Annotated in this window: 401 protein-coding genes, 4 tRNA genes, 1 other RNA gene, 19 pseudogenes and 1 riboswitch (2 of these 426 only partly in view); of the genes and pseudogenes, 183 read left to right on the top strand and 242 right to left on the bottom strand. The window is 71.4% G+C overall.

Annotated elements, in window-relative coordinates:
- The 6 genes and pseudogenes from BLV72_RS09875 to ppdK form a co-directional block, all read left to right on the top strand.
- Positions 1 to 84 carry the end of a lipase family protein gene (locus tag BLV72_RS09875; protein ID WP_093470274.1) on the top strand. The gene continues 1,167 nt to the left of window position 1, outside the view, so the window shows 84 of its 1,251 coding nt (coding positions 1,168–1,251); its start codon lies off the left edge, out of view; it ends in the stop codon at positions 82 to 84.
- Positions 81 to 2,309: a VMAP-C domain-containing protein gene (locus BLV72_RS09870; RefSeq protein WP_093461640.1), complete on the top strand. Its 2,229-nt coding sequence runs from the start codon at positions 81 to 83 to the stop codon at positions 2,307 to 2,309. Before BLV72_RS09875 ends, BLV72_RS09870 begins: the two co-directional genes overlap by 4 nt.
- Positions 2,310 to 2,324: 15 nt before the next feature.
- Entirely contained in the window at positions 2,325 to 3,284 is a 960-nt protein-coding gene (locus tag BLV72_RS09865) for an AAA family ATPase (protein WP_093461639.1), read from the top strand.
- Positions 3,284 to 5,560: pseudogene (locus tag BLV72_RS51030) on the top strand (SAV_2336 N-terminal domain-related protein); the annotation flags it as partial. The gene BLV72_RS09865 and the pseudogene BLV72_RS51030, both read left to right, overlap by 1 nt.
- 704 nt (positions 5,561 to 6,264) lie before the next feature.
- Complete coding sequence (locus BLV72_RS09855; RefSeq protein WP_167746334.1) at positions 6,265 to 6,780, top strand: tetratricopeptide repeat protein; 516 nt, start codon at positions 6,265 to 6,267, stop codon at positions 6,778 to 6,780.
- Between the two features lie 637 nt (positions 6,781 to 7,417).
- The gene (ppdK, locus tag BLV72_RS09850; protein ID WP_093461634.1) at positions 7,418 to 10,144 is read left to right on the top strand and encodes a pyruvate, phosphate dikinase; all 2,727 of its coding nucleotides are present in this window, start codon (positions 7,418 to 7,420) and stop codon (positions 10,142 to 10,144) included.
- A 311-nt stretch (positions 10,145 to 10,455) separates the two neighbouring features.
- On the opposite strand, the gene BLV72_RS09840 is transcribed toward ppdK, so the two are convergent.
- Positions 10,456 to 11,055: a hypothetical protein gene (locus tag BLV72_RS09840; RefSeq protein ID WP_093461631.1), complete on the bottom strand. Its 600-nt coding sequence runs from the start codon at positions 11,053 to 11,055 to the stop codon at positions 10,456 to 10,458.
- Between the two features lie 101 nt (positions 11,056 to 11,156).
- Positions 11,157 to 12,353 carry a helix-turn-helix domain-containing protein gene (locus BLV72_RS09835; RefSeq protein WP_093461630.1) on the bottom strand — a complete coding sequence of 399 codons (1,197 nt, stop codon included), beginning with the start codon at positions 12,351 to 12,353 and terminating at the stop codon, positions 11,157 to 11,159.
- A gap of 553 nt (positions 12,354 to 12,906) precedes the next feature.
- Between BLV72_RS09835 and BLV72_RS09830 the strand changes: the two genes are divergently transcribed.
- The gene (locus tag BLV72_RS09830) at positions 12,907 to 14,010 is read left to right on the top strand and encodes an ArsR/SmtB family transcription factor (RefSeq protein WP_093461628.1); all 1,104 of its coding nucleotides are present in this window, start codon (positions 12,907 to 12,909) and stop codon (positions 14,008 to 14,010) included.
- 42 nt (positions 14,011 to 14,052) lie between these two features.
- Here BLV72_RS09830 and BLV72_RS09825 read toward each other — a convergent pair whose 3' ends face one another.
- On the bottom strand, positions 14,053 to 14,712 hold the full coding sequence (locus BLV72_RS09825) for a response regulator transcription factor (protein ID WP_093461627.1): 660 nt from the start codon (positions 14,710 to 14,712) through the stop codon (positions 14,053 to 14,055).
- Positions 14,709 to 15,947: a sensor histidine kinase gene (locus BLV72_RS09820; RefSeq protein ID WP_093461625.1), complete on the bottom strand. Its 1,239-nt coding sequence runs from the start codon at positions 15,945 to 15,947 to the stop codon at positions 14,709 to 14,711. Before BLV72_RS09820 ends, BLV72_RS09825 begins: the two co-directional genes overlap by 4 nt.
- A gap of 209 nt (positions 15,948 to 16,156) precedes the next feature.
- Here BLV72_RS09820 and BLV72_RS09815 point away from each other — a divergent pair, with 209 nt between their 5' ends.
- Complete coding sequence (locus BLV72_RS09815) at positions 16,157 to 16,741, top strand: DUF308 domain-containing protein (protein WP_093461624.1); 585 nt, start codon at positions 16,157 to 16,159, stop codon at positions 16,739 to 16,741.
- On the opposite strand, the gene BLV72_RS09810 is transcribed toward BLV72_RS09815, so the two are convergent.
- Both BLV72_RS09810 and BLV72_RS09805 read right to left on the bottom strand, forming a co-directional pair.
- A complete protein-coding gene (locus BLV72_RS09810) occupies positions 16,738 to 18,252 on the bottom strand; it encodes an APC family permease (RefSeq protein ID WP_093461622.1) in 1,515 nt (504 codons plus the stop codon). The genes BLV72_RS09815 and BLV72_RS09810 overlap by 4 nt on opposite strands.
- Positions 18,253 to 18,356: 104 nt before the next feature.
- Complete coding sequence (locus tag BLV72_RS09805) at positions 18,357 to 19,502, bottom strand: aminotransferase class V-fold PLP-dependent enzyme (RefSeq protein ID WP_093461621.1); 1,146 nt, start codon at positions 19,500 to 19,502, stop codon at positions 18,357 to 18,359.
- A 213-nt stretch (positions 19,503 to 19,715) separates the two neighbouring features.
- On the opposite strand from BLV72_RS09805, the gene BLV72_RS09800 reads away from it, so the two are divergent.
- Positions 19,716 to 20,417, top strand: coding sequence for a FadR/GntR family transcriptional regulator (locus tag BLV72_RS09800; protein WP_093461619.1), 702 nt, complete (start codon positions 19,716 to 19,718; stop codon positions 20,415 to 20,417).
- A 6-nt stretch (positions 20,418 to 20,423) separates the two neighbouring features.
- Here the strand turns inward: BLV72_RS09800 and BLV72_RS09795 are convergent, their stop codons facing one another.
- The 10 genes from BLV72_RS09795 to BLV72_RS09745 form a co-directional block, all read right to left on the bottom strand.
- Positions 20,424 to 21,287, bottom strand: coding sequence for a carbohydrate ABC transporter permease (locus BLV72_RS09795; RefSeq protein ID WP_093461618.1), 864 nt, complete (start codon positions 21,285 to 21,287; stop codon positions 20,424 to 20,426).
- Entirely contained in the window at positions 21,287 to 22,225 is a 939-nt protein-coding gene (locus tag BLV72_RS09790; RefSeq protein ID WP_093461616.1) for a carbohydrate ABC transporter permease, read from the bottom strand. Before BLV72_RS09790 ends, BLV72_RS09795 begins: the two co-directional genes overlap by 1 nt.
- A complete protein-coding gene (locus BLV72_RS09785) occupies positions 22,225 to 23,490 on the bottom strand; it encodes an ABC transporter substrate-binding protein (RefSeq protein ID WP_093461615.1) in 1,266 nt (421 codons plus the stop codon). Before BLV72_RS09785 ends, BLV72_RS09790 begins: the two co-directional genes overlap by 1 nt.
- Before the next feature lie 163 nt (positions 23,491 to 23,653).
- Entirely contained in the window at positions 23,654 to 24,853 is a 1,200-nt protein-coding gene (gene pcaDC / locus BLV72_RS09780; protein WP_093461613.1) for a bifunctional 3-oxoadipate enol-lactonase/4-carboxymuconolactone decarboxylase PcaDC, read from the bottom strand.
- Positions 24,854 to 25,154: 301 nt separating this feature from the next.
- Positions 25,155 to 26,435, bottom strand: a complete 1,281-nt coding sequence (gene pcaB / locus BLV72_RS09770; protein ID WP_208905600.1) for a 3-carboxy-cis,cis-muconate cycloisomerase — start codon at positions 26,433 to 26,435, stop codon at positions 25,155 to 25,157.
- A 25-nt stretch (positions 26,436 to 26,460) separates the two neighbouring features.
- Complete coding sequence (pcaG, locus tag BLV72_RS09765; protein ID WP_093461610.1) at positions 26,461 to 27,093, bottom strand: protocatechuate 3,4-dioxygenase subunit alpha; 633 nt, start codon at positions 27,091 to 27,093, stop codon at positions 26,461 to 26,463.
- A complete protein-coding gene (gene pcaH, locus BLV72_RS09760; protein WP_093461609.1) occupies positions 27,093 to 27,860 on the bottom strand; it encodes a protocatechuate 3,4-dioxygenase subunit beta in 768 nt (255 codons plus the stop codon). Before pcaH ends, pcaG begins: the two co-directional genes overlap by 1 nt.
- Before the next feature lie 65 nt (positions 27,861 to 27,925).
- A complete protein-coding gene (locus BLV72_RS09755; RefSeq protein ID WP_093461607.1) occupies positions 27,926 to 29,134 on the bottom strand; it encodes a thiolase family protein in 1,209 nt (402 codons plus the stop codon).
- Complete coding sequence (locus BLV72_RS09750) at positions 29,131 to 29,961, bottom strand: CoA-transferase subunit beta (RefSeq protein ID WP_093461606.1); 831 nt, start codon at positions 29,959 to 29,961, stop codon at positions 29,131 to 29,133. The genes BLV72_RS09755 and BLV72_RS09750 overlap by 4 nt, the downstream gene beginning before the upstream one ends.
- Positions 29,958 to 30,782 carry a CoA transferase subunit A gene (locus BLV72_RS09745; protein WP_093461604.1) on the bottom strand — a complete coding sequence of 275 codons (825 nt, stop codon included), beginning with the start codon at positions 30,780 to 30,782 and terminating at the stop codon, positions 29,958 to 29,960. The genes BLV72_RS09750 and BLV72_RS09745 overlap by 4 nt, the downstream gene beginning before the upstream one ends.
- Before the next feature lie 207 nt (positions 30,783 to 30,989).
- Here BLV72_RS09745 and BLV72_RS09740 point away from each other — a divergent pair, with 207 nt between their 5' ends.
- Positions 30,990 to 31,430 carry a MarR family winged helix-turn-helix transcriptional regulator gene (locus tag BLV72_RS09740; RefSeq protein WP_093461603.1) on the top strand — a complete coding sequence of 147 codons (441 nt, stop codon included), beginning with the start codon at positions 30,990 to 30,992 and terminating at the stop codon, positions 31,428 to 31,430.
- 301 nt (positions 31,431 to 31,731) lie between these two features.
- On the opposite strand, the gene BLV72_RS09735 is transcribed toward BLV72_RS09740, so the two are convergent.
- Both BLV72_RS09735 and BLV72_RS09730 read right to left on the bottom strand, forming a co-directional pair.
- Positions 31,732 to 32,559 carry a putative protein N(5)-glutamine methyltransferase gene (locus tag BLV72_RS09735; RefSeq protein WP_093461601.1) on the bottom strand — a complete coding sequence of 276 codons (828 nt, stop codon included), beginning with the start codon at positions 32,557 to 32,559 and terminating at the stop codon, positions 31,732 to 31,734.
- A 267-nt stretch (positions 32,560 to 32,826) separates the two neighbouring features.
- On the bottom strand, positions 32,827 to 33,759 hold the full coding sequence (locus BLV72_RS09730) for an oxidoreductase (protein WP_093461600.1): 933 nt from the start codon (positions 33,757 to 33,759) through the stop codon (positions 32,827 to 32,829).
- Positions 33,760 to 34,171: 412 nt separating this feature from the next.
- On the opposite strand from BLV72_RS09730, the gene BLV72_RS47850 reads away from it, so the two are divergent.
- A complete protein-coding gene (locus BLV72_RS47850) occupies positions 34,172 to 34,318 on the top strand; it encodes a hypothetical protein (RefSeq protein ID WP_167746333.1) in 147 nt (48 codons plus the stop codon).
- 18 nt (positions 34,319 to 34,336) lie between these two features.
- Here BLV72_RS47850 and BLV72_RS09725 read toward each other — a convergent pair whose 3' ends face one another.
- The 5 genes and pseudogenes from BLV72_RS09725 to BLV72_RS09705 all read right to left on the bottom strand — a co-directional run bounded on the left by BLV72_RS09725 (position 34,337) and on the right by BLV72_RS09705 (position 41,442).
- Positions 34,337 to 36,751, bottom strand: coding sequence for a beta-xylosidase/alpha-l-arabinosidase (locus tag BLV72_RS09725; RefSeq protein WP_093461598.1), 2,415 nt, complete (start codon positions 36,749 to 36,751; stop codon positions 34,337 to 34,339).
- 72 nt (positions 36,752 to 36,823) lie between these two features.
- Positions 36,824 to 37,672, bottom strand: coding sequence for a carbohydrate ABC transporter permease (locus tag BLV72_RS09720; protein ID WP_093470273.1), 849 nt, complete (start codon positions 37,670 to 37,672; stop codon positions 36,824 to 36,826).
- 110 nt (positions 37,673 to 37,782) lie between these two features.
- The gene (locus BLV72_RS09715) at positions 37,783 to 38,706 is read right to left on the bottom strand and encodes a carbohydrate ABC transporter permease (protein WP_093461597.1); all 924 of its coding nucleotides are present in this window, start codon (positions 38,704 to 38,706) and stop codon (positions 37,783 to 37,785) included.
- Entirely contained in the window at positions 38,706 to 40,034 is a 1,329-nt protein-coding gene (locus BLV72_RS09710; protein ID WP_208905599.1) for an extracellular solute-binding protein, read from the bottom strand. Before BLV72_RS09710 ends, BLV72_RS09715 begins: the two co-directional genes overlap by 1 nt.
- 362 nt (positions 40,035 to 40,396) lie before the next feature.
- Positions 40,397 to 41,442: pseudogene (locus BLV72_RS09705) on the bottom strand (LacI family DNA-binding transcriptional regulator).
- Between the two features lie 406 nt (positions 41,443 to 41,848).
- On the opposite strand from BLV72_RS09705, the gene BLV72_RS09700 reads away from it, so the two are divergent.
- The 3 genes from BLV72_RS09700 (at position 41,849) to BLV72_RS09690 (ending at position 45,014) form a co-directional block, all read left to right on the top strand.
- Positions 41,849 to 42,454, top strand: a complete 606-nt coding sequence (locus tag BLV72_RS09700; protein WP_093461595.1) for an RNA polymerase sigma factor — start codon at positions 41,849 to 41,851, stop codon at positions 42,452 to 42,454.
- Position 42,455: 1 nt separating this feature from the next.
- Entirely contained in the window at positions 42,456 to 43,664 is a 1,209-nt protein-coding gene (locus tag BLV72_RS09695; protein WP_093461594.1) for a CU044_5270 family protein, read from the top strand.
- Positions 43,665 to 43,742: 78 nt separating this feature from the next.
- A complete protein-coding gene (locus BLV72_RS09690) occupies positions 43,743 to 45,014 on the top strand; it encodes a hypothetical protein (protein ID WP_093461592.1) in 1,272 nt (423 codons plus the stop codon).
- Positions 45,015 to 45,040: 26 nt separating this feature from the next.
- Here BLV72_RS09690 and nirD read toward each other — a convergent pair whose 3' ends face one another.
- From nirD to BLV72_RS09635, 12 genes are all read right to left on the bottom strand, one after another.
- Complete coding sequence (nirD, locus tag BLV72_RS09685; protein WP_093461591.1) at positions 45,041 to 45,412, bottom strand: nitrite reductase small subunit NirD; 372 nt, start codon at positions 45,410 to 45,412, stop codon at positions 45,041 to 45,043.
- Positions 45,409 to 48,063, bottom strand: coding sequence for a nitrite reductase large subunit NirB (nirB, locus tag BLV72_RS09680; protein WP_093470271.1), 2,655 nt, complete (start codon positions 48,061 to 48,063; stop codon positions 45,409 to 45,411). The genes nirD and nirB overlap by 4 nt, the downstream gene beginning before the upstream one ends.
- Before the next feature lie 32 nt (positions 48,064 to 48,095).
- Positions 48,096 to 49,490, bottom strand: a complete 1,395-nt coding sequence (locus tag BLV72_RS09675) for an NAD(P)/FAD-dependent oxidoreductase (protein WP_093461590.1) — start codon at positions 49,488 to 49,490, stop codon at positions 48,096 to 48,098.
- Between the two features lie 81 nt (positions 49,491 to 49,571).
- Complete coding sequence (locus BLV72_RS09670) at positions 49,572 to 50,837, bottom strand: cytochrome P450 family protein (RefSeq protein WP_093461588.1); 1,266 nt, start codon at positions 50,835 to 50,837, stop codon at positions 49,572 to 49,574.
- A complete protein-coding gene (locus tag BLV72_RS09665) occupies positions 50,834 to 52,135 on the bottom strand; it encodes a cytochrome P450 (RefSeq protein WP_244320712.1) in 1,302 nt (433 codons plus the stop codon). The genes BLV72_RS09670 and BLV72_RS09665 overlap by 4 nt, the downstream gene beginning before the upstream one ends.
- Positions 52,132 to 52,875: a GTP-binding protein gene (locus BLV72_RS09660; RefSeq protein ID WP_342030658.1), complete on the bottom strand. Its 744-nt coding sequence runs from the start codon at positions 52,873 to 52,875 to the stop codon at positions 52,132 to 52,134. The genes BLV72_RS09665 and BLV72_RS09660 overlap by 4 nt, the downstream gene beginning before the upstream one ends.
- Complete coding sequence (locus BLV72_RS09655; protein ID WP_059148057.1) at positions 52,859 to 53,224, bottom strand: DUF742 domain-containing protein; 366 nt, start codon at positions 53,222 to 53,224, stop codon at positions 52,859 to 52,861. The genes BLV72_RS09660 and BLV72_RS09655 overlap by 17 nt, the downstream gene beginning before the upstream one ends.
- Positions 53,221 to 53,670 (bottom strand): roadblock/LC7 domain-containing protein, encoded by a 450-nt coding sequence (locus BLV72_RS09650; RefSeq protein WP_093461587.1) that lies wholly within the window; start codon positions 53,668 to 53,670, stop codon positions 53,221 to 53,223. The genes BLV72_RS09655 and BLV72_RS09650 overlap by 4 nt, the downstream gene beginning before the upstream one ends.
- Entirely contained in the window at positions 53,670 to 55,091 is a 1,422-nt protein-coding gene (locus tag BLV72_RS09645; protein WP_244320711.1) for an ATP-binding protein, read from the bottom strand. Before BLV72_RS09645 ends, BLV72_RS09650 begins: the two co-directional genes overlap by 1 nt.
- A gap of 102 nt (positions 55,092 to 55,193) precedes the next feature.
- A complete protein-coding gene (locus BLV72_RS49735; protein ID WP_167746575.1) occupies positions 55,194 to 55,988 on the bottom strand; it encodes a sensor histidine kinase in 795 nt (264 codons plus the stop codon).
- Positions 55,889 to 56,611, bottom strand: coding sequence for a hypothetical protein (locus tag BLV72_RS49730; protein ID WP_167746332.1), 723 nt, complete (start codon positions 56,609 to 56,611; stop codon positions 55,889 to 55,891). The genes BLV72_RS49735 and BLV72_RS49730 overlap by 100 nt, the downstream gene beginning before the upstream one ends.
- 4 nt (positions 56,612 to 56,615) lie before the next feature.
- Positions 56,616 to 57,293: a response regulator transcription factor gene (locus tag BLV72_RS09635; RefSeq protein WP_014060459.1), complete on the bottom strand. Its 678-nt coding sequence runs from the start codon at positions 57,291 to 57,293 to the stop codon at positions 56,616 to 56,618.
- 172 nt (positions 57,294 to 57,465) lie between these two features.
- On the opposite strand from BLV72_RS09635, the gene BLV72_RS09630 reads away from it, so the two are divergent.
- From BLV72_RS09630 to BLV72_RS09610, 5 genes and pseudogenes are all read left to right on the top strand, one after another.
- Positions 57,466 to 58,110 (top strand): hypothetical protein, encoded by a 645-nt coding sequence (locus BLV72_RS09630; RefSeq protein ID WP_093461585.1) that lies wholly within the window; start codon positions 57,466 to 57,468, stop codon positions 58,108 to 58,110.
- Between the two features lie 108 nt (positions 58,111 to 58,218).
- Positions 58,219 to 58,881: a maltokinase N-terminal cap-like domain-containing protein gene (locus tag BLV72_RS09625; RefSeq protein ID WP_093461584.1), complete on the top strand. Its 663-nt coding sequence runs from the start codon at positions 58,219 to 58,221 to the stop codon at positions 58,879 to 58,881.
- Positions 58,882 to 59,119: 238 nt separating this feature from the next.
- Positions 59,120 to 61,795 carry a fibronectin type III domain-containing protein gene (locus BLV72_RS09620; protein WP_093461582.1) on the top strand — a complete coding sequence of 892 codons (2,676 nt, stop codon included), beginning with the start codon at positions 59,120 to 59,122 and terminating at the stop codon, positions 61,793 to 61,795.
- Positions 61,796 to 61,854: 59 nt separating this feature from the next.
- Positions 61,855 to 61,974: pseudogene (locus tag BLV72_RS49725) on the top strand (VOC family protein); the annotation flags it as partial.
- A 160-nt stretch (positions 61,975 to 62,134) separates the two neighbouring features.
- Positions 62,135 to 62,839: a TIGR04222 domain-containing membrane protein gene (locus BLV72_RS09610; RefSeq protein WP_093461581.1), complete on the top strand. Its 705-nt coding sequence runs from the start codon at positions 62,135 to 62,137 to the stop codon at positions 62,837 to 62,839.
- A 7-nt stretch (positions 62,840 to 62,846) separates the two neighbouring features.
- Here the strand turns inward: BLV72_RS09610 and BLV72_RS09605 are convergent, their stop codons facing one another.
- Complete coding sequence (locus tag BLV72_RS09605) at positions 62,847 to 63,206, bottom strand: cupin domain-containing protein (RefSeq protein ID WP_093461579.1); 360 nt, start codon at positions 63,204 to 63,206, stop codon at positions 62,847 to 62,849.
- Between the two features lie 124 nt (positions 63,207 to 63,330).
- Between BLV72_RS09605 and cutA the strand changes: the two genes are divergently transcribed.
- Entirely contained in the window at positions 63,331 to 63,654 is a 324-nt protein-coding gene (gene cutA, locus BLV72_RS09600; protein WP_093461578.1) for a divalent-cation tolerance protein CutA, read from the top strand.
- 74 nt (positions 63,655 to 63,728) lie between these two features.
- Here the strand turns inward: cutA and BLV72_RS09595 are convergent, their stop codons facing one another.
- Both BLV72_RS09595 and BLV72_RS09590 read right to left on the bottom strand, forming a co-directional pair.
- The gene (locus BLV72_RS09595) at positions 63,729 to 64,424 is read right to left on the bottom strand and encodes a SanA/YdcF family protein (RefSeq protein ID WP_093461576.1); all 696 of its coding nucleotides are present in this window, start codon (positions 64,422 to 64,424) and stop codon (positions 63,729 to 63,731) included.
- Between the two features lie 72 nt (positions 64,425 to 64,496).
- Positions 64,497 to 65,144, bottom strand: a complete 648-nt coding sequence (locus BLV72_RS09590; protein ID WP_093461575.1) for a Uma2 family endonuclease — start codon at positions 65,142 to 65,144, stop codon at positions 64,497 to 64,499.
- A gap of 155 nt (positions 65,145 to 65,299) precedes the next feature.
- Here BLV72_RS09590 and BLV72_RS09585 point away from each other — a divergent pair, with 155 nt between their 5' ends.
- A complete protein-coding gene (locus BLV72_RS09585; RefSeq protein ID WP_093470269.1) occupies positions 65,300 to 66,286 on the top strand; it encodes an adenosine deaminase in 987 nt (328 codons plus the stop codon).
- 19 nt (positions 66,287 to 66,305) lie between these two features.
- On the opposite strand, the gene BLV72_RS09580 is transcribed toward BLV72_RS09585, so the two are convergent.
- Positions 66,306 to 68,498: a molybdopterin oxidoreductase family protein gene (locus tag BLV72_RS09580; RefSeq protein ID WP_093461573.1), complete on the bottom strand. Its 2,193-nt coding sequence runs from the start codon at positions 68,496 to 68,498 to the stop codon at positions 66,306 to 66,308.
- Between the two features lie 160 nt (positions 68,499 to 68,658).
- On the opposite strand from BLV72_RS09580, the gene BLV72_RS09575 reads away from it, so the two are divergent.
- The 5 genes from BLV72_RS09575 to BLV72_RS09555 all read left to right on the top strand — a co-directional run bounded on the left by BLV72_RS09575 (position 68,659) and on the right by BLV72_RS09555 (position 76,234).
- The gene (locus BLV72_RS09575; RefSeq protein ID WP_244320710.1) at positions 68,659 to 69,630 is read left to right on the top strand and encodes a sirohydrochlorin chelatase; all 972 of its coding nucleotides are present in this window, start codon (positions 68,659 to 68,661) and stop codon (positions 69,628 to 69,630) included.
- Positions 69,627 to 70,988, top strand: coding sequence for a deoxyguanosinetriphosphate triphosphohydrolase (locus BLV72_RS09570; RefSeq protein WP_093461570.1), 1,362 nt, complete (start codon positions 69,627 to 69,629; stop codon positions 70,986 to 70,988). Before BLV72_RS09575 ends, BLV72_RS09570 begins: the two co-directional genes overlap by 4 nt.
- A 276-nt stretch (positions 70,989 to 71,264) precedes the next feature.
- Complete coding sequence (locus tag BLV72_RS09565; RefSeq protein WP_093461568.1) at positions 71,265 to 72,560, top strand: NAD(P)/FAD-dependent oxidoreductase; 1,296 nt, start codon at positions 71,265 to 71,267, stop codon at positions 72,558 to 72,560.
- A gap of 75 nt (positions 72,561 to 72,635) precedes the next feature.
- Positions 72,636 to 74,621 carry a DNA primase gene (gene dnaG, locus BLV72_RS09560; protein ID WP_093461567.1) on the top strand — a complete coding sequence of 662 codons (1,986 nt, stop codon included), beginning with the start codon at positions 72,636 to 72,638 and terminating at the stop codon, positions 74,619 to 74,621.
- 359 nt (positions 74,622 to 74,980) lie between these two features.
- Positions 74,981 to 76,234: an RNA polymerase sigma factor gene (locus BLV72_RS09555; protein WP_107417388.1), complete on the top strand. Its 1,254-nt coding sequence runs from the start codon at positions 74,981 to 74,983 to the stop codon at positions 76,232 to 76,234.
- Positions 76,235 to 76,393: 159 nt separating this feature from the next.
- Here the strand turns inward: BLV72_RS09555 and BLV72_RS09550 are convergent, their stop codons facing one another.
- Positions 76,394 to 77,980 (bottom strand): FGGY family carbohydrate kinase, encoded by a 1,587-nt coding sequence (locus BLV72_RS09550; RefSeq protein ID WP_093461565.1) that lies wholly within the window; start codon positions 77,978 to 77,980, stop codon positions 76,394 to 76,396.
- A gap of 25 nt (positions 77,981 to 78,005) precedes the next feature.
- Positions 78,006 to 78,275 (bottom strand): hypothetical protein, encoded by a 270-nt coding sequence (locus BLV72_RS09545; RefSeq protein ID WP_014060441.1) that lies wholly within the window; start codon positions 78,273 to 78,275, stop codon positions 78,006 to 78,008.
- 247 nt (positions 78,276 to 78,522) lie between these two features.
- On the opposite strand from BLV72_RS09545, the gene BLV72_RS09540 reads away from it, so the two are divergent.
- The 3 genes from BLV72_RS09540 to BLV72_RS09530 all read left to right on the top strand — a co-directional run bounded on the left by BLV72_RS09540 (position 78,523) and on the right by BLV72_RS09530 (position 78,947).
- Positions 78,523 to 78,595: transfer RNA gene (locus BLV72_RS09540), tRNA-Asn, on the top strand.
- Between the two features lie 5 nt (positions 78,596 to 78,600).
- Positions 78,601 to 78,673, top strand: a tRNA-Asn gene (locus BLV72_RS09535).
- Between the two features lie 197 nt (positions 78,674 to 78,870).
- Positions 78,871 to 78,947 (top strand) — tRNA-Ile (locus tag BLV72_RS09530).
- A 606-nt stretch (positions 78,948 to 79,553) separates the two neighbouring features.
- Here BLV72_RS09530 and BLV72_RS09525 read toward each other — a convergent pair.
- The 4 genes from BLV72_RS09525 to BLV72_RS09510 all read right to left on the bottom strand — a co-directional run bounded on the left by BLV72_RS09525 (position 79,554) and on the right by BLV72_RS09510 (position 83,632).
- The gene (locus BLV72_RS09525) at positions 79,554 to 80,000 is read right to left on the bottom strand and encodes a PIN domain-containing protein (protein WP_093461564.1); all 447 of its coding nucleotides are present in this window, start codon (positions 79,998 to 80,000) and stop codon (positions 79,554 to 79,556) included.
- On the bottom strand, positions 79,997 to 80,248 hold the full coding sequence (locus BLV72_RS09520) for a type II toxin-antitoxin system Phd/YefM family antitoxin (protein ID WP_244320709.1): 252 nt from the start codon (positions 80,246 to 80,248) through the stop codon (positions 79,997 to 79,999). The genes BLV72_RS09525 and BLV72_RS09520 overlap by 4 nt, the downstream gene beginning before the upstream one ends.
- 162 nt (positions 80,249 to 80,410) lie before the next feature.
- Entirely contained in the window at positions 80,411 to 81,700 is a 1,290-nt protein-coding gene (locus BLV72_RS09515; RefSeq protein ID WP_093461562.1) for a hypothetical protein, read from the bottom strand.
- A gap of 1,026 nt (positions 81,701 to 82,726) precedes the next feature.
- Positions 82,727 to 83,632: an SRA domain-containing endonuclease gene (locus BLV72_RS09510; RefSeq protein WP_093461561.1), complete on the bottom strand. Its 906-nt coding sequence runs from the start codon at positions 83,630 to 83,632 to the stop codon at positions 82,727 to 82,729.
- A gap of 275 nt (positions 83,633 to 83,907) precedes the next feature.
- Between BLV72_RS09510 and BLV72_RS51965 the strand changes: the two genes are divergently transcribed.
- Entirely contained in the window at positions 83,908 to 84,114 is a 207-nt protein-coding gene (locus BLV72_RS51965; RefSeq protein WP_425288361.1) for a DUF6349 family protein, read from the top strand.
- A gap of 1,080 nt (positions 84,115 to 85,194) precedes the next feature.
- Here BLV72_RS51965 and BLV72_RS09500 read toward each other — a convergent pair.
- Both BLV72_RS09500 and BLV72_RS09495 read right to left on the bottom strand, forming a co-directional pair.
- Positions 85,195 to 85,518, bottom strand: a pseudogene (locus BLV72_RS09500) (plasmid stabilization protein); the annotation flags it as partial.
- A gap of 82 nt (positions 85,519 to 85,600) precedes the next feature.
- Positions 85,601 to 86,158 carry a hemerythrin domain-containing protein gene (locus BLV72_RS09495; RefSeq protein ID WP_093470267.1) on the bottom strand — a complete coding sequence of 186 codons (558 nt, stop codon included), beginning with the start codon at positions 86,156 to 86,158 and terminating at the stop codon, positions 85,601 to 85,603.
- A 292-nt stretch (positions 86,159 to 86,450) separates the two neighbouring features.
- On the opposite strand from BLV72_RS09495, the gene BLV72_RS09490 reads away from it, so the two are divergent.
- Together BLV72_RS09490 and BLV72_RS09485 are read left to right on the top strand one after the other, a co-directional pair.
- Positions 86,451 to 87,221, top strand: a complete 771-nt coding sequence (locus BLV72_RS09490; protein ID WP_093461559.1) for a VOC family protein — start codon at positions 86,451 to 86,453, stop codon at positions 87,219 to 87,221.
- 269 nt (positions 87,222 to 87,490) lie between these two features.
- Complete coding sequence (locus tag BLV72_RS09485; RefSeq protein WP_093461558.1) at positions 87,491 to 87,676, top strand: hypothetical protein; 186 nt, start codon at positions 87,491 to 87,493, stop codon at positions 87,674 to 87,676.
- Positions 87,677 to 87,898: 222 nt separating this feature from the next.
- Here the strand turns inward: BLV72_RS09485 and BLV72_RS09480 are convergent, their stop codons facing one another.
- The 5 genes from BLV72_RS09480 to BLV72_RS09460 form a co-directional block, all read right to left on the bottom strand.
- Complete coding sequence (locus BLV72_RS09480) at positions 87,899 to 88,369, bottom strand: hypothetical protein (RefSeq protein WP_244320708.1); 471 nt, start codon at positions 88,367 to 88,369, stop codon at positions 87,899 to 87,901.
- Between the two features lie 155 nt (positions 88,370 to 88,524).
- Entirely contained in the window at positions 88,525 to 88,809 is a 285-nt protein-coding gene (locus BLV72_RS09475) for a hypothetical protein (protein ID WP_093461556.1), read from the bottom strand.
- A gap of 354 nt (positions 88,810 to 89,163) precedes the next feature.
- On the bottom strand, positions 89,164 to 89,697 hold the full coding sequence (locus tag BLV72_RS09470) for a hypothetical protein (protein ID WP_093461555.1): 534 nt from the start codon (positions 89,695 to 89,697) through the stop codon (positions 89,164 to 89,166).
- Positions 89,698 to 89,980: 283 nt separating this feature from the next.
- Positions 89,981 to 90,736, bottom strand: coding sequence for a YqjF family protein (locus tag BLV72_RS09465; RefSeq protein WP_208905597.1), 756 nt, complete (start codon positions 90,734 to 90,736; stop codon positions 89,981 to 89,983).
- A gap of 42 nt (positions 90,737 to 90,778) precedes the next feature.
- Positions 90,779 to 91,450 carry a hemerythrin domain-containing protein gene (locus tag BLV72_RS09460; protein ID WP_093461553.1) on the bottom strand — a complete coding sequence of 224 codons (672 nt, stop codon included), beginning with the start codon at positions 91,448 to 91,450 and terminating at the stop codon, positions 90,779 to 90,781.
- Between the two features lie 166 nt (positions 91,451 to 91,616).
- Between BLV72_RS09460 and BLV72_RS09455 the strand changes: the two genes are divergently transcribed.
- From BLV72_RS09455 to ligD, 3 genes are all read left to right on the top strand, one after another.
- Complete coding sequence (locus BLV72_RS09455; RefSeq protein ID WP_093461552.1) at positions 91,617 to 92,264, top strand: HemK2/MTQ2 family protein methyltransferase; 648 nt, start codon at positions 91,617 to 91,619, stop codon at positions 92,262 to 92,264.
- A 171-nt stretch (positions 92,265 to 92,435) separates the two neighbouring features.
- A complete protein-coding gene (locus tag BLV72_RS09450; protein ID WP_093461550.1) occupies positions 92,436 to 92,852 on the top strand; it encodes a CBS domain-containing protein in 417 nt (138 codons plus the stop codon).
- Positions 92,853 to 92,949: 97 nt separating this feature from the next.
- Complete coding sequence (gene ligD, locus BLV72_RS09445; RefSeq protein WP_244320707.1) at positions 92,950 to 93,972, top strand: non-homologous end-joining DNA ligase; 1,023 nt, start codon at positions 92,950 to 92,952, stop codon at positions 93,970 to 93,972.
- A gap of 39 nt (positions 93,973 to 94,011) precedes the next feature.
- On the opposite strand, the pseudogene BLV72_RS09440 reads toward ligD, so the two are convergent.
- Positions 94,012 to 94,312 (bottom strand): annotated as a pseudogene (locus BLV72_RS09440) (SDR family oxidoreductase); the annotation flags it as partial.
- Between the two features lie 97 nt (positions 94,313 to 94,409).
- On the opposite strand from BLV72_RS09440, the gene BLV72_RS47835 reads away from it, so the two are divergent.
- Positions 94,410 to 94,574 carry a hypothetical protein gene (locus BLV72_RS47835; RefSeq protein ID WP_167746262.1) on the top strand — a complete coding sequence of 55 codons (165 nt, stop codon included), beginning with the start codon at positions 94,410 to 94,412 and terminating at the stop codon, positions 94,572 to 94,574.
- 416 nt (positions 94,575 to 94,990) lie between these two features.
- Here the strand turns inward: BLV72_RS47835 and BLV72_RS09435 are convergent, their stop codons facing one another.
- Both BLV72_RS09435 and BLV72_RS09430 read right to left on the bottom strand, forming a co-directional pair.
- Entirely contained in the window at positions 94,991 to 96,013 is a 1,023-nt protein-coding gene (locus tag BLV72_RS09435) for an alpha/beta fold hydrolase (protein WP_093461549.1), read from the bottom strand.
- Positions 96,014 to 96,042: 29 nt separating this feature from the next.
- Positions 96,043 to 96,483, bottom strand: coding sequence for a VOC family protein (locus tag BLV72_RS09430; RefSeq protein ID WP_093461547.1), 441 nt, complete (start codon positions 96,481 to 96,483; stop codon positions 96,043 to 96,045).
- A gap of 195 nt (positions 96,484 to 96,678) precedes the next feature.
- On the opposite strand from BLV72_RS09430, the gene BLV72_RS09425 reads away from it, so the two are divergent.
- Positions 96,679 to 97,122, top strand: a complete 444-nt coding sequence (locus tag BLV72_RS09425) for a phosphatase domain-containing protein (protein ID WP_093461546.1) — start codon at positions 96,679 to 96,681, stop codon at positions 97,120 to 97,122.
- Between the two features lie 43 nt (positions 97,123 to 97,165).
- On the opposite strand, the gene BLV72_RS09420 is transcribed toward BLV72_RS09425, so the two are convergent.
- Entirely contained in the window at positions 97,166 to 97,960 is a 795-nt protein-coding gene (locus tag BLV72_RS09420) for a polysaccharide lyase family 7 protein (protein ID WP_093461544.1), read from the bottom strand.
- A 399-nt stretch (positions 97,961 to 98,359) separates the two neighbouring features.
- Here BLV72_RS09420 and BLV72_RS09415 point away from each other — a divergent pair, with 399 nt between their 5' ends.
- Positions 98,360 to 99,133 (top strand): GNAT family N-acetyltransferase, encoded by a 774-nt coding sequence (locus tag BLV72_RS09415; protein ID WP_093461543.1) that lies wholly within the window; start codon positions 98,360 to 98,362, stop codon positions 99,131 to 99,133.
- A gap of 81 nt (positions 99,134 to 99,214) precedes the next feature.
- On the opposite strand, the gene BLV72_RS09410 is transcribed toward BLV72_RS09415, so the two are convergent.
- Positions 99,215 to 99,856: a CatB-related O-acetyltransferase gene (locus BLV72_RS09410; RefSeq protein ID WP_093461541.1), complete on the bottom strand. Its 642-nt coding sequence runs from the start codon at positions 99,854 to 99,856 to the stop codon at positions 99,215 to 99,217.
- Between the two features lie 296 nt (positions 99,857 to 100,152).
- On the opposite strand from BLV72_RS09410, the gene BLV72_RS09405 reads away from it, so the two are divergent.
- The 5 genes from BLV72_RS09405 (at position 100,153) to BLV72_RS09385 (ending at position 103,321) form a co-directional block, all read left to right on the top strand.
- On the top strand, positions 100,153 to 101,541 hold the full coding sequence (locus BLV72_RS09405) for an FG-GAP and VCBS repeat-containing protein (protein ID WP_093461540.1): 1,389 nt from the start codon (positions 100,153 to 100,155) through the stop codon (positions 101,539 to 101,541).
- Entirely contained in the window at positions 101,451 to 101,678 is a 228-nt protein-coding gene (locus BLV72_RS51960) for an FG-GAP repeat protein (protein ID WP_093461538.1), read from the top strand. Before BLV72_RS09405 ends, BLV72_RS51960 begins: the two co-directional genes overlap by 91 nt.
- 106 nt (positions 101,679 to 101,784) lie before the next feature.
- A complete protein-coding gene (gene trxA, locus BLV72_RS09395) occupies positions 101,785 to 102,198 on the top strand; it encodes a thioredoxin (RefSeq protein ID WP_093461537.1) in 414 nt (137 codons plus the stop codon).
- Positions 102,191 to 102,838 (top strand): histidine phosphatase family protein, encoded by a 648-nt coding sequence (locus tag BLV72_RS09390; protein ID WP_093461535.1) that lies wholly within the window; start codon positions 102,191 to 102,193, stop codon positions 102,836 to 102,838. The genes trxA and BLV72_RS09390 overlap by 8 nt, the downstream gene beginning before the upstream one ends.
- 57 nt (positions 102,839 to 102,895) lie before the next feature.
- Positions 102,896 to 103,321 (top strand): OsmC family peroxiredoxin, encoded by a 426-nt coding sequence (locus BLV72_RS09385; RefSeq protein ID WP_059147822.1) that lies wholly within the window; start codon positions 102,896 to 102,898, stop codon positions 103,319 to 103,321.
- On the opposite strand, the gene BLV72_RS09380 is transcribed toward BLV72_RS09385, so the two are convergent.
- Positions 103,296 to 103,919, bottom strand: coding sequence for a hypothetical protein (locus tag BLV72_RS09380; protein WP_093461534.1), 624 nt, complete (start codon positions 103,917 to 103,919; stop codon positions 103,296 to 103,298). The genes BLV72_RS09385 and BLV72_RS09380 overlap by 26 nt on opposite strands.
- A 122-nt stretch (positions 103,920 to 104,041) precedes the next feature.
- On the opposite strand from BLV72_RS09380, the gene BLV72_RS09375 reads away from it, so the two are divergent.
- From BLV72_RS09375 to BLV72_RS09365, 3 genes are all read left to right on the top strand, one after another.
- Positions 104,042 to 104,818 (top strand): IclR family transcriptional regulator, encoded by a 777-nt coding sequence (locus BLV72_RS09375; protein WP_093461532.1) that lies wholly within the window; start codon positions 104,042 to 104,044, stop codon positions 104,816 to 104,818.
- Positions 104,815 to 105,681, top strand: a complete 867-nt coding sequence (locus BLV72_RS09370; RefSeq protein WP_093461531.1) for an SMP-30/gluconolactonase/LRE family protein — start codon at positions 104,815 to 104,817, stop codon at positions 105,679 to 105,681. The genes BLV72_RS09375 and BLV72_RS09370 overlap by 4 nt, the downstream gene beginning before the upstream one ends.
- 130 nt (positions 105,682 to 105,811) lie before the next feature.
- Positions 105,812 to 106,555 carry an SCO2400 family protein gene (locus BLV72_RS09365; RefSeq protein ID WP_093461529.1) on the top strand — a complete coding sequence of 248 codons (744 nt, stop codon included), beginning with the start codon at positions 105,812 to 105,814 and terminating at the stop codon, positions 106,553 to 106,555.
- A 34-nt stretch (positions 106,556 to 106,589) separates the two neighbouring features.
- Here BLV72_RS09365 and BLV72_RS09360 read toward each other — a convergent pair whose 3' ends face one another.
- Complete coding sequence (locus tag BLV72_RS09360; protein WP_093461528.1) at positions 106,590 to 107,018, bottom strand: MarR family winged helix-turn-helix transcriptional regulator; 429 nt, start codon at positions 107,016 to 107,018, stop codon at positions 106,590 to 106,592.
- An 88-nt stretch (positions 107,019 to 107,106) separates the two neighbouring features.
- On the opposite strand from BLV72_RS09360, the gene BLV72_RS09355 reads away from it, so the two are divergent.
- A complete protein-coding gene (locus BLV72_RS09355; RefSeq protein ID WP_093461526.1) occupies positions 107,107 to 108,126 on the top strand; it encodes an NADP-dependent oxidoreductase in 1,020 nt (339 codons plus the stop codon).
- Positions 108,127 to 108,227: 101 nt separating this feature from the next.
- Here BLV72_RS09355 and BLV72_RS09350 read toward each other — a convergent pair whose 3' ends face one another.
- The gene (locus BLV72_RS09350) at positions 108,228 to 108,572 is read right to left on the bottom strand and encodes a hypothetical protein (RefSeq protein ID WP_208905595.1); all 345 of its coding nucleotides are present in this window, start codon (positions 108,570 to 108,572) and stop codon (positions 108,228 to 108,230) included.
- Positions 108,573 to 108,741: 169 nt separating this feature from the next.
- Between BLV72_RS09350 and BLV72_RS09345 the strand changes: the two genes are divergently transcribed.
- Positions 108,742 to 109,140 (top strand): hypothetical protein, encoded by a 399-nt coding sequence (locus tag BLV72_RS09345; RefSeq protein ID WP_059147830.1) that lies wholly within the window; start codon positions 108,742 to 108,744, stop codon positions 109,138 to 109,140.
- Positions 109,141 to 109,513: 373 nt separating this feature from the next.
- Positions 109,514 to 111,046: an arabinosylfuranosidase ArfA gene (arfA, locus tag BLV72_RS09340; RefSeq protein WP_093461525.1), complete on the top strand. Its 1,533-nt coding sequence runs from the start codon at positions 109,514 to 109,516 to the stop codon at positions 111,044 to 111,046.
- Positions 111,047 to 111,148: 102 nt separating this feature from the next.
- Here arfA and BLV72_RS09335 read toward each other — a convergent pair whose 3' ends face one another.
- Both BLV72_RS09335 and BLV72_RS09330 read right to left on the bottom strand, forming a co-directional pair.
- The gene (locus BLV72_RS09335; RefSeq protein ID WP_093461523.1) at positions 111,149 to 111,937 is read right to left on the bottom strand and encodes a GNAT family N-acetyltransferase; all 789 of its coding nucleotides are present in this window, start codon (positions 111,935 to 111,937) and stop codon (positions 111,149 to 111,151) included.
- A gap of 162 nt (positions 111,938 to 112,099) precedes the next feature.
- On the bottom strand, positions 112,100 to 112,891 hold the full coding sequence (locus tag BLV72_RS09330; RefSeq protein ID WP_093461522.1) for an intradiol ring-cleavage dioxygenase: 792 nt from the start codon (positions 112,889 to 112,891) through the stop codon (positions 112,100 to 112,102).
- 324 nt (positions 112,892 to 113,215) lie between these two features.
- On the opposite strand from BLV72_RS09330, the gene BLV72_RS09325 reads away from it, so the two are divergent.
- Entirely contained in the window at positions 113,216 to 114,349 is a 1,134-nt protein-coding gene (locus tag BLV72_RS09325; RefSeq protein WP_244320706.1) for a pectate lyase family protein, read from the top strand.
- 52 nt (positions 114,350 to 114,401) lie between these two features.
- Here the strand turns inward: BLV72_RS09325 and BLV72_RS09320 are convergent, their stop codons facing one another.
- Positions 114,402 to 116,120 (bottom strand): PHP domain-containing protein, encoded by a 1,719-nt coding sequence (locus BLV72_RS09320; protein ID WP_244320705.1) that lies wholly within the window; start codon positions 116,118 to 116,120, stop codon positions 114,402 to 114,404.
- A gap of 93 nt (positions 116,121 to 116,213) precedes the next feature.
- Between BLV72_RS09320 and BLV72_RS09315 the strand changes: the two genes are divergently transcribed.
- Positions 116,214 to 117,608 (top strand): jacalin-like lectin, encoded by a 1,395-nt coding sequence (locus BLV72_RS09315; protein ID WP_093461519.1) that lies wholly within the window; start codon positions 116,214 to 116,216, stop codon positions 117,606 to 117,608.
- Between the two features lie 18 nt (positions 117,609 to 117,626).
- Positions 117,627 to 118,430, top strand: coding sequence for an EI24 domain-containing protein (locus BLV72_RS09310; RefSeq protein WP_093461517.1), 804 nt, complete (start codon positions 117,627 to 117,629; stop codon positions 118,428 to 118,430).
- A 19-nt stretch (positions 118,431 to 118,449) separates the two neighbouring features.
- Here the strand turns inward: BLV72_RS09310 and BLV72_RS09305 are convergent, their stop codons facing one another.
- Entirely contained in the window at positions 118,450 to 119,331 is an 882-nt protein-coding gene (locus BLV72_RS09305) for an NAD(P)H-binding protein (RefSeq protein WP_093461516.1), read from the bottom strand.
- Positions 119,332 to 119,428: 97 nt separating this feature from the next.
- On the opposite strand from BLV72_RS09305, the gene BLV72_RS09300 reads away from it, so the two are divergent.
- On the top strand, positions 119,429 to 119,749 hold the full coding sequence (locus BLV72_RS09300) for an ArsR/SmtB family transcription factor (protein ID WP_093461514.1): 321 nt from the start codon (positions 119,429 to 119,431) through the stop codon (positions 119,747 to 119,749).
- A gap of 19 nt (positions 119,750 to 119,768) precedes the next feature.
- On the opposite strand, the gene BLV72_RS09295 is transcribed toward BLV72_RS09300, so the two are convergent.
- From BLV72_RS09295 to BLV72_RS09255, 9 genes and pseudogenes are all read right to left on the bottom strand, one after another.
- Entirely contained in the window at positions 119,769 to 121,043 is a 1,275-nt protein-coding gene (locus tag BLV72_RS09295; protein WP_093461513.1) for a pyroglutamyl-peptidase I, read from the bottom strand.
- A 154-nt stretch (positions 121,044 to 121,197) separates the two neighbouring features.
- Positions 121,198 to 122,391, bottom strand: a complete 1,194-nt coding sequence (locus BLV72_RS09290; protein WP_093461511.1) for an aldose epimerase family protein — start codon at positions 122,389 to 122,391, stop codon at positions 121,198 to 121,200.
- A 43-nt stretch (positions 122,392 to 122,434) separates the two neighbouring features.
- Complete coding sequence (gene mmsB / locus BLV72_RS09285; protein ID WP_093461510.1) at positions 122,435 to 123,667, bottom strand: multiple monosaccharide ABC transporter permease; 1,233 nt, start codon at positions 123,665 to 123,667, stop codon at positions 122,435 to 122,437.
- A complete protein-coding gene (gene mmsA / locus BLV72_RS09280; RefSeq protein ID WP_093461508.1) occupies positions 123,664 to 125,226 on the bottom strand; it encodes a multiple monosaccharide ABC transporter ATP-binding protein in 1,563 nt (520 codons plus the stop codon). Before mmsA ends, mmsB begins: the two co-directional genes overlap by 4 nt.
- Before the next feature lie 14 nt (positions 125,227 to 125,240).
- Positions 125,241 to 126,350 (bottom strand): multiple monosaccharide ABC transporter substrate-binding protein, encoded by a 1,110-nt coding sequence (gene chvE / locus BLV72_RS09275; protein WP_093461507.1) that lies wholly within the window; start codon positions 126,348 to 126,350, stop codon positions 125,241 to 125,243.
- Positions 126,351 to 126,383: 33 nt separating this feature from the next.
- Positions 126,384 to 127,373: a hypothetical protein gene (locus tag BLV72_RS09270; protein ID WP_093461505.1), complete on the bottom strand. Its 990-nt coding sequence runs from the start codon at positions 127,371 to 127,373 to the stop codon at positions 126,384 to 126,386.
- A 168-nt stretch (positions 127,374 to 127,541) separates the two neighbouring features.
- On the bottom strand, positions 127,542 to 128,573 hold the full coding sequence (locus tag BLV72_RS09265; protein ID WP_093461504.1) for a zinc-dependent alcohol dehydrogenase: 1,032 nt from the start codon (positions 128,571 to 128,573) through the stop codon (positions 127,542 to 127,544).
- Between the two features lie 151 nt (positions 128,574 to 128,724).
- Entirely contained in the window at positions 128,725 to 129,888 is a 1,164-nt protein-coding gene (locus BLV72_RS09260) for a mandelate racemase/muconate lactonizing enzyme family protein (protein WP_093461502.1), read from the bottom strand.
- Positions 129,889 to 130,099: 211 nt separating this feature from the next.
- Positions 130,100 to 131,069: pseudogene (locus BLV72_RS09255) on the bottom strand (transcriptional regulator).
- A 95-nt stretch (positions 131,070 to 131,164) separates the two neighbouring features.
- Here BLV72_RS09255 and BLV72_RS09250 point away from each other — a divergent pair.
- Positions 131,165 to 132,394: an MFS transporter gene (locus BLV72_RS09250; protein WP_093461501.1), complete on the top strand. Its 1,230-nt coding sequence runs from the start codon at positions 131,165 to 131,167 to the stop codon at positions 132,392 to 132,394.
- Positions 132,395 to 132,724: 330 nt separating this feature from the next.
- Positions 132,725 to 133,258 carry a DUF6299 family protein gene (locus BLV72_RS09245; RefSeq protein WP_093461499.1) on the top strand — a complete coding sequence of 178 codons (534 nt, stop codon included), beginning with the start codon at positions 132,725 to 132,727 and terminating at the stop codon, positions 133,256 to 133,258.
- 45 nt (positions 133,259 to 133,303) lie between these two features.
- On the opposite strand, the pseudogene BLV72_RS09240 reads toward BLV72_RS09245, so the two are convergent.
- A pseudogene (locus BLV72_RS09240) lies at positions 133,304 to 133,926 on the bottom strand (TetR/AcrR family transcriptional regulator).
- Between the two features lie 104 nt (positions 133,927 to 134,030).
- Here BLV72_RS09240 and BLV72_RS09235 point away from each other — a divergent pair.
- The gene (locus BLV72_RS09235; RefSeq protein ID WP_093461498.1) at positions 134,031 to 136,595 is read left to right on the top strand and encodes a glycoside hydrolase family 3 protein; all 2,565 of its coding nucleotides are present in this window, start codon (positions 134,031 to 134,033) and stop codon (positions 136,593 to 136,595) included.
- An 830-nt stretch (positions 136,596 to 137,425) separates the two neighbouring features.
- Here the strand turns inward: BLV72_RS09235 and BLV72_RS09230 are convergent.
- Entirely contained in the window at positions 137,426 to 138,424 is a 999-nt protein-coding gene (locus BLV72_RS09230) for an SGNH/GDSL hydrolase family protein (RefSeq protein ID WP_093461496.1), read from the bottom strand.
- A 325-nt stretch (positions 138,425 to 138,749) separates the two neighbouring features.
- Between BLV72_RS09230 and BLV72_RS09225 the strand changes: the two genes are divergently transcribed.
- Positions 138,750 to 139,244, top strand: coding sequence for a DUF3145 domain-containing protein (locus tag BLV72_RS09225; RefSeq protein ID WP_059147850.1), 495 nt, complete (start codon positions 138,750 to 138,752; stop codon positions 139,242 to 139,244).
- A gap of 81 nt (positions 139,245 to 139,325) precedes the next feature.
- Positions 139,326 to 140,219: an NAD(P)-dependent oxidoreductase gene (locus BLV72_RS09220; RefSeq protein ID WP_093461495.1), complete on the top strand. Its 894-nt coding sequence runs from the start codon at positions 139,326 to 139,328 to the stop codon at positions 140,217 to 140,219.
- 103 nt (positions 140,220 to 140,322) lie between these two features.
- Here the strand turns inward: BLV72_RS09220 and BLV72_RS09215 are convergent, their stop codons facing one another.
- From BLV72_RS09215 to BLV72_RS09195, 5 genes are all read right to left on the bottom strand, one after another.
- Positions 140,323 to 141,588, bottom strand: coding sequence for a beta-ketoacyl-[acyl-carrier-protein] synthase family protein (locus BLV72_RS09215; protein WP_093461494.1), 1,266 nt, complete (start codon positions 141,586 to 141,588; stop codon positions 140,323 to 140,325).
- A 76-nt stretch (positions 141,589 to 141,664) separates the two neighbouring features.
- Positions 141,665 to 141,913 carry an acyl carrier protein gene (locus BLV72_RS09210; protein WP_020871568.1) on the bottom strand — a complete coding sequence of 83 codons (249 nt, stop codon included), beginning with the start codon at positions 141,911 to 141,913 and terminating at the stop codon, positions 141,665 to 141,667.
- 82 nt (positions 141,914 to 141,995) lie between these two features.
- Complete coding sequence (locus BLV72_RS09205; protein WP_093461492.1) at positions 141,996 to 143,006, bottom strand: ketoacyl-ACP synthase III; 1,011 nt, start codon at positions 143,004 to 143,006, stop codon at positions 141,996 to 141,998.
- Positions 143,003 to 143,998 (bottom strand): ACP S-malonyltransferase, encoded by a 996-nt coding sequence (locus BLV72_RS09200; protein WP_093461491.1) that lies wholly within the window; start codon positions 143,996 to 143,998, stop codon positions 143,003 to 143,005. Before BLV72_RS09200 ends, BLV72_RS09205 begins: the two co-directional genes overlap by 4 nt.
- Positions 143,999 to 144,087: 89 nt before the next feature.
- Positions 144,088 to 145,272, bottom strand: a complete 1,185-nt coding sequence (locus BLV72_RS09195) for a PucR family transcriptional regulator (RefSeq protein ID WP_093461490.1) — start codon at positions 145,270 to 145,272, stop codon at positions 144,088 to 144,090.
- Positions 145,273 to 145,382: 110 nt separating this feature from the next.
- On the opposite strand from BLV72_RS09195, the gene BLV72_RS09190 reads away from it, so the two are divergent.
- Positions 145,383 to 146,051, top strand: coding sequence for a pirin family protein (locus BLV72_RS09190; protein ID WP_093461488.1), 669 nt, complete (start codon positions 145,383 to 145,385; stop codon positions 146,049 to 146,051).
- 20 nt (positions 146,052 to 146,071) lie between these two features.
- Here the strand turns inward: BLV72_RS09190 and BLV72_RS09185 are convergent, their stop codons facing one another.
- Positions 146,072 to 146,887, bottom strand: a complete 816-nt coding sequence (locus tag BLV72_RS09185; protein ID WP_093461487.1) for a serine hydrolase domain-containing protein — start codon at positions 146,885 to 146,887, stop codon at positions 146,072 to 146,074.
- A gap of 148 nt (positions 146,888 to 147,035) precedes the next feature.
- On the opposite strand from BLV72_RS09185, the gene BLV72_RS09180 reads away from it, so the two are divergent.
- Both BLV72_RS09180 and BLV72_RS09175 read left to right on the top strand, forming a co-directional pair.
- Positions 147,036 to 147,497 carry a MerR family transcriptional regulator gene (locus BLV72_RS09180; protein WP_093461485.1) on the top strand — a complete coding sequence of 154 codons (462 nt, stop codon included), beginning with the start codon at positions 147,036 to 147,038 and terminating at the stop codon, positions 147,495 to 147,497.
- The gene (locus BLV72_RS09175) at positions 147,494 to 148,537 is read left to right on the top strand and encodes an aldo/keto reductase (protein ID WP_093461484.1); all 1,044 of its coding nucleotides are present in this window, start codon (positions 147,494 to 147,496) and stop codon (positions 148,535 to 148,537) included. The genes BLV72_RS09180 and BLV72_RS09175 overlap by 4 nt, the downstream gene beginning before the upstream one ends.
- 128 nt (positions 148,538 to 148,665) lie before the next feature.
- Here BLV72_RS09175 and BLV72_RS49720 read toward each other — a convergent pair.
- The 7 genes and pseudogenes from BLV72_RS49720 to BLV72_RS09145 all read right to left on the bottom strand — a co-directional run.
- Positions 148,666 to 148,811 (bottom strand): annotated as a pseudogene (locus BLV72_RS49720) (bifunctional uroporphyrinogen-III C-methyltransferase/uroporphyrinogen-III synthase); the annotation flags it as partial.
- Positions 148,812 to 148,899: 88 nt separating this feature from the next.
- A complete protein-coding gene (locus BLV72_RS09170; RefSeq protein ID WP_093461482.1) occupies positions 148,900 to 150,111 on the bottom strand; it encodes an alpha/beta hydrolase in 1,212 nt (403 codons plus the stop codon).
- Between the two features lie 125 nt (positions 150,112 to 150,236).
- On the bottom strand, positions 150,237 to 150,914 hold the full coding sequence (locus BLV72_RS09165; protein WP_093461481.1) for a response regulator: 678 nt from the start codon (positions 150,912 to 150,914) through the stop codon (positions 150,237 to 150,239).
- Positions 150,911 to 152,287 (bottom strand): sensor histidine kinase, encoded by a 1,377-nt coding sequence (locus tag BLV72_RS09160; protein WP_093461479.1) that lies wholly within the window; start codon positions 152,285 to 152,287, stop codon positions 150,911 to 150,913. The genes BLV72_RS09165 and BLV72_RS09160 overlap by 4 nt, the downstream gene beginning before the upstream one ends.
- Positions 152,288 to 153,286: a DUF4429 domain-containing protein gene (locus tag BLV72_RS09155; RefSeq protein WP_093461478.1), complete on the bottom strand. Its 999-nt coding sequence runs from the start codon at positions 153,284 to 153,286 to the stop codon at positions 152,288 to 152,290.
- An 85-nt stretch (positions 153,287 to 153,371) separates the two neighbouring features.
- Entirely contained in the window at positions 153,372 to 154,577 is a 1,206-nt protein-coding gene (locus BLV72_RS09150; protein ID WP_093461476.1) for an alpha/beta hydrolase, read from the bottom strand.
- A gap of 100 nt (positions 154,578 to 154,677) precedes the next feature.
- The gene (locus BLV72_RS09145) at positions 154,678 to 155,343 is read right to left on the bottom strand and encodes a TetR family transcriptional regulator (protein WP_093461474.1); all 666 of its coding nucleotides are present in this window, start codon (positions 155,341 to 155,343) and stop codon (positions 154,678 to 154,680) included.
- Between the two features lie 127 nt (positions 155,344 to 155,470).
- On the opposite strand from BLV72_RS09145, the gene BLV72_RS09140 reads away from it, so the two are divergent.
- A complete protein-coding gene (locus BLV72_RS09140) occupies positions 155,471 to 157,072 on the top strand; it encodes an MFS transporter (protein ID WP_093461472.1) in 1,602 nt (533 codons plus the stop codon).
- Between the two features lie 126 nt (positions 157,073 to 157,198).
- Positions 157,199 to 157,597: a peptidase inhibitor family I36 protein gene (locus tag BLV72_RS09135; protein ID WP_093461471.1), complete on the top strand. Its 399-nt coding sequence runs from the start codon at positions 157,199 to 157,201 to the stop codon at positions 157,595 to 157,597.
- A gap of 958 nt (positions 157,598 to 158,555) precedes the next feature.
- On the opposite strand, the gene aceE (BLV72_RS09130) is transcribed toward BLV72_RS09135, so the two are convergent.
- On the bottom strand, positions 158,556 to 161,285 hold the full coding sequence (gene aceE, locus BLV72_RS09130) for a pyruvate dehydrogenase (acetyl-transferring), homodimeric type (RefSeq protein ID WP_093461469.1): 2,730 nt from the start codon (positions 161,283 to 161,285) through the stop codon (positions 158,556 to 158,558).
- 472 nt (positions 161,286 to 161,757) lie between these two features.
- Between aceE (BLV72_RS09130) and BLV72_RS09125 the strand changes: the two genes are divergently transcribed.
- The 6 genes from BLV72_RS09125 (at position 161,758) to BLV72_RS09100 (ending at position 166,349) form a co-directional block, all read left to right on the top strand.
- On the top strand, positions 161,758 to 162,198 hold the full coding sequence (locus BLV72_RS09125; protein ID WP_014060347.1) for a DUF3052 domain-containing protein: 441 nt from the start codon (positions 161,758 to 161,760) through the stop codon (positions 162,196 to 162,198).
- Positions 162,199 to 162,327: 129 nt separating this feature from the next.
- On the top strand, positions 162,328 to 162,786 hold the full coding sequence (locus BLV72_RS09120) for a peroxiredoxin (protein WP_093461468.1): 459 nt from the start codon (positions 162,328 to 162,330) through the stop codon (positions 162,784 to 162,786).
- A 100-nt stretch (positions 162,787 to 162,886) separates the two neighbouring features.
- Positions 162,887 to 163,462: a TerD family protein gene (locus tag BLV72_RS09115; RefSeq protein WP_009718272.1), complete on the top strand. Its 576-nt coding sequence runs from the start codon at positions 162,887 to 162,889 to the stop codon at positions 163,460 to 163,462.
- A 172-nt stretch (positions 163,463 to 163,634) separates the two neighbouring features.
- Positions 163,635 to 164,210 carry a TerD family protein gene (locus BLV72_RS09110; protein WP_059146703.1) on the top strand — a complete coding sequence of 192 codons (576 nt, stop codon included), beginning with the start codon at positions 163,635 to 163,637 and terminating at the stop codon, positions 164,208 to 164,210.
- Between the two features lie 52 nt (positions 164,211 to 164,262).
- Positions 164,263 to 165,456, top strand: a complete 1,194-nt coding sequence (locus BLV72_RS09105; RefSeq protein WP_093461466.1) for a DUF475 domain-containing protein — start codon at positions 164,263 to 164,265, stop codon at positions 165,454 to 165,456.
- Positions 165,457 to 165,620: 164 nt separating this feature from the next.
- On the top strand, positions 165,621 to 166,349 hold the full coding sequence (locus BLV72_RS09100; RefSeq protein ID WP_093470263.1) for a TerD family protein: 729 nt from the start codon (positions 165,621 to 165,623) through the stop codon (positions 166,347 to 166,349).
- 78 nt (positions 166,350 to 166,427) lie between these two features.
- On the opposite strand, the gene BLV72_RS09095 is transcribed toward BLV72_RS09100, so the two are convergent.
- Positions 166,428 to 167,621 carry a TerD family protein gene (locus tag BLV72_RS09095; RefSeq protein ID WP_093461465.1) on the bottom strand — a complete coding sequence of 398 codons (1,194 nt, stop codon included), beginning with the start codon at positions 167,619 to 167,621 and terminating at the stop codon, positions 166,428 to 166,430.
- A 234-nt stretch (positions 167,622 to 167,855) separates the two neighbouring features.
- Here BLV72_RS09095 and BLV72_RS09090 point away from each other — a divergent pair, with 234 nt between their 5' ends.
- The 4 genes from BLV72_RS09090 (at position 167,856) to BLV72_RS09075 (ending at position 173,899) form a co-directional block, all read left to right on the top strand.
- Positions 167,856 to 169,043 (top strand): HpcH/HpaI aldolase/citrate lyase family protein, encoded by a 1,188-nt coding sequence (locus BLV72_RS09090; protein ID WP_093461463.1) that lies wholly within the window; start codon positions 167,856 to 167,858, stop codon positions 169,041 to 169,043.
- Between the two features lie 61 nt (positions 169,044 to 169,104).
- Positions 169,105 to 172,245, top strand: coding sequence for a phosphoribosyltransferase (locus BLV72_RS09085; RefSeq protein ID WP_093461462.1), 3,141 nt, complete (start codon positions 169,105 to 169,107; stop codon positions 172,243 to 172,245).
- Complete coding sequence (locus BLV72_RS09080; RefSeq protein ID WP_093461460.1) at positions 172,242 to 173,102, top strand: HAD family hydrolase; 861 nt, start codon at positions 172,242 to 172,244, stop codon at positions 173,100 to 173,102. The genes BLV72_RS09085 and BLV72_RS09080 overlap by 4 nt, the downstream gene beginning before the upstream one ends.
- 134 nt (positions 173,103 to 173,236) lie before the next feature.
- A complete protein-coding gene (locus BLV72_RS09075; protein WP_093461459.1) occupies positions 173,237 to 173,899 on the top strand; it encodes an O-methyltransferase in 663 nt (220 codons plus the stop codon).
- A 42-nt stretch (positions 173,900 to 173,941) separates the two neighbouring features.
- On the opposite strand, the gene BLV72_RS09070 is transcribed toward BLV72_RS09075, so the two are convergent.
- The 3 genes from BLV72_RS09070 to BLV72_RS09060 all read right to left on the bottom strand — a co-directional run bounded on the left by BLV72_RS09070 (position 173,942) and on the right by BLV72_RS09060 (position 176,676).
- A complete protein-coding gene (locus BLV72_RS09070; protein WP_093461457.1) occupies positions 173,942 to 174,847 on the bottom strand; it encodes a DUF4383 domain-containing protein in 906 nt (301 codons plus the stop codon).
- A gap of 234 nt (positions 174,848 to 175,081) precedes the next feature.
- Complete coding sequence (locus BLV72_RS09065; protein WP_078641178.1) at positions 175,082 to 175,312, bottom strand: FmdB family zinc ribbon protein; 231 nt, start codon at positions 175,310 to 175,312, stop codon at positions 175,082 to 175,084.
- A gap of 65 nt (positions 175,313 to 175,377) precedes the next feature.
- Positions 175,378 to 176,676: a hypothetical protein gene (locus tag BLV72_RS09060; protein WP_208906010.1), complete on the bottom strand. Its 1,299-nt coding sequence runs from the start codon at positions 176,674 to 176,676 to the stop codon at positions 175,378 to 175,380.
- Between the two features lie 287 nt (positions 176,677 to 176,963).
- Here BLV72_RS09060 and BLV72_RS09055 point away from each other — a divergent pair.
- Both BLV72_RS09055 and BLV72_RS09050 read left to right on the top strand, forming a co-directional pair.
- Positions 176,964 to 177,035, top strand: a tRNA-Val gene (locus BLV72_RS09055).
- Positions 177,036 to 177,409: 374 nt separating this feature from the next.
- Positions 177,410 to 177,598, top strand: a pseudogene (locus tag BLV72_RS09050) (transcriptional regulator); the annotation flags it as partial.
- 112 nt (positions 177,599 to 177,710) lie between these two features.
- On the opposite strand, the gene BLV72_RS09045 reads toward BLV72_RS09050, so the two are convergent.
- The 3 genes from BLV72_RS09045 to BLV72_RS09035 form a co-directional block, all read right to left on the bottom strand.
- Positions 177,711 to 178,364: a hypothetical protein gene (locus BLV72_RS09045; RefSeq protein WP_093461454.1), complete on the bottom strand. Its 654-nt coding sequence runs from the start codon at positions 178,362 to 178,364 to the stop codon at positions 177,711 to 177,713.
- A 13-nt stretch (positions 178,365 to 178,377) separates the two neighbouring features.
- Positions 178,378 to 179,892: an alpha/beta hydrolase gene (locus tag BLV72_RS09040; protein WP_093461453.1), complete on the bottom strand. Its 1,515-nt coding sequence runs from the start codon at positions 179,890 to 179,892 to the stop codon at positions 178,378 to 178,380.
- A 158-nt stretch (positions 179,893 to 180,050) separates the two neighbouring features.
- Positions 180,051 to 180,326 carry a hypothetical protein gene (locus BLV72_RS09035; RefSeq protein WP_093461451.1) on the bottom strand — a complete coding sequence of 92 codons (276 nt, stop codon included), beginning with the start codon at positions 180,324 to 180,326 and terminating at the stop codon, positions 180,051 to 180,053.
- Between the two features lie 190 nt (positions 180,327 to 180,516).
- Between BLV72_RS09035 and BLV72_RS09030 the strand changes: the two genes are divergently transcribed.
- From BLV72_RS09030 to BLV72_RS09020, 3 genes and pseudogenes are all read left to right on the top strand, one after another.
- The gene (locus BLV72_RS09030) at positions 180,517 to 181,698 is read left to right on the top strand and encodes a sensor histidine kinase (RefSeq protein WP_093461450.1); all 1,182 of its coding nucleotides are present in this window, start codon (positions 180,517 to 180,519) and stop codon (positions 181,696 to 181,698) included.
- A complete protein-coding gene (locus tag BLV72_RS09025; protein ID WP_093461449.1) occupies positions 181,699 to 182,376 on the top strand; it encodes a response regulator in 678 nt (225 codons plus the stop codon).
- Positions 182,377 to 182,418: 42 nt separating this feature from the next.
- Positions 182,419 to 182,607 (top strand): annotated as a pseudogene (locus BLV72_RS09020) (VOC family protein); the annotation flags it as partial.
- Positions 182,608 to 182,671: 64 nt separating this feature from the next.
- On the opposite strand, the gene BLV72_RS09015 reads toward BLV72_RS09020, so the two are convergent.
- Positions 182,672 to 183,421 carry an SDR family oxidoreductase gene (locus BLV72_RS09015; RefSeq protein WP_093461448.1) on the bottom strand — a complete coding sequence of 250 codons (750 nt, stop codon included), beginning with the start codon at positions 183,419 to 183,421 and terminating at the stop codon, positions 182,672 to 182,674.
- A gap of 203 nt (positions 183,422 to 183,624) precedes the next feature.
- Here BLV72_RS09015 and BLV72_RS09010 point away from each other — a divergent pair, with 203 nt between their 5' ends.
- Both BLV72_RS09010 and BLV72_RS09005 read left to right on the top strand, forming a co-directional pair.
- Entirely contained in the window at positions 183,625 to 184,224 is a 600-nt protein-coding gene (locus tag BLV72_RS09010) for a TetR/AcrR family transcriptional regulator (RefSeq protein ID WP_093461446.1), read from the top strand.
- Between the two features lie 59 nt (positions 184,225 to 184,283).
- Positions 184,284 to 184,508, top strand: a complete 225-nt coding sequence (locus BLV72_RS09005) for a cold-shock protein (RefSeq protein WP_093461445.1) — start codon at positions 184,284 to 184,286, stop codon at positions 184,506 to 184,508.
- 117 nt (positions 184,509 to 184,625) lie between these two features.
- Here BLV72_RS09005 and BLV72_RS09000 read toward each other — a convergent pair whose 3' ends face one another.
- Entirely contained in the window at positions 184,626 to 185,183 is a 558-nt protein-coding gene (locus BLV72_RS09000) for a TetR/AcrR family transcriptional regulator (RefSeq protein WP_093461443.1), read from the bottom strand.
- A 112-nt stretch (positions 185,184 to 185,295) separates the two neighbouring features.
- Between BLV72_RS09000 and BLV72_RS08995 the strand changes: the two genes are divergently transcribed.
- On the top strand, positions 185,296 to 186,321 hold the full coding sequence (locus tag BLV72_RS08995; protein WP_208905594.1) for an NADP-dependent oxidoreductase: 1,026 nt from the start codon (positions 185,296 to 185,298) through the stop codon (positions 186,319 to 186,321).
- Positions 186,318 to 186,824: a nuclear transport factor 2 family protein gene (locus BLV72_RS08990; RefSeq protein WP_093461440.1), complete on the top strand. Its 507-nt coding sequence runs from the start codon at positions 186,318 to 186,320 to the stop codon at positions 186,822 to 186,824. Before BLV72_RS08995 ends, BLV72_RS08990 begins: the two co-directional genes overlap by 4 nt.
- A gap of 42 nt (positions 186,825 to 186,866) precedes the next feature.
- Here BLV72_RS08990 and BLV72_RS08985 read toward each other — a convergent pair whose 3' ends face one another.
- A complete protein-coding gene (locus tag BLV72_RS08985) occupies positions 186,867 to 187,787 on the bottom strand; it encodes an alpha/beta hydrolase (RefSeq protein WP_093461439.1) in 921 nt (306 codons plus the stop codon).
- 102 nt (positions 187,788 to 187,889) lie between these two features.
- Between BLV72_RS08985 and BLV72_RS08980 the strand changes: the two genes are divergently transcribed.
- From BLV72_RS08980 to BLV72_RS08970, 3 genes and pseudogenes are all read left to right on the top strand, one after another.
- A complete protein-coding gene (locus BLV72_RS08980) occupies positions 187,890 to 188,306 on the top strand; it encodes a MarR family winged helix-turn-helix transcriptional regulator (RefSeq protein ID WP_093461437.1) in 417 nt (138 codons plus the stop codon).
- A gap of 502 nt (positions 188,307 to 188,808) precedes the next feature.
- A pseudogene (locus BLV72_RS08975) lies at positions 188,809 to 189,030 on the top strand (HD domain-containing protein); the annotation flags it as partial.
- A gap of 78 nt (positions 189,031 to 189,108) precedes the next feature.
- Positions 189,109 to 189,594 carry a MarR family winged helix-turn-helix transcriptional regulator gene (locus BLV72_RS08970; protein ID WP_093461436.1) on the top strand — a complete coding sequence of 162 codons (486 nt, stop codon included), beginning with the start codon at positions 189,109 to 189,111 and terminating at the stop codon, positions 189,592 to 189,594.
- A 166-nt stretch (positions 189,595 to 189,760) separates the two neighbouring features.
- On the opposite strand, the gene BLV72_RS08965 is transcribed toward BLV72_RS08970, so the two are convergent.
- Positions 189,761 to 190,411, bottom strand: a complete 651-nt coding sequence (locus BLV72_RS08965) for an FMN-dependent NADH-azoreductase (RefSeq protein WP_093461434.1) — start codon at positions 190,409 to 190,411, stop codon at positions 189,761 to 189,763.
- Between the two features lie 161 nt (positions 190,412 to 190,572).
- Between BLV72_RS08965 and BLV72_RS08960 the strand changes: the two genes are divergently transcribed.
- Positions 190,573 to 191,241, top strand: coding sequence for a nitroreductase (locus tag BLV72_RS08960; RefSeq protein WP_093461433.1), 669 nt, complete (start codon positions 190,573 to 190,575; stop codon positions 191,239 to 191,241).
- 112 nt (positions 191,242 to 191,353) lie between these two features.
- On the opposite strand, the gene BLV72_RS08955 is transcribed toward BLV72_RS08960, so the two are convergent.
- A complete protein-coding gene (locus BLV72_RS08955; RefSeq protein WP_093470262.1) occupies positions 191,354 to 191,830 on the bottom strand; it encodes an RrF2 family transcriptional regulator in 477 nt (158 codons plus the stop codon).
- A 151-nt stretch (positions 191,831 to 191,981) separates the two neighbouring features.
- On the opposite strand from BLV72_RS08955, the gene BLV72_RS08950 reads away from it, so the two are divergent.
- Positions 191,982 to 192,710, top strand: a complete 729-nt coding sequence (locus BLV72_RS08950; RefSeq protein ID WP_093461431.1) for an SDR family oxidoreductase — start codon at positions 191,982 to 191,984, stop codon at positions 192,708 to 192,710.
- A 47-nt stretch (positions 192,711 to 192,757) separates the two neighbouring features.
- Here the strand turns inward: BLV72_RS08950 and BLV72_RS08945 are convergent, their stop codons facing one another.
- Both BLV72_RS08945 and BLV72_RS08940 read right to left on the bottom strand, forming a co-directional pair.
- Positions 192,758 to 194,164 (bottom strand): FAD-binding oxidoreductase, encoded by a 1,407-nt coding sequence (locus BLV72_RS08945; protein WP_093461430.1) that lies wholly within the window; start codon positions 194,162 to 194,164, stop codon positions 192,758 to 192,760.
- A gap of 122 nt (positions 194,165 to 194,286) precedes the next feature.
- The gene (locus BLV72_RS08940) at positions 194,287 to 195,090 is read right to left on the bottom strand and encodes an SDR family NAD(P)-dependent oxidoreductase (RefSeq protein ID WP_093461428.1); all 804 of its coding nucleotides are present in this window, start codon (positions 195,088 to 195,090) and stop codon (positions 194,287 to 194,289) included.
- A 127-nt stretch (positions 195,091 to 195,217) separates the two neighbouring features.
- Here BLV72_RS08940 and BLV72_RS08935 point away from each other — a divergent pair, with 127 nt between their 5' ends.
- Entirely contained in the window at positions 195,218 to 196,126 is a 909-nt protein-coding gene (locus BLV72_RS08935) for a LysR family transcriptional regulator (RefSeq protein ID WP_093461427.1), read from the top strand.
- 372 nt (positions 196,127 to 196,498) lie between these two features.
- Here BLV72_RS08935 and BLV72_RS08930 read toward each other — a convergent pair whose 3' ends face one another.
- Positions 196,499 to 197,107, bottom strand: a complete 609-nt coding sequence (locus BLV72_RS08930) for a TetR/AcrR family transcriptional regulator (protein WP_093461425.1) — start codon at positions 197,105 to 197,107, stop codon at positions 196,499 to 196,501.
- Between the two features lie 104 nt (positions 197,108 to 197,211).
- Between BLV72_RS08930 and BLV72_RS08925 the strand changes: the two genes are divergently transcribed.
- Positions 197,212 to 198,405: an MFS transporter gene (locus tag BLV72_RS08925; protein WP_093461424.1), complete on the top strand. Its 1,194-nt coding sequence runs from the start codon at positions 197,212 to 197,214 to the stop codon at positions 198,403 to 198,405.
- 45 nt (positions 198,406 to 198,450) lie between these two features.
- On the opposite strand, the gene BLV72_RS08920 is transcribed toward BLV72_RS08925, so the two are convergent.
- Positions 198,451 to 199,146, bottom strand: a complete 696-nt coding sequence (locus tag BLV72_RS08920) for a restriction endonuclease (protein WP_093461423.1) — start codon at positions 199,144 to 199,146, stop codon at positions 198,451 to 198,453.
- A gap of 318 nt (positions 199,147 to 199,464) precedes the next feature.
- Between BLV72_RS08920 and BLV72_RS08915 the strand changes: the two genes are divergently transcribed.
- Positions 199,465 to 200,127 carry an ATP-dependent Clp protease proteolytic subunit gene (locus BLV72_RS08915; protein WP_093461421.1) on the top strand — a complete coding sequence of 221 codons (663 nt, stop codon included), beginning with the start codon at positions 199,465 to 199,467 and terminating at the stop codon, positions 200,125 to 200,127.
- A gap of 1 nt (position 200,128) precedes the next feature.
- Entirely contained in the window at positions 200,129 to 200,734 is a 606-nt protein-coding gene (locus BLV72_RS08910; protein WP_059146678.1) for a ClpP family protease, read from the top strand.
- 48 nt (positions 200,735 to 200,782) lie between these two features.
- Here the strand turns inward: BLV72_RS08910 and BLV72_RS08905 are convergent, their stop codons facing one another.
- From BLV72_RS08905 to BLV72_RS08895, 3 genes are all read right to left on the bottom strand, one after another.
- Positions 200,783 to 201,355, bottom strand: a complete 573-nt coding sequence (locus BLV72_RS08905) for a helix-turn-helix domain-containing protein (protein WP_093461420.1) — start codon at positions 201,353 to 201,355, stop codon at positions 200,783 to 200,785.
- 241 nt (positions 201,356 to 201,596) lie between these two features.
- Positions 201,597 to 202,232 carry a histidine phosphatase family protein gene (locus BLV72_RS08900; protein WP_093461418.1) on the bottom strand — a complete coding sequence of 212 codons (636 nt, stop codon included), beginning with the start codon at positions 202,230 to 202,232 and terminating at the stop codon, positions 201,597 to 201,599.
- Between the two features lie 140 nt (positions 202,233 to 202,372).
- Complete coding sequence (locus BLV72_RS08895; protein WP_093461417.1) at positions 202,373 to 203,398, bottom strand: MASE1 domain-containing protein; 1,026 nt, start codon at positions 203,396 to 203,398, stop codon at positions 202,373 to 202,375.
- A gap of 322 nt (positions 203,399 to 203,720) precedes the next feature.
- Between BLV72_RS08895 and BLV72_RS08890 the strand changes: the two genes are divergently transcribed.
- A complete protein-coding gene (locus BLV72_RS08890; RefSeq protein WP_425288360.1) occupies positions 203,721 to 205,961 on the top strand; it encodes an RICIN domain-containing protein in 2,241 nt (746 codons plus the stop codon).
- 168 nt (positions 205,962 to 206,129) lie between these two features.
- Positions 206,130 to 206,912 carry an alpha/beta fold hydrolase gene (locus BLV72_RS08885; protein ID WP_093461415.1) on the top strand — a complete coding sequence of 261 codons (783 nt, stop codon included), beginning with the start codon at positions 206,130 to 206,132 and terminating at the stop codon, positions 206,910 to 206,912.
- On the opposite strand, the gene BLV72_RS08880 is transcribed toward BLV72_RS08885, so the two are convergent.
- From BLV72_RS08880 to BLV72_RS08855, 6 genes are all read right to left on the bottom strand, one after another.
- On the bottom strand, positions 206,896 to 207,594 hold the full coding sequence (locus tag BLV72_RS08880; RefSeq protein ID WP_093461414.1) for a lytic transglycosylase domain-containing protein: 699 nt from the start codon (positions 207,592 to 207,594) through the stop codon (positions 206,896 to 206,898). The genes BLV72_RS08885 and BLV72_RS08880 overlap by 17 nt on opposite strands.
- Positions 207,595 to 207,678: 84 nt before the next feature.
- A complete protein-coding gene (locus BLV72_RS08875) occupies positions 207,679 to 208,368 on the bottom strand; it encodes a DedA family protein (protein ID WP_093461412.1) in 690 nt (229 codons plus the stop codon).
- A 217-nt stretch (positions 208,369 to 208,585) separates the two neighbouring features.
- Positions 208,586 to 209,068, bottom strand: coding sequence for a DoxX family protein (locus tag BLV72_RS08870; RefSeq protein ID WP_093461411.1), 483 nt, complete (start codon positions 209,066 to 209,068; stop codon positions 208,586 to 208,588).
- A 139-nt stretch (positions 209,069 to 209,207) separates the two neighbouring features.
- Positions 209,208 to 211,181, bottom strand: coding sequence for an FAD/NAD(P)-binding protein (locus BLV72_RS08865; RefSeq protein ID WP_093461409.1), 1,974 nt, complete (start codon positions 211,179 to 211,181; stop codon positions 209,208 to 209,210).
- A gap of 148 nt (positions 211,182 to 211,329) precedes the next feature.
- Entirely contained in the window at positions 211,330 to 213,066 is a 1,737-nt protein-coding gene (locus tag BLV72_RS08860) for an alkaline phosphatase D family protein (RefSeq protein ID WP_093461408.1), read from the bottom strand.
- A gap of 106 nt (positions 213,067 to 213,172) precedes the next feature.
- Positions 213,173 to 213,841, bottom strand: coding sequence for an HNH endonuclease family protein (locus BLV72_RS08855; RefSeq protein ID WP_208905593.1), 669 nt, complete (start codon positions 213,839 to 213,841; stop codon positions 213,173 to 213,175).
- Positions 213,842 to 214,710: 869 nt separating this feature from the next.
- Between BLV72_RS08855 and BLV72_RS08850 the strand changes: the two genes are divergently transcribed.
- Positions 214,711 to 215,292, top strand: coding sequence for a TMEM165/GDT1 family protein (locus BLV72_RS08850; protein ID WP_093461405.1), 582 nt, complete (start codon positions 214,711 to 214,713; stop codon positions 215,290 to 215,292).
- A 263-nt stretch (positions 215,293 to 215,555) separates the two neighbouring features.
- Here the strand turns inward: BLV72_RS08850 and BLV72_RS08845 are convergent, their stop codons facing one another.
- Together BLV72_RS08845 and BLV72_RS08840 are read right to left on the bottom strand one after the other, a co-directional pair.
- Positions 215,556 to 216,206 carry an HAD-IA family hydrolase gene (locus BLV72_RS08845; RefSeq protein WP_093461403.1) on the bottom strand — a complete coding sequence of 217 codons (651 nt, stop codon included), beginning with the start codon at positions 216,204 to 216,206 and terminating at the stop codon, positions 215,556 to 215,558.
- A 140-nt stretch (positions 216,207 to 216,346) separates the two neighbouring features.
- Positions 216,347 to 217,357: a peptidoglycan-binding domain-containing protein gene (locus tag BLV72_RS08840; protein ID WP_093461402.1), complete on the bottom strand. Its 1,011-nt coding sequence runs from the start codon at positions 217,355 to 217,357 to the stop codon at positions 216,347 to 216,349.
- Between the two features lie 162 nt (positions 217,358 to 217,519).
- Between BLV72_RS08840 and BLV72_RS08835 the strand changes: the two genes are divergently transcribed.
- Positions 217,520 to 219,613, top strand: a complete 2,094-nt coding sequence (locus BLV72_RS08835; RefSeq protein ID WP_093461400.1) for an MDR family MFS transporter — start codon at positions 217,520 to 217,522, stop codon at positions 219,611 to 219,613.
- 19 nt (positions 219,614 to 219,632) lie between these two features.
- On the opposite strand, the gene BLV72_RS08830 is transcribed toward BLV72_RS08835, so the two are convergent.
- Positions 219,633 to 220,208 carry a GNAT family N-acetyltransferase gene (locus tag BLV72_RS08830; protein WP_208905592.1) on the bottom strand — a complete coding sequence of 192 codons (576 nt, stop codon included), beginning with the start codon at positions 220,206 to 220,208 and terminating at the stop codon, positions 219,633 to 219,635.
- Positions 220,209 to 220,333: 125 nt separating this feature from the next.
- On the opposite strand from BLV72_RS08830, the gene BLV72_RS08825 reads away from it, so the two are divergent.
- The 5 genes from BLV72_RS08825 (at position 220,334) to BLV72_RS08805 (ending at position 224,193) form a co-directional block, all read left to right on the top strand.
- Positions 220,334 to 221,044 (top strand): hypothetical protein, encoded by a 711-nt coding sequence (locus tag BLV72_RS08825; protein ID WP_093461397.1) that lies wholly within the window; start codon positions 220,334 to 220,336, stop codon positions 221,042 to 221,044.
- The gene (locus BLV72_RS08820; RefSeq protein WP_093461396.1) at positions 221,038 to 221,613 is read left to right on the top strand and encodes a hypothetical protein; all 576 of its coding nucleotides are present in this window, start codon (positions 221,038 to 221,040) and stop codon (positions 221,611 to 221,613) included. Before BLV72_RS08825 ends, BLV72_RS08820 begins: the two co-directional genes overlap by 7 nt.
- 140 nt (positions 221,614 to 221,753) lie before the next feature.
- On the top strand, positions 221,754 to 222,329 hold the full coding sequence (locus BLV72_RS08815; RefSeq protein ID WP_093470260.1) for a helix-turn-helix domain-containing protein: 576 nt from the start codon (positions 221,754 to 221,756) through the stop codon (positions 222,327 to 222,329).
- A 56-nt stretch (positions 222,330 to 222,385) separates the two neighbouring features.
- A complete protein-coding gene (locus tag BLV72_RS08810) occupies positions 222,386 to 222,928 on the top strand; it encodes a GNAT family N-acetyltransferase (RefSeq protein WP_093461394.1) in 543 nt (180 codons plus the stop codon).
- A gap of 119 nt (positions 222,929 to 223,047) precedes the next feature.
- Positions 223,048 to 224,193: a serine hydrolase domain-containing protein gene (locus BLV72_RS08805; RefSeq protein ID WP_093461393.1), complete on the top strand. Its 1,146-nt coding sequence runs from the start codon at positions 223,048 to 223,050 to the stop codon at positions 224,191 to 224,193.
- Between the two features lie 274 nt (positions 224,194 to 224,467).
- Here the strand turns inward: BLV72_RS08805 and thrS are convergent, their stop codons facing one another.
- The 7 genes from thrS to BLV72_RS08770 all read right to left on the bottom strand — a co-directional run bounded on the left by thrS (position 224,468) and on the right by BLV72_RS08770 (position 231,822).
- A complete protein-coding gene (gene thrS, locus BLV72_RS08800; RefSeq protein ID WP_342030657.1) occupies positions 224,468 to 226,066 on the bottom strand; it encodes a threonine--tRNA ligase in 1,599 nt (532 codons plus the stop codon).
- Positions 225,954 to 227,168: an NAD(P)/FAD-dependent oxidoreductase gene (locus BLV72_RS08795; protein ID WP_208905591.1), complete on the bottom strand. Its 1,215-nt coding sequence runs from the start codon at positions 227,166 to 227,168 to the stop codon at positions 225,954 to 225,956. The genes thrS and BLV72_RS08795 overlap by 113 nt, the downstream gene beginning before the upstream one ends.
- Entirely contained in the window at positions 227,165 to 227,362 is a 198-nt protein-coding gene (locus BLV72_RS08790) for a ferredoxin (RefSeq protein WP_093461390.1), read from the bottom strand. Before BLV72_RS08790 ends, BLV72_RS08795 begins: the two co-directional genes overlap by 4 nt.
- A gap of 23 nt (positions 227,363 to 227,385) precedes the next feature.
- Positions 227,386 to 228,630: a cytochrome P450 gene (locus BLV72_RS08785; protein WP_093461388.1), complete on the bottom strand. Its 1,245-nt coding sequence runs from the start codon at positions 228,628 to 228,630 to the stop codon at positions 227,386 to 227,388.
- A gap of 122 nt (positions 228,631 to 228,752) precedes the next feature.
- Positions 228,753 to 229,490, bottom strand: coding sequence for a sensor histidine kinase (locus BLV72_RS08780; protein WP_093461387.1), 738 nt, complete (start codon positions 229,488 to 229,490; stop codon positions 228,753 to 228,755).
- An 18-nt stretch (positions 229,491 to 229,508) separates the two neighbouring features.
- Positions 229,509 to 230,243, bottom strand: coding sequence for a response regulator transcription factor (locus BLV72_RS08775; RefSeq protein ID WP_093461385.1), 735 nt, complete (start codon positions 230,241 to 230,243; stop codon positions 229,509 to 229,511).
- 163 nt (positions 230,244 to 230,406) lie between these two features.
- Complete coding sequence (locus BLV72_RS08770; protein WP_167746331.1) at positions 230,407 to 231,822, bottom strand: acyltransferase; 1,416 nt, start codon at positions 231,820 to 231,822, stop codon at positions 230,407 to 230,409.
- A gap of 386 nt (positions 231,823 to 232,208) precedes the next feature.
- Between BLV72_RS08770 and BLV72_RS08765 the strand changes: the two genes are divergently transcribed.
- Entirely contained in the window at positions 232,209 to 233,543 is a 1,335-nt protein-coding gene (locus tag BLV72_RS08765; protein ID WP_244320703.1) for a phosphatase PAP2 family protein, read from the top strand.
- A gap of 189 nt (positions 233,544 to 233,732) precedes the next feature.
- Here the strand turns inward: BLV72_RS08765 and BLV72_RS08760 are convergent, their stop codons facing one another.
- Positions 233,733 to 234,308 carry a CGNR zinc finger domain-containing protein gene (locus BLV72_RS08760; protein ID WP_093461381.1) on the bottom strand — a complete coding sequence of 192 codons (576 nt, stop codon included), beginning with the start codon at positions 234,306 to 234,308 and terminating at the stop codon, positions 233,733 to 233,735.
- Between the two features lie 82 nt (positions 234,309 to 234,390).
- On the opposite strand from BLV72_RS08760, the gene BLV72_RS08755 reads away from it, so the two are divergent.
- Positions 234,391 to 235,566: an epoxide hydrolase family protein gene (locus tag BLV72_RS08755; protein WP_093461380.1), complete on the top strand. Its 1,176-nt coding sequence runs from the start codon at positions 234,391 to 234,393 to the stop codon at positions 235,564 to 235,566.
- Positions 235,567 to 235,587: 21 nt separating this feature from the next.
- Here the strand turns inward: BLV72_RS08755 and BLV72_RS08750 are convergent, their stop codons facing one another.
- A complete protein-coding gene (locus tag BLV72_RS08750; RefSeq protein ID WP_093461379.1) occupies positions 235,588 to 236,784 on the bottom strand; it encodes a helix-turn-helix domain-containing protein in 1,197 nt (398 codons plus the stop codon).
- Positions 236,785 to 237,097: 313 nt separating this feature from the next.
- On the opposite strand from BLV72_RS08750, the gene BLV72_RS08740 reads away from it, so the two are divergent.
- Positions 237,098 to 237,646, top strand: coding sequence for a GNAT family N-acetyltransferase (locus BLV72_RS08740; RefSeq protein WP_093461376.1), 549 nt, complete (start codon positions 237,098 to 237,100; stop codon positions 237,644 to 237,646).
- A 69-nt stretch (positions 237,647 to 237,715) separates the two neighbouring features.
- Here the strand turns inward: BLV72_RS08740 and BLV72_RS08735 are convergent, their stop codons facing one another.
- Together BLV72_RS08735 and BLV72_RS08730 are read right to left on the bottom strand one after the other, a co-directional pair.
- Positions 237,716 to 238,102 carry a hypothetical protein gene (locus BLV72_RS08735; protein ID WP_093461374.1) on the bottom strand — a complete coding sequence of 129 codons (387 nt, stop codon included), beginning with the start codon at positions 238,100 to 238,102 and terminating at the stop codon, positions 237,716 to 237,718.
- Between the two features lie 31 nt (positions 238,103 to 238,133).
- Positions 238,134 to 239,063: a helix-turn-helix transcriptional regulator gene (locus tag BLV72_RS08730; protein ID WP_093461373.1), complete on the bottom strand. Its 930-nt coding sequence runs from the start codon at positions 239,061 to 239,063 to the stop codon at positions 238,134 to 238,136.
- 174 nt (positions 239,064 to 239,237) lie between these two features.
- On the opposite strand from BLV72_RS08730, the gene BLV72_RS08725 reads away from it, so the two are divergent.
- Positions 239,238 to 239,930 carry an SDR family oxidoreductase gene (locus BLV72_RS08725; RefSeq protein ID WP_093461371.1) on the top strand — a complete coding sequence of 231 codons (693 nt, stop codon included), beginning with the start codon at positions 239,238 to 239,240 and terminating at the stop codon, positions 239,928 to 239,930.
- Positions 239,931 to 240,157: 227 nt separating this feature from the next.
- Here the strand turns inward: BLV72_RS08725 and BLV72_RS08720 are convergent, their stop codons facing one another.
- Together BLV72_RS08720 and BLV72_RS08715 are read right to left on the bottom strand one after the other, a co-directional pair.
- The gene (locus BLV72_RS08720; protein ID WP_059148511.1) at positions 240,158 to 240,484 is read right to left on the bottom strand and encodes an antibiotic biosynthesis monooxygenase family protein; all 327 of its coding nucleotides are present in this window, start codon (positions 240,482 to 240,484) and stop codon (positions 240,158 to 240,160) included.
- A 48-nt stretch (positions 240,485 to 240,532) separates the two neighbouring features.
- Positions 240,533 to 240,943 (bottom strand): DUF2000 domain-containing protein, encoded by a 411-nt coding sequence (locus tag BLV72_RS08715; protein ID WP_093461370.1) that lies wholly within the window; start codon positions 240,941 to 240,943, stop codon positions 240,533 to 240,535.
- 156 nt (positions 240,944 to 241,099) lie between these two features.
- Here BLV72_RS08715 and BLV72_RS08710 point away from each other — a divergent pair, with 156 nt between their 5' ends.
- The 3 genes from BLV72_RS08710 to BLV72_RS08700 all read left to right on the top strand — a co-directional run bounded on the left by BLV72_RS08710 (position 241,100) and on the right by BLV72_RS08700 (position 245,017).
- Positions 241,100 to 241,915, top strand: a complete 816-nt coding sequence (locus BLV72_RS08710) for a helix-turn-helix domain-containing protein (RefSeq protein WP_093470258.1) — start codon at positions 241,100 to 241,102, stop codon at positions 241,913 to 241,915.
- Between the two features lie 272 nt (positions 241,916 to 242,187).
- On the top strand, positions 242,188 to 244,287 hold the full coding sequence (locus BLV72_RS08705; RefSeq protein ID WP_093461368.1) for a bifunctional glycosyltransferase 87/phosphatase PAP2 family protein: 2,100 nt from the start codon (positions 242,188 to 242,190) through the stop codon (positions 244,285 to 244,287).
- A gap of 100 nt (positions 244,288 to 244,387) precedes the next feature.
- Positions 244,388 to 245,017: a superoxide dismutase family protein gene (locus BLV72_RS08700; RefSeq protein WP_093461367.1), complete on the top strand. Its 630-nt coding sequence runs from the start codon at positions 244,388 to 244,390 to the stop codon at positions 245,015 to 245,017.
- Positions 245,018 to 245,099: 82 nt separating this feature from the next.
- On the opposite strand, the gene BLV72_RS08695 is transcribed toward BLV72_RS08700, so the two are convergent.
- A complete protein-coding gene (locus BLV72_RS08695; RefSeq protein WP_244320702.1) occupies positions 245,100 to 245,747 on the bottom strand; it encodes an HD domain-containing protein in 648 nt (215 codons plus the stop codon).
- A gap of 10 nt (positions 245,748 to 245,757) precedes the next feature.
- Positions 245,758 to 246,990, bottom strand: coding sequence for a cytochrome P450 (locus BLV72_RS08690; RefSeq protein ID WP_093461365.1), 1,233 nt, complete (start codon positions 246,988 to 246,990; stop codon positions 245,758 to 245,760).
- Positions 246,991 to 247,251: 261 nt separating this feature from the next.
- Here BLV72_RS08690 and BLV72_RS08685 point away from each other — a divergent pair, with 261 nt between their 5' ends.
- Positions 247,252 to 248,421, top strand: coding sequence for a steroid 3-ketoacyl-CoA thiolase (locus BLV72_RS08685; RefSeq protein ID WP_093461364.1), 1,170 nt, complete (start codon positions 247,252 to 247,254; stop codon positions 248,419 to 248,421).
- Here BLV72_RS08685 and BLV72_RS08680 read toward each other — a convergent pair.
- The 8 genes from BLV72_RS08680 to BLV72_RS08645 form a co-directional block, all read right to left on the bottom strand.
- Entirely contained in the window at positions 248,409 to 249,296 is an 888-nt protein-coding gene (locus BLV72_RS08680; protein WP_244321386.1) for an ECF transporter S component, read from the bottom strand. The genes BLV72_RS08685 and BLV72_RS08680 overlap by 13 nt on opposite strands.
- A 218-nt stretch (positions 249,297 to 249,514) precedes the next feature.
- The gene (locus BLV72_RS08675; RefSeq protein ID WP_093461362.1) at positions 249,515 to 251,137 is read right to left on the bottom strand and encodes an ABC transporter ATP-binding protein; all 1,623 of its coding nucleotides are present in this window, start codon (positions 251,135 to 251,137) and stop codon (positions 249,515 to 249,517) included.
- Positions 251,134 to 252,411 (bottom strand): energy-coupling factor transporter transmembrane component T, encoded by a 1,278-nt coding sequence (locus BLV72_RS08670; protein WP_425288509.1) that lies wholly within the window; start codon positions 252,409 to 252,411, stop codon positions 251,134 to 251,136. Before BLV72_RS08670 ends, BLV72_RS08675 begins: the two co-directional genes overlap by 4 nt.
- 17 nt (positions 252,412 to 252,428) lie before the next feature.
- Positions 252,429 to 253,046, bottom strand: coding sequence for an SCO2322 family protein (locus BLV72_RS08665; protein ID WP_244321385.1), 618 nt, complete (start codon positions 253,044 to 253,046; stop codon positions 252,429 to 252,431).
- A gap of 122 nt (positions 253,047 to 253,168) precedes the next feature.
- On the bottom strand, positions 253,169 to 254,470 hold the full coding sequence (locus BLV72_RS08660; protein WP_093461361.1) for an SCO2321 family membrane protein: 1,302 nt from the start codon (positions 254,468 to 254,470) through the stop codon (positions 253,169 to 253,171).
- Positions 254,471 to 254,638: 168 nt separating this feature from the next.
- A riboswitch (cobalamin riboswitch) is annotated at positions 254,639 to 254,713 on the bottom strand.
- A gap of 56 nt (positions 254,714 to 254,769) precedes the next feature.
- A complete protein-coding gene (locus tag BLV72_RS08655) occupies positions 254,770 to 255,342 on the bottom strand; it encodes a GNAT family N-acetyltransferase (RefSeq protein ID WP_244320700.1) in 573 nt (190 codons plus the stop codon).
- A gap of 77 nt (positions 255,343 to 255,419) precedes the next feature.
- The gene (locus BLV72_RS08650) at positions 255,420 to 256,997 is read right to left on the bottom strand and encodes a cytochrome P450 (protein ID WP_093461360.1); all 1,578 of its coding nucleotides are present in this window, start codon (positions 256,995 to 256,997) and stop codon (positions 255,420 to 255,422) included.
- An 87-nt stretch (positions 256,998 to 257,084) separates the two neighbouring features.
- Positions 257,085 to 258,137 (bottom strand): Strvi_7410 family MBL fold metallo-hydrolase, encoded by a 1,053-nt coding sequence (locus tag BLV72_RS08645; protein WP_093461358.1) that lies wholly within the window; start codon positions 258,135 to 258,137, stop codon positions 257,085 to 257,087.
- 266 nt (positions 258,138 to 258,403) lie between these two features.
- Here BLV72_RS08645 and BLV72_RS08640 point away from each other — a divergent pair, with 266 nt between their 5' ends.
- The gene (locus BLV72_RS08640; protein WP_093461357.1) at positions 258,404 to 259,870 is read left to right on the top strand and encodes an aldehyde dehydrogenase; all 1,467 of its coding nucleotides are present in this window, start codon (positions 258,404 to 258,406) and stop codon (positions 259,868 to 259,870) included.
- Positions 259,870 to 260,103 carry a ferredoxin gene (locus BLV72_RS08635; protein ID WP_059148499.1) on the top strand — a complete coding sequence of 78 codons (234 nt, stop codon included), beginning with the start codon at positions 259,870 to 259,872 and terminating at the stop codon, positions 260,101 to 260,103. The genes BLV72_RS08640 and BLV72_RS08635 overlap by 1 nt, the downstream gene beginning before the upstream one ends.
- Positions 260,104 to 260,131: 28 nt before the next feature.
- Here BLV72_RS08635 and BLV72_RS08630 read toward each other — a convergent pair whose 3' ends face one another.
- Positions 260,132 to 260,752, bottom strand: a complete 621-nt coding sequence (locus BLV72_RS08630) for a response regulator transcription factor (protein WP_208905589.1) — start codon at positions 260,750 to 260,752, stop codon at positions 260,132 to 260,134.
- 246 nt (positions 260,753 to 260,998) lie between these two features.
- Entirely contained in the window at positions 260,999 to 261,613 is a 615-nt protein-coding gene (locus BLV72_RS08625; protein WP_093461356.1) for a TetR family transcriptional regulator, read from the bottom strand.
- 428 nt (positions 261,614 to 262,041) lie between these two features.
- On the opposite strand from BLV72_RS08625, the gene BLV72_RS08620 reads away from it, so the two are divergent.
- Genes BLV72_RS08620 through BLV72_RS08610 form a run of 3 tightly spaced genes read left to right on the top strand, consistent with a single transcriptional unit; the run spans position 262,042 to position 265,276 of the window.
- Positions 262,042 to 263,379 (top strand): glycosyltransferase family 4 protein, encoded by a 1,338-nt coding sequence (locus BLV72_RS08620; protein WP_093461355.1) that lies wholly within the window; start codon positions 262,042 to 262,044, stop codon positions 263,377 to 263,379.
- Positions 263,380 to 263,435: 56 nt separating this feature from the next.
- On the top strand, positions 263,436 to 264,179 hold the full coding sequence (locus BLV72_RS08615) for a class I SAM-dependent methyltransferase (RefSeq protein WP_093461354.1): 744 nt from the start codon (positions 263,436 to 263,438) through the stop codon (positions 264,177 to 264,179).
- Complete coding sequence (locus BLV72_RS08610) at positions 264,176 to 265,276, top strand: prenyltransferase/squalene oxidase repeat-containing protein (RefSeq protein ID WP_093461352.1); 1,101 nt, start codon at positions 264,176 to 264,178, stop codon at positions 265,274 to 265,276. Before BLV72_RS08615 ends, BLV72_RS08610 begins: the two co-directional genes overlap by 4 nt.
- Positions 265,277 to 265,544: 268 nt before the next feature.
- Here BLV72_RS08610 and BLV72_RS08605 read toward each other — a convergent pair whose 3' ends face one another.
- The 9 genes from BLV72_RS08605 to BLV72_RS08565 all read right to left on the bottom strand — a co-directional run bounded on the left by BLV72_RS08605 (position 265,545) and on the right by BLV72_RS08565 (position 272,458).
- Complete coding sequence (locus tag BLV72_RS08605) at positions 265,545 to 265,838, bottom strand: hypothetical protein (protein ID WP_043237004.1); 294 nt, start codon at positions 265,836 to 265,838, stop codon at positions 265,545 to 265,547.
- Positions 265,839 to 265,903: 65 nt separating this feature from the next.
- Complete coding sequence (locus tag BLV72_RS08600; protein WP_093461351.1) at positions 265,904 to 266,914, bottom strand: LLM class F420-dependent oxidoreductase; 1,011 nt, start codon at positions 266,912 to 266,914, stop codon at positions 265,904 to 265,906.
- A gap of 190 nt (positions 266,915 to 267,104) precedes the next feature.
- On the bottom strand, positions 267,105 to 267,950 hold the full coding sequence (locus BLV72_RS08595) for a DUF5336 domain-containing protein (protein WP_208905587.1): 846 nt from the start codon (positions 267,948 to 267,950) through the stop codon (positions 267,105 to 267,107).
- A gap of 162 nt (positions 267,951 to 268,112) precedes the next feature.
- Positions 268,113 to 269,051: an N-acetylmuramoyl-L-alanine amidase gene (locus tag BLV72_RS08590; protein ID WP_244320699.1), complete on the bottom strand. Its 939-nt coding sequence runs from the start codon at positions 269,049 to 269,051 to the stop codon at positions 268,113 to 268,115.
- 67 nt (positions 269,052 to 269,118) lie between these two features.
- Complete coding sequence (locus BLV72_RS08585; protein ID WP_244321384.1) at positions 269,119 to 269,715, bottom strand: class I SAM-dependent methyltransferase; 597 nt, start codon at positions 269,713 to 269,715, stop codon at positions 269,119 to 269,121.
- Between the two features lie 148 nt (positions 269,716 to 269,863).
- Positions 269,864 to 270,277 carry a DNA-binding protein gene (locus tag BLV72_RS08580; RefSeq protein ID WP_093461348.1) on the bottom strand — a complete coding sequence of 138 codons (414 nt, stop codon included), beginning with the start codon at positions 270,275 to 270,277 and terminating at the stop codon, positions 269,864 to 269,866.
- Positions 270,259 to 270,543, bottom strand: a complete 285-nt coding sequence (locus BLV72_RS08575; RefSeq protein ID WP_093461347.1) for a hypothetical protein — start codon at positions 270,541 to 270,543, stop codon at positions 270,259 to 270,261. Before BLV72_RS08575 ends, BLV72_RS08580 begins: the two co-directional genes overlap by 19 nt.
- 41 nt (positions 270,544 to 270,584) lie before the next feature.
- Positions 270,585 to 271,190, bottom strand: a complete 606-nt coding sequence (locus BLV72_RS08570; RefSeq protein WP_043240772.1) for a response regulator transcription factor — start codon at positions 271,188 to 271,190, stop codon at positions 270,585 to 270,587.
- Positions 271,191 to 271,249: 59 nt separating this feature from the next.
- Positions 271,250 to 272,458, bottom strand: a complete 1,209-nt coding sequence (locus BLV72_RS08565) for a sensor histidine kinase (RefSeq protein WP_093461345.1) — start codon at positions 272,456 to 272,458, stop codon at positions 271,250 to 271,252.
- 338 nt (positions 272,459 to 272,796) lie between these two features.
- On the opposite strand from BLV72_RS08565, the gene BLV72_RS08560 reads away from it, so the two are divergent.
- Genes BLV72_RS08560 through BLV72_RS08550 form a run of 3 tightly spaced genes read left to right on the top strand, consistent with a single transcriptional unit; the run spans position 272,797 to position 275,807 of the window.
- Positions 272,797 to 273,681 carry a MaoC/PaaZ C-terminal domain-containing protein gene (locus tag BLV72_RS08560; protein ID WP_093461344.1) on the top strand — a complete coding sequence of 295 codons (885 nt, stop codon included), beginning with the start codon at positions 272,797 to 272,799 and terminating at the stop codon, positions 273,679 to 273,681.
- Positions 273,682 to 273,738: 57 nt separating this feature from the next.
- A complete protein-coding gene (locus BLV72_RS08555) occupies positions 273,739 to 274,824 on the top strand; it encodes a Zn-dependent alcohol dehydrogenase (RefSeq protein WP_093461342.1) in 1,086 nt (361 codons plus the stop codon).
- Positions 274,809 to 275,807, top strand: coding sequence for a 3-oxoacyl-ACP reductase (locus tag BLV72_RS08550; protein ID WP_244320698.1), 999 nt, complete (start codon positions 274,809 to 274,811; stop codon positions 275,805 to 275,807). Before BLV72_RS08555 ends, BLV72_RS08550 begins: the two co-directional genes overlap by 16 nt.
- 287 nt (positions 275,808 to 276,094) lie before the next feature.
- Here BLV72_RS08550 and BLV72_RS47830 read toward each other — a convergent pair whose 3' ends face one another.
- Positions 276,095 to 276,256, bottom strand: a complete 162-nt coding sequence (locus BLV72_RS47830) for a hypothetical protein (RefSeq protein ID WP_167746329.1) — start codon at positions 276,254 to 276,256, stop codon at positions 276,095 to 276,097.
- Positions 276,257 to 276,393: 137 nt separating this feature from the next.
- Positions 276,394 to 278,538: a hypothetical protein gene (locus tag BLV72_RS51955; protein WP_208905585.1), complete on the bottom strand. Its 2,145-nt coding sequence runs from the start codon at positions 278,536 to 278,538 to the stop codon at positions 276,394 to 276,396.
- A 227-nt stretch (positions 278,539 to 278,765) separates the two neighbouring features.
- On the opposite strand from BLV72_RS51955, the gene BLV72_RS08540 reads away from it, so the two are divergent.
- A complete protein-coding gene (locus BLV72_RS08540) occupies positions 278,766 to 279,797 on the top strand; it encodes an ABC transporter substrate-binding protein (protein ID WP_093461341.1) in 1,032 nt (343 codons plus the stop codon).
- Between the two features lie 113 nt (positions 279,798 to 279,910).
- Positions 279,911 to 280,771, top strand: a complete 861-nt coding sequence (locus BLV72_RS08535) for a Nif3-like dinuclear metal center hexameric protein (RefSeq protein ID WP_093461339.1) — start codon at positions 279,911 to 279,913, stop codon at positions 280,769 to 280,771.
- Positions 280,772 to 280,798: 27 nt separating this feature from the next.
- On the opposite strand, the gene BLV72_RS49710 is transcribed toward BLV72_RS08535, so the two are convergent.
- A complete protein-coding gene (locus BLV72_RS49710) occupies positions 280,799 to 281,005 on the bottom strand; it encodes a hypothetical protein (protein WP_244320697.1) in 207 nt (68 codons plus the stop codon).
- On the opposite strand from BLV72_RS49710, the gene BLV72_RS08530 reads away from it, so the two are divergent.
- On the top strand, positions 280,934 to 281,617 hold the full coding sequence (locus BLV72_RS08530) for a zinc ribbon domain-containing protein (RefSeq protein ID WP_342030718.1): 684 nt from the start codon (positions 280,934 to 280,936) through the stop codon (positions 281,615 to 281,617). The two genes, BLV72_RS49710 and BLV72_RS08530, sit on opposite strands and share 72 nt — an antisense overlap.
- Positions 281,618 to 281,621: 4 nt before the next feature.
- The gene (locus BLV72_RS08525; protein ID WP_093461336.1) at positions 281,622 to 282,797 is read left to right on the top strand and encodes a bifunctional RNase H/acid phosphatase; all 1,176 of its coding nucleotides are present in this window, start codon (positions 281,622 to 281,624) and stop codon (positions 282,795 to 282,797) included.
- 47 nt (positions 282,798 to 282,844) lie between these two features.
- On the opposite strand, the gene eda is transcribed toward BLV72_RS08525, so the two are convergent.
- Together eda and yaaA are read right to left on the bottom strand one after the other, a co-directional pair.
- The gene (gene eda, locus BLV72_RS08520) at positions 282,845 to 283,504 is read right to left on the bottom strand and encodes a bifunctional 4-hydroxy-2-oxoglutarate aldolase/2-dehydro-3-deoxy-phosphogluconate aldolase (protein ID WP_093461335.1); all 660 of its coding nucleotides are present in this window, start codon (positions 283,502 to 283,504) and stop codon (positions 282,845 to 282,847) included.
- A gap of 152 nt (positions 283,505 to 283,656) precedes the next feature.
- On the bottom strand, positions 283,657 to 284,460 hold the full coding sequence (yaaA, locus tag BLV72_RS08515) for a peroxide stress protein YaaA (protein ID WP_093461333.1): 804 nt from the start codon (positions 284,458 to 284,460) through the stop codon (positions 283,657 to 283,659).
- A 235-nt stretch (positions 284,461 to 284,695) separates the two neighbouring features.
- On the opposite strand from yaaA, the gene BLV72_RS08510 reads away from it, so the two are divergent.
- Positions 284,696 to 285,271, top strand: coding sequence for a Uma2 family endonuclease (locus BLV72_RS08510; RefSeq protein WP_093470251.1), 576 nt, complete (start codon positions 284,696 to 284,698; stop codon positions 285,269 to 285,271).
- Positions 285,272 to 285,315: 44 nt separating this feature from the next.
- An RNA gene (gene rnpB / locus BLV72_RS08505) (RNase P RNA component class A) lies at positions 285,316 to 285,718 on the top strand.
- A 109-nt stretch (positions 285,719 to 285,827) separates the two neighbouring features.
- On the opposite strand, the gene BLV72_RS08500 is transcribed toward rnpB, so the two are convergent.
- Genes BLV72_RS08500 through BLV72_RS08485 form a run of 4 tightly spaced genes read right to left on the bottom strand, consistent with a single transcriptional unit; the run spans position 285,828 to position 287,797 of the window.
- Complete coding sequence (locus BLV72_RS08500; RefSeq protein WP_093461332.1) at positions 285,828 to 286,019, bottom strand: DUF397 domain-containing protein; 192 nt, start codon at positions 286,017 to 286,019, stop codon at positions 285,828 to 285,830.
- Positions 286,020 to 286,031: 12 nt separating this feature from the next.
- Positions 286,032 to 286,886 carry a helix-turn-helix domain-containing protein gene (locus BLV72_RS08495; protein ID WP_093461330.1) on the bottom strand — a complete coding sequence of 285 codons (855 nt, stop codon included), beginning with the start codon at positions 286,884 to 286,886 and terminating at the stop codon, positions 286,032 to 286,034.
- Positions 286,887 to 286,893: 7 nt separating this feature from the next.
- Positions 286,894 to 287,418: a DUF6879 family protein gene (locus BLV72_RS08490; protein ID WP_093461329.1), complete on the bottom strand. Its 525-nt coding sequence runs from the start codon at positions 287,416 to 287,418 to the stop codon at positions 286,894 to 286,896.
- Positions 287,390 to 287,797, bottom strand: a complete 408-nt coding sequence (locus tag BLV72_RS08485) for a hypothetical protein (RefSeq protein ID WP_093461328.1) — start codon at positions 287,795 to 287,797, stop codon at positions 287,390 to 287,392. The genes BLV72_RS08490 and BLV72_RS08485 overlap by 29 nt, the downstream gene beginning before the upstream one ends.
- A 176-nt stretch (positions 287,798 to 287,973) precedes the next feature.
- Between BLV72_RS08485 and BLV72_RS08480 the strand changes: the two genes are divergently transcribed.
- From BLV72_RS08480 to BLV72_RS08470, 3 genes are all read left to right on the top strand, one after another.
- Entirely contained in the window at positions 287,974 to 288,516 is a 543-nt protein-coding gene (locus tag BLV72_RS08480; RefSeq protein ID WP_093461326.1) for an ATP-binding protein, read from the top strand.
- Positions 288,517 to 288,693: 177 nt separating this feature from the next.
- Positions 288,694 to 288,879, top strand: coding sequence for a hypothetical protein (locus BLV72_RS08475; protein WP_143059766.1), 186 nt, complete (start codon positions 288,694 to 288,696; stop codon positions 288,877 to 288,879).
- A gap of 86 nt (positions 288,880 to 288,965) precedes the next feature.
- On the top strand, positions 288,966 to 289,850 hold the full coding sequence (locus BLV72_RS08470) for an aKG-HExxH-type peptide beta-hydroxylase (protein WP_093461323.1): 885 nt from the start codon (positions 288,966 to 288,968) through the stop codon (positions 289,848 to 289,850).
- On the opposite strand, the gene BLV72_RS08465 is transcribed toward BLV72_RS08470, so the two are convergent.
- On the bottom strand, positions 289,838 to 290,521 hold the full coding sequence (locus tag BLV72_RS08465) for a pentapeptide repeat-containing protein (RefSeq protein ID WP_093461322.1): 684 nt from the start codon (positions 290,519 to 290,521) through the stop codon (positions 289,838 to 289,840). The two genes, BLV72_RS08470 and BLV72_RS08465, sit on opposite strands and share 13 nt — an antisense overlap.
- A gap of 351 nt (positions 290,522 to 290,872) precedes the next feature.
- Entirely contained in the window at positions 290,873 to 293,386 is a 2,514-nt protein-coding gene (locus tag BLV72_RS08460) for an ATP-binding SpoIIE family protein phosphatase (protein ID WP_093461320.1), read from the bottom strand.
- A gap of 215 nt (positions 293,387 to 293,601) precedes the next feature.
- On the opposite strand from BLV72_RS08460, the gene BLV72_RS51950 reads away from it, so the two are divergent.
- Entirely contained in the window at positions 293,602 to 293,679 is a 78-nt protein-coding gene (locus BLV72_RS51950) for a 50S ribosomal protein bL37 (RefSeq protein ID WP_370443954.1), read from the top strand.
- Positions 293,680 to 293,806: 127 nt separating this feature from the next.
- On the opposite strand, the gene BLV72_RS08455 is transcribed toward BLV72_RS51950, so the two are convergent.
- From BLV72_RS08455 to BLV72_RS08445, 3 genes are all read right to left on the bottom strand, one after another.
- Complete coding sequence (locus tag BLV72_RS08455; RefSeq protein WP_280143007.1) at positions 293,807 to 295,069, bottom strand: serine hydrolase domain-containing protein; 1,263 nt, start codon at positions 295,067 to 295,069, stop codon at positions 293,807 to 293,809.
- Positions 295,070 to 295,186: 117 nt separating this feature from the next.
- Positions 295,187 to 296,257, bottom strand: coding sequence for a tartrate dehydrogenase (locus BLV72_RS08450; RefSeq protein ID WP_093461319.1), 1,071 nt, complete (start codon positions 296,255 to 296,257; stop codon positions 295,187 to 295,189).
- Positions 296,258 to 296,350: 93 nt separating this feature from the next.
- A complete protein-coding gene (locus tag BLV72_RS08445; RefSeq protein WP_093461317.1) occupies positions 296,351 to 297,226 on the bottom strand; it encodes a LysR family transcriptional regulator in 876 nt (291 codons plus the stop codon).
- 165 nt (positions 297,227 to 297,391) lie between these two features.
- On the opposite strand from BLV72_RS08445, the gene BLV72_RS08440 reads away from it, so the two are divergent.
- The gene (locus tag BLV72_RS08440) at positions 297,392 to 298,294 is read left to right on the top strand and encodes an alpha/beta fold hydrolase (protein ID WP_093470249.1); all 903 of its coding nucleotides are present in this window, start codon (positions 297,392 to 297,394) and stop codon (positions 298,292 to 298,294) included.
- Positions 298,295 to 298,376: 82 nt separating this feature from the next.
- Here BLV72_RS08440 and BLV72_RS08435 read toward each other — a convergent pair whose 3' ends face one another.
- The gene (locus tag BLV72_RS08435; protein WP_093461316.1) at positions 298,377 to 299,768 is read right to left on the bottom strand and encodes an MFS transporter; all 1,392 of its coding nucleotides are present in this window, start codon (positions 299,766 to 299,768) and stop codon (positions 298,377 to 298,379) included.
- Positions 299,769 to 299,901: 133 nt separating this feature from the next.
- Between BLV72_RS08435 and BLV72_RS08430 the strand changes: the two genes are divergently transcribed.
- A complete protein-coding gene (locus BLV72_RS08430) occupies positions 299,902 to 301,128 on the top strand; it encodes a CaiB/BaiF CoA transferase family protein (protein ID WP_093461314.1) in 1,227 nt (408 codons plus the stop codon).
- A complete protein-coding gene (locus BLV72_RS08425) occupies positions 301,125 to 302,090 on the top strand; it encodes a citryl-CoA lyase (RefSeq protein ID WP_093461313.1) in 966 nt (321 codons plus the stop codon). Before BLV72_RS08430 ends, BLV72_RS08425 begins: the two co-directional genes overlap by 4 nt.
- 3 nt (positions 302,091 to 302,093) lie before the next feature.
- Here the strand turns inward: BLV72_RS08425 and BLV72_RS08420 are convergent, their stop codons facing one another.
- The 7 genes and pseudogenes from BLV72_RS08420 to BLV72_RS08390 all read right to left on the bottom strand — a co-directional run bounded on the left by BLV72_RS08420 (position 302,094) and on the right by BLV72_RS08390 (position 310,430).
- Entirely contained in the window at positions 302,094 to 302,864 is a 771-nt protein-coding gene (locus BLV72_RS08420; protein ID WP_093461311.1) for an IclR family transcriptional regulator, read from the bottom strand.
- A gap of 83 nt (positions 302,865 to 302,947) precedes the next feature.
- Complete coding sequence (locus BLV72_RS08415) at positions 302,948 to 303,379, bottom strand: DUF2267 domain-containing protein (protein ID WP_093461309.1); 432 nt, start codon at positions 303,377 to 303,379, stop codon at positions 302,948 to 302,950.
- Positions 303,380 to 303,402: 23 nt separating this feature from the next.
- Positions 303,403 to 305,283 carry an FAD-dependent oxidoreductase gene (locus BLV72_RS08410; protein WP_093470248.1) on the bottom strand — a complete coding sequence of 627 codons (1,881 nt, stop codon included), beginning with the start codon at positions 305,281 to 305,283 and terminating at the stop codon, positions 303,403 to 303,405.
- Positions 305,284 to 305,338: 55 nt separating this feature from the next.
- Positions 305,339 to 305,473, bottom strand: a pseudogene (locus tag BLV72_RS08405) (Hsp70 family protein); the annotation flags it as partial.
- A 168-nt stretch (positions 305,474 to 305,641) separates the two neighbouring features.
- On the bottom strand, positions 305,642 to 308,095 hold the full coding sequence (locus tag BLV72_RS08400; protein WP_093461308.1) for a SpoIIE family protein phosphatase: 2,454 nt from the start codon (positions 308,093 to 308,095) through the stop codon (positions 305,642 to 305,644).
- A gap of 19 nt (positions 308,096 to 308,114) precedes the next feature.
- Entirely contained in the window at positions 308,115 to 309,317 is a 1,203-nt protein-coding gene (locus BLV72_RS08395) for a PP2C family protein-serine/threonine phosphatase (protein ID WP_093470247.1), read from the bottom strand.
- A 42-nt stretch (positions 309,318 to 309,359) separates the two neighbouring features.
- Positions 309,360 to 310,430 carry a DMT family transporter gene (locus BLV72_RS08390; protein ID WP_093461306.1) on the bottom strand — a complete coding sequence of 357 codons (1,071 nt, stop codon included), beginning with the start codon at positions 310,428 to 310,430 and terminating at the stop codon, positions 309,360 to 309,362.
- Positions 310,431 to 310,603: 173 nt separating this feature from the next.
- Between BLV72_RS08390 and BLV72_RS08385 the strand changes: the two genes are divergently transcribed.
- On the top strand, positions 310,604 to 311,224 hold the full coding sequence (locus tag BLV72_RS08385) for a TetR/AcrR family transcriptional regulator (RefSeq protein WP_014060195.1): 621 nt from the start codon (positions 310,604 to 310,606) through the stop codon (positions 311,222 to 311,224).
- Between the two features lie 65 nt (positions 311,225 to 311,289).
- Here the strand turns inward: BLV72_RS08385 and BLV72_RS08380 are convergent, their stop codons facing one another.
- The 3 genes from BLV72_RS08380 to BLV72_RS08370 form a co-directional block, all read right to left on the bottom strand.
- A complete protein-coding gene (locus BLV72_RS08380; protein ID WP_093470246.1) occupies positions 311,290 to 312,129 on the bottom strand; it encodes a glycosyltransferase family 2 protein in 840 nt (279 codons plus the stop codon).
- A 223-nt stretch (positions 312,130 to 312,352) separates the two neighbouring features.
- Positions 312,353 to 312,967, bottom strand: a complete 615-nt coding sequence (locus BLV72_RS08375) for a hypothetical protein (protein ID WP_093461305.1) — start codon at positions 312,965 to 312,967, stop codon at positions 312,353 to 312,355.
- A 251-nt stretch (positions 312,968 to 313,218) separates the two neighbouring features.
- Entirely contained in the window at positions 313,219 to 313,992 is a 774-nt protein-coding gene (locus BLV72_RS08370; RefSeq protein WP_093461303.1) for an SDR family oxidoreductase, read from the bottom strand.
- Between the two features lie 173 nt (positions 313,993 to 314,165).
- Here BLV72_RS08370 and BLV72_RS08365 point away from each other — a divergent pair, with 173 nt between their 5' ends.
- Positions 314,166 to 315,788 carry an alkaline phosphatase D family protein gene (locus tag BLV72_RS08365; RefSeq protein WP_093461302.1) on the top strand — a complete coding sequence of 541 codons (1,623 nt, stop codon included), beginning with the start codon at positions 314,166 to 314,168 and terminating at the stop codon, positions 315,786 to 315,788.
- A gap of 57 nt (positions 315,789 to 315,845) precedes the next feature.
- Here BLV72_RS08365 and BLV72_RS08360 read toward each other — a convergent pair whose 3' ends face one another.
- The gene (locus tag BLV72_RS08360; protein WP_093461300.1) at positions 315,846 to 316,859 is read right to left on the bottom strand and encodes a Gfo/Idh/MocA family protein; all 1,014 of its coding nucleotides are present in this window, start codon (positions 316,857 to 316,859) and stop codon (positions 315,846 to 315,848) included.
- Positions 316,860 to 316,949: 90 nt separating this feature from the next.
- On the opposite strand from BLV72_RS08360, the gene BLV72_RS08355 reads away from it, so the two are divergent.
- On the top strand, positions 316,950 to 318,290 hold the full coding sequence (locus BLV72_RS08355) for a multidrug effflux MFS transporter (protein ID WP_093461299.1): 1,341 nt from the start codon (positions 316,950 to 316,952) through the stop codon (positions 318,288 to 318,290).
- Complete coding sequence (locus BLV72_RS08350; RefSeq protein ID WP_425288359.1) at positions 318,251 to 319,354, top strand: serine hydrolase domain-containing protein; 1,104 nt, start codon at positions 318,251 to 318,253, stop codon at positions 319,352 to 319,354. Before BLV72_RS08355 ends, BLV72_RS08350 begins: the two co-directional genes overlap by 40 nt.
- 230 nt (positions 319,355 to 319,584) lie before the next feature.
- Here the strand turns inward: BLV72_RS08350 and BLV72_RS08345 are convergent.
- Both BLV72_RS08345 and BLV72_RS08340 read right to left on the bottom strand, forming a co-directional pair.
- Positions 319,585 to 320,604 (bottom strand): annotated as a pseudogene (locus BLV72_RS08345) (small ribosomal subunit Rsm22 family protein).
- A gap of 236 nt (positions 320,605 to 320,840) precedes the next feature.
- Positions 320,841 to 321,743, bottom strand: coding sequence for a glycerophosphodiester phosphodiesterase (locus tag BLV72_RS08340; RefSeq protein ID WP_093461296.1), 903 nt, complete (start codon positions 321,741 to 321,743; stop codon positions 320,841 to 320,843).
- Between the two features lie 169 nt (positions 321,744 to 321,912).
- On the opposite strand from BLV72_RS08340, the gene BLV72_RS08335 reads away from it, so the two are divergent.
- Complete coding sequence (locus BLV72_RS08335; protein WP_093461294.1) at positions 321,913 to 322,647, top strand: bifunctional DNA primase/polymerase; 735 nt, start codon at positions 321,913 to 321,915, stop codon at positions 322,645 to 322,647.
- A 114-nt stretch (positions 322,648 to 322,761) separates the two neighbouring features.
- On the opposite strand, the gene BLV72_RS08330 is transcribed toward BLV72_RS08335, so the two are convergent.
- From BLV72_RS08330 to BLV72_RS08300, 7 genes and pseudogenes are all read right to left on the bottom strand, one after another.
- Complete coding sequence (locus BLV72_RS08330; protein ID WP_483153922.1) at positions 322,762 to 323,685, bottom strand: SCO2278 family lipoprotein; 924 nt, start codon at positions 323,683 to 323,685, stop codon at positions 322,762 to 322,764.
- The gene (gene efeU / locus BLV72_RS08325) at positions 323,618 to 324,595 is read right to left on the bottom strand and encodes an iron uptake transporter permease EfeU (RefSeq protein WP_093461291.1); all 978 of its coding nucleotides are present in this window, start codon (positions 324,593 to 324,595) and stop codon (positions 323,618 to 323,620) included. Before efeU ends, BLV72_RS08330 begins: the two co-directional genes overlap by 68 nt.
- 73 nt (positions 324,596 to 324,668) lie before the next feature.
- Complete coding sequence (efeB, locus tag BLV72_RS08320) at positions 324,669 to 325,928, bottom strand: iron uptake transporter deferrochelatase/peroxidase subunit (RefSeq protein WP_093461290.1); 1,260 nt, start codon at positions 325,926 to 325,928, stop codon at positions 324,669 to 324,671.
- 11 nt (positions 325,929 to 325,939) lie between these two features.
- Entirely contained in the window at positions 325,940 to 327,073 is a 1,134-nt protein-coding gene (gene efeO, locus BLV72_RS08315) for an iron uptake system protein EfeO (protein WP_093461288.1), read from the bottom strand.
- 57 nt (positions 327,074 to 327,130) lie between these two features.
- Positions 327,131 to 327,784, bottom strand: a pseudogene (locus BLV72_RS08310) (ABC transporter ATP-binding protein); the annotation flags it as partial.
- Positions 327,785 to 327,987: 203 nt separating this feature from the next.
- Positions 327,988 to 328,170: a hypothetical protein gene (locus BLV72_RS08305; protein ID WP_093461287.1), complete on the bottom strand. Its 183-nt coding sequence runs from the start codon at positions 328,168 to 328,170 to the stop codon at positions 327,988 to 327,990.
- 85 nt (positions 328,171 to 328,255) lie between these two features.
- The gene (locus BLV72_RS08300; RefSeq protein WP_093461285.1) at positions 328,256 to 328,669 is read right to left on the bottom strand and encodes an ATP-binding protein; all 414 of its coding nucleotides are present in this window, start codon (positions 328,667 to 328,669) and stop codon (positions 328,256 to 328,258) included.
- A 187-nt stretch (positions 328,670 to 328,856) separates the two neighbouring features.
- On the opposite strand from BLV72_RS08300, the gene BLV72_RS08295 reads away from it, so the two are divergent.
- Together BLV72_RS08295 and BLV72_RS08290 are read left to right on the top strand one after the other, a co-directional pair.
- On the top strand, positions 328,857 to 330,086 hold the full coding sequence (locus tag BLV72_RS08295) for an NsdA family TPR-like regulatory protein (protein WP_483153939.1): 1,230 nt from the start codon (positions 328,857 to 328,859) through the stop codon (positions 330,084 to 330,086).
- A complete protein-coding gene (locus tag BLV72_RS08290) occupies positions 330,071 to 330,610 on the top strand; it encodes a GNAT family N-acetyltransferase (RefSeq protein ID WP_093461282.1) in 540 nt (179 codons plus the stop codon). The genes BLV72_RS08295 and BLV72_RS08290 overlap by 16 nt, the downstream gene beginning before the upstream one ends.
- Before the next feature lie 61 nt (positions 330,611 to 330,671).
- On the opposite strand, the gene BLV72_RS08285 is transcribed toward BLV72_RS08290, so the two are convergent.
- On the bottom strand, positions 330,672 to 331,316 hold the full coding sequence (locus BLV72_RS08285; RefSeq protein ID WP_093461281.1) for a biliverdin-producing heme oxygenase: 645 nt from the start codon (positions 331,314 to 331,316) through the stop codon (positions 330,672 to 330,674).
- Between the two features lie 150 nt (positions 331,317 to 331,466).
- A complete protein-coding gene (gene map / locus BLV72_RS08280; protein WP_093461279.1) occupies positions 331,467 to 332,324 on the bottom strand; it encodes a type I methionyl aminopeptidase in 858 nt (285 codons plus the stop codon).
- Between the two features lie 88 nt (positions 332,325 to 332,412).
- Between map and BLV72_RS08275 the strand changes: the two genes are divergently transcribed.
- Positions 332,413 to 332,637 (top strand): hypothetical protein, encoded by a 225-nt coding sequence (locus BLV72_RS08275; RefSeq protein WP_093461278.1) that lies wholly within the window; start codon positions 332,413 to 332,415, stop codon positions 332,635 to 332,637.
- A gap of 282 nt (positions 332,638 to 332,919) precedes the next feature.
- Here BLV72_RS08275 and BLV72_RS08270 read toward each other — a convergent pair whose 3' ends face one another.
- Positions 332,920 to 334,236 carry an MFS transporter gene (locus BLV72_RS08270; protein WP_167746570.1) on the bottom strand — a complete coding sequence of 439 codons (1,317 nt, stop codon included), beginning with the start codon at positions 334,234 to 334,236 and terminating at the stop codon, positions 332,920 to 332,922.
- Between the two features lie 333 nt (positions 334,237 to 334,569).
- Positions 334,570 to 335,178 carry a hypothetical protein gene (locus BLV72_RS08265; RefSeq protein WP_093461277.1) on the bottom strand — a complete coding sequence of 203 codons (609 nt, stop codon included), beginning with the start codon at positions 335,176 to 335,178 and terminating at the stop codon, positions 334,570 to 334,572.
- Positions 335,179 to 335,448: 270 nt separating this feature from the next.
- Here BLV72_RS08265 and BLV72_RS08260 point away from each other — a divergent pair, with 270 nt between their 5' ends.
- On the top strand, positions 335,449 to 336,576 hold the full coding sequence (locus BLV72_RS08260) for a sialidase family protein (protein ID WP_093461275.1): 1,128 nt from the start codon (positions 335,449 to 335,451) through the stop codon (positions 336,574 to 336,576).
- Between the two features lie 30 nt (positions 336,577 to 336,606).
- Here the strand turns inward: BLV72_RS08260 and BLV72_RS08255 are convergent, their stop codons facing one another.
- Complete coding sequence (locus BLV72_RS08255; protein ID WP_167746328.1) at positions 336,607 to 337,806, bottom strand: RNA-guided endonuclease InsQ/TnpB family protein; 1,200 nt, start codon at positions 337,804 to 337,806, stop codon at positions 336,607 to 336,609.
- A 209-nt stretch (positions 337,807 to 338,015) separates the two neighbouring features.
- Here BLV72_RS08255 and BLV72_RS08250 point away from each other — a divergent pair, with 209 nt between their 5' ends.
- The 5 genes from BLV72_RS08250 (at position 338,016) to BLV72_RS08230 (ending at position 342,366) form a co-directional block, all read left to right on the top strand.
- Positions 338,016 to 339,359, top strand: coding sequence for an ABC transporter substrate-binding protein (locus BLV72_RS08250; RefSeq protein ID WP_093470243.1), 1,344 nt, complete (start codon positions 338,016 to 338,018; stop codon positions 339,357 to 339,359).
- Positions 339,356 to 340,297, top strand: a complete 942-nt coding sequence (locus tag BLV72_RS08245; protein ID WP_059143140.1) for a carbohydrate ABC transporter permease — start codon at positions 339,356 to 339,358, stop codon at positions 340,295 to 340,297. Before BLV72_RS08250 ends, BLV72_RS08245 begins: the two co-directional genes overlap by 4 nt.
- Complete coding sequence (locus tag BLV72_RS08240) at positions 340,294 to 341,277, top strand: carbohydrate ABC transporter permease (protein WP_232546433.1); 984 nt, start codon at positions 340,294 to 340,296, stop codon at positions 341,275 to 341,277. The genes BLV72_RS08245 and BLV72_RS08240 overlap by 4 nt, the downstream gene beginning before the upstream one ends.
- Positions 341,278 to 341,324: 47 nt before the next feature.
- Positions 341,325 to 342,062, top strand: coding sequence for an NADPH-dependent F420 reductase (npdG, locus tag BLV72_RS08235; protein ID WP_093470241.1), 738 nt, complete (start codon positions 341,325 to 341,327; stop codon positions 342,060 to 342,062).
- 103 nt (positions 342,063 to 342,165) lie between these two features.
- Positions 342,166 to 342,366: a hypothetical protein gene (locus BLV72_RS08230; protein ID WP_059143141.1), complete on the top strand. Its 201-nt coding sequence runs from the start codon at positions 342,166 to 342,168 to the stop codon at positions 342,364 to 342,366.
- Between the two features lie 142 nt (positions 342,367 to 342,508).
- Here the strand turns inward: BLV72_RS08230 and BLV72_RS08225 are convergent, their stop codons facing one another.
- Positions 342,509 to 343,306, bottom strand: coding sequence for a site-2 protease family protein (locus tag BLV72_RS08225; protein WP_093461274.1), 798 nt, complete (start codon positions 343,304 to 343,306; stop codon positions 342,509 to 342,511).
- A gap of 219 nt (positions 343,307 to 343,525) precedes the next feature.
- On the opposite strand from BLV72_RS08225, the gene BLV72_RS08220 reads away from it, so the two are divergent.
- A complete protein-coding gene (locus BLV72_RS08220) occupies positions 343,526 to 346,930 on the top strand; it encodes an ATP-binding protein (protein ID WP_093461272.1) in 3,405 nt (1,134 codons plus the stop codon).
- Between the two features lie 93 nt (positions 346,931 to 347,023).
- Here the strand turns inward: BLV72_RS08220 and BLV72_RS08215 are convergent, their stop codons facing one another.
- The 3 genes from BLV72_RS08215 to panB all read right to left on the bottom strand — a co-directional run bounded on the left by BLV72_RS08215 (position 347,024) and on the right by panB (position 349,949).
- Entirely contained in the window at positions 347,024 to 347,848 is an 825-nt protein-coding gene (locus BLV72_RS08215) for an ABC transporter permease (protein WP_167746327.1), read from the bottom strand.
- Positions 347,845 to 348,855, bottom strand: coding sequence for an ATP-binding cassette domain-containing protein (locus BLV72_RS08210; protein WP_093461271.1), 1,011 nt, complete (start codon positions 348,853 to 348,855; stop codon positions 347,845 to 347,847). Before BLV72_RS08210 ends, BLV72_RS08215 begins: the two co-directional genes overlap by 4 nt.
- A gap of 233 nt (positions 348,856 to 349,088) precedes the next feature.
- The gene (gene panB, locus BLV72_RS08205; protein WP_093461270.1) at positions 349,089 to 349,949 is read right to left on the bottom strand and encodes a 3-methyl-2-oxobutanoate hydroxymethyltransferase; all 861 of its coding nucleotides are present in this window, start codon (positions 349,947 to 349,949) and stop codon (positions 349,089 to 349,091) included.
- A 222-nt stretch (positions 349,950 to 350,171) separates the two neighbouring features.
- Between panB and BLV72_RS08200 the strand changes: the two genes are divergently transcribed.
- The 5 genes from BLV72_RS08200 (at position 350,172) to BLV72_RS08180 (ending at position 356,623) form a co-directional block, all read left to right on the top strand.
- Positions 350,172 to 351,797 (top strand): MFS transporter, encoded by a 1,626-nt coding sequence (locus BLV72_RS08200; protein WP_093461268.1) that lies wholly within the window; start codon positions 350,172 to 350,174, stop codon positions 351,795 to 351,797.
- The gene (locus BLV72_RS08195; protein ID WP_093461267.1) at positions 351,794 to 352,402 is read left to right on the top strand and encodes a TetR/AcrR family transcriptional regulator; all 609 of its coding nucleotides are present in this window, start codon (positions 351,794 to 351,796) and stop codon (positions 352,400 to 352,402) included. Before BLV72_RS08200 ends, BLV72_RS08195 begins: the two co-directional genes overlap by 4 nt.
- Before the next feature lie 173 nt (positions 352,403 to 352,575).
- Positions 352,576 to 353,601, top strand: a complete 1,026-nt coding sequence (locus BLV72_RS08190) for an endonuclease/exonuclease/phosphatase family protein (RefSeq protein ID WP_093461265.1) — start codon at positions 352,576 to 352,578, stop codon at positions 353,599 to 353,601.
- A gap of 262 nt (positions 353,602 to 353,863) precedes the next feature.
- Positions 353,864 to 355,069 carry an MFS transporter gene (locus tag BLV72_RS08185; protein ID WP_093461264.1) on the top strand — a complete coding sequence of 402 codons (1,206 nt, stop codon included), beginning with the start codon at positions 353,864 to 353,866 and terminating at the stop codon, positions 355,067 to 355,069.
- 738 nt (positions 355,070 to 355,807) lie between these two features.
- A complete protein-coding gene (locus BLV72_RS08180; RefSeq protein ID WP_093461262.1) occupies positions 355,808 to 356,623 on the top strand; it encodes an alpha/beta fold hydrolase in 816 nt (271 codons plus the stop codon).
- Positions 356,624 to 356,674: 51 nt separating this feature from the next.
- On the opposite strand, the pseudogene BLV72_RS08175 reads toward BLV72_RS08180, so the two are convergent.
- Positions 356,675 to 358,428, bottom strand: a pseudogene (locus BLV72_RS08175) (NAD+ synthase).
- 199 nt (positions 358,429 to 358,627) lie between these two features.
- Positions 358,628 to 360,271: a multicopper oxidase family protein gene (locus BLV72_RS08170; protein WP_093461261.1), complete on the bottom strand. Its 1,644-nt coding sequence runs from the start codon at positions 360,269 to 360,271 to the stop codon at positions 358,628 to 358,630.
- A 506-nt stretch (positions 360,272 to 360,777) separates the two neighbouring features.
- On the opposite strand from BLV72_RS08170, the gene BLV72_RS08165 reads away from it, so the two are divergent.
- Both BLV72_RS08165 and BLV72_RS08160 read left to right on the top strand, forming a co-directional pair.
- Positions 360,778 to 362,139: a glutamine synthetase family protein gene (locus BLV72_RS08165; protein ID WP_078641050.1), complete on the top strand. Its 1,362-nt coding sequence runs from the start codon at positions 360,778 to 360,780 to the stop codon at positions 362,137 to 362,139.
- Between the two features lie 166 nt (positions 362,140 to 362,305).
- Positions 362,306 to 365,542, top strand: coding sequence for a bifunctional [glutamine synthetase] adenylyltransferase/[glutamine synthetase]-adenylyl-L-tyrosine phosphorylase (locus tag BLV72_RS08160; protein WP_093461259.1), 3,237 nt, complete (start codon positions 362,306 to 362,308; stop codon positions 365,540 to 365,542).
- Positions 365,543 to 365,733: 191 nt separating this feature from the next.
- Here the strand turns inward: BLV72_RS08160 and BLV72_RS08155 are convergent, their stop codons facing one another.
- The 11 genes and pseudogenes from BLV72_RS08155 to BLV72_RS08100 all read right to left on the bottom strand — a co-directional run bounded on the left by BLV72_RS08155 (position 365,734) and on the right by BLV72_RS08100 (position 377,118).
- Positions 365,734 to 366,930, bottom strand: a complete 1,197-nt coding sequence (locus BLV72_RS08155; protein WP_093461258.1) for a hypothetical protein — start codon at positions 366,928 to 366,930, stop codon at positions 365,734 to 365,736.
- Positions 366,927 to 368,030 carry a hypothetical protein gene (locus tag BLV72_RS08150; RefSeq protein ID WP_093461257.1) on the bottom strand — a complete coding sequence of 368 codons (1,104 nt, stop codon included), beginning with the start codon at positions 368,028 to 368,030 and terminating at the stop codon, positions 366,927 to 366,929. Before BLV72_RS08150 ends, BLV72_RS08155 begins: the two co-directional genes overlap by 4 nt.
- An 83-nt stretch (positions 368,031 to 368,113) precedes the next feature.
- Entirely contained in the window at positions 368,114 to 368,488 is a 375-nt protein-coding gene (locus BLV72_RS08145) for a hypothetical protein (RefSeq protein ID WP_093461255.1), read from the bottom strand.
- A 642-nt stretch (positions 368,489 to 369,130) separates the two neighbouring features.
- Positions 369,131 to 369,835, bottom strand: coding sequence for an MBL fold metallo-hydrolase (locus tag BLV72_RS08135; protein WP_093461254.1), 705 nt, complete (start codon positions 369,833 to 369,835; stop codon positions 369,131 to 369,133).
- A gap of 102 nt (positions 369,836 to 369,937) precedes the next feature.
- Positions 369,938 to 370,470 (bottom strand): annotated as a pseudogene (locus BLV72_RS08130) (aminoglycoside phosphotransferase family protein); the annotation flags it as partial.
- 18 nt (positions 370,471 to 370,488) lie between these two features.
- A complete protein-coding gene (locus BLV72_RS08125; RefSeq protein WP_093461253.1) occupies positions 370,489 to 371,148 on the bottom strand; it encodes a helix-turn-helix transcriptional regulator in 660 nt (219 codons plus the stop codon).
- Complete coding sequence (locus BLV72_RS08120; protein WP_244320694.1) at positions 371,145 to 372,425, bottom strand: threonine synthase; 1,281 nt, start codon at positions 372,423 to 372,425, stop codon at positions 371,145 to 371,147. Before BLV72_RS08120 ends, BLV72_RS08125 begins: the two co-directional genes overlap by 4 nt.
- Positions 372,373 to 373,281, bottom strand: coding sequence for an HAD family hydrolase (locus tag BLV72_RS08115; protein ID WP_244320693.1), 909 nt, complete (start codon positions 373,279 to 373,281; stop codon positions 372,373 to 372,375). The genes BLV72_RS08120 and BLV72_RS08115 overlap by 53 nt, the downstream gene beginning before the upstream one ends.
- Before the next feature lie 124 nt (positions 373,282 to 373,405).
- Complete coding sequence (locus BLV72_RS08110; protein WP_093461250.1) at positions 373,406 to 374,254, bottom strand: phosphatase PAP2 family protein; 849 nt, start codon at positions 374,252 to 374,254, stop codon at positions 373,406 to 373,408.
- Positions 374,255 to 374,379: 125 nt separating this feature from the next.
- A complete protein-coding gene (locus BLV72_RS08105; RefSeq protein ID WP_093461248.1) occupies positions 374,380 to 375,432 on the bottom strand; it encodes a LacI family DNA-binding transcriptional regulator in 1,053 nt (350 codons plus the stop codon).
- A gap of 25 nt (positions 375,433 to 375,457) precedes the next feature.
- Positions 375,458 to 377,118 (bottom strand): annotated as a pseudogene (locus tag BLV72_RS08100) (glycoside hydrolase family 13 protein).
- Positions 377,119 to 377,381: 263 nt separating this feature from the next.
- On the opposite strand from BLV72_RS08100, the gene BLV72_RS08095 reads away from it, so the two are divergent.
- Genes BLV72_RS08095 through BLV72_RS08080 form a run of 4 tightly spaced genes read left to right on the top strand, consistent with a single transcriptional unit; the run spans position 377,382 to position 381,599 of the window.
- A complete protein-coding gene (locus BLV72_RS08095; RefSeq protein ID WP_093461247.1) occupies positions 377,382 to 378,662 on the top strand; it encodes an extracellular solute-binding protein in 1,281 nt (426 codons plus the stop codon).
- An 11-nt stretch (positions 378,663 to 378,673) separates the two neighbouring features.
- Positions 378,674 to 379,687, top strand: a complete 1,014-nt coding sequence (locus tag BLV72_RS08090; RefSeq protein WP_093461245.1) for a carbohydrate ABC transporter permease — start codon at positions 378,674 to 378,676, stop codon at positions 379,685 to 379,687.
- A gap of 2 nt (positions 379,688 to 379,689) precedes the next feature.
- The gene (locus tag BLV72_RS08085) at positions 379,690 to 380,520 is read left to right on the top strand and encodes a sugar ABC transporter permease (protein ID WP_093461244.1); all 831 of its coding nucleotides are present in this window, start codon (positions 379,690 to 379,692) and stop codon (positions 380,518 to 380,520) included.
- Positions 380,517 to 381,599, top strand: coding sequence for a LacI family DNA-binding transcriptional regulator (locus tag BLV72_RS08080; RefSeq protein WP_093461242.1), 1,083 nt, complete (start codon positions 380,517 to 380,519; stop codon positions 381,597 to 381,599). The genes BLV72_RS08085 and BLV72_RS08080 overlap by 4 nt, the downstream gene beginning before the upstream one ends.
- Here the strand turns inward: BLV72_RS08080 and BLV72_RS08075 are convergent.
- A complete protein-coding gene (locus BLV72_RS08075) occupies positions 381,554 to 383,020 on the bottom strand; it encodes an AAA-type ATPase lid domain-containing protein (protein WP_244320692.1) in 1,467 nt (488 codons plus the stop codon). The genes BLV72_RS08080 and BLV72_RS08075 overlap by 46 nt on opposite strands.
- A gap of 190 nt (positions 383,021 to 383,210) precedes the next feature.
- Here BLV72_RS08075 and BLV72_RS08070 point away from each other — a divergent pair, with 190 nt between their 5' ends.
- The 4 genes from BLV72_RS08070 to pulA all read left to right on the top strand — a co-directional run bounded on the left by BLV72_RS08070 (position 383,211) and on the right by pulA (position 389,017).
- Positions 383,211 to 384,236: an NAD(P)-dependent alcohol dehydrogenase gene (locus BLV72_RS08070; protein WP_093461241.1), complete on the top strand. Its 1,026-nt coding sequence runs from the start codon at positions 383,211 to 383,213 to the stop codon at positions 384,234 to 384,236.
- Positions 384,237 to 384,324: 88 nt separating this feature from the next.
- The gene (locus tag BLV72_RS08065) at positions 384,325 to 384,657 is read left to right on the top strand and encodes a putative quinol monooxygenase (protein ID WP_093461240.1); all 333 of its coding nucleotides are present in this window, start codon (positions 384,325 to 384,327) and stop codon (positions 384,655 to 384,657) included.
- Between the two features lie 270 nt (positions 384,658 to 384,927).
- Positions 384,928 to 386,319, top strand: a complete 1,392-nt coding sequence (locus tag BLV72_RS08060) for an alpha-amylase (RefSeq protein ID WP_093461239.1) — start codon at positions 384,928 to 384,930, stop codon at positions 386,317 to 386,319.
- A gap of 40 nt (positions 386,320 to 386,359) precedes the next feature.
- On the top strand, positions 386,360 to 389,017 hold the full coding sequence (gene pulA / locus BLV72_RS08055) for a pullulanase-type alpha-1,6-glucosidase (protein ID WP_093461237.1): 2,658 nt from the start codon (positions 386,360 to 386,362) through the stop codon (positions 389,015 to 389,017).
- Positions 389,018 to 389,251: 234 nt separating this feature from the next.
- On the opposite strand, the pseudogene BLV72_RS08050 reads toward pulA, so the two are convergent.
- From BLV72_RS08050 to BLV72_RS08040, 3 genes and pseudogenes are all read right to left on the bottom strand, one after another.
- Positions 389,252 to 391,191 (bottom strand): annotated as a pseudogene (locus tag BLV72_RS08050) (hypothetical protein).
- 245 nt (positions 391,192 to 391,436) lie between these two features.
- The gene (locus BLV72_RS08045) at positions 391,437 to 394,568 is read right to left on the bottom strand and encodes an alpha-N-acetylglucosaminidase (protein WP_093461236.1); all 3,132 of its coding nucleotides are present in this window, start codon (positions 394,566 to 394,568) and stop codon (positions 391,437 to 391,439) included.
- A 115-nt stretch (positions 394,569 to 394,683) separates the two neighbouring features.
- Positions 394,684 to 395,329, bottom strand: a pseudogene (locus BLV72_RS08040) (LuxR C-terminal-related transcriptional regulator).
- A gap of 176 nt (positions 395,330 to 395,505) precedes the next feature.
- Between BLV72_RS08040 and BLV72_RS08035 the strand changes: the two are divergent.
- Positions 395,506 to 396,921: a PT domain-containing protein gene (locus BLV72_RS08035; RefSeq protein ID WP_093461234.1), complete on the top strand. Its 1,416-nt coding sequence runs from the start codon at positions 395,506 to 395,508 to the stop codon at positions 396,919 to 396,921.
- Between the two features lie 9 nt (positions 396,922 to 396,930).
- Here BLV72_RS08035 and BLV72_RS08030 read toward each other — a convergent pair whose 3' ends face one another.
- Both BLV72_RS08030 and BLV72_RS08025 read right to left on the bottom strand, forming a co-directional pair.
- Positions 396,931 to 397,332 (bottom strand): ARPP-2 domain-containing protein, encoded by a 402-nt coding sequence (locus BLV72_RS08030; protein WP_208905582.1) that lies wholly within the window; start codon positions 397,330 to 397,332, stop codon positions 396,931 to 396,933.
- A 42-nt stretch (positions 397,333 to 397,374) separates the two neighbouring features.
- Positions 397,375 to 398,649: a sensor histidine kinase gene (locus tag BLV72_RS08025; RefSeq protein ID WP_093461233.1), complete on the bottom strand. Its 1,275-nt coding sequence runs from the start codon at positions 398,647 to 398,649 to the stop codon at positions 397,375 to 397,377.
- Between the two features lie 238 nt (positions 398,650 to 398,887).
- Between BLV72_RS08025 and BLV72_RS08020 the strand changes: the two genes are divergently transcribed.
- Positions 398,888 to 401,083, top strand: a complete 2,196-nt coding sequence (locus BLV72_RS08020; RefSeq protein WP_093461231.1) for an MMPL family transporter — start codon at positions 398,888 to 398,890, stop codon at positions 401,081 to 401,083.
- 90 nt (positions 401,084 to 401,173) lie between these two features.
- Here BLV72_RS08020 and BLV72_RS08015 read toward each other — a convergent pair whose 3' ends face one another.
- Together BLV72_RS08015 and BLV72_RS51025 are read right to left on the bottom strand one after the other, a co-directional pair.
- A complete protein-coding gene (locus BLV72_RS08015) occupies positions 401,174 to 401,773 on the bottom strand; it encodes a winged helix-turn-helix domain-containing protein (protein WP_093461230.1) in 600 nt (199 codons plus the stop codon).
- A gap of 72 nt (positions 401,774 to 401,845) precedes the next feature.
- Complete coding sequence (locus BLV72_RS51025; protein WP_256649896.1) at positions 401,846 to 401,977, bottom strand: hypothetical protein; 132 nt, start codon at positions 401,975 to 401,977, stop codon at positions 401,846 to 401,848.
- Between the two features lie 202 nt (positions 401,978 to 402,179).
- Here BLV72_RS51025 and BLV72_RS08010 point away from each other — a divergent pair, with 202 nt between their 5' ends.
- Positions 402,180 to 402,551, top strand: a complete 372-nt coding sequence (locus BLV72_RS08010) for a 5-carboxymethyl-2-hydroxymuconate Delta-isomerase (protein WP_093461228.1) — start codon at positions 402,180 to 402,182, stop codon at positions 402,549 to 402,551.
- Between the two features lie 166 nt (positions 402,552 to 402,717).
- On the top strand, positions 402,718 to 403,161 hold the full coding sequence (locus BLV72_RS08005; RefSeq protein WP_093461227.1) for an SPW repeat protein: 444 nt from the start codon (positions 402,718 to 402,720) through the stop codon (positions 403,159 to 403,161).
- A 182-nt stretch (positions 403,162 to 403,343) separates the two neighbouring features.
- Here the strand turns inward: BLV72_RS08005 and BLV72_RS08000 are convergent, their stop codons facing one another.
- Entirely contained in the window at positions 403,344 to 404,057 is a 714-nt protein-coding gene (locus tag BLV72_RS08000) for a DUF2848 domain-containing protein (protein ID WP_093461225.1), read from the bottom strand.
- Positions 404,058 to 404,323: 266 nt separating this feature from the next.
- Between BLV72_RS08000 and BLV72_RS07995 the strand changes: the two genes are divergently transcribed.
- From BLV72_RS07995 to BLV72_RS07985, 3 genes are all read left to right on the top strand, one after another.
- Positions 404,324 to 405,676: an MFS transporter gene (locus BLV72_RS07995; RefSeq protein WP_093461224.1), complete on the top strand. Its 1,353-nt coding sequence runs from the start codon at positions 404,324 to 404,326 to the stop codon at positions 405,674 to 405,676.
- 190 nt (positions 405,677 to 405,866) lie between these two features.
- Positions 405,867 to 406,676: a carbon-nitrogen hydrolase family protein gene (locus tag BLV72_RS07990; protein WP_093461223.1), complete on the top strand. Its 810-nt coding sequence runs from the start codon at positions 405,867 to 405,869 to the stop codon at positions 406,674 to 406,676.
- Positions 406,673 to 407,053 (top strand): cupin domain-containing protein, encoded by a 381-nt coding sequence (locus BLV72_RS07985; protein WP_093461222.1) that lies wholly within the window; start codon positions 406,673 to 406,675, stop codon positions 407,051 to 407,053. Before BLV72_RS07990 ends, BLV72_RS07985 begins: the two co-directional genes overlap by 4 nt.
- 85 nt (positions 407,054 to 407,138) lie before the next feature.
- Here BLV72_RS07985 and BLV72_RS07980 read toward each other — a convergent pair whose 3' ends face one another.
- Together BLV72_RS07980 and BLV72_RS07975 are read right to left on the bottom strand one after the other, a co-directional pair.
- Positions 407,139 to 407,771 (bottom strand): GntR family transcriptional regulator, encoded by a 633-nt coding sequence (locus BLV72_RS07980; RefSeq protein WP_093461220.1) that lies wholly within the window; start codon positions 407,769 to 407,771, stop codon positions 407,139 to 407,141.
- 105 nt (positions 407,772 to 407,876) lie between these two features.
- A complete protein-coding gene (locus BLV72_RS07975; RefSeq protein WP_093461219.1) occupies positions 407,877 to 408,935 on the bottom strand; it encodes a medium chain dehydrogenase/reductase family protein in 1,059 nt (352 codons plus the stop codon).
- Between the two features lie 120 nt (positions 408,936 to 409,055).
- Here BLV72_RS07975 and BLV72_RS07970 point away from each other — a divergent pair, with 120 nt between their 5' ends.
- Entirely contained in the window at positions 409,056 to 409,766 is a 711-nt protein-coding gene (locus BLV72_RS07970; RefSeq protein WP_093461218.1) for a TetR/AcrR family transcriptional regulator, read from the top strand.
- 83 nt (positions 409,767 to 409,849) lie between these two features.
- A complete protein-coding gene (locus BLV72_RS07965; protein ID WP_059143215.1) occupies positions 409,850 to 410,359 on the top strand; it encodes an inorganic diphosphatase in 510 nt (169 codons plus the stop codon).
- A gap of 52 nt (positions 410,360 to 410,411) precedes the next feature.
- On the opposite strand, the gene BLV72_RS07960 is transcribed toward BLV72_RS07965, so the two are convergent.
- On the bottom strand, positions 410,412 to 412,205 hold the full coding sequence (locus tag BLV72_RS07960; protein ID WP_425288508.1) for an ABC transporter ATP-binding protein: 1,794 nt from the start codon (positions 412,203 to 412,205) through the stop codon (positions 410,412 to 410,414).
- Between the two features lie 433 nt (positions 412,206 to 412,638).
- Between BLV72_RS07960 and BLV72_RS07955 the strand changes: the two genes are divergently transcribed.
- Positions 412,639 to 413,277 carry a LysE family translocator gene (locus BLV72_RS07955; RefSeq protein WP_093461215.1) on the top strand — a complete coding sequence of 213 codons (639 nt, stop codon included), beginning with the start codon at positions 412,639 to 412,641 and terminating at the stop codon, positions 413,275 to 413,277.
- Between the two features lie 85 nt (positions 413,278 to 413,362).
- Here BLV72_RS07955 and BLV72_RS07950 read toward each other — a convergent pair whose 3' ends face one another.
- Positions 413,363 to 413,701 carry a nuclear transport factor 2 family protein gene (locus BLV72_RS07950; protein WP_093461214.1) on the bottom strand — a complete coding sequence of 113 codons (339 nt, stop codon included), beginning with the start codon at positions 413,699 to 413,701 and terminating at the stop codon, positions 413,363 to 413,365.
- A gap of 385 nt (positions 413,702 to 414,086) precedes the next feature.
- On the opposite strand from BLV72_RS07950, the gene BLV72_RS07945 reads away from it, so the two are divergent.
- The 3 genes from BLV72_RS07945 (at position 414,087) to BLV72_RS07935 (ending at position 417,748) form a co-directional block, all read left to right on the top strand.
- Positions 414,087 to 415,307 (top strand): Ig-like domain-containing protein, encoded by a 1,221-nt coding sequence (locus tag BLV72_RS07945; protein ID WP_093461213.1) that lies wholly within the window; start codon positions 414,087 to 414,089, stop codon positions 415,305 to 415,307.
- A gap of 131 nt (positions 415,308 to 415,438) precedes the next feature.
- A complete protein-coding gene (locus BLV72_RS47250; RefSeq protein WP_093461212.1) occupies positions 415,439 to 416,797 on the top strand; it encodes a hypothetical protein in 1,359 nt (452 codons plus the stop codon).
- A 360-nt stretch (positions 416,798 to 417,157) separates the two neighbouring features.
- Positions 417,158 to 417,748 (top strand): Ig-like domain-containing protein, encoded by a 591-nt coding sequence (locus tag BLV72_RS07935; protein ID WP_093461210.1) that lies wholly within the window; start codon positions 417,158 to 417,160, stop codon positions 417,746 to 417,748.
- A gap of 75 nt (positions 417,749 to 417,823) precedes the next feature.
- Here BLV72_RS07935 and glnA read toward each other — a convergent pair whose 3' ends face one another.
- The gene (gene glnA, locus BLV72_RS07930; RefSeq protein WP_093461209.1) at positions 417,824 to 419,233 is read right to left on the bottom strand and encodes a type I glutamate--ammonia ligase; all 1,410 of its coding nucleotides are present in this window, start codon (positions 419,231 to 419,233) and stop codon (positions 417,824 to 417,826) included.
- A 253-nt stretch (positions 419,234 to 419,486) separates the two neighbouring features.
- Between glnA and BLV72_RS07925 the strand changes: the two genes are divergently transcribed.
- The gene (locus BLV72_RS07925) at positions 419,487 to 419,954 is read left to right on the top strand and encodes an RDD family protein (protein ID WP_078641008.1); all 468 of its coding nucleotides are present in this window, start codon (positions 419,487 to 419,489) and stop codon (positions 419,952 to 419,954) included.
- A gap of 107 nt (positions 419,955 to 420,061) precedes the next feature.
- Here the strand turns inward: BLV72_RS07925 and BLV72_RS07920 are convergent, their stop codons facing one another.
- From BLV72_RS07920 to lipB, 4 genes are all read right to left on the bottom strand, one after another.
- Positions 420,062 to 420,742, bottom strand: coding sequence for a DUF4191 domain-containing protein (locus BLV72_RS07920; protein WP_078641007.1), 681 nt, complete (start codon positions 420,740 to 420,742; stop codon positions 420,062 to 420,064).
- Positions 420,743 to 420,752: 10 nt separating this feature from the next.
- Entirely contained in the window at positions 420,753 to 420,950 is a 198-nt protein-coding gene (locus tag BLV72_RS07915) for an SCO2195 family GlnR-regulated protein (protein WP_014060111.1), read from the bottom strand.
- A 245-nt stretch (positions 420,951 to 421,195) separates the two neighbouring features.
- Positions 421,196 to 422,146 carry a lipoyl synthase gene (gene lipA / locus BLV72_RS07910; RefSeq protein ID WP_093461207.1) on the bottom strand — a complete coding sequence of 317 codons (951 nt, stop codon included), beginning with the start codon at positions 422,144 to 422,146 and terminating at the stop codon, positions 421,196 to 421,198.
- Between the two features lie 291 nt (positions 422,147 to 422,437).
- Positions 422,438 to 423,262: a lipoyl(octanoyl) transferase LipB gene (gene lipB, locus BLV72_RS07905; protein ID WP_208905581.1), complete on the bottom strand. Its 825-nt coding sequence runs from the start codon at positions 423,260 to 423,262 to the stop codon at positions 422,438 to 422,440.
- 204 nt (positions 423,263 to 423,466) lie between these two features.
- On the opposite strand from lipB, the gene BLV72_RS07900 reads away from it, so the two are divergent.
- Positions 423,467 to 425,128 (top strand): NsdA family TPR-like regulatory protein, encoded by a 1,662-nt coding sequence (locus BLV72_RS07900; RefSeq protein WP_093461205.1) that lies wholly within the window; start codon positions 423,467 to 423,469, stop codon positions 425,126 to 425,128.
- A gap of 175 nt (positions 425,129 to 425,303) precedes the next feature.
- Here the strand turns inward: BLV72_RS07900 and BLV72_RS07895 are convergent, their stop codons facing one another.
- The 3 genes from BLV72_RS07895 to BLV72_RS07885 all read right to left on the bottom strand — a co-directional run bounded on the left by BLV72_RS07895 (position 425,304) and on the right by BLV72_RS07885 (position 428,965).
- Positions 425,304 to 426,065: an ArsR/SmtB family transcription factor gene (locus tag BLV72_RS07895; RefSeq protein ID WP_093461204.1), complete on the bottom strand. Its 762-nt coding sequence runs from the start codon at positions 426,063 to 426,065 to the stop codon at positions 425,304 to 425,306.
- 426 nt (positions 426,066 to 426,491) lie between these two features.
- Positions 426,492 to 427,838, bottom strand: coding sequence for an NAD(P)/FAD-dependent oxidoreductase (locus tag BLV72_RS07890; RefSeq protein ID WP_093461202.1), 1,347 nt, complete (start codon positions 427,836 to 427,838; stop codon positions 426,492 to 426,494).
- A gap of 227 nt (positions 427,839 to 428,065) precedes the next feature.
- Positions 428,066 to 428,965 (bottom strand): TIGR01777 family oxidoreductase, encoded by a 900-nt coding sequence (locus BLV72_RS07885; RefSeq protein WP_093461201.1) that lies wholly within the window; start codon positions 428,963 to 428,965, stop codon positions 428,066 to 428,068.
- A 149-nt stretch (positions 428,966 to 429,114) separates the two neighbouring features.
- On the opposite strand from BLV72_RS07885, the gene BLV72_RS07880 reads away from it, so the two are divergent.
- Entirely contained in the window at positions 429,115 to 429,645 is a 531-nt protein-coding gene (locus BLV72_RS07880; RefSeq protein ID WP_093461200.1) for a GNAT family N-acetyltransferase, read from the top strand.
- A gap of 25 nt (positions 429,646 to 429,670) precedes the next feature.
- Here the strand turns inward: BLV72_RS07880 and BLV72_RS07875 are convergent, their stop codons facing one another.
- Complete coding sequence (locus tag BLV72_RS07875; protein ID WP_093470236.1) at positions 429,671 to 430,189, bottom strand: DUF4240 domain-containing protein; 519 nt, start codon at positions 430,187 to 430,189, stop codon at positions 429,671 to 429,673.
- Positions 430,190 to 430,390: 201 nt separating this feature from the next.
- On the opposite strand from BLV72_RS07875, the gene BLV72_RS07870 reads away from it, so the two are divergent.
- Positions 430,391 to 431,317 carry an SDR family oxidoreductase gene (locus BLV72_RS07870; RefSeq protein WP_093461199.1) on the top strand — a complete coding sequence of 309 codons (927 nt, stop codon included), beginning with the start codon at positions 430,391 to 430,393 and terminating at the stop codon, positions 431,315 to 431,317.
- A gap of 63 nt (positions 431,318 to 431,380) precedes the next feature.
- Here the strand turns inward: BLV72_RS07870 and BLV72_RS07865 are convergent, their stop codons facing one another.
- The 6 genes from BLV72_RS07865 to BLV72_RS07840 form a co-directional block, all read right to left on the bottom strand.
- A complete protein-coding gene (locus BLV72_RS07865; protein ID WP_093461197.1) occupies positions 431,381 to 432,346 on the bottom strand; it encodes a helix-turn-helix transcriptional regulator in 966 nt (321 codons plus the stop codon).
- 312 nt (positions 432,347 to 432,658) lie between these two features.
- Positions 432,659 to 435,334 (bottom strand): pyruvate dehydrogenase (acetyl-transferring), homodimeric type, encoded by a 2,676-nt coding sequence (gene aceE, locus BLV72_RS07860; RefSeq protein ID WP_093461196.1) that lies wholly within the window; start codon positions 435,332 to 435,334, stop codon positions 432,659 to 432,661.
- A gap of 92 nt (positions 435,335 to 435,426) precedes the next feature.
- Positions 435,427 to 436,050, bottom strand: coding sequence for a GntR family transcriptional regulator (locus tag BLV72_RS07855; RefSeq protein WP_093461194.1), 624 nt, complete (start codon positions 436,048 to 436,050; stop codon positions 435,427 to 435,429).
- 125 nt (positions 436,051 to 436,175) lie between these two features.
- Positions 436,176 to 437,939: a 2-oxoglutarate dehydrogenase, E2 component, dihydrolipoamide succinyltransferase gene (sucB, locus tag BLV72_RS07850; protein WP_093461192.1), complete on the bottom strand. Its 1,764-nt coding sequence runs from the start codon at positions 437,937 to 437,939 to the stop codon at positions 436,176 to 436,178.
- A gap of 52 nt (positions 437,940 to 437,991) precedes the next feature.
- A complete protein-coding gene (gene lpdA, locus BLV72_RS07845) occupies positions 437,992 to 439,380 on the bottom strand; it encodes a dihydrolipoyl dehydrogenase (protein WP_014060097.1) in 1,389 nt (462 codons plus the stop codon).
- 398 nt (positions 439,381 to 439,778) lie between these two features.
- Positions 439,779 to 441,347 (bottom strand): leucyl aminopeptidase, encoded by a 1,569-nt coding sequence (locus tag BLV72_RS07840; protein WP_093461191.1) that lies wholly within the window; start codon positions 441,345 to 441,347, stop codon positions 439,779 to 439,781.
- Between the two features lie 197 nt (positions 441,348 to 441,544).
- Here BLV72_RS07840 and BLV72_RS07835 point away from each other — a divergent pair, with 197 nt between their 5' ends.
- Positions 441,545 to 442,516, top strand: coding sequence for an adenosylcobinamide-GDP ribazoletransferase (locus BLV72_RS07835; protein ID WP_244320691.1), 972 nt, complete (start codon positions 441,545 to 441,547; stop codon positions 442,514 to 442,516).
- Between the two features lie 153 nt (positions 442,517 to 442,669).
- Here the strand turns inward: BLV72_RS07835 and cobT are convergent, their stop codons facing one another.
- Both cobT and BLV72_RS07820 read right to left on the bottom strand, forming a co-directional pair.
- A complete protein-coding gene (gene cobT, locus BLV72_RS07830; RefSeq protein ID WP_208905580.1) occupies positions 442,670 to 443,800 on the bottom strand; it encodes a nicotinate-nucleotide--dimethylbenzimidazole phosphoribosyltransferase in 1,131 nt (376 codons plus the stop codon).
- A 617-nt stretch (positions 443,801 to 444,417) separates the two neighbouring features.
- Positions 444,418 to 445,617, bottom strand: coding sequence for a bifunctional adenosylcobinamide kinase/adenosylcobinamide-phosphate guanylyltransferase (locus BLV72_RS07820; protein ID WP_093461189.1), 1,200 nt, complete (start codon positions 445,615 to 445,617; stop codon positions 444,418 to 444,420).
- A gap of 140 nt (positions 445,618 to 445,757) precedes the next feature.
- Here BLV72_RS07820 and BLV72_RS07815 point away from each other — a divergent pair, with 140 nt between their 5' ends.
- Positions 445,758 to 445,961, top strand: coding sequence for a hypothetical protein (locus BLV72_RS07815; RefSeq protein ID WP_059143388.1), 204 nt, complete (start codon positions 445,758 to 445,760; stop codon positions 445,959 to 445,961).
- A 73-nt stretch (positions 445,962 to 446,034) separates the two neighbouring features.
- On the opposite strand, the gene BLV72_RS07810 is transcribed toward BLV72_RS07815, so the two are convergent.
- Positions 446,035 to 446,745, bottom strand: a complete 711-nt coding sequence (locus BLV72_RS07810; RefSeq protein WP_280143055.1) for a class I SAM-dependent methyltransferase — start codon at positions 446,743 to 446,745, stop codon at positions 446,035 to 446,037.
- Positions 446,746 to 446,828: 83 nt separating this feature from the next.
- Positions 446,829 to 447,425 carry a DUF3043 domain-containing protein gene (locus BLV72_RS07805; RefSeq protein WP_014060089.1) on the bottom strand — a complete coding sequence of 199 codons (597 nt, stop codon included), beginning with the start codon at positions 447,423 to 447,425 and terminating at the stop codon, positions 446,829 to 446,831.
- A 259-nt stretch (positions 447,426 to 447,684) separates the two neighbouring features.
- Between BLV72_RS07805 and BLV72_RS07800 the strand changes: the two genes are divergently transcribed.
- From BLV72_RS07800 to BLV72_RS07785, 4 genes are all read left to right on the top strand, one after another.
- A complete protein-coding gene (locus BLV72_RS07800) occupies positions 447,685 to 448,458 on the top strand; it encodes a PspA/IM30 family protein (RefSeq protein ID WP_093461188.1) in 774 nt (257 codons plus the stop codon).
- 39 nt (positions 448,459 to 448,497) lie between these two features.
- Positions 448,498 to 448,776: a PspA-associated protein PspAA gene (pspAA, locus tag BLV72_RS07795; protein ID WP_014060087.1), complete on the top strand. Its 279-nt coding sequence runs from the start codon at positions 448,498 to 448,500 to the stop codon at positions 448,774 to 448,776.
- Positions 448,777 to 448,878: 102 nt separating this feature from the next.
- A complete protein-coding gene (locus BLV72_RS07790) occupies positions 448,879 to 450,159 on the top strand; it encodes a sensor histidine kinase (RefSeq protein WP_093461187.1) in 1,281 nt (426 codons plus the stop codon).
- The gene (locus BLV72_RS07785; protein ID WP_093461186.1) at positions 450,156 to 450,833 is read left to right on the top strand and encodes a response regulator transcription factor; all 678 of its coding nucleotides are present in this window, start codon (positions 450,156 to 450,158) and stop codon (positions 450,831 to 450,833) included. Before BLV72_RS07790 ends, BLV72_RS07785 begins: the two co-directional genes overlap by 4 nt.
- A 775-nt stretch (positions 450,834 to 451,608) precedes the next feature.
- Here BLV72_RS07785 and nadA read toward each other — a convergent pair.
- A complete protein-coding gene (gene nadA / locus BLV72_RS07780) occupies positions 451,609 to 452,796 on the bottom strand; it encodes a quinolinate synthase NadA (RefSeq protein ID WP_093461185.1) in 1,188 nt (395 codons plus the stop codon).
- A 227-nt stretch (positions 452,797 to 453,023) separates the two neighbouring features.
- Between nadA and BLV72_RS07775 the strand changes: the two genes are divergently transcribed.
- Positions 453,024 to 453,377, top strand: coding sequence for a HesB/IscA family protein (locus tag BLV72_RS07775; protein WP_020871998.1), 354 nt, complete (start codon positions 453,024 to 453,026; stop codon positions 453,375 to 453,377).
- 94 nt (positions 453,378 to 453,471) lie between these two features.
- Here the strand turns inward: BLV72_RS07775 and BLV72_RS07770 are convergent, their stop codons facing one another.
- Positions 453,472 to 453,484, bottom strand: the end of a protein-coding gene (locus BLV72_RS07770; RefSeq protein ID WP_093461184.1) for a hypothetical protein. The gene runs 1,478 nt beyond the window's last position; the window shows 13 of its 1,491 coding nt (coding positions 1,479–1,491); its start codon lies beyond the right edge, outside the window — the gene reads right to left on this strand; the stop codon is at positions 453,472 to 453,474.

Here is a 453,484-nt window from a genome sequence, read left to right as displayed (position 1 = left end):
CGCCAGCCCTTCCCGCGCGCCCACACCTCGTACTTCGCCCACCAGCGGCTGTACGAACTGCTGGCCCCGGAGCTGCCGAAGTGACAGCGGAGGAGCACGACTGGAGCCGCACCCACGCGGTGATCGTGGCCGTCGAGCAGTACCGGGGCAGCGACAGCTGGACCCTCGACGGCCCGGTGAACGACGCGCTCGGGATGCGCGCGTGGCTGACCGGGCTGGGCGTGCCGCCGGAGAACATCCGCCTGCTGGCCTCGCCCACGGAAGAGAACAAGGCCGCTGTGGAAGCGGTGGAGCCCGGCTACCGTCCGGCGGACGGCCCCACCATCCGTGAGGTCTTCATGGACGAGCTGCGGTCCCTCGACGGGGACTGGCTGTGGATCTACTGGGCGGGGCACGGTGTGCAGGCCCCGGGAGGCCGCTGGAGCCTGCTGTATCCGGAGACGCGGGACCGGGACATGCGGGGTCTCGACGCGCTGAACCTGATGTCGCTGCTGCGCACCGAGCATCTGCCGAAGCGCGGTGTGGGCCGGGTCACCGTGGTCATCGACGCCTGCTGGCAGGCCCTTCCCCTCCGCACCCACACGATGGTCGCCAAACCGGACGAGCTCACCACGAAGCCGGAGATCAACCGTGCCCGCGACATCTACTGGATGCGCGCCTGCCGGCCCGGGGCGGTGTCCAAGAATCAGCAAGGCGCCGGTCTCTTCAGCTCCGTGCTGTTACGGCAGCTCCAGGCGGACTCCATCGGCGGCGCGGCGCCGGACCTCGACCGCGTATGGCAGGGAGTCCGGGACGAGTTCACGCGGCTGGGCGAGGTTGAGGGCCTGACGCAGTTCCCGACCGTACACATCAGCAGGGGAGACGGGGACGGTGAGGGCATCCCGCTCGGCCCGCCCCCACCGCCGTTGGACGAGCGGCAGCGGCGGGAGCGCGGCAAGCTGATCCACGCGGTCGGCGCGCTGCTGGGGTCGGAGCCCGGTCGCGCGGCGGACGTCGCCGTCCGGCTGTGCGAGCAGTTCACCACCGCCGAGCCCGCCACGACGCCTCCCTCGGCCGAGGAACTGGTCGACTGGGCGCTGGAGAACCCGCACGGCACCATCACCCTCCTCGCCGAGCTGAGCGCCCACGCCCCGGTCCGCACCGAGATCCGCAAGGCCTGTCATGTCCTGCAGGGTCAGTGGCTGACCCGCGCCGAGTACACGGAACTGGTCGCGCTGCTGGGGCGGCTGGACGAGCGGGGCCGGTACGACGTCGCCGAGGAGGCCCGCGCACTGTTCGGCCTCGTCGATCTGTCGTTCCACGATCCGGCCCTGCTCGCCGATGCGCTCGAGGAGGTGCTTCCCAAACCGGACCAGCTTCCCCAACTGCTCAGGGTCGTGGAGCGCTTCGCGGCCGTCGAGGACGGGGCGGTCGCGGCCGATCTGCGCGCCTGGTCGCTGCGGTGCGCCGAACGGCTGGGACTGAAGGGCCAGCTGAAGGAGCGGCGCGGCGAGGCGAAGGAGTACGCCGAGAGCGTCAAGGCCGCCGGTCTCGCCCAGGACCGGGGGGCACCTCCCAGCGATAGCTGGGGGAGCATCCAGATCCGGCTCCACCCTTCCCATGGCCCCGGACAGCGGCGTGCGTACGAGGTGTGGACGCGGCGCGGCGAGGACGTCCACTCCCTGGCCAAGGTGGACACCCCCGCCTCCCTGGAGGAAATACAACGCGGCATCGATGACCTCCTGAGCAGACATGCCCGCACGCGTGACACCCTCGTGGAGTTCTTTGTGGACCCCACCGACCTCGAACTGGCCGTGCACCGCTGGCAGCTCGACGCCGAGGGGCCCCTGGAGCGCTCGCTCGGCACGGACTACCCCGTCGTGGTGCGCTGCACCGAACTCCGGGACAACCAGCGGCACGTCTGGAAGCGGCGGTGGGAGAAGGTCGACTCGGCGGGGACCGAGGATCTGGAGTGGCTGCCCGATCACCTGGACACCTTCAAGCAGGTTCACGGCGTCCTCCAGGGACAGGAGGACGCGCCGGGCGTGGTGCTGACCACCCCCTTACGGGCCCGGTCGGACGTTTTCAACGCCTGCCTGTTCGACGGAGTGCCCGTCCTCATATGGCATGGCGAGGCGGAGGCCGCCGCCGCACGGGCCGAGTTGACGGCCCTGCTCGGCACCGAACGGCTGCGGTCCCTGCCCCAGCATCTGCGCAAACTCCGGTCGGCGAGCGAGGCCGACGAGAGCCACCACGGCCGCCATATGGCGCTGCTGTGGGACGATCCGCACCGCCCGCTCCCCGACCAACTCGACCTGTCCGCACCCTGAGGAGAGACGAAGAAGATGGCACAGGACTGGAGGCTCTTCCAGGGTGGCGACACCGAGCCCCATGCGGTGGAGACCTGGCCCACCGCCCCGCCGTGGCGGCGTTTCGGCGAGGATGCGCGGCGCCGGGACGAGGAGCGGCCGCTGCCGTATCTGATCTCCGACGAGGACCGCGACGTCGTCAACATGGCGCTGCATCTGCACCGCCCGCTGCTGGTCACCGGCCGCCCCGGCACCGGAAAGTCGACCCTGGCCCACGCCATCGCCCGCGAGCTCAAGCTGGGCGAGGTGCTGCACTGGCCGGTCAACAGCCGCTCCACGCTCACCGAGGGCCTCTACTCGTACGACGCGGTGGGCCGACTGCGTGAAGCCTCCCTCAAGCGGCGCGCCGACGAGACCGCCGCATCCGAACCGGACATCGGCGACTATCTGCGGCTCGGCCCACTCGGCACCGCGCTCCTCCCGGTGGACAAGCCACGGGTTCTGCTCGTGGACGAGCTCGACAAGGGCGATGTGGACCTGCCCAATGACCTCCTTACGGTCTTCGAGGAGGGTGAGTTCGAGATTCCGGAGCTGGCCCGCCTGGGGGAGGACAAGGCGATCCAGGTGCAGATCTCCGGGTCCCGGAAGAAGGTCGGTATCCCCGGCGGCTGGGTCAGCTGCCGCGTCTTCCCCGTCGTCGTCATCACCAGCAACGGCGAGCGGGAGTTCCCCCCGGCGTTTCTGCGCCGCTGCGTCCGGCTCGACCTCAAGCAGCCCGATGAGCGGCAGCTCCAGAGAATCGTCACCATGCATCTGGGCGAGGAGATCGGCGCCCGGGCCCAGGAGCTGATCGCCGACTTCGTGTCCCGGCGCAACGAGCGGGAGCTGGCCACCGATCAGCTCCTCAACGCGGTCCGGCTGCGGTCCTCCGGGGTGCGGGTCGACCAGGACGTCCTCGACAAGCTGTTCCGCTCACTGAACGAAGTCGACGCGTAATGATCGAGCGGCTGTGCGCCCTGCTGGAGGACGCGGGCGTCGAGCTCTCCGAGGAGGAGCTGCGCGACGTCCTGTGGTTCGCCGCGACCACGTCCCCGGCGCGGAGTGCGGAGGGGGAACCCACGCCGTCCCCGGGGTCCACCGGTCCCGCCTCCGGCGCGGCCGACCGGGAGGACGACGGGAAGGGCGACCAGCGGCAGCCCGCCGGGCCACCCACCGAAGGCGAACCCGAGCCCGGCGCCCTCGCCCCCGCCGGGCTTTACGCCCCCGGCGCCGTGCGCCCCGCCGCGGCCCGCCCGGCGCGCGCCATCGGCGTCCGGGGCGTCCGGGCGCTTCCCGCGGCGCGCGGGCTCTCCCGCGCGCTGCGGCCGCTGCGGCGGAGCGTGCCGTCCCGCACGTCCTTCTGCGTGGATGAGACCGCCACCGCCGAGTGGATCGCCGAAACCGGTCTGCCGGACGTGGTGCTGCGCCCCCGCCCGGAGCGCTGGCTGAGCGTCGCGCTCATCGTGGACGACGGCCCGTCGATGGTCCTGTGGCAGCAGCTCGCCGCCGAGGTGCGCGGACTGCTGGAGCGGCAGGGCGCCTTCCGCTCCGTACGGACCTACGGCCTGGACAGCGCCCAGGACGCCGCACCGGTGCTCAGGGCCCGCCCGTACGCCCCCGGCGCCCCGCGCCGCACCGCGCGCCAGCTCACCGACACCTCCGGCCGCACCGTGATGCTGGTCCTCTCCGACGGGGTGGGCCCGGGGTGGCGCAGCGGCGCGATTCCGCGGCTGCTGCGCCGCTGGGCCCGCCACTCGCCGGTGGCGGTCCTCCAGCCGCTGCCCGCGCGGATGTGGCCGGAGCGCGGAATGCCCACCCAGCGGCTGCTGGTCGACGCCGGCGGCCGCGAGGGCAGCCCGGGCCGCGCGCTGTCCGTGCGCCATCCGGTGCTGCCGCGCGGCCTGGTGTCGTACGACGGCAAGACACCCGTGCCCGTGCTGGAGCTGGCCGAGGGCGAGCTGGGCACCTGGGCGGCGCTCACCGGTACGGGCGGCAGCGGCGCGCCACTGCCGGTCATGCTGCTCGACGGCGCGGAGAAGCCGGTGGCCGCGCGGGCCACGGCCCATGTCCCCGAGCCGACGGCCGAGGAGCGGCTGCGCCGCTTCCGGGGCGCAGCCTCGCCCGAGGCCCAGCGCCTGGCCGGGGCGCTGGCCACCGTCCATCCGCTGACGCTGCCGGTGATGCGGCTGATCCACCAGGCGGGCGCGGACCGCGGGGAGCGGTTCCATCCGGCGCAGCTGGCCGAGGTGTTCCTGGGCGGGCTGCTGCGGAGGCGGGAGGGCGGCGCGGAGGAGTACGAGTTCCATCCGGGGGTCGCGGATCTGCTGCTGGACGCGGTCAGGACGTCGGACGCGCTGGAGACGGCGGCGCAGGTCACCGAGTTCCTGCTGCACCGCCAGGGCAGCGGCCCCGACTTCCGCGCCCGGCTCTCCGGCGACCACGGGGACTCCCGCGTCGCCGAGGAGGCCCGCCCGTTCGCGGCGGCGTCCCCGGAGCTGCTGTCGCGGCTTGGACTGCTGGAGGAGGACTCGGACGATCCGGCGCCGCCGCCTCAGGTGCCCGAACGGCAGCCGGTGCCACCGGCCACTGCCTTCCCGCCCCGCTCCTACACATCCGAGCAGGTCCAGCCGGCGGTGATGGCGGTGGTGCGGCGGATCGCGGAGGATGACGGGCTGCCGAAGTCGGTGCGTGACTACGTCGACAAGATGCTGGCCGAAGCCGACGAGCGCAACGAAGAAACCGGCTGGCGGGGGGTGCGGACCCTGCCCGACCTGGCCGAGCAGCTCGTCGACGCCGGATGGGCGGAGCACGTGGCCGAACTGCGGGAGATGGCGCGGGAGCAGATCGAGGGGCTCCGGTCCCGGGACGACCTCGAATCCCGCAACCTCCGTGGGCATCTGGCGATCACCCTGAACAAGCTCGGGGAGCACGACGAGGCGGAGCGCGAGCTGCGTGCGGTGGTCGCGATCTCGGGGAGGGTGCACGGCGCGGAGGACGCCTACACGCTCTTCGCCCGCGGCTACCTGGTCGACCTGCTGAGCGACGCCGGGCGCGCGGACGCGGCGGAGGAGGAGTGCCGCACGCTGATCGAGGCGTGGGAGCGGCGGGACGACGACTCCCGGTCGAATGTCGAGGCCAAGCACTTCAGGCGCGGGCGTCTGCTGCTGGACCTCGGGCGGGTGGAGGAGGCCGAGGAGGAACTCCGGGTCTCGCTGGCCATGGCGCGGGAACTGCACGGGCCCACGAACCACGAGACCGTCAACGCACGCGCCTGGCTGACCACCGCGCTACGGCGGCAGAACCGGCTCGACGAGGCGGAGGCCGAGATGCGGGCGGCGGCCGAGGACTGCGCCGCGGAAGCGGAGTCGGAGGTGGACCCGGCTCTGCTGACGGCGCTCTTCACGCTCGGCGACATCCTGAACCTCAGGCAGCGCCACGAAGAGGCGGAGTCGCTGTGGCACGACCTGGTCGACAGGACGTCCGCGGCCCTGAGCCCCACCCACTGGCGGGTGCGCCGGGCGCGCCGCAACCGCGTCGACCGCCTGCGCAGCCTGCGGCGGTACGCCGAGGCGGAGTCCGAGGCCGACGCGCTGGTGGCGGAGACGTTCGCCTCCGTCGGGGAGCGGCACCAGGAGTCGTTCACCGCCCTGCGGATACGAGCGCTGGTCCTGGACGATCGGGGGCGGCACGACGAGGCGCAGGCGGTCTACCGCGACCTGCTGGAACGGCAGACCGCCGTGCTGGGGGCGAGCATCCCAGCGCCCTCGCCACCCGGCACCATCTGGCGGTCAGCATGGGGATGGCCGGGCGGCACGAGGAGGCGCTGGAGGCCCACACCCAGGTGCTCCAGGACCGGATCCGCATCCTGGGACCGGACGCGCAGGCGACGCTGGTGGAGCGCTACAGCCGCGCAGGGGTCCTGTCGTACCTGGGACGCGTGGAGGAGGCCGAGCAGGAGTACCGCCTGACCATGGAGGGGGAGGCCCGGGTGCTGGGGCCGGACGACCCGAGTGCCCTGCTGACCCTGGTCCAACTGGCCGCTCTGCTGCGTGACCAGAAGCGCTATGAGGAGTCGGAATCCTTGTACCGCCGGGTGGTCGAGGGGCGCACGCGGTCCATGGGAGCCGAGGCCAGGAACACCCTGGCCGCCCGGCACAGCCTGGGCAATGTGCTCAACAAGATGGGCCGGTTCGCGGAGGCCGAGACGGAGATCCGGGAAACGCTCACGGCCCGGCAGCGCGTCCTGGGACCGGAGCGTGCCAACACCCTGTGGACCCGCTTCAACCTCGGCACCACGCTCAAGGGCCTCGGCCGCCTCGACGAGGCCGAGGCCGAGTGGCGGACCGTGCTGGAGATCGCCGAGCGCGTCCTGGGCGAGGAGCACAACTGCACCGTGAAGACCCGCGAGGCCCTGGCCGGGCTGCGGGGGTCGGAGGACGATCAGACGTCCTGATGGGAACGGTCAGGCGTCCTGACGGGGGATTTGGCCGCCGCCCCCGTTCGGGCGGTGAGCGGGGCTTCCCGTTCCCGCCGGGCGCGCCGTGGCGAAATATGGCGCGATCCGATCGCTCTGCCGGCCCTCAGCACGCGCCCGGCACCGCTCGCCAGTTCGGTCGGCGGGGGCCGTGCGCTGGCTGGGGGCTCGGCCACCCCTCTCGGCGTGTCGCTCGTTTGAGCAGCACCCCTCTCGTTGTATCCAAAAGGCGAGACAATGGGCTCTGACAAGGCGTGATTCTCGCCACTCTGATCGGGGCATCGCTCATATGAGCAGTGATCGAGGGGTGATCCGGCGGTCCCCCGCTGTGCTCACCTCTCCAATGCGTGGCACTCAGTGCCACCCACTTGATGTTCGACACCTCGAACCAACGGTTACGTATAGTGAAATTCCAAGCGTCCGTCACGGGCGGAGGGTGGGTGTGTGTTCGAGGCTTGAAGGCACTTCAAGCGAGCCTCGATCGGGCGCCGCACTTTCGAACACGTGGCAGGCGGGTGGTTACGGCCGTATGACGGTGGAGTGGACCTGCTCAGGGGCCTTTGATCTGGGTACGCTCCCCGCCGTCAGGGCAGCCGAGCCGAGGAGATCGAGTCCCGTGCCGGAAACACAAGATCAGCAGAAGTTCGTTTACGACTTCACCGAGGGCAACAAGGATCTCAAAGACCTGCTCGGCGGTAAGGGAGCCAATCTCGCCGAGATGACGAATCTCGGTCTCCCCGTGCCACCGGGCTTCACCATCACCACCGAGGCATGCAAGGTCTACCTCGACAGCGGTGAGGAACCCGCGGCCCTGCGCGACGAGGTGAGTGCGCACCTCGACGCCCTCGAAGCGAAGATGGGCAAGAAACTCGGCCAGGCGGACGACCCCCTCCTCGTATCCGTACGCTCCGGTGCCAAGTTCTCGATGCCCGGCATGATGGACACCGTCCTCAACATCGGCCTCTCGGACCAGTCCGTGGCCGGGCTCGCCGCGCAGGCGGGTGACGACCGGTTCGCCTGGGACTCCTACCGGCGCCTCATCCAGATGTTCGGCAAAACCGTGCTCGGCGTGGACGGCGACCTCTTCGAGGAGGCCATCGAGGACGCCAAGCAGGCCAAGGGCGTCACCGTGGACGTGGACCTCGACGCCGCGGACCTGAAGAAGCTGGTCGGCGAGTTCAAGAACATCGTCGCCAAGGAGACCGGCCGGGGCTTCCCGCAGGAGCCGCGCGAGCAGATGGACCTCGCCGTACGGGCCGTGTTCGACTCCTGGAACGGCGACCGCGCCAAGCTCTACCGCCGCCAGGAGCGCATTCCCCACGACCTCGGCACCGCGGTCAACATCTGCTCCATGGTCTTCGGCAACCTCGGCCCCGACTCGGGCACCGGTGTCGCCTTCACCCGCGACCCGGCCAGCGGCCACCAGGGCGTCTACGGCGACTACCTGCAGAACGCCCAGGGCGAGGACGTGGTCGCGGGCATCCGCAACACCGTCCCGCTGGCCGACCTCGAGCGGATCGACCAGCAGTCCTACGACCAGCTCATGCAGATCATGGAAACCCTCGAAACGCACTACAAGGACTTGTGCGACATCGAGTTCACCATCGAGCGCGGCAAGCTGTGGATGCTGCAGACCCGGGTCGGCAAGCGCACCGCCGGGGCCGCCTTCCGCATCGCCACCCAGCTCGTCGACCAGGGGCTGATCGACGAGGCCGAGGCGCTGCGCCGGGTCACCGGGGCGCAGCTCGCCCAGCTGATGTTCCCGCGCTTCGACGACGAGGTGGCCTCCGGCGACACCGTCCAGAAGATCGGGCGGGGCATCGCCGCGTCCCCGGGCGCCGCCGTCGGCAAGGCCGTCTTCGACTCGTACACCGCCGTCAAGTGGTCGCGCTCGGGCGAGAAGGTCATCCTGATCCGCCGGGAGACCAACCCCGACGACCTCGACGGCATGATCGCCGCGGAGGGCATCCTGACCTCGCGGGGCGGCAAGACCTCACACGCCGCCGTCGTCGCCCGCGGCATGGGCAAGACCTGTGTGTGCGGCGCCGAGGAGCTCGAAGTCGACACCAAGCGGCGCCGGATGACGGTGCCCGGCCGGGACGGCAAGGACGGCATCGTCATCGAGGAGGGCGACGTCGTCTCGATCGACGGCTCCTCCGGCAAGGTCTACCTCGGCGAGGTCCCGGTGGTGCCCTCGCCGGTCGTGGAGTACTTCGAGGGCCGCATGCACGCGGGCGCCGACGACGCGGACGAGCTGGTCGGCGCGGTGCACCGGATCATGGCGTACGCGGACCGGGTGCGCCGGCTGCGCGTACGGGCCAACGCGGACAACGCCGAGGACGCCGCCCGCGCCCGGCGGTTCGGCGCCCAGGGCATCGGGCTGTGCCGCACCGAGCACATGTTCCTCGGCGAGCGGCGCGAGATGGTCGAGCGGCTGATCCTCGCCCACACCGACGAGGAGCGGGACACGGCGCTCGCCGGGCTGCTGCCCCTGCAGCGGGACGACTTCGTGGAGCTCTTCGAGGCGATGGACGGGCTGCCCGTCACCGTCCGGCTGCTCGACCCGCCGCTGCACGAGTTCCTGCCCGACATCACCGAGCTGTCGGTGCGCGTCGCGCTCGCCGAGTCCCGCAAGGACCACAACGAGAACGACCTGCGGCTGCTGCAGGCCGTGCACCGGCTCCACGAGCAGAACCCGATGCTGGGCCTGCGCGGCGTACGGCTCGGCCTGGTCATCCCCGGCCTGTTCGCCATGCAGGTACGGGCCATCGCCGAGGCCGCCGCCGAGCGCTCCAACGCCAAGGCCGACCCGCGGGCCGAGATCATGATTCCGCTGGTCGGCACGGTCCAGGAGCTGGAGATCGTCCGCGAGGAGGCCGAGCGGGTCATCGCCGAGGTCGAGCAGGCCCGCGGCGTCGACCTCAAGCTCACCCTCGGCACCATGATCGAGCTGCCGCGCGCCGCGCTGACCGCCGCCCAGATCGCCGAGTCCGCCGACTTCTTCTCCTTCGGCACCAACGACCTGACCCAGACGGTCTGGGGCTTCTCCCGCGACGACGTCGAGGCCAGCTTCTTCACCGCCTACCTGGAGAAGGGCATCTTCGGCGTCAGCCCGTTCGAGACCATCGACAAGGACGGCGTCGGCGCCCTCGTCCGCGACGCCGCCCAGGCCGGCCGCGCCACCCGCCCCGACCTCAAGCTGGGCGTCTGCGGCGAGCACGGCGGCGACCCCGAGTCCGTCCACTTCTTCCACGAGGTGGGCCTGGACTACGTCTCCTGCTCCCCGTTCCGCATCCCCGTGGCCCGCCTGGAGGCCGGCCGAGCGGCGGCGAACGGCCGGTAGAGCCATCAGCCGATAAGGCCACCGGAGCCGGCGCCGGGAAACACCCACCCTCATCCCCGGCAGCGGCTCCGGATCGCAAAGGGGGCGGCACCTTGTGCGGAGGTGCCGCCCCCTCTTTTGCCTGTTGGCGGTGGTTCACATGGCTTCTGCTGACCGGGCTTGTCGCGTGGCTGTCTCGTAGGCGTGTAGCAGTCGCTCGCCGGTTTGGCATTCGGCGCCGGGTGTGCGGCAGGCCGGGCAGCCTGCGGCGTGTTCGATGGCGGCGCGCCAGGGTTCGTCGGAGAACGGGTTGGTGGTCTGCCCGGCGGCTGTCATCGGGTTCTGCCCTGGTCGAGGGCTCGGCGCATGGCGGCGGCTTGGGTTACCGCGTCGCGTGGGCAGTCCCGGGCGTGGGTGGGGCAGGCGTAGATGGTCGCGCCGGCGACGCTGCCGCTGTGTTCCATGGTTACCGGGACCGGTTCGTCGGTGGGTAACTGGCAGCGGTAGCAGAGTTGGCGGCCTTCTGGGACGGGGCCGAGTACGTCGGTGATGGCCTGGCGCAGGGCGGGGGCCAGGTGGTCGGGGTCGGTGAGATACCGGTCGCGGCCGAGCGGGATCCGCCAGTACGTTTGGTGCTCGGGCCCCCATGTGGCGGGCGGTACGCCCAGGAGGGTGCTTTCGTCGGCGAGTTCGGTGAGGACGCGGATCTGGCGCAGGCACCAGCTTCGGGCGGTGCCGGTGCCGATCAGCCAGTAGGACTTGCCGTAGGTGTCGTCCTGGATCACCGCGCCCGAGTCCCGCCGGAGCAGCTCCAGTGCGCGGTCCGCGGCGGCGGTGGGCGCGGAGACGGCGTCCCACCATCTGCCCACCGGTAACGGCTCGATGTCCTCGGTGTTCGGCGGTGTCCACGGCAGGGTTCTGGGCGTCGTCATGGTCGGCTCCGTGCACGGTCTGTGTTCTGACCGTCACATCGTGCCGAGCTAGCGGGCGTCACGTTGCACTGAACTGTGCAACGTGGCGGCGATTGTCCGCGCTACAGGCCGATCCAGTCGGCGAACTCGGCAAGCTCGCTGCCGCGCGACCGCTCACGTGACCGCAGGGCGATGACCGCCTCGCGGGTCGTGGGGTGGTAGCGCGTCTGCTGCGGTGCCGTCCGGCGCGCCTTCTGCAGGCAGCCGAGTGCCTGCGCCGAATCGCCGGTCCATACGTTGGCCCTGCTCAGGTCCAGCCAGTGATGCCCTGCCCGGGACCGGTCCCAGCGCTTGGGGAACCGTACGTCGTCCGCCAGTTGGACCGCCTGGTCGTACTCCTCCAGGTCGCAGGCGATGGCGATGGCATGGACCCCGACGTTCGTCAGACCCCAGCCCACGCCGTAGGCCGCGGTCTCGCCGGTCTGTTCCGCCAGTTCGCGGGCTTCGGTTACGCGGGCCTCGACCTGGTCGGCGTCCTTCATGCGGCCGGCGATCACGGCCGCCCGGAGCTGGAGGACACCAGCCATCGCGGCGAGACCCTCCGCACTCCGTGAATCTTGACCCTCCAGGTCCCGGAGGGTGCTGTCCACGATGCGCATGCCCAGGTCGTATCGGCTGGACGAGAGGGTGGTCTGCGCGCGCAGGTACCCGTACATGGCGGCAAGGCCCGGTTCGTCGGCGCGTGGCGCCGCCCAGTCCAGCCGTTGCAGGGCGACGGTGGCCAGGTCCACGTAGCCGAAGGACCAGGCCAGCGTGAAGACGCACCGGAACGCCCAGGCCAAGCATTCATGGGCCTGCCGCCGCTGCTCGCCGCTGGTGGTGTGTATGGCCTGCACGCATTCGTCGATGAGCGCTGGGAGGTCGACGGCCATGGGCAGGTACTCGGCCTGCCGCCGCTGCACCAGGACCTTCTCCATGTCGGCGCGGATGAGCGCGACCGGGCGGGCCGGGACCTGCCAGTCGAGGGGGATGTCCCAGTTCTCCATGCTGACCCGGATGGGCTGTATGACCTCGTCGAGCCGCTCGCGCCGAAGCTCCTGGGTGTACGGCTGGCCGAGGAGGTCCGAGGTGGTCACGCTGAGCGCGCGTGCGCAGGCCGCGATGAGTGAGGGCGAGGCGGGACGCTGGCCGCACTCGACCTTCGACAGCAGGGACTTCGAGACGTTGGCGCGCATGGCCAGGCCTTGCTGGGTCAGGCCGCGTTCGCGGCGGGTGCGAGCGATGCGTGCGCCGGTGTGTTCCTCGATGCTCTGCGGCATGGTGAACTCCGTTCTGGCCTCGACACTCAGAACGGTACCCGCGACCCGCTCCGCCGGTATCGCCGATCGGCCCCCATTTCGGTGAGGGCCGTCGCGCCTCCTTGACGCGACGGAGACGGCGCGGGCGGGGGCCGCCCGTCACCAGCGTCCCCGCAGAGCGCAGCGTCCCGTACGGCGCGGCGTCAGCGCGAGCGCGGAACTTAAAGGGGGCGGCACCTGTGCGGAGGTGCCGCCCCCTCTCACTCCCCCCACGGGAGCTGTTGCCGCGCGCATCGGCTACGTGCGGCAACACAAGTGCCCAGTCGCCGTAACGTACTCGTCACCCCCCACGGGAACGAGCAAACTGGCTCTGAGCACCGCCTGTTGAATTCCGGACGGCCCCTGGGAGTGTTTACCGGCGGCCCCCGGTTTTCCTGGGGAACAGTTTTCCTCTTCCGGCGCCCGCGCTGCTCCCCGTTTCACATCTGGCCAAAAGGGCGTGGTGACTGACCGTGCCAGCGTGCATACTCATCGGTGATCGGGGGGCGGTCGTAATGTCACGTGTGGGGGTCTGGTGCTCCGTGTTCATTTCAGTGAACTCGATCTGGCCCGGCTGCGGATGGCGGTCCGACCGGACGCGCTCTGGGAAACCGTTTTAAGTTTCCATCGCCTGCGGGAGAACCGGGCGGAGTCCGTATACGGGAAATGGCGTTCGGAGGCGCGAAACCGACTCAACGGCGAAGCGCGGCTGCTCGCGCCGCTCATTCCCTCGCGCGGCTATTTCCCGGACTTCCTAACCCCCGCCGAAGGGGTAATCGGTTGCGACGCCGCGATGTCCGCGCTGCGCGCCACCCCGGGGGAGCGACTGAACGCGGAGCTCGCCGGGCTGCCGGCGGCCCGGGCGCTTCCGGGGTGGATACGGGATCTGGGAGAGGGTGAACGAAAGCCGCTGGACCGGCTGATCGGCACGTTACGCGCTTACCACCAGGCCGCCGTCGCGCCCTACTGGCCGCATATACAGGCCCGGATCGAGGCCGACCGGGTGGCCCGGGGCCGGGCCCTGCTGGACGGGGGCGCCGATGGGTTGCTGGCCTCGCTGCCGGCGACGATGCGGTGGCGGGCGCCCGTGCTGGAGGTCGACTATCCGGTGGACCGCGATCTGCGGCTGCGCGGGCGGGGGTTGCTGCTGCTGCCGTCGTTCTTCTGCCGGGGGACGCCGGTGACGTTCCGGAACCCGGATCTGACGCCCGTACTGGTCTACCCCGTCGAACACGCCCCGTGCGGCCTTCCGCTCCGTCCGGGGCAGCGGCCCGCCCTCGCGCCCGGGGCCGGGGCCGGGGCGGCATCCGCGTCCGGGGTCGGGCCCGCCCGGACGCTCGGCAAGCTGGTCGGGCAGACCCGTTCGGCGGTGCTGCTGGAGGTCGGCGGCGGCTGTACGACCAGTGAACTCGCCCGCCGGGTCGGCGTATCGCTGGCCTCGGCCAGTCAGCACGCCAGTGTGCTGCGCGAGGCGGGCCTGGTGCACACCCTGCGCCAGGGCAGCGCCGTCCTGCACACGCTGACGCCGCTGGGCGCGGCGCTGCTGCGCGGCGGGGCGCCCGGAGAGCGCGTCTTCGGCTCACCGGCGCAGCTCCCGCCGGTCGCCGCGAGCGGGCGGGGGCCGTCCGGGCGCGGATGAGGCGTTTCGGCCCGGCCGTACCGTGGGTTCCGCTCGGTGGGCTCAGGGGTACAGGCCGGCCCGGAAGGTGAACGAGACGAGTTGCGCCCGATCGCGTGCGCCGACCTTCGTCATGGCCCGCACCGCATGCGTCTTCACGGTGAACGGCGACACGGACATCTGGGCCGCGATCTCGTCGTTGCCGAGACCGCTTGCGACGAGAACGACCACGTCCCGCTCCCTGGGGGTCAGAGCGTCGAAGCGTCGCAGCAGTTCCCGGTCGATCACCGGGGGCGGGCTGTCGGTCATATGACCGATGAGCGCGGCCGTCGCGGCGGCCGACAGCGCACCGCCACCGCGGACGACCTCACTGATTCCGGCGACGAGTTCGGCAGGGCTGACGGTCTTGCTCAGGAAGCCGTTGGCGCCCGCGCGAAGGGCGGCGAGAACGATGTCGTCCTGGTCGAAAGTGGTCAGCACGATCACCCGCAGCTCTTCGGGCGGGTGCTCCTTGCGGATCCGGCGGGTGGCTTCGACACCGTCGATGCCGGGCATCCGGATGTCCATCAAGACCAGGTCGACGGGGTGGTCCCGGAGGAAGGGGAGGACCTGGAGTCCATCGGAGAGATCACCCGCGACCACCAGACTCGGATCGAGCGCCAGCATCGTTCGGATGCCGGCCCTCATGTCGTCCTGGTCGTCGACGATCAGAATGCGCGTCATGAGACGACGGCTCCCAGGGGGCTGAACTCCGCGTGGACCCGGAATCGTCCGTCGTCACTGTCGATCGTCAGCCGTCCGCTGGAGGACTCGACGCGCTCGCGCATCCCGATGAGTCCGAGTCCGCTGCCGGAGCCGGAGCCGCTGCCGGAGCCGGAGCCGGAGCCGGAGCCGGAGGCCGAGCCGGAGCCCGAGCCGCGGAGTGAATGGGCGACACGGTTCTCCACGGTGACGCAGATCCTGCCCTCGCGCTCGCGCACCTCCACCGTTGCCGTCCCCTCCCCATGCCGGTAGGCATTGGTCAGTGCTTCCTGAACGACCCGGTAGACCGTCACGCCGACGCTGGGCTCCACGAAACCGGCGGGGATGTCGATGGAGGGCTGGACGTCGAGGCCGATGCTCTCGAAAGAGGCGATCAGCCCTTCCAGGCCGCTCAGCGACGGAGTCGGCCGGAGCGCCTCGCCGTCGGAGCTGTCGTCCCCGACGCGCAGGAGCGCGAGGATCCGCTGCGTCTCGACGACGACGGTGCGAGCGCTGGACCTGGCCGAGACGAGGGCCTGCCGGGACGATTCGGCGTCCTCGGGCAGCCCGATTTCCGCGGCACCGAGGTGCAGGCTCAGCATCGCCACTTGGTGGCCGATGACGTCGTGGAGGTCTCGGGCGATGCGGAGTCGTTCTTCGGTCACTCGTCGGGTGGCTTCGATCTCGCGGGTGGCGATGGCGCTCTCGGCCCGCTCCTCCAAGATCCACCAGTGGTCCCGATGGATGCGGAGCGCGGCCCCTGTCGCACCTCCCGCTATGGCCGAGAAGAGGGCGGCGGCTCCCACGATCGCGCCGCCCCGAAATCCTCCCAAGGTCATGAAGGCCCCCAGGAAGAACGCCGCCACGATGCCGGTCCCGGCCAGCGGCTGCTTTCCCCTGAGCGTGACCGAGAACAGCACGAGCACGGCCATCATCCACACCGACAGGGGGTCGTGGCCCACCGCTGTGACGGCGAAGGACGCCGCGCTCGTCACGACCAGTCCTGCCCACGGCTGCCACCAGGAGAGGGCGACACCGCCACCGGCGAGGAGGACCGAGAGGGCCGTCGGCCCGTCCGAGCCCCTCAGGACCACTGCCACGATCTGACCGGTGAACACCAGCGCGGCCACCGCATAGGCGGCTCGGTGCAGCGCCTCGGGGCGGCGGACCCACAGCGGTGCCGCGGGCCCGTCCGGACTGTTCTGCGCCTTGACCATGCCCCGATTCTCGTTCACGTCTGCCGCGGCGGTGTACTTCGAATGATGTAGACGGCGAACCTGATTCCGCCGGTGGAGACGGCGGAACTCATTCGATCGAAGCGGATCGCAGAACTACTTCGATCGAAGTACATCGCGCCTGCCGAGACCGCTGAGACTCCTCATCGAGGCGACCGTCTCACATCATCACGATCACAACGGGACACCCGATGACTCACACCACCGTAACTCCGGCCACGACCACGACCACGACGGCGCTCTCCGGGCTCCGCTCGCTCTACCTGATCCGAATCGCCTTCTCCCTGGTCTGGGTGGCACTCGTCCTCGCGACCTCCGCCTCGCTCGTGTCGAAGGACAGGCCCACAGTGATCGCGGCCGTGCTGCTCGTCGTCTACCCCCTGTGGGACGTGATCGCCACGCTCCTCGAGCGGCGGATGGCCGCCACCGGCGCCACGAACCGCGTCAGTACGATCAACATGGCCGTCGGCCTCGCCACCACCGCCGGAATGGTCATCGCCGTCTTCTCCACCGTCGGGACGGCCCTTCTCGTGTTCGGCATCTGGGCCCTGCTTTCCGGAGCGATCCAGCTCGTCGTGGCGATCCGGCGCCGGCGCACCGTCGGCGCCCAGTGGCCCATGGTCATCAGCGGCGGACAGTCCGTCCTCGCCGGTGCCGCCACCGCCGCCATGTCCGCCTCGGCGACGAGCGGCCTGTCCACCGTCGCGGGATACTCGGCCTTCGGTGCCTTCTGGTTCCTCGTCTCCGTCGTCGCCCTCAGCGTCCGCCGCGGCTAGGTCTTTCGGCCCTCGGCCATGGCGTGGTCCTCCGCCGTCCCCGGTGTGGCCCCAGTGGCGAGTTCGCCCGTGGCCACCTTGCTGTGCCGACGGCCCCAGCACAGGTAGATCAGCAGTCCGGCCGCCATCCAGCCCAGGAACCGGGCCCAGGTGATCAGGGGCAGATTGCCCACCAGCAGCAGGCACAGCAGCACCGCGACGGCGGGGACGACCGGCACCCACGGGGTGCGGAAGCCGCGCCGCAGGTCGGGGCGGGAGCGGCGCAGGTAGACCACGCCGACGCAGACGACGATGAAGGAGGTCAGCATGCCGATGTTGCCCAGCTCGGCGAGGTCCCCGATGGGCAGCACCGCCGTCATGAACGCGACCAGCAGCCCGAGGGTCCAGGTGATCCGGCGCGGGCTGCGGGTGACCGGGTGGACGTGGGAGAACCACTCGGGCAGCAGCCGGTCGCGGCTCATCGCGAGGAACACCCGGCTCTGCCCCAGCAGCATGATCATCACGACCGTGGTCAGCCCGCAGATCGCGCCGATGCCCACGATCCGCACCGCCCAGTCCGCGCCCGCCGCCTTCAGCGCGCCGGTGATGGGGGCGGCGTTGTCCAGCTTGGAGTAGTGCTGCATCCCGGTCACGGTCAGGGCGACGGCGACGTAGAGCACGGCGCAGACGGCGACGGTGGACAGCAGTGCGATGGGCAGGGTGCGCTGCGGGCGCTTGGCCTCCTCGGCGTTGCTGGCCATGATGTCGAAGCCGGAGTACGCGCCGAAGATGATCGCGCCACCGGTCAGGATCCCGGCCATGCCGAACGTGGCGTCCGCGCCGAGACCGGCCCAGCCCAGCAGCGGCTGCTCCCACATGTCGCCGTCGCCGCCCACCGGTTGGGACGCCGGGATGAACGGCGACCAGTTGGCCGCGTCGATATGCGTCACCCCGATCGCGAGGAAGATGACGATGGCCACGAGCTTGACCATCGTCATCGCCGTGTTGATCCGGGAGGTGGTGCGCACCCCGGAGGCCAGGATGGCGGTGAGCACCAGGATGACCAGCACGGCCGGGATGTTGACGGCGGCGTCCGGGCCGGAGACGGAGGCCGGGAGGTGGATATCGAAGGTCGCCAGGAAGTCGGTGACGTACTGCGACCAGCCACTGGCCACCGCGCCCGCGCCCATCGTCATGTCGAGGATGAGGTCCCAGCCGATGAGCCAGGCCACCAGCTCCCCGAGCGAGACATAGGCGAAGGTGTAGGCGCTGCCCGCCACCGGGACGGTGCTGGCGAACTCCATGTAGCACAGCGCCACCAGGGCCGTGGCCACCGCACCGATGGTGTAGGAGATCGCGATGCTGGGCCCGGCGTAGTTCGCGGCCGCGGTGCCGGTGAGCACGAAGATGCCCGCGCCGATGGTGACGCCGATGCCCATGAGGGTGAGCTGCAGCGGGCCCAGGGCGCGGGCCAGCCGCGTTTCGGGGCTCGCGGCGTCCTCGATGGTGGCTTCGATGGATTTGTTGCGCATGGCGGTGGTCACTCCTTCGCTGGGCCCTTGCGCGCGGCGGACGACGACGCCCTGAGCGGGACGGTTACGTCCCGAGCAGGACGCCTACGCCGTGAGCGGGACGACTACGCCCTGAGCACCTCGGGGAGGCGCTCGGCCAGTCGCTCGTAGTCGGAGACGGTGTTGTAGAGATGGGCCGAGAGCCGTAGAAAGCCCCGCCCGTCCCAGGAGGTGATCGCGGTCTCGCAGCCGGTATCGGCCGCGATCGCGCGCTGCAGCACATGGGAGGCCTCGTGGTCGGCGGCGAGCCCGGCGGGCAGCGGGACCAGCCGCATCGCCGGGGCCTCACTGCCCCCGACGGCGGTCAGGTCCGCGCCCAGGGCGTCGGCCAGCAGCCCCTGGGCCACCTCGGCCAGCTTGGACATCCGCTCGCGAGCGGCGTCCCAGCCGTACGTCTCCTCGATGAACTCCAGCGAGCGCGGCGCCGCGAGCCAGGCGGTGAGGTCCAAGGTGCCCTGGACGTCGAAGCGTTGCGGGAACGGGTCCGGGGTGCCCCAGGAGTCGGTGAGCGGCCACAGGTCCTGGGCGTCGGGGCCGCGCGCGACCAGCGCCGCCGTACCGCGCGGCGCACAGCACCACTTGTGCAGATTGCCGACCCAGAAGTCGGCCGCCCCGGCCAGGCCGACCGGATCGGCCAGCATGCCGGGCGCGTGTGCGCCGTCGACCAGGACCTTCGCCCCGACGGCGTGGGCGAGCCGGGCGATCTCCGCCACGGGGAAGAGCCGGGCGGTGGGCGAGGTGATCTGGTCGACGACCACCAGGGCGGTGGTCTCGCTCAGCGCCCCCTCGACGAGGGCCGCGATCTCCTCGGCGGTCGCCTCCAGCGGGATGCGCAGCGTCCGCACCCGGGCCCCGGCCCGCTCGGCGGCCCGTGCGGTGCCCATCGCCACCGCGCCGTAGGTGTGGTCGGTCAGCAGCACCTCGGCGCCGGGCGGCAGCGCCAGGGAGCCCAGTACGGTGCTCACTCCGGCGCTGGCGTTGGCCACGAGAGCGGTGTGCTCCGCCGGTACCCGCAGAAACCGCGCCACGGCGGCCCGCGCCCGGCCCACCCGCTCGGGCAGCTCGCGGAACCACGCGTCCGGGTTGGTCTCCATCTCCTCGCGCAGCGCCCGCTGGGCGTCCTGAACGGTGCGCGGCACGGCGCCGAACGAGCCGTGGTTGAGATGGACGACCGAGGGATCGAGCGTCCAGTGCGACGGGGCGGCGGTCATGGGTCCCTTCCTGGTTCACTGAGGGAGGTGCGTGAGTGGTTCGCCGAGTTGTCCGATGACTTCATCGAGCTCCCGGGAACCGTAGAGGGATCACGCCGGTCTGAACAGGCCCTTGACGTAAAATGGGCGTAACGAAGCCGGCCGATAGCATGGAGTCATCTAATGACTTGAGTTCGGGCGGCCAGGAACGGGTGGGCAGGAAGGGGTGGCCGGATGGCCGCGACCGATGAGGCGGCGGACGGGCTGCGCGCCATGATCGCCAAGGGTGAGCTGGCGCCCGGCCGGCAGCTCCCCGCCGAGCCCGAGCTCTGCGCGCGGCTCGGCGTCTCGCGCGGCTCGCTGCGCGAGGCCGTACGCTCGCTGGCCGCCCTCGGGATGCTGGAGTCCCGCCACGGCGCCGGCACCTTCGTATCGGCGCTGCGCCCCGGGCAGATGCTGGCCGGGTTCGCCGCCACCGTGGACGTCCTGCCGCTCGATGGGCTGCTGGAGCTGTTCGACGTCCGCCGCCCCCTGGAGGCCCAGGCCGCCGCGCTGGCCGCAGCCCGGGCCGACGAGCAGGTGCTCGCCCGGCTGCGCGAGGTGCAGAAGCGGCTGGCCACCTCCGAGGACGAGGCGGAACGGCATGCGCTGGACCGGGAGTTCCACGCCACCCTGTGCCAGGCCAGTGGCAATGAGGCGCTGGCCGCCCTCGCCGATGTGCTGCGCGCGCGGGGCAGTCACTACAGCATCTACGGCGCCCCCGAGGCAGAGACCATCCGGCTGGCCAGCGACCTCGGCCATGAGGCGCTGATCAACGCCGTGGCCGCCCGCGATCCGGCGGCCGCCGCCGCGGCCGCCACCTCGCATCTGTCCCAGACCGAGGTCTGGCTGCGGCGGTACGGCCCGGCCCCGGACGGCGGCCCGGCCGCCGGATGAGCCGCCTCAGTCGTCGATACCGCTGCGCTCGACGCCCGCGACGATATGCCGCTGGAGCACGAGGAAGACCACCAGCAGCGGCACGATCGACACCGCCGCCGCCACGAACAGCTCATGGATGTTGACGGTCTGGGCGGTGGTGAACGTCGACAGCGCCACCTGCACCGTCCACGCGTCCCGGTCCTGGCCGATGACCAGCGGCCACAGGAAGGAGTTCCAGGCGCCGATGAAGACGATCGTGCCGACCGCCGCGAAGACCGGCCGGGAGTTCGGCACCACGACCCGCCAGTACGTACGCCAGTAGCCGAGCCCGTCCACCCGCGCCGCGTCCTCCAGCTCCCGGGGAAACCCGAGGAAGTACTGGCGGAAGATGAACGCCGCGACCGCGCTGAACAGCGTCGGCACCACCAGACCGCGCAGGGTGGACACCCAGCCGAGCGAGCTGACCAGCACAAAGCTGGGCACGAAGGTGACCGCCGCCGGGACCATCAAGGTGCCCAGGATCCAGTAGAAGACCACATTGGCGTAGGCGTACGGGATGCGGGCCAGGCCGTATCCGGCGAGCGAGGCCAGCAGCAGGGTGCCCACGGTGGTGAGGACCGCGATCAGCGAGGAGTTGAGCAGCGCGTGCGCCATCGGCACATTGGGGTCGTCGAACAACTCCCGGATGTTGGACCAGTGCAGCTCGCTCGGGAAGAACCGCCACTCCGGCGAGGTGATGTCCGCCTCGCTCGACAGACCGTTGCGCACCAGGAGATAGAAGGGGATCAGGAAGAGCAGCGCGAGCGCGAGCAGCAGCACCAGCCGCACGGCGCGCCCCACGCCGACGAGGGCGTCCCGGACATCGCGCGTGTTCTCACGGATTCGCATCAGTCCTCCTTCCGGCCCAGGCCGAACCAGCGGGCCTGCACCACCGTCACCACGGCGATGATCAGCGCCAGGATCACCGCGCCCGCACTGCCCAGGCCCAGGTTCTGCCCCTGGCCCAGCGCCGTGTAGTAGAGGTAGACCAGCGGCGGACGGGCGTACGGCGGGTAGCCGCGCGAGTCCGACAGCAGGTTGTAGAACTCGTCGAACGCCTGGAACGCGTTGATCACCAGCAGCAGTACCACCGCGACCGAGGTCGCCCGCAGCTGCGGAAAGGTGATGTACCGGAACACCTGCCACCCCGGCCGCGCCCCGTCCACGGCCGCCGCCTCGTAGAGCCGAGGCGAGATGCGCTGCAGCCCGGCCAGGAACAGCACCATGTAGAACCCCGCCTGCAGCCACAGCCGTACGGTCACGATGACCAGCCAGTACCAGGGCGGCTCTGTGGTCGACAGCCAGGCGATCTGATCGGCGCCGAACCAGTCCAGCACGGTGTTGGCCAGTCCGAAGCGCACCCCGTTGAAGATCGACATCTTCCAGATCAGCGCCGCCACCACATACGAGCACGCCACCGGCAGGAAGAACACCGACCGGAAGAACGCCTGCGCCCAGCGCAGCCGGTTGACCATCAGCGCGAGCGCCAGCGAGAGCACATAGGTCGCCGGGACGATGAACGCCGTGAAGACCAGGAAGGTCACCAGGCTGCCGGTGAACGCGTCGTCGCCCAGCATCGCCGTGTAGTTGTCGAAGCCGACGAAGTCCGTGGGCGAGACGGTGTTGTGGGCGTCGAAGAAGCTGAGATACACGCTCCAGGCGAGCGGGACATAGGTGAAGAGGGTCAGCCCCAGGACGAAGGGGCCGACGAATATCCAGAACCACAGATGGCGGTTCTGCGGGCCCAGCAGCTTGCGTGTCGGTGTGGTGGTCAGCGGCCCCCGCATCAGTTCTTCTTCTGCACGCGCCGCAGCTCGGCCTCGGCCTTGCGGACCACCGACCGCAGCTCGCCGTCCGGGTCGGCGCCGCCCTTGATGATCCGGCTGAGCGCGTCCTGGTAGGCCGTCCTGCTCGCCGAGGTCCACAGCAGCGGCTCGGCATGGCCGTGGTCGGTGGCGTAGCGCACCGCCTCACCGGCCGCGCCCTGCCGCAGCTTGGCCGCCTTCGTGGCCAGCGAGATCCGGGCGGGGATGTGGAAGCCGTAGCGGAGGGCGAAGTCCTCCTGGTAGTCGGTCCGCTCCACCCACAGCCACTTCACATACGCCTTCGCCACCGCCTTGTGCCGGGACCGGGCGCTGACCGCCGCCCCGTACGCGCCGACCGGCACCGCGGGCGCGCCGTGCGCCCCGTCCTGGGGGAACGGCAGCACCCCGAAGTCGTCCCCCAGCGCCTTCTTCACCTGCGGCAGTGCCCATAGCCCGGACCACTGCATGGCGGTGAGCCCCTGGGTGAACGCGGCCGGGTCCGACCAGTCGGAGGGCGCCCCGAGCAGCAGCGACTTCTCGGCGTAGAGCTGACGCAGCTTGCCGAGCGTCCGGGCGGCGGCCGGGTCGTCGAAGCCGACCTTGCCGCCCTCGGTGACCAGCGTGAGCCCGGCGGCGTTGAGCGGGGTGCCGCCGAGGACGCCGGGGCCGCCGTCATTGCCCAGAAAGAGCCCCTTGACGTCCCCGGTGGTGAGCTTCTTCGCCGCGTCGATCAGCGCGTCGAGGGAGCGCGGCGGCTCCACCCCGGCGTCCTCCAGCATGCTCTTGCGGTAGTAGAGCAACTGGGTGTCGATGACCTGCGGAATGGCCCAGATCTTGCCCTGATACGTCTTCGGGGCGAGCACGGCCGGGTTGAAGTCGTCCTTGGCCTCGCTCAGGAGATCGGTGAGGTCGACCACCTGACCGCCCTGGATCTGGTCCAGCGTCGGGCCGTTGACCTCGAAGACATCCGGGCCGGACTTCGTGAGCAGCGCGGCTGCGGTCTGCTGGTCGTAGGCGCCCGGCCGCCACTGCACCTGGACGTTGGCCTGGTCGAACGCGTCGGCGTAGCGCCTGACGGCCTGTTCGGTGCCGGGCTCGCCGTACTGGTGGTACCACTGCTCGATCACGGGCTGGCCGGCGTGGTCGTCGCCGTCCCGCCCGGTGTTCGACCCACAGGCGGAGGCAAGCGCCCCCGTCAGGGCCAGCCCTCCGCCCGCACCCAGCAGCCTTCGGCGGCTCATGGACATTGGCGTGCGCCCCCTCGTCTCCCGGTCTCCGTTCCCGGTCTCCGTACGACCCAACGATCAACGATGGAGGCGGATTACGACAGAGGTATTGCCGGGGGATGTCACTTTTCGGTACCGGAATGTGACGCTGAGTCGACGTGGGGGTGGGGCAGGTCGCGGCGTGCTAGTCGTCGGAGTCGGAGTCGGCGTCGATCTCGTCGAAGACGCGCTGGGCGGTGGCGAAGGCCGAGTTGGCCGCCGGGACACCGCAGTAGATCGCGGACTGCAGCAGCACCTCGCCGATCTCCTCCCGGGTCAGGCCGTTGGTGAGCGCGGCCCGGATGTGCATGGCCAGCTCGGCGTCATGGCCGTGGGCGATCAGTGCGGTGAGGGTGATACAGCTCCGGGTGCGCCGGTCCAGACCGTCGCCGGTCCAGATCTCGCCCCATGCGTAGCGGGTGATGAAGTCCTGGAAGCGGGCGGTGAACGGGGTCGTCCGGGCCACCGCACGATCCACATGCGCGTCCCCGAGGACGGCCCGGCGCACCGCCATCCCGGCGGCGTGGCGGGGGGTGTCGTCAACGGGTTGCGGTGGCGCCGCGCTGGAGAGGTGGGCGAGCAGCGCGGCCGTGACCGCCTCCGGGCGCTCGACCCCCGCCAGATGGGCCGCCCCGGCGATCTCCAGCAGACTCGCGCCGGGTACCGCGTCCGCGATCCGGCGGGCGTGTGCGGGCGGGGTCGCGGGGTCGTCGCGACCGGCCACGACGAGGGTGGGCGCCGTGATCCGCTCCAGGTCGGCCGTCATGTCGTACGCGGCGAGAACGTCGCAGCAGGCGGCGTAGCCCGCACGGTCCGTGGCGCGCAGATCCTCGATCAGCGCGGAGCCGACGGGGGATTGGGCGAAGCGGTGCGAGAACCACGTGCCCGGGCGGCTCGCCACCATCGCCTCCGTCCCCTCGGCCCGCACCAGCGCGGCCCGCTCACGCCAGACGGCGGGGTCCCCGAAACGGGCCGAGGAGCAGACGACGGCGAGGCAGCCGACCCGGTCGGGGTGGTGGGCGGCGAGGTACAGCCCGACCGCGCCCCCGATCGAGATGCCCGCGTACGCGAACCGCTCCCACCCCTGATCGTCGGCGAGACGGAGGACGAGGTCGGCGAGCTGGTCGATGGTGGCCGAGCCATCGGCCGAGCCGTCGGAGGGCAGCAGCGCGGCGGGGGAGCGGCCGTGGCCGGGCAGATCCCAGCGCAGGACGCGGTGTTCACGGGCGAGCGCGGGGAGCTGGGGCTCCCAGACGGCGAGGGAGGTGCCGATGGAGGGGCCGAGGATGAGGGGTGGGGCGGGGGCGGGGCCGGTGAGGTCGTGGTGCGGACGGGTGTCGGTCACGGGGTGCTCCGGTGGGTGGGCGGGTGTTGTGCGGGTGCGGGTGCGGGTGCGGGTGCGGGTGCGGGTGCGGGTGCGGGTGCGTGGGCGGTTGCGGCGGGCTGTTCTCCGCCGCCCCGCCCCTTCCCGAAACCGTGGGCTGCGCCCCCAGCCCCCGCTTCGGGGGCTCCGCCCCGAACCCCCGCTCCTCAATCGCCGGAGGGGCTGGATGTGCACCCAGGTTGCGGGCAGCCCGGAGTGGGGGCTGGGGCGCAGGCCCCAGTTCCGGGAAGGGGCGGGGTGGGGGACTTGCCGCCCGGGGGCGTTACGCATCGCGCCCCAGCGCCCGGTCGACCAGCGCCGCTGCCGCACCCACATACGTGCCCGGGTCCATCAGCTCACGCAGCCGGTCCGCCGGCAGCGCACCCGCCAGCGCCTCCGCCAACTCTCCACCCCCCTCCGCGACCCGCCGCGACGCCTCCGTCAGCAGTTCCTTCGCACGGGCGCGGCCGACCACCTCCGCCAGCTCCGTCGCGATCCGCTCACTCACGATCAAGCCGCCCGTCAGCCGCAGATGTTCGGTCATCCGGTCGGGAAACACCTTCAGACCGGACGTCAGCTCCACCGCGTCCCGGGCGGAGCCCCCCGCGAGCCGCAACAGCTCCCGTAGCGGCTGCCACTCGGCGTGCCAGGCGCCGCCCGGCCGTTCGTCCTCCGCGGCCAGCGCGCCCAGCAGGGTCGCGGCGAGCCCCGGGGCCTGACGGGCGGCGGCGGCCATCAGCGTGGCGCGCACGGGGTTCGACTTATGTGGCATCGCGGACGATCCGCCACCCGCCCCCTCGGCCACCTCGCCGATCTCCGTCCGCGAGAGCACCAGCACATCCGCCGCCACCTTCCCCAGCGCCCCCACGGTGAAGGCGAGCGCCGAGCCCAGGTCGGCGACGGGGGTGCGCAGGGTGTGCCACGGCAGAGCGGGCTCGGCCAGCCCGGTCGCCTCGGCGAACCGCGCCAGCAGCCCGGCCCCCTCCTCGAAGGCGGCCAACGTGCCTGCCGCGCCGCCCAGTTGGGCGGGCGGCCGCAACGCCGCGAGCCGGTCACGGGCGTCCAGGACGAGCGCCCGCCAGCCCGCCGCCTTCAGCCCGAAGGTGGTGGGCACGGCGTGCTGGGTGAGAGTGCGGCCGGGCATCGGGGTGTCGCGATGCGCGGCGGCGAGCCGGGCCAGCTCCGCCGCCGTACGGTCCAGATCGGCCACGATCAGCGGCAGCGCACGCGAGGCCACCAGCATCATGGCCGTGTCCACGATGTCCTGGCTGGTCGCGCCCCGGTGGACATACGGCGCGGCCTCGCCGTCCGTATGGGCCACCGCCGCCGTGAGATCGGCGACCAGCGGAATGACCGGGTTGCCCCCGGAGCGGGCGCGCAGCGCCAGATCGCGTACGTCGTACAGCTCGACGCGGGCCGCGCCCGCCACCGCCTCCGCCGCCCCGGCCGGTGCCACCACCCGCGCCAGCGCGGCCTCCGCGTCCAGCATGGCCTGCACAAACGCGGTGTCGCCCGTGGCGGCCTCCACCGCCGACCCGGCCCGCACCGGGGACAGCAGCCCCACGTCGTGGCCGTCCGAAGGACGAGAACTACCGGAACTCAAGGAAGACCGTCTCCCCTTCGCCCTGCAAGCGGATGTCGAAGCGATACGTCCCCGGCGGGGACCCCGCCGTCGCCACCAGCGTCTCGCGGCGCGCCGGATCCAGCGAGGCGAGCAGCGGGTCGGCGGCGTTGGCCTCCGCGTTCCCGGGGAAGTACACCCGGGTGAAGAGATGGTGCAGCAGCCCCCGGGCGTGGACGCACACGCTGATGTACGGGGCGGCGGGCGCGGCCGGGCCGCCCGGAGGCAGCGTACGGGCCGCCCAGTGGCCGTCCGCGTCGGTGGCGATCCGGCCGAAACCGGTGAAGTCCACGCCGTTGCGCCCGAGGAAGCCGCCGGTCACCGGGTCGCGCCGCATGGACCCGCCCGCGCCCTTGAGCGAGCCGTCCGGGCCCGCCTGCCACAGCTCGATCAGCGCGTCCGGGACGGGCGCTCCCTCGCCGTCGTAGACGTGGCCGTGGAGCGTGAGGGCGCCGGGGTGGCCCGCGGGGGCCATCTCGCCGCCGTCGGGGAAGGGCAGGGCGTAGCCGTAGAAGGGGCCCACGGTGTGGGACGGGGTCGGAGCGAGCTTCTGCGCGGGTGCGGGCGCGAGCCCCTGCTCGGGTACGAGCCTCTCGGCCATCAGCGGCCCTCCTCGATCCAGGTGGCGGACGGCCCGTCCAGCACGATGTCCCAGCGGTAGCCCAGCGACCATTCCGGCTGTGACAGCGCGTGGTCGTACGCCGCGACCAGCCGCTCCCGCGCCGACGGGTCCGTCACCGACTGCAGGATCGGGTCGTAGCCGAACAGCGGATCGCCGGGGAAGTACATCTGGGTGACCAGGCGCTGGGTGAACGCCGAGCCGAAGACGGAGAAGTGCAGATGCGCGGGGCGCCACGCGTTCTCGTGGTTGCGCCACGGATAGGCGCCCGGCTTGATGGTGGTGAAGCGGTAGGAACCGTCGTCGCCGGTCAGCGTCCGCCCCACACCGGTGAAGTTGGGGTCGAGCGGCGCGGGGTGCTGGTCGCGCAGATGGGCGTAGCGGCCCGACGCGTTGGCCTGCCACAGCTCGATGAGCTGTCCCCGGACGGGGCGGCCCCGGCTGTCCAGGAGCCGTCCGGAGACGGTGATGCGCTCGCCGAGCGGTTCGCCCCGGTGCTGTGCCGTGAGGTCGTTGTCGATCGCGGTGATGTCGGTGTGGCCGAAGACGGGGGTGTGCAGCTCCACGGTCTCCGGGTCGCCGTGGACCGCGACCAGCGGCTGTTCGGGGTGGCGCAGCACACTGCTGCGGTACGGGGGGAAGTCGCGCGGTGGATGGTCGGCGGCGGGAGCCCCTGCGGCGCGCGCCGTGTCGTACGACTCCCGTATGTGGGCGAGTTCGCGGTCGATGTCGGACTGGGTGAGAGCCATGTCTGCCGTCAGCCTTACCTTTCAGCCGTTCCAGCCATTGCCGGCCGTGCCGTGCCGTTCCGGGATTACCTCTCCAGGACGAGGGCCAGGCCCTGTCCGACGCCGATGCACAAGGTGGCCAGGCCCGTTCCCGAGCCGCGGGCGGCGAGCTGATGGGCGACGGCCCCGGTGAGCCGGGCCCCGGAGGCGCCGAGCGGGTGGCCGATGGCGATGGCGCCGCCGCGCGGGTTGACGATCGCGGGGTCGAAGCCGGGGTCCTCGGCGGACCATTCGGCGAGGCAGCCAAGCACCTGCGCGGCGAACGCCTCGTTGAGTTCGAGCGTGACCAGATCGGCGAAGGAGCGGCCCGCCTTGGCCAGGGCGCGGCGTACGGCCTCGACCGGGCCGAGCCCGAAGTACTGCGGCTCGATACCGGTGACGGCGGAGGCGCCGATCCGGGCCAGGGGCTCGCGCCCGGTGGCCTTCAGCCCCTCCTCGTCGACGAGGAGCAGCGCGGACGCGCCGTCGTTGAGGGGCGAGGAGTTGCCCGCGGTGACGGTGCCGTCGGGCTTGCGGAAGGCGGGCTTGAGCTTGGCCAGGGCCTCGGTCGAGGTGGTGTCGCGGATGGACTCGTCGCGGACGAGCTCGGTGTCCGGATACGGCAGCACCTCGGCGTCGTACGCCCCGTCCTGCCACGCCCGCGCCGCCTTCTCATGGCTGCCGAACGCGAACGCGTCCTGCGCCTCGCGGGTGATGCCGTGCTTGTCGGCGATCAGCTCGGCGCCCTCGCCGAGGGCGACGGTCCACTCCGGCGGCATATCCGGGTTGGTCATCCGCCAGCCGAGGGTCGTGGAGTACATCTGCTGATGCCCGGCGGGGAAGGCGCGCTCGGGCTTGGGCAGCACCCAGGGGGCGCGGCTCATCGACTCCACCCCGCCCGCGAGGGCGATATGCGCGTCGCCGACCGCGATCGCGCGGGCGGCCTGCAGCACGGCTTCCAGGCCCGAGGCGCAGAGCCGGTTGACGGTCGCGCCGGGGACGGTGACGGGCAGCCCGGCCAGCAGCACGGCCATACGGGCGACATCGCGGTTGTCCTCGCCCGCGCCGTTGGCGTTGCCGAAGTAGACGTCGTCGATGCGTGCCGGGTCGAGGTCGGGGGTGCGGGCGAGCAGGCCGCGCACCACATGGGCGGCCAGATCGTCGGGGCGCACTCCGGCCAGCGCGCCGCCGTATTTGCCGACGGGGGTGCGGACGGCGTCGACGATATAGACGTCACGCAGGGGAGCGGGGGTCATCGGGTCTCCTTCCCGGGCTTCCCGGCGGCTGCTGGCTTCCCGGCTGCTGCGGGCTTCCCGGCGGCCTTGAGGGCGCGCAGCGCCGCCAGCTCATCGGGGGTGGGCGGCTCGGTGGTGCCCACGGTGTCGGCGACGGTCAGCTCCCAGCCGGTGGCGGCCCGCACCTGCTCCGGGGTGACGCCCGGATGCAGTTCGGTGAGCACCAGCTCGGCGGTGGCCGGGTCGGGCCGGAGCACTCCGAGGTCGGTGATCACGGCGACGGGGCCGGCGCCCGGCATGCCGAGCTTCTTACGGTCGCCGGGGCCGCTGCCGTGGCCCAGGGTCGTCACGAAGTCCAGCCTCTGCACGAAGTTGCGCGTGGAGTGGCGCAGCACCATCAGCACCTTGCCGCAGTTGGAGGCGATCTCGGGGGCGCCGCCCGCGCCGGGGAGGCGACCCTCGGGCTTGTCCGGGCCGCGGTCGACGACGGTGGTGTTGATGTTGGCGTAGCGGTCGACCTGGGCGGCGCCGAGGAAGCCGACGTCGATCCGGCCGCCCTGCAGCCAGTAGTTGAACATCTCCGGCACCGAGATCACCGCGTCGGCGGTGTCGGCGAGTTCACCGTCGCCGATGGACAGCGGGAGCCGGGTGGGCTTGGAGCCGATGGTGCCGGATTCGTAGACGAGGACGAGGCCGGGGTTGACGGTGGCACGGGCGAGGTTGGCGGCGGTGCTGGGGAGACCGATGCCGACGAAGCAGGTGGTGGCGTCGGCGAGCGCGCGGGCGGCGTTGACCTCCATCAGCTCGTCGCTGGTGAACCCGGGCGTGCCGGCGGGGGTCGAGGTCATGAGGTGAGAGCTCCCTCGGTGGTGCGCACGTGTCCGTCGATCCACTCGGTGAACGCCTCGCGGTCGCGGGCGATCGGATCCCATGCCTGGTAGAAGGCGTTGTCGCGGGTCGAATAGCCGGCGGCGTAGGAGGGGTGGGCACCGCCGGGGACGACCGAGACCGCGTCGATCACCCAGGTCGGCAGGACGATCCCGCCGGGGCGTGGCGTCAGCTCCTCGACGATCTCCTCCACGGTCACCAGCACCCGGTCCGCCGCGAGCACCGCCTCCTTCTGCACCCCGGTCAGCCCCCAGAGCTGCACATTGCCGGCGCGGTCGGCCTGCTGGGCGTGGATGACGGTGACGTCGGGGTTGAGCGCCGCGACGGCGGCCAGCTCCTCCCCGGTGAAGGGGCAGACGACGGTGGAGACGGTGTCCGTACGGGTCGGGATGTCGCTTCCGCGATAGCCGCGCAACACGGCGAACGGCAGCTTGGAGGCGCCCGCCACATAGCGGTTCGCCATGCCCGCGTGGCTGTGCTCGTCCAGCTCCAGCGGCCGCGGCCAGCCGTTCTCGACGGCGTCGCGGAGGCGGTGCAGCGAGCCGACGCCGGGGTTGCCACCCCAGGAGAACACCAGCTTGCGGACGAGTCCGGCGCCGATGAGCTGGTCGTAGATGACGTCCGGAGTCATCCGGACGAGGGTCAGGTCGGTGATGCCCTGGCGGATGACCTCGTGCGCGGCGGCGTACGGGATCAGGTGGGTGAAGCCCTCCATCGCGAGGGTGTCCCCATCGTGGACGAGGTCCGCCACGGCGTCCTGCAGGCTTCGGATGTCGGCCATCGTCACTCCGCTTCAGTCCGCGGTCAGGGTGCTCAGATACTCAGTGTGCTGACTAATGTGGTGCCGGTTCCGCACGCTGCCATCGGCTGGTGCGCTCGTCAAGAGAGTCTAGGTCGAATGTCGGCCTCTCGACATGGGGTCTTCCACAGGGCAGAATCGCTCAGTGCACGGACTAATGGCGTAGTGGGAAGGCCGGGAGGGCACGGCATGGGTGGCGCGGTGGATCTGAACACGCACCCCGGGCATCTGGCCCGCCGCTTCCAGCAGGCGCACTCCCTGCTGTGGGGCGCGATGGTCTCCGAGGAGATCACCTCGCCGCAGTTCGCGGTGGTCAACGCGCTGACGGAGAGGCCGGAGATCGACCAGCGGACGTTGAGCGAACACGTCCACCTCGACCGCTCCACCATCGCCGACCTGGTCGCCCGCCTGGCCCGCCGCGGCCTCCTGGAGCGGGTCCGCGACCCGGACGACGGCCGCCGCAATGTCCTGCGCCTGACGGAGGAGGGGGCCAGGGTCCACCAGAAGCTGGTCACGCGGACGGCCCGGATGAACCGGGTCTTCCTGTCCCCGCTGGACGAGACGGAGCGCGAGACGCTGCTGCGGCTGATCGCCCGGGTCACGGACGCGGCGGAGGAGCTGCGCGCGTAAGGCGCCCTTGGGCGCCGATGGCCCGGGTGCCGCTCCGGCCGCGCACCTCGCCCGCCACGACCTGAGCGACCCCCAAGGGGATCCGAGCGGCCCCTGTCCACGCCGTGCGCATGGGCCCCTATGCTGTGTCCGGCCTCCCCTCCCCACCCCCTCCCGAAGCCGGGGCTCCGCCCCAGACCCCCGCCGGGGCTCCGCCCCAGACCCCCGCCGGGGCTCCGCCCCAGACCCCCGCCGGGGCTCCGCCCCTGGGCCCCGCTCCTCAAACGTCGGAGGGGCTGGGGTTGGCTCCCCGCCTCAGGCGTCAAGGTGCGTCGGGCATCCCCTGAGGCGCCGACGGCCTCGTCCCGATCACCACCGTCGCCTCCCGCTCCTCGCACTCGGCCAGCCGCGTCTCCAGCCCGTCATCAGCGGCGACGGCGAGGGCCGAGGCCGCCTGTCGCCCGCTCGTCTCGAACAGCAGTGAGCCGCCCGGGGCCAGCCATCGGCCCGCCTCGGCGGTCACCCGGCGCAGGACATCGAGCCCGTCCACGCCACCGTCCAGCGCCAGCCGTGCCTCGTGCACCCGGGCCTCCGGCGGCAGCAGCCCGACCTCCTCGGTCGGCACATACGGGACGTTGGCCAGCAGGACGTCCACCCGGCCGCGCAGCCCGGCGGGCAGCGGCTCGTAGAGATCGCCCTCGTACACCGTGCCGCCCACGGGCTCGACGTTGCGCCGCGCGCAGGCCACCGCGACGGGGTCGATATCGGCCGCGTGCAGCTCCACCTCGCCGAGGGATGAGGCCAGCGCGGCGCCCAGCGCGCCCGAACCGCAGCACAGATCGACCACCACGGCCCCGGGCCGGGCCGGCGCCACGGCCTGATCGACCAGGAACTCGGTGCGCCGGCGCGGCACGAAGACCCCGGCGTCGACGGATATCCGGAGCCCCCGGAACTCCGCCCAGCCGAGCACATGCTCCAGCGGCAGCCCGGCGGCGCGCCGCTCCACCATGGCGAGGAGCCCGGCCGGGGTACGAGCCGTGGCGAGGATCAACCGCGCCTCGTCCTCGGCGAACACGCACCCGGCGGCGCGGAGCCTGGAGACGACGGCGGGGAAGGTGATGAGCGAAGGTGATGCTGATGAAGCCGACATGGGAGCCTGGAAAGCCTTTCGGGAGGTCTCAGGGCGCTCCCGGCGGTCAGCTATGCCGCGTACGTCGCGGCGACCACTCGGCCGTCAAGGGCGAGCACCCAGCCTGAACTGGCGTTGATGGGTCTCACCTCCTCGGTGCGTACGGGCGACGGCCACATTACTCGATCCGCCGGGGCCGTGACGGCTCACCAGCCGACCGTCCGCCGTGCCTGACCGATCAGACCCTGGGCGTCGGCGAGATCGGCTGTCCGCAGCCGCCGCCGTGCGTCAGTGCGCGAGCGCTTCGTACCGCACCCCTGTCAGCCGCTCGGACGCGGCCCACAGCCCCCGGGCCGCCGTGTCGCTGCGTGTCCACTTGGCGCGGGCCGAGCGCACGGGGGAGCCGTGCCAGATGCCCTGGAGTGGGGGGCCGAAGAAGTCGTCCTGGTGGACGTCCGGGGCGGTGGCCGCGTACAGGGTGGGGAGGGCGCCTTGGCCCGGGGACTGGGCGAAGTAGCGGTTGCCGATTTCCATGAAGCGCTTGGTCGCCCGGCGGCCCTCCATCGTCGGGGCGGCGGTCTGGAGGTTGGTCGAGGCGTAGCCGGGGTGTGCGGCGGCCGCCACCAGGCGGGCGTTCGTCGCGCGCAGGCGGCGGGACAGCTCGTGGATGAAGAGGAGATTGGCGGACTTGGAGCGGGAGTAGGCGGTCCAACGGCGGTATCCGCGCTCCATGTTCAGGTCGCGCGGGTCGACCGTCCCCAGCATGTGCATAAAGCTCGACACGCTGACCACCCGCGCCCCCGGGCCCGCCTCCAGCAGCTTCGGCAGCAGCAGCCCGGTCAGCGCGAAGTGTCCCAGGTGGTTGACGCCGAACTGCATCTCGAAGCCGTCGGCGGTGCTGCGGCGCGGGAGGGCCATCACGCCCGCGTTGTTGATGAGAAGGTCGAGCCGGTCGCCCGGGTGCTCGGCCGCGAAGGCGCGTACGGACGTCAGGTCCGCGAGGTCCAGCGGCGCGACCCGGACATACGCGCCCGGCGCCTGCGCCCGGATCCGCTGCGCGGCCTCGGCCCCGCGCGCCTCGCTGCGGCAGGCGAGCACCACCTGTGCGCCGCGCCGTGCCAACTCCCGGGCGGTGACGAAGCCGAGGCCGCTGTTGGCGCCGGTCACCACGGCGGTGCGGCCGGTCTGATCGGGGATGTCGCTCGCGGTCCAGCCCTTCATCACGCGCTCCTTCGCGGTGTGCCCTACGCGCCGGTAGCCCCCTGTGTCCGGCGACAGCCTAAGGGTGGAGTGGTGAAGGTGCGAGGCGTGTGGATCGGGATCGTGCTCGGCGGCCGATCCCATCCGGCCCGCGGAGGGCGAGGGCGGGCGCGGCGAGAGGCCGCCGCGCCCGCCCTCGCCCTGGTCAGGCAGTGCGCTTCTCGAGGCGGGTGCCCTCGCGAAGGGTGATCGCGGCCCGCCGCCGCGCGGCGGACGACCAGCCGGGAGCGGGTCTTTCGACACCCTCGGCCTCGACGAGACCGAGGCGGCGCTCTACCTCCAGCTGCTGGCCCTGCCCGCGCCGACCGACCGGAACATCCGCACCTGGAACGGGTGGAAGACCGCCCGGCACCAGACGGCGCCGTACCAGCCCATGGAGGCGTGGAAGGCGGAGCTGATCGGGGTGCGGCGCTCCTGCAACCGGCGGCTGGAGAACCCCCTTCCGCTGCCCACCCGCACCCTGCCCGAGCTGTTCGCCCACGCCTGGGCGCTGGTGGAGAAGGGTGAGGGGCCGGTCTGAACCGGCCCCGCCCCGCTGCTACTTCACCCGTGTCTCGCACACCATCCGCCGCCGGTGGTCCACCGTGCGCTCGGGCCCGGTCAACGTCAGCGGGACCGTATGCCGTACGCCGGAGTCGGCGCTGGAGGAGGCCAGCCGCAGCTCCAGTGCGCCCGGTTCCACCACCCTCGTGCCATCGGCCCGCAGCGGATACGAGGCGAGGTCGGCGTGGAAGGTGAAGTGGACCTCGGCCGACTCGCCCGGCCGCAGCGGCACCCGTGCGTAGCCGATCAGCCGGGACACCGGCCGGGCGATCCGGGCCACCGGGTCGTGGAGATAGAGCTGCACGACCTCCGTCCCGGCCCGGTCACCCGTGTTGCGCACGGTCAGCCGGACCGAGGTCTCCCCGTCGGTCGGCACCTCGGCCGCGTCGGCCTCCGGGCGCTCCCAGGCGAACGAGGTGTAGGACAGCCCGTGGCCGAACGGGAACAGCGGGGTCGGGTCGATCGAGCTGGAGTCGCCCCGCAGCCCGAGCGGCGGCTGTGCGTACGTCCAGGGCTGGCCGCCGGACGCGTACGGGACGCTCACCGGCAGCCGGCCCGAGGGGTTGACGCGGCCGCTCAGCACCCCGGCCACGGCCGGGCCGCCCTCCTCACCGGGGAAGAACGCCTGCACGGTGGCGGCCAGCAGCCTCGACCAGCGGCCGAGAGCGTACGGCCGCCCGGTGAACAGCACCAGCACCACCGGGGTGCCGGTGGCCACCAGGGTGTCCAGCAACGCCCCCTGGTCGCCGGGGAGTTCGAGGTCGGCGGCGTCGCAGCCCTCGCCCGAGGTGCCCCGGCCGAAGAGGCCCGAGCGGTCGCCCAGCACCGCGACACACACATCCGCGTCCGCCGCGGTCCTGGCCGCCTGCGCCAACCGGCTCTCGGCGGTGAGCGCCGCCGCACCGGCCGAGGTCGCCGCCCCCGGATCCCCGGTGGACCCGTCCGGGCCGGGCGCGGCGCACCCCTCGGCGTGGGTGATCCGCGCACCGGGCAGCTCGGCGCGGAGCGCGGCGAGCAGCGTCGGCACCTCGATGCCCAGGGGCAGTTCGGGGTGTTCCACCCCCACATGGCGGGGGAAGGTGTAGCAGCCGAGCATGGCGGCCGGGTCGTCGGCGAGCGGGCCGACCACCGCGATCCGGGCGTCCGGCGCGAGCGGCAGCACATCGCCGTCGTCGGCGAGCAACACCACCGACTCCTCGGCCAGCTCGCGCGCCACGGCCCGCATCCCGGGCGGATCGAGGTCGAGGCCGACGCGTCCTGCGGATTCCACTGATTCCGCGGCCTCGGCGGGCTCCGCCGGCGCCGACGGCATCGGTGACCAGTCCGCGTCCAGCAGCCCCAGCTCGCACTTCTGCCGCAGCACCCGCAGCGCCGCCCGGTCGACCAGCGCCTCGTCCACCTCCCCGGCCCGCACCGCGTTCCGCAGCGGGGTGCCGAAGCAGCGCACCGCGGGCAGCTCCACATCCACCCCCGCCGCCAGAGCGAGCCCGGCCGCGTCGCCCCGGGTGGCGGCGACCCGGTGGGCCAGCTCCAGGAAGGACACCCCGAAGTAGTCGGCGACGACCGTGCCGGTGAAGCCCCAGGTGTCGCGGAGCAGTTCGGTCAGCAGCCAGGGGTTGGCGGCCGAGGGCACCCCGTCGATGTCGTTGTAGGAGTGCATGACCGACCGCGCGCCCCCGTCCCGCACCGCCAGCTCGAAGGGCGGCAGGATGACGTCGGCGAGTTCGCGCGGGCCGATGGAGACCGGTGCGTGGTTGCGGCCGCCCCGGGAGGCGGAGTAGCCCGCGAAATGCTTGAGGGTGGCGACGATCCCGGCGGACTCCAGGCCGCGGACATACGCGGTGCCGATGGTCGCGACCAGATAGGGGTCCTCGCCGATGGACTCCTCCGTACGGCCCCAGCGCGCGTCCCGCACCACGTCCAGCACCGGGGCCAGCCCCTGGTGAATACCGGCCGATCGCAGCGAACCGCCGATCAGCTCGGCGGCCCGCCCCACCAGCGCCGGGTCGAAGGAGGCGCCCCAGGCGAGCGGGGTGGGGAAGACGGTGGCGCGCCAGGCGAAGAAGCCGGTCAGACACTCCTCATGGGCCAGCGCGGGGATCCCGAAGCGGTTCCCGGCGGCGATCCGGGTCTGGAGGCGGGCCAGCGCGGCGGCACCCTCGGCCGGTTCGACGGGGGTGGTGCCGAAGGGGCGGGTGAGCTGGCCGACGCCATGGGGGAGGAGGCCGTCGAGGTCCACGGCCTCGGACACCTCGTGCTGGAGCGGGGCGACGTCCTCACCCTCCTCGGCCTCGGATCCCGGCCATACGCCGGCGAGTTGGGCGAGCTTCTCCTCCAGCGTCATCGAGGAGAGCAGGGCCGCCGCGCGGTCCTCGGCGGAGAGGGAGGTGTCCTGCCAGGGCTGAGGCATGAAGCTCCTTGTCGAGGTGGGGGAACGGCTTGCCTGCCGCCGGAGGCGGCTTGTGCGCGCGCCGGGGTCGGCCTATTTGCCGCCCATGCCCATCAGTCCGTTGATGAGCTGGCGGCGGGCGAAGAGATAGACGAGGAAGATCGGGAGGATGGAGAGCACCACGGCGGTGAGCAGCGCCGGGGTGTCCACCCGGAACTCGCCCACGTAGTCGTACAGCCCCAGGGTCAGCAGCCGGTTGCTCTTGGACTGGGTGAGCAGCAGCGGGAAGAGGAAGCCGTTCCAGGCGTGCAGGGCCGACATCACCCCGACCGTGGAGATCCCGGACCGCGACAGCGGCACCACGAGCTGGAGCAGCACCCGGGTCGGGCTCGCCCCGTCCAGCGCCATCGACTCGTACAGCTCCTCGTCGATGTCGCGCATCGTGCCGACCAGGATCAGCACGCTGACCGGGAGGGAGAAGGCGGCCGTCGGCAGGATCACCGCGAGCAGGGTGTCGTACAGATGGAGCTTGGTGATGACCAGATAGACCGGGATCACCACCGCCTGGGAGGGGATCGCCAGCCCCAGCAGGAAGATCTGGAAGATCCGGCGGGAGGCGCGGCTCCGGGCGCGCACGATGGTGTAGCCGACGGTCACCGACAGCGTGATCACGATCGCCGCGCATACGGCCGTGACCAGGGCGGTGTTGAGGAGGTAGGTGAGGAAGTCGGAGCGCAGCACCCGCCGGTAGTTGGCGAGCGTGGGATGGTCGGGGAGGGCCAGCGGACCGTCGTCGATATAGCCGTCGCGGGTCTGGAAGGTGGCGGCCACCAGGACGTACAGCGGCAGTCCGACGATGCCGAGCCAGATCAGGGAGCCGAGCCCGGCGGGGTAGTTGGGGGTCCGGGAGCCGCGCCCGAGAAGGCGCGGGCGGCGGGGCAGACCCCGGCGGCGGAAGCGGGGGCCAGGGGCCGCCGGGGTCTTGTTCGGCGTACGGACGCCGTCCGGGGGGTGGTTCGGCGAGCGGTTCGGGGGGCCGGGCAGGACGTCGGTCACATCCCCTCCCGGGTGCTGCGCATCGCGGCGAAGCCGGTGAGCCGCACCAGCAGCAGCGAGACGGTAGTGGCGACGACGACGAGGATGGTGGCGACCGCGCTGGCGTAGCCGAGGTCGAACGCCTGGAAGCCGTTCTTGTACATCAGATACGGCACGATCGTGGTGTCCGTGCCCGGCCCGCCCTTGGTGAGGATCAGGACGGTGTCGAAGAAGGTCAGCGCGCCCACCACCATGATCACCGAGGAGGTGACGATGGTGTTGCGCAGTTGGGGCAGGGTGATCGAGAAGAACTGCCGTACGGTGCCGGCGCCGTCGATCGCCGCCGCGTCGTAGAGCGAGCGTGGGATGGCCCGGGCGCCGCCCTGGTAGATCAGTGTGTGCAGCGGGATGAACTGCCAGGCGGTGACGAAGAGGATCGCCCCGAAGGCGCCCTTGGAGCTGCCGAGCAGATCGCCGTCCGCGAAGCCCAGGGCGGGCCCGATGTCGGCGATCAGGCCGAAGTTGGGGTCCAGCAGCGACTTCCAGACCAGCGCGAGCGCGACGGAGGAGCCCAGCAGCGGCAGGAAGAAGATCGCCGACAGCACGGCCCGGTTGCGCTGCCGCCCGGCCGCCCATACGCCCAGCAGCAGGGCGAGCGGGGTCTGGAAGAACCAGGTCAACACGGTCAGCACCAGGCTGAGCCAGATGGCCTGATGGGTTTCCGGGTCGTCCCGCAGCCGGGACCAATTGCTCATCCCGGTCCAGCTCGGGGTGCCGATGCCGTCCCAGTCGGTGAAGGCGAGGGCGCCGACCAGGATCATCGGCGCCACCGCGAAGAAGACGAAGAACAGCGCCCCGGGCAGCGCCCAGACGACGCCGGGCCGGCCGACCCCCGGCCGGCCGACGCTCCGGCGCCGCTCGCGCGTCGCGGCGTCCGCCATCACATGCCCTTCAGGGCGTCGACGAACCCGGCCGGGCTGAGCTGCCCGTTGAACAGCTTCTGCACGGCGGTGTGCAGCGGCGGGGTGTACTTGGCGGGGAGCGCCTGGTCCCAGGAGAGCGTGAAGTCGGGGGCCTGCTTGACCATGTCGTACTGGAACCGCGCGTAGTCGGGGTTCTCGTGCTTCCCGAGCAGGGAGGTGGCGTCGGACGTGGCGGGCACGTCCCCGTTGGCGATGAGGTCGCCGGAGTACTCCTGCTGGGCCGCGAACTTCACGAATGCGAGCGCGGCCTTCTGCTTGTCGCCCTTGACCTTGGCGTTGATCGACCAGTAGTTGGTCGGATTGCCGACGACGCTCTTGGGGTCACCGCTGCCGCCGGGGACCGCCGGGAAGGTGGTCCAGCCCAGCCCCGACTTGGCGAACGCCGGCTGGTTGGCCTTCTGGTTGGCGTACTCCCAACTGCCCATCAGATGCATGGCCGCCTTGCCCTTGGCGAAGAGCGTGGAGGCCCCGTCGGCGGTGTAGTTGACCGACTTGTAGTTCTTGCCGAACGCGCCCCGGTCCACCAGGTCCTTGATCGTCTGCGCGGCCTTGAGCACCGCCGGGTCGTCCCACGCCGCCATGGACTGGCTCTGGATCTTCTGGAAGACCCCGGCCCCGCCGTAGCGGTCCACCAGGTACTCCACCCACATCAGCTCGGTCCAGGGATCGGTGCCGGCCAGTGCGAACGGGGTGACGCCCTTGCCCTTGAAGGTGTCGATGAGCTTCAGCAGATCGCCCCAGGACTTCGGGGGCTTCGCCCCGGCGTCCTCGAAGACGTCCTTGTTGTAGAAGAGGATCACCGGCTGCATCCCGCGCATGGGGATGCCGTAGTGCTTCCCGTCGACCGCGCCCGCGTCGAGGATCGTGGGGATGAACGCCTTCTTCAGCTCCGGGTCCTTGGCCATGGCCGGGTCGAGGTCGAGCAGCATGTCCTTCTTGACGAAGTCGCTGATGCTGCCGCCGCCCCAGTTGAAGAAGACATCCGGTGCGTTGGGCGTGCCCATGGAGGTGCGCATCTTGTCCGAGTAGCCCTCGCCGGGCACCTGGGTGAGCTTCGCCTTGATGTCGGAGGTCTTGTTGAACCGCTTGATGACCTCGCGCTGCACCTTGGTCGAGGCGTCCTGGTAGACCCAGACGTCGAAGGAGCCGTCATCCGAACCCCCGGGCCCGCCGCTCCCGCAGCCGGCGAGCGCCGTCCCGGCCAGCAGCAGGGCTGCGGCGAGGGTGGACGCGCGGAGGGTGGACGCACGAAGGGTGGACCTTGACCTTGACCGAGGTATGCGCATCGTGTGCCTTCCGGAAGTAGCCCGATAATTCTCGGAAGCGGTTGCGTGGAAGGTATGGGGGTGCTGATGCGGTGTCAAGGGTTCTGGCCGCGGGCGGGTTTGTTCCCCGCCCCGCCCCTCCTCGAAGAGGGGGCAAGCCCCCTCGTCCCGGCCAGCAGCACGGCCACGCCCGCCCGGCCGGTGGCTGAACTCCCGAACGCCCTTCGGGCGTGTCGTGAATCGCCGGACGGGCTGGATTTTCCAGCCCGTCAGGGGGCACCTCCCAGCGGTAGCTGGGGGAGCTTGAGGACCGGGGTCCGGGGCGGAGCCCCGGCGGGGTCCGGGGGCGCAGTCCCCGGTTCGGGAAGGGGCGGGGTGGGGAATCAGCCCGCGGCGGCGGGCGGGGCCGTGCTGGAGCGGACAACCAACTGCGTAGCCAACTCCACCCTCGGCGACTCGATCTCCTCCCCCGCGCCTGCCGCAACACCGTGCGCGCAGCCAACTTCCCCATATCCGCCAGTGGTTGACGTACCGTCGTCAACGGCGGCGCCGACCACCGCACCTCGGGCAAGTCGTCGAAGCCGACAATGCTCACATCCTCCGGAACCCGCAGCCCCCGGCGCCGCAGAGCCTCGATCGCGCCCAGAGCCATCTGGTCGCTGGAGGCGAACACGGCGGTCGGCGGGGCGCCGGCGTCCATGAGCTGATCGCAACCGTGGAAACCGGACTCGTGGTAGAAGTCGCCCTGCACCACCAGCGCCGGATCGAACGGCACGCCCGCCGCCTCCAGCGCCGCGCGGTGGCCGTCCAGCCGGGCACGGCTGCACAGCAGCCGCGGCGGACCGGCGATCAGGCCGATCCGGCGGTGGCCGAGGCTCAGCAGATGTTCGGTGGCGGCCATGCCGCCCGCCCAGTTGGTCGCCCCCACGGTGGGCGCGTCCAGCGCCGGGGAGCCGGCCGGGTCGACGACCACGATCGGCACGTTCAGCCGCCGCAGCTCCTCGTGGACCACCGGCTCCAGCACGGACGTCACCAGGATCACCCCGTCCGATGCGCGGGCCCGCAGGTTCTTCAGCCACTGCCGGGCCGAGCCCGCGCGACCGTGGATCGCCGAGACCACCGTGCCCACGCCGTCCTGGTGGGCGACCTCCTCCACGCCGCGGATGATCTCCACCGCCCAGGGGCTGTCCAGGTCGTTGAAGACCAGGTCCATCAGGGCGGCGCGGTCGCCGGGCACGCGCTGGCGGCGGCGGTAGCCGTGGACCCGCAACAGGTCCTCGACCCGGGCCCGGGTCTCGGGCGAGACATCCGAACGGCCGTTGACCACCCGGGAGACCGTGGGCACCGACACCCCGGCCTCCTGCGCGATGGCCGTGATCGTCACCTTGGGCCGGGCGCCGCCCTCGGTGCCCCTGCTCTCCGTAGCCATTCCGCCTCCTCGCTTGACGGGAGCCACCCCCGCCTCTCACTTTCCGGGGCGCACCCTCGGAACCTTGCAGAAGTCTTCCGGAAAACCGGATCGGACGTGAAGAGACGAGAGAGGGACGTCCCCATAAGCTCCTGAGCTTACGCAGCGCCGTGGGGCCGGCCTCCGCCGCCGTCACGCCACCGCGCCGGACGGCTTCACGCTTGGCCGTTGGCGCCGCTCGGCTGGCTGGGCGCCGTCGTCTGCTCGGCCGGTGGCCCCGTACGACCGGCTGAGCCCCCCGCACACGTGGCCGGAGACCCCGCTCCAGCGTGTAGCCACCTCGCCGCCCAAACTTTCCTCTCCCCGGGTGTAAGAAAGCGCGGCCCTCGACCACTGCATGGTGAGAGAGCCGAGATGAGGAGACGGCGTGACCGACGCCCAACGCTTTCGGGACCTTTACGAGGAGTGCCACCCCCGTGTGCTGGCCTACGCGGCCAGCCTGGTGGGTCGGCAGGTCGGTGAGGACATCACCAGCGAGACCTTCACGGTCGCCTGGCGGCGGATGCGGGACATCCCCACGCCGCCGTTGCCGTGGCTGCTCGGCGTGGCCCGCAATCTGACCCGCGAGCTGCGGCGCCGCGACGGCAGGCAGTACGACCTGGCCGCCCAGGAGGCCCAGCGCATCATCACCTCCGGCGCCCAGGTCGAGGACGTGGCCGCGGGGGTGACCGAGCGCGCGGTGGCGCTGCAGGCGCTGGCGGGGCTGTCCGCAGCCGACCGCGAGCTGTTGACGCTGGTCGCCTGGCACGGGCTCGGCCCGAGACAGGCCGCGCGCGTCCTCGGCTGTTCCAGCGCCACGTTCGCGGTGCGGCTGCACCGGGCCAGACGGCGGCTGGAGCGGGCCGTGGACGCGCTCGGACCCTCCCCTGAACCCGATCCCGGCCCCGGCCCCGGCCCCGACCCGGTCCCCGTCCCCGACCTTGACCCTCGCCCTCGCGCCCCGCGCGCGAACGTGACAGTGAAGGAGACCTGAGATGGCACGCAAGCGGCACGATGTGATGAAGACCCTGGCGGACGCGCGGCCCCCGGAGCTCGATCCGAGCCACCTGGCCGGTTCCGCCCGCTCCCGCCGTGACCTGGAGACCATCCTGGCCGGCCGGGCCGAGGCGCCGGAACTCCGCCGGTCCCCGCGGATGTTCACCTGGCGCTGGGCGCTGCCCGTCGCGGCGACGGCGGCCGCCGCCGGGGTGCTCGTCGCCACCCTGCCCCGGGGCGGCTCGGACGCCGAGGGCTCCCGGACGTCCGCCGGCCCCGGCCCCACGGCGGACGGCGCCCGGCACATCCCCGCCGACGGCCGTCTGGCGCTGCAACATGTCGCCGACCGGCTGGACGGGACGGCGGCGGACGAGGGCACCTACTGGCAGGTGACCACGCGGTCGGGCTGGATCGGCGTCGTCGACGCGTCCGGGGAGACCTTCGCGGTGTCCTCCTCCGAGAAGCAGCAGCGGTCCTTCGGGGTACGGCCCGGCACGGAAAGCCTCAACGTCATGGGGCTCGACGCCACCACCAAGCCCCGCGGCGAGCGCGATGCGGCGCGCTGGCGGGCCGCCGGCTCGCCGAAGGACCTGACGCTGGCCGACACCGGACGGGGCGGCGGCAGGCTCGGTCTGCGGATCGAGACCGGGGCCGGGAAGCGGCCGATGGTGGACCGCATCAACTCGGGCGATCGGATCGCCGCCCTCGGCGCGCGCAATGTGACGTACGAGGACCTACGGAAACTCCCGGGCGACAGCGCGAAGCTGAAGGAGGTGCTGGCGGACCTGTACCGGGAGGACGGCGGGAGGGAGGTCCGCGGCCGCACCGAGTGGATGTGGCGGCAGGCGGCCGGGCTGATCGGCCTGCCGGTGAAGGCCGAGGTACGGGCCGCCGCGTACCGCGTCATCGCGGGGCTGCCGGGCATCCGCGCGCTCGGCGAGGTGACCGATCCGCTGGGCCGCGAAGGGGTCGGCTTCGCCCTGCCCGCGTCCGACCGGCCCGGCTACGGGACCGGACGGTCCGAGCTGATCGTGGACCCGTCGACCGGAGCCCTGCTGTCCGAGCAGGAGGTGCTGACCGAGCCGGACGCGAAGGCCGCCGAGGCGGGACTCACCTCGGGCACGGTGGTCAACTACTCCGCCACCGTCAGGTCGGAGTGGACCGACCGGCAGCTGAAGGCCCCGGAAGCCCCGGAAACTTCGGAATGACCGGCCGGGGCGGGCTGTAAGAACGGCCGGGCGGCGGCCATTTCCTTCTGAGAGCCCCACCCGAGCAGAAGGAAGGTCATGGACAGAACCACAGGACGGCCCGGAACCCGCGGGATCTGGCTGCGCAACGCCGTCACGGTGTGCGCGGTCGCACTCGGCACCCTCGGTACCTTCGGCGCCCTCGCCGCCCCGGCGAACGCCGCCCCTGCGAACACCGAGAACGCCGCGAACGCCGCGACCGGCGGCACGTCCGGCCCGGCGGCCCGCGCCGCCACCCCGTGGACGCTGCGGACGCCGCTGAGCGAGACCGTCTCCACGGAGTTCTGGGACGTCGCCGCGACCGGCGCCAAGGACGCCTGGGCGGTGGGCCGCAAGACCGACGGCGCCGACGGGCCCACCCCCGCGATCAAGCACTGGAACGGCACCACCTGGACGGACGTGCCCGACGCCGGGACCGGAGACAAGCCCGGGCAGCTCGAGAAGGTCAGCGCCGCCGCACCCGACGACGTCTGGGCGGCCGGCGTCCAGTCCGGCGAGACCACCTCATCGGTCGTGGTGCGGCACTGGGACGGCGCGAAGTGGGCCGACACCGCCCACGCCACGCCCCAGGAGGGGTGGATGAGCTTCGTCGGCGACATCGCCGCGTTCGGCGAGAAGTCGGCCTGGCTGACGAGCTTCGACTGGGACCGGGACAGCGGCGCTTCCACGTCCCGCCTGGAGCGCTGGACCGGCTCCGGGTGGCAGGAGGTGTCACTTCCCGCCGCCCCCGGCGGCGGTGAGGTGCGGCCGTGGGACATCACCGGCACCCGTCCTGACGATGTGTGGGTCACCGCCGAGGCCGTGACCGGCGATGTGTCCGACCCGCTGCTCTACCACTGGAACGGCCGCGGCTGGACGGTCCGCGAGGTGCCGACCCCGGCCGAGCACCCGACCGGCTGGGTCGCCAACCACGCCGTGGCCACCGGCCGCGGTTCGGTCTACGTGGTCGGCAAGACCAACGACGCGGAGGTGCCCGAGGCCACCATGGCCACCCAGTGGACCGGGAGCCGCTGGCAGTCGCTGCCCGCGCTGCCCGTCGACGAGGCCAACGCCGCCGGCGCGGACGGCGCCGGGAAGCTGTGGATCGCCGGCTGGTCCGCCGGCGGCCGCCACTCCGTGCTGTCCCGCTGGACCGGCACAAAATGGGCGACCGAGGAGCTGCCCGCCGACGTCACCGAGCACAGCGAGATGTCCACGGTGTCCGGCATCGCCGCGGTCCCCGGGACGAACGGAGTGTTCGCCGCGGGGACGGCGGGCTGCCAGAGCGACCCGGTGATGTGCGGGGTGGTGGTCTCCCGCGACGTGGGCTGACCCTTCGCGGGGCGTGCGCCGCCGCCTCACGCGACGCGCGCCGCCGCGTCCCCCGTGCGCGTGACATACGCCTGGACGGCGACCGTCTCGTCGTCCAGGCATCGTCCCGTCTCCAGGTCGAAGCGCTGCTTCAGCAGCGGGGAGGCGACGAACGGCCGGCCGCCCGCCGAGCCCAGCAAGCCCCGGGAGAGGACGTACGCCCCGGTGAACGGGTCGCGGTTGGCGATCGCGTACGTGCGTCCCGATCGGTCCAGAAAGATCGCCACCTGGGTGCCGTCCGGCAGTAGGGCGGCCACGCCGCGCCCGGGGGTGAGGTCGGTCAGCTCGCAGACGGCGAACCACCGCTGGTCGACGAGGAGTTCCACGCGGACGGCGGTCCGCTCGGGTGCCATGGTCATCGGCTGGCAGTCCCTTCGAGAGTACGGACGGGGAGGGTGGGGCCGGACAGGATGGTCAGGTCCGGCTTGACCTGGTCGCGTTCGGGCACGAACTTCACCGTCGGGTCCGGCGCGTCGGGCGCGTTGACGAAGGAGACGAAGCGCCGCAGCCGTTCCGGATCGCCCAGGGTCTCGGCCCATTCGTCGCGGTAGCCGGTGACGTGGTCGGCCATCATCGCCTCCAGCTCGGCGCAGAGCCCCAGCGAGTCCTCGACCACCACATCGCGCACATGGTCCAGGCCGCCCTCGATCCGCTCCAGCCAGGCCGAGGTGCGCTCCAGGCGGTCCGCGGTGCGGATGTAGAACATCAGGAAGCGGTCGATGAGCCGGATCAGCTCCTCGTCGTCCAGGTCCTGGGCGAGCAGATCGGCGTGGCGCGGATCGGCTCCGCCGTTGCCGCCCACGTAGAGGTTCCAGCCGGTGGAGGTGGCGATCACGCCGAAGTCCTTGCCGCGCGCCTCGGCGCATTCGCGGGCACACCCCGAGACGGCCGACTTCAGCTTGTGCGGTGAGCGCAGCCCCCGGTAGCGCAGCTCCAGGTCGATGGCCATCCGGACCGAGTCCTGCACGCCGTAGCGGCACCAGGTCTGTCCCACACACGACTTCACGGTGCGCAGCGCCTTGCCGTACGCGTGGCCCGACTCGAATCCGGCGTCCACCAGCCGCGCCCAGATCAGCGGGAGCTGGTCCACCCGGGCGCCGAAGAGGTCGATCCGCTGACCGCCGGTGATCTTCGTATAGAGCCCGAAGTCCCGGGCCACCTCGCCGATCACGATCAGCTTCTCCGGGGTGATCTCCCCGCCGGGGATCCGGGGCACGATCGAATACGACCCGTTGCGCTGCAGATTGGCCAGGAAGTGGTCGTTGGTGTCCTGCAGCGCGGCCTGCTCGCCGTCCAGGACGTAGCCGCTCGCGCCCAGGGTCGGAGCCAGTGAGGCGATGATCGAGCCGACGGCGGGCTTGCACACCTCACAGCCGTCGCCCTGCCGGGCCTCGGCCCGGCCGTGGCTGTCCAGGAGCTGGGCGTAGGTGGTGATGCGCAGGGTGCGGACGATCTCGTACAGCTCGGCGCGGGTGTACGCGAAGCAGCCGCACAGCCCCTTGTCGACGCTGACACCGCTCGCCTCCAGCTCGTCGTTGACGAGCGAGGTGAGCGCCTTGACGCAACTTCCGCAGCCGGTACCCGCCTTGGTGCACTTCTTCACCTCCGGGACGGTGGTGCAGTGGTGGTCGGTGACGGCCGAGCGGATCGCGCCCTTGGTGACGTTGTGGCAGTTGCAGACGACCGCCTCGTCCGGCAACGCCGACGGCCCGAGGGCGGCGGGCGCGCCAAGCCCCGCCGGGAGCACGAGCTGTTCGGGGGCGACGGGCGGCACCGAGCCGGTGAGCGGGCGCAGCATGCCGTACGCGTCGGCGTCGCCGACCAGCACCCCACCGAGGAGGGCGCCGTCGGCGCCGACCACGAGCTTCTTGTAGACGCCCGTGCGGGAGTCGGAGTAGACGACGTCAAGGCAGCCGTCGGCGGTGCCGTGGGCATCGCCGAAGCTGGCGACGTCGACGCCGAGGAGCTTGAGCTTGGTGGAGGTGTCGGCACCGCTGAAGCGCTTGGTGGCTTGGGCGGTGGCTTGGGTGGTGGCTTGCGCGGCGATGGTGCCGGCCGCGACCTCGGCCATCTCATAGCCGGGCGCGACCAGCCCGTACACCCGGCCGTCGGCGGCCAGCGCACATTCGCCGATCGCGTACACCGCCGGATCGCTGGTGCGGCACCGCTCGTCCACCACGATCCCGCCGCGCTCGCCGACCTCCAGACCGCAGTCGCGGGCCAGCTGATCGCGGGGACGTACGCCCGCCGAGAAGATGACGAGGTCGGTGTCGATGGACGAACCGTCGGACAGCGCCATGGAGGTGACCGCGCCGTTGTCGTCCGCCGCGATCTCCTTGCCGCCGACGCCGGTGTGCACGATCAGGCCCATGTCCTCGACGGTGCGGCGCAGCGCCGCGCCACCGCCCTCGTCCACCTGGATGGCCATCAGCCGCGGGTTGAACTCCACGATGTGCGTGGCCAGCCCGAGCCCCTTCAGCGCCCCCGCCGCCTCCAGGCCCAGCAGCCCCCCGCCCACGACGACGCCGGTGGTGCGGTGCTCGGCGTACTCCTCGATCGCGAGCAGATCCTCGACGGTGCGGTAGACGAAGCAGCCGTCGCTGTCCTTGCCGGGCACGGGCGGGACGAACGGATACGAGCCGGTGGCCAGCACGAGCGTGTCGTACGCCACGGTCAGCCCGGAGCGGGCGGTCACGGTGCGGGCGGCGCGGTCGATGGACTCAGCCGGATCGCCGAGATGCAGCTCGATGCCGTGCCGGGCCATGAAACCGTCCTCGACGAGGGAGAGTTCGTCGGGGGTGCGGCCGGAGAAGTACGAGGTCAACTGGACGCGGTCGTAGGCGGGCCGGGGCTCCTCGCAGAACACGACGATGCGGGCGGGCGTCTCGGTGACGTTCCGTTCGACGAGCGCTTCGAGGAACCGCTGGCCGACCATGCCGTGGCCGACCAGCACGATGGTGGGGGCGGCGGCGGGCTCGGTCTTCGGCGCGCTCGCCATCGTCGTCGTCATCGGTGCGCTCGTGGTGATCGGTGCGCTCATCGTCAGGAGCCTCCATCGTTGGTCAGCAGGTGGAGCAGGGGGGTGGCCGGGAGCGGCTCGTCGCCCTCCCAGGCACGGGCGAGCGCGCCGACGGTGCCGAGATCGCCGAGAAGGATGCCGCCGAGGAGACGGTCGCCGCGGACCACGACTTTGCGGTACGTGTCGCGGGTGGCGTCGGTGAGGTGGATGACGTCGTCGCCGGGGGCGGGGGTGGGGTTGCCGAAGGCAGCGAGGTCGAGGGGGCCGGACGTTGAGGTGAGCGTCAGGCGGGTGAGGGCACGGGTGCCCCTGTAGCGGGCCGAGGTTTCGCTGCCGGGTGCGGCCCGGTGGCCGGGTTGTGCCCACCCGTCCCTCCCCCAGCTACCGCTGGGAGGTGCCCCCTCCGCGGGACGACTGCCCACAACCCGGCCTGTCCTGGGGGAGAGTAGGCGCGCCAGGACGTCCGCCTGTTCCTGCGCCGCGCCCGCCAAGCCGTACACGACGCCGTCGTGCTCCGCGCAGTCGCCGATCGCGAAGACTCGCGGGTCGCTCGTCCGCAGCTCGTCGTCGACGACGATGCCGCGTGCCACCTCCAGCCCCGCCGCCCGCGCCAGCCCGACCCGTGGCCGGACTCCGCACGCGAGCACGACCAGATCGGCCGCCAGGGCGTATCCGTCGGCCAGTTCGACGGCGCGGACTGCCCGCGCTGCCCGCCCGTCGGTGCGCAGGCCCCGGGCCCGGCACTCGGTGTGGACCTCCACGCCCAGCGCCGTCATATGCCGTCGCAGCAGCCGTGACGCGCCCGGGTCCAGCTGGCGTTCCATCAGGTGTTCGCCCTGGTGGGCCAGGACCACCTGGGCACCGCGCTGGGCCAGCGCGCGGGCGGCGGAGACGCCGAGGAGTCCGCCGCCGATGACGACGGCCCGCGTCCCGGGCCGTACGGCCGCGCCGAGGGCCAGGCAGTCGTCCATGGTGCGGAAGGCGTGGACGCCGTCCGGGAGGGCGTGGAGGTCGTCGCGGCCGTCCGGCCCGAACAGGCCGCGCAGCGGCGGCAGCACCGGGTTGGAGCCGGTGGCCAGCACCAGCGCGTCGTACGGCACGCGGCGGCCGTCGTCGCACAGCACCTCCGCCGTGGGGCGGTCGACGCGGACCACCCGCACCCCGCTGAGCCGCCGCACCCCGGCCCCGGCGGCGGGGACGGGGAGGGCGATGACCTCCGGGGCGTACCGCCCGGCGAGGACCTCGGCGAGCAGCACCCGGTTGTACGCGGGGTGCGGCTCCTCGCCGATGACCGTGACGTTGAGGGAGCCCTCGCCCCCAGCCGCGACGAGCTGCTGCGCCAGCCTCGTGCCCGCCATCCCGCCGCCGACGATCACCACCCGCCGCCGCTGCGGGCTCCGCTCCCTGTTCGACTCCATGCCAGGAAGCGTGCGGGCTGCCTGTTACCCGGCCGCATCCCCGCCGTTTCCCGGAGGCAACGCTGCCCTCAGCGCACCGGCTCAGGCGCTGTGAGCCGCCCCGAGCCGGATGGGGAGCCGCTGTGGGCTGTTGCCGACGAAGCTGGGGTGCGGGACCAGCTCCTCGTCCGGGACGGCCAGATCGAGGTCGGGGAAGCGGGTGAAGAGCGCCTCGAGGGCGATCACGGCCTCCATCCGGGCCAGCGGGGCGCCCAGGCAGAAGTGGGCGCCGTGGCCGAAGGACAGATGGCGGGCGCCCCGGGTGACGTCGAAGCGGCCCGCGTCCGGGCCGTACGCCCGCTCGTCGCGCCCGGCGGCGGTGTACGAGACGAGCACGGGCGCGCCCTTGGGGATGACCGCGTCCCCGACCGGGAGGTCCCTGGTGGGGTAGCGGAACGGGAAGTAGCTCACCGGGCCGTCGTACCGCAGCGTCTCCTCGACCACATCGCCCCAGGTCGCGGCACCGTTGCGAACAAGATCCAACTGGTCGCGGTGGTTGCACAGCGCCCGTACCGCGTTGGTGATCAGGTTGAGCGTGGTCTCGTGGCCGGCGATGATCGTCAGCATCAGCGTGCCGATCAGCTCCTCCTCGGCGAGCCGGTCCCCGTCCTCCTCCCGGGCCGCGATCAGCGCGCTGGTCAGATCGTCGCCGGGGTCCTTCGCCCGGGCCGCCGCCACCTGGCCGAGGATCGCGACCATCTCGCGGTTGGCGTCCGGGACCCGCTCCGGGGCGGTGTGGGTGGAGACGATCTCGTTGGACAGCTCGTGCAGCCGGTCCTGGTACTGGTCGTCGACGCCCAGGAGCCGGCAGATCACGCTCATCGGCAGCGGCAGCGCGAAGTGGCGGCGCAGGTCGGCCACCCCGTCCGGATCCGCGGCGGCGGCCCCGGCCAGCCGGTCCAGCAGCGTGCCGGTCAGCTCATGGACCACCGGGTGCAGCGCCTCCACCCGGCGCGGGGTGAACGCCCGGGTCACCAGGGACCGCAGCCGCTTGTGGTCCTCGCCGTCCGCGGTGATCATGCCCCGGACGGTGGCGAAGGTCCGCATCGGCCAGCCGGGCGGGAGCTCGTCCCGCTGCAGGGCGGCGAAGTGGCAGGCGTTCTTGGCCACGTCGGGATGGGTGACGAAGTCCTTCAGCTCCTCGTGCCGGGTGATGGCGTACCCCGGTACGTCACCGGGCAGCAGGACCGGGACCGCGGCCCCGCGGGCGCGCAGCTCGTCGTTGACCGCGTGCTGGCGTGCCCCGGTGGGGTCCAGACGGTGCGGTGCGAGGTCGGCGTGCGACACGGGGCATCGGCCATCGGTCATCTGCGGTCTCCTGCGGGGGAGTCGGGGGCCGGGGAGGCGGGGGTCGGAGCCGGGGAGTGCGAGGTCGAAGGAGTCGTGGCGTCGGCGGCGAGTTGCGGCGCCGAGAACCGCACCGGCAGCTTGGCCAGCCCCTTGGACCACGGCGAGGTGATCCACGGAAGCTGCTCCTCCGGCACCGCGATCTCCATATCGGGCAGCCGGTGGCGCAGGGTGTCCACGGCGGTACGGGTGATCAGCCGGGCCGGGTCCCGGGCCGGGCAGGTGTGCGGGCCCGCGCCGAAGGCGAGGTAGGAGCGGTTGCCGACCACCGGCCGCCCGTCCTCGGGCAGCACCTCCGGATCGGCGTTGGCGCCTGCGAGGCCCAGGATGAGCATGTCCCCGGCGCGGATGTCCTGGCCGCCGAAGCGCAGATCGCGGGTGGCGTAGCGGCCGGGGAAGTTCTGGGTGGGCGGCTGGCGCCACAGCACCAGGTCCAGGGCGTCGTCCACGGTGAGATGGCCGTGGGTCAGCGAGGAGCGGAACGCGGGGTCGGTGAGCAGGATCTGGATCGTGGAGGCGATCCAGTTCACCGTGGTGTTGTTCCCCGCGACGATGATCACCACGAGGTTGTGCAGCACCTCCTCGTCGCTGAGCCCGACGGGGTGCTCCAGCAGCCAGGACGTCAGATCCGCGCCCGGCCGCCGCTTCTTCCCGGCGATCAGCTCCAGCAGGATCTGGCCCATCCGCTTGTTGGCGCCGGTGGCGGCCACGGTCGGGGCGACGATCGTGGTGAGCGTCTCGACCAGCCGCGCCCCGTTCTCCTCGTCGAGCCCCAGCAGTTCGGTGACGACCTGCAGCGGCAGGAGACGCGCGTAGCTCTCCACCAGATCCGCCGCGTGCCGGTCGGCGAACCCGGCGACCAGCCGCTCCGCGGTGGCCCGCACCGTACGGATCAGCTCATGGCCGTTGACCCGCCCCAGCGCGTCGGCCACCGCCGAGCGCATCCGGCGGTGCGCCGCGCCGTCGGCGAACAGCAGCGCCGGGCGCCAGCCCACCAGCGGCATCAGCGGGGAGTCGGCGGCCACCCGGCCCTCGCGCAGCGGGCTCCAGCGGCGCGGGTCATGGGAGAAGTACTGCTCGTCGCGGGTGAGATGGAGCAGCTCGCGGTGGCCGATGACCAGCCATGCCTCGACCCGGGGCGCGATCTCCACCGGGACCACCGGACCGTGGTCGCGCCGCATCCGCTCGTACAGGTCGGTCAGCGGACCGTCGAGCGCGGCTCCGTACAGCGGCACCCGGGCGGGGGCCGGGGCGGTCATGACGCCTCCGTGAGTGTCTCGATCAGATGCGAGACGAGCGAGATCAGCGCCTTGACCGAGGACTGGTGCTCCCGGGCGTCACAGATCACCAGCGGGGTGTGCGGGAGCAGATCGAGCGCGGAGCGCAGATCGTCCTCGCTGTGCGGCTTGCTGTCCGGAAAGGCGTTGACCGCGACGGAGAACGGCACATCCAGGTCCTCCAGATGCCCGATGGCGTCGAAGGACGCCTCCAGATCGCGGGTGTCGACCAGCGCGAGCGCGCCCAGCGCGCCGCGCGCCAGGTCCTTCCAGGCGGGGAGGAACCGCTGCTGGCCGGGGGTGCCGAAGAGATACAGCACCAGCTCGCCGCCGAGGGTGATCCGCCCGAAGTCCAGCGCGACGGTGGTCGTGGTCTTCGACGGCCGCACCTTGGTGTCGAGCCGAGCCCCGGCCTGGCTCATCGTCGCCTCGGTGGAGAGCGGCTTGATCTCCGACACCGTGCCGATCAGCGTGGTCTTGCCGACGCCCATCGGGCCGACCACCAGGATCTTGGCGGCCCCGGCCACGCTGGACTGCACGTACATGACGGGGGTGTCGTCCATGTCGTCCATGTCGTCCGTATCGCCCGTCTCGTCCGTATCGCCTGTCTCGTTGGTGTGGTCTGTGCGGGTCGTGCGGTCCGCGTCGCCCTGGCGGGCCGTGGGGTCCGTCTGCGTTGTGCCGTCCGTACCGGCCATCGAGATCTCAGAGCTTGCTCTCAAGCCCATCGAGCACCTTCCTCAGCAAGTCCAAATCGGCACGTTTTCGCTTGACCACCCGGATCGGCGGACGCGCCACGATGTGCCCCCAGTCGATGAGGTCCGCGAGCAGCACCTGCACCACGGCCGGCGGCTGACCGAGATGAGCGGCGACCTCCGCCACCGACAGCAGCCCCTGGCAGTGGTCGGCGATCCGCCGGTACTCGGGCTGCAGATGCGGCGGCAGCGCGCTCCCGGACGCCATGACGAGCGTTTCCAGCGGCAGAGCATCCCGTGAGGAACCGGCGCGCCCCCGTGTGATCACATAGGGGCGCACCGCGGCCGTCGTGCGTTCCTCGCCGGGCGAGCTCATGACGCCGGGCGGCCCATCGGGTCCCGCGGCTGACTGCTCAGATGGGCACCGATCTTCGCGACCAGTAATTGCATCTGCTGGGCCACCAGGCCGACATCCGTCTCGGTGTCGGTGGCCACCCCCAGCGAGGCGCCCTGACCTGCCGAGGTGAACAGCACGAACCCGCTGTCGGATTCGATCATGAGCTGCCGCACCCCCGCCTCGTCGCCGAACAGCAGCGAGACGGTGGACTGGCTGGTCACCGTCAGCGCGGCACAGGCGGCGGCCAGCGACTCGGCCTCGTCCACACCGAGCCGGGACACCTCGCCGGACAGCCCCTCGGCGGAGTCGTGGCCCATGCGCAGACCGTCCTCCGAGACGACGACGGCATGCCGCACCCCGGGGATCCCCGTCAGCGGACGCAGCATCCATCCCACATCGGGCAACTTGGATATGGTTCCGGCCACTACCGGCCTCCTTCTCGGTCTCGGTCTTCTCGGTCCGGACTCTTTTCCTCCGTCAGCGGTACGGCCGCGTCCTCCGCCTCCGCCTCCACCCGCCCGCGGCGGGTGCCGGAGACGACGCTGGTGATGGAGGCGCGGGCGGCCTCCGGCGTCCAGGAGGCGCTGGTGTGCGGGGTGGGCGCGGCGCGGGCGGGGGCGCCGGATGCGGTGGCCATATCGGCCGTGTCGGCCGGGGCGGTCCCGGAGGCCGGGCGGCGGCGGTTGCGGCGCCGGGGCAGCCCGGTGCCGAGCGGCGCGGGGGCCTCGGGGGAGTCGGGGGCGTCGTCCGCGGACAGGCCGTTGAGCGAGCCGCCCCCGGCCGGGTCGGCGGCGGCCGGGCCGAGGCCGGTGCCGCCCGCGTCGTGGCTCACCGTGCCGACGGTCACGGGCTCCACGACCACCGGCCTTTGGTCCGCGGCCCGGACCGCGCTCGTCGGCTCGGTCAGCAGCCGGTGCGGTACGAAGACCACCACCCGCGTCCCGCCGTACGCCGACGCCGTCGACAGCTCCACCCCGAAGCCCAGCTCCCGCGACCAGCGCCCGACACAGGCGAGCCCCAGCCGCGGCACGGCGCCCAGCTGAGCCAGGTCCAGACCGTCCCGCAGCTGTCCCACGGCCTTTTCCAGGACGTCCGGCGGCATGCCGAGCCCGGCGTCGTCGATCTCGATGACCGCGCCCGCCGCGACCTCCCGGACGGCGACCGCGACCTGGGTGCGGGAGGGGGAGAAGACCGTGGCGTTCTCCAGGAGTTCGGCCACCGCGTGCATCAGGCCCTCCACGGCGGGTGCCACCGCGTAGAGGGTCTGCCCGCCGTGGACGTCCACCCGGCCGAACTCCACGATGCGCGACTGCGCGCCCCGCACACAGTCGAAGAGCGACACCGGCCGGGTCTCCCGCCGCGCGGGCCAGATGCCGCACATCACCAGCAGCGTCTGGGCCTTACGGGTCATCTGGGCGGCCGCGTGGTCCGCCTTCATCACCTCGCCCATCAGCCGCGCGTCCTCGACATGCTGCTCGAGACCGTCGAGGACCTGCTGCTGCACCATCGACATGGCGTGCATATTGCGGGCCACGGACTCGAACGACGCCTGCACGGAGTCGCGCAGCCTCCGCTCCCGGCGCGCCGCCTCGTCCAGGTCGCTCTGTACGGCGGCCAGCCGCGCGACCTCTTCGCCGCGCTCGGCCGCCAGCGCACGCTCGCGCGCGGTATTGGCTCGTTCCCGTTCGGAAACGGCTCGTTCTCGCTCGGTCGCGCCACGCGCGTCAGCCAGCGCGCGACGGAGTCTGACCACCCAGGTGAGGCACAGCGACAGCACCAGTACCAGCACCGCGGACGCGGCCACGACGACGGCCTCCGTCCCCGACAGCACCTTTGACACCTCCATCTGGGACACGGCCAGGAAAGGGCAGATACTACTGACCAACTGATCAGTCTGGTCCGGTAGTTGCCAAACTCTCACGAGGGAGACGCCGCGTCCGCACCGGGGTCAGGGTTGCGCGACGCCCGTCCGCGGCAGACACAACAGCAGGCGAGCCCCGCCCCGCGGGCTGGTGAGCACCGTAAGGGTGCCACCGTGGGCGTGAGCGATGTCATTGGCGATGGCGAGCCCGAGACCGGTGCCGCCGTCCTGGCGGGCCCGGGCGTCATCCAGCCGGGTGAACCGCTCGAAAACGCGCTCGCGGTCGGCTTCGGGGATGCCCGGACCGTCGTCGTCCACGGCCAGTTCGACCAGGCCGCCGCGGACCGCCACGGTGATCGAGACGGTGGTGCGGGTGTGCCGGCGGGCGTTGTCGGCGAGGTTGGTGAGCAGCCGGGAGAGCTGCACCTGGCTGCCGGTCACCACGGCCGCCCGCTCCTGCTCCCCGGCCAACGTGAGCGCGCCCGGGTGGCGCCGCACCTCCTCGGCCGCCAGCGCGCCGAGATCCACCGCCGCGGTGCGCGGCGCCTCCTGCGCGTCGAGCCGGGCGAGCAGCAGCAGATCGGAGGCGACGGCCTGCAGCCGGTCGGTGTCCCGCAGCGCCTTGTGCACGGCGGCCGGCCAGTCGGTGCGCGACGGGCGGGTCAGGACCAGTTCGAGCTGGGCGCGTACGGCCGCGATGGGGCTGCGCAGCTCATGCGAGGCGTCGGCCACGAACTGCCGCTGCCGGGTCATGGCCCGGTGCAGCCGGTCCAGCGTGGCGTTCATGGTCCGGGCCAGCCGGTGGATCTCGTCCCGCGCCCGGGGCACCGGCACCCGGCGATGCAGATCGCGCTCGGTGATCTCGGTGAACTCCTGCCGCATCGCGGCGACCGGGCGCAGCGCACGCCCCACGAGCAGCCAGGTGAGCCCCGCCACGAACAGCACCAGCCCGGCGGCCGCGGGGCGGCCTGGCGCAGCAGCAGACCGGTGGCGTTGTCGACGGCGGTGGTCGAGGGGCTCACCTTCACGCTGTACGGCTGCCCGGCCTGGATGGGCTTGCCGGGCTCGGCCGGAAGCATCGTGGAACCGGCCGAGTCCTGCGGGGTGGCCTCCGTCTGCTGCGAGCCGGCCTCGGTCGGCATGGTGGGGGTGACCGTCCGGCCGGAGACGTCCTTGATCGTCACCGCGCCGGGGGCGACGATGAGCGCCCGCTGCGGCGCGGGGTGGGTCAGCGCCAGTTGGCCCTTGATCGCCGCCGCGGCGTTCCTGGCGTCCAGGTCGGCGCTGGCGCGGAGGTTGTGCTGCAGGGCCAGCACCAGTGCCAGCATGCACAGCCCGATCGCGAAGGCCACGGTCCCGGCGGCCGCCAGCACGGCCTTGGCGCGCACGCTCAACCCGGACGTCAGGTGCGGGCGGCGGCCCGTGTGCCCAGGGTCGTCACTGTCAGCCGTGTGCCCGACGTCCTGCCGGACGTCCTTTCCGGCGTCCGCGCTGATGTGCCCCACCGTCTCACCCTCCGTCGCGGGCCAGCAGATAGCCCGCGCCCCGTATCGTGCGGATCGACTGCCGTCCGTACGGCACATCGATCTTCCGGCGCAGGCTCCGGATATAGACCTCGACGAGATTGGCCCCGCCGTCGTACGCGGTGTCCCACACGCTCTGCACGATCTCGGACTTGGAGACCACCTGGCCCGCGCGCCGGGCGAGGTACTCCAGCACGGCGAACTCCTTGGCCGTGAGCGTGACCTCTTCCTTCCCCCGGGCACAGGCCAACGCGGCGGGCTCCAGCCGCAGATCGCCCAGCTCCAGCACATCGGGCCGGTCCAGCCCGCCGCGCCGTACCAGGGCCCGCACCCGTGCGATCAGGACGACGAAGGAGAACGGCTTGGTCAGATAGTCGTCCGCGCCCACGTCGAGCCCATCGGCCTCGTCGTACTCGCCGTCCTTGGCGGTGAGCATCAGGATCGGCGTCCAGTCGCCCTTCTCGCGCAGCCGCGAGCAGAGCTGATAGCCGGAGCATCCGGGGAGCATCACATCCAGCACGATCGCCGCGTATCCGCCGGAGCGGGCGAGTGCCAGGCCGCTGAGCCCGTCCGCCGCCGTCTCGATGGTGAAACCCTCCTGCTCCAGGCCCTCGGTGAGCAGTTCGCGGAGCCGGGCGTCGTCTTCCACCACCAGTATGCGCACGCGGTCAGGATGGCATGGGCAAGCTGAGGCCCCGCTGAACCGGCACCGGTTTCAGCGGGGCCTCAGGAGGTTCAGCGAGGACTCAGCATCGGTGCGCCACGGTGGGTGCGCCGACGGATCAAGGGTCCTTCGGCAGCCAGTTCCACTCCCCGAACGAAGGAGAGCTGTGCCCATGTCCCACTTCCTGCCTCGTGCCACGTCCGCGAAGCGGCGCGGTGTCGTGCTCGCCATGGCGGCCGGTGCCCTGGCGCTGGGTGCCGCGGTCCCCGCCTCGGCTTCGTCCTCGGCCTCGTCCTCCTCCTCGGCGTCGGCCTCCGCCGCCAAGGCGAAGTCGAAGCTCAGCAACCCGGTCACCTGCCGGGTGGTGCACGGCGCGAAGCCCGCCAAGCCCACCAAGCCCGCCAAGCCCGCGAAGCCCGCCACGTCGGTCGAGCTGACCGAGGTGGGCAAGGCCACCGCGGGGGTCAAGGCCGACGGCAAGAAGGTCACCGTGGCGCCGAAGGACGGTGCCCGCGGGCACGGCGACGTCTGCGCCATCCCCACCATCCCCGCCTTCCCGGGCAAGCCCGGCAAGGTGTGCACGGTCGTCATCATCAAGGGCAAGGCCGGGACCGAGGACGACGACTCCGCCGTCCCCGCCCGCCCCACGACGCCGACCAAGCCGGGCAAGCCGACCCTGCCCAGTGAGCCGAGCAAGCCGAGCAAGCCCGGTAAGCCGTCCAAGACCTGCGAGATCGTGGTGATCAAGAAGGGGCACCGCGCCGACGACCGGTCCGCGGACGCGACGAGCGCGGCGGTCGGGGCGACCCGCTCCTGAACCACCGGCCGGCCCGTGGGGGATCGGCCGGCGGCCCGGCGCGCACGGCGCGCCGGGTCCTCGCGCGTTCTGTGGGAAGCACACGCCGGGGCGAGGCGTTCTCCCGTCATGTCGATCATTCACAAGACCACGATGAGTCCGACCAAGGTGGAACTGCTCACGGCCTGGCTGCCGGGGCAGCCGTGGTACGCCGCCGCGCAGCGGGCGCCCGAGCTGTCGCGGGTCGGTGGCTTCCGGCTCGACGACCCGGAGGGCGAGGTGGGCATCGAGTTCATGGTGGTGCGGGACGACGCCGGTGATCGGCCCGCCTGGTACCACGTACCGATGACCTACCGCGCGGCGCCGCTCGACGGAGCCGAGCAGGCCCTCATCGGCACGACCGAGCACGGGGTGCTGGGGCAGCGGTGGATCTACGACGGGTCCCACGACCCGGTGCTCGTGGGCCAGTTGCTCGCGCTCCTCCAGGGCCGCGCCGAACCACAGGCGCAGAGCGTGTCCGACACCCCCGACCCCTCCGTCACCGCCGAGGTGACCGTGGCCGGGTACGAGGTCCCGGCCGGGGCCGCCGAGGCGTCGGCCGTCGCCAACGGGCCGGACGGCACCCGGCTGCTGCTGGGCGACGGGGTCGCCCTCCAGGTGACGCGCGTTCTGCGTCCGGAGTCCGGTGCGGAGACGGCCGGGGTCCGGGGCCATGTCAGCGCGGGCTGGCGGCTGTCGGAGGACGGCGAGGCCCGCGGCCGGTTCGCCGTCCTGTACGACACGGTGTCCTGACGCGCCGTTGGGCTCATGAGCGTGGCGGGAGCGTCGGCGGTGGCCGGTGCTCCCGCCGCGCTCATAAGGCAGACACCGAGTCGATAGATCCAATGAATTGATGCCACAGAGGCGAAGTCAGGCGGATTCTGCCGTCTATATTGACGTCTTCCTCTTATAGATCCTACCTTTCCCGGGGCCACTCCACGAGTTCCAGCAGGGTTCCAACAGGTTCCAGCAAGGTTCCGCAGGGAGGGACATGTCGGAGTACGTACGCTCACGCACCCGGACCGCCCGCAAGGCCCCCGGATTCGCCGCCGTCGCGGCCGTCCTCGCCACCCTCGGCGCCGCCTTCGGCGGCACCGCCGACGCCGTCGCGCGGGCGCCGCGCCCCGCCCCCGATGTGTATGTCGCGCCGAACGGCGACGACCGCGCGCCCGGCACCCGCACCGCCCCCGTCCGCACCCCCGAGCGCGCCCGCGACCTCGTACGGCAGCGCACCGACCGCCTCACCGCCGACCTCACGGTGCACCTCGCGCCGGGTACGTACCGCCTCGCCCGCCCGCTCGTCCTCGACTCCCGTGACTCCGGGGGCAAGGGGCACCGCGTCATCTGGCAGGGCAGCAAGGGCACCGTGTTCAGCGGTGGCCGGGCCGTCCAGCGCTGGAAGCCGGTCAAGGGCAGGTCCGGGCTGTGGTCGGCGCCCGCGCCCGCCGGGCTGGACAACACCCGGCAGCTGTATGTGAACGGCGTCCGCGCCCAGCGGGCGCGCGGGCCGATACCGGTGACGCTCAAGTCCACCGCCACCGGCTACACCGCGTCCGCCGACACCCTCGCCCGCTGGCGCAACCCGTCGGACATCGAGTTCGTCTACCCCAGCGGTGAGGCGCTGTGGAACATCCAGCAGTATGGACTCGGCCCCTGGACCGAACCGCGCTGTCCGATCGGCTCGATGAGCGGCACCACCGTCACCATGGCCCAGCCGTGCTGGGACAACTCCACCAAGCGCGTGGAGTTCCCCGACATCCCCGGCCGCAGCATCAACATGGTCGGCCCCGCCAAGCTCACCAGTGACGCACTGCCCGGCTATGTCGAGAACGCCTTCGAGGTCCTCGACCAGCCCGGAGAGTGGTACCTCGACCGGCACACCCGCACCGTCTACTACCGCCCGCGCGCCGGGGAGAACCCGCGCACCGCGGAGGTGGAGGCGCCGGTCCTGGAGAAGCTGGTCGACGGGCGGGGCACCGGAAGCGCGCCGCTGCACGACATCGCCCTGCGAGGCATCCAGTTCTCGTACGCCACCTGGCTCACCCCCTCCTCGCCCGAGGGCTTCTCCGAGGTGCAGGCGGGCTACACGGTGACCGGGGCGGAGGGCTGGAAGACCCAGGGGCTGTGCGAGTACACCCCGGGCGGCAGCTGCCCGTACGCGTCCTGGACCAGGATGCCCGGCAACGTGGCCATCAGCCACGGCCGCGACCTGGAGTTCTCCGACAACGCCTTCGTCCACCTCGGCGCGGCCGGACTCGAACTCGGCACCGGAACGCAGAACACCGCCGTGCGCGGCAACGTCTTCACCGACATCTCCGGCAACGGCATGGAGATCGGTGGGGTCGACGCCCCCCGGCCCGGCAGCGACGCCGACCTCACCCGCAAGGTGTCGGTGACCAACAACCACCTCTACGCGCTGCCCCGCGAGTACCACGGCGGTGTCGCCATCCTCAACGGCTACACCCAGCACAACACCATCGCCCACAATCAGATCGACCATGTCGGCTACTCGGGGATCTCCATGGGCTGGGGCGGCTGGCCCGACAAGATCGGCAAACCGGCCACCGCCAATGTGTCGCACGACAACTCGGTCGCCAGCAACCTCATCTACGACTACATGCAGGCCCTCGACGACGGCGCGGGCGTCTACACCCAGGGCCTCACCGGCAGTTCCCTCGACAACGGCGAGAAGATCACCGGCAATGTCATCCACGACGGGTGGGGGCTGGGCCGGACCGTCTACACCGATAACGGCTGCACCTATGTCACGGTCGAGGGCAACGTCCTCTACGGCGCCCAGGCCAACGTCCTCAGCGCACACGTCGACTACCGCGACAACCTCGGCAACAACGACCCGACCCGCATCGTCGGCAACTACTGGGAGCAGGGCGACCGCGACGGCACTGACAAGGGCGTGGTGACCAGCGGCAACCACATCCTGGCCGACCCCTCGAAGGCCCCGGCCGACATCGTGGCCGCGGCCGGTCTCGAACCCCGCTACCGAGGGCTGCTCGACCGCACGTTCGCCGCCCGCTCGGTGCCCGAAGCACCCACCCGCGTGGGCGACTTCGCGGCGGACGGCTCGGCGTACGTCACCTGGAACCCGTCGTACGTCGATGGCGGGTCCCCGGTCACCTCGTACACCGTCACCGCCACCGACGGCACCCACACCGTCTCCACCACCGTCCCGGCGGCGCGCTTCAAGCGCACCGCGTACGCGGTGGTCGACGGGCTCACCAACGGCACGCCGTACACGGTGACCGTCACGGCCCGGAACCGGGTGGGGCAGAGCGAGAGGTCGCCGGCCGCCGCCCCCGTCACGCCCACCGCCGGCGGCCCCGGCGCCCTGCCCGCCGCCTCCACCGGCGTGAAGGCCAACGCGGAGGTTACGGCCGCCAGGCTCTCCTGGACCCCGCCCAAGACCACCGGCGACACTCCGGTCATCGGCTACCGCATCACCGTCTCCGACGGCCGCGCCATCACGGTGACGGGGCGCGATGTCCTGGTGGCCCAGCCCCGGGCCAAGGGGATGCTGCGGGTGATCGGCAATCTGCGTCCGGCCACCGCGTACACCTTCTCGATCGCGGCATTGACGGCCACCGGCACCGGCGCGTCTGCCGAGGTGTCCGTCACGACGCCAACGGCCCTGCCGCGGTCCCCCTCGTAGGGCACTGCGTGGTGGGGCGGTCCGGCAGGTGTCACACATGCCGGGGGTGATCGGTCTCTTTCCTCACCGAGCCCCTCGACCGCGGTTCGGAACTGCGCTGCTATCCGCGCGATCCGGACGGCCACCTCATCGAGGCGGGTCAGTCGACCGGCCTGCTTCACGGTCTCCATGCCGATTGACACCCCCTCTCTCACTCCTCATGGAGAACAACCACCCCGTCCGGGCAGAGCGTGAAAGCTCAAATCATGCTCTGAAACCGCGTCGATCCGGGTTCATCACCGTTCAGAGGGACAAAACTGACGGTAAGTGAGTAGTACGGATGGACTCGGATGGACGTGGATGGACGGGGGCATTCCGATGTGGGCCATATCCAGACGCCCCGCCTCGGCGGGGCCACAGGAGCCGGCGGACCAGGCGCTGGACCTCTATGACATCGCCTATCTGGTGGGCGGGCGGCGGTGGGTGATCCAGACCCTCCTGATAGCGCTTCAGGAGCGGGATGTGATCACCCTCCGGCGCTCCCGGATACACGCCAAGGCGGCGGGGGAGGCCGGGCACCCGGTCGAGCGCGCGCTCATCGCGCTGTGCCCCCGCTCGAAGCCGGTGGACCATGTGGTCCCCACGCTGCTCGGCGGACCCGAGCTGGAGGCGATCCGGGATCGGCTCGCCTCCGGCGGTCTGCTCACCCGTCTCCGGGGCCGCCCCACCCGCACGGGCCGGCGCCGGGTGGAGGCGGCCGTGCGGGAGGGGGCGCTCCCCTCGTACGTCTTCCACGGCCCCGTCGTCGTCCCGGAGCCGGCGCGGCGCAAGGCCGTCAGCGCGGCGATCCCCATCCCGAACGGCGATCCGGCCTACTGGGAGCGGCACACCCTCATCGCCTACGACCCCGGCTACCCCGACCACGCGTCCTTCTACGAGACACACTCGTGGGGCGACGACCGCGGCGGAAGCCATGGCGGCGGCTACGGTGGCGACCACAGCGGTGGTCACGGCGGAGGCCACCACTCCTGCGGCGGCGGCGGCGGTGGCGGGGGCGGCGACTAGGTAGCCGTCAGGCGGTGGCCGCGTCCTCGTACGGGGTGGGGCAGCCCTGTGTGGCGGTCACGGCGGTCAGCAGCACCACCGAGTCCTCCAACGCCCGCAACCCGTGCCGCTCATGCGGGATCTCCTGCACCTGGCCCGCGATGAGATCCATCCGGTCGCCGCCGCCGGTCAGCCGTACATGCCCGTGCAGCACCTGGAGACTGGCCGCCGGAGGAGCGTTGTGCTCATCGAGCTCGCAGCCGGAGACCATGGCGATCACGCTCTGCCGCAGCGGGCCGTCGTGCAGGAACAGATGTGCGCTGCGCCCGTGCGGATCGGCCTTGGCCTGGTCCAGATGGTGGCGCGCGAGCGTGGTGAGGTCATCCATGAGTGCCCCTCGATCGGTCCGGTCTGATCGTTGGCGGGTTCCCTCAATCCTCACCGGCTAGCGTGGTGGGCGCCAGTTAGCAGCCGCGCCGTACGACCGCGCCGTGGAGAGAGGTACCGCAGCAGTGGCCGACTACCTGACCGTACTGACCACCGCCGACACCCCCGAGAAGGCCGAGGCGCTGGCCCGCGGGGCGATCGAGGCCCGGTTGGCGGCCTGTGCGCAGATCAGCCAGCCCGTGACATCCGTATACCGGTGGGAGGGGGAGGTCGAGACGGCGGCCGAGTGGCAGGTGCTGTTCAAGACCACCGCCGCGCGCTACGACGAGCTGGAGGCCCATATCCGCGAGGCGCACGACTACGAGACGCCCGAGGTCATCGCGATGCCCATCGTGAACGGCAGCGAGGACTATCTGGCGTGGGTGGTGTCGGAGACCACGATCGGCTGACGGCGACTCGTGGCCGGGGGCGAGGGCTGAGGGGGCGAGGGCTGAGGGGGGGCGAGGGCTGAGGAGGCGACGGCTCAGCGGGAGCCGGAGGGCCTCCGCCCCGCCAGCGCCCGCTCGATCCCCCGCTCCCGTGGCCCCAGAAAGTGCGGATCCGGCTCGAACGCCGCGTCCAGGGCCGCTTTGCCCGCCGCCACGACCTCCCGCGTCCCACCGAAGTACCAGGTCACATCGTGCGGCTCGTCGACCGCGACCCCGTACGCGTCGATCCCGGCCGCCCCGCACAGCGCAAGCGCCCGCCGCACATGGAACCCCTGGCTCACCAGCACCGCCTTGTGCACCCCGAAGACCCGCCGGGCCCGGCTGCAGGAGTCCCAGGTGTCGAAGCCCGCGAAGTCGCTCACGATCCGCCGGTCCGGCACCCCGCGCTTGACGAGATACGCGCGCATCGCGTCCGGTTCGTCGTAGCCATGGCGGCTGTTGTCCCCGGTGACGAGCAGCGCACGTACCCTGCCGTCCTGGTAGAGCCGTACGGCGGCGTCCAGCCGGTGCGCCAGATACGGCGACGGCTCCCCGTTCCACAGCCCCGCCCCGAAGACCATGCCCACCGGGGCCGAGGGCACATCGGCGACCGTATGGATCCGGTCGTCCGTGCTCAGTCGCAGCCAGGTCGCCGGGAGCAGGGCCAGTACGCAGATGAGGACGCCCCCCTGCACCAGCCGCCGCCACCCCCGCCGCGTCCGCGGCAACCGCCTCCGCGCCCACCCCAGCATGCGCTCCCCCTCTTCGCATCACCGATCCGGTCGCGCTGTGGGACGCGGGAGAGGGGGTGGCGGTTGCGTCGGTTACTCGGTGGTTTTCTCCTCTTCCGGCTCCTCGGTCTCTAGGAAGATGTTCGTGTCGAGCTCAAAGTCGAACGGCGCGGGGATGGGCAGCGGCTTGCCGAACGGGACGGTCATCCGTGCGTGGTAGCCGCGGTCCGACGGGTCCCAGAAGGCCGTGATCTCCTCGGCCTGCATGTCGACCACGAGGTAGATCGGCACATGGCGACCGTAGACCTCGAGCTTCTCCTGCCAGTCGACATCCCGGGTGGAGACGGATGTGAACTCGGCGACGAGGGACAGCGCCTCGCTATCGGCATGCCGTCCCTCGACGCCCCGGAATGCCTTGCCGTCCGCGATGAACAGATCCGGCCCGAACGCCCGCTCAGCGGAGGGGAAGGTGAAGAGGAAAGGCGATGTCTCCGCGATGTGCCCCTTGGGCGCATGGGGCTCCAACCGCAGCCGAAGCTCCCGCATGGGCCACAGGTATGGCAGCCTCGACCACGGCGACACGACGATCTTCCCCCTGATGAGCTCGGCCTTGAAGCCGTCCGGTGTATCCAGTTCCTCTGTGGTCCGGAGCAGTACCTCGAACCCCTTTCGGGGCTCCTCAGCGTCCGGTGTCTCTGTGGTCATTGGCCGCTCCAATATCGCGGTCACCGTGTCCTCCATCTGCTACGGAGCGTACTGTCTCGCTCACCGTAGCGACGGGTCCCCGGCAGTATCCGTCTTCCGTTCGCATTACCCCCACAAGGGTGATGCATCCGCTCCCGCATAGCCTTGACCAGTCATTCCGCACCGCCGAGGACCAGCAGGTGATCCCCTCCATGCGCCCGATCCCCACCGCAGAGCTCCATCTCCACATCGAGGGCACGCTGGAGCCCGATCTGGCCTTCGCGCTCGCCGAGCGCAACGGGGTCGAGCTGCCGTACGCCACCCAGGAGGAGCTGCGGGCCGCGTACTCCTTCAGCGATCTGCAGGACTTCCTGAACCTCTACTACGCGCTGATGACGGTGCTGCGCACCGAGGACGACTTCGCCGACCTCACCCACGCCTATCTCGCCCGCGCCCGTGAGCAGGGTGTGCGCCATGCCGAGATCTTCTTCGACCCGCAGGCGCACACCGCGCGTGGCGTCGAGATCGATGCCGTCATCCGCGGGATCTGCCGTGCGCTGGACGCGGCGCCGGGGACGTACGGCATCACCACGCGCCTGATCATGTGCTTCCTGCGCGACGAGAGCGCCGAGTCGGCCCTGGAGACGTTCGAGGCGGCCCGCCCCCACCTGGACCGGATCGCCGCCGTCGGCCTGGACTCGGCGGAGGTCGGGAATCCGCCGTCGAAGTTCCGCGAGGTGTACGCGCTCGCGCGGGAGGCCGGGCTGAAGTGCGTCGCGCACGCGGGGGAGGAGGGGCCGCCCGCGTATGTGTGGGAGGCGCTGGACATCCTCGGCGTGGACCGCGTCGACCACGGGGTGCGCTGTCTGGAGGACGAGGCGCTGGTGGCCCGGCTGGTCGCGGACCGGACCCCGCTGACCGTCTGCCCCCTGTCGAACGTCCGGCTGCGCGTCGTGGACCGCCTGGAGGACCATCCGCTGCCCGCGATGCTGGACGCCGGTCTGCTGGTGACGGTCAACTCCGACGACCCCGCCTACTTCGGCGGCTACGTGGCCGACAACTTCACCGCCGTACGGGACGCGCTCGGCCTCGACGAGACCACCCTGCGCACCCTGGCCCGCAACTCCTTCGAGGCCGCCTTCCTGGACGAGGAGACCCGGGCGGCATACCTGAAGGAGGTCGAGGGCTGGACCCGCTGAGCCGTGGGGCGATCAGCCATCAGCCCTCGGCCAGCTCCAGCCGCACCGCGCACACCTTGAACTCCGGCATCCGCGACACCGGATCCAGCGCCGGATTCGTCACCGTATTGGCCCGCCCCGGCCCCGCCCAGTGGAACGGCATGAACACCGTGTCCGGCCGGATGTCCCGGCTGATGCGGGCCGGGGCCACGGCGCGGCCACGCCGGGAGACCACCGCGATCGGCACGCCCTCGGCCGCCCCCAGCCGTTCGGCGAGCAGCGGATGGAGCTGGACGTAGGGGCCGGGCGCGGCCTCGTTGAGCTCGGCGACCCGCCGGGTCTGGGCGCCCGACTGGTACTGGGCCAGCACCCGGCCCGTCGTCAGCAGCACCGGATACGCGGCGTCCGGCTCCTCGGCTGCCGGGCGATGGCTGACGGGGGCGAAGCGGGCCCGCCCGTCGTCGGTGGCGAACCGGTCGAGGAACAGCCGCGGCGTACCGGGATGCGGACCGGGCCGCTCGGCCTCTGCGTTCTCCGAGTCGGCACCCGCCACCCCCTCGAAGCCGCTCTCCTCCGCGCGCTCCGGACAGGGCCAGAACACCCCGTCCTCCTCCGCGATCCTCCGGTACGTGATGCCCGAGTAGTCCGCCGGTCCCCCGGCCGAGGCCCGCCGCAGCTCCTCGAAGACCTCCTCCGCGTCGGCCGGGAACCCCTTCTCCCAGCCGAGCCGGGCCGCGAGCCCGCTCAGCACCGACAGATCCGTGCGCACGCCCGGCGGCGGGGTGAGGGCCGCCCGGCGGAGGATGACCCGGCCCTCCAGGTTGGTCATGGTCCCGGTCTCCTCGGCCCACTGCGCCACCGGCAGGACCACATCGGCGAGCGCGGCGGTCTCCGAGAGCACGACGTCGGCGACCGCCAGGAAGTCCAGCGACCGCAGCCGGGACTCCACATGGGCCGCACGCGGGGCGGAGACCAGCGGATTGGAGCCCATCAGCAGCAGCGCCCGGACGTCCCGGCCGAGCGCGTCCAGGAGTTCGTAGGCGCTGCGCCCCGGTCCGGGGAGGGCGTCGGGCTCCACGCCCCATACGGCCGCCACATGGGCGCGCGCGGCCGGGTCGGTCAGCTTGCGGTAGCCGGGCAGCTGGTCGGCCTTCTGGCCGTGTTCGCGGCCGCCCTGGCCGTTGCCCTGGCCGGTCAGGCAGCCGTAGCCGGACAGCGGGCGGCCCGCGCGGCCGGTGGCCAGGCACAGGTTGATCCACGCGCCGACGGTGTCCGTGCCCTTGGACTGCTGCTCGGGGCCCCGGGCCGTCAGCACCATCGAGTTCTCGGCGTCGCAGAACATCGCGACCGCCTTACGGAGGGCAGGGACGGGGACGCCCGTGATCCGCTCCACCAGCTCCGGCCAGTGGGCCATCGCGGCGGCCCGCGCCTCGGGCCAGCCGCTGGTGCGCCGTTCGACGAACTCCTCGTCCACCCGGCCCTCCGCGACCACCAGGTGCAGCAGCCCCAGCGCCAGCGCGAGATCGGTACCGGGCCGCGGCGTCAGATGCAGATCCGCCTGCTCCGCCGTACGGGTGCGCCGGGGATCGACCACGATCAGCCGGCCGCCCGCCTCCTTCAGCTCGGTCAGATAGCGCAGCGCGGGCGGCATGGTCTCGGCCAGGTTCGAGCCGACCAGGACGACGCATCCGGTGCGGGCCACGTCCGCCAGCGGGAACGGCAGCCCGCGGTCCAGCCCGAAGGCCCGCTGATGGGCGGCGGCGGCCGAGGACATGCAGAACCGGCCGTTGTAGTCGATCTGCGAGGTGCCGAGCACCACCCGGGCGAACTTCCCCAGCGCGTACGCCTTCTCGTTCGTCAGCCCGCCGCCGCCGAAGACCCCCACGGCGTCGCGGCCGTGCGCCCGGCCGGTGGCCTCGAGGCCTTCGGCGATCCGGTCGAGGGCCTCCTCCCAGGTGGCCGGTTCGAGCCGACCGGAGTCAGGGCGGCGGACCAGCGGCTCGGTCAGACGCACCCGGGAGGAGAGCACAGCGGGCGCGGTGCGGCCCTTACCGCAGAGCGCGCCGCGGTTGACGGGGAAGGCGGTGCGCTCGATGACCTCGACGCCGCCCGTCCCCCCGTCCGTTGGCACCGGGCGCAGCGTCATCCCGCACTGCAGCGAACAGTAAGGGCAGTGCGTGTCGACGGGGGCGGGGTCGGGGGCGGGGGAGTGCTCCCCGGGAACGTGCGCCATGCCAAGGAGGGTGCTACGCCCGTGTTACGGCCCGCGTCGCCCCGGATTACGCCTGGGGGAAGCGGACCTCAGCACGGGGTCCGGCGGCCGGTGATATCGGCGCAACCACCCGTCACGGCCGCGCAACGGCGGTGCAATCTGCCGCTGCCAGGCTCTGGCCATGACGCCCCACTCCGGTTCTCCTGGCCCCGACAGCACGACGGACCTCGACAGTGCCCAGCGGCTCATGACCCGGTTCACCGCACAGCTCACCACCCAGCTCGACCGGCTGGGCCACGGCAACCGCCGTGGCAGCCATGAGGGCGTTCGCCAGGGTGGCCGTGACCGGCCGCCGACGCTCGTCGCCGTCGCCCACGGCAGCCGGGACCCCGAGGCGCTGCGCACCGTGACCGCGCTCCTGGACCGCGTCCGCGCGCTCCGCCCCGGGCTGCCCGTACGCCTCGGCCATATCGAGCTCAACCAGCCGCTGCTGGCCGACACGCTGGCCGCGCTGCGCGGTGAGGCCGTGCTCGTCCCGCTGCTCCTGAGCCGCGGCTACCACACCAAACAGGACATCCCGGACGCCGTCGCCGCCGCGCCCCACCTGGCCGCCCGGATCGCCGCCCCGCTCGGCCCGGACCCCCTGCTCGCCGAGGCGCTGCACGCCCGGCTGGCGGAGGCAGCCCGCCGCGCGGGGGCTCCGTACGGGACCGGCGACGGGGCTCCGCACGGGACCGGCGCCGCGGGCGTCGCGGCTCCGCACCGGGCGGGCGTCGTCCTGGCCGCGGCGGGCTCCCGAGACCCGGACGCGGCCGTCGACGTGGCCCGGACCGCCGCTCTGCTCAGCGCCCGGCTCGGCGGTATGCCCGTCCTGCCCGGCTACGCCTCCGGCTCCGGGCCCACCGTGCCCGAGGCCGTACGGGCCCTGACCGCCCTCGGCCATGACCGGGTCGCCGTCGCCTCCTACTTCACCGCACCCGGCCGCTTCGCCACCCAGTGCGCGAACGCCGTTCAGGAGCTGAGCGCCACCCCCCGGGTCGCGGCCGCCCCGCTCGGCGCCCATCCGGCGGTGGCGCGCCTCGTAGTGCGCCGTTACGAACAGGCCATCGCCTCTGCGCCCTTGTCACCCCCGGCGGCTACCGTCGGTGTATGAGTCGCAGCGCACCACCTGAACCGGATCCGGCCCCTCCGACCGGTGCCCCCGAGGCCGACACCGGCCACGTCCCCGGCTATGCCCCGGCGGACCTCGAGCGCTGGGCGCCCGAGCCCGACAAGCGGCCGGGCCGGACCGCCTTCCAGCGGGACCGGGCGCGGGTGCTGCACTCCGCCGCGCTGCGCAGACTGGCCGGGAAGACCCAGGTGGTGCCCGCCGCACCGGCCGCCGACCCCGGACCGGCCGGGCGCGCCCTGGCCTACGACGCCACGCCCCGTACCCGGCTCACCCACTCGCTGGAATGCGCCCAGGTGGGCCGTGAGCTGGGGGCCGCCCTCGGCTGCGACCCGGATCTGGTGGAGACGGCCTGCCTCGCCCATGACCTCGGCCATCCGCCGTTCGGCCACAACGGCGAGCGGGTGCTCAACGGGATCGCCGAGCCCTGCGGCGGCTTCGAGGGAAACGCGCAGTCGCTGCGGCTGCTGGCCCGGCTCGAACCGAAGCGGTTCGTCCCCGGCCCGGAGGCCGGTGAGCCGGTGAGCGTGGGCCTCAACCTCACCCGCGCCGCGCTGGACGCCGCCACCAAGTACCCCTGGCCGCGTGGAGGCCATCCGTACAGCCCCCGCTCCCCGAAGTTCGGGGTCTACGAGGACGACCTCCCGATCTTCGCGTGGTACCGGCAGGGCGCCCCCGACGGCCGTACGACCTTCGAGGCCCAGGTCATGGACTGGGCCGACGATGTCGCCTACTCGGTGCACGACGTCGAGGACGGGCTGCACGCGGGCCATCTCGACCCCGCGAGCCTGCTCGCCGAGCCCGAGCGCCGCGAGGTCTTCGCCGTCGCCGCCGACCGCTACGCCCCGGGGGCCGAGCCCGGGGAGCTGGCCGAGGCGCTGGACCGGCTGCTGGGCCAGGAGTGGTGGCCGCACCGCTACGACGGCTCGTCCGTCGCCCAGGCCCGCCTCAAGGACGCCACCAGCCAGCTCATCGGCCGCTTCTGCCTGGCCGCCGAGGGCGCCACCCGCGCGGCGTACGGCACGGGCCGCTTCACCCGCTACCACGCCGAGCTGGTCGTCCCCCGCGCCGCCCGCCTGGAGTGCGCGGTCCTCAAGGCGGTCGCCGACCGGTATGTCATCCAGCGCGCCGACCAGGAGCTGGTCCGGGCCGATCAGCGCGTCGTCATCGCCGAGCTGGGCGATGCCCTGATCGCCCGCGCCCCCGTCGGCCTGGACCCCCAGTTCCGCGCGCTTTTCGACGCGGCCGGGGACGACCGGGGCCGGCTGCGGGCGATCGTCGACCAGATCGCCTCCCTGACCGACACCTCGGCCCGGTGGCTCCACGCCCGGCTCACCGCGTGAACCGCCGCCGCCGGATCCGGCTTGCGTGCACACGTCCGGCGTACGGGCCCTTCCGGACGCACGCGCGGTGCGGGAGGCTCCCCTGTGACACAGCTTTCGGAACAGGGCGCCGCACAGCTTTCGGCACAGGTTTCGGGCACGGATATTCGGCACAGCCTCTGGCACAGCCATGGGCGCGGCATGTGCACCGCTTTCGGAGAGCACGACCTGACGCGACCGGGGTAAGGCACTCATAGAGGCACTGCTCGGCACTGCTCGGCAGCGAGGAGGACACAAGTGGTCGACGCACACCAGACATTCGTCATCGTCGGAGGGGGGCTGGCCGGGGCGAAAGCCGCGGAAACCCTGCGAGCGGAGGGCTTCACCGGGCGGGTGATCCTCATCGGTGACGAGCGCGACCACCCCTATGAGCGGCCCCCGCTGTCCAAGGGCTTCCTCACCGGCAGCCAGGAGCGCGACAGCGTCTTCGTCCATGAGCCCGCCTGGTACGCCCAGGCCGATATCGAGCTCCACCTCGGCCTGCCCGCCGTCCACCTGGACCGCGCCGCCAAGGCCGTGACCCTGGGCGACGGCACCCGGGTCCACTACGACCGGCTGCTGCTGGCCACCGGCGCCGAGCCGCGCCGCCTCGACATCCCCGGCACCGATCTGGCCGGGGTCCACCATCTGCGCCGGCTCGCCCACGCCGAGCGACTCAAGGGCGTCCTCACCACCCTCGGCCGGGACAACGGCCAGTTGGTCATCGCGGGCGCGGGCTGGATCGGCCTCGAAGTCGCGGCCGCCGCGCGTGGCTACGGCGCCGAGGTGACCATCGTCGAGCCCGAGCCCACCCCGCTCCACCCCGTCCTCGGCCCCGAGCTGGGCGCCCTCTTCGCCGACCTCCACGGCGACCACGGCGTCCGCTTCCGCTTCGGTGCCCGCCTTACCGAGATCACCGGCCAGGACGGCATGGTGCTGGCCGCCCTCACCGACGACGGCGAGGAGCATCCCGCCCACAGCGTCCTGGCCGCCATCGGCGCTGCCCCGCGCACCGCCCTCGCCGAGGCCGCGGGCCTGGAGGTGGTGGACCGCGCGGCGGGCGGCGGCATCGCGGTCGACACCGCGCTGCGCACCAGCGACCCGGACATCTTCGCGGCGGGCGACGTCGCCTCCGCCCCGCTCGGCTTCCTCGAGGGCACCCCCGTACGGGCCGCACTGCCGCCGAGCGCCCGGCTGCGCGTCGAGCACTGGGCCAACGCCCTGAACGGCGGCCCGGCGGCGGCCCGCGCCATGCTCGGCCAGGACGTCGCGTACGACCGGGTGCCGTACTTCTTCTCCGACCAGTACGACGTCGGCCTGGAGTACTCCGGCTACGCCCCGCCCGGCTCGTACGACCAGGTGCTGGTGCGCGGCGACGTCGGCAAGCGGCAGTTCATCGCCTTCTGGCTGAACGACGGCCGGCTCCTCGCGGGGATGAACGTCAACGTCTGGGACGTCACCGAATCGATCCAACGGCTCATCCGCGGCGGCGACCAGCTCGACCCGGCGGTCCTGGCCGACCCGTCGGTCCCGCTGACCTCGCTGCTCCCCTAGGCCCTCGGGCACGTTCCCGCCGGGGTACGGCAGGCGACGGACAGCCATGTCGGACCCCGGCCGTAGAATTCGGGCGTGGCAGGCAGGATCAACGATGACGACGTGAAAGCGGTGCGGGCTGCGGTCCCGATCGACGCCGTCGTGTCCGAATACCTCCAGCTGCGCAACGCGGGGGGTGGCAATCTCAAGGGCCTGTGCCCCTTCCATGACGAGAAGTCCCCGTCCTTCCAGGTCAGCCCCAGCAAGGGGCTCTACTACTGCTTCGGCTGCCAGGCGGGCGGCGACACCGTCGACTTCGTCATGAAGATCGACCACCTCTCCTTCGCCGAGACGATCGAGCGGCTGGCCTCCCAGGCCGGTATCACCCTGCGCTACGAGGAGGGCGGCTACACCCCCGGCCGCCAGCAGGGCGAGCGCACCCGGCTGGTCGAGGCCCATAAGGCGGCCGCGCAGTTCTATGTCGAGCAGCTGGAGCGCCCCGAGGCGGAGATCGGCCGCACCTTCCTGGCCGAGCGCGGCTTCGACCAGGCCGCCGCGCAGCACTTCGGCGTCGGCTACAGCCCGGCCGGCTGGGACCACCTCGTCCGCTATCTGCGCGGCCGCGGTTTCACCGACAAGGAGCTGATCCTCTCCGGGCTCGTCCAGGAGGGCCGGCGCGGCCCCATCGACCGCTTCCGGGGCCGGCTGATGTGGCCGATCCGGGACATCTCCGGCGAGGTCGTCGGCTTCGGCGCCCGGAAGCTGCGCGACGACGACAACGGCCCGAAGTACCTCAACACGCCCGAGACCCCGCTCTACCGCAAGTCCCAGGTCCTCTACGGCATCGACCTCGCCAAGAAGGACATCGCCAAGGCCGGCCGGGCGGTGGTGGTCGAGGGCTATACGGACGTCATGGCCTGCCATCTCGCGGGGGTCACCACCGCCATCGCCACCTGCGGCACCGCCTTCGGCGGCGACCACATCAAGATCCTCCGACGGCTGCTGATGGATAACTCTCGGGCGAAGGTGATCTTCACCTTCGACGGGGATGCCGCCGGACAGCGCGCTGCTCTACGAGCCTTCGAGGACGACCAGAAATTCGCGGCAAGCACGTCCATCGCGGTCAGTCCCGGGGGGATGGACCCCTGCGAGCTCCGGCTCGCCCACGGTGACGAGGGGGTACGGCAACTTGTGGAGCAGAGCACGCCGCTGTTCGAGTTCGCTATCCGCTCGCTGGTTGAGCAGCACGACTGTGAGTCGCCCGAAGGCCAGGCGGCGGCACTGCGGGATGCTGCTCCGATCGTGGCGCATATCAAAGACCTCTCCATCCGCCACAAGTACGCCGTGATGCTCTCGGGGCTACTCGGCTACGTGACCGACAACCAGTTCGTCGTCGAGCGGGTGGCTCAGCTTGCCCGCTGGGCGCACGAACGGGGACAGGGGGGGCGCAGTGAGCTGCTGAAGGGCTTGGCTCGTAGCTCGTCAGCAGGCAGCGGTGCGCCGCAGCCGTCCCGCGGCTCCGGTCCTCATCCGCAGAATGGAGGCCGCGGGTCCGGCAACGCGAGCCCTGACCCTGGTGCGCCGCAGGCACAACGCGGTCCGGCGCTGAATCTGCGCAGCCCCGCCCACCGTGTCGAGCGCGAGCTGCTCAAGCTGGCGCTTCAGCATCCGGACCTGGTCTCCCCGGCCTTCGACGCCTACGGCATCGACGAGTTCACCGCCCCGCCGTACGCGGCGGTGCGCCGCACCATCGAGGACGCGGGCGGTACGGCCGCCGCCGACGCCGACTATCTCGCCCGGGTCCGCGAGGCGGCGCCCGACGACACGGTCCGGGCGATGGTCACCGAGCTCGCCGTCGAGCCGCCGCACACCCGCCGCGACCCGGACGAGGTGTACGCGGGCGTGCAGCTGGTGGCGGTGCGGCTGGCAGCCGTGAATCAGCGCGTGAGCGAGGTGCGGGGCGCCCTCCAGCGCCTGGGGCAGCACGCGGACCCCGCCCACCTCGCCGCCGTGCAGAACGAGCTGTGGGTGCTGCAGCAGTACGGCCAGTCCCTCCGGGACCGGGGCGCGGCGGCGCTGTAGGCCGAGCGGGCGGTGCGGGTAGCGACGGCGGTAAGGGCGGTAGGGGGCCGATGGATGGGTTCCGGCCAGCCCGTTCATGCCTCGGCGGGCGGGCCGGAGGGGGCGCTGTAGCCGCCGGGTAGTCGTACGGTCACGGGCCGCTGAGCAAAAAGTGCCCGCACGCCCCTCGTGGCGGGCCTGTGTCGTACTCCACACTGGGGTGCGGTGCCTGAGTCCTCGGAGCGCGGCGGTGTTGGTCAGGTAGGGCCGGAATCCCCCGCAGGTCCGCTCATGATGTACGGGACGGACGGCGGCGCGGCCGCCGTGCCGTGCCCGATCGTTCTGCCCCCTCAGCAGCGATCACCCTGGAGGTCGCCCCCGTGCAGACCCAGACCCTCACCGACGCGGCCCTCGCGGCCTCGCCGCACCCCGTGTCCGCCCGCCCGCCCGGCGCCGCACCGGTAGCGCCGGTCGTGCCCGAGGACCCGGCGGACCTCGCCCCGGAGGGTGCACCGGAGAGCGACCAGGACGCCGCACCGGACGCCCTGGCCGACCTGGCTGCCGACTCCGGCCCCGACCACGACTCCGGCCCCGACGGCTCCCCCGAAGCGGAATCCGTCGAGCCGGTCGAGCCCATCGAGCCGGTCGAGCCCGTCGAGAGCGTCGATACCGCCGTAGAGCCCGTCGAGCCGATCGAGCCGCCCGCTCGCGCCGACACCAGCGGCCCCTCCGCCGACCTCTTCCGCCAGTACCTCCGCGAGATCGGGCGGATACCGCTGCTCTCCGCGGTCGAGGAGGTCGAGCTGGCCCGCCGGGTCGAGGCGGGTCTCTTCGCCGAGGAGAAGCTCGGCAACACCCCCGACCTCGACTCCCAACTCGCCGTGGACCTCGATCGGTTGGTGGTCCTGGGCCGGATGGCCAAGCGCCGGCTGATCGAGGCCAACCTCCGCCTCGTCGTCTCCGTCGCCAAGCGCTATATCGGCCGCGGCCTGACCATGCTCGACCTGGTCCAGGAGGGCAACCTCGGCCTGATCCGCGCGGTCGAGAAGTTCGACTACGCCCGTGGGTACAAGTTCTCGACGTACGCCACCTGGTGGATCCGACAGGCCATGTCCCGCGCCCTGGCCGACCAGGCCCGGACGATCCGGGTCCCGGTGCATGTCGTCGAGCTGATCAACCGGGTGGTCCGGGTCCAGCGCCGGATGCTCCAGGAGCGCGGCTACGAACCCACCCCCGAGGAGGTCGCCGCCCATCTCGACCTCCTCCCGGAGCGGGTGAGCGAGGTGCTGCGGCTGGCCCAGGAGCCGGTCTCGCTCCACGCCCCGGTGGGCGAGGAGGACGATGTGGCCCTCGGCGACCTCATCGAGGACGGCGACGCGGCCTCACCCGTGGAGTCCGCGGCCTTCCTGCTGCTCCGCGAGCACCTGGAGGCCGTGCTGTCGACGCTCGGAGAGCGCGAACGCAAGGTGGTGCAGCTCCGGTACGGACTGGCCGACGGCCGCCCCCGCACGCTGGAGGAGATCGGCCGGATCTTCGGGGTGACGCGGGAGCGGATCCGTCAGATCGAGTCGAAGACGCTCAACAAGCTCCGCGACCACGCCTTCGCCGATCAGCTCCGCGGCTATCTGGACTAGCGGCACCGACCCCGCCCCCGGGCGGGCCGGACCGAGCCCCGCCCTGCCGAAGCCCAGGGCTCACACCTGGCCGAAACCCGAGGGACCTCAGACCTCAGGGGCGCTCACACCCGTCCTGAAACCCCAAGGGCCTCGATGGCGTCCCGAGACCCCGGGGCCTCACATGGCGCCGTACCCTCCGGGCGCCCCATGATCATGGCCACCCCCGGGCTCGTACCCACCGGGCTCGAACCCCCCGGCCTCGTACCCGCCGCCCGCCGCATGCCCCACGGTCTCCCGGGCCCCCGGCTCGACGGTCCCGGGCTCGAAGGCTCCGGGTTCGAAGGCCCCGGGGTGGGTCTGTTCCCGTACCGCCACGTACTGCTGCCGCACCGCCTGCCCCACGGGCAGTTCCTCGCCCGGCTCGAAGACCTGGCTCGCCGCGGCCGGCCAGCGCGGCGGCTCATGCGGCGACTGGGTGCCGTGCGAGACGCCCAGCGCCCACGCGGCCTGGCGGGCCGCGCCCAGGGCGGCGTAGTCGGCGGGCTGGGGCACCACGACCTGCACCCCCAGCAGCGCGGGCGCGATCGCGCGGACGGCCTGCAGATCGGCCGCGGGCCCGAGCAGGAAGACGCGCCGCACCTGGACGCCGCGCCCGCGCAGCACGTCCAGCGCGTCCGCGAGCCCGCACAGCATCCCCTCGAACGAGGCCCGCGCCAGATGTTCGGGCTTCATCGACTCGCGCCGCAGCCCGGTCAGCGTGCCGGCCGTATGCGGCAGATGCGGGGTCCGCTCACCCTCCAAATAGGGCAGCAGCACCAGCCCGTACGACCCCGGGGTGGACTTCATCGCGAGGGCGGAGAGCCCGTCGAGATCCGTACCGAGCAGCTCCGCCGTACCGCGCAGCGTCCGTACCGCGTTGAGCGTATGCACCACCGGCAGATGCATCCCGGTGGCGTCCGCGTACGAGAGGATCGTGCCGGTCGGATCGGCCAGCGCCTCGTGGTGGATGGAGAAGACCGAGCCGGAGGCGCCCAGGGAGATCACCGCGTCGCCGATCCCGACCCCGAGCCCGAAGGCGGCGGCCATGGTCTCGCCCGTACCGGCGGAGATCAGCAGCCCCTCGGGGGTGTGCCCGGCGGCGTCGGCAGGGCCGATGACCTCCGGCAGCCGCACCTGGTGACCGAGGGCCAGCTGGACCAGGTCGGGGCGCCAGGATCCGTTCGCCGCCGACCAGTAGCCGCTGCTGGAGGCCGTGCCGCGGTCGGTCGTACGCCGCACCGGCCGCCCCAGGAGCTGCCACACCAGCCAGTCGTGCGGCTGCATCAGCTCGGCCACGCGGTGCGCCGAGTCCGGCTCGCTCCGCGCCAGCCAGCGCAGCTTGGCCACCGGCTGCGAGGCGGTCGGCACGGCGCCGACCGCCTGGGCCCACGCGGTGCGGCCGCCGAGCGCCTCGGCGAGGTCGGCGGCCGCGGACTGGGCGCGCTTGTCGTTGCCCATCAGCGCGGGGCGCACCAGCACCCCGCCCGCGTCCAGTGCCAGCAGCCCGTGCTGCTGCGCCGAGACGCCGATGGCCTGGACCCCTTCGAGCAGCCCGCCCTCGGCGGCCTCGCCGAGGGACATCAGCCACGCCTGTGGATCCACATCGCCGCTGCCGCCGACCGGGTGCGGGGCGTACCCCTGTTTGATCACGGCACCCGTATCGGTGTCACAGACGACGATTCGTGTGCTCTCGGACGAACTGTCCAACCCGGCGACTATCCCCATGGATCAGATCATGCCACCGCCGTGGCTAGGTGTTGCTGGTGCCCCAGTCGTCCTCGCCCACCGCGCGGGCATCGCGCTGCCCGATCTTCTCGCGCAGCGGCCGGACCTTGTCCAGCGCGCGCACGGCGGCCAGTCGGCCTCCTTGCGCGGCCGATTCGGCGGTATTGCGGACGGCCGGATTCCGCGCGAACTTCTGCGCACAGGCGCGCAACTGCTCGTACCGCTCATGGCCCGCTCGCGTGCCCAGCACGTAACCCACAGCCATCCCAGTGATGAACGTCAGCCGGTAGCGCATCGACCTGCCCTTCTCGCTGTCCTTCACGTCCGGACCCCGGGGTCGTGCTGCGCGCCTACCCGCCCGCGCCGCAGATCACCCACGATCACCTAGAAGATCATCCCTGGATCGGCCGCGGATCGCCCGAGGGCGGACGCGGCGAACCGATTGGCGGAGCACCCCCCTGCTTGCGCTAATGTATGTGTCGCAGCGAGCGCACGCCGTCCGGAAGCCCCGGGCGGGGTCACGGTCGCGGCACACGGAGCAATCCCCTGTAGCTCAATTGGCAGAGCAGCCGGCTGTTAACCGGCAGGTTACTGGTTCGAGTCCAGTCGGGGGAGCTCGGTCCCCTGTAGCTCAATTGGCAGAGCATTCGGCTGTTAACCGGAGGGTTACTGGTTCGAGTCCAGTCGGGGGAGCAGTGAGGAGGACCCCTTGAGGGGTCCTTTTTCATGTCCGGGCCCCTACAGACGTGATCTCCGGGCCCCTGCAGACGTGATCTACGCCATGATCGAAGCCAGGGGGGCTCCCATCACCGGCCCTTCGAAGCAGCAGATCGTATGAGCGGCTATGCTGCGGCAGACGGCGCGCGCAGATGTGTACGACGCGCCGTTACGGGGCGGTAGCTCAGCCGGTTAGAGCAGCGGACTCATAATCCGTCGGCCGTGGGTTCGAGTCCCACCCGCCCCACCACGCCTCTCCGGCGCAGAGCCGTTTCTACCTGCGGAAACGTTGGGACGGGGTCGCCGCTCTAGGGTGGCGACCCCCGCTCATGCGTTCAGATCAAGATCCAGGGGATATGCAGGGGACACAGGTGTCCAGAATGATGCCTCTGCCCTGTTCGTCCTGTGATGTGATCGCGAATGGTTGCTGAAAGGTGGTTGACGGGCGGCGTCCGGCGGACAGTGCCCCGGTCGGGATCGACAGTGGGTCTCAGCTACCGAATCGAGGTCCTGGTCACTTTTCTCGGACGGTGAACCTGGACGGTTCTCTCAGAGCAGCCGTCGGCAGTGGATCGGCGATCGCGGTGAGTGTGGCGGCCAGGGTGGCATTGGCCGGGATCGGCCGGACGACGCACTACTAGCCACACCGGACTCGCTGGAGGCGATGCTCGTCGGCGGCGATATCGATCTTGCGGATGTTGCAGTCACACTGTTGGGGGTGGCCCCGGCGTCGTCCGGTTCCGGCGCGGAGGCAGGGAGCGCATCGAGTGGAACCACCTGAGAGGCTTACCCGTCAGGTCTTTCTGAGCTCGGCAAGGTATCTCGACATGCTTCGCGGCGACGTGAGCCCTAGCATTTACAGGTCGTCGGGCAAGAGTCGGAAGGCCTCGTGGCCGGTCAGGGGTCGGACCATGCGGAAATGGCGGTCCGTGGTGAACACGGCGTCGGTTCGGTACGAGGCAGCCAGGGCCACGTTCATTGCATCGGTCAATCCAATGCCCTTCCCGCCGTCGGCGTCTGCGTACCCTTCGGCGACAGCGATCGCGGCGCTCAGGTGCTCGGCGACAGGGGGTACTTCGAACCGGCGGGTGGCCATGTTGCGTTCGATGAACCGGGCCGCGGTCAGGGCCTTGAGGGGCCCGCCTCTTGCCGTGATCAGGTAGTCCAGTTCGGCCAGAACCATGGGGGAGACGATGAGGTGACTGATCGCTGCCAGTGCCTCCTTGTGCTCCTCGTGCCCGGTGAGTTTCGGGTCGAGCAGGCGGTAGAGGGCGTTGGTGTCGGCGATGGCGATCAGGCTCACGAACCCATCCCCCTGAGCACGTCGTCGATCTCATCGTTGGTGAGGTCGGGAAGGTCGAGCTCCGGCAGGTCGATGGGTCCCATGGGATCTGTGGGGTACGGGGGGATGTCCTCGTCGGTGATCGGGACGACGCGCGCGACGGCGACGCCGTTCTTGGTAACGACGACGGTCTCGCCCCGTGCTGCAGCAGCGAGGATCTGCGAGGACTTCTGATTGAACTCGCGGGCGGTAGTCTCCATGTAGTACATGTTACTACTGTACAGGCTTCATCATCGGGCGAAGAGGGCGGCGCCTTACTTATCGGTATGGCACCCCGATATGTGGGCAGACGCCGCCTCCACCCACGTCTCTGCCGACCACGTCCCCGGACGCGACCAGTGGGCAGGGTCGGGCGCGCTCGGTGGAGGTGGCTACTTGGCGCCCGCGCCACCCAACAGCCTCGTGAGAGTGGTCCCGTGGATCCTCTTGCGCAGAAACGTACAGAGCCGGCGGAGCTCCAACTCGTTTATATGGCGTTTGAGAATGAGGTCGTCGAGTCGGTAGGACTCCTCGACGAGCAGGGCATCGGCCCGGCAGACCTCCTGGTTTTCGAGGAGCTGCATCACGGGTCTCTGGATGGTTTCCGCGCGTCGCATCAGCCACCCAAAGCCCAGAGGGGAAATTGCTGTGGCCGAGGTGACGTCCTTGTCCACGAAATAGAGGGGGAGGTGGAATCCGCATGTCCTGAGAGAAGCCGACACAGGGGCGAGAATCCTGAACGCAACGGATGAAAGTCCCTTGTCGCGTATGGATTTCAGATGCTCATGCGTGGCGTCAAGAGCAGCCTCCGACCGCTCGAACTCCGCGGTGGCCAACTCTTTGTCCAGGATTGTTGGCCAGATGAGGTGTTCTTTCTCAAGACCTCTAGGTGGGTTCCACCGGATTCCTGTCAGATTCGACCTGCAGACCTCGTCGAAATAGCTTGTGCGGTACGATGAGAGCCTCTCATTACACGCGGACACGGCTACCTGGAGCTCGGACAGATAGGCCAGGAGCTCTGTCAGCAGGCGGTTCGTGTCCTTCGCCGCCTCGTCCCTGGCCCTGACCCGGTCGACCAGCGGGCTGGAGCGGGTAGCGGCCACGAGGCCGATTACGAGGACCAGGACGGGAATCCAGGTCCTCTGCTCGGCGACTTGCGGGAGATTGCCGAGTGCGGACCCGAGATCACTCAGGAGCAGACCCGGGCGTTCATGCTCGTAGACGAGGAATGCCGCAAACAAGACGACGAGCGGCCGATTGCACAGCGCCCTTGCCGCTCGCATCGGATACTCGGCAAGCGATGCGACCCGCGACCTCCTAGCGGCCATGGCGCTGAATCTGCGTGCAGGTACCTGGCGCACCAGACGCCGCGTCCTGGCGAGATGATAGGCGCGGACGGGGTTATGGGACGCAACGTCAAGTCGCGACATCGGTACCGCTTCTCTCCAGCCGGGGAATCTTTGATCCGCGCCGACCTTCCGCGCCGACTTGAGCAGTCCACTGACCCGCGCTCGGCGTTCCACGCGCACACGTGTCGAGCTCCAGAAGTAGATCGCCGAAAACCTAGCGAACTCCACAACAATCGCCACGAGAACGGTCGCGGAGACGACCTTGAGCGCGAGCGAGACCAGGGGTACCTCGACACGCGAGTCAATGCTTGCGAACAAGCCGTCCAAAATCATCGACGCCCTCAGGGTGTAGTGGTGACCTGGCTGTATTGTCGGAGCAAGACTTGCGGTGCGGCTGTGGTTTGAGGAAGGCCTGAGCCTTCAAGACGCGTCAGCCGCGACTTTGGCCGCAACTGACCTGCTGGTCTCGGGCACAGGGACCGGGACGCCTCTGCGCCGGTTGCACTCCGTCAGCCGCTACTTTGAAACCCTCGGGGCCCGCATCGTCAGGACAAATTCGGGATGCTGGTCAAGCAGTGGCGTGTCGCCCTCCGTCCGGAGCGCCGTGGGACGGTGTACCGCCGGGCTCGACCGTCGAACTCAGGTCCACGTCGTCCGCATCCCACTTGGCGTTGTGCCGGAGCCGGGCGCCGATAGACCACGCACTTCCCGTGTGACTCCAGTCGCTGTCATCGCTCGGACGGCACGTCGCGCAGGACCACTGACTGAGTGGCCTCAGCCTCGGCGTGCATCAGCTTGGGCAAAACGCTGGTATTACGTGTCCGAGGTGATCTGACGTGAGAAGTGGCCGAGGCGCTCTTGTGCAACCGTGATGTCGTTCCTGGCGAGGAGCGACAGGGGCGCCGAGATGTGTCGTAGGCCGTGAAGCAGGTGAAGCCGCGGCTGAATTCTCCCAGGCCGTCTCCGTCGCTGCCTGGGCCTCGTTCCCGACGCAGGGAGTGCCCGCAGCCGGCCGATGCGGGCGACGGCCGCCCTGGGCGGGGCAGCCGTCGCCGCCGAGCTATCGTCGCTGTTCGAACATGACCAAGAACGGGGAAACGAACCCCGAGGCCTCGACGGGACTGGTGTCTCCGAAGAGGATCAGCAGGACTCCGGCCACCAACGCGAGACCGTAAATCCGGGCTGCGGTCGGGTCGTGTCCGTGGCTGACTTCGGTCGTGGCGGTGTTTTCGCACATACTGGAGTAGCTCCTGTTCGTTGCTGGACAAGGGCGCGGTTACTCACAGCGACTAGGACCCCTGTGGTAACCAGCGACGGCTGAGGCGACGGTGCATTCCTGTGCGCCTGTTGCCTCAGCCGTCAGTCATGAGTCGATACGAAGCCTCCTTCAGGGTTCGGCCATACGACCTCGATGCACAGAGACGCGCACAGGTCGAGCAGGTCCTCCCTCGGCGCCGACGGCAGGAGCAGTGTGGGGGTGGGGGTCGGGTTGAAGAAGCGGCGGTAATCCAGCAGGGCCCCGATCGCTGCCCGGACGACCAGGCGGGTGGCGTTGTGCTTCACCTCGATGATCCTGTTGTCAGTTGCGTCCAGAAGGTCGACCCGGAGAACGGTGGTTTCGTCCTTCACCTTTACTTCCGCAGCGGAGATGTCGTGCCCGAGGCCGCGCAGGTGACTGGCATAGGCCGCGGTCAGGCGAGTGATGACATCTGCTCCGGTTTCCTGACTCCTTCGGCGGTCGGCCACAACGAGTGGTTCAGGTGCTGCGTTGGCGATGCGCGTTTCACTGGCCGGGGTGACCGGCAGTCGGGGTCCGCCAGGGGCAGTGGTTCCGACCGGACGCAGCCGAAAGACGATAACGGTTCGCATGCTGCCGCTCGCGTCTGGAGCGTCCGCAATGTAGTACGGCTGTTGAGAATCAACCTCGAAGCGGCCCAAGTGGCGGTGGAGCGGAGCCCCTTCAGCGCTCGACTTTTGAAGCCGCTGGAACACGTGGACCGCACGACCCTGCTCCTGATGGCGCAACAGTGCCAAGTTGCCGCGTGTCATCTCCTGGTCACCATGCATGCCCGCGCCCATGAAGTGGAAGATCCCGTCTTGCCCCCACCCCGTGAAACCTTCCGACCCAGGGCTCTCGGCGACGAAGACCATGACCATTGGTGACCGGGTCGACGGTGAGATCCCGCCCTGGGGGGTGCCGCCGAATCGCGCGTGCAGCTCGCGGCGCGTCACATCGACGCCTGCCGTCAGCTCATCCGTGGCCATCGCTCACCCCCTACCTAAAGGCTAGTTCAATCACCTTGACTGGGAGTGGTGACTTCTCTGTGTGAAGCACCTCAAAGCCGCGCTTGAATTGCGCATATCACCGCAAATCCTGCGCCTAAACCTCATCTAGAGGCTCCGTATTGTTATCTTTTTGTGATCTGCGAGTCTAGGTGGAAGGTGAATGCCCAAAGAACGCAGGGCATTGAGCGCGTCTCGCTGCGTACAGGCCACCGGCAACCTGGCTCCGCCTCACCGCCTTCTGTGGCGGACATGGGTTGCCCAGCCTGGCTGGAGTCGCGGGTGGGAGAGGCCGACGCTGGATCACTCACGCCACACGTCTGTACCCGGAAGGCTGGTTCGACAATGGAGGGCCCATACGCACCATCCGCACGGGAATCGAGAAGCAGCACAGCCCGGCGCAGCACCTGGCGGCGGCTACTACGACCTGGCCATACAGCCTCCCAAGGCGACTGTCCCTGTGACGGCGATTGCCGAAGTACTGCCGCTCTCCGAACTCGGGTGCACGAAGGCAGAGTGAACGGAGGAACCCGCGCTACGCTCGGAAACAGCGGCTGACCTGCAAGGGGCCGTGAGGCTCCACTCCCGGGCATAGAGGGTTTGAACCCGCTTCGCCGGTAAGGCACGTTGCGTGCGAGTTCGAGACCTCGACTTCCCCACCGCTCAGCCTGCGTCGATTCAGGCAGGCATCCCCAGCGACTCCCTCGGGAGGACTCTCGGGGAACCGCCAGGGGACACGCAGGGGACGGAAGGACCCGGAAGGATCAGGAAGGTCCAGGCGGAGCCAGAACAGCAAAGTGCCCCTGACCTGCGATTATAGGAAGATCGAGGCAAGAGCGGGGACGGATCGGAAGATCCGTAAAGGACTCATAATCCGTCGGCCGTGGGTTCGAGTCCCACCCGCCCCACCTCGGGAAAATCCTCCTGACCTCCAGATACGTCGGGGTTTGGCCGTCTGGTCGAACCCCGACGCCTCACGGTTGCCTCACACGGCGCCTTTGCGCTGCTTCTCATGGCGCACATCAAGACTCACACGAGCAGGGCCGGGACCATCTCCTATCTCCTACGGGGTCGTCTGGCGTGTCGGCGGCACCCGCGACGGTAAGTGGGAGCGCGAGAGCTTTGACGACGCGGCGGCGAACGCTTCCGCGATCTGATGGACGGTCACGGACAGCCATGGCCGCCCGGCTGGGTCAAGGGTGAAGGGTTCGGTCTTTTACGGGCAAGCGGCCCACGCTCCGCGCACAACGTGCGTGGAAGCGTCGAGCCGAGGGCGGCAGGTACCGGGGCCCGGGGCCCAAGACGAAGAAGTCACGACGCACCCTGGTCCTCACTCCTGACCAGGTGGAGCTGTTCACCCGGGCATGTCGGGGCAAGCAGCCTCAGGACTTGACGCTCACGTACTGGGACGTGTCCACACGCGAAACGCCCCTCTGTCCCGCGTTTCCGCAAGGGCAGAGGGGCGTACGAGCGGGAGCGGTGGGATTTGAGCGGTGGGATTTGAGCCCGCGGCACCGCCCCAGCTGGGGGCGGCCCGGTGGGCAGCGGCCGAGCGCCTTGGCCAGCTGTTGCTTGGTCATGTGCGAGCGGCCCGCGATGCCACGCTGCTTGGCCTCGTTGTAGAGCTGGTCGCGGGTCGGGCCCTTGGGGCCGCTGTGGGAACGCTCGCCGCCGCGCTGCGGCGCGGACTTCCGGTCCCGCGTCGACGTCTTGCTCGCGGACTTCGCCTCTCCTGAACGAGCGCGTTCCTTGTTCACCGTCCGGGAGGCGATTTCCTTGGCACGGCCGGTCGACGTACCGCGCCTCTCCGCCCCTTCCTTGACGTGTTCGTACTGCCGTTCACGCTCGGAGCTGGATCCTGCGGGCATTGTCCCGCCTCTCTTTCCGTATGGCCCCGTACATGGACGTGGTTCCGGCGCTCAACGGCCGGTTACGCGACGAGCGTCTCCGTTATTTGCCGCGTCCGGTGACGAAGTCGCGGGCTCGGTCCACCAGGCCCGTACCGGGTGCGAGAATCTTGTTGCTCGGCGGGGTGTCCGGGGCGCTGGGGTGCGGCCGGGTGGGGGCGGTCTTCTTCGCGTGCCGGATCTTTTCTCCCAGCTCGTGCAGCTCATCCGCATCGCACGCCTGCCGCAGCTGGACGAAGAGGTTCTGCTCCTCATCCCGGACGTGGCTCGTGACCTCTGTCTTCAGCTTGGTGACAAGCACGTCGAAGTCAGCGGCGTCCGCCCCGCGCTCCTCCAAGTCCTTCAACAACTGCTCGACCCGGGAATGATCGGCGATCTCCTTGTCGGCGATCGCGTCGCCTCCTGCCAAGCGACGACGGATGGCGGGGTAGAGGTACTGTTCCTCGGCGACTGAATGCCGCACCAGCTCGATGGTGAGCTGGTCCAGCAGTCGCTTTCGCTCGGAATTTCCCGGAGTGGCGGCCTGGATTTCTTCGAAAAGTGCGTCGACCTCGCGGTGGTCGGTGGTCAGTTCATTGATGACGTCTCCGCCGTGCCCCACTGCCATCACAGCCCTTCTCTGCCTATGGTGCTTGTGGTGTCTGCGGTGTCGGCCCGGGTTCCCCTCGATTCCCACCCCATAACCAGCCTGTAGTGGGGACCGCTGCCCGGATTCTCATGCCGTCCGACCGCGTGGCACCTGCGGGGGGTGAAAGAGGCGCACGGGGGTACTGGGCCGCCGGACATCGGGCCGAGACCGAGGGAGAGCCGGCGAGCGGGCAGGACATCTGACCCGGTGGAGCGACCGGCCCGTGTGCCGGCCGGGGCACACAGAACACAGGAAGAGAGCTTCCATGACGCAGGTCGGCCAAGGGCGACACGGATCTCCGTGCTGGGTCAGCCTCGCCGCACGAAGGCTTCATCAGGCACAGGCTTTCTACAGCGCGGCGTTGGGGTGGGTCTGGCGCCCTACCCCGCTGGGGGAAGAATTCCGTACCGCGCTCAGTGATGGATCACCGGTGGCCGGGGTTGGAGAGCTGGCGGCCAGTCTCCAGGCCGCGCACTCCTGGACACCGTTCTTCGCGGTCGATGACGCAGGCGCGATCGCGGCACGGATCCACGAGCGCGGAGGCACCGTTGCGGTCGGTCCGCTGTCCTTGGGGATCGGACGTGCCGCGCTGGCCGCCGACCGTGACGGTGCCGTCTTCGGGTTCTGGGAGGGAGCGACGCCGCCCGGCTGGTCGGTCGGCCGGGGCAGGGCGCCGGCCTGGCTGGAGTTGCGGACCCGCGACGCGTTGGCGGCCGCCCTGTTCTACGGTGAGGTTTTCGGCTGGGCTTCGGAGGGCGGTCTGTGCTCCGTCGGCTACGAGCACGACGAGGTGATCGTGTACGAGGCGGAGTGCAAGGTCGCCTCGCTCCGCGGTGGGGCCGTCGAGGCGGCGCCCGACCCCCAACTCCGGCCGCGGTGGTACGTCCACTTCCGCGTATCCGATGTGGACGCCGCCGTGGCGGCGGCGCGCGCTGCCGGAGGCACCGTCGCCACAGCACCGACCGATCTGTCCGCCGGCCGCCAGGCAACGCTGCGCGATCCCGATGGCGGACTTTTCCTCGTGACCGCTGCGTGAGCCCGCCGGGACCGGAGGGAGTCGCCGTGGCCGACGGTTTGTGCGTGTTGCCAAGGGGGCACTCAGCCTGGATCCACCGCGCGACAGGTGGTCCATGGACGACGAAATGCGAAGAGGTGCCCGCTGAGCTGCGGTGATGGGAGGGCTGCCGGATCCGGAGGCGGGTGACCTCAGCGCGGCCCTCTCCACCGACTGACCGGTTGGTCTTCACGCCCTCCCGGCGGGCGCTTCGGGCGCCGCCGGAACGTCAACGAGAGAAGGAGGTTTCCGTGAGCGGCCAGAAGAAGGGCCCCCGAACGGCGGCTGAAGAGATCGAGAGTGAGATCACCGAAGCCGAAACAGATGTGACCGGCGAAGAGGACCGCGGCCACGGCGAAGCAGGTGACGCTCTCACGCCCAACACCGATGCCCAGTCCGAGAGCCATGGGGAGGACGATGAGGGCGGCGGGCCATGACTCCCCGGCATAGCCGATCGGTAGCGGCCATGATCGACCGGACCCGCGACACCGTCCGCAAGGCCATGGGCGAGGACGGCTGAGGCGTGTCCACCCTCGTGGTCAGTCGGCGGCCACGGGGTCACTGTTCAGGCGCTCGAGCAGTTGCGCGTGGTGCAGCTCTGTGACCGGTGCCATCAGGCCCGGGTAGAGACGTATCGGCCGCACACAGCTTCCTTCCGCCTACCGGCGGGCTCCCGTATGGTCGCGCAGTCGCCAGCGCCGCGGGGCCGCGGTTCGCCCACTGCCGGTCCGGGCCTTACCAGCCGGGCTCTGGCAGGGAGTATGGAGCCAGGCGGTGATCCAGCCCGCCTCCATCGCGGCGTCGAGAAGGTAGGTAGGGCGTATGCGCCCCTTGGGCACGTAGACGAGGTCGATGGCCAGCAGTGTCAGGGCTGTCGTGAGCCCGACGCGCCGCGCCACGGTACGTCCCTCGGCCGAGGTGGCCCCGACGAGCTGGGATACCCCGTTGGAGACCAGCAGGCCGCCGACTGCCTGCTGCAGCCACCGATCCGTCTTCGGCCCGAAAACCCACTCGAAGCTGCGCAGGTGCAGAAGCGGCCACAAGCCGCCCACGACGTTGAACGTGCCGTGTGCCACGGCGAGCGAGTCGTTTCCGTCGGAGGAATTCTTGCGCGATGTGCAGGTACGCATAGTCGCGTCCTTTTTGCCGTAGATGGTCTCGTGTCCGCAAGGGCGGACCGGCCGATGCGGTCCCTCCTGTCATGGAACCCACCAAGAAGCAGTCCGCGACGCTGAGGAAGCCGAAGCCGGGCGTCGCCTTCCTCAGCTCATGCGGGGGCGCGGTGCTAGGCGCTGCCCGTCATCTGGCGTTGCCGCTCGCCGTCGGTGTGTACCTTGCCCATGAGAGAGCCTTCGTCCTGCTCGTAGTGAGAGAGGGCCAGGCCGAGGCCGAAGAGCGTGGGAGCCCATTCGCCGACGAAGATGCCCCACCGGTCGGCACGGTCCATTCCGGCGCCGGGCTCGACTCGGAGGGAAGCGGCCCAGGTGCCGACGGAAAGGGCGATGGAGGCTACAGCGGCGGTGTAGACGTGCTCGCTGCGCAGGCCCATATCGTGCAGCTTCTTGATCACGACGGTGCTCCTTCGGAAGACTCCCCCTGGGCTCGCCCTCGTGTGCCCAGCCTCCGGCCAGTGATGCAGGCAGGCGAGCACGAGACATGCCGCTTTCTCGCGGTGGGAGTCGTGCGGGGTCACGGGACGCGCACGGCGGTGGTCGGGCTTCGCTCTGGTCCCGGCCGCACACGCTCGGGTCATAGGCGAGGCGGTGGCCGCGTCGGAGGGGTCACCACGCATCGCGCTGACCACGACGGGCACACCCATGAGCCGGGCGAGCGGCCACTTGGCATACGGCACACGCCGCGAGCCGTGCGAACGGGCTGGGCGCCCGAGCGTCGGCTCGCCCATGACCCGCTCCCGGGGGCTGGGTCAGCGGCCGTAGGCGTCCTTGCGGGGCAGGGGGCCGACGCCGATGTGGCGGCCGGGGCGGAGGGCGGCGTGGCGTTGTCCGGGCCCGGGGCCGCCTCGTGCGGCGAGGGCGTCGGCGATGGCGCCGGTGGCGAAGGCGTAGACGGCCTTGTGCAGCACGTCCACGATCAGTTCCTCGCGGGGCCAGGTGGCGGGCGGGGCGCCGACGCCGGTGGCGTTTTCGAGGATCTGGTCGTTGGTGAGGCGCACGACCATGAACTTCGCCGAGGCCACCGGGCCGCGCAGCCCGACGTGGGCCATGACGGAACGCAGCACGCCGAGCACAGCGGCCTGGCCGAAGTGCATGGCCCAGTTCACCGGCACGGGTTGCTTTTCGGGGTCTTCGGGCAGGCCGGTCAGGCGCTGGAGGACCCGGGCGGGCACGTGCGAGTCGGGCCGTTGGGTGAGGGCCTGCTCGATCTTCTCACCGAGTGTCATCACGAGACCTCCAGCGGTGCCGGCGATCAGTCCCTGCCACAGCGCGCGCTTGATCATGCCTCGACGGGTACCCGGGGTCGGCGCCCTGCGCCACCGACCGGGGCGGGCTCCACTCGGTTGCCGGGCGGCTCATCCGGATGCCGCGGTCGGCGGGCTGGCCGCGGGGGCCGGGGCGGGGGTACTGGGCAGCGGACGCGAGCCCTGTCAGGAAGGGGACCCTCATGGCGCCCCCGCCCCGGCGCCGCCCGGCGCTCACGCGGAACGGGACGATGCGCACCGTGTCGAAGGTGTAGATGCGCTCCCGCCGCATGTCTCGGACGATGACGGCAGGCGAGGGCCCTCAGGTGGTATCCCCCGGGGTCGCCAACGGCCCGACGGGCCGGGGGACGCCGAGACGCACATGGCTGACGCCTTGCGAGAAGTGCACCACGGGCTCGGCGAGGGGAGGGGGAAGGCCCGCCGCGCTGGTCAGCGTCTCGTCGAGCACGTCAACCGTGGCGTCGGACAACGGCCAGGGCTCGTGCTCGACAGGCGTCTCCCACAGCGCGCCGAGCCGACGCGTGTACGCCCGCCAGCGCGAGGTCAGCCATACGTCCCGATCGGCCGGCATCATCGGCTCGCCGGGGCGGACGGCCAGATGGTACGACGGCGTACCGCCCCACCGGGAGCCGACGTAGGAGATGGCATTCCCCTTCCGGGAGACACTCAGTCTGCCCGGGTTGTACGGTGCGCCGACGGCGCGAGCCCCCACCATCAGTGGGCAGGCCACCTCGATGGACAGGAACCAGAGCCCGTCCCGCCCGCCCGGACGCCGGACGTAGGTCCGCAGATTGGTCTCCGCGAACGTCGGGACCCCCGGCACCGCCGCGGGTATGACAGGGGGACGCACGTGCGCCATGACAAAGGGCGTGAGACTCACCCATGCCACGCCCTCGTACGTCTCCACGACCAGCCCCTCAGGCACCAGAGTCCGAACCTGATCCGGACGGAAGGGCCAGTGCACGAACGTTTGCGTCAGCCAGCCGGCCCGCAGCGCGGGAAGCCGAACCCGCTGCTCCGATCCATACGCCACCACAGAGGGCGGGTCCCCGCCCATCGCCTGCGGAAACGCGCGGACGGCGAGGGGAACACCCCGTTCTCATGACCTCTCGCGCAGCCGTCGGGCCGCGGTGAAGGCCGCGAGCAGCAGTCCCGCGGCCCAGCGCAGCAGCTTCCTGACACCCTGACCGATGGGGCCACCGAGCAGGTCGCGCGACCTGTCGTATCCGCTCAGTGGCACGCCCAGGACGGCGTTGCCCGGAGGGCGCCGCGGGATGACGGGGTGCGGGTGGGTGGGGGCGGTCAGACGTGCGGCTTCCCAGAGCGCTCCGAGCCGGCGCAGCCGGGCCGCGTTCATCGCCTCCTGTAGCCGGGGCAGCAGCAGGTCCTCTTCGTCGCGGATGTCCTGACGGATCAGGCTGAAGGCGCGCTCGATCTTCTCCTCACGCACGGGATCGCCAGGGGAGAGGCGTTCGACCTCGGCGATCAGGTCGTTGATCTCCTGGTGTTCCTCCTCCACGCGGAAGGTGAGTTCTGTTCCGTCCGCCACACCGCGCCTGACCACCGGCCACAGCACGGTCTCCTCGGCGAAGGCGTGGCTGAAGACAAGCTGGACGATCTCCTTCAGCACACGCTCCCGCTCGTCGCCCCCCGCGAGGGCGTAGTGATCCATCAGCCGGTCGAGCTCAGCATGGTCGCGCCGCTGCCGCGCCAGGACACTGCCTTTCCCGCCCAGCTGCCCGAGGGTCTGTTCCTTGATGGTCTCGGTCATGCGCTTCTCCTCCGGGCTCGGAAGGCCAGTGGTGGCGCCCGGTCCGTGGCGGTGTTGGCCGGTTGCTGACCGGGTAACCCCCGGCACGGAGAATCAAGCGGGCCACCTATCCCGCTGCGGGCCGCGGGACGTGTGCCATGGCGCCGTCTTCGGGTAATCGTGGCGGATGATGCTGATGACCCCTCCGGGGGTGTACGCGCCGCAGCATGACACGTGGCTGCTGACCGAGGCGCTGGACCGGGAGAACATCACCGAGGGCACCGTCGTCCTGGACATCGGGACCGGAAGCGGTGCCCTGGCCATCGCCGCCGCCCGGTCAGGCGCGGGGCAGGTGACCGCCGTCGACATCTCGCCCTTGGCCGTGGCCACCGTGTGGCTCCGCTCCCGGCTGGAGGGGCTGCGTATCCACGTGATGCGCGGCGATCTTTTGACTTCGGTGGCCGACCGCCGCTTCGATCTCATTGTCGCCAATCCCCCCTACGTCCCCTCCCCGGCTGCCCGTCGGGGCCGCGCCGTGGCGTGGAACGCCGGTGTCGACGGCCGGGCGCTGCTCGACCAGATCTGCCGGGACGCGCCGCCGCTCCTGCGCCCCGGGGGTGCGCTCCTTCTGGTCCACTCCGCGCTGTGCGGCGTCGAGAAGACCGTGGAGCGGTTGGGACGAGCGGGCCTGCGGGCGGCCGTAACCGGCCGCCGCCTCATCCCGTTCGGGCCGGTGCTGCGCGAGCAGGCCGCGTGGCTGGAGGCTCGCGGGCTGATCGAGCCGGGCGGGGAGAAGGAAGAGCTGGTGGTGATCCGTGCCGAACGAGCGTGGTGAGGGCGGTGCGGCCGCAGCGCGAGCTACCCGTGGTGCGACACGGGGCCCTGCGGGCGGCTCCAGCATGCATGAGGAGGGGCTGGTCCGGGCACTCGGCCGCTGATCCGCAAAGTGACGTCCCCGCGTCGCCGGGAGCGGGGTGGGGACGTCTCACCGTGAGGAGGGACATCGATGACCATCGCACGAGACATCATGACGCCGGGGGCCGACTGTGCCAGCGCCGAGGACAGTGTCCTGGACGCGGCGCACAAGCTCACCGATCTGCACGTCGGTGCGCTGCCGATCTGCGGCGCCGACAACCGGCTCAAGGGCGTGGTGACCGACCGCGACATCGTGGTGAAGGTCCTCGGTCAGGGGAAGGACCCCGCTCGGACGAAGGTCGGTGAGCTGGCTCAGGGAGAGGCCGTGACCATCGGCGCCGACGATGACGCCGAGGAGATCTTCACGACCATGAGCCATCACAAGGTACGGCGGCTGCCGGTCATCGACGGGCACGACCTGGTCGGCATGGTCGCCGTGGCCGACGTCGCCCGAGCCCTGCCGCACCCTGAAGCCGGGGATCTGCTCGAGGCACTGTCGAGCGACTGACCAGCACGCCACACCCGCCGCAAGAAATGTGGCCGGTGAAACGCTCCGGAGCCGGGCGGGGCGGAACCGGGCCGGCAGTGGAAGGGGAACAGCTCACGTGAGTGATCCACTGCGGGGCCTGTCGGATGAGGAGCGGCACCGGCTCGGGCCCGTCACGCACGGCCGCGACTTGGAGCCGATGCTCGCGACCCTCACGCACGAGCGGTTCTCCGACGAGCACTGGCTCTACGAGCGCAAGCTCGACGGTGAGCGCTGTCTCGCCCGCTGCGAGGAGGGCCGCGTCGAGCTGCTCAGCCGCAATGGCCGCTCCGCCGCCTCCGCCTACCCCGAAGTCGTCGACGCCCTCGGTGCCCAGTCGCTACCCGACTGCGTCCTGGACGGCGAGGTCGTCGCCTTCGACCGGGGCCGCACCAGCTTCGCCCGCCTCCAGCCACGCATCCACCTCGCCTCCCCGGACCAGGCCAGGCGGAGCGGCGTGGATGTGTACTACTACCTCTTCGACGTCCAGTCCATCGCCGGGGCCGACGTCACCGGGCTGCCACTGCGCCGCCGTAAGGCCCTGCTGCGCTCCCTGCTCACCTGGCGCGACCCGCTGCGCCTGACCGCGCACCGCAACACCGCGGGAGAGACCTACTACCGTTACGCCTGCGAGCACGGCTGGGAAGGGCTGATCGCCAAGCGCGCGGACGCCCCGTACACGCACGGCCGGTCCTCCGACTGGCTCAAGTTCAAGTGCGAGCAGGGCCAGGAGCTGGTGATCGGCGGATGGACCGATCCGCAGGGCACCCGCTCGGATCTCGGTGCCCTCCTCCTCGGCTACTACAGCGCCGGCGACCTCCGCTACGCGGGCAAGGTCGGCACCGGCTTCGACACCAAGACCCTCCAGGCGCTCGCCCGGGAGCTGCAGGGCCTGCGCTCGTCCACCTGCCCCTTCGCTGATGGCAACCCGGGCACCGGTCCCGGGACCCACTGGGTTCGGCCCGAACTGGTCGCCGAGATCGCCTTCACCGAGTGGACCCGCGACGGGCGCCTGCGCCACCCCCGCTACCAGGGGCTGCGGCGGGACAAGTCGGCCCGCGACGTCGTGCGCGAGGGGCCGTCGCGTCCGTGCGGCCGGTAAACGCCGAGCGAAGGAACGACCGTGCCAGGGCGGACGATGCTAGGCCAGGGGTGTACCGCCAGTGGCGTTGAGAACCTCGGCGGTGACATAGCTGGCCTGCTGTGAGGCAAGGAAGACATACGCGGGCGCCATCTCGGCGGGCTGGGCCGGGCGCCGAAGAGGGCTTTGCTCGCCGAACGTCGAGGTGTCGGGCAAGGTGGCGGGGATCAGAGGTGTCCACACGGGGCCAGGGGCCACGGCGTTCACACGGATGCCGCGCTCCGCCAGGTTCCCCGCGAGGTCCTGGGCGAAGGTCCCGATTGGCGCCCTTGGTCGTTGCGTAGTCGAGCAGATGAGGGCTGAGTTCCTGGCCCGAGGGCGTCGAGACGGCCGTCAGGTCCAGAGTGCCGTGGGTGGGGGCCCGGGCGGTGTCGGTCAGGCGGCTGCGGTGCCGCTCCGTGTACACGCGCAGGTGGCGGGCAGCCTCCTCGATCGAGACGCTCGCGTGCCGCACCACCATGCCCTTGGCGGTCTCCAGGATGGCCTTGGCAGCGAGCGTGCTCAACATCAAGCTGTGGGCCGTCGCCCGGCAGATCCGCGAGAGCGGCGGACTCGACGACTGACCGCCGAGGAAACGGCTCGACCGGCCCGCATCCTGGACCGGAGGAGCCTGGCCATCGCCTTCCCCCGGGGGATCCAGCAACGGCTTGCGCCTGAGTACCCACCATGCCGAAGGTATGCGCGCACCCACGCCCTCATATGTGGTCGGGGGCGCGGGCCCCGAAACCGTGCTTGGCGACGGCCCGTACATCAACATCGGACCGTTGGTCCCGCAGCGCGCCGCAGTGCGCGGGGAAACCTCTGCTGCGGGCCGAGACGGAGAATTGCCCAGTGCGATTCGGCGGCGGCGTGGCCGCGGTTGTCAATCCGACTGACTCCCTCCTCATCCCCGACTGCGGCAGTGGGCGGACAAGGAACTGCTGACGTCTCAGGTCCAGCGGGCCAAGGGGGCCGCGTGCGTGATCCACAGCGGACTGTCCTACTTCCGCAAGAAGGACTGCAGCATGGCCGTCACTTCCCGCGGCTTCTCCTCGGTCACCCAGTGACCTGAACCCTTCACCACCCGGCCGTGGACTTTCACGGCGTAGTCACGCCATTGGTCGGCGATCTTGCCACCGAACGATGCCTGGCCGCCGATCGCCAGAATGGGCATCCTCAGTCTGCCTTCGGCCAGGAACTTCTTGTTCTGCTGGACGTCCTCGCGGAGCTGGCGGTACATGCGCATCCAGGCCAACGTGCGGCCCGGCTCCTTCAGGTAATGGGCGTAGAAGTCGTAGTCGGACGGTGTGAATGCGGACTTGTTCTCCAGCAGCTCCCCGATGAAGCCGCGGACGAAGACGCGCTCGTGACCGGAGATGAGCTGCTCGGCGAGAGGCAACTGGAACAGGCCGAAGTGCCACATCGACGGGGTCTCCGGGTTGGCCGACAGAGCCGGGAAGCGGTACAGGCTGTCGTCCGGGATGGGAGCCTCCATCACGGCCATGCGGCGAACCTCCGACGGCCACTGGGCCGCGTAGGCGTAGCTGACCCACAGACCGACGTCGTGCCCGACGACCTGGACGCCGTCGTTCAGCTTCAGCCGCTTCAGCAGCGCATGCACGTCCCGGGCCATCTGCGCCTTCTGGTAGCCGCTCTTGGTGACTTCGGAGTTGCCGGCGCCGCGGAGGTCGACGGCGATCACGGTGTGGTGCTTGGCGAGCGGTCCCATCTGGTCCCGCCACTCGGCCCAGGACTGGGGGAATCCGTGGATCAGCACGACCGGTGAGCCTTTGCCGCCTCGTAGGTAGTGCATGCGGAAGCCGTTTACCTCCGCGTACTTGGACTGAAAGCCGGGGGGCGGTTTCGCCTGCGGGTAAGGCGACGGCGCTTGCGCCGTCGCGGTGCCATGGCCGCGACTCTCGCCCCATGCTCCAGGACTCGTGCTGAGGGAGACCACCAGGACAGTCACCAGCGCCGCGACGAGTGCGGCGAACGTATTGGTCTTTCCTCTTCGGGTACCCATGATTCACCTGCCTAAAGAGGGGCCGTGGGTCAACGGTCGGCGAACACCCCGCGGAGCATGCCGGTGGCCTGGCCGACCTCGATGAGGTAGCCATCGGGGTCGCGCAGATAGCAGCGCAGCTCGGCCTTGCGGTCGAGGGGCTCCGTGAGGAACTCCGCTCCTTTGGCCACGGCGTCGGCGTAGAAGGCGGCGATATCGGCGACCCGGACGTTCAGGAAACTGGACACGGTGTTACCGCCCTCCGGCGGCACAAGCGTCACCTCGGGCTTGTCCGGGGTGGGCCCACCTCCGGGGTTCATGATGATCCAGCTGTTGGCCACCTGCACGATGGCCGGGTTCTCCTCCAGTACGACCTCACCGCCGAAGATGTCGGCGTAGAACCGTCTCGATCTCACGATGTCGCGCACGGTCAGGAAATGGGTGAGAACGAGCCCTTGCTCAGGTGAGGGCAAAGTGCCGGGAGTCGTCATGGGCGTGGCCCTTTCTTCCCAGCGGAGAGTGGAACCGAGCACACCGAACCGCACTCTGCTCACGCCCCGCTCGTCCCATCTGGGTAACCGCGGGGGAGGCGGATATGCGCCCGCACGGACTACGCTGCCGAAAGGCGGCTGTACTTCGACACTTCGAGAGATCTGAGTATTCGGGCCGGAAGCGGGGGAGGACCGATGAGTGACGCACCACTGCCGGGTGCCCTTCGGCTGCCGGATGGCTCCTGGGTCCGTGGCCGGGGGCTGCGCCACCCACGACCGGACGGGCCGCTGCCCGGCTTCGGTCTCTATCTGGGGTCCACCCGGCTGCGCCGGCGGCTTGACGGGGGGCTGGCGTGGGAGCGGGCGTGGATCGAATGGCCCGATTTCCTGCTGCCGCGTGACCGTGACCTGGCCGTGCGGCAGATCCGCGCGCTGCACCAGCGGGCACTGGCGGGCACGCCCGTCGAAGTCGCCTGCGGAGGCGGCGTCGGGCGCACCGGGACCGTCATCGCCTGCCTGGCCATCATGGCGGGGGTGGCGCCCGCGGACGCTGTGGACTGGACGCGCGCGCACCATCACCACCGGGCCGTCGAGACCCCTTGGCAACGGCGCTGGGTGGCTCGTTTCCCGGGCGGCTGACGCCGACGACCCGGCGGCCCCTCGGCCGCCGGGTCTCAGGTGCTCAGCTGTGGGAGACGGTCAGGCCGTAGAAGCCGACGCGCGCTCCGTTCGTGGTGCTGTCGGAGGACGACTGGTTGTAGGAGCCGGCCTTGAAGTACTGCTTGTACTGGAAGAAGGACGACGGGATGTCGTAGTGCGTCGTGCTGCCGTTGACCGTCAGGTCGATCGTGTCGCCGCCGGAGACGCCGATCGTGTAGTTCCAGGTCTTGCCGACCGACACATGGCCCACGTTGTGCAGCGTCTGGCCGCCCTCGGGCGAGTTCTCCGTTCCGAGGACGATGTCGCCGTTGGCGCGGTAGTACAGCTCCACCAGCGGCTTTGTGGAGGATCCGCCCGAGCCGAGGTGGATCTGCCCGACGCAGACGTTCTTCGTCACCGACACCACGCGCAGCGTCGCCTGCAGCTTGTGGGAGCCGCTCAGCGACCAGTCCGCGGCGCCGCCGTTGCGGTTCATCTCGCGCAGTTCGGAGCGGGCGTAGTTGGAGTTCGGCGTGGTGACGCCCTTCTCCGGCGCCCAGAACGTCATCGCCCCGTCGCGCTTGTCGGTGTAGAAGTAGTCGTCCTGGAATCCGTTCGAGCCCTGAAGGCGGGACGAGGGGATGGTCGTCGGCTTGCCGGGGGAGCCGACCGGTTCCTGGAGTTGCCACACCGACAGGTCGAAGTTGCCGCCCGGCGCCTTCGACGGGTCGGCGAAGGGAGCGGCCGCGGTGGTGGCGCCGGCGGGCATCGCGAGGGCCAGGCCACCGATGACGGCGGTCACGGTCGCCAGCGAGGCGAGCAGCGTACGGATGCGCATGGGAATGCCTTCCCGTGGGGGGTGGGAGTAGCCGCGCGTCCACATACATGAAGACGATGTTTCTTTGTGAACGACGAGACCTGTCGAGAAGGTAAGGTCGTGGTGTGTCCGCGTCAATCCTCTGAACGGAGAAAAGGCCGGGCGCGGGCCGCCGCTAGCGCCGCACCCCAAAAAACGAACTGTCACTCGGCCACGCCGTGGGATAGGTTCGCCGATGGCGATTTCTCCTGCCTGCTACCTGTCAAAGGACTGAAGCCCATGGACTCGGCGTCCCCCAGCGGCCGCCGTCGGCACTGAACGATCGGTGCCACACGCGTCTCCTCACGGCGGCCCCACGTATCCGCACGCCATTCCTTTCGCGGCGCCTTCCGCCGCGCTTCTTCGTGAGGTCACATCACCATGGGCACCGACGTCCAGAGCTTTGCCGTAGCCAACCTCCGCCGCCGCCCCGTGCTGGTCGAAGCCGGGGGCTTTGTGGCGGGGTTCGATCCCGGCACCACCAGCCCGTACATCAACTACGCGACCCCGCTCCCCGGCACCCGGCCCACCGCCCGGGACGTCAGGGAGCTGATCGAGGCGTTCCGGGTACGCGATCTCAAGCCCCGGCTCGAGTTCGCGCCGGATGCCGCGCCCGACGTGGAGCCCGCGCTGCGGGAGGCGGGATTCACCGTGGAGGCGGTGCACGCGTATCTGGTGTGCACCCCGGACAGGCTCACCCTTTCCCTTTCTCGGGACGCGGAGGCCGGCCCCGTGGCGGTCCCGGTCGCCGTCCCGTCCACGGACGAGGACTACCGGGCGATCGACGCCGCGCTGTCCGAGGCGTTCGCCGGTGAGTTCGCCTCTTCTCCGGAGGGGGCGGCCCGGCTGCGCCGTATCCAGGAGGACGGGGGCGCGGTCCGGTTCGTCCGGGCACCCGACGGGGGCTGCGCCGGCGGGGCCACCTGCTCGGCACCCGCCGTGGGCACCGCGGAACTGGCGGGCGTGGGCACCCGGCCCGCCTTCCGCGGCCGGGGCATCGCCGCCGCGGTCACCGCCGCGCTGACCGAGACGATGTTCGCCCGAGGAGCCCAGTCGGTATGGCTGGAGTACTCGGGTGAGGGCTCCCGCCGCGTCTACGAACGCGTCGGCTACCAGCCCCGGGGCACCCGGCTGTACATGAGTCTCGAGCGCTGAGAGAAGGGGGCCTGCTCCACGGTCTGCGCTGTACGGCCGCGACCGTGGAGCAGGCCCCCTCTGCCGTCCGCCGGACAGGGCTCAGCGCGGAGCCGCCGCCTCCAGCTCGTCCACGCTTCCGGACATGATCGTGCGGATATGGGCGGTGAGGTGCTCGATCGGCCAGTCCCACCAGGCCAGGGCCAGCAGCCGGGCGATGTCCGCGTCGTCGTAGCGGCGGCGGATGAGCTTGGCCGGATTGCCGCCGACAATGCCGTAGTCGGGGACGTCGTCCACCACCACGGAACCGGAGGCGATGACCGCCCCGTGGCCGATGCGGACCCCGGGCATCACCATCGTCCGGTATCCGAACCAGACGTCATGGCCCACCACGGTGTCGCCCCGGCCCGGCAGGCCGGTGATCAGGTCGAAGTGGTCGGCCCACGAGCCGCCCATGATGGGGAAGGGGAAGGTGGAGGGGCCGTCCATACGGTGGTTGGCGCCGTTCATGATGAACCGCACCCCTTCGCCCAGCGCGCAGAACTTCCCGATGACCAGCCGCTCGGGCCCGTAGTGGTACAGCACATTGCGGGTCTCGAACGCGGTGGGGTCATCCGGGTCGTCGTAGTACGAGAACTCCCCGACCTCGATCAGCGGCGAGGTGATCAGCGGCTTCAGCAGCACCACCCGCGGCTGCTCGGGCATCGGGTGCAGCACGGTCGGGTCGGCGGGTATGGCCGGCATCGGGCATCGCCCTTCCTCGTCCGGAGAAGTTTTCTCGCCATGATCGCAACCTCGGTGCCCGGTGTCGCGCGCATTCCGCGGGGGCGTCGGCGGGGGCTTCGGCGGGGACGTCCGCGAGGCAACCCGATCGTGCTTCCTGGAGTCCTTGAGCGATGAAGCCTTCGTTCGCATCCGCGTTCGTCTCCGTAGCCGTGTCCGTAGCCGTGCCCGTTGTCCGTGCCCCTTGTCCCTGACCGCCGTCCGTTCGTCCCCGACCGTTGTCCGTGACCGCTCGATCCGCCTCGCGAGGTGCCAACGTGCGTTCGTCCGTTCCCGGCGCCGCCGTGACCGTGTCCGTGCTGCTGCTCGCCGGGTGCAGCGAGGGCGGCCACGGGGGCCCGAAGCCGGTCGAGGGGGCCACGAAGGGGACGGCCGGTGCCTCGCTCGGGGACTTCGACGGCGACGGTTACGACGACTTCGCCACCGCCATCCGCCCGACCAGCGCCTCCCGGGGGCCGCTGCCCGCCCGGCTGGCGGTGGTCTACGGCTCGGCGCACGGCCCCGACCCGCGGCGCCGCCTCGTCGTCGACGGCGCCGAGGACGACTACGTCGGGCCCCTGCTGCGCACCGATCTCGACCGCGACGGCTTCACCGACCTGGTGACGGCGCGCTTCCGGCACGGGAGTTCGCCGCGGGGCGAGCGGACGGGGGAGACGGTGATGTTGCGCGGCGGCTCCCGCGGGCTGGCCGCGCCGCGCCCGCTCCGGGGTGGCGCGGCCGGATTTCTGGCGCTGGCCGTGGGGGACTTCGACGGGGACGGCGCGGCCGACCTGCTGGCCTCGGCGGCCGACGGCCGGGGTGCCGACGGCCGGGGTGCGGTCCGGGTGCTGTACGGGCCGTTCGGCACCACGGCGGACCCCGCCCGTACCACCCCACTCCCCACCGGGCGGGCCCGCCGCGCGGCGCCCGCCACCGCCACCGCCGGGGACTTCGACGGCGACCGTCGCACCGATGTGGTGCTGACCTACCGCTACGACCTCGCGCAGCCGGAACGGCCCGACCAGCCCGACCAGCCCGAGCCCGATGACACCGCCCCCCTCGACACCCCCGTAGCCCACTACCGCGGCGGCCCCAAGGGCCTGGTGCGGGACAAGCGGCCCGAGGCGCGCCTGGCCCACGCCCTCGGCACGGAGGACGGCCCGCGCGAGCCCGCGGCCGGGGACGCCGACCACGACGGGATCGACGATCTGCTCGCGCCCGGTCAGGGGACCCTCGGTCCCGGGCGGCACTCCGGCGCCGGGCGGCTGACCGTCGTCCACGGTGCCAGGTCCGGTCTGGGCCGGGGGCGTTCGGATCTCACGGTCGATCCGTCGGGGCCGGGCCTGCCCGGCGACGCACGGCGCGGCGATGGCTTCGGCGGCTCCCCGGCCGTCGGCGACATCACCGGCGACGGCCGCCCCGACCTGGTGGTGGCCACCCCGGAGAAGAACTACGGCAACGGCCGGCTCACCCTGCTGCCCGGTGCACGGCGCGGGCACGGTGGCGAGTACGACCCGGCCGCGAGCGCGCACAAGGGGGCGGCGGGGAGCAGACCCTGGACCTGGACACCCCGGGGGTGCCCGGCCGGCACACTCCGTACGGCTTCGACGCCTTCGCCCCCCAGCCCCCGCTGCTCGACGTCGACGGGGACGGACACGACGAGCTGATCGCCGCCGCGCCCGGCTACGGCCACGGCAGGGCGGGGGGCTTCTGGGTCTTCCGGGGGACCGACCGCGGGCTGTCCACCCGGGACGTACGCCGTTTCACCCCTGCCGACCTGGGCATACGCTTCCGGACGGCCTGACCGGCGGAGCGGCCGTAAGGGCGCCACGGCCCCGGAATAACCGCGGGCGGTGGCGGGGTTACGGTGCATGTGGCATCTGCCGACGTAGGAAGCGGGTAACGCAGGCATGAGCACTAGCACCGTCGAGCTCACCAAGGACAACTTCGACGAGATCGTGTCCGGTAGCGAATTCGTCCTGATCGACTTCTGGGCCTCCTGGTGCGGGCCGTGCCGGATGTTCGCGCCCATCTACGAGAAGGCCGCCGAGCGCCATCAGGATCTGCTGTTCGCCAAGGTCGACACCGAGGCGCAGCCCGAGCTGGCCGCCGCCTTCGACGTCCAGTCCATCCCCACACTGATGATCGTGCGGGAGAACATCGCGGTGTTCGCCCAGCCCGGCGCCCTCCCCGAGCCGGCCCTGGAGGACATCATCGGCCAGGCCCGCGACCTCGACATGGACAGCGTGCGGGCCTCCATCGCCGCCGCGTCGAACGAGAAGCGGGCCATCGACGAGGAGAAGGCATCCGGCAACCGTGGCTGAGTTGGTGCTGATCCGGCACGGCGAAACCGAGTGGAGCCGGTCGCGCAAGCACACCAGCTGGACCGATGTGCCCCTGACACCGCGCGGTGAGGAGCAGGCCCGCGCCCTGCGCTCGCCGCTCGCCGCGCGGAAGGTGGGGCTGACCCTGGTCAGCCCGCTGGCGCGGGCCATGCGCACCGCCCGGCTCGCCGGGCTCGAGGACCTCACCGTCGAGCCCGAGCTGCGCGAATGGGACTACGGCGGCTACGAGGGCATCACCACCACCGAGATCCACCGCACCCGCCCCGACTGGAACCTGTGGACCGACGGCGTCCCGCCGGGCGGCCCCGACCACCCCGGGGAGTCGCCCGAGCGGATCGGGGCCCGGGTGGACCGGGTGCTCGACCGGATCGCCGCCGAGCTGGCGGCGGAGGACGGCGCCGATGTGGTGCTGGTGGCGCACGCCCACGTACTGCGGGTGCTCACCGCCCGCCGGCTGGGCCTGCCCCCGTCCGCCGGCGCGCTCTTCCGGCTGGACACCGCGACCGTGAGTCGACTCGGAACTGAGCATGGTCGCCCGGCCGTGGTCGCCTGGAACGTAGGCTCGGAGTCGATCTCCGGGCAGGAGGCGACCGGAAGCGGTGGCATCCCCGCCGGGTGATCACCTCCGACCGTATTCGCATACCGCACGTCCGACAGGAAGCAGGGAACAGCGAGCATGGCTACGACGCGTACCGCGCACACCGTCTGGCAGGGCAATCTGGCCCAGGGACAGGGGACCGTCACCTTCGACTCCTCCGGCATCGGCGAGCAGCAGGTCTCCTGGCCGTCCCGCGCCGAGCAGGCCAACGGCAAGACCAGCCCCGAGGAGCTGATCGCGGCGGCCCACTCCAGCTGCTTCTCGATGGCGCTCTCGCACGGCCTCACCCAGGCGGGCAACCCGCCCACCCAGCTGACCACCCAGGCCGACGTCACCTTCCAGCCCGGCACCGGCATCACCGGCATCCACCTCACCGTCGAGGGCACGGTGGAGGGCCTGGACGAGGCCGCGTTCACCGCGGCGGCCGAGGACGCCAAGAAGAACTGCCCGGTGAGCCAGGCGCTCGCCGGTACGGAGATCACGCTGTCGGCGAAGCTGGCCTGACGTTCTCCACACGCTGCAGCAGTCCCCAGGTGAACTCCGCCACATAGTGGCGGAGTTCGCCGTTGTCCGCCTCCGGTGCGTCGAAGGCCAGCCGCCAGCGGGTGGGCGCCGAGCCCTCCATGGGCCGCGCGGGCGCGAAGGCGCGCGCCACCTCGTCCACCGTGCAGGACCAGGGCACGAGGTCGGCGGCCGTCCGCAGCCGCGGCCCGGGCGCGCCCGGAGCGCGCACCAGCCAGTCGTTCCACACCGCCCCGTTCGGCGCGGTGAGCACCTCGAACCGCAGATCCGGCCACAGCGGCAGGGACCAGCTCAGCGCCTCGCTCGTCAGATCGCCGATCCGGCGGGTGGAGGTGGACTCGGGCGGGCCCAGCACGGAGCGGTAGCGGGCGACCGCCGAGCGCCGCCGTGGCGAGCGCTGCATGGCCTGCCAGCGGCGGTTGGCCTCGCGCATCACCGCACGCCCGAACCCCAGCTCGCGCAGTGCGTCCTCGACCAGCCCCGGCTGATGGTCGGCCATCCGCCGCAGCAGTACGAGGACGAAGGGGAAGGGGGTGGGAAATGAGTCGGGCTGGAGGAACGAGCCGGGCGCGGAATCCATGGCTCCTACTTTGCCGGACCATTGCCGGGGAAGTCCGCTCCGCATAACCTGTGTTCGCGATACCGGCCACCGGCCGGAATCTCGAACGCTTGCCATCTGACCAGAAGGGGAGGGCGAGCACTATGGGACGCCTGGTGCCCGCGGTGACACGGGCTCTGGACATACTCGAGCTCTTCCTGGACGGAGACGGCACCCTCTCCGCACCCGAGATCACCCGTCGGCTCGGCCTGCCCCGTACGACCGTCCATGAGCTGGTGACTACTCTGGCCGCCCGTTCCTATCTGGTCCAGGTACCCGACCAGCCCGGCCGCTATCGGCTCGGAGTGCGGCCGTATCAGCTCGGCAGCCGCTACGCCGAGCAGCTCGACCTGGCCGCCGAGGGCCGGCAGGTGGCCCGGAGCGTCGCGGAGACCTGCGACGAGACCGTGCATGTCGCGATTCTCGAGGGCATGGACGTCATCTATATCGCCAAGGTCGACTCCACCCACGCCGTCCGCATGGTCTCCGCCGCCGGCCGCAAGCTGCCCGCCCACTGCACCTCGGTCGGCAAGATGCTGCTCGCCTCCCTGACCGACGACGCCCTGGACGCGCGGCTGTCCGACGAGCAGCCGCTGCCCGCGATGACGGACAACAGCATCACCTCCACCGTCGAACTGCGCCGCCATCTGCTCACCGTGCGCGAGCGCGGCATCGCGGTCGAGCAGCGGGAGTCCAATCCGGATGTGAGCTGCGTGGCGGCGCCCGTACGGGACTCCACGGGCAAGGTGGTCGCGGCGCTGTCGATCTCGGTGCCGACGATCCGCTGGAGCGAGGAGCGCCAGGCCGAGCTGGAGGAGCTGGCGGCCAAGGGCGCGGGAGAGCTGTCGGTGCGGCTGGGACATCGGAGGCGGGACATATGAGCACACGGCCATCGCTCGAGATCGCGGTGCGCGCGAACGCCGTGCTCGGTGAGGGACCCACCTGGGACGCCGCCGCCCGGCGGCTGATCTGGGTGGACATCCTCTCCTCCCGCGTCCACACCTACGACCCCGCCACCGGCCGCCGCACCACCCTGGCCACCGAGCAGCATGTCGGCGCGGCCAAGCCCCGCGCGGGCGGCGGTCTGGTGGTCAACCTCCGCGACGGCATCGGGGTGTACGGCGCCGACGGCGGCTTCGACTGGCTGCTGCGCGAGGCCGTCCCCGGCCGCCGTGGCAACGACGCCGCGGTGGCGCCGGACGGCGCGCTCTGGGCGGGCACCATGCGCTACGACGAGACGGCCGGCGGCGGCACGCTCTCCCGGATCGGGGCCGACGGCTCCCCTGCGGAGTTCCTGCCGGAGGTGACGGTCAGCAACGGCATCGGCTGGAGCCCCGACGGCCGCCTCATGTACTACATCGACACCCCCACCCGGCGTATCGATGTCTTCGACGTGGACGACGCCGATGGTCCGGTGGTCGCCGGCCGGAGGCCGTTCGCCGAGGTCGAGAAGGGCGCCGGCTTCCCGGACGGGCTGTGTGTGGACGCCGACGGCGCGGTGTGGGTCGCCCTGTGGGACGGCGCCGCGATCCGTCGCTACGCCCCCGACGGGACACTCGATCGGGTGGTGGAGCTTCCCTTCCCGCGCCCCACCGCGTGTGCCTTCGGCGGTGCGGACCTCACCGACCTGTATCTGACCTCCGCACGGGCCGGACTCGGCGCCTTTGCGCCGCCGCTCGCCGGGTCGCTGCTGGTCATCGAGGGTGCGGGGCAGGGTCTGGCGCAGCCCGCCTTCGCCGGCTGAGCGGGGCCGGGCGGACGCCAAGGGCTGTCGGGACACGGCCTGACGAGGGCTTTCGTACGGTCTTTGCACAGGATCCTCACACCCCGCGTCCTGCTGACCTACCCGTTGGTCACATAACCTGCCCGGCGAAATGGATTACTGCTCTCCCTGCCGCCGCCATCTCAACGGTGCCGTCTCCTGCCCCGGTTGCGGGACGCCCGCTGAGGATCTCGGCCTGCCCTCCGCCACATCGGACACGGCACACGAGGGCGGGGCCGACACGCCCGCGCCCCGTGCGCAGCGGAGAGCCGACCGCCGTGCGGCGCAGGCGTCCCCCGCCTCCGGCGCCACCCGGGCCTCGCGCCGCAAGCCCAAGCCCCGCCTCATCGGCAGCCGCGCCCGTCGGGCCCGCCGGGGGCGTGGCCGCCGGGTGACGATCATGGCGGCGGTGCTCGGCCCGGTGCTGGCCGCGGTGTTCGTGGCCGAGCTGGCCACCGAGGGGCACTGGCGGGAGTCCTCCCCGTCGCCCAGCCGGCAGGAGCCGGTGGCCGACCGCAGCGGCGGGGTGTCGGACTCCGACGACCCGGTCACCCAGGACACGTCCGGCCCGAGCGAGCTCCCTTCGGCGTCGGACAGCGGCCAGGGCGAGGACAAGGACGCGTCCAAGGACAAGGGCAAGGACGACGGGAAGTCCAAGGACGACAAGGACGACACCTCGTCCGATCCGGACGGGGACCCGTCGGACGCCACCTCCTCGGCCCCGGGCGGCCCCGGTACGACCCAGGGGCCCACCACGCCGTCGCATCCGGGGCCCACCGCCCCGGCGACCGTCGCACCGACGCCGACCCCATCGCCCTCGGATACCTGCAATCGCTTCCTGTGGTGGTGCACCTAGCCGGGCATCCCGACGCGCAACGGCTCCGCCTTCGCTACGGCGCGACGCCCAGCATCCGCTTGAGCAGATCGCGCAGCACCGTACGCTCCTCGTCCGAGAGCTCCGCCAGCGGTTCGCGCGCGAAGTCGAGCGAGCCCCTGAGCCGTGCGGCGGTCTCCCGGCCCGCCTCGGTGGCGGCGGCCAGCTTGACCCGCCGGTCGGCCGGGTCGAGGCGGCGCTCGGCGAAGCCGCGCGACTCCAGGCGGTCGACGATCCCGGTGACGTTCGACGGCTCGCACTTCAGCTGCTGGGCGAGCCGGCGCATCGGCGTCGGGCCGCCGGACAGCAGGCCCAGCACCCGGGCCTGTGCCCCGGTCAGGGAGTGCTTGGCCGCGGCCTCCTCGTATTCCTCGTGGTAACGGGCCACGATGGTGCCGATGAGCTCGACGACCTCGAGGGTCAGCGGGTCGATGCGGGACGTCATGGCAACCAGAGTACTCATTTACTTGACAGCATGAAATATCCAGCAGCATGATTGTTTCATCTGCTGAAACGTATGAGAGGCACCTTCCATGTCCGTCATCCCCACCACCGGCCGTGAATGGCACCTGGTCGCCCGCCCCCAGGGGTGGCCGAAGCCGGAGGACTTCGCGCTGCGCGAGGCCCCGATCTCCGAGCCGGGCCCCGGGCAGGCGCTGGTCCGCAATCTCTACATGTCGGTGGACCCGTATATGCGCGGGCGCATGAACGACGTGAAGTCGTACACGCCGCCGTTCCAGCTCGACCAGCCGATGGAAGGCGGCGCGGTCGGCAAGGTCATCGCCTCCAACGCGGAGGGGCTCTCCGTCGGCGACCACGTCCTGCACTTCGGCGGCTGGCGTGAGTACGCGACGGTGAGCGCCAAGAGCGCCGTCAAGGTCGACCCCGAGGTCGCCCCCCTCCCCGCCTACCTCGGCGTGCTCGGCATGCCCGGCCTCACCGCGTACGCGGGGCTGCTGGAGGTCGCGTCCTTCAAGGAGGGCGACGCGGTCTTCGTCTCGGGTGCGGCGGGCGCGGTCGGCAGCGAGGTCGGCCAGATCGCCAAGCTCAAGGGCGCCTCCCGGGTGATCGGCAGCGCCGGTTCGGACGAGAAGGTCCGGGTGCTGCTCGACGAGTACGGCTTCGACGCGGCCTTCAACTACAAGAAGGGCCCGGTCGCCGAGCAGCTCAAGGAGGCCGCGCCCGACGGGATCGACGTCTACTTCGACAACGTCGGAGGCGAGCACCTCGAGGCCGCCATCGGCCGCCTCAAGGTGCACGGCCGGATCACCGTCTGCGGCATGATCTCGCAGTACAACGTCACCGAGCCGCCCGCCGCCCCGCGCAACCTCGCGATGGTCATCGGCAAGCGGCTGCGGATGCAGGGCATGCTGGTCGGGGACCACCAGGCGCTGCAGGGGCAGTTCTTCGAGGAGGTCGGCGGCTGGATCCGCGAGGGCAAGCTGCACTACCGCGAGACCGTCATCAAGGGTGTGGAGAACGCGGCCGACGCCTTCCTCGGCATGCTCCGTGGGGAGAACACCGGCAAGATGATCGTCGCGTTCGAGGACTGACGAACCGAGGACCCGGCGAGGACCCGGGCCACGGATCCGACGCCCCCTGCCACCCGTTGGCAGGGGGCGTCGGCGGGTCGGCTACCGCAACACCACCGTCGTCAGCGAACGCCCCGGCAGCTCGACCGCCAGCCGTCCGTCGCGCACCCGCGCGGGCCCGACCCGGCTGAGCGCATGGGTGTCATCCGTCCGGTAGACCGCGCCCCGCGCCTCCCTCCCGCCAGCAGCAGATCCAGCACCTCTCGCTGATGCTGCGGCGTCAGGCCCTGCGCGCCATGCATCACATCGGCGCGCTGGAACGCCTGGGAGAAGCCGAAGCCGTCGATGGGCTGGAGGCGCTGTCCGAAATCCACGGTGCCGTCGCCGCCGGGTTGTTCCGCGGTGGCGGGCGACGTGGTCAGCGGGACCGGTGCGGCGGCGAGGGCTGTGCGGACCGATGTGATCACGAAAACTTCCCTTCCCGGCTCCGACGGCGGCGGTCGGATGGGTCAAGGGGCCGGGGAGCGCTCATGAGGTGATGTGTCCGGGGGCGGTGGGTACCCGAAGAGATCCGGCGTTCGCCGGAACCGTAAGAACCGGAAGAGCCGGAAGAGACCGAACGGAAAGGTGGCCCCCATGTCCACGATGGCCGGTCCGGAACAGCCTCGGTCCGCCTCGCAGGTGCTGGTGGCGGTGAGCGGAATCTCGCGCTACGACGCCGAGGCCGTGTTCGGTGTGCTGCGTACGTGCTACGAGTCCGACGAGGCGACCACGAACCTTCCGCAGGACGCGGGGGAGGGGCGGCCCACGGTGTGGACCTCCGTCTTCGAGGTGGCGGACCCCCGCGAAGAGCCCCGCCCCGCCTCCCTGACGGCACCCGTCACCGCCGACCTCCAGGGCGGCCCCCGCCAGGTGCAACAGGTGGCGGACGTCCTGGCCCGCGCCTTCGAGGTCCGCGAGCAGGGTGCGGTGGCGGGCGACCAGGAGCGGGAGCTGCGGCTGAGGCTGTCCAGCACGGGGATGCGCCCGGAGTGAGTCGTGTTTCGACCGGGCGGCGCGGCCGGGCGGTGTGGATGAGCGGTGTGGGTGTGTGCGGCGCCGTCTCGCGCCTTCGGCGCGATGGACATGGGCAGCCGCCACCGGGCGGCGCGCCCACCGGCCCGTCGGCCGGCGATGTGTCCCGCGCCCCGGCACCCCCGCCGCCGCTGCTCAATCGCGCCGAAGGCGCGAGACGAAACCCGCACCCCACCGAGCCGCGCACCCCAAACAACGCACCCCGTCCCACCATTGACGCACGTGGCGGCGAGATCTTACGGTCGCGTTCGAAGAAACGAGCGCTGGTCGAAATGCCGAATAGCCGCGAAACCGCGACGTCGCGTAGTCGCGGCACCCGAAGAGATGGGCCGCCATGCCGCAGACCCCTTCCCCTTCCGCCTCCGCCGCCGCCTCCGCCCGGTTCACCCTCGACCCCGCCTTCGCCGTCGGCGAGGTCAACCCCCGCCTCTTCGGCTCGTTCGTCGAGCACCTCGGCCGTTGCGTCTACACCGGCATCCATGAGCCCGGCCACCCGGCCGCCGATGAAGCCGGGCTGCGGACCGATGTCCTCGCGCTGATCCGCGAGCTGGGCGTCAGCGTCATCCGGTATCCCGGTGGCAACTTCGTCTCCGGCTACAAGTGGGAGGACGGCGTCGGGCCGGTCGAGGAGCGGCCGCGCCGGCTCGATCTCGCGTGGCGTTCCACCGAGACCAATCGGTTCGGTCTCTCGGAGTACATCGACTTCGTCCGCAAGGTCGACGGCGAGCCCATGATGGCGCTCAACCTCGGCACACGTGGTGTCGCGGACGCCCTTGAGCTGCAGGAGTACGCGAACCACCCATCCGGCACCGCCCTCGCCGACCTCCGGATCGGCCACGGCGACAAGGATCCCCACGGCATCCGGCTGTGGTGTCTGGGCAATGAGATGGACGGCCCCTGGCAGACCGGGCACAAGACCGCCGAGGAGTACGGACGGCTCGCCGCCGAGACCGCCCGTGCGATGCGGCAGATCGACCCGGACGTGGAGCTGGTGGCCTGCGGCAGTTCCAACCAGTCGATGCCGACGTTCGCCACCTGGGAGGCGACGGTCCTGCAGGAGACGTACGACCTGGTCGACCACATCTCCCTGCACGCCTACTACGAGGAGCGCGACGGCGACCGTGACTCCTTCCTCGCCTCGGCCGTGGACATGGAGTCCTTCATCGAGAACGTCGTCGCCACCTGCGATCACATCGGCGCGCGGCTGAAGTCGAAGAAGAAGATCAACCTGTCCTTCGACGAGTGGAACGTCTGGTACCAGACCCACTATCACCGCGCCGAGCCGCTCAACTGGGAGGAGGCCCCGCGCCTCCTGGAGGACAACTACTCCGTCACCGACGCCGTCGTGGTCGGCTCGCTGCTGATCGCCCTGCTCCGCCACGCCGACCGCGTCACCGTCGCCTGCCTCGCCCAGCTGGTCAACGTCATCGCCCCGATCATGACGGAACCCGGCGGCCCGGCCTGGCGGCAGACCACCTTCTACCCCTTCGCGCAGGCATCGGCCCATGGGCGGGGGAGGGTGCTGCAGGTCAACGTCGACAGCCCGACGTACGAGACGGCCGGCTACGGCGAGGTCCCGCTGCTGCACGCCACCGCCGTCCTCGACGAGTCCACCGGCGCGGTGACGGTCTTCGCGGTCAACCGCGACCAGCACCGCCCCCTCCCGCTGGAGATCGCCCTGCACGCGCTGCCGGTGACCCGCGTGGTCGAGCACACCGTCCTCGCCGACGCCGACCCCGAGGCCCGTAACACCCTCACGGACCCCGAGCGCGTCACCCCGCACCCCGGCGAGGACACGGCGCTCGCGGACGGCGCCCTGCGCACCACGCTCGAGCCGATGTCCTGGAACGTTATCCGCCTGGCCTGAGCGCCTTGCCCTGAGCGCCTTGCCCTGAGTGCCTTGCCACGGAGCGCCTTGCCATGGACGACGTGGGTGACTTCTTGTCTGTCCGGCAGCCGCGTCCTCGGGTTACGCCTCGCGGTGGGGATCGTAGACGTAGGGAGTCGTGGTGCTCAGCACGGTGAACCCGAGTCGCTGCAGGATGGGGCGGCTCTGGTCGGTGGCATCGACTTGAAGGTAGCGGTAGCCGAGGTCGGCGGCGGTCCGGGCGCGGTGGGCGACCAGAGCCCGGTAGATGCCCCGGCCGCGCCAGGCAGCCACGGTGCCGCCGCCCCAAAGACCGGCGAAGTCGGTGCCTGGGTTCAGTTCCGTCCGCGCCGCGCACACGGGCAGGTCGCCGGCCATCGCGACGACCATGCTGATGGTTTCGGAATTCTGGGCGAGCTGGGCGAGCAGTCGCTGCCGCAGGTGAGCGCTGCTGGTGCCGAAGGCCTGCTCGTGGACGTCCGCCATGAGGTCCACTCCGGCGGGGTCGGTCACCGGACGCAGGTGGACGCCTTCGGGCAGTGCGGCGTCGGTGGGCAGGTCCCGGACCGGCGCGACCATCACTGCCTCCTGCGGCTCGGGCGTGAACCCGGCCGACTTCAGCCGCCTCCCGAGGTCACCGGGTCGGTCGTGGGCGTATGCCTTCCATTCGAACTCGCGCCCGAGCGTGGCGAAGTACCGCGTCTGGGCTCTGATCGCCGCATCCGCCGTGCTCTGGTCGAGGTCCGACCAGAGGATGCCGTTCCAGTCGTGATCCGTGCCGACCTGCCGTACGACGTTGCCGTCCCGCTCGACACGGGTTCCGCGCCCGTCGGCCCGCGCGTCGCGCCGAAGCTGGCGGTCGAACAAGGCAAGTACTTCTTCAGGGTTCATCCGGCTCACTTCAGCATGGGGAGGCCAACCGCACCACTGGGTTTTTCCCGTTCCCCACCGGCGTGAGTGATCATGTGGAACGTGAGAGGCGCTCGGCCGTGCTTGCCCAGTCGAGCGCCTCTCTGGGCCTGGAACTCGGCTCGGTTAGCTCCTGCGTGCGGGTCAGGCGTCCGGGTCGACGCCGACCGTGAGCGTGCCGCGGTAACCGGCGGACGGGGTGCTGCCCAGCGCCGTCACGGCGAGCAGCCCGGCGGCGGTGCCGCCGTTGCCGTAGATGCCGTCGGCGGACAGGGGAGTGCGGGGGACGGTGTTGCTGGAGTACGGGGAGAGCTTGGCCACCGCCTCGGTGATCTTCTCGTCGAAGAAGAGCTGCCCGGTGTGGATCTCGTTGCCGCCGGTGAACGAGCCGTCCGGGGTGAGCGTGACGTCCGTGTGCACCTTGAGGTGGACATGGATGCAGCGGCCGCGGTACCAGCCGGGATAGATGCCGGTGAGGTTGGCCACCCCGTCGGCGACGGTGAGCACGGCACCGCGCAGGAACGTGCCGTTGTCCGGCTCCTGGTGGCCGTTGTTGCCGACGAAGCCGGAGTACTCGCCGAGCGCGTCGCAGTACCAGATCTCCACCAGCGCCTTGTTGAGCGGTGCGCAGGTGGCGGTGTCCACGACGGTGAGGGTGAGCTGGAGCGGGACTCCCTTCTTGTCCTCGGCGACGTCGGAGCGGACGAGGGCGTGGTCGAGGTAGTACGGGCCCTCGGTGAGCTCCTTGGTGAGCGTGCAGATGGCGGTGGCGTCGCGGGCCGCTGCAACGCCAGTGCTTCTGGTGGCCGTGGAGGCCGTCTCGGGGCGGGCGGCGGCCGTGCCCGCGCCTATTCCGATGGCCGCGGCGGCCGCGCTTCCGGCGACCAGGACGCGTCGACGCCCCATGGGGGCGGAGGATAAGTCTGTCATGGGCATGGAAAGGTAGCGGCGGTGTCTGTGGGACGCCTGTGGATTCGGCAAAGTCCGTACCCGTCAACTCTCCTTTACGGCCAACTCCCTTGCCGCAAGGGGGTGTTGACAGTGCCACAAGCGCTTACTAGCTTCTTCCGGGATGGCTGCTGTCCGCCGGGGCGGTCCTGACCGCACCGCCCGGCGTCAGGGCCCCGCACCCGTCAGAGCCGCACCTTTGGCGATCTCCACCGGCCTTTGCGATCAGCGTGCTTGCCCGCTCATTCGCGCTTATCCCGCAAGCGATTACCCCTCCCGTGTGGAGATCCTCCGAATGAGAGGACTCCCCCTATGCGCTCGACGCACGACCACGGCATCACGGACGACATCGCCGGCGTCACCGGTGCCACCGGTGTCACCAGCGCCTTGAGCACTCCCGTCACCGCCCGCAACCGGCGCCGGCTGACGGCGGTCGGCGCGGGCGTTGCCGCGGCGCTCGCCCTCGGTGGCCTTTCCACGGTCTCCGCCCATGACACGGACTCGACCGACTCCGCACGCTCCGAGAGCACACGCAGCACTGCCGCCGCAGGCTCCGCCACGGCCGCCCACCCCACTGCCGAGACCGCCCCCATCGGCTTCGGCGCCGGCACCACGGGCGGGGGAAACGCCACCGCCACCACCGTGACCTCCCTGGACGCCTTCAAGGCGGCCGTCACCGGCGACAAGGCCAAGGTGGTCAAGGTCTCCGGGCTGTTCTCCCTCACCGGCCAGGTGGACATCGGCTCCAACACCACCGTGCTGGGTGTGGGTTCGGGCTCCGGCTTCACCGGCGGCGGACTGCGGCTGAAGGAGGCGACCAACGTCATCGTCCGCAATCTCAACCTCAGCAGGCCCCGGAAGCCGTCCGACGCCATCACCGTGCAGAAGTCCACGAGGGTGTGGATCGACCACAACACCCTCTCGGCCGACCGCGACCACGACAAGGACTACTACGACGGTCTGCTGGACATCAGCCACGGCTCCGACAACATCACCGTCTCCTGGAACAGATTCGCCGACCATTTCAAGGGCAGCCTGGTCGGCCACAGCGACAACAACGCGAGCGAGGACACCGGCCACCTCAAGGTGACGTACCACCACAACTGGTTCACCAACGTCTACTCCCGCATCCCCAGCCTGCGCTTCGGCACCGGCCACTTCTACGACAACTACGTCCAGGGCACGGAAACCGGTGTGCACTCCCGGATGGGCGCGCAGACGCTGGTGGAGAACAACGTCTTCCGCGACACCGAGGTGGCCGTGACCACCAGCCGGGACAGCGACATCGACGGCTATGCGGTGCTGCGCGGCAACGACCTGGGCGGGGCGGCCACGGAGGTGTCCCAGACCGGCGGCTTCACCACCCCGCCGTACGCGTACACGGCGGAACCGGCGTCCTCCGTCGTGGCGAGCGTCACCGCCCAGGCGGGCGCGGGCAAGCTCTGAGACGCGGATGCGGTCGGCCCCCTCGTCAGGACGGACGCACCCGGCCCCGTCGTCAGGAGGGCAGCACCCACATCGGGTTGGCGTAGAACCACAGATCGCGCCAGGGATCCGCATCGCCCGGCACATCCATCGCCGGGCCGTGCGGATCCACCGCCGCGCCCCGCGCGCCCACCGCCGTCCGGTTGCCGTCGGTCCCGCGCAGCCGTACGTACAGCGGACGGTCCACGGCACCGAGGTCGTAGGAGAGCCGCACCGACCCCGATGTGCGGCTGATCTCGAACGACTTGACCACCCGGGTGCGCGGCGCCGCGAACGTGTCGCGGTCGCCCACCGCCCCCGTGACCTCGCCCTGAACGACGTCCACCCGCGCCAACGTGGGCACGAAGCCGGCCCAGTTGGCGCCGTTCGCCGGCGCGATGTCCACTTCGAGCCGCACCCGGGCGCCTCGCTCCACGTGCAACGTGCCGCCGAGGGTGACCGAGCGGCCCCGGCCGCCGCTGCCGCGTTCGGCGTCCCGTTCGCCGCCGCTGAGCCGTGCGTCGAGGCCGCTGATCAGGCCGCCGTGGTCCACCCAGACCCGGCCCGCCCGGATGCCGTCCATGACGGCGGCGTACGAGAAGTCCTCGGCGCCCACATGGGTGCGGCTGTACTGGCCCGGCCAGTAGTCGTTCTCCTCCAGGTCGAGCCCGCCCCGGTACACCGGGTCGTCCTGCCGCCCGTTGGTCTCGTAGTCGCTGCCGGGGCCGCGCATCGCGGTGTCGGCGTAGACGTTGTGGGAGTCGGAGTTGGCGGTGATCCACCACGGCTTGCCCTCGGCGAGCAGGCTGTCCCACAGCCCGCCCACCGTGGCCGTCATCCAGTCGAAGCCGCCCCAGGTGCGGTACGACTCGGCCGGGTACGCGGCGAAGGACTGGGGGCCGGGGGCGTTTTCGTACAGCCCGCGCGCACCGCCCGGACCGTGTGCGGAGGCCGGGATCCCGCCGGCCTGGTGGCCCGGCGCGCCCTCCATGCCGACGGCGATGTGCGGCTGGGCGTCCCGCCAGCCGCGGATCTCGTGCGGGGAGTCGAGGCCCTTGCGGGCGGGGTGGTTGGCGAGCATCAGCGCGGCCTTGACGCGCCGCCGCCGCACCGCGTCGGAGAGGAAGTCGAGACCGGCGATGGCCAGGGCCTCGTTCTGCGGGGTGGAGTCGCCGGCGTTCTTGACCGACCCGTCGAAGGAGGTCTCGAACTCCTTGAGCACCGCCACCTCGTCACGGCCGGGGTGGACGAAGACCGTGCCGTGCTCGGCGCCGGGGATGTTCCACTCCAGCCCCTGGAAGACCAGCGCGTCCCGGTGGGTCTCGCGTGCCTCGCGGATGTCGGGGTTGACCTTCTCGACCCCGATCCGGGCGTGGGTGACGTTCCCGTGGTCGGTGATCACCATCCAGTCCAGGCCGTGCCGGGCGCCCTGTCGCACCTGGTCGATGACCCGGTACTTGCCGTCGTTGCTGTACTGGGTGTGGATGTGATGGTCCCCGGCCAGCCACAGATAGCCGCCGCCGTGCTGCCGGGAGCCGGGCGCCGCGCGGGTCGCCGCGACGGCGCGCGCGGCGCCGCCGTCCAGCACGCTCACGGCACCGAGCCCCGCGCCCAGCAGCCCCGCGCGGCGCAGCATCGAGCGCCGGGAGAGCTGGTCGGGGGTCAGCTCCTCGTCCCGTACGGACAGGTCGAGAGCCGGAGGAAGGCTGTGCACCGCGTGTTCATCATGAGGGTGGTGATGTCCGGGGGCCATGAGCGCGAAGGTAAGGAACGCGGTTGAACACCAGTCGAACACCGCACGCCCAACAGCCCCTCATCACCGGTCATCAGCCGAGAGGACGTCTCCTTGAGAATCATCGGACGCTTAGCCGTCGCGGCCGCGGCGGCGCTCACGCTCTGTGCGACCACATCCGGCGCCACGCCCGCGGCAGCGGACACCAAGGTGCCCCGGGCCACCTCGGACACCAAGGTGCCCCGGGCCACCTCGGACACCAAGGTGCCCCGCGCCGCCTCGGGCACGTTCAATGTGCTCACCTACAACGTGGCCGGGCTCCCCGAGGGCCTGTCCTCCGGCCACCCCGCCAAGAACACCCCGCTGATATCGCCCCGACTCGGCGCGTACGACATCGTGGGCGTCCAGGAGGACTTCAACTACCACGCCGCGCTCTACGCCGGTGACGACCATCCGTACCGCACCCCCACCAGCGGTGGCGCCGGTTTCGGCGATGGCCTCAACACCCTCTCCGACCTGCCGTACGACGACTTCGAGCGGGTGAAGTGGAAGAGGTGCAACGGCACCGACTGCCTCACCCCGAAGGGCTTCACCCTTGCCCGGGTGCGGCCGGCCGAGGGCGCGTATCTCGACCTGTACAACGTGCACACCAACGCGGGGACGACGGACGCCGACCTCGCCGCGCGCCGCGCCAACATCACCCAGCTCTCCGACTACATCACCGCCAACTCCGCCGGCAACGCGGTGCTCGTCATGGGCGACACCAACACCCGCTACACCCGCGCCGCCGACAACATCCGCGACCTGGCCACCCGCAACGGCCTCACCGACGCGTGGGTGGACCTCGTCCGTGGCGGCTCGGCGCCGCCCGCCGGTTCCGATGCCCTGGTCTGCGACCCCGAGAACGTCACCGACACCTGCGAGGTCGTGGACAAGGTCCTCTATCGCTCCGGTCCGCTGCTCTCGCTCGCCGCCACCCGCTACCACAACGAGCACACCTCGTTCCTCGACGCCGACGGCAAGCCGCTGTCCGACCACTATCCGCACACCGTGGACCTGTCCTGGCACACCTCCGGCGCCCTGCGCGCCAGTGATCAGTTCGGCGGCCCGCACGGCACGGCCTTCAACGACGCCGACGACCTGTCCGCCGCACCGCCCGCGCCCCGCACCCTCACCCTGCGCGGCGGCTCCCGGCTGGACGCGGTGTCCCTGGCCATGGACGGCGGGGCGACCCTCGCCCACGGCGGCACGGGCGGCACCCCGGTCTCCCTCACCCTCGGCCCCGCCGAACACCTCACCTCCGTGACCCTCACCCGGGGCCGGAAGGACGGCCGCACCCGCGTCTTCTCGGCGGCGTTCACCACCGATACGGGCCGTACGCTGACGGCCGGATCCCCCACGTCGGACGCCGCCACCTACACCGCCCCCGCGGGCCGGCGGATCGTGGGCTTCACCGGCCGCGCCGGTGACGAGATCGATAAACTCGGCGTCCTCTTCGCGCCACGTTAGGCCAGTAGGCTTCGGCCCATGCGTGATCTTGTGAACGGCTTCGGTTATCTGATGAAGGGGCAGCGCTGGGCGGCCCGGCACGGGAGATGGTGGGGGTTCGGGATGATTCCCGCCCTGATCACTCTCGTCGGCTACGCGGCGGCCCTCGTCGCCCTCTTCTTCTGGACCGATGACGTCATCGCATGGGCCACGCCCTTCGCCGACGACTGGTCCTCGCCCTGGCTCGGCATCTTCCGCGGCGCGCTCACGATCCTCTTCGCCGCCGGCTGCCTCTTCCTCGCCGTCCTCACCTTCACGGCGGTCACGCTCCTGGTCGGCCAGCCCTTCTACGAGTCGCTCTCCGAGCAGGTCGACCGCTCCGAGGGCGGCGCGGTCCCCGACTCCGGCCTGTCGATCCGGGCGGAGCTGTGGATAGGGCTGCGCGAGGCCATCGCCCTGCTCCTCCGCGTCACCCTCTGGAGCGTGCTCTTCTTCGCGCTCGGCTTCATCCCGGCCGTCGGCCAGACCGTGATCCCCGCGCTGGCCTTCTGCGTGACCGGCTTCTTCCTCACCGAGGAGCTGACCTCGATCGCCCTGCTGCGCCGCGGGATCCTGCTGAAGGAGCGCCGCCGCATGCTGCACTCCCGCCGCCTGCTCGCCCTCGGCTTCGGCGTCCCCCTGTCCCTCCTCTTCCTCGTCCCCCTGGTCGCGGTCTTCCTGATGCCGGGCGCCGTCGCGGGCGCGACCCTGCTGGTCCGCGATCTGACGGGCGAGAACGAGGACGCGGCGCCGCAGGGCGAGACGGCGGCGGGCCCGGCGGGCGCCTTCAACGGCGCTCCGTAACGACCTGCGGCGCAGTTGGCTACCAGGCCGTCTTGGGGGTGGGCCACCAGTCGGCCCGTTCGACCGGGGTCGCGGAGGAGCCGGTGATCCGCGGGACGACATCGGTCACCGCGGACAGTTCGCCGCTCGCGATGGCCTGGTACCACGAGATCCAGCTCTCGATCTGCACCCCGCTGACGCCCAGCCGCCACCGCCGCGCGAACGCTTCCTCCACGGTCTCGGGGACATAGCGGTAGGGCCGCCCGGTGGTCGAGGCGATCCGGGCGACCATTTCCTCAAGAGTGAGCGCCTCGGGCCCGGTGACCTCCAGCGTCGCCCCGTCGTGCTCGGAGCGGGGCCCCTCGTCGAGGGCGACGGCCGTGATCACATCGGCGATGTCGTCGTGGGTGACAAAGGCGGCCCGGCCATCTCCGCCGGGCCCGCTCACCACGAGTTCGTCGTCGGCGAGTGCGGCCGGCGTCGACGCGTAGAAGCCCGCCCTGAACACCGTGTGCCGGACCCCGGCGCCCGCCAGGAACTGCTCGGTCAGCCAGTGGTCGCGTGCGTTGCGATAGGTGGCCGTGGGCGCCGCCCCGAGGAGGGACACATACAGCACCCGCTCCACCCCGACCGCCATCCCGGCCTCGACCGCGCTCGCGTGCTCCTCCAGCCGCCGTCCCGTGGGGTGCCCCGAGATCAGTACGAGCGTCGACGCCCCCGTGAGCGCGGTGCGCATCGCGGCCGTGTCGGCATACTCGGCCGGACCACGCCGCTGGGCCCCCGGCAGCTCGGGGATGCGGCTGGGGTCGCGCCCCACGAGGAGTTGCGGAACGCCGCGCTCGGCGAGCCTGGCCGCGATCCGACTGCCCAGCGCCCCGGTGACGCCCGTGACGGCCACTGTGGCGTGTGCCTGCTCAGACATGGGCCTTCCTTCCACCGTTCAAGTACGATGTCTCTCGTACATGGCAGTGGATCACGCATAAAAGTACGATGCAAGTCGTACATGGGGGCGGTCGCGCATGACAAGAGAATCCGACGGCCCGGCGGTCGCCCAACTGGACCTGGGCGCCGTCCTCTCCGCACTCGCCGACCCCCACCGGCGCCGCATCGTCACGGAACTCGTGACCGCACCCGAAGACATCGAGCGCTCCTGCTCCTCGTTCCGGGCCCCGGTCAGCAAGTCCACGATGACCCACCACTTCAAGGTGCTGTCCGACTCCGGCCTCATCCGCACCACCGACTACGGCAACCGCAAGGGCGTGACCCTCCGCCGCACCGACCTGAACACCCGCTTCCCCGGCCTCCTCACCCTCCTGGCCTCCGAAGCGACCCCTGGGTAACAGCCTCGCGTTCAGGGCCTCACCGGGTCGTGGCCGCGACGACGGTGAGGATTGAGCGGACCTGGGCGGTGATGGCTTCGCGGTTGTGGACGAAGTCGGGGTCGGTGATCTGGCCCGTGGCGGGGTCGGTGTTGTCGGGGCCGAACTGGAGGACCGGGGTGTGGAGATGGCCGCCCGGGGCCTTCAGGCCGACCGCGTCGCGCAGCAGGGTGGCGCGGTAGGCGATCTCGTTGGAGAGGTAGTCGCCGCCACCGCCCGCGCGGGCCGTCGAGCCGGGCGTCGGGCCGTTCGGCCGGACCACCGGGGTCGTGGCGCCCGCCGGGATCTCGGTGACCTCGGTGTGGTCGTAGACGGGGGTGGGGCCGGTGTTCGCTGTGACGATCTTGTCGTAGGGGAGGGTGGTGGTCGTCCACTGGGGCTGGGGGCGCGGGGTCGGCACATCGGCCGGGATGGGCACGGTCTCGGTCCGGGAGAGGTTGGCGTTGTCGGGGTAGCCGCCCCGCCAGGCGCCGTTGGTGCGCTCGACGTCGAAGCGGCCCACCCGGCCCTGGCTCACCGTCAGATACGCATCCACCCGGCGGGGGCCCGACTGGAAGGCGGGCAGCAGGGTCCGCTCGACCGTGCCGTCCGCGAAGTCCGTCCAGCGGACGGGGAAGACGGCCGTCTCGACGCGGGCCGGGCCGTTGTCCGTATGGATCGTCGTCCCGTCCAGGGCGAGCGCCGCCGCGCCCGACGGGTTGGAGCGGCGTACGTCGTCGTCGAGCTGGAACGGGTCGAAGCCGGTGACCACGATGCGCTTGATGTGTCTACCGGCGGGGAGGTCGAGCGAGTCCTCTCCGCGTGAGGTGCGCTCCAGCGTGGTGAGCAGCGCGGCGCGGCGGGCCTCGGGGAGCGGGAAGCCCGGCTGCCACTGGCCGAGCGCGCGGGTCATGCCGAGCCGCGCCCAGTACAGCGGCCGGTCGTCGTCCCTGCTGAGGTCGCCACCCGCGGGGCCCCGGCCCTGTACCCGGTCCACCGCCCGCTGCCACAGATGCCCGCCTTCGTGTGCGATCACTCGCTCGGCCTCGGCAGGGGACCCTACGTCCGCCAGTGCGCGGGCGAAGTTCGGCGCCGCGTCGTCGAACCCGCTGCGCCGCAGGATCTCCTGCGGCATGGCCTCGTCGAGCCGTTGCTCCTCCACGGTGGGAGCGGCGGTGGTGTCGGCCGCGGCCGTCGCCGGGGTGGCGAGGGCCAGGGCAGTGGCGGCGAACAGGGCGGCGCCGAGCAGGGCGAGCCGGGGGCGAATCGGTCTCATGCGGGGTCCTCTCGGATGAGGAGTGACGGATGACGCGGGCCGGATGACGGAGGCCGGGGGCCGGGGGGAAACGACAACCCCTCCCGTACCGTGCTCGTGAGCACGGTACGGGAGGGGAACCGTTGAGCTACAGGGCCGTGCGCGGCGGAGCCGCTCAGCGCGTCGAGAACGAGTGCACGGTCGTCGACCGGTACGTCTGCCCCGGCCGCAGCACCGTCGACGGGAACGACGGCTGGTTCGGCGAGTCCGGGAAGTGCTGGGTCTCCAGGGCGAAGGCGTCACCCTGCCGGTAGATCTTCCCCGACGTGCCCGCGAACGTGCCGGTCAGGAAGTTGCCGGTGTAGAACTGCACCCCGGGCTCGGTAGTGGCGATCTTCATCACCCGGCCGGACTCCGGCTCGGTCACCGTCAGGAAGTGCTCGGGACGGCTGGTGATGCCCTTGTCCAGCACGAAGTTGTGGTCGATCCCCTGCCCGTACAGCACCTGCTGGTGCGCCTCCCGGATGTCCCGGCCGATCTCCTTGGCGCGGCGGAAGTCGAACGGGGTCCCGGCCACCCTGGCGAGTTCGCCGGTGGGGATGAGGGTCTTGTCGACCGGGGTGTAGCGGGCGGCGTCGATCTCCAGCCGGTGGTGGTAGATGGAGCCGCTGCCCTCCCCGGCCAGGTTGTAGTACGTGTGGTTGGTGAGGTTCACGACCGTGGCCTTGTCGGTCGTGGCCTCGTAGTCGATACGGAAGTCGCCCCCCGCCGTGAGGGTGTAGTCCACCCGCACGGTCAGCGTGCCGGGGTAGCCCATCTCGCCATCGGGGCTGACCCGGCGCAGGGTGAGCCCCACGTCCGCGCCCTTGCGGAACGCCTCCACGGACCAGACGTGCTTGTCGAAGCCCTTGTCGCCGCCGTGCAGGCTGTTCGGCCCGTCGTTGATCGGGAGCTGGTACTTCTTGCCGTCCAGCGTGAAGGTGCCGCGGGCGATGCGGTTGCCGTAGCGGCCGATGAGGGCGCCGAAGTACGGGCTGTTGGCGACGTAGGAGTCCAGGTCGTCGAAGCCGAGCGACACATTGGCGCGGCGGCCGTGGCGGTCGGGGATCTCCAGGCTCTGGACGATGCCGCCGTAGCTGAGCACGCGCAGCCGGGTGCGGCCGTTCTCGATCGTCCAGCGGTCGACGTCCGTGCCGTCCGCGAGCGTGCCGAAGTGTTCCTTCACCGCGCCTCCCTTGCCCGCGGAGTCTCCCCCGCTGCCCGCGGAGTCTCCTCCGCTCTTCGCGTGGGCGGTGCCGGTCGTGGCGGCCGAAGCCGCCAGTCCGGCCGCCGCCGCAGCCGTGATCACCGTGCGTCTGCTCGTGGTCATATGCGGCTCCATAAGGCTAGATCCATGAGGGACAGCTGATGGGTTACGACCCGACCTTGCGCTTGTTCCAGACATCGAAGCCGACCGCGGCCAGCAGCACCAGACCCTTGATCACCTGCTGGTAGTCGGTGCCGATGCCGACCAGCGACATGCCGTTGTTGAGCACGCCGAGTACCAGACCACCGATGATCGCGCCGAGTACGGTGCCCACACCGCCGCTGGCCGAGGCGCCGCCGATGAACGCGGCGGCGATGGCCTCGAGCTCGAAGTTGAGGCCCGCGCTGGGGGTGGCGGAGCCCAGCCGGGCGGCGAAGACCAGACCGGCGAGGGCGGACAGGATGCCCATGTTGACGAACACCATGAAGGTGACGCGCTTGTCCCGGACGCCCGACAGCTTGGCCGCCGGCTGGTTGCCGCCGAGGGCGTACACATGGCGCCCGATGACGGTGTTGCGCATCACGAAGCTGAAGATCACGAAGAGACCGGCGAGGATCAGCAGCCCGTACGGCGCGCCGTGCCAGCTGGACAGCGTCATGGTGAAGGCCATCACGGCGGCGACGATCGCGGCGCACTTGACGAAGAACAGCCCGATCGGCGCCACGTCCAGCTCATAGGCCGCCCGCTGCTGCCTGCCCCGCCACTCCTGCCAGACGGCGGCGGCGCAGACGATGAGGCCGATCACCATGGTGGGGTTGTGGTACTGCGTGTACGGGCCCATCTCCGGGATGAAGCCGGTGCTCAGTTTCTCGAAGCCGTCGGGGAACGGCGACAGGGACTGGCCGTCCAGCAGGATCTGGGTGCCGCCGCGGAAGGCCAGCATTCCGGCCAGGGTGACGATGAAGGACGGAATGCCTATGTAGGCGATCCAGAACCCCTGCCAGGCCCCGGCCACCGCGCCGAGCAGCAGACAGAGGACGACCGCGAGGCCCCACGGCATATCGTGTTTGATCATCATCGCGCCGGCGGCCGCGCCGACGAAGGCGACGAGCGATCCGACCGACAGGTCGATGTGCCCCGCGATGATCACGATCATCATGCCGATCGCGAGGATGAGGATGTAGCCATTCTGCTGCACCAGGCTGGTGACGTTGCCGGGCCGCAGCAGGATGTCGTCGGACCAGATCTGGAAGATGACGATGATCAGGGCGAGCGCGACCAGCATTCCGTACTGCCGCATATTGGACCGCAGGCCCTGGAGCAGCAACGCCCCGACGCTGGGCGAGCCGTCGGCCGGCGGTGGGGCCGGGCTCTCGGTCTTCTGGGTGGCCGTGCTCATCCTTCGTCTCCTCTGTCCCTTGTCATATGGCGCATCAGGACTTCCTGGCTCGCCTCGTCCCGGGGAACCTCCCCGGTCAGCCGCCCGGCCGCCATCGTGTAGATCCGGTCGCACATCCCCAGCAGCTCGCCCAGCTCGGAGGAGATGAAGATGACGGCCTTGCCCTGGGCCGCCAGATCGTTGATGACCGTGTAGATCTCGTACTTGGCCCCGACGTCGATGCCGCGGGTCGGCTCGTCGAGGATCAGCACCTCCGGACCTGCGAAGATCCACTTACTGAGCACGACCTTCTGCTGGTTGCCGCCGCTGAGCCGGCCGACCCGCTCGAAGACCGTGGGTGCCTTGATGTTCATCGTCTTGCGGAACCGCTCGGCGACCTTGGACTCCTCGTGCTCGTTGACCAGACCGTGGCGGGCCACCTTGCCGAGCGAGGAGAGCGAGACGTTGCGGCTGATGGTGTCCTCGAGGTTCAGCCCGTAGTGCTTGCGGTCCTCGGTGACGTACGCGATGCCGTGGTCGATGGCCTCCGGCACGGTACGGGTGCGGACCTCCTGGCCGTCGCGGAAGACCCGGCCGCCCGCGTAGCGGCCGTAGGTCCGGCCGAACACGCTCATCGCCAGCTCGGTGCGGCCCGCGCCCATCAGCCCGGCGATGCCCACGATCTCCCCGCGCCGGACATTCAGCGACACCCCGTCCACAACCTTGCGCTGCTGGTCGATGGGGTGGTGGACGGTCCAGTCCTCGACGGCCAGGGCCACCTCGGAGGCGTCCTCGCCCTCGTACGGGGTGCGGTCGGGGAAGCGGTGGTCGAGGTCGCGGCCGACCATGCCGCGGATGATGCGGTCCTCGGAGACCTCCGGTTCGGACTCCGGAGTCTCCCGGACCGACAGGGTCTCGATGGTCTGGCCGTCGCGCAGGATGGTGACGGAGTCGGCGACCTTGCGGATCTCGTTCAGCTTGTGGGAGATGATGATCGAGGAGATGCCCTGGGCCCTGAACTCCAGCAGCAGATCCAGGAGTTTGCCGCTGTCCTCGTCGTTCAGCGCCGCGGTCGGCTCGTCGAGGATGAGTAGCTTCACCTCCTTGGAGAGCGCCTTGGCGATCTCCACGAGCTGCTGCTTGCCCACGCCGATGTCGGCGATCCGGGTCTGCGGGGAATCCGTCAGACCCACCCGCTTCAGCAGCGCGGTGGCGTGCTTCAGGGTCTCGTTCCAGGAGATGAGACCGTGCCTGGCGTGCTCATTGCCGAGGAAGATGTTCTCGGCGATGGACAGGTAGGGGATCAGGGCCAGTTCCTGATGGATGATGACGATGCCGCGCTGTTCGCTCGCGCGGATGTCCTTGAACGCGCACGGCCGGCCCTCGAAGAGGATCTCGCCGTCGTAGCTGCCGTGCGGATGGACGCCGCTGACCACCTTCATCAGGGTGGACTTGCCGGCGCCGTTCTCCCCGCACAGGGCATGGATCTCGCCCTGGCGTACCTGGAGGTTGACATCGGAGAGCGCCTTGACACCAGGGAAGGTCTTGGTGATGGAGCGCAGTTCGAGAATGGTGCTCATAGCCCGGATCCGCCCTACTTGAGCTGCGACGCGGTGTAGTAACCCTGGTCCACCAGCACCTGGGTGTTGGACTTGTCGATGCTGACCGGATTGAGCAGATAGGTCGGCACGACCTTCTTGCCGTTGTCGTACGACTTGGTGTCGTTGATCGGGGCCTTGCCGCCGGTCAGCTCCGCCTTGGCTATCTGCACGGTCGCCTTCGCCAGCTTGCGCAGGTCCTTGTAGATGGTCTGCGTCTGCTGGCCCCGGATGATGGACTTCACGGAGGCGAGCTCGGCGTCCTGCCCGGTCACCACCGGGAACGGCTTGGCCTTCGTGCCGTAGCCGGCGCTCTTGAGCGCCGAGAGGATGCCGATGGACATGCCGTCGTACGGCGAGAGGACGGCGTCGACGTCCTCGGTGCTGTACGACTTGTTGAGCAGGTCCTCCATGCGGTCCTGCGCCGCGCTTCCGCTCCACTTCTCGGTGTAGAGCTGGTTGAGGCTCGTCTGCTTGGAGCGGACGATCAGCTCACCCTTGTCCATGTACGGCTTGAGCACGCTCATCGCGCCGTTGTAGAAGTACCGGGTGTTGTTGTCGTCCGACGAGCCGGCGAACAGCTCGATGGAGAACGGGCCCTTCCGGCCCTTGGCCAGCCCCAGCTTGTTGACGATGTACTGGCCCTGGAGCCTGCCGACCTTCTCGTTGTCGAAGGTCGCGTAGTAGTCGACGTTCGGCGTGCCCAGCAGCAGCCGGTCGTAGGAGATCACCGGGATATTGGCCTCATGGGCCTGCTTCAGGACATCGTTGAGCGCCCCGCCGTTGATCGGCGCGATCACCAGCAGCCGGTGGCCCTTGGTGATCATGTTTTCGAGCTGGGCCACCTGGGTGCGGACGTCGTCCTCGCCGAACTGCAAGTCCGTCTTGTAGCCCGCCGCCTGGAACTGCTTGGCCACATTGCGGCCGTCGGTGATCCACCGCTCGGAGGACTTCGTCGGCATCGCGATGCCGATCGTGCCTCCCTTTTCCTTGGGCTTGTACCGGCTGCCGCCGACTGCCTCCTGGCCACAGGCCGTGGCGGTCAGCGAGAGCGCGAGGAGGCCGGCGCCTATCGCCGCGGCTCGTGCTCCTCTTACCGTGCGCATGGTGTTGGGGTCCTTCCCTGGGGCGTCATTGCGTCAGGAATTGGGGAGGTCCGCGTCGGCGGTGAAACGCCGCAGCGGACCCGGCAGCCGGGAGCCGAGCGGGGACATCCCGCCGTCCGCGCCCAGCCGGCCCAGCAGGTCGAGCACGAGCCGCCCGCGGCGCACCCGCTCACGGGCGCTGCCCAGCGCCACGTCGCGCAGCTGGGCGCCGTACGGGTAGATCCCCGGGGATCTGCTGAGCCCGAACTTCAGATAGATGGGGGCACCGCGCCGGATCAGCTCCGCCGCGTCATACATCCGCACATAGCCGCCGAGGTCGTCCGGGGCCTCGACATAGAAGTCCATCGGGGCGCGGGAGACCCGGCGGATCTCGGTGAGGTGCTCCAGTGTGAGGTCCGAGGGGATGTTGATGGAGTCGGCCCCGAGCTGCTCGTACACCGCGAACGAGGCCGGGTTGACCGGGCCGACCAGCGCGGACAGCTTGAAGGTGGTGTCCGCGGGCAGCTCACCGCGCTCCCGCAGCCGGTTCAGCAGCCACAGCACCCCCTCGTCGGCGACCAGCAGGCACTTCACGCCCAGCGAGACGGCGCGCAGCGCGTCCTCCACACATCCGGCCACCGCGTCATGGCCACGGGCGCGCAGGCCCCCGCCGCCGGAGTCGGAGCGGGTGGCGGCGCCGATGTCCCAGGTGCCGCGGGGGCCGGTGAACAGGCACAGCTCGGCGTTCCGCTCGGCGCAGGACTCCACCATCTCGGTGATCTCGGCATCGGTGAGCATCCAGACGCCGCTGCCCTGGCTGATCCGGTGGATCGGCACATCGAGCCGCCCGGCCTCCTTGAACACGGTGGCCAGCGCCTCCGGACCCTCGACGGATGGGATCTCGGTGCGCCAGGTGCCGCCGTCGGGGAAGGTGTGCGCGGAGGCGTCGGCGGGGTCGGGGGCGGGCGTGGCGTGGCCGAGCGAGGCGAGGGCCGCGTCGGCGGGGCGGCGGGGGCCGGGAGTGGTGGGTGAGGCGGCGGTCACGGTGCTCCCTGTGGAGTGATGGCCGGTGGTTCGGCGTCCGGCTGGTGCTGCCCGGGACATCGTTGTCCGGGTGGGGCTGGGTGGATGACTAGAGACGGTCCGGGAGGCTGGTGGGATGACGGGAGACGGGTGCGGGAGGCGTGCCACATGTGCTGGTCGAGGCCCCTGCTAGTCGAGGCCCTGCGGACGCAGCAGCACCTTGCCGACGGCCGGATCGCCGCTGCCGACCAGCTCGATCGCCGAGGCGAAGTCGGTGAGCGGCAGCTCATGGGTGATCAGCGGCCGCAGGGTCAGCAGCCCCGCGTCGAAGACCCGTACGGCGTGCGACCAGGCGGCGGGCGGGGCGCCGAAGACGGTCTGCACCTCGATCTGGCGGACGACCAGATCGGTGGGGTCCAGCCCGTCGGCGCCCGCCGCCGGGATGCCGGTGAGCACCAGCCGGCCGCCCCGGCGCAGGAGCGAGGCGGAGCTACGGGCGGCGGAGGCCGATCCGGCGGTCTCGATGACCACGTCGTAGCCCGAGAGCTGGTCGGAGAGCTGGTCCCGGGTGCGGAAGTCGGTGGCGCCGAAGTCCAGCGACAGTTGCTCCCGGTCCGGGCGGGTGCCCACCACCAGCAGCCGCGCGGGGGAGACGGCGGCGAGGAACTGTACGGCGATCATGCCGAGCGTGCCGGTGCCGACCACCGCGACCCGCTCACCCGGCTGGGCCCGGGCCTTGAGCGCGGCGGCGGCGATACAGGCGGCGGGCTCCAGCAGGGCGGCCGCGCCCAGATCGGCGTCGTCGGACAGCGGGTGCAGCAGCCGGGCCGGCAGGGTCAGGGTGTCGGCCATCGCCCCGGGCCGGGTGAAGCCGGTCTCCTCGTACCCGGCCGTGCACAAGGTGGTGTCCCCGGCGTGGCAGCGGTCGCACACCTGGCAGTTGCGGAACCCCTCGCCGACGACCTTACGGCCGACGAGCGCCTCCGGGACGCCCGCGCCGACCGCCTCGACCGTCCCGGACCACTCATGGCCGGGGGTGACGGGATAGCGGACGTACCCCTCGGGCCGGTTGCCCTGGTACAGCTCGCGGTCGCTGCCGCAGATCCCGGAGGCGTGGACGCGCACCCGCGCGTCACCGGGGCCGGGTTCGGCGATCGCCCGGCTCTCCAGCCGGTGGCTGCCGGGCTTGTCGAGTACCAGGACGTCTTCCGTGCCGCTCATATGCATCGGCTCCCCTCGGCACCGTGCGTCTCCAGCCCGTTCGGACGTCGGCCCTTCGGCCCCTGAGCGAGGCGCGTGCCGACTGGGCGAAGCCGGGCGGCCCCGGCGACGGGCGGCCGTATCTCGACGACGGCGTGACGTTCCACGGCGCTCATTCGCCTCGCCCCCCGGAGGGATTCCGCTTCTCCCAGCCCTCGGCCCACAGGTCGAAGCGGGCCTGCTGCTGGGGGAATTCGGCCGCCGCGTCGGTGTCCAGCTCCACGCCGAGACCGGGCTCGTGGGAGAGCTGGAAGTAGCCGTCCACGACCTGCGGGGCGCCCTTGACCACCTTCTTGATCTCCGCGTCGGCGAAGTCGTTGAAGTGCTCCAGGATCTTGAAGTTCGGGGTGCAGCCGGCGAGCTGCAGCGACGCGGCGGTCAGCACCGAGCCGCCCACATTGTGCGGCGCGATCAGGACGTAGTGCGTCTCGGCCGTGGCGGCCAGCTTGCGCGCCTCGCCGATGCCGCCGATGTGGCCGACGTCGGGCTGGATGATGTCGGCGGCCTGCGACTCGAACAGTTCGCGGAACTCGATGCGGTCGTGGATGCGCTCACCTGTCGCGATCGGCAGGCGCGTCTTCTCCGCGACCTTCGCCAGCGCCTTGAGGTTCTCCGGCGGCACCGGCTCCTCCAGCCATGACGGATGGAACCGCTCCAGCTCCCCGGCGATGCGGACGGCGGTCGCCGGGCTGAACCGCCCGTGCATCTCCACCAGCAGCTCGGCCTCCGGCCCGATCGCGTCCCGTACGGCCTCCACGAGGGAGATCGAATGCAGGGTCTCCGCGTGGTCCAGCTCGAAGTGGCCGGTGCCGAAGGGGTCCAGCTTCAGCGCCCGGTAGCCGCGCTCGACCACTGTGGAGGCCGCCTTGTGGAACGCCTCGGGGGTGCGCTCGACGGTGTACCAGCCGTTGGCGTACGCCTTGACCCGGTCCGTCACCTTCCCGCCGAGCAGCTGCCAGACGGGCACCCCGAGCGCCTTGCCCTTGATGTCCCAGCAGGCCATCTCCACGCAGGCGATCCCGGACATCACGATCTCGCCCGCCCGGCCGTAGTCGCCGTACTTCATCCGCCGGACCAGGTCCTCCACCGCGAACGGGTCCGACCCGGCGAGGTGGTTGAGCTCGGCCTCGCGCAGATAGCCCAGCAGCGCATCGGTTCGCCCGAGCATGCGGGTCTCGCCGACGCCGGTGATCCCCTCGTCCGTATGGACCTGCACATAGGTGAGATTGCGCCAGGGGGTGCCGACGACATGCGTACTGATACCGGTGATGCGCACAGCAATCGACCCTTCGCGGTGTTCGATATTTCGTCACACGTTCGAAATCTTGGCGTGACCGTAGTCAGCCCCCGTCAGGGGTGTCAATGGTTGTGCGTCGAATGACATTCGAACGTGACGAACCATCATGACCGATCAAGAACCATCATGACCGATCATCTCACTGGACAACATGGGTCCGGGGATGTTCGTTGCTGTGCTGGTGCGAGGACTAGGCGGTTCGCTGGGCCTCGACCAGCACCTCGCCCGCCGTCGTCCGGTCGTACAGAACCGACCGTCCCGCCCGTCGCCGCCGCACCAGGCGGGCCTCGCGCAGGACACGCAGATGGCGGCCGACCGAGCCCAGGGTCTGGCCGGTCAGGGCCACCAGGTGGGTGGTGCTCTTCGGGGTGTCGAGCAGGACCAGGACGCTCGCGCGGCCCGGGCCGAGGAGGCGGGCCAGGGAGTCGGGGCCGGGGAGGGCCGGGGGCGGTCAGGGCGCCGGCGCAGGGGTAGATCACGGCGTAGCGGTGCGGCGCGTCCCAGGAGACCCATCCGGTGGTGGGCGTGACGGGGACGAGGAGCAACTGGGCGCCGTGGACCGCGCGGGGCGGGTTGTCGTGGGCGTTGATCTGCAGCCGGCTGCCGCCCAGCCACCGCATCCCCGGCCGCAGGTCGTCCAGCGTCGCCGCCCAGCCGCCCTGGCTCACCTGGCCGGTGCGCGCCACCACATCGGCCTCGATGATCCGGCGGCGGCGCGGCCAGGAGGGCCGTACGGCCTCCGTCCACACCCACTCCAGCAGATCCGCGAGCCGCCCCGGCAGATCGTCGCGGCACAGCGCGGCCGGGAGCGGGGAGCGGCCGAGGGAGACCGCGAGATCGCGGCGCGCGGCGGCGGGGGGCGTCGCGCGCATCCGGGCCAGCTCCTCCTCGAGGGACGGCTCGCCCTCGCCCGGCGTCTGGGTGAGGAAGTCCGCGAGCCAGGTCCGGCCCAGCGCGGCCCGGACGAGCAGCGCGGTGACCGGGTCGTCGGCCAGCCGCGCCCGGTAGGCGGGCAGATGGGCGTCGAGCCAGGCCCGCTCGCCCGGGTGCGCGGCGCTCGCCCGCTCCAGGGTGACCAGGGCCGCGGTGGTCTCGGCCAGGGCGGAGCGGACGAACCGGCTGCGCGCGAGCGTATCCGCGTCGACCAGCCACAGCCCCATCCGGTCACCCCCGCCGCCACCGCATCGTTTCGCGTGGTTTCGCGTTCGCGCGAAACATTAACGCCACTGCGCGGAGACTCCCGAGCCTGAAGGCCATGCGCACCTTTTCGGAAGTGTTCCGGACCCCGGAGTTCACCCCGCTGTTCCTGATCTCCGCCACACAGGTGGCCGCCTCGACGGCGAGCGGGCTCGCCCTCGGCACCCTGGTCTACGCGGCGACCGGCTCACCGCTGCTCTCGGCGCTCAGCATGTTCGGCCCCTCGCTCGCCCAAGTGGCGGGCGCGCTGGCGCTGCTGTCGGCGGCCGACCGGCTGCCGCCGCGCGCCGCGCTGTCCGGGCTGGCGGTGCTCTTCGCCCTGGGGACCGCCGCGTTGGCCCTCCCCGGGCTGCCCGTGGCGGCGGTCTTCGCCCTCGTGTTCGGGATGGGCGCCGCGGCCGCCCTCGGCGGCGCCGTCCGCTATGGACTGCTCACCGAGATCCTGCCCAAGGAGGGCTATCTGCTGGGCCGTTCGGTGATCAACATGTCGGGCGGCACCATGCAGATCGGCGGCTACGCGGCCGGTGGCCTCCTCGTGACCACCCTCTCGGCACGCGGCACCCTGCTCACCGCCGCCGCGCTGTATCTGGTGGCCGCGGCCGCCGCCCGGTTCGGCCTGAGCGGGCGTCCGGCCCGGGCCGGCGGGCGGCCCTCGGTCACCGAGACCTGGCGGGTCAACGCACGGTTGTGGTCCTCCGCGCCGCGCCGCCACGTCTATTACGCGCTCTGGGTGCCCAACGGGCTGATCGTCGGCTGTGAATCCCTCTTCGTGCCCTACGCGCCCCGGCATGCCGGACTGCTCTTCGCCGTCGGCTCCCTCGGCATGCTGCTGGGGGACCTGCTCACCGGACGGCTGCTGCCACCGCACCGGCGGGAGCGGCTCGCGGCGCCCCTGCGGCTGCTGCTCGCCGCGCCGTATCTGGTCTTCGCCCTGCATCCGCCGCTGCCCCTCGCGCTGGCCGCCGTCGCCCTCGCCTCGATCGGCTTCTCGGCCACGCTGCCGCTCCAGCAGCGGCTGATGGCCCTGACCCCGGACGCGATGAGCGGCCAGGCCCTGGGGCTGCACTCCTCCGGCATGCTCACCATGCAGGGCGTGTCCGCCGCCCTCGCGGGCGCACTGGCCCAGCCCACTTCACCGGCCGTGGCGATGGCCACGATGGCGGCGGTCTCCGTCGTCGTCACGCTGGCCCTGGCCCCGGGGCTGCGGGGCGATCCGGCGGCGGCGCGCCAAGTGGCCGCGTCGGCGGGGAGATTCGAGGAGGCGGCCCCGGAGGAACGAGCACCGTAAGGGCGCTGAGCGGGGACGGTAAGGGCGCTGCGCGAGGACGGCTCGGGCGCCGCGCGAGCACCGTAAGCCGCACTTCACGAGCACGGTAAGGGCGCTTAGCGAGCACCGTAAGGGCGCCGCCGGGTCAACCGGGCGCCCGGTGGCCACCCGTTGGGCGGTGCCGGACACGCCGCCCGGGGGTGAGGTTCCCCCGGACGGATTCGAGGGCCCGGTAGCTGTACGGGGAAATGAGCACCCGCTCACGGGCATCCGTCCGGCGACTCCGCTCGGGAGGACGCGACGGAGTCCGTGGCGGGCATCCGCTCCCCGCCCCAGGAGGTATGTACGTCCATGCGCAACCGTCGCGCCCTCGGCGCCCTCACCGTTCTCCTCATGGCGGCTCCGGCCGCCCATGCCGCGCCCGCCGGGCCCGACCGCCCGGAGCTGCGCCCGGACTCGGGCCCGGCCACCCGGGGAGAGCGGTTCGACCGGCCGCTTCTGCCCCTGCCCTGGACCGACGATCTGGTCATCGACCGCACCGGGGACGTCACTCCGGACGGGTCCGTCACGCTGTACGGCAGCTACCGGTGTGTCCGGGAAGGGGCGGAGAATCCGCGGGCCAGCGTCCTCGTCACCCTCACCCAGGGCCGGGAGCGACACGGCCTCGGCGGCCACAGCGCGGTCTGCGACGGACAGCGGCACCGCTGGGTGATCGACGCGGTGGACGTGGGGGCGTATGAGCCGGGCTCGGCGCGGGCCGAGGGCACGCTGCTGAGGTTCGACACCGCCGATGCCTCCGCGGCCGCCGACGCCGCCTTCGTGCCGCTGCCGAGGAACGCGGTCGGGGTCGAGCAGGACGTCAGGCTGGTGGCGGATCACGGCTGAGCCGCCGTCACGGGACGGCCCGCGCGCGGCGTCCGCATCGCCGCGTCACCCCTCGGCCTCTTCGTCTCCCTGTCCCAGCAGGGAGACGAAGGCCCGGAAGAGGGCGGGCATGTCCACCGCGTCCCGGTCGTGCAGCCACTGGAACTGCAGTCCGTCCATCACCGCCACCACCAGCGGGGCTGCGGCCTCGGGGGTGAGCCCGCCGGGGAGCCGGTCGCCGAACTCGCCGCGCAGGGTGGCCGCCATGTCGGCGCGCACCTTCTCATAGCGCTCGGTGAAGAAGCCGCGCGCGGGGTGCTCGTCGGTGACGCTCTCGCCGAGGAGCGCGGAGAAGGTCTGGACGATGCCGGGTCGCATCGCGTTGTACTCCACCAGCGAGGTGAGCAGGTCCAGCGGCCATACGTCCCCGCCGTCGCGCCGCGCGGAGCCGGTGTCCCACTGGTCGCGCTCCTTGAGCACGGCGATGAGCAGGGAGTCCTTGGTGGGGAAGTAGTGGAGCAGCCCCTGTTGGGTGAGCCCCACCCGCTCGGCGACCGCCCCAGGGTCGCGCCCCGGTAGCCGCGCTCGGCGATCACTTCGAGCGCGGACCGGACGATCTCCGCCCGCCGTTCCGCACCGCGTCGCGTACCGCGCTCCATCGCCTTGTCCATGCTCGTACCGTAGAGCATGTTTGATAACGAGTCGATAACGGTACCTACCTGCTGACAGGTACTCGGGTCCAGGATGGCCCCGGACGAGGACCGGACAGGACCCGCACCGGGAGGGGCGAGCGATGGCGGACGCGATCGACGACGAGGGCACGGCCGAGGCCGTGGAGAAGGCCCTCGGCCTGCTGGATCTGGACACCAAGGCGCGGCTGTTGTCCGGGCAGGACATGTGGAGCCTGCCCGCCGTTCCGGCGATCAAGCTGGGCTCGCTGGTGATGTCGGACGGCCCGATCGGCGTCCGCGGTGTCCACTGGACCGCCGACGACCCCTCCATCGCCCTGCCCAGCCCCACCGCGCTCGCCGCCACCTGGGACCCGGAGCTGGCCCGGCGGGCGGGCCGGCTGCTCGCGCAGGAGGCGCGGCGCAAGGGCGTCCATGTGCTGCTCGCGCCCACGGTCAATCTGCACCGCTCCCCGCTGGGCGGGCGCCACTTCGAGGCGTACAGCGAGGATCCGTATCTCACCGGCGAGATCGGCACCGGCTATGTGACGGGTGTGCAGGACGGCGGAGTGGGCACCACCGTCAAGCACTTCGTGGCCAACGACGCGGAGACCGAGCGCTTCACCGTCGACAACGAGATCGGTGCGCGGGCGCTGCGCGAGCTGTATCTCGCCCCCTTCGAAGCCATCGTCAAAAACGCGCGCCCTTGGGGCATCATGGCCGCCTACAACGGGGTCAACGGCTCGACCATGACCGAGCACCGCGAGCTGCAGCAGGGGGTGCTGCGCGAGGAGTGGGGCTTCGACGGCTTCATCGTCTCCGACTGGCTGGCGGCCCGCGACACCGTGCGGGGGCTCAAGGGCGGGCTGGATGTCGCGATGCCCGGCCCGCGGACCGTCTACGGCGAGGCGCTGGCCACCGCGGTGCGCGACGGCCGGGTGGCCGAGGCGGAGCTGGACGAGGCGGTGCGGCGGCTGCTCACCCTGGCCGCCCGGGTCGGCGTGCTGGACGGCGCGGCCCCGGCCGTCGCCCCCGTCGACCGGCCCGGCCCGATCGACGGAGAGGCGCTGGCCCGCGAGATCGCCCGGCGCTCCTTCGTGCTGCTGCGCAACGAGGGCGCGGGCGGCCGCGGCGCGGTGCTGCCCCTCGACGCCGGCGCCCCCGGCGGGGTGCGGTCGCTGGCCCTGATCGGGGCCGCGGCGCGCGACGCCCGGGTGCTGGGCGGCGGCTCGGCGGTGGTCTTCCCCGACCATGTGGTCTCACCGCTCGACGGACTGCGCGCCGCCCTGCCGCCGGAGGTGCGGTTCAGCTACGCGGTGGGTGCCGACCCCACCGACGAACTCACCCCCGCCGCCCAGGGGTTCGCGCTGCGCGCCGTGGTCCGGGCCGCCGACGGTCGGGTGCTGGGGGAGTCCCGGCTGGCCAGTGGACAGGTGCAGTGGATCAGCGACTTCCCCGAGGGCGTGCGCTACGAGGAGCTGCACACCGTCGAGACCGTCGGCACCTTCACCCCGCGCGAGAGCGGTGCGCACTCCTTCGGCACCCGGGGGCTGGGCGGCCTCCGGCTGGTCGTGGACGGCACGGTGCTCTTCGAGGGGGAGCAGCTCCCGCCGGACGTCGGCGACCCCTTCGAGGCGTTCATGGGCTCGCCGGTGCCTCGGGGCCAGGTGGAGCTCACGGCGGGCGAGCCGGTGGAGGTCAGCCTCACCTGCGAGGTGGCCCGTCCCGAGGAGGCCCTTCTCGACGCCGTCTGCTTCAGCCTGCTGCACCGGGCCCCGGAGCGGGACGCCGAGGAGCTGCTCCGGGAGGCCGTCGCCGCGGCCTCGGCGGCCGAGGTGGCCGTGGTGGTGGTCGCCACCACCGAGCGGGTCGAGAGCGAGGGATTCGACCGCGCGCATCTGAAGCTGCCGGGCCGTCAGGACGAGCTCGTGCGGCGGGTCGCCGCCACCGGCACCCCCACCGTGGTGGTGGTCAACGCGGGCTCCCCCGTCGAGATGGCCTGGCGGGAGGAGGTCGCCGCGGTACTGCTGAGCTGGTTCCCGGGCCAGGAGGCGGGCGCCGCGCTCGCCGATGTCCTGCTGGGCGCGGAGGAGCCCGGCGGACGGCTGCCCACGACCTGGCCCGAGCGGCTCGAGGACGCCCCGGTCAGCGCGGTGACACCGAGCGAGGGTCGACTGGTCTACGACGAGGGCGTGTTCATCGGCTACCGCGCGTGGGAGCGGCGGGAGGGGATCGCTCCGGCGTACTGGTTCGGGCATGGCCTCGGCTACACGGACTGGGTGTATGAGGCGCTGGACTTCACCCCCGCGAAGACTCCAGCGGAGACCCCCGCGAAGACTCCAGCGGAGCCCGCCGGGGAGCCCGCCGACGGCGCGCTGGGAACGGTGACCGTGCGGGTCCGCAACACCGGGCCCCGGGCGGGGCGTGAGGTCGTGCAGCTCTACCTCACCGTGCCCGAGGACGACGGCGAGGAGCGGCCGGTGCGGCGCCTCGCGGGGTTCGCCTCGGTCACGGCGGGCCCGGGGGAGACGGCGGAGGTGTCCCTCCCCCTGCCCCGCCGGGCGGCGGAGATCTGGGACGAGACGGTGGGCGCCTGGCGCCTGATCCCCGGCACCTACGCGGCAGAGGCGGGCCGCAGCGTCGCCGACCGCCGCCTGTCGGCCCCGGTGCCCGTGCAGCCGACAGCCTGAGCTACGCCGTCGGGCGGGCGGCGAGGCCGCTCGCGTCCGCCGGTCAGAGGGTGGCCGACGAATCGCGACGCCTGCGGCGGGCTGTTCCCCTCCCCGCCCCTTCCCGAACCTGGGGCTCTGCCCTAGACCCCGGGGGCCGGGGCTGCACCTCAGGCCCCTGGGGGCCGGGTTGCAGCCCAGACTCCGGGGGGCGGGGCTCTGCCGTAGACCCCGGGGGGTGCGGGGGCTGCGCCCCAGACTCGGGGGGCGGGGCTCTGCCCTAGACCCCGGGGGGCCGGGGCTGCACCTCAGGCCCCTGGGGGCCGGGTTGCAGCCCAGACTCCGGGGGGCGGGGCTCTGCCGTAGACCCCGGGGGGTGCGGGGGCTGCGCCCCAGACTCGGGGGGGCGGGGCTCTGCCCTAGACCCCGGGGGGCCGGGGCTGCACCTCAGGCCCCTGGGGGCCGGGTTGCAGCCCAGACTCCGGGGGGCGGGGCTCTGCCGAAGACCCCCGGGAGGGGCGGGGGCTGCGCCCCAGACTCGGGAGGGTGGGGGCCGCGCCCCAGACCCGGGGGCCGGGGCTCTGCCCTAGACCCCGGGGGGCCGGGGCTGCACCTCAGGCCCCTGGGGGCCGGGGCTGCAGCCCAGACTCCGGGGGGGCGGGGCTCTGCCGAAGACCCGGGGGGTGGGGGCTGCGCCCAGACCCGGGGGGCCGGGGCTGCACTCAGGTCCCGGGGGCCAGGGGCGAAGCCCCTGGCGTGCGGCGGAGCCGCATAACCGCATCAAGGGAGGGGTGACCGCGTCCCGCGCCCGGCTGCCGGCCCTTGGCCGGCAGCCGGGCGCGGGCCAGGGGTCAGGGCGCGGAAGCGGTAATGCGGCGGTAGGCCATGTCGGCCAGCTGCGCCTGGCCTGCCTTGCTGGGGTGGAACCAGTCCCACTTGCTCAGCTCGGACGTGGTGAAGCGGTATTCGTGCACCGCCGGGTCGTACCGGCACAGCACATCGCGCCCACAGACGTCCTTCAGCACCTTGTTGTACTCCGTCACCCGGTCCGCCACCCGCTGGCGGCGGTCGTTGGAGGCGGCGTCCAGGTGCTCGGAGTCCTTCAGCATCGACGGGCAGATGCCCAGCTTCCAGATCTGCCTGCCGAAGACGTTCTTCCGCCCCTCCGACCACAGCCGCTTCAGATCCGGCACGCTGGCCACATACACCTGGGTCTTCGGCAGGTCACGGCGGAGCCGGGTGAGCGCCGAGGTGAAGGTGGAGCGGAACTGCTCGGTGGAGGTCATCTCGTCGACCGAGTCCCGGCAGGCGTCATTGGCGCCGATCATCACGGTGATCAGCTTCGGCTTGCGGGCCGCGGCCGCCTCGATCTGGCCGGGGAGGTCGGCCACGACCGCGCCGGTCTTGGCGAAGTTCCAGCTGTGGGTGCCCGAGCGGGCGGTGGTGGCGGGCAGCAGCCGCTGGGCGAGGCTCTGCACATCGGTGCCGGTGGACCAGGACACCTCGGGGCAGTCGGAGAGCACCGAACAGGCGTCGAAGCCGCGGGTGATGGAGTCGCCCAGGGAGGCGATCGAGCTCGGCCGGGTGTTCCAGACGATCGTCCGCTTGGCGCCGGGGGTCTTCCCGGCGCGGGTCGGACCGTGCCGGGAGGGGTCGTCCGAGCTGCCGAAGCAGCCCGCCGAGCTCAGCACGGCGGCGGTGGTGAACAGCACCAGGCCGGTGCGTCCGGCGGTGCGCCCGGCCGCGCGGCGGCCGGTGCGCGACGTGGTGCGCGGGGTCGGGCGCACGACCGTACGCGTGGTCGAGGAAGCGGCCGCCGCATGCTTCCGGCGTGTCGCGCTGACCCGCATGGCTGTTCCCCCTCCGGCTGTTGGGTGATATCTATCCGGACCGACGGTACGTCACTCCTCCGGCTGGATCGCACGGTACGTTTTTCTTGTGCCTGATGAGCGTCGTCCCGGCGACCAGGCGCGCTATGCGGTACCAGCACATTACGCCCCGTCACATCCTGTCCACTTTCTAGAGAATTCTGCACGATAAATTTCACTGAAGGTGACGTCGAGACTGGTGTGGGAGTGATCACTAGGGCAGAATGTGATCCGATGTCCCGGGCGGGACCGGTACGGGCGCGAGGCCGCTGGGGAAGGCGCACCTCGAACCGCACAGGAGGCCCCGGTGACGACACGTGGAGTTCTGTATGTGCACTCCGCTCCGCGCGCGCTGTGCCCGCACGTCGAATGGGCCATCGCGGGCGTCCTCGGCGTGCGTGTCACCCTCGACTGGATCAAGCAACCCGCGGCGAACGGCACCTGGCGTGCCGAGTTCTCCTGGCAGGGTGAGGTCGGCACGGCCTCCAAAATGGCGTCCGCCCTGCGCGGCTGGCATCTGCTGCGCTTCGAGGTGACCGCCGAGCCCTGCGCCACCGCCGAGGGCGAGCGCTACAGCTCCACCCCCGAACTGGGCATCTTCCACGCCGTCACCGGAATGCACGGCGACATCCTGATCCCCGAGGACCGGCTGCGCGCCGCCCTCGCCCGCTCCGTCCGCGGCGAGAGCGACCTCGAGGCGGAGATCGCCAAACTGCTCGGCAAGCCCTGGGACGACGAACTGGAGCCGTTCCGCTACGCGGGTGAGGGCGCCCCCGTCCGCTGGCTGCACCAGGTCGTCTGAGCGCCTGACGCGCTGGTCCGAGTGCCTGACGCGCCGCCACCCCTTTGTCCTGGAGCACGCTTCAGGTCTTAGCGTGGCGGCATGACCGAACAACTCCCGGCAACGTCCGTCGCGGTCCTCGGCACCGGCATCATGGGCTCCGGCATGGCCCGCAACCTCGCCCGCTCCGGGCTCGACGTCCGTGCGTGGAACCGCACCCGGTCCAAGGCCGAGCCGCTCGGCCAGGACGGCGTACGCGTCACCGACACCCCGGCCGAGGCCGTGGACGGCGCCGATGTCGTCCTGACGATCCTCTACGACGGCGCCGCGGCCCTCGAGACGATGCGGCAGGCCGCCCCCGCGCTGCGCCCCGGGGCCGTATGGGCGCAGGCCACCACGGCGGGGCTGGAGGCGATGGAATCGCTCGCCGCGTTCGCCCAGGAGAAGGACCTCGCCCTCATCGACTCGCCCGTCCTCGGCACCAAGCAGCCCGCGGAGAGCGGACAGCTTCTGGTGCTGGCCGCCGGCCCCCACCCCGTCCGCCCGGTCGTCTGGCCGGTCTTCGACGCCATCGGCAGCCGTACGGTGTGGGTCGGCGACAGCGCGGAGGGCGCCGCCGCCACCCGGCTCAAGCTGGTGCTCAACAGCTGGGTCCTGAACATCACCCACGCCACCGCGGAGGCGGCCGCCCTCGCCAAGGGGCTGGGCGTGGACTTCCAGGGCTTCCTGGCCGGGGTGGAGGGCGGACCGCTGGACAACGGCTATATGCGGGCCAAGTCGGGCCAGCTCTTCCGGGGCGACCTCGAGCCCAGCTTCGCGACCAAGACGGCCGAGAAGGACGCCCGGCTGATCGTGGAGGCCGGGGAGCGCGCCGGAGTGCGGCTGGACCTGGCGGCCGCGGGCCAGGAGCGGTTCCGCCGCGCCATCGAGGCGGGCCACGGCGACGAGGACATGGTGGCCTCGTACTTCGCCAGCTTCGACGGCGAGGCCCCCTGACACACGAACGGCCCGCCCCCGGCCGGAGCCGGAGGCGGGCCACATCCGTGTATCAGCGCGTCACAGAGCCATCAAGCCGTCAGGTCATCAGGCTGTCCGCGCGTCAGACCGTGCGGAAGGCCAGCACCACATTGTGGCCGCCGAAGCCGAACGAGTCGTTCAGCGCGACGATCGGGCCGTCGGCCGGGAGCGCCCGCGCCTCGCCGGTCACGACGTCCGCGTCCGCCTCCGGGTCCAGCGAGCCGATGTTGATCGTCGGCGGGGCCAGCCGGTGGTACAGCGCTAGCACGCTGGCCACCGTCTCCACACCGCCCGCGCCACCGAGCAGATGGCCCGTCATGGACTTGGTCGCGGAGACCGCCATATGGTCCACGTCGTCGCCGAACACCTTGCGCAGTGCCTTGATCTCCGCCAGGTCGCCCTGCGGGGTCGAGGTCGCGTGCGCGTTGACGTGCGCGACCTCGGCACCGTTGATGCCGGTGTTCTCCACCAGGTTCTGCAGCGCGTTCCCGATGCCGTTGCCGGACGGCTCCGGCTGGGTGATGTGGTGGGCGTCGGCCGAGATGCCCTGGCCGATGGCCTGCGCGTACACCCGGGCGCCGCGCGCGGCGGCGTGCTCCGCCGACTCCAGGACGATGGCGCCCGAGCCCTCGCCCATCACGAAGCCGTTGCGGTCGACGTCGAACGGACGCGAGGCGCCCTGCGGGTCGTCGTTGTTCTTGGACATCGCCATCATGTTGCCGAAGGCGACCATGGGCAGTGGGTGGATGGCCGCCTCGGTGCCGCCCGCGACGACCACATCGGCGCGGCCGGTGCGGATCATCTCGATGGCGTAGCCGATGGCCTCGGCGCCGGACGCGCACGCGCTCACCGGGGTGTGTGCGCCCGCGCGGGCGTTGAGGTCGATGCTGACGTTCGCCGCCGGGCTGTTGGGCATCAGCATCGGCACGGTGTGCGGGGAGACCTTACGGACGCCCTTCTCGCGCAGCACGTCGTACTGGTCGAGCAGGGTGGTCACCCCGCCGATGCCGGAAGCCACGACCGCGCCGAGCCGGTCGGGGTCGACCGACGGGTCCTCGCCCGCCTTGGCGGTGAAGCCCGCGTCCGCCCATGCCTCACGGGCCGCGATCAGGGCGAACTGCGCCGATCGGTCGAGCTTGCGGGCCTGCGGGCGAGGGATGACGGTGCCCGGCTCCACCGCGATCTTCGCGGCGATGCGGACCGGCAACTCGGCCGCCCATTCCTCCTCCAGGAGGTTGACGCCGGACCGGCCGGCCAGCAGGGCCCCCCAGGTCGTTGAGGCGTCGCCACCCAGCGGCGTCGTGGCACCAACACCGGTGACGACCACGGTGCGATTGGTCGAGTTCACAGGAATTCCTACTCCACGTGTAGAAGGTGCTGGACCCGCCACCGCATGGGTGGCGACGACCGGTCTTGATACGGGCTCAGCCCTGGTGCTTGAGGATGTAGTCGACGGCGTCGCCGACGGTCTTGAGGTTCTTGACGTCGTCGTCCGGGATCTTCACGTCGAAGCGCTCCTCGGCGGCGACGACCACCTCGACCATGGACAGCGAGTCGACGTCCAGGTCGTCGGTGAAGGACTTGTCCAGCAGGACGTCCTCGGTCGGGATACCGGCGATCTCGTTGACGATCTCGGCGAGACCCTCGAGGATCTCTTCCTGAGTGGCGGCCATTGCGGCGCTCCTTCTTCGGTGTGTTGCGGTGGTGGCGCAGCGTCCGACTTCTGCCGAGCTGCGTGGATATGGACTATGGAGCCTAAGGGAGGGTAACGACCGTCGCTGCGTAGACGAGACCCGCTCCGAATCCGATGACGAGCGCGGTGTCGCCGCTCTTCGCCTGCCCCGTCGCCAACAGCCGCTCCATGGCGAGCGGAATGGAGGCGGCCGAGGTGTTGCCGGTGGTCTCCACATCACGGGCGACCGTGACATGCTCCGGCAGCTTGAGGGTTTTGATCATCGAGTCGATGATCCGCATATTGGCCTGGTGGGGGATGAACGCGTCGAGGTCCTCCGGGGCGACCCCGGCCTCGTCCAGAGCCTGCTGGGCGACCTTCGCCATCTCGTAGACGGCCCAGCGGAAGACCGCCTGGCCCTCCTGGCGCAGCGCCGGGTAGCGCACCTCGGCGGCGTCCTGGTCGCGGTAGACGTCCCAGGGCAGCGTCTGGGTGATGGTGTCGGACTTGTCACCCTCCGAGCCCCAGACGGTGGGGCCGATCGCGGGCTCCTTGGAGGGGCCGACCACCACGGCGCCGGCGCCGTCGCCGAACAGGAAGGCCGTCGCGCGGTCCTCCAGGTCGGTCAGGTCCGAAAGCCGCTCGACCCCGATGACCAGCACATGCTCCGCGGTGCCGTCGGTGATCATGCCCTTGGCGAGGGTCAGCCCGTAGCCGAAGCCGGCACAGCCCGCCGAGATGTCGAAGGCGGCCGGCTTGCCGGCGCCCAGCAGATGCGCGATCTCGGTCGCGATCGCCGGGGTCTGCTTGAAGTGCGAGACCGTCGAGACGATCACGGCGCCGATCTGTTCCGGGCTCAGGCCGGCGTCGGCGATGGCCTTGCCGCCCGCCTCCACGGACATGGCGGCGACCGTCTCATCCGGACCGGCCCAGTGCCGGGTGGCGATGCCCGAGCGGGAGCGGATCCACTCGTCGGAGGAGTCGATGTGCTTGAGGATCTCCTCGTTCGGCACCACCCGGGTCGGACGGTAGCCACCGACGCCGAGAATGCGCGCGTACGGGGCGCCCTTACTGGGCTTGATCTTCGCGGTCATGCTTCTCGGAGCTCCTCTTCGGCCGGTGTGGCGACGGCGGGAATGGCGTGCTCCGCGATCAGCGCACGGGCCGCGTCGAGATCGTCCGGAGTCTTCAGCGCCAGGTTGGTGACGCCCGGCAGCGCACGCTTGGCGATGCCGGTGAGCGTGCCGCCCGGGGCCACCTCGATCAGCGCGGTGACGCCCAGCTCCTGGAAGGTCTCCATGCACCGGTCCCAGCGCACCGGGTTGGACACCTGGGCGACCATTCGCTCGATCACCCCGGCCCCGGACGTCACGACCCCGCCGTCACGGTTGGAGACGTAAGCGGTGCGCGGATCGGCCACCGGAACGCCCGCGACCAGGGCCTCGAGGGCGGCGACCGCCGGGGCCATGTGATCGGTGTGGAACGCGCCGGCCACCTTGAGCGGTACGACGCGGCGCACCCCCTCGGGCTTGTCCTCGGCCAGCGCCGCAAGCTGCTCGGCGGTGCCCGCGGCCACGATCTGGCCGGCGCCGTTCACGTTCGCCGGGGTCAGTCCGTGCTTGTCGAGGTGGGCGACGACATCGTCCTGCTCACCACCCAGTATGGCGGCCATTCCGGTCTCGGTGCGGCTCGCGGCCTCCGCCATGGCGAGCCCGCGTCGGCGGACCAGCACCATGGCCGCCTCGTGGTTGAGCACACCGGCGGCCACGGCCGCGGTGATCTCGCCGACGCTGTGGCCCGCGACCGCGCCGATACGGCTCGGCAGCCCGGCGAGACCGGTCGCGTCCTCGATGCCCTCGCCGAACAGCGCGTGGGCGGAGACCAGACCGGCGGCCACCAGCAGCGGCTGGGCCACCGCGGTGTCGCGGATCTCCTCCTCGTCGGCCTTGGTGCCGTAGTGGATGAGGTCCAGCCCGGACACGGCCGACCACCACGTCAGACGTTCGGTGACGCCGGGCAGGTCGAGCCAGGGGGTGAGGAAGCCGGGCTTTTGAGCGCCCTGGCCGGGAGCGACGAGTACGAGCACTCTCACACTCTCTCTTGTGGACGGTCCGACTCGCCCGTGAGGACAAGGACGAAGAACCGTCAGGGGAATTGTGGAGGTCCAACAAACGGTCAGGGCAATATGTTCGCGTCGGCGAGACGGCCCAGGATCAGGGCTATGCGCAGAGTAAACGCCGACCTGACGTCGGAAGGTGACCATCCGGTGACGTCCGTCACACGTCGTAGCCGGTAGCGGACGGTGTTCGGGTGAACGAAGAGCATCCGGGCCGCCCCCTCCAGACTGCTCGCCTGTTCGAGGTACACACTCAGTGTCTCGAGCAGTGCCGAACCGGCTTCCTCCAGCGGTCTGTAGATCTCCTCCACCAACTGCACACGGGCAGCGGGGTCCCCGGCCATCGCGCGCTCGGGCAGCAGATCGTCGGCGAGCACCGGACGGGGTGCGTCCGGCCAGGCGGTGCACGCCTTCAGCCCGGCCGCCGCCGCCCCCGCCGAGCGGGTCGCGGCCAGCAGGTCGGAGACCACCGGACCGGCCACCACCGGACCCGGGGCGTACGGCCCGATCAGCGCCTTCGCCGCCTGCAGCGGATTGTCCGAGCCGCCCGCGACCACCACCAGCCGGTCGCCCAGCACCCCGGTGAGGACCTGCAGCTTGGCGTGGCGGGCGGCCCGCCGGATCGCCTCGACCGTCAGCTCGCTGTCCCCGTCGGGGGCGGTGCCCAGCACCACGCACACATGCTCGGGGGAGTTCCAGCCGAGCGCCGCGGCGCGGGACAGCGCGCCCTCGTCCGCCTCCCCGGACAGCACCGCGTTGACCACCAGCGACTCCAGCCGGGCGTCCCAGGCGCCGCGCGCCTCGGCGGCCTGCGCGTAGACCTGGGCGGTGGCGAAGGCGATCTCCCGCGCGTACACCAGCAGCGCCTCGCGCAGCACCGACTCATCGCCCGGGGCCGCCACGTCGTCGATCGCCGACTCCATGACCTCGATGGTCGTGCGGACCATCTCCACGGTCTGCCGCAGGGTGATCGCCCGGGTCAGCTCGCGCGGGGCGGTGCCGAACACATCGGTGCTGATCGCCTGGGGCGCCTCGGGGTGGCGAAACCATTCGGTGAAGGCCGCGATGCCCGCCTGTGCCACCAGCCCGATCCAGGAGCGGTTCTCGGGCGGCATCGCGCGGTACCACGGCAGCTGCTCGTCCATGCGCGCGATGGCGTTGGCGGCGAGCTTCCCGGAGGACTTCTCCAGGCGGCGCAGGGTGGCACTGTGCGGATGCGGGGTGTTCGAGGCTGGTTCAGGCACGAGGACAAGACTGCCTTATCGGGTGGTGAGCGCTGGGGGCGGGAGGCTACGCGGGGGTAGGGGCGGGGCCGGGGGCGGACGGGTCGGGGCGCACTACCGTGGACCGGGTGATGTGGATACAGCGGTCCGGTGCACGGTATCCGGGTGGGGAGGGCGCGGGCATCGAGACGCGCCACGCCTTTTCCTTCTCTGGGTACTACGACCCCGGCAACGTACGGTTCGGATCCCTCGTCGCCTGCAACGAGGAGTGGCTCGCCCCCGGTGCGGGCTTCGCCGAGCATCCGCACCGCGATATGGAGATCGTCACCTGGGTCGTCGAGGGTGAGCTCACTCACGAGGACTCCACCGGCGCGCGGACCGTGGTGCGCCCCGGCGATGTGCAGCGGCTCAGCGCCGGGAGCGGAGTGCGTCACACCGAGCGCAACGCGGGTGCGGAACCCCTCACCTTCGTCCAGATGTGGCTGGTGCCGGGCCCGGGCGCCGCGAAGGACCCCGGGTACGAGGTGGTGCGCGGCATCGCCGACGGCACCCCGTACGCGCTGGAGCGCACCGAGGCGGTGCTGCATGTGCGGCGGCTGGTGGACGGCGAGCGCACCGCGCTGCCGGACGCGCCGTGGGTGTACGCCCATGCGGTGCGCGGCGCGGCGCGGATCGAGGGGGAGACCCTCGGGCCCGGCGACGCGGCCCGGATCTCGGGCGCGGAGGGGCTGGAGGCGCGCGCCGAGGGCCCCGCCGAGCTGCTGATCTGGGAAATGCGCGCGGAGCCGGTCTACGGCTGAGGGGGGTATGGCTGAGAGGTCTATGCGTTCAGCTCGGCCAGGATCGCGTCGGTGAGTGCCGGCCAGACCTCGACGGCCCAGGGGCCGAAGGCCCGGTCCGTCAGGGTGACGCAGGCGGCGCGGGCGTCCGGGTCGACCCATAGGAACGTCCCGGACTGGCCGAAATGTCCGAAGGTGCGGGGTGAGGAGGAGGCGCCGGTCCAGTGCGGCGACTTGCCGTCGCGTATCTCGAAGCCGAGCCCCCAGTCGTTGGGCCGCTGATGGCCGTAGCCGGGCAGCACACCGGTGAGACCCGGGTGGACCACGGAGGTGGCCTCGGCCAGCGTCTCGGCCGCCAGCAGCCGCGGGGCCTGCAGCTCCGCCGCGAAGCGCACCAGGTCGTCCACGGTGGAGACGCCGTCCTTGGCGGGCGAGCCGGCCAGCTCGGTGCCGGTCATGCCGAGCGGCTCCAGCACCGCCTGGCGCAGATACTCCGGGAACGGAATGTCCGTGGCCTTGGCGATGTGATCGCCCAGCACCTCGAACCCGGCGTTGGAGTAGAGCCGGCGGTTGCCCGGCGCGGCGACCGAGCGGTGCTCGTCGAAGGCGAGCCCGGAGGTGTGCGCCAGCAGATGGCGCACCGTGGAGCCCTCCGGCCCGGCCGGTTCGTCCAGCTCCACCGCACCCTCCTCGACGGCGAGCAGCGCGGCGTAGGCGGCGAGCGGCTTGGTGACCGAGGCGAGGGGGAAGCGATGACCGGTCGGGCCGTACGATCCGGCCAGGGTGCCGTCCGCGCGTACGACGGCGGCCGCCGCCGTCGGAACCGGCCAGTTCTCGATCATCCGCAGGCTCTCCATGTCCCAGAGCCTAGTGGCGGGCGCCGCGCGGACTCACGGCACCCAAGGTTCCGCCAAATCTTCGCTTGCTTGGAGTGCACTCCAAGTCCATAGCGTTGAAGACGTCGATGAGGTGTGCGGATCGGCGACCTGCGAGAGGTGAATCGGCATGACCCTGATGGAGAGCGCCCCGGTGAAGGTCCGCGCCTGCGCGGGGAGGGGCGGGCGCCCCCGGCCCAGCGGGCGGGACGGCTACACGATCAGTGAGGTGGTCGCCCATACCGGGCTGACGGCGCACACGCTGCGCTGGTACGAGCGGATCGGGCTGATGCCGCATGTGGACCGTACGCACACCGGCCAGCGTCGCTTCACCCATCGCGACCTGGACTGGCTCGACCTCGTCGGCAAGCTGCGGCTGACCGGGATGCCGGTCGCGGACATGGTCCGCTACGCCGAGCTGGTGCGCGAGGGCGAGCACACCTTCGCCGAGCGCGAGGAGCTGCTGACCACGCACCGCGCGAATGTGCGGGAGCGGATCGCCGAGCTCCAGAGCACGCTCGAAGTCCTCGACTACAAGATCGATATCTACGCTGACGCCCGACGGGCGTCGGAGAGGTTTGACCCCGTATGAGTAACAGCACCAATGAGACCATCGCGACCGTCGGCCTGGGGGCCGGCGGACCGGAGGTCGGCGTCCAGGGCCTGGGCTGCATGGGCATGAGCTGGGGCTACGGACCGACCCATGACGAGGCGGAGGCGCGGGCCACGCTGGAGCGGGCCCTGGAGCTGGGCGTCACGCTTTTCGACACCGCCGATGTCTACGGCTTCGGGCGGAACGAGGAGTTCATCTCCCCCTTCGTCCGGGCCCACCGCGACCGAATCACCCTGGCCACCAAGTTCGCCATCGAGCGCGACGAGAGCGATCCGTTCGGCAACATGCGGGTCCACAACGACCGCCCGTACATCCGCCAGGCCATCGAGGGCAGTCTGCGGCGGCTGGCGGTCGACCATGTCGACCTGTACTACATGCACCGGCGCAACCCCGAGGTGCCGCTGGAGGAGAGCGTCGGCGCCATGGCCGAGCTGGTGGCCGAGGGGAAGGTCAAGCACCTCGGGCTGAGCGAGGTCACGGCCAAGGAGCTGCGCGCGGCGCACGCGGTGCATCCGATCGCGGCGGTGCAGTCGGAGTGGTCGCTGTTCACCCGCGATGTGGAGGGCGGCGGAGCGAACAGCGTCGCGGCCACCGCCGCCGAGCTGGGCGTCGCCCTCGTCCCGTTCTCGCCGCTCGGCCGCGGCTTCCTCACCGGCTCCTTCGTCCAGGCCGAGCAGGAGCTGAGCGAGGGCGACTCCCGCCGCCTGCAGCCCCGCTTCACCGGCGACAACGCGGCCGTCAACGCCGCGCTGCTGGAGCCGATCCGCAAGATCGCCGAGGCGCGCGGGGCCACGCTCGCCCAGATCGCGCTGGCCTGGGTGCAGCAGCAGGCCCAGGTGCACGGGCTCGCCGTGGTGCCGATCCCCGGCACCCGCACCCGCGCCCGGATCGAGCAGAACACCGGCGCGACCCGGATCGAGCTGAGCGCGGACGAGCTGGCCGCGCTGGAGCCGATCGCGGGACAGGTGGCGGGCGCCCGCTACGCCGATATGAGTCTGACGAGCGCGGGCCGCGAGTAGCCGCGCTCGGCTCAGCGGCGCGGGTTCGGCGGCGGCGCGTCGCGGCCATGGTCGTCACACACCGCGTGACGACCATGGCGGCGGGTCGCAGCACGCGGCGGCGGCCACCGTCTCCAGATCGCGCAGGCCACGGCGGTCGCGTCGGACGAGCCGACCTCGCTCCAGCAGCGCTCATCGGCGGCCAAAGCGTCCACGAAACGCGCATCCGCGCTGCGGCCTCCCGCAGCGGCACCCCCGCGCAGGCGGGCACGCCCACCGCGGCGGCCACACCGGGCCCAGCGGGTCGCGCCCGTCGCCTCGCCCGGGCGGTCCGGTGTGCGAAGAGGCACACACAGAGCGCGGTCCGTGTGTGGTGGTCGCGGTCAGACGAGACCTTGGCGGCAGTCCGGCCCCGTGCCCGGACTGCCGCCGTCCTCCTCGGCGCATCGCACGGCGTCGAAGTCCCCGAGCGCGATCCGCGAGAAGTTGCGCAGCGAGTCGGTTCCCGGCGCGAAGTAGCCGGTGTGGCCCCGGGCGCTCTCGGAGGAGACCACCCGGGCGCCGAAGGACGGATCGGTCGGGTCGTCGCCGTGGCCCAGGCCCAGGAAGTCATAGCCGGTGACCCGCCGGATCCAGTCGGTGCGGTCCCGCGCCGCCCAGACCCGGGCCCCGGTCCGCAGGGCCCCGGCGCTGTCCGCGCGCATCCCCGGGCTGCCCAGCACCACCAGGTCCAAGACGCGGGCGCGGTCCATCGCGGAGGCGGCAAGACCGCAGACCACCGAGCCGTAGCTGTGGCAGAAGACGGCGGGCGGGGCGTCGGCGGTCGCCGCGGTGGTCACGGCGAGCCCCGCGAGAAACCGGTCAAGGCGGGGCGCGCCCGCCTTGGCCAGCCGGCTGGTGGCGGCGTCCGGGCCCACCCCGACCGGGGTCGTGTAGCCGACCCAGGCGATGACGGCGGTCGGGGTGGTGGGCGCATCCTTGGCCATCTGCGCCCGCAGCGACCGCGCCATCCCGGCCGGGGCACCGTACGGATCGCCCGTACGGTCGAAGGCGTCCAGGTCGATGTCCGACCCGGGCACGATCACGGCCGTGCGCCGCGCCGTCGCCAAGTCCCCGTACACCTCGGCCACTTGGCCGCGGCCACGCGGATCGAAGGCGAGGATCTGGCGGCCGGGCGCGAGCAGCGCCGCGTACCGCTCGGCGAGCGGGCTCTCGGGGTCGGCCTTCCGCTCCTTGTGCCAGGCGGCCCGGATCGCCCGGGAGTTGGCCTCGTACCGCAGGCTCAGCGGTGCGCCGTCCAGATTGCCCACCACCTGGGGATGCCGGATGACCAGCGCCTTGCGCTGGACGTCGGTGAGCCGACCGAAGAACCGGGCGATCTCGGCGGGCGAGGTGGCGGCCGGATCGGGCAGCTCGCGCCCGGCCCCGCTCAGCGCATGGTCCGACAGCCATGCGGCGGTGCCGGGCGGCGGCCCGGTGATGGCCTGCTCCTCGTGGGCCACGGTCCAGCCGGCCGTCCCCGCCATGACGGTGATGGTGAGCGCCGCGGTGATCAGGCGTCGCGCGTAGTGCCTGGTGCGTAGCGTCTGGGACATGGCCGGGGCTTCCCTCTTCCGTCGGTGACGGAGGGAAAGGTAGGGAGCCGTCGGGTGGCGGTACGTCACCCCCCGGTGCCAAGTGGGATGTCATACCCCAGTAGGGGGTCGCGGCCCGGCCCGGGTCACTGGCCCGGCGTCACCAGGCCCGATTCATAGGCGAAGATCACCGCCTGGGCGCGGTCGCGGAGCCCCAGCTTGGCCAGCACCCGGCCGATATGCGTCTTCACCGTCTGCTCCGCGAGCACCAGCGACTCGGCGATCTCCTGGTTGGACAGGCCCCGCGCGATCAGCTCCAGCACCTCGGTCTCACGCGGCGTCAGCCCGCTGCGCCGCGCGGCCGGGCCGTCGCGGCGCGGGGCGGGGCGCTGGCGGGCGAAGTCGGCGATCAGCCGGCGGGTGACGGACGGGGCGAGCAGCGCCTCGCCCGCCGCCACCACCCGGACCGCGGAGATCAGATCGGCCGGTGGGGCGTCCTTGAGCAGAAAGCCGCTGGCCCCGGCGCGCAGCGCCTCGTAGACGTAGTCGTCCACATCGAAGGTGGTGAGCATCAGGACCTTGGGCCGGTGGATGACCCCGCGCGGCGGGTCCAGGAGCTGCCGCGCCGCCTCGAGCCCGTCCATCTCGGGCATCCGGACGTCCATCAGCACCACATCGGGGTGGGTGCGACGGCTGACCGCCACGCCCTCCCGCCCGTCGGGCGCCTCGCCGACGACGTCGATATCGCTCTGCGCGGCGAGCAGGGCGGCGAACCCGGCCCGCACCATCGCCTGGTCGTCGACGATGATCACCTTGATGGTCATGACGGGTCCGTCTCTTCGAGGTCCAACAGGGGGAGCCGGGCCGCGACGCGGAAGCCGCCGTCGGGGAGCGGGCCGGTGTCGAGCATGCCGCCGACGAGCCGTACGCGCTCGACCATGCCGACGAGGCCATGGCCGGTGCCGCTGGTCTCCAGGGGCTTGGTGGGCGCGCTGACCGGCGGGCCGTTGACCACCAGCAGGGTCAGCGCCGAGCGGTCCTCGGCCGCCGAGACGGCCACCCGGGTGGCGGCGCCCGGGGCGTGCCGCACCACATTGGCCAGCGCCTCCTGCACGATGCGGTACGCCGACAACCCCACGGCCTGCGGCAGCGGTTCGAGCTCGGCCACCTCGTCCGCGATGGTCAGCGTGGTCGGTATGCCGGCCCGTACCGTCGCCTCGACCAGTTGCGGCACCTGCCGCAGCCCCGGCTGCGGCGCCCGCTCACCGCGGGTCTCCTCGCTGCGCAACACGCCCAGCAGCCGCCGCATTTCGGCGAGGGACTCCCGGGCGGTGGCGGCGATGGTGGAGAACTCCCGCTCCGCCTCGGACGGCAGACCACCGATCCGGTACGGGGCGCTGTCGGCCTGCACGGTGATCACGGACATATGGTGGGCGACCACATCGTGCAGCTCGCGGGCGATCCGGGTGCGCTCCTCCAGCAGGGTGCGATGGGCCCGTTCGGCCTCGCTGATCGTCTCCTGCTCGGCCAGCCGCCGCTGGGCGTCGCCGCGCTCCCGCAGCGCCCCGGCGACCAGCAGCACCACTCCGCTGAGCACGAACAGCACCACATTGCTGCCGTTGCTCTTGTCCGGGAAGCCCATGCCGAGCGAGAGTCCGGCGGTGCCGGTGACCAGCCACACCGCCACCAGGGTGCGGCGCGGTTCGCGCAGCGCGAGGGCGAGCAGCAGGAAGAGATAGCCGATGATGGGGCCCGGCAGCCAGGGCCACACCCGGTTCTCCAGGTGGTCGGCGGTGCCGAGCACCACGAGGGCGCAGACGATGTCGGCGAGGAAGACGATCCACCACGCCTGCAGCGGACGGGTGACGGACAGCAGCAGCGGGGTGCTCTGGACGATGCCGATCAGCGTGGCCACGCCGCCGCCCACCCCGTAGTCGCCTGAGAGGACCTGGGCGGAGGTGGGGACCAGGATCGTGGTGAGGATCATCGCCACGCCGTACGGCACCCGGCGCAGCCAGCGCCGGGGCGACTGGGCGAACAGCGGGGTCGCCGGATAGCTGGGGGTGACCAGGGCCCGGGCGAGGGCGCCCGCCTGCCGCCGGGCGGCCTTGGGCAGGCTCTCGTGCGCGGTGGAGGAGGCGGCGGTGGACCCCGGGCCGGCGGCCGCGCCGGCCGGTGCGGAGGAGGGACCGGACACTTACAGCTCCGCCAGCAGCTCGGCCTTCTTCGCGCTGAACTCGTCGTCGGTCAGCAGTCCGGCCGTGTGCAGCTCGCCCAGATGACGGATGCGCTCGGCGATGTCCGCTGGGTCGCGGCGCGGGGCCCCGGCCCGGTTCGAGGACGGGGCGCCCTCGGGGCACGGCACCGGGGAGGAGGCCCGTATCGCCTCCAGGACGGCCGCGGCGAACGGCAGCGACTGGTGGACGAGGCCGTAGCCCATCCCGAACACGACGGCCGCCGGGTCCTGGTCGGGGCGGCCGAGGGGCTCGTCCTCGGCGGAGCGCCGCAGCAGCCGCAGATAGCCGTGGCCGCCGCCCTTGGGGGCGGCTTTGCCGGTGCCGTTCCTGGCCGTGCCGTCCTTGGCGGCACCGCCTTTGGCCGACGCACCTTTGGCGGAGCCCTCCTTGGTGGCGGTGCCCGCCGAGCCCCGGCTCTCCGGGGACCGCCACTCCACACCGGTCAGCTCGTCGATCCGGAAGTGCTGGTCCCCGACCTTCCACTTCTCCGAGGAGGCGCCGGTCCAGAACCATCGGAAGGAGATCGCCTTGCCGTCGAAGGACGCCTTGCCGTCGTACGCCTTGAAGGACAGCGGCGCCGGGGGCACGGTCACCAGATGCGCCTCGGCGGGGACGTCCGCGTCCGGGCAGAGGGACTCGCGTATCCGCTCCGCGTAGTAGTCCGCGAGCGTCTCCCGCTCGGCCGGCAGCACCAGGCGGTACGGGTCGTACGCCTCCTTGAGCTGGCCGTCCGCGGCGTCCATCAGGGGGTCGGCGCCTGGTCTGGGCACGGCGCGCAGCACCACCGTTCCCCGTTTGCCGACAGCGAGCTCCACTCCGGACAGCGCCTCGAAGGGGATGCGGCGTTCGCCGAGCGCCTGGAGCAGCTTCGGCGTGCGGATCCCCCGTTCGAAGCGGATGAGCATGGAGTCGGTGTCGAACTCCCAGACGGTCTGAAAACCGGCCAGCACATCACCCATGCGGCTCATCGTATGCGGCGGTGGCCCGCCCGTCCCCCTTTGAGGCTACGCGCGTCACTAGAGTTTCCGGTGTTTGCGCCGGCCGTCAGCGTAGCCCCGCGGTGCAGTCGTCGCCGTCGCCGCAGCTCACGGACTGGACAGCACCGATCCCCACCCGCGCGAAGTTGTCCAGGCTGGTCGTGCCCGGTTCGAAGTATCCGGCGTGTCCATCCGCCCCGTCCGCGGACAGCAGCCGGGCGCCGAAGCCCGAGGAGACCGGGTCCGCGCCATGGCCGAGCCCGCCGACCTCCAGATGCGGAATGTCCCCGATCCAGTCGCCGGAGTCCCGCATCGCCCACACCCGGGCGCTGGTGCCCAGGTCGGAGACGTGGTCGGCGCGCATCCCCGGGCTGCCGGCCACCGCGATATCGGTGACCTTGGGCGGCAGATCGCGGGCGGCGACCCCGCACACCACCGAGCCGTAGCTGTGGCACATCAGCGAGACCCGGGAGAGCGCGGGCAGCGCGTCGACCAGCGCGCGCAGCCGCACCGCGCCCTGGGCGGCCAGCTTGCCGGTGGCCGCGTCCATGCCGATCCCGGCCGGGGAGGTGTAGTCGGCCCAGGCGATGACGGCGGTCTTGGTGTCCGGGGCGTCGGCCCGCTCGTTCTCGTAGAGCGCGTGGGCCATCCCGACCGTGGCGGTGTACGGGCGCCCGGACTTCTGGAAGGTCAGGATGTCGGTGTCCACACCCGGCACCACGATCGAGACCCGGTTGGCGTGGGCGAGGTCGCCGAAGACCTCGGCGGCCCGTCCGCCGCCCGACGGATCGAAGGAGAGGATCTGCCGCCCGGCGCCCAGCAGGTCCTCGTAGCGGTCCATCCGGCGGGTCGCGTCGGAGCGGCCCATCGGGGTGAGCTGGGGGTCGTGCATCCGCTTGCGCTCATCGCTGCGCGCCTGGGTCAGGGCGACGCGGTTGGCCCGGAACCGCAGGGCCACCGGCGCGCCGTTGAGATTGCCCACGGCCAGCGGATAGCGCCGCACCAGGCGGTTCGTCTGGGCTTTGGTGAGCGAGTCGAACCAGCGGCCGAGGGCGCGCGGCGAGCCGTACGGATCGGGCAGCGCGCGGCCGCCGAGCGATCCGTTGCGCCAGGCGCTGATCGACGCGGAGAGCGCGTCCGGGGCTCCTTTGTGGCTCCGTACGGCCGTCCACCCGGTGGTGGCGAGGAGAACGAACACCACCGCCAGCGCGAGCAGGGCGCGCCAAGCGGTGGAACCGGGGGAGGGGGAGCCGAGCTCCGAGAAGGAAGTCACCGCGGCACACCCTAGGAGAAGCGTGGTGCCAGGTGCCAAATGCCGTGATTCATCTCACGTTTGACGGCGGGAATTCTTGGGAGCTATGTCGGAATTGGTGCTATTTATCCCATTGTTCGGCGAGGGTGGGGCCCACGTAATCAAGATGGAACGCGGTGAGGTCTCGCAACGTGACCATGCTGTCCTCGTCGCCCTCGCCCCACAGCTTCCCGGACACCCGGATCACTCCGCTGAACATCGCGACCACCAGCCGCGGCCGCGGGTCGGCGTCGATGTCCAGCCCCTCGCGGCGGGCGATCTCGCTCGCCAGCCGCTCCTCCATCTCGGCGGTGCGGCGCAGATGTACGGCCAGCAGGCTCGGCGTCGACTCGATCACCCGGTACATCCGCATATGGAGCTCGGGCGGCACCATCTGCTCGATCGCGTCCCCGATGCTGCCCCAGGCGTCGAGCACCGCGCCGCGCAGCGCGGCCAGCGGCGCCTCGTCCGCGGGGCGCCCGCACAGGGCGGCGAAGAAGTGGCATTCGGCCGACTCCTGGCTGGCGAAGGCGACCTCCTCCTTGTTGGCGAAGTACCGGAAGAAGGTGCGCTGGGAGACCTCGACCGCCTCGGCGATCTCGTCGACCGTCGTGTGCTCGTATCCCTGACGGGTGAACAACTCCAGCGCGGAGCGCACCAGGGCGTTCCGCGTCCGCTGCTTCTTGCGCTCGCGCAGCCCGGGCGGTGGTGGCGTCTTCGGGGCCGCCACTGCCTCGTCCGTTGTCACCTATCGGCTCGCTTTCTTTCGGCTCGGGGCCGCGTTGCGGCTGCTCAGGATACCTGTGACGCAAACGTCAGTTACCGGCGGATGAATCGGTTTGTCAATTGTCAGAGGCTGACATTAGCCTCCGGACATGACCTCTTCGACCACCGTCGCCGATTCGGCGCCGGAACCTCCCATAACCGATCCCCCGAAGGGGCTTCGGGGTCATCCATGGCTGACGCTCCTCACCGTCGCCCTCGGCGTGACGATGGTCGCCCTCGACGGCACGATCGTCGCGATCGCCAACCCGGCCATCCAGAAGGACCTCGGCGCCTCGCTCGCCGATGTGCAGTGGATCACCAACGGCTATCTGCTGGCCCTCGCCGTCGCGCTGATCACGGCGGGCAAGCTGGGTGACCGCTTCGGCCACCGCCAGACCTTCCTGATCGGCGTCATCGGCTTCGCCATCTCCTCGGCCGCCATCGGCTTCTCCGGCGAGGTCTCGCTCGTCGTGGTGTTCCGGGTGCTGCAGGGCCTGTGCGGCGCGCTGCTGATGCCCGCGGCGCTCGGACTGCTGCGCGCCACCTTCCCCGCCGAGAAGCTCAACATGGCGATCGGCATCTGGGGCGCGGTGATCGGCGCCTCCACCGCCGCCGGCCCCATCGTCGGCGGACTGCTCGTCGAGCACGTCAACTGGCAGTCGGTCTTCTTCATCAACGCGCCCGTCGGCGTGCTGGCCCTGGTTCTGGGGCTCCTGCTGCTGGTCGACCACCGCGCCGAGAAGGCCCCGCGCTCCTTCGACCTCCCCGGCATCGTGCTGCTGTCCGGTGCGATGTTCTGCCTCATCTGGGCGCTGATCAACGCCGCCGACTGGCACTGGACCGACCAGCGCACGCTGCTCTTCCTGGGCCTGTCGGTGGTCTGCTTCGTCGTCTTCGTCTTCTGGGAGAGCCGGACGCGGGAGCCGCTGCTGCCGCTCAGCATGTTCCGTTCGGTGGCGCTGAGCGCGGGCACCGTGCTGATGGTGCTGATGGCCTTCGGCTTCATGGGCGGGCTGTTCTTCGTCACCTTCTATCTGCAGAACGTGCACGGGCTGAGCCCCGTCGACAGCGGGCTGCGGCTGCTGCCGCTCACCGCGATGATGATCGTCGCCTCGCCGCTGGCCGGTGCGCTGATCACCAAGTTCGGGCCGCGGATGCCGCTGGTGACCTCCATGGTGATCACCGCCGTCTCGATGTTCGGCCTCTCCCGGCTGGACGTGGACAGCGGCGGCCTCGAGATGTCCATCTGGTTCGCCCTGCTGGGTCTGGGCCTCGGCCCGGTGATGGTCGGCGCCACCGAGGTCATCGTCGGCAACGCCCCGATCCAGCACGCCGGTGTCGCCGGCGGCCTCCAGCAGGCCGCGATGCAGGTCGGCGGCAGCCTCGGCACGGCCGTCCTGGGCGCGGTCATGGCGGGCAGGGTGGACAACACGCTGCCGCAGAAGTGGGCCGACGCCGGGCTGCCGCCGATGCCCAAGGGCGCGGAGTCCAAGGCGTCGGACGCCGTCGAGGTCGGCATCGCCCCGGTCACCAAGAGCACTCCGCCGGAGATCGCGGGGAAGATCACGGCCGTCGCGCATGACACCTTCGTGTCAGGGATGGGCCTCGCCTTCACCGTGGCGGCCATCGTCTCGGTGGTCGCGGCGCTGGTCGCGGGCTTCACCAAGCGCGGTGAGAACGCGGAGGCGGCCGGCGGGAGCGTCCACATCTGACCCCTCGCGGTCAACCCCCTATCAGGGTGGACCTCGATCGACCCCATGGTGGCGAACGGGAGCCGGCGGACACGCTGGCTCCCGTTCTGTTCTTTCCACGGTTTCCACACGGGGAGCGAAAACGACATGCGCAAGATCACTACGGCCGCCGCGGTCTCGGCTCTGGCCCTCACCGCCACTCTCGCCGCCACCCTCGCCCCGGCCGCGACGGCCGCCACGGCCCGGGCCGCCGCAGCGCCACCGCGCTTGGGGAACTGCGCCGCCGGTCAGCTCTGCCTGTGGCGGAGCGGCGGCTTCACGGGGGCGCGCCAGACCCATGAACTGGCCGGCGTCGACATCGAAAGCTGTGTCCCCCTGCCGTCCGGCACGACGGCGGCCTCGCTGGCGAACCGGACGGGCCGTCCGGTGACGGCGTATCAGAGCGCCGAGTGCGCGGAGACGGCCGAATTCCGCACGTACCCCACGGGGTCCTGGGCCCCCGAAACCCCGTACCAGGTACGGGCCTTCAAAATCTGGGAACGCTGACCGGGCAGGGGCCCACACCGGATCCCGCGGTCACCTTCGCCTGATGCCGGCCAGACGGACGCGGGCCGCCCGGCGGGCTGTTCCCCTACCCGCCCCTTCCCGAACCAGGGTCTCCGCCTCTGGACCCCGGGTGCCCTTCGGGTACGGGGTCATGCGCCGTGCGGGGGGCGGTGGGTGGTCTCCGGCCGCCGTTCGGTGGGGCGGCGGCGATCGGGTGCGGTCTTGCCGCTCCGGGGTTTGGCCTGATGCCGGTCGGACGACCGTGGTCGGTCCGGGGTCTGGGTGTTTCCCTAGCCGCCCTTTCCCGAACCAGGGTCTCCGCCTCTGGACCCCGGGTGCCGTTTGGGTACGCGGTCATGCGCCGTGCGGGGGGTGGTGGTCTCCGGCCGCCGTTCGGTGGGGTGGCGGCGATCGGGTGCGGTCTTGCCGCTCCGGGGTTTGGCCTGATGCCGGTCGGACGACCGTGGTCGGTCCGGGGTCTGGGTGTTTCCCTAGCCGCCCTTTCCCGAACCAGGGGCTTCGGCCCCTGGACCCCGGGTGCCGTTTGGGTACGCGGTCACGTGCCGTGCGGGGGGCGGTGGGTGGCCCCACCGCCGCCCGTGGGGCGGCCACTGCGGTGCGGCCGCCGCTCCCGGGGTCCGGCCGAAGTGCCAGGTCCGGCGCTCGGGCCCGGGTCAGGGGCTCCGCCCCACACCCCGGCCCCAGGGGGCGGAGCCCCTGACCCGGGTGGGGTGCGGGGGTGCCGCCCCCGCACCCCACCCCCTGTCCGCCATGGGCTCCGCCCGGGGCGGAGCCCATGGCGGACAGGGGCGCCGGGGCACACGAAAACGCGGGGGCGGGCCGGGGATCCAGTCCGCCCCCGCGTCGGGGGTCACTGCCGTCGCAGACGGCTTGCGCGTCGGGGGTCACTGCCGTCGCAGACGGCTACCGCGTCACGGCTCCGCGCCGTCGTAGACGGCTACGCGTCGCCGCCCGCCGCGCCCGGGTCGGCTGCGGCTACGTCCAGGAGCTGGTAGCGGTCGATCGCCTGCTTCAGGGCGGAGCGGTCGATCTTGCCGTCGCGGGCCAGTTCCGTCAGGACACCGAGCACGATCGACTCGGCGTCGATGTGGAAGAAGCGCCGGGCCGCGCCGCGCGTGTCGGCGAAGCCGAAGCCGTCCGCGCCCAGGGACTGGTACGTGCCGGGCACCCAGCGCGCGATCTGGTCGGGAACCGCACGCATCCAGTCGGAGACGGCCACCTTCGGGCCCTCCGCGTCCGCCAGCTTCCGGGTGACGTACGGAACGCGCTGCTCCTCCTCCGGGTGGAGCAGGTTGTGCTCCTCCGCCTCGACGGCATCGCGGCGCAACTCGTTCCAGGAGGTGGCCGACCAGACGTCCGCCTTGACGTTCCAGTCCTCGGCCAGGATGCGCTGGGCCTCGATGGCCCACGGCACCGCGACACCGGAGGCGAGGATCTGCGCCGGGATGGCGCCCTTCTCGCCCTGCCGGTAGCGGTAGAGGCCCTTGAGGATGCCCTCGCGGTCCACGTTCTCCGGCTCGGCCGGGTGCTGGATCGGCTCGTTGTAGACGGTGAGGTAGTAGAAGACGTCCTCACTGTTCTCGCCGTACATCCGGCGCAGACCGTCCTGGACGATATGGGCGATCTCGAAGCCGTACGCCGGGTCGTACGCGACGACCGCGGGGTTGGTCGAGGCCAGCAGCTGGGAGTGGCCGTCCGCGTGCTGCAGACCCTCACCGGTCAGGGTCGTACGACCGGCGGTCGCGCCCAGGACGAAGCCGCGCGCCAGCTGGTCGGCCATCTGCCAGAACTGGTCACCGGTGCGCTGGAAGCCGAACATCGAGTAGAAGACGTAGACCGGGATCAGCGGCTCGCCATGCGTGGCGTACGCGGAGCCCGCCGCGATCAGCGAGGCCGTACAGCCCGCCTCGGAGATGCCGTCGTGCAGCATCTGCCCGGTCGCCGACTCCTTGTAGGCCAGCAGCAGCTCACGGTCGACCGACTCATACGTCTGGCCCAGCGGGGAGTAGATCTTCGCCGAGGGGAAGAGCGAGTCCATGCCGAAGGTGCGGTACTCGTCGGGCGCGATCGGCACGAACCGCTTGCCGATCTCCTTGTCCCGCATCAGATCCTTCAGCAGCCGCACGAATGCCATGGTGGTGGCGATCGACTGCTGGCCGGTGCCCTTCTTGAGCGCGGCGTAGGTCTTGTCGCCCGGCAGCTGCAGCGGCTTGGCGCGCACGACACGGGTCGGCGCGTAGCCGCCCAGCGCCTTGCGGCGGTCGTGCATGTACTGGATCTCCTCCGAGTCCCGGCCCGGGTGGTAGTACGGCGGCAGGCCGGACTCCAGCTCCCGGTCCGGGATCGGCAGGTGCAGCCGGTCACGGAAGCGCTTGAGGTCGTCGACCGTCAGCTTCTTCATCTGGTGGGTCGCGTTGCGGCCCTCGAAGTTCGGGCCGAGCGTCCAGCCCTTGACGGTCTGCGCGAGGATCACCGTCGGCTGGCCCTTGTGGGCCTTGGCCGCCGCGTACGCCGCGTAGATCTTCTTGTGGTCGTGGCCGCCGCGGCCCAGGTGCAGGATCTGGTCGTCGGTCATGCCCTCGACCATCTTGCGCAGCCGCTGGTCCTCGCCGAAGAAGTGGTCGCGGATGTAGCCACCGGTCTCGGTCGCGTACGTCTGGAACTGACCGTCCGGCGTGGTGTTCAGCTTGTTGACCAGGATCCCGTCCCGGTCCTGCGCCAGCAGCGGGTCCCAGGTGCGGTCCCACACCAGCTTGATCACATTCCAGCCGGCGCCGCGGAACTGCGACTCCAGCTCCTGGATGATCTTGCCGTTGCCGCGCACCGGGCCGTCGAGCCGCTGCAGGTTGCAGTTGACCACGAAGGTCAGGTTGTCCAGGCCCTCACGCGCGGCCAGGGAGAGCTGACCGAGCGACTCCGGCTCGTCCATCTCGCCGTCGCCCAGGAACGCCCAGACGTGGGAGTTGGAGGTGTCGGCGACGCCGCGTGCCTCCATATAGCGGTTCATCCGCGCCTGGAAGATCGCGCCGAGCGGACCCAGGCCCATGGAGACCGTGGGGAACTCCCAGAAGTCCGGCATCGACCGCGGGTGGGGATAGCTGGACAGCGCGTGACCGAGCTTGGACTTCTCCTGACGGAACCCGTCCAGATGGTCCTCGGTCAGGCGGTCCAGCAGGAAGGCCCGGGCGTAGATGCCGGGGGAGGCATGGCCCTGGAAGAAGATCTGGTCGCCACTGTCGTGGTCCTTGCCCCGGAAGAAGTGGTTGAAGCCCACGTCGTACAGCGAGGCGGACGAGGCGAAGGTGGCGATGTGGCCACCGACCCCGATCCCCGGACGCTGCGCCCGGGAGACCATCACCGCCGCGTTCCAGCGGGTCGCGTTGAGGACCTTGCGCTCGATCTCCTCGTTGCCGGGGAAGAACGGCTCGCTCTTGGTGGCGATGGTGTTGACGTAGTCCGTGCTGCGCATCTCGGGCACGGCGACACGCTTCTCGCGGGCGCGCTCGATCAGGCGAAGCATCAGGTAGCGGGCACGTTCCCGGCCTCGCTCATCGACGGCTGCGTCGAGCGAGTCGAGCCATTCCTGGGTCTCTTCGGGATCGAAGTCCGGGACCTGGCTGGGAAGGCCGCCAATGATGATCGGGTTGCGATCGGATCCGGAAGCCACGCTATTCCTTCGCTTTTCGGTCGTGCTGTGCACGCACATGGATTCGTGCTCTGCTGCTGTAGCGCCGTTGTCCATCGTGTACCTCGGGTACGGGATACGTCACCTCTACCGAGTGGTAACCATCACCAGGTGAGACGGGCGCTCCGGCGGCCGTTCGGCGTGCGACGGCCGAATCGCAACCTTACGCCCACGACCGGGGTCGTCTGCGTACGGCCGTTCGGCGCCGGGGCGGCGTAAGGTGGCTAGACACACACGTAAGCCGGACATCTTCGGGCAATACGGTCGGCCGCGCGCCGTTGCGTGTCGTTCCTCCATGATGGGAGTTGCGGCGACACGTCAACGTTTGGGCGGGATCGCTGGCCGGGTACTTGCGCGATCCGCCCGGCCCGTGTGGACTACGCCCAAGCCCTCGCGTACGCGCGCGGGGCCCCACAGACTCGAAGAGTGAATGCAAGATGACAGGAGGCAATCCGTGAGCGCGACCGCGGACCACGCGGAGGAGCGGACCAACCCTGCCGCGAGGCTGGGTTTTCAGCCCGAACAGGTGGTCCAGGAGATCGGCTACGACGACGATGTCGACCAGGAGCTCCGCGAGTCCATCGAGGAGATCACCGGCCAGGAGCTCGTCGACGAGGAGTACGACGATGTGGCCGATGCCGTTGTGCTGTGGTTCCGAGAGGACGACGGCGATCTGACGGACGCGCTGGTGGACGCCATCCAGATGATCGACGACGGCGCACCGGTCTGGCTGCTGACGCCCAAGACCGGCCGTGACGGCTATGTCGAGCCGAGCGACATCAATGAGGCCGCGACCACCGCAGGCCTGTCCCAGACCAAGAGCTTCAACGCGGGCAAGGACTGGACGGGCAGCCGTCTGGTCACGCCGAAGGCCGCTCGTAGCGGCAAGCGCTGAGGCTGGCGGATCCACACCTCAGAGCCCCCCTCCGTTCCCTTTCGGAGGGGGGCTCTGCACGTAGGGTGGACGCGCACCACATGATCATTCGAACGTGATCTTTCGAACGTGAGCGAAGGGATATCCCCCATGGCGATAGAGGTCGGTGCGAAGGCCCCCGACTTTCAGCTGAAGAACCAGCACGGCGAGTCGGTCAGGCTCTCCGACTTCCGGGGCGAGAAGAACGTCGTGCTGCTCTTCTACCCGTTCGCCTTCACCGGCGTCTGCACCGGCGAGCTGTGCGCGCTCCGTGACGAGCTGCCGACGTTCGTCAACGACGAGGTCCAGCTGCTGGCGGTCTCCAATGACTCGCCGTTCAGCCTGCGGGTCTTCGCCGAGCAGGAGGGGCTGGAGTACCCGCTGCTGTCGGACTTCTGGCCGCACGGCGAGGCCAGCCGCGCCTACGGCGTCTTCGACGAGGACAAGGGCTGCGCGGTGCGCGGCACCTTTGTGATCGACAAGGAGGGCGTGGTGCGCTGGACGATCGTCAACGGTCTGCCCGACGCCCGGGACCTGAACGACTACGTCAAGGCCCTCGAAACCCTGTAGGAGCGGGGAACCGCTCACTAGGATCGACGCGTTGATCCTGATGGGAAACCTTTGATGAAGGGGCACACAGTGCTCCTGACGAACCTTTTTGGGAGGACTCGTGGGAGTCAGCCTCAGCAAGGGCGGCAATGTCTCGCTGACCAAGGAAGCCCCGAACCTGACCGCGGTCGTCGTGGGTCTGGGCTGGGACGCCCGCACCACCACGGGCACGGACTTCGACCTCGACGCCAGCGCCCTGCTGACCAACGCCGAGGGCAAGGTCGGCAACGACCAGAACTTCGTCTTCTTCAACAACCTCAAGAGCCCCGACGGCTCCGTGGAGCACACCGGTGACAACATCACCGGTGAGGGCGAGGGCGACGACGAGCAGATCAAGGTGAACCTGGCGGGCGTCCCCGCCGATGTCGCCAAGATCGTCTTCCCGGTGTCGATCTACGACGCCGAGACCCGGCAGCAGAGCTTCGGCCAGGTCCGCAACGCCTTCATCCGTGTGGTGAACCAGGCCGACGGCAATGAGCTGGCCCGCTATGACCTCTCCGAGGACGCCTCGACCGAGACCGCCATGGTCTTCGGCGAGCTGTACCGGAACGGGGCGGAGTGGAAGTTCCGCGCCATCGGCCAGGGGTACGCCTCGGGCCTGCGCGGCATCGCGCAGGACTTCGGCGTCAACGTCTGAGCGAGCCGTTCGAGGGCCGTCACCGGCCGTCCAAGGCTGTTCAGGGGCCCGTACGAGGCCGCATGCGGCCTGCGCGCGAGGCCATCCGGCGCCGCACCCCCGCGCCCCAGAGGCAGGGGTGCGGCGCCGGACGCGCATCACCCACGCACCACCCCGGGGAGGAATCAGCATCATGGGCGTCACACTCGCCAAGGGGGGCAATGTCTCCCTCTCCAAAGCCGCTCCGAATCTCACACACGTGCTCATCGGCCTGGGCTGGGACGCGCGCTCCACCACCGGAGCGCCGTTCGACCTCGACGCCAGCGCGCTGCTGTGCCAGTCGGGGCGGGTGCTCGGCGATGAGTACTTCATCTTCTACAACAACCTCAAGAGCCCCGAGGGCTCCGTCGAGCACACCGGCGACAACCTCACCGGGGAGGGCGAGGGCGACGACGAGTCCCTGCTGATCGATCTGGTCAAGGTCCCGGCCGAGGTCGACAAGATTGTCTTCCCGGTCTCGATCCATGACGCCGATACCAGGCGCCAGACGTTCGGGCAGGTCAGCAACGCCTTCATCCGGGTGGTGAACCAGGCGGACGGCCAGGAGCTGGCCCGCTACGACCTCTCCGAGGACGCCTCCGGCGAGACCGCGATGATCTTTGGCGAGGTTTATCGCTATGGGGGCGAGTGGAAGTTCAGGGCCGTGGGGCAGGGGTACGCGTCGGGTCTGCGCGGCATCGCTCTAGACTTCGGAGTCAACGTTTCGTAAAGCCGCGTAATAACGCGCGGGGGAGACCTTACGACGAAGGATTGGGTAGGAAGTGCTCCTCAAAACCTTTGGTTGGTCGTTCGCCATCACGGTGATCGGTCTGGCCCTGGCCGGCGTCCTCTGGGGGTGGAAGGGGCTCGCGATCGTCGGGATCCTCTCGATCCTGGAGATCTCGCTCTCATTCGACAATGCGGTCATCAATGCGGGCATTCTCCGCAAGATGAACGCCTTCTGGCAGAAGATCTTCCTGACGGTCGGCATTCTGATCGCCGTCTTCGGTATGCGTCTGGTCTTCCCGGTGATCATCGTCGCCATCACGGCGAAGCTGAGTCCCGTCGAGGCCGTCGATCTCGCGATCAACGACAAGGACAAGTACGAGCACCTGGTCACGGCGGCGCATCCGGCGATCGCGGCCTTCGGTGGGATCTTCCTGCTGATGATCTTCCTCGACTTCATCTTCGAGGACCGGGACATCAGGTGGCTGGGGTGGCTGGAGAAGCCGCTCGCCAAGCTGGGCAGGCTGGACACGTTCTCGGTCGTCGTCGCCCTGGTCGTGCTGCTGATCTCCGCCACCACCGTGGCCACGGACGTGGCCCACGGCGGTGGTGACAAGAGTTCCACCGTCCTGTTGGCCGGTGTCGCCGGTCTGGTCACCTACTTGATCGTCGGCGGCATCTCCAGCTACTTCGAGGACAAGCTCGAAGAGGAGGAGGAAGACGACGACGAGGCCGACGAGGCCAAGGGCGCTGACGAGGACGGCGAGGAGACCAAGAGCGCCGCGAACGCCCAGCTCAACGGCAGCGGCGGGCGTGGCTCCAGCGGTGCCTCCGTGGCCGGCCTCGCCGGCAAGGCCGCGTTCTTCCTGTTCCTCTACCTCGAGGTCATCGACGCGTCGTTCTCCTTCGACGGGGTCATCGGCGCCTTCGCGGTCACCAACGACATCTTCGAGATGGCGCTGGGTCTGGGCATCGGCGCCATGTACATCCGGTCGCTGACCGTCTACCTGGTCCGCAGGGGCACCCTGGACGACTACGTCTACCTGGAGCACGGCGCGCACTACGCGATCGGCGCGCTCGCCGTCATCCTGCTGGTCACGATCAAGTACGAGATCAACGAGGTCATCACCGGCCTGGTGGGCGTGGTGCTGATCGCCGCCTCGTACTGGTCCTCGGTGGTGCGCAATCGCCGGCTGGCGGCCGAGGGCGAGGGCTCGGAGACCAAGACGGAAGTCACCTCCGGAGTCTGAGTCCGACCGAAGTCACTCCCGGAGACCGACCTCCGGGAGTGTGACGCGGCGGTGTTTGAGGAACGCTCTGAGCGGGGCGGCCGAGGTCTTCCGACCTCCCGGCCGCCCCGCGGCAGTTGATCGGCTTTGAGGCAGCGGAGCCACGAAGGGTGGGGGTGCGCACCATGGCGTTCTGGAGCAACTGGGGACGGTCCGCGTGGCGTGAGTTCGAGAGCGGCGACGCGTCCGGTGTGGTCGAGCTGACCAAGCGGCAATCGACGATCTCGCTGACCAAGCAGGGAGCCGCCAGCGGCAATCTGCGGATCAATCTCTCCTGGCAGATGCGCACCTCGGACTTCAACAGCAGGGCGGGGCGCGGCTCGCTGCGCCACCCCCTGCGGATGTTCAAGCCCGAGCCGGTGCAGGCCCAGGGGCCCGCGATGGTCAATGTCGACCTCGACCTCGCGGTGATGTACGAGCTGAAGAGCGGCACCAAGGGCGTGGTGCAGCCGCTCGGGGAATTCTTCGGCAATCTCAACGAGGCGCCGTACGTCAAGCTCAGCGGGGACGACCGGTTCGGCTCCGGATCGGGCGAGACGGTCTACGTCAACATGGACCACAAGGACGACATCAAGCGACTGCTCGTCTTCGTCTACATCTACGACGGCACCCCTGCCTTCGACCGCACCCACGGCCTGGTCACGCTCTATCCGAGCAATGGGCCGCGGGTGGAGATCGCGCTCGACGAGCGGGCCCCGCAGGCCCGCTCCTGCGCCGTCGTGCTGATCGAGAACGTCAAGGGCGAGATGATGGTCCGCCGCGAGGTGAAGTACGTCTACGGTTTCCAGGCGGAGCTGGACCGGCTGTACGGATGGGGCCTCCAGTGGGGCCGGGGCTACAAGTCGAAGGTGTGACCGGCTGCCCGTGGTGCGGCCGGGTCACGGTGTGACCCGCCCGTCCCGCGGCCCCGCCCCCATCCGTCCGTTCCGGAGCTATCTGTTCTGGAACTGCGGCCCCTGCGGCGGCAGGACGAAATGCGGGTCCGGCACCTGGACGGGGATCGGCAGCGGGGGCGGCGCCACCGGCCCCGTCGGCTGCACCTGCTGCGGATAGCCGTACGCGGGCGGCTGCGGATAGCCGTACGTCTGCTGCTGGGGCGGATAGCCGTAGCCGGGCTGTGCCGGGGGCCGGCCGGGCGGCTGCGGATACCCCGCGGCCGGGGCCTGCGGCGGCTGGGGCGGGGCCTGCGGCGGCACATAGCCGAAGCCGCTGTCGCCGTGCGCCGTGGGGGGCTGCATGGGCTGGGTGCGGTGCGGATCCCAGGGGTCGGGCGACGCCGCGTGCGGATAGCCGTACGCCGGGGCCGGGGAGTGGGGCCGGGTCGGCGCTTCGGACGACGACGGGGGCGGCGTGCCGGGGCCCGCCGGGGGCGCGTGAGTGGCGGCGGCCGGGGGCGCCGCGGTGGCGGGTGGTTCGGGAGCGACCAGCGGCTCGGGGGCGGCCAGGGGCTCCGGAGCGCCGGCGGTCAGGGGCTCGGGGGCGGGGGTGGCCGGGGGCTCCGGAGCGGCGCCGCCTTCCGGCCTGGCCGGGGCCGCGGCTCCGTCGCCGTCCGGGCCGCCCGCGGCCTCGCCGTCCTCCACCGAGATCCCGTACTGCGTGGCCAGCCCGACCAGCCCCGTCTCATAGCCCTGTCCCAGGGCCCGGAACTTCCAGGTGTCGCCGCGCCGGTAGAGCTCACCGCAGATCAGCGCGGCCTCCTTACCGGTCTCCGGCAGCACCGCGAAGATCGCGATCGGCTCGGCGTCCGCCTCGCGCGGCGCACCGGACGAGGCGTCGTAGAGCAGCAGGCTCAGATCCCTCACCTGTCCGAAGGTGCCGCCGTCGGCGGACGCGGCGAGCACCACCCGGCGCACCGCCGGCTCCAGCCCGGTGAACTCGGCCTCGATGGTGTCCGTCAGCGCGCCCTGGTTCGGCTTCTTGGGGAGATGCCGGACCAGACCCGAGGGGTGGTTCGGCTGGTTGTAGAAGACGAAGTCCTCGTCCGCGCGCACCCGGTCGTCCGCGTCCAGCAGCAGCGCCGAGGCGTCCACGTCGGGTACGTCCGTGCCGGGGGTCCAGCGCAACACCGCGCGTATGGCCGTGGCCTCCAGCGGGATGTTCGATCCCTTCAGCATCGCCTGCGTCATGGCGGCAATCCTGCCTTCCCAGGGGGTGCTGGGACAACGCAGGGTGCGGGGCGGGTGGCGGCGGGGAGGTGGTACAGGGCGGCAGGGCGGGTATGCCGGACACCATGCGGACGCACATGGGTTACGTGATTTTCACGCCCTTGGGGAACTTTTGACCCAGGGCCGCACGTACGATTATCGGCCAACCGCGGGTCAGCGTGGCCGAGGCGGCGTACCGGCAGTACGGGGAGTTAGATGCGGCATTTCGAACATCTGCCGGCTGAGGTGCGGGCGAGCGTCTTTCATCGCGAGCCCGTTGAATTCGGCGTGGACTCGCCCGCCCGGACGCTGGCCGTCGCGCTCGGCGCGACCCTGTACTGCCCGGCGACCCGGCCCAGGCTCGCCGAGGACATCGTCAAACAGGCAGGTCGCGGCGTGGTGTCCATGGTGCTGTGCCTGGAGGACTCCATCGACGACGCCGAGGTGCCGGGGGCGGAGGAGAACCTCATACGGCAGTTCGCGGAGCTGTCCGGGCTCGGCCCCGGCACCCCGCTGCCGCTGCTCTTCATCCGGGTCCGCACCCCCGAGCAGATCGTCGATCTCGTCACTCGGCTCGGCGCGGGGGTGCGGCTGCTGTCCGGATTCGTACTGCCGAAGTTCACCGAGGAGCGCGGCCGGGCCTTCCTCGAGGCGCTGATGTCGGCCGAAAACGCCCAGGTGACCGAGGCATTGGGCGGACGGCGGCTGTTTGCGATGCCGGTCCTCGAATCGCCCGAGCTGATGCACCGCGAGACGCGCACCGACACCCTGAGCGGCATCAGCCGGATTGTCGACAAGTACCGCGAGCGGGTGCTGGCGCTGCGCCTCGGGGTCACCGATCTGTGCTCGGCGTACGGGCTGCGCAGGGCGCCGGACATGACCGCCTACGACGTCCAGCTGGTCGCGTCCGTGATCGCGGACGTGGTGAACATGCTGGGCCGGGCCGACGGCACGGGCTTCACGATAACCGGGCCGGTGTGGGAGTACTTCAAACCCCATGAGCGGATGTTCAAACCACAACTGCGGATCAGCCCCTTCAGCAGCGGCCGCGCCGAATCCCTGCGCACCGCGCTGATCGAGCACCACATGGACGGGCTGCTGCGCGAGATCGAACTGGACCGGGCCAACGGTCTGCAGGGCAAGACCTGCATCCACCCCACCCATGTGGCCCCCGTGCACGCGCTGTCCGTCGTCAGCCACGAGGAGTTCAGCGACGCGGTGGACATCCTGGAGCCCCAGCGCTGCGGGGGCGGGGTGCTGCGTTCCTCGTACACCAACAAAATGAACGAGGTGAAGCCGCACCGGGCGTGGGCCGAGCGGACCCTGCGGCGCGCGGAGGTCTTCGGGGTCGCCCGGGAGGATGTGAGCTTCGTGGAACTGCTGGCGGCCAGCCTGCGGACGTAGAGCGAACCGGGCCCGGGACGGACCCCGGACGAGCGACGATGGAAACGAGGCGCAGGGCGGCGTGAGCGTGGGCAACGTGTGGTCGGGACAGTGGGTCGCGGACCGGCTGGGAGTACGGCTGGACGGCGGCCGGGACGGCGAGGTGCGCCGGGGCGGCGAGGAGTGCCGGGGCGGCGAGGGTGACGGCGGCCGGGGCGGCGTCAGCAGTCAGAGCGGCGACAGAGTCACCAGCGGGAACGGCGTCACCAGCGGGAACGGCGTCAGCGGCCGGAACGACAGCGGCCGGGGCGGCGACGGCGGCGCCGAGCTGCGTGAGCTGTTGGGGCTCGCCCTGCGGCGCAACCCCAAGCGGGCGCATCTGCTGGTCTCCAACGTGCTCGGCAAGCATGTCCCGCAGCGCCCCGCCATCGTCCACGACGCGGGCGTGCGGCTCGGCCGCCGGGTGCGGGAGCTGCTGGGCGACGAGGCGGCGGCGCGCGCGGTGGTGCTCGGGTACGCGGAGACCGCCACCGGGCTCGGCCACTGCGTCGCCGACGGGCTCGCCCTCGCCCCGTACCTCCACTCCACCCGCCGCCCGGTCCCGGACGTCGCCACGGTGGGCGGTTTCGAGGAGGAGCACAGCCACGCCACGTCCCATCTGCTGCTCCCCGAGGACCCGGGGCTCCTGGCCTCGACGGGCCCCCTGGTCCTCGTGGACGACGAGTTCTCCACGGGCCGTACGGTCCTGAACACCATCGCCGCCCTCCACCGCCGCTTCCCCCGCGACCACTATGTGGTGGTCGCGCTGGTGGACGTGCGCTCGCCGGAGGACCGCGCCCGCCTGGACGCCTTCGCGGCCGACCTCGGCGCCCGCGTCGACCTGGTCGCCGCCGCGGCCGGAACGGTGCACCTGCCGGACGACGTCCTGGAGCGCGGCGCGAAGCTGGTGGCCGCACACGAGGCGGCGACCGCCCCGGACCACGAGGGCGTGCCCGCCCCCACGACACCCCCGGCAGGCGCCGTGCCCACGGCCCCCCCGGCAGGCGCCACCCCCGACGCGGGCCCGGCCGTGGCCCGCGTGGACCTCGGCTGGCCCGAAGGGCTCCCGGACGGCGGCCGCCACGGCTTCACCCCCGCCCACCGCGCCCGCCTGGAAGCGGCACTCCCCACCATGGCCACCCGCCTCGCGAACGCGCTGGCGCAAGCGCCGGACGACCCGGCCCCGCCCGCCGGGGACCACTCGACCCCGCCCGCCGACGGCGCCCCCACGTCCCCCGGAGGCCACACCGCGCCGGACGCACCCGCTGACAACGCCGCCGCACCCGCCGGCAACCCCTCCGCACCCGCTGACAACGCCGCCGCGCCCGCCGACAACGCCGCCGCGCCCGCTGACAACCCCTCCGCGGCCGCCGACAACCCCGCCACGGCCCCGCGCCGGACCGCGCCCGCCTCGGCCATCCCGGCCGGGCCGGTCGGCGGTGGCGCCGGCGCCACCGCCGACCGGCCCCGGCCGCCCCGCCCCGCCTCCCGCCGCGTCCTCGTCCTCGGGTTCGAGGAGCTGATGTACGCGCCGCTTCGCATCGCGAAGGCGCTCGACGACGTCCTCGACGGCGTCGAGGTGCGGTATTCGACGACCACCCGCTCACCCGTGCTCGCCGTCGACGACCCCGGGTACGCCATCCGCACCCGGCTGACCTTCCCCGCGCACGACGAGCCCGCCGACGGCCCCGGGCCGCGCTACGCCTACAACGTGGCGCCCGGTGCCGATCCGCACCGCCGCTTCGACGCCGTCGTCGCCGTCGTCGACTCGACCGCCGACACGCCCGCGCTGCACGCCCCCGGCGGGCTGCTCGCCGCGCTGAGCGCGCATACGGACCGGCTGGTCCTGGCCGTCGTCCCGGCGTACCGCCCCCAGACCCCACCCACCCCCCGCACCGTCCCCGAACGACAGGCTCCGCCCATGCACCAACCGTCGTACGAGCCCCTGCGCGGACCGGACTTCTCGTCCTACGCGCCCGAAGAGGTCGGCTGGCTGCTCCAGGACTTCTCCCACGTCACCCTCGAAGCGCCCACCGAGGAGCGGGAGGAGGCGATCCAGAGCGGGGGCGCGCACTACGCCGAGTCGCTGCCCGTGGAGTACCAGCCGAACGCGCGCTACCAGGAGCTCTTCCGGGCCGCCCTCGACGCCTCCGCCGCCCGGATCGCCCGTGCCGTCGGCGCGGTCACCGAGACCGTGCTCGCCGAGCGCTCCCCGCGCCCCGTCCTCGTCTCGCTCGCCCGCGCCGGCACCCCCGTCGGGGTGCTGATGCGCCGCTGGGCGCAGCACGCCCATGGGCTCGACCTCCCGCACTACGCGGTCTCCATCGTGCGCGGCCGCGGTATCGACACCGCCGCGCTGCGCTGGCTGGCGGACCACCACGACCCGTCCGACGTCGTCTTCGTCGACGGCTGGACCGGTAAGGGCGCCATCACCCGCGAGCTGTCGGACGCCCTCGCCCCGTACCCGGACTTCGACCCGCGGATCGCGGTCCTCGCCGACCCCGGCCGCTGTGTGGACACCTACGGCACCCGGGACGACTTCCTCGTGCCCTCCGCATGCCTCAACTCGACCGTCTCCGGGCTGATATCGCGCACCGTGCTCCGCGCCGACCTGGTCGGCCCGAACGACTTCCACGGCGCGAAGTACTACCGCGAACTCGCCGACTCCGATGTCTCCGGATACTTCCTGGACACCGTCTCGGGCCGCTTCGCGGAGGTCGCCGAGGCCGCCATGGCCGACGCCAGGCAGCTCGCGGCCACCGACCGCACCCCCACCTGGGAGGGGTGGGCCGCGGTCGAGCGGATCAGCCAGGAGTACGGCATCCACGACGTCAACCTCGTGAAGCCGGGCGTCGGCGAGACCACCCGGGTGCTGTTGCGGCGCGTCCCGTGGAAGATCCTCGCCCAGCGCGGCGCGGGCGCCGACCTGGACCATGTGCGGCTGCTCGCCGAGCAGCGCGGAGTGCCGGTCGAGGAGATCGACGGGCTTCCGTACACCTGCGTCGGGCTGATCCACCCGCGCTACACCCGGGGCGCCACCGGGGCCGACGGAAAAGCAGTGACCGCAGCAGGCACACCAGACACAGCAGGCACACCAGACACAGCAGACACCACAGGCACGGAACACGAGGCGAACACGGCGGGCATCGCCAACAGAGACGAAAGAACGGTGGCCGCACGATGAGCGTCCTGGTGGCAAGCGATCTCGACCGCACCCTGATCTACTCCGCGGCCGCGCTCGGCCTCGACATGCCGGACGCCGAGGCCCCGCGGCTGCTGTGCGTCGAGACGTACGAGGGCCGACCGCTGTCGTACATGACCGAGACCGCCGCCGGGCTGCTCGCCGAGCTGGTCCGCACCTCCGTCTTCGTCCCCACGACCACCCGCACCGTCGAGCAGTACCGCCGCATCCGCCTCCCCGGCCCCGCCTCCCGCTTCGCGATCTGCGCCAACGGCGGCCAGCTGCTGGTGAACGGCGAGCCGGACGCCGACTGGAACCAGCGGGTCCGTACCGCCCTCGGCGACGCCTGCGCCCCCCTGGAGGAGGTGCGCGCCCACCTCAGCGCCACCGCCGACCCCGCCTGGCTGCTCAAGGAGCGGGTGGCCGAGGAGCTCTTCGCCTATCTCGTGGTCGAACGGGAGCTGCTGCCCCAGGAGTACGTCAAGGAGCTCACACAGTGGGCCGAGCCGCGCGGCTGGACGGTCTCCCTACAGGGCCGCAAGATCTACGCCGTGCCCAAGCCGCTCACCAAAAGCGCGGCCGTCGCCGAGATCAGGAACCGCACCGGAGCGGACGAGGTGCTCGCCGCGGGCGATTCGCTGCTCGACACCGATCTGCTGCTCGCGGCCGACCGCGCCTGGCGCCCCGGCCATGGCGAACTGGCCGACGTCGGCTGGACGGCACCCCAGGTGACCGTGGTCGAGGAGACGGGCGTCGCGGCGGGCGAGGCCATCGTCCGCGCCCTGGGCGAACGCTCCTCCGTCACCTGGGCGCGCGCCCGCAGCCAGGTCATCCGCGCCGTCTCCCGCGGCCGGGACTGATCCGTCCCCCCACCCGTCCAGGGCCCCCTTCGGAATCTCTCGCGCTGTCGTGACGTCGGGTTACAGTCACCACGTCACCACAGTCGGCATGTGCGACATCGCCCGGGAAGCCGAGCAGACCGAAGGGGGCCGCGATGGCCGAGAGCAAGAGCACACCGATCACGGCCGAGCTGTACGACTACGTCCTGCGGCACAATCCGCCGCTCGACCCCGTGCTGCGCGAGCTCGTCGAGGTCACCCACCGCAGCCTCCCCCAGCAGGCCGGGATGCAGTCGGCCGAGGAGCAGGCCCCGCTGCTGGCCTTCCTGGTCCGGCTGGTCGGCGCGCGCCATATCGTCGAGGTCGGCACCTTCACCGGCTTCTCCGCGCTGGCCATGGCCCAGGCGCTGCCCGCCGACGGCAGGCTGATCGCCTGCGATGTGTCGGAGGAGTGGACGGCGTACGGGCGAAAGGCTTGGGCCAAGGCCGGTGTCGAGGCCCGTATCGACCTGCGGATCGCGCCCGCGCTGGACACCCTGCGCGCGATGCCCGCCGAGCCCCATATCGATCTCGCCTATCTCGACGCGGACAAGGAGAACTACATCCCGTACTGGGAGGAGCTGGTCCCGCGGATGAACCCCGGCGGTCTGATCGTCGCGGACAACGTGTTCTACCACGGGGCCGTCACGGCCTCGACGCCGTCGACCGCGGGCGCCGCGATCCAGGCGTTCAACGATCATGTGGCGGCGGACGTCCGGATGGAGGCGGTCATGCTCACCGTCGCCGACGGCCTGACGCTCGCGCGTCGGCTGGGCTGAGGCGGCCGGACCGACCGCGTTACGAGGGCCTGGCCGACCGCGTCACCGAGAGCGGGGGCGCCGCAGGAACCGGGTCCAGCGGCGGCTCCCGGGCTTGTCGGGCTTGGCAGTGGGCTCGGCACCGCCGGGCTGATCCAGCTTGCCCCACTTACCGGGCGGCTGACCGCGCCGTTCACCCGACTCCTCGGCGGCCCCACGGCGCTCGGCGGACTCGTGTCGCTCACCGGATGCACCGCGTCGCTCGGCGGACTCACGGCCTCCCTCTGCCCCCGCACCGGCCGTAACGGGCCCGCCCGGGGCTCCAGGGGTGAGCGGGGTGCCGGGCGGGGCGGTCGTACCGGTCTGTTCGGCGGCGCGCCCGCGCGCGGCGATCAGGTCCCGGGCGTGGACGGCCTCGCGTTCGGCCTGCTCCGGGTGGCGGGTCACCCAGTACGGATTGTCATGCGGCAGCCCGCCGCTGACCCGTCCGTACATGCCGAACCACATCAGCAGCAGCCCCACCACAAAGCTGAACAGCACGTTCTGCATCCGGAACGCCAGGAAGTTGAACGTGGTCTCCAGTACCGCCAGATTGATGAAGCCGCTCAGCAGGAAGAGGATCCCGAGCACCATATTGAGCGTCGAGGCGAAGTTGCCGCCGATGACCATGCCGACGAACAGCAGCAGCCCGATGACGATGGAGAGCACGCTCAGCGCGCCGTTGGTGTTCAGCCCGGCGACCGTGTCACCGCCGATGTCGAAGAAGCCGACCTGGTCGATCAGGCCCAGGATGCCGAAGGCGACGAGCACCAGCCCCATGAGCCCGGCGCCGACGCGATAGAACTTGCTGAGCCGGTGATCGACCGGTAGATGCTCATCGAGCGAGGTGTGCGCGCCGATCCGCTCCGGGAAGTGCCGTGCGGTTCCGGCGGGGTGAGGACCGATGGGGGAGGGGCGGCCCATTGCCATCTCCAGCCTCCTTCTGCTGGCGCCGCACCTCGGCTTCGCGCTCCGCGCGGTCGAGGCGGTACCCGCGGACGCCACGCCACCGTCGCGTACACGACGTACGCGCGCACATCCGGGTGCGTGGCGTACGTACGGAGGCGCGGCACGGGTACGTACCTCCCAGCATCCGCCCCCGTCCCCGTCGGCTCAACCGCAGCTCAACACCGGCTGACCCTCAGCTCAACACCGGCGCACCCCTCAGCCGCAGCAGCCGCCCCCACAGCAGCCGCCACCGCCACCGCCGCCGGACGGGGGCCGCGCCGAGGAGGCGGAGGAGGACGAGGCGCCGGTGACGGCCACGGTGGACAGCAGCTTCACCGTGTCGCCGTGCCCGTCCGGGCAGGACGCGGGAGCGGAGGACTCGGCCATCGGCCGGTTCAGCTCGAAGGTGGTGCCGCAGGCGCGGCAGCGGTACTCGTAGCGAGGCATGGCAGGAGCATAACCACCGCACCGCAGGTCAGCCCCCCGAACGACAGGGCCCCTGGCACGCGGGCTCAGTGCCCGCTGCCCCGCTCCTCCCGAATCCCCTGGACGACCCGGGCGGCGGTCTGCCGTACGGCCTCGGTCTCGGAGAGGAAGTGCCACCAGTCCGGATGCCGCCCCTCCAGCCCCGTGATGGCCCGCTCCAGGCGCTCCACGGCGTCGTCCAGCGGGCGCGCGTGGCGCGGATCGGGCGTGGAGCGCCCGGCCATGGCCAGCCGCTGGGCGTCGCGGATCGCGAACCGGGTGCGCTCGATCTCCTTCTGCTGGTCGAACGACACCTCGTCCAGCCGCCGCAGCCGGTCCCCGGCCGCCGAGACGGCCTCGTCCGTACTGTTCAGCAGCGCCCGCACGGTGGCCAGCAGCGCGGTGGCGTCCGGCCAGCGCTGCTCCTCGCGCGCCGTCTGCGCCTCCTTGAGCTTCTCCTCGGCCTGCGCCACATCCCGCGCCGCCTGCGCGGGGACCTGCTGCAGATCCTGCCAGCAGGCCGCGGTGTAGCGGCGGCGCAGCTCGCTGAGGATGGGCTCGACCCCGGCGGTCCGCGTGGTGATCGCCTGCGCACGGGTGCGCAGCGACACCAGCCGCTTGTCGATCTCCGCCGCCCGCTCCGGCAGCCGCTCGGCCTCCCCGCGCACCGCCTCCGCCCCGCGCAGCACATCATCGGCGCGCCGCAGGGTCTCCTGCACACCGTGCTGCCCGGCCCCCTGGTTGAGCTTGGTCAACTCGGGCGACAGCGCCGCCAGCCGGGCCGCCAGATCATCCGCCCGCAGCCCCGACGCACGCACCGCGTCCAGCGCGTTACTCGCCGCGAGCAACGCCTGCCGCGCCCGCTCCACCGCCGGCGCCAGCCGCGCCAGCCGCGTCTCGGCCTGCTCCAGCAGCGCCCCCAGCCCCTGCGCGAACCGGTCCAGATCCGCCTTGGTGCGCTCCAGCGCGTCCTTCGCGCTGGTCAGATCGGCGCGCGCCCGGGAGGCCGTCGCCGCGTCCAGATCGTCCCGATCCAGATCATGCGCGTCCACCGCCGTGATGTAGTCCCGGCTGACCTGGTCGATCCGCTGCCCCAGCGCCGAGAAGTCGGCCACCGTCCGGCGCGCGGCGGGCGAATCGTCCACGGCGGTGATCGTCTCGATGGAGATCCGCAGATCCCGCTGCGCCGTGTCCAGCTCATAGAACGCCGCCGCCGCGGCGTCCTTGGCCGCCTGCGCCTCGGCCCGCTGACTCTCCCCCCGCCCCCCGAACCACCGCCGCCCCCCGCTCCCACCAGCGAACGAAAGCGCCCCCACCACCGCCAACAACGGCACCGGCAGCAACATCAACCCGAGCACGGAGGGACGGCGCGAGCGACGCACACGGGCTCCCGGACGCGCAGACTCCCGCGATGGACGCGCAGACCCTGCAGATGTCGCCGCCACTACCCGCTCCCGATGGATCGCCCAGGTCCGAATGTCATTCTCCCACCCGACACTGACGAACACAGCGCTCGGTTCGGTTCGCGATCTGCGGACTTCTCTCGCCCGAACCCCAGATATGGGCCCCTCCCCGGGCCGCCTTCACGATTGCGGCACCACCCCGGGGACCCTGTAGGCTGACAGCTCCCCCAGGGCGCATAGCTCAGCGGTAGAGCGCTGCCCTTACAAGGCAGATGTCGGCGGTTCGAACCCGTCTGCGCCCACAGTGATTGATCGCAGGTGAGAGCCTGAATCGGCCCCCCAACCCATGCGGGACGGGGGGCCGTTCGCTGCCTGGATGCCACATAGCTGCCACATCCCTGGGCCACCGGGTCCGGGATATGTCCGGTCGGCCCAGTCCGGCAGCCGCCGGCCCACACCATCCGGCTCGTCCAGCCGCAGCGTGTGCACGCCTTCCGGGAGACCGTCAGGCCGTAGCGCTCGTGGCCCGGCCGCCCGGCGTCCCGCCACTGGGTGAGCAGCGGTTCCCGCTCGGCCCACAGATCACGGGGTCCGCCGTGGTCGAGCCGGGCGGTCATGACCCCGGTCATGGTGATCCGCGCCCAGGACGAGGTGACCGGGTCGAAGAGACACCCGGCCAGGCGAGACGTTCCATGTGTATGACGACACCCTCGTGTCGGTGGAGTTCGTCTCGGCGGAGGTCAACATCATCCAGCCTTCCGAGATCACCCTGTATCCGAAGGTGTTCGAGCAGTTGCGCGGCATGGCCGTGTACGGGGCCGAGGCGCGGGCCCTGAGCCTGAAGGCCATCGAGGCCCTGCGCTGACTCAGGGCGCGCAAAGGCCGCTGGCCCGGCCCGCGGTCAGCGGCCCCAAGTGGACGAAGAGGAGGCTGACGGCCGGCCGGCCACGTGGTCAGCTGCCCACCTGCTCATCGCCTCATCCCGCCCCGCCGTCGAGCAGCCAGTGGTAACGCAGCCGCAGCGCCCGCTCCGTGCTGGCCGCCACGGTGCAGAGCCCGACCACGGTGTTGCCCCAGGCCGGTAGATGGATGGGCGAGGTGAAGGTGCCGACGTACTGGGCGACGCCCTCCGGGGCCCGGGTGACCTGTTCGGTGAGCTGGAGGATCAGCAGCACCAGGCCGATGGCGAGCACGATGACCGAGAGGAAGCCGATCCAGCGGCTCAGTGCGGGGTGCGATCGGTCGAAACGGGCGCGGCGGCCTTCGGCGGAGTGCGGGTCCGGGATGAGCTGGTGCTCGGTCCTTTCGGCGGTGACGTAATGGCAGCGCTTGAGTCCGAAGGTGCTCGCCCTTACTTCGACGGTGCCGCCCCGGACGGGGAAGACGGCAGGGACTTTGGACTCGGCGTGATGCCTGCCATCGAGGTACAGATGGGCGATGACCTTGCCGGACGACTGATTCTGATGCCTGATGTCGACGGCGTAGACCGTCTGCCGGCCGTCGTCGTTCATCAACCGGAGGTAGAACAGTGCCCGGGACAGCATCTGCCACCAGCGAAAACGCTTCAGCGCCCGCCCGTCGCCGGGCTTGACCCGCTGGACAGCCCGACGATGCCGCAAGTCCTTGAACATGCCTCGACTCCCGTTACTTGCTCGGCTCCGCCGCGCAGGCGAGGTCCTGCGCCGGGCGCTGTCCGGTGGTCAGGAATGCCGTCACCGCGTTGTTCGCGCACGTGTTGGGGGCGAACGGATAGACACCGTGCCCGCCCTGGTCGGCCGTCACCATCGTGGCCCGCTTCCCGAACGCCCGCCGCAGCTTCTGGGCGCCGGCCAGCGGTGTCCCCGGGTCGCGCTCGTTCTGCACCATCAGCACGTTCGACGGGCCCCTGTCACCGATCTTCACCGGCGGCTCGACCCGCTTGTCCGGCCAGAACGCGCACGGCCCGATGCTGGCCGCGCCCCCGCCCAGCATCGGGTACTTCACCCGGTCGACCGCGGCGTTCCGCTGATACTCCCGGACCGTCCGCGGCCAGCGCGAATCACCGCAGATCACATAAAGACGGGCGGCCATGAAGTTCTCCATGTTGTCCATCGACGGCGGGGTGTCGGGCGGCAGCGGCCGGTCCTTGTCGAGGGCCTGCCACATCTCGGCCACCGAGGGCATGGACGTATCGCTGTAGAGGCGGTCAAAGGTGATCCCGCGGAACAACGTCCCGTCGATACCCCGGACCGGTTTCGCCTCCAACCGCTTCGCGAGGTCGAAGAATTTCGCGGTCACCTGCTCCGGAGTGGTGCCCAGGCCGTATTCGGGGTGCGCGGCAACGAACGCCGCGAAGTCCGGGAAGCGGTCCTCCAGCCCACGCGCGAACAACCGCATGGCCGTGACGTCGTAACCGCCGGGGCCGAGGTTGCTGTCGAGCACGATCCGGTCGCTGTGCCCCGGGAACATCGTCGTGTACACCGCACCGAGGTAGGTGCCGTAGGAGGCGCCGAGGTACGAGAGCTTCGGCTCGCCCAGCGCCGCCCGGATACGGTCCATGTCGCGCGCGGTGTTCGCGGTGGTGGTGTGCGGCAGCATCGATGCCGTCTTCGAGGTGGCGCACTGCTTGGCGACGGTCCGCGCGTTCTTCGCCTCCCGCGCGACATCGGCCGCGGTGTGCGCGTACGGCGGGACGTTGCCGCGGTTCCGCTGTGCCTGGGTCAGGTCGCAGGTCACCGGGGTGCTGCGGCCGACGCCGCGCGGGTCGAAGCCGATCACGTCGTAGGAGTCCAGCACCTTCTGCGGCAGCTTCGAGGTGGCGAGAGCGAACGGGTAGCCGAGTCCTGTGATGCCGGGGCCGCCCGGATTGGTCAGCAGCACGCCGCGGCGCTGCGAGGGCTTCTCGCTCGCCAGCCGGGAGATCGCGATCTCGATCTGGCGGCCGTCGGGGTTGCGGTAGTCCAGCGGGACGTCGAGTGTCGAGCACTCCAGACGCGGTGAAGCGGCCTTACGGGGTGACTCGGCCTTCTCGTCCGAGCACGGGCCCCATCGCACGGTCTCCGGCGTCGCCGCCGCCGTGTCCGGCGTCGCCACCGACACTTCCGGAATCACGGTCAGCGCCACCGCGGTCGCCCCCACCGTGGTGGCGGCGAGTGCGAGGGACAAGGTTTTTCTGCGCATTTGATGTTCTCCTGAAGGGGGCGCACGGGGGCGTCGGAACGGGCGAGGGTGTGGAGGTCGGGGGCGGCCGGGCTGAGCGCGTGGACGGCGAGCCCTCTCCCCCGGCGGGGCGCGTCGGCGCACATGCCATAGGTGCGCGTCTGCGGTCCCGGATGGCGTCAGGTCGTGCCTTGGTCGCGGCTTCCCGCGGAATCACCGGCCCGCCCGGTGTTCGGTCTCTGGCGGGTGTGTGCCCAGCCACCGGCCACCATTCCGACGAGCGCGATGCATCCGAGGAGGATGAGCCGGCCGGTAAGGCCCCCAGGGACCCAGTCGAGGATGGACCACAGCACCTCGGAGTCCCGGTCGAGCAAACCGCGGATCGCCGTTTGGGCGGCCAGGGCTGTGATCACCAACCCGACCGCCTCAAGGGCCACATAGCCACCCTTGCGCATCGCGTCTCTCCGTCTCGTGTCCGGTTGTCTCGGCACGTGAACGAGTCTGTTCGTGCGGCGCGGCCGGCACATCGGCCCGGCGGCTCGAACCGTCTGCGACCACAGGCGAGGTGCTGATTCGACTCTGGTCGAGGGCGCACCCCACCCCTGGTCGGATTCGCCGGCCGTACGGTCTCGCGATAATGACCAGGTGAACACGGACGTCGCGCCACGACTCGGATGGTGGCAGCAGACCTGGCGGCTGGCGGCGGCAGCGGCAGCGGGCATACCGATCTGGCTCTCCATGGGTGCGCTGCTGCGGGCGCAGGCGGGCGAAACGGGCTCGTGGTTCCTCATCGGTGACCCGCTGGTGGCTCTCGGCTGCCTGACGGCGCTGGTGTGGCGGCGGCGGTTCCCGCTCGCCGTCGCCCTGACGGTCGTGATCGCCTCGACCGCGTCGGCCCTTGCCTCCGGCGCCGCGTTTCTGGCGCTGATCTCGATCTCCACTCGTCGCCGTCCGGTGGAGAGCGGGGTCGTCGGGCTGGCCTTCGTGACCGCGTCACAGTTCTCCGGCGGGCTCTACCCGGTCCAGCGCACGTCCGACTCATGGTGGCTCGAACTCGCCTTCCCGGCGCTGATCGCGGGCATCGCGGTGGCCGTGGGCATGGCCATCGGCGCGCGCCGTGTCGAAGTGCGGTCGTTGCGGGACCGGGCGGAGAGCGCGGAACGGGAGCAGAGCGCACGGGCGGCGCAGGCACGTGCCCTGGAACGGAACCGGATCGCCCGCGAGATGCACGATGTGCTCGCGCACCGGATCTCCCTGGTCGCCATGCAGGCCGGAGTGCTGGACCACCGCGGCGACCTCACCGCCGAGGAGAACCGTGTGCTGGTCCGCGGCATCGCCGACGGCTCCCACCAAGCACTGGAAGAACTACGGGACGTCCTCGGTGTGCTCCGGGCCGACCCGGGCCGCCCGGAACCGCCGCAACCCTCCCTCGACGGAATCCCCGACCTGGTGGCCGACGCCCGCGCATCGGGACTGGACGTCACGTTCACCACCACCGTGGCGGGGGTTCCGTCCGACGTCGTCGGACGAACCTGCTACCGGATCGTCCAAGAAGGCCTGACCAACGCCGCGAAACACGCCCCCGGCGCATCCGTACGCATCGCCCTCGAAGGAACGGCGGGCGACACGCTCAACGTCGGCGTGCACAACTCCGCGGCCACCAGGGCCACCGCACAGCCACCGGCATCGGGATTCGGCCTGCTCGGCCTCACCGAACGCATCGACCTCGCCGGTGGAAAACTCAACCATCACCGCACACCCGACAACGGATATCTCCTCACCGCACAACTACCTTGGCCACACCCCACCCACGAAAAGAGAACCTGAGTGGACAGCGAGCGGGAGCCGGTGCGTGTCGTCATCGTCGACGACGAACAGCTGGTGCGCATGGCGCTGCGGCTCGTCATCGACGGCGAACCGGACCTGACCGTCGTCGCGGAGGCGGCCGACGGGAACGCCGCGATCGCCGTGGTGGACGAGCAGCGGCCGGACGTCGTGCTGATGGACGTGCGGATGCCCGGCCGTGACGGTCTCAGCACGACCAGGGAACTCCTCACCCGGCCGGAGCCGCCGCGGGTGCTCATGCTGACCACCTTCGACTCCGACGACCTCGTGCTCGGCGCCCTGCGCGCCGGAGCACTCGGGTTCGTCCTCAAGGACACCCAGCCGCCGCAGATCCTCGACGCGGTGCGGACCGTCGCGGACGGCAACCCCGTGCTGTCCCCGGCGGCCACGGCACGAGTGATCGCCGCGGCCACCGGCCCGCGGTCCGCCCACGCTCGCCACTCATCCCGCGAAGCCGCGCGGAAACAGCTGTCCACACTGACCGAACGCGAACGCGAAACCGCTCGGGCCATCGCGGACGGACTGGGCAACCCGGAGATCGCCCAGCGGCTGCATATCAGCGTCGCGACCGTCAAGGCCCACGCCAGCAGTCTGTTCGCCAAGCTGGCGGCCGAGAACCGGGTACAGATCGCACTCCTGGTCCGCGACGCGGAGGAATGACCGTGCGACGAGCACGCAACTCGGTGGCGTCCGGCGTGGAGATCAGGGAAGCTCGCGCACGTGGTCTCGGTAGTACAGAAGGAGGTGGACCGGCTGCTGGGCCTCGGTGCCACCTCTGGCGCCGACCACCGGAATCCCGATGGTTCGGGCTGGGCAATCCTCGCTGATCCCGAAGGCAATGAATTCTGTGTCCCGCGCAGCGAGTCCGACCGAGCGGCCATGAATTCCTGACGCCCATGCGCCGTCCCGGCCAGTTCCGTAGACGGCCTGTCACAATCACGGCACGGCCTGGTGCCTAGTAGGCAAGCTCCCCGATGCCGCCATCGACGCGCAGCACGGTGCCGGCGGTGTAGGCGGACTCGTCCGAGGCGAGATAGACGGCCGCCTTCGCCATCTCGGTGGCGGTCCCTAGGCGATGGAGGGGGACGGTCCGCCGAAGTTCCTCGTAGATGGCGGCTTGGCGCTCGGAACCAAGCGGCTTGAACGCATTGGTGACAGTCGGCCCCGGGCTCAGTCCGTTGACACGGATACCCCGATCTTTCAACTCATGGGTCAGCCCGCGAGTATAGGACAGCAGGCCCGCCTTGGCCGCCCCGTAGACCGTTGCATTCTCGTGTCCGATGAAAGCGGACACCGAACCGACGACGATGATCGAGGATTGCTGCGAGAAGAGCGGCAACAGATCCCTGATCAGGAAGAACGGCGATTTGAGGTTGGTTGCGAGGAGCCTGTCGAATGCCTCCTCGGTCCATTCCTCGATCGGGAGATGGGTGATGTCGGCGGCGTTGCTCATCAGGATGTCGAGCTTTGGCCATTCCGCCTGCAGCCGCGATGCGAGCGCCGCTTGGCCGGGTACGTCGCCGGCGTCGCTGACGATGGGCAACAGCGGACCCTCCAATTGTCGGGCAGCCTCCTCCAATCGTTCCTGCGAGCGACCGGTGATCGCGACAGACGCTCCCTCGGCGAGGAACTCACGGGCCGTCTCAAGGCCAATGCCGCTCGTCCCCCCTGTGATCAGTGCGTGCTTTCCCTCAAGACGACCCATGAACTGATTCTCCTCACGTGGCGCCGAGGCGCGAGATTGACAACGCTGACGGGCTGTCCCCGTCAGCACGAGGCAGGCACCATTCGGCCGGCAGCCGACCTCATTGAGAATCCACCGACTTCTATGTGGCCGTTCCAGAAGTCATGTGATGGCGAAGCTATGACTTCTTGAACGCCCTGTCAAGAAGTTGTAGTCTCGGCCAGGTGGCACGAACCGGACGCCCCCGCGAGTTCGACAAGGACCAGACGCTGGCGCGCGCACTTGAGCTGTTCTGGTCCCGGGGATACGGGGCGACATCGATCCAGGACCTGGTCGACGCGCTGGCCGTCGAGCGCGGCAGCCTCTACGGAACGTTCGGGGACAAGCGCCGCTTCTACCTCGATGCCGTCAGGCTCTACTGGGATGTGTACGAGCGGCACCTGATCACCGCGCTCGACACCGCCCCACTTCTGCCGGCGCTTCGCGAGATCCTGACCCACCCAGCACGCCTGGACGAACTGATCTCCGACGTGGGCGTACCGCACGGCTGTCTGGTCGGCAACACCACCGCCGAACTCGTACCCCACGACAGTGAAGCCACGGAAATCGTCACCCGCTCATATCGCCGGTTCACCGACATCGTCACCGACGCACTCCGCCGCGCACAGGCCACCGGAGAAGTTACTGACAGCGCCCAGCCCGAGGCCCAGGCCCAGCTACTGCTGTACATCGTCCAAGGGCTCTCGCTCGTATCGAGGGCAGGTCTCGACAGGACGGTGGCCCTGGCCGCCATCGACACCGCGGTCGACGCATTGCGGGGGTGACCGAAACCAGCGCCGGCCGGGGCCGCCTCGGGCCCGAGCAGAACCCGTAGGGTTCCCCCATGGTGACTGCGACGGTCCGTGAGTGGAGCGATGAGGAAGGCTGGGGCGTGCTCGACTCGCCCGAGACTCCGGGCGGCTGCTTCGGCCACTTCTCCGACATCCAGGCGACCGGCTTCCGCACCCTCAGCCCCGGACAGCAGGTAGACCTCGAGTGGGAAGCCCCCGGCTTCAAACAGGACGGGTACGACTACCGCGCGGTGAGCATCGTGCCCCGATCCGCCTGACCTCCACGGCGCCGTCGTGGTCCAGCGGGGCTGGATCGACGAGGACGGCAACCTGCTCCACCCCGAGGCGTTCAAGACACCGCAGCAGGGCGCGGCCACGGTGTCCGTCCTCCGGCGTCACACCGCCGCTCGATCCGTGAGGATCGCGCTCACCACCACCCCGAAGAGGTGCTCGGCGCGCGCCTCGAGCCCGGGCTGGTCGCCGAGCCAGGCCAGCGACGAGGCCAGGGCGAAGAGGTCGGCACCGTCGATGTCGGTCCGTGCCACGCCCGCGGCCTGGGCACGGGTGAGGAGCCGGGTGCCGGCCCCGCGCATGGTGACGCAGGAGGTGTGGAGCGCGGACTCGGGGTCCTCGATCGCCTTCACCATCGCCGTCACCACCCCGCGGTAGTTCTTCGTGCACGCGACGAAGTCGCGCAGCCACAACATCACCGCGTCCTGGGGCGAGCTCGTGGTCTCGACCTCGGCCGCCCGTTCCGTCAGCTCGTCGAAGCTCGTCCGGAGCAGGGCTTCGAGCAGCGCCTCCCGGGTCGGGAAGTGACGCAGTAGCGTCGCCAGCCCGACCTCTGCCCGGCGAGCGATATCGCGCATCGACGCGTCGACGCCGTGCTCGGTGATGACGGCGCCGGCGACGGCCAGCAGACGGTCGTGGTTGGCCCGGGCATCCGCCCTCATCTGCCCTCCCTTGAATATCCGGATCACTGACCCGTATATTCGGATCGGCGGTCCGGAAAAACGGATCCGTGGTTCACTTAGTTTACCCCGCGGGGAGATGCAGGAGAGAGCTGTGCCCACACAGACCATGAAGGCGATCCGGCTGCATGAGTTCGGCGGCCCCCAGGTGCTGCGTCACGAGGAGGTGCCCGTTCCCGAACCGGGGCCCGGCGAGGTGCTCGTCCGCGTGCACGCGGTCGGCATCAACCCTCCGGACTGGTACGCCCGCGAGGGGATGCCGAACGTACCGGCCGAGCTGAAGCCCCCGATGGATCTCCCCCTGATTCCGGGGACCGACGTCTCGGGCGTCGTGGAAGCCGTCGCCGCCGATGTCGCCGCCGACGTCGCTGCCTTCGCGGCCGGAGACGAGGTGTTCGGCCTGCTGCGCTTCCCCACCGCGCTCCAGGCCGGGGCCTACGCCGAGTACGTCACCGCGCCGGCGTCCGACTTCGCCCGCAAGCCGGCCGGCGTCGACCATGTGCAGGCCGCCGCCCTGGCCATGTCGGGTCTGACCGCATGGCAGTTCTTGATCGAGCTCGGGCACGACCACCCCTCGCCGTTCCAGGCCGCCCAGCACCGCCCGATGGCACTCGACAGCGAGAAGACGGTGCTCGTCAACGGCGCCGCCGGTGGCGTGGGGCACCTCGCCCTCCAGCTCGCCAAGTGGAAGGGGGCCCGTGTCATCGCCGTGGCCTCCGGCGCCCACGAGCGGTTCCTGCGCGAGCTCGGCGCCGACGACTTCATCGACTACACCAAGGAGCGGCCCGAGGACGTCGCCCGTGACGTCGATCTCGTCCTGGACACCGTCGGGGGCCCCGACAGCCGGCGCTTCCTGCGCACCGTCAAGCGCGGCGGGTCCCTCTACCCGGTGTACTTCGGCGAGTTCGACGACGAGGAGAACGCGAAGCAGGGTGTCACGGTCACGGCCGCCCAGGTCCGCTCGAACGGCGCGCAGCTCGCCGAGCTCGGGCGCCTGCTCGCGGACGGCGCGATCCGCGTGGCGATCGACAGCACCTTCCCGCTCGCGGACGCCCGGGCGGCGCACGAGCGAGCTGCCCAGGGGCACCTCCAGGGCAAGATCGTCCTGACGGTCGCATGAGCGCGAAGGCCGCCCCCGGCTGGGGAAGCGCCCACCTCGCCGCGATCCGCCCGGGGGAGGTGGCCCTCGACCCGGCCGAGCAGCTCGCCGTCCACCAGACGCTGGCGCGCTACGCCTTCGCCCTGGACCAGCAGGACCTGGAGGCACTGGGCGCCGTCCTGGCCGAGGACGCCACGTGGGCGTTCAAGATCGCCGGCGAGAGCGACCTCGGGCCCGTCGTCGGACGCGAGGCGATCCTCGCGTTCGTACGGGACGCGATGGACGCGGAGACCGACCAGCGGCGGCACAACCTGGTCAACGTGGCCTTCCATGGCGCGAACGCCGACACGGCGCTGGTGCACGCCTACCTCATGCTCACGTCGAACGCGGGCGGGAGCGGGGGCGGGAGCGGGGGCGGGAGCGCGGGCGTGGTCGCGACCGGTTTCTACACCTTCGGGCTCGAACGCGCCGGGGGCGAGTGGCGGATCGCCGAGCTGTTCCTCGGCACGGACAACGCCTGGTAGGACGGGCAACGCCTGGTAGGAGGGGTGACCCCAAGCCAACGGCTACAGATACTCGCCGTAGAAGGCTGTCAGCCGTTCAATTGCCTGGTCGACGTATCGGGGCTCGTCGTACATCTCGTAGTGTCCGGCGCCTTCGACGATGAGCAGATCGATGGGGTTGGGGGCCAGCTTCCACAGTTTCATGCCCGCCTCGTACTGGCCGGTGTTCCCCCGGCGCCCTGCGACGATCACCTGGAGCGGTTGGGTGAGCAGCTGGTCGACGAGGTGGAAGGCGTCGTAGCCGAGGAGCAGCGCGTCGCTGCGGCGAAGGCGGCGGTTGGTCGAGTGCTCGTTGCCGCCTCTCGGCGTGCGGTAGTACGTGATCGCCTGAGTGGTGTCGATGTCGGTGAATCCGGCCGCCGCCGCGTCCTCGAGGGTGTCCGGCAACCAGTTGACCCGCTCGAGGTCATGCTTGATGACCTCCCGCGTCCGCGCCGCGGCAAGGTCATCGAGTGTCGCGGCGGGGCCGTTGGGAGAGAAGCCGGGCCCGCGCCAGGACTCGCCCATGTTGCCGGCGACGACCGTGGCGATCGCCTTGATGCGGTGATCGGTGCGAGCGGTGTGCACGGCGTAGCCGCCACCAGCGCAGATGCCGAGCGCGCCGATCCGCTGTGGATCGATGCCGGGGATGGTGCTCAGTTCGTCGATCGCGTAGGAGATGTCTTCGCCGCGACCATAGGGATCTTCGAGGTCACGGGGCTGTCCACCGCTTTGTCCTTGATGGGCGGGGTCGAAGGTGAGGGCGGCGAAGCCGTTCTTGGCGAGTCGGGACGCGTAGTTCGCGCCGATCTGCTCCTTGACGCTGCTTCCTGGCGTGGCGAGCACGACCGCGGCCTGGGGTTCTGCGGCGTCGAATCCCTCCGGGAGGTAGAGATCGGCGGCGAGGTCGAGGGCGCCGCGAGGGATGGAGATGTGCTGTGGCACGAGGGGTCAGCGCCTTCCGCGTAGAATCCTTCGGAGCTGTTCGGTATCCAGCTAGTTCCAAACCGAACTAGCTCAAGGTCGTACCATATCTCAAGGAGTCCCATGCCGGCGGATGACGCTGCTGAGCTGTGGAAGTTGAACCAACGACTTCTGACCAGGGTCATGAACGCTGCCGCCCCCCAGCTCGAAGAACTGGGGCTGGAGACGAAGGAGTTCTTCGTTCTCGACGAGGTGGACGCGTGTAAGTACCCAGCGGAGCTCACACGGAAGCTGATGCTTCCGAAGGCGAGCGTCACGACGTACTTGCGGAACCTCGTCGACAGCGGGCTGGTGCGCAGAGAGATCGACGAGAGCGACTTGCGCCGCCATCGCCTCATGACCACTCCCGAGGGGCAGCGCGTGCGCGCCAAGGCACTCGAAGCTCTTGCCTCGGAGTTCTCGACGATGATGGCGCGGCTCGACGAACGGGATCAGTCCGAACTGCGTCGGATGCTGCTGAGGCTCCTCGAGACCGAATAGGGCATTGAGGTGGACCGCTGGTGGACCGCTGGTGGCGCGCTCCGGTGGGGGTCCGGAGCCCAGCGGCCCACCCGGTCTATGGGGCCGGATGCACATGGGCATGCCCTCATCGGAGGCGAACTGCCGGCCCTCCGCGCGCTCGAACAGCTTGGCGGCTACCGCAACCGTGCGCACGTCCACGCCCAGCGGGCAACGTGCTGCCTCCGGCTGGGCAAGCCGACGGACGCGGTGACCACCTACCGGCAAACCCTCGACCGCCCGTCGGCCATATACCAGCGCGAGCGGGGCCTCCATCTGGCCCGGCTCGCCGGCGCGCACGCCGCCGACCGTGCCCCGGACGCGGCCTGCGCCACCGCCATGGAACCACTGGAGATCAGCCGTGAGAACGAGTCGCGTCGCACCACGGCAGAACTCCGGCGGGGTGGACGTGGCGCGGTACGTCCGGCTGATCGCCCGCCCGCAGCGCTGAGCAGCACCTGCCCAGACAGAGGGGTTGACGGTGGCTGACGAGTGGCCCGAGGCGGTATGCGCTCGGGACGCGGACAAGATTGAATGCCTGCTGCAGGGACTCGAATACCTGTCCCAGGGATACGAAAACACTCAGCGATGGGTCGACAACAGCCGCGGCCGGTTGGTGACGGAGGCCGGAAAGCGCCTCGCTGACGAACTCCTGAATGAGGGATCTCTCGACTGGCTCCGCGCTGTGCTGGGCGAGAAGCCGTAGCGGGCGCGAAAGCCCGGTCGCCGGATTTGGTTTCAAGTGAAACCGTATCGAACGGATGAATGGCTGTAATGTGGCCTCATGACCGCCGAAGTTTCTCCCCAGCCCACCGCCTCGCGCGCGACCGGTCGCCCCGGGGATGCCTCGCCCTTCGCGCTCGGGTTGCTGCTGCGCCGGGCGCACTGGAGGGCGGCTGGGGTGATGACGGAGGCGCTTCGGCCGCTCGGCATTGAGTTGCGGCATTTCGCCGTGCTGATCGTGCTGGTCGACTGCGGGCCGACGGTGCAGCGGGACCTGGCGGCGGCGACGGGGTCGGACAAGGCGGGGATCATGCGGGTCGTGGACGACCTGGAGCGTAAGGGGCTGGTCGTGCGGAAGGCCGTGCCGGGGGATCGGCGGGTGCGGGCGGTGGAGATCACGCCTCAGGGGGTCGAGCTTTTCGACGCGGCCCATGTGGCGGCGGAGCCGCTGGCCGAGCGGCTGGTCGCCGAGCTGGGGCCCGGCGAGCCTGAGCAGCTGACGGATCTGCTGAACCGGTTCGCCTATCCCGCGGAGGGTCAGGCGTAGGCGCGTCCGCGCGACGGCTGCCCGCCGGGTGGGTGCGTTTCGCCGAGGCCGGTTTGTGGGTGCCCGAGGGGTGCGGCCGGCGCCCCTGCGTCCTTGCGTGGGGGACGAGAACGCCGTGTGACCTCCTGGGGCTCGGCGTCACACGGCGTCCGTCGTCCGGCACGGGCTACGCGGCGAGGCGCTTCGCGAGCTCCATGGCCTTGGCGGTCGCGTCCTCGAAGGCGCGCTCGCGGGATGCCTCGTAGAGGGGGATCAGCTCGGACATGGCCGGGTTGCGGGGGGCCATGGTGAGCTCCGGGACGATGAAGTCGAGGTCCAGGCCCAGGGTGCGCTTGAGGACCGCCTCCAGGTAGTTCTGCACGAAGTCGAAGCCCTCGCGCGGGGTGCCCGGTGCGTAGGAGCCGCCGCGGCTGGCGACGACGACGGTCGGCGTGCCCTCGGCGGAGGGGGACTCGCCCGCGGTGCGGCCGAGCAGGAGCACGTTGTCGAGCCACGCCTTGAGGGTCGAGGGGATCGAGAAGTTGTGCATGGGGGCGGCGATCAGGACCGCGTCCGCCTGCTCCAGCTCCTCCATGAGCGTCTCGCGCACGGCGAACGCCGTGGACTGCTCCGGGGTGCGCTCGGCCGGGGCGGTGTAACCGGCGGACCAGGCGGCGGCGGTCATGTACGGGACGGGGTTGGCGGCGAGGTCGCGGTAGATCACCGTGCCCTCCGGGTGCTGCTCCTCCCATGCCTTGCGGAAGGCGGCCGTGACCGAACGGGACGAGGACGCCTCGCCCGGAAGCACGGACGAGTCGATGTGCAGCAGCGTGACCATGAACTTTCTCCAAGAGTGACGCCCGAGGCGGGGAGCCCGGGGCAGGGCTGAGCATTGGCGCTCGCCGATAGTTAAACACGAGATAGTATTGAATGATACTGTCGTGAGTGTAGCTGAGATGGGCGCGTCGCGTCGTATGAGCAGATGGGAGATAGGCGATCTTGGACGTCTACGAGGCGGTCACGAGTCGACGGGCAGTGCGCGGGTTTACCGACCAGCCTGTCCCGAGAGAGGTGCTGGAGCGGGTGCTGTCCGCAGCGGCTTGGGCGCCGTCCGGATCGAACATTCAGCCGTGGAACGTCTATGTGCTGACCGGCGCGCCGCTCGCCGAGCTCAAAAAGCGGGCCGGCGAGCGTCTGGCCGCGGGCGAGCCCTTCGACGAGGCGGAGTACGTGCAGTACCCGCCCGACTTGAAGTCTCCGTACAGCGATCGCCGATCCGCCTTCGGCGAGCAGCGCTACGGGGCACTCGGCATTCCGCGCGAGGACGTGGAGGCGCGCCAGCGGGCCGCTTCCGCGAACTGGCAGTGTTTTGGCGCGCCCGCGGCCCTGTTCTGCTACATCGACCGCGACCTGGGCCCGGCCCAGTGGTCCGACGTCGGCATGTATCTGCAGACCGTCATGCTGCTGCTCCGCGCCGAGGGGCTGCACAGTTGCCCGCAGATGGCATGGGCGAAGTTCCGCAAGTCCGTCGCGGAGATCGTTTCGCCCCCGGACGAACTCATGCTCTTCTGCGGCATGTCGATCGGGTACGAGGACGTCACGGAAAGTTATAGCCGTACGGGACGGGCGCCGCTCGACGAGACGGTCAGCTTCATCGACGGCGACTGAGGGTTCTCGGAGGCCCCGGGGCCGTCAGGGTCGCGCTGCGGTCCTCGGAGTCGCGGTGCGGCTCTCAGGGGCGCGGTGCGGCCCGGAGGCTTGTGGTGTGGTCGGCCACGCTTCAGCCTTGCGGCGCCGTCAGCCACGCACTGACGCGCGTCATCGCCGACGGGCCCGAGGTCTCGGCGACGTCCTGCGCCAGATCGGCGATCGAGACGGCGCGCAGCGCTTCTCGCCAGGCCGCGTCCGCCCCGGACATCGCGCGGGCGATCGGGCACGGTGTGGTGCACATCTCGGCCGGGGTGGCCATCGGGCCCCGCTGGCGGATCTCCGTGCAGGTGAACGCCGCTGCGGGGCCGTCGATCGCTTCGACCACGTCGAGCAGCGTGATCGAGGCGGGTTCCCGGGTGAGTACGTAGCCGCCCGCCTTGCCCTGGACCGAGCGCACAAGCCCGGCCCGGGAGAGCGCCTGTAGCTGTTTGGCCAGGTAGCTGGCCGAGACGTCGTGGAACTCCGCCAGCTTGGTCGCGGGGACGGGCTCCTCCACGGACGTGAGCACGACGCAGCAGTGCAGGGCCCACTCGACTCCGCCGGACATCTTCACGGGACCACTGTAATCAGCCCTCCTACTCGGACAACTTGTGTCCGCGTATTTTCTCGGACAAGATGTGTCCGAGTTTGGTGGATGTCCCGCTCGCGTGGGTATCCATATGCCGTATTTCAGACGTAATCCCGACGAAGGGCATGTCATGAAGTTCGCAGTCATCGGCGGTACCGGGCTGATCGGATCGCAGGTCGTCAAGAATCTGAACGCCGCCGGGCACGAGGCGGTGCCGCACTCGCAGTCCACCGGAGTCGACGTCATCACCGGCCAGGGGCTGGACGAGGCGGTGGCGGGAGCCGATGTCGTCGTCAACCTGACCAACTCGCCGACCTTCGACGAAGCCTCCCCGGCCTTCTTCCGGACCTCGATGGACAACCTGCTGGCCGCGGCCCAGCGGGGCGGCGTCGGCCACTTCGTCATCCTCTCGATCGTCGGCGTGGACCAGGTGCCGGAGCTGGACTACTACCGGGCCAAGGTGCTCCAGGAGGAGATCCTCGCGGCCGGGCCGATCCCGTACTCGATCGTCCGGGCGACGCAGTTCATGGAGTTCATGGACGCCGCCATGTCCTGGACCGCCGACGCCGAGACCGTCCGGCTGCCCGCCACGCCGATCCAGCCGATCGCCGCCAAGGACGTGGCCGCCGCGGTGGCGGAGGTCGCCGCGGGCGCCCCCGTGCGTGGCGTTCACAACATCGGGGGTCCCGAGGTCTTCTCCCTGGACGAGCTGGGCCGGATCACCCTGTCCCACAAGGGCGACGACCGCACCGTCGTCACCGACCCCACCGCCGGCATGTTCGCCGCCGTCAAGGGCGACGTCCTCACCGACAAAAGCGCCCACCTCGCCCCCACCCGCTACACCGACTGGCTCTCCTGACGCGGCCCGCCGTGGCGGGAGCGGACGAGATGCCGGCCCGTCCGGCATCACCGCCCCGCCGGGCGGGGCTCGATGCGGGGCTCGATGTTGTGGTTGAGCCGGAAGACGTTGTCCGGGTCGTACAGGGCCTTCACCCCGGCCAGGCGGTGGTAGTTCTCGGCGCCGAATCCCTCGATGACCCGGTCCCGGCCCTCCCGGCCGATGAAGTTGAGGTAGACCGCGCCGCGGGACCACGGCCGGACGTCGGCGCGGGTGTCATGGGCCCATTGCCGGACGCGGGCGTCGTCGGCCGGGTCGTCCCACAGCCCGAAGGGGTGCACGATCCAGGCCGCCCCGCGCCAGGGCAGCGGATAGTCGGAGGGTCCCTCGGTCACCGCCGCGCCCTGGGGGAACAGCACGTGCTGGGAGGGGGAGGGGACGACCATGTCGGAGGCGCGCGCGCAGAAGCGGTCCACCGCCTGGTCGGGGAAGGAGTCGAGGTATTCGGCGGACCAGTAGTTCCGGTAGCCGGGCGGGTCGTCGAGCATGCACTGCAGGTCCGCGTAGGGCAGTTCGGTGATCATTTCCGCGTCGTGGCCGAGCCGCAGCAGGGGAGCGGTGATGGCGCGGGCCCGCTCCTCGTGGCCGGTGTAGGTGAGGAGCACCGCGCAGACGAGGGTGTCGACCATGTCGTCGGGAACGAACTCCTCGGGCGGGCCGGTGAGATAGAGCAGCCCTCCGCCGACCTGACCCGGCGCGGACTCGAAGAAGTCGCGGTAGGCGCGCGCCACGGCCGGGCCCGCTTCGGGGCGCCACAGCAGCAGCATCGCCGTCATGGTGGTGAGCGGATGGAGCCGGAGGGTGAAGGCGGTGGCCACGCCGAAGTTGCCGCCACCGCCGTGCAGGGCCCAGAACAGCTCCGGGTGCTCCTTCTCGTCCACGTGCAACTGATCGCCCTGCGCCGTCACCAGGTCCACGGACAGGAGGTTGTCGCAGGCCAGACCGAAGGCGCGGTCCAGAAAGCCCGCGCCACCGCCCAGCACGAAGCCGCCGACCCCGGTGGTGGACACCCGGCCTCCGGTCGTCGCCAGGCCGTACGGCTGCGTCGCCCGGTCGAGCCCGCTCATGATCGCGCCACCACCGACCGTGGCCGTACGGGCGCCGGGGTCGACCGTCACCGCGTCCATCCTGCGCAGGTCGATGACGAGACCGCCGTCCACGAGGGACATCCCGGCCACGCTGTGTCCGCCGCCGCGCACCGCGAGCGGCAGGACGTGGTCGCGGGCGAAGCGGATCGCGTGGGCGACGTCTGGTGCGGTCTCGCATTGCGCGATGGCGGCCGGGCGCCGGTCGATCATCGTGTTGAAGATCTTGCGGGCCTCGTCATAGTCCGCGTCGCCCGGCGTGATCACGTCGCCGACCAGCCTCTCGCCGAGGTCGGTGAGGGCTGCGCCGTAGCTGCCACCGGCTGCCATGGGGACCACTCCCCGGAGTGATGGCCGGCCTCATGTCCGTTGCCGACCCCACCTCAAGCGTAGCGAGCTGTGCGGTCGGGGGCGCGTCGAGAACGGCGCTCGGCGGGCCCCGGCCGTGCCCCTCAACCGAACGCCGCCAGGGAGACCGGCTGCCACTCCCGCCACGTCGTCAGGCGCTCCTCGTAGAGATCGGCGACATCGGTGAAGGACTTGCCGAGGAAGATCCTCAACGGGGGCCGCTCCGCGTCGACGATCCGGAGAATCGCGTCGCGGGTCGCGCGCGGGTCGCCGACCTCGAAATCCACCGCGGTGGCCGTGTGGACTTCGGCGTAGTCCGGGTGCCGCTCGCTGTGCCGTGCCCCGCGCTCCAGCCAGTCGGTGGCATAGGGGCCGGGCTCGACGTTGGTGATATGGATGCCGAAGGCCGCCACTTCCTGTGCCAGGGACTCCGACAATCCCTCAAGGGCCCATTTGGAGGCGTGGTACGCGCCGATACCGGGGAAGGCCCGTACGCCGCCCTCGCTGGTCACCTGCAGGATCCGTCCCGATCGCTGCGACCGCATGAAGGGCAGCACGGCCTGCGTGACCCACACCGCGCCCAGGAAGTTGGTCTCCATCTGGGCCCGGAGTTCGTCCTCGGTCAGCTCCTCGACCATGCCGAAATGCCCATAGCCGGCGTTGTTGACGGCGATGTCCAGCGAACCGAAATGCGCATGGGCCCGCTGCACCGCCGCATGCACCGCGGCACGGTCGGTGACGTCGAGTCGCAGCGGCAGCACCGCCTTCCCGTACCGCTCGACCAGAGGGGTCAGATGGCTGATATCCCGGGCCGTCGCCGCGACGTGCTCGCCGCGTTCCAGCGCGGCGTCCGCCCACTCGCGGCCGAACCCCCTCGAGCTGCCCGTGATGAACCACGTCTTCGCCATGATGATGAGTGCTCCCTGTGATGGTCTGCCTGTCGTTGCTCCTCCAGCGTGCGGCGGGTCAAGGCATTCCACCAGCGAGGGTCTGGCATGGGAGACATGCGGTCTCGGAATGTGTCAGGGTGGTGGCATGGCCGAGCTGTCCCTCACCGGTCTCCGCGTCGTCCGGGCCGTCGTCGACACCGGATCGTTCACCGCCGCGGCCGACGCACTCGGATACACCCAGTCGGCGGTGTCCCGTCAGGTGGCGGCGATGGAAGCCGCCGCGGGCGCACCGCTGTTCGTCCGCGGCGCCCGCGGGGTGACCCCCTCACCTGCGGGTATGGTGCTCGCCCGCCGGGCCGCGACGGTCCTCAGCGAGATCGACGCCGTCGGCGCGGACCTCGCCGGGCTGACGGACCACGTCACCGGACGCGTCTCCGTCGCGGCCTTCCCCTCGGCCGCCGCCGTGCTCGTCCCCAGGACACTGGCCCGGCTGCGCAACGACCATCCGGCGCTGATCGTCGAGTTCGGCGAGGCGTCCTCGCCCACCCAGCTTCGCCAACTCCGCGCCCACCGCATCGATGTCGCGGTGATCGGCGTGGGAGCGGATCTGCCCGCCTACGCGTTCGAGGGGCTGCGCCGCGATCTGCTCCTGGACGGCGGTCTGCTGCTCGCCGTCCCCGCGAATCACCGGTTCGCCGGTCGTGGAACCATCCCGGTGACCGAGCTGAGGGACGAGCCCTGGATCGTCGGCAAGGGCCTCCGCGACGACCCTCAGTTCGGCGCCTGGCCCACCCTCGACCGCCCGCGGATCGCCTATGCCGCCCGCGAATGGCCCACCCGTCTCGGCCTGGTCGCCACCGGTCTCGGCATCGCCGTACTCCCCGAAGTGGCCGCCGCCGCGATCCCCGCCGGCGTCCGTACCGTCCGAGTCGAGGACCCCGCCTGGCTCGGCCGGGCGATGGTCGCCGTCACGGCCCGCGACCGCTCTCCCGAGGTGGCGGCCACCGTGGAGGCGCTGCGCCAGGAGGCCGCACAGCTTCGTGCGGAACCCTGACGCCGGGGCGTGACCGTGCGGGCACATGCCAGCGCCCCCGGGGGTTGGCGCGGGGGCGCGAGCGGGCTCGATCGCAGCGAGAGGCCACACCTGGGGAGAGGGGGCTCGCGCTCGGCATGGGTCGAACCTGCTTGTGACGGTAGGCCCGTGATGCTGTGTGTGTCACGGGTCGCGCACAAGACTGCCCGTATGAGGTCCTGATACGCCTGCCCCGCCGTACCGTGACCGGGATGGGAATCATGGACCGGGGGGACGTCCCGGCCCGGACGGGATCGGTTCGCCCCGATGCCCGAGCGAAGGCGTGGCGATGGGCCGTCGCCGAGGATGACCTGACGGGCATGGCGCCTCGCCGTGGGTGCCGTTCCGGGAGCGTCAATCGCCGCGTGGTGCGGGCCAGTTGGCCAGTAGCGTGTCGGCCGCGGTGTGCAGGTGCCGGGCCGGGACGCCGTCGCGTACCTGCGTCGAGACGCCGAGCAGGAAGCCGTGGATCATCGACGTGGTGCCGTCCACGTCGGTGTCCTCGGCGAGGTCTCCGGCGGCGATGCCGCGTACGACGCATGCTCTGACGCGGGCTCGGTCCACCGCCCGGCGGGCGGCCACGACCCTTCGCGCCGTCTCGCCCGTCTCCGGTGCGCCGAGCGTGCCCGAGAGGGCGATGAGGCATCCGCGGGGGTGGGAGGGGTCGGTCTGCATGTCGATCGAGCCGTGGAGGAGGCGGGCGATGGCCTCCCGAGGGCTCAGGGCCGCGTCGGCGGCGACGTCGGTGATGCTGCCCGGGCCTGAGATGTAGTGCTCCACGGCCCTTTCGAACAATCCGTCCTTCGAGCCGAAGGCGCCGTACAGACTGGCCGAGGACAGGCCCGTGGCCTCGCGCAGTTGCGCGAGCGAGGTCGCTTCGTAGCCCTGCTCCCAGAACAGCAGCATCGCGGCTTCCAGAACGGACTCGGGGTCGAAGGCGCGGGGACGGCCGACGGGTGACACGGCAGACCTCCTCCATTTTCGGAATGACTGATCCAGTTTGACGGATGCAGCCACCGCTCGTCAATATCGGATCGATCGATCCGTAAATATGGGAGGAGTCCCCGATGACCTCGACGTTCCCTGCCGCGGCTCTCACGCGATCACGCGAGCCGCTTCCCGTTCCGGCGCTGGTCGTGATGGCGTGCACCGGTTTCATCGTGATCATGACCGAGACGCTGCCGGCCGGGCTGCTCCCGCAACTCGCCGGTGGACTCGGCGTCTCGGAGGGCGGAGCCGGGCAGCTCGTGAGCGCCTACGCGATCGGTACGGTGCTCGCGGCGATACCCGCGATCATGCTGACCCGCGGGGCCCGGCGGAAGCCGCTCCTCCTGGCCGGGCTGCTCGGATTCCTGGTCGCCAACACCGTCACCACCCTGTCGTCCTCGCTCCCGGTGGCCCTCGGCGCCCGCTTCGTCGCGGGAGCCTTCTCCGGTCTGCTGTGGGGCATGCTCGCGGGATACGCGCGGCGCATCGCCGCGCCGGAGCACGCGGGACGCGCCCTCGCCATCGCCATGACCGGGACCCCGGTCGCGCTCTCCGTCGGGACGCCGCTGGGTGCCTGGCTCGGTTCGGCGGCCGGATGGCGATGGGCCTTCGTCGCGATGTCCCTGCTGACCGCCGTCGTCATGGTCTTCGCGTGGTTCCTCGTGCCCGACGTCGCGGGGCAGCGGGCGCGGACGCGGGTGCCACTCGCGCAGGTGCTGGGCATTCCGGGCGTGTCGACCATCCTCGTTGTCGTCTTCGTCTGGATGCTCGCGCACAACCTCCTCTACACCTACATCGCCCCCTATCTGCGACAGACGCATCTCGCACTGCGACCCGACATCGCACTCGTCGTCTTCGGAGTCGCCGCACTCGCGGGGATCTGGATCACCGGCGTCTTCATCGACCACGCGCTGCGCCGGCTCACCCTGGTGAGCGTGAGTCTGTTCATCGTCTCCGGCGCGACGTTCGTCCTCGGCCAGGGGGTCCTGGTGCTCGTCCTCCTCGCGATCGTCCTGTGGGGCATCGCCTTCGGCGGCGCGGCGACGCACCTGCAGACGGCCATGGGGGAAGCCGCGGGCGAGAACGGCGATGTGGCGAACGCCCTGCTCACGACGTCCTTCAACCTGGCGATCTTCGCGGGTGGCGCGCTCGGCGCAGTCGTCGTCGACGGCATCGGCGCATCGGTCCTCCCCGCCGGGATGATCGTGCTCGCGCTCATCGCACTGGTCACGGTCGGCTGCGGCCGGCGCGCGGCCTTCCCGGCGGGGCGGTGATGCCACGGGAGGCGGGGATCGCCGTCGGTCGGCTGGGCCGGGAGCTTATCGGGGGCGGTTGTGGCCTGCGCCGGGTTGGTCCGGTGGGCCCGGTGGTCGCGGGGCCGCCGCGGGGCGGGCGGCTGTGCCCCGGCCGCCCCCGAGGTCTCGTGGGCGACGGCCGTTGCCCGCCCCGTTGAGGGGGATCAGCGACTCCAGGGTGGAGCCCCGCACCCAGGCGCCGAGGAGGTTGCGGTGCATGGCGACGATCTCGTGCTTCACCGCGAGCCGCTCCGCCTCCCGGGTGAAGTCGCAGGTGGCGACGAACACCGCCACGTCCGCGGCGTGTTCGGCCTTCGCGGTGCCGAGGAACTTCTGCATATCGCCGCTCGGCACGGTGCGATGGGGCGCGTAGTGCTTGCACTGGATCACCAGCCGGCGCCCGTCCGGCATCCGGCCGACGACGTCGGCGCCCAGGTCACCCGACTTCCCGGAGACGACGACCTGGGTGCAGCCGTCCCGGCGGCACAGCTCGGCGACGTACCGTTCGAACCGCTGCCAGGTCATGGCGTCGACCTCGGCCATGGACCGCTCGCGTGCCGCGTTCTCCTCCTCGGTCTGCCAGGCGCGGTGTTCCGCCACGGTGCGCAGATGCGTACGCCGCAACCACCAGCCGACGCCGCCGAGCAGCCCCACGAGGACCACCCCGACGACGTACGGCCACACCGTCTTCCAGACCAGGGCCAGCGCGAGGAGTGTCACCGCGCCGCCGCTCCAGGCCGTGCGGTGCGGCCGTGCCTTCGCCCGCCGTAACGCCGCTTTACGGCGCCGTTGCCGTAACCGTTGCCCTCGTCGTCGCACGGCCATCGCGCCCGCCCCCTGTCGGCTCGTTTCCCGGCAGTCTCGGGAATGGCGAGACCCCCCGCAAGACCGCCTTATGGGCCGCCGGGACGGGTCTGCCGTGGGCGAATCTGCTGCGGGCCGAGATTCCTTACCGCACAAGCGAATTGGGTCGATGGTGAAAGGACCCGCGGCGGTGAGCGTCGCGGTACGCACAGGCGGCACTCACAGGGAGGTCCGATGGGAACATTCGGAGCATTCGCCACCGGCTGGGAGCCGGGATCGATTCCGCGAGCCGCGGAGGGGGACACGGCACCCACGCGGTTCGACGATCACCTTGCCTCGCAGCTGCTGACCCAGCGCATCGTCTTTCTCGGGACGCAGGTGGACGAGGTGTCCGCGAACCGGGTCTGCGCGCAGATGCTGCTGCTGTCGGCCGAGGATCCGCGGTCGGACATCAGCCTCTACATCAACAGTCCGGGCGGTTCGGTGACGGCGGGGCTGGCGATCTACGACACGATGCGGCTGATTCCGAACGACGTGTCCACGCTCACCATGGGATTCGCCGCGAGCATGGGGCAGTTTCTGCTCACCGTCGGAGCGTCGGGAAAGCGCTACGCCCTGCCGAATTCCCGCATCATGATGCATCAGCCGTCCGCCGGTATCGGGGGGAGCACGGCCGATATCGCGATTCAGGCCGAGAACCTGGAATTCATGAAGCGGTCCATCGAGCGGATCACGGCGGAACACACCGGACAGAGCGTGGAGACCATTTCGCGCGACGGCGACCGCGACCGGTGGTTCACGGCGGAGCAGGCGAAGGAATACGGAATGGTCGACCGGGTCCTGGAGTCCCTCGCGGACGTACGGCCGGCCGGTGCGCGACGCAGGATGGGGATCTGACATGGGGCAGTACACGATTCCGACGGTCGTCGAGCGCACCACGCAGGGGGAGCGCGCGTACGACATCTACAGCCGGCTGCTGTCCGAGCGGATCATCTTCCTCGGCACGGAGATCGACGACGGCGTGGCCAACGTCGTCATCGCGCAGCTGCTCCACCTCGAATCGTCGAGCTCGGAGCAGGAGATCGCGATCTACATCAACTCACCGGGCGGCTCCTTCACCTCGCTGATGGCGATCTACGACACGATGACGTTCGTGTCCGCGCCCATCTCGACGTTCTGCGTAGGGCAGGCGGCCTCGACCGCGGCGGTGCTGCTGGCCGGGGGAGACCCCGGGCGGCGGTTCGTGCTGGAGCACGCCCGGGTGCTGCTGGGGCAGCCGGTGAGCGGCGGTCAGCAGGGCACGGTCTCGGACCTCAGCCTGCAGGCCAAGGAGATGCTCCGGATCCGCTCGCAGGTCGAGGAGGTGCTCGCCCGCCATACGCCCCATGACGCCGCCACGCTCCGCGCCGACATGGACCGCGACAAGGTCTTCACGGCGCAGGAGGCGGTGGCGTACGGGCTCGCCGACGAGGTGCTGAGCCGGCGGGCGGGCCGGGGTTTCTGAGGGGCGGACAGCCGGTGTCTCGGGAGCGGGGCGTCGGGCGGCGGTGTCTCAGGCGGCGAGCCGTACCTCGCCCTGCCGGCCCGCGTGCCGGGACCCGCGGTCGGTGACGGAGGTGGCCGACGTGACGGAGCCTGCAGAGGCGACGGACGTGAGGGACGCGACCGACACCACCGAGCCGTCGCGCCGCCGCCGCGGGCCGGAGACGAGTCGGATCAGCTCGCCCTGGGCCATGGCGAGGAGGTCGGCCAGGCTGAGGCCGAGTGCGCGGGCGGCGGCCGCGAGGACCTCGGACGACGCCTCCTTGCGGCCCCGTTCGAGTTCGGAGAGGTACGGCATCGAGATCCGGGCCGCCTCGGCCACGTCCTTGAGCGTGCGCTGCTGGGCGAGGCGCTCGCGCCGCAGCACGCCTCCGACGAGATCCCGCAGCAGGGGCTCCTTCACCGGCTCCAGGCCCGGCTGCTCCCGCCGGATCGGGCCGCCCGGGACAGCCGGGGCGGCCGGAACGGCGGGGCCCGCCGCGGGGGCTCCTTCGGCTTCGGCGGCTCCCGCCTGGGGCGCCGGGTCCGCGGTGGCCGGACGCAGGGGAATGACGCGGGCTCGGTTCGACGCGTGGCTGCTCACCCCCTCAGGGTAGGAGCGTCGCGCCCGACGGGAAGGGGGCGGCGCTCTGCCCTTGGCGAACCGCTCAAGCGTTCGAGTGCCTTCCTCGGTTCGCCGCGCCCCCGTTGTCAGTGCCCGGCTCTACCGTATGGCTGTCCTTATTCACGCTTGCTGGGCTGCTTGCGTACTCGGACACGGCGGGAGCCGGGCCCAACAGCGCGGGCCCGGCCCCCGGCGGAAGGCCGGGGGCCGGTTCCTCCGGTCAGGAAGTGATACGCAGCTCCGGCGGGTAGCCGGTCCAGCGCAGTGGCGCGGGCAGATGCGCCATGTCGTTGGAGAAGAGCACCGAGGGCGGTCGGCCGGGCGGGGGATAGCGGATGACCGTCAGCGCCGCGTTGCACTGGTTGAGGCCGAGCCAGCGCCACTTCGCAGCGTCGAGCGCGGCTCGGACCAGCCAGCCGATGAGGAAGTTATGGGTGACGACCAGCTCATGGCGGTCCTCGGGACCCTCCACGGGGCCGGTGAAGCACTCCTCGGCGATACGGGCCAGCAGTGGGCCGCCGGCGCGCTCATCGGCTGGAAAACCGTGGACGAAGTCGAGCAGGAAGTCGGCCGAATCGGCGGGTAGTTCGTCTCGGTGGGGCGTGTACGGCACATAGTCCCCGGCCGGTTCGCAGACATGGGCGGGTACGCCGTCGAGCCGGTCACCGATCAGCCGGGCGGTCTCGGCCGCGCGGGGCAGCGGGCCGTGGTGGATCGCCGACAGCGGAACGTTTCGGAGCCGCTGGCCGAGCAGCGCGGCCTGGCGGCGGCCGGTGGGGGTGAGCCCGCCTTCGTCCGGCGTGGCCTCGCCGTGGCGGGTCAGATAGAGATAGCGGGTGGCGTGGGTCGCGGTCATGGTCCCTGTCCGTCGAGAGTCGCTGGAAGGGACGGCCGGTGCGGGGTGGCGGTTCCAGGTGGCCGGTGCCCGCTTCCAGCTGCCCGGCTCCCGGCTCCCGGCTCCCAGTGCCTCTTCCCGGCGGCGCCTCGGACAGCCTCCTACCGCCGGTCCGTGGACTTCCGGTCCCCTTCGGGTGGGCGGGGCTCGTCCGGGGCGAGGCGGAAGACGACTTCGGCCAGTTGGGCGCAGACGTGTTCGATCTGGCGGCGGGTGGCGTTCCGTTCGGTGGTGATCGCCGACAGCAGCAGGGCCGTCAGGGCCGTCGAGCCGTTGAACGCCTGGAGGGTGACCATCCGGGCCGGCAGCGCATGGTGGGAGAACGGACCGGTGCCCTCCGCCGTCGCGGCGATCGCGAGGACCGAGACGATGAGCGAGCACGGGGCGGCGCCCGCGAGTCGGAAGCGCAGGGCGGCCCAGATCAGGAAGGGGAAGACGAGGAAGAGCAGGCTGACCTCCGTCCGCGTGGCGACCAGGGTGACGGCCGCCGTGCCCAGCAGCAGGACCGCCGCCTCCAGCAGGCGGTACGGGCTGACGCCACGGGGCAGCCGGACGCGGTGGAGCAGGCGGTGGAGCACCAGCAGCAGGGGGGTGATCACCAGCACCCCCATCGCGTCGCCCGTCCACCACACCGACCAGGCGGTCCAGAAGTCACCCACCGGGAGCGCGCCCGACACGATGAGCGCGGTGGCCCCCACCGTGGCGCTGATCAGCATGCCGGCCAGGGCGCCGAGGAAGACCAGGACCAGCGCGTCCCGCAGCCGGTCCAGGGCGGGCCGGAAGCCCACCCGCCGCAGCAGCAGATATGAGCAGAGCGGGGCCAGGGTGTTGCCCACGACGATCGCGAGGACCGCCAGGGGCGACGGGCCGATGGGGGCGTTGACCGCGACGGCGCCGAGGGCGATGCCCGGCCAGGCCATGGGGCCGAGCGTCAGCAGACAGGCCAGGGCGATTCCGGTCGGCGGCCACAGCGGGGTCACCTGATCGCGCACCAGCTCCTGCAGCAGCCCGATCCAGGCGCCCGCGTAGTAGAGGGCGGCGACGGCCACGAGCCGCAGCGCCGTGGCACCGTTGCGCCGGAAACCGTTGTTCCGCCGGATCCCCGTATCGCGCGCCACAGCGGCCATCCCACTACGCGCGCCCTCGGCCGGCGCGGCTGACACGCGGCCACCGGGGCGGGCTCGCCCATACGCACCACAGCCTCGCCCGTACGCAGTACAGACGCTCCCGCAACGCGGCACAGCCTCGCCCCACACACTCCACCCCACACAATTTCATGGCTTGACTTAAGGCTCGTATTGACACCGGAATCCCATGGTCATACCGTCCTCAAAACCGCGGTACGGACCAACCAACCAGCCGGTGACGAGGACTCGTTGGAACGCGCCGCGACCGCCCTGTGACCGCACCGGGGCGCTCTTCCCCACCCCATGAGGAGAGGCTTCCGTGATGCGAGAACCGGCACGATGCGCGAGACGCTCCAGACCCCCAAGATCCGCCGGATCCTCCAGATCCCCGAGAGCAGCCCTGCTGGCAGTCTTCGCGCTGCTCACCGCGGTGTGCGGCACGCTGGCGACGGCGCCCGGGGCGAGTGCCGAGGCCGAGGCCCTGCCGACGGGCTGGGCCACCGCCGTCAACAAGGGCAGCGGCAAGTGCGTGGACGCGCGGGGCGCGGCGACGGTGAACGGCACCGCCGTTCAGCAGTACGCCTGCAACAACTCCGCCGCCCAGCTCTGGAAGTTCGAGGACACGGGCGACGGCTATGTCCGCGTCGACAACCGCAACGACGCCGCCCAGGCGTGGGACGTGACGGATGTGTCCACGGCCGACGGCGCCCCCGTCCAGCTGTGGACCTACGGCGGCGGCGACAATCAGCAGTGGCGCGCCGTGGACGAGGGCGGCGGGGCGTATCACTTCGTCAACCGGCACAGCGGCAAATGCCTCGATGTGCCCAGTGCCTCCACTCAGGACGGGGTGCAGCTCACCCAGTACACCTGCAACGGCAGCGCCGCCCAGTCCTTCCAGGTGGCCGCCGCGCCCGAGCAGCCGGGCGACGGACCCGACCTCGGCCCGAACGTCGCCGTCTTCGATCCGACGATGCCCGCGTCGACCATTCAGGGCCGTCTGAACTCCATCTTCCAGCAGCAGGAGCGGAGCCAGTTCGGCTCCAACCGTTATGCGGTGCTCTTCAAGCCGGGCACGTACAGCGCCGACGTCAATGTGGGCTTCTATACGCAGGTGCTGGGCCTGGGGATGTCGCCGGACGATGTGACCATCAACGGCGCGGTGCACGCCGAGGCCGACTGGTTCCAGGGGAACGCGACCCAGAACTTCTGGCGCGGTGCGGAGAATCTGTCGGTCACCCCTTCCTCGGGCACCGACCGATGGGCGGTGTCCCAGGCCGCGCCGTACCGCCGGATGCATGTCCGCGGTTCGCTGCAGCTCGATGACGGGGGCTGGTCGAGCGGCGGGTTCATGGCCGATACGAAGATCGACGGCCAGGTGCGCTCCGGATCGCAGCAGCAGTGGCTCTCGCGGAACACCCAGTGGGGAAGCTGGTCCGGATCCAACTGGAACATGGTGTTCGTCGGGGCCCTCAACGCGCCCTCGGGGAACTTCCCCAACCCGCCCTACACAGTGGTGAACCAGACCCCGACCGTCCGCGAGAAGCCCTTCCTCTACGTCGACCAGGCGGGCGCCTACAAGGTCTTCGTGCCCTCGCTGCGGTCGAATTCCCAGGGCACCACGTGGGCCGGTGGCGCTCCGGCGGGTTCGTCGCTGCCCATCGACCAGTTCTTCATCGCCAAGCCGGGGGTCTCCGCGTCGGCCATCAACGCCGCGCTCGCCCAGGGCAAGCATCTGCTGTTCACCCCGGGCGTCTACCACCTCGGCGAGACCCTGAAGGTGACCCGGCCCGACACGGTCGTCCTCGGCCTCGGGCTCGCCACCCTCGTCCCCGACAACGGTGTGACCGCGATGACGGTCGCCGATGTCGACGGGGTCAAGGTGGCGGGGCTGCTGTTCGACGCCGGTACGGTGAATTCCGCCTCCCTGATGGAGGTGGGGCCGAGCGGTGCGAGCGGCAAGCACGCGGCCAATCCGACGTCCCTGCACGATGTGTTCTTCCGGGTCGGCGGGGCCGGGGTCGGCAAGGCGTCCAAGAGCCTGGTGGTCAACAGCTCGAATGTGATCGGCGACCATCTGTGGATCTGGCGGGCCGACCACGGTGACGGCGTCGGCTGGAACACCAACACCGCCGCCAACGGCCTGATCGTGAACGGTGCCGACGTCACCATGTACGGCCTGTTCGTCGAGCACTATCAGCAGTACCAGACGATCTGGAACGGCAACGGCGGCCGGACCTACTTCTACCAGAACGAAATGCCCTACGACCCGCCCGACCAGAGCGCCTGGATGAACGGGAACACCCAGGGCTACGCCGCCTACAAGGTGGGGCCGAACGTCACCAGCCATGAGGCGTGGGGGCTGGGCAGCTACTGCTACTTCAACGTCAATCCCGGTGTCGTCGCGGCCCGCGCCTTCGAGGTCCCCGACACCCCGGGTGTCCGCTTCCACCACATGGTCACCGTGTCCCTCGGCGGCACCGGCACCATCAGCCACGTCATCAACAACACGGGCGGGCCGTCCAATTCCGGCAATAATGTGGCGAATCTCGTGAACTACCCCTAGAACCCCCCGCCCCACGGACGACCATATGCCCGCGATACGGCCCCTCCACGGGTCGTATCGCGGGCACGCATATGCGCATCGGGCTTGCCCACCTCTGCGGGAGACGTCACCGTTGAGCCCCACGGGCACGCGCCGCGTCGCCCGTATTCGACTGGGACCGGAGGTGCCATGGGACCGATCGTTCCACCCCTCGTTCCACCGTATGAGACCGTCGGCGACGGGCCGCACCATGTGATGGCGGTGCACGGCTGGTTCTCGGACCGTGCCGCGTACGCCGCGATGCTGCCGCATGTCGACCGGCGCGGGTTCACCTATGTTCTGCCCGATCTGCGCGGCTACGGCGAGGCGCGCGACATCCCCGGCGCGTACACCACCGGCGAGGCCGGGAAGGATCTGCTCGCGCTCGCCGATCACCTCGGCTGGGAGCGGTTCTCGCTCGTCGGCCACTCGATGGGCGGGGCCGTCGTCCAGCGCGTCCTGGCGGCCGCCCCGCAGCGGGTCCGCCGGCTGGTCGGGGTCGCGCCGGTGCCGGCCAGCGGAGTGCCGATGGAGGGCGAGCAGTGGCAGCTGTTCGCGGCCGCCGCCGACCACCCGGAGAACCGGCGGACCATCATCGACCTCACCACCGGTGGCCGCCACCCGGCCGCCTGGCTGGACCTGATGGTGCGCCACTCACTGGAGCACAGCGAGCCCAAGGCGCTCCGCGCCTGGCTGGATTCGTGGGCGCTGGAGGACTTCCACGAGGACATAGCCGGCGCCCAGGTGCCGGTCCGGATCGTGGTCGGCGCCCACGATCCGGCGCTCACGGCGGAGGTGATGCGGCAGACCTGGCTGCGCTGGTACGTCAACGCCGAGCTGGTGGAGCTGGAGTATGCCGGGCACTACCCCGCCGATGAGACTCCACAGGAACTCGTGCGGGCGGTGGAGGACTTCATCACGGCCGACGCGTAGCCGACGGTGAGGCGCCGGGGGCGGTCGCGGACGGATCGGTGGAGGGCGAGGTGGAAGACGAGCCGGACGGCGAGGCGGAGGCACTGCTGGTGTGCTTCGCCTCGCTCCGCTGGTACTTCTCCTCGCTCTCCCGGTACTTGGGCAGCAGATCCTTCAAGATCTTGTCGACGTAGTCCTGCGTCTCGAGGATCTTCGGGATGCCGCGGGCCCGAAGCACCGCGTTCGGCCCCGCGTTGTACGCCGCGAGCGCGAGCCGGGTCGCCCCGAGCGTGGTCTTGCTGCCCGGGACCACCTTGACCACCTCGTACAGATGGCACATGTAGCGGGCCTGCGAGGGGATGGCGTCGCGGGGCTCCCAGACATTGGCCTTGCCGTCGCCGTCGCCGTCCTGGCCCCATTCCTTCCAGGTGACCGGGGCGAACTGCGAAATCCCCTGGGCGTGCCCGGAGTCCGCGTCCGGACGCCAGCCGCTCTCCGCGTCGATCTGGGCGGCCAGCAGCGGCACGCTCAGCGGGGTGCAGGCGCGCACCGCCGACTCCACGATGGGGCGCCGGGCCTCGGGTACCACCGGAAGCTCCGGTTCCGAGGGCGCGGTGAGATGCCGTACGACGAGCACCGCGGCGACGACCAGTGCGAGCCCGGCGACGAACGCCGCGACCAGCCCGGCGGCGCGGGTCAGCATGCCGGAGGCGGTACGGAAGGGGTACGCATGCAGGGACGGTAGCGGGTCTCGCGGGCCGATCCGTAATCGGTCGCCGACACGGCCCTATCGCGCCTGGTGGACCGGGGGCAGGGGCTGCCCGGCGGGTGCCGCGGGGAGCGGTCCGGCCGTCTCCGCGCCCGGACGCTTCATCACATACGCCGCGCCGGAGCCCGCCGCGAAGAGCGCGAGCACCGAGACCGCCGTGCCCAGCCAGGTGGCGCCGAGCCACTGGCCGCCGATATAGCCGAGGGCCACGCTGTACGCAGCCCAGGCGAGCCCGGCCACCGCGGACCACGGCAGGAATTCCTTCACCCTCCGGTGGGCCGCGCCCGCGCTCAGGCTGACGACCGAGCGTCCCGCGGGCGCGAAGCGGGCTATCACCACGAGCGGACCGCCGCCGCGCACCAGCGCGGTGCCCAACTTCTCCTGTGCGGAGGTGAGTCGGCGGGAGCGGGCGATGGCGCGGTCGAGCCGGTCGCTGCCGCGCCAGGCCAGCCGGTAGGCCACCATGTCGCCGAGGACGGAGGCGGTCGCGGCGCACAGCATCAGCCCGAACATGGCGGGGAAGTCGGCGGCGCCGGCCTGGCGCACCACGCCGACGGCGTCAACGGTGGTGCCGGCGGCCGCGGTGGCGGCGGTGATGACCAGAACTCCGCTGGGCAGGACGGGCAGGAAGACATCGAGCAGGACGGACGCCCCGATCACCGCATAGATCCATGGGGTGTTGGTCAGCGACCCCAGATGTTCCAACAACGTTCTACTCCCGATCCCGGTCCCCCCGCTGCGCATGTCGCCGGGAAGCGGCAGGCGTCAGCCTGTAACAGCCATACAGCGTACGCCTGTGACTGACGAGGATAACGGTAAGGGGCGTCATGAGGTTGTTCGAATCACGCCATGCAGGGCGTTCGACCCTGCATGGCGTGATCGGTCAGGTGGTGCTGGATGTCGGTCGAATGCGGAGAAGTGACGCCTATCCGACAGTCGATGGCTCGCGTTGCGTTTCGGGCGCCGCCTCGTTCCCGCGGGCCGAGCCGAATATCCGGTCCAGCGCCCAGGGGCCGGGGCCGGTGAAGACGAGCAGCAGCAGTGCCCAGCAGAACATCGCGGCGGCCTCGCCGCCGTTCTGGATGGGCCACAGCTTCTCGGGCTGGTGCTCATGGAAGTACGCGTAGGCCATCGAGCCCGAGGAGATGAACGCCGCGGTGCGGCTGCCGACGCCGAGCATCACGAGGGCGCCGCCGACGAGCTGGATCACCGCCGCGTACCAGCCCGGCCAGGTGCCGGCCTCGACGGTCTTGCCGGTGCCCATCATGCCGCCGAACCAGCCGAGCAGCGACGAGGCGCCGTGGCAGAAGAAGAGCAGTCCGACGACGATGCGGAAGAGGGAGAGAACGTACGGCCTGGCGCCATCGAGCGCCTCGCCGAGGGTGCGGGGGGTGGGGGAAGAAGGCATGGGAGGGGAGCTCCTTGCTCCTGGGGACAGGGAACAGCGGAACGCCAGGTTAGGTTCCCCTCACCTTTTGTTGCAAGTTCAAGTTCCTGCCAATGTCGGTGCCCCGGAGCCCCCTTCAAGGCACCCGAAAAGCCGCTCTTCAGAGCCCCGCCGCGCACATCGGGACACCTTCCTGCAGGGTGTCTCCCGTCTGCGCCACGCGCAGCGCCGCACGTGCTACCGCGTCCGTGTCGCAGAGGGTGACGGAGTTCACGCCCGGCCGCGCGCCCGCGGCCGTCACCCAGTGGACCCCCTCGGTCGGCACCCCGATGGCGAACCGCCGCGGATGCGGGCGGCCATGGGCGTCCACCAGCCGGTACGGGGCGGTGGTGACATCGAGCCCGCCGGTCTCGTAACCCTCCACGCGATGCGGGCGGCCCTGCCCGGTCTCCAGCAGATGGATCAGCAACTCATCGGCGGTCCGGCGCACATCCGGCTCCGGCAGCCGTGCTTCGATCAGGGTCGTGGCCACCACCGGCGGGCCCGGCACCTCGGCCGACCGTGCGGCGAAACCAGCGCCTTCGGCCCCGGTGTCCGGGCTTTCCAAGGTCACTTCGAGCCGTGGGCCGAGGACCTCCAGGACGCCCGCCTCGATCAGCGCGGCCATCTCCTCGATCCGGCGGCGCGGCGGGCCGATCGAGAGAAAGGCGTTCAGCGGGGTGTACCAGCGGTCCAGATGGGCCCGGCGGGACGCCCCCGTCAGCCCGCCGTGGTCGACGATCTGCCGCACCTCGTTGCGGAGGTCGCGCAGCACGTCGAGGGCCGCCTTGACCGGGCCCTCGACATTGCCCAGCCGGGCGTGCGCCACATCCCGGTGGGCGTAGGTCAGCAGCCACCGCCGGAACTCGTCACGCCCCGTGAAGTGGCGTCCGCGATACGGCTGGGAGACCGCGTCCCACGACCAGCGCTCCGCGTCCGGTATGCCGTACGCCCTGAGCACGGCGGCCTCTTCGGGGCTGCAGTGCTCGGTGGCCAAAAAGTGACTCCTGAAGCGTGGTGAGGTGAACGGGGCGGGGGAGCCGGGCTCGGTCCCGGAGGCTTCCGGGGCCGCCGGGGCGCGGGTATCGGGTGCGCGGAGGGCCAGCAGCGCCTCGTAGTAGACCGTCTCGGCCTCCTTGGCGACCAGTGGCCATATCTCGGCGAGGAAGTCCGGTGGATCGCCGGAGTCCGCGCGCTTGCGGAAGTGGCCGAGCACATCGGGGGTCAGCAGCAGCGGGGTGTGCCGGCCGCACGGACCCTTCCCGTTGTCGCCCCGCGCGTGGTACGGGATGCCGCGCCGCGACCCCGCGTACAGCCGTGGCTCGCGCCCCGAGGGCCGGTAGACCAGACCGCCGCGCGGATGCGGTGCGAACGTGCCGCCCCGGCCCGCCGTCAGCAGCGCCATATGGTCGAAGAAGTTGAGGCCGAGACCGCGCAGCAGCACCGGTTCGCCCGGCGCGATGGGCGACAAGTCGACATCGGCGGGGTTGGCGGGCGGGTAGTAGCGCAGCCCGTGCCGCTCCGCGTGGGCCGCGTACCGCCGCTCCGTGGCGTCGGTGGCCGCCGGCAGATGGCCCTGCGCCAGGACGACCGCGCGCAGCCCCTCCACGCGGCTCCCGTCGTCCAGCGTCAGCACCTGCTCGCCGTCGGCCCGTTCCTCCAGCCGTACGGCGCGGGCCCGGTGCGTCCGGACGGTCACGGTCTTCGGCGCGCCCCGCACCACCTCGCCGAACACCCACTCCAGATAGCGGCCGTAGAGCGCGCGGCTCGGATAGTCGTCCGGGCCGAGACCGGGCGCAAGACCGTGCGCCGCGACCCATTCGTACAGGCTCGGCCCGGGCCGCACCGGTCCGCCGCATTCGACGCTGGCGTCGGTGAACAAGGTCACCTGCGAGGCCACGGTGTTCATCAGCAACTCGGCCGGCTGGGCGGTGCGCCACACCCGTCCCGCACCGGGCGGCGAAGGGTCCACCAGGTGCACCGTCAGCGGCGTGCCGGGCGCCAGTTCCGGGGCCGAGGCGCACAGGCGCTCCAGCACGCTGGTGCCGCGCGGCCCGGCGCCGACGACGGCTATCGCGTGAGGGTCTCCGGCCAAGGTCGTGTCTCCCGGTGCAGATGTGACGCAGGATGCGCGCCCATCATGCCGCTCGCTCCACACGAATCGACCTGGTCTCCGGAACGTACCGCTCCGTTGTGGGCTGTATCACGTGACGTACGGCACGGAACGGTACCCAAGGGACCGACTACCCGGCCCAGTCCGTCTCCAGGGCCGTCACCAGCCGGGCCGCGCCGCCCGAGGCGTCCGACCGCGCCTGGTCCAGCCGCAGATGGGCGCCGCGGCCCTGGAGGGTCAGCGTCATGAGCTGGTTGCCGAACCAGGGCCCGCCCGTCTTGTGCCACGTCAGGCGGGAGCCGGGCACCCGCCCATGGCGCCGGAAGAGCCGGCCCAGGGCGCGGCCGGCCGCGCTCCAGCCGAAGCGGAAGCCGAGCCGTATCGAGGCGTAGATGCTGTTGTGGACCGGCGAGCAGGTCAACTGCCGCACCTGGCTGCGGGGCGGCCGGGACGACCACCGCGACCAGTCCGGCGCGGCGACATAGGCGTGGTGCACATCGCCGGAGAGCACACTGATCGTGGCCGGTGCCCCCGGCGCGCCGCCCACTGCGGCGATGGTGTCGGTGAGCGCGTCGAAGGACTCGGGGAACGCCGCCCAGTGCTCCAGATCGCCGCGCTGCCGCAGGTCCTCGGCGATCCGCGCCCAGCGCCCACCGCGTCTGCCGCCGCAGACCGAGGCGTTCCACGCCTCCACGTCATGCACGAAATGCGGCAGCAGCCAGGGCAGCGAGGTGCCGAGCAGCAGATGGTCATAGCCGCCGAAGGCCCCGGGCTGTTCCTGACCGGGGGCCCCGGGCCGTTCCTGGCCGGGGTGGCCGGGCACACCGCCCGCGCCGTCCATGGCCTGTTCGCGCACCCAGGCGAACTCCTTCTCGCTCAGCATCGCCCGCCGGCCCTCCTCCAGCACCCGCGCCGCGCGCGTGTCGACCATCAGCAGCCGGGTGCGGCCGAAGTCGCGGCGGTAGCTCCAGCGGGTGTACGACGGATCGGCGTCGGCGCGGGTGGCGAACTCCCGCAGCGCCTCGGTGCCGTCCTCGGCCGTGCGCACCTGCGCGTAGAGCGGGTCGGCGGCCAGTTCGGTGGGGGAGAGGTTGCCCAGGTGCTGATGGACCCAGTAGGACATCAGGCCGCTCAGTATCCGCTCCCGCCACCACGGGGTGGCGCGCATCCGGCGCTGCCACGCCTCGCTGGTGTTCCAGTCGTCGATGACATCGTGGTCGTCGAAGATCATGCAGCTCGGGACGGTGGAGAGCAACCAGCGCACCTCGGGATCCAGCCAGGACTCGTAGTAGAGGCGGGTGTACTCCTCGTAGTCCGCGACCTGCTCGCCCGGCGGCTCGCTCAGATCGCGGCGGGTGGCCAGCCAGCGGCGGGTCTCGGCGGAGGTCTCGTCCGCGTACACCTGGTCGCCCAGCAGCACCAGCACATCGGGGCGCGGGCGCTCGGGGGCGCCGGCCAGCGCCTGCGCGAGGGTGTCCAGTGCGTCGGGCCCGACGGGGTCGTGCGAGGCGTCGGACGGCGGCGCGGCCCACCGGCAGGAGCCGAAGGCCACGCGTACGGGCGCGTCCGTCCCCGGGGCGGGGGTGCGGATGGTGCTGTCGGGGAAGGGGGAGTCGGGCAGCGGCCAGACCTGCTCACCGCCGAGCAGCACCCGGTAGGCGGTCTCCGCGCCCGGCCGCAGCCCGGTGACCGGGATCAGGGCGTAGTGGTGGCCGGCGATCTGCCAGGTGCGGGCGGTGCCGCCCGCGCCGTCGGCGCACCGCACCTCGGCCTCACAGGCCCGGTCGGCCTCGACCCAGACGGTCGCGCCGGTGCCGGTCTCCCAGTCGACCTGGCGCAGTAGTGGTCCCAGGCGCAGCCCGGCCATCCGGACCTCCTCCGTCGTTCTCCGATGTGCTCGTCATGCGTACGGTACGGAACGACGGAGGAGGTGCGGCGGTTCCACCCGGCGGTGTGCCGGTCGGGATGCCGTCTCAGCAGCCGTTGAGGATGCCGCTGAGCGCGGACTTCTCGGCCGAGTCGAGGCTGAGCTTGTATGTGTACTTCACCGAGACCCACATGCGGGCGTACATGCAGTGGTAGGCGGTCCGGGGCGGCAGCCACTCGCCGGGGTCCTGGTCGCTCTTGGACTGGTTGACGTTGTCCGTCACGGCGATGAGCTGGGAGTGCGTCAGGTCGTTGGCGAAGGCCTGGCGCTGGGCGGTGGTCCAGCTGTTGGCGCCGGACTTCCACGCCTCGGCGAGCGGGACCATGTGGTCGATGTCCACGTCGCCGGAGGCGGTCCAGGTCTCGCCGTCGTACTCGGAGTACCAGGAGCCGCTGGTGGCCTTGCAGCTCGAGTCGGTCTGCACATTGGTGCCGTCGCGCTTGAGGACCTCCTCGCGGGTGTCGCAGGAGCCGCTCTGGGTGATCCAGTGCGGGAACTTGTCGCGGCTGTAACCGTCGGTGGTGCCCTCGGTCTTGACGGTCAGCGAGGCGAGCTGGGTGCGGGCGGTGGCGGCGCTCGGCGGGGTGGGCGGGGAAGCCTGGGCGGTGGGCCCGCTCATGACAATCGTGCCCAGCAGGGCGACGAACCCGCCGAAGACGGAGGCGCGACGCGCGTAGACGCGACGGCGAGTGGGATGACGGTGCATGTCTGACATGCGAACTCCCTTGAGGGTGGGGGGGCGTTGGCCGCTGGTGCCCGGCCATGCTTGCGACGCCGGGTTTCCGTGGGGCGGGCGCCAGGTAACAGAGTGACGACGCGGTCATGTCAACGCAAGGGGTTCCGGGACGCGGTTGGGGCCACGCATGCGATCCGGCGCGGCGGTCGCGCGCCGCGCGTTGGCCGCGCCGTGGCCGCGTGGTGTGCGCGCCCGCCCGCGCGGCGGTGGGCGTGTGCCGCCGGTCAACGCGGCGGGCGGGGTGGGTGCTTGCCGCTTTGCTGTCGGCCGCCGTCGGCCGCTGTCCGGCCGCTGTCCGGCCGCGGTCGGCCGCTGTCGGCCGCCGTCGGCCGTGTCGGCATCGCGGCGCGCGCCCGAGCACTGCGGCGCGCGCCGCGGCGAGGCGTGGGGGCGGCACTCGCGTCGGGCTGCCGGACCGGGCGCCTCGCGAGAGATCGTCCGCCGGCGGCCCCGGACTGTGGGGCTGGTCACACTTCCCGGCGGCTTCGGTGGGAGGCCGCCGGGCGGCGCGTCATCCGTGTCGCCAGGCGCGGGGCGGCCGTTCGTGCTGATCACGGAGCTGATCGCGGCGGACGCGGTGGGGCCGGGAGCCGGTGGCCCGGGCGGGGGCGCGCCGGAGGTTTCCCGTATCCTTGTCGTCAGCAGAAGGGGAGTAGCTCCTCGCCGGACCGTCGACATACTGCCCGCCCCTCGAGGTGCGGGCCGGCGCCCGGAGCGTACGGATCCACCGCGTGACGCGGAGGCCGTGCGCCAGCGAGACCTTCGGCCGCAGTGTCCGACGCTGCCGTGCCGAAGCGATCCCTTCCCGGGGCCCTTGGGCGCGGCCCGATCTACGAGGTATCCATTCCGTGTTCAGCATCACCGTCGCCGCCGTGGTCTTCGGCGTCGTCTTCCTCGCCGAACTTCCCGACAAGACCGCCCTGGCCGGGCTGATGCTCGGCACCCGCTACCGCGCCTCGTACGTCTTCGTCGGCGTGGCCGCGGCCTTCGCCCTTCACGTCGGGCTCGCCATCGCGGCGGGCAGTGTCCTCACCCTGCTGCCGCACCGGCTGCTGCAGGCGATCGTGGGGGTGCTCTTCCTCGCGGGAGCGGCGATGCTGCTCTTCAAGAAGGACGACGGGGAGGAGGAGGTCCGCAAGCCCGCCGACCAGAGCTTCTGGAAGGTGTCCGGCGCGGGCTTCATGCTGATCCTGGTCGCCGAGTTCGGCGATCTGACCCAGATCATGACCGCCAACCTCGCCGCCCGCTACGACGACCCGCTGTCGGTGGGCGTGGGCGCGGTGCTGGCGCTGTGGGCCGTCGCGGGGCTGGGCATCGTGGGCGGCCGCACCCTGATGCGGTACGTACCGCTCCGGCTGATCACCAAGATCGCGGCGCTGGTGATGCTGGCGCTGGGCGGATTCAGCCTGTACGAGGCCATCGCGAGCTGAGCGGGCAACGCGCCCGGGCCCGCGACTGGCGCGCCCGGGCGCCCCGGGGCCGCCAGGCTGTCCGGGGCGTGGCTCCCGGGGTGCCCGGGCCGCGCGGGGCGGCGCGGCGCTGAGCCCGAGAAGCCGAGGGCGTGGCGTGGTGCTCAGCCCGAGACGCCGGGGCGTGAGTCCCGGCGCTCGGCCCAAGACGCCCGCGGAGCAGGCGGCAAGGGGCCCGAGACGTCCAGGGGAGTGAGCATCCCGGCACTCAGCCGGAGCGGCACTCAGCCGGAGATGTGCAGCCGCAGCGTGCCGTCGGGCAGCGCCTCGACCCGCACCTGCTCCAGGTCCCGCACATGGGCGTCCGGGGCGTGCGCCGCGGCGCGCGGTCCGACGCCGACGACCCGCATCCCGGCCGCCCGGCCCGCCGCGATGCCGACCTCCGAGTCCTCGAAGACGACACAGTCGGCGGGGGTGAAGCCCAGCTCGGCCGCGCCCTTGAGGAAGCCCTCCGGGTCCGGCTTGCTCGCGCCGACGCACTCCGCGGTGACCCGCACCTCCGGCATCGTGAGCCCGGCGGCGCCCATCCGCGCGCCGGCGAGTCCCTTGTCGGCGGAGGTCACCAAGGCGTGCGGAAGGCCGGCCAGCGAGGCCATGAAGGCGGGCGCGCCGGGCACCGGCACGACGCCGTCGAGATCCGTGGTCTCCCACTCCAGCATCCGCTGGTTGTCGGCCAGGTTCTGCTCGACCGGCCGGTCGGGGAGGAGTACCGCCATCGTCGCGTGGCCCTGCCGCCCGTGGACGATCTGGAGCACGCTCTCCGCGTCCAGCCCCTGCTCGGCCGCCCACCGCCGCCAGCAGCGCTCGACGACGGCGTCGGAGTTGACCAGGGTGCCGTCCATGTCGAGGAGGAGCGCGCGGGCGGTGAGCGACATCGGGACTCCTGGGCGCGAGCGCGGTAAGAACACAAGCGGCTCCGCCCGCCGGTCAGGGGAAGCGGGCGGAACCACTTTGTTCCTTCACGATACAAAGCGTGGCCCGTATGCGCCAGGGGGGGTGCCCCCACGGCTCGTCTCTATGGCTCTCTGGTTCTGGATTCGAGGTCGCGGCGGGTGTTCTCGCCGTAGACACCATCCGGGTCGCCCGTGATGTCGTGCTGGTCCTGGTAGCTGGAGACCACCCTCCGCACCCCGGCGTCGTAGTCCCCGTCCGCCGCGCCGATGTACAGCAGTAGCTGGGACAGCCGCTTCTGCAGCTCGGCCACCTCCGGCCCGCTGTCGCCCTCGCGCAGCGCCGGCGGGCCGGTGGGTCCAGGGGGATCGGACGGGGCGGAGGTCGGACCGCCGGAGGCGGTCGGCCCGGGCTTCGTCGCCGAGCCGGTCGCGGAGCCCGATGCCGAGGGGCGGGCGGTGGCCGAGGGGCCCGTCTCGCTCGGGGACGCGCTCGCGCTCGCCGAGCCGGACGCGGACGGGCGCGGCGTGGCACTCGACGACGGGGTGCCGGACGACGGGCTGCCCTCCGCGGCCGGCGGCTCCTCCTCGACCGGGGCGCTGGCGGTGCTGTCGGCCAGCGTGCGGTCGCTCGCGCCGCCGCCGCCGTCCTCCTTGTGGTCACCGCCGAGCAGACCGGTGCCGACCGCCAGCGAACCGGCCACGGCCACGGCCGCCGCCCCCGCGAGCACGGCCGCCACGACCTTGCGCTTGCTCTTACGGTGCCGGGCGGGGCCGGGCTCCTCTCCCGGTGCGCCTCCGTCGGCGAGGACGTCGCCGTCCGCCTCGCCCCCGCCGGGTCTCTCCTCGACGCGGTCGATCACCCGCGTCTCGTCGATGTCCCCCTGCTCCGCCTCCTCCTTCTCCGCCTTGTTTCTCTCCGCCTCCTCGAAGAGACGCAGATCACGCGGATCGGGCCCGCCCGGGCGCTCCTCCGAGAGCGTCACATACGGCTGCGGCTGCGGCTGCGGCTGGGTCTGGTCGTCGGTCTCGCCTGCCGCCGCGGTGGACGCGGCGGCGCGTTCGGCACACGTACAGCCCGGGCGGCCGTTGGCGCGCGCCGGTGCGAAGCAGTGCGGGCAGGACTCTGCCGTCACGGAACTTTCCCTCCCTGGAGTTCGCAGCGATTATGCGCATCCGATCCCCTTCCGCGCAGGTGTTCGCCCGCCGTGCGGACCGGCACGGCGGGCCGTAACAGGGCATAAAGGTGAGGATGGGGTGAGGATGAAGAGGGAACGGAGGAGCGAGGAGGAGTCGCCATGGCTCGGGACGGCGGCAGCCCGGCTCCGGCGCCAGGAGCCCCCGACGCCGTGGCTCCCGGCCCGCGAGAGGGCCGGCCGCGGCGCACGGTCCTGGTGGCCATCGGCGCCCTGCTGCTCGGCATGCTGCTCGCCGCGCTCGATCAGACGATCGTCTCCACCGCGCTGCCCACGATCGTCAGCGATCTCGGCGGCCTGGAGCATCTGTCCTGGGTCGTCACCGCGTATCTGCTCGCCTCGACCGCGGCCACCCCGCTGTGGGGCAAGCTCGGCGACCAGTACGGCCGCAAGAGGCTCTTCCAGACCGCGATCGTCATCTTCCTGATCGGCTCCGCGCTGTGCGGGATCGCCGGGAACATGGCGGAACTCATCGTCTTCCGCGCGCTGCAGGGGCTGGGCGGCGGCGGCCTCATGGTCCTGTCGATGGCGATCGTCGGCGATATCGTCCCGCCCCGTGACCGCGGCCGCTACCAGGGCCTCTTCGGTGCCGTCTTCAGCGCCGCCAGTGTGCTGGGGCCGCTGCTGGGCGGGGTGTTCGTCGACCATCTGAGCTGGCGCTGGGTCTTCTACATCAACCTGCCCGTCGGCATCGTCGCCCTCCTCGTCGTCGCCTCCGTGCTGCAGATCCCGGTGCGCCGCACCTCGCACACCATCGACTACCTCGGCACCTTCCTGATCGCCGCGGTCGCCGCCGCGCTGGTGCTGATGACCTCCCTCGGCGGGGTCACCTTCGGCTGGGGGTCCTGGCAGATCATCGGGCTCGCGGTGGCCGGTATGGCGCTGCTGGCGGCCTTCGTACGGGTGGAGTTCCGCGCGGCCGAGCCGGTGCTGCCGCTCACCCTCTTCCGCAGCCGCACCTTCACGCTCTGCGCGGTCATAGGCTTCATCGTCGGCTTCGCGATGTTCGGCAGCATGACCTATCTGCCGACCTTCCTCCAGATCGTGCAGGGCGTCTCCCCGACCACGTCCGGCCTCCACCTGCTGCCCCTGGTCCTCGGCACGCTCCTGTCCTCCACCGTCTCCGGCCATCTGGTCAGCCGCACCGGCCGCTACAAGGTCTTCCCGGTCCTGGGCACCGCGATCACCGCCATCGGCCTGCTGCTCCTGCACCAGCTACGGGAGTCCAGCGGGGTGGCGGAGATGAGCGCGTACTTCTTCGTCTTCGGCTGCGGTCTCGGCCTGGTCATCCAGGTGCTGGTGCTGATCGTGCAGAACTCCGTCAGCTATCGGGACCTGGGCGTCGCCACCTCCGGCGCGACGTTCTTCCGCTCGATCGGCGCCTCGTTCGGCGTCTCCGTCTTCGGCACGATCTTCGCCAACAACCTCGGCCCCCATATCGCCGACGCCCTCGCCGGACGACGCCTGCCCCCCGGTATCACCCCCGGCGCCCTCACCTCCGACCCCCGCAGCCTCGGCCGGCTGCCCCCGGTGGACCGGGCGGCGGTGCGGCACGCGTTCGCCGTCTCCATCACCGACGTCTTCCTGTACGCGGTGCCGGTCGTGCTGCTCGCCTTCCTCCTCGCCTGGTACCTCCGGGAGGAGCCGCTGCGCGGCAGCGTCACCGCGCCCGACGGCAGCGAAATACTGGCCAGCAACCCCGTCCAGCGCTCCTCGCGCGACGAGTGCGCCCGGGCCCTGTCCCTGCTCGGCAGCCGGGAGGGCCGCCGGAAGATCTACGTCGACATCACCCGACGCGCCGGCCTCGACCTCGGACCGGCCGCGAGCTGGATGCTGCTGCGCATCCAGCACTACGGCTCGGTCGAACCCGCGATGCTCGCCGAGCGCTCGCCCGTACCGCTGCGGGTCATCACCGAGGCGGCCCGGCAGATCGAGGAGCGGGGCCTGGGCCGCCGCTACGGACTGGACCTGATCCTGACGGATGAGGGCCGCGAGGTCGCGATCAGGCTCTACCGGGCCCGCGAGGCATCCCTCGCGGAACTCCTGGGCGACTGGTGGGCACCCGGCCGCCCGACCGACCTGAGCGAGCTGGTGGACGAGCTGACGCATGAGCTGTGCGGCTGCGACGCGGAACAGCCGAGAGACGGAACGCCCGGCCCCGACCACCGCCGCCCACCGCCGCCGCGCACGCCCTGACCGCGGGGGCGTCGGGGCCTCAGCCCAGCTCCTTGGCCATCCAGACCTCGGCGTACGGCCCCTTCGTGAAGGGCGGCACCTCCCGGTACCCGTGCCGGGCGTACAGCGCGCGAGCCTCGACCAGGTCGAGCCGGGTGTCGAGCGCGATCCGCTCGGCGCCCAGTTCGCCGGCCGCCGTCTCGACGGCCGCGAGCAGCGCGGCGCCGCCGCCCAACCCCCGCTTGGCGGGCCGTACGTACACCCGCTTGAGCTCCGCCGCACGCTTGAGCCCCGCCGTACGCCCGTCCATCAGCCGCACCCCCGCACAACCGGCGAGTTCGCCGTCGTGATGTGCCAGCAGGAAGACCCCCTGCGGCGGGGCGAGATCGTCGCTGGGCATCTCCGCGAGCGCCTGCTCGATCTCCTCCGGGGTCGAGTCCCGTTCCTCGTGAAGCTGGTAGTAGCGGTCCGCGACATCGACGAGATACTCGCGCAGCAGCAGGGCCGAGGCCGGATCGTCGACGTGCCGCGCGGCGATCGTCCAGCCACTCGTCGGCTCCATCGCGGGGGAGGCCCAGGCGCGTGAACCGTCCTGGGCACGTGGCGTACTCGTCATGGTCGGCATCCTGGCACCCAGCGCCCGCCTCACGCACCGCAGTTTGAGGGCCGAAGACCGGGCTACCCGAAGAGAGGAGCCCCCGAACGCGGAGGGGGAAGCGAGCGGGAAGGCAGAAGCAGACCATGTCAACTGCTGTCATCAGCATCGTGGTTGTCGTCGCGGTCGTCCTCGCGGCCGCGCTCATCATCCGCGTCGTCCGTGCCGGCGCCGGCCGTAGGGAACGCGCTCTGCGACGCCGCTTCGGGCCCGAGTACGAACTGAACGTCGCCCAGCACGCGGGCGACTCCAAGGCGGCGCAGCGGGAGCTGGACGAACGACTGCGGCTGTACGGCGACTTGAGGACCCTGCCCCTGCCCGGTGAGCTGCGCGAGCGGTACGTGGCCGAGTGGGCGGCCGTGCAGGAGATGTTCATCGAGTCTCCGGAGCGCGCGGTGACCAGCGCCGATCGGCTGCTGGCCCGCCTCGCCCACGACCGCGGCTATCCGTCGGACCGTTACGAGGAGCAGGTCGCGGCGCTGTCCGTGCACCACGCCGAGCACGTTCAGGGCTACCGGCAGATCCATGACACGTCCGGCCTCGCCCGCGAGGGGCGCGCGGACACCGAGGAGCTGCGCGAGGCCATCGTGCACGCCCGGCCGTTCTTCGAGGACCTGGTCAGGCCCCCGCACCACGGCGCCACGACCCGCCCCGAAACCGCACACCAGCCCTACGGCGAGCGGCGGAGCGGAAGCGGACTCCGCCGGTGGCTGCCCGGGACCGGTACCGGATCCGGAACCAGGGCCGGGACGGGCCATACGCGGTTCGGCCACACCAGGAAGGGCGGCGCGTGGTGACGGATCCGATCGACCCGGCGGAGCACGACGGCCGGCGGCGCCATGGACTGGAGAAGCATGACGTGGCGCCGCTGTCCCAGGGGGTGGGCAACAGGGACAACAGGGAAGCGGCGGATCCGATGACGTCCTGGCACTCGCCGATGCCGACGAACGGTACGCGGCCGTCGAACGGATCGCAGCCGTCCAACGGTTCGCAGCCGTCGAACGGAACGAAGCCGACGACGCGGCAGCCGTCCGGGGGGTCCGGACCGTCCGGGTCGTCCGCCGAGCAGCCGAACACCCCGGACGGCCCCAGCTTCCCCGTGCTGCCGACCAGCGAGCACGACATGCTGGCCCAGCGGCTGCGGTACGCGGTCAGCGGCTTCGTCGACTCCCCACGCGGCGCCGTCGAGGAGGCCGATGCCCTGCTCGGGGACGTGGCCACCCGGCTCGCCGATCTCCTGGCCGAACGCCGCGGCACGCTCCGTGCCGCCTGGCATGAGAATGACGCGGTCATCTCGGAGACGGAAGAGCTGCGCCTGGCGATGCGGGGCTACCGCAATGTGCTGGAGCGCCTCATCAGCATCTGACCGCCCAGCACCGTCCAGCACCTCCAAACAATGTCAAACGCTGTCAACACCGGCGAAAACCATCAGGGTCACCCCTTGGTCACCGCCCGGATTCCCTCCGGGTGGTGGCCATCTCTCATTTCTGGGATATCTTCTCGCATATGAGAGATCCGGAGATCGTCGAACCGCTGGAGGCCCGTCTGGCCACCCGCCTCGGCGACTTGCGCGTGGAACGAGGCTGGTCGCTGGACGAGTTGGCGCGCCGGACGGGCATCAGCCGTTCGACGCTGTCCCGTCTTGAACGCGGCGAGATCAGCCCGACCGCCGCCCTGCTCAACACGTTGTGCACGGCCTACGAGCGCACGATGTCGCGACTGCTGGCCGAGGTGGAGGCGGAGCCGCCCCAGGTGGTGCGCGCCGCCGCGCAGCCGGTGTGGCGGGACGAGACCTCGGGATTCGCCCGCCGCTCGGTGTCCCCGCCGCATGCGGGGCTGCGCGGCGAGGTGGTCGAGGGCACGCTGCGCCCGGGCGCGGACATCGCGTACGACGGACCACCGGTCCCGGGCGTCGAGCAGCACATCTGGGTTCTGGAGGGCGCGGTGGAGATCACGGCCAACGGCCAGGCGTACGAGCTCGGGGCGGGGGACTGTCTGCGGTTCCGGCTGTGGGGAAGCTCGCGATTCCGCTGTGTGGGCCCCGATCCGGTGCGCTACGCGCTGATGGTCGTCCTGCCGTAGCGGCACCGCGGCACCGCGAGACCCCCACCCCCACCCCCTGGAAAGATGAAGCACCCGTGCCCGCACCACACCGCATCGACCGCCTGACCGCCGCCGACTTCCCCGACACCGTCAAGGGCCTGGCCGAGCTCCTGGTCGACGCCGTCGACGACGGTGCCTCCATGGGTTTCCTGGCCCCCTTCGACCAGGAGACCGCCGCGAGCTGGTGGCAGACGCAGACCCCGGCGGTGGCCGACGGCAGCCTGGCCGTCTGGGTCTGCCACGACACCGGCGGCATCACCGGCACCGTCGGCCTGGCCTTCTCCCGGAAGCCCAACGGCCGTCACCGGGCCGAGATCCTCAAACTGATCGTCCATCGCGAGGCCCGGGGCCAGGGCATCGCCCGCGCCCTCCTGGCCACCGCCGAAGCCGCCGCCACCGCCGCCGGGGTCACCCTCCTGCTCCTGGACACCCGCACCGGCAGCCCCGCCGAGCGGGTCTACGGCGCCGAGGGCTGGACCCGCTACGGCATCGTCCCGGCCTATGCCGCCGACCCGGACGGCTCCCTGGAGGACTGCAGCTTCTTCTACAAACACCTCACGCCGCCGACCGGGTCGTAAATCGGTCGTACGGGGGACGGGTCACGGCCTACCGTGGCGCGGTTGTGAGCAGGCAGGTTCAGGCAGGGCCGGGCAGGTTCGGACAGGGCCGGCCAGGGGCCGTGAAGGGGCGGGGCACGATGGAGCGGTACAGCGGGTGGGCCGATGAGGGGTTCGGTGGCGTCGCCGAGGTGTTCGCGCGGAACTTCGAGGAGTTTCCCGAACTCGGGGCGGCCGTCACCGTCTTCGCCGGTGGCCGCAAGGTCGTGGAGCTGTGGGGCGGGGTCGCGGACCAGGGGAGCGGGCGGGCGTGGGAGCGGGACACCGTCGTGCCGGTGTTCTCGTGCGCCAAGGGCATCGTGAGCGTCTGCGCCCACCTCCTCGCCCAGGAGGGGCGGCTGGACCTCGATGCCCCGGTGAGCCGGTACTGGCCGGAGTTCGACCGGTACGGCAAGGAGGCCATCACCTGCCGGATGGTCCTCGGGCACCGGGCGGGGGTCCCCGTGCTCGACCGGGTGCTGACGTTCGAGGAGATCGCCGACTGGGCGCCGGTGATCCGCGCCATCGAGGGGCAGACCCCGCTGTGGGAGCCGGACATGTCGTACGAGTACCACGGCCATGTCTTCGGCTTCCTCATCGGTGAGGTCATCCGGCGGATTACGGGCCACACCCCCGGCGCGTACTTCCGCCGGGCCGTGGCGGATCCGCTGGGGCTGCGGGCCTGGATCGGGCTGCCGACGGCGGAGAGGGGCGGGCGGGCCCGGCTGGTCGAGGCCGAGGGGCGGCCCGGGATGCCGGGCCCCGAGCATCTGCTGACCCGCATCGTGACCATGAACGGCGCGCTGGCCTTCCCCGGCCTGGAGGAGCCGCACGGATGGAACGACCCGGAGCTGCTCGGCATGGAGCTGCCCGGCGCGGGCGCCACCGCGTCGGCGAGCGGGCTCGCCGGGCTGTACGCGGCGGCCGTGACCGGTATCGAGGGCCATCGGCGGCTGCTCAGCCCCGAGACCGTGACGGACGCGGTCCGTGAGATCTCGTCCGGCAAGGGATGGCTGGGCTTCGACATGGGAGCGCGCTGGGGCTCGGGCTTTCTGCTCGACTCGCCGTCCTTCCGGCCGATGCTGGGGGAGCGCAGCTTCGGCAACGACGGCGCGGGCGGTCAATTCGCCTTCGGGGACGACGAGTTCGGCGTGGGCTTCGCCTATGTGGCCAACCGCATGATCGGCCATGGCGACGCCCGCGCCACCCGCCTCGTCGCCGCCCTGCGGGAGTCTTTGGGCGGCTGATCGGCCCCCACCCCGCCCTTTCCCGAAACGGGAGCTCCCGCCCCGGACCCCGGCGGGGCTCCGCCCCGGACCCCGCTCCTCAATCGCCGGAGGGGCTGGGACGGGTAACGCCGCAGCATCACTATGCGGCTTCGCCACAGCGCAGGGGCTTCGGCCGCGGACCCCCGGGGTCTGGGGACGAAGCCCCGGTGGGGGCTGGGGCGGAGCCCCAGTTTCGGGAAGGGGCGGGGAGGGGAACAGCCCGCCGCAGGCGCCACGATCCGTCGGACACCCTCTACACCGCATCCCACAGCTCGGTGCTGTGCGCCGCCACCAGCGCGCCGACACGGGCCAGCGCCTCGTCGGACGGTAGCGGGTCCAGCCTGCGGCCGTCCCGCAGCCGCAGGGCCACCCGGCCGTCGTCGGCCTCCCTGGCGCCCACGACGGCCTGGTAGGGCACGAGGCGGGCCTCCCGGATCCGGGCGCCCAGGCTGCCGCGCTCCGGTCCGGCGAGCTCCGCGCGCAGCCCGAGGTCCACGCACCGCCGGACGAGTGCCTCGGCGGGCGGCAGTTCGGCCTCGGAGATCGGCAGCACCACCAGCTGAGTGGGGGCGAGCCAGGCGGGGAAGGCCCCGCCGTGCTCCTCGATGAGATGGGCCACGGCCCGTTCCACGCTGCCGATGATGCTGCGGTGGACCATGACCGGACGGTGCCGGGCGCCGTCCGGCCCGATGTAGCGCAGATCGAACTGCTCGGGCTGGTGGAAGTCGACCTGGACGGTGGACAGGGTGGACTCCCGGCCGGCCCCGTCGGCGACCTGCACATCGATCTTGGGGCCGTAGAACGCGGCCTCGCCCTCCACCGCCTCGTACGGCAGACCGGAGCGGTCCAGGACGTCGGTCAGCAGGGCGGTCGAGCGGCGCCACATCTCGGGGGCGGCGACGTACTTGCCGCCGGGGCCCGGGAGGGAGAGCCGATAGCGGGCCGGGGTGATGCCGAGCGCCTCGTACGCCCGGCGGATCATCTCCAGGGCGCCCGCCGCCTCGTCGGCGACCTGGTCCAGGGTGCAGAAGATATGGGCGTCGTTGAGCTGGATGGACCGGACCCGGGTCAGCCCGCCGAGCACCCCCGACAGCTCCGAGCGGTACATGCCGCCCAACTCGGCCATCCGCAGCGGCAGTTCGCGGTAGCTGTGGCCGCGGGAGCGGTAGATGACCGCATGGTGGGGGCACAGGCTCGGACGCAGGACGACCTGCTCCGCACCTGGCTCCGCGCCCAGTTCCATCGGGGGAAACATGTCGTCGCTGTAGTGCGACCAGTGCCCCGACAGTTCGTACAGCTCCCGTTTGCCGAGCACCGGCGAGTACACATGCCGGTAGCCCGCCCGCCGCTCGGCGTCGCGGATGTACTCCTCCAGGGTGTGCCGTACGGTCGCGCCGTCGGGCAGCCAGTACGGCAGCCCCGCGCCGATCAGCGGGTCGGTGTCGAACAGGCCCAGCTCACGGCCCAGCTTGCGGTGGTCGGACATCGCGGTCTCCTCGGTGGCGTGGCGAACGCCGGTGGAAATCGGGCGAGTGACCGCACGGCGAAGCCCCGGGGCACTCGCCCCGGGGCTTCGGATCAGAACATCGATCAGCGCGCCGGGACACTCTCCGGCGTCGTCGTCATGGCGACGAGGGCAGCGATGGCAGCGCGCTTCATGCCGATGACCGTAGCAAGGCCCGGCGCGGCCCGCCCGGCAATTTCCGGGGCCGGGCCACGGCCTGCAGCCGCCGAACCGGTTACGCCCCCTCCGGCACCAGCTCCCCCACCGCGTCCCGCCACGCGGCCCGCGTCGCGACCGCCTGCCGCCACGTGCGGATCGCCTTCGGCGGCATCCCGACGGCCAGCACACCGGCCACCCGGTCCCCGGAGCGGTAGACGGCCAGGAACTTCCGCTCCTCCAGGGCGCCCTCCACGATCGCCACCTCCTCATGGCCGCGCAGATGGCCATGGGCCTGGATCCGGAGGTCGTACTGGTCCGACCAGAAGTACGGCACCGGCGCGAACGGCCGCCGCTCGTCCGGGCGGAGGAGGTTGCGGGCCACCGCCATGCCCTGCTCGGTGGCGTTGGTCCGGTGCTCGATCCGCATCGCCGTGCCGAACAGCGGGTTGTGCCAGCGGGCCACATCCCCCGCGCCGTACACATCCGGCGCGGCGGCGCTGTACTCGTCGCACTCCAGGCCGTCGCCCAGGGTGAGCCCACTGCCCTCCAGCCAGCCGGTGTTGGGCACCGAGCCGATCGCGACCAGCACCTCATCGGCCTCGACGAGCGTGCCGTCCGCCAGCCGCACCCCGCCGTCGGCCACCTCGGCCACCATGACGCCGGTGCGCAGATCGACGCCGTGGTCGTGGTGGGCCTGGGCGAGCACCCGGCCGACCCGCTCGCCGACCGCCGGGGCCAGCGGCACCGGTGCCGGTTCCAGCAGCGTCACCTCCGTGCCGAGCCCCCGGGCGACGGCGGCCGCCTCGGCGCCGAGGAACCCGGCGCCGACCACCGCCAGCCGCCGCCCCGGGCCCAGCCGGTCCCGCAGGGCCAGGGCATCGTCCAGGGTGCGCAGCACATGCGCGCGCCCCCCGCCGTCGCCCTCCGCGTCGCCGTTCCCGTCGCCGGGCAGCCGGCGCGGGCGGACACCGGTGGCGATGACCAGGCCCTCGTACGGCACCCGCTCCCCGTCGGCCAGCGCGACCGTACGGCTCGCGAGGTCGAGGCCGGTCGCGGCGACCCCGAGGCGCAGATCGAGGCCGAGCGCGTCCAGGTCGGCGGGCGCGCGCAGCGGCACCCGGTCGGGCTCCCATTGCCCGCCGAGGATCTGTTTGGACAGCGGTGGCCGGTCGTACGGGTGGTACGGCTCATCGCCGATGAGCGTGATCGTGCCCTCGTACCCCTCCCGGCGCAGCGTCTCCGCCGCCGCCAGACCGGCGGCGGATCCACCGACCACCACCACGTGCTTCACTTCTCGACCACCCGTATCGCCGCCGCCGGGCAGACCACCGCGGACTCCCGCACGTCGGCGTGGAGTTCGGACGCGGGCTGCTCGTCCAGCAGGATCACGATGCCGTCCTCCTCCCGCTGGTCGAACACATCGGGTGCGATCATCACGCACTGACCCGACGCCACACACTTGGGAACATCGACTTCCACACGCATGGTGACTCCCTTGCCTCCGCTGCTCAAGACGCCCAGGTGACGGGTAGTTCGTAGACGCCGTAGACCAAACCGTCGTCCTTGAACGGTAGTTGATCCACTCCGGTCGCCAGCCGCAGTGTGGGGATACGGCGGTAGAGCGTGCCGTAGACCACCTGCAGCTCCACCCGGGCCAGCGGCTGGCCCAGGCACTGGTGGACGCCGAAGCCGAACGCCATGTGGCGGCGGGCGTCGCGGCCGATGTCCAGCCGCTCGGGCTCGGGGAAGACCTCCGCGTCCCAGTTGCCGGTGCCGGTGTAGACGATGATCCCGTCCCCGGCGCGGATGGTCTCGCCGCCGATCTCGATGTCCTCCCGCGCGACCCGGCGCCGGCCGTTGTGCACGATGGTCAGATAGCGCAGCAGTTCCTCGACGGCCCTGGCGACCGCCTTCGGGTCGTCGGTCTCCCGCAGGACGGCGAGCTGGTCGGGGTTCTCCAGCAGGGCGACGGTGCCGAGGGCGATCATGTTGGCGGTGGTCTCATGGCCGGCGATCAGCAGCAGCACACCCATATTGGCGGCCTCGCGCTGGGTCAGCTCCCCGGCCGTGACCCGGGCGGCCAGCTCGGAGAGCATGTCGTCGGCGGGGTTGGCGAGTTTGGCGCTGACCAGCTCGTCCAGATAGTCGGTCAGCGCCTCGTTGGCGCCGACCACCTCCTCGGTCGTGGAGTTACGGTTGATCAGGAGCGAGCTGTTGCGCTGGAAGAAGTCGTGGTCCTCGTACGGCACTCCGAGCAGCCGGCAGATCACCAGCGACGGCAGCGGCAGCGCCAACGCGCGCACCAGGTCGACCGGGGTCGGCCCGGCCAGCATGGAGTCGATCAGATCGTCGGTGATCTGCTGGATTTCGGGCCGCATCGCCTCGACCCGCTTGATGGCGAACGGTGCGGTGACCATCCGGCGGATCCGGGCGTGTTCGGGGTCGTCCATGGTGATGAAGGAGCGCCGCCGACCGGCGTTCTCGCGGAAGCCGGCGCTCACATGCGGAAAGCCGGGCCGGGTGGCCTCGGAGCTGACCCGCGGGTCGCCGAGCAGGGCGCGCTGGTCGGCGTACCGGGTCACCAGCCAGGGGGCGCTGCCGTCCCACAGCCGCACCCGCGTGACGGGCCGTTCGGTGTGCAGCGCCCGTGCGGTCGGGGGCGGGGCGAAGGGGCAGCCGTTCGCCCGCGGCATCGGGAACTCCGGAAGCGGCTCTTCCGCCTCGGCCGTGGTCTCTGCCAGCGTCTCGGTCATGTCTCTCCTCGGGTGGGGGATTCCGATGGGAGCGGAGCGTGCACCTTCGCGTCAGGGGGGACGTGAACCTTTCGCGTTACGGGGACGATGCCAGCGAACCCGCTCGACCTGACGCCCTCCGGTCAGTTACCTGACGAAACGCTGACTGTGGGGAAGGCCACGGTGACCGTGGTGCCGCGGTCCGGTGCGCTGTGCACGCTCACCTCGCCGCCGTGCCGTTCGACCACCCGCCGCACGATGGAGAGACCGAGGCCGCCGCCCAGCTCGATGCGGCGGTCCTCGGAGCGGGGGGAGGTGAGCCGGGCGATGTCGTGCGGGCTCATGCCCGGCCCCTGGTCGCTGACCGACAGCTCGACCTGCGGCCGCCCACCGGACCCGGCCACCGGGCCGCGCACCGCCACGGTCACCGGGGATCCGGCGGGGGTGTGCCGCAGCGCGTTGCCCAGCAGATTGCGGATGGCGTGCCGCAGCATGCGGTTGTCGGCGACGAGGGTCGGCCGGCCGGAGTTCTCGCGGGCGATGGGGCGTTCGGGGTCGAGCAGCCCCAGATCCGCCACCGCCTCGTCGGCCACGTCCCGCAGATCCACCGGCTCCGCGTCCAGCGGCCGTACCCAGGAGGTGTCCGCGCGCGGAAACACCTGCTGGACCGCCTGGTGCATATGGTCGGCCTCGTCCTGGATCCGGCGCAGGGCGCGCACCATCAGCTCGGGGTCGTCGCTGAGCCCCTGCAGCGGGAGTTCGGCCCAGCCGCGGATGGTGGTCAGGGAGGTGCGCAGCTCGTGCAGCAGGACCTCCAGCCGCTGCTGGCGCTCGTACGCCTCCTCGCCATGGCGCCGGCCGTCCCCGCAGTCCTTATCCATACGACCGCTCGTTCATGCTCATGGGGAGGCGAGCCGGCCGAGCCAGTAGCCGAAGCCGCGGCGGGTGTGGATCAGGGCGGGCCCGGTCTCGTCGACCTTGTGGCGGAGCCGGGAGACCAGCTTCTCGATGGCGTTGTCCCCGTACCGCCGGTGGTCCGCCACCCACAGATGCTCGCCGATCTGCTCCTTGGACAGCACCTGACCGGCGTTGACCAGCAGATAGCGCAGCAGCCGGAACTCGGCCGGAGTCAGCTCCAGCGCCCGCCGACCGCGCCGCGCCTGACGGGTCGTCTCGTCCAGCAGCAGATCCGCGTAGCGCGGCGAGGGCTCCTCCCGCCGCCGGTTGCGGGTGCGCAGCAGAGCCTGCACCCGGGCCAGCACCTCGGCGATCCGGAACGGCTTGGTCACGTAGTCGTTCCCGCCGATGCCGAGGCCGGTGACCAGCGAGTCCAGCGAGTCGCGGGCGGTGAGGAAGAGCACCGGCGGATGGTTCTCGTCGGCCGCGACCAGGCGGCGGCACACCGTGAAGCCGTCCAGGTCAGGCAGCATCACATCGAGGATCACCAGGTCGGGCCGCTCCCGCCCGACCCGATCGAGCGCCTCTCCGCCGGTGGCCGCGGTGCCGACCCGGTAACCGGCCAGCTCAAGGGTGGTCGAGAGCAGCTCGGCGATTCGCGACTCATCGTCGACGACCAGGATGTGCTGCCCGTTGCCACGGGCGGGCGCTGGTTTTTCGCTGACACTCCCGTACACGCCATGACACTACGTGAACCGACCGTTCCGGGGCACGGGGCCCTGACCGCGACCGATGGGATCCGGACAGGGGGACAGGGCCGGCAGGGGGCGGCTCATACGGGCCGTGGGGGCGCCGGCCCCCACGGCCCAGGGTCTTCCGCTGTCTCCGCTTTCGGTTTCCTCACCCTCCGGCTTTGGGCGATCCGAAAGTCAGCGCGGAGGCCTCGCCGGAATCCGCGTAACAGTGGAACCGGTCGGTCCAAGCCTGTTCCTGAAGGGTCTGGACCAATGCGCGGGGCACTGCCATATGCACATCGCGGCCACCGGGCTCGTCCGCCGGAGTCGGCGCTATGAGTACCGTCCAGGGAGTGGGAAGCGCCGGGACGTCGTACCAGAAGGGCGTGCCCGCTCCGAAGTCGAGGCTGTAGAAGGGGAGCTTCGACCAGTTGTTGATCACGATGGTGTTCTCGAACTTGTCGAGCGTCATGGTGGGCAGGATGCGCTTGAGGCGTCCCGCCTCGTATTCGGCACAGAGGAATGCCGTTTCCTGGCGGATTTTCTCCTCCGTGTTCTCGGCATAGCCCGCGCGGACCGCCATGGCGACCTCGCCGAGAGGGCGGGAGCGCAGTTCGGCCGCGGGCATCCCGGGCCGGGTGTTGGTGACGGTGTTGCCCCAGTAGCCGTCCGGTACGGCCCCGCCGCCGAAAGCACGGAAGTCGGCGAGGAGGCCCAGCTTTTCCATGCTCGTGTCGGGGCGGTCTCGCAATGCGCCGAGGACTTTCCAGAGATGGGCGGTCAGCGCGTCATTGGTCGACACCCACCGCTCCGTGCCCGCGAGGTCGGCCATCGCGGCGTCCTTCATGGTGGCCAGTTCGGCGGCGGTGAAGCGGGTGGTCACCATCGTCGTCACCTTGGCGATGCTGCTCAGCAGGATGCGGGCCACATAAACGGACTTCCGGCCGCGCTTGGTGACCGTGAAGTGGTCGTTGTCCGGCCGGGCGTCACCCGCGACCGGCGCCGCGAGGGCGTCGATGAGGCCGCGGTCATGGCCGGGCGCGGGGTAACCGAGCCCTCGATGCTCCTTCGACCAGCTCTCCATGAACCGCATATAGGCGGATCCGTCGGCCACGGCGTGGTTCATGTTGACACCCAGAACCGAGCCGCCGCCTTTCATATGGGTGAGCTTCACCGTGAAAAGCGGTGTGTCGCCGTCGACCACCTGGAGCGGGTTGACCTGACTCAGATAGCGATTGATGCCCTTTTTCGCCGTGTGATGAGGCCCATGATCCGGCATGGGCTCGGCCGCGTGTGTCTCGATGAAGCGCACACCGGCGTCGTCGCAGAGCACGCTGAGGCGGCCGTCGGGATCCTTCTTCATGCGGCCTGAAACCATCGGGAAGTTGAGCAGTGTTCTGCTGAGGGAGGCGCGCAGCGCTTCGCCGTCGAGCGTCTCGCGGTAGAAAAAGGTACGTGGGGTGTAGACCAGCCCGATGAGCATGTCGTAGACACTCAAACGTATGCGGTCACCGCTCGCCTCTCCGGCGCGCACGGTGGTCGATCGTTTGGTTTCGCTCTCGGTGGCAGTGGGGGATGCCATCATTTGCGCACGTTCTTTCGTTCTGTCCGAATGTGTTTCCGGGTCGGTGGATTGACCCTACCCTCGGGCCGAACGCCGCCTCATGGACGAGAACTTGTTTCAGGCAATTTTGAAAAAAAGGCGGGTGGGGTCGGCGCACGGAGGTGCCCGCCGACCCCGGGGAAGCCTCGCGACCGGCTGGGGGCCACGGCGCTGCGGTGCCGCGACGGCACCCGCCCGCAGCGCTCCGTTAACATGATCGGACCCCACGACGAGAACCCCCATCGTCCGCCCATCGCCGGAAATCGGCGCTATCCGGTACGAAGGGCGACCCATACCCAACATCTAGCAAATCGGCCAAAGCATTGATATCTATAGCATCGCGGGTGATTTCCCGAATAAGCCGCATGGCTGCGTTCACCACGTGGCGTCGACCACGGGCGATGCTGTACGCCGCGGCGGGTGTGGTGGCCCTCGGATTCTTCGTCGCGCTGGAGATCACCGCGCGCCGCTACGGCCTGCCGGGGCCGATGACCAATCAGGCGCAAGAGATTGTATTTGCCCCCAAATCGGGCTTTCTGTTGTACGCCGGTATGGGCCTGATGATGGTGGTGCTCACCTGGCGGGAGCGGTTCATCGCGGCAGGTGCCGCGATCGGCATCGACCTCGTCATCTTCCTGGTGCGGTGGGTGGCCGACGCGAAGGTGACCGAAGGGCACCCCTTCGGCAATGGCGCGTTGTGGGCGATGCTGGGCTGTGTGGTCATCGCCCTCACGCGCCGTACCGGCCGGGAACGTGCCCTGCTGCTGAAGGGTGTCGGACTGGGGCTGCTGCTGGTGGCCGGCCGTAAGACCGGCGACACCTGGCTGCTCATCACGGCGAAGTCCCGACCGACGGTGCTCGATCCCTACCTGGCGACCGCCGATCACGCGCTGGGCAACCCGTCGTGGCTGGCAGGCCGGATCGTCGACGCCATGGGCCCGATCGGCGCCCATGTTCTCGACTACGTCTACATTCAGCTTCCGGTGGCCGCGGTCATCGTCTCGGTGTATCAACTGCGCAACGTGGCGGTCGAGCGCCGCTTCCCGGGCCACCATCTGGTGCGTACCTTTCTGGCCATCGGCCTCCTCGGGCCGGCCATCTACATGATCTTCCCGGTGGTCGGACCGATCTTCGCCTACGGCGCGGGCGCCTTCGGCACCGGCGGCGAGCACTGGGCGCTGGCCAACCTGTGGCCGCACACGCCGCCGCCCATCAGCGTCCCGCACCCGATGCCCTTCGACGAGATCACGCCACGCAACTGCATGCCCAGCCTGCACACGGCGTGGGCCACCGCGATCTTCATTCACTCCCGCCAGGGCCCACGTCTGCTGCGCTTCGCCGGCACGTTCTGGCTGATCGCGACGCTCGGCGCGACGCTGGGATTCGGCTACCACTACGGCGTGGACCTCATCGCGGGCGTGGTGTTCGCCCTCACGATCGAGACCGCGCTGCGCGCGCTCGCGCGTGGCTGGGACCGGTCCGGGATCCAGCTGGTCGCTCATGGCACGGCGGTCTTCGCCGCGCTCCTGGTCTCCTACCGCTATCTGCCGATGGAGATGGCCAGACATCCGTGGCTGTTCGGCCCCCTTCTCCTGCTGGCGATGGGCTCAGTGATCCACGGCTACGTACGGACCACCAGGCTGTGGGAGCCGAAGACCGCACCGGCGCTGCAACCGGAGCCGCAGCCCGAGCTGGTGTGAGTGGGTCGGCGAGGGCTTGGTCGACCAGCAGAGGATCATCAGCCGTCGGCGGCTGGACGAATTCGTCACCACACTCACCCCGGCCGCCCAGGACGCGGCGCCCTGATCCCACCGTGGCGCCGCGGCGCGCACGGCGTCGTGCCGGCCGCGGCGAGAGTCCGCACCATCGGTGCCGCCCGACGCCCCGGATCACTCCGCCGATCTGGGCTTTTTGCGCTGGTTGGCATGGAAGCGCGCTTTCTTCTGACGATTCCCGCACGTGTTCATGTCACACCATTTGCGGCTGCGACTTTGGCTGGTGTCGAAGAAGGCGGCTTGGCAGGTTGGTGATGCGCACAAGGCCAATTTTCCGTCTCGTTCGCCCGCGATGATGCTGATCGCGTCGGCGGCGATCACGCCGAGGGCATCTTCCACGCAGGAAGCCGAGCTGAGCCGCCATTGCCGCTTGCCCTCGGGCGTCAGGATCGCCGCGGCCCGACCCTGAGCGCTGCGGTCATTGATGACGTGGACAGCGGACGCCGGGAGATCTTCCTGGTTCGCGGCCGCTGTCGCGGCGGCGTGAATCGACTCCCTCAGTTCCCGGGCGAGGTCGAGCTGGGCAGTGGTGCAGGAGTCCACGGCGAGGCCGTTCACCGTCAGCCAGTCGACGAGTCGGTGCGGCGTGGGAATGCGCTCCACGGCGTCGCCATGACGCTCCGAGAGAGTCCCCGTGAAGCTGGTCGCCAGCACGCTACCGAGGCGGAAGTCAGGGAACCGAGCACGCATGGAACCACCTTAGGGGGTTGCCGTGTGGTTCGGAGGACTGCTAGAACCGGCTTAGCCGGTTCCACGATGGCCAGGAGAGCTCATGCCCCGTCCGACCAGCGACGTACAAGCCTTTGAAGCCCACGCCACTGACGCCGACCTCGACGATCTACGCGCGCGATTGGCCGCGGCGCGGCTACCGGAGGTCGAGACGGTCCATCGCGCCGCGCCGGACCCTCGCCGATGGGACCAGGGCGTTCCGCTCGCCGACCTCGTCGATGTCGTGGACTACTGGCGCACCGGGTACAACTGGCGGGCGTTCGAGGAGTGCCTCAACCGGATCGGCCAGTTCCGCACGACCATTGATGGTCTGGGAATCCACTTCCTGCACCGCCGCTCCGCGCGCGCGGATGCCACTCCTCTGATCATGACGCACGGCTGGCCGGGCAGCATCGCCGAGTTCATCGACGTAGTGGACGAGCTGGCAAATCCGAAAGATGCGGACGCGCCGGCGTTCCACGTCGTGGTCCCGTCGTTGCCGGGCTTTGGTTACAGCGACAAGCCGGCCACCACCGGGTGGGGACTCGAAAAGATCGCGGCCGCATGGGTGGAACTGATGGGAAGGCTCGGCTACAGCAAGTTCGCAGCCCACGGCGGCGACTGGGGAGGTCCGATCACCACGGTCCTCGGCGGCAGGTTCCCGCAGCACGTTCTCGGCATCCACACAACGACCGCGCAGGCACCGCCGGGGTTGACCACGGACGGGCTGACGGCGGCCGAGCGCAAGTGGACCGAGGAAACGCGTGATTTCTGGGATGGCCCCCGCGCGGCGTTCGCGAAGCAGCAGGCGACCCGACCGCAGACCATCGGTTACTCGCTCGTCGACTCACCGGTCGGGCTGCTCGCCTGGATCCTCGACAAGTTCGCCGCGTGGACGGATACCGAAGACAGCCCGTTCGAGACGATTTCCCTGGACAGGCTTCTTGACAACGTCACCCTGTATTGGCTGACGCGGACCGGCGCATCGTCGGCCCGCATTTACTACGAGAGCCACCTCTCGCTCGACCCCGAACTTCGCGTCGACGTCCCGTCGGCCATCATTGTGTATCCCCACGATATCGAGAAGTGCCCGCGCCCCTGGGCACAGGAGCGGTACCGGCAGATCGTCCGATGGAGGTCGGCCGACATCGGGGGGCACTTCCCGTCGCTGGAGGTTCCCGAGTATTTCGTCAAGGACCTACAAGAGGGCCTCGCGGCAGTGCTGGCCGCCCATCGGTGAACGTGGCTGGGGGTGTCGGCACTACAGGGTGAAGGGATCCTCATCGAGCTTTTCTCCCAGGTGCTCAAGAGTATCGGTGAGGCTTTGCGGTGCACCGTTCAGCCTTTCGCGCTGCTTGGCGACGTGACCGATGAGGCGGAGGGTCCGCCCCGAGGAGATGCCGGGTGCGGCGGTGATCAGGGAGCTGACGACGTCTTCCGCGTCGCGCCAGGCACTGACGTCCAGCAGGCACTGTGCGAGCCGTGCGGATGACATGCTTGCGTAGCCGGTCGCGACGCCACGCCCCGGTTGTGCGGATTGCAGTAGCCGCTCGATGGCTTTCTGCACGTCACCGGCGATCTGAAGTGTGTGACCCCAGTGGCCGTCAATTTCCCTGTCGGTCAACCACCATGACCAGTCCGGTTCGCCAACGTCGTTACCGTCCTCGATGAGCGAGCGGGCGCGTTGAAGCGACTCGATGGCATCCGACGTACGTCCCGTGCCGACCAGTCCCTTCGCTTCACGCATACGGAACATCGCCTCGACGCGCGGGGACAGCCGTCTACGGTTGAGCACCGACCGGGCGATGGACAGCGCCTCCTGGTTCCGTCCGCGCCATTCACTGTGCATCGCCATGTTCTGCAGCGTCAGCAGTGCGATGGAGCGGTCTCCCGAGAGATTCGCGAGGAACAGCGCCTCTTGGTTGAAGCGCCGGGCGGCGCCGTCTCTTTCCGCGTCAAAAAGAGCCCAGCCGGTTATTTCGGCGAGTTCGGCGGCCGCCGACTGAATATCGCGCTCGTATCGGGGATCGTAGTCTCCGGCTCCGAGCCGCCGATGTACGACCTTGAACGCGCGGCCTGCGGGCTCGGCGATGGATACTCCGCTGAGTTCGTTGTCCAGGACGACCAGTAGATGGGAAGTCTCCCGGATGGCCTGTGCGAAGTCGGTTCCGCGTGCCTCGTTGAGCCTGAGTATCCGATCAGTGATGGCCGGTGATTCAGCAGCTTCCGGTGGAACGGTCGGCGGTGCTACTCGTACCGCGATTTCGGCGAGTTCCCCGTTCGTCTTGAACAGGTTGTCCAGCGCCGTGACGAGTTGCGTCGACGGCTGCTGTTTCCCGCAGAGCACGCGGGACAGATAGGCGTGGTCGTAGTTCAGGTGGCGGGCGACCGCCCGAACACTCATGTCCCGGTCACGGAGCAGGTCGCGGACTCGTTGGCTGAACTCCCCGCAGTTCATGGTGGCCAGAGTACGGCTGTCACCGCGTAGTCACCAAGCGGTCACCAACCGCGACCACACGTTCGCGGTTGTCTTGGGCCGCACGATGATGACGCTGCGAGTGTCGCGGGACAGCGGGAAGACCTACGGGCCGACCCGCGTGGTCAGGTCCACCGAGCCCCTGATGCCGCTGGAGACGTCGGCGTGGCCGCCGTGCGAGTGCGCCCGATGCGTATCGGCGCAAGTGACCGGCCGCCGGCCACGGTGAAGCCGCCGCGTCAGGCCTTCTCTTCCGGATCGATCCCGCTCACGGGCGTGCGATAGGTTGCCCGCCATGACTGGACTCGGATCCGTCGCCTGGCCACCTGCCCCGATAGGGACCGAACGGCTCGTGCTCCGGGAGTCCGAGGCCCGGGACCGGGCGGCGTTCATCGAGCTGTTCGCGTCGCCGGAGGTGCGCACCTATCTGGGTGGCCCTCGATCGCGTGAGGAGCTCGAAGCCGCGGTGCCTGAGGTGCCCGGGCGGCGTCCTGGCCTGGTCGTGGTCGATCTCGACGGGGCGATGATCGGCATGATCACGCTCGATCGGCGCGATGCGGAGCGTCCGGGGCACATCCGTCCGGATGCCGGGGAGGCCGAACTCGGTTATGTGTTCCTGCCGGAGGCGTGGGGGTGCGGGTACGCCGCCGAGGGGTGCGCTGCGACGCTCGGCTGGTTCGCCGGCGCGCTTCCCGGGGAGCCGGTGGTGCTCTGCACCCAGTCCGCCAACGACCGCTCGATGCGCCTCGCGGCGAAGCTGGGGTTCACCGAGGTGGAGCGGTTCGAGGAGTACGGCGCCGAGCAGTGGTTCGGTGTGTGGTCCGCGGTCACGCCGTCCGGTTGAGCCGGGTCGTTGCCTCAGGGGCGCGCAGCGGGGTCAATGGCCCTCAGGGCCTGCGGGGAAGGTATCGGTTCACCAGTTCCGCCGCCGTTTGCGCGTCATCGATCGTGATGACGAAGCGGGTCCGCTGGTGAGTTCAAGCCAGAGCGCGTCGCCCTTCCGGAGCGAGACCGCCCGCACGCCCGGCTTCCACCGGTAGCCCCAGCCGCCGATCTCCATGGGGCGGGTCCAGCGCGCAGTGGCACGCTCGATCCGGTCCATCGTGATGTTCTGCCGCAGGAAGGGGGCGAGAGCTGAGGCCACCGTGACGCCGCGTGAGGAGACGGTGACCTTGATGGCCCCCGTGACGAGGAACGCGACCGCCGCGAGCAGCAGGGCCAGGCTGGTCGCCCGGAATGCCGCGTCGACGACGGCCAAGGCGATCAGTCCTACAGCCAGGATCGCGCCGACGGCGAGCATCCAACGGCTGGACTGAGACCGGCTCGTGAGGTCAGCGGGGCGGGCGGATTGGTTCCGTGGGTGAGGTCTGCGGTGCTGTCCAACTGGCGAGGAGTTTGAGGCGGTCTTCCGAGGCGGTGCCGGGCTCGGCCGTGTAGATGATCAGGTCGTGGACGGCCCGTTGAGGCAGGGGCAGGTTCAGGGAGCGGAAGGTCATCTCCAGACGGCCGACCTCGGGATGGTTCAGCCGCTTGACGCCTTCGTGACGGATTCGGACGTCGTGACTGGCCCACATGGTGCGGAAGTCGGGGCTCAGCGTGGACAATTCGCCAACGAGCTCGCGCAGGGCCCGGTCGTGAGGTTCACGTCCGGCTTCGGCGCGGAGCACTGCGACCGTGGCCCTCGCGCCTTCCTCCCAGTCGACGAAGAAGTCGGAGGAGCCGGGGTCGAGGAAGAAGTAACGGGGGAAATTGGCGCAGCCCCGGTCGCCGGTGGTGTCGCTGTCGAACATCGGTGAGTACAGGGCCCTGCAGAGCGCGTTGCTCGCGATGATGTCCAAACGGCCGCTGCGTACGAAGGCGGGAGCCATGGTCATGGAGTCCACCATCCATTGGACGGGGGACGGGATCTTGACGTCTTTGCGGCGGTGCGACCTGCGGCGGGTGGGACGGGCCGCTCTGGCCAGATCGAGCAGGTAGGTGCGCTCGTCCTCGTCGAGGAGCAATGCCTGGGCGACCGCTTCCAGCACGTCCTCGGAGACACCGCCGATGTGGCCCTTCTCCAGCCGTGTGTACCACTCGGTGCTCACGCCGGCGAGGGCCGCGACCTCCTCGCGCCGTAGTCCCGGAACCCGGCGGCGTCGGCTGGTGGGCAGTCCGACCCGCTCCGGGGCGAGCTTGGCGCGTCGGCTGATGAGGAAGTCGCGGATCTCCGAACGGTTGTCGGTGGGATCACCGGTGTGGTTTTCGGACGGAGGTTCCATTCGCCCAGCGTACCCATGGTCCGGCCGATAGAGAGGTTGTGCTTATACCCCCCATAAACGCGACCTTCCCCGCCTCTGACGGCGCCGGTTTCATGGGGTCGGCGGACTTGAACGGCACTCCTTCATCGCGGGCCGCCGTCCGCCGTCCCCCACCCACTCCTCAGGAGCATGACCATGGCCAGCAAGACCGTACTGATCACCGGCGCGACCAGCGGTATCGGCGCCCACACCGCGCGGTTGCTCCTCGACCGCGGCCACCGTGTGGCGGTCACCGGCCGCAACGAGAGCAAACTGAAGACTTTCCTCGACGAGGCCGGCCACCCCGACCGGCTGCTGGGTCTTGTCGCGGACGCGGCGGACTGGCAGGCCACCGAGTCGGTCGTGACCCGCACCGTGGAGCATTTCGGTGCCCTTGACGCGGCGGTGGCCAACGCCGGATTCATGTCCGGTGACTCCATCGGGGCCGGCGACCCGACACTGTGGTCGCCCATGATCCTCACCAACGTCCTCGGCCCCGCCCTGCTGGCCCATGCCACCCTGCCCCACCTTGAGGCCACTGGCGGACGGCTGGTGCTCATCGGCAGCGTCGCCGGGCTGAAGAACTCTCCCGCCAATCTCTACTCGGCCACCAAGTGGGCTACCACCGGACTCGCCGAGAACCTGCGCCTGCACGCCACGACCCGCGGCATCGGTGTCACTCTTGTCAACCCCGGCATGATCGACACACCCTTCTGGCAAGGCGCCGGCGTTCCCCCCTTCGCCCTGCCTCCCCAGCCCATCGCCGAGGCCATCTGCTTCGCCCTCGACCAGCCGGCGGGCGTCGACCTCAACACCCTGACCATCCGGCCCATGGGCCAGCCCGTCTGACCACGCTCGGTTGTCACACCACGCCGCTCACTCACTCGGACGTGTCCTCGGTCGGCAGTGAGGGTGTACTCCGCGGAATCCGGCTCCCCGAGCGTGGCGCATGAGTCGCTTCCGGGCCGCGCGGCCAGCGGGCAGGCGAGTGCACAGCCCCCTTGACGGGCGCAGCGCGTAACCGTAGCCCCCGGGCCTGGGCCCGGGGACCGGCGACGGTTCGTCAGGGGCCCGGTTCAGCCTTGTTTGGGCGCGGCCTGCTGGACGACCTCGAAGGACCACAGGGTGGAGCCGGAGGCGGCGGGCTTCTGCTGCGGGGCGTCCTCGCCGCCGCGCTGGTGGGCCGCCTTCATGGGGCCCTCCATCCACGCCTGGAAGTCCTCCTCGCTGCGCCAGCGCGTATAGACGAGGTACTGGTCGGTCCCCTCGACCGGACGCAGCAGCTCGAACCACTCGAAACCGTCGGAGCCCTCCACGGCCCCGGCGCGCGACGCGAAGCGCTTCTCCAGCACCTCGCGCTGTTCCTCCGGCACGGTCAGCACATTGATCTTGACTACGCTCATGGCCCCATCTTGCCGTAGCCGATGCCGCGCCCCTGCGGTGCCTCACCCTCAGCCGTGCAGCTTCAGGCCCTTGGTCACCTTGTCCACCTGGCTGCGCGGCCCGTGGAGGGCGAGGCCCACCAGGTTCAGCGCGTCGGCGTCGATGGCGCGGACCACCGCGCGGTTGTCGTCCTCGTTGTTGGTGCCGAAGAGCTCCTCCGTGTAGAGGGCCGTCGGCAGGTCGCGGGAGAGGGCGCGGGCGTGGGTGCGGGTGAGGGCGGGGGCGTCGGCGGCGTAGACGAGGACCGGTTCGCGGAACATCGGGAGGTAGACATTGCCCGAGGCGTCCTCGTACGGCTTGCCGACGATCTCGTCCGTGGCGTGTGCCAGGCCGCTGGAGAGGAACGCGGTCACGTTCAGCTTCTGCCAGTCGGCGAGGTCGGCGCGGACGATGACGGCGATCTTGGTGTCGAAACGCATGGACGGCAGTCTCGCCACGATCCCGGCCCGCGGTCTTGAACGCTGGTGCGCGAACCGCGGCGGCACAATGGGGGCGTGGGTGCGGTAGGAGAAGGGGAGCGGGGGCCTGAGGACTGGGCCCGGTACTGGCGTGATCCCGACCGGGCCGTGGAGGCCATGCACGCCCACTTCTTCAGCCATCGCTTCCATCCCCACAGCCATGACGCCTACTCCTTCGCCGTCACCGAGATCGGCGCCCAGCGCTTCCGGTGCCGGGGTGCGCTGCGCACCAGCGGGGCGGGGATGGTGATGGTCTTCAACCCCGACGATCCGCATGACGGGGAGGCGGCCGCCGAACTCGGCTACAAGTACCGCATCGTCCATATGGGTCCCGATGTGATGCGGAATGTGCTCGCCGATGTGGCCGACAGCGCGGCCGACCGGGCGGCGTTGCCGCTGTTCGACCGGCCGGTGGTCTCCGATCCCGTGCTGGTCCCCGCCCTGCTGCGGCTGCACACCGCCCTGGTCGGCGGCGCCGGTCCGCTGGTGCGGGACGAGCGGCTGACGGCGGCCGTCGGGGCGTTGGTGCGGCGCGGGGCCACCGGGCCGCTGCGCGCCCGGGAGCTGTCGGGCGGGAGCGGTGAGCAGGCGCGGGCCGCGCGGCGGGCCCGGGCGCTGCTGGAGGAGGCGTACCTGGAGGAGATCCCGGCGGCGCGGCTCGCGGAGGCCGCCGGGTGCAGCCGCTTCGCGCTCTACCGGGCGTTCCGCGCCGCGTACGGAATGGCGCCGAGCGACTTCCAGCGGCAGCTTCGGCTGCGCCGGGCGCGCGGGCTGCTGGTGGCGGGCCGTAGCGCCGCCGAGGCCGCGGCCCAGGCGGGGTTCGCCGACCAGAGCCATTTCCACCGGTGGTTCGTGCGGTGTTTCGGAGTGACGCCGGGAACATTTCAGCGCGCGGCGGGTCCCGATTCGCGGCGCACCCCGCAGCCCTGGTGAAATTGGGCCGGACCGTACGGACTCACGCGGAGCGAAAGCACCCTGCCAAAGCCTGACATCTTTCGGACAACCTCGGACGACAGTCAGGTGAAGTGGGAGTGTTCGGCGTCTGAGTAGTGGGCTCAGTAGGGTCTCCAAACATCCAGGACAGGTGAAAAGGGCGAGTGGGGGAGCGGCAGGGCGTGGCGAACGTGGAGCGGAGCGGACTGGGGAGAACCCCGGACACGGGGTCGGGCCCCGGTGCCGTCGGGGCGCGGACGTCACGGACCAGAATGGGGCTCGCGGCCCTGTGGCTCCTGGCCGGCGTGCTGGCGGTTCGTCAGGCGGCGGCGGTGCTGCGGCTGCCCCCCGACGAGCGGCTGACCGACCTGGAGACCTGGATCGGCGAAGAGGGTGTGCTGCATGTCAGGGGGTCGCTGTACGACGGGGACTCCTTCACCGGCACCCCGTTCTCCGGGCTCGTCCTCAAGCCCCTGACCCGGGCCGCCGAGCAGAGCCTCGGCGTCGCCTGGACCTTCGGCACCCTGGTGCTGGTCGTGATCCTCGGACTGGTCGTGGCCCGGGCGCTGCCCGGCCCGGTCTCCCGCCGCACCTCGCTGATCGCCGCACCGCTGGCCATCAGCCTGCTGGTGCTCTCCCTTCCGGTGCGCAACACCTTCACCCTCGGCCAGACCAGCATCATCCCGGTGCTGCTGGTCGTCCTCACCGTGCTGCCCAGAACCTCCGGACGGCAGGCCGGTGTGCTCATCGGGGTCGCCGCGGCGCTGCAGCCCGCGCTGCTGCTGTTCGCCGTCGTGCTGTGGCTCATCGGCCGGCGCCGGGCCGCGGCGCTGGCGGGCGCCACGTTCGCCGTGTGCACCGCGCTCGCCTGGGCAGCCATGCCGCACGACTCCTGGACGTACTGGGGCCACCACATCGGCGGCGCCGGGCTCGGCGCGCCCGCCGACAGCCTGGCCAACCAGTCGCTGCACGGGCTGCTGCTGCGCATCGGTCTCCAGGGCCCGGTCGAGCTGGCGCTGCTGGCCGTGCTCGCGGTCGCCGTCGCGGTGATCGGCCTGCGGCGCGCGGTGCACTACGCGAATGACGGGCAGCTACTGCTCGCCGCCGCCATCACCGGCAGCGTCGCGCTCGCGGTCTCGCCCACCTCCTGGCAGCATCAGCAGCTCTGGATCCTGCTGGCCGTGGTCGGCCGGGTGGGGCGGCGCGGCTCCGACCGGCTGGTGTGGCCGGTTCTGGTGGTGCTGGCGATGTCGCTCAGCCGCACCGCGCTGCTGCCCGACATCGAGATCCTCGGCCATATCGGCTACAATGCGCCGCTTCTCGCCGCGCTCGCCGCCGCCTGTGTGGTGCCGTTCCACTCCCGCACCTCGCCGCGCTGGGACGACCCCGAGCCGACGCCGGTCGCCGACCCGGCCAAGAGCCGCTACGCCTGGGTGCCGCTGCTGCGCTTCCTCAAGCGGCCGCTGTCCCGCCCGAACCTGATGCTCGAGCTGATGCTGATCCGCGTCGGCTACTTCGCCTACTCCTGGATCCGCGCCCACGCCCCGGACGAGCGCAGCGTGGCCGAGGGCCACGGAGACCAGGTGCTCACCCTCGAGAGCTGGCTGCACATCGACATCGAGCACTGGTTCAACGCCATCGTGGCGGACACCTCATGGCTCAAGCACTTCATGAACTGGTACTACAGCACCTTCCACTTCCTGATCCCGCTGTCCCTGCTGGCCTGGCTGTATCTGCGCCGCCCGGCGACCTACCGCTGGGCCCGTACGCCGCTGGCCTTCGCCACGATGCTCGCCCTGGTCGGCTTCTGGCTCTACCCGCTGGCCCCGCCGCGGCTGATGGGGCTCGGGTACGTGGACACCGCGCACGGCCCGCAGGATCTGAACAACCCGGACTTCGGCGCCCTCACCAAGCTGTCCAACCAGTACGCCGCCATGCCCTCGCTGCACGTGGGGTGGTCGCTGTGGTGCGGGGTGGTCATCGCGATCGTGGCGCCGTACATGTGGGCGAAGGTGCTCGGCATCCTGTACCCGCTGCTGACGACGGCGGTCATCGTGGGCACCGCCAACCACTATGTGCTGGACGCGATCGGCGGCGCGGCCATCGTCTCGGCCGGGTTCGGGCTGCAGTACGTGCTGCTCGGTGTGGGCAAGCGCCCGCGCGAGGAGGCACCACCGCTGTCGGCGGCGATGGGCGCCGCGATGGCCCGGGCCAGGGGGCTGGTGCCGGGGCTGGTGCGGCAGCGCAGCGGTGGGCACGACGACGCCGAGCCGGTCGACGCCGAGTCCGCCGGGAAGGATCGGTCCGACGCCGCGGACGAGCCCCCGAAAGGGGGACAGGCTCGCGTTGAGCGCCATGACCAGCGGGTCTAGCGTGGTGAGAAGGGGACGGAAAGCCGGACAAGCGCGTTAAACGGGGGGGATCCGGGAATCGAGACGGGGAGCGGGGACCCCGACCGAGGAGGGATCAACGATGTCCCTGGTGAAGGCAGTCACCGCGGCGGTCGCGATGGGCGCTTCGATGGCCATAGCGACCCCCGCGGCCGCCGCGCCGCCGCACCCCTTCGTCTTCGTCCACGACAAGTTCCAGCCCGCGTCGCAGGCGGAGAAGGCCGGTGCGGTGACCTACGACAAGTCGCTGGTGCCGACGTCGGCCACGGTGTTCATCGCCGAGCTGCGCGTGGGCGGCAAGGGCATGAAGCACCGTGAGGGCGGGGAAGGCCGAGGCCACCGCATGATGCACAAGGGCACGTTCGTGTTCCTCAGCGTGCGCGGCCTCACACCCCACCACCACTACGGGATCCATGTCCATACGAAGCCGTGTGGCACCAAGCCCGACTCCTCGGGGCCGCACTACCAGAACAAGGAGGATCCCCGGCAGCCCTCGACCAACCCGAAGTACGCCAACCCGCACAACGAGGTCTGGCTGGATGTCACCACCAACGGAGCCGGTAAGGGCTATGCCAAGTCCTGGCAGAAGTGGCAGTTCAGGTCCGAGGGGGCCCGTTCGGTGGTGATCCACAAGCATGCGACGGGCACCACGCAGGGCAAGGCCGGCCAGGCCGGAGCCCGGGTGGCGTGCGTCAACGTGCCGTTCAAGTAGCGGCGTTGCCGTTCACGTAGCGGCGTTCCGGGGCGTCCGGTGGGGCGGCGGAGCTCACGGGTGGCTTTTGCCCCGGTAGGGCTCAGGGCGGCAGCAGCCCGCCCTCCACCGAGGCGTTCCTGATCTCCTCGTACAGCGCGCACAGCGTCTCGCTCACGGCGACCCGTGGCAGATGCAGCCCGTCCAGCGCCTCGGCGTCCACGGGAGCGTGGCTGTCGGTGGCCATATCGCCCCAGCCCTGGCCGGTCAGACAGCGCATCAGGGTGGGGTTGAGCCGGTCCACCCCGCGCACCAGACACGCCTCGGGCGTACGGCCCTCCTCGTACTCCCGCCACAGCGCCAGCAGTTCGGTGCCGAGCGGCGCGGGGAGCGAGGCGAAGCGCGCGGGCTCACCGCCCCCGGCGCCCCGCTCCACCGCGTCCATCTCGACGAGGTCGTGCATCAGGCACAGCTTGAGCATCTTGGTGAGGTCGAGCCGCTGCCCGGCCTCGCGGTCGAACTCGCCGTGCAGTATCCAGCTCACCATCGCCAGATGCCAGGAGTGCTCCGCGACGCTTTCCTTGCGCTCCGGGGTGGCGTTGTTGGCGCGCTCGATGTCACGAAGGCGGGCGGTGAGGGCTATGAAGTCGAAAAGTCTTCGCCGATCGCCCGCCGCGCCGTGCGGACCGTACATCTCGCTCATGGCGGTCAGTGTGCCCGCGTCCGGGAGGTTGTGGGACTCCTGGCGCACCACGAACAGCTTACGCGTAGGTCACCCTCAGCTCCTTGATCCCGTTCAGCCAGGCCGAGCGCAGCCGCCGGGGCTCGCCCGCGAGCCGGATGTCCGGGAGGGCGTCCGCGATGGCCTGGAAGATCAGCCGGATCTCCAGCTCCGCCAGGCTCTTGCCGAGGCAGAAGTGCGGTCCGCCACCGCCGAAGCCCAGATGGGGGTTGGGGTCGCGGGTGATGTCGAAGTCCTCGGGGCGGTCGAAGACCTCGGGGTCGTTGTTGGCGGAGGAGTAGAAGACCCCGACCCGCGCGCCCGCCTCGATGCGCTGTCCGCCCAGCTCGGTGTCCTGGGTGGTGGTGCGCTGGAAGGACATCACGGGGGTGGCCCAGCGCACGATCTCGTCGGCGGCGGTGGCCGGGCGCTCGGCCTTGAACAGCTCCCACTGGTCGGGGTGGGTGAGGAAGGCGTGCATGCCGTGGCTGATGGCGTTGCGGGTGGTCTCGTTGCCGGCGACGGCGAGCAGCAGGACGAAGAAGCCGAACTCGTCCGAGCCCAGATTGCCCTCGTCCTCGGCGGCCACCAGCCGGCTGACGATGTCCTTGGCCGGGCACGCCTTGCGGTCGGCGGCGAGGTTCATGGCGTACGAGATCAGCTCCATGGCCGACTCGGCGCCGATCTCCTCGGTGATGGCCAGTTCCGGATCGTCGTACGCGACCATCTTGTTGGACCAGTCGAAGATCTTGGACCGGTCCTGCTGGGGGACGCCGATCAGCTCGGCGATCGCCTGCAGCGGCAGTTCGCAGGCGACATCGGTGACGAAGTCCCCGCTGCCGCTCTCCCGGGCACCTGCCACGATGCGTTGCGCGCGGTCGCGCAGGGCGTCCTCGAGGGCGCGGATGGCGCGCGGGGTGAAGCCGCGCTGGACGATCTGGCGGACCCGGGTGTGCTCGGGCGGGTCCATATTGAGCATGATCAGCTTCTGGACGTCGATCTGGTCCCGCTGGATGTGCTCGTTGAAGCGGATGATCGCGGTGTTGGCGTGGGAGGAGAAGATCTCCGGCCGGGTGGAGACCTCCTTGACATCGGCGTGGCGGGTGACGGCCCAGTAGCCGTCGTCGCCGAAGCCGGCGATGCCGTGGGGCTGGGGGATCCAGCACACCGGGGCGGTCTGCCGCAGCCGGGCGAGCTCCGGGAGTGGCACGCGGTGCTGATGGAGGTCGGGGTCGGTGAGGTCAAAGCCTTCGGGGAGCGCTGGACAGGACATGGCCACTCCAGAGATCTGACGGGAGATCTGACGGCCTATCAGAAGTGTCCGCAACGTAGTAACGGGTTCTACAAGTCGCAAGAGAGAACGCGGCCATTGTTTCGGGGGATTGGTGCCGCTCCAGGTCCGCTCAACCCCTGCACAACCCTTGCGCCGCCGGGCCGGGCCTCAGCAGACTGAGCTGAAGAACTAGAACGCGTACTAGTTCTGGCGCGGGCGCTGCCGGGAGCCCCGCGGATGCGATGAGAGGACGAGACAGCCATGGCCGCGGAACCCGTCATCGTCGAAGCCGTACGCACTCCCATTGGCAAGCGCGGAGGCGCGCTCGCCAACCTCCACCCCGCCTATCTGCTCGGCGAGACCTACCGCGAACTCCTCGCCCGTACCGCTATTCAGCCCGACTGCGTCGAGCAGATCGTCGGCGGCACGGTCACCCATGCGGGGGAGCAGTCGATGAACCCCGCGCGCACCGCCTGGCTGACGATGGGCCTGCCGTACGAGACCGCGGCGACGACGGTGGACTGTCAGTGCGGCTCGTCGCAGCAAGCCAACCATATGGTGGCCAACATGATCGCCACCGGTGTCATCGACATCGGCATCGGCTGCGGGGTCGAGGCCATGTCGCGGGTGCCGCTGGGCAGCGGCTCCAAACACGGCCCGGGCAAACCGTTCCCGGAGGAGTGGAACGTGGATCTGCCCAATCAGTTCCAGGCCGCCGAGCGGATCGCCCGCCACCGCGGCCTGACCCGGGAGAACGTGGACGCCCTCGGGCTGATCTCCCAGGAACGGGCGGCGCGGGCCTGGGCGGAGGAGCGGTTCAAACGCGAGACCTTCGCGGTGCAGGTGCCCACGACCGAGGAGGAACAGAGCGCCGGAGAGGGCATGTGGCGGGCCGTCGACCGGGACGAGGGGCTGCGCGACACCAGCATGGAGGCGCTCAGCGGGCTCAAGGCCATCATGCCGACCGCCGTGCACACCGCGGGCAACTCCTCCCAGATCTCCGACGGCGCGTGCGCGGTGCTGTGGGCCTCCAAGCGGATGGCCCGGGCACTGAAGCTGCGCCCACGCGCCCGCATCGTGGCCCAGGCCCTGGTCGGCACCGATCCGCACTTCCATCTGGACGGGCCGATCGACGCGACGAAGGCGGTGCTGGGCAAGGCCGGGATGACGCTGAAGGACATCGATCTGGTCGAGATCAACGAGGCGTTCGCCTCGGTGGTGCTGTCCTGGGCGCGGGTCTTCGGACAGGACCTGGAGAAGGTGAACGTGAACGGCGGCGCGATCGCGCTGGGGCATCCGGTGGGGGCCACGGGGGCGCGCCTGATCACGACGGCGCTGCATGAACTGGAGCGCGCGGACAAGGAATTCGCGCTGATCACGATGTGCGCGGGTGGGGCGTTGGCTACGGGGACGATTATTCAGCGGCTGTAGGAAGCTCCGTCCGTGTCCGCGTCCGTGTCCGTGTCCGTGTCCGCGGACGGACTCCGGCCGTCCGCCCGGCGTCCGTCCGCGGCCTCGAAGGTGGCCGGGGCTTCGAAGGCCGCGCGGCGGGTCGCTCGGCGCAGCGCCTTGAGGATGGCGCCGCCGAGGGTGAGGGTGAGCACCATCGTGACCACGGCGCGCGGCAGATCCCAGCCCAGCGAGGTGGCCAGGCAGTACGCCACGAAGCGGGCGAGGTTCTCGCCGAGCGGATCGCCGGGGACGTAGGAGATCCCCGAGGCCATGCCCTGCATCAGGGTCCAGCCCTGTAGGTTCATGGCCGTCCCGTAGGCCACGGACGCCACCGCCCCGTACCCGGCGAGCAGCAGCGACTCCGCCCGGCCGCGCAGCCGGGCGGCGCCGGGCAGCAGCCCCGCACCCATCGCCACCCAGCCCATGGCCAGCATCTGGAACGGCATCCACGGCCCCACGCCACCGGTGAGCAGCGCGGACGCGAACATCGACACGGCGCCGAGGACGAAGCCGAAACCGGGGCCCAGCACTCGCCCCGACAGCACCATCAAAAAGAACATCGGCTCGATCCCGGCCGTCCCCGCGCCCAGCGGCCGCAGGGCGGCGCCTGCCGCCGCCAGGACCCCGAGCATCGCGATGGCCTTGGCGTCCAGACCGGAGTCCGCGATGGTCGCCACGACCACGGCCAGCAGCAGCGGAAGGAGCGCGGCGAACAGCCAGGGCGCGTCGGCGGCGTGGGTGGTGATCCCGGAGTCGCCCGGTGCGAACAGCGGCCAGCCGAAGGCGACGACACCGATCGCGGAGACGAGGGCGAGCGCCGCCACCGAGCGCGGGCCGAGGCGTACGGCCCGGATGCGGCCGCTGGAGGCCGGGGTCGGTTTCGTGCCGTACGCCGCGGTCGGCCTCGTGTCGTACGCCGTGGTCGGTTGGGCGCCGTATGCCGCGGTCGGCTCGGTGCCGTTCGCCGCCGTCGGCACGTTCGCCGCCGTCGGCTCCGTGCCGTATGCCACCGTCGGCTCCGCGTCGTGCGCTCCGGCGCGGCGCGGCTCGCTGCCCAGATGCCGCCGCCCGCTCACGGTGTTCCCTCCAGCGCCTCGCGCACCTGTGGCACCGTCAGCCACGGCAGCGGCGCCAGCACCTTGGCCACCTGCGGGGCGAACGCGGGGGAGGACACCACCACCTCCGCCGTGGGCCCGTCCGCGACCACCTCGCCCTCGGCCAGGATGACGACGCGATGGGCGAGTTCGGCCGCAAGCTCCACATCGTGGGTGGCCAGCACGATCGCATGGCCGTCCGCGGCCAGCCCGCGCACCATCTCCACCAGCCGGGCCTTCGCCGCGTAGTCGAGGCCGCGCGTCGGCTCGTCGAGCAGCAGCAGCGGCGGACGGGCGGTGAGGATGACGGACAGGGCCAGCGCCAGCCGCTGTCCCTCCGACAGATCGCGCGGATGGGCGGTGTCCGCCACCTCCGGCAGCAGCCGGCCGACGAGCTCGCGGCAGGTGCCGGGCGCCGCGCCCGCGTCCTGGTCGGCCGCCGCGCATTCGGCGGCGACCGTGTCCGCGTAGAGCAGATCGCGTGGCTCCTGCGGTACGAGGCCGACTTGGCGCAGCAGTTCGGCGGGGCGGATGCGATGCGGTACGACCCGGCCCGGGCCGACCCGCACCGACCCCGAGGCCGGTTCATGCAGCCCGACCAGACTGGCCAGAAGCGTGGACTTGCCCGCCCCGTTGCGTCCCATCAGCGCCACGGTCTCGCCCGGCCGCACCGACAGGTCCACCCCGCGCAGCGCCTCGACCCGGCCGTGGCGCACGGACAGCCGCGCCACCTCGCCTATCGGCTCGCCCGGCGGCGGATCGGCCACCGCCCGCGGGGTGAGCGACGCCAGCCGCTCCCGCAGCGGCCCTGCCTTGCGGCGCGCGTCCCGTACGGACAGCGGCATCGGCGCCGGCCACCCCGCGAGGCCGCCCAGCGCCACCACGGGCGGCTGGACGGGCGACACCGGCAGCAGCTCGGCCGGTGCGCCGGTCAGCGGGGCGGCGCCGGGGGAGGGCAGCAGGATCATCTGGTCCGCGTACTGCACCACCCGCTCCAGGCGGTGCTCGGCCATCAGCACGGTGGTGCCCAGGTCGTGCACGAGCCGCTGCAACACGGCCAGCACCTCCTCGGCCGCTGCCGGGTCGAGCGCGGAGGTCGGTTCGTCGAGGACCAGGACGCGGGGGTGGGTGGTGAGCACCGAGCCGATCGCCACGCGCTGCCGCTGCCCGCCGGAGAGCGTGGCGATGGGACGGTCCCGCAACTCGGCGAGGCCCAGCAGGTCCAGCGTCTCCTCGACCCGGCGGCGCATGGTGTCCGGCGCGATGCCGAGGGACTCCATGCCGTAGGCCAGCTCGTCCTCGACGGTGTCGGTGACGAAGTGCGCGAGCGGGTCCTGCCCCACGGTGCCGACGACGTCGGCCAGTTCACGCGGCTTGTGGATACGGGTGTCCCGGCCCGCGACGGTGACGCGGCCGCGCAGGGTGCCACCGGTGAAATGCGGTACGAGACCGGAGACGGCACCCAGCAGTGTCGACTTGCCGGCCCCGGACGGACCGACCAGCAGACACAGCTCGCCCTCGGGGACGGTCAGGTCCACCCCCGCGAGTGCGGGCCGCGCCGCCCCGACGTAGTGGACCGACACCTGCTCGAACCGAATCACTGCGTGGCCTCCTCGGGCCCGGCCCCGGCTCGCTCGCCCTCTCGCTCGCCGGGCGGGATGTGTGCGGTGGGGGTGGGGTGGCTGTCGGGGGCCTTGTCCGGCGTAGCCGGTTCGTGGGCCGGAGTCCGGGTCGGTGCCGGGGAGGCGAAGGCCGGGAGCAGGCCCAGCAGTACCCCCGCCGCGGGCCACAGCGGCAGCGTCGGGGTGGTGAGCGGGACGACGGCCGGCTGGAGGGCCCCGGGGGCGTACGAGGCGGCGCGGATCATCAGCGCCGCGACCGCCGCACCCGACCCCGCCACCAGCCACGCCCGGACGCCCCAGCGGTCCGGGCGGTAGCGGCTGCGTACCGAGCGGCGGCCGCCCAGCCACAGTCCGCCGAGCGCGGCGGCGAGGCCCGCGAGCAGCAGTGGCAGACCGTAGCCCGCGCCCTCGGCCGCGAGCAGGCCGTACGTACCGCAGCAGACGCCGAGCAGCCCGCCCAGCGTCAGTGCGGTGGTGGTACGGGCGACGGCGGGCGGGACGTGGGCCGTGCGGCCGTAGCCGCGCGCGTCCATCGCCGCCGCCAGGGCGACCGACCGTTCCAACGCGCCCTCCAGCACCGGCAGTCCGACCTGCAGCAGCGCCTTCACCCCACGGTCGGGGCGGCCGCGCAACCGGCGGGCGGAGCGCAGCCGCCGGACGTCCGCCACCAGATGCGGTGCGAAGGTCATCGCCACCACGACCGCCACCCCGGCCTCGTAGAGCGCGCCGGGCAGCGACTTGAGCAGCCGCGCCGGGCTGGCCAGCGCGTTCGCGGCGCCGACGCAGATCAGCAGGGTGGCCAGTCGGAGCCCGTCGTACAGCGCGAACACCAGCCCCTCGGCCGACACCCGGCCGCCGATCCGCACCCCCTGCGCCCAGTGGGGCAGCGGGACTTCGGGGAGCGTGAAGAGCACCCGGGTCCCGGGGATCGGCGAGCCGAAGAAGACCGCGAAGAACAGCCGGATGGCCAGCACCACAAGGCCCAGCTTGAGGAACGCGGTGTACGAGCGGGCCCACGGGGCGTCCGTGCGGCGTACGGCCACCACATAGCCCGCGACCGCGATGAGCAGCCCCAGCAGCAGCGGGTTGGTGGTCCGGGACGCGGCCGTGGCCAGCCCGAGCGCCCACAGCCACCAGGCCCCCGCGTGCAGCGCGCTTCCGCTGCGCGGGGCACCGGCTCGCGGGCGGGTGCGGAACCCGGTGCGGTTGCGGCGCGGGGCGGTGGCGTCAGGAGTGGCGCGCGGTGACGGCATGGTGGTCATCCGCGCGCTCATACGCGACGGCGGCGCGCCTGCCACACCGCCGCGGCGCCGAGCAGGACGACGGCGGCGAGCCCACCGATCAGTCCGGCGGAGGGGCCACTGGAGGCGCTGTCGTCGCTCGCCTCGCCGCCGTCGCCCTTGGGGGCGGCGTGGGCGTTTCCGGACGTGGCCACCTTGTCACCGCAGCCCGACTCCGGATATCCGGCGATGGCGCAGAGCAGCGCGGCGGAGTTGTAGCGCAGCGGCTTCGCGACCGCGGCGAGCGCTTCCCCGGCGGTCGCGTCCTCGCCGACCTGTGCGCACTTCGTACGGGGCGCGGGCGGCGTCCGGTGGTCGGGCGCGTCGGCGGCCGTGCCGAAGTCGAGGACCACCGCGACCCGTTTGGTGCCGTCCTTGGCCGGGGTGTCGGCACAGACGGCGGTGAAACCGGCCGTGCCGCGCGGCCGGGTGGCGTCGTCGGAGTCCTCGCTGACCGCGAAGCGGAAACCGATCACATCCCCATCGCCGGGCCGCGTCGACGAGGGCCCCTGGACGGCATAGGTCCAGCCTCCGCCGTCCCCGCCCCGCTGCCAGAACGACCAGTAGCGATACCCGTCGGCAGCCTGCGCGGGGGCGGCGCCGAACATCGCGAACAGGACGAGAACGGGCAGCAGCGCGGCGGCGAGGGACAACAGCAGCCGGGCGGCGCGGCTGCGCGGCGCCGAGGCCGTCTCCGTGTGCGGGGTCGACTTCACATCCGTGCGCAGGGTCAAAGCTGCCGCCTCTTTCGGCCGCTGATCAGGAAGCCGATGCCCATACCCGCGACCGCGCAGACTCCGACGGTCCACCAGACGCCGCCGACCCCGCCGTCGTCGCTCTTCTTCTCGCTCGCCTCGCTCTTGCCGTCCGACTCCGCGCCCGGGGCCGCCGCCTCGGGCTTCGGGCCGGTGGCGTTGAGCTGCTGTACGAGGTCGACGCCGCCGAAGTCGCGCGGGTCGGCGCCGGCCGCGTGGGCCGCGAGGATCAGCTTGGCGAGCGCGCCCGGGTCGCCCTTGGCCCAGGCCATCGCACCGCTGTCCTTGCCCTGCAGCCACTGCAGCGGCTTGCCCGCGGTCGCACTGTGCTCGCCTGCGGCGAGTGCCACCACCGCGTCGGCGGTGCCGCCGAAGTCGGGCTGGTCCTTGGCGCCGGGCATCGCGGACTTCAGATGCATATCGGTGGCGGACATGACGCGGGACAGATGGGCCAGCGCGGCCTCGGCGGCGTCCTTCGGCGTACCGGCTCCGTCTGCCTCGTCGGCCCCGCCCTCGCCGCCCTTACCGCCCGCGCAGCGCAGCGGCTCCGGGGCCGCGCCGCCGTCCTTGCCGACCGTCTCGAAGACGAAGCCCTTGCCCTGGGCGGCCAGCGCGGCGCTCGCGGTGGCCAGCTCATTGGCGACGGGCTTGCCCTTGTCCGCGGTGTACGCGAACGCCCCGCGCTCCTCCGCCTTCGCCGAGCAGCCGAGCTGCAGTCCGAGCAGCGCGTCGTACGGGCTCTTGCCGCCCTTGGAGTTCAGCTTCGCCGGGTCCTGACCCGTGGCGGCGAAGGCGCCGATCGCCGCCGAGGTGGAGTTGGCGTCGCTCGGCCCGCCCGGGTTCATGCCCCAGCCGCCGTCGTCGTTCTGGTGGCGCTTCAGCCAGCCGATGCCTTTCTCCACGGTGTCGGCGCGGCCGCCCACCGCGGCCAGTGCCTGGATCGCCGCCGCCGTCGCATCGGTGAACTCGCCCTTCTTCGGGTCGCACGCCTTCGAGGTGTCCGCGCGATACGCCGCGAAACCGCCGTCCGCGCACCCCTGCCCGGCCAGCCAGTCGATGGCCGACTTCGCCGGGGTGACGCCCACCGCGTCCTGGGCGAGCAGCGTCAGCGACTGCCGCCACACACCGTCGAACTTCGGGTCCTTGGCGCCGTAGAGCCCCTTGGAACGCCCGGCCGGGCTGTCATCGGCGACAGCGGCAGGCGCGGCGGCCGCACCCAGGGCGGCGCACAGGGCGGCGCACAGGGAAAGAGCCGCCACGCTGTGGCGAATGTTCATGGCTGTGGTGCCTCTCGGTCGGTGGACGGGCGCACGCAGCCGCGCACGGCCGTCCATCCGCGCGCGGAACGCTCCGCGACACGTCTGGCACCCGGCTCAGCTCCGCATACCTCGACGGTGCCGCCACCGGTCCTCCGGCGGCGGGAGCCTGCGTCGTCGCGCCCGCCCGGGTGTTCCGGCTCGTACGCCCCGTGGGGCGCGTTCACGGTTGCGGGTCAGCGCCGGAATCGCACCGGCTTCCCCCGATCGGACGCGTATGAAGTTTACGGACAGCTTATCCGCCGACTTATCGGACGACCTCAGCCGCCCTCCCTCGCCCTCAGCCCCCCACGGACGCCACTCGCCGATGCCGCCCATGGACGCCGGTCGCCCCGGACGAGAGTGAGGCACCGCGTCGTGGTGCCGTCGTCCTCCTCGATGTCGCGGCGGTGCGCGAAGCCGAGCCGGGCGAGCAGGGCCAGCGACGCGTCGTTGGCCGCCGTGACCGTGGCGTGCACCGCGCTCAGGCCGAGCGCGCCGAAGCCGTGGCCGACGACCGCCTCGGCCAGCTCCGTCCCCAGACCGCGCCCCCACGCCTCCGGCGCCAGCGCGTAGACGATCTCGTGGCCGCCGGTGATCTCGGTCGGCTTGATCTCGGCGTGGCCGACGTACCGGCCGTCCTCGCGGACGGCCCAGACGTCGAACAGCCGCCGGGCGTATACCTTGGTGAAGATCCGCCCGAACAGCGCCCGGTCCTCCGCCTCCGAAGCGGGCGTCCCGTCCCCCATCCAGCGGGACACCCGCCGGTCCTGGAACAGCGCCACGAAGGCGTCCTCGTCCTCGGGCCGGTACGGCTCGAGCAGCAGGCGCGCGGTGCGCAGCGTCGCGGTCATGCGCCGCGACGCTACGCGCCCGTACACCACCCGGCAATCCGATAACGCGGGGGCCGGGGACAGCGCGCTCTGCGCTACTACCCGCGGCGCCACCACTGGGCCAGGGACTTCCACCAGCGGCGACGGGCCTCGTGCTCGGAGCCGGACTCCGAGGCCGCGGACGTGGACGCCGTAGCGGTGGAATCCGTGTCGTCCGCCGACGGCTCGGTCTCGGCGGGACCGTCGTGCGACGAGGTCTCCCCGGCGACCGGCGGCGTGCTGCCGACCGCTCCCGCGCCCGTCGCCGTCGCCGCGGCGACCATCTCGGCCAGCGCCTCATCGGACTTGGCGGCCGTCCGCGGGTAGCGCACCGGCAGCGCGGCCAGGGCCCGGTGGAACGGGCCGGGCCGCCACTCCAACTCCTCGGCGGGTACCGCCAGTTCGAGGTCGGGGAGCCGGTCGAGGAGCTTCTCGATGGCGACGGCGGCGATGACCTGGGCCGGGTCCTTCGCGGGGCAGGTGTGCGGGCCCGCGCTCCAGGCCAGATGCGCCCGGTTGCCGCGCCGGTTCGACAGCAGATACGGGTCGTTGTTGGCGGCCGCCAGGCTGATGACGACGGGCTCGCCCTTGGGCAGCCGGTGTCCGTCGACGCTCACATCGTGGCGCGGATAGTGGATGCAGAAGTTCGCCAGCGGCGGGTCCTTCCACAGCACCTCGTTGAGCGCGTCCTCGATCAGCATGGTGCCGCCCGCGAGGGCTCCCGCGAACCGTTCGTCGGACAGCAGGAGCAACAGCCCGTTGCAGATCAGGTTCTGCTGGGGCTGGGTGCCCGCGCCGACGAGGACGACGATCTGGTGGACCAGCTCCTCGTCGGTCAGCTCGGAGGGGTGGGCGATCAGCCAGGACGTCATGTCCGGACCCGGAGTGGCCCGCTTGAGGGCGATGAGCTCGAAGAGGGTCTCCGCGAGGAGCACATTGGCCTGCTCGGAGTCCTCGGTGATGTCGAAGAGCGCCGAGAGCGACCTGACGAGCTTGTCGCTCAACTCGGGCGGACAGCCGAAGAGCTGGTTGAAGACGAGCAGCGGGAGCCGGGCGGAGTACTCCTTGAGCAGATCGGCCTCGCCCTTGGGGCCGAAGAGGTCGATGAGGAAGTCGGCGCTGCGCTCCACGTAGCGGCGCAGTGCGTGGATGTCCAGCCGGTCGAGGGTGTCGGAGATCGCCGCGCGCAGCCGGTGATGTGCCTCACCGTCGCTGCACAGCGCGTTCGGCCGGTACATCATCATCGGCACCACGGGGTTGTCCAGGGGGATGGTGCCGTCGGCGAGAGCCTGCCAGTGGCGCGCGTCCTTGGAGAACGACTCGGGGCTGCGCAGGATGTCCAGCGCGGTCTGATAGCTGGTGACGAGCGAGACGGGGACGCCGGGCGACAGCTCCACGGGCGCGATGTGCCCGTGTTCCCGCAGCCGCGCGTAGGTGGCGGCCGGGTCGGCGGCGAACTCGGGGCCGTGCAGCGACTCCAGCCGTTCCCCGGCCGGGGCCTGACCGGAGTGCGCGGGGCAGCCCGGGGGCGGTGTCGAACCGGCCGCCGGATCGGGTGCCGGGGCGGAATCCGGACCCGGTGTGGGGGCGGAATCCGGGCCTGGGGTGGGGGCGGAATCGCGGGTGGGGCTCGTCACGCATGCTCCTGCTGATACGGGGGTGAGTGCGCCGGAGCGGGTAAGGCTAGCTTCCGGTCAGGGCGACCCGCACCCCCCATCCGTCACTCACATCGCCTGGTACATCACGGGGTTGCTGCCCGGCACCGCTTCGGCCCTGCCCAGCTTCACCAGCCGGCGCAGATGCGCCTCCGCCTCCGAGACCGCGATGTTGCGGGAGCCGTAGGGGATCTGCTCCCAGGGGCGGTTCCACTCCATGGATTCGGCGAGCTGCCACGGGGTGAGCGGGGTGGTGAGCAGGGTCAGCAGCCCGGCCAGCCGCTCCTCGTGGTGGCTCAGCAGCGCGCGCACCCGCGCCGGGGCGTCGGTGAAGGCGTACTGATGGGCCGGGAGCACCTCGGCCGGGGCGAGGGCGGCGACGCGTTCGAGGGAGTCGAGATAGTCGCCGAGGGGGTCGATGACGGTCGTGTCGTCGGGGTCCTCGTAGAGCCCGATATGGGGGGTGATCTCGGGCAGCAGATGGTCACCGGAGAACAGGCGGCCATGGCCGGGCATGCCCTCGCCGGCCGCCGGGTGGGCCTCTTCGAGGTGGAGGCAGACATGGCCGGGGGTGTGGCCGGGGGTCCAGACGGCGCGCAGTCGGCGGCCGGGCAGATCGAGGAGTTCACCGGGGACGATCTCGCGGTCGGGGAGGGCGGGCCGCTGCCCCGGAAGGCCCGCGCGGCCGGCCGCGCGACCGGCGCGCAGCGGGGCCAGATGCTCCTCGGGCGCCCCGGCGGCGCTGAGCTTCTCCTCCAGGTAGATGAGCCAGCGGGAGGGCTCGGCCTCGCGGGTGCGCCGGACGACCTGGGCGTCGGCGGCGTGCATCGCGATCCACGCCCCGGACGCCTCCCGCACCTGGCCGGACAGCCCGTGGTGGTCGGGGTGGTGATGGGTGACGAGGACGCCGTGGACATCGGCCACGGAGGTGCCGCAGGCGGCGAGCCCGGCGGTGAGGGTGTCCCAGGCCGTGGGGTCGTCCCAGCCGGTGTCGATCAGGACCGGGCCGCGGTCGGTGTCGAGAAGGTGGACCAGGGTGTGCCCGAGTGGATTGTCGGGGATCGGGACCGGGATGCTCCACACTCCGCCGCCGTGCTCGGTCACCCGCGTCACCTGCGCCATCGGCTCCCCCTCTCCTCGACACAAGCATTGCTCACTATAGCTGGAACTGGTATCAGTTCTGATGCAGCGTCAGATATTGGCGGCCCCGGGTTCGGGCGAGCCGTCGGCCCCGGATCGGGCGGGCCAGTGGCGGTCCGCGATCGGGCGGGCTATTGGCGGTCCGCGATCGGGTGGGCTGGTGGCGGCTCCGAGTGCGGGCCTGCTGTCGGCGGCCCCGGGCGTGGGACAGCCGGACGTACCCCTCAGTCATCGGCCGGAGGCAAACGATGGGCGATCTCATCGAGCACGGGCAGCTCTTCATCGGCGGCACGCTGACCGACCCGGCGGGCGAGGACACCATCGAGGTCGTCTCGCCCCATACCGAGGAGGTCATCGGCCGGGTGCCGCACGCCGCGCGCGGCGACGTGGACCGGGCGGTCGCGGTGGCGCGGACGGCGTTCGACGAGGGCCCCTGGCCCCGGACGGACATGGCCGAGCGGATCGCGGTGGTCACCCGGATCAAGGACGCCATCGCCGTACGCCATGAGGAGATCGCCCGGGTCATCAGCGCGCAGAACGGCTCCCCGTACTCCTGGAGCGTCCTCGCCCAGGCGCTCGGCGCGATGATGGTGTGGGACGCGGCCATCACCGTGGCCCGCGACTTCGGCTACGAGGAGCGGCGGGCCGGGGTGCTCGGCCCGCTGCTGGTGCGCCGGGAGCCGGTCGGGGTGGTCGCGGCCGTGGTGCCGTGGAACGTGCCGCAGTTCGTGGCGGCCGCGAAACTGGCGCCCGCGCTGCTCGCGGGATGCTCGGTGATCCTCAAACCGTCCCCCGAGACACCGCTGGACTCCTACCTCCTGGCGGAGATCGCGGCCGAGGCGGGGCTGCCCGAGGGGGTGCTGTCGATCCTTCCGGCCGACCGCGAGGTCAGCGAGTATCTGGTCGGCCATCCGGGCGTGGACAAAGTGTCGTTCACCGGGTCGGTCGCGGCCGGCAAGCGGGTGATGGAGGTCGCCTCGCGCCATCTCACCCGGGTCACACTGGAGTTGGGCGGCAAGTCGGCCGCGGTGATCCTGCCGGACGCGGATCTGGAGGCGGCCGTCGCCGGGATCGTGCCCAACGCCTGGATGAACAACGGCCAGGCGTGTGTGGCCCAGACCCGGATCCTCGCCCCGCGCAGCCACTACGACGAGATCGCCGAGCGGTTCGCGGCCGCCGCCTCCGCCCTGGTCGTCGGCGACCCGCTGGATCCGGCCACCCAGGTCGGGCCGCTGGTGGCGCGGCGGCAGCAGAAACGGTCGCTGGACTACATCGCGCTGGGGCAGCGGGAGGGCGCCAAGGTGCTGACGGGCGGCGGCCGTCCGGAGGCCCTGGACACCGGCTGGTACGTGGAGCCCACGCTCTTCGGCGATGTCGGCAACGGCATGCGGATCGCCCGTGAGGAGATCTTCGGCCCGGTGATCTGTCTGCTGCCGTACGGGGACGAGGAGGAGGCGGCCCGGATCGCCAATGACTCCGACTACGGGCTGTCCGGCTCCGTCTGGACGGCGGACGTCGGGCACGGCATCGACTTCGCGCGGCGCATCCGCACCGGCACCTACTCGGTCAACACCTTCAGCCTCGACATGCTCGGGCCGTTCGGCGGCTACAAGAACTCCGGTCTGGGCCGGGAGTTCGGCCCGGAGGGGTTCTCCGCGTATCTGGAGCACAAGATGATCCACCTGCCCCAGGGCTGGGACGGGGAGACGGACTGATGGGAGACCGCTGGCGGATCGAGGTGGACCGGGGCGTGTGCATCGGCTCGGGGATGTGCGTGAGCACCGCGCCGGGCGGCTTCCGGCTCGACGGGGCGCGGCAGTCGCATCCCGTCGAGACGGAGGCCGATGCTTCCGAGGCGGTGCTCGCGGCGGCCGAGGGCTGCCCGGTCGAGGCCATCGCCCTGCGCCTGTCGGACACCGGTGAACAGGTCTTTCCCCCTGACGAGTAGCGGCTCCCCCAGCCGCGGTCGGCAGAGGTCAGACCCAGCCCTCGCACTGGGATATCCGTATGGCGTCCACGCGGTTGCGCGCCCCGGTCTTCCGGGTGATCGCGGCCAGGTAGTTGCGGATCGTCCCGGTGGACAGATGGAGCGTACGGGCGATCTCCGAGATGGAGGCGCCGTCGGCGGCCAGGGACAGCACGCCCAGCTCGCGCTCGGTCAGCGGGATCTTGGTCGCCTGGAGGAAGCCGTAGCCCAGCGCGTCATCGACATAGGGCTCCTTCCGTGCCACCCGCCGGATGGCCTCGATCAGCCGCTGCGGTGGGGCGTCCTTGTCGACGTACCCCAGTGCCCGGGCCTCATGGGCGCGGCGCAGTGGGCCCGGCCGCTCCGAGTTGACCAGCACCAGAAGTCCGCAGTCCCCGCCCTCCCCAGAGGCGGATGCCACGAACTTCCCCCATTCGCCCTTGCGCGCCGCCTTGTCGGCCGTCGGGCAGTCCGTGTCCACCACGCACACCTGTGGCTCCATGGAACGGGCTCTGCTACGCGCGTCACGCCAGGCACACGCGGCCGCCTCGATGTCTGGTTCGGCCCCTATGACCGAGGCCAGGGCCGTTCTCAGCAGCCCTGACTCGTGTACCAGAAGTAACCTGATCACGAACTTCTCCACCCCCCACGATGCGTTCTCTCGTCGCGCGCCGTTGTCGCTCTGTCGCGCGCCGTTCATGAATACCGGGATTGGGCAGGGCGTGAACGCGGAATTTGAGCCAAGAGGGGGCGCAAGGGCGCACAAACCATGTCCGGAAGCTCGAAGGGGCGCAAGAATTGGCCCATGCGCCCCTGATGTGCGGTACGCCCGACCTTGGTATGCGGTACGCCCGCGCCTGATGTGCGGTACGCCCGGTTACCGGGCCGGGGCGGGCGCCGTGAGGTCGATCAGTCGGCAGACGGTCTCGATGTCGATCTTGACCTGGGCGATCGAGGCGCGCCCCGAGAGCCAGGTGATCAGCGCCGAATGCCAGGTGTGCTCGATGACGCGGACCGCCGAGAGCTGCTCGGGCGTCGGGGAGTCGTCCAGGCCCATGGCGTCCAGGATGATCGCGGTGGTGAGCCGGGAGACCGTGTCCACCTCCGGGCTGACCGACCGGTCGGCGAAGGTGAGGGCGCGCACCATCGCGTCGGCCAGATGGGGTTCGCGCTGCAGGGCGCGAAAGGCGCGCATCAGGGTCTGGGCGACCCGGGCGGCCGGCTCCTCCTCGGTCGGCGGCCTCTTGCGCAACGTCTCGTGCATATGCTGCAGCTGGTCCTGCATCGTCGCGACCAGCAGATGGACCTTGGAGGGGAAGTAGCGGTAGAGGGTGCCGAGCGCCACCCCGGAGTTCTCCGCGACCTCGCGCATCTGGACCGCGTCGAAGCCGCCTCGGCTGGCCAACCGGGCGCTGGCGTGCAGGATGCGCCGACGGCGCGCCTCCTGTCGCTCGGTCAGCTGCAGGGCGGCTGGCTTGACTTCTGCGGTCATGTGTCCCACTTCGATGTGTTGCGTGTGCGGTCGGCGGCAAGCGGACGTCGTGCATGATGGCAGGGCGGGCCCGGGGCCTGCGAGTCACTGGAACTCGTTCTAGGCTAGCGCGGGTCCTCCCCGAAGCGCCCGTGTCCGCGCAGTTGAGGCAGGTTGCTGTCGCGGCAGCTGGGGCGGGTTGTCGCCGCGCGGCGCTCATGTGGCGCTCGCGACCGGGTCGGCGGGCGGCCCGCCCGGTGCACACGCCCGTCGTCAACTTCTTCCCGGTGCCCTGGCTACCGAGTGGTAGGGATCACCCGCCCCGGCCCTGGAGCGGCCATGTGGGGCAGGTATCTTCGTGACTCCTCAGGGGATGCGCTAGTGAAACTTGTTCTAGATAAACGGAAGCGGATACGCTCCCGCTGAACTGCACCAAGGAGGGGGCGCGAGTGACCGCAGAGGCCGCGCAGGAGACCGGGTCCGACCCGCTTCGAGCAGCGCCCCCCACCGCCACCGACGAACGGCCGCTGCGCATCGCCCTGCTCAGCTACAAGGGGAATCCATTCTGCGGGGGCCAGGGCGTCTATGTGCGCCATCTCTCCCGGGAGCTCGCCCGGCTCGGCCACACCGTCGAGGTCATCGGCGCCCAGCCGTATCCGGTGCTGGACGCCGAGGAGGGCGTCACCCTCACCGAGCTGCCCAGCCTCGACCTCTACCGCCAGCCCGACCCGTTCCGTACGCCCCGGCGCGAGGAGTACCGGGACTGGGTCGACGCCCTGGAGGTCTCCACCATGTGGACCGGCGGCTTCCCCGAGCCGCTCACCTTCAGCCTGCGCGCCCGCCGCCATCTCGCCGCGCGCCTCGGCCAGTTCGACGTCGTCCACGACAACCAGACCCTGGGATACGGGCTGCTGGGCCTGGACCGGCTCGGCTTCCCGCTGGTCACCACCATCCACCACCCGATCACCGTCGACCGGCAGCTGGAGCTGGACGCCGCCGACGGCTGGAAGCGCCGGTTCTCCGTGCGCCGCTGGTACGGCTTCACCCGGATGCAGAAGCGGGTGGCCCGGCGGCTGCCCTCGGTGCTCACCGTCTCCGGCTCCTCCCGCCGGGAGATCGTCGAGGACCTCGGGGTGCGGCCGGACCGGATCCATGTGGTGCACATCGGCGCGGACACCGGGCTCTTCTCGCCCGACCCCACCGTCCCTGTGACCCCCGGGCGCATCGTCACCACATCGAGCGCGGATGTGCCGCTCAAGGGTCTGGTGTATCTGATCGAGGCGCTCGCCAAGGTCCGCGCCGAGAACCCCGAGGCCCATCTGGTCGTCGTCGGCAAGCGGCCGCAGGAGGGACCGGTGGCCACCGCCATGGCGCGCCATGGACTCGAGGACGCCGTCGAGTTCGTCAAGGGCATCAGCGACGCCGAACTGGTGGACCTGGTGCGCGGCGCCCAGATCGCCTGTGTGCCCTCGCTGTACGAGGGGTTCTCGCTGCCCGCCGCCGAGGCCATGGCCACCGGCACCCCGCTGGTCGCCACCACCGGCGGAGCGATCCCCGAGGTCGCCGGACCCGACGGCGAGACCTGCCTGGCCGTACCGCCCGGCGACGCCGACGCGCTCGCCGCGGCCCTGATCCGGCTGCTGGGCGACGCCGACCTCCGACGACGGCTGGGCGTCGCGGGCCGTGAACGGGTGCTGCGCCGCTTCACCTGGGAACAGGCCGCCCGCGGCACCGTCGAGCAGTATCGCCGGGCCATCGGCGTATCCGCGCCGGCCGCCCGCCGCTGAGCCCCGCCCCCTGCCCCCTCCCGCCCCACGAACCCGCCGGACGAAAGCAGACCCCCGTGCTGACCGTCGATTTCTCCCGCTTCCCCCTCGCCCCCGGCGATCGCGTCCTCGACCTCGGCTGCGGCGCCGGCCGACACGCCTTCGAGTGCTACCGGCGCGGCGCCCAGGTCGTCGCGCTCGACCAGAACGGCGAGGAGATACGCGAGGTCGCCAAGTGGTTCGCCGCCATGAAGGAGGCCGGTGAGGCCCCGGCGGGCGCCACGGCCACCGCCATGGAGGGCGACGCCCTCGCCCTGCCCTTCCCCGACGACAGCTTCGACGTGGTCATCATCTCCGAGGTGATGGAGCACATACCCGACGACAAGGGTGTGCTCGCCGAGATGGTGCGGGTGCTCAGGCCCGGCGGCCGGATTGCCGTCACCGTGCCGCGCTACGGCCCCGAGAAGGTCTGCTGGGCGCTGTCGGACGCCTACCACGAGGTCGAGGGCGGTCATATCCGCATCTACCGCGCCGACGAACTGCTGGGGAAGATGCGCGAGGCCGGGCTGCGGCCGTACGGCACCCATCACGCACATGCCCTGCACAGCCCGTACTGGTGGCTCAAGTGCGCCTTCGGTGTCGACAAGGACGGTGACAAGGCGCCGCTGCCGGTGCGCGCGTACCACAAGCTGCTGGTATGGGACATCATGAAGAAGCCGCTGGCCACCCGGGTCGCCGAGCGCGCGCTGAACCCGATCGTCGGCAAGAGCTTCGTGGCCTACGCGACCAAGCCCCACACCCCGCGTGAGGACCAGGCGTGACGGCGCTCGGACCGCGCCCCGGCCCCCGCACCGAACGGCTCGCGCTGCCCGGCGTGCTCAGCCCCGAGCAGGTGCTGAGCACGGTCGAGTCCATCGCCGCCGTCCAGCACCCGGACGGTGCCATACCGTGGTTCCGCGGCCACCACCTCGACCCCTGGGACCACATCGAGGCCGCGATGGCGCTGGACACGGCGGGCGAGCACGAGCGCGCCACGGCCGCCTACCGCTGGCTGGTCCGGCACCAGAACCCCGACGGCTCCTGGTACGCGGCCTACCCCGACACCCCGGACGGCGTGGCCGCCGCCGACCCCACCGACCGCGGCCGGGAGAGCAACTTCTGCGCCTACGTCGCGGTCGGCGCCTGGCACCACTACCTCTCCACCGGCGACGACGCCTTCCTCGACGGGATCTGGCCCACCGTCTTCGCCGCCGTCGAGTTCGTCCTCGGGATGCAGCAGAGCGGCGGCCAGATCGGCTGGCGGCGCGGCGCCGACGGCACCATCGACTCCGACGCCCTGCTGACCGGCTCCTCCTCCGTCTACCAGGCGCTGCGCTGCGCCCTGGCCATCGCGGAGCACCGCGAGGAGCCCCAGCCCGACTGGGAGCTGTCGGCGGGGCTGCTCGGCCACGCCATACGGCACCACCCCGAGCGGTTCCTCGACAAGCGCCGCTACTCGATGGACTGGTACTACCCGGTCCTCGGCGGCGCCCTCACCGGCGCCGCCGCCAAGGAGCGCATCGAGGAGGGCTGGGACCGCTTCGTGGTCCCGGGGCTCGGGGTGCGCTGTGTCTCGCCCAACCCCTGGATCACCGGCGGCGAGAGCTGCGAACTGGCGCTCGCGCTCTGGGCGATGGGGGAGTCCGACCACGCGGTGGACATCCTGCGCTGGATCCAGCGGCCGCTGCGGGCCGAGGACGGGATGTACTGGACGGGCTACGTCTTCGAGGACGACGCGGTCTGGCCGGAGGAGCGCACCACCTGGACGGCCGGGTCGCTGCTGCTCGCCGTGGCGGCCCTGGGCGGCGACGAGGCGACCACGGCCGTCTTCGGCGGCGAGGGGCTGCCGCGGGGGCTGGACTCGGACTGCTGTGGCTAGGGTGCGTCCGGCTGATCGTGCCGCCGACGGCGGGCTTGTTCCCCTCCCCGCCCCTTTCCACAGCACCGATATGCGGCTCCGCCGCGTGGTGTGGCTCCGCCCCGGACCCCGGGGGCTCGGCTCCGCCGGACACCCGTAGGCCGTGGCCTGGTGCGCGCCCCGAGGGGCGCGGGGCTGTGTCGATATGCGGCTGCGCCCCATGGGGTCTGGGGCGGAGCTCCAGTTTCGGGGAGGGGCGGGTAGGGGAATGGGCCCGCCGCAGGCGTGCCTAGCCGCGCCGCAGCCGCCCCGCGATGGCGTGGCCGATGAAGAGGTACACCACGGCCGGCAGGCCGTAGTTGAGGACGGTCCGGAGCCAGTCCGTGTCCATGGTGAACAGGTCATGGGACCAGCTCGCGAGCCAGCTCGCCGCGTCATGGACCACCGTGACGAGGTCGTTGGCGCGGTTCGCGTCGAGCAGGGCGAACAGAATCCAGAGGCCGAGGATGACGGCCATGACGTCCGCGACGACCGCCACGACGGTCGCCGCCTGGTTGCTTCCGTGGCGATAACTTCGTGACATGCCTCACGTGTTGCCCGCCTCCGCAGAGCCAAACTAGGATGCGGCCGCACACCCGTACGACGCGCTCAGCCCGCCAGCTCCGCCAGCACCCGCAAGGTCTGCGGATCCGGCGCCAGCGCCAGCAGATCCGTGATCGGGCCCTTGCGCCACAACTCCAGCCGCTCCGCGATCCGCTCACGCGGCCCGACCAGCGAGATCTCATCGGCGAACGCGTCCGGCACCGCGTCGATCGCCTCCGCGCGCCGGCCCGCCAGGAACAGCTCCTGCACCCGGCGCGCCTCGGCCTCGTAGCCGAAACGGGCCATCAGGTCGGCGTGGAAATTGCGGGCCGCGTGGCCCATCCCGCCGATGTAGAAGCCGAGCATCGCCTTCACCGGCTTCAGCCCCTCCGCCACATCGGTGCACACCCGCACCTGTGTCATCGGCGCCACCATGAAGCCGTCCCGCGCGTCGGCCAGCGTCTCCTGATAGAGCTCCGTCCGCGACGGCGACCAGTACAGCGGCAGCCAGCCGTCGGCGATGCGCACGGTCTGGGCGATGTTCTTGGGCCCCTCCGCCCCGAGCAGCACCGGCAGATCGGCGCGGAGCGGATGGACGATGGGCTTCAGCGGCTTGCCGAGACCGGTGGCGTCCGGACCGGCGTACGGATGCGGGTGGTAGCGCCCGTCGAGCCGCACCGGCGCCGCACGGCCCAGCACCTGCCGGATGACCTCGACATACTCACGGGTCGCCGTCAGCGGACTCTTGGGGAACGGGCGTCCGTACCAGCCCTCGACCACCTGCGGCCCGGACAACCCCAGCCCCAGCATCATCCGGCCGCCGGAGAGATGGTCCAGGGTGAGCGCCTGCATCGCGGTGGCGGTGGGGGTGCGGGCGGCCATCTGGGCGACCGCCGTGCCGAGCGCGATCCGGGAGGTGTGCGCGGCGAGCCAGGTGAGCGGGGTGAAGGCGTCCGAGCCCCAGGACTCGGCGGTCCACACCGAGTGGTAGCCCAGCCGCTCCGCCTCCTGGGCGAGTTCCAGATGACGGGGGTCGGGGCCACGGCCCCAGTAGCCGAGCGCCAGACCGAGCCGCATGGAAGCCCCCTCGTTCCGCCGGACAGGGTGGAGAGGCGACTGACGGCAGGTCAGCCGCACCGGCCGGACTGTACGGGCCGGGGGCGCACATGGCAACGGCCCCTCGCCCGAGCGTTACGGGCGAGGGGCCGTTGGCGGTCATGCGCGACGCGCGCGGGGGCGCGTCATGGAACGCGCGGCTCGGCTCGGCTCAGCCGCGCTGGATCCCCGTGGTGTCCTGCAGCACGCCGCGACGGCCGTCCTGCGTCTGGGCGACCAGCGCCTGACCGCGCTGCTCCACCGCGAGGTACCAGGTGCCGGGGGCCAGTTCGGCGATGGTGCTCGACGAACCGTCCTCGGCGTACAGCGGGCGGGCCACCGGCACCGCGAACCAGAACGGGGCGAAGTCCCCGCCGCCCGAGGGCGCCGGGGCCGGGGCCGGCTGGCCGCCGAAGGACTGGCCGGGCTGCGGCTGCCCCGGCTGGGGCTGACCGGGCTGGGGCTGACCGGGCTGGGCGCCGTACGGCGCGGGGGCGCCGGGCTGGGCACCACCCGGGTAGCCGTACCCCGGCTGCGGGCCCTGGGCACCGTACGGAGCCGGGGCCGGACCGGAGGCGTTCAACAGCGGGGCCTTCAGGGCCGGGACGCGCTGGGTGAGCAGCGCGACCGCCGCCATCGCCAGCGTGCCGATCAGGCCGAGGATCTGTCCGACGCCCTTGTCGACCCCCTCCGGGCCACCGATGATCGTCCACAGCGAGCTCCAGGCCGCGAAGACCGCGAGCGCCGTGCCCCACTGGTCGAGCGAGAGCCCGAAGAGGTTGCGGCCCGCGGGCTGGAAACGAGCGGAGACGATGAGCACCGCGGCGATCACACCGGCAAGGAAGATCGACGGCAGTACGGGGAAGAAGTCGGACTTCCATCCGTTCTCACCGGCGTCCTTGCAGAAGCTGCTGCCACCGCAGTCGATGGTGTAGAAGTCGAGGAAGGAGGCGATGAACAGCAGCACCGCTGCTCCGATCACCACGCCGTCGCCTCGAGTGAGCGAGCGGATGTTCAACGTGAGGTCCTTTGTCGGTTTCGTCTTAACGTAGCGCTGCCGCCAGGCGCGTGGCGCGAAGGCGTCGGGGGTGGGCCCCATCGTACGGGTGAATCTGCCTGCGGAGACCGGGGGTGGCCCATCGGTATCCCGCTCGTGACCTCCCGTTCGGTTGTGGGAGCGCTACTCGTTCAAGAAGTCCGTAATGCCCTGTGCGACACCGTCCGCCGCGCGCTCGCGCCAGGCCTTGTCGGTCAGTTCGGCGGCGTCCTGGGAGTCGCGCATATTGCCGCACTCGATGAACACCTTGGGGACGGTGGAGAGGTTGAGCCCGCCCAGATCGCCCCGGACGTCCAGCCCGCTGCCGTCGGCGATGTACCGCGCGGGCTCGCTGCCGGTGGCCTTGGCGAACCGGCTGCGCAGCCGCTCGCCGAGCCGGCGGGAGGGAGCGGTGATGGCGGAGGTGTCCGCGCCGCCGCCCCGGACGGACTTGGGCAGGATCACATGGAAGCCGCGCTCCCCGGCGGCCGCGCCGTCCGCGTGCACGGAGACCACGGCGTCGGCGTGGGCCTTGTTCCCGATCTCCGCACGCTCGTCCACACACGGCCCGTACGGCCGGTCGCCGTCCTGGGTGAACCGCACCGTGGCGCCGCGCGCTTCGAGCAGGGTGCGGGCGCGGCGCGCCACATCGAGGGTGAAGGACGCCTCGGCATAGCCGGAGTTGGTGGCCGTGCCGGTGGTGTCGCACTCCTTCTCGTCGGTGCCGATGTCCACGAGCCGGGCGATCTGCGAGGGGTGGTCGCGGTTGTTCGGATTGTGGCCGGGGTCGAGGACCACGACCTTGCCCGCGAGGGGCTTTCCGGACCCGGACTGCTTTCCCGACGCGTTTCCGGACGGCGTCGGCGGCGAGGGCGCGGCGGGCGCACCGGACGACGGGGGCGAGGGGGAGGACGTCGAGGAGGTCGTGGGCGCGCCCACCCCGTCCGCGCCGTCGTCCTTCGCATCTCCTACCGAACTCCACAGCAGCCAGCCGGCGAAGCAGGCGGGTATCAGCGCCGCCAGAACGATGGCGAGGGTGCCGCCGCGGCGACCGGGCTCAGGAGGAAAGCTGCCGTTGGACACGCGGGCGATGGTAGTCGTGCCGCCGCTGCGCCGTTGCCCGGTATCGCGCTACGGCCGGGTACGCGGCTCAGGCGGCCGGGGCGGTCGCGGTGCGGCGCAGTACGCGCAGCGAGCGGGTCGCGGAGACCTCGGCGAACGCGCCGGAGTCGAGCGCGCGCCGGTAGATCCGGTACGGCGCCTGGCCGCCGTCGGCCGGGTCCGGGAAGACGTCGTGGATCACCAGCAGTCCGTCCGCCGCGAGATGCGGTGCCCAGCCCTCGTAGTCGGCGCTCGCATGCTCGTCGGTGTGCCCGCCGTCGATGAACACCAGCCCCACCGGCCGCCCCCACACCGCCGCGACCCGCGGCGACCGCCCGACCACGGCGATGACATGGTCCTCCAGCCCCGCCCGGTGGAGGGTGCGCCGGAAGGTGGGCAGCGTGTCCATCCGCCCCACCTCCGGGTCGACCACCTCCGGGTCGTGGTACTCCCACCCCGGCTGCTGCTCCTCCGAGCCCCGGTGATGGTCCACGGTCACGACGACCGTCCCCGCCGCGCGAGCGGCGTCGGCCAGCAGGATGGTGGAGCGCCCGCAGTACGTACCGACTTCGAGCAGCGGCAGCCCGAGCCGACCGGCGACGTCGGCCGCGGCCGCGTGCAGGGCCAGCCCCTCGTCCAGCGGCATGAACCCCTTCGCCCCTTCGAAGGCGTCGAGCACGGTGCGATCGGGAACCACGGAAGCGGCGGCGGCAGCAGACTGAGTCACCGGCCCATCCTCCCGTACGACGTCCCCGGCGGGCCGGGGAGGGGTCGGTGCCGGTCGCGCGGGTCCGCTACACCGCGACGAGACGGACCTTCTCCCCGCAGAGCTTCGTCATGTCATCGAGGTCCGAGGTGAGCATGACGACGGGGCGACGCCGGCGCAGTGCCATCTCGGCGACCGCGGCATCGATGGCGTACTCGTGTCCGTGCAGCCCGGCGGCGATCAGCAGCGCGGAGGCGCGCTTCGCGTCCTCGTCGCCGACGGGCACGATCCGTGTGCCCGACAGGACCCAGGCCAGCCGCGGTTTGTCGGTCCGGCGGTGCGCGGCTTCGATGATGGTCAGCGCGCTGATCACCACTTCCATGCCGCGCTTGCGGGCTTCCGCGACCAGAGCGACCGCAGGCTCGTGATCGTTCACCAGCTTTGAGAGGCCCTCGCAGTCGAGGACGAGGGTGCCCTCGTGGCTCAGCTTGCGGCGGGCCACTGGCCCTCCTCGGCGAACACCTCGTCGAAGACCCGTCGTGCCCGCTCCTGCTCGTCCTCGGAAACCGGCCCTTTGCGGCGCTCGTAGTCGGCCAGGTACTCATCGAGGATCTGACCGCGCAGTTCCCGCTCCACCGCCTCGGTGATGAACGCGGAGAACTCCCGCTTGCCGACCCGTCGGCGAATCGCCTCGGCCGTGCCCTCCGGGAGGGAGAGGCTCACCCTGGTGGCCGGTCCCTCTCCGACGCTGTACGGCATCTCGTCCATGGGGCGAGATTATCAAAGGAGTAGGAATCGTGTCCGCACGCTCACAGCCAGCCATTCTGGCGGGCGGCGCGGACGGCTTCCATGCGGTTGCGGGTCTGGGTCTTGCCGATGGCCGAGGAGAGGTAGTTGCGCACGGTGGCGGGGGACAGGTGGACCTTGGCCGCGATGTCCGCGACCGTCGCCCCGTCCACCGCCGCCGAGAGCACATCGCGTTCGCGCTGGGTCAGCGGGTTGGGGCCCGCGCTGAGGGCGGCGGCGGCCAGGCCCGGATCGATGACGCGCTCACCGGCCAGGACCCGGCGGATCGCCACCGCCAGCTCCTCGACCGGGCCGTCCTTGACCAGGAAGCCGGCCGCGCCCGCCTCCATCGCGCGGCGCAGATAGCCGGGGCGGCCGAAGGTGGTGAGGATCAGCACCTGGCACTCCGGAAGCGCCTCGCGCAGCGCGGCGGCGGCGTCCAGACCGCTGCGGCCGGGGAGTTCGATGTCGAGCAGGGCCACATCGGGCCGGGTCTCCAGGGCCCGTGGCACGATCTCGTCGCCGTTCCCGAGCTGTGCGACGATCTCGAAGTCCTCCTCCAGCCCGAGCAGCAGGGCGAGTGCGCCCCGCATCATCCCCTGGTCCTCGGCCAGCAGGAGCTTGATCACGCCCTTCGCGTCGTTCGCGTCGTTCACGCCCTGCGTGTCGCTCACACCGTCCGCGTCGTTCACGCCGTCCGGGCCTCCTTGACCTCGGGCTCCATCGGATCCTCCGTATCCACCGGCAGTTCGGCCACGAGCCGGAAGCCGCGGCGCGCGCCGGGGCCGGACTCCAGCGAGCCGCCCGCCGCGGACAGCCGTTCGGCCAGGCCCTTGAGGCCCGTACCGCCGATGGCGCCCTCTGCCGCTTCGCCGCCCGCCGTGCTCGTCGCGCCCGTACCGGTGGCACGGGAGCCTACGCCGCCCCCGTCGTCCGTGATCTCCAGCCGTATCCGGTCCATACCGCCGCGGACCTCGATCTCGCAGCGGGCCGCCCCACTGTGCCGCACCACATTGGTGACGCCCTCGCGGACCACCCACCCCAGCAGCGCCTCGGTCTGCGGGGCCAGCGGCGGTCCGGAGCGGCGGACGGCGGCCTCGATACCGGCGGCGTCCAGTGCTGAGCGGGCCCGGTCCAGCTCGGTGGCCAGGCTGCCCTCGCGGTAGCCGGTGACGGCCTCGCGGATCTCGGTGAGCGCCTGCCGTCCGACCGCCTCGATGTCCGCGGCCTGCCCCAGCGCGGCCTCCAGGTTCTTCGGGGCGAGCCGGCGCACCGCCTCGGCCTTGACCACGACGACCGACATGGTGTGGCCCAGCAGATCGTGCAGATCGCGGGAGAACCGCAGCCGTTCCTTCTCCACCGCCGTACGGGCCAGCTCCTGGCGGGTGGCGCGGAGCTGGGCGACGGTCTCGAAGAGCGACAGGATGGCCGCCGTCACCAGGCCGGACAGGATCGTCCCGTACGAGACCGTGAGCGAGTCCGAGGCGCCGCCGCGGAACCCGGCGATGATCCCGGCGGAGCCGGACAGGGCGAGGATGACCGGTCCCAGCGGCCGCTTTCCCCCGCGCAGCACGATCCCGGAGGCCAGCGACAGCAGCGGGAAGCACAGCAGCCAGTCCCCGGCGTAGCCGATGCCCAGCGCGTAGGTGACGGCCGCCAGCCCGGCGAGCGCCAGCAGCGGGGCCCGGGTGTGGCGGCGGCGTTCGTCCAGGCTGGTGTAGATGGTGGTCACGTAGAGCGCGACGAAGGCCGCCGCCCCCGCGCCGCCGAGCCAGGGCAGAGGGGTCTTCCCCTTGAAGAGCGCCTGCACATCCCCCGAGAGCATGAAGAGCCAGGGCAGAAAGGCGCGGCGGCCCGGCGGCTTGAGGCGCTCGATGTGCGCGGCGGTGGCATACATGCGTCCGACCTTACGGATGCCCTTATGAGCTGGGCAGATGCGGATGTCGGGGGATGGCCGTGACATTTGTCCTGGGGCCTTCGTCACCCCGGGCAGCGGTCTTTGAAGGTCATCCGATGGCGGTCTGAACGTCCACCTGATGGGCCGTCAGCACTCTTCCCCCTGGGGAGCGATTGGGCTATACAGGGTGCCATCGGCTAGAACGCGTTCTACATATCCATGCGAGCGACGCGACCCGGCCGACCAGCGACGACCCCGGCACGGCCGACGGTGCGGACGGGCGGGCCGGGGTCTTCGGACCGTGGCCGAGCGAGCGGACCAAGGAGTGCTGTCGCCCTATGCCCATCGATGCCGCCAAGGCCATCTCGGCCGAACCCCGCAGCACCGCTCTCACCTGGGGGCACAAGGACATCCAGCTCTACCACCTGGGCATCGGCGCCGGAATCCCCGCCACCGACCCCGAGGAGCTCCGGTACACGCTGGAGAGCAGGCTCCATGTGCTCCCCAGCTTCGCCACCGTCGCGGGCGGCGGCATGGCCGTCGCCGGGGGCATGAGCGCCCCCGGGATCGACGTCGACCTCGCCGCCGTGCTGCACGGCGGCCAGACCGTCGAACTGCACCGGCCGATCCCGGTCAGCGGGGAGGCCACCCAGACCTCGAAGGTCGCCGCCGTCTACGACAAGGGCAAGGCGGCCGTCATCGTGCTGCGCTCCGACGTCGCCGACGCGGACGGCCCGCTGTGGACCTGCGACACCCGGATCTTCGCCCGGGGCGAGGGCGGCTTCGGCGGTGAGCGCGGCCCCTCCGACCGTCTGGAGCCGCCCGCCCGGGAGCCGGACCACACCGTGGAGCGGGCCATCCGCGAGGACCAGGCGCTGCTCTACCGGCTCTCCGGGGACTGGAACCCGCTCCACGCCGATCCCGCGTTCGCCGAGGTCGCGGGGTTCGAGAGGCCCATCCTGCACGGGCTGTGCTCGTACGGGATGGTGCTCAAGGCAGTCGTGGACACGGCGCTGGACGGGGATGTCGCCCGGGTGCGCTCGTACACCACCCGCTTCGCCGGGGTGGTCTACCCGGGCGAGACCCTGCGCGTGCGGATGTGGCGGGACGAGGGGCGCGTCCACGTGACGGCGAGCGCCGTCGAGCGGGACGACGCGCCGGTCCTCACCGACACCATCGTCGACCACGTGCGATCCGGCGTGAACGGGCTCGATCCGGAGTGAGCGGGCTCGATCCGGCTTGAACCAGCGTGATCCCAGTGTGATCCCCAAGGAGGCGTCGTGCGCGCGGCCGTACTGCATGAGACGGGACAGGACAAGCTCGAAGTCCTCGACGACATCGAGGCGGTGGGCTTCGGCCCCGGGAAGGTCCGGCTGCGGCTGAGGGCCACCGGGCTGTGCCACTCCGACCTCTCCGCGATGGCCGGGGTGCTGCCACAGCCCGCGCCGTTCGTCCCCGGCCACGAGGGCGCGGGCGAGGTCCTCGACGTGGGCGACGGGGTGACCGGGCTGAGCGCCGGGGACCGGGTGCTGGTGTGCTGGCTGCCCGCCTGCGGCGACTGTCCGGCCTGTCAACGCGGTCAGACCGAGCTGTGCCTGACCGGGTTCATGAACGCCGGAACCCCCAACTTCCGCCGCTCCGGCGGCACTTCGCAGGAGCTCTTCGGCATGTCCGGGACCGGCACCTTCGCCGAGGAGATCGTCCTCCCCGCGGCCTGTGCCGTGCCGATCCCCGACGACGTCCCGTACGACATCGCGGCCCTCGTCGGCTGCGGGGTGACCACCGGGCTCGGGGCGGTCTTCAACACCGCCCGGATGGAGGCCGGTTCGTCGGTCGCGGTCATCGGCTGCGGCGGGGTGGGCATCAGCGTCATCCAGGGGGCCAGGGCGTCGGGCGCCGCGCAGATCGTCGCCGTCGACCCGGTGGAGTCGCGGCGCGAGGCCGCGCTGCGCTTCGGGGCCACCGAGGCGGTGGCGCCGGACGGCCTCGACACCGCCAAGAACAGCGTCACGGCGGGCGAGGGCTTCGACTACGTCTTCGAGGTCGTGGGCCGCTCCGCCACCGCCCGCCGGGCCTACGAGATCACCCGGCGCGGCGGCACGCTGTGCGTGGTCGGGGCCGGGGCGCTGGACGACTTCCTGCAGTTCAACATGTTCGAGCTGTTCTTCGACGAGAAGCGGATCCTGCCCTCGCTCTACGGCGGCGGCGATGTGCTCCGCTCCTACCGGCGCACCATCGACCTGTGGCGGGCGGGCCGGATCGACCTCGAAGGGCTGATCACCCACCGGGTGCGGCTCGGCGAGATCAACGAGGCGATCGGCCAGATGCGGAGCGGGGAGGCACTGCGCACATGCATCGAGATCTGACGGGCCCCCTGGAGGGGAGCCCACTGACCGGGAGCCCGCTGACCGGGAGCCCGCTGGCCGGGAAGACCGCGATCGTCACCGGCGCCGGGCGCGGGCTCGGCCGCGCCGAGGCCCTGGAACTGGCCCGGCTGGGTGCCAATGTCGTCGTCAACGACTACGGGCAGGGCGGACGCGACGGCTCGGGCGAGGCATCGGCCGGCCCCGCCGAGCAGGTCGCCGAGGAGATCCGCGCGGCCGGTGGCCGGGCCACGGCCCATGCGGGCGATGTCGGCGACTTCGCGCAGGCGGGCGAGCTGGTCCAGCTCGCGATCGACACCTACGGCGCACTGGACATCCTGGTCAACAACGCGGGCATCCTGCGCGACCGGATGGTCTTCTCGATGAGTGAGAACGAGTGGGACTCGGTGATCCGGGTCCATCTCAAGGGCCACTTCAACACCATCCGCTTCGCCGCCGCGCACTGGCGCGAGCGGTCCAAGGCGGCGGAGGGCGGCCCGGTCCACGGCCGGGTCATCAACACCTCCTCGGAGGCGTTCCTCGCCGGTTCGCCGGGCCAGCCGAACTACGCGGCGGCGAAGGGCGGCATCGTCGGGCTGACCACCTCCACGGCGATGGCGCTCGCCAAGTACGGGGTGACGGCCAACGTCATCTGCCCGCGCGCCCGCACCCGGATGACCGAGGACGTCTTCGCGGACTTCGAGCTTCCGGAGGACGGCCGGCTCGACGCCCTCGCCCCCGAACACGCGGCCCCGCTGGTCGGCTATCTCGCCTCACCGGGCGCCGCGAAGGTGAACGGCCAGGTGTTCGTGGTGCACGGCGGCATGGTGGCGATCCTGGAGCGGCCGAAGGTGGCGGCGAAGCTGGACGCCAAGGGGGACGCCTTCGGCTTCGAGGAGCTGGACGCGGTGCTGACGCCGTACTTCGCGGAGCGGGGCGGGGAGAGTTTCGCGGCGGTGGAGGTGCTGGGCCTCAAGCGGGGGTGAGGGGGGAGTGGGGCCGGGGAGGGGGCCCGGGTGGGTCCCCGGGGGGTCAGGCCGGGGGCCGAGGTGGGGCCCCGGGGGTCAGGCCGGGGGCCCGGGTCGGGGTCCTGGGGGCCGGGCCGGGGGGCGCCCCACGATCGCCGGACGGGCTGGACTTCCGCGGGAAATCCAGCCCGTCCCGCGATCGGAGACGCTCCCCGGGGCCTGGCTGCCCTATGTCAGGACGAGCCTGAGGTTCTCACGACGATCCTGGGACTCTCGGATCCTGAAAATCTCAGATCCTGGGCATCTCAGGCGGCGTTCTCGCTCGGACGTCGGTGGCGGCCGTTGGCCGGTGCCTGGGACTCCTCGGACGCTGCCTGCCCCCGGTGCTTGCCCTGAGAGCCATCGGCCTGGGCCGCGGCGGCGTCCCGCGGGCGCGCCTGGGTCGTGTCGATGTGGGTTTCGGACATGGTGGGTACGTCACCCCGTCAGATCGCTTTGTACTGTGCGAAGGGGGCTGACCACGATGGCGCACGCCCTTCCATGCGCATCGCCCGGGGCGCCCCGCGCGTGACGGAACGCGGGGACGCGCAGCCCCCGACCGAGTCTAACCACGGCGGTGATCCCGGACCCAGCGGGGTGGCCGGGGCTGCGGGGGCCGGGCGAGCGGTGCCTGCTGCAGCGGTACGGGCCGCAGGGCGGGGCTGGTACCGGAGCCGGGATCGGCGTCCGGCTCGGGCCCCATCTCCTGCTCGACCCCGGCCCATGAGCCGGTCCCGCCCCAGGGCTCGACACCCGATCCGCCCTCGGGCTCCGGCATCCGCACCGGCATCGGCGACCGCTCCCGCACCGGCATCGGGACCGGCACTGGCATCGGCTCGGGTGTCCGCGACGGTGTCAGTCCGGCCGTTCGCGAGGGTCTCAGGTCAGGCGCCGGCCCGGCTGTTCGCAACCGTCTCAGCTCCGCTGCCGGTCCAGGTGGCCGCAGCGGTGTCAGCCCAGGCACTCGCGCGGGGTCCGCGCTGCCGGGGCCGCCGATCCGGGTCCACGGTGTGATCCGGGTCGCGATCTCGGCTGCGGGGGACGTCGCCCGCGGCGTCTGCACGTCCCGCGCCCCGGCCGGGTCCGGGGCCGGATGCGGGGGCCCCGCGGCCACCCGGTTGGAGGGCTCGGCCACCCGGTTGGAGGGCTCGGCCACCACCCGTGTCACCCGCGCGATCCGCCGCGCCCCCGTCGCCTCGTCCGGCCGCCACGATCCCGCCGCGTTGTCCCGTGGCCACGATCCCGTCGTGCCGTCCGATCGCCGCGCCGCCATCACCTCGTCCGGCCGCCACGATCCCGTCGACTCGTCCGATCGCCACGCTCCCGTTGACTCGTCCCGGCGCCACGGCCCCGTCGCGCTGTCCGGCGGCCACGGCGATTCAGGCGTCCCGGACAGCTCCGGCGCCCCGGACGGTTCCCCCGCGCGCGGGGCGCTCAAGGCGCCGCCCGAGGCACCGAGCCCGGCACCCACCCCGCCCGCGGCACCCACCCCGCCCGCGGCACCGCCCGCGGCACCCACCACGCCCACCCCGCCCGAGACCCCGCCCGAGACCCCGCCCGAAGCCCCACTCGGCCCACCCGCCCCCTCCGGAACGTCCGCCACCCGCGCCGCCCCCGCCCTACCCGTCGCCGCCGCCGGTACCCAGGAACCCCCCGACAGCCTCGTCGCCGCCGCCCCCGGCACCCCCGACGGCCGCACCCGCGCCAGCCCACAAGGCACCTGCGGGGTCGCGTACGGCAGCCGCAGCTCGCCGTCCCGGGTCCACAGACCCGCGCCCGGAAGCCAGCCCTCCGGTGCCGGGAACTCGCGGAGCCGCCGCTCGGCCGGGCGCCATACGCCCACCCACGGCCGTCCGGCCGCGCCCCGTCCGTCGACGCGAAAGGCCACCGCGCACGCCTCCGGCGTCAGCACCTGCCCCGGCTGCACCGCGAACGGCGTGGCCTCCGACCACCCCGCGGGCCGCAGACAGTCCGGGAACCGCACCGGCCGGGTGCTGCCCAGCACCCCCCACCCCAGCCGCTCCTCCCCGGGCGCGTCGGACCGTACGAGCAGCAGACCGCTGTCGGGGTCGGCGAGCAGCAGCCGGTCGTCGCTGCGCTCGGTGATCTGCAGCAGCGGGCTGGTCTCACCGCCGCGCCGCAGATCGACCACCACGGTCTTGGTCCGGCCGTCGAGTTCGCGGTCGAGCGCCAGCAGCCGGCCCGTACGGTCCAGCCAACTGCCGCCCGTACAGCGGCCGGGCACCTCGGCCAGATGCTGGGGGACGAGGACGCCGCCCCCGGCCACCAGCCAGATGGAGGTGGACCGTGGCCCGCGCCCCAGCGCGAACGCGCACAGGCCGCCGGGTGCGGGCGGCAGCAGCGAGACCTCGGCGCGGTCGATGCCGCCGAGCGAGCGCTCGCCGGTGCCGGGACCGGCCGGGTAGAGCAGCGAGAAGGCGTGGTGCCCGGCCACCCGGCGGTGGATGAGCACCTGCCCGTCGGCCAGGGGCAGCAGCTCGCTGTCCGGCTCCTCGGGCTGGGCGGCGGGCAGCGGCACGGCGTAGGGCTCCGGGCCGTCCAGCGTCCAGCGCTCGGGGTACCAGCAGCACGCCTCGTCGCTGAGCGCGAGCCGCGCGCCGTACGAGCGGTCCGAGGCGATGGTGAAACCCCCTCGTGGCCGGTCACCGACGCCCCCGGTGAGGGCGGTGTCGAAGGCACAGGCAGTCATCGGTCAGTCACCTCCGGCCACAGAACGTAGTTTTCGTACTCCCTGCCGAAGGCCGTAATGGGTGCGCTCCACCCGTAAGTGTGGCTCTTGCCCGATTCGCCTGAGAGGTCGGGGGTGAATGTGCTGTAAGCGACGGGAGGATGGTTTGTGATTAAAGTAAGGCACACCTAAGTGCGTCTGGCGCGCTCGTGAGACCGGCGCGCCCCTGCCATCCCAGGAGTTCCGTCATGTCCCTGCGCGTCCGCGGCAGTGCCGCTCTCGCCCTCGCCCTGGCCGGGGCGCTGTCCCTCGCCGCCTGTGGATCGTCGGACGACGGGGACGGCGCCAAGCGCAACGGCGGGGGCGGCAAGTCCGTCGCCCAGGGCGGCAAGGACTTCGGCACGGCGGCCGAGCTGACCGCGAAGATGGGCACGGACGCCGAGCCCGGCGCGTTCCCCCGCACCATCACCCACGCGATGGGCAAGACCGAGCTCAAGAGCAAGCCGAAGCGGGTCGTGGTGCTCGACGTCGGCGAGCTCGACAACGTCGTCTCGCTGGGGCTCAAGCCGGTCGGCTACGCCCCCTCCGAGGGCGACCAGGCGATACCCGACTACCTCAAGAAGGACGCCGGGAACCCGAAGAACGTCGGCACCATCAACAACCTCAACCTCGAGGCCATCAACGCCCTCCACCCCGATCTGATCCTCGGCAGCAAGCTGCGCGCCGAGCCGCTCTACGACGAGCTGAAGCAGATCGCCCCGACCGTCTTCGCCATCCGCCCCGGCTTCACCTGGAAGGAGAACTACCTCCTCAACGCCGCGGCCCTGGACCGGACCGCCGACGCCAAGCGGGCCCTGGGCGCGTACGAGCAGAAGGCGAAGAAGCTCGGCGAGGACATCGGCCCCGACAAGCCGACCATCACCATGCTCCGCTTCATGCCGCAGGCCACCCGGCTCTACGCCAAGGCGTCCTTCATCGGCACCATCCTCGAGGACGTCGGCCTGCCGCGCCCGAAGAACCAGCAGATCAACGACCTCGCCGCCGAGATCGGCCCGGAGCGCATCGACGACGCCGACGCCGACTGGATCTTCACCGGGGTCTACGGCGACCCCAAGGCCACCAAGCGCGACCAGGCGCAGTCCAACCCGCTGTGGAAGAAGCTGAAGGCGGTCAAGGACGGCCGGGCCAAGAACGTCGACGAGGAGACCTGGTACCTGGGCCTCGGCGTCACCGCCGCCGACCGGGTCCTCGACGACCTCCGCGGCTACCTCGTCCATTGATGCGCGCACGGCTCCACCGAGACTGATACGCGCACGGCTCCACCGCGACCGTCGTCGCGCTGAGTGAAGGCCGGGGCAGGGCTCAGCCCTGATCCGGGAGGTAGCCTTGCCCCGTGCCCGCACTCAACGACGTCATCGCCGCACTCGACGCCCTCTGGCCGCCCGAGCGGGCGGAGCAGTGGGACGCCGTCGGCACGGTGTGCGGTGACCCCGCGGCCGAGGTCACCCGCGTGCTGTTCGCCGTCGACCCGGTCCAGGAGGTGGCCGACGAGGCGGTGGACCTCGGCGCCGACCTGCTGATCACTCACCATCCGCTCTATCTGCGGGGGACGACCACGGTCGCCGCCTCCACCTTCAAGGGCCGGGTGGTGCACACGCTGATCAGGAGCGACATCGCCCTCCACGTGGCGCACACCAACGCCGACACCGCCGACCCCGGCGTCTCCGACGCCCTCGCCGGCGCGCTCGACCTGCGGATCGTCGGCCCGCTGGTGCCCGACGCCACCGACCCCGAGGGCCGCCGCGGACTGGGCCGGGTCTGCGAACTCGACCGCCCCGAGACGCTGCGGGAGTTCACCGAGCGCGCCGCCGCCCGACTGCCCGCCACCGCGCAGGGCATCCGCGCGGCGGGCGACCCGGACCGTACGATCCGCCGGGTCGCCGTCAGCGGCGGCTCCGGCGACAGCCTCTTCGACGCGGTGCGCGCGGCCGGGGTCGACGCGTTCCTCACCGCCGATCTGCGCCACCACCCCTCCTCGGAGGCGCGGGAGCACAGCGATCTCGCTCTGGTGGACGCCGCGCACTGGGCCACCGAATGGCCCTGGACCGAACAGGCCGCGGCCCAGCTTGACGAGATCTCCGACCGGCACGGCTGGGGCCTGCGTACGCATGTCTCCCGTATCGTCACCGACCCCTGGACGGCCCACGCCACGGCCCCCGCCGTCCGCGCGGCCGCTCCGTCCTTCTCCGCTTGACCTCGCTCCGCTCGAACGCCCGCTCTTTCAGTTTCCGCCACTCGACTCCGTGACTTCCCTGACCTCGTTTTCCGTTCCACTCGACTCCCCTGGAGCCCCACGCTGAATGCCGCGCCCGCCGATCAGATCCGCCTCCTCGACGTCCAGGCGCTCGACGTCCGGCTGTCGCAACTCGCGCACAAGCGCAGGACGCTGCCCGAGCACGCCGAGATCGAGACGCTGAACGCCGATCACACCCAGCTCCGCGACCTGCTCATCGCCGCGCAGACCGAGGAGAGCGACACCGCCCGCGAGCAGACCAAGGCGGAGCAGGACGTGGACCAGGTGCGCCAGCGCGCCGCCCGCGACCAGAAGCGCCTGGACTCCGGTGCCGTCACCTCGCCGAAGGATCTGGAGAACCTCCAGCACGAGATCGCCTCCCTCGCCAAGCGCCAGGGCAACCTGGAGGACGTCGTCCTGGAGGTCATGGAGCGCCGGGAGTCCGTCCAGGAGCGGATCGCCGAGCTGACCGAGCGGGTGGAGTCCCTCCAGTCCAAGATCGGCGACGCCCAGACGCGCCGGGACGCGGCGGCCGAGGGGATCGACGCCGAGATCGCGACCGCCACCAAGGAGCGCGAGGTGATCGCCGGGACCATCCCCGCCGATCTGCTGAAGCTCTACGACAAGCTGCGCGAGCAGCAGGGCGGTGTCGGCGCGGCCCGGCTCTACCAGCGAAGCTGTGACGGCTGCCGCCAGGAGCTCGCCATCACCGAGCTCAACGAGGTGCGCTCGGCGGCCCCCGACACGGTGCTGCGGTGCGAGAACTGCCGCCGGATCCTGATCCGTACGCCCGAGTCGGGGCTGTAGGGCGATGGCGCGGCGCTTCGTCGTCGAGGCGGACGGCGGGTCCCGGGGCAACCCGGGGCCGGCCGGCTACGGCGCGGTCGTGCTCGACGCGGAGACCGGTGAGCCGCTCGCCGAGGTGGCCGAGTACCTCGGTACGGCGACCAACAACGTCGCCGAGTACAAGGGCCTGATCGCCGGGTTGCGGGCGGCGTACGCCCTGGACCCGGAGGCCGAAGTCCGGGTGCGGATGGACTCCAAGCTCGTCATCGAGCAGATGTCCGGCCGCTGGAAGATCAAGCACCCCGATATGCGGCCGCTCGCCGCCGAGGCCAAGGCGATCATGCCGCCCGGCCAGTTGGCGTACGAGTGGATCCCGCGCGAGAAGAACAAGCACGCGGACCGGCTCGCCAACGAGGCGATGGACGCGGGCAAGCGGGGCGAGCAGTGGCGGCCGAAGGTGCCGCCCGGCGGCACGCTGGCGGCGGGCGCGCCGGAAGCCGCGGCCCCCGCCGACGACGCCCTCGCCGAGCCCGCCGCCACCGGCGCCCCGGCGGTGGGCTGGGGCTCCGCGGATCTGGGCACCCCCGCCACGTTCGTCCTGCTCCGGCATGGCGAGACCCCGCTCACCCCCGAGAAGCGCTTCTCCGGCAGCGGTGGCACCGACCCCGGACTCTCCGATGTGGGCCGCCACCAGGCCGAGCGGGTGGCCGCGGCGCTCGCCGCACGCGGCACCATCCAGGCCATCGTCACCTCACCGCTGCGGCGCTGCCGGGAGACCGCCGACGCGGTGGCCCGGCGCCTGGGCCTGGACGTCCGCGTCGAGGAGGGGCTGCGGGAGACGGACTTCGGCGCCTGGGAGGGCCTGACCTTCGCGGAGGTCAAGGAGCGCCACCCGGACGACCTGGAGGCATGGCTGGCCTCCAGCAAGGTGGCCCCGACCGGCGGCGGCGAGAGCTTCGCGGCGGTCACGCGCAGGGTCGCGCTCTCCCGCGACAAGCTGATCGCCCGTTACACGGGCCGTACGGTGCTGCTGGTCACCCATGTCACACCGATCAAAACCCTGGTCCGGCTGGCCCTGGGCGCCCCGCCGGAGACCCTGTTCCGCATGGAGCTCTCGGCGGCGTCGCTGTCGGCGGTGGCGTACTACGCGGACGGGAACGCGTCGTTGAGGCTGCTGAACGAGACGGCGCATCTGCGGTAGGGAGCGCCTGCCGCAGCGGCTGTCACCTTCGGGGGCACCCCGGGAGGTCACCCCCGCAGTGCCGCGGCCTCCCGGGCCAGGGACTCGACGCGCTCCCAGTCGCCCGCATCCAGCGCGTCTGCGGGCAGCATCCAGGTGCCGCCCACGCAGCCGACGTTGGGGAGGGCCAGATACCGGGGGGCGATCGCGGCGTTGACGCCGCCGGTCGGGCAGAAGCGGGCCTGGGGGAGCGGTGAGGCGAGCGCCTTGAGATACGGCGTGCCCCCGGCCGCCTCCGCCGGGAAGAACTTCATCTCCTCGACCCCGCGCTCCAGCAGCGCCACGACCTCCGAGGTGGTCGAGACACCCGGCAGATACGGCAGACCGGACGCGTCCAGCGCGCCCAGCAGCCGGTCGGTCCAGCCGGGCGTGACCAGGAAGCGCGACCCGGCGGCGACGGCCGTCTCCACCTGCTCCGGGCTCAGGACGGTCCCGGCGCCGACGACCGCGTCCGGAACCTCCTCGGCGATCGCCCGGATCGCATCCGCGGCGGCGGGCGTCCGGAAGGTCACCTCGATCACCGGCAGCCCGCCCGCCACCAGCGCACGGGCCAGCGGGACCGCCTGGGCCACGTCCTGGACGATGACCACGGGGATCACGGGGGCGAGGTCGAGCAGCGAGGACGCCGGGGAACCGGGGGAGGGCGCGGTGCTAGTCACGGTGCCCATCCTGCCCATGGTGCGCGCACTGCGCAATGGCGGTTGCGCATGCCGCAACACCCACGCCGCCGGGGCGGCCCCCGGACGCCACAGCTCACAACGCCTACCCGGCTCCCCGGCGCTACAGCTCGCAACGCCACCGGTGCGGCGGCTCCCAGTCCCTACAGCTCGGTCACCACCACGTCCAGCCCCCACGCCTGCCCCGCCCGCTTGGGCGGTGCGGCCTCCACCACGTACCCGAGCCCCCGCAGCGCCTCCACCAGCTCACCGGGCCCGCTCGGCATGGCCTCGGCGGTCAGCAGGTCCCGCACCATCCGGCCCTTCGTCGCCTTGTTGAAGTGGCTGACGACGGACCGCTTCTCGACCCCGTTCACGATCTTCGACTGGAGCACCCGCACCGTCGCCGTACGCTCGGCGAGCGCCCCCTTGGGCTTCCACGCCGCCGCGTACGCCGCCGACCTGAGGTCCAGCACCAGCCCGCGCCCGGCGGCCTGCGGGATCACCTCGGCCATCGGGGTCCGGTTCCGCCAGTACGTGCCCAGCGCGCCGAGCCCCGGCAGCTTCACCCCCATCGAGCAGCGGTAGGAGGGGATGCGGTCGCCGATCCGCACCGCGCCCCAGAGCCCGGAGAACACCAGCAGCGACCGGCCCGCCCGGCGCCGGGCGGCGGTGGGCAGAGTGGCCAGGCCGAGCGCGTCGTACAGCACTCCGGTGTAGATCTCGCCCGCGGGCCGGGTCCCGGCCTCCCGCAGCGCCGCGTTCTTCGCGATCTCGCCGCGCAGCCCCTCGCTCAGCCCCAGCACCTCGGCGGCCTTCGTCTCGTCGCCCGAGCACAGCGACACCAGCTCGTCCAGGACCTCTGCCCGTGCCTCGCCCAGTTCGGGCAGCGACAGCGCTCCCAGGTCCAGCGGGGAGCGGGAGCCTCCCGTGGCCTTTCCCTCGGACGGCGGCAGCAGGACGAGCACGGCGGATCTCCTCGAACGGTTCGTTGGCGGCGGGGCGCGGGGCGGACCCGAAGAACCACGCCCGCCCCGCCCGCAGCCTACGACCTCCCGCCAACGCGGCCAGACCAACGACGTGTCCGCCCCGGCCTGTGGTCTTCTGTGCCACGATCGACTGAGGAAGAGCCTCCTCGCCAGGTATCAGACCCCTGGGTACCTATGGTGGCGGAGAGACAGGGGAGAGGGTGGCATGAGCGCCATGGCACACGAACCACTCACGCAGGATCTCGACCACGTCCTGCTGGAGGGTTTCTTGGCCCTGGAGACGCCGGAAGGCTTCCGGGCCGAGCTGATCGAGGGGGAAATCCTCGTGACACCGCCGCCGGACGGCTACCACGAGCATCACATCAATGTGGTCGTGAAGCAGGTGATCAGGATGTCCGCCACGGACATGGACTTCTCCGGCAGCAGGGGTCTCACCGTTCCGCGCGGCGGCCTGTGCGTGCGGAACCATGTGATTCCAGACGCCACCTTCGCCCCCACCGAGCTGCAGCTTCTCCGCAGTGCCGAGTCCTGGATGCCGTGCGAGGGCATGGCGATGGTCGCCGAGGTCACCTCGACCAAGCCGGACCGGGACCGTACGGCGAAGCGCCATGGCTACGCACGCGGGGGGATCCCCCTCTATCTGCTCGTCGACCGGGAGAAGAGCGATGTGACGCTCTTCAGCGACCCGGAGGCCGCCGACTACCGGCAGCACGTCACGGTCCCCTTCGGCAAGCGGATCGACCTGCCCGAGCCGTTCTCCTTCGGGCTGGAGACGAACGACTTCGTCTGAACCGTCCGGGCTGCCCCTCCAGGTATCATGGTCATCACGGCGGACGAGCCGGCCGGGCGGTCGCGTCGGGGTCCTTCGGATCCCGCCGAGGAACGTCCGGGCTCCACACGGCAAGGTGGTGGGTAACGCCCACCCGGGGTGACCCGCGGGACAGTGCCACAGAAAACAGACCGCCGAGGGCTTCGGCCCCCGGTAAGGGTGAAACGGTGGTGTAAGAGACCACCAGCGTCCGAGGTGACTCGGATGGCTCGGTAAACCCCACCTGGAGCAAGGTCAAGAGGAGCCGCCACCCGGCGGCTCTGCGCGGACGATCGAGGGCTGCCCGCCCGAGTCCGCGGGTAGACCGCACGAGACCGGCGGCAACGCCGGTCCTAGATGGATGGCCGCCTCCCCATGGGCCGCAAGACCCACGGGAGACAGAACCCGGCGTACAGGCCGACTCGTCCGCCAACCACCCACCTGACCTGGGCATACGCCCCGGCCGGGCGTGTCGGCTACCGGGGCACTGACGACTCTCCGCTTTCTGGGTGCCCAGGCCGGATCCTCCGCCACTCGGTTAGTGTAAGACCGCTCCCGCCTTGACGAAGTCCACAAAGGACGACCAAATGGCTGGTCGTAGCGTCAGGCAGCCACCGTCCCGGTGGTTGGAGTCTCGGACCAGCACCACGCCGGGGGTGTTGTCGGCTACTTCGACGCAGGTATCTGACTTTGTGTAGGAACTGGTTCGCCACTGTGGCTTCGTTGCCATGGTCGTCTACTCCTAGTCGGTGGGCATCCGGTCGTAGTGCTGAATCGCAGTGAGGATCATGTCTCGGACAGTGGTTCCGTAGACCGCTGACTGCCGCAGAAGGGCGAATGCCTTGGCGTACAACTCGATCTCTCGGGGTTGGGAGACGGAGAACTCCGCTGAGTAGGTCTCGACCAGAACGAGCTTGTCATCGAACATCGAGAACGAGTTGCCGGGCCATATGGAGGAAGGTGCGGACCTCGGGAGGATGCCCAGGCTGAGGCGGGGGAGTCGCATCACTGCCAAGAGGCGATCGAGCTGTCCCTTCATCACCTCTGGGCCTCCGAAGTTGGTATACAGCGCCTGTTCGCCGAGCAGCACATTGAAGATGCGGTCGCCCTGGTAGAGGTACTGCTGACGTTCAAGCCGCTTGGCCGTGGCAGCTTCGGCGTCGTCGGGGATCTCGTAGTAGTCGACCACCTGGTTGAAGATCTCCGCCGCGTACTCCGCCGTCTGAAGGGTCCCCCACACGACCGTGGGGTGCCAGATACGGAAGACCTTGGTCTTGGCGTAGACCTGAAGCCCCTGCTTCTGTCGCTTTTCCGCGCCGGTTTGCAGTACTCGGCGCCACTCCAGCCATAGCTCGTCGACGTGGCGGACGGTTGCGATGAGATCGCCAACGTGGTCGCCCTGGCCCGTCGTCTCGCACCACAAACGGATGTCTTCTTCGGTGGGGCGCTGCTTGCCATTCTCGATGCGGGAGACCTTCGACTCCTGCCACGTGGTGGCACGCGCGAACGCCCGGCCGCTCGCGAATCCAGCATCCTTGCGGAAACCGCGCAACCGGGCACCTAGCGCTTGCAACGCCTCTTCTACTTGCTTGCTCACGGGTGGGTCAGGACTTGTACTCGGAGTGTGGGGTGGCCACGGACCAGAGGAGTTCGCGTAGTCGGACGCACTCCGCCACGATGTCGGGGTCGTCTATGACCTCAGACCCCAGTACGCGGCCCTCGGAATCGAAGTGACCGGCAGCCAGAAGCCGGTCGTCGTACAGCCACCAGTCGTTCCCCCGCATGGGGAAGGTGATGCCTTCGGGCACCTGGTGCCGAGGCAACCAGCGGATATCCTCGCCGGCCTCGATGTTGAGATGGGTCAACGAGTGCTCCCAGCCCACATATTGCGAGTGGGGCTCACTGACGACGCGGACCCGTCGGACGGTCTTCCCTTCCCCCGTGATGCGCTTCATGAGGGTCATCCAGGGGGTGAGCCACGCGTAGTCATCCGGCTCGCCCCTCTGCCATCGGGCGTACGGCGTGTCCTCGATGGGAGATCCGTAGTCGTCCCTCAGCTCCAGGTGAAAAGCGTCGCGTTCAAAGGTGTCGAACAGCTTGTCACGCTGGGCCGGGGTGATCAGGTCCACTGTTTTCCTCCAGTAGGGCCGTGATCGAGGACTTGGGGACCTCGATGCATGTCTCATAGTCGGGCATGCGCATCTGGCTCAGGGCTTCGGGGTCGTGCATTTCCGGGCCCTGCAGGATGCATGTGCCCTGTTCGGTGATGAGCATGATCGGGGTGGTGAAGCTCTTGATCTTGCCGGTCGCGTGCCCGTCCTTCGTCAGGTGTTCGAACAACTCGTGTGGCACCTCGATGACCGTCTGTCCTTGCGGCACATCGAGCCGCATGAGCAAGTCGTTGGCGTACACCTTCCAACCTTGGACGACGTAGCTGTCCCGGTCGCTGGCATACAGGGTGGGGCTGTCTCCGGGGGTCGAGTTCTTACCGAGAAACCGTAACTTCATCGCCGCTCTCCCGTCCGCTGCCTTGCGCAGATTTGCGCGACATGACGATGGTCGTGAGCCCATTCGGACACGTCAATCAGCTTGCTGCAAACTCACGCAATCTTCTTGGGGCTTGGCCTTACCCCGCTCTACGTTCGTCTTCACGTGAGACCGCGAGGAGTGACGAGGAGTCATACATGGAGATCCCTCAGGTGAGGCGAACGGCGTCTGGCTGCGGTGCGCAAGACGGGCGCGCCGCCGTCGTCCGCTTCTCGGAGACCGCCGCCCGCACTCCCCGGCGCGACGCGCTGATAGACCTGGGGGAGCCCCGTGTGCTGCGCATCAGCACTGATGCGCAGCCGAGCGGGTTCGGTGCCGTTCGCCGTGACGTCTCCCAGCAGATGGAGCGGTGGGGCTTGACGTCGATGACCTATGGGGTGTGCCTCGTGGTCACAGAACTGCTGTCCAACGTGCATAGGCATGCCGGCGGCGGGGAGGGTGAGCTCCTCTTACGCCACTCTCGCGGCGAACTGTGGGTCGTGGTCGGCGACACGTCTCGCGAGATGCCGACGATCCAGGACCCTGACATCACAAAGACATCAGGTCGCGGCTTGGTGGTTGTCGCGGAGTACACGGATCAATGGGTGGCAGTCCCGACAGCAGCCGGAAAAGTTGTCATCTGTAGATTCACCGTCCCAGCCGGGCTGGGGGTCCAGCGGGATAACCTGGAGACCTGTTAATCGGGACAGGAAATCCATGACCGTTTGGGTCCGGCCTGTGTGTGCTGCTGAATGTGCGTGGGCGGAAGCCCGGGCCTGTTGCCGGCTACCCCGGCCCGGTGGACGAGTAATGCAAAGGCTCCGGATGTCGTACTGACATTCCGGCGGTATTCAGGAAAGACAAGAGAAGGAGGCATGATGAGCACAGCCATGACCCCGCCGCCGAGCGTCGCGGGTATGCCGATCGACGTACTTTCTGGCATCGTGACGGCGATCCAGGGTGACCCGCCGAGCTTTTCGGACGGCATCCGGCAGCGAGTCGAGCAGTCTCAGCAGGGAACCCACGTTCAGATGATGGGCGGCTGGACGGAAAACGACGCGTAGTCCTACCCCAGCCACCCCTGACGCCCTGAGTGTGCCCGGAGCTGAAGCCTCAGTTCCGGGCGCATGCCCATCAGAAAGGAAAGACCGTGCACTTCCTCAACTTGGGACATCTCTGTGAAACCGTGGCCCGGCTCGCTCATGCCCGTACCGGGCAGTGCCCCAAGGGTGCCCCCGCCCTCGGCCCCGCCTACCGCCGCGCCGTCTCGGGTCTCAGGCCCTTAGCCGCCGAGGGGGAGGGGATTTCCCTCTCCTACGAGGACGGTCCGTGGGCGAGGCACTGTGAAGCGGAAGGAATCTTCGAGCATATCTTCGCTCCCGCCTCCCACAGCGACGAGGCGACGCGGGAACACTGGGACGCGATGGTTCGCCAGGCCGTTTGGCATATCCGGGAACTCAGTCCGGACCTGGGACGGATGGTCGACCTGCTCGTGACGGACGTGGTGATCGTCAATTCTGGCTCAGACGGCGGAGGGAGTACCAACACCTTGCCGGGGCTGGTGGTCATGAGCCCCGGCGACTGGGGCGTTCCCGAATACGCCGAATGCCTCGTGCATGAGGGTCTGCATACGGGCCTCTTCGTGATGGATATGGTCTACGGCATGTTCACGCTGCCGCCCGCCGAGCTGGAAAAGGACCAGTATCGAGCACTGTCCGCCGTGAAGATCGGGAAGAAGCGTCCCCTGCACGCCGCATTCCATGCGGCCGCGGTCGCGATCCCCCTGATGTACCTGCAACATCTCCGGGGAGTCGACACCCTGATCACGAGATACACGGACTCGCTCCGGGGGGCGTGCGAGGACATCAAGCGGCAGCGTGAGCACTTCACGCCCTATGGGCGGCTGCTGCTTGACGAGATGAGTGCATGGGCTGAAGATGAGCCGCTGAACTTCGAGCATGTCGCTCGAAGTATCTCCAGCCCTGAATTCGCGGGATACGGACCAGTCGCCGCTCGAGTCGGCTACTCGAACTGAATGCCCGCCTCTCGTGCCAGGCTCAGGGCCAATTCCAGCGACCCTGGGCCCGACACAGTGGCGCCCTTGAGGCTTGCTGCTCCACCAACGTCGATGAGAGTGCAGTTCTTGAACAGCACGGAACCGAGCTGGCAGTTCGCCCACTGGGTCCCGGTCAAGTCGCAGCCTTCGAACAATACGTTGCGCAACTGTGACGACTGGAAGTCTGCCCCTTGCATCCGGCAGTCAGAGAAAGTGACGCTGTAGAGCTTGGTATGCCGGTACATCGCGGGTGTGCTGACGCACCCCTCGAAACGCACGTCACGGAAGATTCCATGGCTCCATGACGAGCCCGTCATCCGGCTCCCGTCAACTGTACAGCGGATGAGCGACACGTCGTGAGCGGCTACTTGCGCAAAGTCGCAGGTGTTGAAGGCGCAGTCGGTGAATTGGCTCCTGCGAAGGCTCGTTCCGGTGAAGCGCATGCTCTCGAAGGCACAGCCCTCGGCTTCGGCTGCCTCTACTTCAAGGCCAACGAAGTGCGTACTGTCAAACTTGACTCCCTTGACGATCGCATCGTCATCGAGGTCGTCGGTTGGCATTTCGGCGAGCCGTAATGTCGGTGAGATGTGGGGAGCTGTGGGGCTTTTGATACGGGGGACGTTGCCGCCTCGTTGAGTGGTCTGAGCCATGCGTATTTGATCCATTCGCTGAGATGGATATGCGGAGCAGCTGAGGATCAAGTCTAGGGCGAAATTCCTCTTCGTTGATGGGAAGTTGCACTCCTCGAAAGAATGACCGGCGATGTTACGTTGCTCGGTACGGCTGAGTGGGCCCGGCCTGCAGGGGTGGTCTGTCGCCGGAAGGGGGCTGCATCGAGTGGCCGCCAGGCGGTCCACGGCCTGCTCCCCGCGCCTGCGGGGATGGTCCTGATCGCGACCGGCGACTCCTTGGAGTCCAAAACTGCTCCCCGCGCGCGGGAATGGTCGCACCGGTGCTCGGTGGGGGCGGGCGTCAGTGCCCGGCTGGGCTGCTCGGCCGGGTCAGGGCGTCGGGGAGAGGGTTTGTTCGGCCCAGATGGTTTTGCCCTCGGGGTGGTGGCGGGTGCCCCAGCGGGGGGTTAGTTGGGCTACGAGGAGCAGGCCGCGGCCGCCTTCGTCGAAGAGGCGGGCGCGGCGTAGGTGGGGGGTGGTGGTGCTGCCGTCGGAGACTTCGCAGATCAGGCTGTGGGACTGTCTGATGAGGCGTAGTTGGATGGGGGCGGTGGCGTGGCGGATGGCGTTGGTGACGAGTTCGCTCACCACGAGTTCGGTGGTGAAGACGGCGTCGTCCACGCCCCAGGTGGTGAGCTGTTGGGAGGCGTGCTCGCGGGCTTCGGCGACGATGGCGGGGTCGCGGGTCAGGTCCCATTGGGCGACGTGGTTTTCGTCCAGGGCGCGGGTGCGGGCGATGACCAGGGCGATGTCGTCCGCTTGGGCGCGGTCCCCGGGTGCGGGGAGCATGGCTTCGAGGATGGAGTCGCACAGGGCTTCTGGTGGGGGTGTGGCGGCGGGAGTTGGCGCCGCGGTGGGGTGTTCCAGGGTGTGGCGCAGTGTTTCCAGTCCTTCGTCGACGTCGCGGTCCCGCGCTCCGAGCAGACCGTCGGTGAAGAGCACCAGCGAAGTGCCCTCGGGTATCTCCAGCTCCGTCGCCTCGAAGGGCAGGCTTCCCAGGCCCAGTGGGGGGCCGGTCGGCAGGTCGATGGACTGGACGGTGCCGTCGGGGGAGACGAGGGCGGGGGCCGGGTGGCCGGCCGTGGCGAGGGTGAGGTGTCGGGAGACGGGGTCGTAGATGGCGTAGAGGCAGGTGGCGCCCAGGTCGGCGGCGATCTCGCCGGAGTCCGCGTCGCCTTCGGGGGTGGCGTGGGTGACGATGTCATCGAGGTGGGTGAGGAGTTCGTCCGGGGGCATGTCGATGTCGGCCAGCGTGCGTACCGCGGTGCGCAGCCGCCCCATGGCGGCGGAGGCGTTGATGCCGTGTCCGACCACATCGCCCACGACCAGCCCGACCCGCGCACAAGGCAGCGGGATCACGTCGAACCAGTCGCCTCCCACCCCCGCACCGCCCTCGGACGGCAGATAGCGGCTGGCGACATCGACCGCGTGCTGTGCCTCCGGGCGGTAGGTCAGCAGACTTCGCTGCAGGGCCAGGGCGATGCCGCGTTCGCGGGCGTAACGACGGGCGTTGTCCATGCAGATGGCGGCCCTGGCGACCAGGTTCTCCGTGACGAACAGGTCGTCCTCGGTGAAGGGCTCCCGGGACGCCGTGTGGCGGACGAGGAGAACCACTCCCAGGTCCTTGCCGCGCGCCCTGAGGGGAGCGGCGATCAGCGAGTGCAGGCCGTGCCGCCGCGCCTGCTCGGCTTGGACCGGGTCGGCGGCGAGCCAGACGGCGATCTCCGGGTCGGTCGCCTGATGCACGACTGCCTGCGACGTCAACAGACACCGGGCCGGCGGTGAGGGCTCGGTGTGGAAGTGGGTTTCCCCCGGAGCCGGACCCGGGCCGTCCCGCGGACTCTCTCCCGGGCTCTCCCCCGGACCGCTCACGGTCTCGGTCAGGTCGACCGGCCCCGATACATGTGCTGCCCGGCGCAGCGTCACTCCGCCCGGAGCGAGCGGCGGGGGCTGATCGCCGCGGAAGACGCTGTCCAGCAGTTCGACGGTGATCGAGTCGGCGAAGCGGGGCACGGCGACCTCGGCCAGTTCATGAGCGGTGCCCGTCACGTCCAGGCTTGTGCCGATGCGGGTCCTGGCCTCGTCGAGCAGCGCCAGCCGTTCCCGGGAGCCGTACTGCTGTGAGTAGTCGAAGACCGCCACGGCCACCGCCTGCACATACCCCGTGTCGTCCTTGAGGGGAAAGAGATCCATGACCCAGGCGTGCGCCCGGGCCTCGCCGGGGACCTTGACGTAGCACTCCAGGGAGTCGCATTCCCCGGTGGCCACCACCTGGTCGATTCGCCCTTCGAGCCCGGGGCCTTCCAGGATCTCGGACGGGCGCAGCCCGCGTACGTCGTCCTCCTGGTGCTCGATCTTTCGCTCTATCTCGTCGTTCGCTCGCAGCAGTTCGCGGTCGCGGCCGTAAATCACCAGTCCGACGGGTGACTGGGTGAAGAGCCACCGCATGAGGCGGTCGTCACCGTGGGTGGCCTGGGACGCGTCCGGTGTGAACAACAGCAGGGCCCCGGCCCCTGAATCGCCTTCGATCAGCGGGGCGGTCAGCACCTCCGCGGTCAGCCGGTGGCCGTCGCGATGGCGGACGACGGCGGTGTGCTTTGTCTGCTCCTGCGGCCTGCCCTGCTCCACCTGCTTCGCTGCCGGGAAGCCCGAGGGAGGGACGAACAGATCGGCCGCGAGGCTGCCGATGATCTCCGCGGGGGCATACCCCAGCAGCCGTCGAGCTCCCGTGCTCCACGCCGTCACGCGGCCGCCGGGGTCCGTGAGGACGATGGCGGCTGACGTGTCGAGAGGCTCGCCGATCATGTCGGGGGCCGGCTGGCCGAGCGCACCCGGTCTGTCCATGGGGTCCTACCTTGCCCTCCTCTCAACGGAGCAGGCCCTTCCACAGTGGCCCCGCCCACCTCGGGATGGCAAGGCGGGGCGGTGACGTGAGGTGCTTCACGGAAGCGGGTGACGTAGCGAGGGGCGGGGCTGGGTACGCGCCCGCGTGATCACCGCTTGAGATACCGATCTGCTCGGTACATATAGGGCGAAAGCATCGTTGGAGAGGAGGCGACATGTCGTCGAAGCGACGTCGCAAGAAGAAGGCCCGTCGTAAGAACGGAGCCAACCACGGCAGCCGGCCCCAGTCCTGATCACCCTGATCTGAGGCGCTCTGCCGAGTGACACCGACGGGGCTCCCCGAGCCGTGGCGCCACCGCGCCCGGGCACGGGGAGCCCCGTCGTCCGTGGGGCGGGGGCATGCCGGTACCGCGTGCCGAGCTACCGGCCCCCGCACAGCGCCGCCCGGACGGCGGCCTTCATGTCGTCGTCCTGTGCGTCCGAGCCGCCCGGGTCGAGGTTCACCATGACCGTCGCCTGCCTGCCCTCGACCGTGGCGCCGCCCATCGTCTCGTATCCGAGCGCATCGCCGGTGTGCCCCCAGGAGAGGCCCCCGCAGGGCAGGGGCCTGCTCTCCAGGCCGAGGCCGTACGCCCGGCCGTCCGGGTTGCCGGTCTGGCGGGTGTTCATCATCTGCCGTAGCTGGGCCGGGCCCAGCAGCCTGCCGCCCACGAGGGCGTCCAGGAACCGGTTGAGGTCGGTGCCGCTGGAGATCATGCTGCCGCTCGGGCCCGCGACCGTGGGGTTGATCTCGGTGACGTCCATGAGCGGCGCGTCCTCGCCCGGCCGCGCATACCCGCGCGGGTGCGGGCCGGGGATCGACGGGGCGTCGCCCGGTACGTACGTCTCGCGCAGGCCGAGCGGCGCGATGATGCGCCGGTGGATCTCCTCGCCGTACGGGTGGCCGGTCACCTTCTCGATGAGCATCCCGGCGAGCAGATAGCCCGTGTTGGAGTAACGCCAGCCGGTGCCGGGCTTGAAGGTCGGGGGATGGGCGAGCGCGATGTTCACGAGGTCGCGGATGTCGTGGTGGGCGAGCGGATCCTCGAGGATCTCCTGCGGGGTGAGATGGGCGAGGTAGTCGGGCACGCCGCTGGTGTGCTGGAGCAACTGGCGGACGGTGATCCGCCGCCCGTCGTTCCCGTGGCCGCGGACGACACCGGGCAGATAGCGCTCCACCGGCGCGTCGAGGACGACGCGACGCTCGCCCACCAGTTGGAGCACGACCGTCGCCGCGAACGGCTTGGTCACGCTGCCGATCCGGAACCTGCTGTCACGGCGCACCGGCGCATGGCTCTTCACGTCCGCGACGCCGCTGGTCAGCACGGAGCCGCCGCCGTGGCGGTTCCGCACCTCCACGAGCGCTCCGGGCGCGCCGTCGACCGTGGTCAGCCGCCGCAGGAGTGCGCGCAGCCGGGTGTGGTCGGCGGCGTTGGTGGACGTGGCGGTGGTGGACCCCATCATGGTGGATTCGGCCGCGGTGGGCTCCGCCGCGGTGGATTCGGACACCCCGGATTCGGCCGCGGTGGCCGTGGCGGCGGTGTTCCGCCATGGCGTATCGGCCGGTGCCACCGCCGCGACCCCCATCGCCACCGCCAGCGTGAGGAACCCACCCCGTACCCGCCTGCGCTTGATCACGTTCATCCGATGTCCCCCTCCGAGCCCCCACGCGACCGAATGGCCACGCTAGAGGCCGCCGGGCCCGGGAGCGATCCGGCCAGCCACCCGGATCGCCCTGGGGACAACCCCACTCCAGGCGGGTCAGACCAGGTCGAGCAGGGCGTCGGTGAATTCCTCGGTGGTGGCCGTGCCGCCCAGGTCCGGGGTGCGGACGGCGGTCTTCGCCAGGACGGTCGCGATGGCGTCGGTGATGCGGGTGGCCGCCTCGGGGTGGCCGAGGTGGTCGAGCATCATGGCGGCGGACCAGATCGCGCCGAGCGGATTGGCGATACCACGGCCGGCGATGTCGGGGGCGGAGCCGTGGACGGGTTCGAACATGGACGGGAAGTCGCGTTCGGGGTTGAGGTTGGCCGCGGGGGCGATGCCGATGCTGCCGGCCACCGCGGCGGCCAGGTCGCTGAGGATGTCGCCGAAGAGGTTGGAGGCCACGACGACGTCGAAGCGCCGCGGGTCGAGGACGAACTTGGCGGCGAGGGCGTCGATGTGCTCCTGGCCCCAGGCCACCTCCGGGTACGCGGCGGCGCGTTCGGCCACCAGCTCGTCCCAGAACGGCATGGTGTGGATGATGCCGTTGGACTTGGTGGCCGAGGTGAGGTGGCCGCCGCGCCGCTCGGCGAGCGAGAAGGCGTAGTCCAGCACGCGGGTCACGCCCTTACGGGTGAACACCGCCTCCTGGACGGCCATTTCCTCCGGAAGCCCCCGTCCGAGGCGGCCGCCGATCTCGCCGTACTCGCCCTCGACGTTCTCCCGGACGACGACGAGGTCCACATCGCCGGGCCCCGCCTCGCGCAGCGGGCTGGGCACGCCCTCGAAGACGCGGATGGGGCGCAGATTGACGTACTGCTGGAAGCCCCGGCGGATGGGGATCAGCAGACCCCACAGCGAGACATGATCGGGGACGCCGGGGTAGCCGACCGCGCCGAGCAGGATCGCGTCATGGCCGCGCAGTCGCTCCAGACCGTCGTCGGGCATCATCGCGCCCTGGTTGACATAGCGCTCGCAGGACCAGTCGAACGTCTCGTAGCTGAAGCCGAGGCCGTGCCGGGCGGCCACGGCGTCCAGGACGCGGCGGGCGGCCGGGATGACCTCGTTGCCGATGCCGTCGCCGGGGATCAGGGCGATGCGGTGGGTGGTCGTGCGGCGGTTCGTCATGGAGGGGATTGCAGCAGGGGAGCGCCCACCGCGTCCAAGACGCAGATCCCATGTGCCTTATAGGCGAGCCTTATGAACGCGCCGTGGCCGTTCCTACTGCCCCGTGGCGGTGCTGACGAACGCCTCCGCCGCCGGCGTCAGCGGGGCCCGCCGGCTGACCAGGGCGATATGCAGGCCGGTGCTCGGCTCGAGGTCCAGGACCAGCGCCCCCGCCCGCTCGGCGAGGCCGCGCCAGGCGTCCGCGACCACGGCCAGGCCGACGCCCCGCAGGACCAGCGGCAGGATCGCCACCCGGTGCTCGGTCTCGACCACGACGGTCAGCGCGACGCCCTCGGCCCGGAGGTCGTCGACGAAACGGCGCATCCCGGTGCCCTTCTGGCCCACGATCAGCCGATGTCCGGCCAATTGCTCATGGCGTACGGGCACTCCGGGGCGGAACGGCCCGTCCGGGGGTGTCAGCAGGACGAAGCGCTGTTCGAGCAGGGGGTACGTGCGCACATCGCCCTGCGGCTCGGCCTCGGGGGAGGCCAGCAGCCCCAGCTCGCACACGCCGGTGCGCACCATCTCCGTCACATCGCGCGGGGTGAACGCGGCCTGTACCCGCACGGACACCGAGGGATGGGCCCGGGTGAAGCGGTCGATCAGCCCCGTCAGCGGCTCGACGGCCTGTGAGGGCGGCGCCGCGATGTCCACCCTGCCCCCGCGCAGCCCGTGCACCGACTCCACACTGGCCCGCGCGAGCTGCAGGCTGCGCACCGCTTCCCGCGCCGGGGCGATCAGTGCCGTGCCCGCGTCGGTGAGGACCGCCCGGCGGCCGATGCGGTGGAAGAGGTCGCTGCCCAGGTCGCGCTCCAGGGCGCGGATGGCCTGGGAGAGGGAGGGCTGGGACAGATACAGCGCGGAGGCCGCCCGGTTGAATCCGCCGTGGTCCACCACGGCCAGGAAGTACTCCAGCTGCCGCACATCCACCGCGCCGCCTCCCCGCGCCTCGCCGCCCTCATGGGTCCGCCCGCCACCCTCACAGGCTCGCCGCCTTCACAGACTCGCCACCCTCACACGTCCATAGGTGGCGCCTATAAGGATTGTCGTCAACGGGTCTTGGACGCGCACCGCGGCGGCTGCTGGGATCGGACCATGAGCGATCAGCTGCTGGGCGACTTCGACCGCCGCACCCTTGACGTCGAGGGCGTGGGAATCAACGTACGCACGGCCGGGGACGGGCCGCCCGTCCTGCTCCTGCACGGCTATCCGCAGACCCAGATGATCTGGCACCACATCGCCCCGGCGCTCGCGGCCACCCACCGCGTGGTCCTCACCGATCTGCGCGGCTACGGCGACAGCCACAAGCCCGTGTCCGACGCCGAGCACACCACCTATTCCAAGCGGGCCATGGCGCGCGACCAGCTGCTGGTGATGCGGGAGCTGGGCTTCGACCGCTTCGCGGTCGTCGGCCACGACCGGGGCGGCCGGGTCGGGCACCGGCTGGCCCTCGACCATCCGGCGGCGGTCTCCGCGCTCGCGGTGCTCGACATCGTGCCCACGCGGTACGTCTTCCAGCACGCCGACAAGGACTTCGGGCTCGGGTACTACCACTGGTTCTTCCTGGCGGCGCGGAACGGCATTCCGGAGCACCTCATCGGCCAGGACCCCGCGTTCTGGATCCGTACCCGGATGGGGGCCCGCCACGGTGGCGGAACCCCGTTCGACGAGGCGGCCCAGGCCGAGTACATCCGCTGCTTCTCGGACCCCGCGGCCATCCACGCGAGCTGCGAGGACTACCGCGCCGCCGCCTCCATCGACCTGGTCCACGACGACGCGGACGCCGCCGCGGGCCGCCGGGTCACCGCACCGCTGCTGGCCCTGTGGGGCGCGCACGGCTTCGTCGGCCACCACTACGACGTACCGGAGGTCTGGCGCGGTTACGCGGACGATGTGCGCGGGCAGGCGCTGCCGTGCGACCACTACCTGCCCGAGGAGGCACCGGACGAGACGCTGCGCCACCTGCGGACGTTCCTCGGGGACTACGGCGACGGCTGACCGGCGGCGCGTGCCTCGGCAGCGCCTGACCCAACGCCTGACCCGACAGCGGCAGCGCCTGAACCGGCGGCGCCCCACGGCGTCACGGTGCCGTCCGGACGTCCTGCTTCCGCGCGGCCGTCTCCTCGGACGGTTCGGCGGCCCCGCGCGTCTCCCGTGCCAGCGCCACCGTGACCACGGTGAGCGCGCTCATCAGGGCGATGAAGACGACTACGCCCGTGACGCTGTGGTCGAACCAGAGCAGCAGGGCGGACGCGAGCATGGGGGCGAGACCGCCGGTGAGCACGGTGCCGATGTTGTTGGCGATGCCGACCGCGCTGAACCGGACCGTGGTGTCGAAGAGTTCGGCGAAGAAGGCGGGCTGGGAGCCGAGGACGGCGGACTGACCGATGCCCAGGGTGATGAAGAGCGCAAGCCAGATGCCCCAGGTGTGACCGCTGTCGATCACCGTGAAGAACGGCCAGGCGGCGGCCAGCAGCACCAGGGCTCCGCCGATCGAGACCGGGCGGCGGCCGATGCGGTCGGAGAGCGCGCCGAAGGCCGGCACCGTCACCAGCTTCACGGCCGCGACCAGCGAGATGCCGCTGAGGAGTGCGCTGGTCGACAGCCCGCGATCCTCGGCATAGGTGACCGAGAAGGTGCCGAAGACGTAGTAGCCCGCGTTCTCGGCGGCGCCCGCGCCGATCACGATGAGCATCTCCTTGGGGTAGCGGCGCCAGGCGGCCACGCATCGGCTCTCGGCGATCCGCTGCCGCAGCGGGCGCGGCGCCGTCGCGGCGGCGGGACGCGCCTGCCGCACCTGCTGGACCTGCTGGAACTCGGCGGTCTCCGGCAGCGAGCGGCGCACCCAGAGGCCGAAGAAGGTCAGCCCCGCGCTGAGCAGGAAGGGAATCCGCCAGCCCCAGTCGAGGAAGGCGTCCTCGGACAGCAGCCCGGTGGTGAGCGCGAAGGCGCCGGTGGACAGCAGGGTGCCGGTGCCGGTGCCGATCGCGGGCAGTGAGGTGAGCAGACCGCGCCACTTGGGCGGTGCGTTCTCGAAGAGGATGATCAGCGCTCCGGTCTTCTCGCCGCCCGCGGCGAAGCCCTGGACGAAGCGGAGCAGGGTCAGGAGCACCGGCGCGGCGACACCGATCTGCGCATGGGTCGGCAGCAGTCCGATGGCCGTGGTGGCGAGCCCCATCATCAGCAGGGTGGCCACCAGGACGCCCTTACGGCCCTGGGTGTCGCCCCGCTCCCCGAAGTAGGCGCCGCCCAGGGGCCGGGCGAGGAAGCCGATGGCGAACGTGCCGTAGGCGAGGACCGTGCCGACCAGTGGATCGCTGTCCGGGAAGTAGACCTTGTTGAAGACCAGGGCGGCCGCGGTTCCGTAGAGGGCGAAGTCGTACCACTCCACCGTGGTGCCGAAGACGGCGGCGAGGGCGACTTTGGGCTGGAAGACCGGCCTTCTGGTGGCGGAACTGCCGGTATGCGTCATGGGGGACTCCCTTGTCACCGTGATCGAGTACCACTGTGTGGTTCGCTTGTGCCGCTTGGTGGTTCGGTGATGTTATGGAGGCACCCACCCCGTGGCAAGGGGTCACACCCTGATTCGCACTGGAGGTCAGCCGTTGAGCACGCCCGCCCCCACCGCCCCACCGCCCCTGCTCGACGGCGTCCGGGTCCTGGATCTGACCAATGTCCTCGCCGGGCCCTTCGCCGGATATCAGCTCGCCCTGCACGGCGCCGACGTCCTCAAGGTCGAGATGCCGGGGGCCGGGGACCTGGCGCGCCAACTGGGCGCCGACCGGCAGCTCGGCGAGGATCTGCTGGGCGCGTCGTTCCTCGCCCAGAACGCCGGCAAGCGTTCGCTGACCCTGAACCTCAAGGAGGAGAAGGGGCGCGAGGCCCTGCTGCGCGCGGTGCGGGAGTCCGACGTCCTCCTCGAGAACTTCCGCCCCGGGGTGATGGACCGCCTGGGTGTCGGCCGGGAAGTCCTCATGCGGGAGAACCCGCGGCTGGTCTACTGCGCCGTCTCCGGCTTCGGCCAGACCGGACCGCTGCGCGCCCGGCCCGCCTACGACCAGATCGTGCAGGGCCTCTCCGGCATGATGAGCGTGACCGGCACCCCCGAGGTCAGCCCGCTGCGCGCCGGCTTCCCGGTCGCCGACACCCTGGGCGGCATGGCCGCCGCCTTCGCCGTGGCGGCGGCGCTGGTGCGCCGGGAGCGCACCGGGAGCGGCGCGTATCTGGACGTCTCCATGCTGGAGGCCGCGCTCACCGCGATGGGCTGGGTGACCTCCAACTATCTGATCACAGGCCGCCCGCCGCGGCCCATGGGCAACGAGAACTTCACCGCCGCACCGTCGGGGACGTTCCGCACCGCGGACGGATACCTCAACATCGCGGCCAACCGCCAGCAGCAGTTCGCCACCCTGTGCCGGCTCATCGGCCGGGCGGAGCTGCTGGCGGACGAGCGGTTCGCGCATCCCGCGGACCGCAAGGCCCACCGCGAGGAGCTGCGGGCCGAGATCGAGAAGGGGCTGGCCGAGCGGACCGCCGGGGAGTGGGAGGAGATCCTCGCCGACGCCGGGGTGCCGGCCGCGCGGGTGCTGTCCGTACCCGACGCGCTGGGCCTGGAGCAGCTCGCGGAACGGGACTTCGTCCGCACGCTGCCCTTCCCGGACGGGCGCGAGCGCGAGCTGCGCGTCCTGGGCAGCCCGTTCCGGGTCGACGGCGAACCGGCCGCCGCCACCGCCCCGCCACCGCTGCTGGGGCAGCACACCGAACAGGTCCTGGCCGAACTCGGCTACAGCGCCCAGGAGATCGACGCGATGAAGGAGCGTGGTGCGATATGACCCGCCGGTCGGGAGATGACGAGGCCGCGACGGCTCCGCAGGACGTCACGCCTCCGCAGGACGTCACGCCTCCGCGGGACGTCATGGATCCGCGCGAGGTCACCGACTGGTGGTCCACCGCCGTCAGCCGCGTCCGGCCGGGCGAGATCCTGCTGCGCGGCTACCCGGTCGAGCAGTTGATCGGCCAGATGTCCTTCGCCGAGACCATCTGGCTGATGCTGCGCGGCGAGGTGCCCACCAGGACCCAGGGCCGGTTGCTGGAGGCCGCACTCGTCGCCGCCGTCGACCACGGGCCCCAGGCCCCGTCGATCGCCGCCGCCCGGATGGCCGCCACCTGCGGCCTGGGCCTGAACAACGCGGTGGCCACCGGGGTGAACCTCCTGGGGGACGTCCACGGCGGGGCCGGTCAGCAGTGCATGCGGGTGCTGACCGAACTGGAGCAAGCCGTGGCCGAGGGGGCGGACGTCGACGACGCCGCGAAGAACCTGGTGGCGGAATACCGTGCCACGGGTTCCCATGTCCCCGGATTCGGCCACCGGTTCCATCCGTACGACCCGCGCCGCGGCCCCCTGCTCGACCTGGTGGGCGCGGCGGTGGCGGACGGCGAGGCGCCGGGCTGGGCGCTGCGCGCCGGGACGGCCCTGGAGCGGGCGCTGGCGGAGGGCCGCAGCCGTCCCGTGCCGATGAACATCGACGGCGCCACCGCCATCGTCTACAGCGAACTCGGCTTTCCGCCCGAGCTCGGACGCGGGCTGTTCGTGCTCTCCCGCAGCGTGGGCATCCTCTCCCACGCCTGGGAGGAGAAGTCCGGTGGGGCCAGGATCAAGGGCCCCATTCCCCGGCGGCTGTTGCCCTCCTACGAGGGCCCGGCCCCCCGGGACCTCATCCGGCCGGAGAGGGAGAAGTGTGAGGAGAGCGAGGGAAGCGCGGGGCGCGCGGACAGCGCGGAGGGCGGCGCGTGAGCGTCAGCCGCTCTCGCCGAGGAACCGCAGCTCCGACAGCCGCCTCGCGGCCTCGGTCAGCGCCGGGCGGAACGACTCGACGCGCTCCTCGGTGAAGCGGCTGGTGGGGCCGCCGAGGCCCACCGCGGCGACGACCTGACCGGCCGCGTCGGTGACGGGGGCGGCCACGGCGGACACCCCGTCCTCGCGCTCGCCGTGGCTGACCGCCCAGCCCCGCTGCGCGGCCAGGCGCGCCCGTTCGGCCAGGACGGACGTGAAGCCGGGGTCGCGCCCGGCCGCCGAGGCCACCCGGCTCAGGGTCCGGGCCGAGCCGCCGATGAGCAGGACATGCCCGGAGGCACCGGCCCACAGCGGCATCTCCTCGCCGATGCGCACCACATGGCGGAGCTGCTGGGTGCCCTCGTGCTGGGCCACGCACACCCGGGAGGCCCCCTGGCGGATGTAGATCCGCGAGGACTCGCCGCCGGACCGTACGGACAGGACGCGCAGGCACTCCACCGCCTCCGGGGGCAGCCGCCAGGCGTCCTGTGCGAGTGCCGCCCAGCGCAGCAGGCCCGCACCGGGGGTGAGCCGGCCGTCCCCCCGGCTCCACAGCAGCCCGCGCTGCTCAAGGGTGGCCACCAGACGGACCACGGTGGACTTGGCCAGTCCGGTGGCGTCGGTCAACTCCCGTACGCTGCGGGAGCGGTGGGACTCGTCGAACAGGGCGAGCAGATCCAGCGCGCGCAGTACACTCCGTACTCCCTCGCCGCCCTCTCCGGCTGCCGTCCCCATCGCCCGCCCTCCTCGCCGCACCACACGCAAAACCATCTAACGGTGCGACAGTACCACCAGGTAGTACCACCAGGTGGTTCACGCTAGGCCGGGATGACGGTGACCAGATCGGCGGGCATCCGGCCCCGCAGATCGTCCCACTCGCCCTCGCTGATATGGCGCTGCAGGGTCTCCAGGACGGTGTGCACGAGCTGTTCGATATCGCCCTGGATCGAGTACGGAAAGTCGTGCCGGATCCGCTGGTAGAACTCCTCGCTGTGCATCTTCACGGGCGTCTCCGCCGGCCGCCACCCCTCGTAGTAGATGCCGCGCACCAGCATCGGGAGCTGTGCGCCGAACTGGACCGCCTCGTCCACCGTCAGCCGGTCCCGGAGCTGGTGCAGGACCGCGCGCAGGGCGGCGTAGGACTGTTTGCGGCGCTCCTTGGGCCAGCCGTACGCGTCCTCGATCTCCTTGAGGAGCCGGTTGGTCTTGTCGACCGTCGTGTCGAAGGAGGCAAAGCCTGTGGCAACCATGGTGTTCGTCCTCCGGTCGGGGGTCAGGTGGAGCGGCTGCGCGGATGTCGCGGCTGCGCAGGGGAAGCGGACACATGCGGATCACCGCCCGGCGCGGCGGACCGGCCGAACGGGGCTGAAGGGCCTGGAGGGGTTGGAGGGGGTGGAGGGGCGCCGCTCGGGTGGGCAGGGGCGGCGGTGCGGGCGAGACGGTCATGGACGTGGTGGATGGCCATCGCCCCCTCGCCGGCCGCCGAGGCCACCCGCTTGACCGAGCCGCTGCGCACATCACCGGCGGCGAAGACCCCCGGCAGCGTGGTCTCCAGGCTCAGACAGCCGCGGCCGGGGCCCTCCCGGACGACGTGGCCCGCCCGGGCCTCGGCCTCGGCGCCGGTGAGCACGAAACCCCGGTCGTCCAGGGCCAGGACACCGGTGAGCCAGTCGGTGCACGGCTTGGCCCCGATGAAGACGAACAGGGCGCAGGCGTCCAGGGTGCGGCGCTCGCCGGTGCGGCAGTGCTCCACCACGATCGTCCGCAGCGCGTCCTCGCCGCGCACCTCGCGCAGCTCGCTGTCCAGCAGCACGCTCACCCGCGGATGGCGCTCGATCTGGTCGACCAGATAGCGGGACATCCGGGCGCCCAGATACGAGCCCCTGATCAGCAGATGCACCCGGGGCACCCATGCGGCGAGGAAGAGCACCGCCTGGCCCGCGGAGTTGCCGCCGCCGACCACGGCGACGGGGGCCGCGCCGCACTGCCGCGCCTCGTAGACGGTGGCCGCGTAGTAGACGCTCGTGCGCTCCAGCCGCTCCATCCCGGGGACGTCGAGTCGGCGGTAATGGGCGCCGGTGGCCAGCACGACGGTACGGCACAGCGTTTCGCTGCCGTCGGCGAAGGTGACGCGGTAGTGGCCGTGGCCCGGTTCGAGGGAGGTCGCCTCGGCCGGGATCCGTACCTGCGTCCCGAACTTGCGCGCCTGGAGCATGCCCCGCTCGGCCAGTTCCGAGCCGGGGATCCCGGCCGGGAAGCCGAAGTAGTTCTCGATCAGGGACGTGGTGCCCGCCTGGCCGCCGGGGGCCACCGTGTCCACGACCGTGGTGGTCAGCCCGTCGGAGGAGCCGTAGACGGCGGCGGCGATCCCGGCCGGGCCGGAGCCGACGACCAGCAGATCGCAGTGGCTGTGGGGGGCCATCGGCGGGGAGAGGCCGATGAGCTGGGCCAGTTCGGCGTTGCCGGGGTTGCGCAGCACCTGGTGCTCACGCCAGATGACGATGGGGGTGTCCTCCGGGCTGACCGCGACGCGGCGCAGCAGCGCCTCGGCCTCCTGGTCCGCCTCCAGATCGATCCAGCGGTGCGGCAGCCGGTTGCGGGCCGCGAACTCGCGCAGCCGCCGGGTGTCGGGCGAGTAGCGCGAGCCGAGGATGCGGAAGCCGACGCCGCCCCCGACCAGCTGGGCGCGGCGGCCCAGATAGGCGCGGAGGACGAGGTTGCCGAGGCAGGGGTCACGGGCCATCAGCGCCCGCAGCCGGTCCACCGGGAGGGCCAGCACCTCCCCGGCCTCCCGGGCGTGGGCGGTGTAGAAGGCCACCTGCCCCTGGAGCAGGCCCAGTTCGCCGAGGAAGCGCCCCGGGCCGTGCACCCTCAGCAGCCGCTCGTCCGGGGTGCCGTGGTGCTCGGTGATCGCGACCGAGCCGCTGAGGACGACGAAGAAGTCCGGGGGCGGGACGCCGTCGCGGATGAGCACCTGACCGGGCACCACGGACCGGCGGGTGCCGTGCCCGGAGAGGTAGGCGGTCTGCTCGTCCGTCAGCCGCGGATACGCGCCGTAGATATCCGGGGTCTCGTCCGGTACGGCTTGCTCCTGCACGTCGTCCGGTACGGCTTCCTCCGGTGCGGCGCCCCGGGGCCGGTTCTCGTCCGTCATCACATCAGGCCATGGCCTCGTGGGCGTAGCGCCACCGCCATGTCTCGCCCGGTTCGGTGTCGGTGAAGGCCGCCACCGACGGTGTGGTGCGGCTTCCCTCGGAGTTCGGAACGACCGAGGACTCACCGCCCTCCCACACGGCGATCACCGAGTTGGTGGTGCCCAGGTCGATGGCGACTGCCTTGGCCATGGCAACTCCTTCCGGGGCGGCCACGGGCCGCACTCAGCGCCCGGTCGGCCGCGGGATCGGTGAGCAGACCTCTAGAACAAAGAGTGACAAATCAGACCGCGGCTGGTCCAGCGCCCGGAGGTCGAATATCGGCGCCCCGAGTGCACCCACGGGACAGGGCATCGGTGGTCAGTCCGGGGCGAGGTCCTGCTCGACCCAGATCGTCTTGCCGTCCGCGCCCTGCCGGGTGCCCCAGCGCGTCGCCATCTGGGCGACCAGCATCAGACCGCGGCCGCCCTCGTCGAAGACCCGGGCCCGCCGCAGATGGGGTGCGGTGCTGTTGGCGTCGGAGACCTCGCAGATGAGGCCGCGGTCGCGGATCAGCCGCAGCCGGATGGGCGGACGGCCGTAGCGGATCGCGTTGGTGACCAGTTCGCTGACGATCAGCTCGGTGGTGAAGAGCGTCTCCTCGAGACCCCAGGCGATCAGTTGCCCGGTGGTGTTCCGGCGGGCCTCGGCGACGGCGGCCGCGTCCGGGGGGATGTCCCAGGTGGTGACCCGGTCGGCGGGCAGAGCCCGGGTTCGGGCGAGGACCAGGGCCACGTCATCCTCGGGACGGGCCGGGAGCAGGGCCCGCAGGACGTTGTCGCAGAGCGCCTCCAGGGACGGGGCGGGCCGGCTCAGGACCTCGCGCAGCGTCTCCAGCCCCTCGCCGATCTCGCGCTCGCGGCCGTCGATCAGGCCGTTGGTGTACAGGGCCAGCAGACTGCCCTCGGGCAGGTCCGTCTCCATGACCTCGAAGGGCAGCCCGCCCAGCCCCAGCGGCGGACCGGTGGGCAGATCGAGCGGCTCTGCGGTGCCCTCCGGGCCGGCCACCAGCGGTGCGGGATGGCCCGCCGCGGCGATGGCGCAGTGGCGGGAGACCGGGTCGTAGACCGCGTACACACAGGTGGCGCCGAACGGCCCGAAGCTCTCGGGGTGCTGGTCCGAGGACAGCCGGGTGACCAGGTCGTCGAGATGGGTCAGCAGCTCGCCGGGCGGCAGATCGATATCGGCCAGGATGCGCACGGCCGAGCGCAGCCGCCCCATCGTGGCGGCCGCCTCGACGCCACGGCCCACCACATCGCCGACCACCACGGCGGCGCGGGCGCCGGACAGCGGAATCGCGTCGAACCAGTCGCCGCCCACCCCGGCCCAGGCACCCGCGGGCAGATAGCGCGAGGCGATCTCCAGCGCCGTCAGCTCGGGCAACTCCTGCGGCAGCAGGCTGCGCTGCAGGGTCTCGGCCGTCATGCGTTCCCGCAGATAGCGGCGGGCGTTGTCGACACAGACGGCCGCCCGTGCGGTGAGCTCCTCGGCCAGCATCGTGTCGTCCTCGGTGAAGGGCGCCGATGTGCGGTGGCGGGCGAAGAGGGCCGTACCGAGGGTGACCCCGCGGGCGCGCATCGGCGCCACGATCACCGAATGCGCTCCGTGCTCGCGGATCCGGGCGGCCCGGCCGGGGTCCTTGGCCTCCCAGTGCGCCTGCAGGGGCTCGGTCACCTGGTGCCGCGCGGCCCGGCCCTCGATCAGGCACGCCGCCGTGGGGGAGTGCTGGGGATGCGTGGCCAGCTCGCCCACGCCGACCAGCGCCTCCGGGGCGCCCTCGACGACGGACCGGTGGGCCGCGCGCCGCAGGGTGATGGGCCCGCGCAGCGGTCCCGCCGGGGGCTCGTCGCCCCGGTGGAGGAAGGTGAGCAGATCGACACTGGCGAAGTCGGCGAACCGGGGGACCGCCGCCTCGACCAGCTCCAGGGCGATCCGGTCCAGGTCCAGGGTGCTGCCCAGCCGGGCCCCCGCCTCGCTGAGCAGCAGCAGCCGCTGCCGGGCCTCCTGCTCGGCGGTGGTGTCGCGGGCCGCGAAGCACACGCCGCACCGCCCGCCGGTCCGGCCCGCCAGCGGGGCCAGGGAGACCGACCAGGCGTGCTCATGGCTCCCGCCCGACCCCTGCAGATGCGTCTCCAGTTCGAACCGTTCGCCGCTCTCCAGCACCTCCCGCATGGCCCGCTCGACCCGCTCGCTCTCCCCGCGGCCCACCAGCTCCGTCAGCCGCAGCCCGCGCATCTGGTCCTCGCTGCGGGCGGTGGCGGCCTGCATATCGGCGTTGGCCCGCGCCAGCCGCAGGTCGGTGTCGAAAAGCGCCAGGACGCACGGGCACTGGGCGAACGCGCGGTCCGCCGGCGCGCCCGGCTCCTGGGAGGACGACTCCCGGGGCAGCGGTTCCTGGGGGAGCGGCTCCCGGGGCGCGGCGCAGACCAGCAGCCAGCCCGCGGTTCCGTCGCCCACCGGGCCGCGCTGGGCCAGCAGCTCGACCTCCACCCGGTGGCCGTCCCGGTGGCACAGCGCGACCCGTCCGCTCCACCGGGGCTCCTCCGCCGGGCACGGCCCGGCGCCGCCCGCCTTGTCCCCGGCGGTCTTCTCGGCGCGCAGCTCGCCCGCCGCCCGCCCTACGACGTCCTCGGCGCGATAACCCAGCAGCCGCCGCGCGCCCTCGCTCCACCCGGTCACCACGCCGTGGTCGTCGACGGTGGCCGTGGCCAGGTCGGGGGCCCCGGGCGGGGGGTTCGGCCGGACGCGGCGGGCGGCGGGGTCGGGGGGCGTCATCGAACATCGTCCCGACGGCTCAGGGATCCGGCGGTCGCCACTCGATCATCAAAATCGTGGCGTCGTCGCTGAGTTGGCTGTGCCCGTGGCCGAGGATGGCGTGGATGAGCAGCCGGAGCACCTCGGGGGCGTTCTCCCCGGCGGCCGTCGAGCGGATGATGTGGTCGGCGAAGCGCTCCAGGCCGAACTGCTCGCCTCCCTCGTCGCGCGACTCCACCACCCCGTCGGTGTACAGCAGAATCCGGTCGCCGGGCTCCAGGGTCGTCTCATGGATCCGGCGGGGCGCCGCCGACAGCCGCGGGGGCAGCCCCAGCGGCGGTTCGGAGGCGCGCTCCAGCTCCTTGTCCAGCAGCCGCCGGTGGCGGATGACCAGCGGGGTGGGATGGCCGCAGTTGGACCAGCGCAGCGCCCCGCTCGGCATGTGCAGCCGGAGGAAGACGCCCGTGCAGAACTGGTCCGGGAGCCATTTGGCCAGGGCCTCGTCCACGGTGGTGACCAGCTCCGCCAGGTCGGCACCGGTGCGCCGGGCGTTGCGGCTGCCCGCCATCGCCACGGACGTGGTCAGCCCGGACGCCAGATCGTGGCCCATGGCGTCGAGGATCGTGGCGTGCAGCACGTCCTCGGTGAACGAGTGGTCGAAGGCATCGCCGCCCAGCTCGTACGCGGGCTCCAGAACGGCCGTCGAGATCACCCGGCCGGTGCCGATCGAACGTGGCGGCAGGAAGGCCCGCACCATCTCCGTGGGCAGCTCCATGGACCGGGTCCGGGTGCGCCGTGCGATGGTGTCGATGGAGGTGCGCTTGGACGTGATGACCAGGGAGAGGAGCGAGGCCAGCGTCCGGCAGCGCCAGAGCGTGATCCCGTCCAGGGAGTCCATCCGCAGCTTCAGCACCCCCAGCCGCTCCGCGCCGTTCATCAGCGGCAGCCAGACGTCCAGGCCGCCCTCGTCGTCCTCCTTGACCCGCACGGTGCTGGTCCGATAGGCGAATCCGGCCAGGGAGTCGTCGAGGTCCAGGGGCGGTGTGTCGTCTTCGAGTGATATCAGCAGCCGCTGCTGGATGTCGATCAGGTACACGACCGCACGGCCCATGTGCATGGCCTGGGTATAGCGCTCCAGGGCCTCTGGGAGCTCCGCGGGTGAAGCCTCGTGGGACGCCCGGAGCAGCTCGTCCAGCGACTGCTCAGCAGCCTCGGCCGAGGTCGACACGCTCGCGTCCACCATGCGGTCCACCATACGGCGGCGGGCCGCCGTACGCCCGGACGATCACGGGGGCGTGGGCACCCGCTCCCGCGCCGACTCGCGCACGGGGTCCCGCAGCAGTTCCCGCACGGGTTCCCGGGGGACGGTGGCGGGCTCGCGCACGGCCTCATCGGGTGCGCGGCTCTCGGGTACGGCTGTCTCGCGTACGGCTGCGTCGCGTGCGGTGGCCCGCCGTACGGTCGCGGCGGCCTCCCGTACGGCCACGGCGTCGCCGCGCATGTCCGCGCCCGCCTGGGGTGCCCGGGAGAGCAGGACCACGCCGCGGGCGGCCGCCGCGGCGCCCGCGGCGGCCAGGGCCCAGCCCGCCGGGCCGCCCCGGAAGCGCTCGTCCAGCAGGGCGATCCCGATGGCGGCGGCCGCCACCGGGTTGGCGAGGGTCAGGGTGGCAAGCGGTGCGCCGAGGCCGCTGCCGTAGGCGCTCTGGGCGAGCAGCAGACCGCTCACCGCGAAGACCGCGACCAGCACGGCCACGATCACGGCTCGCCAGGACACCAGGGCCGCCCCGGGGACGCGGGAGTCGGCGAGCGCGACCGTGAGGGTCTGGGTGAGCGCCGAGGCGACGCCGGAGGCGACCCCGGACGCGGTGGCGTGCCGCAGACCCCGGCCCGATGTCCCGCGCCCCCTGCGGCCCGGCCCGACGCACAGCGCGATGAACACCAGGACGACGCCCGCGAGCCCGACCGCCTGCGGCAGGCTGAGCGTGTCGCGCGGGGTCTCCCCGGCGGTGACCGGCAGCAGGGCGCCGAGGCCGAGCAGTGCGAGCGCCACGCCCCGCCACTCGTTCCGGGCCACGCGCCGGCCCGCGAGCCGCGCGCCCAGCGGGACGGCCGCGACCAGGGTCAGCGCGCCGAGCGGCTGGACCAGGGTGAGCGGTCCGTACCGCAGCGCGGCGACATGCAGCAGGGCACCGGTGGAGTTGAGGCCGACGGCGCCCCACCAGGCGCCGCGCAGCAGCAGTCCCGGCATGCGGCCGGGCCGCCCGCCGGCGGCCAGCCGCTCCTGGGCCACCGCGGCGGTCGCGTAGGCGACGGCCGAGGCGAGCGCGAGCGCGACGGCTATGACGGTCGGGTTCATCCACCGTGCCTTCCTCTGGGCGCCCATCTGTCTGGCGCCATCGGCACACAAACGTATCGATACGAGAGTGTACCGGTTCGGAGCTGTATCGGTACATGGGTGTATCGGTACGCGGATGTGTCGGTACACTGCGTGGTCGGGGGTCGGAGTCCGGTGACCGAGGAGGAGAGCCGATGGCGACGCAAGGCCCGGAGACGGCCGCGCCGCAGCGCCGTTCAAAGATCAGCCCCGAGCGGGAGCAGGAGTTCTACCAGGCGGTCCTCGATCTGCTCCAGGAGGGCGGCTACGAGGCCCTCACCATCGAGGCAGTCGCCGCCCGCACCCGCGCCAGCCGGTCCACCCTCTACCGGCAGTGGTGCAGCAAGCCCCAGCTCGTCGTCGCCGCGCTGCGCTCGTGCAAGCGCCCCTTCGCGCTGGAGGGCATCGACACCGGCTCCCTCGCGGGCGATCTGCGTGCGGTCGCGGCGGCGGTGGGGGAGGCGGGGGAGGTGTGCGGCGGTGACACGGCGCTGGTGTACGCCGTCGGGCACGCCGCGCTGCAGGACCCCGATCTGCTCCAGGCGCTGCGCGCCGCGCTGATCGAGCACGAGGTGAAGACGATCCAGGCGATGGTCCGCCGGGGCGTGGAGCGCGGCGAGGTGGCCGCGGACAATCCGGCCGTCGAGTTCGTCCCCACCCAGCTCATCGGCGCGATGCGGGTCCGCCATCTGCTGGAGGGCCGGTTCGCGGACCGCGACTATCTGACGCGGTTCCTCGAAGCGTCGGTCTTCCCCGCCCTCGGTCTGGCCCCGTAGGGCCGCCGGTCACGCCACCGGGCCGTCAGTCCTTCAGCCCGTCAGTCCTTCAGCCCGTCACCCCGTCAGATCACGGGCGGGCGGCCCAGTTTGGCCATGCGCCACACCGTGCGCCAGCGCATCGGGCGGCGGCGGCCGCAGGAGGTGCGCAGGCCCTCCAGGAAGCCGCCCGCCCAGGCCCGCAGCCCCGTCAGGGAGCGGGTGCGGGCGAGCGTGAGCAGCGTCCAGGTGCCGAGGTAGAGCGGGACCAGCGGCAGCGGCAGGTGGCGGCGGGCCAGCCAGACCCGGTTGCGGGCGGTCATCCGGTGGTAGACGGCGTGCCGGGCCGGGGAGGTCCGGGGGTGCTGGAGCAGCAGCTCGGGGGCGTAGACGACCTTCCAGCGCGCGTCCAGTGCCCGCCAGGCGAGGTCGGTCTCCTCATGGGTGAAGAAGAACGCGTCCGGCCAGCCGCCGATCTGCTCCAGCATCGCCACCGACAGGGCGTGGCCGCCGCCGAGGAAGGTGGTCACCTCGCCGCCGCGCATCGGATCGGAGGCGCGCAGCCGGGGTACGTGGCGGCGCTGGGTCTCACCCGTCTCGTCGGCGATGCGGAAGCTCACGATGCCCAGGCGCGGGTCCTCGGCGTACAGATCGCGCACCCTGCGGAAGACGTCGGCGTCCACCAGCAGCCCGTCGTCGTCGAGGTCGATGACGACGTCCACGTCGCCGAAGTCGCGCAGCCGCCGCCAGGCGACATTACGGCCGCCCGAGACGCCGAGGTTCTCCTCCAGCTCGACCGCGGTCACCTCGGCGGGGAACTCCGGGAGCGGGGAGCCGTTGCCGACGACCACGATGCGGGCCGGGGGCACATCCTGCTTCGCGACCGACTCCAGCAGGGCGGCCACCTCTCGGGGCCGGTTGCCCATGGTCAGGACGGCGATACCCAGGCGGGGTTCGGGGGCGGCGGACACGGTGGGACTCCAGAGCTCGGGTGCGATGCCCGCGATCGTATCCGTTCACCCGGAAGGACACTTCCGTACGGCTGATGTTCATCAAGGACCGAGCGGCCGGCCTCAAAGAGCGAGCAGAACGAAAAGGCAGGACGAAAGGCAGGACGAAAAGGCGGAGCAAAAGGACTGAGCGGAACGATCAGCCGTCGAGCGCGGAGAGGGCCTTCTTGGCCGCGCTGATGGCGCCCTTACGGATCGCATCGCCGTCGGCGGCCTTATGGCTCTCGAAGTCGCCGCCGTTGTAGGTCACGGTGACCGTGGCGTTGTCCTGGTGGACCGTCACCACCGCCTCGCGTATGCCCTGGTCGTCGTCCTCGGTGGTCTTCTCGGTCACCGTCGCGTCGTCGCCGAGGCCGGGCACCGCGCTGCCGCCCTCGCTCCCGCTCTTCTTCCCGGGGGTGCTCTTGACGTCGTAGGCGATGTCCAGCCAGCGGTAGTCGAAGTCGTCCAGGGCGTGCCAGGAGCAGCCGGTGCGGCGGCCCAGGTCGCTGGACTTCAGCTCGTTCCCGGCCGCCTTGGCGCCCGGCACCAGGTCCTTGATCATCGACTCCGGGAGGGTGGTGCACGCCTCCGCGGGCGGCTTGGCGAAGCGCGGCGCGGCGGCGCCGGTGGCCGGGGCCGAGGTCTGCGGGGAGGGGCCCGCCGGGGTGGCGCCCGCGTCCGAGTCGTCCGACGTCGTCATGGCCACCCCCGCGGCGGCGAGGACGGCGACGGGCAGCAGACGGGCGACCAAGGTGAGCGGCAGAGAACGCACGGCGGTCTCTCTTCGTTCGGATGGCGGTCGTGGGGCGGTGGTGAAGGGTGTGGCGCGGTGGGAAACGACCCTGCCATATGGAGCGGGCCTCGAACAGTCCGGGGGTGGGAGAGGGGGCGGTCCGGGGGTGGGTGAGCGGGTGCGTCGGCCGTGGCGTCGAAGCCGCTGTGCCGATGGAGTGAATTGCCCGCATCCTCACATTATCTCCACAATTGGAAGGTTATCTAGGACGGGTGACGAACCCTCATCCGTCAGCCCCGGCCGATGTACGGCATCGCCGTCGCCATGACCGTCGCGAACTGCACGTTGGCCTCCAGCGGCAGCGACGCCATATGCCGCACCGTGCGCGCCACGTCCGCGACGTCCATCACGGGCTCGACCGCCACCTCCCCGTTCGCCTGCGGTACACCGGCGGACATCCGCTCGGTCATCTCGGTCGCCGCGTTGCCGATGTCGATCTGCCCGCAGGCGATGCGGTACCGGCGCCCGTCCAGCGACAGCGACTTGGTGAGCCCCGTGATGGCGTGCTTGGTGGCGGTGTACGCCACGCTGTCCGGCCTGGGCGCGTGCGCCGATATGGAGCCGTTGTTGATGATCCGTCCACCCTGTGGCTCCTGATCCCGCATCAGCCGGAAAGCCGCCTGGGCGCACAGGAACGCGCCCGTCAGATTGGTGTCCACGACCGACCGCCAGTCCTCGTACGCCAGGTCCGCCAGAGCCACACCGCGCGGGCCGAAGCTCCCCGCGTTGTTGAACAGCAGATCGAGCCGTCCGAACCGCTCCCGCACCCCAGCGAAGAGCGCCTCCACCCGCTCCGGCCCGGTCACATCCGTCGGCACCACGGGGGCCGGCGGGCCGCCACCGGCCAGCCGCGCCGTCTCGGCCAGGGCCTCCTCGCGGCGCCCCGCCAGCACCACCGACCAGCCCGACTCCAGGAGTTCGAGCGCCACCGCCCGGCCGACCCCGGAGCCCGCGCCTGTCACCACCGCCACTTTCGACACCACCGACACACGACCGTCGCTCATGGCGCCGCAGCGTACGCCACCTCAGTTCGCCGTGCGGTCACGTCGATTCGCCGCAATGGTCCCTTCCGGCAACGGACCTCACCCAGCGGTCATATCGATGTCGTGTGCACGCAAGCGGGCGGCCGTCCCCCGACACTGCAATTCCTCTGACGCCACGAGCCAGGGGAGAGCACATGGCACACGACTCGCACCAGCAGGCCATACGAGCCGCGGCCGCACGTCTGGGACGCCGCCGCTTCCTCACCGTCACCGGAGCCGCCGCCGCGCTCGCGTTCACCACCAACCTGCCCAGCGCCCACGCCGCGCAGGTGTCTCCGCGCGCGCTCGCCGACAACCCCTTCACGCTCGGCGTGGCCTCCGGCGACCCGCTGCCCGGCGCGGTCGTGCTGTGGACCAGGCTGGCGCCCCGCCCGTACGAGCCCGGCAACGGGCTGCCCGAAGAGGGCACCGTCAAGGTCGGCTGGGAGATCGCGCGCGACGAGAAGTTCCAGCGCGTCGCCCGCACGGGGACCACCTCCGCGCACGCCGAGTTCAACTACACGGTGCACGTGGACGCGGGCGGGCTCGAGCCGGACCGCGTCTACTGGTACCGCTTCCGGGCCGGGAACTGGACCAGCCCGGTGGGCCGCACCCGCACCACCCCCGCCGTGGGCGCCAAGGTCCGGGACGTGCGCTTCGGCCTGGTCTCCTGCCAGGCGTACCACGACGGCTACTTCACCGCCTACCGCCACCTGGCGGACGAGGACCTGGACGCCGTCTTCCACGTGGGCGACTACCAGTACGAGTACGCGGTCGACTCCGTCGGCGGTGCCCGGAAGTACACCGACCGCACCCTCCCCGCGGTGTTCAACACCGAGACGATGACCCTCGAGGACTACCGGCTGCGCTACGCGCTCTACAAGTCCGACGAGGACCTCCAGGCCGCCCACGCCGCCTTCCCCTGGTTCGTCACCTGGGACGACCACGAGACCGAGAACAACTACGCGGACGACATCGACGAGAACGGCGGCCCCTCGGACGAGTTCCTGGTCCGCCGCGCCGCCGCCTACCGGGCGTACTGGGAGAACATGCCGCTGCGGATGCCGCAGCAGCCGGACGGCGCCGACATGCGGCTCTACCGCCGCTTCCACTACGGCAAGCTGGCCCAGTTCGACATCCTCGACACCCGGCAGTACCGCTCCAACCAGGCGTACGGCGACGGCTGGCAGTACCCCGGCCCGGAGTCCGAGGACCCCGCGCGCACCCTCACCGGCAGCGCCCAGGAGCGCTGGCTGCTGAGCGGCTTCCAGAGCTCCAGCGCCACCTGGAACGTACTGCCGCAGCAGGTCACCTTCTCCCAGCGGAAGAACACCACGGCCGCGCGCTCCCAGCTCTCCATGGACTCCTGGGACGGCTACCCCGCCTCCCGCGAGCGGATCCTGGCCGGTGTCGAGCAGGCGGGTCTGGAGAACTTCGTGGTGCTCACCGGCGATGTCCATGTGCACTACGCCTTCGACATCAAGAAGGACTTCGACGACCCGGGGTCCCGGACCCTGGGCGTGGAGTTCGTCGGCACCTCCGTCAGCAGCGGCAAGGACGGCGCCGACAAGCCCGCCAACTGGGCCACCTACATGGCCGCCAACCCGCATATGAAGTTCTACAACGGCCGGCGCGGCTATGTGACGGTCTCGCTGGACGAGGAGCGGGCACGGGCCGACTACAAGACCGTCTCCGCGGTCACCACCCCGGGCGCGCCGCTCACCACGGCGGCGTCATTCGTCAGCGAGGCCGGGAACCCCGGCCTCAAACAGGTCTGACGAACGGGCGGGCCCGGCGCGCACCCCAAGCGCCGGGCCCGCCCGGTTCACACCTCGTCACACCAGGCCCTCGTCCTCGCCCGGATACCGCACTCCGAGCCGCTCCCGCGCCGCGTCCAGGGTCCGCATCACCGCCAGCGTGCCGTCCAGCGGCACCAGCGGGGACTCCGTCTCGCCCGCGCGCAGGCAGCGCATCACCTCCGCCGCCTCCCACTGGTAGGAGCGCAGCCCGTCCACCGCCGTGATCTCCTCCGGATCCCGGCCGGGCCGGTGCAGTACGAAGCGCTCGGGGTGGAAGAAGCCGCGCGGGAACTCGATCCGTCCCGCGCTGCCCGTCACCGCCGCCGTCATCGGCGTATCGGCGGTGATCGAGCAGGAGAGCAGCGCCACCGCCCCGCTGTCCCAGCCCAGCGCCAGGCCCGTGTTCACATCCACGCCCTCGGGGGAGAGCTGACCCACCGCCCGTATCTCGTCCGGCTCGCCGAGCAGCAACTGCGCGAAGGACACCGGATAGACGCCGAGGTCCAGCAGGGCGCCGCCGCCCAGCGCCGGATCGCGCAGCCGGTGGTCCGGGTCGATCGGGCCGGGCAGCCCGAAGTCCGCGTGGACCGCCCGGACCTCGCCGATCGCACCGTCGTGGACCAGCTCGGTCATCCGGCGGACGACCGGATCGCAGTACGTCCACATCGCCTCCATCAGGAAGCGGCCTCGGGCCCGGGCCAGGTCCACCAGCTCCTCGGCCTGGCGGACATTGAGCGTGAACGGCTTCTCGCACAGCACCGCCCGCCCCGCCTCCAGACACAGTCCGGCCGCCTCCCGATGGGCCGAGTGCGGGGTGGCGACATAGATCACATCGATGTCGTCATCGGCGGCCAGCTCCGCCCAGCCGCCGTAGGCGCGGGATATCCCGAACCGCTCCGCGAATCGCTTGGCCGACTCCGGCCGGCGCGAGCCGACCGCGATGACCTGCGCGTCCGCCATCTCCAGCAGATCCGTGGTGAACGAGGCGGCGATCCCACCGGTCGCCAGAATCCCCCACCGCACGGCCCTTGACCCGCTTGTCCCGGCCATCTGGACCCCGTTCCCCCTGCCCACAGGAGTTCGACCCGATTCGGATTGCTGAGAGCATAGAGACGCATCAACGACTCATGGAAGGTACGCATGCAGCAGCCCGGCCAACCGGCCGCCGCTCCCACCCGGGCCGACCGTCCCGGAACCTTGTCCCCCGACACCTCCGCCGCCTCCCGCACCTCCGCTGCCGCCCTCCCCGGGCTCACCGCGCAGCGCCGTACGAGCCTCCTCGTCACCCTGATCCTCGGCGGGCTCACCGCACTCCCGCCGCTGTCCATGGACATGTACCTCCCGGCCCTGCCGGAGGTCACCGACGGGTTCCACAGCTCGGCCGCCACCGCCCAGCTCACCCTCACCGCCTGTCTGATGGGCATGGCGCTCGGCCAGCTCGCCGTCGGACCGATGAGCGACCGGTGGGGGCGCCGCCGTCCGCTGCTCATCGGCATGGTGATCTACGTCATCGCCACCGCCATCTGCGCCTTCGCCCCCACCGCCGGGCTCCTCATCGGCTTCCGGCTGCTCCAGGGGCTCGCGGGCGCGGCCGGAATCGTCATCGCCCGCGCCGTGGTCCGGGACCTCTACGACGGCATCGCGATGGCCCGCTTCTTCTCCACCCTGATGCTGATCTCGGGCGTGGCGCCCATCGTGGCCCCGCTCATCGGCGGCCAGATCCTGCGCTTCACCGACTGGCGCGGGGTCTTCGCGGTGCTCACCGTGATCGGCACCCTGCTCACCCTGGTGGTCTGGCGGTGGCTGGGGGAGACGCTGCCGCCCGAGCGGCGCCAGGACGGAGGGCTCGGCCAGACCCTGCGCACCATGCGCGGGCTGCTCGCCGACCGCGTCTTCACCGGCTACATGCTCGCGGGCAGCTTCGCCTTCGCGGCGCTCTTCGCCTATGTCGCCGGGTCGTCCTTCATCGTCCAGGAGATCTACGGCGCCTCACCGCAGACCTTCAGCCTGCTCTTCGGGCTGAACTCGATCGGCCTGATCGCCACCGGTCAGCTCAACGGCCGGGTGCTGGTCGGCCGGGTCAGCATGGACAAGGTGCTGATGGTCGGACTGGTCGTGATCACCGTCGCGGCGGCCGCGCTGCTCGTGCTGGCCTCCGGGGTCTTCGGGAAGGCCGGTCTCGTCCCGGTGGCGGGGTGCCTGTTCGTGCTGATGTCCGCGATGGGCCTGGCCATGCCGAACACCAACGCCCAGGCCCTGAACCGCACCCCGCACGCCGCCGGTTCCGCCTCCGCGCTGCTGGGCACCTCCACCTTCCTGCTCGGCGCCGTCGCCTCCCCGCTGGTGGGGATCGCGGGGGAGACCACGGCGGTGCCGATGGCTGTCGTCCAGCTCGTCTGCGCGCTCGCGGCCATCGCCTGCTTCGTGGGACTCTGCCGTCCGTGGCAGCGACGTACCAATCGACGCGTGACCGTGGTCTGACCCGGTTGCTGGAGATCGTCAGGGCGCTTCCCGAAGGGGAGCGCCCTTGGTGTTCGGGGGTGGCACTGGCCGCCGGGACCGCGTCGGGCCCGCTGGCCGAGGAGTCCTTCGGCTGGGCGGTGCGCTACGCGGCGTACGACGAACGGGCCGACCGGGGCGTGGAGCTGCCGCGCGAGCGGTGGGTGCCGGTGCGCCGCGACACCCTCTTCGACCTCGCCTCGCTCACCAAGCTGTGCACCACGATCGTGGCGCTGCGGGCCGCCGAGCGCGGGCTGATCGCGCTGGACGGGCGGGTCGCCGCGTACGCCCCGGAGTGCACGGCCGCCGCCGAGCACGGCATCACCGTGCGGCAGCTGCTCACCCACACCTCGGGGCTGATTCCCGAACTGCCGCTGTACGAGGAGGACGGCGTGGAGCGTCGGCTGGCCCGGCTCGCGGCCGAACCGCCGGTCACCCCGCCCGGCACCGCCCGCCGCTACTCCGACCTCAACTTCCTGCTGCTGCAGCGGGTGCTGGAGCGGACCGCGGGGCGGCCGCTGGACCGGCTCGTGCAGGAGACGGTTACCGGCCCGCTGGGCATGGCCGCCACCCGCTTCAACCCTCCCGCCTCCTGGCTGCCCCGGATCGCGGCCACCGAGGACCAGCGGCAACCCTGGGGCAAGGTCGACCGGGGGATGCTGCGGGGCGTGGTGCACGACGAGAACGCGTGGGCGCTGGGCGGGGTCGCGGGCCACGCCGGGCTCTTCTCGACCGCCGGGGACCTGGCGGTGCTGTGCCGGGCGCTGCTGGCCGGTGGCGGGCCCGTACTGTCGCCGGAGTCCACCGAGCTGATGCTGACCGCGCCGGGACTGGGCTTCGAGGTCGACCAGCCGTGGTTCATGGGCGAGTTGGCGGGGCGGGGCGCCGCGGGGCACACCGGGTTCACCGGGACGAGCCTGGTCGTGGACCGGGCCCGCGGGGTCTATCTGGTGCTGCTCGCCACGACCGTGCATCCGCGGCGCCGCCCTGGGGACAGTGGGCCCCGGGCGGCGGCGGGGACGGCGCTGGCGCGGGCGGTGGGGTGAGGGGGCGCTGGGTCGCTGGGGTTTACGGGTTCCAGGGGTTCACGGGTTCCTGGGGTTCACGGGGTCCAGGGGTTCACGGGCCGTGCGGCGTCTTACGGGGTGTCCGGCGGATCTGTCCCCTCCCCGCCCCTTCCCGAAAGAGGGGGCTCCGCCCCTCACCCCGCCGGGGCTCCGCCCCGGACCCCGCTCCTCAAACGGCCGGAGGGGCTTGATTGGCTCCCCGCGGCTCCTCAAACGCCGGAGGGGCTGGACTCCTCCGGTGGCCAGACATCGCCCCAGGACACATCGCGGGCGGCCCGGTACAGCGGGCCCTGACGCTTGGTCACCGTGGTGCGGCCCAGCCCCTCCTCGGGGCGCACAGGTCCAGCAGTACCTGGCCCTTGCGGATCTGCGGGCGGCGCACCACCCGCGCGTCGGCGGGCGTGGCGTCGAACCGTACGGCCGCGACATAGCTGAACTTCTCGTCCTCGTACGGCAGCGAACCGCCCTTGACCTGCCGGTGGAGGGAGGAGCGGCGGACCCGGGCGGCGAAGTGGCACCAGTCGGTGCCGGGCTCGATCGGGCAGGCCGCGCCGTGCGGGCAGGGGCGACGATGCGCAGCCCGGCTGCCAGCAGCCGGTCCCGCGCCTCGCGGATCCGCAGATAGCCGTCCGGGGTGCCCGGTTCGATCAGCACCACGGCCTGGGCCGCGCGCGCCGCCTCGGTCACCACGGCCCGCCGGTCGGCCTCGGTCAGCTCGCCCAGCACATAGCTGACGGTGACCAGGTCGGTCCCGTCCGGCAGTGCGAGCCCGTCCCGTATGGCCCGGCGCTCCCAGCGGGCGGTGCGCAGCGCCTCGGAGGGCGCCTGCCCGGCCAGCTCGCGGCCGAGGGCCAGCGCGGGCTCCGCCCAGTCCAGGACGGTGGTGGTGTGCCCGTCGCGCGGCCAGGTGGCGGCCACCGCCCAGCTCGCCGCGCCCGTACCGCCGCCGATGTCGATATGCGTGGCCGGGGCCCATGCGGGCGTGCGGGCGCGGAAGGCGGCGAGGGCGGCGCGCACGGCCTCGAAGGTCGCGGGCATCCGGTACGCGGCGTAGGCGGCGACGTCGGAGCGGTCGCGCAGCACGGGCGCGTCGGTCGGGGTGCGCCCCGGTAGTGGCCGATCAGCCGGTCGACCGCCTGGGCCGCCTGGCGGGGCGGCAGACCGTCGAGCAGACCGGCGAGCGCGGTCTGCGGCGTCTCGTCGGTGCGGGTGGCGTCGGGGGCGTGCATTCGGCGGATTCTACCGGCGGGAAGGGGCCACCCCTGCCGCTCGGGTGGGGGCGGGCAGGGGTCGGACCACCCCCGCCGCCCAGGGCCGGGGCCTCTCGCGGGGGCCGTTGCCCAGGAGGGGCCCCTCGCCTCCTGAGCCGGGTGCCTCTCGCGCGGTCCACCGTCCCCAGGGCCACCCTCACTGCCCGGGCCCGGCCACTGGTAGGCCCCGCTCACCCGCCGCCGTCGGCCGGCGCTCACCTTCCGCTGGGCGCCCGCGGCGTTCGTACGGGCGTGGAGACCAGCAGGGCCGGTGCGTCCGTGATGATGCCGTCGCACCCCAGCCGCAGCATCCGGTCCCGCTGCGCCGGGGTGTCCACGGTGTGCGCCCACACCCGCGGTATCCCGGAGGCGACGGCCCGCCGCACATCCTGCTCGCGCGCCCGGTAGTCGACGTCCAGCAGATCGACGACGCCACGCCAGTCGCGCGGGGTGTCGGTGCGCATCTGCCGGGCGGACCGCCACAGCTGGGTCATCAGCCCCTTCCGGTGGGCCTCGCGGGCCACCTCGGGGCGGTTGCTGTTGACGTAGACGGAGTCGATCAGACCCCGGTCGCGGATCATCCGCGCCAGCCGCGGCAGGCTCTCGGGGTCCTTGGCCTCCACCATCAAGGTGATCCGGCCGCCGAACCGGTCCAGCGCCTCGGCGACGGTGGGCGGCCGCTCGGGCCGCCAGGTGCCGCGCAGGGCGGGGTCGGGGCGCAGCCGGACGCCCCGCCACTGGGCGGCGGTCAGAGCCCGTACGGGCCCGGTCCGGTCGGTGGTGCGGTCCAGCGTCGCGTCGTGCATCACCACGAGCGTGCCGTCGCCCAGCATGCGGGTGTCGAAGTCGAGGACCTGGACGTCATGCCGGCTGAAGGCACTGGCCAGCCCGGACATGCTGTTCTCGGGCACTTCCAGGGCGCCGCCGCGGTGTGCGGTGTAGACGACGGCGGGCTTGCCGGCCGACGGTGCCGTGAGCGCGGGCTGGAGCCGCGCCGGTTCGCCGGCCGGGGGTATGAGGCGTCGTACGGACGGACGAGCGGCGGGGTGGGCCGCGACGGCCGCCGGTATGGACAGGCCGAGCACCACGACGGCGGTCAGAAAATGCCTGCTGATCATACATGGAACGCTAGAGGCGAGATGTCGCGGATGCCCTGATATCGACACCCGGTCGAGGTGGTCTCACCCACCCCGGATGCGGACACCGGCCACTTCCGGAGCAGGATGGTGGCAGCATTGATCGGGTACCGGCCGTACCGCCGGTACCGGCGGTGAAGCGAGGCGGTAGATGGAACGCAAGGGCAGGTTCTCCCAGTGGCTGCGTCGGCCGAGGAGCGGAGCGGGCGGCGACCACGACACGGGAGCGGACGCCGGTGGCGTCCGCGAGGACCTGCTCATGGCCGCCGCGGCGGCGGGATTCCCGCTCGCGCCGGCCGCCCACCCCTCCGGTTACGGCTGTTCCTGTGACCGCATCGGCTGTCCCACCCCGGGCCGCCACCCCGTCTCGTTCGCCTGGCAGACCCAGGCGACCACCGACCCGGACAAGGTCGCGCAGTGGCTGCGCGCCGATCCGCGGGCCAACTTCATCACCGCCACCGGCATCGTCCACGATGTGCTCGACGTACCCGCGGACGCCGGGCGGCTGGCCCTGGAGCGGCTGGGCGCGGCCGAGGTCGAGGTCGGGCCCGTGGCCACGAGCAGCGGCGATCTCCAGCAGGGGCGGACGCTGTTCTTCACCGCCACCCGGGGCACGCCGGACGACGAGGACGAGTGGTGGCCCTGTGAGCTGGACTGCCACCCGGAGACGATGGACGAGCATCCGGGGCTGCGGTGGCATTGCCGGGGCAGCTATGTGCTGATGCCGCCCGCTCGGTTGCCGGGGGATGGGCATGTGGGGTGGCTGCTGGGGCCGGAGCGGCCGCTGCCGGATCCGTTGACGTTGCTGGAGACGCTGACGGATGCGTGTGCCCGCTTCGCGGGCGAGGACCAGGATCAGGCGGCTGCTTGGCCCATAGGGCGGTAGGGCGCTTCAGGGCTCGTTGTCGGGTCCGGGCCGGTGGGTGGGGTGTGCCCATCAGTTCCGCGGGGGGCACCTCCCAGCGGTAGCTGGGGGAGGAACGATTGCCCACACTTGTCTCTACTCGCCCTTTGCCGCGGTGACGCCCTCCAGGCGGTTGAGGAAGACCACCTTCGGGTCCGCCGCATCCTTCGCGGGGACCCGCACCGCCGACTCCGAAACCCTCGTCAGCGTCACCGCCCTCTTCGCCTCGCCCGTCATCAGCGCCTTGATCTGCGGATCCGGGTTGGGCCGGAACCCCTTCGCCATCGTCTGCTTCTGCCGGTGGTGTGAGGAGAAGAACACGATCGCCCCGCCGTCCGAGGTGCGCAGCCCCACCGGGGCGTCCTGCGCGCCCTGCGCCGGGGTGTCGATGTACTCCGTCCAGAACTTCGGGGTGCGCAGGAACTTCTTCCGGGTGTCCCGCAGCCCCGAGGTCGACTGGCCGTCGGCGAAGACCGAGCCCTCGCCCGTCATCAGGTAGTCGGTGTACTCCGCGCTCAGCTTGTCCGGCCGGGTCGCCAGCTTCGGGGTCGGCCCCTTGGCCGGGACCGGCTTGGCCCAGCCGTCCTTGTCGGTCGCGAAGTCCGGCACCTCGTCCTGGCTGAGGATCGACAGGTAGGCGGCCTTCCAGGGCTCGTCGGCACCGCCGCGGGTGAAGACGAACAGCCAGCGGTTGTCGTCGCGGTTGCTGTCGGTGTCCGCGACGAAGAACTTCGGCCAGCCCACCTGCTTGGGGATGCGGTAGGTGACGTCGGACAGCTCCAGCGCCGGGTACTTGGGGTTGCCGTTCGGGGAGCTCGCGTGCTGGGCCTTGAGGTCGGCGGTGGTGATGGCCTCCAGCGGGCCCGTCTCCACCTGGCTCGCCACCGCCGGATCCAGCTCGCGGTACGCCTTGTTGTACGCGTCGGTGAACTGCTCGAGCGCCTTGGGCGCCTCAGCCTTGTCCACCGACGGAATGTTCTCCCGCTCGCCGTGGACCGTCATGCACCCCGTCAGCGTCATCCCCAGCGTCAGTACCACCGCTGCGGTCGGAACTGTCAACTGCCGGCGGGACGGCCTGCGTGTCATGGGGCTCCGGCTCCCGATTCCTGGGGGCTGCTGTGGACGGCGACACCCTACCGGGACGCAGGAACAGCGCGAGCGTGGGGACCAGATAGAGCGCCCACATCCACACCTGAAGCCAGGTCGGGTCCGGCTGGAAGTTGAAGACGCCCTTGAGCAGCGTGCCGTACCAGGAGTCCGGCGCGATGGTGGAGCTGATGTCGAAGGCCAGCGAGTGCAGCCCGGGCAGCCAGTCGGCCTCCTGCAAATCGTGGAAGCCGTACGCGAGCACCCCCGCGGCCACCACGACCAGCATCGCGCCCGTCCAGGTGAAGAACTTCGCCAGGTTGATCCGGAGCGCGCCCCGGTAGAACAGCCAGCCCAGCACCACCGCGGTGACCAGGCCCAGGACCACGCCGATCAGCGGATCCGCCGTACCGTCGTTGCTCGCCCGCACCGCCGTCCACACGAACAGCGCGGTCTCCAGGCCCTCCCGGCCCACCGCCAGGAAGGCCGTGGCCACCAGCGCCCCGGTGCCCACCGCGAGCGCCGCGTCCAGCTTGCTGTGCAGCTCGGACCTCAGATGGCGGGCGGTGCGCCGCATCCAGAACACCATCCAGGTCACCAGGCCCACCGACAGGATCGACAGCGAGCCGCCCAGCGCCTCCTGCGCCTCGAAGGTCAGCTCCTGCGAGCCGAACTCCAGCGCCGCGCCGAAGGACATGCTCAAGCCAACCGCGACGGCGATTCCGAGCCACACCGGGCGCAGCGCGTCCCGGCGCCCGGTCTTGACCAGATAGGCGACCAGGATGCACACCACCAGACTGGCTTCGAGCCCTTCGCGCAGACCGATCAGGTAATTGCCGAACACGGGGTTCGCCTTCCTTGTCGAGGGATCCGGTGGGTTTCTGGGGGAGTCCGTCAGGCGAACGTGGGGGAGCCCGTCAGGAGAACAGCGCCCTGCCCCACCAGTCGTCCGCGTCCCGGACGCCCGGCGGGACCGCGAAGAGCGCCGAACCCACGTGCTGGATGTACTCGTTGAGCGCGTCCGTGCGGGCCAGCGCTCGCTGCACCGGTACGAACCCGTCCCGTACGTCGTGCTGGTAGGCGAGGAAGAACAGCCCCGCGTCCAGCCGCCCCAGACCGTCCGTGCCATCGGTGAAGGAGTAGCCGCGGCGCAGGATCCGCGCCCCGCCGTTGGAGTCCGGATGCGCGAGGCGGACATGCGCGGTGGGCAGCATCGCCTTCAGATTCGGCTCGTCGCGCTCATGCTGCCTGCCCTGCGGCGCGCCCTCGCCCTTGTCCCGGCCGAAGACGTCCTCCTGCTCCTTGAGGGAGGTGCGGTCCCAGGTCTCGATATGCATCCGGATGCGGCGCGCCACCAGATACGAACCGCCGGCCAGCCACGCCGGGCCCGCCTTCCCGCTCACCCACACATGCTTGTCCAGGGCGGCGGTGTCGGTGCCCGCGATGTTCCGGGTGCCGTCCTTGAAGCCCATCATGTTGCGCGGTGTCTGGGCGTCCGGCGTGGTCGAGGACGTCTTGCCGAAGCCCAGCTGCGACCAGCGGATGGCCACCTTGCCCATGCCGATCCGGGCCAGGTTGCGGATGGCGTGCACGGCCACCTGCGGGTCGTCCGCGCACGCCTGCACACACAGATCGCCGTCGCTGCGGGCCGCGTCGAGGTTGTCGCCGGGGAAGGCGGGCAGGTCGATCAGCGCCTCGGGGCGGCGGTCGGCGATGCCGAAGCGGTCCTCGCCCTTCTTGTTCTTGAAGAGCGTGGGCCCGAAGCCGATGGTGAGGGTGAGCCGGGACGCCTTGAGGCCGAGCGCCTCGCCGGTGTCGTCCGGCGGTGCCTCCGCCAGGTCGCTCACCGCGCCGCCGCCGACCGCATGCCCCTGGGTCATCCGGGCCGCCGCCTTCGTCCACTCCTTCAGCAGCGCGATCAGCTCGGCGCGGTCGTCCGTGGTGATGTCGAACGCCGCGAAGTGCAGCCGGTCCTGCACGGCCGTGGCGATCCCCGCCTGGTGCGCCCCGTAGAAGGGCACGGCGGCGCCGCTGTCGGCGACCGTTTCGGTGTCGTCCGCACCGCCGCCCAGCGCGGCCGCCGCGCCACCGGCTGCCGCGGCGCCGAGCGCGAGCCCGGCGCCTCCCCAGCCGATCAGCGCCCGGCGCGAGGGTGCGGTGCCCGCCTCGTCGGTCATGCCCGGCTCCCTCACTTGGTGACGACGGCGGCGGCGAGCCGGGACAGCGGCTCGGCCAGCGCGTTGACCGCGTCGGACAGCTCCTTGCGCTTGGCCTGAGTGACGGTGTCGTACGACACGAAGCCCTCGCCCTCGCGGTACTTGTCCAGCAGCTTCCCGACGGCCGCGAACTGCTTGTCGAGGTCCTTGGCCAGCTCCGGGTCGTTCTTCGAAGCCACCGGCTTGAGCAGCTTGTACGAGGTCTCGGCGCCCTCGACATTGGCCTCGAAGTCCACCAGGTCGGTGTGGCTGTAGCGCTCCTCCTCACCGGTGACCTTGCCGGTCTGCACCTCGTCCAGCAGCTCCTTGGCGCCGTTGGCCATACCGGTGGGGGTGATGTCGGCGGTGCCGACGCGCTTCTGCCAGTCCTTCAGGTCCTTGATGAGCTGGTCGGCGAGGGCGTGGTCGGCCGCGGTGACCTTCTTGGTCTGCCACAGCGACTTCTCCAGCCGGTGCCAGCCGGTCCACTTCTGGCCCTTCCCCAGACCGTCCTCGCGCACATCGACCTTGGGGTCGATGTCGCCGAAGGACTCGGCGACCGGCTCGGTGCGCTCCCAGCCGATGCGCGAGGGGGCGTAGAGCTTCTTGGCGCCCTCGAGGTCGTCCTTCTTGACCGCGTCGGCGAACTTCTGGGCCACGGGCAGGGTCTCGTCGGCCTGCTGCTGGGCGTAGGCGCGGTACGCGGCCACCGCCTTGTCCAGCCGCGGATCGCGCCCCGCCACCGCGCCCTTGCCGGTGGCGGACACCTTCTGGCGGATGCCGTGGCCCTTCATCCCGGGCTTGCAGGCGATCTCGTACGAACCGGTCTTGATTTCGGCGCTGATCGAGGCGGAGGTGCCGGGCCCGATGTTCTCCCGCTCGGTGACGATCCGGTCGCCCGGGGCGTAGACGTACACCTCGGTCACCTTGGATCCCTTGTTCTCCACCGCGAGCTTCACATGCCCGGCGGGGAAGGAGGTCTTGGAGACCTCGCACGCATCGTCGGAGGCGGTGACCTGGACGGCGTCCGAGTCCTTGGCGTCGGACTTCTGGGCGCAGCCGGCGACGGCGGTGATCGTCGCCAGCGCCGATATCGCGGCGGCAACGGAGGTGCGAGCGGCTCGCATACGGGCTCCAGACGGAATCAGGGCAGGGCGGACGAAGGACGGCCGGATAAGGCTGCCCTAACTTAACTGAGCCTTGCCTGTGTGGATCCTGTGCAAGGTCAAGGAGTGACCTATGGATGGCAAATGTTTGGCCAAGGTGGCTGATTTGATCCGGTTCGGAGGGGCGAGAACGTGACGTACGCCTCTCATGGGCGCGGCTCCTCCGGCGGCGCGGGACGCCGCCCCGCCGGCCCCGTCGCGCGGCGGCAGCACGATCCGCTCCCCGGTGCGGGGATGGGGGATCACCTCCACCGGCTGCCGGTGGACCCGCGACAGCAGCGCGGCGTCGAAGACCTCCGAGGGCGCGCCCTCCGCCGCGATCCGGCCGTCGTGCAGCACGGCGGTCCGGTCCGCGTACGCGGCGGCCGGCGACAGATCGTGCAGGAACCACCACCACCGCGTCCGCCACGGCGGCCCGCTCCCGGCACACCCTCAGGACCAGCTCCTGGTGGGGCAGATCGAGGGCGGCGGTCGGCTCGTCGAGCAGCAGCAGCGGGGTGCGCTGGGCGAGGACGCGGGCGAGCGCGACCCGGGCCCGCTCGCCGCCAAAGAGCGCGGCGAAGGGCCGGGCGGCGAACTCCGTGACCTCGGCCGGGCCATCGCGTCCGCCACGGCCGTCTCGTCCTCGGCCTGCGGCGGCTGCGTCCGGGCTGGGCCTGCCGCGGGGGGCTTGGAGGGCGGGCCGCTGGGGCCGTCGTCCGGTACGGGGGCCCGGACCGCCAGCGACCCACCCGGCTTATGGGGCGGGGATGCTCGCGCGGCAGAGCCGGATCGCGAGCAGCAGTAGTGAGGGGGCCACGCTGAGCATCAGGCCCATCCGGGCGGGGAAGGCGGGCAGCCCGGCCCGCGGGCGGTCGACCGCCGACGGCGCCGCCTCATATGCCCTCCGCTGCCCGGGCCAGCCGTGCTGCCTCCTCGTAGGCGCTGAGGAGTTGCTCGCCGGTCTCGCATACGGCGCCGGGCGTCCGGCAGGCAGGGCAGCCCGCGGCGTGCTCGATGGCCGCCCGCCACGCCTCCTCGGCGTCCAGGGCGACCTCGGTCCGCTCGCCGCCCGCCATCAGTAGCGCTCCTGCGGCCTGGTCCGGAACGCCGCGTTGGGGGCACGCCGGCGGCCGTGCTGCGGGCAGTTGACGCTGCGGATGATCAACCGCACTTCAGCTCGCTCCAAACCTGCTTGCCCCAGCGGTATCGGTCCGTCCCCCACCGGTCCGTCAGGGCGTCGACCAATAAGAGCCCCCGGCCTCGGGTGTTGTCGCTATGGGAGTCCGTCCGCAGGTAGGGGATATTTCGGGACCGGTCCACCACGCCGAGGCGGGCCAACTTCTCGGACGGCCGGGTGACGACGACGCGGATCGACCCCAGGCGGGCGTGGTCCACGGCGTTGGAGACCAGTTCGGTGATCACCAGGGCGGCGTCCTCGATCAGGTCCTCCTGGCCCCAGGCGGCCAGTGCGGTCCGTACCAGCTTGCGGGCGGCTTCCGCGCTCTCCGGTACGCGGCGCATGATCTGGGAGTATCCGGGGTGCCCGGTGGGGCGAGGTGTAGCGGTCACGGACATCAGGACCTCAGTGGGTGCGAAGTGAGCGGCCTTGTCCGAGTGAACGACGGCTCGCCGCGCGAGGGGAGGTAATACCCATCGGGTGTGCAAGCCGCCCCACCGGAAATTCTCGGCCGACTCCCCTCACGGAGGGGGCTCGCATGGCTACGGTGGGTGTGTGGAGGGGAACGAAAACCTCATCAGCGCCATGCGCGAGAGCGGGCTCACCCAGGCCGGGTTGGCGGACGCGGTGAACACTCATCTGCACCGCGACGGCTACGAAGGCACGGTCAGCGACCGGACGGTCCGCAACTGGCTGACCGGAAAGACCCGTTGGCCGCACTCTCGGCAGCGGGCAGCCTTAGGGGCAGTATTCGGATGTACGGCCGAAGAACTGGGATTCGTCCCACCGGCCCCAAGATGCCCCGCCACAGAACCGGAGGATCCCGTGAGGCGCAGGAATTTCCTGACCGCCACCACAGGTACGACGGCCGCGGTCGCCGTTCCTCTCGTAGCACAGCACTCCGTAGGCACCTCGGACGTGATTCGGCTCCGTGCCGGTGTGGACGCACTAGTGGCCCTGGATGCCGCGCGGGGAGGTCATGACGAATTACAGCGCACAGCCCTTGCCGGGGCGGCGGAGACGCTGGAGAAGCAGAAGCTGGGCGCCTGTCAGCGCATCCGCCAGCGGCTGTTCAGCGTGGCCGCCGACTACATGTCTATGGCCGCTTGGTCCGCCATCGACGCCAAGCGGACCGACCGGGCCCGGAGTCTGCTGGACCGGACGCTCTATCTGGCCGGGATGGCGAAGGACTCCGTCGCCGAGCTGGATGCTTGGAACTTGTACTCCATCCTCGCCCACCATCGTGGTGCGTACGCCGAGGCCGTCGACTCCGGCCACGCGGCCCTGGCAACGGCCATCGCCCGGCGGGACCCGTTCTACGCCTCACTGGCCCACGCCCGGACAGCGCTCGCCCACTCCAATTTGGGCGAGCGGCAGCCCGCCATCCGCTCCCTCGGGTGCGCCTGGGAGGTACTGGGCAAGGCGTCTCTGGATGACCCCCGGCCGATCTGGACCGCCTTCTACGGGCCTGGCGAGCTGTTAGCCCTCACGGCCATCGTCCGGGACAAGATCGGCGAACCCGCGGAGGCTGAGGCTGCCTCGCACAAGGCGCTGGCCAGTATCCCGGAGCAGTTCCGCCGCAACCGTGCCCTGGCCACCGCCCGGCTCGCCCTGACCCAGCTGCACCAGCGCGACATCGATCAGGCCTGCGCGACCGCCTCCACGGTCTTCGACCTGATGGTCGGGGACCCGCTGCCCGGCCGCCTGCGCTCACTCCTCGGCGACTACTACCGCGACTTGATCATTCTTGCCCCGGACGCAGGCGTCGCCCGCGAGTGGGGAGACCGCTACCGATCCGAATGGAGCCGAGCTTGAGTGCCACAGGTCTGGACGTCCGCCATTTCACCAACGCGGATCTCCCACAGATCCGCCAGGCGCTGATCGACGTGCACGCCGACGCGTATGCGGATGAGATGGACGACCCGTTCAACCAGCGCTTCCCTTGGTTCGTGGACCACTGGGGCGGCCACCCGGAGTTCTCCTGCGTGATCGCGTTCGACGGCGACAAGGCAGTGGGCTTCGCCTACGGCGCCCCGGCCGTTCCGGGTCGCGAGTGGTGGCGCGAGCACCTTGACCCGGCGCTCGCGAAGGACCTGACCTTCTCGTACTCCGAGCTCGCCGTCATCCCGAAGTGGCGCAAGAAGGGAGTGGCCGAGCGGCTGACCCGCACGCTGATGGAAAAGCGGGACGAGGACCTCGTAGTGCTGCTTGTGGACCCTGAGCACTCCCGAGTCCAGGCCCTGTACGAGTCCTGGGGCTTCCGCAAGGTGGGGGAGCGCCAGCCCTTCCCGGACTCCCCGGTCTACGCCGTCATGCTCGCCGAGCTTCCCCTGAAGTAGGCCCAGAACAGGGAAGGTTGGTGGTGGGCCTTCAGCAGGGCGCTGAGCCGCGTACGGTGTCTCAGGCGCTGAGCCGGAACTCCTCGGCCAGCTCCTGGAAGATCCCCGCGTTCAGCGCGTACGCGCGCTTGCACTCCTCCACGACACGCTGCTTCTCCAGATCGTCCACCGGCAGCGCGTCCAGCAGCGCGCGGTACTCCCGCTTGAAGGCGGCGGGGTTGCCGATCGACTCGAAGACGTAGAACCGCACCCCGTCGCCTTTGCGGTCGAAGCCCCAGGTCTTCTCCGCCGTGTCCCGCACGTACTGGCCGCCGGAGAGATCGCCCATATAGCGGGTGTAGTGGTGGGCGATATAGCCCGCCGGCCAGTCACGGGCGCACTCCGCCACCCGCGCCGCGTACGCCGTCGTGGCGGGCAGCGCGGTCAGGCCGGTGCGCCAGTCCGGGCCGCCGAGATAGGCCAGATCGCGCTCCAGCTCGGCCATGCGGGCCAGCTCCGGCCGGAGGAACGGGCCCGCCACGGGGTCCGCCGCGAGCGCGTCGGCCGGGGACTCCAGGGCGCGGTAGACGAACCACAGCTGCTCGGAGTAGCGGCGGTAGGCCGCCACGCCCAGGCGCCCGCCGAGCAGATCGGTCATGAACGACGAGCTCCCGACGTCCGTGTGGGCTTCCCGCGAGGCGGTGCGGATCAGGGCGGAGAACTCCACGGTGGACCTCCGGGGGCCGGGGTGTGTAGGTTAGCCTTACCTAAGTAGAGACCGCTGCCTACGTCAATAGCCTTCCCGACAAGCTGTCGGTAAAACGGCCGCCGAAGAATCGGCCCCCGGTACAGGACATTCGGTGAACCGGCCCGGCCGCTAGGGCAGGGTGAGGATCTCCGCCCCGGTGTCCGTCACCACCAGTGTGTGCTCGAACTGCGCCGTCCGCTTGCGGTCCTTGGTGACCACGGTCCAGCCGTCCTCCCACATGTCGTACTCATAGGTGCCGAGCGTCAGCATCGGCTCGATGGTGAAGGTCATTCCCGGCTTGATCTCGGTGGTGTGGTGCGGGCTGTCGTAGTGCGGCACGATCAGGCCGGAGTGGAACGAGGAGTTGATCCCGTGGCCCGTGAAGTCGCGGACCACGCCGTAGTCGAAGCGCTTGGCGTACGACTCGATGACCCGGCCGATGATGTTGATCCGCCGGCCCGGCTTGACGGCCTTGATCGCGCGGTTGAGGGACTCCCGGGTGCGCTCGACCAGCAGCCGCGACTCCTCGTCCACCTCACCGCACAGATACGTGGCGTTGTTGTCCCCGTGCACCCCGCCGATGAAGGCGGTGACGTCGAGGTTCACGATGTCGCCGTCCTGGAGGACGGTGGTGTCCGGGATGCCGTGGCAGATGACCTCGTTGACCGAGCTGCACAGCGACTTGGGGAAGCCGCGGTAGCCCAGCGTCGAGGGGTACGCCCCGTGGTCGCACATGTACTCATGGGCCACCCGGTCCAGCTCGTCCGTGGTGACCCCCGGCGCGATCAGCTTGGCGGCCTCCTCCATCGCCCGTGCGGCGATACGCCCCGCGATCCGCATGCGCTCGATCGTCTCGGCGTCCTGGACCTCGGGCCCGTCATAAGGCGTCGGGCCCGCCTTACCGACATACTCCGGGCGCGGGATCGAGGCGGGGACGGGACGGGTGGGGGAGAGCGTCCCCGGGACGAGAAGCGACTGGCCAGACATATCAGCGAGTGTATCGGCGGCGCATGGGGCAGCATGGCCGCAAGGGCCCTTCGGGCCACTGGGGAACGAGCGGAGGCCGGAGGCCGGGATGGTGCTGTTCAAGAGGGGAACCGCCGGCAAGCCCGGTGAGTGGTACTACTGCATCCGGCACCAGAAGGTCGAAGAGGGCCCGGAGTGCCGCGCCGCCGACCGCCTCGGGCCGTACGCCTCCCCGGCGGAGGCCGCCCACGCGATGGAGACCGCGCGCGAGCGCAATGAGGAGTGGCAGAACGACCCCCGCTGGCGGGACGACGAGCCCCCGGCGGCGCGCTGAGACGCACTGGGTGTGGTGAGCTTCCCCGGGTGCTCGGGCCCCTGCCGGGGCGCGGAGAGCTTCCCCGGGTGCGGGGCGCCGGGGGATCAGCGGCCCGGCCCCCAGTGCCGGGCCGCCCACTGCCTCGGCCCGTACGCCCCCCGGAGGAGGCCGCCCGCGCGATGGAGACCGCGCGAGAGCGCGAGCCACCGGCGGCGGGCTGAGGCTTCCCGGGTGCCGTGAGCTATCCCGGGTGCCGAGGCTTTTCCATGCGCCGGGCGCCGTGCGCACGACGCACGGCGATCAGCCGGTGGCGGGGCGGAGCTCGCGCGCCTCGCGCGCTTGGCGGGCGTGTTCGTCCGTCCGGGCGTCGTAGCTCATCAGCCGGGGCAGCGCCAGCGCCAGGAGGCCGACCGAGGCCACACAGGCCAGCCCGCCGGACCACACCGAGGCCCGTACGCCCACCCAGCCGGCCATGGATCCGGCCCGGACCTGGCCCAGTTGGGGGCCGGTGGCGTAGGAGAGCAGCTCGATACCGGCCAGCCGGCCGCGCAGCTTCTCGGGAATCGTCTGGTTCCACAGCGTGGCGCGGAACAGTCCGCTGACCATGTCCCCGCCGCCCGCCACTGCCAGGCACAGCAGCACCAGCCAGACGTTGGACAGCCATCCGGCCGCCGCCATGGCCAGGCCCCAGACGGCCGCTCCCGCGACCACCATCCGGCCGTGGCGGTGCACCCGGGACGTCCAGCCGCTGGTCGCGCTGACCACCACCGAGCCGATCGAACCCGCCGCGTACATCAGGCCCAGCGCCCAGGGCGCGTCCAGATCGTCCGCGAGGAAGGGGAAGATCGCGTTCGGGAAGGCGAAGAACATGGCGGCCATGTCCACGGCGTACGTGCCCAGCAGCTCCTTCCGCCGCCAGGCGTAGCGCGCGCCCTCGCCGATCGCGCGCAGCGACGGCGGCTCGGCGTCGTGCGCGGGCGGGGCGGAGGTCAGCCGGAGGGCCAGCAGCCCGGAGGCGGCGAAGGTCAGCAGATCGAGGCCATAGGCGAGCGGCAGCCCGGCGTACGCCACGACGACCCCGGCGAGCGAGGGCCCCGCGATCGCGGAGAGCTGCCAGCGCAGCGCGTTGAGCGCGGCGGCCGCGGTGAGCTGGTCGTGCGGGACGATCCGGGCCACCACCGCGTCGATGGCGGGGCGCTGCAGCCCGGTCAGCGCACTGGTCAGCGCGGCCACGACATACAGCGGCCACAGCATGGGATCCGGCAGCAGGCTGTTGACCAGCAGCAGCGCGGCGAGCAGCCCGAGCCCGGCCTCGGTGAGCAGGATCAGCCGCCGCCGGTCGACGGAGTCGGCCAGCGCACCGCCGTACAGCCCGAAGGCGATCAGCGGCACCAGCTCGACCGCCCCGATCGCGCCGACCGCGGCGGCGGACCCCGTCAACTCCTTGATCTGCAGCGGCAACGCCACCATCGTCAGGAAGCTGCCGAAGGCGGTCACCAGCCCCGCGGTCCACAGCAGCCGGAAGTCGCGGGAGGAGTGCCAGGGGGCGAGATCGGGCAGCAGCGCACGAATCCGCCGCGGCGCGCGGGGCGCCGGAGGGTCGTCCTGGTCGGTCAGGGTCACGAGGCGACATCGTCCGGCGGGACCCCGGCACCGGGCAACCGAATTACGGCCGGTGGGGTGCGGTGACCGGCAGGGCCGGTGAGGCGTGGTCACTGGTGCGGCCCGGGGCGCGGTCGCCGGTGCGGCCGTGTGGGGCTAGGCGGCCGGTGTGGCCCGGGCGGCTCGGCGACCGGCAGGGCCCTGCGATCGGTGAGGTGCGGTGATCGGTAGGGCCGGTGGGGCGCGGTCGCCGGTACGGCCCGGGGCGCGCAGCCCTTACGGTCTGTGGGGCGCCGCCCTTACGGCGGTCCGTCGGGCGCCGTCTTCGTTACGGCCCGTCGGGCGCCGTCACCAATGGGTCGGCGGCGGCGCCGCCAAGTGTTCGGCCAGCCTGGCCAGCCGGTCCTGGAAGCGGCGGCGGCGGCCGGGGCGGGGCAGGCTGTTCTCCCCGGCGGCCGCGCTGACCAGGTGCTGGAGGGTGTCGAGGTCGAGCTCGCCGCCCTCGGGGGCGGACAGCGCGTCATGGGCCAGGGCGTGCAGCCCGGTGTCGCCGCCGTCGAGGGCGAGCACGGTCGCCCCGCCCCGGCGGGCGTCGTTCACCCGCTCCAGCAGCCCGGCCCCGGGCTCGCCCGGCGCGACCACCAGCAGGGTCTCACCGCGGCCCGCCCGCTCCAGCCGCCCCAGCCCGACCGCCAGATGCGCGGGCACGGCGGCGCCCTCCGGTACCCGGTGGCGGACGAGGGTGGGGGACAGCTCGGGCAGTCCGGACCAGGCCGCCTCGTCGTCGAGATGCGCGGCCAGATGCCACGGTTCGTATCTCTCGCTGCCGACCAGCAGGAGTCCGCCCTCGCGCGGTCCGACCGAGGCCCGTAGCGAGCCCGCGAAGCGGCGGGTGGCCTGGAGCCATTCGGTTCCGGCGAGGACCTCGCGCAGCAGTGCAACCCTTACGGCGTCCATGGCATCCGCATCCTGCCGCGGGCCGCGCCCCCGCGGGCCCGATTCGGGCCCGGCTCACTCGTTCGGGACGTTCGGGACATCTGCGAGAGGCATGCCGCTGACCGGGTCCGTGTCCGTCGTTCGCGTGTGCTCGTGCCGCGTCTCCAACTGTTCATGTGCCGTCTCTTGACGCTCTGTAAGGCAAACCCTAAGGTCGCCGCACACAAGGGACGTCCTACGTCCCATTTATCTGACTCGGCACTCGATTGCGACGGGGCATCGGGAGGTCTGATGACAGTCGGCACGGGGGCGGCACGCTCATACGAGGTGTCCGTTCCGTTCCGGGCGGGCACCGAGGGCTATGCGAGCTACCGGATCCCGGCAGTGGTGCTGACCCGCGCCGGAACGCTCCTCGCCTTCGCCGAGGGCCGGGTGGACTCCTCCGCCGACTACGGCCGCATCGACCTCGTGCTCAAGCGGTCGGCCGACGGCGGCCGGACCTGGGGCGCCTTACAGCTCGTCGCCCGCAACGGCGATGGCACGGCGGGCAATCCGGCCCCCGTCGTCCTCGACGGTGGTCCGCGCGGCGTCCGCGTCCTGCTGGTGCACGTCCGCAGCGCCGCCTCCGCCACCGAGGACCGGATCCGGCGCGGCGAGGTGAGCGCGGCCGACGGGCGGCGGGTGTGGCTGACGTACAGCGATGACGACGGCGCGAGCTGGAGCGGGTCCCGCGAGATCACCGCGAGCACCAAGCGGCCCGCATGGCGGTGGTACGCCACCACCCCCGGCCACGCCCTCCGGCTGCGGTACGGCGCCCACGCGGGCCGGATCGTCGTCGCGGCCAACCACTCGCTGCCCCCGACCGTCCCCGGCGACGACGGCACCGAGGGGCGGTACAACGGCGGACACGATCTGCTCAGCGACGACGACGGCGCGACCTGGCGGATCGGGTACGTGGACGACAACCCCGACGGCTACGTCAACGTCAACGAGACCACCGCCGCCCAACTCCCCGACGGCCGCGTCTACTTCAACACCCGCACCGACGCGACCGCGCCCGGCACCCGCGCCGACGCCCACTCCGGCGACGGCGGCGCCACCCTGGACCTCCCCTTCCGGCCGCAGGCCGGTCTGGTCGCCCCCGTGGTCGAGGGCAGTGTGCTGCACCTCGGCGAGCCGGACGCGCTGCTCTTCTCCGGCCCCGCCGACCCCGCCTACCGGGCGCTGATGACCGTCCGCACCAGCCATGACGGCGGTGTCACCTGGCGGCCCACGCACACCGTGAACGGCCTGCCCGCCGCCTACTCCGATCTGGTCCGACTCGACGACGCCACGGTCGGACTGCTCTACGAGACCGGCGACTTCAGCGCCTACTCGACCATCACATTCCGGCGCATTCCGATGGAGGAGCTGGTTTGACTTCCACCCCCTCGTGAACGAGAGGGATTCCTACGGCTCGCGCCGTAAGGCTTCCTGTTTCATCACCGACTGCCCCGTCCGGGAGGACTCCCGTTGAGGTCTTACACCGGCTCCACAGGCCGACACCGCCAGTCCGGCGGCCAGAAGGTTCTGCGCCGCGTTCACGTCCCGGTCGTGGGTCGTGCCGCAGGCGCATGTCCAGGTGCGGACGCTGAGCGGCATCTTGCCTCGCAGCGTGCCGCATGCGGAGCACAGCTTGGAGGAGGGGAACCAGCGGTCGACCGCGATCACTTCGCGGCCGTACCAGGCGGCCTTGTACTCCAGCATGCTCCGGAACTGCGACCATGCCGCATCCGAGATTGCCCGGGACAGCTTGCCGTTGCTGAGCATGTTCCGGACGGTGAGGTCCTCGATCACGAGCGTTTGGTTTTCACGCACGAGTCGAGTGGTGAGCTTGTGCAGATGGTCACGGCGACGGTCGGCGATGCGGGCGTAGCCCCTGGCGACCTTGCGGCGCGCCTTGGCCCGGTTGGTGCCGTCGCCCTTGGCCTTGCGGGCGAGGTTGCGCTGGGCACGGGCGAGGCGGGCGCGGTCGCGCCGCTCGTGTCTGGGGTTGGTGATCTTCTCACCCGTGGACAGGGTGAGCAGGTGGTCGAGCCCGGCGTCGATTCCGACCGCCGAGCCGCTGGCGGGCAGCGGCCGGAGGACGGGGTCCTCGACGAGGAGGGAGACGAACCAGCGCCCGGCCGCGTCCTGGGAGATGGTCACCGTGGACGGGAGGGCGCCTTCCGGCAGCGGACGCGACCAGACGATGTCCAGCGGCTGGGCCATTTTCGCCAGCGTCAGCTTCCCGTCCCGGAAGCGGAACGCGCTGGAGGTGTACTCGGCGGACTTGCGGGACCTCTTGCGCGACTTGAACCGTGGGTACTTCGACCGCTGGGCGAAGAACGCGGTGAACGCGGCCTGGAGGTGGCGCAGGGCCTGCTGGAGCGGAACCGAGGACACATCGTTGAGGAAGGCCAGTTCCTCGGTCTTCTTCCACCCCGTCAGCATCGCCGATGTGGCGTTGTAGTTGACCCGCTCCTGACGCAACGTCCACGCCTCGGTACGGGCGGCGAGTGCCATGTTGTAGACCTTCCGCACGCATCCGAACGTGCGCGACAGCTCCGCTGCCTGCGCATCGGTCGGATAGAAGCGGTACCGATACGCCCGCTTCACGTGAGTGGTCACGACTCACAAACTAGCACATCGGCTAGTAACTCCCTGACGGGTTGTCAGTGGCGGACGCCGCATCGCCCCAGCGGCGATTCGGCTCCCCCTGCCCTGCTCCGCAGGAGCCCGATCCCTCCCCCGCCTGAAAGCGGGGGTTTCCTCGGAGGTTCCCGATGAACGACACCCCGACCGGTACGAGCGACACTCCGACACGACGGGACACGCGGATGGCCATACGGAACACCTGGATGACCGGCGCGCCGCGCCGCGCCGTCCTCGGCGGCGCGGCCGCCGCGGCGGCCGGGTTCGCCCTCGCGGGCTGCGGCTCGGACGACGACGGGGGCGGGGAACCCAAGGACCGCAAGAAGGGCGAGAAGATCACCCTGACCTTCTGGTCCTGGGTGCCGGGCATCGACAAGCCGGTCGCCCTGTGGAACAGCAAGAACCCCGAGGTGCGGGTCAAGGTCGAGAAGGTCTCGGCCGTCGACGGCGCCCAGTACGCCAAGATGCACGCCGCCATCAAGGCGGGCAATCCGCCGGACCTCGGCCAGATCGAATACCCGGTCGTGCCCAGCTTCCTCGTCGACAACGGGCTGCTGGATCTGACCAAGTACGGGGTCGCCGAGCACAAGGACATGTTCATCGGCTGGCAGTGGCAGCAGTCCGTCTTCGGCAAGGCCGTCTACGCCGTACCGCAGGCGTCCGGTCCGATGGGCCTGTTCATCCGTCAGGACCTGTTCGACAAGTGGGGCATAGAACCGCCCACCACCTGGGACGAGTACGAGGCGGCTGCCACCGCGATCCGTAAGAAGGGCGCCTGGATCGAGACCTTCTCGGCCACCAACGGCAACCGCTTCGCGGGGCTGGCCTGGCAGGCCGGGGCACGCTGGTTCGGCACCGAGGGCGACACCTGGACCGTCTCCATCGACGACGAGCCCACCCGTAAGGTCGCCGACTACTGGTACGACCTGGCCCGGCGGAAGCTCATCAAGACCATTCCGGACCGGCAGAACGCCTGGTACAAGGACGTCCAGACCGGCTCCATCGCCTCCTGGCTCGGTGCGAGCTGGGGCGACGCCCTGCTGGTCGGCAACGCACCCAAGACCGCGGGCAAGTGGCGCGTGGTGCCCATGCCGCAGTGGAAGAAGGGCGACGCCTCCTACGCCAACTGGGGCGGCTCCACCACCGCGGTCTTCGCCAAGACCAAGTACCCCAAGGACGCCCTGGCCTTCGCGATCTGGCTCAACACCGACCCCGAGTCGATCAAGCTCCTGATCGAGAACGGCTATGGCACCCCCGGCGCCAAGCAGGGGTACACCACCTCCCAGCTCGATGTGCACAAGGACTTCTTCGGCGGCCAGGCGTACAGCAAGGTCTTCGACGAGGCGAGCAAGGGCGTGGACACCAGCTGGAAGTGGGGCCCCGCCACGGACACCCTCTACCAGCGGCTCGGCGACGCCTTCACCGCCGCCATCGGGGACGGGTCCGACTTCCGTTCCGTGCTGAAGAAGGTGCAGGGCGAGACGATCGCCGACCTCAAGGAAAAGGGCCTCAAGGTGAAGGCCGGGTGAGGCGGGTGAGCAAAGCCCCCCGCCGCTTCACCCGGACCGAGGCACGCAGCGCCCGGGCGGCGTCCGGGTTTCTGCTGCCCTTCCTCGCGCTCTTCCTGCTGTGCTTCATCGCCCCCATCGCCTACGCCCTCTACGAGAGCCTGCTGAAGGTCGAGCGCACCGGACCGCTCGGCCTCGGCGGGGAGACCAAGCAGGTGTGGGCGGGCCTGTCCAACTACGCCCACGCCCTGGAGGACGACCGGTTCACGGCGGGCTTCGGCCGGGTGCTGCTCTTCGGCGCCGTCCAGATCCCGTTGATGATCGCCTTCGCCACCGCGCTCGCGCTGCTGCTGGACGCGGCCTCCGCGCGCTGGGTCGGCTTCTTCCGGACCGCCTTCTTCCTGCCGTACGGCGTGCCCGGGGTGATCGCGTCGATCCTGTGGGGCTTCCTCTACGTCCCCGGGATCAGCCCGCTGGTGGAGATGGCCGATTCGATGGGCTGGGACGTGGACTTCCTGGGCCGCGGAGCGGTCCTGTGGTCCATCGCCAACATCGTCACCTGGCAGTTCACCGGCTACAACATGCTGGTGCTGATCGCCCAGCTCAAGGCCGTACCCGGAGAGCTGTACGAGGCGGCGCGGATCGACGGGGCCAATGCCTGGCAGGTCGCCCGGCACATCAAACTCCCCCTGATCCGGCCCGCGCTCGTGCTCACCACCGTCTTCAGCCTCATCGGCACCCTGCAGCTCTTCGCCGAGCCCAAGGTGCTCAAACCGCTGAGCAACTCCATCGACTCCGGCTACACCCCCAACCTGGCCGCCTACAACGAGGCGTTCACCAGCAACAACCAGCACATCGCGGCGGCCGAGGCGGTTCTGCTCGCCCTCGTCGCCTGCGTGCTGTCCTTCGGATTCCTGAGACTCGTGGGCCGACGGGGGAAGGACGGCGACAACGGATGAACGAGGCGAACGACCTGGCGGGCGCGGTCGCGAGCGAGCCCGCGGACGAGGCCGCACCCGGGAAGGGGCGGCCCGAGGCGGTCCCGCCCGATGACCGGCCCGGTGCGGGCCGCCGCGCGGCGAGGGGCCGGGAGGGGACGGAACCCCCCTTGCGGCACCGGATCATCACCGTCTCGCTGCTCACCGTCGCCGCCCTCTACTTCCTGACCCCGGTCTACTGGCTCGTCGTCTCCTCCACCAAGTCCAGCAGCGATCTCTTCGGCACCTTCGGCTTCTGGTTCCACGACCCGCACCCGCTCGACTATCTGCACCGGGTGCTCACCTACGACGACGGCATCTACGTCCGGTGGTTCGCCAACAGCCTGATGTACGCGGGCGTCGGCGCGCTCGCCGCCACCCTGCTGTCGGCCGCCGCCGGCTACGCCCTGGCCAAGTTCCGCTTCCCCGGCCGGGAGGGCATCTTCAACGTCATCCTGGCCGGAGTGCTGATCCCGGGCACGGCGCTCGCCCTCCCGCTCTACCTCCTCTTCAGCGAGATCGGCCTGGCCAACACCTACTGGGCCGTGCTGATCCCCAGCATCGTCAGCCCCTTCGGGGTCTATCTGTGCCGGATCTACGCGGCCGCCGCCGTCCCGGACTCCCTCCTGGAAGCGGCGCGGATCGACGGCGCGGGGGAGGCCCGGATCTTCTCCACGCTGGGGCTGCGGCTGATGACCCCGGCACTGGTCACCGTCTTCCTGTTCCAGTTCGTGCACATCTGGAACAACTTCTTTCTGCCGCTGGTCATGCTCTCCGACTCCGATCTCTACCCGATCCAGCTCGGCCTGACGTCCTGGCAGGGGTACGCGGACCGGCAGCCGGAGCTGTACCAGTACACGGTCGGCGGGGCGTTCCTGTCCGTCCTGCCGCTGATGGTGCTGATGGGCGTACTCCAGCGGTACTGGCGCACAGGGCTGACGGAGGGGAGTGTCAAAGCGTAAGAGACGTCACCATGAAGGTGGCCGCGGTGCGTGACAGGATCACTGTCATGACTACTCCTGATGCCCCGAACTCCGCGTCCGACGCCCCGGCGAAGAAGGCCCCCGCCAAGGACCCCTGGGACCTCCCCGATGTGTCCGGCCTGACCGTCGGCGTCCTGGGCGGCACCGGCGACCAGGGCCGCGGCCTCGCCTACCGGCTGGCCAGGTCCGGCCAGAAGGTGATCATCGGCTCGCGCGCCGCCGAGCGCGCGCGGACCGCGGCGCGGGAGCTGGGCGGCGCGGAGCTCGGCATCGAGGGAGCGGACAACGCCGAGTGCTCGCGCCGCAGCGACATCGTCATCGTCGCGGTCCCGTGGGACGGCCACGCCAAGACGCTGGACTCGCTGCGCGAGGAGCTCAGCGGCAAGCTGGTCATCGACTGCGTCAACCCGCTGGGCTTCGACAAGAAGGGCGCGTACGCCCTGACGCCGGAGGAGGGCAGCGCCGCCGAGCAGGCCGCCGCCCTGCTGCCGGACTCCCGGGTCACCGCCGCCTTCCACCACCTGTCGGCCGTACTGCTGCAGGACCCCGAGGTCGAGCAGATCGACACCGATGTGATGGTCCTGGGCGAGTCGCGCGCCGACACCGACCTGGTCCAGGCGCTCGCGGCCCGCATCCCCGGTATGCGCGGCGTCTTCGCGGGCCGGCTGCGCAATGCCCACCAGGTGGAGTCCCTGGTGGCCAATCTGATCTCGGTCAACCGCCGCTACAAGGCCCATGCGGGCCTGCGCGTCACCGACGTCTGAGGGCGCCGCCGCCCGACCGGCACATCCGGGGCGCCCCGCCCCCGCGGCGGTGCATGGGGGACAATGTCGGGGAGTGCCACATCCGCCGACAGGAGCCGACCCCATGCCCCGCCTCGCCCTTTGCACCCTGGCCGTCTGCGTCCTCGCGATCGCCGCGGCCGTCGTGTCCTTCGCGCGGGGGAGCTGGCTCGGGATCATCTGGATCCTGATCGCCGGTATCTCGTCCAACATGGCCTGGTACTACGTCCGCAAGGCCCGGGCCGACCGCGCGGCCGACCGGGAGAGCACGGGCGCCACGAGCTGAGGCCACCGGGCAGGGCCTAAGCGCTCCGCGGGAAGTGCCGCGAGGTGCGGTCGTTCATCCGCGGCTGTGTCGTGGCTGGTCGCGCAGTTCCCCGCGCCCCTTCGGGGCGCCACCGAACCGCAGCCGACTTCCGCCGATCCGCTTAGTAGTCGAGGCGCGGGATATCGGGCTCGCCCTGCCAGAAGCGGAAGAACTCCTGACCCCAGTAGGTGTCCCATTCCGATACGCCCAGGGCCCGCATCACCGCGTCGATGGCGCCGAAGAACGCCTCGTTGACCTCGGGTATCCACAGGATCCCGAAGACCGCGAGCAGCCCGAACGGCGCGTACGGCTCGACCTGGCGTCGGATGCGGTGCGACAGCCAGGGCTCGATCACCCCGTACCCGTCCAGGCCCGGCACCGGCAGGAAGTTCAAGATCGCGGCCGTGACCTGCAGCAATGCCAGGAAGGCGAGGGCGAAGCGGAAGAGCTCCGGCACCTGGTCCGTGGCGTCGAGCCAGAACGGGGCGGTCAGCGCGGCCGCGAACAGCACGTTCGTCAGCGGGCCCGCGGCCGAGATCAGACTGTGCTTCCAGCGGCCCTGGATCCGGTGCCGCTCGATGAACACCGCTCCGCCCGGCAGCCCGATCCCGCCCATGATCACGAAGACCACGGGCAGCACGATGCTCAGCGCCACATGCGTGTACTTCAGCGGGTTGAGGGTCAGATAGCCCTTCGCGCCGATCGACAGATCCCCGCCGTGCAGCGCGGTGCGCGCATGGGCGTACTCATGCAGGCACAGGGAGACGACCCAGCCGGAGACGACGAACAGGAAGACGGCGAAGCCGGGGCTGGCGGAGTACTCCGTCCATACGGCCCACGCGGACACGACCATGATCGCGAACAGTCCGAGGAAGACGGGGCTGATGCGCCGCTCGCGGCGGCTGATGGCGGTGGTCATCGAGTGGGGTCTCCATACGGGCTGGTGAGCGCTGAGGGGGAAACGTCGAACAGGGGGCGCGTAGTTCCGAGCCAGGGTAGACAGGGCAGCGGCCGGAGCAGGATAAACAGGGGACCGGCCGGGCCAGGGGAACGGGAGAATGGCCGGGCCGGGGTCAGTGGGAGAACGGCCGGGGCAGGCGCGGTCGGCCGGGAGGCGGGCATCCATCAGAATGGGGCCGTGCGCTACGGCATCCTCGGCACCACCCAGGCCCGCCACGACGACGGCACCCCCGTGGACGTCGGCGGGGCGCGGCTGCGTGCGCTGCTGGCGGCGCTCGCGCTGGCGCCCGGGCAGGCGCGGACCACCGGGGCGCTGATCGGGGAGATCTGGGTCACCGATCCGCCCGCCGACGGGCACGGCGCGCTGCAGGCGCTGGTCGGGCGGCTGCGGCGGGCGCTCGGCAAGGACGCGGTGGAGTCCGTTCCGGGCGGGTACCGGCTGAGTGCCGACCCCGACGACGTCGATCTGCACCGTTTCGAACGGCTCGCGGGCGAGGGCGCCCATGCCTTGGCCGACGGCGATCCGGCCAAGGCCGTCGATCTGCTCGACGCCGCCCTCGCGCTGTGGCGCGGGCCGGCGCTCAGCGATCTGCCCGACGCCACCGCGCCCGCCGCCCGCGCCGAGGCGCGACGGCTGGACGCGCGGCGCGCCCGGCTCGCCGCCGACCTCGCCCTCGGCCGCCCCGCCCAGGCCCTCCCCGCGCTCACCGGGCTCTGCGACGGCCATCCGCTGGACGAGCCGCTGCACGCGCTGCGCATCCGGGCGCTGCGGGACGTGGGCCGGGTGGCGGAGGCGCTGGCCGCGTACGAGGTGATCCGTACGGAGATCGCCGAGCGGCTGGGCGCCGATCCGGGGCCGGAGCTGCGGGGGCTGTACGCCGAGCTGCTGGCGGCGGCCGATGAGAGCTCCCCCCTACCGCCCCGCCCGGCCCCCGCCCCCGCCCGCGGCGGCGGTGGCAATCTGCGGGCCCGGCTGACCAGCTTCGTCGGCCGCGAGGCCGATCTGGCGACGCTGCGCGGCGATCTGTCCGGCCACCGGCTGATCACCCTCCTCGGGCCCGGCGGCGCCGGGAAGACGCGGCTGTCGCAGGAGGCCGCCGAATCGTTCGCGCCCGACTGGCCGGACGGGGTGTGGCTGGCCGAGCTCGCGCCCGTCGACGACCCCGAGACCGTTCCGGAGACGGTGCTCAGCGCGGTCGGGGGGCGCGAGACGGTCCTCCTCGGCACCTCGCCCGAAGGGCTGCGCGCCGCGACCGACCCAGCCGTGCGCGATCCGCGCGCCCGGCTCATCGAGCACTGTGCCCCGCGCCGGATGCTGATCGTGCTCGACAACTGCGAACACCTCGTCGCGGCCGCGGCCCACCTCGCCGAGTCCCTGCTCGCCCAGTGCCCCGGGGTCACCATCCTGGCCACCAGCCGCGAACCCCTCGCCGTCCCGGGCGAGTTGGTGCGTCCCGTGGAGCCGCTGCCCGACCCCGTCGCGCTGCGGCTGCTCCAGGACCGGGGCGCGGCGGCCCGGCCCGGTTTCCGTACCGAGGACGATCCGGCCGCGTGCGCCGAGATCTGCCGGCGCCTCGACGGACTGCCCCTGGCGATCGAACTGGCCGCGGCGCGGCTGCGGCTGCTCACCCCACGGCAGCTCGCCGACCGCCTCGACGACCGCTTCCGCCTCCTGACCAGCGGCAGCCGTACGGCGCTGCCCCGCCAGCAGACCCTGCGAGCCGTCGTCGACTGGTCCTGGGACCTGCTCGACGCCCCCGAACGCACCGTGCTCGCCCGGCTGTCCGTCTTCGCCGGAGGCTGCGGTCTGACCGAGGCGGAGGCGGTGTGCGCGGACGCGGCCGAGGTGATGCGCGGATACCCCGAAGAAGACGCGGAGCACGCGGAACACGAACAGCGCGCCGGGCGTGACGGTGCCGTGGGGCCCCGGGACGTGGCCGCGCTGCTCGGCTCCCTTGTCGATAAATCGTTGGTCGTCACCGCGCCCGGACCGGAGCCCGGGACGGACGGGGAGATGCGGTACCGGCTGCTGGAGACCGTCGCCGAGTACGCGGCGGAGCGGCTGGACGAGTCCGGCGAGCGGGCCGCGGTCGAACAGCGCCATCTGGTCGCCTACCGGGAGGTGGCCCGTACCGCCGATCCGCTGCTGCGCGGCCCCGCACAGCGCCACTGGCTGGTCCGGCTGGAGACGGAGCACGAGAATCTGCGCACCGCGCTGCGCCGGGCGGTGGCCGCCCGCGACGAGCAGGAGGCGCTGTGCCTGGTGCTCTCGCTCGGCTGGTTCTGGCATCTGCGCGGCCACCGCGGCGAGGCGCGCCATTGGGCGACCGCCGCGGCCGACCTCGGGCCGAGCCCCTTCGCATCGCCCGTGGCCCCCGCACCGCCGCTGTACGTCAGCTGCACGGCCGCCCCGCCGCCGATGGAGCCCGAGCTGCTGGCGGAGGCGCGGCGCGGAGTGCGGCTGTACGCGCTGGCCAACATCGACGGCGACCTCCAGGCCATGGTGGGCGACGACAACCAGCGCGAGCTGGAGGGCATTGTCTCGGCCTACCGGCCGGGGCTGCCCCAGACCTGCCGTCTCCCGGGCATCCTGTGGTTCTTCGCGGTGATCCTCAAGGGGGACTTCGTCCTGCTGCGGGAGATGGCCGACGAGGCGGTGCGCACCTGCCGGGAGCTGGACTACGCATGGGAGCTGGCGTTCACCCTCCAGCTGCGGGCCAAGTTCTACCGGGATCGCAGCGGCGAGCAGCAGGACGCGACCACCCGCGACGCCGACGAAAGCCTGGCGATCTTCCGCAGGCTCGGTGACGTATGGGGCGAGGCGGAGGCGCTGGCCGGCCGCGGCGAGACCTGGGAGAAGCGCGGCGAGGGTGCGGCCGCGGCCGCGGACTACCGCGCGGCGATCCGCTGCGCCCAGGAGCTCGGGGCCCATGACCAGGTGACGTTCCTGCGGTCCCGGCTGGCCGGGCTGTTCGTGGAGTTCGGCGACGAGGAGAAGGCCGCCGAGGGCGAGCGGATGCTGCGCGAGGTGGTCGAGCAGGGGCAGCATGCGGGCGCCGAGGCGCTGTCGTACGCCCGGATCCATCTGGCGCAGCGCTACGGCACCACGGGCCGCCTCGCGGAGGCGCGGACCCTTCTGTCCACCTTGCACGGGGAGTTCGAGCACCGGGCGCTGCGGATGTTCGAGGGCATGGTGGAGGGGATGCTGGCCTGGCTGGAGCTGCTGGAGGGACGGCCGGGCGACGCCCTGACGACCGTGCGCGGTGCGCTGGCGAAGACCACCGGCCGGATGACGGAGATGGTCGCGCCGTTCATCCCGGTGACCCATCTGCTGACCGCCGCCGAGGCGCTGGGCGGCCTCGGCGGGGCGGAGCGGGCCCGGGCGGCGCGGCTGCTGGGGGCGTACGACGCGCTGCGCAAGCCCCAGCAGTACCGGGTCTCCGCCAGTGAGCGGGCGCGCCGGGAGCGGACCGAGGCCGCGGTGCGGGCCGAGCTCGGGGACGCCGCGTACCAGCGGGCCCATGCCGAGGGCGGCGGCCTCACCCTGGACGAGGCCGTCGTGCTGGTCCGAGCGGGCCGGTGAGCGGATCCGGGAAGCACGGGGAGTGAGGACACGATGGCCGGCCGGGCGCCCCCCGTAGGGTGCGCCCGGTCGGTGGCTCGAGACCGTGGACCGTCAGGTGGTCTTGTTGCGGAACTTGCGCACCGCGAGCGGCGCCACGAGCACCGTGATGGCCACCGTCCAGCTCAGGGTCACCGTCACCGGCTCGGCTATCGCGCCATGGCCGCTGGTCAGCGCCCGTGCGGCGTCCGCGAGCCGGGACAGCGGGTTGTACTCGGTGAAGGACCGCAGCCAGTCCGGCATGGTGGCGGTCGGGGCGAAGATGGACGAGCCGAACTGCAGGGGCATGATCACCAGGAAGCCCATGCCGCTGACCGCCTGCGGGGTGGGCAGCGACATGCCCAGCAGCATGAAGATCCAGGTCAGCGAGGATCCGAAGAGCACGGCCAGCGCCACCGCGGCCAACAGCTCCAGCGGCCCGGTCTCGAGCTCGAAGCCCATGATGAAGCCCATGATCAGCAGGACGAGGGTGGACAGCAGCATCCGGCCGCACTCCACGACCAGCTTGGCGATCAGCACCGAGGAGCGGGCGATCGGCAGCGTGCGGAAGCGGTCCATGACGCCCTTGTTGAAGTCGTCGTTGACGCCGCTGCCGATCGACATCGCGATGTTGAGCCCGCCCATCGCCATCAGACCGGGGATGAAGTAGTTGACGTACTCGGAGCGGTTGCCGCCCGTCATCGCGCCGCCGAAGACATAGGTGAACAGCAGCGCGAAGACGATCGGCATCGCCAGGGCGTCGAACATCGCGAACGGCTGGTACCTGATCTGCAGGGTGTTGCGCCGCACCAGCGCGCCGATGTGGCGCAGATTGGCGCGGGCGCCGATCCGGCCGTCGTTCTTTCCCCGTACGGGCGCGGTCATCGTGGCCGTACTCACGCGGCGACCTCTTCCAGCGTCTTGTTGTCCTGCGGTGTGGACGCCTTCCGGCCGGTGATGGCCAGGAAGACCTCGTCCAGGCTGGGCATATGGGTGTCGATCCCGGAGATCGCGAAACCGCGCTCACTGAGCAGACCGATCAGGGCGGTCAGCTGCTCGTCGCTGGCGATGGGCACACTGACCTGGCCCTCCTCCACGTCGGCGGTCGCGCCTCCGATGCCGTCGAGCCCCGCCTGGGTGATGGCGCCGACCATGCGGTGCACCTCGCCGGGGTCGGACGGGCGGATCTGCAGGGTGCGGCCGCCGACCTTGGCCTTGAGCTCGTGCACCCGGCCCTCGGCGATGACCCTGCCCCGGTCGACCACCGTCAGATTGTCGGCGAGCTGCTCGGCCTCCTCCATGTACTGGGTGGTCAGCAGCACGGTGGCCCCGTCGGCGACCATCCGCCTGACCTCGTCCCACACCTCGTTACGCGAGTGCGGGTCCAGACCGGTCGTCGGCTCGTCCAGATAGAGCACCGAGGGCCGGCCGATCATGGACGCGGCCAGGTCGAGCCGGCGGCGCATACCGCCGGAGTAGGAGAACACGCGCCGCTTGCCGGCCTCGGTGAGCGAGAACCGCTCGAGCAGGGTGTCCGCCCGCGCCCGGGCCTCCTTGCGGGAGAGATCGAGCAGCCGCCCGATCATGTAGAGGTTCTCCCAGCCGGGGAGCTTCTCGTCGACCGAGGCGTACTGCCCGGTCAGCCCGATGGTGCGGCGCAGCTGCCGGGGCTGGCGCACCACGTCGTACCCGGCCACCACCGCGGTGCCGGCGTCCGGCAACAGCAGCGTGGACAGACAGCGGACAAGTGTCGTCTTACCGGCGCCATTGGGGCCCAGCACACCCAGGACGGTGCCCTCCGGCACGTCCAGATCCACTCCGTCGACGGCCTTGGTGTCACCGAAGTGCTTGACCAGCCCCCGAACTTCGACGGCGTTGCCGTCCCTGATCCTCTGTTCCCGCGTCATGCCGCCCAGGATGACAGCCGCCGCCGACAGACCGCCGACAAGCGGCAGACAGCCCGCCGACGGGGAAGATCGGCGGGCTGTCGTTGTACCGCGGTGGCTCGTGGTGCCTAAGCGCTCCGCTGGAAGTGCCGTGATGCGTCGTCGGCCGTCTGCTGCGCCGTCGTGGCTGGTCGCGCAGTTCCCCGCGCCCCTTCGGGGCGCCATCGAACCGTAGCGGACCTCTTCCGACCTGCTTAGTGGAAGGAGTGCTCCTCGGCCGGGTAGGCCCCGCCGACGACGTCCTCCGCGAAGGCCCGTGCCGCGTCGCCCAGGCCCTGGCGCAGCTGTGCGTACTGCTTGACGAAGCGCGGCACCCGGCCATCGGTCATGCCCGCCATGTCCGTCCACACCAGGACCTGGGCGTCGCACGCGGACCCGGCGCCGATGCCGATGGTGGGGATGTGCAGCGAGCGGGTCACCTCGGCGGCCAGCTCGGCCGGGACCAGCTCCAGGACGACCGCGAAGGCGCCCGCGTCCTGCACCGCCTTGGCGTCCCGCAGCAACTGCTGGGCCGCCTCCTCGCCGCGCCCCTGGACCGGATAGCCGCCGTAGGCGTTGACGGACTGCGGGGTCAGGCCCACATGCGCCATGACCGGGATGCCGGACTGGACCAGCAGCTCGATCTGATGGGCCGAGCGCTCCCCGCCCTCCAGCTTCACGGCGCCCACGCCCGCCTCCTTGACCAGGCGGGTGGCGTTGCGCAGCGCCTGGACCGGGCCCTCCTGGTACGAGCCGAAGGGCAGATCGCCGACGACGAGGGCGCGCCGGGTGCCGCGTACCACGGCGGCGGACAGCAGCGCGATCTCGTCCATGGTGACGGGGACGGTGGACTCATAGCCCAGGTGGCAGTTGCCCATCGAGTCGCCGACCAGCAGCACCGGGATGCCCGCCTGGTCGAAGACGGACGCGGTCATCGCGTCGTAGGCGGTGAGCATCGGCCACTTCTCGGCGCGCCCCTTGGCGGCCGCGATGTCACGGACGGTGATGCGGCGGGAGCTCGTGCCCCCGTAGAGGGCCTTCTCGGACTGCTTCTGCGCAGGACTGACGTGCGTCATCGCTACGGCTCCTGTTCATCATCTCGAGGCGCCCTGACGGCGTCCCCGGACCAACCCCATGCTGGCACGGCTCCTGCCGGGGCGAAAGTGGGCCCGGATCCCCCGGGCGGTGGCCTTGAGCACCTTTTCGCGGGGTCCTCCTCCGGGCCGTCGGCCAAAAGCCTCGCAAAGATCTGCCAATACGATACGGTCCCGTATCGTATTGGACCTAGCCTGGGCTGCATGGCCTCCCCATCCAGCACCCAGGGCGCCCCGGACGGGTCCGGCGTCCCCGAGGCGATCTACCGCAGACGCTGGGCGATCCTCGTCGTCCTGATGTTCAGCGTCCTGGTGGTCGTCCTCGACAACTCGATACTCAACGTGGCGATGAAGACCATCGCCTCGCCCAAGCCCACCGGGCTCGGGGCCACCCAGAGCCAGCTCGAGTGGGCGATCAACTCCTACACGCTGGTCTTCGCCGGGCTGCTGTTCACCGCGGGCATCCTCGGTGACCGGATCGGCCGTAAGAAGGTCCTGCTCGGCGGGATGGTGGTGTTCGGCGCGGGCTCGGTGCTCGCCGCCTTCTCCGGTTCGCCCGGTGAACTCATCGGCTTCCGGGCGCTCATGGGTCTTGGCGCCGCCTTCGTGATGCCCGCGACCCTCGCCATCCTGGTCAATGTTTTCGAACGCGAGGAACAGGCCAAGGCGATCGGCATCTGGGTCGCCGCGGTGGGGCTGGCCATCGCCATCGGCCCGATCACCGGCGGACTGCTGCTGGAGCACTTCTGGTGGGGCTCGGTCTTCTTCGTCAATGTGCCGATCGTGATCGTCGGACTGATCGCGATGGTGCTGCTCGTCCCCGACTCCAGGGATCCCGCGCCCGGCCGGGTCGACCCACCGGGCGTGCTGCTGTCCGTCGTCGGGCTCGTGCTGCTCGTCTACGGCATCATCAAGGGCGGCCAGCTCGCCGACTTCACCGACGCCCAGGTGCTGGGCTCCATCGCCGCCGGGCTCGCCGTCCTGGTCCTGTTCGTGCTGCACGAGAAGCGCAGCCACCACCCGGCCATCGATATCCGCTACTTCCGCAACCCGGCCTTCTCCGCCGCCATCGGCGCCGTCGCCCTGGTCTTCTTCGCCCTCATGGGCGTGACCTTCTTCATGGTCTTCTACACCCAGAGCGTGCGCGGCTACAGCGCGCTCGAATCCGGGCTGCTGATCCTGCCGCTGGCCGTGGCGCAGCTGATCTTCGCCCCGCGCGCCCGGCTGGTCGTCGAGCGGTTCGGCGCCCGCGCGGTGTGCACCGGCGGCATGCTGCTGGTGGCCGCCACCATGTCGGGATTCCTGCTGCTGGGCGTGGACACCCCGATCGTCGTGCTGGAGGTGCTGTTCTTCGCCCAGGGCGCCGGAATGGCGCATATCATGCCGCCGGTGACCACCGCGATCATGCAGGCGCTGCCGCGCCAGAAGGCCGGCTCCGGCTCGGCGCTCAACAACACCTTCCGGCAGGTCGGCGGCGCGCTCGGGGTCGCTGTGCTCGGCTCGGTGCTCTCCTCCACCTACCGCGAGGGCATCCGCGACGCCCTGGCCGCCGTGCCCGGACTCCCCGACTCCGTACGGCACTCGGCGGGCGAGTCCGTCGAGGCCACTCTGGGGGTCGCCGAGAAGCTGGGGCCCAGGGGCCAGGAGCTGGTGGGCCCCGCGCAGGACGCCTTCGTCCACGCCATGCATGTCACCGCCCTCGGCTCGGCGGGCGTCGCCCTCTTCGGCGCGCTGGTGGTCCTCGCCTTCCTGCCCGGCAAGGGCGCCTCCGACGAGGCTCCCGACAGCGGGCGGCCGCATCCGCGGAAGGAGGCGTCGGCCGACCGATGACCGCACCGGAGAGCTCCGCGCCCAGACTCCGCGGCCGCCCCCGCAGCCCCGCCGCCGACGCCGCGATCATCGAGGCCGCGCTGCGGCTGCTGGAGGAGGGCGCCTCGGTCGGCGGGCTGTCGATCGAGGGGATCGCCCGCGAGGCGGGCGTCGGCAAGGCCACCGTCTACCGCCGCTGGCCCGGTAAGGACGCGCTGATGCTCGATGTGCTGCGCTCCCTGGAGGAGCCCAGCCCCGAGCCGGCCGGGGTCTCGGTGCGCGACGACCTCGTCACCGTCCTGGAGTTCATGCGCCGCCGCGGGCTCGCCAAGCGCCACTCCGCCCTGCTGCGCAGCGTCATCACCCAGATGCACGCACACAAGGAGCTGTGGCGGGCCTACGACGAGAACGTCATAGCGGCCCGCCGCGCGACCCTGCGCGCCGTGCTGCGGCGGGGGCGGGAGAGCGGTGAGATCCGCGCCGATGTGGATCTGGAGCTGCTCGCCGACCTCTTCACCGGCCCGATGCTCGCCCGCGCCATGCTCCACGAGTGGAAGGAACTCCCCGACGGGCTGGCCGAGCGGATCGTCGACACGGTCCTGGAAGGGGTCTCCCCACGCCGCTGAGCGGTTTGTGCCTGTTGTGTCACAACACCCTCTCCCGCGCCGGGACGTGGAACTCCCGGCCGCCGACCCGACGTCCTCGGACGGGAGACGCCCCCGGGGGCGTCCGGAAAAGCCCTGGTCATCACCTAGGGTCGTAGCCAAGGCGCGGCAGTTGAGGCAGTGAGGGACGACGAATGACGCAGGCGTACACGCAGGAGACGCGACAGCTCGGGGACGCGCCCGGGCGATCGGGTTCCCGGATCGGCCGCCTGCTCGACCGGTTCCGGGACGATCGCGGCATCTGGCGGCGCGGACTGGTGCTGGCGGCGATCGCGATCCTGCTCGCCCTGGTCATGATCTTCCACGCCGACATCCCCAACCGGGTGGGCAACCTCGGCTCCCTGCTGGAGACCTTCCTGCCGTGGCTGGGCCTGGCCCTTCCGGTGCTGCTGGTACTCGGCCTGGTGCGGCGGTCGGCGAGCGCCGTGCTCGCGCTGGTGCTGCCCGTCGCCGTCTGGCTGAACCTCTTCGGCGGGCTGATGTTCTCCGACAAGTCCGGCAGCGGCGGCGAGCTGACCGTCGTCACCCACAACGTCAACGCGGAGAACGCCGATCCGACGGGTACCGCCGAGGACGTGGCCGGATCGGGCGCCGATGTGGTGGCGCTGGAGGAGCTGACGGGCGATGCCGTGCCCACGTACGAGCGGGCCTTGGCGGGGACTTACCGTTACCACACCGTGCAGGGCACGGTGGGGCTGTGGAGCAAGTACCCGCTGTCCGGCACCAAGCCGGTGGACATCAAGCTGGGCTGGACGCGGGCGCTGCGCACGACGGTCGCCACACCGCGCGGTGAGGTGGGTGTCTATGTGGCCCATCTGCCCTCGGTACGGGTGAAGTTCAACGCGGGCTTCACCGCAGGGCAGCGCGACGCCAGCGCCGAGGCGCTGGGCCAGGCCATCTCCCGGGAACGGCTCCGCAAGGTGATCCTGCTCGGCGATCTGAACGGCACCATGAACGACCGGGCGCTGGCCCCCGTCACCGCGCAGATGCGGTCCGCCCAGGGCGCGGCGGGCGACGGCTTCGGCTTCAGCTGGCCCGCCTCGTTCCCGATGGCGCGGATCGACCAGATCATGGTGCGGGGCGTGGATCCGGTCGCGGCGTGGGCGCTGCCCAAGACCGGCAGCGATCACCTTCCGCTGGCGGCGTCGGTCGACTACTGAGCCGCGGCGCGGATGAGGCCCGGCGGGTGATGAGCCCCGGCGGGTGAGCCCCGTCGGACGGACCCCGGCGGGTGAGCCCCGTCGGATGAACCCCGGCGGGGTGGAGCCGGGCGGGGGTGACCCAGCTCACGGCCCATCCGGCGAGATCTTACGTCCTGTTCATCTGGGGGATCTCCTCGGGAACATCCGGCGTGAGAGACTTTGTTCAGCTAGAGAACATACGCATCCTCTGCACGTTTCTCCTTCGTTTGAAAGGTCTCTCATGCCCCTGGCCCTGCTCGCCCTTGCTGTGAGCGCCTTCGGCATTGGTACTACCGAGTTCGTGATGATGGGCTTGCTGCCCAATGTCGCCGGCGATCTGGACACCTCGGTGCCCACCGCCGGATACCTCGTCTCCGCCTATGCCATCGGGGTCGTGGTGGGCGCTCCGCTGCTGACCGCCCTCGGTTCCCGGATCCCGCGCAAGCGGATGCTCGTGTTGCTCATGGCGCTCTTCACGGTGGGCAACCTCGCCTCCGCCCTCGCCCCCAACTTCGGGCTGCTGATCGCGGGCCGGGTGCTCGCCGGGCTGCCGCACGGCGCGTTCTTCGGCGTCGGCGCGGTGGTCGCCTCGCGGCTGGTGTCCGAGGACCGGCGGGCCCGCGCGGTCGCCACCATGTTCCTCGGGCTGACCATCGCCAATATTGTCGGCGTCCCCGTGGCCACGCTGCTCGGCCAGAACCTCGGCTGGCGCGCGACCTTCCTGGTGGTCTCCGCGATCGGCGTGGTCGCCATGGCCGCGCTCGCCCGACTCGTCCCGCAGGTCTCCCATGAGCAGCACGGCGGCCTGCGCCAGGAACTCGGCGCGCTGCGCGACCGGCAGGTCATCCTGGGACTGCTCACCGCCGTCTTCGGCTTCGCCGGCGTCTTCGCCGTCTACAGCTACCTCGCCTCGATGATGACCGAGGTCACCGGGTTCGGTGAGTCGACGGTCACCCTGGTGCTGGCGCTGTTCGGCATCGGCATGACGCTGGGCGCCCTGATCGCCGGTCCGCTGACCGACCGGGCGCTGCGGCCGACGCTCTACGGCTCGCTGGCGGCGCTCGCGGTCACGCTCGTGGCCTTCGACTTCACGGTGCATGTGAAGTGGGCGGCGCTGGTGTCGGTCGTGGTGCTGGGCGCGGTCGGCTTCATGACGACCACCCCGCTGCAGATGCTGGTGATGAACAAGGCACAGCACGCCCCGACGCTGGCCTCCGCCTCCAACCACTCCGCGTTCAACCTGGCCAACGCCGGTGGCGCGTGGCTGGGCGGCGTCGCCATCGCGGCGGGCTGGGGCTGGACCTCCCCGACGCTGGTCGGCGCGGTGCTCGCGGTGATCGGTCTCGCGATCGCGCTGATCGCGGGGCGGACCGATCGGGCTCCGGTGGGTGGCTCGCGGGTTGTCGCGAGCAGCGAGTCGATGCCGCACATGTCCGAGGTGCGCTGAGCTACGGGGGTCCGGCGGGGTCTGTCCCCTCCCCGCCCCTTCCCGAAACCGGGGCCCGCCCCCGGCCCCCACCGGGGCTCCGCCCCTGACCCCCGCCCGGGGCTCCGCCCCAGACCCCGCTCCTCAAGCGCCGGAGGGGTTGATTGGCTTTGCCGCGTGGCAGGAGATCCCTCCGGGGGCCCGGCTCCGGCCCCCGCCCGGGGGGCTGCCCAGGCCCCCCGGGGCCCGGCCTCAGACCCCAGCGGGGGCTCCGCCCCAGACGCCGGCCGGGGCTCCGCTCCTCAAGCGCCGGAGGGGCTGATTGGTTCCGCCGCGTGGCAGGGGCTTCTCCCCCGGGCCCACTCCGGCACCCGCCCGGGGCTCCGCCCAGGCCCACGCCCGGGGCCCGGCCCCCGGCGGCGGCCCCAGATTTCGGCGGGGCTCGGCCCCAGACCCCAGCCGGGGCCCCGCCCCAGACCCCAGCCGGGGCCCCGCCCCGGGGCCCCGCTCCTCAAGCGCCGGAGGGGCTGCATTAGCTCCGCGCCCCTTCCCGTTACCTGGGGCCGGCCCCTGGTAACGGGGGCTGGGGCGGAGCCCCGGTTTCGGGAAGGGGCGGGGAGGGGAGCAGCCCGCCGCAGGCGTCACGATCCGTCGCGCACCCCTAAGCGCTCCGCCCCGGATCCCGTCTCGCTTGACTTTGACACCGATGTGAGGCTTTAGCGTCCCGGTCATCAGCCGCGAGACGAAGGGCACCACCCGATGACCAGCACCTCACCCCTGGCCCGCATCGTCCGGGGCACCGGCCCCGGACTGCTGCTCGCCCACGGCGGCACCGGCTCCATCGACGGAAACTACGGCCCCATCCTGGACGGCCTCGCCGAGCGCTACCGCGTCGTCGGCCCCGACTACCCCGGCTCCGGCCGGACCCCGCGCGCGAGCGGGCCGCTGGAGCTGGACACCCTCGCCGACCAGCTGGTGGCCGCCGCCGTCGAGCAGGGGCTGGACACCTTCGCCATCGCCGGATACTCGCTCGGCGGCCCGGTCGCCCTGCGTGCCGCCACCCGCCATCCGGAGCGGGTCACCGCCCTGGTCCTGACCGCGACCTTCGCCCACCCCAGCGCCCGGATGCGGCTCCTGGTCGAGGACTGGCTGCGCCATCTGCGCTCGGACGACCAGGTGGCGGCCGCCCGCTGGGCGGCGCTCATCGGCGCGGGCGCGCCCTATCTGGACCGGATGACGCCCGAGCGGCTCGCCATGATGATCGAGGGTGCCCGCGCCTCCGTACCGCCCGGTGCGATCGACCAGGTCGAACTGGTCGGCCGGGTCGACGTCCGCGAGGACCTGGGCCTGATCCGGGTGCCCACCCTGGTGATCTCCACGACCCTGGACGCGATGGCGACCCCGTACCACCACCGCCAGGTCGCGGACGCGATCCCCGGTGCGCGCTTCGCGGAGTTGGAGTCCGGCCACCTGCCGTTCGTGGAGGCGCCGGATGAGTGGCTGGGGCTGATCAGGACGTTCCTGGACGTCCAGTACGACCAGGCGCAGCCCACAGCCCAGTACAAGCAGGTGTAGCCCATGGCGCCGTACGACCAGGCCCAAGCCCACAGGGCCCCGCCCACCGGCTCAGGTGCGCTCGCGCCAGCGGTTGGTGATGGGCAGCCGGCGGTCCTTGCCGAAGCCCTTCGCGGAGATCTTCGTGCCCGGCGGGTACTGTCGGCGCTTGTACTCGGCGGTGTCCACGAGCCGCAGGATCCGGGTCACCAGCGGGTCGTCGTACCCCGCCGCCACGATGTCCTGACGCCCCTGGTCGCGGTCGACGTACAGCTCCAGGATCCGGTCGAGGATCTCGTAGTCGGGGAGCGAGTCGGTGTCGACCTGGCCGGGGCGCAGCTCGGCGCTCGGCGGCTTGGTGATCGAGTTCTCTGGGATGGGCGGGGTCTGGCCCCGCTCTTCCGCCGCGCGGTTACGCCATTTCGCCAGACGGAAGATGGACGTCTTGTAGACGTCCTTGATCGGGCCGTACGCGCCGACCGAGTCCCCGTAGAGCGTGGAGTAGCCGCAGGCCAGCTCGGACTTGTTGCCCGGGGCGAGGACGATATGGCCCTCCTGGTTGGAGATCGCCATCAGCATCGTGCCGCGCAGCCGCGACTGCAGGTTCTCCTCGGCCAGCCCGGTGAGCTGCAGGGAGCCCATATAGGCGTCGAACATCGGGGCGATCGGGACCGTGCGGAAGTTGAGCCCGGTGCGCCGCGCCAGCTCGGTGGCGTCGTCGACGGAGTGTTCGGAGGAGTAGCGCGAGGGCATCGCGACGCCGTACACGTTCTGCGCGCCGACCGCGTCACAGGCGATGGCGGCCACCAGCGCGGAGTCGATCCCGCCGGAGAGCCCGATCAGCACACTGCGGAAGCCGTTCTTCGCCGCATACGCCCGCAGCCCCACGACCAGCGCCGTGTAGACCTCCTCGTCGTCGCCGAGCCGCTCGGCCTCGCCGCCCGCGAGCTCCGGCTCGTAGCGGGGCAGCGGGTCGGCGGAGAGGGTGACATGGTCGATGCGCAGCCCGTCGTCCACGACCCCCTCTGGGACGGAGTCCGGGTCGGCGGCGGGCAGCTCGAGGTCGAGCAGCACACAGCCCTCGGCGAACTGCGGGGCGCGCGCGATGACTTCGCCGTCCCGGTCCACGACGATCGAGTCGCCGTCGAAGACCAGCTCGTCCTGGCCGCCGATCATCGCCAGATACGCGGTGGTGCAGCCCGCCTCCTGGGCCCGCTTGCGCACCAGGTCCAGCCGGGTGTCGTCCTTCTCCCGCTCATACGGCGAGGCGTTGATCGACAGCAGCAGCCCGGCCCCGCCGAACAGCTCGCCGGCACCCGGCCGCCGTCCTGCCACAGGTCCTCGCAGATGGCGAGCGCGACGTCGATGCCGTGGACGCGCACCATGGGCAGGGTGTCGCCGGGCACGAAGTAGCGGAACTCGTCGAAGACGCCGTAGTTCGGCAGATGGTGCTTGGCGAAGGTCAGGGCGACCGTGCCGCGGTGCAGCACGGCGCCCGCGTTCTGCGGTGAGCCGGCCGGCTGGCCGTAGCGCCGGGCGCGCTCGCTGCGGTCGAGATAGCCGACGACCACCGGCAGCTCGCCCAGCCCCTCGGCGTTGAGCCGCTCGGCGAGCGCGTGCAGGGCCGCACGCGACGCCTCGACGAAGGACGAGCGCAGCGCCAGGTCCTCGACGGGGTAGCCGGTCAGCACCATCTCGGGGAACGCCACCAGATGGGCGCCCTGCTCGGCGGAGTGCCGGGTCCAGTGGAGTATCGACTCGGTATTGCCGTCGAGGTCTCCGACGGTCGAGTCGATCTGGTTCAGAGCGAGGCGAAGTTGAGGCACGCGCCCAGTGTAATCGTCTGTCTGACGCGATAGCCGGGGGTGTCTGCCTTCTCACGCATGCGGCCTTCTCGCGCACCGCCGGCCTTCTCACGCCGGCAGTCTTCTCACGCCGGCAGTCTTCTCATGCGGCCCGCCGCGCCCGGGCGGATTCCGCCCGGCCCCTTCGCCTCCGGGGGCCGGGCCGTCCCGGACGCTGCGGCTACTTCTGGTAGCCGAGGATGGTCATCATCCCGGACTCCGAGTGGTAGACGTTGTGGCAGTGGACCATCCACAGCCCCGGATTGTCGGCGTCGAGATCCACGTTCACCTTGTGGTGCGGCCGCAGGATCGTGGTGTCCTTACGGGGGCCACCGTCCGGCAGCCCGAAGGTGTGGCCGTGCAGATGCATCGGATGCCACATGTCGGTGCCGTTGATGAAGGAGATCCGCACCCGCTCACCGGCCCGCACCGGATAGCGCTGCGCGGGGTCGTACGGGCGGCCGTTGATCGCCCAGTCGTAGCGCCGCATCGAGCCGGTGAGCCGCATCCGGATGATGCGGTCGGGCTCCTTGGGCGTCAGGCGTACGTCCTCCGCCGCCTTCAGCCGGTCCGCGGTGAGCAGCTCGCCGTCCAGCTCCTTGGGGCGTGGGAACTTCACCGGGCTCTTGCCGCGGGTGCGCAGCACCGCCATCGCGGAGCGCCCCTTGCCCTCGGCGAGGACGGCGAGCGGGAAGATCCCGTCCTTGACGGTCACCAGCACGTCGTAGCGCTCGCCCATGCCCAGCAGCAGCGCGTCCGTCTTGGCCGGTACGACGGGGTAGCCGTCGGTGTGGGTGACGGTCATCCGGTGGCCGCCGAGGGCGACGCGGAAGGCGGTGTCGCCGCCCGCGTTGATGAGGCGGATGCGGATCCGGTCCCCGCGCTTGGCGCGGAAGACCTGCGGGGACTCCGGGCTGCGCCCGTTGACCAGGTAGTAGGGGTAGGTGACATCGCCCGCGTGGCCGCCCAGCAGCTCGCTCTCCATGGGCGCGGCGGGTGCGGCCTTCTTCGGCGCCGCGGGCCGGGCCGCGGCGCGCTTCGCGGCGCCCGCGGCCGTGCCTTTGGCCGCGCCCTCGGCGGCTCGTTCGCCCTCGTCCCCCATGGAGTGGCCGCCCTTGCCGCCGCCCAGCCGCTCGAGCTCCGTGTCCGGGGTGCGGCCGCCCACTCCGTCGAGCCAGTCGTCGAGGACGACGACCCACTCCTTGTCGTACTTCAGCGGCTCCTTGGGATCCTCCACGATCAGCGGGGCGTACAGCCCCCGGTCGAGCTGGACGCCCGAGTGCGGATGGACCCAGTAGGTGCCCGGGTAGAACGCGGTGAAGCGGTAGTCGAAGGCGGCGCCGGTCTTGACCGGGCGCTGGGTCACCCCCGGGACGCCGTCCATGTCGTTGCGCAGCCGGATGCCGTGCCAGTGCAGGGTGGTGGGCTGCGGCAGGTTGTTGGCGAGGGTGAGGGCGATCGTGTCGCCCGCGGTCACCCGGATCTCCTGGCCCGGCACCTGGTCCTCGTACGCCCAGGACGCCACCTTGCGGGCGCCGATGTCCAGGGTGGTCGCGGTGGCGGTGAGCCGGAACGTCCGCACCGGGCCGGGGCCCCGCCGCTGCTCGGTCGCGGCGACCTCCGGGCCGTGGGGGGAGATGTACTCCGCCGGGGCGCCCTCCGCGGGCGCGCCGGCCCGGGCGGGGGCGCCCATCGCGTTGCTGTCCATACCGTCGTGGCCCGCGGCCCGGGGGTGGGGGCCGGGGGAGCCACAGGCCGCGAGCAGACCGCTGCCCGCGGCGGCGATGCCCGTGCCGAGCATGGCACGGCGAGTCTTTTCGTGCATGAGTCAGTACCCCAATGCTGATGTGTGCCGGATGCGTGAGGGGTGGCGCGTCCGCCGCCCCGCCGAAAGGGCGGGCGGCCGACGCGCCGCTCTATGCGACGCATCAGCGGTCGGCTGTGGGGTGAGGGGCTCAGGCCCTGCCCGGCGGATTTCCGCGGGCCGGCGTCAGTCGCTGATGTCACGGGCGCGAAGATCCACCGGACAGGGCCTTGGTGCACCGCCGCCTCCATTTGACCGTTCAGATCATCATCTGACCGTTTGATCATCGTGATAGTCGGCACCCTACCCCCAAGGGGTATGGAGCTCCCGCAGGCGCCACGGTGGGCACGGAACGTCCGGGGCCGGGACCGGCCGGGTGAAAGTACGATGCACACATCGTGGTGAGGCTGAGGGGAGACCGGAGAGTCCGGACGAAACCTCCGTGTAATCCCACCGCGTGATACTGGGCTGCGGAAGGTGCCCCGCGCCCGCGAAAAGAGCCGTTTGACCTGCAAGGATAGGGGACCATGGATAAGCAGCAGGAGTTCGTGCTCCGCACGCTCGAAGAGCGCGACATCCGGTTCGTGCGGCTCTGGTTCACCGATGTGCTCGGCTTCCTGAAGTCCGTGGCCGTCGCGCCGGCCGAACTCGAGGGCGCCTTCGACGAAGGCATCGGCTTCGACGGCTCCGCGATCGAGGGCTTCGCCCGCGTCTACGAATCCGACATGATCGCCAAGCCGGACCCCGGGACGTTCCAGATCCTGCCCTGGCGCGCCGAGGCCCCCGGGACCGCCCGGATGTTCTGCGACATCCTGATGCCGGACGGCTCACCGTCCTTCGCCGACCCCCGCTTCGTCCTCAAGCGCATCCTCGCCAAGACCTCCGACCTCGGGTTCACCTTCTACACCCACCCCGAGATCGAGTTCTTCCTGCTCAACCAGAAGCCGGTGGACGGCACCCGCCCGGTGCCCGCCGACTCCTCCGGCTACTTCGACCACACCCCGCAGAACATCGGCATGGACTTCCGCCGCCAGGCGATCACCATGCTCGAATCGATGGGCATCTCGGTCGAGTTCTCCCACCACGAGGGCGCCCCCGGCCAGCAGGAGATCGATCTGCGCTACGCCGACGCGCTCTCCACCGCCGACAACATCATGACCTTCCGCCTGGTCATGAAGCAGGTCGCGCTGGAGCAGGGCGTACAGGCCACGTTCATGCCCAAGCCGTTCTCCGAATTCCCCGGCTCGGGCATGCACACCCACCTCTCCCTCTTCGAGGGCGACCGCAACGCCTTCTACGAGTCCGGCTCCGAGTTCCAGCTCTCCAAGGTGGGCCGCTCCTTCATCGCGGGGCTGCTCCGCCACGCCGGGGAGATCTCCGCCGTGACCAACCAGTGGGTCAACTCCTACAAGCGCATCTGGGGCGGCTCCAAGCGCACCGCCGGCGCGGGCGGCGAGGCCCCCTCCTACATCTGCTGGGGCCACAACAACCGCTCCGCCCTCGTCCGCGTCCCCCTCTACAAGCCCGGCAAGACCGGCTCCACCCGCATCGAGGTCCGCTCCCTGGACACCGGCGCCAACCCCTACCTGGCCTACGCGGTGCTGCTCGCGGCCGGGCTCAAGGGCATCGAGGGCGGCTATGAACTCCCGGCCGGCGCCGACGACGACGTCTGGGCCCTCTCCGACGCCGAGCGCCGCTCGCTCGGCATCGAGCCGCTGCCACAGAACCTGGGCGAGGCGATCGACCTGATGGAGCGCAGCGAACTGGTCGCGGAGACGCTCGGGGAGCATGTCTTCGACTTCTTCCTGCGCAACAAGAAGCAGGAGTGGGAGGAGTACCGCTCCGAGGTGACCCCGTTCGAGCTGCGGAAGATGCTGCCGGTGCTGTAGCGGACGGGCGAGGGTGGGGCGCGGGCGCGCCCCACCCTCGTCGGCCTGACCCCGCCCGGACCTGCCGCTTCGCCCTCGGGGTCGCTTAGGCTCGTCAGCGGCGCCTTTGATCATCGGTTGCGGGTGGTCGAGCGGCGCGGAGTCGACCAGGGACGGGAGGCGGCGGATGTCCGTACCACAGGGACGCAGGAGCAGCAATGTCACCCGGCTGCTGCGGCACGGTTTCACCGACGCCTCGGTCGCCCAGCGGCTGCTGGACGCGCCCGAGCTGGCCTCGGTGCGCAGCGATTCGGTGCTGCTGGAGGCGCTCGGCGCGACCGCCGACCCGGATCTGGCGCTGCTCGGGCTCGTACGGCTCGTCGAGGCGCTGCCGGAGGACGAGGGGGAGGCGGGGGAGCCGAACGGCGGGCAGCGGGCCGGTTCGCGGCAGGCGCTGCTGGACACCCTCGTCACCGCCAAGCCGCTGCGCGACCGGCTGCTCGGGGTGCTCGGCGCCTCCGAGGCGCTGGGTGACCACCTCGCCCGCCATCCGGGGGACTGGCACGCCCTGGTGACCTATGAGTCGGCCGATCTGCATCCGGCCACCCCCGAGTTCGAGCGGGCCCTGGCCGAGGGGGTCTGGGGCGCGCCCGGGGCGGGGCTGCCCCGGCCCGACGCGTTGCGCGCCGCCTACCGCCGGGCGCTGCTGGCCATCGCGGCCCGCGATGTGTGCGGCACCATCGACATCACCCAGACGGCCGCGGAACTCGCCGACCTGGCGACCGCGACGCTGCGGGCCGCGCTGGAGATCGCGGCCGAGGAGGAGCCGCAGGACGCCGCCGCCTGCAAGCTGGCCGTGATCGGCATGGGCAAATGCGGCGGCCGCGAGCTCAATTACGTCTCCGATGTGGACGTGATCTTCGTGGCGGAGGCGGTCGAGGGGGTCCAGGAGGACGAGGCGGTGCGGGCCGCCACCCGGCTCGCCTCCCGGCTGATGCGGGTCTGCTCCGATGTCACCGTCGAGGGCACCATCTGGCCCGTGGACGCCAACCTCCGCCCCGAGGGGCGCAACGGCCCGCTGGTGCGGACCCTCTCCAGCCATCTGGCGTACTACCAGCGCTGGGCCAAGACCTGGGAGTTCCAGGCGCTGCTGAAGGCCCGGCCGATGGCGGGCGACGCCGGGCTCGGCCAGGCGTATGTGGACGCCCTGGCGCCGATGGTCTGGCAGGCCGTCGAGCGCGAGAACTTCATCCCCGATGTGCAGCAGATGCGCCGCCGGGTGGTCGAGAACATCCCCGTCTCCGAGGTCGACCGCGAGCTCAAGCTGGGCCCCGGGGGGCTGCGCGACGTCGAGTTCGCCGTCCAGCTCCTGCAGTTGGTGCACGGGCGGTCGGATGAGTCGCTGCGCAGCGGTACGACGCTGGACGCGCTCGCGGCCCTGGCCGCGGGCGGCTACGTGGGGCGCACCGACGCCGCCGCGCTGGACGCCGCGTACCGCTTTCTGCGCACCATGGAGCACCGCCTCCAGCTCTACCGGCTGCGCCGCACCCATCTGATGCCCGAGGGCGAGGCCGATCAGCGCCGCCTCGGCCGGTCGCTGGGGTTCCGCACCGAGCCGGTGACCGAACTGGGCACCGCCTGGCGGCGGCACGCCCGCGAAGTGCGGCGGCTGCACGAGAAGCTCTTCTACCGGCCGCTGCTGGACGCCGTCGCCCAGCTCCAGCCCGGCGAGATTAGGCTCAGCCCCAAGGCGGCCGGTCAGCGCCTCACCGCCCTGGGATACGCGGACCCGGCCGGTGCGCTCCGCCATCTGGAGGCGCTGGCCTCCGGTGTGACCCGAAAAGCGGCGATTCAGCGGACGTTGCTGCCGGTGCTGCTGGGCTGGTTCGCCGATTCCGCCGACCCGGATGCCGGGCTGCTGGGCTTCCGCAAGGTCTCGGACGCGCTCGGCAAGACGCCCTGGTACCTGCGGCTGCTGCGCGACGAGGGCGCCGCCGCCGAGAACCTGGCCCGGGTGCTCTCTGCCGGGCGGCTCGCCCCCGATCTGCTGCTGCGCGCCCCCGAGGCGGTCGCCCTGCTCGGCGACCCGGAGGGGCTGCGCCCGCGCGGCCGGGCCCATCTGGAGCAGGAGGTGCTGGCCGCCGTCGGCCGCGCCGACGGCGCCGAGCAGGCGGTCGCGGTGGCGCGCGGGGTGCGGCGGCGCGAGATGTTCCGTACGGCGGCCGCGGACGTCATCGAAAGCGCCCGGCTGGCCAACGGCGAGGTGCGCCCGACGGTGAGCTGGCCGCTGTCGGAGGAGCGGACGCCGGGCCGGGCCACGGGACCGACGGTGACGGCGCCCGCCCCCTCGCCGGCCAGGGCCCCCGAGGTCCCCAGCGCCCTGCGGGAATCCGAACCCCATATGCCGGCCCGGCCCGCCGGCCCCGCCGCCGAACCGCCCGTGGACGCCGCGGCGCTGATCGACATGGTCGGCGACGCCCTCTCCGATCTGAACGCCGCGACCCTCGCCGGCGCCCTGCGCGCCGCCGTCCGCGACACCTGGGGCGATGAGCTGCCCACCCGCTTCGCCGTCATCGGCCTGGGCCGCTTCGGCGGCCATGAGCTCAGCTACGGCTCCGACGCGGATGTGCTCTTCGTCCATGAGCCGCGCGAGGGGGCCGACGAACAGGAGGCCGCCCGCGCCGCCTTCGCCGTGGCCAACGAGATGCGCCGGCTGCTCCAGCTCCCCACCGCCGACCCGCCCCTGCTCATCGACGCCGATCTGCGCCCCGAGGGCAAGTCCGGGCCGCTGGTGCGCACGCTGGGCTCGTACGCCGCCTACTACCGCCGCTGGTCGCTGGTGTGGGAGAGCCAGGCGCTGCTGCGCGCCGAGCCGGTGGCCGGCGACCCCGGGCTTGGCCGGCGGTTCATCGAGTTGATCGATCCGCTGCGGTATCCGGCCGAGGGGCTGGGCGAGGACGCGATCCGCGAGATCCGGCGGCTCAAGGCCCGGATGGAGTCCGAGCGGCTGCCGCGCGGGGCCGACCCCACCACCCACGCCAAGCTGGGCCGGGGCGGTCTCAGCGATGTCGAGTGGACCGTCCAGCTCCTCCAGATGCGCCACGGCTGGGCCGAGCCGGGCCTGCGCACCACCCGCACCCGCGAGGCCCTGGCCGCCGCCCACGCCGCCGAGCTGATCTCCACCGAGGACGCCCAGACCCTGGACGAGGCATGGGTCCTCGCCAGCCGCGTCCGCAACGCCGTCATGCTGGTCCGCGGCCGCGCGGGCGACACCTTCCCCACGGACGTCCGCGAACTGGCCGCGGTGGGCCGCTACCTGGGCTACGGCCCCGGCCACGTCGGCGAGATGCTGGACGACTACCGCCGTATCACCCGCCGGGCGCGGGCGGTGGTGGAGCGGCTCTTCTACGACTACGAGAGCTGACCGAGGATCGGCGCCGACCGGGCACAGCCGGGCCCTGACCGGGGCTCCGCCCCGGACCCCGGTCCTCAATCGCCGGACGGGCTGAAACCAGCCCGTCCGGCGATTGAGGACATGCCCGAAGGGCGTACAGGGGGTCCGGGGCGGAGCTCCCGGAGCAGCCCGCCGCAGGCGTCAAGATCCGCCGGGCACCCCTAGCCGTCCGCGGGCAGGGTGACGCGCAGCGGGCCGCAGCCGATCCGGTCGGCCTCCGCGGCCACGTAGCGGGGGAGGATCGTACGGATGTCCCCGGGGTGGTCGCCGTTCTCCGCCCGGACCAGGAAGGTGACCTGACCGGTCTGGCACTCGGCCTGGAACAGCCCCATGTCGTCGCGGACGAAACCGTGTCCGTCCTGCTCACCGGCGCTCACCCGGTCCTTGGCGCCGTCCCGGGACAGTCCGTCGTAGAGCATCGCCAGCCGGGGGTCCTCGATGGTCATCAGCCGCAGCTGGGGGTGGCCGAAGAGCACATCGCGGTCGCAGGTGCGCACCGGGCCGTCGCCCTGGGTCAGTACGGTGCCGCCCCTCGCTCCGTGGTAGAACGCGGCCGGGAGCCGCAGCCCCTTGACGTCGCACATCGCGTCCTTCTTCTCGTCCAGGGCCCGCGGTGGCCCGGACATCCGGCGGACCGGGTCGGCGATCTCGCCCGTGCATCCCTTGTCGGCCATGTAGTGGTTGACCAGCTTGACCACGGCGCGGGCGAGCGCGTCGCGGGCCTCGGTGTCCACCTCGTCGTCGTAGACGGTCCAGCCGGTCTCCATGTCGATCACGGTGGGGCCGCCGTTGACGTCCAGCCCGCTCGGCCGGCCGATACAGCCGTCGGGCACCGCGAGCCAGGCCCGGGTGTCCGAGGCCATGCCCAGCAGCCCGTCGCCCAGCGGGGTGAGCCGCGCGGACAGGAACTCATCGGCCCACCGGTCGCCCGCGCCGCCGAACCCGGAGTCCAGCCGGTGCGTCTCGACCGTGATCCGCCGCCCGCGCGGCGACGTCAGACGGCATTCGCCCGAGGGGCCCTCGGTGCCGATGCGATCGGTGGAGATGGGCACCTCGGAGGTCTTGATGTCCCTCTTGCCGCCGAACAGCGCCGCCACATCGTCCTGACCGAACGCTCCCCAGCAGGCCCGGTCGTCCGCGAACGGACCCGCCTCGGCCCGCCAGGCCACCCCCGCGCCGCCGAGCAGCGCTCCCACGACGGCTCCGACCACGGCCATGATCACGCCCAGCCGGGGCCGGGAGCGGGCCACGCGCTGCCAGTGCCACACGGGGCGGCGCCGCTCGTGCAGCGGCACGTGGGTGCCGCTCTCGTTGGCTTCGTTGCTTTCGTCGTTCTCGTTGTTCTCGGAGTCGTTCATCGGCTGGAACTCCCAGGTGCGACGGGCGCGCAACCGACGCGTCGCGCCACGGCGTCGGCGAAGGCGGCGAAGTACGGAGTCGTCTCGTGCAGCGACGGGGCGAGCATCAGCACGGTGAGCGGGCGCCCCGCGCAGTCGGCCCGTACGACCTTGTAGTCGTCGGCGAAGACCCCCGTACCGCGCCAGCCGCGCGCCGGCGCCTTGCTGCCCGTGGCCCCGTCGAACAGCGCGGAGAGCCGCGGCTCGGCGACCATCAGGGCGTCGAAGTACCGGCCTTCGCCGTGCTCCGTCCGTACCGAACAGGACTGGAGATCCCGGGTGACCGCGCCGACCTGATACTCCAGGTCGCGGGCCTCCTTCTCGCCGAACTCCAGGCCCCTGATCCGGCAGGCGCGGGTGAAGAAGGACTCCTCCTCCTCGGGCAGGGTGGGCATCGGCGATACGGCATCGAGCGGCTTGGCCGGGGCGCAACCCGCCTTCTCCATCGCCCGGTTGGCGACCGTCACGAGCAGCCGGGCCACGGACTGGGAGCCGCCGAGCCCCGCACTGGCCGACATCGTGGAGTCGGGGTAGACCGACCGCGCCGTCGAGTCGAGCGTCACCGCGGTCGGCCGCCCGTCGCGGGTGTCGCACCCCGTGGGCAGCACCAGCAGCGCATGAGCGCCGTCGGTGGCGCCCGGCAGCCGGTCGGGCAGCGGCATCGCCCGGTCGCCGAGATATCCGCCGATCCACTCCATGCGCCGCGCGGCGTCCTCGGGCGCGGGGCCGTAGACGACCGTGACCTCGGTCTCCTCCGTGACCTTGTCGCCATCGCTGCTGTAGCGCTCGGAGTGGAGCGCCACGGTGCACCGCCCGCGCGGCCGCCGCGGCGTCGGCGCGGTCTCCTTGGACGTACGGCTCGCGTTGTCCTCGTCGAGGGCCTCGCCGCTCAGGAACTCCGGTCCGCTGTCCTCTTTCCAGGCGCCCCAGCAGTAGCTGTCTTTCCCATCGAACGGCCAGGTGTCCGTGGCCCAGGTCCCGACCCCGGCCGCCACCAGCACCACGACGGCGCCGCCGACCAGAGCCGCCCGGCGGCGTGCGCCGCCCAACAACTGTTTCATTGATGCCCTTCCCCCGTGTGGCCGTCGATCCTACTCAGCGGCTCAGCACGCGGCGTGAAGGGTCCATGGCAATTCCGTAGGCGTCAGCGGCCGTTCGGCACAGGCGGCTCGCCGAGCCGCACCGTGATGGTGACGCGCCCCTTCCCATCGACCCGAGCGACCCCGTGCCCGGCCCGCTCGCCCCCGTCCAGCTCCAGCGCCAGCGGCCCGCCCTCACCGGTGAAGTTCCGCCACCACAGCTTCCGTTCGGGCATGGCGACGCGGATCGTGACGACATCGGCGGTGCGCTCATAGGCGACCGGCGTACTGAAACTGCGCCCCGACCGCCGCCCCGTATACGTCACCACCGTCAGCCGCCCACTCACCCACCGCCCCCACCGCGGAGAGGACCGCAGGCCGACCATCCAGGCATTGAACCGGCCGGTGACGCGCTTCGGGAGCGGTCCTTTGTACCGCACACAAACCTCCAGGTGCCGAGGAACAGGGGAGTTGTCGAGTCACGGTAGCTCCGCGGGTGTCGCGCACCCGTCCCGTTGCCCGGAAGTGAGAGAGACGGGCTCCGAGCCCTCTCGTATGGCACCCGCGCCAGGGCAACTGGCCCGCTTATGAACTGACCCCGTCGACCTGGAACCACATCGCCTTCCCGGGACCCGGTCCGTGGTGGCAGACGCCCCAGTCGGTGGCGGAGCCGCCGATGATGAGCAGCCCTCGGCCGCTCCCGGCGTCGGCCGTGTCCCGGGCAAGGCTGCGCTGGGCGGGGAGGGCCGGAAGCGTCGTCGCTCACGAGAACGCGCAGCGTGCCGTACGGTCCCCACTCGGCGTAGAGGGTGACAGGTGCCGAGCACCCGCTGGTCCGGCAGGCGTTGACGGCGTTGGTGACGGCTTCGGAGGTCAGGCCCGGTGGTGCGGTGCGGGTCTCGTCTCGCGCCTTCGGCGCCATTGGTGGGGTACCCCTGCCCCCCGGCGGTCCGGCATCGGCACAAACCCTGTGCACAGGAGCCGCCACCGGCCCGCCACTCACGGCCCGGCGCCCGGCGACGCCGCCCGCGCCCCCACCCCCGACCCATGCTCAAAGGCGCCGAAGGCGCGAGACGAGACCGTCAGTCGCCCGGCGGCTCCCAGACCGCGCAGTCGTGGGCGAAAAGCACGCGGCGGGGGTCGAAGTCGATGAAGCGGTCCAGCCAGGTGCGGTACGGGGGAAGGGGCTGCGCCATGCCGTCGCGGGCGGCCCTGCGGGCCAGGTGGTCCGAGGTGAACTCGGAGGCGAAGTCATGGGCCTGACCGGCGAGGATCACGGTGCCGTCGGGCTGGCGGATGACCAGTGACTGATGGCCGTCGGTGTGGCCGGGGGTCGGGACGACATGGACACCCGGCCAGATCTCGGCCTCCCCGGTGAGTTCCTCATACGTGGCGCCGGGGAAGTCCAGTAGCTCGTCGAACGTATAGTCGCCCCCGCGCGCGGTGGCCAGCTCCACGTCCTGGACCAGGATCGGCGCGTCGGCCAGCAGGGGATTGCCACCGCAGTGGTCGAAGTGGAGGTGGCAGTTCACGACGAGTGAGACGTCCGCGAGGGCGCCCCCGGCAGCCGCCAGCGCGTCCGGCAGGGCGTGGCGACGCGGGCGGTAGTGCGCCTCGGTCTCGGGGTCGGCGGCGCCGATGCCGGTGTCGAAGAGAATCAGCCCCCGCTCGTGCCGCACCAGATAGGCGAGCACCGGTTCGACCCGTGGTTCCGGCCCGCCCGTTTCCGAGGCTGGGCGGATGAAGTAGCCGAGGTCGAGGCGGCGCACGGAGATGTCGTTGGCCATCCCGCCATGGTGGCGCGGTGCGCGGCATGCCCGCGCGGAAGTCTGCCGAGGGCAGAGTGGCTAGCGATGGGCCGGCAGGGCCGTGGCGAGGGTGACCTGGGCCGGTTCCGGGTCGATGGCCAGCCAGGGCTCGCGTTCACCGGCGAGGATGTTGTCGTGGTGGAGGTCCCAGTACAGCAGCCGGTCTCCGGGTTCGTCGAGGAGTTCGGCCACGGCGGAGGCGCAGACGCGGACCAGCCGCTGTTCTGCCGGGTCGCGGAGGGCCGGTACGGCGTCGGGCGTCCGCTCGACCATGGTGGTGGCGACGTCGGACAGTCGGCGTAGGGCACCAGGGGCGGGTACCGAGGTCAGGCGGGCCAGGAGCAGGTCCGCAGGCTCAGCGGGGCGCCCTCGGTCTCCTCCCTGACCTGCTGGAGCTTCAGGACCGCGGGGGTTCCGTCCGCGCCGGTCACCGGGAGGACGAGCGAGGCCATGCCATGGGTGGTGGGTCCGGCCGGGCACAGGTCCCAGCGGTCGAGGAGGTCCGCGGCCAGCCGGGGCAGCGCGGCGAGCCAGGCGCGTCCGGCGGCGTCGTGGTCGCCGAACGACGCGGCGAAGACGTCGGGGACGTCGATGCGGTGGATCGGCGGGGTCATCAGGGGCGGTCTCCGGCGTCAGGGCGAGCGCAGGTAGTTGTAGACCGTGGCCCGTGAGACGCCCAGCAGTTCGGTGACCACCTGGACGGAGTGCTTCACCTGGAGGTAGCCGCTGGTCTTGAGGGTGCGGACGAGTTCCTTCTTGGCGGGGGTGCCCAGGCTGCGCGGGGTCTGGCCGCGGGCGGCGGCGAATTCCTCGATGACGGTGCGCAGCTCGGCGGCGGTGCGGGCGCGGAGGGTCTCGGTGAGCGGCTGTTGCTGCTCATCGGTCCTGACCAGGTTGTTGAGGCTGCGGGCGACGCTCCCGAAGAGCGAGACGTCCAAGTTGAGGCAGATGGCGGCGACGTACTGGCCCGCGCCGTTCTTGATGCCGATCGAGGTGCTTTTCGCCGGGCGGCCGTCCGGGAAGCGGTTGGCGTAGTTCTGGACGATGTCGGGGAAGCCGGGGTCCTGGATCCGGGCCAGGCCCAGCTCGGTGGTGGGCTGGCCCACCTCGCGGCCGGAGAGATTGCTCTCGATGGCGCGGATGGACTGGTCGGGGTTGCGCAGATCGTGGAGGACCACCTCGCACAGCCCGGGGAACATCCGGCCGATGGCGACCACGATCTTCTCGGTCTCGCGGAGCAGCAGCTCGTCCTCGGGTGTTCCCGTCGTCTCCTGAACGCTCTCCTCGGTCATCCGAAGAGCTCCGTCATCGTGGGCGCCGCCTTCAGGCCCGACCCGGTCAGCAGCACCACCGTGGTCTCGCCGGGGCGGATCGCGCCCCGGGCCCGGAAGACCTCGATCGCCGCGGCCGCCGTCGCGCTGGTCGGCTCCGCGTACAGCCCCATCGCGGCCAGCCGGCGGACCGCCGCGGCGATCGCGTCCTCCGGGATGGCCGCCATGTCGCCGTCCGAGCGGCGGATGGCGCGCAGCACCTCGGGGAAGCGGACGGGCTCCCGGATCGCCGTGCCCTCGGCGATGGTCGGGGCGTGGTCGAACGGCACCGGGGTCTCGGTGCCCGCGCGGAACGCGGCGTGGAACGGTGCGCAGTGGGCGGGCTGGGCCACCAGCAGCCGGGGGCGGCGGGCGATCTGGCCCGCGGCGAGCAGCTCGGAGAAGCCGAGGTCGCAGCCGAGCACGGTGCTGCCCGCGCCCGCCACGGTCACCACGGCGTCCGGTGCGGTGAAGCCCAGGTCCTCCCACAGCTCGTACGCCAGGGTCTTGGTGCCCTGGAGGAAGAAGGGGTGCCAGTTGTGGCTGGCGTAGTACGTATGGGCCGACTGGCGCAGCGCCTCCGCCGCGGTGGCGTCCCGGTCGCCGGGCACCAGCTCGACCTCGGCGCCGTACGCCCGGCTCTGGAGGATCTTCGCGGGGGAGGTGGTGGCGGGGGCGAGGATCCTGGCCCGGATGCCGGCCGCGGCGCAGTACGCCGAGACGGAGGCGCCGCCGTTGCCGGAGCTGTCCTCGATGACCTCCGGTACGCCGCGCTGGGCGAGGAGCGAGATCATCACGCTGGTGCCGCGGTCCTTGAAGCTGCCGGTGGGGCTGAACCACTCCAGCTTGAACAGAATCCGATCCTCCCCCCAGCCCTTCTCGACCAGCGGGGTGCACCCTTCACCCAGTGACACCGGGGCGTCGATGCGCACCGGGAGGGCCGCTCGGTAGCGCCAGAGTGACCGGGCCCCGGTGTCCACCTGCTCGCGGGTGATGCCGGGCAGTGCGGAGACGGTGAGGGGAGCCCCGTCGTCACCGCACCAGCGGGGGTCGTCGATGGAGTACGTGGCTCCGGAGCGCTCGTCGACGTAGTGGGCTTCGGCTCGTGGTTCAGCTCGCACCTTGGATATTTTGTTTAGTTCTATATGCCCAGTCAAGGGCGGGGCGGGCGGCTCCAGCGGGTCGCGAGTGCGGTGCGAGAGCCGCTCAAGGGTGGGCGAACAGCCGTTCAAGCACCACCGCGACCCCGTCCTCTTCATGGGACGGCGCCACCTCATCGGCTATCGCCATCAGATCCGGATGCGCGTTGCCCATCGCGACCCCGTACCCGGCCCAGCCCAGCAGCGGAAGGTCATTGGGCATGTCGCCGAACGCGATCGTCTCCGCGGGGGTGAACCCCATGCGGTCGGCGGCCAGTTGCAGCCCCACCCCCTTGTCCGTGCCGGCCGGGAGCACCTCGATCATGCCCTTCTCGGAGTGGGTCACCGCCACCTCGCCCGCGCCCACCCGCTCCGCGGCCGCGGCGACCAGCCCGTCCGCCACCGTCCGATGGCGCATCAGCACCTTCTCGATCGGCGCCCCCCACAGCTCCTCCCGCTCGGCCAGCCCCCACTCCGGGCGCCTCCGGTCGGTGAAGCGGGCGGTGACGACGAAGCGGTTCTCGGGCGCCGCCGTCACCACGGCGAGCTCCAGCGGCCCCGCGCCCAGCGCCTCCTCCGTGTGCTCCACCACCGACCGGGCCAGCTCCCGGTCCAGCGACGCCGAGACCAGCAGCCGGTCCGCGGAGGCGTCGTACAACTGCGCGCCCTGTCCGCACACCGCGAGCCCCCGGTAGCCGATCGCGACCAGGAACTCCCGGCAGGACGCGGCCGGGCGCCCGGTGACCACCAGATGCCGCGCCCCGGCGGCCCGGACGAGGGCGAGCGCCTCACGGGTGCGGGGCGAGACCGTCAGATCCTTGCGCAGCAGGGTGCCGTCGAGGTCGGTGGCCACCAGCGGGAAGCGCGGCCGCCCGGCGGTACGGGGCCGGGGGAGCAGCACGCCCGGAGCGGCGACAGCCGCGGTGGCGGATGCGGAGGTGGATGCGGAAGCGTCGGCGGTGTCGGCGGTGTGCACGGTGGCCGGTGGTCCCTTTCGTCACGCTCATCGTGCTCATTCCGCGTCGATCGGCGCGACACATGGAGCCCCTGAACTCATGTCGGACATGCGGAACAGAGAATGGCGGCTCCGCCGGGGACGATCAAGCCGTGCAGATCACGGCCACCTGCTTCGGCAGCCGGTACGGCAGCGAGCCGTACCAGGCGCACGACAGCACGAATCCGAAAGAGAGACAGACGACCCCGCCGACCGCGTCCATCCAGAAGTGGTTGGCGGTGGCGACGATCACCAACAGCGTGGCCGAGGGGTAGAGCAGCCCCAGCACCTTCACCCACACCGGACGGGCCAGCGTGGCGATGGTCAGACCGCACCACAGCGACCAGCCGATGTGCATCGAGGGCATCGCCGCGTACTGGTTCGACATATCGGCGAGGTTTCCCGAGGCCATCGAGCCCCAGGTGTTGTGCGCCACCACGGTGTCGATGAAATGGCCGCCGCTCATCAGCCGGGGCGGGGCCAGTGGAAAGAAGTAGTAGCCGAGCAGGGCCACGCCCGTGGTCGCGAAGAGCGCCAGCCGGGTGGCGGCGTAACGGCCCGGATGCCAGTGGTAGAGCCACACCAGTACGCCGAGCGTCACGATGAAGTGGAGCGTCGCGTAGTAGTAGTTCATGCCCACGATCAGCCAGCTGACCGAGTCGATCGCGTGGTTGACGCCCCGTTCGAAGGCCATGCCGAGCCGGTGCTCCCACTCCCAGATCCAGCCCGCGTTGCGCAGCGCCTCCGGCCGCTGCTCCGGGACGGCGTTGCGAATCAGCGAATAAGTCCAGTAACTGACGGCGATGAGGACGATCTCGAACCAGAGCCGGGGCCTTCTGGGCGTACGCAACCGGTCCATCAGGGTGTGGTGCGGCGCCCGTGCCGCATCGGTGTCCGCGAGAGGTGCCGGGGTGGCCATTCGGCCCGCCGTCGTCCTGATAGTCGCTCCACCCATAGGGCAACAGTCTGCCAGACGACGTCCACCCGCAGATCATCCGCGGCATCGGGTCTTGATTGCTTATGTCCTGGTCCGGGGGTCCTCTATAGGGCGTATATGCACCTACGTCCCCCGGTAGAGGCCTAGGCCGCGCCCCCGGCCGCCCGGCTCCGCGCCTCCACCCCGTGGGCCGACGCCGTCGAGCCGCGCACCACCAGTTCGGGAAGGAAGACGAACTCGCTGGGCGGGGCCGGAGTACCGCCGATCTCCTCCAGCAGCGCCCGCACCGCCGCCTGCCCCATCGACTGCACCGGCTTACGGATCGTGGTCAGCGGCGGATCGGTGAAGGCGATCAGCGGGGAGTCGTCGAAGCCGACCACCGAGATGTTCTGAGGGACCCCCAGACCCCGCTGCCGGGCCGCCCGGATGGCGCCCAGCGCCATCATGTCGCTCGCGCACACCACCGCCGTACAGCCCCGCTCGATCAGCGCGGTCGCCGCCGCCTGGCCGCCCTCCAGGGTGTACAGCGAATGCTGGATCAGCTCCTCGGACTCCTCCGGGGAGAGCCCCAGCCGGTCCCGCATCGCCTGCTGGAAGCCTTCGATCTTGCGCAGTACGGGAACGAACCGCTTCGGCCCGAGCGCGAGACCGATCCGGGTGTGCCCGAGCGAGACCAGATGGGTGACCGCCAGCCCCATCGCCGCCCGGTCGTCGGGGGAGATGAACGGCGCCCGCACCTTCGGCGAGAAGCCGTCCACCAGCACGAACGGAACACCCTGGCCGCGCAGCTGGTCATAGCGCTGCATATCGGCCGAGGTGTCCGCGTGCAGCCCCGAGACGAAGATGATCCCGGCCACGCCCCGGTCCACCAGCATCTCGGTCAGCTCGTCCTCCGTCGAGCCGCCGGGGGTCTGGGTGGCCAGCACCGGGGTGTAGCCCTGCCGGGTGAGCGCCTGCCCGATGACCTGGGCGAGCGCGGGGAAGATCGGGTTCTCCAGCTCGGGGGTGATCAGTCCCACCAGCCCGGCGCTGCGCTGCCGCAACCGCACGGGCCGCTCATAGCCGAGGACGTCCAGAGCGGCGAGGACGGACTCGCGGGTGGCCGCGGCCACCCCCGGCCTGCCGTTGAGGACGCGGCTGACGGTGGCTTCGCTGACCCCCGCCTGGGCTGCGATGTCAGCAAGCCGTGCGGTCATGGAGTGGGACTGTACCGGTCGCGTGTCAGATTGCCCACCACGCGCACGAATCAGGCGGAATGCGTACGGTTCCGGCCCCGTACGAAAGCGGCGCCGACGACAGCAGCGCACGCCCCGGGACCGGCAGTTCGACCTCTTCCCCGAGCGTGTTGAGCGTGCACACCAGGCCCGGCCGGGACAGCGCGAGCACCCCCGCCGGGGCCTCCAGCCAGCTCATCGGCCCGTCCCCCAGACCCGGCAGCTCACGGCGCAGCGCGAGCGCGCCGCGGTAGAGCTCCAGCGTGGAGCCCGGGTCGCCGGTCTGCGCCTCGACGGACAGCCCGGCCCAGTCGTCCGGCTGGGGCAGCCAGCTGCCGCCGGGGCCGAAGCCGTAGCTCTCGCCGGAGCGGGTCCAGGGCAGGGGCACCCGGCAGCCGTCGCGGAAGCCGTCCTGACCGTTCTGGCCGTCCTCCCCGTCGGGGGAGGTGCGGAAGAAGGCCGGGTCCTGGCGCAGCTCGTCCGGCAGATCGGTCACCTCGGGAAGGCCCAGCTCCTCGCCCTGGTAGAGATAGGACGAGCCGGGCAGCGCGAGGGTGAGCAGGGCCGCGGCACGGGCGCGGGCGAGCCCCCGCTCCGGGCCGCCGTCGGAGTAACGGGTGGTGTGCCGGACCACATCGTGGTTGGAGAGCACCCAGGTGGTGGGGGCGCCGACGGAGCGGGTCGCGGCCAGCGACTCGTCGATCACCTCGCGCATCGCGGCCGCGTCCCACGGGCACTTGAGGAACTGGAAGTTGAACGCCTGGTGCAGCTCGTCGGGGCGTACGTAGAGGGCCAGCCGCTCGGAGGTGGGCGCCCATGCCTCGGCGACGCCGATCCGGTCACCGGGGTAGGAGTCCAGCAGCCGGCGCCAGGAGCGGTGGATCTCGTGCACCCCGTCCTGGTCGAAGAACGGCAGCACCTGGGAGCCGATCAGCTTGGCCTGTTCGGTACGGCCGATGTCGGGCAGCCCGGCGGCCTTGACCATGCCGTGGGCGACATCGATCCGGAAGCCGTCCACGCCCAGGTCCAGCCAGAAGCGCAGCACCGAGTCGAATTCGGCACGCACCTCGGGGAGTCCCAGTTGAGGTCGGGCTGCTCGGGGGCGAACAGGTGCAGATACCACTCGCCGGGGGTGCCGTCCGGATCGGTGGTACGGGTCCAGGCGGGGCCGCCGAAGACCGACTCCCAGTCGTTCGGCGGCAGTTCGCCGTGGGTGCCGCGGCCGCCGCGGAAGTGGTACCGGGTGCGGGCCGCGCCGCCGGGCCGGTCGGCGAGCGCCTCGCGGAACCATGGGTGCTGGTCCGAGCTGTGGTTCGGGACGACGTCCACGATCACCTTCAGCCCCAGCTCATGGGCGGTGCGCACCAGGTCGTCGGCGTCGCCGAGGGTGCCGAAGAGCGGGTCCACGGTGCGGTAGTCGGCCACGTCGTAGCCGCCGTCGGCCTGCGGGGAGGCGTAGAAGGGGGTCAGCCAGACGGCGTCCACACCCAGCCCGGCGAGGTGCGGCAGCCGCTCCCGCACCCCGCGCAGATCGCCGATCCCGTCGCCGTCGCTGTCGGCGAAGGACCGCACGTACACCTGGTAGATGACGGCGTCGCGCCACCATCCGGGGCCCTTTGACGGTCGCACCGGCTCGGTGGGAAGGGAGGTCGTGAGCTCCTGGGTCATGGCGCGAACGTAACAGCTCTGCAATGCCTTGCGGAAGAGCTTGCAGGGCGCGCTGGTGCCCTTGGCGGGGGCTCCGGTCGTGCTGTGGGCGCATGTCAAGCGCCCGAACGGGAGCGGAGCGGCTACCGCGGGGACACGTGGACGTAACGATGCCGGGCGCCTTGCAGAAATTTGCCGCAAGCTCTTTCGGCTGGCTTGCGGCCCTGTTACGTTCCTCCGCAACCCGGGGCCGCGACGGAGCGGCCGGCTTTGGAGGAGTTCAGATGCGACGTGGCATAGCGGCCACCGCACTCGTCGCGGCCATGGCGCTCGCGGCGACGGCATGCGGCGGTGACGACGGCGGCAGCGGCGGCGACAAGAAGTCCGGCGGCAAGCTCTCCGGCACCGTGACCTACTGGGATACCTCGAACGAGGCGGAGAAGGGCACCTACAAGGAGCTCGCCCTCGGCTTTGAGAAGAAGCACCCCGACGTCAAGGTCAACTACGTCAATGTGCCCTTCGGCGAGGCGTTGGCCAAGTTCAAGAACGCCGCGGGCTCCGGCGGCTCCGGCGCGCCCGATGTGCTGCGCACCGAGGTCGCCTGGACCCAGGACCTCGCCAACATCGGCTATCTCGCCCCGCTGGACGGCACCCCCGCCCTCGCGGACCAGTCCGACTATCTGCCCAAGGCCCTGGCCGGCGCCAAGTTCAAGGGCAAGACCTACGCCGTACCGCAGGTCATCGACACCCTCGGCCTCTTCTACAACAAGAAGATGCTCAAGGACGCCGGCGTCCAGCCGCCCAAGGACTGGACCGAGCTCAAGGCCGCCGCCAAGAAGATCAAGGAGAAGACCGGCAGGACCGGTCTGTATCTGCGCGGCGACGACGCCTACTGGTACCTGCCCTTCATCTACGGCGAGGGCGGCGACCTCCTCGACACCGGCGCCAAGAAGGTCACCATCGACGACGAGCCCGGCATCAAGGCGTTCGCGACCGCCCGGGATCTGGTCATCTCCAAGGCGGCGGAGACCGACGCCACCGACGGCTGGGACAACATGCAGAACGCCATCAAGAACGGCGACGTCGCGATGACGATCAACGGGCCGTGGGCGATCGAGGACACCCTCGCGGGCAAGGCGTTCAAGGACAAGTCCAACCTCGGAGTGGTCCCCGTCCCGGCCGGCAGCAAGGGCCAGGGCGCCCCGCAGGGCGGCCAGAACCTCACCGTCTACGCCGGGTCGAAGAACCTGGACGCCTCCTACGCCTTCGCCCAGTACATGAGCTCGGCCGAGGTCCAGGCCAAGACCACCGAGAAGCTCTCGCTGCTGCCCACCCGCACCTCCGTCTACTCCAACAAGTCGGTGGCCGCGAACCCCAATGTGAAGTTCTTCAAGGCCGCCGTCGACAAGGCCGTCGAGCGCCCCTGGATCCCCGAGGGCAACAGCCTCTTCCAGGCGATCCTGGTGCAGTTCCCGAACGTCCTCACCGGCAAGACCTCCCCCGAGAAGGCCGCGAAGTCGGCCGGTGACGCGTACCGCAAGCTCCTCAAGGGCGACTGGAAGTAGGTCCGGCGACGATGGCTGTCGACACCAGCCGGCCGCTGGACCCGGCCGCGGGCGCGAAAGGCGCCCGCGGCCGGGTCCGTAAGGCCGGAACTCCCCCGCAGGGCCGGATCCGCAACGCGCTGGCCCGCCACTGGTACGCCTGGGCGATGGTCGCGCCCGTCGTGATCGTCATCGGACTGATCATCGGCTATCCGCTGGGCCGCGGCCTGTATCTGTCGCTGACCGACGCCAACGAGGCCAACGTCGAGCGCACCATCGGGATCAACCACATCCCCGCCACCTACAAGAACGTCGGCCTCGACAACTTCAAGGCCATCCTGGAGGACCAGGTCTTCTGGGACCGGCTCGGCTGGACCGTCACCTGGACCGTCTGCTGTGTGGCGCTCACCTTCTCGATCGGCCTGGGCCTGGCCGTGCTGCTCAACCGGCGGTTCGCCGGGCGCACCCTCTACCGGTCGCTGCTGATCCTGCCCTGGGCCGTCCCCGCCTTCGTCTCCGTCTTCGCCTGGCGGCTGCTCTACAACGAGAAGAACGGCATCCTCAACAAGGTGCTGGACGGCGGCGGGATCGACGCGGTGCCCTGGCTCAACGACCCCACCATGGCCAAGGCGTCGGTGATCGCCGTGAACATCTGGCTCGGGGTGCCGTTCATGCTGGTCGCGCTGCTCGGCGGATTGCAGTCCATCCCCGGTGAGCTGTACGAGGCCGCCGAGATGGACGGGGCGAGCCCCCGGCAGCGGTTCCGCCACATCACCCTGCCCGGGCTGCGCTCGGTCAGCTCCACCGTGATCCTGCTGTCCACCATCTGGACGTTCAACATGTTCCCGGTGATCTTCCTGCTGACCCGCGGCGGACCAGGCGACGCCACCGAGATCCTGGTGACGTACGCCTACCGGCTCTCCTTCGTCAACAGCCCGCGCGACTTCGCCGGCGCCTCGGCCTGGGGTGTGCTGATCCTGCTCATCCTGATGCTCTTCGCGGTGGTCTACCGCCGTTCGCTCCGCAAGCAGGGAGAGGTGTGGTAGCCATGCGCGACCGACGACGCGGCCCGCTCGCCTCCGTCGGGCTGCACACGACGCTCGTCATCGCCTCCGCCGTCGCGGTTTTCCCGCCGCTGTGGCTGGTGGTGACCTCGTTCAAGCCCAAGAGCGAGGCGTTCAGCACCGATGTGGTGAAGGACCCGACACTGGGGAACTATCGACATGTCCTGGGCGACACCGAGTTCCTGACCTGGTTCGGCAACTCGCTGTTCATCGTGGTCATCACCACGATCCTGGGCGTCTTCGTCGCGGCCACCACCGGCTACGCCGTCAGCCGCTTCCGCTTCCCCGGGATGCGCCCGCTGATGTGGCTGCTGCTGATCACCCAGATGTTCCCGGTGGCCATCCTCATCGTGCCGCTGTACAACATCATGTCGACGCTGGGCTGGCTCAACCAGCCGATCTCGCTGATCGTCACCTACCTCACCGTGGCCGTGCCGTTCTGCGCCTGGATGATGAAGGGCTTCTTCGACACCATCCCGGTGGAGATCGACGAATCGGGCCGGGTCGACGGCCTCAACCCGTTCGGGACCTTCTGGCGGCTGGTCGTCCCGCTGGCCAAGCCGGGGCTCGCGGTGACCGCGTTCTACACCTTCATCACCGCCTGGGCCGAGGTCGCCTACGCCTCCGCCTTCATGACGGGCGAGGACAACCTCACGCTCGCCGCCGGGCTGCAGACCTTCGTCAACCAGTACACCTCCGACTGGGGCTCCATGACGGCCGCGGCCGTGATGATCGCCATCCCGGCGGCGCTGGTGTTCTCCTGGGCCCAGCGCCATCTCGTCGCCGGGCTCACGGCCGGAGCGACCAAGTCGTGACGAGCCCACCCGCGGCGGGGCCGCGGCTCGCCGATATCGCCGCACAGGCCAAGGTCAGCGAGGCCACCGTCAGCCGGGTGCTCAACGGCAAGGCGGGGGTGGCGGACACCACCCGGCAGCGGGTGCTCGCCGCCCTCGACGTCCTCGGCTACGAACGGCCGGTGCGGCTGCGGCGGCGCAGCGCCGGGCTGGTCGGCCTGGTGATCCCGGAGCTGACCAACCCGGTCTTCCCCGCCTTCGCGCAGATCATCGAGCAGGTGCTGGCCGGCCATGGCTACACCCCGATCCTGTGCACCCAGATGCCGGGCGGCGCCACCGAGGACGAACTGGTGGAGCAGTTGGAGGAGCGCGATGTGGCGGGCATCGTCTTCATGTCCGGACTGCACGCCGACACCACGGCCGACCCCGCCCGCTACGCCCGGCTGGCCGGGCGCAAGGTGCCGTTCGTGCTGATCAACGGCTACAACGAGCACATCCAGGCCACCTTCGTCTCACCCGATGACCGGGCGGCGGCGCGGATGGCCGTCCGCCATCTGTCCGCGCTCGGCCACCACCGGATCGGCCTCGCGGTGGGGCCCGCCCGCTACGTCCCTGCGCAGCGCAAGGTCGAGGGGTTCCTCGCGGCGAGCACCGAGCTGCTCGGCCGATCGCCCGACGAGGCGGGGGAGTTGGTGCGGCATACGCTCTTCAGCGTCGAGGGCGGGCAGGTGGCGGCGGCCACGCTGCTGGACCGGGGCTGTACGGGCATCGTGTGCGGCAGCGATCTGATGGCGCTCGGGGTGATCCGGGAGGCGGCCCGGCGGGGGTTGCGGGTGCCGCACGAGGTGTCGGTGGTCGGCTTCGACGACTCCCCGCTGATCGCCTTCACCGATCCGCCGCTGACCACCGTCCGGCAGCCGGTGCAGTCGATGGCGACGGCGGCGGTGGGGGCGCTGCTGGAGGAGATGGCCGGAAACCCGGTGCAGCACACGGAGTTCGTCTTCCAGCCGGACCTGGTCGTCCGCGGCTCCACGGCCCAGGCGCCGCCTGCCGTTCAGGACCCGGTACCGCTCCGCCCGCCCGGCACCTGGATGCCGTAGCGGGCCATCTTGCGGTAGACGGTGGCGCGGCCCATGCCCAGTTTGGCCGCGGCCCGTGCCACCGTCGTGCCCGGCTCGGTCAGACAGCGCACGATCTCGTCGCGTTCGAGCAGTTGCAGCCGGGTCAGATGGCCGCCCGAGCGGGTGAACATCTCGGCCGGGAGATGCCGGGTGTCGATCACATCCGTCCTGGCCGCCGCCTCCCGCACCACCCGGCGCAGCTGCCTGACGTTCTCGGGCCAGTCGTAGGAGGTCAGCGCGCGGGTCGCGGCAGGTGTGAAGGTCACCGCGCGGCCGCGGTACCGATGGGCGAAGTGGCGGGCCAGGGGCAGGATGTCGTCGGGCCGCAGGCGCAGCGCCGGCACCTCGACCACCGTGTCGATCAGGGGGCTCAGCGCGTCCGGGATCGCGGCGTACCGCTGGGCCGTGACGGCGAACGGCTGCGGACGCCCGGAGCCGTCCCCGCCCGTCCGGCGCACCCGGCCGAACAGCCCGGCCAGCTCGGTGGCGGCCCAGGCCGGCAGCCGGTCCACCCCGGAGACGACGACGCAGGTGCTGTCCTTCTCCAGCTCGGGAGTCCACAGCCGCAGCCAGGCATCGACCTCGCCGGGAGCGGGCGGACGGGCGCTGAGCAGGCGCTCCCGTGCTCCCATCTGCCGACGGGCGGCGGAGACCAGCGCGGTCTTCCCCGCGCCCGGCTCACCGACCACCGCGACCACCCGCCCGCGGGCCAGGGCCGTACGCGCCGTCGCGAGGGCGTCCGTCCAGCCGGGGGAGAGCGGCCGGTGGGCGTCGTCGGGCTGGTCGTACCGGTCGGCGTACACCCGGGACACCCGGCCCGGCGGCGGGAGTGCCCGGTCCTTCCGTCCGGTGCCCCGGGCCAGCATCAGCGCCGTGGTGTTCCCGGCGGTGGCCTGCGCCAGGGCCAGCAACAGCCCCGATGACGCATCGGACCAGGTGGTGAGGTTGACGCTGCCGGCGACCGCGCCGGTGACCGGGTCGAGCACCGGTGCCGCGGCACAGGTGTATCCCCGCAGACCGGCGCAGTAGTGCTCGTCCGCCCTCACCAGCGAGGGAGCGCGGTCGGCCAGGGCGAGGCCGAGCCCGTTGGTGCCCACGTCCCGTTCGGCGAAGGAGAAACCGGGCGCCAGATGGACCCGGTCGAGGGACCGGTTGATCGAGGCGTCGTCGCACACCCGGCTCAGCACCAGGCCGTCGCTGTCCGCGATCATCATGCTGACCGCCTCGTTGGCGAGCGTCCCGCGCAGGCCCCGCAGCGCCTCATGGCCGCATTCGTAGAGCAGGGAGGCGGTGTCGACCGAACCGGTGAACACCGGCCGCATCTCCTCCGGCGAGAGGCCGTAACGCTCGCTGCGCTGCCACGATGCGAGCAGGCGCGGGGCCAGGCGGCGGCTGTCCACTTCGACCTCCAGGGGACACGGCGAGCGTGGCCAAGGTACTCCCCGCCGGGCCACCCCTCGACGGCGGGCGTCTCGAAATGAGACATCCGGTACCTCGCTGACGTGGGTAGACGCTGCCTAGCGTGGCTCTTCGGACGGGGCCGATCAGTCTCCCCGCGCGCTACCTCTTCCCGAGGAAGGAGAACGCTTCATGAGGGCAGTCCAGGTCGTGGGCTACGGCCAGCACCCACGGATGGCCGATGTGCCGGAACCCGAGGTCACCGGCCCGTACGACGTGATCGTCAAGATCGGCGGCGCGGGCGTGTGCCGCACCGACCTCCATATCCTCGAGGGCCAGTGGGCGGACAAGTCCGGGGTGAGCCTGCCGTACACCATCGGGCACGAGAACGCCGGCTGGGTCGATGCGGTGGGCAGCGCGGTCACCAACGTCGCCGAGGGCGACAAGGTCATCGTGCATCCGCTGATCACCTGCGGGCTGTGCCCCGCGTGCCGGACCGGCGACGACGTCCACTGCGAGCAGAGCCTCTTCCCCGGCATCGACACCGCCGGTGGCTACGCCGAGTATCTGAAGACCTCCGCCCGCAGCGTCGTGAAGATCGACGACTCCCTCGAACCCTCCGACGTCGCGGCGCTCGCCGACGCGGGGCTCACCGCCTACCACGCGGCGGCCAAGGCCGCCGGACGGCTGCGCCCCGGGACCAGGTGCGTGATCATCGGGGCGGGCGGGCTGGGACACATCGGCGTACAGGTGCTCAAAGCCCTCACGGCCGCCGAGCTCATCGTGGTCGACCGCAACCCCGACGCGGTCGAACTGGCCGTCTCCATCGGCGCCGACCACGGGATCGTGGCGAACGGCGGCCAGGTCGAGGAGGTGCTCGAGCTGACGGGCGGGCAGGGCGCCGAGACAGTCGTCGACTTCGTCGGTGAGGGCGGTGCCACCCGGGACGGTGTGCGCATGCTGCGCCGTGCGGGCGACTACCACGTGGTGGGGTACGGCGAGAACATCGATGTGCCGACGATCGACATCATCTCCGCCGAAATCAACTTCATCGGCAATCTCGTCGGCTCCTACACCGATCTGTGCGAGCTGATGGTGCTCGCCGCGCAGGGCCGCGTGCGCCTGCACACCACCACCTACCCGCTGGACCGGTTCCAGGACGCCCTGGACGACCTCGACGCCGGACGGATCCGCGGGCGCGCCATTCTCGTCCCCTGACCGCCGACCCCGGAACACCGCCGACCCCGCAACACCGCCGGTCCATGCCCATGGACCGGCCGACCTGACACCACGTGAGGAATCCCCAATGATCTTCATCACCGCGAAGTTCCGCGTCCTGCCCGAGCATGCGGACCGGTGGCCCGAGATCGCCGCCGATTTCACCCGGGACACCCGCGCCGAGCCGGGCTGTCTGTGGTTCGACTGGTCCCGCAGTGTCGAGGATCCGGACGAGTACGTCCTGGTCGAGGCGTTCCGCGATGAGGAGGCCGGTGCGGCCCACGTCAACTCGGCGCATTTCAAGGCCGCGCAGCGGACCCTGCCGCCGCATCTCGCCGCGACCCCGCGGATCGTCAACATGAACGTCCCGCAGGAGGACTGGTCCCTCCTCGGGGAAATGGCCGTCGAGGACCGCGACTGATCCACGGTCGTCGAACCGGTCCGGCCGGCCGGGCGCGTGGGGCCCTTGACCGGGCCCCCGACCGGCCGGACCGGAGAACGGGGTTGAACCTAACACCGCCGCAATAGCTTGCGAAAGGTCTTGCAACGAGGAGAACGCGCGAGTACGGTCCGGTCACCGCTACAGGACTGACGTCTTGCAGCAAGAACCTTCAACTGGCCTTACGGGCATGGCGCGTTGCCGCATGAGGCTCAATCGTCACCCCCAGCTCTTCCCCCCCACGGAGGAACGATGGCCGGCAACCGCATTCCCCTTGCCACCGCACTCGCCCTCGCGGCGGGCTCGGTGGCCCTTTTCGCGCTGCCCCCGCAGACGGCCCAGGCGACACCGCCCGGCACCAAGGACGTCACCGCCGAACTCTTCGAGTGGCGCTACGACTCCGTCGCCAAGGAGTGCACCAGCACCCTCGGCCCCGGCGGATACGGCTATGTCGAGGTGTCGCCCGCCACCGAGCACATCCAGGGCGGCCAGTGGTGGACCTCCTACCAGCCCGTCAGCTACGAGATCGCCGGGCGGCTCGGCGACCGCACCGCCTTCAAGAACATGATCGACACCTGTCATTCGGCGGGCGTCAAGGTGGTCGCCGACGCCGTCATCAACCACATGTCCGCCGGATCCGGCACCGGCACCGGCGGCTCCTCGTACACCAAGTACACCTATCCCGGGATCTACCAGGCCCAGGACATGGACGACTGCACCTCGCAGATCAGCAACTACCAGGACCGCTGGAATGTGCAGCACTGCGAGCTGGTGGGCCTGGCCGACCTGGACACCGGTGAGAGTTACGTCCGCACCCGGATAGCGCAGTACCTGAACGACCTGCTCTCGCTCGGCGTGGACGGCTTCCGCGTCGACGGCGCCAAGCACATCCCGACCGAGGACCTGGCCGCCATCAAGGGCCAGTTGAGCGACCCCGGCGTCTACTGGAAGCAGGAGGTCATCTACGGCGAGGGCGAGGCGGTCTCCCCGACGGAGTATCTGCGCAACGGCGATGTGCAGGAGTTCCGCTACGGCCGTGACCTCAAGCGGGTGTTCCAGGGCGAGAAGCTGGCGTATCTGAAGAACTTCGGCGAGGGCTGGGGCTATATGGCGAGCGGCCAGTCCGGTGTCTTCGTCGACAACTGGGACACCGAGCGCAACGGCTCCACCCTCACCTACAAGAACGGCGCCGACTACACCCTCGCCAACGTCTTCATGCTGGCCTGGCCCTACGGCTCCCCGGACGTCCACTCCGGCTACGAGTTCAGCGACAACGACGCGGGCCCGCCGAACGGCGGCTCGGTGGGCGCCTGCTACCAGGACGGCTGGAAGTGCCAGCACAAGTGGCCCGAGATCATGAGCATGGTCGCCCTCCGCAACACGGCCCGGGGCGCCTCGGTGACCAACTGGTGGGACAACGGCAACAACGCCATCGCCTTCGGACGCGGGGACAAGGCGTACGTGGCCATCAACCACGAAAGCGGCTCCCTCACCCAGACCTTCCAGACCTCGCTCCCGGCCGGCGGCTACTGCGATGTGCAGAGCGGCAAGGCCGTGACCGTCGACTCCGCGGGGAAGTTCACCGCCACGCTGGGCGCCAATACGGCGGTGGCACTGCATGTGGGCGCCCGTAACTGCGGCTGACCCACCTCGCCCACCAGCCACTCAAGGAGTCACCAGCCCCGTGAAGCCCCCGAGAGCCACCCTCTTCCGCACGGCCGCCGCGCTCGCCACTCTGGCCCTGGGCGCGGCGGCCGTGCCCGCCGTATCGCAGACCGCCCGGGCCGCGGCGCCCGCCACCGCAAAGGCGGCGCCCGCCGAGGCGCAGTGGATCGACCGCGCCACCGTCGTCTGGCAGGCCGAGCACACCGCCGAGACCGTCGAGGAGCTGAGCTACGCCGACGGCGGCACCCTGCCGCTGACCCCGGCCGCCCTGACCGACGCCCAGAAGGCCGCCTACCCCCACCTGGCCGGCCGCCCCGCCTATCGCCTCGACCCGCGCGACCGCGACAAGGCCGCCACCGCGCTGCGCGGGCCCCTCGCCGCCGTCCAGCGCGCGGCCGACGACCACGACCACGTACTGCACCGCACCGGGGTACAGATCCCCGGCGTCCTGGACGACCTCTACGCGGACCGGGCGCGCTCGGCCCGCCTCGGCCCGGTCTTCCACGGGGCCCGCCCCACCCTCTCGGTATGGGCGCCGACCGCCCGGTCCGTGTCGCTCGACCTCGACGGGCGCACCGTCGCCATGCGGCGGGACCCCGGCAGCGGGGTGTGGAGCGTGACCGGCCGCCCCGACTGGCGGGACAAGCCCTACCGCTACCGGGTGGAGGTCTGGGCGCCGAGCGTCGGCAAGATCGTCACCAACGAGGTCACCGACCCCTACTCGACCGCCCTGACCGCCGACTCCGCCCGCAGCCTGGTCACCGACCTGGCCGATCCCCGGCTCGCCCCCGACGGCTGGGCATCGCTGAAGAAGCCCAAGGCCGTCCCGCTGCGCGACGCCCGCATCCAGGAGCTGCAGATCCGCGACTTCTCCATCGCGGACCGCACCAGCGCCCACCCCGGCCAGTACCTCGCCTTCACCGACCGCGACTCGGACGGGATGCGGCACCTCGGGCGGCTGGCCCGGTCCGGCACCTCGTACGTCCATCTGCTGCCCGCCTTCGACTTCGGCACCGTCCCGGAGCGGCGGTCCGACCAGGCCCGGCCCGGCTGCCAGCTGGCCGCCCTGCCCGCCGACTCCGACCGGCAGCAGAAATGCGTGGCCGAGACGGCCGCGAAGGACGGCTTCAACTGGGGCTACGACCCGCTGCACTACACCGTGCCGGAGGGGTCCTACGCCGGCGACCCGGACGGCCCGGCCCGCACCCGCGAGTTCCGGCAGATGGTGCGGGGCCTGGCCCACGCCGGGCTGCGCACCGTCATGGACGTGGTCTACAACCACACCGTGGCCGCCGGACAGGGCGAGAAGTCGGTGCTCGACCGGATCGTGCCCGGCTACTACCAGCGGCTGCTGGACGACGGCAGCCTGGCCACCTCCACCTGCTGCCCCGGCACCGCGCCCGAGCACGCGATGATGGGCAAGCTGGTGGTGGACTCGATCGTCACCTGGGCCAGGCAGTACAAGGTCGACGGCTTCCGCTTCGACCTCATGGGCCACCACCCCAAGGCCAACATCCTGGCCGTACGCAAGGCCCTCGACGCCCTCACCCCCGCCAAGGACGGGGTGGACGGCAAGTCGATCATCCTCTACGGCGAGGGCTGGAACTTCGGCGAGGTGGCCGACGACGCCCGCTTCGTCCAGGCCACCCAGCGCAATATGGCCGGCACCGGCATCGCCACCTTCAGCGACCGGGCGCGGGACGCGGTGCGCGGCGGCGGGCCGTTCGACGAGGATCCCCGCGTCCAGGGCTTCGCCTCCGGGCTCTTCACCGACCCCAACGGGTCGCCCGCGGGCGGGAGCCCGGACGAGCAGCGGGCCCGGCTGCTGCACGCCCAGGACCTGATCAAGGTCGGGCTCTCCGGCAACCTCGCCGACTACACCTTCACCGACACCGGCGGACGCAAGGTCAAGGGCTCCGAGGTCGACTACAACGGCTCCCCGGCCGGCTACGCCGCCGCCCCCGGTGACGCGCTCGCCTACGCCGACGCCCATGACAACGAGACCCTCTACGACGCGCTCGCCTACAAGCTGCCCGCCGCCACCTCGGCCGCCGACCGGGCCCGGGCGCAGGTGCTGGCCCTGGCCACCGCCACCCTCTCCCAGGGCCCGGCGCTCAGCCAGGCCGGCACCGACCTGCTGCGCTCGAAGTCCCTGGACCGCAACTCCTTCGACAGCGGGGACTGGTTCAACGCCATCCATTGGGACTGTGCGTCCGGCAACGGCTTCGGGCGGGGACTGCCCCCGGCGGCGGACAACGAGCCCAAGTGGCCCTACGCCAAACCTCTGTTGACCAATGTCGCGGTGCGCCCCGGCTGTCCCGAGATCACGGGGGCCTCGGCGGCCTACCGGGATCTGCTGCGGATTCGCACCACGGAGAAGGCGTTCAGCCAGGGCACGGCGGAGGGGGTGCAGAAGGCGCTGTCCTTCCCGCTGTCGGGGGCCGGGGAGACGCCGGGCGTCATCACCATGCGGCTCGGCGGGCTCGTCGTGGTCTTCAACGCGACCCCGTCCCGGCAGTCGCAGACTGTCCCCGCTCTGGCCGGGAGCCCGTACGCCCTCCACCCGGTCCAGGCGCACGGCGCCGACGCCACGGTGAAGACGTCCCGGTACGAGCGCGCGACCGGCACCTTCACGGTGCCCGGCCGTACGGTGGCCGTCTACGCGGCCGGGGGCTAGGCAGGGGCCCGGGGGGCCACGAGCCCGAGGCGGAGCCGCAGATCGATGCTTTCCCCTCCCCGCCCCTACCCGCTACCAGGGGCTCCGCCCCTGGGCCCCGCCGGGGCTCCGCCCCCGGACCCCGCTCCTCAAAACGCCGGAGGGGCTGGATTGGCAGGGGTTCCGCCCCCGGACCTCGGGGCCCAGGGGCGAAGCCCTTGGCCGCCGCGGGCGGCAAGACCCGCCGCACACCCCCTAGCGCAACGGGCTCAGCCGGCCACCGTCCGCCAGCCGGGCCTTCAGGTCGGCGCGGGCACCCGCCTTCGCGGGAGGGTCAGGCCGCGGCCGGAGGAGCGGCCCCGGACGCCGCCGGTGGCGACGATCCCGGTGACCTGACGGCTTCCGGCGGCCAGCAGGTACCACTGGCCGGAGCGCGCCTTCCACAGCACCCCCGCCAGCACCCGCGGCTCGCGCGGGCCGCAGGCGGGGGAGTTGTCGGCGCTGGAGACGACCGCCCCCGCCGCGCCGCGGCGGGTGTCCCACGGCTGGAACTGGGCCAGGACCTTGCTGCCCGTGTCCCGCCAGGTGTCGGCGCGGGTGCACAGCCAGGCGGCGTGGCCGCCCGCCTCCGGCAGGGCCTGGGCGGCGAACCGCCAGGAGTTGACCGAGCGCACCCCCCGCCCGCGCATCATCGCCAGCCGGCAGCCGGTCCTGGCCCAGCTCGCACGGGCCGCACGGCCCGCCACATCGCGCGCACCGGCGCCGGGGGTGCCGTAGGTGAGCCGGGCCGGGGCCAGTTCGCCCAGGTCGGCCACGAGTCGGGAGCCGAACTGCAGCGCGGGCCAGCCACGGCAGGGCCGTAGCTGCGGAACGGTGCGCACCGGGTCGGTCACCCCGTGCCCGGTGCGGTGCAGCGGACGCGGCGCCCCGTTCGGGTGGAGCAGATCCCGTACCCAGGCATGGCGCACCCAAGGGGCGGTCAGGTAGCGGACGTTGCCGTCCGTGCGGCTGAGGACCAGCGCGGTCGAGGTGGCCGCGTCCGCCGCGTCCAGCCGGGCGAAGTCCAGCGCGGCCGCACCGCCCTCGCCCGCCTCCGCGTACCGCGCCACCCGCAGCCCGTCGTACAGCAGCACCACCGTGGCCTGGTCCACCTCGCCCGCGAACAGCAGCTGCGGCGGCCCCGAAGGCGGCCCGGACTGCGTGCCCAGGGTGGCCGACACCCGCACGGAGCGGCCCGGCCGCGCCCAGACGGCCAGCGCGCGGCGCAGCAGCGCGGTGTCCCGGACGCGGTCGCCGCGCGCGGGCCAGGAGGAGAACCCGGCGCGGGACGCGGTGCGCCAGGCGGCGGGCGCCGCCCGCGTCAACCGTGCGGGGTCCAGGGCCCGTTCGGAGGACGGATTACGGGCGTACGAGGGCGCGGCCGCACCGGTCGGCCCCCAGCCCCGCCCCGGCACGCCCAGCAGCGTCCCGCACACCACCAGCGCCACTACGGCCACCAGCACCGCCCGCACATGCTGACGGCGGCGCATCAGATCGGTGGGCCGCGCCTGGAGCGAACACGGGTCGAACTCCGGGGACTCCAGCAGCGATCCGTCCCGGCTGCCGGCCTGCTCCGGCACCGCATCCGCCTCGTCCAGCGCGGCCCGCGCGTCGGCGACCCCGGCGGCGCGCAGCAGGGTGCGTGCCTCGTGCTCGCCGAGCCGCTCCAGCTCCCGCAGGACGTATGCGGCGCGACCGGCCCCGGACAGCTCCGACAGCGCACGCTCCAAGGCGAGTTCATCGGCCCCGCCGGAGCGCGGGAACAGCCGCAGCCCGAACACCTGCGGCAGCGCCGGGGGCCGCTGCCACCACCGCCGCGGCCGGGCGGCACGCAGCGCCAGGCGCAGCACCCGCAGCCGCACATAGGCATAGCCGGTGTCGGCCCCCGGGCCCTTCGTGCCGCGCTGCCAGGGCAGTTCGACATCGGGGTGCGGGTCCGGGCCCGTGCCGTATCCGCGATTGCGGGGCAGTGCGCGCTGGGCGAGGGCATGCGCCGCGAGCACCCGGCGGGTGCGCCCGATGCCCGGCGGCAGGATGAGATACGCGAGCCGCACCAGCCGCGGGTAGTGCTCGACGAGGGCGGCCTCGGCCTGCTCGACGTCGATCAGGCCGGTGGTTTCGTCGTCGGGGGCGACTGTCGCCTGGTGCTGGTCCACGGTTCGTGAACGAGTGGCGGGCCGGGTTGGTCACCTACGGGGTGCCCGGTGGACCACGCGGCGGAGCCGCATATCGATGCTTTCCCCTCCCCGCCCCTTCCCACTACCAGGGGCTCCGCCCCTGGACCCCCGCCGGGGCTCCGCCCCGGACCCCGCTCCTCAAACGCCGGAGGGGCTGGATTGGCAGGGGCTTCGCCCCTGCGTCCCGGGGTCTGGGGCGAAGCCCCGCCACAGACGCCGACCCGCTACGGCGTACCGGTCTTCCAGCCGCTGAACTCGACCGTCCCCCGGGCCCCCGTGCCCCCGTTCGCCGCCGTCATGAAGATCCCGGCGTCCTGCGCGGCCGTCGCGCCCGGCGCCGTCACGGTGGCCACCGTGCGCCAGCTCGCGCCGTCGTCGGTGGACAGCTCGCCGGTGTAGGAGGTGGCCGCGGTGCGGGTCAGCCGCAGCAGGACGGGGGCCTTGACACCGGTGATCCGCTGGTAGGTGTCCAGCGTGCCGTCGCCGCCCGAGTCGTAGGACAGGACGACTCCGTTGGCCGGGGTGACGGAGAGGTTCACAAAGCCGGGGGAGCCCGCCGCGGCGAGGTCGTTGCGGACGATGATCCCGGCCCGCGCCCAGGGCCCGGTGGCCGCCTGGGCGGTCACCTTGACGGTGATGGCCGTGCCCACCGTAAGGACGTCCTCGCGGTATACGGAGCCGAATTCGGCGGTGCCCTTCCACAGGTCCTGGCCCGCGCCGTCGATCGCGAACCGCTCGTCCAGCTGACCGAAGGCCGCAGCGCTGTTGGTGACCGTCCGCAAGCCGTCCGCCAGCGGTCCGGCGATCCACAGCGTCCCGGTGCGCACGGCCCGCACCCGGTCCTCGCCCCGTGGCCCGTAGGTGACGCCCAGCTCGTACGGCAGCGGCTTGAGCGGATGCTCCAGCGGCTCGTCGGGCGCGGTCGCGCGCCAGCGGACCTCGCCCGTGCCGCCCGCGGGGACGCCGGGCAGCCGGGTCGGCCCGTCCGGATCCGGGTCGAGACCGGTCACCGTGAGGTCGAAGTCGACGCGGCCGGTGGGGCGCAGCCCGTTGACGTTGCGCAGGGCGGCGGTGAGGGACGCGGTGCCGCCGGGCGGCAGGGCGGCGGGCTCGGCGGTGACGGTCAGCGTGCCCTGGTACGGGGCCTTGGCCAGCGCGTCGTACACCCGCTGGGCGGTGCGGTGGGCGTCCGCCGTCGGCCGCACCGGATAGCTCGTGCGCTCCCGGGTCCACGGCTCCTCGACGGCGAACCAGTCGAAGGAGCGCGGGGGCCGGTTCTCCGCCAGCGCGTCCTCCAGCGCGTCCAGATAGGACTGCCACTGGGGGAGGTGGAAGTCGGCGATGAGGCCGCTCCAGTCGCGGTTGGCGTAGTTGGCCAGCTTGCCGCCGTCCGCCGTGGCGCGGTCCGCCCAGGTGGTGATGAGGGTGCGCGCGGCCCGTTCCAGCTGGGCCGACTCCTCCTCGCCCGACGCCATCCGCTTGGCGTCCTCGAGCCACGGGCCCAGCAGGAACCGCCGGTGGGCGCCGGTCATGTCGTCGCTGAGCCGCATCAGCTTGAGCCACAGCCGGGCCAGCGTCCGGAAGGCCGTGCGGTCCTTACGGTCGTAGGCGTCCTGGAGTTGGGGGATGAGCTGCCAGGAGCGGTTGGCGAGAGCCTGCCGCGCGATGTCGGTGAGGTCATGGCGGTAGGCGTCGCTGTCGCGCAGCCCGGCGCGTACGCCCAGCAGCGCCGCGAAGGCCACATCGAAGCCGGCCGGGTCGAAGGCGGGGGTGTGGGTCGCGTAGTTGGTGCCCGAACGGGCGGTCAGGGAGGGGCGGGCGGCGAAGACCGAGTCATGCGGGCGGCCGTCCTTGCTGCTGATCTCGTACGCGGTGTCGCGCAGCGCGGCGAACGCCTCCTGGGCCTTTGCGTCCCGCCCGCCGTAGCGCACCTCGGCGTACGAGCGGAACCACTCGGCCCGGTCCACCGCCTCCTGCCGCCACGCCAACTCGCTGAACAGCTCGAACGCGGCCGGATCCCGCTCGGCAGCCTCCGGCATATAGGCGGTGCCCACCAGCTTGCTGCCCGGCTTGTCGCGCCAGACGGTGAACCGCTTCGTCCACATATGGGTCTTGGCGCCGATCGTGGTGCGGCCGCCGAAGTTGGGGATGGTGCCGAACGCGTACGGCACCCCACCCCAGTCCTTCTCCCGGTCGGTGACGGTGTCCAGGTCCGACAGGCCGTCCACCACGAGCATCCGGTCGTGGTCGACGGCGTCCAGCAGATCGCGGCGGGGGTTTCCCTGCCAGCCGAGGATCACCCAGATGGCGCCGGGGCGGGCGGTCCGCAGCGCGGTCTCCACGGCGCGGGCGGCGTCGGGCACCGGGACGTCGCCGGGGTCGCCGCCCTCGTGCAGCAGATCCATCTTGAACAGCTCGGCCTCGCCGAACAGTTCGCGCTGATGGCGGTAGAAGGCCGCGGCCACCTTCCGGAACGACTCGGTGCGCGGATCGAGCCAGTCGGGCCGCCTGAGCCCGTTCCAGTCGCCCTGCGGCACCGTACGGGCCTCCGGGTTGCGGTCCGCGAAGCCGTCGGGGACGGTGCCGAAGTAGCCGGGGAACACGGGCCGCATGCCCAGCTCCCGCAGCCGGCCGGCGATCCGCCGCCCCAGCTCGGTGCGCTTGTCCAGGAGCGCGGTGGAGACCGGGCCGCCGTATTCGCTCATGTTCTGCAGCAGCCACCACGGCTGGTGGGAGGGGGCGGGAAGCCAGGTGCGCGCCTCGGTCTCGGTGTAGCCGAACTCCTGGAGCAGCCGGTGGTAGACGCCCTCCTGACCGGCGGTGACCAGCAGTTCGTTGCAGCCGTGCAGGGCCGCGACGTCGATCAGGTGCTCCCAGCGGTCCCAGTCGGCGAACGGCGCGGTGTAGCCGTCATGGGTGTCGTTGAACGCGAAGCGGTGCGGCAGCGCGGTCGAGTGCGTGAGGCGCCGGGCGGGCGCGGGCAGCTTCTTCGGCAGGTTGAGCTGATCGCCGGACCAGGTGAGCTGTGCGTGGCAGGTGTACTTGAGATACCAGTGCACGCCCGTGAGCAGCACCGCCGGGCTGGTGCCGGAGACCGTCACCCGCCCCGCGGACCCGTCGACCTCGAACGTTTCCTCATCGCCCCGCTTCGCCAGCGCCACCAGCCGGAACTGCTCGGCGTGGGCCGGCAACAGCCGGCGGAGGGCGGCCCGTGCGGGAGCGGTGTCGAATGCGGTCACGGCGGTGTCCTGTGTGTCGTGCGGCTCATCGGCCACCGCGGGGATGCTGGCCAGCGTGGCCCCGGCCCCGAGTGCTCCGGCGGTTCCGATCAGCGTGCGTCTGCTCAGGTCGCTCATGCGCCCCCCATCGGACAACGGCCAATGCGTCGTATGGAGAAGGCACTTAACCAGCGTTATGGGGTGGGAGCAATGGGGCGCACGGGGAGGTGCCGGTCCCCGGGGGCATGGACCGTCAGCCCCGGTCGAGGTAGGCCAGCACCGCCAGCACCCGGCGGTTGTTGTCGTCCGAGGGCGGCAGACCGAGCTTTCCGAAGATATTGGAGGTGTGCTTGGCCACCGCCCGCTCGGTGACGAAGAGCTGCGCCGCGATCGCCGTATTCGACCGCCCCTCCGCCATCAGCTCCATCACCTCCAGCTCCCGCGGCGTCAGCCGCCCCAGTGGCTTGTCCTGGGCGCGCCGGTCCAGCAGTTGCGAGATCACCTGCGGATCCATCGCCGTGCCCCCGCGGCCACCCGCCGCACCGCGTCGATGAACTGGTCGGCGTCGAAGACCCGGTCCTTGAGCAGATACCCGATGCCCCGCTGCCGTCCGCGAGCAGCTCCCGCGCGTACAGCTGCTCCACATGCTGGGAGAGCACCAGCACCGGCAACCCCGGCCGCGCCCGCCTGGCCTGCAGTGCGCACTGCAGGCCCTCATCGCTGAACGACGGCGGCAGCCGTACGTCCACCACCGCGACATCCGGCTCCAGCTCCGCCAGCGCCTTGCTCAGCTCGGGCCCGCTCTCCACGGCCGCCACGACCTCGAAGTCGTACGCCTCCAGCATGCGGACCAGCCCGTCCCGCAGCAGGAACAGATCCTCGGCGACCACAACACGCACGGCGGCTCCATGACTTCTTCGGGCCCCTGGGGTGGGGGACGTGACCGAATCCGACGAATGTACCGCTGTGCGGTGAGCGGGAGGGGATCAGCGGCCCGGGGAACCGTTCTGCCGGATTCCGCGTAATGTCCCTTGACGTGCTGCCGGCTGGTGGCGGGCGAACGAAGGGGGAGCCGGTGCTGGGTCGGAGACGGGTGATGGTGGGCGTGGCGGTGTCGCTTTCGGCGGCGCTGGTGGCGTGCGGGCCGGAGAAGGAGAAGGAGTGGACGGGGGCGGAGCCTTCGAAGGGGTCCGCGGCCGAGGCCGCGCGGTTCGCGCCGTTGGTGCGGCTGGCCAAGGGGGAGTCACTGTTGCCGATGGACGCGACGCGGTTCATCGGGCGGTCCGTGCTGCGCTTCGACCACGAGGGCTTCTGCCGAGACGAGGGGCCGGTGGCCGATCCGATCGACCCGCGGCGGTTGGGGAATAAGGACAATTCCTACAAGCACGCGGAGGTGCAGCCGGGGAAGTCGTCGTCCAAGCCGGTGTCCTGCCCCGGACACGGGGATAAGTGGCACACCTCGACCGAGGCCGACGGCGGTTTCTATCTCGACCCGCCGAAGGAGGTGCGGAAGGGCGAGGGCACTGACGCGCCGGTCTACTGGGAGTACCACAACCACAAGACCGACCCGAAGCGCGCGGCGTACGTCTACTGGTTCTTCTACGCCTACAACAGCCTGACCCCGGGCAACCGGCACGAGGGCGACTGGGAGCGCGTCGCGGTCCAGCTGCGCGACGGCAAGCCGGAGGCGGTGACGTTCGCGAAGCACGGCAAGGATACGTGCAGCGTGAAGTGGTCGGAACTGGATCCGCGGGACGGGCATCCGACGGTGTACTCGGCGCGTGGTTCACACGGCTCCTATCCGACCGATAAGAACCAGTGGGTGAACGGCACGCTCGATCGGCCCTCGAAGGGCGGCGCCGAGTGGCGCACTTGGGAGCACGCCCGCCCTGTCAACCGCGAGCCCTGGTGGGGGTACGCCGGGTGGTGGGGGTCGCAGCAGCATGTGAGCGGCTTCAACGGGCCGATGGGGCCGCGCCCGGGGCGTCTGCTGTCGGGCGTCTTCACCAACGACAGTTGCGGGCCCGCCGACAAGCCGCCGACGGATCCGCCCAAGGACCAGCCCACGGAACAGCCCACGGAACAGCCCACGGACCAGCCCACGGAACAGCCCACGGAACAGCCCACGGACCAGGCCGCGCCCAGGACGAAGGAAGGGGCGCTCCGGCGGTACGAGGAGTATCTGCACGCCGTGGGCCGGGAGGACATCAAGACGGTCTGCGAGGTGGCCGGGCCCGCGGCGAAGCAGGCGGAGGACCAGGGGTTCGGTCCGTGCACGTCCACGTTCCTCGTCACGTTCCAGATGATCTCGCCTACACAGAAGAAGGCTCTGCAGACCGCGACGGTCGATCCGCAGAAGGTCGTCGTACGAGGCCCCGACAAGTTCGACATCCCGGCCGCGGCGGTCAAGGCCTCCGTCACCTTCTCCGAAAACGAGATCGGGACCAGCACCCTGGAGTACATGAAGGACGACTGGTACATCACTGACTGAGCTGGTACATCACCGACTGAGCGCGCGCGGCGCGGTGGACCCAGCCGCCGTCCCGCGCGCCGCCGCGCGGTAGTGGTCGCGTATGTCCTGGCGCAGCAGCGCGCCGAAGCCCGCGTGCTCCACACGGGAGGCGAGCTGCAGACGGCCGCGCCGGGAGTACGACTCGTCGAGCAGCCCGCCCGCCATGGTGTGGTCGTGGAACTCCGCCCAGTCCCGCTGATGCCGGGCGGCCTCCGCCCGCAGCTCGGCCGGCGAGCCCACCGCGCCGTCGCGGATCCGGGCCCGGTCGCTCCGGCGGCCGACCGGCTCGAAGAGGAACGGGCCGAGATCGCCGTCGAGCCGCAGATGCGCATGGCGGGGGGTTCCGGAAGTCGCACCGGAGTCCCGCGGCCGGCATCGGCACGCTGACACCGGCGTGGCGCGTCCCGCCGCCGGATTTTCCCCGGCGGTGGGTCATCGGGCGGCGTCGGGCGCCGAGAGGGCGCAGGGGATCTCCATCGTCACCATGGTCGGCCCGCCGCCCGGGCTGCTGACCGCGAGGACCCCGTCGAAGGTGCCCAGCCGCCGCTCGACCCCGCTCAGCCCGCCGTCCGGGGTGATCTGGGCGCCGCCGTGGCCGTCGTCGGTCACGGTGATGCGCAGCATGCCCTCCGCGTGGTGGATGTCCAGCCACATCCGCGAGGCGCCCGCGTGCTTCGCCGCGTTGGTCAGCACCTCGCTGACCGCGAAGTAGGCGGCCGACTCGACCGGTTCATCGGCCCGGCCCGCCAGCTCCACGTCCACTTCCACGGGCACCGCCATCCGCAGCGCCAGGGCGCGCACCGCGTCCCCCAGGCCGCGCTCGGCCAGGACCGGCGGATGGATGCCGCGGACCAGGTCGCGCAGCTCGGCCAGGGCCTCGGCGGAGTTCGTACGGGCCGCCGCGAGCAGCTCCTTGGCCTTGGCCGGGTCCTTCTCGATCAGGGCCTCCACGGTGCCCAGGCTCATGCCCATGGCGACGAGCCGGGCCTGGGCGCCGTCGTGCAGATCGCGCTCGATGCGGCGCAGTTCGGCGGCGGAGGTGTCCACGGCGTCATGCCGGGTCTCGGTGAGCCGCTGCACCCGCTGCTCGAGCGACATCTGCGGGGTCGGATCCAGGAAGGCGCGCGCCAGCAGGAAGTGGCCGCGCAGCACGAGGGGGGAGACGGTCGCCCCGAGCGCCATGAAGCCGACGCCGAGCGGGACGGCCAGCAGGGCCGTCCCCAGCGAGTCGATGGGGAGGAACGCGTACCAGTAGGTGCCGCCCGCCTCCACGATCGGCTTCCACACCCCGGCGGCCAGGACGAACCCCTCGATCCCGTACGGCACGAACACGAAGGCCAGCAGCGAGGTGACGTACCCGGCCGTCATGTCGACCTGCAGCCACAGCAGATCGCGCCAGGTGGCCGGGTCCTTCAGCAGGAAGGTGCACAGCTCCACCTGCCCGGTGACCCCGGCGCGCCGATCGGCGGGCAGCGGCCGGTACGGCGCCCGGATGGTGACGCCGGACCATGTGGCGGCCAGGAGCCGGCGCCGGTTGGCGTGTGCGCGCGCCGCCTTGATCAGGGGAGGGGTGGTGAAGACCCCCAGGCCCAGCGGGATGAAGGAGATCGACACGATCGTCAGCACGGACAGGGCGATCGACACCAGCGCGAGCCAGGAGACGGCGAACCCCCGTGCGCAGGCCGTCAGCGCTCTGCGTCCGTTCATCCTGAGTCCCCCTCGCTGGTCGGATCTTCATGCCCGTGTCGTCGGGCCGTCTCAGTGTGTCAGCGCCCTGCCGCCCGGACACGGGGGCCGGGCACCGTCCGGGGGTGTACCTGGCGCCACCTCCCCACCTCGCCTTATGGCTCGGCGGCTGGGTGGCTGCCCGGCTGGGGCGCGGACCTGCGGTTTTCTAGCGTCGTGGCATGACCTGTTCCGTCCGTACCTCACGGGGAGAGACGCCATGAGCGCAACGAGGAAGGGCCTGGCCGTGCGGCTGGGTGGGTGGAGCATTCGCCACCGTAAGACCGCGATCATCGGATGGCTGCTGTTCGTCGTGGTCGTCGCCGTGGTCGGCGGAATGTCAGGCTCCCGGCAGATGACCAATTCCGAGAACGGTACGGGCGATTCCGCACGTGCGGAGAAGATCCTGGAGGACGCGGGCCTCCAGACCCCGGCCGGGGAGATGGTGATGCTGCGCGGCGACCGCCCGGACGGCTGGAAGGACGCGGCCCGCGACCTTACGGCGCGACTGGAGCGGACGGGCGAGGCGGTACGCATCCAGCCCCCCGTGCGCTCGGAGAGCGGACGGGAGGCCCTGATCAGCTTTGAGATGAAGGGCGACCCGGACACCGCCGGGAAGCGGGTGGAGCCGGTCGTCGAGGCGGTGAAGAAGACCGAGTCGGCCCATCGGGGCATCGTGGTCTACGAGTTCGGCGACGCCACCGCCCAGCACCGGCTCGACGACATGCTCACCAATGACTTCAAGAAGGCCGAGCTGACCGCCGTACCGCTGGCGCTGGGCATTCTGCTGGTGGTCTTCGGGGCGCTGGTCGCCGCGCTGCTGCCGGTACTGCTCGCGGTGACCGCCTGCGTCGGCACCTTCGGACTGCTCGCCCTGGTCAGCCACAAGCTGCCCATGTTCGACTCCACCACCTCGGTCATGTTCCTGGTGGGCCTGGCCGTCGGCGTCGACTACTCGCTGTTCTATCTGCGGCGGGAGCGCGATGAGCGGGCCGCGGGCCGGGACGCCGGGACCGCGCTGCGGATCGCGGCCGCCACCAGCGGCCGGGCGGTGCTGATCTCCGGGGTCACGGTCATGCTGGCGATGTCCGGGATGTTCCTGTCCGGGCTGCTGCTGTTCCACGGCTTCGCGGTCGCCACCATCCTGGTCGTCCTGATGGCCATGCTCGGCTCGGTGACCGTATTGCCCGCGATGCTGTCCTGGCTGGGCGACCGGATCGACGCCGGGCGGGTGCCGCTGCTCAACCGCCGCCGGAAGAAGGGCGTGCACACCAGCGGTGGCGTCACCGTCAGGCTGATGCGGCCCGTCCTGGCCAAGCCGAAGCTGTTCGCCGTCGTATCGGGCGCGCTGCTGCTGGTGCTGTCCGCGCCCGCCCTCGGGATGAAGACCGAACAGCTCGGCATGGACAAGCAGTTCGGCTCCGACGCCCCGATCACCGTGGCCTACCGGGAGATCACCAGCTCCTTCCCCGGCGGCCCCGCCCCGGCCGAGGTGGTGCTGCGCTCCGACGAGATCGCCTCGCCCCGCTTCGAGACGGCCGTGGCGGACTTCAAGAAGGAACTCGCCGCGTCCGGGCGGTTCGGCAGGACGGTCGACGTCGAGGCGCACCGTACGCAGGGGGTGGCCCGGATCGAGGTGCCGCTGGCCGGGAACGGTCAGGACGCCACCTCCCGGCGCGCCCTGGACACCCTCCGGGACGAGCTGGTCCCGAAGATCCTCGGGCCGGTCGCCGACCAGGCGTATGTGACCGGTGAGCTCGCCGGGAGCCGCGACTTCAACGACCAGTTGAAGACCGACATCGCACCGGTCTTCCTCTTCATCGCCGCCGTGACGTTCGTTCTGATGCTGCTCTGCTTCCGGTCGTTGCCGATCGCCCTCGTCTCGATCCTGCTCAACCTGCTGTCGGTGGGCGCCGCGTACGGCACGATGACCGCCGTCTTCCAGCACGGCTGGGGCGCCGAGCTGCTGGGGATGGAGCCGGCCGGGGCGATCGAGTCGTGGATGCCGCTGTTCGTCCTCGTCATCCTCTTCGGACTGTCGATGGACTACCACGTCTTCGTGGTCTCGCGGATCCGGGAGGCCCATGAACGGGGCTTCGCCACCCGGGACGCGATCCGCGAGGGCATCCGGACGACGGCCGGCTCCGTCACCGGGGCGGCCACCATCATGGTCGCCGTGTTCGCGGTCTTCGCGCTGCTGCGGATGCAGGACATGCAGCAGATGGGCGTCGGGCTCGCGGTCGCGGTGCTGGTGGACGCCACGCTGGTGCGGATGGTGCTGCTGCCATCGGTGATGGCGCTGCTGGGGGAGCGCAACTGGTATCTGCCGCGCGCCCTGCGGTGGCTGCCGAACCTCGACCACGGCGAGGAGCCGGTGGAGCGGCCGCGGCCGCCGCTGGTGGGGGCGGGCCGCTGAGCAGGGGTCCGCATCCGGGTACGCGCCCGCCGTGCCGGACAGGCTCCTGGCCTGTGCGGCACGGCGGGCGTCATGGGTTCGGGGATGCGGTCAGACGGTGGGCACGTACTTGTACCCCACCCGCCGCACCGTCACGATCGTCCCCCGGTGCTCGGGGCCCATCTTGCGGCGCAGCCGGGCCACATGGACATCGACGGTCCGGCCGTCGCCGACATGGCCGTACCCCCACACCGTGGTCACGAGCTGATCGCGGGAGTGCACCCGGTGCGGATGGGCGACGAGATGGCTCAGCAGCTCGAACTCGAGATAGGTCAGCTCCAGCGGTCGCCCCGCGACCTCGGCGGTCCGATGGTCGGAGTCGATCCGGATGAGCTCGTCACCCCTCTCGCCCGTCACGGCCGGTATTCCCTCCGGGGGCGGCCCCGCCGCCTCGGGCCGCTGCCGGTCGGCCGGGACCAGCACCAGATAGCCGACCATCGGCGGGTGGCCGGGGAGCGTGGGCAGGGTGTGCGGGGGAGCGGGCAGCCAGGTGGCGCCGGGGTGCAGCAGATCGGCGACCGGCGGCACCTCGTCCGGTGCGACGGCTCGCAGCCGCTGGCGGTTGGCCGGGGCGGACGGTGCGGATGCCGTGGACGGTGCGGCCGGGGCGGCGGGAGCGGAGGCGGACGACAGGCTACGGAGGTTCGTCATGAGGTCAGCTCTTTCGCGCGAGAAGGCGTCAGTGGACGTCGTGCGCGCGGGCTGGGCGGCCGGGCGGAGAGGTCAGCGGCCGAGCGAGCGGGCCCGCGCATCGGATGCGCGGCAACACTCGCGGTCGAAGTGGTGCGCCTGCCGGGACGGCCAGAACGGCTCGAGGTCGTAACGACCCGTCGCGATGTCATGGAGGCTGGCCATGGGGCTATTGAAGCAGATACCGGGGTCAGGGCTGAAGCGGATACGGGGCTGGAACTGAAGCGGATACGGGGCTGAGACTCAAGCGGATGGCGGGCTCGGGGCGCTCGGCGGTGGAGCGGGGAGAGGTGCGACGATGCGGGCGTAAGAGGCCCCACGCGGCAGCGCAACCGGCCGCCGCGTACCCCTTGAGGAGCGCAAGCCCATGCCGCATATCGTCGTCGAGTACTCCGACACCCTGACCGACGCGTTCGACCGCCCCGGCTTCGGTGCGGCCCTGCACCCGGTGGTCGCCAAGACCGTCGACACGGCGGTGGCGGGCTGCAAGACCCGCTTCCGGCGGATAGAGGAGGCCCATCTCGCGGACGGCGCCCCGGACCTCGCCATGATCCATATCGAGGTGTCCATCCTGTCCGGGCGGGACACCGGGACGAAGCGGGAGCTGTCCGCCGCCGTGCTGGAGGTGGCTCGCGCCCATGTGTCGCCCGTGCCGGGGCTGACCGTGCAGACCACCGTCGACATCCGCGATCTCGACCGTGACTGCTACGAGAAGCATGAGGCGGTCCATCCGGCCTGACGCTCCCCCTGCCTCCCGTGCGCATGGCGTACGGCGACCGACAACTATAGGTCATTTAATGCGAATCCGACATCTACCTATATACCGGGGTGAGGCGCACAATGGGGGTGCGGTGTTTTACCGCACTGCGCGGTCGGACTTGCATGGATCGAAGGAGGCGAGTCGAATGGCCGACGTCTCACGCGCGAAAGGTGATCTTAGGGGCCACCCCGACGTGTCCGAGATGCGGGAGCGCTACGCCCGCATGATGGACGCTCGGGATGTTGTCTTCCTCGACGGGCCGGTACTTCTCGCCGGTTTGTACTTCGCCATCTCTCCCTGGGTGGTGCACTTCTCGGGCACCAACCCCAACCTCATGGTCAACAACCTCGTCCTCGGCATCACGATCGCCCTGCTGGGCATCGGCCTCACCACGGCGCCGAGGAGGATGTACAGCCTGTGCTGGGCCATGTCCGCGATCGGTGTATGGATGATCATCTCCCCCTGGGTCGTCGCCCGGGGTGCCGATGCCGGAGTGATCGCGAACAATGTCGTCGTGGGTGCCATCACCTGCCTGTTCGGCCTGGTCGCAGCCGGCATGGTGATGCGGAAGGACAGGGAGACCACCTGACCGGACGCTGAATCACCGCACCGTCTGCGCATCGGCGAAGGCCGTTCACCGCACGCCTCTCGGGGGTCGTGCGGTGGACGGCCTTCGCGCGTTGCCGGTGCCCTCTTCGCGCGGCGCCGGTGCCGGTGTGGGCGCGCCTGGTGCCGGTGGGCGGGCGCCCGGTGTCGGTGGGCGGGCCGGTCTCAGCCGATCGGCTCGGGCAGCGGGACCACGTCGTAGGAGCAGTCGATGGTCCGGCCGGTGGCCGGGTCGCCCAGCTCCACCCGCCAGCGCCCGGCGAACTGGTCCACGCCCTCGGCCATCGGGATGGTGCCGGAGATCAGCACGGTGCCGGGCACCAGGTCACCGCGTTCGCGCAGCACCTCGACCCAGTAGGAGGGCGGCAGCAGCTCGGCCAGGGTGCCGCTCTGCACCTCGGTCTCCTCACCGTCGTGAGTGACCCAGGCGCGGAGCGTCAGATCGTCCAGGCGGGAGGCCACATCGGACAGTCGCCAGGCGCGGGTGGCCAGCACATCGGGGGCCGCGTTCTTGCTCCAGGCCACGCCGTGCACCTCCAGCGCCCGGTCGGTGTGGTCGCAGGCGGCCGTCAGCAGCAGCTCCCCGTCCGCGGCCACGACCAGCGCCCACTCGGCCTCGCCCGAGGTGCGGTCGTGCTGGACGCTGACCTGGCCGGTCTGCTGGGCGAGATAGGGGGAGACGGGGTAGAGGGCGGGCGTCACGGAGGGCGCGGGCACGCCCAGCTCGGCGAGCTCGGCGACATGGGCGGCCACATCGTCCTGGCTGCGTCCCGCGTAGCCCGCGTTGAGCACCTGGACGACCTCCACGTGGTGGAGGGAGCCATCGGGCAGTTCGAAGGTGAGCGAGGACCGGGCGGGCTGTGTGGGCTTCGTCGTCATGGGCTGGGCTCTCCAAGGCACGGTGGGGCGATGTGCTGTTTCCGCGGTGGTGCTTCCGCGGTTGTGCGGTTGTGCGCGCGCTGCGCTGACCGCGCTTTTCGCGATTTCGAAGCGGTTAACTTCCCCCGGAGGGGTTGCGCATACGCTTGGTATACAACAAGTATGCCGGAAGGTCGACCCACGCACACCCCGACCATCTCATCGCACCACCGCGCAAACGCCACGTACCATCACGTAAGCCTCACGCACCACCTCGAGGACGGAACATGCAGCCCACCGCATCGAGCGCACCGCCCCGGGCCGACCGGTCCGGGGTCCGCCGCGCCTTCGTCGCCAGCCTCACCGGCACCGCCCTGGAGTGGTACGACTTCGCCGTCTACTCCGCCGCCGCGGCCCTGGTCTTCGGCGACCTCTTCTTCCCCTCCAAGGACCCCTTCACCGGCACCCTGCTGGCGTTCTCCACCTACGCCGTCGGCTATGTGTCCCGGCCGCTGGGCGGCTTCGTCTTCGGCCGGCTCGGCGATGTCATCGGCCGCAAGAAGGTGCTCATCGCGACGCTCGTGCTCATCGGCAGCGCCACGCTGCTGATCGGGCTGCTGCCCACCTATGCCACGGTCGGTGTCGCGGCCCCGGCCGCGCTGGTGCTGCTGCGCTTCGCGCAGGGCGTCGGCGTCGGTGGTGAGTGGGGCGGTGCGGTGCTGCTGTCCAGCGAGTTCGGCGATCCGCGGCGACGCGGCTTCTACGCCTCCGCCGCGCAGGTCGGCCCTCCGGCGGGCAATCTGCTGGCCAACGGCGTCCTGGCCGCGCTGGGCGCGATGCTGACGGAGGACCAGTTCATCAGCTGGGGCTGGCGGGTGGCGTTCCTGCTCTCCGGCGCCCTGGTGGGATTCGGCCTGTGGGTCCGCGCCAAGCTGGAGGAAACCCCGGTCTTCAAGGCGATGGAGGCCGCGCAGGACCGCCCGGAGGCGCCGGTGCGCGAGGTGTTCACCACCCAGCCGAGGGCGCTGATCGCCGCGATCCTCTGCCGGGTCGCCCCCGATGTGCTGTACGCGATGTTCACCGTCTTCGTGCTCACCTACGCCACCGAGGAACTCGACATGTCACGCGGCTCGGCGCTCACCGCCGTGCTGATCGGCTCCTCGCTGCAGATCGTGCTCATCCCGCTGGCCGGGGCGCTTTCGGACCGCGTCAACCGGCGGTGGCTGTACGGGGGCGCCGCCGTCGCCGCCGGTGTCTGGCCGTTCCTGTTCTTCCCGTTGGTCGCGGACGGCAGTTGGGCGCTGCTCACCCTCGGGGTCGTCGGCGCGCTGATGATCCACTCGCTGATGTACGGGCCGCAGGCGGCCTTCGTCGCCGAGCAGTTCTCCCCGCGGCTGCGCTACACCGGCTCCTCGCTCGCCTACACCCTCGCCGGGATCATCGGCGGCGCGGTCGCGCCACTGCTCTTCACCACGCTGCTCGGGGTCTATCACGCCTGGGTGCCGCTGGCCATCTACATCGCGGTCACCGCCGCGGTCACGGTGGCGGGTCTCTGGCTGGGCCGGGACCCCTCCTCCGCGCAGGAGGAGGAGCCGGAGCCGCTCCCCGTCGGCCACCCCACCTCCACCACCGTGTCCTGACCCCTTCCGTCCCCGTCCCGACCTGTCCCGGCCCCGCACCTGGCTCCCGGCTCCCGGCTCCGCGGAGCTGTAAAGCGAGCCGTGCCGGGGAAGGGGCGGGAGGGGATCACCTACGCGGGACGGGACCGCGTACCCCGGTACCCCGCCTACACTCCGACCCTCCCGACCAGGAAATGAGGCAGCACCCGCCATGCCCCTCCGCATCGCACTGAGCCAGCTCACCACGGGCCCGGACCCGGCCTCGAACCTCGCCCTTCTGCGCCAGGAGACACAGCGGGCGGCGGAGGCCGGGGCGCGTCTGGTCGTCTTCCCGGAGGCGGCCATGGCCTGCTTCGGCACCCGGCTCGGCCCGATCGCCGAACCGCTGGACGGGCCCTGGGCCACCGAGGTCCGGCAGATCGCGAAGGACGCCGGGCTGGTGGTCGTGGCCGGGATGTTCACCCCGGCGCCCGACGGCCGGGTGACCAACACCCTGCTGGCCACCGGCCAGGGGGTGGAGACCTCCTACGACAAGATCCATCTCTATGACGCCTTCGGCTTCGCCGAGTCCAAGACCGTGGCCCCGGGCTCCGAGGTGGTGACCTTCGATCTCGACGGCGTCCGGATCGGCCTGGCCACCTGCTACGACGTACGGTTCCCCGAGCTCTTCCGGGCCCACGCCGACGCGGGCGTGGTGCTCTCCGTGCTGCCCGCCTCCTGGGGCGCGGGCCCCGGCAAGCGCGAGCAGTGGGAGCTGCTGACCCGGGCGCGGGCGCTCGACGCCACCGTATGGCTGGCGGCCGTGGGCCAGGCCGATCCGGCGGCGTCCGGTGTGACGGCCACGGGCTCCGCCCCCACCGGTATCGGCCACAGCGCCCTGATCGGCCCCGACGGCACCGTACGCGAGCGGCTGGACGCGGGGCCGGGGCTGCTGGTGGGGGACGTGGACACCGAGGAGGTCACCGCGGTGCGCCGCACGGTGTCCGTCCTGGCCAACCGCAGGCTGGGCGTCAACCCATGAGCGGCGCCCGCGAGGCCGAAGGGGTCAAACCGGAGCTCGAGTTCCATCTGCCCGCCGGGCCATGGCAGCGGCCGCCGGGCGCGGGCGCGGGGGTCAGCGAACAGATCCTGGCCGCGGACGGGAGCGGCTCCCACACCACCGCCCTGGTGCGCTGGGAGCCGGGGACGGACACCTCCCCGTCCGGGGTCGCCCGCCACGACGGCTGGGAGGAGGTCTATCTCCTCGAGGGCAGCATGCGTGATCTGACCCTGGGGAGGACCTTCTCGCGCGGTTTCTACGCCTGCCGGCCCCCGGGGATGCCGCATGGCCCCTGGGTCTCCGAGGAGGGCGTCACCATGCTGGTGATCACCTATCCGGAGGCGGCCGCCGAGCGCTGACTTACCGGTCCCGGGCGCCGGGCGGTGACTCGGCCGTCCGGGTGCCGGGTGGTGACTCACCCCCGTCCAGCCGCCGGGCGCTGACTCACCCGGTGAGCAGCACCTTCAGCGTCGACTCCAGATGGGCGCTGATCGCCGTGCGGGCCGCCTCCCTGTCCCCGGAGGCCACCGCGTCCAGGATCGCCCGGTGCTCGCCGAGCACCTCCTCCTGGCGGCCGGTCTGGTTGTACAGGGCGACCACTCCGGCCCGGATCTGGCGGCTGCGCAGTCCGTCGTAGTGCCGGTTGAGGAGTTCATTGCCCACCGCGGCGACCATGGTCGCGTGGAAGAGGTGGTCGATGGCGATGAACTCCTTGGCCTGGTCCGGCCCCATCAGCTCGCGCTGCCGGTCCAGCAGCTCGATCAGCTTCGCCACCGGCACGGTGCCCGCCTCGATGGTGTGCTCGGCGGCGTAGCGCTCGACGATCCCGCGCAGCTCCATCAGCTCGGTGATCTCCCGGCCGGAGAGCGGTGCGATATGCGCACCCCGCTTGGGGACCAGCTGGACCAGGTCCTCGGCCGCCAGCAGGAGCAGGGCCTCACGGATCGGGGTCCGGGAGATGCCGATCCGGTCGGCGATCTCCTGCTCGGTGAGGAACCGGCCCTGCATGTCGGGATCGGTCAGCACGGTTTCCTTGAGGAACGCGTACGCCTTTTCTCGTCCGGACTGCGCTGGCACTGGGCCCCCATGCTGCTTCGCATACAAGTCGTATACGAAAATTATCACGGACCGGCGGCCGGGTCGGGGATCCAGGAGCCATGGATCCGCCGAAGGGCTCGGCGCTCATCGCACGCCCTCCTCTTCGCCGTCCGGGCGGGCGCTCTGGTCCGCGACCAGGACCACCTTTCCGGTGACGGTGCCGGACTCGGCCAGCCGCATCGCCTCCGCGGCATCGGAGAGCGGAATCCGCGCCGCCACCACTGCGGTGAACTCGCCGCTCGCCAGCAGCGCCAGCACCTGCCCCAGATCGGCGCGGATCCGCGCCTGGTAGGCGGCCAGGCGCCGCCGTCCGGCCCAGAGGTTGTAGAAGTGCGCCCCCCGCCCGTTCGGCAGCAGATTCCACAGGGCCAGCCGGGCGAGCAGCTTGAGCACCGGGGCCCGGGACGATCCGGGGATGTCCCGGGTGGCGGCCGTGCCGTAGGAGACCAGCGTGCCGCCGCGGGCGAGCAGCCGGTAGGAGTCGACGATGCCCTCGCCGCCGATGTGGTCGAAGACCGCACCGACCCCGCCCGGCGCCAGCGCGCGCACCCGGCCGGGCAGATCCGGGTCGCGGTAGTCGAGCGGGGTGGCGCCGAGCGCGCGCACCGCGTCGTGATGGCGGGGCGAGGCGGTGCCGATGACCTTGACGCCCGCATGGCGGGCGAGCTGGACCAGGGTGGTGCCCACTCCGCCATTGGCCCCGTGCACCAGCACGGTCATCCCGGGGCGCACCTTGGCCACGCGGTGGAGCATCTGCCAGGCCGTGATCCCGTTGACCACCACCGTCTCGGCCTCCGCCGGGTCCACCCCCTCGGGGACCTCCACCAGATCTCCCGCGCCGACGAGGGCGTGGCTGGCCCAGCCGCCGATCTTCGTGAGCGCCGCGAACCGGCGCCCCCGCAGAGCCGGATCCACTCCGGGGCCGGTCGAGACCACCGTGCCGACCAGGTCGTAGCCGGGCACGAAGGGGAACGGCGGCTGGTCGTAGTACTTCCCGCGGCGCATCTGCTGCTCGGCGAAGGAGACTCCCGACGCCTCGACGGCCACCAGCGCCTGACCGGGACCGGGCTCGGGCAGCGGACGGGTGCGGAGCTGGAGCCCCTCCGGCTCCACCTGGCCCGGCAGGACGACTTCGGTGATCATGGCGGATCTCGCTTTCCTGTGAGGAGTTCTCGTTGTTGTGAGAACTTCTAACCAAACAATGAACCTGTTACTCTCGAGGTGTCAAGTCCGACATCGATGACCCGTACGAGAGGCCCGTCCATGGCGACAGCACGGCGAGAGCGCTACCGCAAACAGACCCGGGAGGAGGCCAAGGCCGTGGCCCTGGCCCAGCTCTCCGAGTCGGGCACGGCCGGCATCTCGGTGAACGCGATCGCGAAGGCGATGGGCATGACCGGCCCCGCGCTCTACCGCTATTTCGCGAGCCGGGACGAGCTGCTGACCGAGCTGATCACGGACACCTACCGCGATCTGGCCGAAACCCTCGCCCGGGCCGTCGCCGACGCCACCCCCGCCGACCGCTTCCGCGCACTGGCCCTCGCCCTGCGCGACTGGGCGAAGCGGCAGCCCGACCGCTATCTGCTCATCTACGGCACTCCGGTGCCCGGTTACCACGCGCCGCCGGAGACCACCGAGATCGCGGCCGGGCTGATGCGGACCATCGTCGACGCCTGCGCCACCGTCGGCGGTGACGGTGCCGGTGCCGGTGGTGCCGGGGGGAGTGGCGCCGCCATGAGCGGCGGGCAGCCCCTCACCGAGCTCGAGGCCGCGCTGGCGCGCCATCTGGAGGGCGCGGGCCCCTGGGTGGCGGGGGAGGAGCCCGGCGGCGAGCTGAAGGGCCGTGCGCTGCGCACCTGGACCCGGCTCCACGGCGTGATCAGCCTTGATGTGCAAGGGCAGTTCACGGGCATGGGCTTCGACCCCTCGGTTCTCTTCGAGGCCGAGATCGACGCCCTTGTGCGAGGTGGCTGAGGTGCCCGGGTCCGAGCTGCCCGCCCTGCGGGCCGGGCGCACACTGGAAGGACAGCGGAGCGCACGGGTGACCGGAGGCCGCGATGGAGCACGGTGAGTTCGATGTGGTCGTGGAGATCCCGGAGGGGTCCCGCAACAAGTACGAGATGGACCATGACACCGGCCGGATCCGGCTGGACCGGATGCTCTTCACCTCGACGAAGTACCCGGCCGACTACGGCTTCGTCGACCTCACCCTCGGCCGGGACGGCGATCCGCTGGACGCCCTCGTCACCGTCGCCGAGCCGACCTTCCCCGGCTGTGTCATCCTCTGCCGCGCCATCGGCATGTACTGCATGCGCGACGAGCAGGGCCCGGACGAGAAGATCCTCTGCGTCCCGGCCCATGACCCGCGCTATGTCGGCGTCCAGGACATCGAGGACGTCCCCGAATTCGACCGGCGGGAGATCACCCACTTCTTCGAGGTCTACAAGGACCTCGAGCCCGGCAAGTCCGTCGAGGGCTCCCACTGGGAGGGCCGTGACCGGGCCTACGCCGAAATAGCCGCCTCCCGCGTCCGCGCCGCCGAAACCGGCTGGTTCCCGAGCCCCTGACCAGGACCAGGACCAGGGCCAGGGCCAAGGGGGCCCCGCGCGGCGCCTGCGTTCAGGGCGTCTCCCCGCGTGGCGCCGGCACCCCCCGGTCGTTCTGCAGCTCCCACAACTCCCGGAACAGCCCGCGGCACGCCGTCAGCTCCGCGAACGTGCCCTGCTGGATCACCCGCCCCCGCTCCAGCACGACGATCCGGTCCGCCACGGCGACGTTCGCCAGCCGGTGCGTGACCAGGACGACGGCGCGGTCCTCCGCCATCCGCCGCAGCCCCGCGAAGATCCGGTGCTCGGCACGGGCGTCCAGCGCGCTGGTGGGCTCGTCCATCACCAGCAGCCCGGCGGGCCGGTGGAACGCGCGGGCCAGCGCGATGCGCTGCCACTGCCCGCCGGACAGCTCCACCCCGCCCCACCACTGCCGGGCGAGCAGGGTGTCCAGCCCGCTGCGCAGCCCGTCCACCACCTCATGCGCCCCGGAGTGGACCGCCGCCTCCCGGACCGCCTCGTCCCCGCCGTGCGGCTGGCCCAGGGTGATGTTGTCGCGGGCGGACAGCGGCCAGTGCGCGTAGTCCTGCGGCACGACCGCCGTATGCCGCCACATCGCCTGCGGATCCAGCTCCGCCACGTCCACGCCGTCCCAGGTCACCGTGCCCCTGGTGGGCAGATAGAGCCCGGTCAGCAGCTTGCTCAGGGTGGTCTTGCCCGAGCCGTTCTCCCCGACCAGCGCGAGCACCTCGCCCCGCCGCACCTCGAGCGTGACATCGTCCAGGGCCGGGGCGTCGGACTCCGGATAGGCGTACGTCAGCCCCTCCGCCCTGATCGCCCGCGGCGCCGCCGGGACCCGGGCGCCGCGCCGCATCCGGTGCCCGCCCGCCTCCTCGATGAACTCCGCCCAGTCGTCCAGATACAGCCCCGTACGGAACAGCCGGGTCCCGTAGCCGACCATCCCCTGCAGCGAGGCGCCCACCGTCCGCAGCGCGAACACCGCCGTACCCGCCGACGCCACCGACATCTGCCCCGCGCCCAGCAGCAGCGCCAGCGACACCCAGACCAGCCCGGACGCCAGCCCTCCCGCCACCGCCCCCAGCACCGCGTACCGCGCGCCCCGGTGGACCGCCGTGTCGGTGGCCGCGTCCACCCGCGCCCCGATGGCCCGGTACCGCTTCAGCAGAAACTCCGCCATAGTGCCGGAACGGAGCTGATCGGCGATGTCCTTGTCCACCATGTACCAGCGCAGCAGCCCGAGCGTGCGCCGGTCGGCGCCCATCGCACGACTGGTCTCGTAGTGCACCCGGGCCGCCTTCATCCCCGCGATCCCCTGCGGCAGCGCGGTGAGCAGCAACAGCGGCAGCAGCGCCGGATGGAGCACGGTGACCACGCCCGCCGCCGCGACCAGCGACGAGAGACACGCCATGAGCTGCTGCGACTCGGTGATCAGATCCTGCGCCACCTCGGCGCCCCGGTCCGCGGCGTCCCACTTGTCGTTGAACCCGGGGTTGTCGTACGCCGCCAGCTCGGCGTTGATCGCCGCGTCCAGCATCTGCGTCTCGGCCTCCCGGGAGATACGCGGGGACAGCCGGCTGGAGATGTTGTTGACCGCGATCCCCAGCAGCGCCCGCAGCCCGGCCGCCCCCGCCAGCACCGCGATCGAGGGCAGCGCGTCCCGGAGCCGGTCGGTGATGTGGCCGGAGGAGATGAGCGCCGTGATCGTGCCCGTGGTGGCCAGCAGCCCGAACGCCTCGAAGAAGCCCGACAGTGCCTGGCACACCAGCAGCGCCACCACGGCCGTCCGGTCCACTTTCCAGGCCAACGCCATGGACCGGCGGACCAGTTGGGGCAGTCTGCGGGCCATGGCCCGGGTGGTGATGGGGTTCTTCTCCAAGGCGGTCAGCGCGGGCGGCCGGAACCGTAACTCCTCGCTGGGCCGCTCGGCCGGTTGTTCCGGCGGTTGTTCCGACAGCTGTTCCGACGGTTGCTTCTGTTCCGACGGTTGCTTCTGCTTCGACGGTTGCCTCGATGGCTGTTCCGGTGGTTGTTCCGCCTGCTCCGTGGTTCGGGACGTCACAAATCCCCCTGAGGGTGTGCTTTCCGTTCGGTATGCCTCAGATTGCCGCAGACCGAGACCCGGACGCCCGTGGTTTACGGCGAGGTCCACCGATCGTCAGCGGGCCCCCTGACCTCAGGCGGGCCGCTCACCACACGCGGCCTCAGACGACCCCAGCCGACCTCGGACGACCGGAAAAACGGCTGGAGCCGCGCCCCGTTCGCGTGCTTCGATGCGCCCCATGGTGTCCATCGACCGGCTGCTCGCCTTCGCGGCCATGTCTCTTCTGCTGATCGTGATCCCCGGCCCCAGCGTGCTCTTCGTGGTCGGCCGGGCACTGTCCCAGGGTCGCCGCGCGGCGCTGACCACGGTCATCGGCAATACGCTCGGGGCGTATGTGCTGGTCATGGCCGTGGCGCTGGGCGTCGGATCCGTGGTGGAGCGCTCGGCCGTCGTCTTCACCGCGCTGAAGCTGGTGGGCGCCGCGTATCTGGTCCATCTGGGCGTCAAGGCGGTACGACAGCGCCGCTCGCTGCAGGCCGCCTTCACCGGCGACGGTCCCGCCCACGGGGGCCTGCGCACGCTATGGGAGGGGTTCGCGGTCGGTGTGGCCAACCCCAAGACGATGGTGTTCTTCGCCGCCGTACTGCCCCAGTTCGCCGACCGCGACCAGGGGCATGTCACCCTTCAGATGCTGCTCCTCGGCCTGATCTTCAACGCCATCGCGCTGGTCTCCGACAGCGTCTGGGGCCTGGCCGCGGCCACCGCCCGCACCTGGTTCGCCCGCTCCCCACGACGCCTCGCCCTGGTCGGCGGCGTCGGCGGACTCTCCATGATCGGCCTCGGCGTCACCGTCGCCGCGACCGGCCGCACGGACTAGCCGCGCACGGACTCCTCCGTCGCCCGGCGGCGGATCGACCCGATGCGCCGCTTCCGCGCCGAGTACCAGCAGACGGGACGGCTGGTCAGACCTTGCCGCCGAAGAAGACCTGCACCTCCCGGATGAGTCCGTCCCTAACGGTGATCGCCTCGACGTTGTGGTGCTTCTCGCCCGTCGTGAGCTCGTACTGGTAATAGGCGAAGACGAGTTCGTCGTCCGCGGGGGTGATGTGCAGCAACCGCTGCTCCTTCAGCCGGCCGGCAGTCGGGAAACACCGCTCGAAGAACGCTGCCTTGTCGATGTGATCGTCCTGCGGACTGGTGAAGGTGAAGTCATCGGCGTAGAGGGGGAAGGCCGCGTCGCGGTCCTGCGCCATGTAGTACTGAAACGCCGCTTCGACGACGCCTGCCGGACTGTTGGCCATTTCGGGCTCCCTGGGTCGGACCGCCGACTCTGTCCCGCCACCGTATAGCCCCGTTTCGCAGGCTCCGGCGCCCCGCGTGCGCGGGAAGTCGGGGAGATGGGACGCGCGCCGTGCGCGGGGTGGGTGGTGCGCCGGGGGAGCCGCCGGGCGCTGGGCTGTATGGGGTAATTCGGGGTGGATCTCTGGCGTTGGCGGTGTGTCGCGCGCCTACTGGTGCTACAGACCGGTGGGTTTCCCATCTGCCGGGGGACGGCGACGCGGGGGATCTCCCCGTATGGATCGCCGTGAGTGTGCACCCCCTAGCCTCCGATGCGCCGCCCCGCGCGCTCGCAGTCGTGCGTGGCGAGTAACGGCCCACCATTCCACCCCCTTTGGAGGGCCCGTCATGGCTTCACCCACTGTCACCCTGGTCACGGCATCACCCAACCCCGCCGTCTTGGGGCAGTCGGTCACGCTCACCGCCACGGTCATACCGCTCGGCGCCGGAACCCCCACGGGCACCGTCACCTTCGTGGTCAGCGGTGGCCCGCCCCTGACCGGGACGCTGTCGGGCGGGACCGCCTCGGTCACCGCGAGCGGTCTGAGCGGCGGCACTCATATCGTCACCGCCACCTACAACGGCGAAGCCAACTTCACCGCGTCCACCGGCACCACGGCCGCCCTGGTGATCCCGGCGTCGACGACGACCACGGTGACCTCGGCCCCGGATCCCTCGACGCTGGGGCAGTCGGTGACGTTCACCGCCACGGTCACCCCGGTCGCGCCCGGCGCCGGGACCCCGGCCGGCACGGTCACCTTCATCATCGGCGGCAGCGGCGGCGGTACGTTCACCCAGCCGCTGTCCGGCGGCATGGCCACGCTCAGCCTCGGCACCCTGGGTGTCGGCACCCATGCCGTGGTGGTCATCTACAGCGGCAGTACGGACTTCCTGCCGTCCACCGGCATCGACACCCACACCGTGAACCCCGGGCCCGCGGCGACGACCACCACGCTGACGTCCTCCGTGAATCCGTCCGTCTTCGGGCAGCCGGTCACGTACACCGCCACGGTCACCCCGAACCCGCCCGCGACCGGCACCCCGACCGGAACGGTCACCTTCACGATCACCGACCCCGACGGGATCACATCCACCCAACCGCTGGTGGGCGGCACGGCGACGTTCACCACCAGCGGCCCGGGCACCGGGTCGCACACCGTGACCGCCACCTACAACGGTGACACCAACTTCGCCCCGTCGACGTCGGCGCCGCTCACGCAGGTGGTGAGCTTCGCGAACTCCAGGACCTCGATCAGCTCCAACCCCAACCCGTCCGAGGCGGGCGCCCTCGTCGACTTCGTCGCCTTCGTGGAAGCCATCCCGCCCGGCGACGGCACTCCGACGGGCCCGGTCAGCTTCACCCTCAGCAACGGTGTGGACACGATCACCAGCAATCCCACCCTGGACACCAATGGATTCGCCTTCTTCGAGGTGGCGCTGCCGGCAGGCGACTGGGAGGTCGAAGCCGTCTACGAGGGGGACGCCAATTTCGGCGCCTCCGGCGTCTCCGAGTACATCCAGGTCGTCACGGAGCCGGACAGCGGCACAGTGACCACCACCACGAGCTGATCCCACAGCACTGGGCCCCGCCACCGCCGAAAGGGGGCAGTGGCGGGGTCCAGCCACGCACATCGGACGTCGGCCCGCGCAGAAAAATCGGATCCACGCATAGCTGAGCCTTATGCGGGTAAATGCGAGGTGTGTCCATCAAGACGCCGCGATGGGGCACGCTGCTGCTGGCCGTCCTCGTCGCTCTGACGGCGGTGTTGCTCACCGCCGGGGGCGCCCGTGCCGAAACGGATGTCAACAAGATCGGCAAGGCGCTGCGGAACAGCCCCGTATACGTCGATCCCGGCGCCTCCGACGCACTGAGCGCCGGACAGGCGCGCCGCCTGGTGGCACATATCCGCGACGCGGGCGTGCCCGTCTACGTCGCCGTCCTGCCGGACAATCCCGCGTACGGGGGCGAGCGAGTCTTCGGGCGGCTGCGGGCCGCCGTCGACCGTCCCGGCATCTACGCGGTGGCGCTCGGCTCCTCCTTCGGCGCGGCCTCCGACACCTCGGTGCTGCCGGGACGCACCTCGCAGGCGCTGGCGGAGCAGAACCTGCGGCAGCACCCGCGCGACCTCGCGGCGGTGCTGGACGGCTTCGTGACCGACGCGGCCAAGGCGACCCACGACCGGGGCGGCCAGGGAACCGGCGGCGACCAGGGCGCGCGGGACTCCACCGGAATGTCGGTGGGGGACACGGTGGTGGTGCTGATCATTCTGGCCGCCGTCGGCGGAGGCGGTCTCTACATGCTGCGGCGCACCCGCAAGCAGCGCCGCGAGCGTGAGCGGGCCGAGCTGGAGCAGGTGCGCGGCGCGGTCGAGGAGGACATCACCGCGTACGGCGAGAAGCTCGGCCGGACCGGCTTCGACCCGGCCGACCCGGCGTCCACCCCCGAGATGGCGGACGACTACGGCCGCGCCCTGGACGCCTACGAGGAGGCGAAGGCCAAGTCGGCCGCGGCCCGGCGCCCCGCGGACGTACGACCGGTGACCGAGGCGCTGGAGGAGGGCCGCTTCGCGCTGGCGGTGCTCGATGCCCGCCGCGAGGGTGGGCCGCTGCCCGAGCGCCGCCCGCCGTGCTTCTTCGACCCGCGCCACGGCCCCTCGGTCCGGGACGTCCAGTGGGCGCCCTCGGGCGGCAGCCGGCGCTCCGTGCCCGCCTGCGCCGCGGACGCCACCCGCATCGACGACGGCCTCGATCCGGACTCCCGCACCGTCCCGGTCGGCGGCGACCGGCGACGCCCGTACTGGGAGGCCGGTCCGGCCTACGGGCCCTGGGCCAGCGGGTACTTCGGCGGATACGGCTCGATGCTGCTGCCCGGGCTGCTGATCGGCACGCTGCTGGGCGGGTCCCTCGACCCCGGCTACGACACCGGCGACTTCGGCGGTGGTTTCGGCGACGGCGGAGGCGACGGTGACGCCGGGGGCGGCGACTTCGGCGGTGGTTTCGGCGACGGCGGTGGCTTCGGAGATGGCGGTGGCTTCGGGGGCGACTTCGGCGGTGGCTGACCCCGGCCCTCCGCGCCCGCGGCAGGCCCCCGGCACACGCATGTGCGCGGTGCGTACGCGGTGCCCCGACCACACGGAACGCGCGCCGCACGAGGCGGATGGTGTGCGCGGCGAAGGCCGTCGAGCGCTGCGCTATCCGGGGTAATTAGGCGGCAACTCTATGGCGGTGGCGGCGAGTCGCGCGCCTACTGGTGCTACAGACCGGTGGGTTCCACATCTGCCGGGGGACGGTGACGCGGGGATCTCCCCGCGGGAATCGCCGTAAGTGCGCACCCCCTTGCCTCCGATGCACCGCCGCGCCGTGTTCCCGCATGCGTGGCGAGCAACGGCCCACCACCCCACACCACTTGGAGGGCCACCATGGCTACGCCCACGATCACCCTGGTCACGGTCTCACCCCAACCCGCGTCGTCCGGACAGTCGGTCACGCTCACCGCCACCGTCATCCCGCTCGGCGTGGGAACTCCCACCGGCGACGTCACCTTCGTCGTCACCGGTGGTCCCACCGTGACCGGGACGCTGTCGGGCGGGACCACCTCGGTCACCGTCCCCAGCCTGAGCGTCGGCGCCCACGCCGTCCTCGCCAACTACAACGGTGACGCCAACTTCTCCCCGTCCACCGGCGCCAACGTCATCCTCGTCGTCCAGTCGGCGACCACCACCACGGTGTCCTCGGCGCCGGACCCGTCGACACAGGGCGCCACGGTGACGTTCACCGCCACCGTCACCCCGGTCGCGCCCGGCACGGGTGTCCCGACCGGGACGGTCACCTTCATCATCGGTGCTCCCGGCGGCGGGGCGTTCGTCCAGCCGCTGTCGGGGGGCGTCGTCACGCTGTCCCTCAACACCCTGGGCGTCGGCACCCACCCCGTGGTCGCCCTCTACAACGGCGACACCGGCTTCCTGCCGTCCTCCGGCACCGACACCCAGACGGTCAACGCCGCCGCGTGACCCCTCCGCACAAACGCCGAGCCCCCGCCCCGCCCATCGGGGCGGCGGCGGGGGCCCGGCCGGAGCCGGTACGGATCACACGTCGAAGTAGAGCTCGAACTCGTGCGGGTGCGGACGCAGCTGCAGCGGCGCGATCTCGTTGGTGCGCTTGTAGTCGATCCAGGTCTCGATCAGGTCGGAGGTGAAGACCCCGCCCTGGAGGAGGAACTCGTGGTCGGCCTCGAGGGAGTCGAGGACGGCCGGGAGGGAGGTCGGGACCTGCGGGACGCCCGCGTGCTCCTCGGGGGCGAGCTCGTAGAGGTCCTTGTCGATCGGCTCGGCCGGCTCGATCTTGTTCTTGATGCCGTCCAGACCCGCGAGGAGCAGGGCGGAGAAGGCCAGGTACGGGTTGCCGGAGGAGTCCGGGGCGCGGAACTCGACGCGCTTGGCCTTCGGGTTGGAGCCGGTGATCGGGATACGCATCGCGGCGGAGCGGTTGCGCTGCGAGTACACCAGGTTGACCGGCGCCTCGAAGCCCGGGACCAGGCGGTGGTAGGAGTTCACAGTCGGGTTGGTGAAGGCCAGCAGCGACGGGGCGTGCCGGAGGATGCCGCCGATGTAGTAGCGGGCGGTGTCCGACAGGCCCGCGTAGCCCTGCTCGTCGTAGAAGAGCGGGGAGCCGCCCTGCCACAGCGACTGGTGGACGTGCATGCCCGAGCCGTTGTCACCGAAGATCGGCTTCGGCATGAAGGTCGCGGTCTTGCCGTTCTGCCACGCCACGTTCTTGACGATGTACTTGAACAGCATCAGGTCGTCGGCCGCGGCCAGCAGCGTGTTGAACTTGTAGTTGATCTCGGCCTGGCCGGCGGTGCCCACCTCGTGGTGCTGGCGCTCGACCTGGAGGCCGGCCTTGTTCAGCTCGAGGCTGATCTCGGCGCGCAGGTCGGCGAAGTGGTCGACCGGCGGGGTCGGGAAGTAGCCGCCCTTGTAGCGGACCTTGTAGCCACGGTTGTCCTGAAGCGCGCCGGTGTTCCAGGCGCCCGCCTCGGAGTCGATGTGGTAGAAGGCCTCGTTCGCCTTGGTCTCGAAGCGCACGCTGTCGAAGACGTAGAACTCGGCCTCCGGGCCGAAGTACGCGGTGTCCGCGATGCCGGTGGAGGCGAGGTACGCCTCGGCCTTCCGGGCGATGTTCCGCGGGTCGCGGCTGTACTGCTCACCCGTGATCGGGTCGTGGATGAAGAAGTTGATGTTGAGGGTCTTGTCCCGGCGGAACGGGTCGACACGCGCCGTGGAGAGGTCCGCGCGCAGGGCCATGTCCGACTCGTGGATGGCCTGGAAGCCGCGGATCGACGAGCCGTCGAAGGCCAGCTCCTCGTTCGGGTCGAACGCCTCCGCCGGTACGGTGAAGTGCTGCATGACGCCGGGAAGGTCGCAGAAGCGGACGTCGACGAACTTGACGTCCTCGTCCGAGATGTACTTCCGAGCGTCGTCGGCGTTCTGGAACATCCAACTCCTCCTAGCCCGGCCGCGGTGGGACGGGGATTTGTCCGGTCGCGCGGTCCATGTGCGGTGGCGCGCTGTCGCCGACCATAGGCAGACGGGATTTCCCGGGCATGACCCATTTGTTTCACCCAGGTTAACCGGCCCGAGGGGGTTACGGGGACCTCGTGGCCTCGGAAAAGGCACCGGACGGCCTGCCCGGGGCCGGCGGGCGGGGGCCAGGCCCGGAGAACGTATGCGGTCGCAGTAACGTAGACGGGTGGACAAGAGGCAAGCAATCGGATCGTGGCTTTCCGGGCCCCGCGCGGCAGCCGAGGACATGGGCGTCGACTTCGGCTACCGGGGCCAGGGGCTCGGGCTCCCCGAGAGCGGACCGGGCGCCATAGCGCCGCTGGGCCGCCGTTTCGGGGCGCTTTTCATCGACTGGGCCCTGTGCCTGCTGGTCTCCTACGCCCTGCTGTCCGGCCGCGACGCCCAGGCCGCCGGGAACTGGGCGCTGCTGGTCTTCCTGGTGCTGAGCCTGGTCACGGTGGGCACCGTCGGCGCCACCCCCGGCAAGTTGCTGCTGAAGCTTCGGGTCATCGGCGAGGGCGGGGTGCGGCTGAGCCTGCCGAAGGCCGTGTTGCGCAGCGTGCTGGTGGTGCTGGTCATTCCGGCGGTGGTCTGGGACCGCGACACCCGCGGCCTGCACGACCGGCTCTCCCGCGCGGTGCAGATCAGGGTCTGAGCCCCGGCATCACACCCGTACGGATTGCGTACAACGGCGTTACGTACGAAACGGCGGCCCGGACGTCCGGGCCGCCGTTTCGTATCCGTTTCGGTGCGGGGAAGCGCTCAGCGCCCCTTCGGCATCCGCATCCCCTTGGGCATCGGACCCTTCGGGATCGGCATGTTGCTCATCAGGTCGCCCAGTGCGCGCAGGCGGTCGTTGACCACCGTGACCTGTGCGCCCGGCAGCACCCGCGGAAGCTTCAGCAGCGTGGTGCGGAGCTTCTTGATCTCGACCTGGCCCTCGCCGGAGCCCACGATCACATCGTGGACCGGTACCTCCGCGACGATGCGCGCCATCTTCTTCTTCTCGGCGGCCAGCATGCCCTTGAGCCGGTTCGGGTTGCCCTCGGCGACCAGCACGACGCCCGCCTTGCCCACCGCGCGGTGGATGACGTCCTGGTTCCGGTTCATGGCCACCGCGGGGGTCACCGACCAGCCGCGGCCCACGTTCTCCAGCACCGCGGCTGCCGCGCCCGGCTGGCCCTCCATCTGTCCGAAGGCGGCCCGCTCGGCCCGGCGGCCGAAAATGATCGCCATCGCGAGGAACGCCAGGACGAAGCCCAGGATGCCAGCGAAGATCGGGTGGCCGATCAGGAAGCCGATCGCGAGAAGGACACCGAAGGTGACAATCCCCACGCCGGCGACGACAAGAGTGACCTTCGGGTCGACCCGTTTGGTCATCTTGTAGGTCAGGGCGATCTGCTTCAGCCGCCCGGGGTTCTCGGATGTTTCCTTCCTCGCCATACAGCGAAGTTTACGTGGCCTGGGAGGTACTGGTGGACACGGCCTCCAGCACGTGTTCGGCCTCGTCCCGGTCCTTGGCCCGACGGCGGTCCTCGAGCACGGCCGTCCAGGCGTTGCGGCGGGCGGTGCGCTGCCCGCCCCGCAGCAGCAGACCCTCCAGGACGAGGAGCGCGTCGGTGACGGACGGGCGTACGGGCGCAGCCGGCATGGATACCCCTCGGAAGCGGCGGATGATCGCTACGCACAACGTATAAGCAGTGCGTGGCTCAATCGTTACCCAATGGTGTTACCAGTGCGTGACTGGCCGGTCAAACACCGATGAAGCCCTGCTGCGGCCCGTATCCCGCCCCTGACCTGCGGCGTTCTCAAAGCCTTCGGATATGTGTGTGCTCGCAATCACACAGCGTGTTGCTCACCCGGCCGATCGGAGCACGGTCCGTGACGGAGGGTGACTCAGACCGCCGGGGAGGCCGCGGCGACATTGCGCCGCTCGATGGCCTGCTGGTACAGACGGCCGGCCCGGTACGAGGAGCGGACCAGCGGGCCGGACATGACGCCCGCGTAGCCGATCTCCTCGGCCTCCTCCTGGAGCTCCACGAACTCCTGGGGCTTGACCCAGCGCTCCACCGGATGGTGCCGGGCGGACGGCCGCAGGTACTGGGTGATGGTGATCAGCTCACAGCCCGCGTCGTAGAGGTCCTGCAGCGCCTGGCTGATCTCCTCGCGCTCCTCGCCCATGCCCAGGATCAGGTTGGACTTGGTGACCAGGCCCGCCTCGCGCGCCTTGGTGATCACCTCGAGCGAGCGCTCGTAGCGGAAGCCGGGACGGATGCGCTTGAAGATCCGCGGCACCGTCTCGACGTTGTGCGCGAGCACCTCGGGGCGGGACGAGAAGACCTCGGCGAGCTGCTCGGGGACCGCGTTGAAGTCCGGGATCAGCAGCTCCACACCGGTGTCCGGCATCAGGGAGTGGATCTGGCGGACGGTCTCCGCGTAGAGCCACGCGCCGCCGTCCTCCAGGTCGTCACGGGCCACACCGGTGATGGTCGCGTACTTCAGCTCCATCGTGCGTACGGATTCGGCCACCCGGCGCGGCTCGTCGCGGTCCAGCTCCTGCGGCTTGCCGGTGTCGATCTGGCAGAAGTCGCAGCGCCGGGTGCACTGGTCGCCGCCGATGAGGAACGTCGCCTCGCGGTCCTCCCAGCACTCATAGATGTTCGGACAGCCCGCCTCCTGGCACACGGTGTGCAGGCCCTCGCGCTTCACCAGGCCGTGCAGTTCGGTGTACTCGGGGCCCATTTTCGCCCGGGTCTTGATCCACTCGGGCTTGCGCTCGATGGGGGTCTGGCTGTTCCGGACCTCCAGGCGCAGCATCTTGCGTCCGTCGGGTGCGACTGCGGACACGTCCGGCACTCCTCTTTGCTTGGCTCTGCTTGGCGGCTCGGCGTGGCGAGTTTGCCGGCGGGCTTTCGAATCGTCGGCGGTCACCAGAGTACGCCCGTGGTTCGTACGCATTTACGTCCAGGGCAACCGATAGGGGCGAGGGCGCATTCCCGGACGGGCCGGACCCGGAAGGGCCGCGATGCCGGGGCGCCGGACCGGGAAGGGGCGCACTTCCGGAGCGCCGGACCCGGAAGGGCCGGGCCGGTGGGCCCCGACGGTGGGGCCCGGCGGGTGGGCCCCGGCCCGGGAGGGTCAGATCGCCCGCGGCAGCGGGACGGAGGACTCCAGGACGTCCCGCAGATGCCGCTCGACGACCGGCAGCACCTCGGAGATCGGCACATCCCGGCCCAACTCCTCCGAGAGCGAGGTCACACCCGCGTCCCGGATACCGCACGGCACGATCCGGTCGAACCAGGTGTTGTCCGGATTGCAGTTGAGCGAGAAGCCGTGCATCGTCACGCCCTTGGCGATCCGCACCCCGATGGCGGCCAGCTTGCGGTCCTCACGGCGCTGCCCGGCGTTGGACGGGGCGTACTCCGGCCCGTTCAGCCGCGCGTCGAACTCCTCGTCCTCCAGCCGCGGGTCGAAGTCCAGCTTCAGCCCGCCGAGCGCGGCGCGCTGGTCCACCGGGTCGCCCAGCACCCACACCCCGCTGCGGCCCTCCACCCGGGTCGTCTCCACGCCGAACTCCGCGCAGGTGCGCAGCAGCGCCTCCTCCAGGCGGCGGACATGCGCGATGACGTCCACCGGGCGCGGCAGCTTGAGGATCGGATAGCCGACGAGCTGACCCGGGCCATGCCAGGTGATCTTGCCGCCGCGGTCCACGTCCACCACCGGGGTGCCGTCCAGGGGGCGCTCGCTGTCGGCCGTGCGCCGACCCGCCGTGTAGACCGGGGGGTGCTCCAGCATGAGGCAGGTGTCGGGGATCTCGTCCGCGAAGCGGGCGGCGTGCACCCGGCGCTGCTCCTGCCACGCCTCCTCGTAGTCCACGGCGTCCGCGCCGAAGCCCAGGTGGACGTAGCGCAGTGCCGGTGAACCGGGGACCGACCCCGGCGAAGCAGTGGTCACGGCGGTCACGGCAAGCTCCTTCTCGGCCCACGTGCGATTGGGGGCGGAGCCTCGCGGCGGCGCCCCCGCCACTGTACGACCGTGTCCCCTTACGTCCTCACCCGGCCCGTTCTCACACGATCGGATGAATGCCGCCCGACGGCCGCGATCAGCCCTCTAGCGGCAGTTACATTCGCGCCGTTCCACAGAGCGATCAGGGAGACCGGCAAGCTGATGACGGAACGACCCCCACAGCGCATTCCCAATCGTCAGCTCGCCGCGCTCATCGCCGAGGCTGGCTTCTCCAACGCTGGGCTCGCCCGGCGGGTGGACCAGCTCGGGCTGGAGCACGGTCTGGACTTGCGGTACGACAAGACATCGGTGACGCGGTGGCTGCGCGGACAACAGCCACGCGGCACCACCCCGGCGCTGATCGCCGAGGTGTTCACCCGGCGGTTAGGGCGTCGGCTGACCGCCCAGGACCTGGGCCTGGACGCCTGTGCGCCCGTCTACGCGGGGCTGGAGTTCGCCGCCACCCCGCAGGAGGCGGTGGACATCGTCAGCGGGCTGTGGCGGAAGGACTCCGGAAGCCATGCGGAGCTGCGGAAGATCGCGTTCACCCCGGCGGGACTGGTCGTCCCGAGCCGTGACTGGCTGATCGGGCGGCCCGACGACCGGGTGGCGCGCGGTGAGCCACCGGCGGGCGGCGTCCCGGCGGGGGCGGCCGTGGGAGCCGGGACGGGGCCCGGGGCGGGGGCCGGTACCGGGGCCGGGGCCGCGGCCGGGCGGCTGCCCGCGCAGGGCGGCCGGGCTGGGGGCCCGGCCGGGGCGGCCGGGGTGGCACCGGGGCGTACGGCCATCCAGGGCGCGCACGGCCCTCAGGGCGCGCAGGGCGCCCACGTCGCCCACGGCGCTCATGGTGCTCACGGCGCCCAGGGGCGGGCGCCGCTGCCCCGCCAGCGCCGGCACGACCGCGACCGGCGCGCACCGGGCTACCGGGTGACCTCCGGCGACATCGCGGCCCTGCGCTCGGTCGGCGAGCTGTTCGCGGCGCTCGACCAGACGTACGGCGGCGGCCACGCCCGCCAGGCCCTGGTGCGCTATCTCGAGCACGAGGGCGAGCCGATGCTGCGCGGCTCGTACAACGAGGCGACCGGGCGGCGGCTGTTCGGCGCGGTCGCCGATCTGACCCGGCTGGCCGGATGGACCTCGTTCGACATCGCCGCCCACGGTCTGGCGCAGCGCTACTTCGTCCAGGCGCTACGGCTGGCGCAGGCGGCCGGGGACCGCACGTACGGCAGCTATGTGCTGGTGACGATGAGCCGCCAGGCCGTCTATCTCGGCCATGGGCGGGAGGCCGTGCAGCTGGCCCGGGTGGCCCAGCAGGGGGTCGGCGGCGGCGCCCCGCCGGTGCTGCAGTCGCTGCTGCACGCGATCGAGGCGCGCGGCCATGGTGTCCTGGGCGAGGTGCGCGCGTGCACCGCCTCGCTCGCCCGTGCCGAGCGGGCGCTGGAGGCGGCCCGGCCGGGGGACGAGGTGCCGTACTGGGCGCGGCTCTTCGACGAGGCGCAGCTTGCCGACGAGTTCGGCCACTGCCACCGCGATCTGCAGCAGTACCGGGCCGCCGCCCAGCACGCGGAGCGCTCCCTGCAGCTCCACGGCGCCGGTTTCGCGCGCAGCCGGCTGTTCTGCCGGGTGGTGCTGGCGAGCGCGCGACTGGGCCTCGGCGAGCTGGAACAGGCGTGCCAGCTGGCGGCGGAGGCGGCCCAGCAGGCTTCGGAGATGCGGTCGGTGCGGGCGGTGGAGTACGTACGGGACTTCGAACGCCGCCTGGAGCCCTACCGAGACGCGGCCCCGGCCCGGGGCTACCGGGAACGGGTGGCGGCGCTGGGGTAGGGGCGGGAGGGGTGCGGGGCGCGGGGCGGAGTGTGTTCAGGCGCCCAGGACGCTGCTCGGGGCGGACGGGCCAGAGGGGCCCAGGACGGGCGCCCGGGGCGTACGGGGTCACGTCCCCGACGTGTGCCCCGGGCCGGGTGCGCCCGGGTTGGGCGTGGTCAGGGCACCGGGTGGGTCAGGCGTCCACGACGATGCCGAAGGTGCGCTCCAGGCCGGTGCGGCCCCCGTCGGTCAGGTGGATCACGCGGCGGCGGCTGCCATGGCGGATCCAGTCCAGCGCGAACAGCCGGTCCGTCAGGGCGGCCCCCAGCGCCCCGGCCAGATGGTGGCGCTGTTCGGTCCAGTCCACGCAGTAGCGGATCAGCGGGCGGCGCGCGGGGAGCCCGTCCGCGTCCACGCCGAACGCCGCCAGCTCCGCGCGCCCCGGGTCCGTCAGCCGGTAGGTGGTGTCGTTGCCCGGGGCGGAGAGCCGGTCGCTCTCCGTCGCCTCGAGGTGGAAGCGTCCGTCGCCGCCTTCCAGGACCCCGCGTTCCAGCAGCGCCGCCATCAGGGCCACTCCGAGGGCGCCCGCGACATGGTCGTAGCAGGTACGCGCCCGGCGCAGGGCGTGTGCGTGGGTGCTCTGGCGCAGCGAGGTGACCGGCAGCGGCGGGGCGATCCGGGCCAGCGCCTCTAGGGCCTCGCCGACGGCGGGGCCGGTCAACCGGTAGTAGCGGTGCCGCCCGTGCGGCTCGACCCGCACCACCCCGGCCTCCAGCAGCTTGGCCAGATGCCCGCTCACCGTGGAGGCGCTGACCCCGGCCTCGGTGGCCAGCACGCTCGCGGGCAGGGCACGGCCCTCCAACAGCGCTTGCAGAACGCGGGCGCGAGACGGGTCGGCGATCGCGGCGGCCGCGCGGGCGATGTCGGCGTCACGGGCATCCGTGGTGGTGGCCATGCGTCCAGCCTAGGTCGGGGTCGCTTCGGCGACGGACGAAGCGTGGGCGGGCGCCCGCGCGAAGCTCGGCGACACGGCCCGTAGCACGGCCTCGCGCTGCTGCGCGCTTCGGGCTGGAGGCCGCCTCGCCGTACGAGCCTCCGGCCGCAGGCCGTGTGCTGCGGCGTGCGCATGCGCACGCGCTCGGGCGGGACCGGACGTCGTCCGATGCGGTGCGCGGCCCCCGTTCCGCGCGCGCCTGGGCGCGCCATGCTTCGGTCTGGGCCGAAGGGATCAGGGGCGAGGGCGGAGGCATGAGGACGTACCGCTCCACGCACCGCACCTCGGAATCCTCGGCTCCGCCCGTGGCGGCCGCCGTGCGGCGGGTGCCGTTGCTCGCCATCTGCCTCGGGTACTTCCTGGTCATCACGACGCGCATGCCGCCGCTCAGGCCGCCGCCGCGGGGAGGGGGCCGGTGCCCGCGTTGCGGGCGTTCGTGTCGGAGCCGGCGTCCGGTGGGGCGCCGAAGTCGCTGAGGACCGCTCGGGCCGCCCGGCGGCCGGAGGCCAGGGCGCCTTGCACCGTGCTGGAGTCCCGGTGGTCGCCGCAGACGTACAGGCCCGACAGCAGCCGCACCGGGCGGCGCGGGTCGTGTGGGGCGGGCATGGCCGGGACCGCGTACGGGTCGTGGTGCGTGGCCAGCAGTTCCCAGCCCGCCGTCGACGTGCCGTACACCGCCGCCAGTTGGGCCCTGACGGCCCCGTCGAGCTCGGTGGCGGGCAGGGCGGCGGAGGCGCCCAGCACCGTGGAGGTGATCAGCACCCGGCCGGGCGGGGTGCGGGAGGGGTCGACCTCGCTGGCCACCATGGTGTGGGCGACCGGGCCCCGGCCGCCCGTGGCGAGTATCAGCGCGGGCTCGCGCAGCGGCGGCCGGTCGGCGGTGTGGTGCATCACGGTCACCGGGTGGAAGGCCGGTACCCGCAGCCCGGGCAGGAGTTCGGCCGCGTCATGCGCACCGGTGGCCACCAGCACCGCACGGCAGCCGATCTCGCCGTGTTCGGCGGTGGCGACGGCGGTGGTGGAGGCCGATACGGCCCGGACGCCCGTACGGACCGTCCCCGGCGGCAGCGCGGCCGCGAGCAGCTCGGGGACGGTGGACGCGCCGCCCGCCGGAAGGCAGAGGCGGCCGCGTGCGTAGCCGCGCAGCGCGAGGTCGGCGCAGCGGCTGGAGGTGGTGAGGTCCGGGTCGCTCAGCAGCGAGACGAGCAGCGGACGCAGCACTCCCTCGACCGTACGAGCAGGTAGGCCCCGCCCCCCCAGGGTCTCGGAGACCGGCCGGTCGGGGCGGGCGAGCAGGCGGTCCGCGGGCAGGGCGGCGAGCCTGCCGAGCGCGGCACCGAGTCGGGCCTGGTCGAGCCCGCTGCCGAGCGGCGCGCGGGCGGCGTTGGCGAGGGCGCGTGCCGAGGTGAATGCGCCCCTCATGCTCCGGGGGGTGTCCACCCGGTGCGTACGCCCCTCGTTGTGGACCAGCACCCCCTGGGCGAAGGGGCGCAGGGCGAGGGCGCCGAGCCCCGGAGTGCGCCGCAGCTCCGGGAAGGAGGTGTTCATCAGGTGACCGGTACGGTCCAGCCGGAAGCCGTCGACGCTGTCGGTCGTCATCCGTCCGCCCACGTGGGGCGCGGCCTCGAGTACCGTGACCGCCACTCCCGCGTCGGTCAGCCGATGAGCTGCGGCCAGCCCCGCGAGCCCGGCGCCGACGATGACGACATCCGTGCGGTGCGCGCGCTTGAGCACGTGTCCTCCCCGAGGTCGGTGCGTCCGTCACAGGGGCTGCTGCCCCGGCCGGCGGCCCGGATACGTGGGTCCCGCGTGACGGCTCGCGAGACGGTCTTGACAGTACGGACAAAAACGGTCGATGCCAGACGCGCATCGACCGGGCACGGGCGCACACCGGTCGCACACGTCATCGAGTGATGCGCGACCGGGGGAGTGCGAGGGGCGCCAAGGGGGCGCCAACCCTCCTACGGCAGCGCCGCCTTGATGGCCTCGTCCACATGCGGGTGGGTGAAGGTGAAGCCGGAGTCCAGAAGGCGGCGGGGGATGGCCCGGACGCTGCCGAGGACGTCGCCGGACATCTCGCCCAGGGCGATCCGCAGCGCGGGGGCGGGGACCGTGAGGAGCGTGGGGCGGCGCAGCACGCGGCCCATGGCCGCCGTGATCTCGCGGTTGGTGACCGGCGCCGGCGCGGTGAGGTTGACCGGGCCGGTGAGCTCGGGCGTGTCGAGGATGTGGCGCAGCGCGGCGACATGGTCCCGCAGCGAGATAAAGCTCCAGTACTGCCGACCGCTGCCCATCCGCCCGCCGAGGCCCAGCTTGAACAACGGGAAGAGCCGCCCCCACGCCCCGCCCTCGGAGGAGATCACCAGCCCGGTCCGGGTGAAGACCGTACGGACGCCCGCCTCCTGCGCCGCGGCCGCCGCCGCCTCCCAGTCCTGGCAGAGATCCGGAAGAAAACCGTGGCCGGGGGGCGCACTCTCGTCGACCGCGCGCTCCCCGGTGTCACCGTAGAACCCGACCGCGCTTCCGCTCACCAGCACCCGTGGCGGGGTGTCCAGCGAGGCGATCGCCTCGGCGAGGGCGGCGGTGCCCAGCACCCGGCTGTCCCGGATCTCCTTCTTGTACGCGTCGGTCCAGCGCCGGTCGCCGACGCCCGCGCCCGCGAGATGGACCACGGCCTCACAGCCCATCAGCCCCTTGGTGTCCACCCACTCCCGCTTCGGGTCCCACTCCACCTCGTCCTGCGCACGCGGCGGACGCCGCACCAGGCGCACCACCTGGTGGCCGTCCTCGTGCAGCGAGCGGACGAGTGCCGTGCCGATGAGCCCTGAGGAGCCGGTGACCGCGATACGCATGGCCCCCATCCTGCCCTCGATCACGGGAGGGATGTCGGACAACAGGCGGGCGTGGCACAGTGACTCGCATGTCCCAGCCCTCCGGCCCGCCTCGGCCTTCCGGCTTGCCTCAGGGGTCCGGCCCGCCCCAGTCTTCCGGTCTGCCCCAGCCTTCCGGCTTGCCTCAGGCCTCCGGCCGCGCCCAGGCGTCCCAGCGGCCCGAGCTGATCATCCGGCCCGCCGTGCTCGACGACGAGACGGCGCTGGCCGAGCTGGACCGCCGCACCTGGTCGGTGCTGCATTCCGTACAGCCGAAGCCGCAGCCGCCGTACGACCCCTTCTTCACCCAGCACAACCGCGTCGAGCACATCCTCGTGGCCGAGCTCGGCGGATGCCCCGTCGGCTATATACGGCTCGTGCCGTCGACCCCGCTGGCCTGCAACGCGCATGTCCGCCAGATCCAGGGGCTCGCGGTGGACGAGCAGGCGCGGGGCAAGGGCGTGGCGCGGGCGTTGCTCGGCGCCGCGCAGGAGGAGGCGCGGCGGCAGGGCGCGACCCGCATCACGCTGCGGGTGCTGGGCCACAACACCCCGGCGCGGCGGCTGTACGCGTCGGAGGGGTTCGCGGTGGAAGGAGTGCTGCCGGGGGAGTTCCTGCTGGCGGGGGAGTACGTGGACGATGTGCTGATGGGATGCTCACTGGACCGCTGAGGTGCTGGGGAGGCGCTGGTGAGGATCAGCCCCTGAAGCGCTCCCACAGCCGGGGATACCGCGCCGCCAGCACCGCCTCGTTCTCGAAGTCCAGGGGCTCCCCGATCGGTTCCCGGGGCGCGGGGGAGATCCCCAGCTCCGGCAGGGGCGCCCCGGTCAGCCGCTCGTACGCCTCGTCCGCCGCGTACCCCAGGTCCTCGCAGTCGCCGTCCACCTGCTCATCGAAGTCCTCGAGCAGCTCGGCGAGCGCGTCCGGATCGTGCAGCGCGCCCTCGAAGATCTCCCGGCCCTGGCCGATCAGCCAGAAGCGGAACGCCTCGAAGGCGTCGTCGCTGACCCCGCCGAGCAGCACCCAGGCGGCGCCCCACACATCCCAGCGGTACGCCCGGTTGGAGCGGGCCTCGAAGTGCCGGGCGAAGTCCAGCACCGCGTCGGGGTCGAGTTGTGACAGCTGGTCGACGAGCAGGTCGGACTGGTCCTCGGGGTCGCCGTCCGCGACCTCCCGAGCGCTGTCGACCAGCCCCCAGAACTCCGTTTCGTCCATCATCACGGGACCTCGTCCATCATCACGGGACCAGGATCGGCCCTCCGGCGCACCCCCGCACGCGGAACGCGCCGGATGCGGCCGCCTCGTCATACCCGACAGCAGGTGTCGGATTTCCCTGCCAAGGTCGACGTGGGTCGACCCGGATCAACCCGGGGTTGACCCAGGTCACCCACAGGGGCATCCGCACCGAGAGGACGTATGGACGTGAGTACACAGGGCGCACTGGCGGGCAGGGTCGCGCTCGTCGCGGGGGCGACGCGCGGCGCGGGCCGGGCGATGGCCGTCGAACTGGGGGCGGCCGGGGCCACCGTCTACGCGACGGGCCGCACCACACGGGAGAGCGTCAGCGAGGTGGGGCGGGCCACGGAGACCATCGAGGAGACGGCGGAGCTGATCACGGCCGCGGGCGGCACGGGCATCGCGGTGCCGACCGACCATCTGGAGCCCGAGCAGGTCCGGGCGCTGGTGGAGCGGATCGACCGCGAGCAGGGCCGGCTGGACGTCCTGGTCAACGACGTATGGGGCGGTGAGGCGCTGATCGAGTTCGGCAAGAAGAGCTGGGAGACGAATCTCGCGGGCGGGCTGCGGATGCTCCGGCTCGGCGTCGAGACCCACCTCATCACCAGCTACTACGCGCTGCCGCTGCTGATCCGGCACCCGGGCGGGCTGGTGGTCGAGGTGACCGACGGCAACGAGGAGTTCAACAAGACCTACCGCGAGAACCTCTTCTACGACCTCGCCAAGAACGCCCCGATCCGCACGGCCTTCGGGCTGGCGGAGGAGCTGAAGGAGTTCGACGGCACGGCGGTGAGCGTCTCGCCGGGCTTTCTGCGCTCCGAGCAGATGCTGGACCACTTCGGGGTGACGGAGGAGAACTGGCGCGACGCGGTGGAGAAGGAGCCGCACTTCGCCATCGCCGAGTCGCCGTACTTCGTCGGACGGGCGGTCGCCGCGCTCGCCGCCGACCCACACCGGGCGCGCTGGACCGGGAAGTCCGTCTTCAGCGGGGAGCTGGCCAAGGTCTACGGCTTCACCGATCGGGACGGCTCGCGGCCGGATGCCCTCGGCTACTTCCGGGACGTCGTCTTCGGAGGCAAGGCGGGCACGGCCGCCGACTACCGATAGAGCGTGGAGCCTTGCCGGGGCCGGGGCCGGGGCCGGGGTCGGGGTCGGGGTCGGGCCCGGCGGTCACCGGTACAACTCCGCCGTGCGGCGCGCCGCCTCGGCGAAGAGCGCCCGCAGCTCCGGCGGCCCCAGCACCTCCGCCTCCGGGCCGAGCCCGAGCAGCTGGGCGAGGGCGACCTCGTACGACTCGACGGGCAGGGTGACGGTGAGCCGCCCCTGCCCGTCGGGCTCCCCGGCCTCGCGTACGGCCTCCTCGGCCGCCGTCCGGTCCGTGACATGCGGCAGCGCCCGGGCACCGGCCGGGGTCAGCCGTACGACGGCCTTCTCCCGCAGGATCGAGCGGGCGAACTGATCGGCCCGCTCTCCCCAGAAGCCGGGCAGGTCGAAGTCCTCGTCCCGGGTGAAGTGGGTGCCGTCCGGTTCGACGGCCGTGAAGCGATCCACCCGGTACACCCGGAAGCCGCCCTCCGCGCGGGCCGCGAGGTACCAGACGCCCGCCTTGAGCACGAGCCCGTACGGTTCGAGCTCCCGCCGGACCTCCGCGTCCCGGCGCCGGTAGCGCACGGTGATCCGCAGATCGTCCCAGACCGCGTCGGCGATCCTCGGCAGCAGCTCCGGTGCCTCCGGCTCCCGCCACCAGCCCGGGGCGTCGAGATGGAACCGCTGGGCCACCGTGTGCGAGGCGTCCCGCAGCTCCGGGAGCAGCGCGGCGGACACCTTCAGCCGGGCGGCGGAGGCGGCGTCCGCGAGCCCCATCTCGCGCAGCGCGGAGGGGACGCCGGACAGGAACAGCGCCTCGGCCTCGGTCCGCCCGAGGCCGGTCAGCCGGGTGCGGTAGCCGCCGATGAGCCGGTAGCCCCCGGCCCGGCCCCGGTCCGCGTAGACCGGGATCCCCGCCTCGGAGAGCGCGGCGGCGTCCCGGGTCACGGTGCGCTCCGAGACCTCCAGCTCCCGCGCCAGCTCGGCCCCCGTGATCGAGGGCCGAGCCTGGAGCAGAAGCACCATCTTGATGAGCCGGGCAGCACGCACGAACTCATGATGCCGTGCTCTCGGGCGAGCGGCGGCTCGGAGGCGGAGCGGGCTATGGGGTGTCCGGCGGGTCTTCCCCCACCCGCCCCTTCCCGAAACCGGGGCCCGGACCCGGCCCCGCCGGGGCTCCGCCCGTGGACCCCGCTCCTCAAACGCCGGAGGGGCTGGATCGGCGGCTGCCCGGGCGGGCGTCCGCGCACTTCCGAGTTGTCCGGCTGGGGGGCTGGGGGCGGAGCCCCAGTTTTGGGAAGGGGCGGGGAGGGGAGCAGCCCGCCGCAGGTCACCGCCCCCGTGACCGGGGTGGCGGCGCCGTCAGATGCCGTACCGCTCCGCGGCCTCCTTGGGCGCGGTGGTCCGTACGACGCCCTGCCGGGCCAGCCGGGACAGCGCGGCCACCACGATGGCCGGAGCGTCCACGCCGAAGTGGCGGCGGGCGGCCTCGCGGGTGTCGGAGAGGCCGAAGCCGTCCGTGCCCAGCGAGTACCAGTCCTGCTCGACCCACTGGCTGATCTGGTCGGGGACCGCACGCATCCAGTCGCTGACGGCGAGGACCGGGCCCGGTGCGCCTGCCAGGGCACGGGTGACGTACGGGACCCGGTCTTCGCCACTGAGCTGCGCCGCGTCACAGGACAGGGCGTCACGGCGCAGCTCGCTCCAGGAGGTGGCGGACCACACGTCGGCGGCCACGCCCCAGTCGTCGGCGAGGAGTTTCTGGGCCTCCAGCGCCCAGTGGATGGCGGTGCCGGAGGCGAGGAGCTGGATGCGGCGGGAGTCCTCGGCCGGGGCCGTGGCCTCCTGGTAGCGGTACAGGCCCTTGAGGATGCCCTCCTCGACGCCGTCGCCCGCAGGGATAGGAGGCTGGACCTTGGTCTCGTTGTAGACGGTCAGGTAGTAGAAGACGTCCTCGGCCTCGGGGCCGTACATCCGCCGCAGACCCTCCCGCACGATCACGCCGATCTCGTACGCGAACGCCGGGTCGTAGGCGAGCGCCGCCGGGTTGGTGGAGGCGATCAGCGGGGAGTGGCCGTCGGCGTGCTGCAGGCCCTCGCCGGTCATCGTCGTACGGCCGGCGGTGGCGCCGATGAGGAAGCCGCGGCCGAGCTGGTCGGCGAGCGCCCACATCTGGTCGGCGGTGCGCTGCCAGCCGAACATCGAGTAGAAGATGTAGAAGGGGATCATCGGCTCGCCGTGGGTCGCGTACGACGTCGCGGCGGCGGTGAAGTCGGCCATCGAACCGGCCTCGGTGATCCCCTCGTTGAGGATCTGACCGTTCTGCGCTTCCTTGTAGTACAGGAGCTGATCGCGGTCGACCGGGTCGTAGGTCTGGCCGAGCGGGGAGTAGATCCCGGCGGTGGGGAAGAGCGACTCCATGCCGAAGGTCCGCGCCTCGTCCGGCACGATCGGCACCCAGCGCCGGCCGGTCTCCTTGTCCCGCATCAGGTCCTTGACCAGCCGGACGAAGGCCATGGTGGTGGCGATCTCCTGGCTGCCGGAGCCCTTGGCGAGCGCCTCGAACGGCTTCGCGGACGGCTCGGGCAGGGCCACCGCGTGGACCTTGCGGGCCGGGGCGGGGCCGCCGAGGGCCGCGCGGCGCTCCTGGAGGTAGCGGACCTCGGGGGAGTCGGGGCCGGGGTGGACGTAGGGGACGAGGCTGTCGTCCAGCTTGCTGTCCGGGATAGGGAGTTCGAGGAGGTCCCGCATGGCGCGGAACTCCTTGCCGGTCAGCTTCTTCATCTGGTGGTTGGCGTTGCGCGACTCGAAGCCGGGGCCCAGCGTCCAGCCCTTGACGGTCTGGGCGAGCACCACGGTCGGGGCGCCCTTGTGCTCCATGGCCGCGCGGTAGGCCGCGTACACCTTGCGCGGCTCGTGGCCCGCGCGCGAGGTGTGGAAACACTCGGTGAGCTTGGCGTCCGTGAACTGCTGGGCCAGCCGGGCCAGCTCCGGCTCGGCGCCGAAGAAGTGCTCGCGGATGTAGGCCGCGTCACGGGTCGCGTACGTCTGGAACTGACCGTCCGGGACCTCGCGCAGCCGGCGGACCAGCGCACCCGAGGTGTCCAGTGCGAACAGCTCGTCCCAGGCGGAGCCCCACAGCGACTTGACCACGTTCCAGCCCGCCGCGCGGAACTGGGCCTCCAGCTCCTGCACGATCTTGAAATTGGCGCGCACCGGGCCGTCGAGCCGCTGCAGATTGCAGTTGATGACGAAGGTGAGGTTGTCCAGGCCCTCGCGCCCGGCCAGCGCCAGGGCGGCCGTCGACTCCGGCTCGTCCATCTCGCCGTCGCCCAGGAAGGCCCAGACGTGGGAGTTGGCGGTGTCCTTGATGCCGCGCGCCGCCAGATAGCGGTTGAAGCGGGCCTGGTAGATCGCGGAGATCGGGCCGATGCCCATCGAGACGGTGGGGAACTCCCACAGCCACGGCATCCGCCGCGGATGCGGATAGGACGGCAGACCCTCACCGCCCGCTTCGCGGCGGAAGTGGTCCAGGTGGTGCTCGGTCAGCCGCCCGTCGAGGAAGGCGCGGGCGTAGATGCCGGGGGAGGCGTGGCCCTGGATGTAGAGCTGGTCACCACTGCCGTCCGCTTCCTTGCCGCGGAAGAAGTGCTGGAAGCCCGTCTCGTAGAGCCAGGCGGCGGAGGCGAAGGTGGCGATGTGACCGCCGAGGCCGTCACGGCTGCCGCGGGTGACCATCGCCGCCGCGTTCCACCGGTTCCAGGCGGTGATGCGGCTCTCCATGGCCTCGTCGCCCGGGAACGCGGGCTCGGCGGCGGTCGGGATGGTGTTGACGTAGTCCGACTCCAGCAGGGGCGGCAGGGCCAGCCCGGTGCTCTCGGCGCGCTCCAGGGTGCGGCGCATGAGATACGAGGCGCGGTGTGACCCGGCCGCCTGCGCGACGGCGTCCAGGGAGGCGCCCCATTCGGCGGTCTCCTCGGGGTCACGGTCGGGAAGCTGGTCGAGCGCACTCGGCCGCGTGCGTGCGAGATCGGTCATGAAACCGACTGTAAGTCTGATCGATGATCGATCAAAGCTCTGCCAAGGAAAAAGTGCTCCGTAAGGCGAAATTGGCATTCCGTGCCGCGAAACTAGGCACGCGGTGCACAGCCGAGGACATGTTCCTTGACCAGTTCGCCGACCCTGGGGTCCCGCCGCTTGAAGGCGTCCACCACCGCCTGGTGCTCCTCGGCGTACGACTCCTGGACGGTGCCCAGCCAGCGGATCGACAGCGTCGTCCAGATCTCGATGCCCAGCGACTCCCAGGTGTGCAGCAGCACGCTGTTGCCCGACGCCCGCACCAGCTCCCGGTGGAACGCCACGGTGTGCCGCACCTGCGCCTCCGCGTCGGCCTTATGGTCCGCCTCGTACAGCCCCCGCACCTCGGGCTCCAGGGCGGAGGTGTCCTCGGCCAGCACGGGCGCGGCCAGCTCCGCCGCGATCTGCTCCAGCCCGGCCCGTACCGGATAGATCTCCTCCAGGTCGGAGGCGGTCAGATTCCGGACCCGGACGCCCTTGTTGGGGACCGACTCGATCAGCCGCAGCGACTCCAGCTCCCGCAGCGCCTCCCGTACGGGCGTCTGGCTGACCTCCAGCTCCGTGGCGATCCTGCGCTCCACGATCCGCTCGCCCGGCTTCCAGCGGCCACTGACGATGCCCTCCACGATGTGCTCGCGGATCTGCTCGCGCAGCGAGTGGACGACGGGCGCGGCCATGGGGGACTCCTTAGAACCAGCGGTGAACAGTAGCCATTATCCCGGCACTGCGGTAACGAAAACCGCGCCCCGCACGGAAAGCCCGTGCGGGGCGCGGCACTGCCTCGGAGGGATCCTCGGAGGGCTCAGAGACCGAGGTCCACCTCGAACTCACCGGTCTCCAGGATCTCCTTGACGGCCGTCAGGTAGCGGGCCGCGTCGGCACCGTCCACCAGACGGTGGTCGTAGGAGAGCGCCACGTACGTCATGTTGCGCACCGCGATGGTCTCGCCCAGCTCCGGGTGGTCGATGACCACCGGGCGCTTGACGGTCGCGCCGATGCCCAGGATGGCGACCTGGTTCGGGGGCACGATGATCGTGTCGAACAGCGCACCGCGCGAGCCGGTGTTGCTGATCGTGAAGGTGGCGCCGGACACCTCGTCCGGGGTGATCTTGTTGGAGCGGACCTTGCCCGCCAGCTCCGCCGTCTTCTTGGCGATACCGGCGATGTTGAGGTCGCCCGCGTTCTTGATGACCGGGGTCATCAGGCCCTTCTCGGCGTCCACCGCGATGCCGACGTTCTCCACGTCGAAGTACGTGATGGTGCCGTCGTCGTTGATCCGGGCGTTGACGGCCGGGTGGGCCTTCAGCGCCTGGACGGCGGCCTTCACGAAGAACGGCATCGGCGAGAGCTTGACGCCCTCGCGCTGGGCGAACGCGTCCTTGGCCTGCGCGCGCAGCCGCATGACCTTGGTGACATCCACCTCGACCACGCTGGTGAGCTGCGCCTGCTCGTGCAGGGCCTTCATCATGTTGTCGCCGATGACCTTGCGCATCCGCGGCATCTTGATGGTCTGGCCACGCAGCGGGGACGCCGCCTGCGGGGCGGCCTTCGGCGCGGCGGCGGCCGGGGCGGCCTGGGCCTGGGCGGCGGCCTTGGCGGCCTCCGCGGCGGCGATGACGTCCTGCTTGCGGACGCGACCGCCGACGCCGGTGCCCTTGACGGTGGACAGGTCCACGTTGTTCTCGGCGGCCAGCTTGCGCACCAGCGGGGTGACGTAGGCGCCCTCGGCCTCGGGGGCCGCGGGAGCGGGGGTGGCCGGGGCCGCGGCCGGAGCCGGGGCGGGCGCCGGAGCGGCCGGGGTCGGCTCGGGAGCGACCGGCTCCGGGGTGACGGCCTGCGGCGCGGGGGCGCTCGGGGCCTGCGGGGCCGGGGCGGGCGCCGGGGCCTCCTGGACCGGCTCGGGGGCCGGGGCGGCCGGGGCGGGCGCGGCGGCCGGAGCGGCGGCACCCTGACTGGCCGTACCGATCACGGCCAGCTTGGCGCCGACCTCGGCGGTCTCGTCCTCGCCGACCAGGATCTCCAGCAGAGTGCCCGCGACCGGGGCCGGGATCTCGGTGTCGACCTTGTCGGTCGAGACCTCGAGCAGCGGCTCATCGGCCTCGACGGACTCGCCGACCTCCTTGAGCCAGCGGGTCACGGTGCCCTCGGTCACCGACTCGCCCAGCGCGGGCAGGACCACATCGGTGCCCTCGGCGCCACCGGCCGGAGCGGCGGCGGCAGGGGCGGGTGCGGGGGCAGGGGCCTCGGCGGCGGGCGCCGGGGCGGGCTCGGGCTGAGCCGCCGGAGCGGGCTCGGCCGCGGGGGCGGGGGCCTCGGCCGGAGCCGCGCCGCCGTCGTCGATAACGGCCAGCTCGGCGCCGACCTCGACCGTCTCGTCCTCGGCCACCTTGATGGACGTCAGCACACCGGCCGAAGGGGCCGGGATCTCGGTGTCGACCTTGTCGGTCGACACCTCGAGCAGGGGCTCGTCGGCCTCGACGCGCTCACCTTCGGCCTTGAGCCAGCGGGTGACGGTGCCCTCGGTCACGCTCTCGCCGAGCGCCGGCAGGGTTACGGAAACCGCCATGGTGTTCGGTTGCTCCTTAACGATCTTTGCGGATGGTTCGCGCTCGGGATGATCAGTCGTGGGAGTGCAGCGGCTTGCCGGCCAGGGCCAGGTGGGCCTCGCCGAGCGCCTCGTTCTGCGTGGGGTGGGCGTGGACGAGCTGCGCGACCTCGGCGGGCAGCGCCTCCCAGTTGTAGATCAGCTGAGCCTCGCCGACCTGCTCGCCCATCCGGTCACCGACCATGTGGACGCCGACGACGGCACCGTCCCTTACCTGCACGAGCTTGATCTCGCCCGCGGTCTTGAGGATCTTGCTCTTGCCGTTGCCCGCGAGGTTGTACTTCAGGGCGACGACCTTGTCCGCACCGTACAGCTCCTTGGCCTTGGCCTCGGTGATGCCGACGGAGGCGACCTCGGGGTGGCAGTAGGTCACCCGCGGCACGCCGTCGTAGTCGATCGGAACGGGGTTCTGGCCCGCCAGCCGCTCGGCCACCAGCATGCCCTCGGCGAAGCCGACGTGGGCGAGCTGGAGGGTGGGGACCAGGTCACCGACGGCGGAGATGGTCGGCACGTTGGTCCGCATGTACTCGTCGACGAGGACATAGCCGCGGTCCATGGCGACCCCGGCCTCCTCGTAGCCCAGGCCCTGCGAGACCGGGCCCCGGCCGACGGCCACCAGCAGCAGCTCGGCCTCGAAAGTCTTGCCGTTCTCCAGCGAGACCTTGACGCCGTCGGCGGTGTACTCGACGCCGGAGAAGCGGGAGCCGAGGGAGAAGTTGATGCCGCGCTTGCGGAAGGCGCGCTCCAGCAGCTTGGAGCTGCTCTCGTCCTCGACCGGGACGAGGTGGGGAAGCGCCTCGACGATGGTGATGTCGGCCCCGAAGGACTTCCACGCGGAGGCGAACTCGACGCCGATGACGCCGCCGCCCAGCACGACCGCGGACTTCGGCACGCGGTCCAGCACCAGGGCGTGATCGGAGGAGATGACGCGGTTGCCGTCGATCTCCAGGCCGGGAAGGGACTTGGGCACCGAACCGGTGGCCAGCAGGATGTGGCGGCCGGTGTAACGCTCGCCGTTCACATCGACAGAGGTCGGGGAGGACAGCCGGCCCTCACCCGTCACATAGGTGACCTTGCGGGAGGCGATCAGGCCCTGCAGACCCTTGTACAGGCCCGAGACCACGCCGTCCTTGTACTTGTGCACACCCTCGATGTCGATGCCTTCGAAGGTGGTCTTCACGCCGAATTCCGAGCCCTCGCGGGCCTGGTCGGCGAGCTCACCGGCGTGCAGCAGAGCCTTGGTGGGGATGCAGCCACGGTGCAGACAGGTGCCGCCCAGCTTGTCCTTCTCGATCAGGGCGACGTCCAGACCCAGCTGCGCCGCGCGCAGGGCAGCGGCGTAACCGCCGCTACCGCCTCCGAGGATCACTAGGTCGAAAACGGTGCTGGCGTCGTTCGCCACGTCACGTCCTCCATGCATGGTGCGCCGGGGCCGGCCTTGGTCGGCCGGGCGGCGGCGTGTGTTCGGCCGCTTCTTACGTCGGCGGCCCTGGTGTCGGGGGCCCTGTCCTGCCGGGACAACATCTTCGCACTTGTTGGGAGGAGACGGGACGCGGGGCCGCTGTGTGAGAAATCTCCAGACCCCAGTTCAGGGGTTACTCCTGCGTATCCGGAACGCGGAGCCCCGTCGATTTCGTTGAGGGCGAAATCGACGGGACTTTCGGCCCTATGGGCCGGCGGTCGCGATGCGTTGTCGCTGGGCGCCGCTGCGTTGCGGTGCGGTGCTGCGGTGGTACGTCGCGCCGCTGAGTCGCGGTGCTACGTCGCGCCGCCGCGTCGTGCCGTCGTGTTGCGCTCGGCTCAGCCGAGATCGCCGTCCGCGGCGCGCTCGGCCAGCCGCACCAGGGTGCGGACCGCGGCGCCCGTGCCGCCCTTGGGGGTGTAGCCGAACGGACCGGCCTCGTTGAAGGCCGGACCCGCGATGTCCAGGTGGCCCCAGGTGATCCCGTCCGCCACGAACTCCTTCAGGAAGATGCCGGCCACCAGACCGCCACCCATGCGCTCGCCCATGTTCGCGAGATCGGCGACCGGGGAGTCGATGCCCTTGCGCAGGTGGGTGGGCAGCGGCATCGGCCAGGACTGCTCACCGGCCTCCTCCGCGATCTCGTGCAGCGAGGTGCGGAACGCCTCGTCGTTCGTCATGATCCCGAACGTGCGGTTGCCCAGCGCGAGCACCATCGCACCGGTCAGCGTCGCCACGTCCACGATCGCGTCCGGCTTCTCCTCACCGGCGCGGGTGATCGCGTCGGCGAGCACCAGCCGGCCCTCGGCGTCGGTGTTGAGCACCTCGACGGTCTTGCCGCCGTACATCGACAGCACATCGCCGGGGCGGGTGGCCGAACCAGACGGCATGTTCTCGGCCAGCGCCAGCCAGCCCGTGAGGTTGACCCGCAGGCCCAGCCTGGCGGCCGCGACGACGGTGGCGAACACGGCGGCGGCACCGCTCATGTCGCACTTCATCGTCTCGTTGTGACCTGCCGGCTTGAGGGAGATGCCGCCCGAGTCGTAGGTGATGCCCTTGCCGACCAGGGCGAGCGTCTTCTCCGCCTTGGGGTGGGCGTACGCGATCCGCACCAGCCGCGGCGGGGCCTCCGAACCCTGGCCCACGCCGAGGATGCCGCCGTACCCGCCCTTCTTGAGCGCCTTCTCGTCCAGCACCTCGGTCTTGAGGCCGTGCTCCTTGGCGGCCGCGACCGCCTCGGCCGCGAAGTCGGCCGGGTTGAGGAGGTTGGACGGGGTGTTGATCAGGTCGCGGGCGCGGTTGATCTCCTCGACCAGGGCGGTGGCGCGCTCGGCGGCCGCCTTGTACGCCTTGTCGCGCGGCTTGCCGCCGACCAGGGCGACCTCGGCGAGCGGGCCGTTGTTCTTCTTGTCTGCGTCCTTGACGTTCTTGACGGTCTTGGCGCTCTTACCGTCCTTGGCGTTGCCGCCGTTGCCGTTGCTCTTGTCGTATGTGTACGCCCCGAGCAGCGCGCCCTCGGCGACGGCGGCGGCGCTCGCCACGTCCTCGATCGGCAGCGCGAACGCGCCCTTCTTCGAACCGGACAGCGCGCGGGAGGCCGTCCCCGCGGCCCGGCGCAGCGTCTCGGCGTCATAGCCGTCGTCCTTGGCCGGGACGTCGCCCAGCCCGACCGCCAGCACGACCGGGGCCTTGAGGCCGGACGCGGCGGGCAGCTTGGTCACCTCGCCCTCGGCGCCGGTCGCGCCGAGCGTCTCCAGAACGGCGGCCAGCTTTCCGCCGAACGCCTTGTCCACGGCCTCGGCGCCGGCGGCGACGACGGGGCCCTTGGCCCCCTTCGCCACGCCGACGACGACGGCGTCCGCGCGCAGTGCCGCGGCGGACGAGGTGCTGAGAGTCAGAGCAGTCACAGTGGTCGGGTCCCTCTTCCGATAGTTCGTCGGCCGATATGGGTTGTAGGCCGCGCCCCTCCGCATCGTATGCCTGCTGTCTTTTTCCGTCTCGGTTCGCCTCCGGGGCGCATCAGTCGACACCCTGCGGCTCGGCCTCAACAGGGGTGTGCCCTCGGGCTTACCGGATGGAGGTGGCCGGGATAGCCTTCCGCGCGATGGACACCACGCCGGAGCCGCCGCAGTCGCAATCGCCGCCGTCCGCACGCCCGCCGGAGGGCGAACCCGAGGCCGAACCCGAGGCCGGGCCCGAGAGCGCGGAGAACTCCGGACCCTCCGAGGAGTCGGAGCACCCTGACCGGTCGGAGCATCCGCCGCGGCCCGCCTACGATCCGCCGCCCGCACACGCGCCACGTGCCCCCTGGGCCGACGGAATCCGCTTCGCCTTCGGCACGCTCACGGTGCTGCCCGTACGGGGCACGCGCTGGGACCGGGAGGCGGCGCACGCGGGGATGTTGTGCGCGCCGTTGGCCGGGCTGACCGTGGGGCTGTGTGCGGCCGCGGTGGGTGGGGTGTTGCTGTTCCTGGGCGGTGGGGCGCTGTTGGCGGCCGTGGCCACCACCGCGATACCCGCCGTACTGACCCGTGGCCTCCATCTCGACGGGCTCGCCGACACCGCGGACGGGCTGGGCAGCGGCAAACCGGCCGAGGACGCGCTGAGCATCATGAAGCGGTCGGACATCGGGCCGTTCGGCGTGATGGCGCTGCTGTTCGTCCTGCTCGGCCAAGTGGCGGCCCTGGCCCAGCTCTACGGCCAGAGCTGGGCGCACGGCGCGGTCGGGGCGGCCGTGGCCGGTGTCGCCGCGCGCTGCGCCCTGACGCTCGCGGCTCGCGTGGGCGTTCCGGCGGCGCGGCCGGAGGGGTTGGGCGCGGCGGTCGCGGGCACGGTGCCGTGGCGTTCCGCCGGTGTGGTGGGGGCGGTGGTGGTGGTCGGCTGCGCGGTGGCGGCCATCCCCTTCGGCCCGTACGCCGTCGTCCGGCACGCCTTCGCCGCGCCGGCCGCGCTGGCGGCCGCCGAACTCCTCCTGCACCACTGCCGCCGGCGGCTCGGCGGGGTGACCGGCGATGTCTTCGGCGCGCTCGCGGAGACGGCCGCCACGGTGGCCCTGGTGGTCCTGACCTTCGGGTAGGGCCGTGAACATAGGGGATGCCGGACGGTTCGTGCCGCCTGCGGCGGGCTGTTCCCCTGCCCCTCCGGCGTTTGAGGAGCGGGGTCCGGGGGCGGAGCCGCGTATCGATGCTGCGGGAAGGGGCGGGGTGGGGAAAGATCCGCCGGACGGGCCCTAGCCGTTGTCCTGAGGGGTGTCCGGGGCCTCCGGGTCCTCGGCGTCCGCCGGGTGCTCCGAGGGCCCCGAGCCCTCAGAGCTTTCCGAGCGCTCCGGAAGCTCCGCGTGCAGCGCCGCCGCCGCCTGCACCAGCGGCAACGCGAGCAACGCCCCCGTGCCCTCCCCGACCGTGACGCCGTGGTCGAGCAGCGGCGTGAGGGCGATGCGGTCGAGGGCCTTCTCCTGGCCGGGTTCGCCGCTGGCCTGGCCGGCCAGCCACCAGTCGGGGGCGCGGAACGCCACCCGCTGGGCGACCAGCGCGCAGGCCGCCGAGACGACGCCGTCGAGGATCACGGGGGTGCGGCGCACGGCGCTCTGCAGCAGGAAGCCGGTGATCGCGGCGAGGTCGGCACCGCCGACCGTGGCCAGCAGTTGGAGCTGATCGCCGAGCACCGGGCGGGCCCGCCGCAGCCCGTCGCGGATCGCGGCGCACTTCCGCATCCAGGCGAGGTCGTCGATGGCGGCCCCACCGCGGCCGGTGACCACGGACGCGTCCGTACCGCACAGCGCGGCGATCAGCGTGGCCGCCGCGGTCGTGCCGCCGACGCTGAGGTCACCGAGGACGAGGAGGTCGGTGCCGGAGTCCGCCTCCTCGTCGGCGATGGCCATCCCGGTGCGGAAGGCTTGCTCGGCCTCGTTGAGGGTGAGCGCGTCCTCGACGTCGAGCCGGCCGGAGCCGCGGCGTACGCGGTGGCGGGTGACCTCCTCCGGGAGCTCCTCGGGGTCGCAGTCCAGCGCCATGTCGATGACCCGGACGGACGCGCCGAGGCGGGCGGCGAGGATGGCGGCCGGGCTCTCGCCGTCGAGTACGGCGCGGACCAGGCGGTGGGCGCTCCCGGCGGGACGGGCGGAGACACCGAGCTCGGAGATGCCGTGGTCGCCCGCGAAGAGGATGGCGCGGGGCCGCTCGACGGGCTTGACCGGCACCCGCTGCTGCGCGGCGGCGAGCCATTCGCCCAGTTCGTCCAGCCGCCCGAGCGCGCCCGGCGGCAATGCGAGCCGCTCGCGGCGCTCCTCGGCGTCACGCCGGATGCCCCCGTCGGGGCGTTCGATCAGGTCGACGAAGTCATCGAGATTCAGGCCGCTCACGGGCGAAACCCTACCGGGCGAAGGCGCATCGGGATGATCGAGGTCACAGGAATGCCGATGGCCGGGCGACGCTTCGGGGCCGAACTCTTGTGGGCCAGTGCTTGAAGTCCGCCGATCTTGGCTGAAAAGTGGTGGATGCCCCTTAGTGCCCCACCTTATGAAGAACATGCGGACGGTGGTCGGGCTCTGTCCCGCACTGCTCTTCCTTGTGCTGGGCATCGGTGCCCAGCCCGCTGCGGCGCGTGTTTGGTGTCCCCGGAGCGGGCCGGAGCCTGGGCCACCGGGCTGCTGCCGACCGGCTGCCCGGCCACCGGCTCCGGCGTTCCCGGTGACGACGGCGGGGTGCCCGGCGGGGTCGTGATCGAGCTGGCGTGGAGCTGCCACATCAACGCGCTCGACCTGAGCCGGTTGCTCCAGCAGGGCGGACTGACCCAGGTCGTCGAGTTCGACGGCACCGCGGACGACGCCTCCGCCGAGGCGCCGCTCGTCGACGCCAAGGGCGCGCACGCCCTGCCGGGCTTCCCCTGGCTCACCGTCGCCCTCGCGTCCCCGCCGCGCTGCGACTGCACCGCAGAAGTCCCAGCGGCCCTGAATCCGGGCCGGGCGGCTCCCCGCGTTCAGCCCCGGAGGGGCAGGGCCTGCCCGGCCACCACCAGCAGCACCTGCTCGCACTCCTCGGCGAACATCGCGTTCAACCGGCCCAGTTCATCGCGGAAGCGGCGGCCGGAGGCGGTCGCGGGGACGACGCCGGAGCCGACCTCGTTGCTCACCGCGACCACCGTACGGCTGGTGGCGCGGACCCCGGCGACGAGGGCGGACACCCGCTCGCGCAGGGCGCGTTCACCGCCGTTCGCCCACTTCTCGTCGTCCCAGGCGTTCACGGAGTCCATCGCGTCGGTGAGCCACAGCGCCAGGCAGTCGATGAGCAGCGGTGGGCCGTCCTCGGCGAGCAGCGGTCTCAGATCGCAGGTCTCGGCGGTGCGCCAGGAGCCGGGGCGGCGCTCGCGGTGGGCGGCGACGCGGGCGGCCCAATCGGGGTCGCCTGCGCGGGTGCCGCCCGTGGCGACGTACAGGACGTCGGGGAAGGCGGCCAGCCGCCGCTCCGCCTCCAGGGACTTGCCGGACCGGGCGCCGCCCAGCACCAGCGTGCGGCGCGGCAGATCCGGTACCGCGGAGTACTCGCCGACGATCAGCGTCCGCCCGTCCGGCACCGCCCGCGCGCCCGCCGTGGCCAGACGGCGGTGCAGCTCCCGGCCGGGTGGGATGGTGTGGTCGAGATGGACGGCCAGGACGTCGGTGGTGGCGCCCACGGCGCCCGAGGCGCGCAGGGCGGCCAGGGCGCCGGGGCGGTCCAGCACATCGAGCAGCACCATGTCGTACGGCTCGGCCGGGTCGGCGAGGCCCGCGGCGGCGGCGCGCGGCGGGAGGTAGAGCAGCCGGGAGCTGTCGGGGCCGGTGACCTCGTAGCCGGTACCGGGGGAGTCCAGCGCGATCGCCCGCACCCGGTGGCCGCTGATCAGGGACAGCGTGCGGCCGTCCGGCACCCGCCCCGGCGCCGGCAGGCCGGCCGGGAACTCGACGGCCGGGCCCGCGTGCGGATGGGAGAGCAGCACCTGCCGGACGCCGGCCAGCGAGTGGCCGGCCCGCGCGGCGGCGAAGGCGGCCCCCGGGGTGAGGTCGATCAGCAGCGCGCCGTCGATCAGCAGCGAGGTGGCGGCCCGCGCCTCCTCGCCGACGGCGGCGGCACAGGAGGCGCAGGGACAGCCGTGGCGCGGCAGCCCGTCGGGGGCTCCGGTGCCCAGAAGAGTGAGTTCCACGCCCCGATCGTCTCGCGTCCGATCCCATGGGTCGCGCGGGGCCACCCCGTACGGAGTGATCAGTCACCTAGGCTGCGGGCAGACATCACCTGTGGACCGGCGGGTATCACCTGTGGGCCGGCGGGATGGAGGAGGCTGGAATGGCTTGGACATGGCGGTTCGAGAAGTCCGACGGGGCGGAGACGAAGCCCGCGGTGCAGCCGGAGGAGTTCCCGACCCAGGGGGACGCGGAGTCGTGGATCGGTGAGGAGTGGCGGGCGCTCCTCGAAGGCGGCGCGGAGCAGGTGACGCTCTTCGAGGACGGTACGAAGATCTACGGTCCGATGAGCCTGCGCGGCGAGTAGACAGCGCGCGCGGACACGCCGAACAGCAGGACCCGCGCGGGGTGGCGGTGCCCACCGCCACCCCGTCGCCGGATCAGCCCCGCACCCCGCACAGATGCAGCAGCGCCGCCACCGCGCGGTACGGATCGGTGCGGCCGGCCCGCTCCTCGGCGGTCAGCAGCCGCTCCCACTCCGGGGAGCCGGGCGGCTCGGCGTCGTCCGGGGCGAGGTCGGTGAAGACCCGCACGCCGTACCAGGCGTGCAGCGGCGCGCCGATCGCGGTCAGGGTCTCGGTCAGCTCCTCGCGCCGGTCGGCGCGCACCGGCAGCCCGATCCGGTTGGTGTACGAGGGGGAGTCGAAGGCGGTCAGCGCCGTGTCCCAGTCCCCGGCCAGCCCCGGCCGCATCGCCAGCGCGTCACCGTTGCGCACCAGCAGGGAGAGCAGACCGCCGGGGGCCAGCACCCGGGCCAGCCCGGCGAGCAGCGGATCCGGTTCGGGCACGTACATCAGCACCCCGTGGCACAGCACCACATCGAAGGCGCCCGGCAGGAAGTGTGCCCCGGTCTCCCGGCCGTCGCCCTCGAGGAGCCGTACGCGTCGCCGGATGCCCTCGGGCTCGTCGGCGAGCGCGGTGCGGGCCGCCTCCAGCATGGCGGGGTCGGACTCCAGCCCGGTGACCTCATGGCCCGCGCGGGCCAGCCGCAGGGCCTGGGTGCCCTGGCCGACGCCCACGTCGAGCATCCGCAGCCGCTGTCCCACCGGGAAGCGGGCGGTGATCTGCTCATCGAGCTGGCGGGCGACCAGCGCCTGCCGGACGGTGTTCCGCAGGCCCCCGAGGTGGCTCAGCCAGCCGGGCGCCCCGCCGGTGAAGCCGGAGGGTCTGCCGCTCAGGGCCGCTCTCCGCGCTTGACCTGCGGCTTGGGCAGCCGCAGTCGGCGCATCTGGAGGGTGCGCATCAGGGCGTACGCCACCGCGCCGCGCAGATTCTCGTCCGGGAAGCGCTGGCGCAGCTGCCGCTTGAGCTGGAAGCCGAAGAAGATGGAGTTGATCACGATCAGGACGATGACCACCATCCACAGCAGCAGCACATAGCTCTGCATGGCGCCTGCCTGGATCATGCTCAGGATCAGGATGACCACCGCGAGCGGCAGGAAGTACTCGGCGACGGAGAACCGCGAGTCCACGAAGTCGCGGGCGAAGCGCCGCACCGGACCCTTGTCGCGGGCCGGCAGATACCGCTCGTCGCCCCCGGCCAGCGCCTCGCGCTGCTTGGCCAGATCGGCGCGGCGGGCCTCGCGGGCACGCTTGGAGGCGTCCTTACGGTTGGCCGGCGTCTTCGCCAGGCTGCGGCGCTGCGTCTGGGCCTCGCTCCGCTTGGGAGTGGGGCGGCCCTTGGGCGCCTGCGGGTCACGGGTCTGCTGCGGCTGGTCCGCGGTCACCTTGGTGGTAGCGGCCTGCTCATCCTTGGAACGGCTTCGGAACACAGGGCCAAGGGTACGGGTTGCGGAGTGTGCGCCCCAGCCTCTGGGGGAACGATCGGGCAACGGCGTCCCGCCGTATCGGGACACAGGGGACACACTCCTCCTTGCGCCGGAGGCTCCCGCCCTCTGATCGTCCTGCAGGAGGAGCGCGAGCGGGCTCGAACAGTGCGGTAATGGAAGCAGGCCCCGTAGGCTGGGTCTGTTGGAGTGCCGGAGTCACACGTCCGTCAGAAGGGGGCGCGCGAGGCCCATGAGCGGTGTCATGAAGCGTATGGGGATGCTCTTCCGCGCGAAGGCCAACAAGGCCCTGGACCGGGCCGAGGACCCGCGCGAGACCCTCGACTACTCGTACCAGAAACAGCTTGAGCTGCTCCAGAAGGTGCGGCGTGGCGTGGCCGACGTGGCCACCTCGCGCAAGCGCCTGGAGCTGCAGCTCAACCAGTTGCAGGGCCAGTCCACCAAGCTGGAGGACCAGGGGCGCAAGGCGCTCGCGCTCGGCCGGGAGGATCTGGCCCGCGAGGCGCTCTCCCGCCGCGCCGCGCTGCAGCAGCAGGTCACCGACCTGGAGACCCAGCACCAGACGCTGCAGGGCGAGGAGGAGAAGCTGACCCTGGCCGCCCAGCGGCTGCAGGCCAAGGTCGACGCCTTCCGCACGCGCAAGGAGACCATCAAGGCCACCTATACCGCGGCCCAGGCGCAGACCCGTATCGGCGAGGCGTTCTCCGGCATCTCCGAGGAGATGGGCGACGTCGGCATGGCGATCCAGCGCGCCGAGGACAAGACGGCGCAGCTTCAGGCCCGCGCGGGCGCGATCGACGAGCTGCTGGCCTCCGGCGCCCTGGACGACCAGTCCGGCATGGCCAAGGACGACATCGCGGCCGAGCTCGACCGGATCTCCGGCGGTACGGACGTGGAGCTGGAGCTGCAGCGGATGAAGGCCGAGCTGGCCGGCGGCAGCCCGCAGCAGGCGATCGAGGGCGGCAAGACGGACGAGGCCCAGCAGTCCCAGACCCCGCACAAGTTCGACAAGCAGTAGCCCGCGCCCCGCCTGGGCGAGGTCTCCAAGGAGGTCGTCATGATCGTACGGATCATGGGGGAGGGCCAGGTGCGGGTGGCCGAAAGCCATCTGCCCGGACTGAACAGGCTGGACGACGAGCTGCTCGCCGAGATCGAGGGCGGCGACCACGAAGGCTTCCGGAAGACCCTGGGCGCGCTGCTGGACGCGGTGCGCTCGGCCGGTGAGCCCCTGCCCGACGACGCGCTCCAGCCATCCGAGCTGATCCTCCCCGCGGCGGAGGCGACCCTCGAGGAAGTCAAGGCGATGCTCAAGGACGACGGCCTCATTCCGGGCTAGTGCGGCGCACCCCGGACCACACTCCAGCACAGGTCGTGCCTCCCCTCACCGGCCGGGTACGGGCCGCCCAGGAAGCCGGGCGGCCCGCGGCGGCCCTTACCGTTGGATTCCGTGACTCCCCTCGCCGTCGGGCCGGGTCTGGCCCGTCCGCACCGCTGGCTGTGTGCCCACCCCCGCGCCCTGGACACCCTGGTGGCGATCGGGGTCCTCGCGCTGATCCTGATCGGCGCCGTGGCCGGTCCGCGCATGCGCCACCAGTCGCTGGGCCCCCTGTTCGTGCTGCTGGCCGTGCTCGTCGCCGGCTCGCTGATCTTCCGCCGCGATCTGCCCCGCGGGGTGCTCGCCTTCACCGTCGCCCTCACCCTCGTCGAGATCGTCACCAATGACGTGGGCCCGCCGCGCACCTCGATCGTGTTCGGGGTCGTGGTGGCGCTCTACACCGCCGCGACCCGCACCGACCGGCCCACCACCTGGCGGCTCGGCGCCGCCACGGCCGGGCTGCTCACCGGGGCCGGGATGCTCTTCGCACTCAACCCCTGGTACTCGCAGGAGAACTGGGGCCTGTTCGCCTGGGCCGGGCTGGCCGCGGCCACCGGTGACGCGGTGCGCAGCCGGCGCGCGTATATCGCCGCCATCGAGGAGCGGGCGGTCCGCGCCGAGCGCACCCGTGAGGAGGAGGCGCGCCGCCGGGTCGCCGAGGAGCGGCTGCGGATCGCCCGTGAGCTGCACGATGTCGTGGCCCATCACATCGCCCTGGTCAACGTCCAGGCCGGGGTCGCCTCCCATGTCATGGACAACCGCCCGGACCAGGCCAAGGAGGCGCTCGCCCACGTACGGCAGGCGAGCCGCTCGGCGCTGGACGAGCTGCGCGCCACGGTCGGCCTGCTGCGGCAGTACGGCGACCCCGCCGCCCCCACCGAACCGGCCCCCGGCCTCGCCGTCCTGGACCAGCTCGTGGACGGCTTCGTACGCGCCGGGATGCGGGTCCGGGTCCGGGCGGAGCCGCCGGAGACGCTGGGCCCGCTGCCGGGCTCGGTGGACCTCACGGCCTACCGGGTCGTCCAGGAGGCGCTGACCAATGTGCACAAGCACGCCGGGCCCGGCGCCACGGCCGAGGTCCGCATCGCCCGTGTCGGGGGCGCTGCCGGGAGCGCCCTGGAGGTCACGGTCGAGGACGACGGGGCGGGGACGCGGCCGGAGGGGCCGGAGGGGGAGCCCCCGGCGCCCGGGGAGGAGACCGGCGGCGGCGGACACGGTCTGCTGGGTATGCGCGAGCGGGTGACCGCGCTGCGCGGCGGCTGCGAGGCGGCACCCCTGCCCGAGGGCGGTTTCCGGGTGCGGGTGAGACTTCCTCTGCAGCCGCGTAGGGGAGGGGACCGATGACGATCAAGGTGCTGCTCGCGGACGATCAGGCGCTGCTGCGCAGTGCGTTCCGCGTTCTGGTGGACTCCGAGGCGGACATGGAGGTGGTGGGGGAGGCGTCCGACGGCGCGCAGGCGGTGGAGATCGCCCGTGCCCGGGGCGCCGACGTCGTCCTGATGGACATCCGGATGCCCGGTACGGACGGGCTGGCCGCGACCCGCATGATCACCGAGGATCCGCAGCTCGCGGACGTCCGGGTGGTCATGCTGACGACCTTCGAGGTCGACGAGTACGTGGTGGACTCGCTGCGGGCGGGGGCCAGCGGCTTCCTCGGCAAGGGCGCGGAACCCGATGAGCTGCTCGCGGCGATCCGCATCGCGGCCGCCGGCGAGGCGCTGCTGTCCCCGGCCGCGACCAAGGGGCTGATCGCCCGCTTCCTGGCCCAGGGCGACGGGAGCGGCGACGAGGGCGCCTATGACGCCTCACGGCTGGATGCCCTCACCGTCCGCGAGCGCGAGGTCCTGGTCCAGGTCGGGGGCGGGCTGTCCAACGACGAGATCGCCGCCCGGCTGGAGGTCAGCCCGCTCACGGTCAAGACGCATGTCAACCGCGCGATGGCCAAGCTGGGCGCCCGCGATCGCGCCCAGCTCGTGGTGATCGCCTACGAGACGGGTCTGGTCCGCGCGGGCGCCTAGCGCCCGCCCGGCGAGCCTTTCCCCTCCCCGCCCCTTCCCGAAACCGGGGCTCCGCCCCAGGCCCCGGTCCGGGGGCTGCCCCAGACCGGGGCTCGGGGCCTGGCCTGGGCTCCGGACGGGGGTCTGGCCTGGGCTCCGGACGGGGGTCTGGCCTGGGCTCCGGACGGGGGTCTGGCCTGGGCTCCGGACGGGGGTCTGGCCTGGGCTCCGGACGGGGGTCTGGCCTGGGCTCCGGACGGGGGTCTGGCCCGGGCTCCGGACAGGGGGTCTGCCCTGGGCTCCGGACGGGGCTCTGGCCTGGGCCTCGGACGGGGGTCTGGCCCGGGCTCCGGACAGGGGGTCTGCCCTGGGCTCCGGACCGGTGTCTGGCCCGGACCTCGGACGGGGCTCCGCCCCAGGTCCCGGTCCGAGGCTCTGGCCCGGATCCCGGACGGGGGTCTGCCCCCTGCCCCGGACGGGAGTCTGGTCCGGACCTCGGACGGGGGTCTGCCTCAGGCCCCGGACAGGGGCTCTGCCTCAGGCCCCGGGCAGGGGCTCTGCCTCCCGGCCCCGGACCGGGCTCTGCCCCAGGCCCCGGACCGGGCTCTGCCCCAGGCCCCGGACCGGGCTCTGCCCCAGACCCCGAAACCGGGGCTCCGCCCCAGACTCCGGGGTCTGGGGCGGAGCCCCAGTTGTGGGAAGGGGCGGGGAGGGGAAAGCAGCCCGCCGCAGGCGCCACGATCGTGCGCCCCGCCCCCGCTCCGCCCCCCGCCCCCCCATCGCCGAACAACGCTGCCTACGGCAGCGCCAGCATCCGCTCCAGGGCCAGCTTGGCGAAGTGCTCCGTCTCCTGGTCGACCTGGATGCGGTTGACCACCTTGCCGGCCACCAGCGACTCCAGCGCCCAGACCAGATGCGGCAGATCGATCCGGTTCATGGTCGAGCAGAAGCAGACCGTCTTGTCGAGGAAGACGATCTCCTTGCCCTGGTCGGCGAAACGATTGGCCAGGCGCCGTACGAGATTCAGCTCGGTGCCGATCGCCCACTTCGAACCGGCGGGGGCGGCCTCCAGGGCCTTGATGATGTACTCGGTCGAGCCCACGTAGTCGGCCGCCGCCACGACCTCGTGCTTGCACTCGGGGTGCACCAGCACGTTCACACCCGGTATCCGCTCGCGCACATCGTTGACCGAGTCCAGCGAGAAGCGGCCGTGCACCGAGCAGTGGCCGCGCCACAGGATCATCGTCGCGGCCCGCAGCTCCTCGGGGGTGAGCCCGCCGTTCGGCTTGTGCGGGTTGTAGACGACGCAGTCCTCCAGCGACATGCCCATGTCGCGGACCGCCGTATTGCGCCCGAGGTGCTGGTCGGGCAGGAACAGCACCTTCTGGCCCTGCTGAAACGCCCACTCCAGCGCCCGCTCGGCGTTGGACGAGGTGCAGATCGTGCCGCCGTGCTTGCCGGTGAACGCCTTGATGTCGGCCGAGGAGTTCATGTACGAGACGGGCACCGTCGCCTCCGCGACGCCCGCCTCGGTCAGCACCTCCCAGCACTCGGCGACCTGCTCGGCCGTGGCCATGTCGGCCATCGAGCAGCCGGCCGCCAGATCGGGGAGGACGACCTGCTGGGCCTCGGTGGTGAGGATGTCGGCGGACTCGGCCATGAAGTGCACACCGCAGAAGACGATGTACTCGGCGTCCGGCCGCGCGGCCGCGTCCCGGGCCAGCTTGAAGGAGTCACCGGTGACATCAGCGAACTCGATGACCTCGTCGCGCTGGTAGTGGTGACCGAGGACGAAGACCTTGTCCCCGAGCTTCTCCTTGGCCGCGCGGGCGCGTGCCACCAGGTCCGGGTCGGAGGGCGCCGGAAGGTCTCCCGGGCACTCCACGCCGCGCTCGCTGCGGGGGTCGGCCTCCCGGCCGAGAAGCAGCAGAGCGAGCGGGGTCGGCTGCACATCGAGGGGCTGGGCGGTGGTCACGTCACGCACCCTTCTTTCTTCGCTGGGAACCCTAATCGTCAGAATGACGCTATCTATCATAGCCGCTTCACGTCACTTTGACGAGAGGCATTGTGTCGATGTGACGCATTCCGGTGCGTCCGCCCGTATGCGAGCATGAAGGACAGCGGGAGATAAGCGCTGGGCCCGGAATGAATCCGGGACGCCGTTGGTTGGCTCCGACGGCAAGTAGTCCGTACGACCCGGGAGAGAAGCAGATGACCGTTCAGGACGAGACCACCGCGAGCGAGGGCATCATCCTGTCCGACGCCGCCGCGTCGAAGGTCAAGAGCCTGCTGGAGCAGGAGGGCCGCGACGACCTCGCGCTGCGCGTCGCCGTCCAGCCCGGCGGCTGCTCCGGCCTGCGCTACCAGCTCTTCTTCGACGAGCGCTCGCTCGACGGCGACGTCGTCAAGGACTTCGGCGGCGTCAAGGTCGTGACCGACCGCATGAGCGCCCCGTACCTGGGCGGTGCCTCGATCGACTTCGTCGACACCATCGAGAAGCAGGGCTTCACCATCGACAACCCGAACGCCACGGGTTCCTGCGCCTGCGGCGACTCCTTCAGCTGAGCCCCCGGCGCGGCGGAAAACAGCGAAACGGAAGGGGGCGGGCCCATCGGGCCCGCCCCCTTCCGCATGTCCTGCCGCGGCTCTCGCGGTCCGCTCACTTCCGCAGC

Origin of the sequence: Streptomyces melanosporofaciens (genome assembly GCF_900105695.1) — a bacterium.
Lineage (GTDB): Bacteria > Actinomycetota > Actinomycetes > Streptomycetales > Streptomycetaceae > Streptomyces > Streptomyces antimycoticus.
The sequence above is the reverse complement of the archived record's forward strand: the minus strand, read 5'-3'. Positions and strand labels throughout refer to the sequence as shown.

Bases quoted from the DNA above. Each gene is read 5' to 3' on its own strand.
- BLV72_RS09005 (WP_093461445.1), top strand. From the start codon at position 184,284: ATGGTGACTGCGACGGTCCGTGAGTGGAGCGATGAGGAAGGCTGGGGC.
- BLV72_RS07990 (WP_093461223.1), top strand. From the start codon at position 405,867: ATGCCCCTCCGCATCGCACTGAGCCAGCTCACCACGGGCCCGGACCCG.
- BLV72_RS09190 (WP_093461488.1), top strand. From the start codon at position 145,383: ATGTGGATACAGCGGTCCGGTGCACGGTATCCGGGTGGGGAGGGCGCG.
- BLV72_RS09815 (WP_093461624.1), top strand. From the start codon at position 16,157: ATGACTCACACCACCGTAACTCCGGCCACGACCACGACCACGACGGCG.
- BLV72_RS08980 (WP_093461437.1), top strand. From the start codon at position 187,890: ATGCCGGCGGATGACGCTGCTGAGCTGTGGAAGTTGAACCAACGACTT.
- BLV72_RS08540 (WP_093461341.1), top strand. From the start codon at position 278,766: ATGTCCCTGCGCGTCCGCGGCAGTGCCGCTCTCGCCCTCGCCCTGGCC.
- BLV72_RS09325 (WP_244320706.1), top strand. From the start codon at position 113,216: ATGCGCTCGACGCACGACCACGGCATCACGGACGACATCGCCGGCGTC.
- BLV72_RS08755 (WP_093461380.1), top strand. From the start codon at position 234,391: ATGCCCCGTCCGACCAGCGACGTACAAGCCTTTGAAGCCCACGCCACT.
- BLV72_RS09865 (WP_093461639.1), top strand. From the start codon at position 2,325: ATGGCACAGGACTGGAGGCTCTTCCAGGGTGGCGACACCGAGCCCCAT.
- BLV72_RS09750 (WP_093461606.1), bottom strand. From the start codon at position 29,961: ATGACCTCGACCCCCGCCGGCACGCCCGGGTTCACCAGCGACGAGCTG.
- BLV72_RS08370 (WP_093461303.1), bottom strand. From the start codon at position 313,992: ATGAGCGACGGTCGTGTGTCGGTGGTGTCGAAAGTGGCGGTGGTGACA.
- BLV72_RS08440 (WP_093470249.1), top strand. From the start codon at position 297,392: ATGAGCGATCAGCTGCTGGGCGACTTCGACCGCCGCACCCTTGACGTC.
- BLV72_RS08480 (WP_093461326.1), top strand. From the start codon at position 287,974: ATGGAGATCCCTCAGGTGAGGCGAACGGCGTCTGGCTGCGGTGCGCAA.
- BLV72_RS08065 (WP_093461240.1), top strand. From the start codon at position 384,325: ATGATCTTCATCACCGCGAAGTTCCGCGTCCTGCCCGAGCATGCGGAC.
- BLV72_RS09470 (WP_093461555.1), bottom strand. From the start codon at position 89,697: ATGATCAAGCGCGCGCTGTGGCAGGGACTGATCGCCGGCACCGCTGGA.
- BLV72_RS09155 (WP_093461478.1), bottom strand. From the start codon at position 153,286: ATGGGTGATGTGCTGGCCGGTTTTCAGACCGTCTGGGAGTTCGACACC.
- BLV72_RS09590 (WP_093461575.1), bottom strand. From the start codon at position 65,144: ATGGAGGACACGGTGACCGCGATATTGGAGCGGCCAATGACCACAGAG.
- BLV72_RS08500 (WP_093461332.1), bottom strand. From the start codon at position 286,019: ATGGCAACGAAGCCACAGTGGCGAACCAGTTCCTACACAAAGTCAGAT.
- BLV72_RS09710 (WP_208905599.1), bottom strand. From the start codon at position 40,034: ATGCGCATACCTCGGTCAAGGTCAAGGTCCACCCTTCGTGCGTCCACC.
- BLV72_RS09625 (WP_093461584.1), top strand. From the start codon at position 58,219: ATGTCGATCATTCACAAGACCACGATGAGTCCGACCAAGGTGGAACTG.
- glnA (WP_093461209.1), bottom strand. From the start codon at position 419,233: ATGTTCCAGAACGCCGACGACGCTCGGAAGTACATCTCGGACGAGGAC.
- BLV72_RS09605 (WP_093461579.1), bottom strand. From the start codon at position 63,206: ATGGATGACCTCACCACGCTCGCGCGCCACCATCTGGACCAGGCCAAG.
- BLV72_RS08705 (WP_093461368.1), top strand. From the start codon at position 242,188: ATGGGGCTCGCGGCCCTGTGGCTCCTGGCCGGCGTGCTGGCGGTTCGT.
- BLV72_RS08300 (WP_093461285.1), bottom strand. From the start codon at position 328,669: ATGTCCGTGACCGCTACACCTCGCCCCACCGGGCACCCCGGATACTCC.
- BLV72_RS09000 (WP_093461443.1), bottom strand. From the start codon at position 185,183: ATGAGGGCGGATGCCCGGGCCAACCACGACCGTCTGCTGGCCGTCGCC.
- BLV72_RS09330 (WP_093461522.1), bottom strand. From the start codon at position 112,891: ATGCCCATGACAGACTTATCCTCCGCCCCCATGGGGCGTCGACGCGTC.
- BLV72_RS08910 (WP_059146678.1), top strand. From the start codon at position 200,129: ATGGGGCAGTACACGATTCCGACGGTCGTCGAGCGCACCACGCAGGGG.
- BLV72_RS07870 (WP_093461199.1), top strand. From the start codon at position 430,391: ATGGACGTGAGTACACAGGGCGCACTGGCGGGCAGGGTCGCGCTCGTC.
- BLV72_RS09075 (WP_093461459.1), top strand. From the start codon at position 173,237: ATGGCCGAGAGCAAGAGCACACCGATCACGGCCGAGCTGTACGACTAC.
- trxA (WP_093461537.1), top strand. From the start codon at position 101,785: ATGAGCACTAGCACCGTCGAGCTCACCAAGGACAACTTCGACGAGATC.
- BLV72_RS08225 (WP_093461274.1), bottom strand. From the start codon at position 343,306: ATGACCACCGCCATCAGCCGCCGCGAGCGGCGCATCAGCCCCGTCTTC.
- BLV72_RS09630 (WP_093461585.1), top strand. From the start codon at position 57,466: ATGTCCCACTTCCTGCCTCGTGCCACGTCCGCGAAGCGGCGCGGTGTC.
- BLV72_RS09825 (WP_093461627.1), bottom strand. From the start codon at position 14,712: ATGACGCGCATTCTGATCGTCGACGACCAGGACGACATGAGGGCCGGC.
- BLV72_RS09785 (WP_093461615.1), bottom strand. From the start codon at position 23,490: ATGTCCATGAGCCGCCGAAGGCTGCTGGGTGCGGGCGGAGGGCTGGCC.
- BLV72_RS09800 (WP_093461619.1), top strand. From the start codon at position 19,716: ATGGCCGCGACCGATGAGGCGGCGGACGGGCTGCGCGCCATGATCGCC.
- BLV72_RS09140 (WP_093461472.1), top strand. From the start codon at position 155,471: ATGACCTCTTCGACCACCGTCGCCGATTCGGCGCCGGAACCTCCCATA.
- BLV72_RS08240 (WP_232546433.1), top strand. From the start codon at position 340,294: ATGAACGAGGCGAACGACCTGGCGGGCGCGGTCGCGAGCGAGCCCGCG.
- BLV72_RS09715 (WP_093461597.1), bottom strand. From the start codon at position 38,706: ATGGCGGACGCCGCGACGCGCGAGCGGCGCCGGAGCGTCGGCCGGCCG.
- mmsA (WP_093461508.1), bottom strand. From the start codon at position 125,226: ATGAGCACCATTCTCGAACTGCGCTCCATCACCAAGACCTTCCCTGGT.
- BLV72_RS08915 (WP_093461421.1), top strand. From the start codon at position 199,465: ATGGGAACATTCGGAGCATTCGCCACCGGCTGGGAGCCGGGATCGATT.
- BLV72_RS09170 (WP_093461482.1), bottom strand. From the start codon at position 150,111: ATGTCCCAGACGCTACGCACCAGGCACTACGCGCGACGCCTGATCACC.
- BLV72_RS09365 (WP_093461529.1), top strand. From the start codon at position 105,812: ATGGATTACTGCTCTCCCTGCCGCCGCCATCTCAACGGTGCCGTCTCC.
- BLV72_RS08715 (WP_093461370.1), bottom strand. From the start codon at position 240,943: ATGCGTTTCGACACCAAGATCGCCGTCATCGTCCGCGCCGACCTCGCC.
- BLV72_RS08605 (WP_043237004.1), bottom strand. From the start codon at position 265,838: ATGTCACGAAGTTATCGCCACGGAAGCAACCAGGCGGCGACCGTCGTG.
- BLV72_RS08710 (WP_093470258.1), top strand. From the start codon at position 241,100: ATGCACGCCCACTTCTTCAGCCATCGCTTCCATCCCCACAGCCATGAC.
- BLV72_RS09460 (WP_093461553.1), bottom strand. From the start codon at position 91,450: ATGACCGAGACCATCAAGGAACAGACCCTCGGGCAGCTGGGCGGGAAA.
- BLV72_RS09335 (WP_093461523.1), bottom strand. From the start codon at position 111,937: ATGAACCCTGAAGAAGTACTTGCCTTGTTCGACCGCCAGCTTCGGCGC.
- BLV72_RS08550 (WP_244320698.1), top strand. From the start codon at position 274,809: ATGCATCGAGATCTGACGGGCCCCCTGGAGGGGAGCCCACTGACCGGG.
- BLV72_RS07915 (WP_014060111.1), bottom strand. From the start codon at position 420,950: ATGCCGGCTGCGCCCGTACGCCCGTCCGTCACCGACGCGCTCCTCGTC.
- BLV72_RS07835 (WP_244320691.1), top strand. From the start codon at position 441,545: ATGGACACCACGCCGGAGCCGCCGCAGTCGCAATCGCCGCCGTCCGCA.
- BLV72_RS51950 (WP_370443954.1), top strand. From the start codon at position 293,602: ATGTCGTCGAAGCGACGTCGCAAGAAGAAGGCCCGTCGTAAGAACGGA.
- BLV72_RS07935 (WP_093461210.1), top strand. From the start codon at position 417,158: ATGGCTACGCCCACGATCACCCTGGTCACGGTCTCACCCCAACCCGCG.
- BLV72_RS09080 (WP_093461460.1), top strand. From the start codon at position 172,242: ATGAGCGTCCTGGTGGCAAGCGATCTCGACCGCACCCTGATCTACTCC.
- BLV72_RS08015 (WP_093461230.1), bottom strand. From the start codon at position 401,773: ATGACGAACCTCCGTAGCCTGTCGTCCGCCTCCGCTCCCGCCGCCCCG.
- BLV72_RS07985 (WP_093461222.1), top strand. From the start codon at position 406,673: ATGAGCGGCGCCCGCGAGGCCGAAGGGGTCAAACCGGAGCTCGAGTTC.
- BLV72_RS08045 (WP_093461236.1), bottom strand. From the start codon at position 394,568: ATGAGCGACCTGAGCAGACGCACGCTGATCGGAACCGCCGGAGCACTC.
- BLV72_RS09740 (WP_093461603.1), top strand. From the start codon at position 30,990: ATGGGTGGCGCGGTGGATCTGAACACGCACCCCGGGCATCTGGCCCGC.
- BLV72_RS09465 (WP_208905597.1), bottom strand. From the start codon at position 90,736: ATGGGCGGGGACCCGCCCTCTGTGGTGGCGTATGGATCGGAGCAGCGG.
- BLV72_RS07775 (WP_020871998.1), top strand. From the start codon at position 453,024: ATGACCGTTCAGGACGAGACCACCGCGAGCGAGGGCATCATCCTGTCC.
- BLV72_RS09265 (WP_093461504.1), bottom strand. From the start codon at position 128,573: ATGAGCGGCACGGAAGACGTCCTGGTACTCGACAAGCCCGGCAGCCAC.
- BLV72_RS08455 (WP_280143007.1), bottom strand. From the start codon at position 295,069: ATGAACGTGATCAAGCGCAGGCGGGTACGGGGTGGGTTCCTCACGCTG.
- BLV72_RS09620 (WP_093461582.1), top strand. From the start codon at position 59,120: ATGTCGGAGTACGTACGCTCACGCACCCGGACCGCCCGCAAGGCCCCC.
- BLV72_RS07900 (WP_093461205.1), top strand. From the start codon at position 423,467: ATGACGGAACGACCCCCACAGCGCATTCCCAATCGTCAGCTCGCCGCG.
- BLV72_RS09060 (WP_208906010.1), bottom strand. From the start codon at position 176,676: ATGTTGCTGCCGGTGCCGTTGTTGGCGGTGGTGGGGGCGCTTTCGTTC.
- BLV72_RS07815 (WP_059143388.1), top strand. From the start codon at position 445,758: ATGGCTTGGACATGGCGGTTCGAGAAGTCCGACGGGGCGGAGACGAAG.
- BLV72_RS09290 (WP_093461511.1), bottom strand. From the start codon at position 122,391: ATGACCACGAGCAGACGCACGGTGATCACGGCTGCGGCGGCGGCCGGA.
- BLV72_RS09375 (WP_093461532.1), top strand. From the start codon at position 104,042: ATGGGACGCCTGGTGCCCGCGGTGACACGGGCTCTGGACATACTCGAG.
- BLV72_RS08170 (WP_093461261.1), bottom strand. From the start codon at position 360,271: ATGCACGAAAAGACTCGCCGTGCCATGCTCGGCACGGGCATCGCCGCC.
- pcaH (WP_093461609.1), bottom strand. From the start codon at position 27,860: ATGGCTCTCACCCAGTCCGACATCGACCGCGAACTCGCCCACATACGG.
- BLV72_RS07855 (WP_093461194.1), bottom strand. From the start codon at position 436,050: ATGGCCGCGCCCGTCGTCCACTCGCTGCGCGAGCAGATCCGCGAGCAC.
- BLV72_RS08195 (WP_093461267.1), top strand. From the start codon at position 351,794: ATGACCGCACCGGAGAGCTCCGCGCCCAGACTCCGCGGCCGCCCCCGC.
- BLV72_RS08780 (WP_093461387.1), bottom strand. From the start codon at position 229,490: ATGGATAAGGACTGCGGGGACGGCCGGCGCCATGGCGAGGAGGCGTAC.
- BLV72_RS09165 (WP_093461481.1), bottom strand. From the start codon at position 150,914: ATGACCATCAAGGTGATCATCGTCGACGACCAGGCGATGGTGCGGGCC.
- BLV72_RS09735 (WP_093461601.1), bottom strand. From the start codon at position 32,559: ATGTCGGCTTCATCAGCATCACCTTCGCTCATCACCTTCCCCGCCGTC.
- BLV72_RS08730 (WP_093461373.1), bottom strand. From the start codon at position 239,063: ATGGAACCTCCGTCCGAAAACCACACCGGTGATCCCACCGACAACCGT.
- BLV72_RS09835 (WP_093461630.1), bottom strand. From the start codon at position 12,353: ATGCCGCAGAGCATCGAGGAACACACCGGCGCACGCATCGCTCGCACC.
- BLV72_RS09360 (WP_093461528.1), bottom strand. From the start codon at position 107,018: ATGACGTCCCGCATCGACCCGCTGACCCTCGAGGTCGTCGAGCTCATC.
- BLV72_RS08475 (WP_143059766.1), top strand. From the start codon at position 288,694: ATGAGCACAGCCATGACCCCGCCGCCGAGCGTCGCGGGTATGCCGATC.
- BLV72_RS08380 (WP_093470246.1), bottom strand. From the start codon at position 312,129: ATGGGCAACCGGCCCCGAGAGGTGGCCGCCCTGCTGGAGTCGGTCGCG.
- BLV72_RS09090 (WP_093461463.1), top strand. From the start codon at position 167,856: ATGCGGCATTTCGAACATCTGCCGGCTGAGGTGCGGGCGAGCGTCTTT.
- BLV72_RS08645 (WP_093461358.1), bottom strand. From the start codon at position 258,137: ATGGCGCAGGTGACGCGGGTGACCGAGCACGGCGGCGGAGTGTGGAGC.
- BLV72_RS08970 (WP_093461436.1), top strand. From the start codon at position 189,109: ATGACCGCCGAAGTTTCTCCCCAGCCCACCGCCTCGCGCGCGACCGGT.
- BLV72_RS08895 (WP_093461417.1), bottom strand. From the start codon at position 203,398: ATGGCCGCTGTGGCGCGCGATACGGGGATCCGGCGGAACAACGGTTTC.
- BLV72_RS08125 (WP_093461253.1), bottom strand. From the start codon at position 371,148: ATGACCGAGGAGAGCGTTCAGGAGACGACGGGAACACCCGAGGACGAG.
- BLV72_RS09220 (WP_093461495.1), top strand. From the start codon at position 139,326: ATGACCGAACAACTCCCGGCAACGTCCGTCGCGGTCCTCGGCACCGGC.
- BLV72_RS07950 (WP_093461214.1), bottom strand. From the start codon at position 413,701: ATGGCCAACAGTCCGGCAGGCGTCGTCGAAGCGGCGTTTCAGTACTAC.
- npdG (WP_093470241.1), top strand. From the start codon at position 341,325: ATGACTACTCCTGATGCCCCGAACTCCGCGTCCGACGCCCCGGCGAAG.
- BLV72_RS08230 (WP_059143141.1), top strand. From the start codon at position 342,166: ATGCCCCGCCTCGCCCTTTGCACCCTGGCCGTCTGCGTCCTCGCGATC.
- BLV72_RS08180 (WP_093461262.1), top strand. From the start codon at position 355,808: ATGACCAGCACCTCACCCCTGGCCCGCATCGTCCGGGGCACCGGCCCC.
- BLV72_RS08120 (WP_244320694.1), bottom strand. From the start codon at position 372,425: ATGAAGAGGACGGGGTCGCGGTGGTGCTTGAACGGCTGTTCGCCCACC.
- BLV72_RS09840 (WP_093461631.1), bottom strand. From the start codon at position 11,055: ATGACGACGCCCAGAACCCTGCCGTGGACACCGCCGAACACCGAGGAC.
- BLV72_RS08005 (WP_093461227.1), top strand. From the start codon at position 402,718: ATGGCCGACGTCTCACGCGCGAAAGGTGATCTTAGGGGCCACCCCGAC.
- BLV72_RS08415 (WP_093461309.1), bottom strand. From the start codon at position 303,379: ATGGTTGCCACAGGCTTTGCCTCCTTCGACACGACGGTCGACAAGACC.
- BLV72_RS08105 (WP_093461248.1), bottom strand. From the start codon at position 375,432: ATGACCGCACGGCTTGCTGACATCGCAGCCCAGGCGGGGGTCAGCGAA.
- BLV72_RS09230 (WP_093461496.1), bottom strand. From the start codon at position 138,424: ATGCGGGTCAGCGCGACACGCCGGAAGCATGCGGCGGCCGCTTCCTCG.
- BLV72_RS09510 (WP_093461561.1), bottom strand. From the start codon at position 83,632: ATGGCCACGGATGAGCTGACGGCAGGCGTCGATGTGACGCGCCGCGAG.
- arfA (WP_093461525.1), top strand. From the start codon at position 109,514: ATGCCGCAGACCCCTTCCCCTTCCGCCTCCGCCGCCGCCTCCGCCCGG.
- BLV72_RS09450 (WP_093461550.1), top strand. From the start codon at position 92,436: ATGACCATCGCACGAGACATCATGACGCCGGGGGCCGACTGTGCCAGC.
- BLV72_RS08765 (WP_244320703.1), top strand. From the start codon at position 232,209: ATGGCTGCGTTCACCACGTGGCGTCGACCACGGGCGATGCTGTACGCC.
- BLV72_RS08815 (WP_093470260.1), top strand. From the start codon at position 221,754: ATGAGAGATCCGGAGATCGTCGAACCGCTGGAGGCCCGTCTGGCCACC.
- pcaG (WP_093461610.1), bottom strand. From the start codon at position 27,093: ATGGCCGAGAGGCTCGTACCCGAGCAGGGGCTCGCGCCCGCACCCGCG.
- BLV72_RS09120 (WP_093461468.1), top strand. From the start codon at position 162,328: ATGGCGATAGAGGTCGGTGCGAAGGCCCCCGACTTTCAGCTGAAGAAC.
- BLV72_RS09675 (WP_093461590.1), bottom strand. From the start codon at position 49,490: ATGGAGTCGAACAGGGAGCGGAGCCCGCAGCGGCGGCGGGTGGTGATC.
- BLV72_RS07885 (WP_093461201.1), bottom strand. From the start codon at position 428,965: ATGGGGGCCATGCGTATCGCGGTCACCGGCTCCTCAGGGCTCATCGGC.
- BLV72_RS09040 (WP_093461453.1), bottom strand. From the start codon at position 179,892: ATGCGCAGAAAAACCTTGTCCCTCGCACTCGCCGCCACCACGGTGGGG.
- BLV72_RS09300 (WP_093461514.1), top strand. From the start codon at position 119,429: ATGACAAGAGAATCCGACGGCCCGGCGGTCGCCCAACTGGACCTGGGC.
- BLV72_RS08885 (WP_093461415.1), top strand. From the start codon at position 206,130: ATGGGACCGATCGTTCCACCCCTCGTTCCACCGTATGAGACCGTCGGC.
- BLV72_RS07970 (WP_093461218.1), top strand. From the start codon at position 409,056: ATGGCGACAGCACGGCGAGAGCGCTACCGCAAACAGACCCGGGAGGAG.
- BLV72_RS09520 (WP_244320709.1), bottom strand. From the start codon at position 80,248: ATGTACTACATGGAGACTACCGCCCGCGAGTTCAATCAGAAGTCCTCG.
- BLV72_RS07965 (WP_059143215.1), top strand. From the start codon at position 409,850: ATGGAGCACGGTGAGTTCGATGTGGTCGTGGAGATCCCGGAGGGGTCC.
- BLV72_RS09755 (WP_093461607.1), bottom strand. From the start codon at position 29,134: ATGACCCCCGCTCCCCTGCGTGACGTCTATATCGTCGACGCCGTCCGC.
- BLV72_RS08835 (WP_093461400.1), top strand. From the start codon at position 217,520: ATGGCTCGGGACGGCGGCAGCCCGGCTCCGGCGCCAGGAGCCCCCGAC.
- BLV72_RS09015 (WP_093461448.1), bottom strand. From the start codon at position 183,421: ATGGGTCGTCTTGAGGGAAAGCACGCACTGATCACAGGGGGGACGAGC.
- BLV72_RS08665 (WP_244321385.1), bottom strand. From the start codon at position 253,046: ATGTTCGGCGCCGCCCCCGCGCAGGCTGCCGACGGGTATCGCTACTGG.
- sucB (WP_093461192.1), bottom strand. From the start codon at position 437,939: ATGGCGGTTTCCGTAACCCTGCCGGCGCTCGGCGAGAGCGTGACCGAG.
- BLV72_RS08900 (WP_093461418.1), bottom strand. From the start codon at position 202,232: ATGACCGCGACCCACGCCACCCGCTATCTCTATCTGACCCGCCACGGC.
- BLV72_RS08360 (WP_093461300.1), bottom strand. From the start codon at position 316,859: ATGGCCGGGACAAGCGGGTCAAGGGCCGTGCGGTGGGGGATTCTGGCG.
- BLV72_RS08355 (WP_093461299.1), top strand. From the start codon at position 316,950: ATGCAGCAGCCCGGCCAACCGGCCGCCGCTCCCACCCGGGCCGACCGT.
- BLV72_RS09790 (WP_093461616.1), bottom strand. From the start codon at position 22,225: ATGCGGGGGCCGCTGACCACCACACCGACACGCAAGCTGCTGGGCCCG.
- BLV72_RS09175 (WP_093461484.1), top strand. From the start codon at position 147,494: ATGAGTAACAGCACCAATGAGACCATCGCGACCGTCGGCCTGGGGGCC.
- BLV72_RS09690 (WP_093461592.1), top strand. From the start codon at position 43,743: ATGGACAGAACCACAGGACGGCCCGGAACCCGCGGGATCTGGCTGCGC.
- BLV72_RS08390 (WP_093461306.1), bottom strand. From the start codon at position 310,430: ATGAACCCGACCGTCATAGCCGTCGCGCTCGCGCTCGCCTCGGCCGTC.
- map (WP_093461279.1), bottom strand. From the start codon at position 332,324: ATGTCTGGCCAGTCGCTTCTCGTCCCGGGGACGCTCTCCCCCACCCGT.
- BLV72_RS09310 (WP_093461517.1), top strand. From the start codon at position 117,627: ATGCGTGATCTTGTGAACGGCTTCGGTTATCTGATGAAGGGGCAGCGC.
- BLV72_RS08400 (WP_093461308.1), bottom strand. From the start codon at position 308,095: ATGACGCCCCCCGACCCCGCCGCCCGCCGCGTCCGGCCGAACCCCCCG.
- BLV72_RS09385 (WP_059147822.1), top strand. From the start codon at position 102,896: ATGGCTACGACGCGTACCGCGCACACCGTCTGGCAGGGCAATCTGGCC.
- BLV72_RS09595 (WP_093461576.1), bottom strand. From the start codon at position 64,424: ATGCTGGGGTGGGCGCGGAGGCGGTTGCCGCGGACGCGGCGGGGGTGG.
- BLV72_RS07955 (WP_093461215.1), top strand. From the start codon at position 412,639: ATGGTGTCCATCGACCGGCTGCTCGCCTTCGCGGCCATGTCTCTTCTG.
- BLV72_RS08395 (WP_093470247.1), bottom strand. From the start codon at position 309,317: ATGGTGGACGCGAGCGTGTCGACCTCGGCCGAGGCTGCTGAGCAGTCG.
- BLV72_RS09345 (WP_059147830.1), top strand. From the start codon at position 108,742: ATGTCCACGATGGCCGGTCCGGAACAGCCTCGGTCCGCCTCGCAGGTG.
- mmsB (WP_093461510.1), bottom strand. From the start codon at position 123,667: ATGAGCACGGCCACCCAGAAGACCGAGAGCCCGGCCCCACCGCCGGCC.
- BLV72_RS09035 (WP_093461451.1), bottom strand. From the start codon at position 180,326: ATGCGCAAGGGTGGCTATGTGGCCCTTGAGGCGGTCGGGTTGGTGATC.
- BLV72_RS09490 (WP_093461559.1), top strand. From the start codon at position 86,451: ATGACGCAGGTCGGCCAAGGGCGACACGGATCTCCGTGCTGGGTCAGC.
- BLV72_RS09095 (WP_093461465.1), bottom strand. From the start codon at position 167,621: ATGACGCAGGCGATGCTGAAGGGATCGAACATCCCGCTGGAGGCCACG.
- BLV72_RS09810 (WP_093461622.1), bottom strand. From the start codon at position 18,252: ATGCGCAACAAATCCATCGAAGCCACCATCGAGGACGCCGCGAGCCCC.
- BLV72_RS08290 (WP_093461282.1), top strand. From the start codon at position 330,071: ATGGAGCCGAGCTTGAGTGCCACAGGTCTGGACGTCCGCCATTTCACC.
- BLV72_RS09580 (WP_093461573.1), bottom strand. From the start codon at position 68,498: ATGGCGCACGTTCCCGGGGAGCACTCCCCCGCCCCCGACCCCGCCCCC.
- BLV72_RS07975 (WP_093461219.1), bottom strand. From the start codon at position 408,935: ATGATCACCGAAGTCGTCCTGCCGGGCCAGGTGGAGCCGGAGGGGCTC.
- BLV72_RS09455 (WP_093461552.1), top strand. From the start codon at position 91,617: ATGATGCTGATGACCCCTCCGGGGGTGTACGCGCCGCAGCATGACACG.
- BLV72_RS08365 (WP_093461302.1), top strand. From the start codon at position 314,166: ATGGCACACGACTCGCACCAGCAGGCCATACGAGCCGCGGCCGCACGT.
- BLV72_RS08990 (WP_093461440.1), top strand. From the start codon at position 186,318: ATGAGCGCGAAGGCCGCCCCCGGCTGGGGAAGCGCCCACCTCGCCGCG.
- BLV72_RS08725 (WP_093461371.1), top strand. From the start codon at position 239,238: ATGGCCAGCAAGACCGTACTGATCACCGGCGCGACCAGCGGTATCGGC.
- BLV72_RS08965 (WP_093461434.1), bottom strand. From the start codon at position 190,411: ATGGTCACGCTGCTGCACATCGACTCGTCCGTGCTTCCGGGCGAGGCG.
- BLV72_RS51025 (WP_256649896.1), bottom strand. From the start codon at position 401,977: ATGGCCAGCCTCCATGACATCGCGACGGGTCGTTACGACCTCGAGCCG.
- BLV72_RS51955 (WP_208905585.1), bottom strand. From the start codon at position 278,538: ATGACTGCCTGTGCCTTCGACACCGCCCTCACCGGGGGCGTCGGTGAC.
- BLV72_RS09585 (WP_093470269.1), top strand. From the start codon at position 65,300: ATGCGCCCGATCCCCACCGCAGAGCTCCATCTCCACATCGAGGGCACG.
- BLV72_RS09070 (WP_093461457.1), bottom strand. From the start codon at position 174,847: ATGGCAATGGGCCGCCCCTCCCCCATCGGTCCTCACCCCGCCGGAACC.
- BLV72_RS08295 (WP_483153939.1), top strand. From the start codon at position 328,857: ATGCGCGAGAGCGGGCTCACCCAGGCCGGGTTGGCGGACGCGGTGAAC.
- BLV72_RS09425 (WP_093461546.1), top strand. From the start codon at position 96,679: ATGAGTGACGCACCACTGCCGGGTGCCCTTCGGCTGCCGGATGGCTCC.
- BLV72_RS09795 (WP_093461618.1), bottom strand. From the start codon at position 21,287: ATGCGAATCCGTGAGAACACGCGCGATGTCCGGGACGCCCTCGTCGGC.
- BLV72_RS08135 (WP_093461254.1), bottom strand. From the start codon at position 369,835: ATGGCCAACGACATCTCCGTGCGCCGCCTCGACCTCGGCTACTTCATC.
- BLV72_RS47830 (WP_167746329.1), bottom strand. From the start codon at position 276,256: ATGTCCGAAACCCACATCGACACGACCCAGGCGCGCCCGCGGGACGCC.
- BLV72_RS08845 (WP_093461403.1), bottom strand. From the start codon at position 216,206: ATGTCGCTCACCGCCCGCGCGCTCCTCCTCGACATGGACGGCACCCTG.
- BLV72_RS08585 (WP_244321384.1), bottom strand. From the start codon at position 269,715: ATGCCGCTGGACGAGGGGCTGGCCCTGCACGCGGCCGCGGCCGACGTC.
- panB (WP_093461270.1), bottom strand. From the start codon at position 349,949: ATGACGCACGTCAGTCCTGCGCAGAAGCAGTCCGAGAAGGCCCTCTAC.
- BLV72_RS08785 (WP_093461388.1), bottom strand. From the start codon at position 228,630: ATGACCGAGACGCTGGCAGAGACCACGGCCGAGGCGGAAGAGCCGCTT.
- BLV72_RS07800 (WP_093461188.1), top strand. From the start codon at position 447,685: ATGAAGCGTATGGGGATGCTCTTCCGCGCGAAGGCCAACAAGGCCCTG.
- nirD (WP_093461591.1), bottom strand. From the start codon at position 45,412: ATGACCATGGCACCCGAGCGGACCGCCGTCCGCGTGGAACTCCTCGTC.
- BLV72_RS08250 (WP_093470243.1), top strand. From the start codon at position 338,016: ATGGCCATACGGAACACCTGGATGACCGGCGCGCCGCGCCGCGCCGTC.
- BLV72_RS08640 (WP_093461357.1), top strand. From the start codon at position 258,404: ATGGGCGATCTCATCGAGCACGGGCAGCTCTTCATCGGCGGCACGCTG.
- BLV72_RS08560 (WP_093461344.1), top strand. From the start codon at position 272,797: ATGCCCATCGATGCCGCCAAGGCCATCTCGGCCGAACCCCGCAGCACC.
- BLV72_RS08010 (WP_093461228.1), top strand. From the start codon at position 402,180: ATGCCGCATATCGTCGTCGAGTACTCCGACACCCTGACCGACGCGTTC.
- BLV72_RS07875 (WP_093470236.1), bottom strand. From the start codon at position 430,189: ATGGACGAAACGGAGTTCTGGGGGCTGGTCGACAGCGCTCGGGAGGTC.
- BLV72_RS09610 (WP_093461581.1), top strand. From the start codon at position 62,135: ATGGACGGGGGCATTCCGATGTGGGCCATATCCAGACGCCCCGCCTCG.
- BLV72_RS07920 (WP_078641007.1), bottom strand. From the start codon at position 420,742: ATGGCGAGGAAGGAAACATCCGAGAACCCCGGGCGGCTGAAGCAGATC.
- BLV72_RS09550 (WP_093461565.1), bottom strand. From the start codon at position 77,980: ATGGGGATAGTCGCCGGGTTGGACAGTTCGTCCGAGAGCACACGAATC.
- BLV72_RS09420 (WP_093461544.1), bottom strand. From the start codon at position 97,960: ATGCGCATCCGTACGCTGCTCGCCTCGCTGGCGACCGTGACCGCCGTC.
- BLV72_RS08690 (WP_093461365.1), bottom strand. From the start codon at position 246,990: ATGTCCTGTCCAGCGCTCCCCGAAGGCTTTGACCTCACCGACCCCGAC.
- BLV72_RS09205 (WP_093461492.1), bottom strand. From the start codon at position 143,006: ATGACCGCGAAGATCAAGCCCAGTAAGGGCGCCCCGTACGCGCGCATT.
- BLV72_RS09235 (WP_093461498.1), top strand. From the start codon at position 134,031: ATGGCGGACGCGATCGACGACGAGGGCACGGCCGAGGCCGTGGAGAAG.
- BLV72_RS08945 (WP_093461430.1), bottom strand. From the start codon at position 194,164: ATGGCAGCCGGTGGCAGCTACGGCGCAGCCCTCACCGACCTCGGCGAG.
- BLV72_RS09410 (WP_093461541.1), bottom strand. From the start codon at position 99,856: ATGCCGGCCATACCCGCCGACCCGACCGTGCTGCACCCGATGCCCGAG.
- BLV72_RS08750 (WP_093461379.1), bottom strand. From the start codon at position 236,784: ATGAACTGCGGGGAGTTCAGCCAACGAGTCCGCGACCTGCTCCGTGAC.
- BLV72_RS07785 (WP_093461186.1), top strand. From the start codon at position 450,156: ATGACGATCAAGGTGCTGCTCGCGGACGATCAGGCGCTGCTGCGCAGT.
- BLV72_RS08925 (WP_093461424.1), top strand. From the start codon at position 197,212: ATGACCTCGACGTTCCCTGCCGCGGCTCTCACGCGATCACGCGAGCCG.
- BLV72_RS09480 (WP_244320708.1), bottom strand. From the start codon at position 88,369: ATGCGTACCTGCACATCGCGCAAGAATTCCTCCGACGGAAACGACTCG.
- BLV72_RS08210 (WP_093461271.1), bottom strand. From the start codon at position 348,855: ATGACGCGGGAACAGAGGATCAGGGACGGCAACGCCGTCGAAGTTCGG.
- BLV72_RS08425 (WP_093461313.1), top strand. From the start codon at position 301,125: ATGACCCGCCGGTCGGGAGATGACGAGGCCGCGACGGCTCCGCAGGAC.
- BLV72_RS08685 (WP_093461364.1), top strand. From the start codon at position 247,252: ATGGCCGCGGAACCCGTCATCGTCGAAGCCGTACGCACTCCCATTGGC.
- BLV72_RS09745 (WP_093461604.1), bottom strand. From the start codon at position 30,782: ATGGCCGACATCCGAAGCCTGCAGGACGCCGTGGCGGACCTCGTCCAC.
- BLV72_RS08060 (WP_093461239.1), top strand. From the start codon at position 384,928: ATGGCCGGCAACCGCATTCCCCTTGCCACCGCACTCGCCCTCGCGGCG.
- BLV72_RS09185 (WP_093461487.1), bottom strand. From the start codon at position 146,887: ATGGAGAGCCTGCGGATGATCGAGAACTGGCCGGTTCCGACGGCGGCG.
- BLV72_RS09380 (WP_093461534.1), bottom strand. From the start codon at position 103,919: ATGGATTCCGCGCCCGGCTCGTTCCTCCAGCCCGACTCATTTCCCACC.
- BLV72_RS08465 (WP_093461322.1), bottom strand. From the start codon at position 290,521: ATGGCTCAGACCACTCAACGAGGCGGCAACGTCCCCCGTATCAAAAGC.
- BLV72_RS08485 (WP_093461328.1), bottom strand. From the start codon at position 287,797: ATGAAGTTACGGTTTCTCGGTAAGAACTCGACCCCCGGAGACAGCCCC.
- BLV72_RS08655 (WP_244320700.1), bottom strand. From the start codon at position 255,342: ATGACCGCGACGCTGCGCACCGCGCGCCTGCTGCTCGAGCCGTACCGG.
- BLV72_RS08770 (WP_167746331.1), bottom strand. From the start codon at position 231,822: ATGGCATCCCCCACTGCCACCGAGAGCGAAACCAAACGATCGACCACC.
- BLV72_RS08260 (WP_093461275.1), top strand. From the start codon at position 335,449: ATGACAGTCGGCACGGGGGCGGCACGCTCATACGAGGTGTCCGTTCCG.
- efeB (WP_093461290.1), bottom strand. From the start codon at position 325,928: ATGACCGACGAGGCGGGCACCGCACCCTCGCGCCGGGCGCTGATCGGC.
- BLV72_RS08150 (WP_093461257.1), bottom strand. From the start codon at position 368,030: ATGAAACAGTTGTTGGGCGGCGCACGCCGCCGGGCGGCTCTGGTCGGC.
- BLV72_RS08410 (WP_093470248.1), bottom strand. From the start codon at position 305,283: ATGACGGACGAGAACCGGCCCCGGGGCGCCGCACCGGAGGAAGCCGTA.
- BLV72_RS08830 (WP_208905592.1), bottom strand. From the start codon at position 220,208: ATGACGAGTACGCCACGTGCCCAGGACGGTTCACGCGCCTGGGCCTCC.
- BLV72_RS08340 (WP_093461296.1), bottom strand. From the start codon at position 321,743: ATGATCAGCAGGCATTTTCTGACCGCCGTCGTGGTGCTCGGCCTGTCC.
- chvE (WP_093461507.1), bottom strand. From the start codon at position 126,350: ATGCGCACGGTAAGAGGAGCACGAGCCGCGGCGATAGGCGCCGGCCTC.
- BLV72_RS08000 (WP_093461225.1), bottom strand. From the start codon at position 404,057: ATGACGACGAAGCCCACACAGCCCGCCCGGTCCTCGCTCACCTTCGAA.
- BLV72_RS08160 (WP_093461259.1), top strand. From the start codon at position 362,306: ATGTCCGTACCACAGGGACGCAGGAGCAGCAATGTCACCCGGCTGCTG.
- BLV72_RS09820 (WP_093461625.1), bottom strand. From the start codon at position 15,947: ATGGTCAAGGCGCAGAACAGTCCGGACGGGCCCGCGGCACCGCTGTGG.
- pspAA (WP_014060087.1), top strand. From the start codon at position 448,498: ATGATCGTACGGATCATGGGGGAGGGCCAGGTGCGGGTGGCCGAAAGC.
- BLV72_RS08855 (WP_208905593.1), bottom strand. From the start codon at position 213,841: ATGTCAGACATGCACCGTCATCCCACTCGCCGTCGCGTCTACGCGCGT.
- efeO (WP_093461288.1), bottom strand. From the start codon at position 327,073: ATGCGAGCCGCTCGCACCTCCGTTGCCGCCGCGATATCGGCGCTGGCG.
- eda (WP_093461335.1), bottom strand. From the start codon at position 283,504: ATGGGCACCGTGACTAGCACCGCGCCCTCCCCCGGTTCCCCGGCGTCC.
- BLV72_RS08955 (WP_093470262.1), bottom strand. From the start codon at position 191,830: ATGTCCGGCGGAGTCGAGTGGGCCCTGCACTGCTGCGTCGTGCTCACG.
- BLV72_RS08735 (WP_093461374.1), bottom strand. From the start codon at position 238,102: ATGCTCGCCGTCGGCGCGATCCTGGCTGTAGGACTGATCGCCTTGGCC.
- BLV72_RS09100 (WP_093470263.1), top strand. From the start codon at position 165,621: ATGGCGTTCTGGAGCAACTGGGGACGGTCCGCGTGGCGTGAGTTCGAG.
- BLV72_RS08185 (WP_093461264.1), top strand. From the start codon at position 353,864: ATGCCCCTGGCCCTGCTCGCCCTTGCTGTGAGCGCCTTCGGCATTGGT.
- BLV72_RS08625 (WP_093461356.1), bottom strand. From the start codon at position 261,613: ATGACCGCAGAAGTCAAGCCAGCCGCCCTGCAGCTGACCGAGCGACAG.
- BLV72_RS08110 (WP_093461250.1), bottom strand. From the start codon at position 374,254: ATGGGTGGAGCGACTATCAGGACGACGGCGGGCCGAATGGCCACCCCG.
- BLV72_RS09320 (WP_244320705.1), bottom strand. From the start codon at position 116,120: ATGGCCCCCGGACATCACCACCCTCATGATGAACACGCGGTGCACAGC.
- BLV72_RS08305 (WP_093461287.1), bottom strand. From the start codon at position 328,170: ATGGCGGGCGGCGAGCGGACCGAGGTCGCCCTGGACGCCGAGGAGGCG.
- BLV72_RS08420 (WP_093461311.1), bottom strand. From the start codon at position 302,864: ATGGGGACGGCAGCCGGAGAGGGCGGCGAGGGAGTACGGAGTGTACTG.
- BLV72_RS08825 (WP_093461397.1), top strand. From the start codon at position 220,334: ATGTCAACTGCTGTCATCAGCATCGTGGTTGTCGTCGCGGTCGTCCTC.
- BLV72_RS08935 (WP_093461427.1), top strand. From the start codon at position 195,218: ATGGCCGAGCTGTCCCTCACCGGTCTCCGCGTCGTCCGGGCCGTCGTC.
- BLV72_RS08760 (WP_093461381.1), bottom strand. From the start codon at position 234,308: ATGCGTGCTCGGTTCCCTGACTTCCGCCTCGGTAGCGTGCTGGCGACC.
- BLV72_RS08670 (WP_425288509.1), bottom strand. From the start codon at position 252,411: ATGCCGTCACCGCGCGCCACTCCTGACGCCACCGCCCCGCGCCGCAAC.
- BLV72_RS07945 (WP_093461213.1), top strand. From the start codon at position 414,087: ATGGCTTCACCCACTGTCACCCTGGTCACGGCATCACCCAACCCCGCC.
- BLV72_RS08070 (WP_093461241.1), top strand. From the start codon at position 383,211: ATGAGGGCAGTCCAGGTCGTGGGCTACGGCCAGCACCCACGGATGGCC.
- BLV72_RS08155 (WP_093461258.1), bottom strand. From the start codon at position 366,930: ATGAACGACTCCGAGAACAACGAGAACGACGAAAGCAACGAAGCCAAC.
- BLV72_RS09210 (WP_020871568.1), bottom strand. From the start codon at position 141,913: ATGGCCGCCACTCAGGAAGAGATCCTCGAGGGTCTCGCCGAGATCGTC.
- BLV72_RS08805 (WP_093461393.1), top strand. From the start codon at position 223,048: ATGGAGCGGTACAGCGGGTGGGCCGATGAGGGGTTCGGTGGCGTCGCC.
- BLV72_RS09695 (WP_093461594.1), top strand. From the start codon at position 42,456: ATGGCACGCAAGCGGCACGATGTGATGAAGACCCTGGCGGACGCGCGG.
- BLV72_RS09645 (WP_244320711.1), bottom strand. From the start codon at position 55,091: ATGGAGGTGTCAAAGGTGCTGTCGGGGACGGAGGCCGTCGTCGTGGCC.
- BLV72_RS08870 (WP_093461411.1), bottom strand. From the start codon at position 209,068: ATGCCTTCTTCCCCCACCCCCCGCACCCTCGGCGAGGCGCTCGATGGC.
- BLV72_RS08635 (WP_059148499.1), top strand. From the start codon at position 259,870: ATGGGAGACCGCTGGCGGATCGAGGTGGACCGGGGCGTGTGCATCGGC.
- BLV72_RS08275 (WP_093461278.1), top strand. From the start codon at position 332,413: ATGGTGCTGTTCAAGAGGGGAACCGCCGGCAAGCCCGGTGAGTGGTAC.
- BLV72_RS08435 (WP_093461316.1), bottom strand. From the start codon at position 299,768: ATGACGCATACCGGCAGTTCCGCCACCAGAAGGCCGGTCTTCCAGCCC.
- BLV72_RS08720 (WP_059148511.1), bottom strand. From the start codon at position 240,484: ATGAGCGTAGTCAAGATCAATGTGCTGACCGTGCCGGAGGAACAGCGC.
- BLV72_RS08890 (WP_425288360.1), top strand. From the start codon at position 203,721: ATGCGAGAACCGGCACGATGCGCGAGACGCTCCAGACCCCCAAGATCC.
- BLV72_RS09110 (WP_059146703.1), top strand. From the start codon at position 163,635: ATGGGCGTCACACTCGCCAAGGGGGGCAATGTCTCCCTCTCCAAAGCC.
- BLV72_RS08095 (WP_093461247.1), top strand. From the start codon at position 377,382: ATGCGACGTGGCATAGCGGCCACCGCACTCGTCGCGGCCATGGCGCTC.
- BLV72_RS09180 (WP_093461485.1), top strand. From the start codon at position 147,036: ATGACCCTGATGGAGAGCGCCCCGGTGAAGGTCCGCGCCTGCGCGGGG.
- BLV72_RS08190 (WP_093461265.1), top strand. From the start codon at position 352,576: ATGACGCAGGCGTACACGCAGGAGACGCGACAGCTCGGGGACGCGCCC.
- BLV72_RS08025 (WP_093461233.1), bottom strand. From the start codon at position 398,649: ATGAACGGACGCAGAGCGCTGACGGCCTGCGCACGGGGGTTCGCCGTC.
- BLV72_RS08880 (WP_093461414.1), bottom strand. From the start codon at position 207,594: ATGCTGACCCGCGCCGCCGGGCTGGTCGCGGCGTTCGTCGCCGGGCTC.
- BLV72_RS09065 (WP_078641178.1), bottom strand. From the start codon at position 175,312: ATGCCTCGCTACGAGTACCGCTGCCGCGCCTGCGGCACCACCTTCGAG.
- BLV72_RS07995 (WP_093461224.1), top strand. From the start codon at position 404,324: ATGCAGCCCACCGCATCGAGCGCACCGCCCCGGGCCGACCGGTCCGGG.
- BLV72_RS09515 (WP_093461562.1), bottom strand. From the start codon at position 81,700: ATGATTTTGGACGGCTTGTTCGCAAGCATTGACTCGCGTGTCGAGGTA.
- BLV72_RS08525 (WP_093461336.1), top strand. From the start codon at position 281,622: ATGGCGCGGCGCTTCGTCGTCGAGGCGGACGGCGGGTCCCGGGGCAAC.
- BLV72_RS09435 (WP_093461549.1), bottom strand. From the start codon at position 96,013: ATGGGTACCCGAAGAGGAAAGACCAATACGTTCGCCGCACTCGTCGCG.
- BLV72_RS09670 (WP_093461588.1), bottom strand. From the start codon at position 50,837: ATGACCGATGGCCGATGCCCCGTGTCGCACGCCGACCTCGCACCGCAC.
- BLV72_RS08575 (WP_093461347.1), bottom strand. From the start codon at position 270,543: ATGGACGAGATGCCGTACAGCGTCGGAGAGGGACCGGCCACCAGGGTG.
- BLV72_RS08860 (WP_093461408.1), bottom strand. From the start codon at position 213,066: ATGGCCGGGCTGCGCCTGGGACCACTACTGCGCCAGGTCGACTGGGAG.
- BLV72_RS09725 (WP_093461598.1), bottom strand. From the start codon at position 36,751: ATGCCTCAGCCCTGGCAGGACACCTCCCTCTCCGCCGAGGACCGCGCG.
- BLV72_RS08700 (WP_093461367.1), top strand. From the start codon at position 244,388: ATGTCCCTGGTGAAGGCAGTCACCGCGGCGGTCGCGATGGGCGCTTCG.
- BLV72_RS08085 (WP_093461244.1), top strand. From the start codon at position 379,690: ATGCGCGACCGACGACGCGGCCCGCTCGCCTCCGTCGGGCTGCACACG.
- BLV72_RS08090 (WP_093461245.1), top strand. From the start codon at position 378,674: ATGGCTGTCGACACCAGCCGGCCGCTGGACCCGGCCGCGGGCGCGAAA.
- BLV72_RS08460 (WP_093461320.1), bottom strand. From the start codon at position 293,386: ATGGACAGACCGGGTGCGCTCGGCCAGCCGGCCCCCGACATGATCGGC.
- BLV72_RS08740 (WP_093461376.1), top strand. From the start codon at position 237,098: ATGACTGGACTCGGATCCGTCGCCTGGCCACCTGCCCCGATAGGGACC.
- BLV72_RS08600 (WP_093461351.1), bottom strand. From the start codon at position 266,914: ATGCGGCTCGGTCTGGCGCTCGGCTACTGGGGCCGTGGCCCCGACCCC.
- BLV72_RS49735 (WP_167746575.1), bottom strand. From the start codon at position 55,988: ATGCGGCAGGAGTTCACCGAGATCACCGAGCGCGATCTGCATCGCCGG.
- BLV72_RS09665 (WP_244320712.1), bottom strand. From the start codon at position 52,135: ATGACCGCCCCGGCCCCCGCCCGGGTGCCGCTGTACGGAGCCGCGCTC.
- BLV72_RS09250 (WP_093461501.1), top strand. From the start codon at position 131,165: ATGCGCACCTTTTCGGAAGTGTTCCGGACCCCGGAGTTCACCCCGCTG.
- BLV72_RS09295 (WP_093461513.1), bottom strand. From the start codon at position 121,043: ATGAGACCGATTCGCCCCCGGCTCGCCCTGCTCGGCGCCGCCCTGTTC.
- BLV72_RS08450 (WP_093461319.1), bottom strand. From the start codon at position 296,257: ATGACGAACCGCCGCACGACCACCCACCGCATCGCCCTGATCCCCGGC.
- BLV72_RS08020 (WP_093461231.1), top strand. From the start codon at position 398,888: ATGAGCGCAACGAGGAAGGGCCTGGCCGTGCGGCTGGGTGGGTGGAGC.
- BLV72_RS08510 (WP_093470251.1), top strand. From the start codon at position 284,696: ATGGCACACGAACCACTCACGCAGGATCTCGACCACGTCCTGCTGGAG.
- BLV72_RS09370 (WP_093461531.1), top strand. From the start codon at position 104,815: ATGAGCACACGGCCATCGCTCGAGATCGCGGTGCGCGCGAACGCCGTG.
- BLV72_RS09655 (WP_059148057.1), bottom strand. From the start codon at position 53,224: ATGAGCTCGCCCGGCGAGGAACGCACGACGGCCGCGGTGCGCCCCTAT.
- BLV72_RS09305 (WP_093461516.1), bottom strand. From the start codon at position 119,331: ATGTCTGAGCAGGCACACGCCACAGTGGCCGTCACGGGCGTCACCGGG.
- BLV72_RS09805 (WP_093461621.1), bottom strand. From the start codon at position 19,502: ATGACCGCCGCCCCGTCGCACTGGACGCTCGATCCCTCGGTCGTCCAT.
- BLV72_RS07960 (WP_425288508.1), bottom strand. From the start codon at position 412,205: ATGGCCCGCAGACTGCCCCAACTGGTCCGCCGGTCCATGGCGTTGGCC.
- BLV72_RS09730 (WP_093461600.1), bottom strand. From the start codon at position 33,759: ATGAAGGGCTGGACCGCGAGCGACATCCCCGATCAGACCGGCCGCACC.
- nirB (WP_093470271.1), bottom strand. From the start codon at position 48,063: ATGACGACGACGATGGCGAGCGCGCCGAAGACCGAGCCCGCCGCCGCC.
- BLV72_RS09430 (WP_093461547.1), bottom strand. From the start codon at position 96,483: ATGACGACTCCCGGCACTTTGCCCTCACCTGAGCAAGGGCTCGTTCTC.
- BLV72_RS08660 (WP_093461361.1), bottom strand. From the start codon at position 254,470: ATGAACATTCGCCACAGCGTGGCGGCTCTTTCCCTGTGCGCCGCCCTG.
- BLV72_RS09575 (WP_244320710.1), top strand. From the start codon at position 68,659: ATGACGCCCCACTCCGGTTCTCCTGGCCCCGACAGCACGACGGACCTC.
- BLV72_RS08950 (WP_093461431.1), top strand. From the start codon at position 191,982: ATGAAGTTCGCAGTCATCGGCGGTACCGGGCTGATCGGATCGCAGGTC.
- BLV72_RS08330 (WP_483153922.1), bottom strand. From the start codon at position 323,685: ATGACGCTGACGGGGTGCATGACGGTCCACGGCGAGCGGGAGAACATT.
- BLV72_RS08165 (WP_078641050.1), top strand. From the start codon at position 360,778: ATGGATAAGCAGCAGGAGTTCGTGCTCCGCACGCTCGAAGAGCGCGAC.
- BLV72_RS09135 (WP_093461471.1), top strand. From the start codon at position 157,199: ATGCGCAAGATCACTACGGCCGCCGCGGTCTCGGCTCTGGCCCTCACC.
- aceE (WP_093461196.1), bottom strand. From the start codon at position 435,334: ATGACCGATCTCGCACGCACGCGGCCGAGTGCGCTCGACCAGCTTCCC.
- BLV72_RS08940 (WP_093461428.1), bottom strand. From the start codon at position 195,090: ATGGCGAAGACGTGGTTCATCACGGGCAGCTCGAGGGGGTTCGGCCGC.
- BLV72_RS08385 (WP_014060195.1), top strand. From the start codon at position 310,604: ATGGCGACGCAAGGCCCGGAGACGGCCGCGCCGCAGCGCCGTTCAAAG.
- BLV72_RS07895 (WP_093461204.1), bottom strand. From the start codon at position 426,065: ATGGCCACCACCACGGATGCCCGTGACGCCGACATCGCCCGCGCGGCC.
- BLV72_RS08200 (WP_093461268.1), top strand. From the start codon at position 350,172: ATGGCCTCCCCATCCAGCACCCAGGGCGCCCCGGACGGGTCCGGCGTC.
- BLV72_RS08265 (WP_093461277.1), bottom strand. From the start codon at position 335,178: ATGGACGCCGTAAGGGTTGCACTGCTGCGCGAGGTCCTCGCCGGAACC.
- BLV72_RS09245 (WP_093461499.1), top strand. From the start codon at position 132,725: ATGCGCAACCGTCGCGCCCTCGGCGCCCTCACCGTTCTCCTCATGGCG.
- BLV72_RS09045 (WP_093461454.1), bottom strand. From the start codon at position 178,364: ATGTTCAAGGACTTGCGGCATCGTCGGGCTGTCCAGCGGGTCAAGCCC.
- BLV72_RS08790 (WP_093461390.1), bottom strand. From the start codon at position 227,362: ATGCGTGTGGAAGTCGATGTTCCCAAGTGTGTGGCGTCGGGTCAGTGC.
- BLV72_RS09545 (WP_014060441.1), bottom strand. From the start codon at position 78,275: ATGCGCTACCGGCTGACGTTCATCACTGGGATGGCTGTGGGTTACGTG.
- BLV72_RS09570 (WP_093461570.1), top strand. From the start codon at position 69,627: ATGAGTCGCAGCGCACCACCTGAACCGGATCCGGCCCCTCCGACCGGT.
- BLV72_RS08565 (WP_093461345.1), bottom strand. From the start codon at position 272,458: ATGTATGCCACCGCCGCGCACATCGAGCGCCTCAAGCCGCCGGGCCGC.
- BLV72_RS47850 (WP_167746333.1), top strand. From the start codon at position 34,172: ATGGAGGCGTGGAAGGCGGAGCTGATCGGGGTGCGGCGCTCCTGCAAC.
- BLV72_RS09355 (WP_093461526.1), top strand. From the start codon at position 107,107: ATGTCCGTCATCCCCACCACCGGCCGTGAATGGCACCTGGTCGCCCGC.
- BLV72_RS09415 (WP_093461543.1), top strand. From the start codon at position 98,360: ATGGGCACCGACGTCCAGAGCTTTGCCGTAGCCAACCTCCGCCGCCGC.
- BLV72_RS08335 (WP_093461294.1), top strand. From the start codon at position 321,913: ATGGAACGCAAGGGCAGGTTCTCCCAGTGGCTGCGTCGGCCGAGGAGC.